The organism is Arthrobacter sp. B2I5 (genome assembly GCF_030816735.1).
Lineage (GTDB): Bacteria > Actinomycetota > Actinomycetes > Actinomycetales > Micrococcaceae > Arthrobacter.
In genome coordinates this window covers 3760791-4211213 of sequence record NZ_JAUSYF010000001.1, presented here as the reverse complement: position 1 = coordinate 4211213, position 450423 = coordinate 3760791, and the positions used below count along the sequence as shown (strand labels likewise).

Sequence of the window (450423 nt, the reverse complement as noted above, 5' to 3'; positions counted from 1 at the left end):
GGTGGCGTCCGGGGTGCTGTGGCAGGGCCGGTTTGCGCGCACCCAGGCCGTCGAAGGCGCCCTGGCCCAGTGTGCTGCCGTGGCCTCGGTCCTGGCTCCGCCGCACCGCCGGTTGGTGCGGCCACTCATCTGCATGTCCGCGCAGCCTGATCTTTTCGGAGTCACGGACTCTGATGTTGCCGTGGCGGGTTCGCAGCGGGTGGTGGGCGCCATCGAGTCGCTGCCGGCCGTGCTCGACCAGCAGACTGTCGTGGGCCTGTACGCGCATCTGGGCCAGCAGCTAACCCATGAGCAGGAGCCAGGCATCACGGCCCTGCGCAGCGTGCGGCCGGGAACCGTGGTGCGCCCCGCAGGAGCATTGCCGCCCGCTGGCCCTGCACAACGTCTGCGGGAGCATTCCGGATCCGGGGACGGGACGGGCCGGAGCCAAAGCGAGGCGCGGCACCCCGCGGGCCGCGCCCTTCCTCCCGGTGCAACGAAGTCAGGGCAGCCCACACGGCGGACGGCGGGAACGCGGACAGGGTCGTCGGCGGGATCAGCGCACCGCGGACGGAACGGTAAGGCCCAGCAGCATGGCGGTACCAGCGGAGGAAAGCTTGCCCTGCTGGCAGCCTTCGTCATTTTTGCCGTCTATATCCTGCCCTACTTGGGCCGTTAGCCTCCGCCGCATCTCCCGGCAGCAGCCGCCCTTTGGCTGCCGCACGGACTGCAGCGGTCATCCGGTTGAGCCGGTCTGAATCGAGGGTCCAAGCCTGCCAGTAGAGTGCCACATCCTGGTGTTCGGCGTCCTCGAGCCGGACCAGGGCGCCGGATTCCAGCTCATCCGTCAGCTGGAGTTCCGGAATCATTCCCCAGCCCAGGCCGGCTTTGACGGCCGCGAGGAATCCCTGGGACGACGGGACGGTGTGCGTGGGAGGGGACTGCCGCAGGGGCTTCCCAGTGAGCAGCTGCTGCTGCAGGTTGTCCTTGGTGTTGAATTTCAGGACGGGCATTGCTGCCCAGTCCACGCCCCCGGAGGCGGAGAACCGGCGGCGAAGCGCCGGAGTGGCCACCGGGATGTAGCGCATGGAGCCCAACAATTCGGCCTTGCACCCGCTGACCGGGATGGGATCCGACGTCACCGCGCCCATGACCTCGCCCTCGCGCAGCAGCTGGCTGCTGTAGCCCTGGTCCTCAACGCGGAGATCGAGGGCAGAGTCCTCCCATTCGGCGGCCTGGTGCAGGACAGGGACAAACCAGGTGGCCAACGAATCCGCGTTGACGGCCACCGGCAGGTGTGCCCGGGCGGCGCTGCCGGAGCCCAGCGCTGCTGACGTCTCCGCCTCCAGCACCTGCACCTGGCGGGCCATCCGCAGCAGCAGTGCGCCGGCGTCGGTGGCCGAGCAGGGCAACCTCCGGCGCACCAGCACCTGGCCTACCGAAGCTTCGAGGGCCTTGATCCGCTGGCTTACCGCGGAGGGCGTGATCCGGAGCAGGTCCGCGGCTGCCTCAAACGTTCCTTCATCAATAACAGCCACCAAGGCTTTCAGATGCTCCAGGTTCATGAAGCTATTCTAATGCGCGCCAAGAATCCTTCATTTGCCTACAGTGTGGCCGGAAACCTACCGTCATAGCTATGTGGACTGCAGGAATAACGGGAATGCTGACCGGGATGGCGCTGATCGTGGCGATCGGGGCCCAGAACGCCTTCGTGCTCCGCCAGGGCATCCGGCGGGAGCACGTCGGGGCGGTGGTGGCTGTCTGCATGGCCGGCGACGCCCTGTTGATCCTGGCCGGAACGGCGGGCATCGGGGCCCTGGTCACCCGGTTTCCCGAGGCGCTGGAAGTGCTGCGCTGGGCCGGAGCGGCCTACCTGCTGTCGTTCGCGGTACGGTCCTTCATGGCGGCCGCGAAACCCTCGGCCCTGGCGGAACAGGCTCCCAGGTCGAAGAATTCGGTGATTGCCACTACGGCGGCCCTGACCTTCCTGAACCCGCATGTCTACCTGGACACGGTGGTGCTGGTGGGCAGCCTTGCCAACCAGCAGGGCGCCGACCTGCGGTGGATCTTCGCCTCAGGCGCGGTCACAGGAAGCGTGGTGTGGTTCTCCGCCCTGGGGTACGGGGCAAGGGCGCTGGCGGGAGTGCTCAGCAGCACCCGCACCTGGCGCTGGATTGATGCGGCCATCGGCGTGCTGATGCTGATCCTGGCGGTCCGCCTGGTCCTGCACTGAAGTAGGCTGGAGCCAGATTCGCAGGGGAGAAACATGAGTAACCAGCCATCCCAGGGACCTGACTACCAGCGTGACGGTTCGCCGTGGCCCAGCTACCAGCCGCCACCCCAAAATGGGCAGGGCTACAGCCGTGGCCAAACCCAGTACGGCCAGGCACCGTACAACCAAGCCCAGTACAAGCAGCACCAGTACAACCAGCCGCAGTACTTTGGCCAGCCGTCCTACTACGGCCGGCCGGTGGAAGCGAAGACCTTGAGCATCGCGAGCATGGTCTGCGGCATTGCGTCGGTCCTCATGGGCTGGCTGTTGCTCCCGCAGTTTGCCGCCATCATCACCGGCCACCTGGCCCTCCGCCGCGAACCCTCCGGCAGGGGTATGTCCATCACCGGCCTGGTGCTGGGGTACCTGTGCCTGCTGGGTTACGGAGCCATCTGGCTCCTGCTCATCATCGGCCTGGCCGTCGCCGGCACTGTCGGTTCGAATACCGGCACTTTCTAGCCCCGCCCGCCCGGGAAAGCGAAGGCGACGGCAGCCCTGGCTGCTGCCGAGCCCAGCCACCCGGGCCCGCACCGCCGTCGTGCCTTATCCGTTCATTGCAACGGCCGGCGTCTGGGCCGGATTCTCCGGGTAGATCGTCTGCGCCGGCGCGCGGTTGGTGGCCCTGGCCCACGGGTAGTAGATGGCCAGGGTGACCACGATGCCCACGAGCCAGGAGATGTCCGCGCCGCCCAGCAGTTTGGTCACCGGCCCGGTGTACAGCGCCTGCGCCAGGAACGGGACCTGGATGACGACGCCGATTCCATAGGAAACCAGGGCGGCGACGTTCCAGCGGCCGTAACGGCCGTCCGGGTTGTAGAGGGCGGGGATGTCGAGGCGGTCCCGCGAGATCTTGTAGTAGTCCACCAGGTTGATGACCGACCACGGCGTAAACACCATGAGCAGCAGGAGGACGAAGTTCTTGAACAGGTTCAGGAAATCCTTGCTGGCAAAGAGTGCGATGAGCACGCTGGCCCCAATCACCGCAACGATGAAGGCAATCCGCACGGCCTTGGAGACGGTATCCCTTCGGTTGACGGCGGTGCTGATGGTCACGCCGCACATGAACGCGCCGTAGGCATTGAGGCAGTTCACCGTCAGCTTGCCCGTGACGATCATCAGGTAGATGAAGCCAGCGATCAGGCCGCCGCCGGCGAGGTCGCCCATGTAGCCCACCTGGTTCTTCAGGAAGTCCCCGCCCAGCTTTGCGGCGGAGAGGCCGCCGGCCAGGGCGCCCAAAGTCATGGCCCACTGCGCGCCGCCCACAGAGCCGGCGAACGTGTACCAGAAGGTCTTCCGTTCCGAGGTGTCCGCGGGCAGGTAACGGGAGTAGTCGGCAACATAGGGGCCGAAGGTAAGCTGCCAGCCGGCGCCCAGGGCAATGGCGGTGAGGAAGGTGGGCCACTCAAAGCCCTTGACCATCATTACCTGGGTGACGTCGAACTTGGTGGCAACGGCAACCGTCAGGTACAGGAAGCCCGTCAGCCCCAGCGCCGTGGCGATTCGGCCCAGTGCATGGATGTATTTATAGCCCAGGATGGCCAGAAGTGCTGTTGCGGCACCGAAGAGGAGAATTCCGACGGCGGGCGCGTCCACTCCCAGCATGAGGTTGATCGCCTGCCCCGACAGGACGGTGCCGGTGGAGGCGAATCCGACGTACATCAGGATGACCAGCACCAGCGGAATCACGGCCCCGTAGACGCCGAACTGGGCGCGGCTGGAGATCATCTGCGGCAAGCCCAGCTTGGGGCCCTGCGCTGAGTGGAGGGCCATGACGGCGCCGCCCAGCACGTTCCCCACCAGCAGGCCAACAATGGCCCAGAAGGCGTCGGCGCCGAACACCACGGCCAGGGCGCCATCCACAATGGCTGTGATCTGGGCGTTGGCACCGAACCACAGGGTGAACTGGCCGCGTGGGTGGCCGTGCCGCTCGCCGGGCGGAATCATATCGATCGATCGTGCCTCTACGGCGGTGCTGCCTCCGGCCATGGCCTAACTCCTCAGTGATGGAAAACGTAGTGTCCATCACACCGGGTTTGGTTCTCCGTCTACACCCGTTACCGCTCCCTGCTGTCCGGGAAACCAGACGTCCCCGCGTGTCGCGCATAAAAGTCCCCTCCGGATGGACTATTCCCCCGCGTATTACAGGGGGATCGGTCCATAAGGCGGGGAGTTGCCTCCCTGGAGAGCGGCTTGGCGGCGCCTAGCGGAGCAGTTCCACGTCCGAGACAAGCTCGATGTGCGCCAGCATGGCGTCTGCGGCCGCTTCCGGATCCTGGGCACGGACGGCATCGGCGATCTTCCGGTGCGACGCCAGGGACTGCTCCGGCCGGCCGGGCTGGCCCAGGGACTCCATCCGGGTTTCCAGGATCATTTCGGCAATGAAGGCCATTAACTGTGCCAGGACGGAGGAGTGCGCGGCCGCGGTGATGGCCTGGTGGAACAGTTCATCGCCGTGGGTGCCGCGGTCGCCGTCGTTGATTTCCTTGGCCATGACGTCCAGGGCGTTGTCGATGGCGGCCAGGTCCTGGTCGGTCCGGCGCTCCGCGGCGAGGGCGGCAAGCTTTACTTCCAGGGTGCTGCGCGCTTCCACGATCTCCGGCAGCCGGCTCTGATGCTCGCGCAGGCCCTTGATGACCGACGCCACGCTGGGCCGCCGGGCCAGGACCGCACCGGTTCCGTGCTGGACGTCGATGACGCCAAGCACCTCCAAGGCCACCAGGGCCTGTGCCAATGTTGCCCGGGAGACCCCCAGCCTTTCGGCAAGGTCGCGTTCCGCCGGCAGGAGATCCCCGGGGCGAAGCTGGGCCGACTCGATGTAGGCGAGGATCTGCTCCACCAGCTGCTCATACAGCCGTGGCCGCGTGACGCGTTCCAGGCCCAGCCGTGCTGTCTTCTCCACAAAGCCCTCCCTTGGGTCGTACGGAACAGAATACCTCCTCGTTCTATTGACAGATAGACTCACTGTCTAAGAGGCTAGTCCAGTGAGCCAGTAACTCACCTCACATTCTTCTTCCCCCAATGGAGGACCAACGATGTCCGCTCCTGTCCTATCGATCATCATCCTCGCGGCGATGTTCCTGCTCGCCACCGTCCTGCCCCTCAACATGGGCGCCCTCGCCTTCGTGGGCGCGTTCCTGCTCGGCGCCGTGGTGCTGGGCATGTCCACCAACGAGATCCTGGCCAACTTTCCCGGCGGCCTCTTCCTCACGATCGTCGGCGTCACCTACCTGTTCGCCATCGCGCAGAACAACGGCACCATCGATCTGCTGGTCCGCGGCGCCGTCCGCCTGGTGGGCAGCCGCGTGGCCCTCATCCCGTGGGTCATGTTCGCCATCACCGCCGTCATCACGGCCGTGGGCGCCCTGTCTCCCGCCGCCGTCGCCATCATTGCCCCCATCGCCCTGAGCTTCGCCGGCAAGTACAAGATCAGCCCGCTGCTGATGGGCATGATGGTGATCCACGGGGCGCAGGCGGGCGGCTTCTCGCCCATTGCCGTCTACGGCGTCACCGTCAACGGCATCCTGGCCAAGACCGACCTTGCCTTCAGCCCCACCGCGCTCTTCCTGTCGAGCTTCATTTTCAACCTGGTCATCGCCCTGGTGCTCTTCGTGGTCCTGGGCGGACGGAACCTCCTGTCCTCCAAGGTGGGCCACTTCGTGGAGCAGGCGGCTGAGGCCAGGATGGCCGTCAGCGTCGGCGCCAAGGCTGGCACGGACGTCCCCTTCAAGGGCTTCGGATCGGGCATGTACGGTCCCCGGGACCCCGCGGGCGACGGCGTCGCAGCCACCAGGGAACGCAAAGAGCGGATTCCCCAGCTGGTCACCATCGCCGGCTTGATTGCCCTGGCCGTCGTGGCACTTGGCTTCAAGATGGACGTCGGCTTCGTGTCCATCACCATCGCCATCGTGCTGGCCCTGGTGTCACCCGCAGCCCAGAAGGGCGCCATCAACAAGATCAGCTGGTCCACCGTGCTGCTGATCTGCGGCATGCTGACCTTCGTGGGCGTGCTGGAGGAAGCCGGCACCATCGAATTCGTCTCCAACGGCGTGGCCGGCATGGGCATGCCGCTGCTGGCAGCCCTCCTCATCTGCTTCATCGGCGCCGTAGTATCCGCTTTCGCCTCCTCCACCGCCATCCTGGCCGCCCTCATCCCGCTCGCCGTTCCGTTCCTCTCCACCGGCGAGATCGGTGCAGTCGGCGTCATCTGCGCCCTGGCGGTGTCCGCCACCATCGTGGACGTCTCACCGTTCTCCACCAACGGCGCCCTGGTCCTGGCCAACGCCCCGGAAGGCGTGGATAAGGACCAGTTCTACAAGCGGATCCTCGGTTACAGCGGCATCGTCATCGTGGCCGGCCCCGTCCTGGCGTGGCTGGCGCTGGTGGTGCCCGGCTGGCTCTAGCCGCAGCTGCACCCGCCGGCGTTCCGCCACCCGTTCCAGAAAGGAAACCCAGACCATGAGCACCGAAAACCGCCAAGGCCCGCTGGCCGGGCACACCGTCGTCGACCTCAGCCGCGCGCTGGCCGGACCCCACGCAGGCATGATGCTGGCGGACCTCGGGGCCCGTGTCATCAAAGTGGAAAACCCGGGAACCGGTGACGACACCCGCGGGTGGGGGCCGCCCTTCGTCGGCCCGGAAGACGGCCTCCAGTCCACCTACTTCATGTCCTGCAACCGCAACAAGGAATCCATCAGCCTGGACCTGAAGAGCGGCGACGGGCAGGCGGTGCTCCGCGGCCTGCTGGAGCGGGCGGACGTGGTGATCGAGAACTTCCGCCCCGGGGTCATGGACCGGCTGGGCTTCTCCACCGCGGCTATGCATGAGCTCAACCCGCGGCTGGTGATCCTCTCCATCACGGGCTTTGGCCACGACGGACCCGAGTCCCAGCGCAGCGGCTACGACCAGATCCTGCAGGGCGAGGCGGGGCTCATGTCCCTCACCGGGTCCGGCCCGGACGACCCCCAGCGCGTCGGTGTCCCGATCGCAGACCTGCTCTCCGGCATGAACGGGGCATTCGGCGTGCTGGCCGCGCTGGTGGAACGCGAGCGGACCGGCCACGGCAAGGTGGTGCGCACTTCGCTGCTGGCCTCGCTGATCGGCGTCCATGCCTTCCAGGGCACCAGGACCACGGTTGCCGGCGAAGTACCGCAGGCCCAGGGCAACCACCACCCTTCCATCGCACCCTACGGCCTGTTCAACTGCAAGGACGGGAGCGTGCAGATCAGCGTGGGCAGCGAGAAGCTGTGGCAGTCCTTTGCATCGGCCTTCGGCCTGGACCCCGCTGCGCCAGGCTTTGCCAGCAACGCCGAAAGGGTGCGGAACCGCGTAGGGGTGATTGCCGCCGTCGAACGTGCCTTCGCCGGCTATGGCGCGGTGGAGCTGCTGGAAAAACTGAACGACGCCGGGATCCCGGCAGGGAAGGTCCGCTCGCTTGACGAGGTGTACGCCTGGGAACAGGTGGCGTCCCAGGGGCTCGTGGTGGATGTGGATCACCCGCTGCTCGGAAAGGTGAGCCTGCCCGGCCCGCCGCTGCGGTTCTTCGCCCCCGGGGACGCAGCCGAAACCACCCTGACTGAGCACGATGCACCACCGCTGCTGGACGAGGACGGTCCGGCGATCCGCGAGTGGCTGGGCCTGGCATCTGCAACGGCCGGGGCGAAATAACATGCCGGTGAAGGAAAAGGTGCGGCACCTGAACGCAACCGAACTCCTGGACGCCGTGGTGGACGCGGGGTCGTTCGTCTCCTGGGACACAGAACCGGAACAGCTGGACGTGTCCGAGGAGTACGCCCAGGACCTGGCCAAGGCGCGCGAACGCAGTGGCGCCGATGAGTCGGTGATCACCGGGGCCGGCCTCATCCGCGGCCGCCGCGTGGCGCTGATCGTCAGCGAATTCTCCTTCCTGGCAGGTTCCATCGGCCACGCCGCGGCACAACGGATCGTTGCCGCCGTCGAACGTGCGACCGCCGAGGGGCTGCCCCTGCTGGCCGGGCCTGCATCCGGGGGAACCCGGATGCAGGAAGGGACGCTCGCGTTCCTGTCCATGGTGAAGATCACCGGCGCTGTCCGGGCGCACCGCCAGGCCGGCCTGCCGTACCTCGTCTACCTGCGGCACCCCACCACCGGCGGCGTCATGGCCTCCTGGGGTTCTTTGGGGCATGTCAACGTGGCCGAGCCGGGAGCACTGCTGGGATTCCTCGGTCCCCGGGTTTATGAGGCGCTGTACGGGGAGGCGTTCCCCGAAAATGTGCAGGTGGCGGAAAACCTCTTCAACAAGGGGCTCATCGACGGCGTGGTGGAACCGGGCCAGTTGGCCGACCTGGTGGGGCGGGCGCTGGACATCCTGACGCCTGCGGCAGCAGCTGCCGCCGGCTCTATCGCATCGGTGCCCGTGCCGGCCACGCTGTCGGTGCGGCCGGCCGACGTGGACGCCTGGGCGTCCATCGGGATCTCCCGCCGGCCGCGGCGGCCCGACCTGCGCCAGCTGCTGAAGTTCGGCGCCACGGATGCCCTTCCCCTGAACGGGACCGGGCAGGGGGAGAAGGACCCCGGGTTGCTGCTGGCGCTGGCGCGCTTTGGCACCCGGTCATGCATCGTGCTGGGCCACGCCCGCCCGCTGCGGAAGGACGCCGCGGGAATGGGGCCGGGTTCACTGCGTGAGGCGCGCCGCGGCATGAAGCTGGCGGAGGAACTGCGGCTGCCGCTGCTCACCGTTATTGACACCGCCGGGGCCGCGTTGTCGCAGGAGGCGGAGGAGGGCGGACTTGCCGGGGAAATTGCCCGCTCCCTGCATGAGCTGATCGGCCTGGAATCGCCGTCGGTTTCCGTGCTGCTTGGCCAGGGGGCCGGCGGAGGAGCGCTGGCGCTGCTGCCCGCGGACAGGACTATTGCTGCCCAGCACAGCTGGCTCTCGCCGCTGCCTCCCGAGGGTGCCAGTGCCATTGTGCACCGGACCACCGGGTTCGCCCCGGCCATGGCCCAGGCGCAGGGCGTGAACGTCGCCGCGCTGTATGGGCACGGCCTGGTGGACCACATCGTGGATGAGCGGGATGATGCTTCGCTGGAGCCACGCCAATTCTGCACCCGGATGGCCCGGGCCATCGAGTATGAACTCGGCGCGGTGGCCGGCATTCCGGTGCCGGAACTCGTGGTTGCCAGGGCCCGGAAGTTCGCAAGCCTCGGCGTCTGCTGACGGGCGGGCGCTTAATGGTGCCAAGCAAGGAGACGCCGGAGCTCTGGTCCCGGCGTCTCCTACGGCCGGTCCGGTATGTACACGGCCATGAGGACGCCAGTGGCAGTGGAGGTGGCTTCGAGGAGCCTCAGCGGTGTTTTGGTGCCGCCGGCGAAGAGTTGTTGTCCGCTGCCCAGTACCAGGGGGTGGATCATGAGCAGGTACTCGTCGATTTGATCGGCTGCCATGAGCGTGCGGATCAGCACTCCGCTGCCCATGATCACGAGGTTCGCCGGAGAGGTTTCCCGTAGTTCCTTCACCGCCGCGGGAACATCACCGTGAAGGAGGGTTGAATTCGGCCATTCAAGCTTCAGATCCGGGTCCCCGGAGGCGACGTATTTGGGCGTGCTGTTCAAGGCGTCCTTGAAGGGGCCTCCCTGGGCGTTCCAGGACTCCAGGAGCTGCATGTAGGTGCGCCGCCCGAAGAGGAAGGCATGGTCGGCACCCATCCGTTCGCCCATCTTCTGGACTGTTGCCTCGTCGGCATACGGAACCGCCCACCCGCCGTCGGTGAATCCACCCCGTGGATCTTCGTCAGGCCGGCCTGGTCCCTGCATGACGCCGTCGAGCGTCACGTGGTTCACCACGATGACCTTGCCCATTAGCGGTCAGCCTTTCCTAAGGGCCCCTGGCGCCAGCAGGCTAACCTACTTCCGCTGCCGGGTCCTTGCCCTGTGGGCGTTGGAACGGAGCTGCAGGATTCGCGCGCCGCCCGCTACGGCTACCAGCACGCCGCCCGTCACGGCTGCGATGAACAGTGCCATGCCCAACGGGACTGCGCCCTCGAAGCCCAGGAATTTCACCAAGGCCTGTTCCTGGTTCTGCAGGATGAAGACGATCAGCAGGATGAGCAGCACCAAGGCAGCAACCACCGCCGCCCAGATGACTCCGGCGCGGGTGACCTTGCGATCTGCGGTGCCGCCGGCAGCGGGCCCGGGGGCTGTTGCGGTGCCGGATGTTCCCGTTGTTCCGCCCGTTCCCGGTGCGTCCGGTGCGTAGGGCGGGACACCGCCATAGGCTGGTTCGCGGTCTTCTGAGGGCTGAGCTGCGCTCGACGGTGTGGTGTTGACGTCCGGTTCCGGCCGGCGGTCCGGTCCTGGCGTGTACTGTCCTGCGCTCATGCTCGTCCCCTTTCACAAATTGCTAAGCATGCTTATTGTGCAACCATAGCCGTCCGCGTTGCTGCGGCACAACGAACGGTCTCGTGGCCTGCCGTCAAAGGGCTGTTCCGGGTTGGATGGCGAGGGCCGCTTTCAGGACGAAGGGGCCCTCACGTGAGAACCCCTCCTTTGGCACCTGCCCGGGCCGGTTGCGCGGGTCAATTTTGCCCGCGTCATTCCTGCCCGTCAGACCCTCTCCCTGCTCCGTTCGCCGGAGGGAGTGCTGGGCGCAGATGTCCTGCGCCAGCTGGGGAAGGCCCAGAACGTAAATTCCTGTTCCTTGGCCGGCTTCTCTGGAGTTTCCGCAGGGGTTTCCGTTTCCGCTTCAGGCCGGCGCTGGGGTTCTTTCCTGGCGCCCCACCCGAAGTCCTTGCTCGATGCGTAGCACATCACAGACCTCCTTATGGTGACTGCCCTTTAATCGTCCTCCTGAATGGCGGGGGAGTCGATAATGCCAGCAAAGTTTAGAAGGGCGCCTTGAGCATGCAGAGAGGCCACGGCGGGCAGGGCACCGCTCCCAAGAACGGCAGCCGGTGATTCTTTCCTGTCTGTCAGCCGCCGTCCACCATGTCCTGGGCCTCCTGCGGGCGGTGGAACTCGCAAGGCCCCTGATGCCGCAGGGGGAGGAGGCAGGTCCGGCCCGTAGGCAGGTGGACCAGGGCACACCGGCCGGTCATCGCCAGGTCTTCCCTGACATTCGAGTTGCTCATGTCCGGACGTCCGTCGCCTGCCGTCATAGTGGTTTCGGTGCTCGGGGCAGGGTGTTCAACATTCATGGTGGGGCAACTCCTCATCGGGTGGAGGGCGAATGGAGGGTGCTGAAAAGTGCTTTTTCCAGTGTGGGCCGCCGGGGTTACCAGCTGATTAAGCGGGCGTTAGGAGCAGGTCAACAACGTCTGGGGACCAACAAGCGCGTGGCCCCTTAGCAGCCCAGTTGGTGCGCAACCTGCAGAAGGAGGGCTTCGGAACCCATGGGGCCCACCAGTTGGATTCCCATGGGAAGTCCGCTGCGGGGGGCGCCGCCGGTCCAGCGCACGGGAAGGGAGATGGCCGGCAGGCCGCACACATTCACCATTGAGGACCAGGGGGCAAATTCGCACTGTTTCCGGTAGTCGCCGTCGGCATCCCCGGGCCACTGGGCCGACGGCCAGCGCTCAGTGCCGTGCGCAGTGCCGGTAAACCACCCCACCGGCCGCGGCGTCTGCGCCAGCGCAGGCATCAGCATCAGGTCCCACTGTCCGTACTGCACCAGGGTGTCGTGCTGGAACTGCCGCAGGAATGCCAGAGCCTCGGCGAGTTTGGCGGGGCTGCGCTGCTGGGCCCGGCGCCTAAAGGTCCGGGTCAGGGGTGCCAGCAACGCTTCGCGCGATGGGGTGATCCGGGCCGCGCCGACGCCGGCGGTCCAGGCTGTGGTGAAGGCATCCGGGTAGCGGTTGTCGTAGCGGATGGCAGCGTCACTCAAGCTGTGGCCCGCATGTTCCAGGAGGGCTTCGCCGGCATGGAGGGCGTCCAGGGCGTCCCGTTCGGGCGTAAAGGGGAATGTGGCGGACCACGGGCTGTCCAGCGTGACGCCGATCCGAAGCCGTGGCGGCTTCCCTTCTTGCACTGCCCGGAGATACTGGTTTCCCGGTGCCAGGACGTCCATCATCAGTGCGGCGTCCTCGGCGTTGCGGGCGAGAGGGCCCGGCGCCACCAGCCGCGCAGGATCGCCGGCACTTTCCCCGGCTGCCACCAGTCCCCGGCCCGGTTTGAGTCCCACCAGGCCGCATGCAGCTGCGGGGATGCGGACTGAGCCGCCGCCGTCGGTCCCCGGGGCGAAAGGCAGCAGTGCCGCCGCCACGGCAGCGGCACTGCCGCCGGAGGAGCCTCCCGAGCTCCGGCTGGGTGCGTGCGGATTGCGCGACGGCGGCGCCACGCGGTTTTCGCTGTACGCCGTCAGCCCGAATTCAGGCACCTGGGTCTTGCCCAGCGAAACCACGCCGGCCTCCTTGAAGAGGGAGACCAGCGGAGCGTCCGTGGGGGCAGGTTTGTGGTCGAGGGCGGCGCTGCCGTGCGTGGTCACCACACCGGCAACATCGGTCAGGTCCTTGAAGGCAAGCGGCATGCCGTGCAGCGGCGGAAGATGGCCGCTGCCGGCGCGCGCATGCAGGGCATCGGCCGCCCGCGCCTGCTCCATGGCCTGTTCCGCAGTCACGGTGATGAAGGCGCCAAGAAGGGGATTCTGCCGATCGATCCGGGCCAGGAAATGGGCGGCGGCATCCGTGGCGGACACGGTTCCATTCCGTAGGAAGTCCCGCAGGGCCAGCGCGGAGAGCTCATGGAGTTCAGCCACGGAACCGGGATTCCGTGTGGGCTCCGGCGTACCGTTCCGTGTCCGGATCCGCAAGGACCGGGCATGCGGGGACGGCGGCGGGCTGCTGGGACATGGAAACCTCCTTGGGCTTCACCAGCCTAACCCGCTGCTTTCGATGCAGCTGTTCCTGGCGTAAGGAGGCGGAAGGGGGCGGAAGGGCTAGGCTTAAACCTGACTCTGATCCCGCCAAGACAGGACTCCGATGAGTGACTTCGATACCGTCCCCGTGCATGACATTCCCGCTGATGCGGTGATCCTGGACGTCCGTGAGGACTACGAGTGGGTTGCCGGACATGCTGACGGCGCACTCCACATCCCCATGGACCAGATCCCGGCCCGGCTGGACGAGCTCGACCCGGACGAGGACATCTACGTCATCTGCCGGACAGGCGGCCGGTCCTTCCGCGCCGCCCAGTGGCTCACCGGCCAGGGGTATACCGCCATCAACGTCTCCGGTGGGATGGATCAGTGGCTGGAATCCGGCAAGCCATTGGTTTCGGACAACGGACTCAAGCCGTTGGTGCTTTAGTGCCCGGTACTTCCCGCACCTACACCTTCCTGGGGCCGGAAGGTACCTTTACCGAGGCTGCCCTCCTGCAGGTGCCTGACGCCCTCCAGGCAGTCCGCATCCCGGCGTCCAGCGTCCCCGCCGCCCTTGGCAAAGTACGTGACGGGGAGGCCGACGCGGCCATGGTCCCCATCGAGAACTCGGTGGAGGGCGGGGTCTCTGCCACCCTGGACGCCATAGCCACCGGCCAGGAACTGCGGATCATCCGCGAGGTCCTGGTCCCCATCAGCTTTGTCCTGGTGGCCCGGCCTGGGGTGCGGGTGGAGGACATCCGGTATGTTTCCACCCACGGCCACGCCTGGGCGCAGTGCAGGTTGTGGATGGACCAGCACATGTCCCATGCGGAATACGTTCCGGGTTCGTCAACCGCTGCTGCGGCCCTGGGGCTGCTGGAAGAGGACTGCCACTACGACGCGGCCATCTGCGCGCCGCTGGTGGCCAGCACGCATGCGGGGCTGTCCGTGCTGGCGGAGAACATCGGTGACAACCCCGGCGCCGTGACCCGTTTCATCCTGGTCAGCCGGCCGGACGCCCTGCCGGTCCGCACCGGCGCGGACAAAACCACAGTGGTTGTCCCGCTGCCCGAGGACCGTCCCGGGGCGCTGATGGAGATCCTGGACCAGTTCGCCAGCCGCGGGGTGAACCTCAGCCGGATTGAGTCACGGCCCACCGGGCAGTACCTGGGCCACTACTTTTTCAGTATCGACGCCGAAGGCCACGCGGGCGAGGCGAGGGTGGCGGACGCGCTGGCAGGCCTGCACCGGATCAGCCCGGGAACCCGCTTCCTGGGCTCATATGCCAGGGCTGACAAGCAGGAGACACTGGTGCCCGCGCACATCTCGGACGCAGCATTCGCGGCCGCCCAGTCCTGGGTTGAATCCATCCTTGCGGTGGGATCCTTCGCAGGTGAAACCGGTTCCGGAGCTTCGCCCAGAGCGTAGGTAAATGCCTGTTGAAGTACTTCCGTGGGCTGTGGACAATGCGTATGCTTGCTTGATCCACATGGGGTATGGCCCCTGACGAAGGGAGAGGGTCATGACCAGCAGCAGTGACAACGACGGCCAGGGGATGATCGTCAACCCCAAGCCGACGGCCGACAACCAGGACTGGGACGGGGATGATGCGGACCGCGCGGACCGCCTGCGCTTCGAAGAGGAGCAGGCCATGATCCGGGAGCAGTCTGAAGCCCACGCTGCCGCCAAGGCCGCCGCGGACGCGAAGAAGCAAGCCAGCGCCTGACCCACGCGGCGCACCCGGCTTTTGTCACCTCACAGCCCTATCAGCGCGCTGCTTTGGCGCTGCTGCCGTGGACCTCTCGCCTGACCCGGACCACGAGTGACCGCGGCAAAACCTGGACGGTGAGCTGCGTGGCCTCGCCCGACGTGTCGCCGTCGAGCTGCGTGGGCATGGGTTCGGGGCACTTGATGACCACCCTGCCTGACCGGTAGACGGTCATGATGGGCAGCTTGCCGCTGTGCTTGAACATGATTTTCACGTACATCAGCAGCCAGCCCAGGGCGCTGCGGGGGCTCATCACCACCACATCGAGCATGCCGTCGTCGATCATGGCCTGCGGGATGAAGTCGATGCCGCCGGGAACCAGCCCGCAGTTGGCAAAAAGCACGCTGCGGATGTTCCTTATCTGCTCCGGGCTGCCGTCCAGCGCAATGGAAACCTTCTTGCGCCGGCCCGGAAGATGGCGCACGCCCGCCTCGGTGTAAGCAAGCCAGCCCACCGCCCTCTTCAGCCCGGCGTTGGTGTCGGCCAGGACCTCGGCATCCATGCCGATTCCGGCGATCACCAGGAAGACGTGCTCCGAATAGTGGCCTGTCCGGGAATTCTCGATGGCCATCCGTGCGGTGTCGATGTACCGCTGGCGTCCAAACAGGGCTGTCTGGACGTTGCCGTGAAGGTCGTTCACATCCAGGTCCACGTTCCGCGCGAGCAGGTTGCCGGTACCCAGTGGAATCAAACCCAGGGCAACGTCCGTATGCGCCAGGGCCTCCGCCACCACGCGCACCGTGCCGTCCCCACCGCCCACAAGGACGACGTCGGGCTTGCCGGCCAGGGCGGCCTGCATCTGGGAAAAGCCGGGATCATCTGCCGTCGTCTCGAAAAAGACCGGCTCCTCCCAACCGGCTGCCAGGCAGGCGCGCTGGATGATTGCCTTGGCTTCCCCGGCCCGGGCCTTGATCGGGTTGAGGACCACGGCCACCCGCTGTTGGGTCAGCCCCGTGTCGTAGGCTTCCCCTGCCATCGCACTGCGGACATGCAGGGCTTTGAGGCGGCGGACGCCCCACCAGCTGGAGGTGGCGAAGGCAAGCGCCACCGCAATCAGCAGGTAGAGAATCCAGTCGCTCATGGTGGTTCAACAGTAGCCCGGCGCACGGCGGGCGGGCGCACGAAGCCCGCCGCCCGCCGTCGTGCGCTGTATTGGATACCCTTGTCTGGTGATCGACGTAAAAGACCTCAGCGAAAACCCTGACAAGTACCGTGCCAGCCAGCGCGCCCGCGGCGCGGACGAATCAGTGGTGGACGCGATCATCTCCGCGGATTCCGCCCGCCGCGAGGCCCTGCTCCGCTTCGAAAACCTCCGCGCCGAGCAGAACGTGTTCGGCAAGAAGGTGGCGAAGGCCAAGGGCGAGGAGAAGCAGGCCCTGCTGGCGGAGGTCAAAGAGCTGGCCAACTCCGTCAAGGCCGCCTCCGCAGAGGCCGATGCCGCGCAGACCAAGCAGGAAGAGCTCCTGCGCACCATCCCCAACCTCATCGAGGACGGCGTTCCCGAGGGCGGCGAGGATGACTACGTGGTGGTCAAGACCGTCGGCACCCCGCGCGAATTCCCGGACTTCGAGCCCCGCGACCACCTGGAGATCGGCGAGCTGATCGGCGCGATCGACATGGAACGCGGCGCCAAGGTTTCCGGTGCCCGTTTCTACTTCCTCCGTGGCGTCGGCGCACGCCTGGAGATGGCCCTGCTGCAGATGGCCATGGACCAGGCCATCGAAGCAGGCTTCGTCCCGATGATCACCCCCACACTGGTGCGCCCGGAGACCATGCAGGGCACCGGCTTCGACGTAAAGCACGACGCCGAGATCTACCGTCTCGCCGAGGACGACCTTTACCTTGTGGGCACCTCCGAGGTGGCACTTGCCGGGTACCACGCCGACGAAATCCTCGACTTCTCCAACGGTCCGGTCCGCTACGCCGGGCAGAGCTCCTGCTACCGCCGCGAGGCCGGCTCGCACGGCAAGGACACCCGCGGCATCATCCGCGTCCACCAGTTCAACAAGGTGGAGATGTTCATCTACACCACCGTGGAAGAGGCTGCCGCCGAGCACCAGCGCCTGCTGGCCTGGGAAGAGGAGATGCTGGCCAAGTGCGAGCTGCCGTACCGGGTGATCGATACCGCTGCCGGTGACCTTGGCACGTCCGCGGCCCGCAAGTACGACTGCGAGGCGTGGGTTCCCACCCAGGGCGCGTACCGCGAGCTGACCTCCACCTCCAACTGCACCACGTTCCAGGCGCGCCGCCTGAACATCCGTGAGCGCGTGATCAACGCGGAGGGCGTGGCCAAGGGCACCAGGGCCGTTGCCACCTTGAACGGCACCCTGGCCACCACCCGCTGGATCGTGGCGCTGCTGGAGCACCACCAGAACCCGGACGGCTCCGTCAACGTGCCCAAGGCGCTGCAGAAGTACCTGGGCGGCCTCGAGGTCCTGCCGGTCCTCTAGGGTTCCACTTCTTGCCACAGCTCCCCGCCTTGTGGACTATTCCTCCCGTAATGCATGGGGGTCCGGTCCACGGGGCGGGGATTTCTGCGGCTGGATGCCTGCAGCAATGAGCCGTTGGCGCAAGACGTCAGGGGTGGACAAGGTCTTCCAGTCCCACCGGACCACGTTGTAGCCAAGAGCCCGCAGCCGGTCTTCGCGCTTCTTCTCGGCCAGGATCGCTTCCTGCGTGCTTCGTCCGGCGAGCAGGACGTCGTCGAGGTACTTCGCGTCGCCGTCGAACTCGCCAATCACCCGGGCATCAGGCCAGAAGAAGTCCGTGCGCGCGATGAAGCCTTCGTGGTCCTGGATCACGTACTGGAGGACAGGAGCGGGCAGCCCGAGCACGTGCATGAGCGCCCTGCTGCGGGATTCCCCGACGGACTCTGCGGCTACATCCGCCAGGGCCAGCACTTCCTGGATCCTGCGCCGCTTAGCGGCAGAGGCCAGGACGGTTGACGCCTCGGTCAGTTGCTGGCGCGTGAGCCTTCGCCGGGGCGCCTTCCCGGTCCAATTACTGCATCGGCCAGGGCCACTGCATCCGGAAGTTCGAGCCTGACCAGGCAGTTCATGACCGTCTGGGGCAAGGAAGTAACCCAGAAGCCTTGCAGTTGCACTGTCTCGGCCGGCCAGAAGTGGCGGGCCACACCGTAGCTGCGGAGGTGCTCAATGCCCGTTTTCCCCGTCTTCGTATCCGGCGCCGCGGTGGTGGTTGGCGGAAGTCGTCCCGCTTTGTGCGAAGAGTGCGTAATGACGTGGACGTGGGTTGGAACGCCTGGCCCAGGAAGATTCCAAATCCGTAGTGCGGTCAGGTAGCAGAACGTGGTGGACGCATCGACAGCGGCCACTGCAGCCATTGTGATCCGGTACCGCTCCCAGGGCTTGAGCGAAAGCCAGGCGGCTTTCCCGAAGTAGACACCGGCCCGGACCCTGACCAAGGTGCCGTTCTTGTAGCCCCGGCTTAGCGTGCGGCTGTCTCCGGTCATGGCCCGACGCCTGCTGGCCAGGACCAGGACTGCTTCATCCGATTTCATGACTCCATGCTGGGCCGATCGGGCGCATGCGGTGCCGATCAGCATGCCCTATGTGGAAAAGGGCGGCACTTCTCCCCGCGCCGCGGACAAGTCCCCGGATAACGCGGCGGGGACTTGTCTATTACTGGGGGACGACTGCTACAGGGGGACATCTGCGCGACGCAGGCACCCCCGGATGTGGGAACCCGCCGTTTTAACCAACAGTTCAATAAACCTGTGGCCCGCGTCCTAGCGCCTGTCAGTTACGTCTGGTTCACTATGTGGATGACAACGCTGACTGAAACCTCAGTCGCCGGCAACGATGACCGGCGAGACAACAACCAAGACAACAAGGCCAACACCTTCACCGGAGTGGACCGGAAGTTCATGGTCGCGCTGGACGTGGACGGCACCCTGGTGAACCACGACGGCCACATGTCCCCCGGTGTGCGGGAAGCGGCACAGGCCGTGGTGGCCGCCGGACACGAAGTGATGATCGCCACCGGCCGCTCCCTGAACGCCACGCTTCCCATCATCGAGAAGATCGGAATGGAGCGCGGGTACGCCGTCTGCTGCAACGGCGGCGTGACCCTCCGGCTGCACCCTGAACTGGAAAACGGTTACGAGGTGATCCACAAGGCCACCTTCGATCCCGCTCCCGCCCTGCGTGCGCTGCGCGAGCGGCTCCCTTCCGCCAAGTATGCCCTTGAGGACGCCGATGGCAACTTCCTCTCCACCGAGCGGTTCCAGGATGCCAGCTTCGGCGTCGAGGCAGTGGGTGTGGACTTCCACACCATGCTGGAAGCCACCGCCGTGCGCGTGGTGGTCTTCAGCACCGAAAACACACCGGAGGAGTTCACCGAGGCCATCAATCATGTGGGCTTGGCTGGAGTGACCTATTCCGTGGGCTGGACCGCGCCTGGCTGGATATTGCAGCCGCAGGAGTGACCAAGGCCAGCGCCCTGGAAAACCTCCGCGTCCGCCTTGGTTTTGAAGAGCACCTCACTGTAGCTGTCGGCGACGGCCGGAACGACATCGAGATGCTCACCTGGGCGGGCCGCGGGGTGGCCATGGGGCAGGCCCCGGCGGAGGTGGTCGCCGCGGCAGATGAGGTCACCCACTCAGTTCATGACGACGGCGCCGCCCACGTGCTGCGCAGCCTCCTCTAGACAACCTTGGGCGTTGCTCCATCAGATATGGCACCTAAACCCCGGGCGGATTCAAGTGGTGGTCGCAACACGTCCTATGCGGCTGATTCTTCCAGAATTTGCTGGAGGACTTGTGCGGGTGTCTTCCAGCCGAGGGTTTTGCGTAGGCGGCCGTTGAGTCCGGCGGCGGCGTAGTCGAGGTCTTCGGGCGTGACTTTGGTGAGGTCCATGCCTTTGGGGAAGTACTGGCGCAGGAGTCCGTTGGTGTTCTCATTCGTGCCGCGTTGCCAGGGTGAGTGGGGGTCGCAGAAGTAGACGTCCGCTCCGGTGGCGATCCTGACGCGTTCATGAATGCCGACCATCTCCGCGCCCTGGTCCCAGGTCAGGGACCGGCGCAGCTGAGCCGGCAGCGTAGGCAGGGTTTCCTCGATAGCGGCCAGTACCTGCTCGCCGGTGTGCCCGTTGGGCAGGTGCAGGAGCATCACGAAGCGGCTGCTGCGTTCCACGAGTGTTCCGATCGCCCCGGTGCCGGGGGTACCGATGATCAGATCGCCCTCCCAGTGTCCGGGAACAGCCCGGTCATCGGCCTCCGCGGGGCGTTCGCTGATCAGTAACTCTTTCGGGACCCGGGGCTTTCGGTTCCCGGCCCGCCGGTTCGGTTGGCGCACGGCCCGGCCCGTCCGCAGGGCAGCGGTGAGCTCGGCCTTCAGCCCGCCGCGGCCTTGGATATAGATGCACTGATAGATCGTCTCGGGGCTGATGCGCATGCTTTCATCATCGGGGAAATCGATCCGCAGCCGGGCGCTGATCTGTTCGGGGGATAACCGTTCCCGGGCCGTCAGCATCCCGGCAACGTAGAGTGCCAAGGCCTCGTTAACGGCCAGCTTCCGGGTCTTGGGCCTGCGTGCCAGCTTCTGCGCCCGATTCTGCGCCGAGGACGCCAGATAAGGGCGTTGGCCACCGTTGCGGATGTTGCGGCCCAGTTCCCTGCTGATCGACGAGGGGCTCCGGCCCAAACGCCGGCCGATCTCACGCACCCCACACCCGGCCGCCCGCCAGACCGCAATCAGCTCGCGTTCACGGAAGGACAAGTACCGCCGGCAGGCAGGCCTAATTGCAGGATTCACCCCACCATGCTGACGGACGATCACCCGGGCCGCTGACGGAGAAAGACCGGCAGCCTCCGCGGCCAACTCATCAGACGCTCCAGAAGACCTCGCCTCCCAGAAAACCCGAACCACCTCACGCAACACCTCAGGCCGACCAAAACACCCATGACAACACCCCAATCACTCAGGTGTTGCAACGACCCCTTGAACCAGCCCCGGTTTTGGTGACCATATCTGATGGAGCAAACGGGAATTCAAGGCTGCCGGTCAGCCAAGGCAGAATAGGGGCATGACCCTTACGACGTTCGCCCTCGTTCGCCATGGCCAGACCGACTGGAATGCCGAGCGCCGGCTGCAGGGGGCCACGGATATTCCCCTGAACGACGTCGGCCGCGGCCAGGCGAGGGACGCCGTCGCCGTCCTTGCCCCGTACGAATGGGACGCAATCGTCTCCTCGCCCCTGAGCCGTGCCGCGGAAACCGCGGACCTGATTGCCGCGGGGCTGGGACTGTCTGTGTCCCGGCGCGTCCCTGAGCTCACGGAGCGCAGCTTCGGGCCGGCTGAAGGAATGCAGGCCGGCCCGGAGCTGGACGCACTCCGTATTCCCGGTGGATTCAAAGGCGCGGAAAGCGAAGACGAAGCGGCGGACCGGGGCCTGGCCGCACTGGAGGCGCTGGCGGAGGAGTTCCGCGGCCAGCGGCTCCTGGTGGTTACCCACGGCACCCTGCTGCGCGTAAGCCTCAGCCGGGCCATCGGCCAGACCCTGGCCAGCGTGGACAACGCCGTGCTGAACCTGGCGCACCATCACGCCATCGACGGCTGGAAGCTGGAGTACTTCAACGGCGAACCCGTCATGGCGGCAACCGGCAGCTAGGGCGTATCAGCCCAGCAGGCCGTAAAAGACGGCAAAGGCCCGCAGGCTACTGGGCCGCGAGGATCAGCGCCAGCAGCCTGGCAGCTGCCGGCCGGGCGGCATGTTCCTCATTCCACTGCGCCCGTGCCACGGCCTTGCTGACGGCCTGCGTGGTGATGCCCAGTTCCTGTGCCACCGCTTTTTGCTGCCCCCGGACGCCGGGGGTCAGCAGGTCCAGCACCCGCCATTCCGCCTCTGACCGGTCCCGCACAATATGGCCGAGCAACCGGAGAATGGCCTCTGCGTCATGGGCAACATCCGCCAGCGGCCCTTCCACGGCAATCGGGACCCGCTCCTTGCTGCTGCGGAGCCGGTCCACCGCCCGGCGTGCATAGACCAAACCATGGCCGGACGCGTCCTTGATCTGGTTTGGCAGTGGCTCGTTCACTGGGCCCGCACCAATTCCCACGTACCAGTGCCCGCTGCGCAGCGCGATCAGGGCTGCATCCACGGCCTGGTGCGGGCACTCGACGATGCCCTGGACTTCGTCCTCCACCGACCTGTCAAAATCCAGGCGCGCAGGGATATGCCGCAATGCCTTGAGCAGTTGCGGGACCTGGTCGCCGTCGCGCCGGCTGTCCGTCTGGTTGATGGTCAATGTGAACATTCTGGGTCCACACTACCCGGAAGTAGGAATTGCGAAACGGCCGGTAATGCAGGGCCGCGCTGCCCCATTCCAGAAACGGGAGAGGGCCCGCGTCACGTGGACGCGGACCCTCAACCGTGATCCGGCAAATGGATAGGGACCGGGCGTCAGTTCTCCTGCCCAGCTGCCCCGGTTGCCGGGAAACGCTCCCAGGCGCGGTGGGCGGCGAGCAGTCCGGAGACGGCGGAGGCCACGGAAGCTGCGGAGTCTCCTGCAGCTATCCCAGCCGCGTCCTGCGGGATGCCTGCCGCGTCCAGGACAGCTGAACCCGAACCCCAGAAGCCAATGGCCTTTGCGTGGCGGTACGCCTCAGACAACATCAGGGCGACGCGCGGATCGGCCCCTTCATCCGGTTCCCCGGCTTTGGCGTCCCGCCCCGCAGTGGCATCGGGTTCGGGCTGCCGTCCGCCGGCGACGAGCAGCGCGTCGAACTCGGTGGACCGTGCCGTGAGGAACGTGCGCTGAACTGTGAGCGAGAGCCCGTCTGCGGAAAGCGTGCCGCCCGCCGGTGCGACGACCAACGGGACCATGCCCTCGTCGTCGAGCGCTTTGCGCGCGGCCGCCACCTGGGCCAGGTCGCTGGAAGAGTCGGCGATGATGCCCACCACGCGGCCAGCAACCGGCCAGGTCTGGCCGATCTGGGAGAGCGCCGGGCTGGGATCGTGATCCGCCACCTGCTCTGAGGCCTCCGGAGCAGGCATGCCCAGGCCGGCAGCGACGGCGGCGCAAAGCCGTGCGTCAATGTTGGCCAGGGCCTGGAGCTGGCGTTCCCGGACGGGCGTCTCGAAGCATTTGCCGAGCTCGAACGTGTACGCCTGGATCACGTGGTCCTGTTCCACCGCGCTAAGGCTCCGGAAGAACAACCGGGCCTGGCTGTAGTGGTCATCAAAGGAGGCCGGATTGCGCCGTTCCTTCACGCTTTCGGCGACTGCCTGGGGCACGTCCACAAAAGCCCCCCAGTCTTCTCCGGCCAGGAACGGGCACCCGCCGTCCAGGGAATTGGGCCGGTACGGGGCAACCCCTGCATGGACCGCCGTCTGATGCATGCCGTCGCGGAGCATGTCGTTGACCGGTGCCTGCGGCCGGTTGATGGGGATCTGGGCGAAGTTCGGCCCGCCCAGGCGGGAGATCTGCGTGTCCAGGTAGGAAAACAGGCGGACCTGCAGCAGCGGATCGTTGGTGACATCGATTCCCGGTACCAGGTGCCCCGGGTGGAAGGCCACCTGCTCGGTCTCGGCAAAGAAATTGGTTGGGTTGGCGTTGAGGGTCATGAGCCCGATCGGCTGCACCGGCGCCAGTTCCTCAGGGACGAACTTGGTGGGGTCCAGGAGGTCGATGCCTTCGAACATCTGGTCTTCTGTGTCCGGGAACGTCTGGATGCCCAGCTCCCATTCAGGGTAGGCGCCGGCCTCGATGGCGTCGGCAAGGTCGCGCCGGTGGAAGTCCGGGTCCATGCCGTTGATGATTTGGGCTTCTTCCCAGACCAGGGAGTGCACACCCTGTTTGGGCTTCCAGTGGAACTTCACCAGAGTGGTGTCGCCGGTGGCGTTGGTGAGCCGGAACGTGTGGACGCCGAAGCCTTCCATGGTCCGGTAGGACCGGGGGATGCCGCGGTCGGACATGTTCCACATGGTGTGGGCCTGCGCCTCGGTGTGCAGCGACACGAAGTCCCAGAAGGTGTCGTGGGCGCTTTGGGCTTGGGGAATTTCCCGGTCCGGATGGGGCTTGGCGGCGTGGACAATGTCCGGGAACTTGATTCCGTCCTGGATGAAGAACACGGGAATGTTGTTACCCACCAGGTCGTAGGTGCCCTCATCGGTGTAGAACTTGGTGGAGAACCCGCGGGTGTCCCTGACGGCGTCCGCGGATCCCCGGGAACCGAGCACGGTTGAGAACCGCACGAACACCGGAGTCTCAACGTCCGGGGCAAGGAAGCCGGCACGCGTGACCTTCGACGCGCTGCCGTAGGAACGGAAGACACCATGCGCTCCGGCGCCCCGGGCATGGACAACGCGCTCCGGGATCCGCTCGTGGTCAAAGTGGGTGATCTTTTCGCGCAGGTGGTGGTCCTGCAGCAGGATGGGGCCGCGCGCGCCCGCCTTCAGGGAATGGTCCGTGTCGTGCAGCCGAAGCCCCTGGGCCGTGGTCAGGTACTGGCCAGACTGGGCGCGTGCGCCGGCAGGCGCCCCGGTGGGGCTTCCCGTGGGGGATACCGCCTCAGGGCTGCGCTGGTCCGGCTTCGGGGGCAACGGCTCGCGCGGGGTGGTGGGCTCTTCACGTGCCGGAGGTTCACTGGACGGAACCCCGGGAATCACAACGTCGTCTTCGGCTGGCATATCTGGTCTCCCCGCAGTAGATTTTCCCAGCCCCGCCGAGCGGAAGCTAAGCTTGCTTACTACCCTACATGCCGCCCGGAGCGGTGCCGCAAGAGCGGGAGAGCCCGACGGCGGGGCTTGCCTGCCTGCCCCTCCATCTGTTGCGATGGGGGAACGGCCGCCTGCAGCGGCACACCCGACGTGAGGATGGTTATGCCCGGCAGCGCTGGACAGGATGAACGGCGGCAGGATGACACGCGGCAGGATGACATGCGGCAGGGCGGGCTGGGGCAGGACGAACTCAGCCTCGTCGACAAATGGTGGCGGGCCGCCAATTATCTTTCGGTAGGGCAGATCTACCTGCGGTCCAACCCGCTGCTGCGCGAACCGCTGCAGGCTGAGGACACCAAGTCCCGCCTGCTGGGCCACTGGGGCACCACCCCCGGACTCAACTTCGTCTACGCCCACCTGAACCGCGTGATCCGCCGCGACTCCCTGGAGATGCTCTTTGTTGCCGGTCCCGGCCATGGCGGTCCCGCCGTCGTCGCCAATGCCTGGCTGGAGGGAACGTACTCCGAAATCTACGGCCATGTGGGCAATGACGAGACCGGCCTGGCCGAACTGTTCCGGCAGTTCTCCTACCCGGGCGGGATCCCCAGCCATGCGGCCCCGGAAAGCCCCGGCTCCATCAGCGAAGGCGGCGAGCTGGGCTACTCCCTGGCCCACGCCTACGGCTCGGTGTTCGACAATCCGCAGCTGGTCACAGCGGTGGTGATCGGCGACGGTGAGGCCGAAACCGGGCCGCTGGCCGCCAGCTGGCACTCCCACAACTTCCTGGACCCCGCGGTGGACGGCGCCGTCCTGCCCATCCTGCACCTGAACGGCTACAAGATCGCCAACCCCACCGTCCTGGCCCGGATGCCGCAGGACCAGCTCGAGCAGCTGCTGCGCGGGTACGGCCACGAGCCATACTTCGTCACGGTGACGGACCCGGACAACACGGAGCAGGCGCACCGTGACTTCGCCGCGGTCCTGGACCAGTGCCTGGCGGACATCAGGGCCATCCAGGACGCCCACCGGCAGGATGCATCCGGTGGAGAGTCCGGCGAGGACGCCGCGCACCGCTGGCCCCTGATTGTCCTGCGCTCGCCCAAGGGCTGGACGGGGCCGCGCACCGTGGACGGTTTGCAGGTGGAAGGCACCTGGCGCGCCCACCAAGTGCCGTTGTCGGAGGTGCGCACCAACGGCGAGCACCTGAAGCAGCTGGAGGAGTGGCTGCAGTCCTACCGGCCGGAGGAGTTGTTCGACGGCGATGGCCGGCTCCGTCCCGATGTTGCGCAAGGAGCGCCCACCGGAGATTTCCGCATGAGCGCCACCCCGCATGCCAACGGGGGACTGCTGAGACGCGCGCTGAAACTGCCCGCCTACCAGGACCACGCCGTGGAGGTCCCCAACGCCGGCATCGACCGGGTCAGCCCCATGATCACGCTCGGCTCCTGGATGCGGGACGTGATCGCGCAGAACATGGAGAACTTCCGGCTGTTCGGGCCGGATGAGACGGCGTCCAACCGGCTGCAGAACGTCTACGAGGTCACCGACAAGGTGTGGCAGTACCGGATTGACGACGTCGATGAGCACCTGGCGCGCTCCGGCCGCGTCCTGGAGGTGCTCAGCGAGCACCTGTGCCAGGGCTGGCTCGAGGGGTACCTCCTCACCGGCCGGCACGGGGTCTTCAACTGTTATGAGGCCTTTGTCCACATTGTCGACTCCATGTTCAACCAGCACGCCAAATGGCTGAAGGTCTCCCGCAAACTGCACTGGCGCCAGCCGGTGCCCTCGCTGAACTACCTGCTGTCATCGCACGTGTGGCAGCAGGACCACAACGGGTTCTCGCACCAGGACCCCGGCTTCATCGACCATGCGGTGAACAAGAAGGCCGAAGTCATCAGGGTGTACCTGCCGCCGGACGCCAACACCCTGCTGTCCGTCATGGAACACTGCCTGGCCTCCACGGACTACGTGAACATCGTGGTCAGCGGCAAGCAGCCCTCGCCCACCTGGCTTGGCCCCGCCGACGCCGCCAACCACTGCCGCCGCGGCCTGGGGATCTGGACGTTCGCCGGCTCCGAGGTGCCCGGCGAGGAGCCCGACGTCGTGCTGGCCTGCGCCGGCGACGTGCCCACGGTGGAGACCGTGGCGGCCGCCGAACTGCTGCGCGAGGGCGCGCCCGGCCTCAAAGTCCGGGTGGTCAACGTGGTGGACCTGATGCGGCTGCAGGACGAAAGCGAGCACCCGCACGGCCTCCCTGCCCATGACTTTGACGGCATCTTCACCGCGGACAAGCCCGTTATCTTTGCGTACCACGGCTATCCGGCACTGATCCACCGGTTGGCGTACCGGCGCACCAACCAGCAGGGCCTGCACGTGCACGGATACAAGGAAGAGGGGACCACCACCACGCCGTTCGACATGGCCATGCTCAACGGTATTGACCGCTTCACCCTGGCAATCGACGCGATCGACCGTGTGCCCGGGCTTGCCGAAAAGCACTCGCTGCTGCGCCAGGAACTGCAGGACCGCCGCAACCGCGCCCGCGAGCACACGCGCACCCACGGCGAGGACCCGGAGGAGATCCGGAACTGGAAGCTGGGGAACCCTGCCGCTTAGCCCGGGAGCCCGTCCAGCGTGCAGGACGGGAGGTGGATCCAGCCTTCGCTGCGTGCCGCCTTGGCGTGGGACCCGTCCGGCCAAAGCGTACGACGGCGGGCGGCGGCCCGGGCGGTGAGGGAGGCTATGACGGCGTCGAACAGGTCGTCCGAACCGGCGAGGCTGTCCCGGTGTCCGGCCAGGTCCAGCCATGGCGCCTGCTCTTCGAGGGCTGCCAGCAGGAGGCCGAGGCGTTCGGCTTCGGGGACGCTCCTTCCCTTGTAGCCGCGTCCGTTGAGGCCCCAGATCTTCAGCGACGCGGCCGGGTACACCTCGGCCAGGCGCCCGGATCCATCCCGCGGCTGCGGACCATGCAGCGCTGCAATCTTTGCCTGGATCACCGCGCAGCGCATGGCCGGGTGTGCCAGCCGGTCCGCGGAGACGCTCAACGGGATCAGCCCTGTCTGGCGCGTGACGAACCGGTCGGTGTCGCGGTAGGCAAGGAGCCTGCGGCCGGCGATCCCGTCGTACTCCAGGACGGGTCCGGTGTCGAAGTCCAGGTGGCCGGTGAGGAAAGGGATCAGCGCGTCGGGCCAGCCCACAGGACAGTCCACGCCGGTCATGTCGCAGGCGCCGAAGAGCTCCACGATCTCCTGGTCAGTCACGTCGAGTGCCAGGTGGTCCAGCTGTGCGGAACCTTGGCCCCATTCGATGACGGCCACGGCAGTCTTCTTGGTGGCCGCCGCCAGGTCCACGCCAAGTGTTTTCACGGCGTGTCAGACCCGCCTGTAACGCAGTGCGCCGTCAACAGCTCCCGCTTCGCCGAGATCATCGCCGCGGGCGAAGCCGGCCCACAGGGCCCGCACTGACCGGCCCGTCATGTCCACGTCCTCCCAGCGGGCACCGTCGATCAGGCCCACGCCGTCCCAGGTCTTCCTGGTGCCGAGCAGCAGCGGCAGGTCGACGGTGTGCGCTGCGCCAAAGATGTTGCCGGGGGCGTGCCAAGTCAGGAGGTAGCGGTGGGCCTTTCCGCCCGCCTTGACGTGGCGCCGGGCGAACCGGCGGGTGGCCCGGCCGTAGACGGTTTCGGTGACTACCCAGTCGATGGCGCGCACGGCGTGCGGCCCCACCACAGGGACCCCCCCGCCAAGCGCATCAGGCGCGGACTGCGGGGGAGGAACAGCCGGGCCTCCTCCGAGGTGTGGCCGATCAGCACCTCGATGGCGGGAGCCGTCCGGTCCCACGCCGCTTCGATATCGGATTCCGCCGGAAGGGGGTGGTGCCCGTACTGGGTGCCAAAGGGCATGGCGGCCAGCATGCCGAACTTTTTGGCCACCTGGGTGACCTGCTCCTCGAGCGCCACCACATCCATGGCCGGTGTCTGTTCGGTGACGGATTCGGCCGCAATGCCCATGGCGTGGTTCATTTTGGCGCGCCCCCGGGTGATGCCGAGCGGTGCGCTCTGGATGATGGCACGCTGGAAAAGGGTGGGCGCCTCAGGAGTGGCCATCAGGTGGGCAATGGCATCTCCGCCGGCGGACTGGCCAAACGCGGTGACCCGGCCGGGGTCCCCGCCAAAGGCCGCGATGTTCCGCTGCACCCACCGGAACGCCTCAAGCTGGTCCAAAAGCCCCAGGTTGCCGGGGCGCCCGCCCGGTGTTGCCAGGAACCCGAACAGCCCCAGCCGGTAGGTCACGGAGACCACGATGACGCGGTTCTCGGCCACCAGCCGGACGGGGTCGAAGATGGCCAGGTCGCCGGATCCGGTGGTGTAGGAGCCGCCGTGGATCCAGACCATGACGGGCAGTTTTTCGTCCGGTGCCAGGTCGCCCGGCATGGTGATGGACAGGTTCTGGCAGTCCTCGCTGCCCGGAAGTTCCCCGTACCGGGTGCCCAGGACGTCGTCGAGGAAGGGGACAGGCGCCTGCGGGCAGGCAGGGGAGGGCAAGGTGGCGGACAGTTCGGAGGTCCAGTCCGGGGCCGGTGCGGGTGGCTGGAACCGTCCAGCAGTGGCATAGGGGATGCCGGTGGCGCGGATAACGTCGCCGTCCCGCCAGCCCGCGACGGGCCCGCAGGGAGGATTAAACGAAGGCTCGGAAGTCACAGGCCAACGATTCCACAGATTCACGGCGGCCGGACAACAGAAATCCCCGCCTCCCGGACCTTTCCCCGGCGAATAACGCGGGGTTTGGTCCAGCAGGCGGGGACTAGTGTCCGGTTAGGGGGACGGTGGGTGGGCCCACGCCGTCAGGGTTCCCTGACCGAGCGGAGCGAGGTTAGGGGGACGGTGGGGACTAGTGGCCGGTGGGCACGTAACGCTTGATGGAGGCTTCCAGTTCGGCCTCGGCGGCGGCGCGGTCGCCCCAGCCCTCAGCCTTGACCCACTTGCCCGGCTCCAGGTCCTTGTAGCGGGTGAAGAAGTGCTCGATTTCCTTGATCAGGAATTCGTTGACGTCGCTGACTTCCTGGATGTGGTCAAAGCGGGCATCCACCGGAACGCAGAGGATCTTGGCGTCTCCGCCGCCGTCGTCGGTCATGTTGAAGACGCCGATGGGGCGGGACTCCACGATGACGCCGGGGTGCAGGTCGAAGTCCTGCAGGAGCACCAGTGCGTCCAGCGGGTCGCCGTCCTCGCCGAGGGTGTGTTTCGAAGTACCCGTAGTGCGTGGGGTACTGCATGGAGGTGAAGAGGACGCGGTCCAGGCGGACGCGGCCGGTCTCGTGGTCAACTTCGTACTTGACGCGCGATCCCTTGGGGATCTCGATGGTCACGTCGTGCTTCATGGAATGCTCCTCGGCAATTGCAGGGGGTGCGCGGCACACTTGACGGGCCCACAAAAAAGAGTGGCGGTGCCGCCGACTACTATTGAGGATATAGCGAGAGGCCCTGGAATCAGGAACTTGTGGGGATATTTCAGGACTTGAGGACCAGCACCAGCATGACCAAAACAACCGGCCGGGAACCGTTGCGCGCGCATCGCTCGGGGCCCCGCGGCGGCCTCGGCCAGGTCGCGGGGGAAGGGCCGCGCAGGCCCTGGCCGCTGGTCCTGGCGGCATTGCTCCTGCTCGTCCTGGCCGTCCCGGGAGCCCTGCTGGTGGCCCCGGGCTTCATCGGCCCCGACGCCCCTCAACCTAAACCGGCGCCCCCTGCCTGGCAGCAGGCCCCCGCCACCCTCTCCGCCCCGCAGGTTCTTGCCCCGCTTCAGGCGTCCGCCCCGGTGCCGCTCCAGGCAGCAGTGACGGCCCAGGTGGAGCCTGCGTTAAAGGTCGACGGCGGCGGTACTTTCACCGGTACGGTGCAGGACGCGCTCACGGGCCAGGTCCTCTTCGACCGGGGCGGGGCAGAAAGCCGGGTGCCGGCGTCGAACCTTAAGCTGCTGACGGCGGTGGCCGCCCTGCGCACCCTGGGGCCGGACCATCGTTTCACCACCAAAGTTGTCCCCGGCACCGCCGCCGGGCAGGTGGTGCTGGTGGGCGGCGGCGACGTCCTCCTGGCGGCGGGGGAGTCGCAGCCGGAACAGGTTATGGGCCACGCCGGCCTGGCCACCCTGGCCGCCCTCACGGCGCAGGCCCTGCAGGCAGCGGGCATCACGGGAGATATCAAGGTCCTGGTGGATGACTCCCTCTTCACAGGGCCGGCGCTGAATCCCAACTGGCAGAGCGGCGACGTGGAAGCCGGTGAGATAGCCCCGCTGTACCCCCTGGCCCTCAACTCTGCCCGCCTTAATCCGGCCGTCACCACCGGTCCCCGGCCCCAGGATGCAGCCATGGCCGCCGCGGCGGAGTTCGAAGCCCGGCTCCGTGCGGCAGGTGCCGGGGCGGGGCTCACGGTGGCGGCCGGCGTCGAACGTTCACCAGGGGCTTCCCAACCCAACACCGCAGCCCTGGCGGCCGTTGAATCGGCCACCGTGGCAGAGCAGGTAAACCTGATGCTGCAGGTTTCGGACAACTACCTGGCCGAAACCATGGGGCGGATGGCCGCTGTGGCCACCGGCCGGCCAGGGAGCAATGAGGGTGCCACGGCTGTGGTCTCCGCCGAGCTTGCCGCCGCCGGCATACCCACCGACGCGCTGAAGCTGGCGGATGTGTGCGGGCTGGCCATGGGCAACCAGGTTTCGGCCCGCCAGTTCACGGAGGTGGTGCGCGCCATCGCCATCGGCGCCGATACCAGGCTTCGGGCCGCGCTGGACGGCTTTCCGGTGGGCGGACTCTCCGGAACCCTGGACGCCCGCTACGGGGATGCCGCCACCTCCGGTGGCGCCGGCCTGGTCCGCGCCAAGACCGGGACACTGAACACGGTGCTGGCACTGAGCGGGTACGTTGTGGACGCCGACGGACGGCTCCTGGTCTTCTCCTTCATCGGCAATGGCCTCACGCCCGGCGCTGCCGGCAACAAGGAAGCCCTGGACCGTGCCGCCACGGCGCTGGCAGGCTGCGGCTGCCGCTAGCCCTAATTCCTCCGGCGGCGGGTACTCCTGCTGTTGGTGCTACCGGGGCTGGACGCCCAGCAGCGCAGCCATGACGACGGCGGCAAGCACGGACGCCCAGCCCTTGCGCGGGCCTGCGGTCAGGGGAGGAATGGGACGGTAGGGGATCATGACGGCCTCCTTCTTGGGGGGGATTCTTCCTGTCCTTCGACAATGCCGCTCCGGACTGGGACGCTGCTTTCGCCCTCCTGTGCGGCGGCTGTGGAAGTTCGCCGGTCAGCGAACTTAAGGACGATCCCCAGCCTGCTGTGTTCTGATGGGAACCATGGAGTCCACTGCGCGCGAGTCCGCATCGACGTTGTCCCCAACAGCCCAGTCCCTGATCAACTGGGACCTTGCTGCTTCTGCCGCCGCGCGGCTGGCTCCCGCCGGGCCCGTGCTCGATGAAAAGGCCATTGGCGAGGCGGTGGACAGCCTTCGCCGTCTGGCGGATGCCTCTGTTCCGCACGTCCACGAGATCACCGGGCTGGAGGCGGCGCGGGATCTCCGCGATTCCTCGGTGCTGGTGGTGGACCGGGCGTCCTGGGCCAAAGCCAACACCCAGAGCTTCGCGGTGATGCTCAAGCCTGCCATGCAGAAGATGCTGGACAGCCGCCGCGGAACCCTCAGCCCCGCCGCCGCCCAGGTCAGCGGCGCCCTCACCGGCAGCCAGTTGGGTGCCGTGCTTGCCTTTCTGTCCAGCAAGGTCCTGGGCCAGTACGATCCCTTCGCGGCGCTGGCAGAAAACTCGTCGGCCCCCGCTGGCGGCAGGCTCCTGCTGGTGGCCCCCAATATCGTCTCGGTGGAGCGTGAACTCAACGTCACGCCGGAGGATTTCCGACTCTGGGTCTGCCTGCACGAGCAAACCCACCGGGTCCAGTTCGCGGCGGCACCCTGGCTGCGGCACCACATGCTGGAACAGATCGATGAACTCAGCGGCCACCTCCTGGGCAACGTCGATACCCTGATGGAGCGCGCCACCGCGGCTGCCCGCTCCTTAAAGGACCGCTCCGCCACCGGCAATACGCCCGGCCGCGGCGCCATCCTGGACCTGCTGCAGGACCCTGAGGAAAAGGCTGCCATCTCCCACCTCACCGCCGTGATGAGCCTCCTCGAAGGGCACGCAAACGTGGTGATGGACGCCGTGGACGCCAGCATTGTCCCCTCCGTGAAGACCATCCGGCAGCGGTTCAACGACCGCGGCAAGGACCGTGGGGTCATCGAGAAATTCATCCGCAGCCTCCTGGGACTCGACGCCAAGATGCGCCAGTACTCCGACGGCGCCCGCTTCGTCCGCGCCGTGGTGGAGGCGGCCGGGATGGAGGGCTTCAACAGGGTGTGGGAGTCGGTGGACCACCTGCCCACCGAGCCTGAGATCCACGACGCCAAGCTGTGGCTTGAGCGGATGGGGCTCTGATTGACGGACGCCCCCTTGTCCGGAACACCGTTGCCCGGGACACGCGTGCCCGGGACACCCGTGCCTGGCAGCCCGTCCGCCGGCGCCGTGGGGACACGCGGCGGACGACGCCGGCCCGGAAGGCTCGCGCCCGTCGTCGGGACCGCGCGCAAAATGCTGCAAAACGCGCTGGCTGACGCCGGATACCCCCGCCACGTCCTGGTGGCGTGCAGCGGGGGGCCTGACTCGCTCGCACTCGCCGCCGTCGCCGCGTACTTTGCCCGGCGCGGCCACGTGGACGGGCATCGGCTGACCGTGGGTGCCGTGGTGGTGGACCACCGGCTGCAGGAGGGGTCCGCGGACGTTGCCGCACGCACTGCCGGGACACTGGAGGAGTTGGGCCTGTCACCCGTGGAAATCCGCACGGTGACGGTGGCCGGTGCCGGCATGGGCCCCGAGGCCGCGGCACGCGAAGCCCGGCATGCGGCGCTCGAAGCGGCCGCTGAGGCCCAGGGCGCGGACGCCATCCTGCTGGGTCACACCCTCGACGACCAGGCGGAGCAGGTACTGCTGGGCCTTGCCCGGGGCTCCGGCTCCCGTTCCCTCGCCGGCATGCGGCCCGCCAGGGCCGGTGCCGGGAACAGCGTCCTCTTGCGCCCGTTCCTCGGCCTGCGGAGGGCGGACACCGAGGAGATCTGCGCGGTGGAGGAACTGGATCCCTGGCACGATCCCACCAACACCGATCCCGCGTTCGCACGCTCCCGGACCCGTGTCGAAGTCCTCCCGCACCTCGAGGAAAACCTCGGTCCCGGCGTCGCCGAGTCCCTCGCCCGGACCGCCGCCATCCTGCAGCTGGACGCCGACTACCTGGAGGCTGTGGCGGAAAGCACCTTCGCATCCCTCGTGGAGCGGGACGGCGGCACGCTGGCGCTGCCGGAGGAGGCGTTGCGTGCCCTGGCCCCGGCCATCAGGTTCCGGGTGATCGCCAAGGCAGCGGCCGACGTCGGCGGGCAGCAGCCCAGCTACCAGCGCCTTTTGGCGGCGGAAGCGCTGCTGCGGCGGCAGGGTTCGGCCGGTCCCGTGGAGCTTCCCGGCGGCGTCAGCGTGTACCGGCTGTCCCTGGCGCAGCTGGAGCGATCGAAGGCTGCGGGTGTGCCTGGGGCCAAGGGCGGCCCCGGTTCTGTTCCCCGCGAACCGGCACGCTGTGGGAAGCTAGTATTCCGGCCTCAAAAACCGCCCGCAAAATAGTCGCACCCCGCATCTAAACAGGAGCCATTGGTGGATTCAAACGACGTCCAGGCAGATCTCAAGCACGTTCTCTACACCAAGGAGCAGATCCAGCAGCGGATCAGCGAGCTCGCTGCGCAGATCGACAAGGACTACGAAGGGCGCGAGATCCTCCTTGTGGGCGTGCTGAAGGGCGCCGTGATGGTCATGGCCGACCTTGCCCGCGCACTCCACAGCCACATCTCCATGGACTGGATGGCCGTCTCCTCCTACGGTTCGGGAACCCAGTCCTCGGGTGTGGTGCGCATCCTGAAGGACCTGGACACCGACCTGATGGGCAAGGACGTCCTGATCGTCGAGGACATCATCGACTCCGGCCTTACCCTGTCCTGGCTCAAGACCAACCTGGAATCCCGCGGTACCGCCTCGGTGGAGATCTGCACAGCGTTCCGGAAGCCCACCGCCGCCAAGGTGGAAATCGACGTCAAGTACGTCGGCTACGACATCCCCAATGAATTCGTGGTGGGCTACGGCCTGGACTACGCCGAAAAGTACCGCAACCTTGATTTCGTGGGAACCCTGGCCCCGCACGTCTACGAGTAGGCCGCGCGGCAGGCTTCGCCGCCGCCGTGCCCCGGCAAAACCCCGCCACGCAGGCAGCTTCTGCACTGTCCCGGCGCAGCTACGCCCACAGGGAACTTTTGCTTTTCGCTATGCGTGATGTACTCCGGACGGTGTATAGCTAGAAGCTGACGCAGCACCATCACGCGCGCAGACTACTCGCCGTGAAGCACTACCGGAAGGGACGGGGCCAGCCCCCGAACAGATGAAAGCTAAGAACTTCTTCAAAGGCCCGGGCATCTGGATCGTCGTTGTGGTCGGTCTGCTCCTCGTGGCTTTTGCAACGCTCGCCCCCGGCGGTGCGGCCCGGATCGATACCGACAAGGGCCTGGAACTGCTCTCCGGCAACAAGGTGGAGCAGGCCAAGATCTTCGACGGCGAGAACCGCGTTGACCTCACGCTGAAGGACAACCTCCAGCTGGAGGGGCAGGACAAGGGCAAGAGCGTCCAGTTCTTCTTCGTGGATGCCCGCGCGCAGGACGTGGTGAAGGCTGTCACCGATGCCAAGCCGGCCCAGGGCTTCACTGACCAGCCGATTGAAAGCAACTGGTTCTCCGGCCTGCTCTCCCTCCTGATCCCGGTCATCTTGCTGGGCGCCCTCTTCTGGTTCCTGATGACCCGCATGCAGGGCGGCGGCTCCAAGATCATGCAGTTCGGCAAGTCCAAGGCCAAGATGGTCAGCAAGGACATGCCGCAGGTGACCTTCGCGGACGTGGCCGGCTCCGACGAGGCCGTGGAGGAACTGCAGGAGATCAAGGAATTCCTGCAGGAACCGGCCAAGTTCCAGGCTGTTGGCGCCAAGATCCCCAAGGGCGTGCTGCTCTACGGCCCTCCAGGTACCGGTAAAACCCTGCTGGCCCGCGCGGTGGCCGGTGAGGCAGGCGTCCCCTTCTTCTCCATCTCCGGCTCGGACTTCGTGGAAATGTTCGTCGGCGTCGGCGCTTCCCGCGTCCGCGACCTTTTCGAACAGGCGAAGGCCAACTCGCCCGCCATCATCTTCGTCGACGAGATCGACGCCGTCGGCCGCCACCGCGGTGCAGGCATCGGCGGCGGCAACGACGAACGCGAGCAGACCCTCAACCAGCTGCTGGTTGAAATGGACGGCTTCGACGTGAAAACCAACGTCATCCTCATCGCCGCCACCAACCGGCCCGACGTCCTGGACCCCGCACTGCTGCGTCCCGGCCGCTTCGACCGCCAGATCGGCGTGGATGCACCGGACCTCATCGGCCGCGACCAAATCCTGCAGGTGCACGCCAAGGGCAAGCCGATGGCGCCGGGTGTGGACCTGAAGGCCGTGGCCAAGAAGACCCCCGGCTACACGGGTGCCGATCTCGCCAACGTCCTCAACGAGGCTGCGCTGCTCACCGCCCGCTCCAACGCCAACCTGATCGACGACCGCGCCCTGGACGAAGCCATTGACCGCGTCATGGCCGGCCCGCAGAAGCGCAGCCGGGTCATGAAGGAACACGAGCGCAAGATCACCGCGTACCACGAAGGCGGCCACGCCCTGGTGGCGGCGGCCCTCCGCAACTCCGCTCCGGTCACCAAGATCACCATCCTCCCGCGCGGCCGGGCCCTGGGCTACACCATGGTGGTTCCGGAAAACGACAAGTACTCCGTAACCCGCAATGAGCTCCTGGACCAGATGGCCTATGCCATGGGCGGCCGCGTGGCCGAAGAGATCGTGTTCCACGATCCGTCCACCGGCGCCTCCAACGACATCGAGAAGGCAACCGGCACGGCCCGCAAGATGGTCACCGAATACGGCATGAGCGAACGCGTCGGCGCGGTCCGCCTGGGCCAGGGCGGCGGGGAACCCTTCCTGGGCCGCGACGCAGGCCACGAGCGCAACTACTCGGACCAGATCGCCTACGTCGTGGACGAGGAAGTGCGCCGCCTGATTGAGCAGGCCCACGATGAGGCCTACGAGATCCTCACCGAAAACCGGGACGTCCTGGACCTCCTGGCCTTGGAGTTGCTGGAGCGCGAAACGCTGAACCAGGCCGAGATCGCCGACATCTTCAGGGATGTCCGCAAGCGTGACTTCCGCGAGGTGTGGCTGTCCAAGGAGACCCGCCCGGTCCAGATGGCAGGCCCGGTGGAGAGCCGCCAGGAGCGCGCCGAGCGCGAGGCGCAGGAGGAAGCCAAGAAGGCCCGGATGGATGAGCCGCTGGACGCCCAGCCCCCTCATTCGCAGGGCGTTCCGGAAGACGCTCCGTTTCACGGCGGCACCCCCGACTCGGGGCCTGACACCCTTCGCGGCTAAGCTTTCCCTGTGACTTCTTTCGACGACGACGACGTTCCCGCCTACGCCGCACATCTGGCGGAGGACGGTTCCCACCATTCGAAACACGAAAAGGTGGACCGGCCGAGGATCGAGGCGGCCGTCCGTGAGATCCTCCTTGCCATCGGCGAGGACCCGGACCGCGGCGGCCTCCTCGACACCCCGAAAAGGGTGGCCAAGGCGTACGCCGAAATGTTCGCGGGACTGCACCGCGACCCCGCGGAGGTGCTGTCCACCACCTTTGACCTGGACCATGAAGAACTGGTCCTGGTCAAGGACATCCCGTTCTACTCCACGTGCGAGCACCACCTGGTGCCGTTCCACGGGGTGGCCCATGTTGGCTACATTCCCTCGCACGACGGCAAGGTCACCGGGCTGAGCAAGCTGGCCCGCCTGGTGGACATCTACGCGCGCCGCCCACAGGTGCAGGAGCGGCTCACCACTGAAATCGTCGAAGCGATGGTCCGCCACCTCAAACCCCGTGGCGCCATCGTGGTCGTTGAATGCGAACACATGTGCATGTCGATGCGCGGTATCCGCAAGCCCGGAGCGAAGACCGTCACCAGTGCGGTCCGCGGGCAGCTTCATGACCCGGCCACCCGTGCCGAAGCCATGAGCCTCATCCTCGGAAGGTAACAACAGACCATGGATTCACTCGCTGCAGCCCCTGGAACGGGGCCCGCAACCTCCCCGCTGCCCATCCTGCGCAAGCCGCGCCCGGCAGCGCGCTTCGCCGACCTGCCCACTGACCGCACCCTGGTCATGGGAATCCTGAACGTCACCCCGGACTCCTTCAGCGACGGCGGAAAGCACGCCACCGCGGACACTGCCATCGCTGCCGGCCTGCGGATGTTCTACGCGGGCGCCGACATCATCGACGTCGGGGGCGAATCCACCCGGCCGGGAGCTGAGGATGTCACGCCGGACGAGGAACAGCGCCGGGTCCTGCCTGTGATCGAGGCCCTGGTGAAGGCAGGCGCACTCGTCAGCATCGACACCACCCACGCCTCGACGGCTGCAGCCGCGGTGAAGGCCGGGGCAGCAATCATCAACGACATCTCCGGCCTGAGTATCGAGCCCGAAATGGCCGAGTTCGTGGCGGCCTCCAAAATGCCGTACGTGCTCACCCACCGCCGCGGGGACGCCCGAACCATGAACTCGCTCGCGGAATACGCGGACGTAGCCGGTGAAGTGGTGGCGGAGCTGGCAGGAGTGCGGGACAAACTGTACGCCGCCGGGGTCAGCCAGGAACAGATCATCATCGACCCGGGCCTGGGGTTCGCCAAGAACGACGCCCAGAACTGGGAGCTGCTGCAGAACCTGGACCAGCTGGACAGCCTGGGCCACAAGGTCCTGGTGGGCGCCTCCCGCAAACGTTTCCTCGGCACCCTGCTCACCGTTGCCGGCAAGGCCGCCGCCCCCGAGGAACGCGATGCTGCCACGGCGGCCATCACCGCCATCAGCGCCTACCGCGGGGCCTGGGCGGTCCGCGTGCACGAGGTCGGGTCCAGCCTTGACGCCGTCAAGGTGGCTGCGCGCATGGCCGCAGTGTCCACAGCACAAGCCGTACCGCAAAAACAATAGGGCCGGGGGACCCATGGACAGGATTACGCTGACCGGAGTGACGGCCGTGGGCCATCACGGCGTCTTCGATTTCGAACGCCGGGAGGGTCAGCCTTTCGTCGTGGATGCGGTGCTCCACCTGGACTTCACCGAGGCGGCGCAGTCCGACGACGTCCGGGACACCGCCCACTACGGTGAGGTGGCACAGCGTATTACCGAGTGGATTTCCGGCGAGCCCCTCAACCTCATTGAGGCACTCGCGGTGCGGATCGCCGACAGCCTCCTGTCCGAATTCAAGCTCCAGGCCGTGGACATCACCGTGCACAAACCACAGGCCCCCATCGAGGTCCCTTTCGGAGATGTGGCGGTCACTGTCCACAGGGAACAGGTCCCCGCAGGCTCCGTCATCTCCGGGGCACAGACGTGACCGGGACCTACACCAAGGCCGTGCTTGCCCTGGGCAGCAACCTCGGTGAACGGAACGAAACGCTGACGGAGGCCGTGGCCGACCTGGTGGATCCGCCGGAGGTCCGGCTCCTTGCCGTCTCGCCCATCGTCCAGACCAAAGCCGTGGGCGGACCGCCCGGCCAGCCGGACTTCCTGAACATGGTCATCACGGTGGAAACCAGCCTGACCCCGCAGGAACTGCTTGAACACTGCCAGGCCGTGGAAAACAAGCACCACCGCGTCCGCGAAGTCCACTGGGGGCCGCGGACGCTCGACGTCGACATCATCACCTACGGCGACGTCCGCAGCGACGATCCCACTCTGACTATTCCGCACCCGCGCGCCGCCTCGCGCGCTTTCGTTCTCTACCCCTGGTCGCTCATCGAACCCGCCGCCACGCTGGACGGCGAACGGATCAGCACCCTGGCAACTCGGGCTGCGGATTTCGGGGACCTTGCCCCGTTTGACGGGTTCGGCGACTTCGACGGCATGCCCACGGCGGGAGCGGTGGAGGAGCGATGAAGCCGATCAACCCGCTGCGCCTGCTGCTGATCTGTGTCATCCTTGCGGTGGCGGGGTGGGCGGCCACGGTTGTCACCAGCCGGTACAGCATGGCCACTCCGGTCCTGCCTGCTACGGCGCTTGCCACCATGGGCGTCATCGTCATCATCACGCTGATCCTGGGCATCCGGGTGCTGAGGTGGCGCAACAGCGTCAAACCCAACAGCACGGCCAGGAAAACCGTGCTGGACCCACTTCTGGCGGCGCGGACGCTGGTCCTGGCCCAGGCATGCGCCTACGCCGGAACGGTTCTGCTGGGCTGGCACGTGGGCATCTTCCTGGACCAGTTGCGGATCTGGAGCCTGCGCAGCGACCAGGGCATCACCTGGCTGGCCCTGGCCATGGCCGGCGGTGGCCTGGTGATGATCGTGGTGGGGCTGCTGGTGGAGCGGTTCTGCAAAATTCCCCCGGAGGACGGGGACACCACCAGTGCGGACGGGAAGAAGGGCCGCCCAGCCCGCGGGGAAGCCGCCGGGGAAGGCGAATATGCATACCGAGGCGATTGACCCGCCGGGTATCGCCTGGCAGCGGGTGTCGCCGAAATACATCACGGTCCGGCTGGTGGAATGGGCTGTGGCCAACCTTGTCACCGTATTGGTCCTGTCCGCTCCGCTCCTGCTTGTCCTCCTGGGCTGGTGGCGGTGGCCGCCGCTGTGGCTTGCCATCACCGTTCCAGCCGCCACGCTGCTGGCTGCCTTGTGGCGGCTGGTGCTTATCCCGCGGCAGGTCCGGGCCATCGGCTATGCCGAGCGCCACGACGACCTGCTGATCAGGGGCGGCATTTTCTTCCAGCGCACCATGGCCGTTCCCTACGGGCGGATGCAGTACGTGGACATTGCCGTTGGGCCCGTGGAACGCGCACTGGGTCTCTGCACCGTGAAGCTCCACACCGCGTCACCCGGCACGAACGCACGCATTCCCGGCCTGCCGGCGGCGGAAGGCGCGCGGCTCCGCGAACAGCTGGCCGCCCGCGGTGAAGCCAGGCTGGCAGGACTGTGACCACTGACGGCCAGCTGCCGGGTCCGCCCGGGGTGCCGCCTGAGCTTCCGCCTGCTCCTCCAGCTGCGCCTCCACCTGCCAAGGGCAGCCCGGAAACCAACAGAACGTCCGACGGCGAGTGGCTGCGGGTGCATCCTGCCTCACCTTTCGTCCGCGGCTGGGTTGCCCTGGCCGCCATCACCTTCTTCTTTGGCCGGGACCTCTTCGAGCGGACGCTGCAGGGCCAGCCCGTGTTCGAGGACGGGTTTGCCAGGCGCGCACCTTGGCTGCTTGGCGGCGGGGCGGTGGTGCTGGCCGTGGCGGTGCTGGGGTTCGTCCTCACCTGGTACTTCACCAAGTACCAGGTGTCCGGCGGCTATGTCAGGGTCAATAGCGGGCTCATCTTCCGCCAGCACCGGCAGGCGCGGCTGGACCGGGTGCAGGCCATTGACATCGTGCAGCCCCTGCTGGCCCGGATCTTCGGGCTGGCGGAACTCAAATTCGAGGTAGCCGACGCCGGGGAATCAGCGGTGCGCCTGGCCTACCTGAAGATCGAGGATGCCCGGCAGCTGCGTGCCACCATCCTGGCGCAGGCGTCCGGGGCATCCGCCGTTGTGGTTACGGGTGCCGGCGTTGATGCCGCAGCAGCCACCAGCTCCGGTGGCCCGGCAGGACCGGAGCGCCTTGCCCGGCCCGCACCGGAGGCGCCGGAGATCACTGTCCTGGCCGTGCCGCCGTCGCGCCTTCTCGGATCGCTGATCCTGAGCGAGCAAAGCGTCTTTATTGTGGTGGGCGGCATCGCCTCGGTGGTTTTGTCGACGCTGACGGACAACCGCGCCTTCTACTTCTACCTGGTGCCCGCGGCCCTGGGCCTGGCTGCCGGCTACTGGAACTTCTTCAATAAGGGGTTCAACTTCACAGCGGCGGTTTCGCCCGACGGCATCCGGCTGCGGTACGGGCTCCTGGATACCCAGGCGCAGACGCTTCCGCCCGGGCGGATCCAGGCGGTGAAGGTTGCCCAGCCTCCGCTGTGGCGGCCCTTCGGCTGGTACCGGATGCAGGTGAATGCGGCCGGCTACGGGGTTTCCGGCAACGCCGCCGAGGGCAACACCAGGACCACCCTCCTGCCGGTGGGAAAGCTGTCCGACGTCATGGCCATGCTTTCGCTGGTCCTGCCGGACCCGGGGACCAGCCAGCCCGAGCTGGTGTTTAGCGCCGGCCTTAACGGCAGGGATTCCGACGGCGGATTCGTCACCACGCCGCGACGGGCCCGCCTGCTGGCACCCCTCGCGTGGCGCCGCAACGGGTTCACCGCAACTGACACGGCCCTGCTGATCCGCTCCGGGCGCTGGTGGCGGGAACTGGTGCTGGTTCCCCACCAGCGGACCCAGTCACTGGCATTGCAGCAGGGACCCCTGGCGCGCAGGTTCCGTGTGGCGGACCTGGTCCTCCATACGACGGCAGGGCCGGTGGCCCCCCGGCTGGCCCAGGCCGGGCTGGACGAAGCCCGGCAGCTCTTCGACGACCAGTCGGCACGTGCCCGGCTGGCGCGGAAGCGGCAAACCACCGAACAATGGTTGCGGCAGGTTGTTCCGGCGGTTGCGTCTACGCCGATGGCTCCCCTGCAACTGCCCGGCGCCGCGGTAGCTGACGTACCGGTGCATGAGGCGCCGGCCCCTCGGGACGCACCCGGCGACACTCGAAACCATTATCAACAGGAAGGCCAGCAGCATGGCTAAGCCCGGACGCCTCGGCGTCGGAATCATCGGTGCCGGCAAGGTGGGAGCCGTGCTGGGCGCTGCTTTGCGCGCTGCCGAGCACGCCGTTGTCGGGGTGTCAGCCGTGTCCGACGCAAGCCGCGAACGGGCTGAAACGCTGCTGCCCGGCGTGCCCGTCCTGGAAGTGCAGGACATTGTCGAGCGGTCGGAACTGGTGTTGCTGGCCGTGCCGGATGACGCCCTGCCTGGCCTGGTGGACGGGCTGGCGAAGCTGGGGGCATGGCAGCCCGGCCAGCTCGTGGCGCACACCTCAGGGCGGTTCGGGGTGGGCGTGCTGCATCCCGTGCGCGCTGCCGGGGCCGTTCCCCTGGCGCTGCACCCGGCCATGACGTTCACCGGCATGAGCCTGGACCTCACCCGGCTGCTGGACTGCACCTTCGGTGTGACGGCGGATGCCGCCATGCTGCCCATCGCCCAGGCACTGGTGGTGGAGATGGGGGCGGAACCCGTTGCCATCGCCGAGGCCGACAGGACGCTTTACCACGCAGCCCTGGCACACGGCTCCAACCACCTGGTGACCCTGGTGGCGCAGGCGTCGCAGCTCCTGCGGGAGGTTGGGGTGGAGGCGCCCGAACGAATGCTTGGTCCGCTGCTGCGCGCCACCCTGGAAAACGCGCTGGCCTCGGGGGAATCGGCACTGACCGGCCCGGTGGCCCGCGGGGACGTGGGGACGGTCGGTGCCCATGCCGAGGCTTTGCGGGAGTTCGACGGCGGCAGGCATGGCGATGTGCTCGAGGCCTACCTTGCGATGGCCCGGGCCACTGCCGTGCGGGCAGAAGGGCGTGGACTGCTGAAACCTGACCAGCTGAAGGGGCTGCACGAGGCCCTCGATCCGAAGGAGGACTGAATGTCCATTCAACTCGTCAAAACCGTTCACGAACTGCACGCGGAAAGCGCCAGGCTCCTTGGCGCCAGGCGCGGTACGTCGCAGGGCCTGGTGCCCACCATGGGGGCACTCCACGAAGGCCATGCCGCACTGGCGCGCACCGCCGTCGAGCACAACGACGTTGTGGTGGCCAGCATCTTCGTCAACCCCCTGCAGTTCGGCGACGCCGTGGACCTGGACCGCTACCCCAGGACGCTGGACGCTGATCTTGCGCTGCTGGAGGAGCAGGGCGTCGACCTGGCATTCGCGCCGTCAGTGGAGGAGGTGTACCCCGGCGGGGAGCCCCTGGTGCGGGTTACGTCCGGCCGGCTCGGCGAAAAGTGGGAAGGTGCATCCCGGCCCGGACACTTCGACGGCGCCCTGACCGTTGTGGCAAAACTGCTCCATTACGGCATGCCGGCCGCAGGTCTGCCTGCCGGTTCCGCCGATGACGCTTTCCAGGCCGGCGGCCTGCCCGCGTACCGGGCCTACTTCGGGCAGAAGGACGCGCAGCAGTTGGCCCTGGTCCGGCGGATGGTTGGCGATCTGAACTTTCCGGTCGAGATCGTCGGCGTGCCCACGGTCAGGGCAGAGGACGGGCTGGCGTTGTCCAGCCGGAACCGCTTCCTGTCCGACGCCGAGCGGGACGCCGCGCTGGTCCTCTCCCGGGCGCTGCGGCTGCTGGAGGAGCGGGCGAATGCCCACGAGCCACTGGACCTGGATTCCGCGCTGGCGCTCGTGGAGTCCCAGCCCCTGGTTGAACTGGACTACTTCGAAGTGGTGGATCCCGAAACCCTCGAGCCGCTGGCTGAAAACTGCCGGGAAACTCCTTTCCGCGGCGAGGCCCTGGCGCTCATCGCCGCCAAGGTTGGCCCGGTGCGGCTGATCGACAACGTGCCGCTCAGTTCCTGACTTTCGCTACTCCCAGGTTTCCTGATTCTTCCCGGCTGCCCGGGGGAGGGTCTACGGATAAGGACGGAAGTTACAGGTCCAGCCCGTCCTCGCTGGCCATCAGCTGTTCCAGGAGTGCCTTTTCGGGGCGGCCGGGGTTGCGTGCCACGCATTGACGGAGCCGTGCCCTGGACAGTTCTTCGGCCGGGTCCGTGCTGGAAAGCTGTTCGTCGATAATCTCCTGGGCCTGCCACCGGAGCGATTCAATGGCGAACTGGCGGATCTCCTCAGGAGTGTCACTGGGAATCCACGGCTCGGGAACCGGGGGCACGCTTTGGACCAACCGCTCTACTGTCATAGTGGCCTCCTTGCATGAAGCCGCAGTGGCCGGGGAATCACTGCGCCGTTCAAATGCACTATTTCCGCCACCGAGGGAGACCTGCAGGCGGCGAAACGTGCCCGGCAGATGGCACGCTGGCTCATCGAGCACCACAGGGCGTAGCGCTCAGCCCAGGATCAAGCCTCGCGCCAGGTACTGCAAAGGTGCCGTGAGAGCCCGGCCCCGCGCCGCCGTCGTCCGTCTCTTCGCGGCGCATATGCCTTTTCGCGCCCCAAATACCCGGAGCGAAAAGGCATATGCGCAGCGCAGAAAAATATCCGCAGCCAAACCTGCCCAATGAAGTGCAAGCCCCGGAAATATAGTCAGCTTGCTTATTACTTTCAGCTTTCCTAGGCTGGAAAGCGTCAGGCAATCAACTCTCGAGGCGGGACCCCGCGCGCCAAAAACGCGCAACCGCAAGCATGAGGAGGAACAATGTCAGAGCACAGCATCGCAGGCAAGAAGGTGGCATTCCTGCTGACTGACGGAGTGGAGCAGGTGGAGCTCACCAGCCCCTGGCAGGCCGTGAAGGATGCCGGCGGCGAACCCACCCTCGTGGCGCCCAAGAGCGGCAAGCTGCAGGGTTACAACGGCACGGAGAAGGGCGACACCTTCGACGTCGACCTCACGGTGGCTGAAGCAAATGCCTCGGACTTTGACGCCCTGGTGCTCCCCGGCGGCGTCGTCAACGCGGACCACCTGCGCGTGGACAAGGATGCCCAGGGCTTCACGCGCAGCTTCTTTGAACAGCACAAGCCTGTGGCGTCGATCTGCCACGGACCCTGGCTGCTGATCGAGGCCGGAGTCATCAGGGGCCGCAATGTCACGTCCTACTTCACCCTGGAAACAGACCTGAAGAACGCCGGTGCCAACTGGACCGACCAGGAAGTGGTGGTGGACCAGGGCCTGGTGACCAGCCGCAACCCGGATGACCTCCCGGCCTTCAACGACAAGCTGGTGGAAGAGATCTCCGAAGGGGAGCACGCGGGCCAGACCGCCTGACCCCTAATGTTCCCTCAGGGTTGAAAAACCCGTATGGAGGAATTACTCCAGCGGGTAGAGTGTTTGCATCTGCAGCGGCGCCGGCCGTGCATCATTCACAAAAACCCTTGAGGGAACACCCATGTCTACCGAGACCTCGCCCAACTCCAGCGGTCAGTCCGTCCAAACGCCCGGACGGGAAGCCCAGACCGCCGCACCGGAGAAGATGTCCCGGGAGTCCGTGACCATCATCAGCACGTTGCTGGTGGCGACGTTCGTGGTGATCCTCAACGAGACCATCATGAACGTCGCCCTGCAGCGGCTCATGGTGGACCTTCGTGTGGACGCTCCCACGGTCCAGTGGCTGTCCACGGGGTTCATGCTCACCATGGCCGTCGTCATCCCCACCACGGGGTTCATCCTGCAGAGCCTGTCCACGCGCGCCGTCTTCATGCTTGCCATGGGCCTGTTCGCCGGCGGAACAGCGCTTGCCGCGGTGGCTCCAGGGTTCGAGGTCCTGCTGCTGGCGCGCATTGTCCAGGCGGGCGGCACCGCCATCATGCTGCCGCTGCTGATGACCACCATCCTCACCCTGGTCCCGCTGGCCAAGCGCGGCGCCGTCATGGGCAACGTCAGCATCGCCATTTCGGTGGCCCCGGCCATGGGTCCCACGGTCTCCGGCCTGATCCTGGAGCATTTCACTTGGCGCTTTATGTTCGTCTTCGTGCTGCCGGTGGCCCTCGCTGCGCTGGCCATTGGCGCGAAATACCTCACCAACGTGGGCGAGCCTGAAAAGGCACGGCTGGATGCATTGTCCGTCATCCTCACGGTCCCCGCATTTGGTGGCCTGGTCTACGGGCTGAGCCAGATCGGCGGCGGCCACGGCGGCCAGGCCGGTCCCAGTGCCGGGGCCGTTGCAGCCCTGGTTATCGGCGTCGCAGCCCTGACGGTTTTCGTCCTCCGCCAGGTCCGGCTCCAGAAGGCCGCCGCACCCTTGCTGGACCTGCGCGCCTTCAAGCTCCGGATGTTCACCGTCTCGGTCCTGCTGATGGTGGTGGCCATGATGGCCCTGTTCGGCGGCGTCATCCTGCTGCCGCTCTACCTCCAGGAAGTCCGGGGCCTGGGTTCGCTCGAGACCGGCCTTGCACTGCTTCCCGGCGGCCTTGCCATGGGCCTGCTGGGCCCGGTCATCGGCCGTGCCTTCGACAAGGTGGGTCCGCTGCCCCTCACCATCACCGGATCCATCCTGATGGTGGTGGCCCTCTGGCAGTTTTCAATGCTCGACGCCGGCACCCCGGTGTGGTGGATCGTCACCTTGCATGTGGGGCTGAGTTTCGGCCTGGCGCTGCTGTTCACGCCCGCCTTCACCACCGGCCTGAACCCGCTCCCGCCCCACCTCTACTCGCACGGGTCAGCGATCATGAGCACCACCCAGCAGGTGGCCGGCGCCGCGGGAACGGCGCTCCTGGTGTCCATCTTCGCTGTGGTGAGCGCCGCCTCGGGACTCGTCGCCGGGATGAGCGCTGCTTTCCTGACGGCTACCGTCATAGCCCTTGCCGCCGTCGTACTTTCCGCGATGATGCGCAAGACCGAAGGTGCGGGCGCGGGCCACGGCGCGCACTGACCCAACTGGGTAGCACTAAGTGTCGTTTTGAAGCATCAAAACGACACTTAGTGCTACTTACTTGGGGGGTCAGCCGGCGAAGAACTCGCTCAGTTCCTTGATCAGCCTGTCCGGGGCCTTGATGGCGCCGTCGTGGCCGAGGCCGGGCAGGATGGTGTAGCTGGAGCCGGAAAGCACGTCGTGGATCTGGCCGCAGGCGATGCCGAAGTAGGCGGGGCTCTTTTCGCCCACCACAATCAGCGTCTCCAGGGGAAGCGCCTGGAACGGCTCGGCCGGCATGTCGGCGGCAATGATGGCTTTGATTTCGCGGACGCCGGTGCGCATCAGCTCGCGCTGTTGCTTGCCTTCGGTGGTTCCGGCGGTCAGTTTGTTGGCGAGGGTCAGCATGGACAGCGGCATGCGCGATGAGAAGGAACCGCCGGCTTCAAGGCCGCGCTGGATCACGGCGAGGGCGCGGTCATGGTCTCCGGCGGCGATGGCGCGTTCATACTCCGCGATCCAGTCGGCCGTGACGCTGCCGTTCACGGAGACGGCGGGGTCGTAGACGGCGAGCCGTTCCACCGGCAGGGTCCGGGCGGCGTGCAGGGCAACGGCGCCGCCGAAGCTGTGCCCAAAGACGTCGGTGCTGGAGGTGTGCTTCATGACGGTGTCCAGGTCGCGGATGTCCACGTCCAGCGTGTAATCCTCGGGCTGCGGGGACGAGGATCCGCGCCCGCGTCGGTTGAAGGTGTGCACCGGGCGGCCCAGGGCGGCGCTCAATTTCTGGGCGAACTTGGTGTAATCCGCAGCCGTCACCATGGAAGGCGGCACAACCACCACGCCCGAGCCCGCAGAAGCAAGGTCAGCGCCGGTGGAGAAGAGCTCCACAGTGCCGCCGTCGGGGGTCCTGATGTTCTCTCGCGTCATGCTCCGAGCCTAGCCGAGCAAGCCGGGTGGGGCATCCCGGCGGCCGGCGGCACGCAGGGTCACGCCAGGCGGTTGATGAGGTCCCGGCTCGACGTGCGGATGGCCGGCAACAGGTCCCCGAGTCCGCAGAGGATCAGCCCGGCGTCCGCGGCCTGCATGGCGGAGTCGGTACCGGCGGCGCCGTCCGCGCGAAGGTAGATCAGGGATTCGACCAGCCGGAAGGTGAAGTCGCCGCCGTCCGGGCCGCCCGCGGAGGCTGACAGCCCTGCGCCCAGTTCCCCGTACAGCCGCCTGAGCTCCTGGCGGTGGCTGTGGAACCGGGCAAAGCGGTCGCTCCTGACCTCGGGAAGGTGGTACAGCACGCCAAGGTTCCACCGCGCGCTGCACAGCTGGGTGCCGTCGTAAAGCGCGACGGCGTGAAGGCGGCTCCCAGCCGGACTCTCGGTTTCCGGGGCATCGGCGGGCAGCGCGGCCACAGCACGTGCGAACGTCAGGCCGCCGGACACCGTCCCCTCGAGCAGGTCCTCGAGGATATCGTCCTTGGTCTTGAAGTGGTGGTACAGGGACGACTGCCGGATGCCCACCGCGTCCGCGATGGACCGCGTGGACGTGCTGGCGAAGCCCTGGGTGGTGAACAGCTCCGCCGCGGCGTCGAGGATTTCATCGCGGGCGGTGGCACCGGGCCGCGATGACTGCTGGTGGCGGGGGCGGCCCGGTCCGGCGGAAGTCACGGCCCCATTCTTGCACTGACGGGTGCGCCGGAAATCACCGCCGGGCATTGTGAGGGGACGGAAATCTGCCCGAAACAAGATGTCTATCCGCCTTTTACAGAGGTGAAACTGTTTGGGGACATCCCGCTGGAAAACTATCAAGTGACCGGTAATCAGCAGCCTTCGGCCGAGCGCTGCAATGCCGGGAGGCTTCGCCCCCAAGATCCCTTTCCAGTTCCGGAGATTCCAGATGACATCCACCGTTCTCCCCACCGTCCACCAGGATGATGCAGACCTGACGTCCCTTGGCTACCAGCCCACCCTCCACCGCAAGCTCGGCCGCTACGCTTCCTTTGCCGCGGGCTTCTCGTTCGTTTCCATCCTCACCACCATCTTCCAGCTCTTCGCGTTCGGCTACTCGTTCGCCGGGCCGGCGTTCTTCTGGACCTGGCCGGTGGTCCTGGTGGGCCAGCTGCTGGTGGCCCTGAACTTCGCCGAACTCGCCGCCCGCTACCCCCTCTCCGGTGCGGTGTACCAGTGGGCGCGGCGCGTCGGCGGGGAAGGCGTGGGCTGGTTCGCCGGCTGGTTCATGGCCATCGCCCAGGTGGTCACAGCGGCTGCGGCCGCCATCGCCCTGCAGGTGGTCCTGCCCCAGCTCTGGGACGGGTTCCAGGTGGTGGGCGGCGACCCCGCGCTCAACACGGTGACCGGTGCTTCCAACGCCGTGGTCCTGGGCGCCGTCCTCCTGGTGGCCACCACCATCATCAACTCCCTGGGCGTGAAACTGATGGCCCACGTCAACTCCGTCGGAGTCACCTGCGAGATCGTGGGCGTCGCGGCCGTCATCCTGGCCCTCATCAGTGCCGCCCAGCGCGGGCCGGAGGTGGTTGCGGACACCAGCGTGCTGCAGGGATCGGAACTGGGCGCCGTGGGAGCCTTCCTGGTCTCGGGGCTGATGGCCGCGTACGTCATGGTGGGCTTCAACTCCGCCGGCGAACTGTCCGAGGAAACCAAGGATCCGCGCCGCACCGCACCCCGGACCATCCTTTCCGCCCTGCTCATCTCCGGCGTCGGCGGCGCGCTGATGATCATCACCGCCCTGATGGCGGCACCGAGCCTCGACGACGGCCGCCTCGCGACCGAGGGCCTGCCGTACGTCCTCACCGCGGTCCTGGGCACCTTTTGGGGCAAGGTCCTGCTGGTGGATGTGGCCATTGCCATCTTCGTCTGCACCCTGGCGATCCAGACTGCCGGTTCCCGCCTGGTCTTCTCCATGGCCCGCGACGGCAAGCTCCCGGCGTCGGCCCTGCTCTCCTCCGTCCACCCCACCCGCGGCACGCCCATGTGGCCCTCCATCGTGATTGGCGCCCTTGCAGTTGCGGTGCTGGCCATCAACGTGGGCAACGCCGCCCTGTTCACCACCCTGTGCAGCGTCTGCATCGTGATGGTCTACCTCGCCTACCTCCTGGTCACCGTCCCGCAGCTGCTCAACCGCCTCCGCGGCGACTGGGACCGGGTGGGCCAAACCATGCCGGCAGGCCTCTTCTCCCTGGGCCGCTGGGGCCTTCCCGTCAACATCCTCGCCGTCCTCTACGGCGGCGTCATGGTGGTCAACCTGGCGTGGCCCCGGCCCGAGGTGTACGACCCCTCGGGAGAAAACAGCCTCCTGCTCTGGTCCGCGCCCCTGATGGTCACCGCCGTGCTGCTCCTGGGCCTCTGGGTCCGGAGCCGGAACCTGGCAGCCAAGGCCTGACACCCCTTTCCCTCATCTTTTCGACACAACCCAGGACTGACATGACACAGACCATCGAAACGCCAATCACAGGCACCGCCACCACGGCCGGCGCCCGGGCCCACGCCAGGGAACAGCACGGCAAAACCGCGGAGACCATGCGCCACGTGCCGGCAGCTTCCGCCCCGGCCCGCCTTCTGGCCGGAATGCCCGACGGCGCGTCCCCCACCTGGGCCGAATCCCTCGCCTTTGGCCGCTACACCACCATGTCCCTGGCCCGCGGCACCCGGATCCGGCTCACCGACACCGCCGGTGACGCCTGCGTGCACACCCTCCTGTACCGCGCCGGCGCCGGCCACGAACGCCTCAACGTGGCCGACACCGTCAAGGTCCCATGGCAGGCCTACCCCGCCACGGGCCACCCGCTGCTGTCCGACGCCGGGCGCCTGATGGCAACCATCGTCGCGGACACCTCCTCCCGGCACGACGCGCTGGCCGGCGCCACCACCCTCGCCGGCAACACCGCCAAGTACGGCGCCGGAACCGTCCACAGCGCATCTCCGGCCGCACGCGAACTGCTCACCCTGGGCGCCCTCAAGAACGGCCTGGGCACCCGGGACGTGGCACCGTCGCTCTCCTTCTTCAAGGGCATCACCGTGGACCCGGCCGGAAGCATCACCTTCACCGGCAGCGCCGGGCCGGGTGCCGCCGTCGAACTCCTGCTCCAGATGGGACGCGGTACTGGTCCTGGCGAACACCGCCCACCCGCTGGACCCGCGCGCTGACTTCACCGGGACGGCCGTCGACATCCTCGCCTGGCACGCGCCGCAGGACCTCGCCGCACTCGAAGCCGGCAGCCTGGCCGGACCATTGGCCCCGGAACACCTGCAGGCCCTCCGCAACACCGAACACGACCTCGCCGCAAGGAACGCCCGATGAACACTGCCATTGACACCAAACCCATCCCGGACGCCGCCGACACTGCCCTCGCTTCCGGCGCCGTGGTCCTTGACGAATTCGTTGAAGCCCGCGGCCCCTGGTCCGCAGTGGTGGCAGCCGGCGACGTGCTGACCATCGTGGACCTGGAAGGCAACCAGGCGGTGGACTGCCTGCTCTACGCCGCGGCCGACACCGCCGACCGCTACTCGGCGGCGGCCACCATCGCCGCACAGCAGTCAATCGTCCTCACCACCGGTTCGGTCCTCCGGGCAGACACCGGCGCGCCGCTGATGACCGTGGTGGCCGACGAGGTGGGCTTGCACGACACCATCGGCGGCGCCTGCTCCCAGGAATCCAACACCCTCCGCTACGGCCAGCACACCCGCGAACAGCACGCCTGCGTGGAGAACTTCCTGATCGAAGGCTCCCGCTGGGGCCTGGGCAAGCGGGACCTGGTGTCCAACATCAACTGGTTCATGAACGTCCCGGTGGACCCGGACGGCGCCCTGGGAATCGTTGACGGCCTATCCGCCCCCGGAAAGCGCGTGGCGCTGAAGGCGGAGGTGGACACGCTGGTGCTCGTCTCCAACTGCCCGCAGATCAACAACCCATGCAACGGCTTCAACCCCACCCCCGTCCGCATGATCGTCACCCGGCCGGAGGCTGCCAAGTGAACAGCAGGAACGTGAACACCTTCGACACCCTTCTGATCGCCAACCGCGGTGAGATCGCCTGCCGCATCATCGAATCCGCCCGCAAGCTGGGACTCCGGACCGTGGCCGTCTTCTCCGAGGCGGACCGCGGCGCCAAGCACGTCCGCCTCGCCGACGAAGCCGTGCTGCTGGGCCCGGCTCCCGCCAAGGAGTCCTACCTCCGGGTGGACGCGATCCTTGCCGCCGCCAAGGAAACCGGCGCCGGCGCCATCCACCCGGGCTACGGTTTCCTCTCCGAGGACGCCGCCTTCGCCGAGGCCGTGGAGGCAGCCGGACTGGTGTTCGTGGGGCCCACCGCCGAGCAGTTGCGCATCTTCGGCACCAAGCACACAGCGCGCGACGCCGCCCGCGCGGCCGGGGTGCCCATGATCGCCGGTTCCGGGCTGCTTGAGGACGTGGACGCCGCCGTCGCGGCCTCCGCCACGATCGGCTTCCCGCTGATGCTCAAGGCCACCGGCGGGGGCGGCGGAATCGGCATGACGGTGTGCCGTTCCGAGGCCGAACTCGTGGAAAGCTTCCCCCGCGTGGCCCGCCTGGCCGGCGCCAGCTTCGGCACAGCAGGGGTTTTCGCCGAGCGCTACGTGGAGAACGCCCGGCACGTCGAGGTACAAATCTTCGGCGACGGCGAAGGCCGGGTGGTCAGCCTGGGCGACCGGGACTGCTCCCTGCAGCGCCGCCACCAGAAAGTCCTCGAGGAAGCACCCGCCCCGGACCTGCCGGCAGAGCTGCGGGAGGAACTGCACCGCAGCTCGCGCGCCCTCTGCGCGTCCCTTAACTACCGCTCCGCCGGCACCGTGGAGTTCGTCTATGACTCCGCCCGCAAGGAGGCCTCCTTCCTGGAAGTCAACGCCCGGCTCCAGGTGGAGCATCCGGTCACCGAGGCCGTGACCGGCGTGGACCTGGTGGAATGGATGCTCCGCCTGGCCCAGGGCGGCAGCGAAGCCCGGGCAGTCCTGGCAGACGTTCCGGACGCATTGCCGGTGGCCGGGCACGCCGTGGAAGCCCGCGTCTACGCCGAAGACCCGGCCAGGGGTTTCCAGCCCAGCGCCGGCACCGTCACCAACGCGGAATTTCCCGCCACCAATGGTGTCCGGGTGGACGCCTGGGTGGAAACCGGCACCGAGGTGTCCACCAACTACGATCCGCTCCTGGGGAAGGTCATCACCTCCGGGGCGACCCGGGGCGAGGCCTTCGACCGGCTGGCCGCTGCCCTGCAAAACACCCGGATCGACGGGATCGAGACCAATTTGGGCATGCTTCGCGCCGTGAGCGGCATGGACGTGGTCCGCGCGGTCCAGCACTCCACCAGCACCCTGGACAACGTGGGGGACCCTGAGCCGCGCATCACGGTGGGCCGCCCCGGCCTGCAGACCAGTGTGCAGGACTGGCCGGGCCGCATCGGCCTCTGGCAGATCGGTGTCCCGCCGAGCGGCCCCATGGACGACCTCTCCTTCCGGCCTGGCAACACCGCCCTTGGCAACCCCGAAGGCGCGCCGGGGCTCGAGTTCACCATGACCGGACCCAGCCTGACTTTCACGCACGCCACCACGGTTTGCGTCACCGGCGCGAAAGTCACGGTGACAGTTGACGGAACAGAGGTGCCCGCCTGGACCCCAGTGACTGTCCCGGCAGGGGGAACGCTCGACGTGGGCACGGCCTCCGGCAAGGGCCTGCGCGGCTACATCCTGTTCCAGGGCGGCCTGGACATCCCCAAGTACCTGGGCAGCGCCTCCACCTTCACGCTTGGCCAATTCGGCGGCCACGCAGGACGGGTCCTCCGCGCGGGCGACGTGCTGCGCGCTGTGAAGCAGGCCCCAGGGCAGGAAGCGCGCACGGCAGCTGTCCCCCTCGACAGCCGTCCCGCCCTTACCTCCACCTGGGAACTGGCCGTCGCTGAAGGCCCGCACGGTGCCCCGGAGTTTTTCCAGCGTGAGGATATCGAGGAGCTGTACAGCTCGGAGTACGAGGTCCACTTCAACTCCGCCCGCACCGGCGTGCGCCTCATCGGCCCCAAACCGCGCTGGGCACGGACCGACGGCGGCGAAGCAGGCCTGCACCCCTCCAACATCCACGACACCGCCTACTCGGTGGGTGCCCTGGACTTCACCGGCGACACCCCCATCCTGCTCGGCCCGGACGGACCCAGCCTGGGCGGCTTCGTTTGCCCCGTCACCGTGGTGACGGCCGAGCGCTGGAAGCTCGGCCAGCTGCGCCCGGGGGACAAGGTCCGGTTCGTGCCCATCAAAGCCGGCCAGGCGCCGTCGGCCAAGGACCTTGGACCCGGCCGCCAGCTGGTGCTCCCGGGTGACGCTGATTGGTCGTCAAGCCCGTCCGTGGCAGCCACGGCGACCAGCCGCACGGCACGCGGCGATGGCGACGACGGCGTGCTGGGCCGGGTGCCGGAAGGTTCCGGCCGGCCCGCGGTCACCTACCGCCGCTCCGGCGACGACAACCTGCTGGTGGAATACGGCGAGATGGTGCTGGACCTGGGCCTGCGTGCCCGTGTCCACGCCCTGCACCAGCAGATCGAAGCGCTCCGGGTGCCCGGCGTCGTGGACCTGACTCCGGGCATCCGGTCGCTGCAGATCAAGGTGGACCCGCCCGTCCTGTCCACTACCCGTCTGCTGGACCTGGTCCAGGAAATCGAAGCCGCGTTGCCAGCGAGCTCCGAACTGGTGGTTCCCAGCCGCAGCGTCCGGCTGCCGCTGTCCTGGGATGATCCGGCCACCCGCGAGGCCATCGAGCGGTACATGGCCGGTGTCCGTGACGACGCCCCCTGGTGCCCCTGGAACATCGAGTTCATCCGCCGGATCAACGGCCTGGACTCGGTCAACGACGTCTTCGATACCGTCTTCAATGCGGAGTACCTGGTGCTGGGCCTGGGCGACGTGTACCTGGGCGCGCCGGTGGCCACCCCGCTGGACCCGCGGCACCGCCTGGTCACCACCAAGTACAACCCGGCCCGCACGTGGACGCCGGAGAACGCGGTGGGTATCGGCGGCGCGTACATGTGCATCTACGGCATGGAAGGCCCCGGTGGCTACCAGTTCGTTGGCCGCACCACCCAGGTGTGGTCGCGCTACGCCGATTCCGCCCCGTTCGAACCCGGGTCGCCGTGGCTGCTGCGCTTCTTCGACCGGATTTCCTGGTACCCGGTCAGTCCGGAAGAGCTCCTGGACCTGCGCGCCGACATGGCCGCCCGCCGTGGCCGCGGCGTCGAGATCGAGGAAGGCACCTTCTCGCTTGCCGAGCACGAAAAGTTCCTGGCCGAGAACAGCCGGTCCATCGAGGCGTTCCGGGAAAAGCAGGGAGCCGCCTTCGCCGTCGAGCGGCAGGCATGGGCCGACGCCGGCGAGTTCGACCGTGCGGAGGCGCTCGCCGCCGTCGTCACTCCCGTGATGGACGACGTGGAGGTCCCGGAAGACGGCTCGCTCGTTTCGGCGCCCTTCGCCGCGAGTGTTTGGAAGGTGGACGTGGCGGCCGGGGACCGGGTGGTGAAAGGCCAGCCGCTGGTATCGCTGGAGGCAATGAAGATGGAAACGGTCCTGGAGGCTCCGTGCGATGGCGTGGTGCTCCGCGTCCTGCCGGCGGCCGGGGGCCAGGTAGTGGCGGGCGAGGCAGTGGTGGTGCTTGGCGCAGCCGAACCTGCAGGGGTGGAAGAGCTGGAACTGGAAGAGGCAGCAGTATGAGCACGGCAATCGGCAGTGCCACCCGGCGTGCCAAAGCAGCACTGGCGGCGTTGGAAACAGTGGACCGGCCGGAAATCTGGATCACGCTCCGCAGCGGGGAGGACCTCCTGGCCGAGGCAGCTTCGATCGACGCCGCCGCTGCGGCCGGAACGGACCTTCCGCTGGCCGGGCTGCTGCTGGCCGTCAAGAACAACGTTGACGTGGCAGGCATCCCCACCACGGCCGCGTGCCCGGGCTTTGCCTACACACCGGACAAGGATGCCGAAGCGGTGGCCCGGCTCCGCGCCGCGGGCGCCCTGGTCCTGGGCGCCACCAACCTGGACCAGTTCGCCACCGGACTCGTGGGGACGCGCAGCCCCTACGGCGCCGTCCGCGACTCGCGCCGGCCCGAGTACATCTCCGGTGGATCCAGTTCCGGCTCCGCGGTGGCCGTGGCACTGGGACTGGTGGACATCGCGATCGGTACGGACACGGCAGGCTCCGGCCGCGTTCCGGCCGGGCTGCAGGGCATCGTGGGCATCAAGGCAACGCTGGACGTCGTCTCCACAGCAGCGGTGGTGCCGGCCTGCAGGTCCTGGGACGCCGTCACCATCTTTGCCCGGCACCTGTCCACCGCCGAGCTCGCCATGGGCGTCATGGCAGGCAACTCCCGGGAGTGGCCGGCAGACGTCCGTTTGGCTGCGCCGTCAAAGCCGCGCGTGGCCTATCCCGCAACCCTGCCGGCACTACCTGACGCCTGGGCAGCCGAATTCCACCGCAACGTGGACCGGCTTCAGTCCCTGGGTGTGGAGGTGGAAGCCATTGAATTCGATGCCTTCCTCGAAGCCGCCCGGCTGCTGTACGACGGCGGGCTGGTAGCCGAACGCCACGCCGCCGTGGGTGGTTTCCTGAAAACGTACGACGGCGGCGCGGACCGCCAGGCGGGCATCGACCCCACAGTGGAACGCATCATCCGCGCGGCGGGCACAGTGCCCGCGCACCGGTACGTCAACGACACCGCCAAGCTGGAAGCACTTAAGCAGAAGGCCATGGCACAGCTCGAAGGTTTCGACGCCCTGCTGATCCCCACCACGCCGTTCCACCCCACCCTTGCCGAGGTGGCTGCGGACCCGGTGGGGGTGAATTCGCTGATGGGCACCTACACCAACTTCTGCAACCTGTTCGATCTCTGCGCCGTGGCAGTGCCGGCCGGCGAAGTGGACGGCGCCCAGTTCGGGCTGACGGTGGTGGGCCGGACCTTCGATGATGCCGTGGCGGCGGATATCGCCCGCCGTCTGGAGGCAACCCCGGACGCTCCCGCCCTCTTCGCTCCCGGCGCGGCAGCCGAGGTTGACCTCGCCGGTGCCCAGCCGTCGTCGTCCGTGCCCTGGCCGCTGGCAGCCGGTGCAACGGCCGTGCCGCTGGTGGTGGTGGGTGCGCACCGAAAGGGCCAGCCGCTGGCGTCGCAGCTCGAGGTCCTCGGCGCCGCCTGGGTTGGCCCGGTCCGGACCGCGGCCCGCTACCGCATGGTGGCGCTGGACACCGTGCCGCCCAAGCCAGGCGTGTACCGGTCCGAGGACGGCGCGGAATTGGTGGGGGAGAAGTGGCTGCTGTCCCCGGCGGCCCTGGGGACGTTCCTGGCGTCCCTCCCCGAACCCATGCTGCTGGGATCCGTGCGGCTGGCGGACGGTTCCACCGCCGTCGGGTTCGCCTGTGATGCCGTTGCCGCCGCGGATGGTGAGGACATCACCGCCTGGGGTGACTGGCTGGCGGACCGGAGCGTGGAGCCGAAGCCCCGGACGGTGTGGCGGGACCTGGGGGAGGCTGCCCTCGCAGGGTTCAGCCGCGGGGAGCGCGGATAGCGTCAGCTGCGTCCGGGCGGGACTCCCCGTCCGGACGTTCTTCCGTGAAGTAGGCCGAGATGTCCGCCACCAGTTCCTTGACCGCTGCCGGGATGGAGCCGTGGAAGCACTTGGGGGAGAGCAGGTAGGTGCTGCCCGGAACTGCCTGGTGCAGCCGCTGGGCTGTTTCCTTGTAGTAAGCAGGACTCTTGCCGCCGGCCATGAAATGGGTGTTTGCAGGCAGCACGCTGAAGTCCCGGGCATGGTCCTTCTCGTCGTAGGCCGCGCGCAGTTCGCCCACCCCGCTGGGCATGACCTGGCGGAACATTTTGTTGATCCTGGTCCTGGACAACACGGCCATCAGGCCGGCCAGGACGGGTTCGGGGATCCTGGCCATGGTTGAGCCCGGGCTGGTGGCCTTCTTCATATGCGCCAGCGCGTGGCCCACCCTGCCCTGGTTCACGGCATCCTCGAACCCGTCCAGCCAGGCGGTGTCGATGCTGCCGTCGATGTTCACCGCCGCGTCATACACCGCCAGCTTGTCCGGGACAAAGGCGGTTCCGGTGAACTCCTGCACCGCATTCAGGGCCACCGCTCCGCCAAGGCTGTGGCCCAAAATGTTCCGGGCGCCGGTGGCTTTGAGAACAGTCCGGACATCCTCGATTTCGGTGGCCATGGAGTAGTCCGCCGGTTGTTCGGACGAGTTTCCCCGGCCCCGGCGGTCATAGACGTCCACCGCCCAGCCGTCCCCCAGGCCCTTCGCCAGGGCAATCGAGAACGGGCGGTAGATCAACGCCGTCAGGAACGCGCCGCCGATCAGCAGCACCCGCCGGTCGCCGGGCGCCTCTTCGGTGCCGTAACTGTACAAAGCCAGCCTGCCGCCGTCGTGCGTTGGAAGTACGCGTTCTTTCACCAGCCCATCGTAGGGTGCACACCTGCGCGGTGACTGGGAGCCCGGGTACCCAATGCCCGGTAAACTTGTGGATTGTGACTTCCCAAAACACCCCCTCGCCCAAGAACGCCCCTGAGCCCGTCGATGCCAGCGAGCAGATGCGGATCCGCATGGAAAAGCGCGCCAAACTCCTGGAGCGCGGCGCTGAGGCGTACCCGGTGGGTGTGGAGCGGACGCATTCCCTGGCCGAGATCCGGGAAAAGTACGCCCACCTCGAGGCGGACGACACCACCGGCGACACCGTGGGCGTCACCGGGCGCGTCGTCTTCGTCCGCAACACCGGCAAGCTCTGCTTCGCCACGCTGCAGGAAGGCGGCACCGACGGCAAGGCCACCCGCCTGCAGGCCATGCTGAGCCTGGCCAACGTGGGCGAGGAAGCGCTCGCCGACTGGAAGGCACTGGTCGACCTCGGTGACCACGTCTTCATCAAGGGCGAGGTCATCTCCTCCCGCCGAGGCGAGCTGTCCATCATGGCAGATTCCTGGTCCATGGCCTCCAAGGCCCTGCGCCCGCTGCCGGTCCTGCACGCCGACCTGAACGAGGAAACCCGCGTCCGCCAGCGCTACGTCGACCTGATGGTCCGTGACGAGGCCCGCGAAATGGTCTACACCCGCGCCGCCATCACCCGCTCCATCCGCGAAACGCTGTTCCGGCACCGCTACGTGGAAGTGGAAACCCCCATCCTGAACCTGGTCCACGGCGGTGCCCTTGCCCGCCCGTTCGAGACCCACATGAACGCCTTCGACCAGAAGATGACCCTGCGCATCGCCACCGAGCTGTACCTCAAGCGCGCCGTGGTGGGCGGGATCGACCGCGTATACGACATGGGGCGCGTGTTCCGCAACGAGGGCGTGGACTCCACCCACAGCCCCGAATTCACCACCCTTGAGTGCTACGAGGCCTGGGCGGACCAGTTCGTCATGGCCGAGCGGATCAAGGAAATCATCCTCGACGCCGCCGACGCCGTGGGTGCCGGCCGTGTCCTGCAGACCGAGGCCGGCGAGATCAACCTCGACGGCGAGTGGGCCTGGCTGGCCGTCTACCCCGGACTTTCCGACGCCGTTGGGCAGGAAATCACGCCGGACACGCCCGCTGAGGTGCTTCGCGGGATCGCGGAAAAGCACGACGTCAAGGTGGACCCCAAGTGGGACGCCGAAAAGCTGGCTGTTGAGCTGTTCGGCGAGATTGTCGAACCAACCCTGCTGAACCCCACCTTCGTCTACGACTACCCGCCGTCCGCCCAGCCGCTGGCCCGCCCGCACCGCGAGGACGGCCGGCTGATCGAGGCCTGGGACCTGATCATCGGCGGCATGGAGCGCGGCACTGCCTTCTCCGAACTGATCGACCCCGTCATCCAGCGCGAGCGGCTTACCGAGCAGTCCCTGCATGCGGCCGCCGGTGACGTGGAGGCAATGCAGCTCGACGAGGACTTCCTGCGCGCCTTGGAATACGGTGCCCCGCCCATGGGCGGCATCGGCCTGGGCATCGACCGGCTGGTCATGCTCTTCACAGGCGCCGGCATCCGCGAAACCATCCTGTTCCCCCTGCTGAAGCCCGAAGGGCACTGATCATGGAATACGTGGCAGTCATTCTTCCCTCCCTGGTGGTGGGCCTGCTGTTCTGGTTCGCCATGAAGGCAATCTTTAATGCGGACAAGGCCGAGCGGCAGGCGGAAGCCCGCGCGCAGGCCGAAGCCGATTCCCTCCCGGCGCAGCCCGCGGACCGTCCCGGCCCGGAATCCAAATAGATAAATCCCCCTTCTTTCCGGCTTTATCCCCAAGGAACCAATAGGCGCTTTGACGCGTTGCCAAGATAAGAGTCATAATTTTTTTGGGAAACATCCTGCTTTTCTGAAAACCCAAGAGGAAGACCTTTAATGGCACAGAAAGTAAACATCATCCTCGTTGATGATCTGGATGGGGGATCCGCAGACGAGAATGTTAAGTTCGGCCTCGATGGGGTCAACTACGAGATTGACCTGTCGGCAGGCAATGCCGCTGAACTTCGGTCTTCGCTGGAGAGGTTCATTAACGCTGCACGCAAGGCATCCGGCGGCCGCAGCACCCAGAGGGCCAAGGCTCCAACGGGAGGCCGCAGCCACGATTCGGCACAAATCCGGCAATGGGCCCGGGATAACGGCTACACCGTTAACAGCCGCGGCCGAATTCAGGCTGAAATCCAGGAGGCCTACCAAAAGGCAAATTCCTAGGACTGCCTTTAGCTTCACGGAAACCCCGCTTACCGCCGCCAGGCGGGGCGGGGTTTTTCAATTCCCGGCATAAGCCTGCTATGGGGCGGGTGCCCGGGCGGCCCAATTGGCCAAAATAAGCAGGTGCCCTAAGCGCCCGGCGGCCGTCGCTATTTCGCCGCTGTGGACTGCCGGGGTGCCGGCTCCAGCCGAAGACTGCTCCCATCCGGGCCCTGTCCACCGTGCCGCAGCCCGTCGCTGTGCTTATTCCCGCAAGGGCCCGGGTTTCCCCTGTGGCGAACACGCTCCACAACTCAGGAGCGGCCACGTAGCATCAAAGTACGTCGTAGCTAGGAGTGTGGCGAAATGTTTGAGCGATTTACGGACCGTGCCCGTCGCGTAGTTGTGCTTGCCCAAGAAGAGGCACGCATGCTGAACCACAATTACATCGGTACCGAACACATCCTCTTGGGTCTGATCCATGAGGGTGAGGGCGTTGCCGCCAAAGCTCTTGAGTCCTTGAGCATTTCGCTCGACGGCGTTCGCGAGCAGGTGCAGGAGATCATCGGTCAGGGCCAGCAGGCCCCCTCCGGCCACATCCCCTTCACCCCCCGCGCCAAGAAGGTGCTGGAGCTCTCGCTGCGCGAAGCCCTGCAGCTGGGCCACAACTACATCGGCACGGAGCACATCCTGCTCGGCCTCATCCGCGAGGGTGAGGGCGTCGCCGCCCAGGTTCTGGTCAAGCTTGGCGCCGACCTCAACCGGGTCCGCCAGCAGGTCATCCAGCTCCTCTCCGGCTACCAGGGCAAGGAAACCACCGGCGCAGGCGTCGGCGGCGGACAGCCCGAAGGCGCACCCGCCGGTTCCGTGGTCCTGGACCAGTTCGGCCGCAACCTGACCCAGGCTGCGCGCGAGAACAAGCTGGACCCGGTCATCGGACGCGAGCAGGAAATGGAACGCGTCATGCAGGTCCTTTCCCGCCGCACCAAGAACAACCCCGTCCTCATCGGTGAGCCCGGCGTCGGCAAGACTGCCGTCGTCGAGGGCCTGGCCCAGGCAATCGTGCGCGGCGACGTCCCGGAGACCATCCGCGACAAGCAGCTGTACACCCTTGACCTCGGTTCCCTGGTGGCAGGCTCCCGCTACCGCGGTGACTTCGAAGAGCGCCTTAAGAAGGTCCTCAAGGAGATCCGCACCCGTGGCGACATCATCCTGTTCATCGATGAGATCCACACGCTTGTAGGTGCCGGTGCCGCCGAAGGCGCCATCGACGCAGCCTCGATCCTGAAGCCCATGCTGGCCCGCGGCGAGCTGCAGACCATTGGTGCCACCACGCTGGACGAGTACCGCAAGCACATCGAGAAGGACGCCGCCCTGGAGCGCCGCTTCCAGCCGATCCAGGTCAAGGAACCCTCCGTGGCACACGCCATCGAGATCCTCAAGGGCCTGCGCGACCGGTACGAGGCACACCACCGCGTCACCATCACCGACGGCGCCCTGGCCTCCGCTGCAAGCCTGGCCGAGCGCTACATCTCGGACCGCTTCCTGCCGGACAAGGCGATCGACCTGATCGACGAAGCCGGTGCCCGGCTGCGCATCCGCCGCATGACCGCTCCGCCGGAGCTCAAGGCCATGGACGAGCGCATCGCCAAGCTGAAGATGGAGAAGGAATCCGCCATCGACGCGCAGGACTTCGAAGGCGCCGCTTCGCTCCGCGACAAGGAACAGAAGATGATTTCCGAGCGCGCGGAGAAGGAACGCCACTGGAAGTCCGGCGGCATGGACGACATCTCCGAGGTGGATGAGGATCTCATCGCCGAGGTGCTGGCCAACTCCACCGGCATCCCCGTCTTCAAGCTGACCGAGGAAGAATCCTCGCGGCTGCTCAAGATGGAAGACGAACTGCACAAGCGCGTGGTGGGCCAGGACGAGGCCATCAAGGCACTCTCGCAGGCCATCCGCCGCACCCGTGCAGGGCTCAAGGACCCCAAGCGCCCCGGCGGCTCCTTCATCTTCGCCGGCCCCACCGGCGTCGGCAAGACCGAGCTCGCAAAGGCACTCGCGGAGTTCCTGTTCGGTGAAGAGGACGCCCTCATCACGCTGGACATGTCCGAGTACTCCGAGAAGCACACCGTCTCGCGGCTCTTCGGTGCCCCTCCGGGCTACGTTGGCTACGAAGAGGGTGGCCAGCTGACCGAGAAGGTCCGCCGGCGTCCGTTCTCCGTGGTGCTGTTCGACGAAGTGGAAAAGGCCCACGCGGACCTCTTCAACTCACTGCTGCAGATCCTGGAAGACGGCCGCCTGACCGACTCCCAGGGCCGCGTGGTGGACTTCAAGAACACCGTGATCATCATGACCACCAACCTGGGTACCCGGGACATCTCCAAGAGCGTTGCCACCGGCTTCCAGTCCGGCACCGACACGCAGACCGGCTACAACCGCATGCGTGCCCGTGTGACCGAGGAGCTCAAGCAGCACTTCCGCCCCGAGTTCCTGAACCGTGTTGACGACGTCGTGGTGTTCCCGCAGCTGACGCAGGACGAGATCATCGAGATCGTGGACCTGTTCGTCACCCGCCTGGAGAAGCGCCTCAAGGACAAGGACATGGGCATCGAGCTCACCAAGGCCGCCAAGGTGCTCCTGGCAACCCGCGGCTACGATCCCGCCATGGGTGCCCGGCCGCTGCGCCGCACCATCCAGCGCGAGATCGAGGACCAGCTCTCCGAGAAGATCCTCTTCGGCGAGATCCACCCCGGCGACATCGTCGTAGTGGATGTCGAAGGCGAAGGCGACGACGCGAAGTTCACTTTCGCCGGCAACGCCAAGCCGCGCATCCCGGAAATCGCCCCGAGCGTCTAGTCTCCACAGCCAAAGCCCCGCCACTCCGCAAGGAGCGGCGGGGCTTTCTGCGTTCACCCCAACCTCCGTGTGGCTGGGTCCGGTGCTTTCATCCGTAGCTGGGTCCGGTGCCGGACATCAGAGATTTCCCGGCGCCTGCTCCTTCGTCGCTTTGACGGCGCCTACATAAATCCCTGATGCCCGGCACCTCGTGCCGGAGGCGGCCTAGGGGAAACTCGGCGCTGAACCCGTACGACCGGCCCTTCCCCGCATAACCGGTGCTGCCCGACACCGGTTATGCGGGGAAGGGTCGGTCCTGTCGTCGGCCCGCCATGGCACCCCTTTGTTCGTAGCCTCAAGCGAGGGTGCCGGGGTCATTTGTGTAGCTTGCGTCAAAGCGATGAAGGAGCAGCAAGCGGCAAATGGCGCCGGGGCCGGAGCGGACCCAGCCACGGAAACGCACCCAAGCCGAGGGACCGGAGCGGACCGAGCGACGGAAACGCACCCAAGCCCAGACGCCGGTGCCGGTGCGGGACTGAGCCTCGGAAGGACGCAGGGGAGCGTGGCGGCTGTGATGCCGGGCACAAACCGTGTTGAATCGGGGGCATGGCTAACTTGGAACCGGCGATCCCGGATGAGCAACCACAGACCCCTTTCCACGACCTCGACCACTACCTGTCCATCCCGCGGGTAAGCGGCCTGGCCCTGAGCCCTGACGGTTCCCGGCTGGTCACCACTGTCAGCACCCTGAACGGCAAGGGCACCGAGTTTGCCACTGCGCTGTGGGAGCTTGACCCTGCAGGGCAGAAGCACGCGCGGCGCATTACCCGCAGCGCCAAGGGCGAGGCCGGCGCAGCGTTCGCCGCCAACGGCGATGTCTACTTCACATCCGCGCGTCCGGACCCCGACAGCCCCGACGAAGAGCCGGTGAACGCACTGTGGCTGCTCCCGGCCGACGGCGGGGAAGCCCGCGTGGTCCTCAGCCGGCCCGGCGGCGTCAGCAAAGTGTTTACGGCCAGGGACGCCGATGCCGCGTTTGTGACGGCCGAGGTACTGGCAGGGTCAGCAGACGAGGAGGACGACGCCGAGCGGCGGCAAGGCGCGCAAGGACAGGAAGGTCTCGGCCATCCTGCACAGCGAATACCCGGTCCGCTACTGGGACGCGGACCTTGGTCCCGGCCAGCCGCGGATCTTTGCGGTGGAGGAGGGGGAGGACAACGGGCCGGACAAGCCGGGAACCGTTGATGCCACCGCTCCCTTGGTCCTGCGCAACCTGACACCTGATGCCGGGCCGCGGCTGCGGGAAGCGGAGGCAGTGGTCAGTCCTGACGGCAAGACGATCTACAGCAGCTACACCAAAGCATTGGCCAAAGCGGACAGCCGCTCCATCCTGGTGGCGGTGGATGTGGCATCCGGCGGCATGAAGGTGCTGCTGGACCAGGAGGGAATGAGTTACTTCCCGGGCCCCGTCAGTCCGGACGGCCGCAGCCTGGTGGTGGTCAGCGAAAGCGACTCCACCCCGCAGCAGGCCCCCGAGATCAAAATGCACCTGCTGGACGTCTCCGGCGCTGCTGCCGGCGAACCGGCGGGCCTGCAGCCACTGGCCCACGACTGGGACCGCTGGCCCAAGCCCGCAGGGTGGCTCCCGGACGGCTCCGCCATCCTCGTCACAGCGGACGACGACGGCGCGTCGCCGGTCTTCCGGGTCAGCGTTCCGTCCGCTGCCGCTGAGGTGGGCGTCACCCGGGTGACGCAGGACGCTGCGGCCTACTCCGACGTCGTCATTTCATCTGAGGGGCGGCACGCGTATGCCCTGCGCAGCTCCTATGAATTTCCTGCCGAAGCTGTACGGATCGACCTGTCCACGGGGGAAACCACGCGCCTGCCTGCTCCGGCTGAACGCCCGGACTGCCCGGGGCGCCTGGAGCGCATCGCCGCAACCGCGGCCGACGGGTCCCGGGTGCCCGCCTACCTGGCGCTGCCGGAGGGTGCCTCCGCGGATAATCCGGCCCCGCTGCTCCTGTGGATCCACGGCGGTCCGCTGGGATCCTGGAACGCCTGGACGTGGCGCTGGAACCCGTGGCTTCTGACGGCCAGGGGATACGCGGTGCTGCTGCCGGATCCTGCCTTGTCCACCGGCTACGGCCAGTCGTACATTCAGCGGGGCTGGGGCTCGTGGGGGAAAGCGCCGTTCACCGATTTGATGGCCGTAACTGATGCGGCGGTGGAGCGGGCGGACATCGACGAGTCCCGGACTGCGGCGATGGGCGGTTCCTTTGGCGGCTATATGGCCAACTGGGCGGCAGGCAACACGGAACGGTTCAGTGCGGTGGTCACCCATGCCAGCCTGTGGGCCCTTGACCAGTTCGGGCCCACCACGGACGCCTCCCAGTACTGGCTGAAGGAAATGACCGCGGAGATGGCGCTTGAGAACTCGCCACACCTTCATGCGGAGAACATCAGCACGCCCATGCTGGTAATCCACGGCGACAAGGACTACAGGGTGCCCATTGGCGAGGGCCTGCGGCTTTGGTACGAACTGCTGTCCAAGTCCCGGCTCGCGGCGGACCAGGACGGGCAGACACCCCACCGGTTCCTGTACTTCCCGGACGAAAACCACTGGGTCCTCCAACCGCAGCACGCCAAGGTCTGGTACCAGGTGGTGGAGTGGTTCCTGGCAAAGAATGTCCTGGGCAAGGACACTGAACTGCCCGCGGAACTCGGACTGTAGCTTCCGGGCCAACGGGCACCCGGCATCGCTCGAGGGGATGAATATGAGGCGAAGGGGCTGGGGCATTTACCGGCACCTCTAGCGAAGTGAGGGTGCCGGCGCCATTTGTGTAGCTTGCGTCAGAGCGACGAAGGAGCAGCAAGCGGCAAATGACGCCGGTACCGGAACGCCCCAACCCCGTCCGTAACCAGCAGCAGCCGTTGTGCCTCGTAGGATGGCTGTGTGACCGACTCCTTCCATATTCGCCCAGCACGCACCAGCGACGTCCCTGCCATCAAGAAGCTGGTGGCGCCCCTGGCAGAGGAGCGCATCCTGATGGCAAAGGAGACGGTGGCGTACTACGAAAGCCTGCAGGAGTTCCGTATTGCCGAGTCCAGCGACGGCGAGATGATCGGCTGCGGCGCCCTCCACGTGATGTGGGAGGACCTCGCGGAAATCCGCACCCTGGCATCTTCCGGGGAATGGCGCGGCAAGGGGGTGGGGCACGTCCTGGTGGAAAGCCTGCTGGAAGAGGCCCGTGCCCTTGGTGTTGCCCGGGTCTTCTGCCTCACGTTCGAGGTGGACTTCTTCAAGCGCCACGGCTTCGAGGTGATGGCGGACCAGTCGGCAGTGGACCCGGAAGTGTACTCGGAACTGCTGCGCTCCCATGACGAAGGCGTGGCCGAATTCCTGGACCTGGCACGCGTGAAGCCCAACACCCTGGGCAACACCCGGATGATCCGCAGCCTCTAAGTCCTGTCCAGCTGCTCTGCGCACCCCCATCTTGGCTTTACTCGATTTGATGGATAAACTGTTGGCGGCCGATATGTGGGGGGCCTCAGGAAAGGGACAGTCATTGGGGGCTGTCCCTTTGCTGCGTCCGGGGACGGCGGGCCAGGGGAGCGGCCGGCAAACCGGGGCGGAAGGAACCTACCGCCACCTGCGATGACGGTAGTAGGGTCGGAAAACACATCCTTCAGGAGCACAGCCAGGAGCAACGCCGTGAAGAAACTCATCAACGATCCAAAATCCGTTGTCCAGGAAGCTGTCCAGGGCTTTGGCCTGGCGCATGCCGGACTGGTTACGGTCAGCGAAGACCCCATCTACATCACACGCAAGGACGCGCCCGTGGCAGGCAAGGTGGGGCTGGTTTCCGGCGGCGGCAGCGGTCATGAGCCGCTGCACGCCGGCTACGTCGGGCAGGGAATGCTCGACGCCGCGGTGCCGGGGGCGGTGTTCACCTCACCGACGCCGGACCAGATCCTTCCCGCCACCCTGGCAGTCAACTCAGGTGCCGGCGTCGTCCATATCGTCAAGAACTACACCGGCGACGTCCTGAACTTCGAGACAGCCGCGGAACTGGCCGAGGCAGAGGGCGTGAGCGTCCGCACCGTGCTGGTCAATGACGACGTCGCAGTGGAGGACTCCCTCTACACCGCCGGCCGCCGCGGGGTGGGCGGCACCGTGCTGGTGGAGAAGATCGCGGGGGCCGCTGCGGAACGCGGTGACGACCTGGACTCGGTCGCTGCCATCGGCGAACGGGTCAACGCCAATGTCAGGACCATGGGCGTGGCCCTGTCCGCCTGCACCGTTCCACACGCGGGCACGCCGAGTTTCGACCTGGCCGAGGATGAAATCGAGATCGGCATCGGGATCCATGGCGAGCCGGGCAGGCACCGCATTCCGATGGAGAGCGCTGACGGCATCACCAACCGCCTGCTGGAACCGGTCCTGGCGGATTTGAAGATCAGCTCCGGGGACAAGGTGCTGCTGTTCGTCAACGGCATGGGCGGCACCCCGTTGAGCGAGCTGTACATCGTGTACCGGCGGGCCGTGCAGGTGCTCGCCGAGGCAGGTGCCACGGTGGAACGGTCGCTGGTGGGCAACTACATCACGGCGCTGGAGATGCAGGGCTGCTCCATTTCGGTCCTCCGGCTCGACGACGAGCTCACCCAACTCTGGGACGCACCAGTTCATACGGCCGCGCTGCGTTGGGGCGTGTGACCGTGGTCCTGGACGTCAACTGGGCCGTGAAATGGCTGACCCTTTGCGCGCAGGCCATGGCTGAACACCGTGTCGAACTGATCGAACTGGACCGCGCCATCGGGGACTCGGACCACGGCGAAAACATGGACCGCGGTTTCCAGGCCGTCCTGGCCAAGCTCGGTGAAGCCACGCCGGAGACTCCAGGCGCGGCCCTGAAGATGACCGCCATGACCCTGATGTCCAAAGTGGGCGGTGCCGCCGGACCCCTTTACGGCACGGCGTTTCTTCGCGCCGCCACTGCCCTGGGCGATGCCGCTGAAATCGACCCGGCTGCCTGGGCCGGGGCCCTGGCGGCGGCCAGGGACGGGATCGTGGCGCGCGGGAAGGCGGAGCCGGGCGACAAGACGATGGTGGATGCGTGGACGCCGGCGGTGGATGCTGCGCGAGCCGTAGCGGACGGCGACGGCACGGACGTTCTGAGCGTTCTGGTGGCTGCCGCGGAGGCCGCCGAAGCCGGGGCGGTTGCCACCGATCCGCTCATTGCCCGGAAAGGCCGGGCCAGCTATCTTGGCGAGCGAAGTGCGGGCCACCGGGACCCCGGAGCTGTCTCAAGCGCACTGATACTGCGCGCTGCCGTGGGGGCAGCTGCGTGACCGTAAGCATCGTGGTGGTCTCCCACAGCGACAAGATCGCCGACGGCGCCGTGGAGCTTGCCGCGCAGATGGCGCCCGACGTGATGATCCTGGCCGCCGGCGGCACCGACGACGGCAGGATCGGCACCAGCCTGGAGAAGGTCCTTGCCGCCCTTGAACGGGCCGGCGGACAGGCGGGCGGGGACCAGACCGGCACAGACCAGGCTGCCGCGAAGCCCGGCGGGAACGGCACCGTGGTCCTGACGGACCTCGGGTCGGCGGTGATGACGGCCGAATCGGCGCTGGAGTTCCTGGCGAATCCCGCCGGCGTACTCCTTGCCGATGCTCCGTTGGTGGAAGGCCTGGTGGCGGCTGCCGTGGCCGCGCAGGGCGGAGCTGAAGTGCAGGCGGTCCGGGAGGCGGCCGAGGCGGCGGCTGGCCCGCCCCGCCAGCCGGAACCCGGGCGCACGGAAGGAAGGGACGCGGGACCTGTCAGCAGTGCCTCACCTGATTGCACCGGCGACTTCGAGCTGGTCAACCAGGCCGGCATGCACGCCCGTCCTGCCGCGAAAGTGGCAGGAGGCCTGGCATCTCTTGACGCCGAGGTCACCATCAACGGGGTGGACGGCGCCTCCATGACGGGACTGATGACCCTCGGCGCGGGCAAGGGCACCGTGCTGCACGTGGAAGCCTGGGGCGCGGATGCGGAACGTGCAGTGGAATATGTCGGCGGGCTGGTGCAGGCGGGCTTCGGCGAGCCCTAAGCCTCGTGGCGCACTCCTGCGAATAAGCTCGATGCCATGGAACGGCCGCTTGCAGAGAACTCCCAGGAAATCGAAGTGCTGGACGGCCAAATCTCCGTAGAGGAACTGCTGGCCGAACTCGGCTTCAATTGGACTGCTGAACCCGTGAGCGGTGCGGAACCCCGGCCCACCGGGGGCGAAACCTTCACCCAGCCGGCGCTGTTCTAGCCCACTCCCAATGTCAAGGCCGGGCTTGTTGGTGCAGCCCCGCGTCGTCCAAAATCACCGACGCTGACAGGACCCTCCCGCACTGCTCGCCAAAGGGGTACGCCGCCTGCGGCCTGAATTCGAGCGTGCGCGCCGGCATCACGCTTCCCTCCGGGCCTGTACCGGACACGGTCACGGCCATGGGTGATTCGGTCAGGGCATCCAGCATCAGCACACCAAATTTGGTGCCGTCCGGTGAGGCAGTGGCCGAACAGGCGCCCTCCGGATTGCACCCCGAGTCCACCGAAGTACTGCCCAGGCGGAGCTCGACGTCGGCCTCCTTGCAGGTGCCGTCCTGGCAGGCCCGTACGTGCAGTGACCCCACCTTCGGCGCATAACCGGCGTTAACGGTCACGGAGACAGCGGTGGCCTGCGCGATAGCCGGGCAGGCGCTCCCGGGGGAATCGCAGGCGGAGACAAAGACTGACAGGAGCGCCGCCGTCGATAACACCAGGAGCCGCCCGGGCTTGTGCATGCCTTCAGGCTACGTCGGGTGGGCGCGCAGCGGGCCGGCGGGCGCCAATTGGAGGCAGCATTGTTATGCCCCTGCCCTAACCCATCGGAAAGATACCGATGAACCAGAACAGTGCCAGGGCAAACACGGCGAAAAACGCAATCAGGCAGCCGACGGCGGTGCGCGGCTCTGAGGAAACCTGGAGGGATTCGTTGGGGTTCTGCGGGTTGTATGCCACCTCGATCAGCGACCCCGGCACCGGCTGTTCCACTCCGGAGATCTCGGATTTCCCCATGAAAAGGGTGCCCTGCGGATCGGTGAACTGGTAAGTGGGGTAGTGGCGGAGGTTCCGGTTGGAGCCGCCCACGCCGCTGGTCCAGCCGGTGGTGCTGCCGGTAACGGTCGCCTGGACCTTAGGCCAGGCCGCCATCATCCGCTCCTGGCGCCTGGTCCTGCGGACTGCACGGACCAGCGAAAGAATCACGGCGGCAACGAACAAGGCCCACACGATGTACAAGATGATTTTCATGGCTTCCCCCGGTTCCGGTCACCAAGAAGTATGCCACTCCCGGCATGTGCCGTGCCCGTGCCAGAGGCGGGTCAGGCGGGGAGCCGGTAGCCGCCGTCGTGCATCTCCGCAAGGCCGTCCGCCAGCAGCCCCGCCAGTGCCCGCTCCAGTTGCTCCGGGGCGGTGTTGAGCCGGTGCAGCGCGGCAAGGGGCACGCCGATTCCTTCGGGCGCATAGCCAAGATCGGCGGGCTCGCGCTGGAACATGTCCGGCGGCACGGGGGTTCCGGCCAGCGCGCAGGACGGCCAGCACGGCGCCGCGGACCTGGCGGTCAGTGCCGTGCCACGCCTGGCCCTTGGGAACGTACGACGGCGGGGGCTCACCCGCAGCGAGCCAGGCGCAGGAGTCCTGCACCGGGCACGCAGCGCACTTGGGGGCCCGTGCCGTGCACACCAGCGCCCCCAGTTCCATGACCGCAGCATTCCAGCGCACGGAGGTTTCGTCGTCGTCCGGCAACAGGGCGGCGGCCAGCCGCATCTCCGCCGCGGTCAGCGCGGGGGCGGGAAGCGCGACGCCGGAGACCAGGCGGGCGTGCACCCGCCGGATGTTGGTGTCCACCACAGTTTCGCGCCGGCCGTACGCGAATGCGGCCACCGCCGCGGCCGTGTAGCTGCCCACCCCCGGCAAGGCCAGCAGCTCCGTGTAGGTATTTGGGACATGGCCGGCGTGATCCTGGACAATGGCGGTGGCTGAGGCATGCAGCCGGAGGGCGCGCCTGGGGTAGCCGAGCCGTCCCCACGAACGGACCGCTTCGCCTGCCGGTTCGCCCGCCAGGCCGGCCGGTGTGGGCCAGCGCTTGAGCCATTCGTGCCAGACGGGGAGCACCCGGACCACGGGGGTCTGCTGCAGCATGATCTCGCTGACCAGCACGCCCCAGGGGGAGCAGTGGGGGTCGCGCCAGGGCAGGTCGCGGGCGATGCCGGCGAACCAGTCATTGATCCGGTGATGGAGCATCTCAAGGTCTGCAGGGCCCGGGGAAGCGACCGCAGCGGCGGCGGTGGAGGTTTGAGTGTCGATGCCACATACCTTAGTTGATGGGCTTAGGCGGGCTGAAAACGGTGTGTGGCCAGCGCGGTGTGACCAGTGCGATCCGGCGGGCGGCGGCGTGGTGGCAGCGCAGAACCGGTGGCGTTCCCTAGCCTAGGAGGATGGGCAGGCAAGGCGATTCACCAGCACGCGGCACGGCATCCGGTTCCAGCAGCGTCCGGAAGCCGAGCGCCGCCGTGTACCGCCGCCGTCGCCTGGTTGTCGGCGCTGCGCTGCTGCTGGTGCTTGCGCTTGTGGTCAGCGGTTTCGCCCTTGCCGGTGCCTTCAAGGGCGGTTCGCAGCAGGCGTCCTCCACGCAGCCTTCTCCAGGCACGGCCGCCCCGTCCGCCTCCGCAACTTCGTCTGCTGCCGCCACCCCTTCCGCCTCGGCGTCGGCATCCGCGTCCGCTGCGCCGTCGCCCACTGCCTCTGCAACCCCTTCCTGCAACCAGAACCAGGTGACTGTTTCGGCGTCCACTGACAAGCCCGCTTACGGGCCGGGAGAAAACCCGATGCTGACACTGAAGGTGACCAATGGCGGCAGCGTCCCCTGTGAAGTCAACATCGGAACCTCGCAAATGGAATTCCTGGTGACCAGCGGCTCCGACCGGATCTTCTCTTCAAAGGACTGCCAGGCGTCCAGCGAGGACCTGGTGAAGGTGATTGCGCCCGGCGCCAGCGAAACCGCGAACTTCCCGTGGAACCGGAACCGCAGTGCCGAGGGGTGCAAGGCGGTGGCTGCAGCGCCTGGCGGCGGTGGCGCGTACTACATCTTCACCGCCAAGCTGGGTTCACGTGCCAGCCCCAAGGCCGTCTTCCAGCTGAACTGACCCCCAACCCCCATCCATTGCTGAGTAACTGCCGTTTTCGGGGCTGAAAACGGCAACTGCTCAGCAATCGATGAGGGGGAGGGGCGGGGTTTGCTTGGTATGGGGGAAGCCTGCGGGTACGCGGGGAGGGTTTGACTCCGGTTTAGAGGAAACGGTCCAGGAGGCTTGCCTCGGCCATCCGGCTAAGCCCCTCACGCACCGTCCGGGCGCGCTGGTCGCCGATGCCGTCAACGGTCATGAGGTCGTCGATGGTGGCGGCCATCAGGAACTGCAGGCCGCCGAAGTGATCCACCAAGCGGTCCGCCACGGCCTTGGGAACTGCCTTCAGGCCGGACAGCAGCCGGTAGCCACGGGGCTGCACCACGGCATCCAGGTTTACTTCGCCGCCCGCAAATCCCACGATTGACGAAATCTTGCCGAGGTCGATCAGTTCCGTTGGTCCCAGGCTGACGAGTTCATTGACGGCCCTTTCGATGTCCTCCGCGGACGCATCGGGGCTGGCGTAGTCGCGGATGATCACGTCGCTGCCCGGGCCGCGGCCCACGGTGAGCTCGTCCAGCTGGAGCGAGAGGAGCCGGCCGTCGTCCCCCAGTTCCAGGACGTACTGCGAGATTTCCTCCGAAATGCGGCGGACCATTTCCTGGCGCTGCAGGGTGACCGCCACGTCGCGCACGGTCACCATCGCCTCGATTTCCAGGGCCGAGAGCGAACTGGTGACCTGGTCCAGGCGGGCCACGTAGCGCTCCAGGGTGGCAAGGGCCTGGTTGGCGCGGGCCAGGACGTTCTCGGATCCCTCCAGGACATGCCGCAACCCGTTCACGTACAGGGCGATGATCTGCATGGACTGGCTTACGGAGATGACGGGGACCCCGGTCTGCTTGGCCACCCGCTCCGCCGTACGGTGGCGGGTGCCGGACTCCTGCGTTTCGATGCTTGAGTCCGGGACCAGCTGGACGGCGGCCCGCAGGATGTTGCCCGCGTCCTTGTCGCAGATGATGGCGCCGTCCATCTTGGCCAGTTCGCGCAGCCGGGTGGGGGAGAACTCGATGCCGATATCGAATCCGCCCGAGCAGATGGAATCGATGGTGCGGTCGGAACCCAGGACGATCAGAGCGCCGGTGCGTCCGCGGAGGATCCGTTCCAGGCCGTCGCGGAGGGGCGTTCCGGGTGCAACCCTGCCCAGCGTGGCCCTCAGCGATTCTTCGGGGCTCCGCGCCATAGGTGTTTCCCTTCAAAGGTGCGGACCGCCACCCGCAGGAATGCCGGCGTCCGCAGTTGGCCGGCAGGATCACAAAGTGCACTGATTCCCGCAAGCTCAATGATAGGGGCAAGAAACCCAACTTCCGCACGGTCAAGCCCCAAAGTGCCCCATTAGGGGGTGCCCGGAACGGCCGGAAAAATGGCAATTGAGCGGCTGGCCTGGCGGGTACTTTCGACCTGTTTGATGCCTGGCTCTGAGGTGTTGATCAGACGGACGGTCCCAGGGGCGTGACGGTTTTGGTGCTGCTGTCCCACAGGCGCGCTCCTGTGCAGCGGCCCCCGAGGCGCAGGTCCAGCAGATCCAGTGCAGTTCCGACTTGATGGGCGGGAATCCGCCGCGAGATGGTGACGTGCGGCGTCCAGGCCCCCGGACAGGTCTGCGGCAGCGCCCCTGACAAGCCCTGGTGCAGGAGGCGGTGCAGGTCCAGTAAGGGCGCGGTCAGCAGAACCGACCGGGCAAGGACATATTTTGCGGCACCGACGGGAAAAACAATCACCCCGGAGAAGGTGACATCCATGGGCAACGCTTCCCAGGGCCCTTCGTGCGTGGCAACCAGGTCCGCGCCGGCGGCAAGCGTGATGTGGGGGCTGTTGCTGGCGGAAGTATGGGCGGCCAGGCTGGGGAGGCCCGCTGCCGCGAGCCGCGCCCAGTCGGCCCTGACGACTGAATCCGTGGCGTCGTCAAAGACCACTTCGATGCTGCGCATGAACACATCATGCCGTTACCCGCTGCCCACACACGCCAACCAGTAGGCGCGGACCAGTCGCCGCCAATGGGCGCACCCCCGGCCGGGAGCCTCAGCGCTTCAGGTCCCGAAGCATCCGGTCCAGATCCCTGCTGACTTTCGAAAGCGATGCGGCACGAAGGGCCCTATGCTCAGCCGCTGTCTGCACCCCCCGCTTCCGGGCGGGTCCGGAAGGAAGGGCCGACGCCGGTGCCTGGGTTGGGGCGCCAAGGCCCGCCGGGGCGTTGGTGGGCACGTTTGTTGCCAGGTTGGTGGCCAGGGGATCGAAGAAGAGGTTGCCGGTGAAAGTGGCGCCATGCATCATGCGCCAAAGCTAACCGGCCCGCATTTCACTGCTTTGAACGCCCGGTTTCGCCCGCGTTAAGCCGGGCCGGTCCCGTTTGCAGCCCTGCGATAAACTTGTACTTTGGCCGTTTGCCAATCACATTCCCCGCCCTCGAGTCGCAGCGCAGTACCCGAAAGGCCCCTGGGCAGCCACAACCGCAGCGAAGGTAACACCGTGTCCCAAGATGTCCTGACCCCCGCCCGGATCTCCGGTATCCACAAAGAGGCCGGCCGCCGCAGGACCTTTGCTGTCATCTCGCACCCGGACGCAGGAAAGTCCACGCTCACCGAGGCCTTGGCCCTGCACGCAAAGGTCATCGGCACCGCCGGCGCTTCCAGCGGCAAGGCCAACCGCAAGGAAACGGTCTCCGACTGGATGCAGATGGAAAAGGACCGCGGCATCTCCATCAGCTCGGCCGCGCTTCAGTTCTCCTACCGCGACACCGTCATCAACCTCCTGGACACCCCCGGCCACGCCGACTTCTCCGAGGACACCTACCGGGTGCTGGCCGCCGTCGACTGCGCCGTGATGCTGGTGGATGCTGCCAAGGGCCTGGAAACCCAGACCATGAAGCTATTCGAGGTCTGCAAGCAGCGCAACCTGCCCATCATCACTGTGATCAACAAGTGGGACCGCCCCGGCCTGGATGCCCTGGCGCTGATGGACGAAATCACCGAGCGCACCGGCCTGCAGCCCATGCCGCTGACCTGGGCAGTGGGCATCTCCGGCGACTTCCGCGGCGTGTGGGACCTCCGCAACGACCGCTTCGCCAGGTTCCAGCGCAACAACGCAGGCGCCCAGATCGCCATCACGGAGTACTTCACCCCCGAGGAAGCCGCGGAAAGCCAGGGTAGCAACTGGACGGACGCCGTGGACGAGGCCGGACTGGTGATCGAATCGAACCTGGAGTTCGACGTCGACGCCTTCCACGCCGGCAAGGCCACCCCCATCCTGTTCAGCTCCGCCGCGCTGAACTTCGGCGTCAAGGAACTGCTGGACGCGCTGGTGGACTTCGCCCCGTCGGCCGCCCCCCGCCCCGACGTGGAGAGGCAACCCGCGTCCCGTCGAGTCGCCGTTCTCCGGGTTCGTCTTCAAGGTCCAGGCCGGCATGAACAAGGCCCACCGCGACCACGTGGCCTTCATCCGCGTCTGCTCCGGCGTATTCGAGCGCGGCATGGTGGTCACCCAGACCCGCACCGGCAAGTCCTTCGCCACCAAGTACGCCCAGCAGGTGTTCGGCCGCGAACGCGAGGTCATCGACGAGGCATACCCCGGTGACGTTGTGGGCCTGGTCAACGCTTCCTCGCTGCGCGTGGGGGACAGCCTGTTCCTCGAGGACCCGGTGGAATACCCGGCCATCCCGCTGTTCGCCCCCGAACACTTCCAGGTGGCCCGGTCCAAGGACCCCAGCAAGTTCAAGCAGTTCCGCCGCGGCATCGAACAGCTGGAACACGAGGGCGTCATCCAGGTGCTCCGCTCCGACGTCCGCGGTGACCAGGCGCCGGTTCTTGCCGCCGTCGGGCCCATGCAGTTCGAGGTGGTGGAGGACCGCATGGCGCACGACTTCAGCGCACCCATGCGGCTGGAACGCCTGCCCTACTCGCTGGCCCGGATCTCGACGGCGGACGCCATGCCTGCGCTGGCCAACGTCATCGGCGCGGAGGTGCTGTTGCGCTCCGACGGCGAATACCTCGCCCTGTTCAACGACGTTTGGGCGCTGCGGCGGATCGAGAAGAACCACCCGGACCTGACCCTCGTGCCCATCGGCACGCACAACCCCGCAAAGTAGGGCCTCATGGCTGAAATCCAACCCCGCGCACTGGTCACCGGTGTGGGCACCATCAACCCCCTGGGTTCCAACGCCAAGGAAACCTGGGAGGCCCTGCTTGACGGGCGGTCCGGGATTGCGGCGCTGGAGCAGGACTGGTCGGAACAGCTGCCCGTGAGGATCGCCGGGCAGGTCACGGCTGACCTCTCGGAGCACCTCAGCACCCGCGAGATGAAGCGGATGGACCGGTGCGGGCAGTTCGCGCTGATTGCGGCACGGGAGGCGTGGGCACAGGCCGGCGCCCCGGAGGTGGACCCGGAACGGTTCGCCGTGGTGATCGGCTCCGCGTATGGCGGCCTGGGTTCCACCCTTGAGCAGGACCGCGTGCTGGGACAGTCCGGCCCGCGCAAGGTCTCGCCGCATACCCTCACCCGGCTCATGGTCAACGGCCCGGCCGCGTGGGTGTCCATGGACCTGGGTGCCCGTGGCGGCGCCCGGACGCCTGTCAGCGCCTGCGCCTCCGGGGCTGAGGCGATTGTCCAGGCAGCCGAGATGATCCGTTCCGGTGCTGCCGACGTCGTGATTGCCGGCGGTGTGGACGCCTCCGTGAATGACCTGGTGATCAGCGGCTTTTCGCAGATCCGTGCCCTATCCACCCGCGCCGGCGACCCGCAGCTTGCCTCGCGGCCGTTCGACGGCGGCCGGGACGGCTTTGTGCTCGCGGAGGGCGCCGGGGTGGTGGTGCTGGAGAGCGAGGAGCACGCCCGTGCCCGGGGCGCCGCCGTGCTTGGGGCCGTTGCCGGGGGAGCCGTAACCTCCGACGCAAACGACATTGTGGCCGCGGATCCCGCCATGCAGCGGCGGGTCATGCAGAAGGCCCTGGATTCGGCGGGCATGCAGCCGGCCGACATCGGATTCGTCCACGCGCATGCCACCTCCACTCCCGTGGGGGACCGGCTGGAAGGGCAGTCCATCAACGCGGTGTTCGGCAGCGACGTACCGGTCACTTCCACCAAGGGGCATACCGGACACCTGCTGGGCGGCGCCGGCGCCCTGGCCGCCGTCGTGGTGGTTGAAGCCCTGCGGACCGGCATGGTGCCGGCGACGCTGAACGTGGAGGCGCTGGACCCGGAAGTAGACCTTAATGTCCTCACCGAAGGCGCCCACCAGCTTCCCGCGGGTTACGCCCCGGCCGGGCTGGTGAACGCCTTCGGTTTTGGTGGCCACAGCGTGGCTTTGGTGATCACGGGCGCCTGACTCCAGCCAGAACGCCGGAACGGTACCGGGACGCCGGAACGTTACAGCGTCCCGGCACCGTTCCGGCGACTCCGAGGCCGGGGGGCGTCAGGCGCGGCTGGGAACCGCAGCCTCCACGGCCTCGTCCGCTGCCTTCCCGGCCGGTTCTGCAGTGCGGCGCTCCCTGAGGAAGTAGACCAGGCCGGCCGCCACAGCCGAAGCAGCAGCCAGTGCGAAGAGGCCCGGGATGACGCTTCCGGTCTGCTCCTTGATGATGCCAAAGCCGAACGGTGCCACGAAACCGCCCAGGTTGCCCAGCGAGTTGATGATGGCGATGGCCGGCGCAAGGACCACCGGATGCAGGCCGGACTGCGGGATGGTCCAGAACAGCGGGGACGCGCTCTTGAACCCCATGGCTGCGATGGCCAGGAAGACCAGCGCCAGCACCGGCGAGGCCACGGCCGCAGCGTAGGTGCCGGCGGCGGCCACCAGGAGCGCGACCACCAGCAGCGGCTTCTTTGACCTCGCTTTGTCCTGCATCTTGGCCGCGAAATACATCGCGAATACTGCGCAGATCCAGGGGATGGAGGACAGGAAGCCTGCCGAGAGGTCGGTGGTGCCCGGGATCCGCTTGACGATGCCCGGCAGCCAGAAGGTGTTGGCGTAGATGGACAGCTGGATGGCGAAATAGATGCCGCACAGAAGCAGGATCTGCGGGTTCAGAAGCATCTTCCAGCGGTTGACCTTTCCGTTTTCCGACTTGGTGTGCTCTGCGTCCTCGGCATCGATGGCCCTGGACAGCGCATCCTTTTCCGCGGGGGAGAGCCACCTGGCATCCGCGATCTTCGCGTCGAGCAGGAAGAACACGGTGATGCCCACCAGGACGGAAAGGATGCCCTCGAAACCGAAGAGCCATTGCCAGCCGCGCAGGCCCAGGCTTCCGTTCAGGCTCAGCAGCAAGCCGGCGATGGGGCCGGAGATTGCCGCCGCCACCGAGGACCCTGCGATGAAGACCGCCGTCGCCTTCCCCCGCTGGCCGGCCGGCACCCAGCGGGCGAAGTAGAAGATGACCGCCGGGAAGAAGCCGGCCTCAGCAGCGCCCAGCAGGAACCGCAGGACGTAGAACATGGTTTCGTTCTGCACGAACGCCATGAGGAACGACACCATGCCCCAGCTGACCATGATCCTGGTCAGCCAGACCTTGGCACCGTACTTTTCCATCATCACGTTGCTGGGGAGCTCGAAAATGGCGTAGGCGATGAAGAACAGACCGGCGCCGAAACCGTAGGCGGCGGCGCCGATGCCCACGTCGGCCTGGAGGTGGTCCTGGGCATAGCCGATGTTGGACCGGTTGAGCTGGTTGCAGACCAGCATGACCAGCATGACCGGGAGCACGCGCTTGAAGAACTTCCTGGTGGCGGATGCCAGGTCCAGGACGGCTTTGTCCACAGACTTCATTGAATGTTTCCTTTGGGATGGGGACAGGCAAGGCGGGGGCCTTGCAGAAATTTACCGGACTGCCGTTACCTGACCATGCAGGGCCGCTTGGGGTCGAACGACCAGCCGTCGATGTAGTACTGCATGCCGATGCTGTCGTCGCGGGCGTCCAGGCCGTGCTCGAGGTACAGCTGGTGGGCTTTGTCCAGGGCGTCCCGGTCCAGTTCGATGCCCAGGCCGGGAGCGGCGGGGACCTCGATGGCGCCGTCCTTGATCTGCAGCGGTTCCTTGGTGAGGCCCTGGCCGTCCTGCCAGATCCAGTGCGTGTCCAGCGCCGTGATTTCGCCGGGTGCGGCTGCGCCGGTGTGGGTGAACATGGCAAGCGAGATGTCGAAGTGGTTGTTGGAGTGCGAGCCCCAGGTGAGGCCGAACTCGTTGCACAGCTGCGCCACCCGGACGGAGCCGTGCATGGTCCAGAAGTGGGGGTCGGCCAGCGGGATGTCCACGGCGTTGCTGCGGACGGCGTGGGACATCTCGCGCCAGTCAGTGGCGATCATGTTGGTGGCGGTCTTCAATCCTGTGGCCCGGCGGAACTCGGCCATCACCTCGCGGCCGGAGAACCGTCCTTCGGCGCCGCAGGGGTCCTCTGCATACGCAACCACGCCCTGCATCCGCTTGCCCAGCCGGATCGCTTCCTGCAGGAGCCAGCCGCCGTTGGGGTCGAGGGTGACCCGGGCCTCAGGGAAGCGCTTGGCGAGGGCGGTGACCACGTCCACTTCGTCGTCGCCGGACAGCACGCCGCCTTTGAGTTTGAAGTCGGAGAAACCATAGCGTTCCTGGGCGGCTTCGGCGAGGGCGACGACGGCTTCCGGAGTCATGGCCTCCTGGCGCCGGAGCTTCTCCCAGCGGTCCGACGGCGATTCCTCCACGAGGTACGGCAGGTCCGTTCGCGCGTGGTCGCCGATGAAGAACAGGTACCCGAGCATGGGTACCGAGGTGCGCTGCTGCCCGTCGCCGAGCAGTTCGGCCACGGGAACGCCGAGGAACTGCCCGTGCAGGTCCAGCAGGGCGGACTCGATGACGGTGACCGCGTGGACGGTGGTGCGCAGGTCAAACGTCTGCAGGCCGCGTCCGCCGGCGTCCCGGTCGGCAAACCCGGCGGCGATTTCCCGCAGCAGGGACCGGTACAGTGCCACGGGCCTGCCCTTGATCAGGGCCCCGGCTTCCTCGATGGTGGTGCGGATCTTCTCGCCGCCCGGAACTTCACCAAGCCCGGTGCGGCCCTCTGAATCGGTGATGATGGCAACGTTCCGGGTGAAGAACGGGCCGTGCGCGCCGCTGAGGTTCATCAGCATGCTGTCGTGGCCGGCCACCGGTACGACTTCGATGGCTGCAATGGTGGGCTGGTTGCTCATGCGTTGATCTCTGCTTTCTCGGCGGCGGAAACCACTTGGCCGTCAATCCGCCGGTTCAGGTGCCAGGGGTTGCTGTCCTGAAGGGCTGCCGGAAGCAGTTCCTGGGGAAGGTTCTGGTAGGCGACGGGCCGCAGGAAGCGGTTGATGGCGAGGGTTCCCACGGAGGTGGTGCGGGAGTCGGAGGTGGCGGGGAACGGGCCGCCGTGGACCATGGCGTGGCCAACTTCGACGCCGGTGGGCCAGCCGTTGACGATGATGCGGCCCACCTTCTGCTCGAGGGCCGGGACCAGGGGTGCCGCCGTCGGGTAGTCCTTTTCGGTCAGCTGGAGCGACGCGGTGAGCTGGCCTTCGAGCCGTGCAATTGCTTCGAGGAGGTCGCCTGTGCTGCCGTAGCGGACCACCAGGGACGCGGCGCCGAAGATTTCCTCGTGCAGGACGTGGTTGCTGGTGAATTCGGTGACCCCGGTGCCGAAGATGGTGGGCGCCGGTGCGTTTTCGGTGGGGCCGGGGGTGCCCTGGCCGATCAGTTCGACGCCGGCGGCGGAGCCGAGGTTGGCGGTTCCGGTGTTCCAGGAGTTGGCGATTCCTTCGGTGAGCATGGTCTGCCCGGGGCAGGCGGCGATGGCACGTCCGACGGCGGCCGCAAGTTTGTCTCCCAGTTCGCCTTCGGGGGCGAACAGCAGGCCAGGCGAGGTGCAGAGCTGGCCGGAGCTTCCGGTGACCGAGGTGACGTACTGCTGGGCGAGGGCGTCAATGTCGCCTTCAAGGGCGCCTTCGAACACGAAGACCGGGTTGAGGGAGGACATTTCGGCGTAGACCGGGATGGGTTCCGGACGGGCGGCTGCGGTCTTCATCAGCGCGATGCCGGCAGCCTGGGAGCCGGTGAAGCCAACGGCCTTGATGGCGGGGTCGGCCACGAGGGCCTGGCCGATGCTGGAACCCGGCCCGTAGATCAGGGAGAACACGCCGGGGTGGAGTCCGTGGTCCTTGACGGCTTTGGTGACCGCCTGCCCCACAAGCTCACTGGTGCCGGGGTGGGCGTTGTGGGCCTTGAAGACGACGGGGCAGCCGGCGGCGAGGGCCGACGCGGTGTCTCCGCCCGCCGTCGAAAAGGCCAGCGGGAAGTTGCTGGCGCCGAACACGGCGACGGGGCCGAGGGGGATCTGGCGCTGCCGGATGTCGGCGCGGGGCAGCGGGGTCCGGCTGGGGAGGGCGGGGTCAATGCGGACACCGCGGAAGTCGCCCTGGCGCACCACCTGGGCGAAGAGGCGCAGCTGGCCGGTGGTGCGGGCGCGTTCGCCTTGGAGCCGGGCGGCGGGGAGCCCGGTTTCCTGGCCGGCGCGGATGATGAGTTCGTCGCCGATGGCCTCGATGTTGTCCGCGATCGCTTCCAGGAAGGAGGCATGGGTGTCTGGATCGAGGGTGCTGAAGGACGGGAAGGCCTCAGCCGCCGCGGAGGTGGCCGCTTTCAGCTGTTCCTCAGTGATCAGGGAGTAGGCCGGCTCCAATGCCTGGTTGGTGGCCGGGTTGAAGCCGTTGGTGGTCTTGCCTTCGCCCGCGGTGGGCCGGCCGGCGATGAGGGAATGTCCGTTAAGGGTCATGGTTGGCTCCTGTGTCTGCAGTGACGGCTAGGAAATCGTGGCGATGAGGGCTTTGAGGTCTGCGAAGTCCTTCTCGTTGAGCTTCTGCAGCGGGGGGCGTACCGGGCCGGCCGGACGGCCGATGGCCTCAAGGCCGGCCTTGACGATGGAGACAGCGTAGCCTTTCACGCGGTCACGGATGTCAAGGTACGGGATGACGAAGTCATTGAGCTTCTTGTTGACGGCCACGCGGTCGTTGTTCCGCACATCCTGGTAGAAGTCCAGCGCGAACTGGGGGGCGAAGTTGTACATGGCGCTGGAGTAGGTGCTCATGCCCAGCTGCAGCAAGGGAAGAGCGAACGTTTCGGCGGTGGGGAGGCCGCCCAGGTAGAAGAGGCGGTCGCCGAGCTTGGCGTAGACGCGGGCATCGTGCTCCAGGTCGCCCACACCGTCCTTGAAACCGATGAGGTTTTGGTGCCGGTCCGCGAGGGTGGCCACCGTGGTGTCCTTGTAGATGGCATTGGCCCGGTTGTAGATGATGACGCCCAGGGAAGTGGCGCCGCAGACTGCGCTGACGTGCTCGGTCAGCCCGTCCTGGTCTGCCTCGGTGAGGTACGGGGGAAGGAGCAGGATACCTTCTGCTCCGGCGGCTTCGGCCGCCTTCGCGTTCTCGATGGCCTGGGCGGTGGAGCCGCCTGCCGAGGCGAGGACCGGGACGCGGCCTCCCACTTCGTCAACGGCGGTCCGCACCACCTGCTCCGACTCAGCGGGAGTGAGCGAGAACCCCTCGCCGGTGCCGCCGGCCGCGAACAGGCCTGCCACCGGGAAGCTCGCCTGCCACGCCAGGTGCTTGCGGTAGTTCTCTTCGTCGAACTGCAGGTTCGCGTCGAAAGAGGTCACCGGGAAGGACAGCAGGCCTTCCTTGAGTGTGTCCGCGAGTTCCTGGGGTGTGTACTTAGCCACGGTGTGGTCCTTCGGTGTGTGCGCCGCGGGCGGCAGGCTGATGATTCCTTCCCAGAGTAGGAGCGGGCCCGATGCCTGTCTAAGTGTATTTTTATATGTATTGATACCTTGTCTGCATCACTGATGGAGTCCGGGTTACTCCATCGCAAATTCCAGGTCCCGCAGGAGGCGCGAGAGCGCAGGGTTGGTGATCCGCCGGTTCCAGAGTGCATGCAGCTCCACCTGCTCGTGGCCCCCGTCCTCCAAGGGAAGGAACTCAACGCCGCGGATCCCCAGCAGTGTGGCGGAATGCGGCACGAATGCCAGCCCGCGGTTGGCGGCCACGAGCGACACCATCGTGAGGATCTGGCTGACCGTATGCACCACGTTGGTATGGCGGATGGGGAGCATGCGCACCACCAGGTCATAGAAGTAGCGCGCCTGGGTGGCCGAGTGCATGATCAGGGGCTCATCGCTGAAATCGTCCGCCGTGATGCTCCGCCCCAGCAGCGCAAGCCGGTGGCCCTCGGGTACGGCCAGCATCATGGACTCGCGGTAGAGCAGATGCGAGTCGAATGTCTCCCGGTCGAACGGCGGCCGCGCCAGGCCCAGGTCCAGTTCGCCGGTCAGCAACCCGGCCAGCTGGTCCCCGGTCACCAGTTCCTGCAGTTCGATGTCCACGTCCGGGATGATGCCCGAAAGCTCCTCCAGCAGCGGGCCCAGGATGCTGAAGCCACTGGCTGCGGTGAAGCCGATCCGCAGGACGCCGGATTTGCCGGAAGCGATCCGCCGTGCCGTGGCGGGCGCCCGCTCTGCGAGTGCCATGAGCCGGCGGGCTTCATCCAGGAACGTCCTCCCGGCGGACGTGAGCTCCACTTTCCTGTTGTCCCGCTCGAGGAGTTCTGCCCCCACGATCTTCTCCAGTTTCTGGATCTGGCGGCTCAGGGGCGGCTGCGTCATATTCAGGCGTTCGGCGGCCCTGCCGAAGTGGAGCTCCTCTGCAACAGCGATGAAGCCGGCCAGCTGGTCGAAAGTAAACATGATGCCTTCCAGGTATCAAATGATGCAGATAAGGGCTTAGACAGGCATCATAACCGCTCTCTACACTCGACAAAGCGAAGCGGGGGTGACCCCCTTCACAGATGTTCCGGGCCCCCGCCCGTCACTTGCGCTTGCACCTAGGAGTTCCAATGAAGCACTTCCCGACCCGCCGCGCCGTCCTTGGAACGGCGTCGGCCTTCACCCTGCTGGCACTGACGGCCTGCGGCGGCAACGTTGCCGGCGGAGCCGCGGCCGGCAACTCGGCGAAATATCCGGCAGGGCCCGTAACAATGACCGTAGGTCAGGCCGCCGGCGGCAGCACCGACCTGATCGCCCGGGCGCTGGCAGACGGAGCGGCCAAGACCCTCGGAGCCCCGATGCCCGTGGTGAACAAGCCGGGCGCCAACGGTGCCCTTGCCACTAAGGAAGTTTCCGGCAAGCCGGCCGACGGCCAGGAGCTGGTCCTCCTCACGGCCTCCCTGGTCACCATCACGCCGCTTGCTGTCAGCAAGGACGAAGCCGTGAACCTTGATGACCTGGATATCATCACTGGCCTTTCACAGGACGACTACGTGCTGGTGGCCAGCCAGGGCTCCGGGTTCAAGAGCTTCAAGGATGTTACTGCCGCCGGCCGGAACGTCACGTTCGGGACCACCGGTGTGGGCACGGGCAGCCAACTGGCCCAGACTGTCCTGTTCAAGCAGGCCAACGTGCAGGGCACCGATGTGCCGTTCGACAGTGGAAAGCCGGCGCTGACAGCCGTCCTGGGCAACCAGGTGGAACTTGCCACTGTCCAGCTGGGCGAGGCCATGGCGCAGATCCAGGCCGGAAAGGTCGCTCCGCTGCTGGTCTTTTCCGAAGGACGGAACAGCTTCCTGCCCGACGTTCCGTCCGCCAAGGAAGCGGGCTATGACGTGCCCGTGGCACAGTACCGGGCCGTCGCGGCTCCCAAGGGCACTCCCCAGGAGGTCAAGGACAAGCTCGCCGCAGCATTCAAGGACACCTTCAAGACTGACGCCTACCAGGAGTTCAACAAGAAGAACCTCCTGACGCCCAAGGAAATCTCCGGCGAGGAAGTGGCAACGCAGTGGAAGGACTACGCCGCGAAGTACAAGTCCCTGGTGGAGAAGTACGGCATCAGCCTCAGCGGGAACAAGTAAACGTCATGGGAACCACTCCATCAGTGACTGCCGGGCGGGGCGGCAGCTCCGCCCTTCCGCCCGGCGGTGATGGCCAGGAAGAGATTCCTGAGGCCCTGACCCCCGAAGAACTGGCCGCGCAGTGGGAGGAGGAAAAGCCTCCCGCTGCGGGTCCGCTCGCCAACGCTGCCTCTTCCCTGGTGGTGCTCGCCGTCGGACTGGTTGCCCTGGCACTGTCTGTGTCCATGGGCCTTGGCACTCCTGAGAAGCCCGAACCGGGGCTGTGGCCCTTCCTGACCAGCTGCGTGATGGTGGCACTGGCCATCTTCCAGCTGGTATGGGGCCGGCACAACCGGGACGCGGAGAAGTTCACCAGGATGTCCTTCGCACCGCTTACCGGGCTGGCCACGCTGGCCGCCATGGTGGCGCTGATGCCCGTGATCGGCTTCGAAATCCCCTCCCTCATCCTGTGCATCATCTGGATGAAGTTCCTGGGCAGCGAGACGTGGCGCTCCACGCTCCTCATCAGCACCATCGTCGTCGCCGCGTTCTACGGGATCTTCGTCCTGGCCCTCGGCACCTCCATTCCCCACCTCTTCTAGGAGACCACCGTGGATTTCTTCAATCCTGTGATCAACGGTTTTTCCGTCGTCCTGGAACCGATGAACCTTCTTTACTGCCTGATCGGCGTGGTGATCGGCATGCTGATCGGCGTGCTGCCCGGGCTGGGCCCGGCCGCCACCATCGCCATCCTGCTTCCGCTGACCTACAGCGTGGAGCCGGTCACCGCCATCATCATGCTCGCCGGGATCTTCTACGGCGCCCAGTACGGCGGCACCATCACCTCCGTCCTGCTCCGGCTCCCGGGTGAGGCGTCATCGGTGGTGACTGTTTTCGATGGCTACCAGATGGCCAGGCAGGGCAGGGCCGGGACCGCCCTTGGCCTGGCGGCCATCGGTTCCTTCATCGGCGGAACCGCCGCCATCATCGGCCTGACCTTCCTGGCCCCGGTGGTGGCCGGCTTCGCCCTGGACTTCGGGCCCGCCGAATACTCGGCCCTGGCGCTGCTGGGCATCCTGCTGGTGGCAACCATCAGCGGCGGCACCAAGGCCAAGGCCCTCATCGCGGCAGCCGTCGGGCTCCTGCTCGCCACCGTCGGGCGCGACGTGTTTACCGGCGAAAGCCGCTTCACCTTTGGCAGCCTGCAGCTTGCGGACGGGATCGACTTCGTGCCCATCGCCATGGGTCTGTTCGGCCTGGGCGAGATCCTCTACAACCTCGAGGAGCGGCACCGGGCCGCCAAGGCGCCGTCGAAGGTCTCCAATGTCTGGCCCTCCAGGTCTGACCTGAAGCAGGCGTCGGGCGCCATCACCAGGGGCTCGGTCCTGGGTTTCTTCCTGGGCATCCTGCCCGGCGGTGGCGCCACCATCGCTTCCATGGCCTCGTATGCCATGGAGAAGAAGCGGGCCAAGCAGCCGGAACGGTTCGGCAAAGGTGCGCCGGAAGGCGTGGCGGGCCCGGAAACAGCGAACAACGCGGCAGCAACGTCGTCGTTCATTCCGCTGCTGACCCTGGGCATCCCCGCCAACGCCACCATGGCACTGATGTTCGGCGCGCTGCTGATCCAGGGTGTGACGCCCGGTCCGCAGCTGGTGGAGCAGAACCCGGACCTCTTCTGGGGCGTGGTCAACTCCATGTACATCGGCAACATCCTGCTGCTGATCATGAGCCTGCCGCTGGTGGGCATCTTCGTCCGGATCCTCCGCGTCCGGGCAGCAATCCTGGCGCCGATCACCGCCCTGATCACCCTGCTGGGTGCCTACACCATCAACAACAGCATGTTCGACGTGACCCTGGTGGTGTTCTTCGGCGTGCTGGGCTACCTGATGAAGAAGTTCGGCTTCGAACCGGGGCCGCTGGTCCTGGCTTTCGTCCTGGGCGAGCTGCTGGAAAGCTCGCTGCGGCGTTCGCTGCTGGTTTTTGGCGGCGACCCCACCGGGTTCTTTACCCGCCCCATCTCGGCAACGCTGCTGGTGGTCTTCATCCTGGTGGCCGTGCTGCCGGGCATCCGCAGCATGCTGGCCAAGCGCAAAGGCACGACGGCGGCGGCCGCCCCCGCCGGGAACGGCACCAACCAGAACATCAAGGAGAAGGTATGAGCATCATCGTCGGGTTCGTTCCCACCCCGGCCGGCGAGGCAGCCCTCGCCGCGGGCATCGCCGAGGCACAGCTCCGGCAAAAGGACCTCTATATCGTGAACTCCGCCCGCCAGGGCGCACTGGTGGACAAGTCCGTGGCCCCGGAGGACGTGCTGGCCCAGGCCGCGAAAAAGGCGGCCGACGCCGGTGTCACAGCCACCGTCATCCAGCCGCCGTACGAGCACGACCTCGCGGATGAGTTCCTGGACGTGGCAAGGGAGGTGGATGCTTCGCTGATCGTGATCGGCCTCCGCCACCGAACCCAGGTGGGCAAGTTCATCCTGGGAAGCCACGCCCAGCAGATCCTCATGCAGGCTGACCGGCCGGTGCTGGCGGTTAAGGCCGGCGCTGCGCGTTCCTAAGGCGCAGCGGCCTTATGCCAGTTGCCCGTCCTTGACCAGCGCGTCAAGGATGGGCAGCTGGCCTTTCACGAGTTTGAGCCGCGCCTCCTGTTCGGGGAACCAGCGGGCGTCATCGATTTCGGGGTAGTGCTGGATCCTGCCGGACCCCTTGGGCCATTCCAGCGGAAAGGTGTTGCTGCTGATCACGGCGGGAGCGAAATCCACTTGCGCCGCGAAGACCGTGATGAGCTTTCCCGAGGGTTGCCGGAACTCGCCCAGCAGCCGGTATTCGGCCTCGGGGGCAGGAGTGCCCATCTCCTCGGCGAATTCGCGAAGTGCGGCAGTGCGTGGATCTTCGGCCTCGCTGTATTCGCCCTTTGGGATGGACCAGGCGTGCGCGTCCTTGCGGGCCCAGAACGGCCCGCCCATGTGCGCGATCCACACCTGAAGACCGTCCCCGGCACCGGCGGGGGCGGCCGGGTCCTGGCGGTACAGCAGGACGCCGGCGCTGCGAATGGGCATTGATCCTCCAAGAAGCCAGTTTGAGCAGGAAGCGAAGTTGCCGTCCGCCGTTAACGCGGAGTTCACGGTCCTGCTTTAGGTTATTCCTTCAGGCACTCTGCCAGGCATTCTGTCCGGCAGCCTGGTCGAAGGGACGGGACCATTCATGGCCAACATCGCCGAGGTTTTGGGACGGCTTACGCCGGAAGAAGTGGACGAGCTTCGCAGCATTGGTCCCCAGGGCCACCTGCCGCGGCATTTGGTGGACGCCCTGGACCGGGCGGCCGGGGGAGCAGGTTCGGGCCGCGGCTATTACGTGGTGAACGGCAACGTGAGCGCCACCGGCGGTCCCCTCCTGGTGCTGCGCAGCGACGTCTCCACCTGGCTGGCCGTCACAGCTTCCTGACCGCTCCGCCGGGGAAACGGGGCTTCACGTGCAGTCCGGAACCTCACGGATCCCGGTCAGGATTCCGGCAGGATGAAGGTGGCCGTGGTACCGCGGCCGGGCTCACTGTCCAGCCTGATTGTTCCCCCGTGGCCCTCAATGATGGTCTTGCTGACCGGCAGGCCCAGGCCGGCACCCGGAATGGCTGTTTCACGCGAGCGTGCCGAACGGAAGAACTTGGTGAAGGCCTGATCCTGTTCTTCCCTGGTCATCCCCATGCCGGTGTCGGTGATGGAGCAGACCACGCCCTCCCCGGTCCTGAAGGTCCTGACGGTGATCAGGCCGCTGTTGGGGGAGTATTTGATGGCGTTCGAAAGAAGGTTCCGGACCACCTGGGCAATCCGTTCCGGATCCATCATGGCCGGCAATGGCTCCTCCGCTTCAAGCACCAGTTGCAGTCCGTGGCCGGCAGTCCTGGGCATGACTGCGTCCACCTCCAGTGCCACCAATCGGGAAAGGTCAGCCTTCTCTAGGGCGAGGTCCACGCGTTCCGAGGCCACCGCAATGAGGTCATTGACGAGGCCCAACAGGTGTTCCGCATTCCGGCGCACCACCAGGAGCTCTTCGCGGATCTCCTCATGCCCTGGTTCGTCCAGGACCAGTTCCAGGTAGCCGAGGATGGACGTCAGCGGGGTCCGCAGCTCGTGCGAAACAGTGGCAACAAAGTCGTCCTTTGCCGCCATGGCCGCGATCAGGCTGGTGACGTCCACAAACGTGATGACGGAGCCCCCTTCCTGTCCGCCGGCAGGAGGGAAGCTGTGGGAGCTTACGGAATAGGCCCGCTGGCGCTCCGCCGGACCGGCCCAGTACAGCTCGTCGGTGAACGCTTCCCCCGCTGCGGCGCGGGCAGCGGGAAGCAGCTTTGCGGGCACGGGAGTGGAGCTGTCAGCCGACCTGAGGAGGGCCGTCCCGGCAGCGGGATCGACGATGCCTGCAAGGGACGGGTCCCCGTGCATGGCCCTGTTGGCCAGCACCGTGTTCCCTTTTGCATCCACCACCCAAACTCCCACTCCAACGGCCTTGAGCACAGCATCGAGCAGGGCCTGCCGCCGGATACTTTGACGGAGTGTGCGGGACAGGGCCTGCTCGTTTTCGATCAGCCGGGTTCGGTGGCGGCGGATGGTGGTGGCCACCACGTGGGCTGTCACCGCGATGATGGACAGGACCAGGGGCAGGATAAGGGTGCGGATCATCGATCCGCCGGCCGTTGACGAGCCCTGGAGAGCGGAGGGGACCACGGTGCTGAGGACTGCCCCCGCAATGGCCAGGACAGGCATGTACGGCCGGACGTAGGCGGAGAGCCAGATGACAGGGAACACCAGCATCATGCTGAGGACGTTGAAGGGTGGTCCTCCCGCCTCCCGGGTGAACCCGATGGCCAGGCAATCCAGAAGCGGGATGACGACGAAGGCCTGTGCAGGGAGCCGGCCCCATGGCACGGCCAAGGACGCTGCGGCGATTGCCAGGTGGAACAGCAGCGCCGCCAGGAACAGCCGGTTGGCAAACGTCTGCGGGCTGAAGACTGCCGTGGCCGCCACCACCAGTGCAATGGTCAACGTCACGGGCAGTTGGCTTGCGGCCACGCGCTTACGCGCGCTGAGGCTTCCGAACAGTCCGTCAAGACGGTCCGACACCACCGGCTCTGCCGGCGACCTGCGTTCGTGGCCCGCACCTTCGGCGGTGACCTGCTGTTCTTTGATTGCCAAGCTTCCCCCAGCGCAGAAACCAAGAGCCGCCGTTTGCAGGACAGCCCGCCACCAACAGTACCCGCCGGGAGTCCGCCGGCGGCAAGGGTCTTGCGGGCGCGTGCCAGGATAAACCTGTTCTGCTAGCCGATTAAGAGGCTGAGCGCTTCGGTCAGGTGCTCCACTTCCCGGACCGAAAACCCTGCCGGAACCGGGCCAGGCCCGGTGTGGCTGGCTGGAACCACGGCGTGGGTAAATCCCAGCCGGTGCGCCTCCTGGATGCGCTGGTTGATGCCCGGTACCGGCCGGACCTCCCCGGCGAGCCCCACCTCGCCAAAGGCAATCAGCCGGATGGGCAGGGGCTTGCGGGCTTTGGCCGAGGCCACGGCGAGGGCCACGGCGAGGTCCGTGGCGGGTTCGCTGAGTTTCACCCCGCCCACGGTGGCAACATACGAATCGTCCTTGTGCAGCAGGGTCCCCGCCCGTTGCTGCAGCACGGCCAAGAGCATGGACACGCGTGAGCTGTCCAGCCCGCTGGTGGCCCGCCGGGGCTGTGAATTGGGGCTTTCGGCAAGCAGTGACTGCACCTCCGCCAGCAGGGGGCGGCGGCCCTCCATGGTGACCGTGATGCAGGTTCCCGAAACCGGCTCCTTGGTGCGGCTGACAAACAGCCCGCTGGGATCGGCCAGGCCCTCAATGCCGTTCTCATTGAGGTCGAAGCAACCCACGTCATCGGTGGGGCCGTACCGGTTCTTGACGGCCCTGAGCAGCCGCAACCTGGAATGCCGCTCGCCCTCGAACTGGCACACCACGTCCACCAGGTGTTCCAGCAGCCGGGGCCCGGCGATGGAACCGTCCTTGGTAACGTGGCCCACCAGCAGGGTGGTCATGTTCCGCCGCTTGGCTGCGGCAATGATGGACGCCGCCACCTCGCGGACCTGGGACACGCCGCCGGCGCTGCCGTCAACGTCCGCGCTGCTGAGGGTCTGCACCGAGTCCACGATCAGCAGCCGGGGCTCGATCTTCTCCACCTGCCCCAGCGCCTGCCCAAGGTCCGTCTCCGCGGACAGGTACAGCGATTCCGCGACGGCGTCGATCCGCTCCGCGCGCAGCTTCACCTGGGCGGCCGACTCTTCGCCGGTGACGTAAAGGACGTCCTGGGCAGTCCGCGCGAACTTCGCTGCAACGTCCAGCAGCAGCGTGGACTTCCCCACTCCGGGCTCGCCTGCCAGCAGGATGACGGCGCCGGGAACCAGGCCGCCGCCCAGCACCCGGTCCAGCTCGTCCACTCCGGTTGGCAGGAATGCCGCTGTGGTGGCGTCCACGTCCGCGATCCGGCGGGCCGGCTCCACGACTGTGGTGGCCGCCGTGGTCCGCGCCACCGCGGTGCCCGTTTCCTCAACCGTGCCCCATGCCTGGCACTCGCCGCAGCGGCCCACCCACTTGACGGTGGTCCAGCCGCATTCGGCGCATTTGTACGCGGGCGCCTTGGATGCCCGGGAAGTCTTTGTTGCCATGCGTTCAACCCTAGTGGCGGCCACTGACAGCCACGGCCAACTACAGTGCGGGCAGCACGTCCCTGGCTTCGTCCGCGTCCATGCCCGTGGCTTCCAGCAGGTCCACCATCAGGGGCCGGAACAGCATCACCACGGTTTCACCCTCCAGCCGCTGCACCTCCAGCAGCTTGGGGTGCAGGCGCAGGGCGATCTCGCTCAGGTCGCGGCGGGCGGTGCGCAGGTGGGCGCGGCGGACGCCGTCGTGCGATTCCGCAAGGCCCAGCGAAAGCTCGTCAATCGCGGCAGCGGTCTCCTGCAGTACCTCCGCGATGCTGTCGGTCGCCTCGTCCGACAGGGCGGCGTGGTTGATGGCGCTGGTGAGCCGCCGCGCAAAAACGCGGCTGTTGCGCAGCGCAAGGTCGATGAAGTCCAGCGACTGCTTGAGCCTGTCCAGCTCATCCCGGTGCCGGCGGTAGGCCGGCGCCAGCGTGGCAACCTCCCCGGAGGCGCGCAGCGACTGCCGCATGGCATCCACCAGGGGCTGGCAGTTCCTGCCGCGGATCAGCGCATGCCAGGCCTGGGTTGAGTCGCTGTTGACCAGGGCCCCGGCGCACTCCCGCAGCACTTCCGCAAGTTCATGCAGCAGCTTCTGGACGTCGCGGCGCGGTTCCCGGCGCGGATCCTTGGGCACGAGGATGGTCACCAGCAGCGCGCAGAGGCCACCAACCACGGCGTCGATGCTGCGGGTGAACGGGCCGCCTGCGGGCGCCGGCAGCAGCACCACCAGCAGCGACTGCAGGCCCAGTTGGGTGGTGAAGATGGTGCCGCTGTCCAGGAAGCGGGCCAGCAGGATGGAGAAGAGAAGGACGACGGCGGCCTGCCAGATTCCGCTGCCCAGCCAGTGCAGGAGCAGGTCGCCCACCGCGATTCCGATGGTGCAGCCCAGGCCAACTTCCACCACCCGCCGCAGCCGCGGCTCACGCGAGAAACCAAGCGCGATGAGGGATGAAGTGGCGGCAAAGAGCGGCCCGCTGTGCCCCAGCACGTATTCGGCGAAGGCGTAGGCCGCCACTGCGCAGATGGTCATCTGGATGGCAGGAACAAGGGAGTTCCGGCTCCGGATCAGTCCCGTCCGGACGCGGCCGTGCAGGAACCGCCTGCCTGCTGAAAGTCCTGCTGCTGGAGCCATGCGGTTCAGTCTATTTGCTGCCGGTCCTTAAAATTTTCCTGCCGCGCACTACGGCCGGACCTGTGATCCGCGCAATGGCGACCCGGCATTTGTCAGCCAATATCCCGCCGTCGTTAATCCTCCGTTCACTTTGCACAGCCCATCCCGTTACCTGCGGCCCATACCTTTCTTGAAGGTACACAACGTACGCATCGCGCAGCAGGGTTCTGACGTCCCTGTCCCGCACCTGAATAACCCTGGAAGGGGTACATCTAGTGAAGGCACTTCGCTTCGGCCGCCACGCGGCTATCGCTGTCATCGCAGCCGGCGCACTCGCGCTCAGCGCCTGCGGTTCAGACAACGCCACGGGCACCGCGCCTGCCGGCAGCCAGTCCGCCGGCGGCACCAAGGTCACGGGTACCCTGACCGGCATCGGGTCCTCCGCGCAGGGCGCCGCCATGGACGCATGGAAGACCAACTTCGCTTCCGCCAACTCCGGCGCCACCGTGCAGTACTCCCCGGACGGCTCCGGCGCAGGCCGCAAGGCCATCCTGGACGGCTCGGCCCAGTTCGCGGGCTCGGACGCCTACCTGAAGGATGACGAATACGCCTCCTCCAAGTCCGTCTGCGGCCCCGACGGCGCCATCAACGTCCCGGTGTACATCTCCCCGATCGCCGTTGCCTTCAACGTCCCCGGCGTCACCGATCTGAAGCTTGACGCCACCACTGTGGCCAAGATCTTCCGCGGCCTGATCGCCAAGTGGAACGACCCCGCCATCGCAGCCCTGAACCCCGACGTCTCCCTGCCCGACCTCAAGGTCACGCCGGTGAACCGTTCCGACGACTCGGGAACCACCCAGAACTTCACCGACTACCTGGCCGCCGCGGCCTCCGAGGTCTGGACCGACAAGGCCGCCGGCGTCTGGCCCGCCGGCCTGCAGGGCGAAAACGCCAAGGGAACCTCCGGTGTGGTCAAGACCGTGACGGACACCCCCGGTGCCGTGACCTACGCCGACGACTCCGCCGTGAGCGGCAAGCTGGGCGTGGCCCAGATCAAGGTGGGGGATTCCTTCACCAAGATCTCCGCCGATGCTGCTGCCAAGGCAGTGGACGCCGCCAAGCCGGTTGAAGGCCGCGCCGCCAACGATCTGTCCATCAAGCTGGACCGCAAGACCACGATCGCCGGCGCCTACCCGATCGTGCTGGTGTCCTTCCACGTCCTGTGCAGCACGTACGAAAAGCAGGAGACCGTTGACCTGGTCAAGGCCTTCGAGCACTACGTAGTGTCCGGCGAAGGCCAGAAGGCCGCAGCAGACTCGGCCAAGTCCGCTCCGCTGTCCTCAGACCTCGCAGCCAAGGCTGCCAAGGCCATCGACTCGATCAAGGTCAAGTCCTAGCCAGTGCCGTAAAACCTGGTTCCCCGCCTGCCGGAAGGCAGTGCGGGGAACTTGGCTTTGCACCCCGCATCCCCAATCCAGCAACGAATCGAAGGGCCGTCGAATGACCGCCACCTCCCTGACCAGTACCCAGGGCGCCGGGCGCGCCGGGGACAAAGTCTTTTCCGGCGCCACGCTGGCAGCCGGGTGCCTGATCCTCGCCGTCCTCTTCGGCGTCGCACTTTTCCTGGTGGTCCAGGCAATTCCCGCGCTGACCGCGCCCGCCGACAAAATCCAGGGCGGACAGGGCTTCTTCGCCTACATCTGGCCCATCGTGATCGGCACGCTCATCGCCGCCGCCATCGCACTGGTGATTGCCACACCCATCGCCATCGGCGTGGCCCTGTTCATCTCCCACTTCGCACCCCGCGGCCTGGCCTCCGGACTCGGTTACGTCGTCGACCTCCTCGCCGCCATCCCGTCCGTGGTCTACGGCGCCTGGGGCGCCGCGTTCCTGGCCAAGGAGATCTCCCCGGCCTACGGCTGGCTGGCGGCCAACATGGGCTGGCTTCCCATCTTCCAGGGCCCGGCCTCCACCACCGGCAAGACCATCCTCACCGCAGGCATCGTCCTGGCGGTCATGGTCCTGCCCATCATCACCTCGCTGTCCCGCGAGATCTTCCTGCAGACCCCCAAGCTGCACGAAGAAGCCGCCCTGGCGCTGGGTGCCACCCGCTGGGAAATGATCAAGATGGCAGTGCTGCCCTTCGCCCGCCCGGGCATCATCAGCGCCGTCATGCTGGGCCTGGGCCGTGCGCTGGGCGAAACCATGGCCGTTGCCCTGGTGCTTTCCTCGGGCGCCCTGACCGCCAGCCTGATCCAGTCCGGCAACCAGACCATCGCTGCCGAAATTGCCCTGAACTTCCCCGAAGCCAGCGGAATCAAGGTCAGCACGCTGATCGCCGCCGGCCTGGTGCTGTTCATCATCACCCTGGCCGTGAACATGATTGCCCGCTGGGTCATCACCCGGCACAAAGAATTCTCGGGAGCCAACTAAATGACCTCCACCCTTACCCCCGTCCGCAGCAAGCGGTCGGCGCTCACCAAAGGCCAGCTGCCCAAGTACGCCCCTTATGCCGTGCTGGCCGCAGCCCTGATCGCCGGCGCCGCCATCCTTGCCCTGGTGGGTTTCAACCCGTTCGGCTGGGGCGTGGCATCCGCGATCCTGTTCACCGTGGGGCTGGTGTCCTGGAGCGCCGTGGTGGAAGGTTCCCGCAAGGCCAAGGACAAACTGGCAACCTGCCTGGTGGTGGGCTCATTCCTGGTCGCGCTGCTTCCGCTGGTTTCGGTGATCTGGACCGTGCTGGTCAACGGCATCCCCGGGCTCATGGACCCCGGCTTCCTCACCACCTCCATGAACGGCGTCACTGGCGCGTTCGACAACAAGGCCGTGGAAAGCGGCGGCCCGGTGGTGGGCGGCATCTACCACGCCCTCCTTGGCACCGTGCAGATCACGCTGCTGGCCACCGTGATCTCCGTTCCCGTGGGGCTGCTCACGGCCATCTACCTGGTGGAGTACGGCAACGACGGCCGCCTGGCCAAGGCCATCACCTTCTTCGTGGATGTCATGACCGGAATCCCCTCCATCGTGGCCGGCCTGTTCGCTGCGGCGTTCTTCTTTGCGGTGGTGGGCCCGGGCACCAAGACCGGTGCCGTGGCCGCCGTCGCGCTTTCTGTGTTGATGATCCCCGTGGTGGTCCGCTCCAGCGAGGAAATGCTCAAGATCGTCCCCAACGAACTCCGTGAGGCCGCCTACGCCCTGGGCGTGCGCAAGTGGCGGACCATCCTCAAGGTGGTTATTCCGACGGCGATTTCAGGCATTGCATCCGGCGTCACCCTGGCGATCGCCCGGGTCATCGGCGAGACGGCACCCATCCTGGTCACCGCCGGCTTTGCCACCAGCATCAACTCGAACGTGTTCGGCGGCTGGATGGCTTCGCTGCCCACGTTCATCTACACCCAGATCCTCAACCCCACCTCGCCCTCCAACCCGGACCCCTCCTCGCAGCGGGCCTGGGGCGCGGCGCTGGTGCTGATCATCCTGGTGATGGTCCTGAACCTGGCGGCCCGCCTGATCGCCAGGATCTTCGCCCCCAAAACCGGCCGCTGACCAGGGCGCCCTGTAGCCAGGCCGGCTCCGCCTTCCGCCTTCCGCCTTCCCGCGGCGGCTCCTAGACTTCAATCCATACCCAGCAAGTGAAGGAACACCATGTCTAAGCGCATCGACGTCAAGGACCTGAACGTGTACTACGGCGATTTCCTGGCCGTGGAGGACGTCAGCATCAACATCGAGGCCAAGTCCGTTACCGCGTTCATCGGCCCCTCCGGCTGCGGAAAATCCACGTTCCTCCGCACCTTGAACCGCATGCACGAGGTCATCCCCGGTGCCCGCGTTGAGGGTGAGGTCCTGCTGGACGGCGACAACCTCTACGGCCCCGGCGTGGACCCCGTGACCGTGCGCTCGCAGATCGGCATGGTCTTCCAGCGCCCCAACCCGTTCCCCACCATGTCCATCCGGGACAACGTGCTGGCCGGCGTCAAGCTGAACAACAAGAAGATCTCCAAGGGTGAGGCAGACGTCCTGGTGGAGCGCTCGCTCAAGGGCGCCAACCTGTGGAACGAAGTCAAGGACCGGCTGGAGAAGCCAGGATCCGGGCTTTCCGGCGGCCAGCAGCAGCGGCTCTGCATCGCCCGCGCCATCGCCGTGGAGCCCCAAGTGATCCTCATGGATGAGCCCTGCTCCGCCCTGGACCCCATCTCCACCCTGGCCATCGAGGACCTCATCAATGAGCTCAAGGACCAGTACACGGTGGTGATAGTGACCCACAACATGCAGCAGGCCGCCCGGGTCTCTGACAGGACCGCATTCTTCAACATCGCGGGAACCGGCAAACCGGGCAAGCTGATCGAATACGGGGATACCCACACCATCTTCAGCAACCCCGTCCAGAAGGCCACTGAGGATTACGTCTCCGGCCGTTTCGGGTAGGCGTCGCCCCGTTGGCGATCTCCCGGCCGGTTTAGTACGCTCAGCTAGATACTTTCGAAACTAGTAGTAGGCCAGCACAAGGAGTTTTGCCATGACGCAGACGGCCAGCAGCCTGGGTCCACAGCTTACGGTTTCCGTACCTGCGCAGGATGCACCCGCCCAGCGGGCGGCGGTGCACGATGCGCAGGCGCAGGGTTTTGCGGCTGCTGCAGGCCTGGCTGCTTCGCTTGCCGGCGAACCGTTGGCCGCCATCCCGCTCAGCGCCATCCCGCTTGCCGCCGTCCCGCTTGTCCAGGAGCTCGAACCCGGCCTTGGGCTGGCTGCAGCTGCCGCCGTTGAAGGAGAGGGCGATCTCCTGTCGGAGGTGTGGCGCACCAGTTCCCACCTTGAAAGCATGCAGTGGGAACTGGACAGTGCCCAGGAGTCCCTGCGCCACGCGGTCCGCAACGCCTCTGCCGCAGGAGTGGCGCGCGATGAGCTGTGCACTGCGGCGAACCTGACGGCCGACGAGCTCACAGCCGTCCTGATGCCCGCACCCGACGGCCCGGCGGCCCTCCAGCTCTAAGCGGGCTCCTGCCGAGCGCGGACAGGAGCCCGCGCTATTGGCCGGGCTCACCGCGCGGGGACTGCCCCTGCACACCGAGATGGCCCGTCGCTGCGCAGGGACGCGCAGACTGCCGCCTGGCTTGGCTACTCCGGGATTTCCAGCTGGAATCCGCAGTGGCAACGCAGGACCCGGGTGGGCAGCGACACCGCGTTGAGGCCACTGCCCGTGGTGCTGCTGCGGTAGCAGAGCCGCTCAACCTCGTGCTCCGCTTCCTCCATGGGGTAGCCGCAGTGGATGTACTCGTCCCCGAAGAGAATCACCTTGGCCATCCACCGCACCTGGTTCAGGGCGGCTGCTACGTCGGTGGCGAAGGCGCTGTGTTCCTGGAACAGGTTGCAGTCATTGCAGGTGTAGGAAACAGTGACGAGGTCCCCACCGGCGGCGCCGATCGCCGTGATGGCGTGAATGGTCAGCTGGTGCCCGGTTCCGCAGGCCTCGCACTGAAGTTGCCGTGGCTGTGGCAGGGGGCGCCGGGAATACGGGGAAGACATGACGCCTGCTCTTTTCCGCGTTGTGCATCCAAACCGCCGTGTGGCTGCAGCGGCGCTCATCCGCGGCCCTGCACGCGGCCCGGATGCCGGTCCCCGGCAGCGTTGTCCGGGGACGCTTTTTTCGAATCTACGTCACGTCCGTGCCCCTGTACAGGGGAGTTTCGCCCTCCCCGGAGGAGGCTCAACAGGGGGCTGGCCAAGGCGGCTGGAGCAACGCGATAGGTGTGAAGAAGCCGGGCTGAATGCGTCCCGGCTAGGCGGCGATGGGGGAGAGTGCCAGCGCAAGCACGAAGGCCAGGGCGCAGGTCGCCAAGGGAGTCAGGGCCCAGAGCCACAGGATCCGGATGACCAGTTTCCGGTTGGTCACCGAAAAGTGCTGGTTTTCCCCTGCGCCCAGGGCTCCGGCAGTGACGGTGTGGGTGGTGGAGAGTGGCCAGTGGAGCCCGATGGCGCCTACAAAGAGCATCAGTGCGCTGAAGGTCTGGGCCACGGAGCCGCGCAGGGGATCGATCCTGGTGATCTTGTAGCCGATGGTGTGGGAGATCCGCCATCCTCCGAAGAGTGTCCCGGCCGTCATCATCACTGCGGAGAGCCCTGCCACCCAAAGGGGGATCCCGCCGTCGGAATAGCCTGCAGCCAGGAGGGCCAGCAGCAGCACTGCGCTGACGCGCTGCCCGTCCTGCAGGCCGTGGCCGAAGGCAACGGCTCCGGCTGCCACGGCCTGGCCCCGGCGAAAGCGCTGGTTCACCACGTTGGGCTGCGTGTAGCGGGCCACCCATGTGGCCGGATAGACCAGCAGGAAGGAGCCGCTGTAGGCCACGAGCGGGGACAGTACCAGGGGCAGCACCACCTGGAACAGCAGCGACTGGTCCACCCCGGCTACCCCCGGCCCGCCAATCGCCAGGCTGGCAAGGCCGGCGCCGGCAAGACCGCCCACCAGGGCATGGGTGGAGGATGCGGGAATGCCCCGGCGCCACATCAACAGGCCCCAGGCGCAGGCGCTCGCCAGCCCGGCCACCAGGATGGCGAGACCAGCGGGGCCTGCCGGAAGGTGGATCCAGGTCTGGCTGGCGGCGACGGCGAGCAGGGCGCTCAGGAGGGCGCCAATGAAGTTGAAGAACGCGGCGAGGAGTACGCCCACGCTGGGAGTAAGGGCACGGTTCCGCACGGCCAGGGCAACGGAGTTGGACGCGTCGCGGAACCCGTTGAGGAAGGCAAACGCCGCCGCCAGCAGGACCACCGCTGCGAAGATGGCTGCCGCCACCTCAGGATTCCTTGACGATGATGCTGCCTACCTGGGTGGCCACCCGCCGCATGTCCTTGGTGACCTCCACCAGTTGGTTGGCGATGTCCCGGTTGCGGGAGTACTGCGCCCACTTCATGTCCGCGATCATGTCCGCCACCCACACCCGGTGGGTCCGCTCCGCACGCTGGGCCAGGCGCAGGATCTCGATCCAGTAGTCCTCAAGGTCGTCCAGGTTGTTCAGCCTGCGCATGGCGTCCACCGTCAGTTCGGCCTGCCGGCTGATGATCTCCAGCTGGTCCGCTGCGCGCTTGGGCAGGCGGTCCAGTTTGTACAGGGCCACGAGCTCCGCGGCGGCGTCCATCTTTTCCATGGCCTCGTTGAGGTAACGGGAGAGGGCGTACATGTCCTCGCGGGGGAGCGGGTTCACGAAACTGGTGCGCATGTGGGTCAGCAGCGCGAAGTGCAGTTCGGCTGACTTGGCCTCGAGGTTGTGCATGTCCTCCACGAGTTTGCCGTGCTCATCCGCAGGTACGCCGAGGATCTCGGCCAGGGTGGCGGTGGCCAGCACGATCTGTTGTGCCATCTGCGAGAGCAGGTTCAGCCCTGCGGGCTCCTGGGGAAAAAGGCGCAGCTTCACGTGTTTACCGGTCTCCGGGGACTTAACAAGGCGGGTTTGCTGCCGTGTGACTTGACCCCGGCGCGCAACTGTCGCCTACTCTACCGGCCCGTAACAGCAGGATCTGAATTGCCCACCTGGAAGAGGGCAGAAAAATGGTGCCGAACCGGATACGCCTCTCGGCGGTAGGCCGCTCTAGGCGGCTAATTGTTGAAGCCCGGGGGTTTCGCGGCTCGGCACCGGTTTCAGTCTTCTACTTCACCCGGCCCAAGTCAATCTTGACAGCGGGGCCTTATCCGTCCCGGAAAACGCGGTCCGGCATGGCCGCAGGCGCTACGGTAAGGAAGCCCAGCTCAGCAAGCAGGCCGGTCCGGCGAAGCAGGGCGGCAGGCCCGAGCAAGCAGCCTGGGCCAAGAAAAAATCAAGCAGGGAAGTTCAGTCCAGTTCGCCCAGGCGCCACGCGTTGGCGGCGTGCTCCAGGTCCTCGGCCGTCTTGACCAACTGATGGGAATTGCGGGTCAGCTTGCTGGCGTGGGCCTCGTTGGCGTGCTCTGCGCCGTCGGCAATCGTGGCTTGGCCGAGCGCCACCACCCGGCAGAAGGCGGCGGACCGTTCCAGCGCCACGTCGAAATCGCCGTCGAAAGCCCCGGAGAGGATGGCATCGGCCATAGTGCGCATTTCTTCTGCGCCCGGCGGTTCGGCAGCGCCGGCCACCACGTTGGAGACCTGCGCGGTGTCCTTGCCCGCACGGAAGTACACAGAGATGCGTTCCGGATCCTGGACCGTGGCAGCGCGCAGCGCGTAGAGCCGCCAGAGGGCGCCGGGAAGGGAACGGGCGGGACTTTCGGCCCACATCTCGGCGATGGCTTCCAGGCCCTGTTCGTCGGCGAGCTTCACCAGGCGTTGGGTGACGACGGGATCATCGCTGTCCCGGCCATGGCGGACCAGGGCCTGCGCGGCAAGGTGGGCGGCCTCCGAGACGCGGGCGGGATCTGCGCCTCCGGCGAAGGGCTCGAAATCCATCGGGGCGAAGGGCTTGGGCTTATGGTGCCGGTTGCTGCCGCCGTAGGGACTGGTTCCTGCTTGCTCGCTCATGCCCCCCACGCTACTCCTGTGCGGACGCGGAAATCGAGCATCTGCAGCGCCCGTTGCACGTGCGGGAAAGGGCGCTCAGCAGGGGTTGTAAGCGCACGACGGCGGCCCGTTGGCCTGGTGCGAAGACGCCGGAACCATGGGTTAGAGTATTAACGTCCAGAAATGGATTGGGCCGGACGGGCAGACACAGCGTGTTTGACTGGCCGGCAGGGGCCTTTAGCTCAGTTGGTAGAGCATCGGACTTTTAATCCGTGGGTCGTGGGTTCGAGCCCCACAGGGCCCACCCACAGGAACCGCAAGGGTCCGCCGCGATTGCCGGCGGGCCCCTTCCATTTAAGTCCCTGCTTCCGGGTTCAGGGATGCACAATACTTCCGTTGCGCGGCAGGCCGCCAGGGAAGGTGATGGGAACGGCGGAAGCCCGTGCCGGATCCGCCGAATCCATCGCCTGCACATGCAGATGCGGTTCCGTGGTGTTGCCGGAATTGCCGCACCGGCCCACCGGATCCCCACATTCAATTGACTGGCCCGGCCGCACGCACACGCTCCCGCGCTGCAAATGGCACAGGGCGATGAAGACACCACCGCTCTCGATGACCACGTGGTTGCCTGCAAGCCCCGGCCACCCCTCCCGGAGCCGTTTCGCCTGCGTCATTGCGTAACCGATTGACGGAAAGCCGCAGAAGGCGGCATGGTCCGGCTCCCCGTCATGGGCGGCCTGCACAACCCCGGAGACGGGAGCCGTCACGGCCCTGCCGAACCCCACAAACCGCTCCGGCGGCTGGGGCCGGAACAGCGCCGCAAAGGTGATCGGTGCAGACCGCCCGTTCCGGTCCACCGGGGTGAAATCGATGGCGTGGCCCGTGGCGAAGAGCTGTGTGCCGTGGCTGGGTACGCGGTTCGACGGCGAATTCTGCACCAGCCATGGGCCCACGAACGGGTATTCCAGGTTCACCGGCATCGCCGGGTTCATCGGGGCTTGCCCTGTTCAGCTGGCGGGATCACGTTGGGAGGCCCGCACTTCCACGATCGGGAATGTCCATGGCGCCGCTGGGAAACGAGATCAAATACTTGGTCATTCCGCCGGCTCCTTGTATGCAAGTGCGCTGGGCAAACGCGGGATCAGCTTCATCCTGCCCACCGGTCAGCTGCCGCGCAAGGATCACCGCGGCTGGCCCCACCGTCATGAGCCTGCAGGCAGGGGGCGCAGCAGGTGCAAACAGGCACAATAGGCACATGGCAAAAACCAGCAAGGGCCGGATGCCGCGCCTGGAAGACGTGGCCAAGGTGGCAGGTGTCTCCCACCAGACCGTCTCCCGCGTGGTGAACAACCACCCCAATGTCAGCAAGGTGACGCGGGAAAAGGTGGAGGCGGCCATTGCCGAGCTGGGATACCGGCGCAACACCGCCGCCCGGAGCCTGGTCACCCGGCGCTCGCAGACCATAGGCGTGCTGGCAAGCGAGCTTTCCCAGTACGGCCCGGCGAACACCCTGCTGGGGGTTGAACACGCAGCCCGCAACGCCGGCTACTTCGTCAGCATCGCGGCCCTTCGGGAAGTCAGCCGGGATGCCATCTCCAACGCGGTGGGCCACTTCATGGACCAGGCCGTGGACGGGATCGCCGTGCTGGTACCGCACTCGGACACCCTTGCCGTTCTGGAGCAGATGAATCTTCCCGTGCCCGTGGTGGCGGTGGGCTCGGCCGGCAGCGCTTCCGTCAGCGGCGCCATGGTGGACCAGCGTGCGGGCGCCAGGCTCGCCGTCGAACACCTCATCAAGGAGGGCCACCACCACATCGGGCATATCGCCGGCCCGCCTGACTGGACGGACGGCGCCGAGCGCGCAGCGGGGTGGCGTGCCGCCCTCCGCGAAGCCGGGCTGGACGATTCCCTGCTGGTGGAAGGGGACTGGAGCGCGGGCAGCGGTTACGCCATTGGCCGCAAGCTGGCGTCAGGACGCACGGCCACGGCCATCTTCGTTGGAAATGACCAGATGGCCCTGGGCCTGCTGCGCGCCTTCACCGAAGCGGGGGTCAGGGTGCCCGACGACGTCTCCGTGGTGGGCTTCGACGACCAGCCGGAGGCGGGGTACTTTACGCCTCCGCTGACCACCGTCCGCCAGGACTTCGAGGAACTGGGACGCCGCTGCATGGACATCATGCTGAAGGAGATCGAGTCCGGAGCCGCAGTGAGCTCAACCGTGGTTCCGCCTGAACTGATCCTCCGAGCCAGCACGGCCGCCCCCGCGCCCGCCTAACTGGGCAGCATGCGAGCCCAAAAAAATATCTCCATGATTCTGCATCCAAATCCGGGGTTGCGCCGGTAGTAGGAGTGTCAGCAAAAAACGCCCGGCAACCGGGCCGTTCAAGGAGATGGACATGCGCAACAAAATCTTCACCGCAGGTGCCGGTGCAGCAGCCATTGCAGCCGCAATCGCTCTGGCCGGTCCGGCCCACGCAGCAGACGGGGACGCCCAGCTGTCCGTGCTGCACGGTGTTCCCGGACTGACCGTGGACGTGTGGGTCAACGGTGACCGCACACTGGATGACTTCGCCCCCGGAGCCCTTGCCGGACCGTTGGCACTGCCGGCCGGCACCTACGAGATCGCCATTACGGCAGCCGATGCTGCCAACGCCTCCGCGCCCGCCATTGGCCCGGTCAGCGTCACCCTTGCCGCCAACGGAAACTACACGGCCGCAGCCCACCTGGGCGCTGACGGCAAGCCCACAGCCAGCCTGTTCACCAATGACGTGTCCCAGATCCCCGCCGGGAAGGGCAAGCTGACCGTCCGGCACGCGGCCGCAGCCCCCGCCGTCGATGTCCTGGCAGGCGGCACCGCCGTCATTACCAACCTTGCCAATCCCAACGAGAAGACCCTCACCCTCGATCCCGGCACTGTCCCTGCCGCTGTGGCTGCGGCAGGCACCACCACCCCGGTGATCGGACCGGCGGACGTGGCGGTGGCCGAAGGTACGCATACCATCGTCTACGCCTGGGGCAGCCTGGCCGACCAGAACCTGAAGCTCGCTGTCCAGACCATCGAGGGCCTCCACTCCGCACCGGCGTCGGTGCCCGGCGCCCTTGACGGCTCCCCGGCTGCCGGTGGGGCCGGCACTGCCGTTGCCACTGCCGGATTCGGCCTGGCCGCGCTGGCCCTCCTCGCCGGGGCCGTGGGCGTAGCCCGCGCAGTCAGCACCCGGCGGGCGCAGCTGTAACCGGGGCAGAAACCGGTTGAAGCACCGAACGCAGGGGCCCGGCCGGCATGGCCGGGCCCCTGCGGCGGACACATAAAGCAGCAACGGAAGGGAGGCGGCAGGCATGGATGCAGGCACGACGACGGCAGCGGAGTACCGCCGTCAGCGTTCGGCAGGCGGGGCGGCGGCACTGATGGTGGCTGTGGCGGTTATTCTGTCCAGCTGCGGCTCCACCAGCTCCGGCAGTTCCAGCAGCGCAAGCGGGGAGGCGGTCCCATCAATGGCCGCCAGCGGTCCGGCAGCCGCAACCGTCCCCACCGGACCGGCTGATTCCCCAGGCCCTGCTGTCCCTTCCACGAGCGCCATCCCGGTCCGGCCTGCCACTCTGCCGGCCGCCGCGGCGGTGCCGGCGCCAACGTCACTTGCCGTGGCGGGCACCGCCATCGACATGCCGGTGGTGGCCGGGGGAGTGTCCGCGGAGGGAGTGATGGAAATACCTGACGCCTTTGACCGGGCGGCCTGGTACAAATTCGGTCCGGCGCCGGGAGCGGCCGAAGGAACCGCTGTCATCGCCGGACACATCGACACGAAGTCCGAACGCGCACCGTTCTCGGCGCTGAAGTCGCTCGCGGCCGGAACCTTGATCCGGGTGGGACGGGATGGGGCCGCCCCCCTCACCTACCGGGTGGTAGGGGTGGAAATGATGGCAAAGGACAAGTTCGACGGCGGCGCGCTGTTCCGCCGGTCCGGTCCGCACGAACTCAAACTGGTTACCTGCGGCGGCAGATGGCTGGACGAGCGGATGGACTACAGCGACAATGTGATTGTCACCGCAGTTCCTGAATGAGCAGGTTCCTGTATGAGCCCGTTCCTGCCTGATCGGTGGCCAGCCACTAGCTCGTGCGCCGAAGCCGGGAAGGAGTTGCCTGTGACGCTTCCCGGGCACGCTTCCCGCGGGTGGGATGACGCTCTGACGGACTCCTTCCTGGCCGGGGATGAGCACGCGCTGGCAGCGGCCTACCGTGAGTTCGCGCCCCTGGTGCACACCCTGGCCCTGCGTTCCCTGCCGGACAGGGCGGCCGCGGACGACGTGACCCAGGAGGTCTTCATCCGGGCCTGGCGCTCGCGGAGCACATTCAACCCTCAGGTGGCCAGGCTGCCCGCGTGGATCGTGGGTATCACCCGGAACGCCATCACCGACGCCCATTCGGCGGCGGCCCGGGAAGCACGCAAGGCCTTCGCCGCGGCCGGAGCCGGCATGGGGGAAGACGCCGGCACAGGAACAGAGGCAGCGGAAATGCTGGCGGACCGGCTGCTCCTGGACGGCGAACTGGAGAGGCTGGGCGAGCCCCAGGGGTCCATCATGAAGCTCGCCTTCTACGAGGACCTGACGCACGAGCAGATTTCACGCAAGCTGGGCCTTCCCCTTGGTACGGTCAAGAGCCACATCCGCCGGAGCCTGTCGCATTTACGAAGCAGATTGGAGGTAGACCATGCCGCATCTTGATCCGGAACAGTTGAGCCTCCTTGCGCTCTATGACGGCTGGGAGGACCCCGCCGGCCGGGAGCACCTGGCGGGCTGCCCCGAGTGCGCCGCAGACTATGCCGCCCTGCGCCGCACCGTGGATGCCGTGAAGACAACCCCGGACACCAGCCGCTTGACCGTCCCGAGCCCGCAGGTATGGGCCGGAATCCACCGGGAACTGGGCCTGTCTGAGTCGGTGCGGGAGGACCCGCTGTCCCCGGACGCGGCCAAGGACGCAGCCAAGGAAAACCCCGCAGCCCCTGCCGCGGCGCCGGCACCTGCGCACAGGCCGCCGTCGAACGTTGTTCCCCTCCGCCGGCGGACCTGGTGGCAGCGCCCCGGTACCTGGGTGGCAGCTGCCGCGGCAGCCGTCCTGGTGGTTGTCGGCGCGGTGTTGACGGTGACCCGTCCGCCCCAGCCCCAGCAGTTGGCCGCTGCCCAGCTGACACCCCTGCCCCAGCACTCCGCCGCAGGATCGGCCAAGGTGGTGACGGCAGGTGACGGGTCCCGCAACCTGGAAATCAACCTGGACAAGGATGAGGCCAAGGGCTACCAGGAAGTGTGGCTGATCGCCCCGGACCTGTCCCGGCTGGTCAGCCTGGGCGTCATGAACTCCACGTCCGGAACGTTCCAGGTACCCGCGGACCTGGACCTCTCCCAGTACCCGGTGGTGGATGTGTCAGACGAGCCCATGGACGGCAACCCGGCACATTCCAGCGTGAGCATCGCCAGGGGAACGCTCACGTCCTGACACGTGCCTGCTTCCGGCGAAGTGCCCGGGTGAGCCTGTTCCACCGGGCAGCAGCGGCGGCGTTAAGCAGTGCCGCGCCGGCGTGCAGATACAGCATCAGGTGCAGCGAGTGGGTGGCCGGGGAAATGGGCGACGACGGCGCGTCCGGAGTGGGCGGCCCGCCATGGCCGTGGCCCGGCAACGGGACGGCACTGGCCGTGGCGAAGGCGGCGAAGGCCAGGTGCAGCAGTTGCTGTGCGGCAGCGGCCGCCACCAGGAACGCCCAGCCGGGAAGCTGCGCCGACGCCGGACGGTCCCGCCCCACGACAACCCGCTCCAGGACCACGGCCGCCAGGCTCAGCAGCGCCGCCAGTGCCGCAACAATGGCTATTGCGGGCGGCTGGCCCCCGCCCGCAACGTGGGCGGCCAGTCCCGGGAGTGTCGCCAGTGGTCCGGCGAGCCAGCTGGGGGCGCTGATGCGGGCACGCCGGCCGTCCGGCTGATTGCTTTCCATCGGTCCGCCCCCTCCCGCGCTGCCGGTCCTGGTTCTTCCCTACCCAACCGGGCCGGCATGAACCGTGAACCGCGTCAGCGGCCGAAGTGTGAGCGCGGTGCACCTTCCGGCAGCCGGTCCAGCAGCTCCTCTGCCACCTTGCGCACCTTGATGTTCCGGTGGCTCGACGCCTTGGCAAGGATGGAGAAGGCTTCCTCGTAGGAGCACCTGTTCTGCGCCATGATCACTCCGCAGGCAACGTTGATGGACGTGCGGCTGTCCAGGGCCGAGCGGAGGTCGGTGGCCAGCGAGCGGGCCGCGTGCAGGTTGATTGCCATTTGCAGGCTCTTGGTTGCCAGTGCCGCAAACGTGCGTGCCTCGGCAATGGCCTGCAGCGGGAAGGCTTTGGAGTCGTGGGCGAAGAAGGCAAGCGCGGCGGCGGTCTGGCCGGGCTCCTTGCTGCCGTTGCCCTGGTTATCGGCCGGGAGGTCAGTGTCCAGGCGGAGCCGCACGGCCAGGGCGCTGCCGAACCCGGACAGCTGCAGCTGCGCGGAGTAGTTCTGCCACCGGAAGTCCCCGTTCCGCTGGAGCACTGCAACAGGGTGCCCGCCGGACATCACGTCCGTGACCGGGCCCTCGGCCATGTCCCGCTCCCAGTCCAGCAGGCGCTCCACTTCAATGGTGGTACCCGTGATGGCGGGCGTCCGTTTGGGCTGGTGGAGCACCAGGCCGCAGCCGACGTCGATCCCGGCCGTGGCGGCCACATGACCGGCTGAAGCAGCCACCAGCAGGTCAAGGGATTCGGAGAGGGTCTGTGCACCGTTGACCAGGTCCAGCACGAGGGCCGGGTTCCGGGGCGCACCCCGTTCCTGGCCCGTGGGCTCCGGATGGGGCACGCGCAGCCTGCGGGCGCGTGCAGGGTGGGGAGGGCCGGCGACGGCTGGGGGAGAGCCCTTGGTCTCGAAGGACTCCTCGTCGCCGGCCCCGCTTGATACCCGTGTCCTATGGACCGGGAAGCCTGGGTTTACCTGTCGTGCATGCATTGCCAGTCTCACACCCCCTAGTGAGCCAAGTACCGCCGAAGCAGAACAGGTCTTGTCTCTGTGAAAAACCTAATTGCCGTCCAGCCTCCGGCGAATGCGTATCCAGTACCTGTTTTTTCGATTAGGTAGTACTTGGGCCGCCGCCTGTGCCGCCCTCGTGGATTGTTGCCGCAGGTGAGCGCTGCCTGGCATGTCAATTCGGGGTAGGGGCGGTGTTGTACCGCGGGGCATGAAAACACTTGACTCCCGCGGCCGGCGCCCCCAACAATGTTTTCTATAACGTTGTAAAAATCGAGCCGAGGATGTCTACGTGACCCAGCCAGAACCCGCCGCAGCAAAAATCACCCTTGACCCGTCGTTCACCGTGGGGCCGGTCCGGCGTCGTACTTTCGGTGCCTTTGTTGAGCATCTTGGCCGGTGCGTCTACACCGGCATCTTTGAACCGGACCACCCGGATGCCGACGGGGACGGCTTCCGCACGGATGTCCTCGAGCTCACCCGTGAACTGGGCGTATCCACCGTCCGGTACCCGGGCGGGAACTTCGTGTCCGGCTACCGCTGGGAAGACGGCGTAGGCCCCGTGGACCAGCGGCCCGCGCGCCTGGACCTCGCGTGGCATTCCACCGATCCCAACACGGTGGGCGTGGACGAGTTCGCCAAGTGGTCCGCCAAGGCCGGCGTGGAACCCATGATGGCGGTGAACCTGGGCACCCGCGGCGTCCAGGAGGCCCTGGACCTCCTCGAGTACTGCAACATCGACGGCGGCACCGCCCTGTCCGGGCAGCGCCGCGCAAACGGTGCAGCGGACGGCTACGGCATCAGGATGTGGTGCCTGGGCAACGAGATGGACGGCCCCTGGCAGATCGGGCACAAGAACGCCCTGGAATACGGCCGCCTGGCTGCCGACACCGCCCGTGCCATGCGCATGGTGGAACCGGACCTGGAGCTGGTGGCCTGCGGCAGCTCCGGGCCCACCATGCCCACGTTCGGTGAGTGGGAGCGCGTTGTACTGGCAGAAACCTACGAGCTGGTGGACCTGATCTCCGCCCACCAGTACTTCGAGGACTTCGGGGACCTGCAGGAACACCTCGCCGCCGGACACAAAATGGACGCTTTCATCCGGGACATCATCAGCCACATCGACCACGTGAAGTCGGTGAAGAAGTCCACCAAACAGGTGAACATCTCCTTCGACGAGTGGAACGTCTGGCACATGAGCCGCGACGAATCCAAGGTGCCTACGGGCAAGGACTGGCCGGTGGCCCCCGTCCTGCTGGAGGACACCTACACGGTGGCGGACGCCGTGGTGGTGGGAGACCTGCTGGTCACGCTGCTCCGGAACACCGACCGTGTCCACTCGGCAAGCCTGGCGCAGCTGGTGAACGTCATCGCCCCCATCATGACCGAGCCGGGTGGCCGGGCCTGGAAGCAGACCACCTTCCACCCGTTTGCCCTGACGTCGCGGCACGCTTCCGGCACCGTCCTGCAGCTCGCTGTCGAATCCCCGCTGGTCAGCGGCGGCAAGACAACAGATGTTGCCGCGCTGTCCGCCGTCGCCACGTACGACGCGGACAAGGGCGAGGCCGTGGTGTTCGCCGTCAACCGGTCCGCGGAGCAGGCGCTGACGCTGGATGCCGCGGTGGCGGGGCTGGGCGACGTCCGGCTGGTGGAGGCCGTGACCTATGCCAACAAGGACCCGTACTGGCAGGCCAGCGCCGATGATTCCACCTCGGTCCTGCCAACCGAAAACGGCTCCGTGAAGGTGGACGGCGGCCGGCTTACCGCCGAACTTCCCGCCGTTTCCTGGTCCATGATCCGGCTGGCCGTGAACAGCTGACGCACCGGGGCAGCAGGGCGGGGGCATCCTTATGACGACGGCGGCCCGCAGGTGGGAGGATGGACGGCATGGAACTGCACATCACGGGCGATCCCGCCGCGGACAAGTTGTTGAGTGAGGACGACTTCGCCCTGCTGACCGGCATGCTGCTGGACCAGCAGGTGACGATGGAATCAGCCTTCGCCGGTCCGGAGAAGATCCGCAGCCGGGTGGGGTCGCTGAAGCCGGAGGCCATTGCCGCCCAGGACCCCCAGGCGTTCGTGGAGATGTTCAAGGAACGGCCCGCCGTCCACCGTTTCCCGGGTTCCATGGCCGCCCGTGTCCAGGCGCTGGCCGAGGCCGTCCACAACGAGTGGGACGGCGACGCTGCCGCCATCTGGACCAAAGGTTCACCGGACGGCGCCGAGGTGCTGCGCCGGCTCAAGGCCCTGCCCGGATTCGGTGAGCAGAAGGCGAAGATCTTCCTGGCCCTCCTGGGCAAGCAGCGTGGCCTCCAGGCGCCCGGATGGCGTGAAGCCGCCGGCCACTACGGCGAGGACGGAAGCTATCTTTCGGTGGCAGACATCGTTGATCCGGAATCCCTGGCAAAGGTGCGTGCCAGCAAGCAGGCTGCCAAAGCGGCGGCGAAAGCAGGAAAAGAACGTTAATGGCAGTCACCATGAACGACGTCGCGCGGGCGGCGGGCGTTTCCCTCAAGACCGTTTCCAATGTCCTGAACGACTACGAATTCATCCGGCCGGCCACCAAGCAGCGTGTGCAGGACGCCATTGCGGAGCTGGGCTACGAGGCAAACCTCACTGCCCGCAGCCTCCGGTCCGGCAAGACCTCCATGCTGGGGCTGGTCCTGTCCGATCTCTCCGCCCCGTACTACGCTGAGCTCGCCTCCAAACTGATGAAGGCCGCCTCCCGCCACGGCTACCGCGTGCTGGTGGAGCAGTCCGATGCTGATGCCGCCGTTGAACTTGGCGCCCTGCAGGGGACGTTCCGGCAGCTCACAGACGGGCTGCTGTTCACGCCGCTGGTGGTGGACGCCGAGGCCATTGCCGCGCGGGCCGGCACCAAGCCGCTGGTGATGCTCGGCGAGCACATCATGGATCCCCGCTTTGACCTGGTGACCATGAAGAACGAGGAAGCCGCGGCTGCGCTCACGGCGCACCTGCTGGCCGCCGGCCGCCGTCGTATCGCCGTCATCGGAGCCAATGCCGGGGAATCCGCCGGCAGCGCTGGCCTGCGCCTGAACGGGTACCGGAAGGCGCTGGGGGAGGCGGGCATCCCGTTCGACCCTGCGCTCGTGGCGCCCGCCGAGTGGCGCCGCGACACCGGTGCCGCCGCGGTGGCCGGGCTCCTGGATTCAGGCGTGGATTTCGACGCCGTCTTTGGGCTCAATGACGTACTGGCCCTCGGCGCACTGCACGAACTCCTGATCCGCGGTGTCAAGGTGCCGCAGGATGTGGCCGTGGCCGGCTTCGACGACATCGACGAAGCGCGGTTCGCGTCCCCGTCCCTGACCACCGTCTCGCCGGGAATGAACGAGATCGCAGAACGCTCGATCCGCCTGCTGCTGGACCGGATCGCCGGCCGTGAAACATCCGGTTCGGGCGTGCACGTGGAGGCCGGATTCGAGCTGAAAATCCGGGAATCCGCCCCCTAGATTCTGCGTATGCAGTTTTGGCTGCGCCGCCTGCGGGTACAGAAATGGCACCGGTTCACAAGACGGAAAGGTGCCCCCATGATTGCCCTCCTGGTCATCGACATGCAGAACGCGTTCTTCGAAACCCCCGAGCTGGCAGCCCAGCAGGAGCGGGTGGTCAGTGAGTGCAACCGGCTGCTGGAAGCGTTCCAGGCAGCCGGGCACAAGGCGCTGCTGGTGGGCACCGAACACGAGCGGGACAAATCCACCTGGACCCTCAGCATGCTCGACGACGACCAGGGGTTCATCTTCCGCGGCAGCGAGCAGGCCCAGTCCGTGCCGGGGCTCATCACCGAGGACCTGCCCCAGCTGAACAAGACCAGGGACAGCGCCTTTGTAGGCACCAACCTGCTGGCCCGGCTGCGGAACTGGGGAGCCGACGAGGTGGTGCTCGCCGGCGTTTCCACCCACAACTGCATCGCCCAGACTGCCGCTGACGCCTTTGCACACAACATCCGCGTGACGTATGCCAAGGACGCCATGGCCTCCGAAGACGACCAGGACGCCGCCGACATGCTCCGCATCCTTTCCACCACCTACCGCCAGCCGGTCCAGTCCAGCGGGGAGATCCTGGGCCGGCTCAATCAGTAGGTCTGCTGGATAGGGCGGCCTGATGCTGCTGAAACCTGGTGGAAACGTGCCGGGTTTACGCTGGACCCCACGCCGTTGGCCGTCGAAGGGAAGTCCATGCATCTGATGCCGCGTGAGCAGGAGAAGCTCATGATCGTGGTGGCCGCAGACCTGGCCCGGCGCCGGCAGTCACGCGGCCTGAAACTCAATTACCCCGAGGCCGTAGCCATCATCAGCTACGAACTGATCGAGGGTGCCCGGGACGGCAGGACGGTGGCCGAGCTCATGAGCTACGGCACCACGCTCCTCAGCCGCGGGGACGTCATGGAGGGTGTGTCGGAGATGATCCACGACGTGCAGATCGAGGCCACCTTCCCCGACGGCACCAAGCTGGTCACCGTCCACAACCCCATCCGCTGAGGAGAACCGCAATGATTCCAGGCGAGTACGTTCTCCGGCCGGAACCCGTCACCGCGAACGTGGGCAGGGAGGCGATCGAGGTAGCTGTCACCAATACCGGCGACCGGCCGGTCCAGGTGGGTTCCCACTTCCACTTTGCCGAGGCCAACGCGGCCCTGTCCTTCGACCGGGACGCCGCGTACGGCCGGCGCCTGGACATTCCCGCGGGAACGGCTGCCCGTTTTGAGCCGGGGGACTCCCGGAGCGTGCGGCTGATCGAACTGGCCGGGCGCCGCGAGGTGTTCGGGCTCAGCAAGGCGGTCAATGGAAAGCTCGACGGCGGCGCCCGCCCCGGCAGGCCTGCTACGGAAGGGGGCACCCAGTGAGCTTCCGGATTCCACGCCGGCAATACGCAGACCTGTACGGGCCCACCGCCGGGGACAAAATCCGCCTGGCGGACACCGACCTGTTCCTGGAAATCGAAGAAGACCTCACCGTCTATGGCGAGGAAGTGGTGTTCGGCGGCGGCAAGGTGATCCGCGACGGCATGGGCCAGAACGGCCAGGCGGTCAGGGACGACGACGGCCAGGGCGGCACCATCCCGGACACCGTGATCACCAACGCGGTGATCCTGGACTACACCGGCATCTACAAAGCGGACGTCGCCCTGAGGGACGGCCACATCCTCAAAATCGGCAAGGCAGGCAACCCGCAGATCACCGACGGCGTGGACATCGTCATCGGGGCAGGCACCGAAATCATCGCCGGCGAGCGCAAAATCCTCACCGCCGGCGGCATCGACACCCACATCCACTTCATCTCCCCGGACCAGGTGCCCACCGCCCTGGCCGGCGGCATCACCACCATGATCGGCGGCGGCACGGGCCCAGCCGAAGGCACCAAGGCCACCACCGTCACTCCCGGAAAGTGGCACATACAGCGGATGCTGCAGGCGGCCGAGGGGCTGCCCATGAACATCGGCCTGTTCGGCAAGGGGCACGCCTCCGCCGTCGAACCTTTGGCCGAGCAGATCCGCGCCGGTGCCATCGGGCTCAAAGTGCACGAGGACTGGGGATCCACCACCTCCTCCATCGACACGTCCCTCACGGTGGCCGACGAGTACGACGTCCAGGTGGCCATCCACACCGACACCCTCAACGAGTGCGGATTCGTGGAGGACACCATCCGCGCCATCAACGGCCGGGTCATCCACACCTTCCACACAGAGGGCGCCGGCGGCGGGCATGCCCCGGACATCATCAGGATCGCCGGGATGCCCAATGTCCTGCCGGCCTCCACCAACCCCACGCTGCCGTACACGCGCAACACCATCGAAGAGCACCTGGACATGCTCATGGTCTGCCACCACCTCAACCCGGACATCCCCGAGGACGTGGCCTTCGCCGATTCCCGGATCCGCGCCGAGACCATCGCCGCCGAGGACGTCCTGCAGGACCTGGGGATCTTCTCCATCACCTCCTCCGACTCGCAGGCCATGGGCCGCGTGGGCGAGGTGATCATCCGCACCTGGCAGGTGGCGGACAAGATGAAGAAACAGCGCGGCGTGCTGGAAGATCACAACGGCGGCGCGCACGGCTCGACGTCGGGTCCGGGTACGGGCAGCGACAACTTCCGGCTCAAGCGCTACGTGGCCAAGTACACTATCAACCCGGCCATCGCGCAGGGCATCGCGGACTCCGTCGGCTCGGTGGAGGTTGGCAAGTTCGCCGACCTGGTCCTCTGGGATCCGGCGTTCTTCGGCGTCAAACCGGAGCTGGTGCTCAAAGGCGGGCAGATCGCCTACGCCCTGATGGGTGACGCGAACGCCTCCATCCCCACACCGCAGCCCCGCACCATGCGGCCCATGTTCGCCACGTTCGGCAAGGCCATGCAGCAGTCCTCCATCACCTTCCTGTCCCAGGCAGCGATCGACGGCGGCGTGCCCCAGGAGCTGGGGCTGGAGAAGGTCATCCGGCCTGTCTCCGGCATCCGGACCCTCACCAAGGCGGACCTCAAGTACAACGACGCCACACCCGACATCCAGGTGGACCCGGAAACCTACCAGGTGACTGTCGACGGCGAGGACATGACCTGCGAACCCGCCGACGTCCTGCCCATGGCACAGCGCTACTTCCTCTTCTAGACCTTCACTACCCAACTCGGGAGCCCCACGTGATCATCGATAAAGTCCTCGGCAACCTGCACGACCTGCCGGACCCTGAAACCTACGCCGGGCTCCACCGGGAAAAAGTGGCGCTCCCCAGCGCCTCCCTGGTCAAACGCATCCAGCGCGCCACCACGGACCACGGCAAGGAAATCGGCATCCGCCTCCCCGCCGGCTCCGGAGACCTCCGCGACGGCGACATCCTCCACGTGGCAGAGACCAACATGATCGTCGTCTCCGTCCTGCCCACCGATATCCTGGTCATCGCGCCCCGCACCATCCACGAAATGGGCGTCACCGCACACTCCCTCGGCAACCGGCACCTCCAGGCACAGTTCTTCGACTCCGCGTCAGAGTACGGGGCCGACGTCATGGTGTGCGCCTACGACCACACCGTCGAGGACTATCTCCGCCACAATGCCGTGCCCTACACCCGCCAGGAACGCGTCCTCCCTGTACCTTTCCGCCATGCTGAACACTCGCACTAGTAACACTGTCGCAGCGCTGCGCGCTCCATGGGAGGTGTCGCTTGGGTGCGCCGGCCCGGATTGGGAGCCGTGCCCGCTTCGCGGTGCCCGCCACGCCGCGGCCCCCAATCCGGGCCGTCGCGATGCTCCGTCCCGTTGGGCGGCAGTGCGGTGAGCAGTTACCAGCTTGCTCTTCAACAGCTCACTGACTCGGCGCTTCCTACCGGGGCCTTTGCTCACTCCCTTGGGTTTGAGACTTATGTCGAGGCCGGTGTTGTCGCTGATGAGGCTGGTTTTGGGGTTTGGTTGTCCGCGTTCATCTCGCAGTCGCTTACTTACTCGGATGGGTTGGCCATTCGGCTCTTCTATGAGGGTGTTGATCTTGGGGAGTTGGATGCTCTCTTCTCTGCTTCTCTTTTGTCGCGGCAGGTACGGGAGGCCAGCCTCAAGATGGGGTCCCGGCTGCTGGAAATCGGGGCGGAGGTGTTTCCCTCGCCGGAGCTGGAACTGTACCGGGACCTGGTGGCCACCGGCCGGGCCGCCGGGCACCAGCCGCTGGCGTTCGCCGTCGTCGCCCGCTCCCTGGGCGTGCCCCAACAGGAGGCGCTCGCCGCCTACCTTTTCGCCACCGTCACCACCCTGACGCAGAACGCCGTCCGCGCCATCCCCCTGGGCCAGAACGCCGGGCAGCGGGTGCTGCGGAAAGCGCACGACGACGTCGCTGCCGCCATCAACAGAATCGCCCGCCTCACGCCGGACGACTTTGGCGCCGTCAGCCCAGGACTGGAAATTTCGCAAATGCGGCACGAACGCCAGCGTGCCCGGATGTTCATGAGCTGACTGCTTTTTATCTCAAGGAGGACACATGTCTGAACCCATCAAGATCGGCATCGGCGGACCCGTCGGCGCCGGCAAAACCCAGCTGGTGGAACGGCTCACCCGGCACATGAGCGGCGACATCTCCATGGCCGCCATCACCAACGACATCTACACCATCGAGGACGCCAAAATTTTGGCCGCCAACGGCATCCTGCCCGTGGACCGGATCATAGGCGTCGAAACCGGCGGCTGCCCCCACACCGCCATCCGCGAAGACACCTCCATGAACACCGCCGCCATCGAGGAACTCAAAGCAAGGCACCCCGACCTGCAGGTCATCTTCGTCGAATCCGGCGGCGACAACCTCTCCGCCACCTTCAGCCCCGAACTCGTAGACTTCTCCATCTACATCATCGATGTGGCCCAAGGCGAGAAAATCCCCCGCAAAGCCGGCCAGGGCATGATCAAGTCCGACCTCTTCATCATCAACAAAACCGACCTCGCACCCCACGTCGGGGCAGACCTGGCCGTCATGGAACGGGACTCCCGCGAGTTCCGTGGCAACAAACCGTTTTGCTTCACTAACCTCAAAACGGACGAAGGGCTCGAGTCCGTCATCGAATGGATACGCCACGACGTCCTGATGCTTGATTTGGCCTCATGAGTACGACGGCGGGAGCGCCACCGGCGGCTTCACCGGATGTAAGGGGCCGTGCCCGCTGCGCGGTGCCCACCACGCCGCGGCCCCTTACATCCGGCTCCGCCGCCTCAGCGGGTACGTCACCTATGGGGCGGCTTGAGTTGGGCGTGAGCGTGAGGCATGGACGGTCGGTTGCCTTGCATCAGTTCCATGAGGGTGCCTTACGGGTGATGCGCCCGCACTACCTGGATGATTCCGGGCAGGTTTGCTACGTCGTCGTCAATCCTGGCGGGGCTTATCTGGGGGCTGATCTCTTCCTCGTTGATGTTGTTGTTGAGGATGGGGCAGACCTTCTCCTCACCACTCAGTCCGCTACCAAGGTTTATCGGACACCCGGGTCTTTTGCTGAGCAGCGGATGACTGTCCGTTTGGGGGAGGGGGCGCGGCTGGAACTCATGCCGGACCAGCTCATCGCCTACCGGGAGGCCAGCTACCGGCAACGGACCACCGTGACCCTCCGGCCGTCGTCGAGCCTCGTCATGGCCGAAGTGGTGACGCCCGGCTGGTCGCCCGACGGGGCCGCCTTCCGGTACGAGGAAGTCCGGCTGCGCAACGACATCCATGTTGAAACGGATCAGGACACCCAACTGCTGGCGCTCGACAACCTGCTGATCCGGCCGCCGCTCCACGACGTCACCGGGCTGGGCTTCATGGAGGGGTACAGCCACCTGGGCTCGCTGGTGGTGGTGGACGGGCGGGTGGATCAGGCGCTCGCCGACGAACTGCACGGGCTGACCGCCGGGCGCGAAGCACTGACCGGCATCTCCCTGACCCGCACCGTGTCCGGAACCACCGGGCTGGTGCTGCGGAGCTTTTCCAACAGCACGGATGAACTGAACCTGCTGCTTCGATCCTGTACGGATTACCTGCGCGAACGCTGGTACGGGCAGGGGCCGCTGGACCTGAGGAAGCACTGATGACGAACGTCGCCGCGCTCTACCGTGAGCGGGACGCCCTGCCGCTCCGGACCCGCCTGTTGTGGATGTTCGCTGCCGTGGCCGCACTCCATGCCGCCGCCGTCGTACTTGTTCTTTCCGGAACCGTCACCGCAGGGAACCGGCCGCTGACCTTGGGACTGGTCCTCACCGCCTACCTTGCAGGCGTGAAGCACAGCTACGACTGGGACCATCTGGCCGCGATCGACAACTCGACCCGCAAATTCGTGGCACAACGGCAGGAGCCGGTGAGCGTTGGATTCGCCTTCAGCCTGGGCCACAGCTCGGTGGTGACCCTGGCAGGCGTGCTGGTGGTTGCCGGTGCATCCATGGTGGGCGGGCTGATGCAGGAGGGTACCGCCGGAAATGTGGTCCTGGGCCTGGTCGGCAGTGGTGTGTCCGGGCTGTTCCTGCTGGCCATGGGCCTGTTCAACGGTTCTGCGTTCACGCGTTCGCTTTCTGCCTATCGGCGCTCCCGTCGCGGCGCCGCCGTCGATCCCGGGGACCTGGAGCCGCAGGGCCTGGTGGCGCGGCTCCTCGCCGGGCCATTGTCCGGGGTACGGCGGCCGCGGAATATCTTCGTAATTGGCTTCCTGTTCGGCCTGGGGTTCGATACCGCCACCACCATCGGGCTGCTGATGATGACGACGGCGGCATCGCTGGCCGGGGTGCCGCCCTTCGCCCTGCTTGCGCTGCCATTTGCCTTCGCTGCCGCCATGACATTGTGCGACTCGTTGAACGGGATGGCCATGATGCGGATGTACCGGTCAGCCCTGGACGACCCTCAGCGGAAGCTCGGCTTCAACGCGTTGGTCACGGGCACATCCGCACTCTCGGCGCTCTTCATCGCAGTGATTACTTTGGGCGGGTTCTTCCACGCCGCTTTTGCCCTCAACGACCCGCTCACTGCGTGGCTCGGATCCATCGACCTGGGTGACGCCGGCCTGCTGCTGGTCGCACTGCTGCTCGCGGTGTGGGCCGCGGCGGCCCTGAAGCACCGGAAGGCAGGTTGACCTAGGCCGCGATCCCGCCCTTGGTCTTCCGGTGCTGCCGGTGCCTTGCCGGTGCCAGGCGTGAGTGCGCACCGGCCAGGACCTCGCTGCCGTCCGGCACTGTGCTGTCGGTATCCAGATGGACGCCGTGCTCGATCAGGACACTGGAGCCGATCCTCGAGTGGCTGCCGATGTGCACCCGGTTCCCGATCACCGTTCCCCGGCCGATGCGCACGCCGTCCCCGATCACCGTCCGGTCACCGATGGTCGCGTCCCGGTCGATCCAGCTGCCGTGTCCAATCCGGCAGCCGGAACCCACCCTGGCGCCGTGTTCCACGTAGGTCAGGGCCCCGATCCTGGCGCTGTCCGCCACCGTGGCCCCGGGCGCAATGAGCCCGCCGCCGTTGTCGTGGCGGGCATACCGGGTGACCTTCCCGGCGTCGTCCTCGAATGACACAAACTTTGCGGTCATACCATCCCTCGTTAACGCCGCGGTTATTTACCGCGCAGTAAGTTAACGGGCGGGAACCCGTTGAGATTCCCGCACGGGCACGTGAAAGGGCGGAAGCTACGCCACCAGGTTGGCGGCGGCGGTGTCCATGTGTTCCAGGATGGTCTTGCGTGCCAGGGTGGCGTCTCCGGTGTCGATGGCAGCCACGATGTCCTTGTGCCGGTCCACGCTCATGTTGCTGACACCCTTTTCCAGGCCTGCGAACATGATGGACATCCGGATGGAGCCCTCCAGTGACTCCCAAGAGTGGAGCAGCGTCTCGTTTCCGGTGAGCCGGCAGAGGGTGCGGTGGAACTCGAGGTCTGATTCGATCCGTTCCTCAAGGGTGCCGCTGGCTGCGGCGTCCATGGCGTCAACGGCCTTGTGCAGGGATTCGGTGACCTGCTGCCGGTCCGGCAGTTCGCACAGGGTCCGGGCGGCGAGGGACTCCAGGGCGGCGCGGACGGCGTAGATGTCCCGGATTTCCTTCCCGTCCAGGTGCCGGACCGAGAGCCTGCCGCGGGGCCCGGCGGAGAGCAGGCCTTCCTGCTCCAGCTGGCGCAGGGCTTCGCGGAGGGTGCCGCGGCTGATCTGCAGCATTTCGGACAGCTCGGTCTCCACCAAGTGCCGGCCTGGCTCCAGTTCACCGCTGGTGATGGCGGTCCGCAGCGCGGAGAGTGCCTGCTCGCGCAGGCTCTTCCTTTCCAGTCCCAGCAGCGGGGCGGTCAATCCGGCCATGGCTTCTGTCCTCAATGTCATTAGTCGACTGTTTACAGTCGGTAGTGGTTCGATCTTACGGCAGATAGCACGGCACTGGCCGGGACCGGTGCCGTGCATTCCGCATTTCGGGTTCTCCCTAGCCGAGTTCGGCGAGGACCTTGGCCACGATCCGGTCCACGGCCAGGCCGTAGCGGTCGTGGAGGGTGGGCAGTGCGCCGGCGTCCAGGAACTGGTCCGGCAGAGCCACCGGCACCACGCGCTTGCCCACGCCCGCAGTCACGACGGCGGAGGCAACGGTTTCGAACAGCCCGCCCACTACGGAGTGGTTTTCCAGGGTGACGGCCAGGCGGTCCGTGTTGATCTCCGCGAGCACAGTCTGGGCGTCGAACGGCTTGATGGTGGGGGTGTGCACGACGGCGACGTCCACGTTGTGTGCCGCCAGCGCCTTGGCTGCCTGGAGGGCACGCATGGTCATCAGGCCGGAGGAGATGAACACAACGTCGTTGCCGCCGCGCAGGACCTTGGCCTTGCCCAGTTCAAACGTGTAGTCGTATTCATCCAGCACGGTGGGCACGTTGCCGCGCAGCAGGCGCAGGTAGGTGGGTCCTTCGGAGGCTGCGAGCTGCGGGACTGCCTGCTCGATGTCCACCGAGTCGCAGGGGTCCACGATAGTCAGGTTGGGCATGCCGCGGAAGATCGCCATGTCCTCCGTGGCCTGGTGGCTGGGGCCGTATCCGGTGGTCAGGCCCGGCAGGCCGCCCACGATGTTCACGTTCAGGTTCGGCTCGGCCGCGTCCAGGCACAGGAAGTCGTAGGCGCGGCGGGCTGCGAACACCGAGTAAGTGGATGCGAACGGCACCAGCCCGGTCTCGGCCAGGCCGGCAGCGGCGCCGAAGAGCAGCTGCTCGGCCATGCCCATCTGGAAGAACCGCTCCGGGAAGGCCTTGGCGAAGATGTGCATGTCCGTGTACTTGCCCAGGTCCGCGGTGAGGCCAACGATCCTGTCGTTCTCCTGCGCGGCCTTGACCAGGGCATGCCCGAACGGTGCGGAAGACGTCTTCTGCCCCGGGTCCGCGAACGACGCGATCATGGCCGACGTCTTCAGCTTCGGCTTGGCCGCTGTGGTGGTGTCCGGAGCCTCGGTGGTGGTGCTCATGCTGAAGCCTTTCCTTCATAACCGGCGGTGAGCTGCTCACGGCAGATCTGCCATTCGTGTTCTTCGATGCGCATGAAGTGCGCCTTTTCGCGGTCTTCCAGCAGCGGTACGCCGCGGCCCACCTTGGTGTCGCAGAGGATCACGGAGGGACGTCCGACGGCGGCGGCCTGGGCAGCTGCGTTGTCGAACGCTGCCAGCAGCGCGCCGACGTCGTTCCCGTCCACCCGCTGGGTGTACCAGCCGAACGATTCCCACTTTTCCGTGACCGGTTCGGTCCGGAGCACGGTGTCCGTCTTGCCGTCCGCCTGGAGGGCGTTGATGTCCACCATGGCCGTGAGGTTGCCCAGCTGGTGGTGGTGGGCGCCCATGGCTGCTTCCCACGTGGAGCCCTCGTCCAGCTCGCCATCGGAGAGGAAGTTGAACACCCGGGCACTTGAGCCCTGGTAGCGCAGGCCCAAGGCCATGCCGACGGCGATGGTCAGCCCGTGCCCCAGCGAACCGCCGGAGATTTCCATGCCGGGGGTGTAGGTGGACATGCCGGACATCGGCAGCCGGGAATCGTCCGATCCGTAGGTTTCCAGCTCCCCGACCGGGATGATGCCGGCCTCAGCCAGGGCCGCGTAGTGGCCGATGGCGTAGTGGCCGGTGGAGAGCAGGAACCGGTCGCGGCCCTCCCAGTGCGGGTCCTCGGCGTGGAAATTCAGCTGGTCCCCGTAGACGGTTGCGAGCATGTCCGCGGCGCCCAGGGCCTGGCCCACGTAGCCCTGGCCCTGGACCTCGCCCATGTTCAGGGCGTGGTGCCGGATCCGGTAGGCGGCGGCGCTGATCTTGTCCACGCGTTCGGGCGTCACTGCGGTCTGCAGTATTCCTCCCTGCGGGGCGGCGTCCTGGACGGTTTCTGTAGGCATTACTGGCTCCGTGATCGTTTGGTGCGTGACGTTATTCAGGCGTTGACGGTGTTGGGGGTGCTTTTGGTGGCTTCATCTGCCAGCTCGCGCTCTCGCTTGCCCCAGGTCTCCCGGGTGGCGACGGCGGCCCAGAGTCCGATCAGGGCGTAGGTGCCGAAGAGCAGCGCCGGGCCCATCCAGCCGAAGCTGACGAACAGGAGGGTGGTGATGAACGGGGTGAAACCGGACACCATGGCGGAAATCTGGTAGGCCAGGCTGGCGCCGGAGGCGCGGGTCTTTGCCTGGAAGAGCTCGGGGAACCAGGCGCCCTGGGCGCCGGCCAGGGAGTTCTGGCAGACCGCGTAGGAGATCACGATGGTGATGATGATGGCGATGAACAGGCCCGTGTTGACCAGCAGGAACATCGGGATCGCGAACAGGGCGGCAAAGGCTGTTGACCAGATGTACAGGGGGCGGCGGCCGATGCGGTCGGTCAAGGCAGCCCAGGCCTGGGTGGCGAAGATGCCGATGGCCGAGGCGATGCAGAGGGCGATCAGGGTCTGGCTCTTGTCCGCCAGGTGCTGACTGTTGATGTAGGAAATCATGTAGGTGATGGACACTGCATAGCCGGCAGTTTCGGCGATGCGCAGGCCGATGCCCTTGACGATGTTGCGCCAGTCCGTCTTGATGACCTCGACGATGGGGGCCTTCACGATGGCGCCGCTGTCCTTGACCTCATCAAAGACGGGGGACTCAGGGACCTTGGAGCGGATGATCAGGCCCACGATCACCAGCAGGATGCTGGCGAGGAACGGGATGCGCCAGGCAAGTTCGTTGCCGAGCTGGACGCTGAACAGGAAGGTCAGGTTGGCCAGCAGCAGGCCCACGGGGAAGCCGGCCTGGACAATGCCGGTGTACTTGCCCTTGGACTTCCAGGGCGCGTGCTCGTAGCTCATCAGGATGGCGCCGCCCCATTCCGCACCGAAGGCCAGGCCCTGGACGATGCGGACGAAGACGAGCAGTGCGGGGGCAAGCAGCCCGACCGCCGCGTAGGTGGGGAGCAGGCCGATGGCGAACGTTGCCAGGCCCATGAGGATCAGCGAGGCGACCAGGACGGGCTTGCGGCCCACCTTGTCACCGAGGTGGCCGCCGATGATGCCGCCCAGGGGACGGGCCGCGAAGCCGACGCCCAGGGTGGCGAAGGAGGCCAGGGTGCCGGTGACGGGATCGCTCCCGGGGAAGAATGCGGTGCCGAAGTACAGTGCGGCAGCGGTGCCAAAACCGATGAAGTCATACGTCTCGATGACGGCCCCCACGCCGGATCCGATGGCAACTCGCCTGGCGTCCTTGGTGCCGTGGACCGGACCGCGCATGGTCAGAGCATCTTTGCTCATGGTGGTTCCCTTTCGAAGAGCGGCTGGAGGAGTCCCGCCGCTGTCGACTGTTAACAAACTGATAGGAACCAGTGTGACCCAGATCATTTTCACTGTCAACAGTCGACTTTTGGAGTTGACTGTTGACAGTTAACGAGACTACTGTGGTCCCCATCACTACTGCTCGGCACGAACCAGAGGATCAATGATGTTCCATTCCAGACTTGGGTGCTCATCCATCAGCTTCCGGCACCAGGACCTGGGCGCCGCCCTGCGCACCATGAAGGGGCTGGGCTTCGAGGAGATCGACCTCGGTGCGCTGCCCGGAGTGTGCGACCACGTTCCGTATGAACTGACAGAAGCAGCCGTCAACGCTGTGTCCGCTGAGGTTGTGGCCTCCGGCCTGCAGGTCCGGTCCGTAAACGGCGACATCGGGGACCTGAACGCGGTGCTGGATGCCGAGGGCGAGGCCGCCAGGCAGCGCCATCTCGACGCCCTGCTCACCCTCACCGCCAATATCGGAGCCAAGGCCCTGGTGCTGCCCTGCGGTGCCCTGGACCACACCCCGGTACGCAGCGTCGAGGAAGACCTGGACCTCATTGCCGCGCAGCTGAAAGGTGCCGGCCGGCGCGCCGCCGAATTCGGCGTCGAACTTTGGACCGAATCCCTGCACTTCCTGCGGTTCTGCTGGGACCTGGAGCGCGCGGGGATGCTTGCCGACCGGCTGGCGGGGGCCGGCGTTGGAATCGTCATGGACTTCAGCCACATTGTGGCGTCCGGCGAGGACGTTGGGGCCTACCTGGACCGGCACCGCGGCCGCATCAGCCACGTCCACCTGCGCGACGCCGTACCGGGGAACATCAACCTCAGCATCGGCAACGGCGATGCCGACTTCGCCGGTGGCCTGAAGCGGCTTGTCGCCGACGGCTACACGGGCCACTTTTCCCTGGAACTGGAAACCCGGGACGTCACCAACGACGAACGCCCGGCCGCCGCCGCAAAGGCGGCGAGCTTCATCACCGACCTCATCTGAACAGACACAAACCACCATCGATTGCTCCGTATCTGCCGTTTTGAACGTCCAGAACGACAGATACGGAGCAATCGATCCACCCAAACAATCGATCCACGCGCACAATTCAAGGAGCACCATCATGACCACCATCCACCGCACCGCAGTCCTCACCGGAGCCACCTCGGAGCGCGGAATCGGCATCACCACCGCCCGCCGCTACGCCCGTGAAGGCTGGGGCATCGTCATCCTGGACCTCGACGGCGAGAAGTCAGCCAAGGTAGCGGCCGAAATCGGCAACGAGTTCAACGTCCCCGCCTTCGGCCACGAGATCGACGTCGCCAACGAAGCGTCCGTGATCGCCGCCCAGGCCGCCGTCGCCGCTGAGGTGGCAGCCGGCAACCTCCCGCCCGTCGGGGCCCTGGCCAACATCGCCGGCATCACCTCCCCGGTTCCGTTCCTGGAAACCACCCTTGAGCTGTGGCACAAGGTCATGGACGTCAACGCCACCGGCACCTACCTGGTGACCAAGGCCTTCCTGCCGGACATGATCGAAAACGGCTGGGGCCGCATTGTGAACATGTCCTCCGTGTCCGCACAGCGCGGCGGCGGCGTCTTCGGCAAGGTTCCCTACTCCGCCGCCAAGGCAGCCATCCTCGGCTTCACCAAGGCCCTGGCCCGCGAGCTCGGCACCACGGGTGTCACCGTCAACGCCATCACCCCCGGCGCCGTGGACACCAACATCCGCGTGGGCAGCACCGAGGAGCAGGAGGCCGCCATCAACGCCGGCATCCCGCTGGGCCGCAACGCCACCACGGAGGAAGTGGCCTCCGTAATCACCTTCCTGTCCTCCGAGGACTCCGCCTACCTCACCGGCACCACCATCGACATCAACGGCGGCAGCCACATCCACTAGCAGCCCCCGCCACAAATGATGGGGCTACTGCTCGTTGTCGCCTCGCCGCCCACGATTCCTTCTCCGCGGAGTGTCCGACCCTGTCCAATGACTGCCAGGTGCTCACCATGAAGCCGTACCCCTCCCGTGAATGGAGCCGCCTGATCGGGGTTCCCGTGGAGATCCGGAAAGACTTCCAGGTTGTCCGGACCGGCGTGGTGGACGACGCCATGCGGGATCCAGCGGTCCTGTGGCTCGCGGCGGACACCGAAGCCGGAAGGGCATTGTTTACCGCCGCAGAAGGCTACGAGGCATGGATCCGGCCGCAGGAGCTGGGCGGGAAACTGTGCTTCAAAATGGCTGCCGCCCAGCTGCAGGTCCCGCAGCCGGCCGCGAGGCCGCGCCACCGCCCTTGAATTGTTTCCGGGTTCAGCCTGCCAGCCGGGCCCGCAGGCCTCCTATGATGACGTCCAGCCCGAACTCGAAGGCATGGCTCCCGCGTTCCGTTGACGGGCCGGCATGGCTGACCGCGCGCTTCAGCGTGGGATAGCCTTCGGCCGGCGGATCCCAGACAACCTCAGGTGCAGCCAGGTCCAGTGCCGCGCCCAGCGCAAAGCTATCGATCGTGGAAATGGCCGACACCACATCCCTGCCCCGGAATCCGGCGGCCTCCAACGCAAGCGCCAGGTCCTCATACAGCCCAATGACCGCGGGGTCGGTGATGGACTGCAGCACCAGGAGTGGCGCCAGCCGCGGATGCCGCGCAAAGGCGTCCCGGTAGGCGCGGATAAGGACCCGTAGGGCAGCTTCCCAGTCCTGGTGGACCACGGGAGGGTACGGCTCCTCGGTGATGATCCGGTGCCTCAGCAGCTCCAGGATCTCGTCCCGCCCACTGACGTGGTTGTAGATCGAGGACTGGCTGACGCCGATCTTCCGGGCCAGCTTGGGGAAGCTGAAATCCCCGGTCTCATCGACCAGTTCCAGCGCGGCCATCGTCAGGGCCTCCACGGAAATCAACGGGAGGGGCGGGCGGCCCATCGGTTCTCCTGACTGCAGCGCTCGGACATCGGATCCAGCCTAGCGGCATGACATAAATTCCCCGTTTCCAAAAAACTGTTGTGCTCTGGACCACTTGGTTTCATACTAAACGAAAGCCTTTCGTTTAAGTGGGCTCCAGGAAAGGACCAAGCTGTGCCTGAGACCAAGACCAGACCAAAGACGCCGTCCGCAGACGGTGCGCTCAAACGCAACGCCCTCGGCACCGGAGGCATCGCCTTCCTGGTGATCTCGGCGGCCGCGCCCCTGACAGTGATGGCAGGCGTTGCCCCGGTGGCGATCGGAGTCGCGGGCATCGGCGCCCCGGCCGGCTACCTCCTGGCGGGCTTCGTGCTGACCCTCTTCGCCATCGGATTCATGGCCATGACACGCCACGTCAAAGCCTCCGGCGGCTTCTACACCTACATCTCCATTTCCCTGGGGAAAACCGTGGGGCTGGCGTCCGCCATCCTGGCGATCGTCTCCTACAACTGCCTCCAGATCGGCGTCTACGGACTTTTCGCGGTCCAGACATATGACATGCTGCGAGTCCTCTTTGGCCTGGACGCTCCCTGGCCCGCCATAGCCCTGGCCGCCGTCGTGGCCGTCTGGTTCCTTGGATACCGGGGGATCGACGTCGGCGCCAAAGTTCTCGGCGTGCTCCTGGTCGCGGAGACCGGCATCCTCGCCGTGATGGGGGTGGGCATCCTGGGCAGTGGAGGCGCGCACGGCATCAGCATGGAGTCCCTCAACCCCGGGCAGGCCTTGGGGCCCGGTGTCCTGGCGATCCTGGGCATCTGCTTCGCCGCCTTCATGGGCTTCGAATCCACGGTGCTTTACCGCTCCGAAGCCCGCAACCCGGACAAATCCGTCCCGCGGGCCATGTACATCGCGGTGGCGTTCATGTCGGTCTTCTATGCCTTCATTGTCTGGACCGTCATCCAGGCCTTCGGTGACGACCAGGTGGTTGAAGCCGCTGGCGAACTGTCCGGCGGAATGTTCTTCCAGACCATTGGCCAGTACGTGGGTCCCTGGGCCGAAACCGCCATGTATGTGCTGATCGTGACCAGCGTCTACGCGTCACAGCTGGCCTTCCACAACGCCATCAACCGGTACGTCTACATGCTCGCGAAGGACGGTGTGCTGCCGGCATTCCTTGGCCGTACGCACCACCGCTTCCGGTCCCCGCACCGTGCGGGCCAGCTGCAGACCCTGCTTGCCGCCGTGGTCATCACCATCTGCGCCATCGTCAACGCGGACCCCTACCAGCAGCTCCTGATCTGGGTTAACACTCCGGGTATCTTCGGAATCGTGGGTCTGCAGGGCCTGGTCTCCGTGGCCGCGTTCCTCTACCTCCGCCGCAACCCCGCTGCTGCCAACAAGCTGCTGGCACCACTCAGCCTTGTCTCGGCCATCCTGCTCTTCGGCGTGGTCCTGCTCATCGCGCTGAACATTGAACTCCTCACAGCCGCGGATCCCGTGACCAACACGGTCCTGATCCTGGTCACACCGGTGGTGTTCGCCGCGGGACTGCTGGCCGCCCGGTGGGTGCGCCGCCGTCGTCCTGCCACCTTCGCTCGAATTGGAAGCTTTGAAGAACATGAATCCTGACCTGATCATCCTCGCCGGCACGGTGCACACACTTGACGGGGAACCCGGCAGCCCTGCCCCAGAGGCTGTAGCCGTCCAAAATGGGCGGATCCAGGCAATCGGAACCCGTCAGGACGCCCAGTCCTGGGGTCCGGCCGAGGTCCTCGATTTCGGTGATGCGGTCCTCACCCCCGGCCTGGTGGACTGCCATGTCCATCCCGTCATGGGCCTGGACATGACACGCGGCTGCGACCTCTCGGGCATTACCGACCTCGCCGCCGTCCGGGCCCTCCTCCGGGCGGAAGCGGAATCAACCCCAGCCGGGGAATGGGTCCGGGGGTGGGGGCTGGATCCCAACGCTTTCGGCTCTGCGCCGGTGCACCGGGAGCTGATCGACGACGTCGTAACCGGCCGGCCGGCCCTGATCCGCCTGTTCGATGCCCATTCCGCCCTGGCCAGCACCGCCGCGCTCGGGGTCGCCGGAATCACCGGGCCGCAGCACTTCGACCAGGCTGCTGAGGTGGTGTGCGACGGAAACGGCAGGCCCACCGGCCTCCTGCTCGAGGCGGCAGCCCTGGACCTTGTCCTGAAGCACATGCCACAGGAAACCTTCCAGGAACGGAAACGGCGGCTGGGGGAGCTCTTTGAGTCGTACTCCCGGGCGGGACTGACGGGCATCCATGTCATGGACTGCGGGGAAGGAACCCTCGAGCTCCTCGCCGCCCTGGAACAGGACCTCGCCGGCGCCGGTCACGGGCTTCCACTGCGCGTGCGGGTTTCGCCCTGGTGCATGCCGGGCAGCGACGAGGCCGAGTGGCAACGGCTGGCCGCCCAGGTGGCGACGGCGCGGGGCGCCCGGTGGGAAGTGGCCGGGATCAAGCTGTTTGTTGACGGCACGGTGGACAACGGCACCGCATGGCTTTTCGAACCCGACAGCCATGGCCAGTCCATCGCCCCGTTCTGGCCCAGCCCGGAGGAGTACAACCGCGCCATCAGGTTCTTCGCCGGCCGGGGCATTCCCACGGCCACCCATGCCATCGGTGACGCGGGGGTAGCGGCCGTGCTGGCGGCTTTCGAGGACCTCCCGGCGGACCTGCCCCGGGCGCCGCACCGGATCGAGCACATCGAAACGGTTCCGGACGAACTGGTCGAGAGGTTCGCCAGGTCCGGCCTGATCGCCAGCATGCAGCCCAGCCACTGCACCCACTACTCCCGCGCGGACCAGACTGACAACTGGTCAACCCGGTTGGGGAAAGAACGGGCGGACCGCGGATGGCGGTCGGCCGACCTTCGGTCCGCAGGCGTAACGCTCGCGCTGGGCTCCGACTGGCCGGTGGCCCCGTTCGAACCCCTGCCAATCCTCGCGGACGCGCAGCTGCGACGGCGGTCCGGCCATCCGCAGGAACAGCCGATTGGCCCGTCCCAGGCACTCAGCGCCCGCCAGGCGCTGGAAGGCTATACCTCCCACGCCGCCAAAGCCGCAGGGGAGTGGGCGGCCGCGGGTTCGATATCTGTTGGCAAACGCGCTGATTTCACCGTTTTCGACGTCGACCCGCTGGCTGCGGCCCCGGATGACCTGGCGGCGGGGCACGTGCTGGCCACTGTGGTGGAGGGCCGGTTCCAGCATCTCGCCGTCGGAGTGGACGGGTAAGGCGGCACTGCAGTACGGCGCCCGCCCCCTGTTCCCAGGAGCTGGGTGGGAAACTGTGCTTCAAAATGGCTGCCGCCCAGCTGCAGGCTACTCCTAGACTGGGGTGATGATCACAGTCACCGGAAGTGTGGAAACCAACCTGTCCGCGGAGAAGGCCTTTGCCTTCATGAGTGAGTTCGAGAACACCAGCAAGTGGGACCCCAACACCCCCGTCATGGACAAGCTCACCCCGGGGCCGGTGGCCGTGGGGCACAAGTACCATGCCGAGTCCGAGTTCCGGGGAAAGCGCCAGACCCTGGTCTACGAGGTCATCGAGCTGACGGACAACCACATCAAGCTGCGCGGCGAGAACAAGACCGTGACGGCCTTCGATTCCATCGACGTGAGCCCTAACGGGACCGGCTCGGTGGTCAAGTACACGGCCGAGTTCAGCATCAACGGGCCGGCCAAGATCATCCAGCCGCTGCTGAAACCTGCCTTCATGTCGCTCCGGGATCCGGCACTGAACGGGATCCGCGACACGCTTAACTCGCTGGCAGCAGCCTGACGGCTTCGAAGAACTCCCGGACCTCCTGCCGGGGGTCGGCTTCCAGCCGGGACTCGCCGTCGAGCACCATGGTGGTGCGCTGGGGTCCGTACTCCGGCCACGCGAGGTGTTCCGTGCCAGGGGTTCCCGTGCCTGCGAACGCCGCCCACGCCCGGCTCATGGCATCGCTGAGCGGCTGGGGCGCCTTGCCCCGGGTCAGGAAGGCCGCTTCCGGTGTGTCCAGGTGCCGGAAGACGAAAGGGATGTCCAGCGCGTGGCAGGCCCCCAGCTTCCCGCCCATCGCCGGGCTGCGCCACGTGAACAGGTACGCGAAGTTCTTTCCGCCGGCAGCCTGCCGGCGGGCGGCCAGCAGTCGGTTGCTGGGCTGGCGGTAGAGGGAATCCGCAATGGCCGCTTCCAGCAGTTCCTTGCCTGCCGGTGCCGTGCCCAGCAGCCGGGTGAGTGCCTCCGTATAGCCCGGGGCGACTTCAGGCGGGACCCCTGCGCCGGACAGCACCGCGGCGGCGCGCGCAGGATAGTCCGGGTCAGCTGCGGAGGCCGGGCGCATTTTGACGGCGAATGAGCCCTCGTTCAGGTTGGTGCCGATCAGCAGGTCAACCCCGCTGTTGGTCCCGTTGCGAACGGCGTCCAGCGGTGGCACCGGCAGCGACGGCGTGCCCACCGTGGGCTGGAACGGCAGCGGAACCGCGAAGGATTCCGCCGCGGCACGCTGTTCCAGCGCGGCTTGGGCTTCCAGCAGCCGCTCCACCGGCAGGGTCAGCAGCTCCTTTGCTGAGGAGCTATCCAAGCCGCACAGTTCAAGGAATGCGGCCGTGATCCGCGCAGACTCCTCCGGCCGGCGGTAACGTTCGGCCGTCCCGCTTTGCATGATGGCCCGCCGGAAGAGCCCTTCCGACGACGGCATGCCCAGCAGGGTGCCGATGGCTGCGGCGCCGGCGGACTCACCGAAGAGGGTCACGTTGTGGGGGTCACCGCCGAAGGCGCCGATGTTGCGGCGGACCCAGCGCAGCGCCTCCAGCTGGTCCAGCAGGGCAAGGTTGGACGAGTCCCCGTAATCCGCCCCCAGCAGGTCCGCCAGGTGCAGGAAACCCAGCGCGCCCAGGCGGTAATTGACGGACACCAGCACCACGCCCGCCGCAGCGGCGAGCCGGGCGCCGTCGTACATGGCATCACTGTTGGCGCCCATAAGGTAGGCGCCGCCATGGATCCATACCATCACCGGCCTGGCCGGCCCCTCCGTCCCGGGCGTCCAGACGTTCAGGTTGAGGCAGCCCTCTTCGCTCCAGGAGCGCGGCATGGAACCGGGGGGTGCGTGGGATTCGGGGTTTTGGGGCACGGCCGGGCCGGGGACGGTGCAATTGAGCACGCCGGTCCAGGGCGGCACCGGCACCGGCGGTCGGAAGCGGTTGGCTCCCGACGGCGGTGCCGCGTAAGGGATGCCAAGGAACCGCTTGATGGTGGTCCCGGCAGTCTCGACGGAACTGCCGCGGACGGATCCGCCCGGGGTGGAGAGGCGCGTCATGGTTGACAGGTTACGACAGGGTCGCAGGTAGGCTGGCATCACCGTTCGGCAGTGGGCGGCCACAGTGGTGTGGCTTTTAACTAATGCCCGGGAGGTAAGACGCGTGCTCAACGCCGGCGTCCCTGAAAACGAGGACTTCGCAGACGTTGCCCTGCATATCCAGGAGTCATTCCTGCAGAACCCCGAGGTAGAGGCTTTCCTCCAGGACCTCGCGGCCTACGCGGCGGCCAGGATCGGCGGGCAGGGGCACATATGCTCGTGCGAGATCGTGGTGCTGCGGCCCAAGAAACCTGCGGCGAGCGCCGGCAGCAGCTGCAGTTCACCGCTCATGTCGCAGCTGGAGTTGAAGCACGGCGATGGTCCGGGCACCACGGCCATGCGGACGGCAAAGACAGTGCTGGTTCCGGACCTGCGGCGGGAAGAGCGTTGGCCGGAATACGTCCAGGCCGTCCAGCGGCAGGGTTTCCGCTCGGTGCTGAGCATCCCGGCGTCGCTGGAGGGGGATTCGCAGGGCGTCCTCACGTTCCACTGCTCGCAGCCCCTCACCTTTGGCAGCCAGGGTATCGGTGCCGCCGAAGCGTTCGTCCGGCAGGCTTCCAAGGGCCTGGGTCTTGCCCTGCGGATGCTGAAGCTGGAAGAGACCAGGGACGGCATGAGCGCCGCCATGCAGACACGCACGGTGATCGACCTGGCAACTGGTGCCATCATGGCGCAGAACCGCTGCAGCCAGGCAACGGCGTTCAAGTTGCTGCGGGATGCCTCAAGCACCAGGAACATGAAACTCCGGGACGTTGCGGCAGCCGTTGTGGCATCAGTAGCCGGAGCATCGGACACCTTCACTTACTTCGACGAGTAAGGATCTTTCCGCTCCGGGTCCTTTTGCTTCGGGTCATGCCGTTCCGGCTGCGGTGTGGAAAGTGCAGAAGTGCTGAGGGGAGCCCGCAGCCGCAGGCCGTCCGCCGTACAATGTTCATTGACAGCCAGCGACAGCGCGTCACGTTCCTTGGCTGAAAGGTGGGCCTGGCCCGCGCTGTACTCCCGGATGAGGTGTTCCGAGGCGTCCCCGCCCAGCCCAACGAACTCCAGCCACAGCTGTGCCAGGTCCAGCCGGCACTCCTTGATGACAGCACCGGTGAGGGCCTGCTGGTCCACGGCATCCATTGCCCGTCCTTGCCTTGCTTGCACTACTACGGTGGGGGTTCGGAACCTCCGGCACCGTGGATGGGCAGAGATTCGAAAAATTTCCGACGGGAATGGCGGATGCCGGCCGGGGACCTTCGCCCCTAGGCTTACACCTCCTGGAGGAGGTCCACTGAAGTGTTTGGAGCAGGCGGCTTGACGCAATAGGAAAAGGAATACCGTGGCCAGTAACGGAAGCTTCAGGATTGTGGTGGGCGTGGACGGTTCCGAACAGTCCCGGGCGGCCATGGACTGGGCGATCGAGGAGTCCAGGCTCCGCAAGGGCGCGGTCCAGGCGGTGACGGCCTGGAGCTTTCCCTACGTCAGTGATGCACAGGGCACCGCCTGGGACTACGAGATCTTCCAAAAGGACGCGCAGGCCATCCTTGAGGCGGAGCTGGAACGCGTCAAGGACCAGGGCGTTCCCATCACGGGAAAGATCGTGGAGGGCAACCCGGCGGCCGCACTCATTGACGCTTCCCGCGACGCGGACCTGGTGGCAGTCGGCTCGCGCGGCCATGGCGGATTCACCGGAATGCTCCTCGGTTCCGTCTCCCACCAGACCATCCACCACGCGCACTGCCCGGTGCTGGTGATCCGCGAACCTGCCGCCGACTAGGCCATCCGGCGGGTTCCGGGAACTCTGGGGACCCAACAACGGACCGTCCGCCGGTATTGCTGGAAGTCGTCGCCGAACCGCTCCGACAGGTCTGCTTCCTCGAGGGGCCGTACGGCGTAGTTCCATACCAGTGAGCCGAGGACCGCGTAGCCGACGACGAGCCACGACTGCAGGATCAGGCCCACGGCGGCTCCCTGGGTAATGCCCGCCACAGCCATGGGATTGCGGATCCAGCGGTAGGGCCCGGCGATGACCAGCCGGTTGGGCATCGCGGAGGGCAGCGGCGTCCCATCACCCAGCGTTGACATCACTGCCGCCGACCAGATCCCCAGCGCGCTGGCCAGGACAAGGATGGCGATACCCGCGGGTACCGCAACCGGGGGAAGCTCAAGGGCGAGGCCCCAACGCTGTTCGAGGAAGGCCAGGCAGGGCGGAACCAACCCCAGGAAGACGCCCCAAAAGACGATGAGCTGCCCGAACGTCGCGGCCATGTGGAATCCTGGGCTTCGGTGGCTGCGGGCCGGCCGGAAAGCGAAGGGACCCCGGATGATCCACTCTGTGGGTATGCGCCCCAGCAAGAGGACGCAGAGCGCGGCAACGGAACCCGCCGCCGCGGCTCCCATCGCCAGTACGCCCAGCCCCGCTTGGGTTGTGACGGTTGCGTAGGTTGCCAGCGCGACGGCAACGGCAACAGTCCAGCCGGCGCTAACGACGGCGGCAATGTTGCCGAAGGAGGTCCGGCCGAAGGCGGCTGCGGCGGCCGAGGCCATGACAAACAGGGGTATGTCGAAGGCGGCAACGAGGAGGGGGTCCAGATCCCCGAGCGTGGCCCGGCGTACCGGCGGCGAGAGGAAGACGGCGATCCACCAAAGGCAGCCGGTGACCGCCTGCACGGCAAAGTAGGCCATTCCCCACTGCACCAAGCTCCAAGTGAACAGGCGCGGCACAGATCCCCCCGAATCTTCTGGTGCCGCGAAAGGTTGCGGCGCGTCCCAGCCTAGCCAATGCGGTCCCGGTCCCCGTAAACCGTCAGTGGCCCGGACTCCGCAGGGAAGTCCGGGCCATTGACTGGTTCCTAGGCGGGCTGCGGCGCTTCCGCCAGACTCTGTTGCCGTGCCAGGCTGCCCAGCCAGCGTGCGCTCTCCTTCGGGGTCCGCTCATGGGTGGAGCGGTCGACGGCGATCAGGCCGAACCTGGGCCGGTAGCCGAAGATCCACTCGAAGTTGTCGAACGCCGTCCAGGCGATGTACCCCCGCACGTCGATGCCGTCGGCAAGGCAGGAGGCAACGCCGTCGACCGCTGCCTTCAGGTAGTCCACCCGCTGGGTGTCATCCTCGGTGGCAAGGCCGTTTTCGGTGACCATGACGGGGATGCCGGCGATCCGGTGCGCCTCGCGGATGGTCGCTTCCAGCGCCTGCGGGTAGATCTCCTCACCCATCTGGTTTAATGGGCACGCCCTCCGGTGCCGGCGCATGGCCGTCCGGGCCGTACACGGTGCGCCCGTAGGTCTGGATGCCCACGAAGTCGTCGCCGCGGGAAGCTTCCAGGAAGCGTTCGTTGACGTCGCGGCGCACGCGATCGGCAATTTCCTCACCGCCGGCGATGGCCTGGATGTCCGAATTTGCCAGCGTCCAGCCCACCTGGAGGTCGGGGCGGTGCGCCTTGATGGCTGCCGTGGCAGCCCGGTGTGCCGCAACCTTCACCTGGAACCCTGCCTCCGAGGAACAGAACTGGAAGGGGGCGACAGTGCTGGCGTCGACGCCAAGGCGTTCCGCGGCGGCAGCCCACATGGGCACCGAACCGCGGTTCCCGGGTGCTTCCGCGCCGATTCCGAAGGACTCCAGCAGCCAGGGAAGGTTGGGTTCGTTCAGGGTGCAGGCGACGCCGATCAGGTCACCCAGGTGCGCCATCACCCGGTCACAGTAGCGTGCGAAGAGGTCAGGGGTCTCCTGGCCTTCCCAGCCACCGGCCTGAAGCAGCCAGCGCGGTGAGGTGAAGTGGTGGAAGGTGACCACCGGGGTAAGGCCGTGTTCGTGGCATGCCTCCAGCACCCGCTTGTAGTGGTCCAGTTCCGCCACCGAGAAGTGGCCTTTCTCCGGCTCAATCCGGGCCCATTCAATGGAGAAGCGGTAGCTGGTGAAACCCAGGCCGGCGATCAGGGCGATGTCCTCCCGGTAGCGGTGGTAGTGGTCCACGGCATCGCCGGACGGCTCCGCGAAGATGGTTCCGGGCAGGTGCTCCAGGAACCAGGTATCGCTGTTGACGTTGTTGCCTTCCACCTGGTGGCCTGCGGTGGCCACGCCCCAAAGGAAGTCGCGGGGGAACGGGTTGGTCATGGGGTTCCTTTCGTGATGGACGCGTGAGGGCGTCCCAGGCTTCGCTGCCCTGCATCCATCCTGTCGGCCCGCGTGACCGCCGCCACAATACTTTTTCAATCAATGACATTGTCATGTTTGGTGCAGGTGGCCCCGGCCGATTCTGGAAGGGAGCCGGGCACTTCCGGCCCCCCTGTTTTTCTTTCCGTTGCAGTCATAGAAGAATGCGAAGGCGCACCACATGAAACTTCTGACCACCACCGCACGCGGCAGCGCTGCCGTCCTGACCGGTGCCCTGTTGGTGGGCTCCCTGGCCGCCTGCGGCGGCGGATCCAGCCAGGCAGCCGCCAAGGCCGACACCAGCAGCCTGACCCTGGCCATCGACAGCGACTCGGCCTCCTTCGGCTTCGACCCGCTGCGCGTCTCCGCAGCGCAGCGCCAGTTCTTCGAGGGCCTCTACGACAGCCTGATGACGCTGCAGCCGGATGGCTCCGCCGGCCCTGGCCTGGCCAAGGAGTTCACCTACAACGCTGACAACACCGTCCTGACGCTGACCCTGAAGGACGGCGTGACATTCACCGACGGCTCCAAGCTCGACGCCGACCTGGTCAAGGCCAACCTGGACCGCCGCTCCGATCCTGCCCTGAGCGCCTACTCGGCCGTGGCCAAGGGCGGTGCGCAGGAAATCACGTCAGTGGACGTTGTCAGCCCCACCCAGGTGGCACTGACCTTCGCCAAGCCGCAGCCCGGATTCGAGAAGAACCTGGCCTCCACCACAGGCATGATCGTGGGCAAGAACGGCGTCACCGACACTTCAACCCTGGCCGCCACCCCCGACGGATCCGGACCCTACACCCTTGATCCCTCCACCGTGAAGGGCAACAAATACGTCCTGGTCAAGAACGACAAGAGCCCGGACGCTGCCAAATACGCCTTCAAGAAGGTTGTGTTCAGCGTTGTCCTGGATCCCCAGGCCCGGGCCAACGCCCTGGTCTCCGGCCAGGCCGACGTTGCCATGCTGACTTCGAACACCGTTGACTTCGCCAAGTCCAAGGGCGTCGGTGTCACCCAGATCGGCGGAACCGTCAACACCATGATCTCCTTCGACAAGACCGGCAAGACCGCGCCGGCGTTCGGCCAGGAAAAGGTCCGTCAGGCCATCCAGTACGCCATCAACCGCCAGGCCCTGGTGGACGCCCTGCACAAGGGTGACATCCCCGCCTGGAACGCGCTGCCCAAGGATTCGGCGGGCTTCACCAAGGACCTGGAAACCAAGTTTGCCTACAGCCCGGAGAAGGCCAAGAGCCTGCTCGCGGAGGCAGGCTACCCGAACGGGTTTGAATTCACCATCATCGCCGGCGCCCAGACCCAAACGGACCTGCAGGCCGTCCAGAAGGACCTCGCCGCCGTCGGCATCACCATGAACGTCAAGATGGCCGCCTCCACCGACGAAGCGTTCGCCGCCGTCGCCACCACGCCGCTGGGTTACGCGCCGCTGAACTGGGACAACCCGGTTGGCGTGATGTACGGGGCCATCCTGAACGGCTTCACGAACGTCCAGAAGGCCACCGACGACCAGCTGAGCGCCGCCACCGGCGAGCTGGCCGCCGCGAAGGACGACGCCGCCGTCAAGGCAGCCGCCACCAAGCTGAACACCCGCCTGGTGGAGTCCGGCTGGATGATCCCGCTCTACGAGGCGCTGACCAACCAGGGCTACAACACCAAGAAGGTGGCCCAGGTGAAGTTCGCCGGCACCAACGCCTACCCGCTCCTGTCGTCCTACACGCCGGCCAGCTAACACCACGCACCGTCCCGGCGGGCCCTCCCCAAACAGGAGGGCCCGCCGGAAAGGTGCCTGACCGATGGAGGTCACCATGGCACTATTCATCACTAAGCGCCTGCTGATGGCGCTGGCCACCGTGCTGGTGGTTGCGGTGCTGGCATTCCTGCTGGTGCACGCAATGCCGGGCAGCCCGGGGGCCGTTTCCCTCGGCGCCGGCGCCTCCCAGGAAGCCATCGACGAGGTCAACCAGAGGCTGGGCTGGAACGATCCGCTGTTCACCCAGTTCTTCAGCTGGCTCGGTTCAGCGGTCCAGGGCGACCTGGGCATCTCGCTCATCGATGGCCGCTCCGTCAGCACCGACCTTGCCAGCCGCCTGCCGGTCACAGCCTCACTTGCCGCCGGAGCCACCGTCCTCAGCGCGGTCTTGGGCATCGCCCTGGGCGTCACCGCCGCCGTCCGCGGCGGCCTGCTGGACCAGGTGATCGGCGGCTTCGTGGGCCTCCTCGTTGCCCTGCCGGCGTTCTGGGTGGGCGTGATCTTCGTGTACCTGTTCGCCGTCCAGTCCTCCATCTTCCCGGCCACCGGCTACGTGCCGTTCGAGGTCTCACCGCAGGACTGGGCCCTGTCCCTGGCGCTGCCGGTGATCACCCTCGCCGTGGGCGGCGCGGCCTTCATCGCCCGCCAGACCAGGGCCTCCATGCTCGAGGCGCTGCAGCAGGAACACATCCGCACGCTGCGCGCCACGGCCACCCCCACCTGGAAAATCCTTTACGTCCACGCCCTGCGCTACGCCAGCCTGCCCATCGTGGCCGGCATCGCCCTGCAGTTCATCGGCCTGTTCGGCGGTTCAGTCATCGCTGAGCAGCTGTTCGCCATGCCCGGACTGGGCCAGGCCGTCCAGACCTCCGTCAGCACCCATGACGCCCCCGCCGTCCAGGGCGTGGTGGTGATCGCCACCGTGGTGGTGGTCGCCGTCAACCTGGTGCTGGAGCTGGCCACCAAGTTCCTCGACCCGAAGTTGCGTGCCTCATGATCCCAACAGTTGCCCCGGCCCCCGCGGACGCGGACCAGGCAGGAAGTACGACGCCGGCAGGAACGCCCGCGCGCAACGCCGGCAGGGCGGCGCTCACCAAATTTTCCCGGCACCGGCTGTTCACCTCACCGGGAGCCGTGGCCGGACTCGCGTGGCTTGCGGTGCTCGTCACCGCATCGCTGACCGCGCCGCTCTGGCTGCCGTTCAAGACCGAGGACCAGGATTTCACTGCAGTCCTCTCCGGCCCCACCGCCGCCCACTGGCTGGGCACCGACGAACTGGGACGCGACATCCTCAGCCGCATCTTCGCTGCCGCAGCCGGCACCCTGGGGACGTCGATGCTCACGGTGATTGTCGGCGTCGGACTCGGCACCATCCTGGCCATGCTTGCCGCCGGTGCCGGGGAACACGCGGAAGCCGTGATCAGCAGGCTCACCGAAATCATGATGTCCCTGCCGGGAACCGTGATCATCCTGGCGGTCATCGGCGCCGTGGGAACCAACATCCCGGTGGTCATGGCCATCCTGGGCATCCTGATGTCCGCCGGCATCTACCGGGTGATCCTGGGGCAGGCCAAGTCCCTGCAGTCCCAGCTCTATGTTGATGCAGCCAAGGTGGACGGCGTCGGCCCGCTGCAGATCAGCCTCCGCCACGTCCTGCCCGGGCTTGCCAACACCATCGTGGTCCAGGCAGCGCTGATCTTCGCGGTGGGCATGCTCATCCAGGCCGGCCTGGCATTCATCGGATTCGGCCCGCCCATCCCGCAGCCCAGCTGGGGCGGCATGATCCAGGGCGCCTCCCAGCACGTCTATGACGCCCCCTGGATGATGGTGCCCACCGGTGCCGTGCTGGCGCTGACCGTCCTGTCCGCCAACGCCATCGGCAACGCCCTGGGCAAGGCACCCAATGCCGCCGCCCCGCACCTGCCCTCCGCCGCCGCACGCCGGCAGCGCACTAAAGCCGTCGCCGCCATCGCCGCCGCAGCGCCCGCTGCTGCCTCCCAGGACCGTACGCCCAGCGACACCGCGGCAAAAGGGACGCTCAGCGTCCGGAACCTCTCGGTCGGCGTCGACAGTTCCGGGACTGGCACCGGCGTCCGCCTGGTCACCGACGTCTCCTTCGACGTCCAGCCCGGCACCGTCCTGGGCCTGGTGGGGGAGTCCGGCTGCGGCAAGACCATGACCGCCCTGTCCCTGTTGGGCCTGCTTCCCTCCGGCGTCAGCGTCACCGGCGGCCAGATCCTCTGGAACGGCAGGAACCTGGCCGCGGTGGCGGACAGGGACATGGAAGCCGTCCGCGGCCGCGAGATCGCCCTGATCAGCCAGGAACCCATGCGCGCCCTGGACCCGATGTTCACCGTGGGCTACCAACTCACCGCCACCATCCGCCGGCTCCGCGGCATGAACCGGGCCGAGGCGCGCAAGGAGGCGCAAAGCCTGCTGGAAAAGGTGGGCATCGTGGACGCCGCCCGGATCCTGAAGACCTACCCGCACCAGATCAGCGGCGGCATGGCCCAGCGCGTGGCCATTGCCCTGGCGCTCTCCGGGCAGCCCAGGCTGCTGGTGGCGGACGAACCCACCACCGCCCTGGACGTCACGGTCCAGGCTGAGATCCTGTCCCTGCTCCGGACCCTGGTGAAGGACACCGGCATGTCCGTGGTGATGGTTACCCACGACCTTGGAGTGGTGGCGGACATCTGCGACCAGGTGGCCGTGATGTACGCAGGCCAGGTGGTGGAGAACGGCAAGACCCAGGCCGTTCTGGACCACCCACGCCACCCCTACACCCTGGCCCTCCTGGCCGCCGACCCGCACGCCAACCATGCGGACGACATGCCCGAGCGGCTCGCCACCATCAGCGGGCAAGTGCCGCAGCCCAAGGACTGGCCCGCCGGCTGCCGTTTCGCCGCCCGGTGCCAGTTCGCCGGCTCCGCCTGCATGGAACCGGTCCCGCTGCTGCCCTCGGGCACCGGTGAAGGGCTGGTGCGGTGCGTCAAGGCGGACCAGCTGGCCGTCGAGGGAATGGACTGGCTGGCCACGGACGTGCCTGCCTCCCGCGCCCTGCAGGTCACTCCCAAGCAGAACCTGCGCACTCTGAACACCATCATTGAAAAGGACCGGGCATGAGCACCGCAGTCACCGAACACCGCGGTTCCACGCCGCCCTCCGCCGCCGCCCCCATCCTTGAGGTCACGGACCTGGTGGTCCGCTACGGCCGCGGCCGGACGGCAGCCGCCGCACCTGCCGCCGTCGACCGCGTCAGCTTCAGCATTTCCCCTGGTGAGACGGTGGGCCTGGTGGGGGAGTCCGGTTCCGGAAAGTCCACCATCGGCAAGGCCATCCTTGGCCTGCAGAAGGTCTCCGGCGGGTCCATCACCTACCAGGGCAAGGACATCACCTCAGCCGGCGCGGCCGAGCGGCGCGCCCTGGGCGGGGAACTGCGGGCCGTCTTCCAGGACCCCAATTCCTCCCTGAACCCGCGCAACACCATTGGCACGTCCCTGGCCGAGCCGCTGCGCCTCCGCGGGATGTCCGCGGCGGAGGCGCGCATTAAGGCAGAGGACATGCTGGAACGGGTTGGCCTGCCCCGCGAGGCCGTGGACCGGTACCCCAGCCAGTTCTCCGGCGGGCAGCGCCAGCGCATCTCCGTGGCCCGCGCCCTGATCTGCGACCCCCAGCTGGTGGTCTGCGACGAAGCCGTCAGCGCCCTGGACCTCTCCACCCAGGCGCAGGTGCTCAACCTCCTGGCCGACCTCCGCGACGAACGGGGCCTCAGTTACCTGTTCATTGCCCACGACATCGCCGTGGTCCAGTTCCTGGCCCAGCGCGTGGTGGTGCTCTACCGCGGGCAGGTCATGGAAAGCGGACCGGCCGCCGCGGTCACCGAAAACCCGAAGCACCCCTTCACGCAGGCCCTCGTGGCAGCATCCCCGGTGCCCCGCCCGGCGGAACAGGCGGAACGCCGCGAAGCCCGCGAATCGCTGGGCGTGCGCACCGGAGCGGCCGCGGTCCCCGGGCCCGGCGGCTGCCCCTTCCGGCTCCGCTGCCCCCTGGCCACAGACCTGTGCGCCACCGAGCGGCCCGCCCTCCGGCGGGTGGGCGCTGCCGACGTCGCCTGCCACTACGCCTGACAAGCGTCCACCAACTGCCTTACCAGCCTTCCTGCAGAACGGAACCCTCCTTCCATGACTTCCACTCCCTGGCTCGCCGCCATGATCACCCCCGGGCAGGACTTCGACGGCGCCCCTCTGCTCCGGAAGGAGTTCACGCTTGAGGAGGGGCACGGCGGCGTGGTGAAGGCGACGCTCCGTGCCACCGCCTTCGGCGTCTATGAGGCGGTCATCAACGGCACCCCGGTGGGTGACGACGTGCTGAGTCCTGGCTGGAGCTCCTACGAGTGGCGGCTCCGCCACCGCAGCTACGACGTCACCTCACTGGTGGGTCCCGCCACGGTGATCGGGGTGGAACTGGGCAACGGCTGGTACCGCGGACGGCTCGCCTGGCACGGCATGTCCAACCTGTACGGCAACGAGCTGGGCTTCTTCGGGCAGCTGGACATCGAGTTCGACGACGGGCACGTGCAGTCTGTCGCTTCCGACACCACCTGGCAGGCAGGTCCCTCCGCGACCACCTTCAACGACCTCTATGACGGCCAGACCATCGACGCCCGGCGCCGCCAGGAGGGCTGGGCGGAGCCCGGCTTCTCAATCGGCGCTGACTGGACGGGCGTCCGGGAGCTCGCGTTCGACGGCGGCCGGCTGGCAGAGCCTGTTGGCCCGCCCGTGGTGCGTGCCGGCGTCGTCAAACCCACGAACGTCTTCACCTCACCGACCGGCAAGACGCTGGTGGACTTCGGCCAGAACCTGGTGGGCTGGCTGCGGTTCACCGTGCGGGGCGAAGCCGGAAGCCGCATTACCGTGCGGCACGCCGAGGTCCTGGAAAACGGCGAGCTGGGCGCCCGGCCCCTGCGGTCGGCCAAGGCCACGGACACGTTCATCCTCTCCGGGGCGGAGGACTTCTTTGAGCCGACCAAGACGTTCCACGGCTTCCGCTATGCCGAAATCACCGGCTGGCCCGGGGAGTTCACGGAGGAGGACGTGGAGGCTGTGGTGGTCCACTCCGACCTGGAGCGCACCGGTACGTTCGAATGCTCCAATGACCTGGTGAACCAACTGCACCGCAACATTGTCTGGGGGCTGCGGGGCAACTTCCTGGACCTGCCCACGGACTGCCCGCAGCGCGATGAGCGGCTGGGCTGGACCGGCGACATTGCCGTGTTCGCCCCCACCGCCGCCTACCTGTACGACGTCAAGGACTTCCTGCAGGACTGGCTGCTGGACCTTGCCGCGGAACAGAAGGCGCAGGACGGCCTGGTGCCCATCACCGTTCCCGACGCCCTCAAGTACTGCCCGCAACCGGCCGAATTCCCGGCGCCGGAGTCCTCCGCGCTCTGGAGTGAGGCTTCCGTCTGGGTCCCGTGGGCGCTGTGGGAGGCCTATGGTGACCTCAGCGTGCTTGAGAACCAATATGAATCGATGGCCTCGCACACCCGCCGGGTGGAGGGCCTGCTGTCAGCCACCGGGCTGTGGGACTCCGGCTTCCAGTTCGGCGACTGGCTGGACCCGGATGCCGCGCCGGATCAGCCATGGGCGGCCAAGGCGGACACCGGCGTAGTGGCCACGGCCTGCATGTACCGGACGGTACGGATCACCGCACAGGCTGCAGCCCTGCTGGGGAAGTACGACGACGAGGCGTACTTCGAGGCGCTCGCCGCCCGGGTGCGCGCCTCCTTTGCCGAGCACTACGTGGCAGCCGACGGCACCATCCGCAGCGACTGCACCACCGTCTACGCCCTGGCCATCGCCTTCGATGTCCTGGCCACGCCGGAGCTGCGCGGGTTCGCCGGCAACCGCCTCGCGGAGCTGGTCCGGGACAACGGCTACCGGGTGTCCACCGGGTTTGCGGGCACACCTTTCATTACCCACGCCCTCACCGACACCGGGCACGTGGACGAGGCGTACCGGCTGCTGCTCGAGGAGGGCTGCCCGTCCTGGCTGTACCCAGTGACCATGGGTGCCACCACCGTCTGGGAACGCTGGGACTCGATGCTCCCGGACGGCACCATCAACCCCGGCGAGATGACCAGCTTCAATCACTACGCCCTGGGGGCCGTGGCCGACTGGATGCACAAGGCCATTGGTGGCATCCGGCCGCTGGCCCCGGGCTACGCCAAGGTGCTCATCGCCCCGCAGCCAGGCGCTGGCATCGACTGGGCCAGGACCTCCCTGAAAACCCCGCACGGTGAGGTCCGTGTGGAATGGAAGCACGACGGCGGCGAGTTCCGGCTCGAGGCGACGATACCTGACGGGGTGGCGGCCGACGTCGTCCTTCCGGACGGTGAGCGGCACTCAGTTGGGGGCGGCACGCACAGCTTCAGCGCTTCTGCCGCCGTGGCCATCCCTGCGGGGGCATAGGGGGTTTTACCTCTGGATCGCGCTGTTTGCCGCGTGGTACTTTGACCGTCTTACGCCTTGAACAGCCGCCATCCCAGGAGGAGTGCCAGCTCATGAGTGATACCAATTCCGCCGGAAACACGGACGTCGTGGACATCCTGACCAGCGACCACCAGGACATGATCGCGCTGATCGGACAGATCAAGGGCACCTCGGATGAGGCCCAGCGCAGGGACCTGGCGGACACCCTGATCGCGGAAGTCATGCGCCACGCCGTGGCCGAGGAAATGTACGTCTACCCGGCCATTGAAGACCATGTGCCGGACGGCCATGACGAAGTGGAACATGACAAGAAGGAGCACCAGGAGATCGTCGAGCTGATGAAGCGGCTGGAGAAGGCGGAACCCGCCGAGGCAGGCTTCTTGGACCTGGTCAATGAGCTTGAGGCACAGCTGAGCCACCATGCCAACGACGAGGAGACCGAACAGTTCCCGAAGCTCCGCCTTCACATCCCCCGTGAAAAACTCGTCGACATCGGGGAAAAGGTGGAAAGGGCCAAGAAGTTGGCACCCACCAGGCCGCACCCGAGCGCACCGCATTCAGAGCTGTTCCACAAGACCGTGGGACCAGGCGTCGGTATGGTGGACCGGATCCTGGACAAACTCACCGGCAGGCACACCGACTCGTAGCCGGAGGGAAATCTGCGGTTGGCGGCATGGGTCTGCGAGGATGGGCGAAAGACCCGTTCCCAGGAGGACTCATGCCGTACACCGTTGATTTCAAGAACGTGTCCACTGTTGGTCTGGAATCGTCACCGGTGGCGGATGCGTTGGCCGGGCTGCGGGCCAATGAGGCGCGGTATTACAAGAACAAGTACGACCACGACTTCACCGTCACTCCGGCCGCAGACGCTCCCGACGTTGTGGAATACGTAAACAACATCCTGTCCACGGAGCGCGACCTGGTGATTGCCTCCAAGCCGATTGAGGTCTCCGCCTTCGAAGTGGACGGGCTGCGGATGACCTACGTGTTCTACGAATCCGGGCTGTCCATCAACGTCATGTACGCTCTCGAGGACGGCGGCAAGCGGGCTGTCGGGTTCAAGCTCTCCGACGGAATGGACGTTCCGGAGGAGCTGGCATCCCGCTTCAAGTTCGCACGCCAGAAGTCCAAGCTCGCCGGCACCATCCGCGGTTCGTACTTTGTGATCAAGGGCGAGTACTGACCCGCAGGCGGTGGCTGTGCCCAGCGTCAGACGCTGGTGTAGCCTGCCCGGCCCACCCCGCGGCCTACCCCTGCGAGTGTGTCCGCGCGTCGGCACTGACAACAGCCTGGTGTCCCAGGTTCCTGGAGACGGCGCGGGCGGCTGCGCGGACGGCCGGGGCCAGCACGTTCGGGGGAGTGGACCCGTCCGGAACCACGATGGACAGCGACGCCACCACGGAGCCCTGGGCATCGAAAATCGGGGACGCCACAGAGACGGTCCGGGACGGGACGGTACGGCGGATCATGGCGATGCCGGTGCGACGCACATCCGAAAGTGTCCTGCGCAGCTGGCCTTCCGGCATCTCGGGCACGCCCGGCTCGTTTTCCGGCGGCCGCTTCAGGATGGTTTCCTGGAACTGCTGGTCCGCGCCGGCCAACAGAACCAGGCCGATGGCAGTGGACCGCAGCGGCGCCCGTCCACCCACCCGGTACGCCACCTCTGTGGCGTCCTTCCCGGACAGCCGTTCGATCAGCACCGCCTGCTCGTTGTCCCGCACCGCCAGCAGGACGTGGTGCCGGGTAACTTCGAACAGGTCCTCCAGGTAGGGAAGCGCGATTTCCCGCACCCCGTGTCCGCGCGGTGACAGCGACGCCACCTCCCACAGCCGGACCCCCACCACGTACCGGCCGTCATCGAGCCGTTCCAAGGCACCCCAGGCCACCAGTCGGGCGATCAGCCGCAACGCCGTGGGTGCGGGCATGTCCGCGTAGCGCGCCAGTTCGGACAGGGTCAGTGCACGGCGCCGGTCGGAGAAGACGGCGAGCAGGCTCAGGGCCCGATCGATCACCGGCTCGCCCTGTTTGGGCCGTTTTCCGCGGGCCGGCGCGGTGTCCGTTTCCGGAGTAACAGTCATGGCAGGAGTTCCTAGCGCCGTTGATAGCTGCAATGGCAGTGAGCTGAACCACAATACTATTCCAACCATTGAAAGAACCCTGTGGAGGGGAAGTGACGGCAAACGAAGCTGGAACTCCCAGCAACCGCCCTCCAGGAGTCCTGCCGCATGACCGCCCCCACCCGGCTTCGGGCCGAGCACCTGTCCGAGGCGATGGGACTGACCATCACCGTGCCGCGGCTCAGCTGGACGCCGCCCGCCGGAACCGCCGGCCAGACTGCCTACCGCATCACCGCGGACAACGGCTGGGACACGGGCAGGGTTGCGTCGTGCGCCTGCAGCGGCATCCCGTACAGCGGCCCGGCACTGCAGTCCAGGGACCGGGTCGAGTGGCGGGTCCGCACCTGGAACACCGACGAACACGGCACCGAAACCACCAGCGACTGGTCTGAACCAATGCCCGTGGAGCTGGGCCTGCTGTATGCAGCGGACTGGACGGCGCAGTGGATCGGGCCCGAGGAAGCTGAAGTGCCCTCCCCGGGGGAGCGGCCCGGCTGTGCCCTCACCAAGACCTTCACGCTCCCGGCCGCCCCGCACAAGGCCCGCGCCTACGTCACCGCCCACGGCATCTACGAGCTCTTCATCAACGGCCACCGCGTGGGCGACCAGCAGCTCACCCCCGGCTCCACCAGCTACAACACCACGCTCCAGGTCCAGGCCCACGACGTCACCACGCTGCTCCGCGAAGGCAGCAACATCATCCGCGCCGTCCTCACCGACGGCTGGTACCGCGGCACCTTCGGGTACACGCGCGACGCCGACATGTACGGAACGCACACAGCCCTCCTGGCGCAGCTCGAGATTGAGTCCGCGGCCGGCAGGCAGGTCATCGGCACCGACGGCTCGTGGCTGGTGTCCGCCACGGAGATCGTCAGTGCCGACCTCATGACCGGCCAGCGCGTCGATTTCAGGAAGGCCGACGGCGGGAGCCCGCCCCACGCGGGCACCGGCGGCACTGGTGCCCGCGCACCAAAGCCGCGTCACGCCGTCGTCCGTCCCAGCAGTTTCACCGCACTGGCTGGACCGCTCGCGCCGCCCACCCGGGTGACACAGGAGCTTGTGCCGGCGTCCATCACCCGGCTGCCCAACGGCAATCAGGTGGTGGATTTCGGCCAGAACATCCACGGCTGGGTCCGGCTCACCAGGCTCGGGCCGCCGGGCGAAACCGTCACCCTGGAATACGGTGAATCGCTCGGCGACGACGGCGACGTCACCCGGGACCACCTGCGCCCCCTCGACTTCCGCTTGCCGGGCGCTTTCCGCGACGCCGGACAGGTGGACACCGTCATCACCTCCGGGGCCGAGGGCGAAGTCTTCGAACCCCGGCACACCACCCATGGCTTCCAGTTCGTCTCCGTCCAGGGCCAGCGGGAGGACCTGCAGCCGGCGGACATCACCGGCTGCCTGGTCCGGACCGACCTGGAGCGCATCGGCGACTTCCACTGCAGTGATGGGCGGCTGAACAAGCTCCACGAGATTGTTGAATGGAGCTTCCTGGGCAACTCCTGCGAGGTTCCCACCGACTGCCCGCAGCGCGAAAAGGCCGGCTGGACCGGGGACTGGCAGCTGTTCGTCCCCACCGCCGCCTACCTGTACGACGTCGCGGGCTTCTCCCGGAAGTGGCTGCGCGATGTGCGGGCAGACCAGTGGGACAACGGGATCATCGCCAACATCTCGCCGTCCCCAGGACCTGCCATCACCTCGGCTGAGTTCATGGGCTTCACCAACGGCTCCGCCGGCTGGGGTGACGCGGTCGTGATGGTGCCGTGGGAGGTCTACCTCGCCTCCGGGGACCCCGGGATCCTCGCCGAGAACTGGGAGGCCATGCAGCGCTGGCTGGGCTTTGTCCGCACCACCACCCAAAACAAGCGCCACGCCGCCCGCGCTGCCGCAAGGCCCGCCCCTGCGCCGCACGAGCAGTACCTCTGGGACACCGGCTTCCACTTTGGCGAATGGATGGAACCGGACGGGCCGGAACCTGATCTTTTCGCCGCCCGCAGCGCCGATCACGGAATCGTGGCCACCGCCTACTACCGGCACACCACGGACCTGATGGGCCGAATCGCCAACATTCTGGGCCTGGCCGCGGAGGCCGCCGAGCTGGCAGAGCTTTCAGGCCGGATCCGGGACGCGTGGGAGAGGGAATACCTTGATGCCTCCGGCCGCGTCACCCATGCCACCCAGGCCAACTGCGTGCGTGCCCTGGCCTTCGACCTCGTCAGCCCCGGGCACCGCCCCGCAATCACCGCACAGCTGGTGGACCTGATCCGCGACGCCGGCACGCACCTCGGCACCGGGTTCCTGGCCACGCCATACCTGCTCCCGGCCCTGGCTGACAACGGAGAACCGGACCTCGCCTACGAACTCCTGATGCAGGACTCCGAACCGTCCTGGCTCACCATGGTGGACCGGGGCGCCACCACCGTGTGGGAGCTGTGGAACGGCATCGATGCCAACGGCACCGCGCACCAGTCGCTCAACCACTACAGCAAGGGCGCCGTGGTTTCCTTCCTGCACCGCTACACGGCGGGGCTGCGGCAGGCTCCCGGCAGCGCGGGCTGGGAGCGCATCATCATCGAGCCGCGCCCCGGCGCCGGCCTGACGTCCGCGTCCACAACGCACCACGGGCCGCGCGGCCTGCTCGGGGTGGAGTGGGGGAGGGACGACGGCGTGCTGACGCTCAGTGCCACGATCCCCTCCGGCACCACCGCGGAGGTAAGGCTGCCCGGCGAGCCGGCCGCCGTCGTCGGGCCCGGAAACCATACTTTCCTTGCCGCAACCGGCGGGGACACCGCACAACCTGAACTGATGAGGAGCACACTATGACAGTGGACAACGCTACCGACGTAACGGACCCGTCCCGTCCTGACATTTCCAGGCCCGGAGACAGGGAGGTTCCGCCGTTCCCCGTCTTCGATGCGCCGGGAACCCCTGAACATATCTCGGACGTCTCCTCGGTTTACCGTGAGGTCACCTACGCCAGGGCCATCGGGTTCCGGCCCCTGAAGATGGATATCTGGCTGCCCCGCAAGGCTGCCGGCCCTACCCCGCTGGTCCTCTGGGTGCACGGCGGCGCGTTCCAGCTGGGCGACCGCCGGGAACTGCCGCCCACCTTCGCGCCCGACTCCGTGTTCCGGCTGCTCAACCAGGCGGGCACTGCGTGCGCCACGGCGGACTACCGGCACTCCCTGGAAGCCCCGTTCCCGGCGCAGCTCCACGACCTCAAAGCCGCGGTCCGCTACCTCCGGCAATTCGCCGCTGGCCTCAACATCGACCCTGAGCGGTTCGGTGCCTGGGGTGAATCCGCCGGCGGCCACCTGGTGGCGCTCCTGGGCCTCACCGGCAACCGCGGCGACCTGGAAGGCGGACTCGGTGCGCAGGGGCACCCGAGCAGCGTCAGCGCCGTCGTCGACTTCTACGGCGTTTCCTCCCTCGTGGACATTCCCCCCATCAACACCCCTGGCGGGCTCTTTCCCCCGGCGCTGACGGCCGCTGTTCCGCCGGGGAGGTCACTGCAGCCGGAGAACATGCTGGTGGGCGGCTTGGATGATCGCGAACTGCTGGCCGCGGCCAGTCCCGTCAGCTATGTGACCGCTGACGCCGCACCGTTCCTCCTGGTCCACGGCGATTCGGATGGCCTGGTCCCGCACTCGCAGACCGACCTCCTGGCCGCCGCGCTCGCCGAGGCTGGTGTGGAACACCACGTGGTGACCATCAAGGGCGGGGACCACTGCTTCTTCGGCGCCGAGGACCAGCTGGACACCATCCTGGCCACCGCCGTCGACTACTTCTCACGGAAGCTGGGAACACCATGACATCCCGGACAGAATCAGCCGCGGGGTCCGCCGGGCTCTCCCGGAGCACCCAGGGGGAGACCGCCGCCGGTTTCGCCGAGTACCTGGCCAGCCCGGAAGGGCCGCAGTTCCTGAACCCTGACGCCGTGCGCTCGCCGGGCCCGGACGTCCCTATCCGCACCGTGACCGCCGACGGGCGCCACGGACCAGTGGGCATCCGGATCTACGGCGAACGGGCGGGCACGGACAGTCCTTCCCTGGTGTGGCTGCACGGCGGCGGATTCGTCAGCGGCAGCGTGGATATTCCGGAATCCGATTACCTGGCCCGGGTGCTCGCGCACCACGGCACGCCGGTGCTGTCCGTGGACTACCGGCTGGCCCGCGACGGCGTGTCCTTCCCCATCCCGCACGACGACGCGTTGGCGGGCTGGTTCTGGGCCCGGGAGAACGCCGAATCCCTGGGCCTGGATCCGGACCTGCTCTGCCTGGGCGGTGCCGGTGCCGGGGGCAACCTGGCCGTGGGCGCCGCGCTCTACCTGATAGACGCCGGGAAGCCGCTGCCCGCCAAGCTCCTGCTGGCCTACCCCTTCCTGCACGCGGAACTGCCGCCGCCCGCCGGGGGACTGGACCCTGAGGTCATGGCCGGGCTGCCCAGGCACCTGCGGTTCACGGTGGAGGACTGCATCCGGACGGCGGAGAACTATGTGGGCGGGCCTGTCAGCATGGCATCGTCCTACGCGATGCCCGGCTGCGCCGACCCTGCCGGGCTTCCGCCCACGGCTCTCCTTGCATGCGAGTACGACGACGCCCGCGGCTCCACCGAGCTTTTTGCCTCCGCTTTGGAGCGGGCCGGGGTTCCGGTGTCCTACTTCCTCGCGGAAGGCGGGGTGCACGGCCACCTCAACCACACGGCAGGCCTTCCTGAAGGCAGGCCCGCGCTGGATTTCCTGGCCGGGGAACTGGCGGCGGTACGGCCTGCATAGCTGCTGAGGGTTCTACGCCGTAACCCGGAAGGCCTGGATTTCCCCAGCAAGTTCAGGCGCAAGCCGTACGGCGGTCTCCTCCACGTATGCGGCGGCGGTGTCCGCCAGTGAGTTGTACAGGGTGACAAAAATCCGGCGCGCCTCGAACAGCGGAAATTCGCGGGGCAGGAGTTCCGGCGGCAGCCCGGGGTCCTCCCAGGGGAACGCCCGCCACGCATTGATAACCTCGGTCCGCAGCCTGAAGGCCTCCGCCCCGCTGAGCTGTTGTGGGTAGAGCATCCGGGCTTTCTGGCCGTAGGTGTCGATGAATGGTGCGTACTGCCGCCGGACATCCTCCAAGTCCCATGCCTCAATCAGCGGTCGGCCGCGCAGCTCCGCCTCGGGTGTGCGGAAAATGGCATAGTTTTCCACCCCCAGGTGCCGGCAGGAGTCTTCCAGTTCGTTCGCGGTGTTCCATGCCGAAACCCATACGGCTCCGTACAGGGGGGCGAAGCCCAGCCATTTGAGCCGGCTCCGCAGCAGTTCCCGCATTTCCCGTGAGCTTTCAGGCACGGTGAAGGCCACTACCGTCCACATCCCGTCCCACCGGCGCTCTTCGGAGCCGAAGCCGCCGATTTGGCCCACACCGATCTCCAGGCGGGCCTTCGCTTCCGGTGTGAACCGGTAACGGGACGTGCGCCCTGCATTCGACTGCTCCAGGACGTGCCGCCCGGCCAGGCGGCTCAATGCGGTTGAGGCCGCAGAGGAGCTGACGCCCAAGGACCCGGCCAGTGAAACAATCAGGCGGGACGGCAGCCAGGCGGTGGAGCCCCGCCAGTAGTCGGCAAGCATTGTCACCACCAGATGCTGGGACGCCGAACCCTTCAGCGGCCTCGGGAAATTGACCTGTTCGGCGGCAATCCGGGCGTTGGCGAGGTCACCGGGGGAGGTAGGGGGCTTTAAGGTCACGGTCCATCTTCTCAGGCCCGGCACGTGCGGTTGAAGATATTTTGCAGATTTATTGACGATCGTGAGTAGATACGCATAGCATCTAGGCAGTGATCCGGCCCACAACAGTGCACCGGGCGCGACAGTCCCCCAGCAGGCGCCTGCTAACCCCGTAAATTTCCAGGAGATCCGCAATGACCGCAGGTCCCACTCCGGTGACGCCGTTGTCCCCGGACGCATTATCAGTTCCCACATCAACCGAACAGGGCACGAAAAACGCCCGCCGGGCCGCCGTGGCCAGTTTCAACGGCAGCACCCTCGAGTACTACGACTTCTTCATCTACGGCTCAGCCTCGGCCTTGATCTTCAACAAGATCTTCTTCCCGGGCATCGACCCCGCCTTGGGCATGGTCCTTTCCATGGCCACCATTGGCATCGGCTATGTGGTGCGGCCCCTGGCTGCGGGGGTGATTGGCCACTTCGGTGACCGGATCGGCCGCCGGCAAATGCTGGTCCTGACGCTGGTCCTTATGGGGGTAGCCACGTTCCTGATCGGTTGCCTTCCGCCGGTATCCGCCATCGGTGCCGCTGCGCCCGTCCTTCTGGTCCTTCTGCGTGCTCTGCAGGGAGCCTCGGCAGCGGGTGAGTCCGTGGGCGCCGTTACCATGACCATGGAACACGCCCCCTCCCAGAAGCGGGCCTTCTATGCCAGCTGGGTCAATACAGGCGCGGTGGCCGGCATCATGCTGGCATCGCTGGCATTTCTCGCGGTGTCGCTCCTGCCCCAGGAGGATCTCCTCGGGTGGGGATGGCGCCTGCCGTTCCTTGCCAGCATCCTGGTTGTCGCAGTGGGCCTGTACATCCGGCTGCGCCTCCCAGAATCGGAGGTGTTCGAGGCCGCCAAGGACGAGGATCAGAAGCGCGAACTCCCCATCAAGGTGGTCCTGCGCGACCACTGGGTCACCATCCTCAAGGTGATCCTCTTCGGTCTCTGGAGCGTTGTTTCCTCGGTATTTGCCGCCTTCGGTCTGGCCTACGCCGGCAAGCTCGGGGTCCCGGCGGCCGTCATGCTCACCGTCACCATCGTCACCGCAGCCCTGGGCATCATCGTCCAGCCGTACGCCGGCATCCTGGCGGACCGGATCGGACGCAAGCCCGTGTTCATTACCGGCAACCTTGTTTGCGCGGCGGCAGTCTTTGCCTTCTTTTGGTCCATCAGCACCGGTTCCATCCCGCTGATCTTCGCCACGGCCATCCTCTTCATGACAGTGGGCTACGGCATGGTCAACCCGCTTGGCCCCTCCATGACTGCGGAAATGTTCGAAACCAGGATCCGCTACACGGGAGCAGCCACTGCCTCCCAACTGGGGCTTGTCGTCACCGGCTTCGCGCCCGCCATTGCCGCCGCCATCGTCCAGCCCGGCCCCGACGGCTGGTTGCCCGTTGCTGCCTTCACGGCCGCCTGCTGCCTCGTCTCCGCCGTCGTGACCGCCGTGTGGGTCAAGGAGACCTATCGGACCAGGACTGAAGACCTCGGCAAGCGGCCCGTCCGGGCCGCCTCAGCAAAAACCCAGCCCTAACCCAAACGAAAGGCACGCACGTGCGCTACCCGGTCGTCGTCGAAGGCGATGTTGAAGCAACCATGACCGACGGAACCATCCTGCGCTCCACCGTCTACCGGCCTGAAGCGCCGGGTGAAACCTTTCCGGTGCTGCTGACCCGCACACCATACGGACGGGATCTGGCGGTCAACTCGGCCTACTTCAATCCCGTAACGGTCGCGGCGGCCGGGTATGTGGTGGTGATGCAGGACTGCCGCGGGAGGTTCGGCTCCGACGGCAGGTTCGAGCCTTCGGTCAATGAAGCGTCCGACGGCGCTGCAACAGTGGAGTGGGCCGCCCGCCTTCCTTGGTCCAACGGCCTGGTGGGCATGTGGGGCCGGTCCTACTTCGCTGAAACCCAATGGCGCGCCGCACGGAACGCCCCGGCCGGGCTTAGGGCCCTGGCTCCGGGTGTCTCTGCGGGCGGCAACGCCAACAACGGCGCCCTGTACCGGGGCGGGGCCTACGAACTGGGAAGCCGCCTCGCCTGGGGTCATGCCTCCATTTCCCTCAATGAACTGATGCGTGAACATGGTGATGATCCCGAGCGGCGCGGGAAGGAATTCAAGGCGTGGCTGGATCTGGACGCCGGTTTCGCGGATGGTTCCTGCTATGACGTCCTGCCGCTGCGGGACCTTGAACGCCGCCTTGGCACCTTCGTTAGGGACCAGGTGATGCCATCCGCAGGCGAGGGTCCGGGCAGCGGCTTCTGCCGGCTGTGGGATGCCGCCTCCGCGGTTGCCTTGCCGCTGCCAACCCTGCACATCGGCGGCTGGTTCGATATCTTCGCCCCAAACACCCTGGACCAGTACCGCCGCCAGGCTGCCCTCAGCAAAACCCGCCCCGGCACTGCGCCCCGCCTCATCCTGGGCCCGTGGACGCACACCAATCTCTCAGGCGGGTATGCGGACATCCACTTTGGGGCGGCTGCTTCCTCCGGCATTGTCGATGGCCGTGGAGACCTTTCGTCCCTCCACGCCGCGTGGTTCGACGCGGTCCTTAAAGGTGACGAAGAGGCCATCGCCGCGGTCCCCAAGGTGCTGCTGTATTTCCTGGGCGAGAACCGCTGGCGTGGTTTTGATGAGCTGCCGGCCCCCTCACGGCACCGATCATGGTTCCTTTCCTCGGAGGGGGCGCTGCTTGACCATGCCGCGGAGGACGGCGCCGTCGACTATGTATACGATCCCCTGGATCCGGTACCCACCACGGGAGGAGCCACCATGCTGGCCGGGGCCTTCCCCGCCGGTCCCGCTCGCCAGGACGCCGTGGAGGCGCGGGCCGACGTCGCCGTCTTCACCACCGAGCCCTTTACAGAGGCCACCACCATTTTCGGGGCTGTCACCGCCACGCTGTTTGCCTCATCCAGCGCGGTGGATACCGACTGGGTGGTCCGGCTCTGCAAGGTTTCCGAGGACGAGGTTTCATTGGGAATCGCAGACGGGATTGTCCGGGCGTCCTGGCGGGAGGCCTATGCGGAGACCGGCCTGTTCAAAGAAGGGCATCCCCAGTCGCCTATCGAGCCTGGGAAAGTCTACGAGTACACCGTTAGCCTCTGGGAGACGGCACTGACCTTTGCGCCTGGGGAGCGCCTGCGCGTGCAGGTGACCTCCAGCTGTCACCCGCGCTGGGACCGGAACCTGAACACCGGCAAGCTGGCCTACGAGTCGGGAGTTGCCGTGAGCGCCAAACAGAGCATCCATGTGGGCGCCTCCTACCCCAGCCGCCTGACGGTGGGGATGTTGTGACAACGCCTGTTCCGCCGCGCCTGGAGTTCCTGATGGAGCTCAACGTGGCGGTGGAACCACCCACTGATGTTGGCCCCGCCCCCACCGGCCACCGGAGGATCGTCCCCATCACGGGTGGAACGATGGTTGGCCCCACATTAAGCGGCAAGGTGCTGCCTGGCGGCGCGGATTTCCAGGTCCTTCACAGCCCGGAACTGACCGAACTCGATGCCCGCTACATCGTCGAAACCGATGACGGGCCATTGATCCATGTGCACAACAGCGCGATCCGCCACGGCTCGGCAAGCGACCTTGCACGCTTGAACCGCGGCGAACGGGTGGATCCGGCCGCCATCTACTTCCGCTGCTCCCTGAGGTTCTCCACGGCCTCCGAAGAGTGGGCATGGCTGAACCACATCGTCGCCGTGGGCACCGGGGAACGGTTCCCCGATTTCGTGAGGATTGCAGTCTTCATCGTCCGCTAGCTGCGCCGGCACGGCAGGGACGAGCTGGCAGGTGCCCGGCGGGCGTAAAGCCACTGACGTCCGCGGCGCTGCCGGCACCCGGCTTAGCCGGGATTAGGGCTGCTCTCCGGCCACCGAAGCATGGCTGCTGGACCAGATGTCCCCCATCTCCTCGGTGGACTGTTCCACGATCCGGCTCATGGCGGCGTGCGCCGCCGCTGCCTGGCCGCGCTGGATGGCGCTGGCCACGTCCACGTGCAACTGCAGCGCCTCATGGTCCGGAAGGTGGGGCATCAGGCCGTGCTGGGTCCGGCCTGCCAGCACCTCGGCCACGAGTTTGTGAAGCTGCGAAAACATGAGGTTGCCGGAGGCGTTGAGGACCGCGGCATGGAACTCGATGTCCAGGCGCAGGAAGTCGTCCTGGTCCCCCCGCTGCCCGGCGGCCCAGAGCCGGGCGGCCATGGAAACCAGGTCGCTGGCCTGGTCCAGGGACGCGCGTTCGGCGGCAAGCCGGGCTGCCTGCGGTTCAATGGCGCCACGCAGTTCGTTTAGTGCCCGCAGCTGTTCCAGCCGCTTGGCCGATGCCAGCCGCCACCGGATCACCTGCGGGTCATAGAGGTTCCAGCTGGCCTCCGGCTGGACCACCGTGCCCAGGCGCCGGCGTGATTCGAGCATGCCCATGGAGGACAGGACGCGGGTGGCCTCCCGGATCACGGAGCGGGACACATTGTGGTGCGCCTCCAGCTCATCGAGTCGCAGGATTGAATTCGGTGCCAGGGTTCCCTCGGCGATGGCGAGCCCCAGGTTCTCGACCAGCGATGAATGCAGGTCAGGGGACAACGCCGCCTTTGGGATGGTCATGAATAAATCATATCGGGGGATAGCCAGGTCTTGTATATGTCTGCCTTATTTGTTTATGCTCGCTAAACACAACAGACGTAACGAGGCGTCTGTCACCCGCCCGCGAAGCTGCGGGCCCGAAAGGCAAAGGGAGTCGTAATGAAGCGGCGTTCAATTGTGAAGTACGCGGCAGTTGCCGCGGCAATGTCGCTGGGGCTGACCGCCTGCAGCGGCGGCGGAGGCGGCAGCGACCAGGCGAAGGAGTCCGGGACCGTCCGTGTCACCCTGGCAAACCACGTCTGGACCGAGGGCATCAAGGCCGCCATTCCGGAGTTCGAGAAGTCCAGCGGGCTCAAGGTAGAGCTGACCCAGCTCGGCGAGGACCAGCTCTCGGACCAGTACAACGTCAAGCTCAACGCAGGCAGCGACGAGATCGACGTCATGATGTACCGCCCGCTGCAGGAAGGCAAGGCGTTCGCCAAGAACGGCTACCTGGCGGACCTGACCAAGAACGTCTCGTCGGATTCGGGCTGGGACTGGAAGGACTACCAGGAGGGCCCGGTCAAGGCCACCACCGTTGAGGGCAAGGTGGTTGGTGTTCCGATCATCACCGAGCGCGAGGTCCTCTACTACCGCAAGGACCTGCTGCAGGCCGCAGGGCTCCAGGTTCCCAAGACCATGGAGGAACTGGAAGCGGCAGCCAAGGCCATCAAGGCTTCCTCCCCTGACACCGCCGGCTTCGTAGCCCGCACCGGCAAGTCCACCGCGGTAACCCAGTTCTCCAGCTTCCTGTACAGCTTCGGCGGCGACTTCATGGACTCCAGCGGCAAGGCTTCCGTCAACACCGATGCCGCCAAGAAGGCCTACGCCTACTACGGCGGCCTGATCCGCAACTACGGTCCCGCCAACGTCAGCACGGACATGAGCTGGCCGGAGGCAATGGCCATCTTCACCCAGGGCGGCGCCGCCTTCTACACTGAGGCCGATTCGCTCTACAAGAACGCCACCGACCCCGCCAAGTCCAAGGTTGCCGACAAAGTGGGATTCGCCCCGCTGCCCGCCGGTCCCGCCGGTTCCAAGCCGTACAACATCCCCTCCTGGGCCCTGGGCGTAAACCAGAACTCCAGCAACACGGACAACGCCTGGAAGTTCATCCAGTGGGCAACCAGCAAGGAACGCACCCTGGCGGCCCAGAAGGCCGGCGTCCCGGGTCCGCGCACGTCCGTCTGGTCCAACCCTGACGGCACCTCCACCTACCCGAAGGACCTCGCCGAGGCCATCTCCGCCAGCGCCAAGAACGGCGTGGGCCACGACCGGCCCGAGGTTGTCACCGTTGGCAAGGCACGCGAAATCGTGGGTGCCCCCATCGTGGCCTCCATTACCGGCGCGGACGCCGCTGCTGCGGCCAACGACGCCCAGACTGCTTTCCAGACCTTCCTGGACAGCGAAAAGAAGTAGGACGCCGGGCACCCACCGTGCCCGAACATCCGCGCCGGGACGGCCCGAAAGTCGTCCCGGCGCGGCCCACTTCACCGGCCCACTTCGCCGGTCCACTTCACCCCCAACTCCTTAGGTGAACCATGTCTGTCTTGAACCCTCCCCGCAGCGCCGGCACCCGCCGGCCCAGTGGGCCCGTCGGTGCCGGGGGCCACTTCTCCGCCTGGGCCAACCGGCACCGCAAATGGCTCTTCGCGGCACCGGCCATGATCTTCGTCGGCGTCCTGATCGTCTTTCCGCTGGCCTGGACCGTGTACCTCAGCCTCACCGACTCCCAGGGCTCCGTCCGGGCCGCCACGGATTTCATCGGGCTGCAGAACTACATCACGGTCCTCACCGACACCGAGCGTTTCTGGCCCGCCGTGGGCCGCACCCTGGCCTTCACGGGTGTGGCGCTGGCCTTCGAAGTGGTGCTGGGTATGTGCGTGGCCCTGCTTCTGTGGCGGCCCTTCCGCGGTGAAAAGTGGGTCCGCGTGGCCATCCTGCTCCCGCTGGTGGCCACCCCCGTGGCGGTCGGCATGATGTGGCGGCTGATCTTCGATCCCAACATCGGCTTCGCCAACCAGCTCCTGGGCATGCTGGGCATCCCGCCCCAGCCGTGGCTGTCCGGGCAGGACACGGCCCTGGGCACCACCATCTTCATGGACGTGTGGCAGTGGACCCCCATGGTGGTCCTGATCCTGCTGGCCGGACTGACCTCGCTCTCCGATGAACCGGATGAGGCCGCCCGCGTGGACGGCGCCAACGCCTTCCAGCGGTTCTTCTTCATCACCCTGCCGCTCATGATGCCCACCGTGATCGTGGCCATCCTGCTGCGCGGCATCGATGCCCTGAAGACCTTCGACATCCTCTACGCCACCAAGGGCAAGGGCGGCGGCTCGTTCCACGAAGTGGAGACGCTGAACGTCTACGCCTACGGATTGAGCTTCGACTACAACCAGTACGGGCTCTCCTCGGCGGTGCTGATCCTGTTCTTCATGATCATCATCGGCACCATGTGGCTGCTCACCATGCGCAAGAAAGCGGTAAGCAAATGACCGTCATGACGGATTCCGCCGCCACCGCGGCAAACAACCGGACCCGGCGCCGCCGCAAGCCCCTCGCCACCCGCGCCTACAAAGTCTTCCGGGTTGTCGCCCTCATCCTCGTGGTGCTGTTCCTGCTCGCGCCGCTGTTCTGGATGCTCCTGGCGTCGCTGAAGACCAACGTGGACATCTACGACACCGGCAAGGCCCTGCTGTTCTCGCCCACCTTCGAGAACTACGCCAACGTGCTGCAGCGCAACAACTACTTCGTGTTCATCTTCAACAGCTTCTGGGTGGCCTTCGTCTCCACCGCGCTGTCCATCGTCCTGGGGGTCCCGGCCGCCTACGCCATGAGCAGGTTCACTATGCACCGCTCGGCGCTGGTGGTCCTGATGGCCCGCGTCATTCCGGGCGTCTCACTCCTGGTGCCCTGGTACTACGTGTTCTCCAACCTCCGCATGGTGGGGAAGTTCGAGGTGCTGATCCTCAGCCACATGTTCGTGGCCCTCCCGCTGATCGTGTACATCATGATGAGCTACTTCGACTCGCTGCCTCTGGAGCTGGAGGAATCGGCGGAGGTGGACGGGCTCACGCCAATCGGTGCCTTCCGGCTGATCACGCTGCCGCTGGCGGTGTCCGGCATCGCGACCGCCGGCATCCTGTCCTTCATCTTCTCGTGGAACAACTTCATGTTCGCCCTGGTGCTCTCGGGTTCCAAGACCAAGACCCTGCCTGTGGCCATCTTCGACTTCGTCTCCTATGCCAGCATCGACTGGGGCGGGCTGATGGCCGCTGCGACCGTTGTCACCATCCCCATCATGATCATTGCGCTCTTCACGCAGAAGTACATCGTCTCCGGCCTCACCGCCGGCGCCACCAAGGGCTAGGGCTCGGACACATGACACTCATCAGCAGGATTGAGACCTTCCTCGTTGCCCCCCGTTGGCTCTTCGTCCGGATTGAAACCGAAAGCGGCATCGTGGGGTGGGGCGAGGCAACCTGCGAGGGCCGCAGCGAAACGGTGCGTACCGCCGTCGGGCAACTCTCGGAACTCCTCATCGGCCGCGACGCCCTCCGGATCGAAGACCACTGGCAGGTCATGACCAAGGGCTCCTTCTACCGGGGCGGACCCATCCTGGCCAGCGCCGTGTCCGGGCTGGACCAGGCCCTCTGGGACATCGCGGGCAAGCACTTCAACACCCCCGTGCACCAGTTGCTTGGCGGCCACGTGCGGGACCGGATCCGGATGTACGGCTGGGTGGGCGGCGACGAGCCGAACGAGGTGGCGGACCAGATTAGCGCCCAGCTCGAGGTGGGTCTCACCGCAGTTAAAATGAACGCCAGCGGACGGATGAGCCCGGTGGCTTCGGTGGCGGAGATCGACGGCGTCATCCGCCGTGTTGCCGCAGCGAGGCAGGTCCTGGGCGACCACCGGGACGTCGCCGTCGACTTCCACGGCCGCTTCAGCCTGGCCAATGCCAGGCGCGTGGCCCCGTTGCTGGAACCGTTCCGGCCCTTCTTCCTTGAGGAGCCAGTGGTTCCGGAGAACACCCATCTGCTCCGTGAATTTACCGCCTCCACCACCACCCCGGTGTCCACTGGGGAGCGGCTGTACAACCGGCAGGAGTTCCTGCCGGCACTGCAGGCAGGCATTGCGGTGGCGCAGCCGGACCTCTCCCATGCCGGCGGCATCACGGAGGTTCGGAAGATCGCCGCCCTGGCCGAAGTATATGAAGTCCAGCTGGCGCCACACTGCCCGCTGGGGCCCCTGGCGCTGGCCGCGTGCCTCCAGGTGGGTTTCGCGACGCCCAACTTCCTCATCCAGGAACAAAGCATCGGCATCCACTACAACCAGGGCGCCGAAGTCCTTGACTACGTGGTGGACAAGACCCCCTTTAAGTTCGTTGACGGCCACATCGAGCGGCTCACCGGCCCGGGGCTTGGTGTCGAAATCGACGAAGCCGTGGTCCGGGCCGCGGACAAGCGCGGCCATGCCTGGCGCGGCCCGGTATGGCGCCACCCCGACGGATCCTTCGCAGAATGGTGAACCCCATGACTTTCGAAAATTCAGCTGTTACCTCTGCCAGCCTGCTCGCCGGCATCCGTCAGGCGCGGCTTGTCGGGATCGTCCGCGGGAACGACGGCGGTGCTGCAGCCAAGGCAGCGCTGGCGGCCATGGAGGAAGGCTTCCGATACGTGGAGATCGCCCTCACCACGCCCAACGCGCTGGAGGCCATCCGCGAAGTCCGCGCGGCTGCCCCGGCCGGCTGCTTCGTTGGCGCCGGCACCGTGTTGAGCCAGGCCGACGTCGAACACGTCACCGCTGCCGGCGCCCAGTTCATCGTGACTCCTTCCCTGGCCCCCTCCATCAGTGAGGCTGCCGGGGCCGGCATCCCGGTCCTGGCCGGGGCGCTGACGCCCACCGAGGCGTACGAAGCGATGGAGCGCGGGGCCACCGCCATCAAACTTTTCCCGGCCTCGATCGGCGGGCCCGGCTACCTGAAAGCCGTCCGCGACCCGTTCCCGGACATCCCCTTCATCGCCGTGGGCGGTGTGGGCCTCAGCGAAGCCACCGGTTACTGGGAAGCCGGCGCCATCGCCGTTGGCCTGGGCGGTCCGTTGTTCGGCACGGCAGCCTCCGGCGGCGACCTCGCCGACATGCGCGACCGTGCCCGCAGTTTCCTCGGCCTCGCGGCCGAGTTCGCGGCCCGTGAGGGAAGCGGGACCCGGGCGTGACGGCTGGTGCCGCAACCGGCCCGGCCGGGCACACGCCGGACCCGCACCCGGTGGGCCTGCTGACCTTCGGTGAGGCCATGGTCTCGCTCCGGTCCGCCGGCCCGCTGGCGAACGGCGGCGTCCTGAACATGCAGGTGGCCGGGGCGGAATCGAACGTGGCCATCGGCGTCGCGCGCCTTGGCCACACGGCGGCCTGGGCCGGGGCGGTGGGTGCGGACCCGCACGGCGAGTTCATCGTGAAGCAACTGCGGGGCGAAGGCGTGCAGCTGCACCACCGCGTGCATCCGGACCGCAGCACAGGGGTCATGTTCCTGGAACAGCGCACCGCCGACCTCAGCAGGGCCTTCTACTACCGCGCCGGATCGGCGGGATCCACCATCTCGCGCAGCCAGGTTGCTTCCGCCCTGGATGGCGGTGCCCGGATCCTGCACCTGACGGGCATCACCCCGGCGCTCAGCGCCGAAGCGCGGGATGCCGTGGAGTACGCCGCGGAACGCGCTGCGGCTGAAGGAGTGCCGGTCTCACTGGATGTGAACTACCGCAGCAAGCTCTGGTCCCGGGACCAGGCAAGGGCAGTGCTTGGCCCGCTGGCCCGGCACGCCGCCATCGTCATTGCGTCCGACGACGAACTCGACCTGGTTGCCCCGCCCCGGGAGGGGAGCCGGCCGGCAGCGCCCGCGACAGCCGAGTCCCATGCGGCCGCGTGCCTGTTGGAGCTGGGGGTCCGGGAAGTGGTGGTGAAGCGCGGTGCGGCCGGCGCGGCCGTCCACACCGCTGAGGGTCATCTCGAAGCACCCGCCATCGCCGTGACCCCCGTGGACACCGTGGGGGCGGGGGACGCCTTCACCGCCGGCTACCTTTCGGCACTGCTCGACGGCGAGGACGTCCCCGCGCGCCTGCACCGCGGCATCCTGGCCGGCGCCTTCGCCGTCAGCACCCGCGGCGACTGGGAAGGCCTGCCCCGCCGCGAGGAACTTGCCCTGCTCGACGCAGCCCGGGGCAGCACCCAGCGCTGACCCTTGCACCACCCCACCGAAATTTCCCGTCTACCCGAAAGCTTGCCATGAAGATCGTTGCCGCCGATGTGTTTGTGACCAGTCCGTCCCGGAACTTCGTGACCCTCCGGATTACCACGGAGGATGGTGTGACCGGCATTGGCGATGCCACCTTGAACGGGCGTGAGCTCGCTGTTGCCGCGTATTTGAAGGAGCACGTGGCGCAGCTGCTGATTGGCAAGGATCCGCACCGGATTGAGGATACGTGGCAGTTCCTGTACCGGAGTGCGTATTGGCGGCGGGGTCCGGTGACGATGGCGGCGATCGCCGCGGTGGACATGGCGTTGTGGGATATCAAGGGCAAGCTGGCGGGGATGCCGGTGTACCAGCTGCTGGGTGGTGCGTCCCGGAACGGGTTGCGGGCGTACGGGCACGCGTCCGGCGCGGACATCCCGTCACTGTTCGATTCGGTCCGGGAGCACCTGGAGCTGGGGTACAAATCGATCCGGATCCAGACGGCGGTGCCGGGGATCAAGGCCGTGTACGGGGTGGCGGCGCAGGCCCAGGCGTCGGGGGAGCGGTATGACTACGAACCGGCCGGCCGGGGTGCGTTCCCGGTGGAGGAGGACTGGGACACCAGGGCGTATTTGCGGCATTTGCCGACGGTGTTTGAGGCGGTGCGGAATGAGTTTGGGCCGGAGATCCCGTTGCTGCATGACGGGCATCACCGGATGACGCCGATCCAGGCAGCGAAGCTGGGCAAGGCGTTGGAGCCGTATGACTTGTTCTGGTTGGAGGACTGCACGCCGGCGGAGAACCAGGAGGGGTTGCGGCTGGTGCGGCAGCACACCACCACGCCGCTGGCGATCGGGGAGATCTTCAATACCGTGTACGACTACCAGACCCTGATCAAGGAACAGCTGATCGACTACGTCCGGGCCGCGTCCACCCACTTCGGCGGGATCAGCCCGTTGAAGAAGGTGATGGATTTCGCCGCCCAGTACCAGATCAAGTCCGGCTTCCATGGGCCGACGGACATTTCCCCGGTGGGGTTCGCGGCGCAGCTGCATGTGGGGTTGGCGATCCATAACTACGGGATCCAGGAATACATGCAGCACTCGGACAAGACCAACGAGGTCTTCGAGCAGTCCATGACCTTCACCGACGGGTACCTGCACCCGGGCGACAAGCCGGGCATCGGCGTCGAATTCAACGAAGAAGCCGCCGCCGCCTATCCCTACCAGCAGGCCTACCTGCCCTACAACCGTCTGGTCGACGGCACCGTCCACGACTGGTAGTAAGCCGGAACGGCCTAATGCGTCTGTCGTCAAGGTGCAACTGCACCCGTTACCGCGGATAACTCAGCACTCGGTGACGTTTGGCAGTTGGTGCAGGCTTTTTGCGGCGCTATTTGTTACCTCGGCGGGGTTGGCGTTGCTCTTTGGATGGCACGATAGACCGTAGAGCGAGCGATGCCGAACTCAGCCAAGAAGCGGGAAGGACGACTGACGACGTTGCTCGACCTTGCCGGTAATTCAAACCCGATGCTTAGTGCCCTCGAAGTCACTCCAATGCAGGCCCTGTCTCCGTCAGATCGACGCGTTGCTCGGGCTGCGGAGTCGTGGCATGGGCCGAATCCGCGGGCGGAGCATCAGGGCGCTTCAGCCAAGCGATGGACTCCGCATCTCCGTGCGCGACAACCTCGACAGCCACAGAATCCCAGCGATAGACGATGGAACCGGCGGCGGGACGTTGCGATGTGATGTAGAAAGTCCAGGCCAAGCTAGGGCTCCGATGGGTGGCCCGTCCGGATCAGGATTCGCCAGGCTCACTTCGGCTTCCCATGCCACATCGCGGCCGACGTGGAATGGCAACCCGATAACATCAGGCACGGTCACCCGATCGGCGAACCTTTCTTTCATTCTCCAAATCTACTCCGAAGGTATCCGCTGCAGCGGCGTCCGGTGGGGGATCCTTCATCGCTCCCAGTACGACTCACGGATGAGTGCTGCGGCTTTAGTTGTGTTCAGGGTGCAGGGTTGCATCTGCATCGGTCTCAACCCATCGGGTGAAGGTGGTCGTGAGATCGGCCCGAGTGGGCGAGGCACAAAATGGGCCCGCCTCGGCACTTACTGTTTCATCCAAAGGAGCAACGCGGATGAGCCGGAAAGACTCATCCCCGGCGCGGGCCCTGATGGTGACGGCGTTACCGGCCCTGCTCAGCCGCACTGTGATTTCCCGATTGCTCCACTCAGGGACAGGTGCCACCGACCAGTCGGAGACCCCATGTGTTACGACGGCCCCAACCTGTGGGACTCCGTCGGACACCTCCACACCGGCCTTGATCCAGACGGAGTCCGAAACGTGCAGATAGACCCCCGCCTGGTCGAACTGCTCGGTGTAATCGAGAAGGAATGAAACCTCCACGGCCCCCTCAGCGGGCAGCGGTGCCAACAGGGCATGCGCACTGTCATGGACGAAGCCGTACGAGGTGTGCCTCCACGCGTCACTGTTCTCGGCTGCGGTTACCCGCACAGTCCGACCATCAGCGACGACACGCACGGGCGGGTTGCGCCACCTTCCCCGGTCCCAGGAATCGTGTGCTTCCTTTATCACTTGTGTCACGTCAGATCCCCTAAGTCGATCGTTCAGTCCGTAAGCCCTATTCAAGCAGTGGCACATCCAACACGACGGCGATTGCCCGTTGACCGATCCTTCATGGGTCGCTCGAACGCTGTAGGAGAGTGGGCCGTGTGCCCGCCGGATATCCTGCCGGCGGGCTGATCTGTCAGGCGCGTTCTACCGGGAGCCACAATTCGCAGCTCGCTGTGCTGAAGTCGGCGGCGCGATCCAGGACTGCCACAATCGAGGGACCCGGGCGCAGCCGCCACGGGTTGGACGGGAACCAATCGGTGGCAGTGGAGGCCCAGGTGGACTGCAGAACCGCCGGGTACGCCCCTTCGGCGTGGAACACCGCCCAAGTGCCTGCGGGGACCTCGATCGCGTCGAGCTCCTCGGGAACCGGTGTCGTTTCAGTGACGGCGACACCATGGAGGTAGGTCAGTTCGCTGCCCTCCGTGTAGTCCGGGTCGACGTCGGCGCTCACCTGGAGCAGGCCCGCGGGGTCCGTGTTGCTCAATTCCTTCAGCCGGGCGTGCTCTCCTGCTGGCAGTGAGGCGATGTGCGCCTGGATGTGCGGGTTTGGGCCGTGATGAATAAGCGGTACACGGGCCGAACGGCCGATGAGTCGGAATGCCGGCCGATCTGCGATGCGGGTGTCCATCGTGGTGTTCCCTTCTACGGTCAGGCGGAACCTGAGCTGTGGTTGCGTGCGAAGGGGTCCGCCGTCCCGGCGCACGTCGCCGGGACCGACGCCATGCACTGATCGGAATGCCCGGCTGAAAGCCTCGGTCGAGCCGTAGCCATACCGCACCGCGATTGCCAGCAGCTCGCCCGTTCCGAGGACGTCCGCTGCAGCCACCGTCATTCGGCGCCTGCGGACGTACTCGGAGAGCGGCATACCGGCCAGCGCCGAGAACATTCGGCGGAGGTGGTACTCCGTCATGCCGAGATTGACCGCCAAGTCATCAATGGTGATCTCCTCAGTGAGGTGACCATCGATGAAATCGACGAGTTGGTTTAGCGCTGCGATCACGGTTCCCCCCTTCGACTACAAGCCTGTCCGTGTTGTTCACCCCGCACCCTACTATTGCGGTCCGATTCGATCGCCGCTCACCTTGCAGAGCGCCCGTAAGCCGGTCCCCAGCCAGGTCTCTGCGACAGATGGATGATTTCCTTTGAGGAGTGCGGCATCCCGATCCTCGACAATTCCCGTAAGGCCCGCCCGCAAAGATGCCCGCTGCCGGGGTGCCCTAAACGCTACACATCAAACCGTCTGAAACCTTGGGTTCGCGGGCGGGGTTTCGAGACACCGAGCCGATGGAAAAGATGCGGTGCGTTCAAAAGGAAACCCCTATATGCTCCGATCAGCGTCCACTTGTGAGGCAGCGATGAAAAGCATCCGGTTATGGCGATTCCTGGTTCCATCCGTACTTCTCACCGTGCTGCTGACATCATGTGGTGGCGGCGAGGTGACGGGTGGACCCGGAACTGGGGAACGGACGGCCAATTCGGCGAGCCCAACTCCTGGATCTGCCAGCAGCCCCGTGACAGACGGCGGGCCCGTAGCATGCGTCGACTGGGTTTGGTTTAAGACTCCTCAGGACCAATACGACAACGCCCCTGTGGTCCTCATCGGAAAGCCTGAAGTCCAGGTCGGCGAGACCAAAATCTACGGCTCCAAAGCCACCACTCACCTTGTTGAAGTCGAGCGGGTTCTCAAGGGAGATCCCGGAGAGGGGAGCCTGCGCATCTCCTCCATGCCCCCGACCTGCACTGCAGGAGAGACCTACCCGGACGGCGATCCCCTCGATACCCCTGAAAGAGTCATCATTTTTGCCACCAAGCAGGGCGCCGAGTGGGTCACCATGACGCCGGCACAGGGAGTCCTGCCTTTCCCCCAAGGCTCCAACCTTCCCTTTCACTAGGACTCTCCGGTCCTAAGGGCTTGTCCCGGAAGCCGGCGCGAAGTTGCCCGCTACACGTCTGCCTACTCCGCGGCACCCCACAGCGCCTTGCGCAAAAGCCGCTTCAACTCCTGCGACTCGCCGTCGGAAAGTCCGGCCAGCTGCTCGAGTTCAGCAGCATCCAGGGCGGCCCGTGCCTTGGTGTGCATCTTCCGCCCCTCCGCGGTGGAGACGATGATCTTGGCCCGCCGGTCCTGCTTGCCCTGCGCCCGCTCCACCAGCCCGCGCCGTTCCAGGTCGTCCACCAGCGTCACCACCTGGCTGGGGTCCAGGCTGAGGAAATCGGCGAGTTCGCGCTGCGTCGGCTCCAGCCCGCTGCAAGCCAGCGTCAGTACGGAGAAGGAGCGTTCGCGCAGGCCAAAGTCCGCCAGTGCCTTGTTGTTCAGGACCGAACCTGCCGCATGTAGCTTGGCCAGCAGCAGGCCCACATCGCTGCCGATCCTGGCGGCCGCAAGGCGAGGGGTCTGAACGTCTGTGCCCAAGGTGGCCATCACAACTCCGGTACTGGTAAAAAACAATCGTTGACTTTTTCAATGATCCGTATTTTCATTGATTCCAACAAGGATCTCACACCGCAGTGGGACCACCCCAACGGCTTCGGCCGGCGCATGCGAAGGAGCAGGCCATGAGCTTGAACGGCAAGGTTGCAATCATCACCGGGAGCGGGCAGGGCCTCGGCCTCGCCTACGCGAGGGAACTGGCCCGCCAGGGCGCCGCCGTCGTCATCAATGATGTGAACGCTGAGACGGCCGCCCAGGCCGTGGCGCAGATCGAAAAGGACGGCGGCCGGGCCACCGCCGTGGTGGTTCCGGTGGGAACCACGGACGCCGCCAAGGCGCTGGTGGCCGGGGCGGTTGACGCTTTCGGCCGGCTGGACATCCTGGTCACCAACGCCGGGATCCTGCGGGACAAGAGCATCCTGAAGATGACGGACGAGGACTTCGACCTGGTGATCAACGTCCACCTCAAGGGCACCTTCACCTGCGTCCGTGAGGCCTACGCCTATTTCAAGGAACACAACATTCAGGGCCGCATCATCACCATCGGCTCGCCCACGGGCCAACGCGGCAACTTCGGCCAGACCAACTACGCGGCGGCGAAGGCAGGCATCGTGGGCATGGTCCGCACCTGGGCCCTGGAAATGAAGAAGGCCGGTGTCACGGTCAACAGCGTGATCCCCGTGGCAGCCACCGCCATGACTGAGACGGTGCCGTACTTCCAGAAGGCGGTTGAGGCGGACGAGCGCGGTGAGGCCATGCCGTCCTTCTTCCGCCACGACCTTGGCTTTGGAACGGCCGACGACGTCTCCGGGCTGGTTGCCTTCCTCGCCTCCGACGAGGCGGCCAACATCACCGGCCAGGCCATCGGTGCCGGCGGTGACCGCCTGCAGGTCTGGACCCACCCGGAAGCTGCCACCACCGAGTACCGCGAGGGCGGCTGGAGTTTTGAGGCGCTGCGGGACAAAGCCGGCCAGCTGTTCAACCAGGACACCCTGCAAAGCTACGGCGAACAATTCCTGCCCCTGCCGGAGGACCTCAAGCCCGCGCAGCCCGCCGAGGCCCGCTGACCATGGCTGACCGTTACGAGCTGGGCATCGACCCCGCGAAGCTCGACGCCATCGACATGCATGTCCACCTCGAGGTGGACAGCTGCGGCCACGGCTCGCTGCCGGAGGAGCTGACCGAGGCCTCGGCAAAGTACTTCAAGGCCGAGGACCGGACCCCATCCCTGGACCGCATCGCCGAGGTCTACCGCGAACTGAACATGGCCGCCGTCGTCTTCACCGTGGACGCCCGCACCCAGCTCAAGCACGAACCCAACAGCATCCCGGAACTGATCGCCGGCGCCGCCCGCAACAACGACGTGCTGATCCCGTTCGGCAGCGTGGACCCGCGCACCGGTGAGGACGCCATCGCCGGAGCCAAGCACCAGGCCATCGAGCTCGGCGCCCGCGGCTTCAAGTTCCACCCGTCCCTGCAGGGCTTCGACCCCTCCAACGAGAGCTTCTACCCGCTGTGGGAGACGCTCCAGGAACTGGGGCTTCCCGCCATCTTCCACACCGGACAGAACGGCATGGGCGCCGGCCTGCCCGGCGGGTACGGCATCAAGCTCGCCTACTCCAACCCGCTGCTGCTGGACGCCGTGGCCGCGGACTTCCCGGGCCTGCAGATCATCATGGCCCACCCCTCCGTGCCGTGGCAGGACGAGGCAAACTCCATCGCCACGCACAAGGCCAACGTCTTCATCGACCTCTCCGGCTGGTCGCCCAAGTACTTCCCGGAGTCCCTGGTGAAGGCCTCCAACTCTTATCTGCAGGACAAGGTGCTGTTCGGCACCGACTTCCCGCTGATCACCCCGCAAAAGTGGCTGGGCGCCTTCGCGGACCTCCCGCTGAAGGATGAGGTCCGGCCCAAGATCCTCAAGGACAACGCCGTGCGCCTCCTCGGGCTGGGTGGCTGAGATGAACAGCTTGACGACGACGACACCCGGCGTGGGTGCCCGCCTCTACTCCACAGCGGACTGGTACGACGCCGAGTCGCTGCTCACAGAGGACGAGCGCCCAGTTTTGGCCCGGCTCCGGGATTTCCTGGACCGCGAAGCGAAACCCCTTCTGGCCGGGTACTGGGAGCGGGGTGAGTTCCCGGAGCAGCTCGCCCGGCCGCTGATCGACCTGGACCTGATGGAACCGGCTGAACTCACCCAGGATGGGCCTGCCCGCGGCATCTACCAGGGCTTCCGGATCTTCGAACTCGCCCGCACGGACGCCTCGCTGGCCACCTGGTACACAGCGCAGGCCGGTCTGTTCCGCACCGCCATCCGCGTCGGCGCTTCCGAAGACCAGCAGGCCGAATGGATGCCAAAGGTCATCGATTTCTCGCTCAAAGGCGTCTTCTCCCTGACCGAACCGGAGTCGGGCTCGGACATCGCAGGAGGCCTGTCCACCACAGCCCGGCGGCAGGCCGACGGCAGCTGGATCCTGGACGGTGCCAAGCGCTGGATCGGCGGCGCCGCCACGGCAGACGTCCTGGCCGTGTTCGCCCGGGACATCGCCGACGGACAGGTCAAGGCCTTCCTCGTGGACCGCAAGGCAGCGGGCGTCAGCCTGGAAAAGATCTCCGGGAAGACGTCCCTGCGGATGATGCAGAACGCCCACATCACCCTGACAGGCGTCCGCGTGCCGGAGGCCCTGCGCCTGCACAACGTGAACTCCTTCAAGGACGTCGCGGCGATGCTGAGGGCGATGCGCTCGGACGTTGCCTGGATCGCCACCGGCATCGCCGCCGGCGCGTTCGAAGCGGCCCTGGCCTACGTCAATCAGCGTCAGCAGTTCGGCCGCAGCCTTGGTTCCTTCCAGCTGGTCCAGGAGAAACTGGCCCGCATGCTGGGAAACGTCACCGCTTCCCTCTCCCTGGTGGTCCGGCTCACCGAGCAGCAGGCCAAGGGCATCTACCGCGACCAGGACTCGGCCCTGGCCAAGATGCAGACGTCCCTGTTCATGCGCGACACCGTCGCCCTGGCCCGCGAAGTGGTGGGCGGCAACGGCATCACCCTGGCCACGGACGTGGCCCGGTTCCACGCCGATGCCGAAGCCGTCTACTCCTACGAAGGCACCCACGAAATCAACGCCCTCATCATTGGCCGCGCCCTCACCGGCGAAAGCGCCTTCACCCGCTGAACCATACCTTCCTCACCCAAAAAGCAACTGCCAGGAGGCAACGATGCCCAATCTCGTCGTCGATTTCGACACCCTGCTCACCATGTCCGGCAAGGACCTGGGCACTACCGACTACCGCCAAATCACCCAGGAACAAATCAACCTGTTCGCCGACGCCACCGACGACCAGCAGTGGATCCACACCGATCCCGAACGCGCCAAGGACGGCCCGTTCGGCGCCCCCATCGCCCACGGCTTCCTCACGCTCTCACTGATCATCCCGTTCTGGGGCGAGCTGTTCGACGTCGACGGCGTCACCACCAAGGTCAACTACGGCCTGGACAAAGTCCGCTTCACCTCACCGGTCACTGTTGGTTCCAAGGTCCGCATGCACGCCACCATTGCGGACGTCACCGAGGTCAAGGGCGGCGCCCAGATCAAGGTCAACGCCACCATCGAAATCGAAGGCCAGGAACGCCCCGCCGTCGTGGCCGAATTCCTGGCCCGGTTCTACAAGTAAGCCGCTTCGACAAGTAAGCCGCACCACGGGGAGTAGCTCTTCACAACGCCGGCGGCGCCTCTTCCGGCACCGCCTCCGCAGGCAACCCCAAAAACCCCTTCCCTCCGTACCCCATCCCTCCTTCCTTAGGAACAGCCATGTCCGGACACACCACGCTCGCACCTGCGGGCACGGCCGCCAAGCGCAAGGAAGCGCGCACGGTCATCCTGTCCAGCTATCTGGGCAGCACCATCGAGTTTTACGACTTCCTGCTGTACGCCACGGCCGCAGCAGTAGCCTTCCCCAAGGTCTTCTTCACCGGAACGGACGAATGGGTGGGCGTGGTGGCCGCCTACGCCACCTTCGCCGCCGGATACGTTGCCAGGCCGCTGGGCGGGGTGATCTTCGGCCACTTCGGTGACAAGGTGGGGCGCAAGGGGATGCTGATCATCTCCATGGCCATGATGGGCATCGCCTCCACCCTCATCGGCCTGATTCCCGGCGCCGGCGTGATCGGGCCGTGGGGCGCCGTCATCCTGGTGCTGCTGCGCGTCTGCCAGGGCATCGCCGTCGGCGGTGAATGGGGCGGCGCCGCACTCATGGCCCTGGAGCACGCGGATCCCAAACGCCGCGGCTTCGCAGCCTCCTTCGTCAACGCCGGCGCCCCCACCGGCGCCGTGCTGGGCACCGTGGTGATGGGCATCTTCTCGGCCCTGCCGCAGGACGCGTTCCTGGCCTGGGGCTGGCGGGTGCCGTTCCTGCTGTCCTTCGTGCTCCTGATCGTTGGCATGTTCGTCCGCCTCCGGGTCTCCGAAAGCCCCATCTTCGCCGAGGCCGTGGCCAAGGAAGACGCACAAGGCGCCAAGCGCAAGATCCCGCTGTTGGACGTGCTGCGCCGGCCCAAGGCACTGATCATGATCATGTTCGCCGGCGCCGCCGGATTCGGCCTCCAGGTGGTCCTGCCCACGTTCTCGGTGACGTACGCCGTCTCCAAGGGGGCGCCCCAGCAGGGCGTGCTCTACGCCTTCGCCGGCGCCTCGGCCATCTCCATCCTCTTCGTGCTTCTGGGCGGCCGCCTGTCGGACCGGCTGGGCCGCCGGCCCGTGATGATCGCCGGACTGGCCCTGTTCATCGCCTACCTGTTCCCCATGTTCGGCATGCTGGGATCCGGCAACGTCGGCCTTGTCTTCGTGGCCTTCACCGTGGCACTGATCCTGCACTCATGCCTGTACGGGCCGCTGGCAGCCTTCGTCTCCGAACAGTTCGGCACCACGTCCCGCTACACCGGTGCAGCCGTCGGCTACCAGCTGGCCACCCTCATCGGCGCGGGCTTCACCCCGGGCATCATCGCCGGACTCTACAAGGACTCGGGCCAGAGCATCTTCCCGGTGGTGGTGTTCCTGTCCGTCATGGCACTGGTCTCGATTGTCTTCATCGCCCTGACGCGGGAGTCTAAGAACAACGACCTCACCACGGTCCGTTAGGAGAACCATGGACAACAACGGAGTTGGATCCTGGCTGCAGCGCCGCCGCCGGAAGTCGGGCGCCAAGGCTGCCCTCCTGTCAGGTGCCGGCCCCCTGAGCTACGAAGAACTCGCCGACAGGGCAGACCGCCTGGCCAACGCACTCCGGGACAGGGGAGTGGCCAAGGGTGACCGGGTGGCCTACCTGGGCGAGAACCACCCTTCCTTCGTGGAAACGTTCTTTGCCTGCGGCCTTGTGGGCGCCATCTTCGTGCCGCTCAACACCCGGCTCGCGCCGCCTGAACTGCAGTTCCAGCTGCAGGATTCCGGAGCCCGGCTCCTGGTCAACGCCGGCGTCCTTGAGGCGTCCGCCACCGCCGCGCTGGAAGGGACCGGCGTCACTCACCGCCTGGTGGTAACGGCCGACGGCGGGACGGCGCCTTCCGCAGCCACGTCACCGGCCGCCGTCGGGCCCTCTTTAGTGGCTCCGTGCGAGGCAACGCCATATGAGGGTGCGCTGCAGGCAGCAGCGCCGGACGCCATCGACGTGGCGGTGGGGCACGATGACGGGGCGATGATCCTCTACACCTCGGGGACCACCGGCAAGCCCAAGGGTGCCCTGCTGACCCACGGGAACATCACGTGGAACTGCATCAACACCATCGTGGACATGGATCTGAACCGCAATGATGTGGCACTGATGATCTCACCGCTGTTCCATGTGGCGTCGCTGGACATGGGCCTGCTGCCGATGCTGCTCAAGGGCGCCACCGTGGTGCTCGAGGCAAAGTTCGATCCCGCCAGGGTCCTGGAGCTGATCCAGGAGCACAAGGTGACCACCCTCAACGGCGTACCCACCACGTTCCAGCTGCTCTGCGAGCACCCGGGGTGGGCGGCGGCGGACCTCAGCTCCCTGGACAAGCTGACCTGCGGGGGCTCCGCCATTCCCCGCCGCGTCCTGGACGCTTACGAGGACCGCGGGATCGGATTCACCAGCTGCTACGGCATGACCGAAACGGCTCCCGGGGTCACCATGCTTCCGGTTGACAGGTCCCGGGACAAAGCCGGCTCGGCAGGCCTGCCGCACTTCTTCACCGACGTCCGGATCGCCGATCCCATGGGCGGCGCAGTGGCTCCCGGCGAGGTGGGCGAGATCCAGATTTCCGGGCCCAATGTGATCAAGGAGTACTGGAACCGGCCGGAGGCCACGGCAGCCAGCTACGCGGACGGGCACTGGTTCCGTTCCGGGGACATGGGGTACCGGGACCAGGAAGGCTTCCTGTTCGTCTCGGACCGGCTCAAGGACATGATCATCTCCGGCGGGGAAAACATTTACCCGGCGGAGGTGGAAGCAGTCATCGCGGAGCATGCTTCCGTCAGCAACGTTGCGGTCATCGGTGTCAGCGATGACAAATGGGGCGAGGTTCCCCAGGCGATCGTGACCCTGCGCGAGGGCGAATCGCTGACGGAGGAGCAACTGCGGAGCTTCCTGGACGGCCGGCTGGCCCGCTACAAGATCCCCAAGTCCCTGGTGGTGGTGGCGGACATGCCCCGCACGGCCAGCGGCAAGATCCGGAAAATGGAGCTCCGCAAGCAGCTTCATTGATCAGCCCGGCATGCCCGTATGGTTCCGCCGTTGTTACCGTTCACGGTCATCAATTGGCGGAACCATGCCAGCCAGTGCCAGCATAGTTGGATGCTTGAGGCAACTAAACCCCAGAATTCCCCGGGTGGGACGCCCGCCAACCCCGCGCTGGAAGCGGAAAGCAGGATCGCCCGCATCGCCGTGACGGTGTTCCCCCTGCTGGTGGTGGCCGCTGGCATTATCGGCTTCCTGCTCCCCGGGGTCTTCAAGCCGATGGGGCCCAGCGTTCCCTACCTGCTGGGCATCATCATGTTCTGCATGGGCCTGACCCTGACCCCGCCGGACTTCGCTGCGGTGGCCAAGCGGCCCTGGGCGGTGGCACTGGGAATCGTTGCGCACTACATCATCATGCCCGGCGCGGGCTGGCTGATCGCGGGCGCCCTTAACCTCGAACCCGAGCTGGCCGTCGGCGTCATCCTGGTGGGCTGCGCGCCCTCCGGGACCGCCTCCAACGTGATGGCGTTCCTGGCCAAGGGCGATGTTGCCCTCTCGGTGGCAGTTGCCTCTGTTTCCACCCTGATCGCCCCGATTGTCACCCCGCTGCTGGTCCTGTTCCTGGCTGGTTCCTACCTCCAGATCGACGCCGCCGGCATGGTGCTGGACATCGTCAAGACAGTGCTGCTGCCGGTGGTGGCCGGGCTCCTGGCCCGGCTCTTCCTCAAGAAGCTCGTCGCCAAGGTGCTGCCGGCACTTCCGTGGGCATCCGCCGTCGTGATCTCCCTGATCGTGGCCATCGTGGTGGCCGCCAGCGCCGGCAAGATCATCGAAGCCGGCGCCATCGTGTTCCTCGCCGTGGTGCTGCACAACGGCTTCGGCCTGGGCCTGGGCTACCTCGCCGGGAAACTCGGCCGCCTGGACGACAAAGCGCGCCGCGCCCTCGCCTTCGAGGTGGGCATGCAGAACTCGGGCCTGGCCGCCACGCTGGCCACCGCCCACTTCAGCCCGCTGGCAGCGCTGCCGTCCGCCGTCTTTTCGCTGTGGCACAACATCTCCGGCGCCATCGTGGCTGCCTGGCTTGCCCGGCGTCCGCTGCAGGAACGTCCAATGCAGGAGAGCTCGGGAAAGCCGGCCCTAGGCGCCTGACCTGCACGGCCATTGCCGGGCGGCACCAAAAACACCTGTTACCAGCAGCGTCTCCTGGGTACAGGACCCGGTAGGGACAACGTCGTTTTCGATGTTGCCTGCCGGTTCCGGACAGGAGATGGACAGATGACTCGGATTGACCGAATAGCTGAACCATGGGGGACAAGGACACCGTACGGCAGCGGCGGTGAATGGCCGGTCAGGGTGGACAGCCACCTGGCCGAGGGCGTGACCCCGGAGGACGTGGACAGGTGGGTCCAGACGGCGTCGCTCCTCCATTCCAACGGTGACGCCATGGATATTGCCGTCAAGGACAACAGGATCGTCGGGGTGCGCGGACGCGCGTCCGACCGGGTCAACCATGGCCGGCTGGGACCGAAGGACCTGTACGGCTGGCAGGCGAACGCGTCACCTGACCGGCTCACCAAACCCCTGATCCGTGAGGGCGGGAAGCTGGTGGAAACCGACTGGGACACCGCCATGCAGCGCGTGGTGGACCGGTCAAAGGCCCTGCTGGCGGAACAGGGTCCCAGCGCCATCGGCTTCTACACCACCGGCCAGCTTTTCGCCGAGGAGTACTACACCCTGGGGACGGTGGCGCACGGCGGCATCGGCACCAACCACGTGGACGGCAACACACGGCTCTGCACAGCCACGGCGGCCGAGGCACTGAAGGAATCGTTCGGCTGCGACGGCCAGCCCGGTTCGTACACGGACGTGGACCACGCGGACGTGATCGCGCTTTACGGGCACAACGTGGCTGAAACCCAGACCGTGCTCTGGACCCGGATGCTGGACCGGCTGGCAGGGCCCAACCCGCCCAAGATCATCTGCGTGGACCCGCGCATGACCCCCGTGGCCAAGGCCGCCACCGTGCACCTGGCCCCGCGGCCCGGCACCAACGTGGCCCTGATGAACGCCATCCTGCACGAGATCATCGCCAACGGCTGGGTGGACCAGGAGTACATCCAGGCCCACACCGTGGGGTACGCGGAGCTTGAAAAAGAGGTCAAGAACTACCCGCCCGCCCTGGCCGCGGAGATCTGCGGTGTCCCGGCGGAGCAGATCTCCGAGGCCGCAAGCATCATCGGCCACGCCGAGCGGCTGCTCTCCACGGTTCTCCAGGGTTTCTACCAGTCCAACCAGGCCACCGCCGCCGCCGTGCAGGTCAACAACATCAACATCATCCGCGGCATGCTGGGCAGGCCCGGCTGCGGCATCCTGCAGATGAACGGCCAGCCCACCGCGGAGAACACCCGCGAATGCGGGGCCGACGGCGACCTTGCCGCCTTCCGGAACTGGTCCAACGACGCCCACATCCAGGACCTGGCCAGGGTCTGGAACATCGACCCCATGTCCATCCCGCACTACTCGCCGCCCACCCACGTCATGCAGATGATGCGGTACGCGGAGGACGGCTCCATCCGGATGCTCTGGGTCAGCGGCACCAACCCCGCCGTCTCCCTCCCCGAACTGGCGCGGGTCCGCGGCATCCTGGAGCAGGAACGGCTCTTCCTGGTGGTGCAGGACATCTTCCTGTCCGAGACGGCCCAGCTGGCCGACGTCGTGCTTCCCGCCGCCACCTGGGGCGAAAAGACGGGCACCTTCACCAATGTGGACCGCACCGTCCACCTGTCGGAGAAGGCAGTGGATCCGCCGGGCGAGGCCCGGCCGGACCTGGACATCTTCATCGACTACGCCCACCGGATGGGCCTGCAGGACAAGGACGGGCAGCCGCTGATCAAGTGGCACGACCCCGAGTCCGCCTTCGAAGCGTGGAAGGAATGCTCCCGCGGCCGCCCCTGCGACTACACCGGCATCACCTATGACAAGCTGCGCGGCGGCTCCGGCATCCAATGGCCGTGCAACGACGAGAAGCCGGACGGCACCGAACGCATCTACGCCGACGGCAAGTTCTGGGCACACCCGGAATACTGCGAGACCTACGGCCGGGACCTCATCACCGGCGCGCCCGTGGATCCGTCCGAATACAAGGCCCTCAACCCGGAGGGCAAGGCCATCATCAAGGCCGCCGAATACGTGCCGCCGCACGAGCTGCCCAGCCGGGACTTCCCGCTGCAGCTCATCACCGGCCGCACGCTCTACCAGTTCCACACCCGCACCAAGACGGGCCGGGCGCCTGAGCTGCAGGCAGCCGCACCGGACGTCTGGGTGGAGTTGTCAGCGGACGACGCCGGCGCGTACGGGATTGCCGAGGGCGACCTTGCAGAGGTGGAGACACCCCGCGGTTCAGTCCATGCCAAGGTGCGGATCAGTGGGATCCGGACCGGCGTCCTGTTCCTGCCATTCCATTACGGCTACTGGGACACCGACGGCGGCCACCAGCCGGATGGGGCAGGCCGGGCCGCGAACGAGCTGACCATCACCGACTGGGACGCCGCCTCCAAGCAGCCCATCTTCAAGACGGCGGCGGCACGCATTACCCGGGTTTCCGGCGGTGACGGGCCGTCCCCGGCGCCCACCACCACTGCGTCGGCCCCGGCCGGGGACTTCCCGGAAGAGGCCAGGACCAAAGGCATTGCCTCCGCCCTGGCGGACGAAGCCACGGACACGGCAGGAGGGGCACGATGAAGTTCGGGCTTGTACTTGAGGAAATGCACCGCTCCGAAAATGACCTGGCGCACCACCTGCTGACCATCTCGGAGCGGCACAAAGTGGACCACGAGATCTACCATCTGGCCCGGGACCTGGCGCGCTGGTCACAGCAGCACGTGCGGGACATCGCCGCGATCGCCGGGAACTACGGCCAGGACCTGGATCCGGAGCCGCGCGGCGAAGCAGGGCTCATGGAAACCCTCCGCGAAAAGGGCAGCGAGATGGTGGGCCGCCGCCCGGAAACCGGGATGCTGCTGCTGCGGGACCTCCGGGAGCTGTACCTGAAGGCCTGCGGCGTCTCCGCCGACTGGGAACTGCTGGCCCAGGCTGCCCAGGGAATGAAGGACAAAGACCTCCTGGCCCTGGCCGAAAAATGCCACCCCCAGACCATCCGGCAAATGAAGTGGGCCAACGGCAAACTGAAGGAATCCGCCACCCAGGTCCTGGTCAGCTGAAAGGCCCGGGACCAGGGGTTACCCGGCGCTGCGGGCTTCCTGCAGGTGCGCCACCAGGGCCTGCATCTGCTGGGCGGTCCATGGCAGGGCCTTGCTGAGTTCGGCGGTGTTTTCGTTCCACATGGCTCGGGCTGCCTCCTTGGTGCCCTCGCTGCTGTGGAAGCGGGAGCCCAGTTCGTCCCAGCGGCGCACCAGGTCCCTGCCCTCGGGGCTGTTGGCGGGGATGCCGGCGTCGACCTGGCGCAGGCCCTCCTCAACCAGGCCGGCCCACTCGGTCCGTGCCTCCTCCGTGGCCTGCCGGCCCAGTTGGGTGCGCCGCTGGGCGAGTTCCCGGCGCTGATCTTCGGTGAAGTAGTTCTCAAACATGCTCATGCTTTCCAGTACGGTTACGAAGTAGGCGGGGGCGGCGTCCCCGTCGTGGTTGATTCGGTCCAGCAGCTCCCTGATGGTCCGCTGGAGCTGCTCCAGTTGCCGGGCCTGCCCGCCCAGGGCGTCCAGCTGGCGCTGCAGCAGCTGACGCATGGACTCCGGACCCCCGCCGGACTGGTCCAGTACGGCGGCGATCCCGCCCAGCGGCACGCCGAGGCTGCGCAAGGTCCGGATGCTGTAGAGGCGCCGGAGGTCCTGCCCTGTGTAACGGCGGTGGCCTGCCGGGGTTCGGACGCTTGCCTGGAGCAGCCCGATGCTGTCGTAGTGGTGCAGTGCCCTGACGGTGACGCCGGTCGCTGCGGCCAGCTCGCCAATGCTCCAGCAGTGTTCGTCCGGATGATCCATATCCCCACCGTAGGACCTGACGCAGCGTCAGGTTCAAGTCCTCGCCTTTACCGTTTTCAACCCGATGTCGGATGCTTCCCAAACGGGTTTCATTCAGTGAAACCGGCCGCGCGTCAGGGCCTGTCCATGGCCCAGAGTTGAGTCCATGAAGGCGGACGCCGGTATTGGTCCGCTCCCAACAACACAGGACAGAAACGGCGCGGCACACATGGAGTCAACGATGACGGCACTGCGGATCCAGCGGGGGATCGAGTTCGCCCGGCCACAGAATGCCGGGCCGCTGCTGCTGGACCTCTACCTCCCCGGCTCCCCGGCTGAAGGGCAGGAGCAGGGCGGGCGGCCTGCCGTGATCCATTTCCATGGGGGCGGCTGGCGGATGGGGGAGCGGTCCTCGCTGGGGCCCGGCGTGGACGGCTTCGGCCTGGGCCCTATCGAACAGCTGGCGCACGCCGGGTTCGTGGTGGCCTCCGCCGACTACCGGCTGACGGACGTTGCCACTTTTCCCGCCCAGCTGCTGGACGCCAAGGCGGCGGTCCGCTGGCTCCGCACCCACGCCGCTGAGTACGGGGTGGATCCGCGCCGGATCTACGCCTGGGGCGATTCGGCAGGCGGCCACCTTGCCGCCCTCCTCGGCCTCACCGCCGGAGCCGCGGAATTCGCTGACCCGGAGGGCGCCCTGGAGGCTGACGGGGACGACTATGTTGCGGCGGTTGTGGCCTGGTACCCGCCGACGGACCTGGTACGGATGGGTGGGCAGGCCAGGCCGGACGCCATTGCCCGCGCCGATGACCCCGGCTCCCGTGAGGCGCTGCTGCTCGGCGCCCAGCCGGCCGCCGCCCCGGACAGGGCCAGGGCGGCCAGCCCCCTTACCTACGTGCATCCGGGCGCGCCGCCCTTCCTCCTCATCCACGGAACGGCGGACCGGTTCGTCCCCGTGGAGCAGTCCACCGGCCTGGCCGAGGCGCTGGAAGGTGCCGGTGCCGTCGTCGAACTTCTCCTGCTGGAGGACGCGGACCATATGTGGCAACTGCCGGACGGCAGCAGCGCCGCGGCGGGGCAGGCAGCCGCCGCCACCATCGATTTCCTTTGCCGGCAGGCAAAGCAGCACTGACCACCACTTCCTCCGGAGCATGCGCCCCGGAACTGACCGAAAGGCCCCTCCATGCAGTTCATTGGCATCACGCACAACGGCGAACCCTGGGCGGCAGCGCTCGCCGGCTCGCGCATCCTCCCGCTCGCTGCCGTCGCCGATTTCTGGGCGGACGCGGAGGGCTGGCAGGACAAGGCAGCAGCCCTGGTGGCCGGCACGGCACAGCATGACGCGTCCGACGACGGCGCCTGGCTGGAGCGGGGCAGCGTCACCGAAGTGCCGCTGGTCCCGGCCTCCGCGCGGGTCATCTGCGTGGGCCTGAACTACAAGGCGCACGTGGCGGAAGGCAGCTTCAAGGACCAGGAGCTGCCGCCCTACCCCACCCTTTTTGCGCGCTGGACGGCGTCCCTGTCCGTGGGCAACGTCCCGGTTCCCGTCCCCGCAGGCGAGGCGGGGCTGGACTGGGAGGGCGAGGTGGCCGCGTACATCGGCCGGCGCGTGGAGTCCGCGGACGAGGACACCGCTGCCGACGCCGTCTTTGGATACTCCACCTTCAACGACATCACCTCGCGCAAAGCCCAGAAACTTACGTCGCAGTGGACCCTGGGCAAGAACGGCGACTTCAGCGGCCCTCTGGGTCCACTGGTCAGCCGGGACGAGGTGGGCGACCTGCGGGACGGGCTGCAGGTCCGCACCCGCGTCAACGGCATCGAAGCCCAGAACGGCAACACCCGGGACATGATCTTTTCCGTCCCGGCCATCATCGCGCTCATCAGCCAAACCTTCACGCTGCACCCCGGCGACGTCATTGCCACCGGAACCCCGGAAGGCGTGGGGTATGCCCGCACCCCTCAGTGGCTGCTGCAGCCCGGCGATACCGTCGAGGTGGAGATCGAGAAGCTCGGCACCCTCACCACGCCGGTGGGCGATCTTTCCCTCCGGAGCCGTGCCTGATGAGCACGTTCCAGAACGCCAAGTCCGCGGAGATCCCTGCGGAGGTGCGGGTCCTGGTCTCCGGCGGCGGCCCCAGCGGGCTGTTCCTGGCCCTGGACCTCGCCTCCCGCGGTGTCCCCAGCACCGTCATCGACCCGCGGACCACCGTTGACCCCACCCGGCCCCGGGCCAAAACCACCAACGCCCGCACCATGACGCACCTGCGCCGGCTAGGCCTGGCGGACGCACTCCGGAAGGCTTCACCGCTGCCGGTGGACTATGCCCAGGACGTCATCTTCTGCACCGGGCTGACCGGCCCATCGGCCCATGAACTGCGCAGGTTCCGCAACGCCTTCCAGCTGGTTCCCGGCACCTACGGTCCACAACCGGAGTGCGGCCAGCAGGTTCCGCAGCCGGTCCTCGAGGAGGTGCTCCGCGCCGCCGTCGCGGACAACCCGCTCGTCACGTTCGTGACCGGATGGGCCGTCCAGCAGGTGCGGGGGCCGGGCATTGCAGGAGGCGACGCCGGCCTTCCGGGCGCTGGTCCCGGCACCGGCACTCACGGTGAGGCAGCCGCGGCGCCGTACGCCGTCGTGGTGGCTGATGCTTCCGGCGCCCGGCGCACCATTCGCGCCGACTACGTGATCGGGGCCGACGGTGGCTCCTCCGCGGTGCGCCGCAGCCTGGGCATCCGCCTGGAGGGCGGCTCCGCGGCCCTGTCCAACATCAGCATCCTGTTCCGCTCGCAGTCCCTGGCCTCCGCCGTTTCGCTGGATCCCGCCGTGCAGTACTGGGTGGTGGGGTCGGAGACCTCGGGGATGGTGGGGCCCATGGACCTTGCCGAGACCTGGTGGGCAATTGTCCAGGGCGTTGATCCTGCCGTCACCGTCACTGCCGGCGATGCTGCCGCGATGGTCCGGTCCCTCGTGGGTGTTGACGTGGACGTCGAGGTGATGGCCACCGATCCCTGGACGGCCCGTATGCTGCTGGCCCCGGAGTACAGCCGCGGGAACGTCTTCCTGGTGGGCGATGCAGCGCACCTCAACCCGCCCTGGGGCGGCCACGGCTTCAACACCTGCATCGGTGACGCCGCCAACCTGGCCTGGAAGCTCGCCGCGGTCATCAACGGCTGGGCGGGCCCCGACCTCCTGGCCAGTTACGGGGATGAACGCCGGCCGGTGGCGGCCCGCACTATCCGTGACGCCGCGGAGAACGGCAAGGCCCTGGCCTACCACTTTGCGGACCCGGACCTTGCGCTCGCCGGTCCTGCCGGTGATGCCGCGCGCCGCGTCGCCCACGACGCCCTTGCCGTCAAGCAGAGCGAGTTCGACTCACTGGGCCTGGTGCTTGGCTACGCCTACGCCGGCTCGCCCGTGGTGGTGCCGGACGGTTCCTCCCTCCCCGCGGAGGACCCCATCCACTACGTCCCGTCCGCGGTTCCGGGCGCCCTGCTGCCGCACGCCTGGCTGGCGGACGGCACGTCGCTGTACAGCGTCCTGGGGAGGGGTTTCACCCTGCTGGGCGACGCCGGCGCGCTGGGCGGTGTGCCGGCGGTGACGGTGTTCGAGCCGGTGCTGGCGGCCGCTGCCCGGCAGGGCATTTCGGTGACCGTTGCCGCCGTCGGACCCTCCGCCGAAGGAACTGTGCTGTCGGCACTCTGGGGCGCCGACGCCGTACTGGTCCGGCCGGACCAGCACGTGGCCTGGCGGGGCAACTCCGCCGCCGCCGCGGCTGATGCCCTTGCTGCGGCCGCCGGCTGGGCCAGGCATGCCCAGGAACCGCTTTCCCGAACCATCAGCTTCCCTTGAGAACACCAGGAGTCCCCGTGTCGACGCCGTCATTCCGTGATTACCTGTTTGCCCCGGACCACCCGCGCGTGGCGGACATCCGGGGCCTGAACGCCCGCGAGTACGCAGAAGCGGCCAAGAGCGACCCGTTCGCCGGGCCCATGATCGAAGGCTGGCAGAAGCTGTACCCGCAGCCCTTCACCGGCATCACCAGCGATGGCGTACTCCGCGAAGGCTTGTATCCGCTGGCGCCCGCGCGGCCCGGGGAGGAAGCGCCCACCGCGGGGATGGTGGCCGCGGCCCGCAAGCTGCTCGGTGCCGTCACTCCTGGCCAGGCAGAGAAGCTCAGCTACGCCGTGGATGCGCCGGAATGGCAAAGCTGGGCCAACCCCGAATTCATGCAGCACGACACCGGGCTGCGCCTGGACGAGCTGGAACCGCCCGTCCGGGACGCGGTCCTGGGGGTGGTGGAGGCGTCCCTGAGCCCGGCCGGTTTTGAGCTGGTGCGGAACCTGATGCGCATCAACGGATTCCTTGGCGACCTGGTGGAGCTGCCGCTGCTGATGAACGAATTCAGCTACAACTTCGCGCTGTACGGGGAACCGTCCGAGACCGAGCCTTGGGGGTGGCAGCTCTTTGGCCACCACGCGGCACTGAACTGCCTGGTGGTGGGGACGCAGCTGGTGATCTCACCCGTTTTCATGGGCGCGGAGCCGGACATGATCGACGCCGGACCGCACCGTGGCGTGAAGGTGTTCAAGGAGCGCATCGCGCTGGCCCGGCAGTTGATGGGTACGCTGCCTTCTGAGCTGCGCGCCGGGGCTGTTGTGTACGGGTCGATGGTGGACCCAGCCATGCCCGAGGGCCGCCTCCACCCGGGCGATGAGCGGCATCTTGGCGGCTGCTTCCAGGACAACCGGGTGATCCCGTACGAGGGGATCCGCGTGGCGGAGATGCCCGCGGAGGCCCGGGAGCTGCTGGACGCGGTGGTGGATGACTTCATCGCCTATTTGCCGGACGGGCCCCGCGCCGCCCGCCGTCGGGAAATCCGGGAGCACTACGGGGAATCGTTCTTCAGCTGGATCGGCGGCTGGGAAGGGGAGGAAGCCTTCTACTTCCGCCTGCAGAGCCCGGTGGTGGTGCTGGAACTGGACCATCACACCGGTGTGTTCCTCAGCAACGACCAGTCCGCCCCGTTCCACATGCACACCGTGGTCCGCACCCCCAACGGAAACGACTACGGCCGCGAACTGGTCAAGCAAGCCACCTCCTAACCCCCCCATCGATTGCTGAGTAACTGTCGTTTTCGGGTCCGATAACGGCAGCTACTCAGCAATGGATTGGGTATTAAGTCCGGCACTACTGTTTCCCGTATTTGCGGTGCACGGCCTGCTTGCTCACGCCCAGGCACAGGGCAATCGCTTCCCAGGACAGGCCGGCCTGCCGTGCGCGCCGAACCAGGGATGCCTCGGCCCGGCCCACCTCTTTTTGCAGTTCGGCCACCGCATACAGGGCCTCCGCGGGTCCTTTCCCGTCCATTGATCCCACCAGCGTCTTCATCCGCTCCACCTCCATGCCGTCAACATTAGTTGACAGAGAAATGGCCCGTCAATAGATGTTGACGGGCCATTTCCGTCCGGCGGTTTGGTCCCTGATTTCCTTTCGGAAGCCCGGGCCTTCGCGTTGAATGAAAATCTCATCGAGTGCTCCGTAACTGCCGTTATCAGCGCTCAAAAGGGCAGGTACGGAGCAATCGATGGGGTGTTTGGCCGGGCTACGGGATGTCGAGTGCAGCGCGGCGCTGCGGCGGCGGGCCCACCACCGTCAGGTCCATCTCGGCCTGGGCACGCCCGAAGCCTTCCATGTCCATGTAGGGCTCGCCGCCCTCGGTGTACATGTAGTCCTCAGTGGGCTGGTTGAAGTACTCGAAGAACCCGTTGAACACGGAGGGCGTCAGGAAGCCCACCATCTGGGTGTTATGGGCGTCGAACGCGAACGAGTGGATGGTCCCGGCGGGGGCGTGGACAAAGTCGCCCTTGGTCAGGAGCATCTCGCGGCCGTTGGCATACAGCCACATGCGGCCCTCCGTGCAGAGGAAGTTCTCCGTGTGCTCTGAATGGAAGTGCAGGGGAATGTAGGGGCTCTTGGCCCCCTTGGTGTGCACGGCGAAATAGTTCGAACCGGTGTTGGCCGGCCTGGACAGATAGGTGAACATCGTCTGGTAGCTGACCAGCCGCTCACCCTCCCCGGCACTCAGGAAGTAGGGGCTCTGGGCAGGCGGAAGGCCGGCGTCGTGCTTGAACGACGGCGCCACGCGCTCCACATCCGGGAACGTGATGCCGAACTCGGCGCCCACCTCGGCCTGCTCCTGAAGGCCGGCCTGGTGTCCGGGGCGCACCGGCGGTACGTGCGAACCGATGGGCGTCCCCACCCGCTCGTAGTACTTTTCCCCCCCGCCGGGCGTCATCCAGTTCAGGAAGCGGGTGTAGTGGCTGGCCATCCGGTAGGCGTGCGGGGTGTTCGGCGGGATGACCACCGAGTCGCCCGGGGTGAGGATCCTGCTCTCGCCGGGCAGCCAGACGTGCAGGATCCCGTCGAAGACGTAAAGGGTCTTGTGCTCGATGCTGTGGCTGACGAAGGGGGACTCGGCCCCCATGCCGCCGGAGATGTAGGCCGCGCTGAAGATGCCGCCCGTATCGGCGGTGCGGGCGATGACCGTCACCAGCTGGCCGTTGATTTCGTAGCGTGCGCCCTCGCCCGACGCCATGTAGTACGGGACCGCCTCTCCGGGCAGCGCGTTGGCCGCCGGGAGCTGCTTGTTCATTTCCTCAACGCTGAGGGACATGGTTTCCTTCTTTCCAGTCGGCCGGTCTTTGCCGGAGCGTGACCTACATCATGGCTGCCCAGCGCTCGGGCCACGAGTGGGGATTCCAATGGTTGAAACCCAAACGCGGCCGGCCGTCGTCCCCCTGCTAGCCCTCACATTCCTTGCAGTACTTCTTGCCATCCTTCTCCCGGGCCAACTGGCTGCGGTGGTGGACCAGGAAGCAGGACATGCAGGTGAATTCGTCTGCCTGCACCGGGACCACCTGGATGAGGAGTTCCTCGTTGGAGAGGTCCGCGCCGGGCAGCTCGAAGCTGTCCGCCAGGTCCGTTTCGTCCATGTCGGGAGCAGCCTCCCGGCGGGCGGACTTGTCGGACTTCAGCTCCTCCAGTGCCACGTTCGGCTCTTCCTCGGGCGTCACCCGCGGAGCGTCGTAGTCAACTGACATGTGGTGTGTTCTCCTGTCCAGCTGCTGTTGTCCAGATTGTTCCGGACAGATCGACAACGCCGGACGCGGGCAACAAATTCCCGCGCCGGGCTGGACGCCGGCGATAGGCTCCGGCAAGCGGTGCGGCGGTTGGTTCCGGACCGCTGGTGTTTATACGGAAGGATTGTCGCGCAGCGCCAGGGCGGCCTGGACCATTGCGGCGTGGGTGAGGCACTGCGGATAGTTGCCCAGGAAGGCGCCGGAGGCCGGGTCCACTTCTTCACTGAAGAGGCCCAGCGGGGACGCCAGGTTCAGCAGCGCGCCGAAGGTTTCCAGTGCCTCCTTTGTCCGGCCAGTCGTGGCCAGCGCTTGCACCAGCCAAAATGAACAGGGCTGGAAGGCGCCCTCGCCGCCCTCCAGCCCGTCCTGGCCGGGCGGGTACCGGTACAGCAGGGGCCCGCCGGCGCCCAGTTCCTTCCACACTGCGTCAATGGTTCGCCGGACCACCTCGGATGCGGGGTCCTCCAGCCCAATCAACGGAAGGACCAGCAGGGCGGCGTCGAGATCCTTGGATCCGTAGGTCCGCGTGTAGCAGTTACGGTCGGGGTCCACTCCTTTGCTCCGGATCTCAGTCCCCAGCTGGTTCAGGGCGGACTGCCAGCGCCGCCGCTGGCGGTTGCCCAGCCGGTGGGTGGCGCCAATCCGCAACGCCCGGTCCAGGGCGAGCCAAGCCATGAGTTTGGAGTGGACGTGGTGGGCTGCGTCGGCCCGGATCTCCCAGATCCCCGCATCCGGCGCGGACCAGGTATCCGCCACCATGTCCGCGAACCCGCGCATGGCCCGCCACGTCTCCGAATACAGCCGATGGCCGCCGTCAACGAGCACCCATGCGGCGTCCAGCACCCAACCGTACCCGTCGAGCTGGTGCTGCCCGGCCGCGCCATTGCCGGTGCGCACCGGCACGCTGCCTGCATATCCCTGCCACCCGCGTAGCACCCGCTCCCGGGGCACCCTGCCGCCGGACAGCGTGAGCAGCGCCGGGAGCCGGGGCCGCTGGAGCCGGCTGGCATGCAGCAGCCACCCCAGGAATCCCAGGGCTTCGTTCGTTTTCCCCGCGTGCAGGAATGCGGCCACGCCGATGCTGGCGTCCCGGGGCCACGCGAACCGGTAATCCCAGTTCCGGATGCCGCCAGGATTCTCGGGCAGCGATGTGGTGGGGGCCGCCACTGGTGCACCTGACGGCGAATAGGTCAGCAGCCGCAGGGTCAACAAGCTCCGCAGTACCTGTGGACGGAAGGGGATGCCGCCGTCCACCTCCCCGGCCCAGTCCTCCCACCGCCGCTCGTCACTGCACACCAGATTCCAGGCCGCTTCCGGATCCACGTGGATGAGCGGTTCCCCATAGGCGACGGCGAGGACAAGCGTCACCGGCCGCCCGGGGTGCACCACCACCACCGGCTGCTGGTCGCCGGCCGGCAGCGGGCATCCCTCGCTGAAGCCCAGCGACACCGCAAGCGGGCCCCATTCACACACCAGGTCCTGGCCACGCCTGCTGACGCGCGGCCGGCGGTGGTTCTCGCCGAGCCGTGGTGTGAAGCGGACGACGGCGGCGACCGGACCACCATGCGCGCTCAGCCGCCGGACGAAGAGCGTGGTGGGCAGGAGCGCGCCGGACACCTCCGCAACCATGGCCTCGGTCAACGTCAGCTGGCCACCACCGGAGGACCATGTTGTTTCGAGCGTGGCGGTGTTGCCGCGGTAGCGCCTGCTTACCAGGTGTGCGGCTCCGGCAGGCCCGGTCACGAACTGCCCGGCCTCCCGTCCGCCGAGCAGGGCACCGAAGATTGGCTCGCCGTCGAACGTGGGGGCGCACATCCAGTCCACTGACCCCGTGGAGGAGACCAAGGCTGCGGTCCGGGTATCACCGAGCAGGCCGTAGTCACCGATCGGCGGGGGCTGCCAGGAATCCGCAGGGAAGGGTGCGACGGCGGCGCGCGGCTCAGGAGCCGCGTGCAGCTCGGGTGTGGCCGGCTTTGGTCCGGGTGCGGTTTTCACAATGCTCGCAGCAGGAGGCCAAGCACGGTGCCGTACGCAACGTGCGCGAGGATCGCCACGGCCGGGGTTTGGATGCCGTAGTTCAGGCCCAGCAGGCCCGGCGGTTCCAGCACCGCTGTGCTGGAGGGGCCCGCCCGGGTGGAAGCCATCCTTGGATGAACGCCGGGCAGCAGCGGCAGGATGACCGTCAATGCCACCCCCACGTGGAGCAGTCCCAACAGTGCGCCGATCCACCAGGTGGCCCTGCCCAGGAGTGCGAAGGCCGCGGCATACCCCAGGGCAAAGACCTGGCCTACCGCGAGATGGATGAAGAAGCCGGCAACCCGGGCCCGGTCGGGATCAGGCGTCACCAGGGTGCCCAGCACCAGCGGCAGGTCCAGCCGGGTCAGGCCGGCCATCTGGGCCGCAATCATGATGAGCGTCAGGAGGGCGGTTGCCATGAGGCCGAAGAGCCCCCACCCTTGCCAGTCCATCTCATACCGCCCAACCGTGTAGCCGCTGGGCGGGGGAGCTGCTTCCGCCGGAGGGGAAGTGAGATTCTCTTTGATTGAGCATCGGTGCCTCGCTCTAAAAATAAGTATCTTGAATTTAGAACCGACCGGCCAAAGTGTCAAGTAGGTAGACTAGGCTACCTACCGATGCCGTAAGGAGCCCCAATGACCCTTTCAAGCCCTGCATCGCCGGGCCGCCGTCCTGCCCGCGAACTGCTGCTTGAGGCGGCCGCACGCCTTTTCTATGCGAATGGCGTGGCTGCCACAGGCATCGATGCGATCACCGCGGAAGCGGGAGTGGCCAAGAAAAGCCTTTACAACAATTTCAGGTCAAAGGCTGATTTGATGGCCGCATACCTCGAAGCCCGGCACGGGGAATGGCTGGGGCTTTACCGCAGCCGGCTGGAAGCGGCCGGCACTCCGCGGGAAGAGGTCCTCGCGGTCTTCGACGCCTACCTGGACCACGCCAACTTCGCCTACCAGAACGGTTTCAGGGGCTGCGGTCTGCTCAATGCCGCGGCGGAACTGCCGGCCGGGGATCCCGGCAGGGCTGCCGTGCGGCGCCACAAGGAACAGGTTCAGGAGCTCCTGTCGAAGCACGTGGCCGCGCTGTTGCCGGGCCGGGAAGAGCAGGCTCCGGGTCTTGCTGCACATCTGGCTTTCCTGCTTGAGGGAGCCATGGCCAGGGCGGGTCTCGAAGGAAACGATGCACCGCTGCGGGATGCCCGGTCCATCGCCACGCAACTCCTGGATGCCCTGTGAACAACACGCCTCACCACCAGCAGGCCCGGCGTTGGGGAGCGTTGTCCGTCGTGGCAGCATCGATCCTCTGGGGGACCACCGGAACGGCGGCCACCTTCGCGCCGGCAGTGAGCCCGCTGGCCATTGGCGCCGTGGCCATGGGGCTGGGCGGACTGCTGCAGGCGGTGTACGCCGCGCGCCATATCGCCGCCCAGTGGGGCAGGCTTCATACGCGGTGGCGCCTGGTGTTGCTCGGCGCGACGGCGGTGGCTGTCTACCCTCTGGCCTTCTACAGTTCCATGCACCTTTCCGGAGTGGCCGTGGGAACCGTGGTCTCCATCGGTTCGGCGCCGGTGGCCGCGGCCCTTATTGAACGTTTCGCCGATGGAAAGCGGCTAAGCAGGCAATGGATTTTGGGGGCGATGGTTGGAATCGGCGGAGCCGCCCTGCTGTCCCTTGCCGGACATTCGCCGGCGCCCAACGAGCCGGGCCCCGGACCGGATTCCTGGACCTCGACGGCGGGAATCCTCCTGGGCCTGCTGGCCGGAACCACGTATGCCCTGTATTCCTGGGCGGCCCATCGCCTGACCGGCCAAGGTGTCACCTCCCGGGCCGCCATGGGGGCCGTCTTCGGGCTCGGCGGCATCCTCCTGATGCCGGTGCTTGCCGCGACCGGCGGCCCGCTGCTGGAGTCCTGGCAGGCCGCCGGTGTGGGCGCTTATATGGCGGTGGTGCCGATGTTTGCCGGGTATCTGCTGTTCGGCTGGGGGCTGGCCCGGGTGGGGGCGAGCACGGCCACCGGCATCTCCCTGCTCGAAACCGTGGTGGCAGCCGTCCTGGCCCTACTCGTGGTGGGGGAACGGCTCCCGGCACTTGCCTGGCTTGGCGCCGCCGTCGTCCTGGCCAGCCTGTTCATCCTGACGCCGCGGCGGCAACCCGGGGCAGCAGAAGGGCGCCGCGCAGGCGCAACAGCTGCGCCAAGCGCACCACCACCAAGGTAATTAACCGGTGATTTGCCGGCCCCCGCTCCGGGCCAGCACCGTGGGACCGAGCAGCAGGCAGGCACCCAGCCCCAGCAACAGAACCCCCAGCACCACCGCGCCAGGAGCCGGCAGCCCGGCCCCTGCAATGATGAGCACCAGGCCGACCAGTGCCGCAGCACTCCCCGGGAACAGCCCGGCGGGGAAACGGCGCGCCGGATAGCCGGACAGCAGTTCCATGGCCAGATGGGGATCGTCCGCGATCAGCCCCAGTTCCAGCTCCTTGAGCAGGCGTCGCTCCTCATCGGACATTGGCATGGCGGGCCCCTGTTTCCTTGGGCAGCGGTATCGGTATCGACCGTAGGAGTCTTCTACCGGTTAGTCAATAGTCCCGGCGCAGGGCTGGAAGCGCCCTACCGCCGTCGCAATTCCGCGAACTCGATGGACGGGACAATGGCACCCGCGTCCCGCTCCACGAAGTTGGTTCCCGGCGGCACCAGCTCATCGATGGCGTCCAGTGCGGTCTCGCCCAGCTGGACGTCCGCCGCACGCAGGTACGCCTGAAGGTGCTCGCTGCTGCGCGGGCCGATGATCACGCTGCTGATGGCGGGATGGGTCAGGGCAAAGCCCACGGCCAGGTCCACCAGCGACAGCTCCAGCTTGTCCGCCAGCCGGGCGAGCGAGTCAGCGGCAAGCAGCTTCCGCTCACTCGAGGGCCCGGAGATGTCGTAGCGGCCGGGCAGTGTGTGCACCCGGGTGGGCGGCTTGCCTGATTCGAGGACAAAGCTGCCGGACAGCCAGCCGCCGGCCAGCGGACCGTAGGCAAGCACCCCCAGGCCGTACTGCTGGGCGATTGGCAGGACGTCGCGTTCATTGCCGCGGACCAGCATGGAGTACGGAACCTGATTGCCCAGCGGCGGGATCAGGTGGTTCGTGGTGGCCAGCCATTGTGCCTCCACAAGCTGCGCCGGCGTGAACACCGAGGTGCCGTAATACAGGATCTTGCCCTGGCGGATCAGGTCATTAAGGGTGGTGATGGTCTCCAGGACGTCGGTGTTGTAGTCCGGCCGGTGCGCCTGGTACAGGTCGATGCGGTCTGTCTGCAGCCGTCGGAGGCTGCCCTCGACGGCCTGCATGATCCAGCGCCGGGAGTTCCCGGAGTGCGCCGGATTGGGGCTCATCTGGCCGTGGAACTTGGTGGCCAGGAAGACGTCGTCCCGGCGGCCGCGCAGCGCCCTGCCCACCACCTGCTCGGACTCGCCCTGCGAGTAGACGTCGGCGGTGTCGATTGCCGTGATGCCAGCGTCCAGGGCCGCATGGATGATGCGAATGCTTTCATCCGCACCGGTGGGGGCGCCCTGGGAGCTTCCGTTCCCCTCGCCGAAATTCATGGTGCCAAGGGTGAGGGGACTGATGGGGGTCCCCGACCGTCCGAACACCCGCAGTTCGCTCAGGCTCATCTGCGGTTTCCTCCATTCAGTTGCCGTGCCTTGGATCGTCATGAGGCTACACAGCTGGGAGGGAGCGCCGCAGATTTCCGCCTTAGTCCTTCTCTTTTCGTCGCACAGGGTAACCGGGGCCAGCGGGGATGACGTTTTGTGGCGCGCAAACGGCCGGGCATCATGCCTATATTGGGGATGGGCACCATCAAGAGTGACGACCAGTTCGTCCAGCTGCACGACCTCATCATCGGCAGCAGCAACGTGGCTGACTTCCTGAGGGAGCTGTCCACTGTTGCGGCTTCCACACTCAGCGGCGATGCAGGTGCGCCCATCGAGTGCGGGGTGACCCTCCGACGCCGCAAACGCAATGTCACCATTGCCGGCAGCAGTGAACGCGCGGTGGTCCTGGACAAGCTGGAGCAGGCCCTGGGGGAGGGCCCGTGCCTCGCGGCGCTGGAGGTCATGAGGCCCATGGTCCTGTCCAACGTGGAGACTGATAACCGCTGGCCCAACTACCAGAAAGTCCTGGCCGAGAATGGCTGCGGCAGCGTCCTGGGCGTCCCCCTTGCCCTGGACGAGCACCAGTCCGCGGCGTTGAACTTCTTCGCCGCGGAGCCTGACGTCTTTGCTCCCGACACCGTCCACCGGGCTGAAGCGTTTGCCGATCTCGCATCCCGTGCACTGCGGCTGGCGCTGCGGATCGCCGACACCCAGAGCCTCGCGGATGACTTGAAGGCCGCCATGGCGAGCCGTACCACCATAGACCTTGCCTGCGGCGTGATCATGGCCCAGAACCGGTGCAGCCAGGACGAGGCCATGGCCCTGCTCACCAAGGCGTCCAGCCACCGGAACCAGAAGCTGCGGGACGTTGCCGCCGGAATCCTGGGCCGGGTCAGTGACGGGGCAGTGCGCACGCACTTTGATCCGTAGACCATGCCCTGGGCCCGTCAAGACCCGCCCGCGTGCAGTCCTGGTTTCGCCTCCGCGCCGCCCTGCAATAATCTGAACCAACGGTTGTGCACGGGGGTGTCGGCGCCCGGTACAACAGCAGCACTGTAAAGTTCCGGGACCATCACAGACGAGGCGGACGCCCATGACGGCTTCAGACCAACAGCATGCAGAACGGCCAACCACCACGGCAGGGCCTCCAGCCACTGCCCCTGGGCCGGTCGATCCGCACCTGCTGCAGCGGCTGGCGGACGCGCACGGCGTGGGCACGTCCTTCCAGGGCTGGGACGGGCTTCCGCACGCCGTTGCCCAGGAGACCCTGATCAAGGTGCTGGCCGCCCTCGGCGTTGAGGCACACACCAACGGGCACATCGAGGCTGCCCTGGCGGAAGCGGAACTGGCGCCGTGGCGGCGCATGCTGCCGCCCGCCGTCGTTATCAAACAGGGCGAGCCGGCCCAGGTGCCGGTCCACGTCCGTGACGGTGCCACTGCGCGCCTTGCCGTCAGCCTGGAAGGGGGAGCCGGGGAGCGGGCGGCGGTCCAGCAGGATCTCTGGGTCCAGCCCAAGGAGGTCGACGGCGTGTCCATGGGACGTGCCACATTCTCCCTTCCCGAGGACCTTCCTTTGGGCTGGCACACCCTGCATGCGGAGTCGGAAGGTTCCACCGCCACCGCCACCCTGGTAGTGACGCCGGCACGGCTGGCCACGGCAAAGCCGCTGGAGGAACGCCGCGGCTGGGGGCTGGCCACGCAACTGTATTCGGTCCGCTCAAAGCGGTCATGGGGCGTCGGCGACTTTGCGGACCTGGCCGACCTGGCCGCCATCAGCGGCGCGCGCGGTGCCGATTACGTGCTGGTGAACCCGCTGCACGCGGCTGAGCCCGTTCCGCCGGTCCAGCCTTCGCCCTATTCGCCGTCCACCCGCCGTTTCTTCAACCCGCTGTACATCCGCGTTGAGGCCATTCCTGAGCTCGCTTACCTGAAGCCGCGCAGGCGCGCCGCCGTGGAGAAGCTTCGCGACGAAGTGTCCGGCCTGAACAGGGAGGGCGCGCGCCTGGACCGCGACGCCGTTTATGCCGCGAAGCTGCAGGCACTGGAAATGCTCTACCACACGCGCCGTTCACCCGCCCGGCAGGCCGCCTTCGACGAGTTCTGCCGCGTTTCCGGCAGCGGCCTGGAGGACTTCGCGCTGTGGTCGGCCATCCGCGAGGACCTGGCGCCGGACGATCCGCTCTGGAAAGACCCCGCCTACGCCATCGGAACCCCGGAAGCGGAAGCCCTCCGCACCAAGCTGGCGGACCGGATCGGGTTCCACCGCTGGCTGCAGTGGATCTGCGACGAACAGCTGGAAAACGCCCAGAAGGCAGCGCTGCGGTCGGGCATGCGGCTGGGCGTGGTGCACGACCTCGCCGTGGGCGTGGACCACAGCAGCGCCGACGCCTGGACGCTGCGCGGCGTGCTGACCCCCAACACCAGCGTGGGGGCCCCGCCGGACATGTACAACCAGCAGGGCCAGGACTGGGGCCAGCCGCCGTGGCACCCCGCGCGGCTGGCCGAGGCGGGCTACGAACCGTTCCGCAACATGCTGGCCAACGTGCTCCGGCACGCCGGCGGCATCCGTGTGGACCACATCCTGGGCCTGTTCCGGCTGTGGTGGATTCCCATGGGGAATGCTCCGGGGGACGGCGCCTACGTCCGCTACGACCACGAGGCCCTGATCGGCATCCTCGCCCTTGAGGCGCACCGCGCCGGCGCCGTGGTGATCGGGGAGGACTTGGGTACCTTCGAGCCATGGGTGCGTGACTATCTTGCGGCCCGCGGGATCCTGGGCACGTCCATCCTTTGGTTTGAGTACGACGGCGATTCGCCCCTTGCGCCGGAAAAGTACCGGACGCAGGCGCTCGTCAGCGTCAACACCCACGACCTCCCGCCCACCGCCGGTTACCTTGCCGGGGACCACGTGGGGCTGCGGAGCCGGCTGGGCCTGCTGGAGCGGTCCGAGCAGGAGGAGCGTGCGGAGCACAACGCGTCCCTGGAGAAGATGTTCGCCCTGCTGCGCGAACGCGGTTACCTCTCCGAAGGCGCGGCCGGTGGTGCTCAGGGGCAGGCGTCCGAGCAGCACACCATCGAGGCGCTGCACCTCCTGCTGGCGCAGGCGCCGTCGGTACTGCTCGGCGTGGCCCTGGTGGATGCGGTGGGGGAGCGGCGGGTCCAGAACCAGCCCGGGACCACGGAGGCCCTCTACCCCAACTGGCAGGTGCCATTGGGCGGCCCTGACGGCAAGCCCGTCTACCTCGATGACCTTCCCGCGAACAAGCGGTTCAACTCGCTGCTTGCGGCGGTGGAGGGAGCCCTGCACGAAAAATAGGTTGGAGAATGCAATGAGCGAAGATCCCCGCCAACGCCCTGGCCTCGCAAGCTCAGCCGGGGAACCCGGCGGCCGTGGTCCCACACTGGTGGTTGGCGGCACCGGCATGCTGGGAAACCAGGTGGTCAGTGAACTGGTGTCCCGGGGAAAACACGTGCGGGCCCTGGTGCGGCCCGGCTCCGATGCCACAAGGCTGGAGGCGGCCGGCGTCGACATTGCACGGGGCGACATGATGCAACCCGAATCGCTCCGCCAAGCCATGGCGGGTGTCGATGCCGTCATCACCTCCGCGGCCGGCTACACGCGGCACCGCAAGGGCGACAGCCCGGAGATCGACACGCAGGGCAACTCCAACCTTGCCGAGGCGGCCGGCAGGGCAGGCGTGCGCCGCTTTGTGCTGACCAGCATCCTCACCTGCGACCAGACCCCGCAGGTACCCCACTTCTGGCACAAGAAGCTGATGGAGGACCGGCTCGAACAGCTCGGGGTGCCTTTTGTCGCGTTGCGGCCAGGCGCCTTCCTGGACCAAGTGGCCCGGTCAGGCGGCGATCCCGTGGCGAAGGGAAGGGTCATGTGGTTTGGTTCTCCGCGGGTCCCGCTGACGTTCGTGCTTACCGCTGACCTTGCCCGCTGCCTGGCCGATGCCGTCGATGCCCCCGGCGCGGAGGGCCAGCACATCGATATCGGCTGGGACCGGCCGATCAGCATGCAGGACTTTGCTGATATCGCGGGCAGCATGACCGGCACTCGGATCAAGGTCCGCTCCGTCCCCATGCCGGTCCTGAAGGCTGCCGCTGCCACGGTTGGCCGGGTTACCCCCATGGCCAAGGACATGGCGACCATGATGGCGTGGTTTCAAACGGGGCGCTACGTCGCAGATACAAGCCGCCAGCGGGAAGTCTTTGGCCCGCCGCCCACGGCCGAGGATGCGATTCGGCGGCTGATCGGCATCCTCGGCCACCAGGTCAGGGGTTAGGCGCCTGGCCTTGCGCTAATCACGTGGGTGAAGTGGTCGTAACGGAAGGTGACCGGGCCGCCGTCGTGCTCAAACACGATGTTGGCCCCCGGCGTTGCCCCGCCGGCCCCGTAACTGACGTCCCACGATTTATTGAGGGCCGCCTTGAACTCATAGCTTCCGGCCGGCAGGTCCGGAACGGAGAGCTTCCACACGAGGTCGGCCGGGTCCAGCACCAGCTGCGCCTGGCTGCAGGCCGGCTCCCAGTCCGAGGCGCAGCCCAGCTCGCTGTCCATGCTCCCGGCAGCGGCCACCGCGGCCGGCTGCTGTGAGGCATAGACGGCGCTCAGCAGGTGCGTGCTGTTGTCGTAGCGGAAGGTGACCCTGCCGCCGGGGTGGTCCAGCACGATGTTCTGCCCGTTCAGTTGACCGTCGGCGCCGTAGTTTTCGTCCCAGCCGCCGTTGAGTGCCGCCTTGTATTCGTACTTCCCGGCCGGCAGGTCCACGCTCAGCCGCCAGATGCGGTCAGCCGGATCCAGGGTCATCCGCGCCTGGCTGCAGCCAGGATCCCAGTCTGCGCTGCAGCCCATTGCCTGATTCAGGGACCCGGCCACCGTGACGGAGTCGGGCTGCGGGGCCTGCCCAACCGTGACGGTCCTGGTGTCGCTGGTGACGTTGAAACCAGGGCCGGCCATCGTTGCGCGGTACTGGACCTTGGTGCCATTGGCCAGGGCGGAGACGTCGTCGGTTGCCGAGTAGACGGGCGACGACGAGTCGGTGCCCACCGCGGTCCAGTCCCCGCCTCCAACACTGCGTTCGAAGGACATCACATGGCTAGCCTTTTCCGGATCAGCGGTGGCGCTCAGCTCCACCTTGCCTTCCACGCTGATGCCTTCGGCGGGCTTCTGCAGGGTGAGGACGGGCGCGGGAACGCTCGCTGAACGGCTTCGGCTGGTGGCGGAATGTCCGCCGTTGTCCAGGACGGTGGCGCGGTACTCCAGCGGCGTGCCGGCGTCCAGCGCCGCAACGTCGTGGAACACCTGGTACGGCGCGGTGTCGTCCGTGCCGATGGGCTGCCACTGGCCGCCGGCCGTCTTCGCCTCAAAGGTGACCTCGTAGAACGAAGCACCGTCGACGTCGGCCGTTACGTTGATGCGCCCGTTGTCAGCCGGCGCGGCGGCCGGCTGCTGGAGGGCGACGGCGGGAGCCTCCTTGGAGTGCGGGATCCGTCCCGAGGATTCATAGACGACGGCGGAGAGCGGCGGGACGGTCACGGTCAGTTTGGCGTCGTCCGAAGTTTTGGCTTCGTCGGCGCCCGCGCCGTAAATGCGCGTGTAGCTGCGCTTGGCGATGTAGGTGGGGACCTCAGCCGTCTGCGGCTGGGCGCTGTTGTTCAGGGCCACCACGTATTCGCGCTGGTCCTGCGCGTCGGTGCGGGAGAAGGCGTAGATGCCGGGCCCGTTGGAGGCGTAGCGGTGCTGGTGCGCCCCGTTCCGAAGTGCCGGGTGCTCCTTGGTAAGGGCGGCCAGTTCACCGATCTTGGCGTAGAGGGGGTGGCCCGGGTTGAAGTTGTCGGTGGCGTGGGTGGCGTCCGTGCCCAGCAGGTCGTCGTCCAGGTACTCCGGCACCTTGCTGGCGAAGAGCGTCTGGCGAGCGTCCTGGTCGCCGCCGGGGCCGGTAAAGCCCTGTTCGTCACCGTAGTAGACCACCGGGTTGCCGCGGGAGAAGTACATCAATTCGTGCGCCAGTCCATCGCGGGCCACCTTCTCGGCGTCGCTTGCGGCCGGGTTGTCCTGGGCGATGAAGCTGCCGATGCGGCCCATGTCGTGGTTGCCCAGGAAGGTGGGCAGCTCGTAGACGTTGGAGTCGGCGTCGGTGTACCAGTCGTCGCCGGCGAAGAAGGCCTGCAGCGCCTTGGCGTCCTGGCTCTTGGAAGCAAAGTTGCGGGCAGCATCCTGGAAGGGGAAATCCAGCACGGCCTGCATCTTATTGCGGGTGGTGAACTGCGACGTGAAGCTCTTGGTGGTGTCAAAGACTTCGCCGAACATGAAGAACTCGTCCTTGCCGTGTTCCTTGGCGTAATTGAGGACGTTGGGGCCGAACTCCTGCCAGAACTCGTTGTTCACGTGCTTCATGGTGTCGATCCGGAAACCGTCCACGCCAAAGTCGCCGATCCAGGACTTGTAGATGTCCTCCATGCCGTGCACCACCTTGGGGTTCTCGGTGAAGAGGTCATCAAGGCCGAAGAAGTCGCCGTACATGGAGTCTTCACCGGTGAAGGTGGTGTCGCCGCGGTTGTGGTAGAGCGTGGGGTCGTTCAGCCAGGCAGGGACCTTGAGGTTTTCTTCACCGGGGGCCAGGAGTGGCTTGTAAGGGGATGATGTGTTCGCGTCCAGCTTGGGGAAGGTTCCGGTGCCGGCGTAGTCGCGGTCATCGAATGCTTCGCCCGAGGCCGTCTTGTAGGGGACGGCGTCCTTGGAGGCGTAGCCTTTGCGGTCGCCCTCCTGGTAGCCGATAACGTCCGCCGTGTGGTTGGTGATGATGTCGAAGTACACCTTCATGCCGCGGGCGTGGGCCTCCTGGATCAGGGCTTTGAGCTCGTCGTTGGTGCCCAGGTGCGGATCGATCTGGGTAAAGTCGGTGACCCAGTAGCCGTGGTAGCCGGCTGACTTGTCCTCCGGCTGGACAGCCTTGTTCTTGAAGCTGGGGGTCAACCAGATGGACGTGGTGCCCAGGCCCTGGATGTAGTCGATCTTGGTGCGCAGCCCGGCCAGGTCCCCGCCGTTGTAGAAGCCCTTCTTTGCGGGGTCGAAGCCGGAGACCATCGGGTCAGGCCCCAGGCCGCCCTGGTCATTGGCGGTGCTGCCGTTGCTGAAGCGGTCTGCCATGACGAAGTAGAAGTTCTCGTCCGTGACGGGACCGCGGAGCGAATGGAGTGCGGAGGAGGAGCCCTGGCCTTGGCTGCCGGGATTCTTTGGATCCTTAAGGCCCACCCCGGCATGGGCCGGGAGGACTGCCGCCGAAACTGCCACGGCGGCTGCCAGGAGGCCGGCTGCGGACCGGGCCGCGACGGCGTGGCCAGAGGTTGATCGACGGGCTGTGGGGTGCTGTGTTCCTGCGGGCTTTGGCCGCAGTTGGGCGCGTGGGGGCGCGCCTGGAGGGGTGCGGAATAACAAGGGTGAGACCTTCCTGGGAAGCAGCGCTGCTGTACAGGCTTGCCGTTGACAAGGGATGCGGCAGGAGGGTTCGAAGGTCAGCATGCTGATCTGTGAACCAGGTCACCACTGTAAGCGCTTGCACTGAATTACTCCAGTGTTTGTGAGAGCGCCGTGTTGTGTCGGGGCTCCAGCCCTCGCAGGAAGTCCCGGCTGTGTTTACGGTCAGCCGGCGGACACCAGGGCAGTGGGGGATGGGGTGCCCAAATTATGAAGCCTCGGGCCGGGGAGCCCCGTGACGGGATCCAGCTCAAAAATGGCGATGTTGTCCGATTTCTCGTGGCCCACATGCAGCCAGCTTCCCCGGACCAGGTGGTGCCGCGGCCAGTCCCCACCGCTGTCGAAGTCCTTGACGGGGATCAGTTCGGTGCCGCCTGCTGCTACTTCCAGGACGCTGATGATGTTGGACCCGCGGACGCCGGCGTAGGCGAAGTTTCCCTGCGGGCCAAGGCAGATTTCGGCGGCGGAATCACCGTCCTGGCTCCCGCCGGCGGTGGCGGGTCCACGGAATACCAGCTCATAGGTGCCGGCTTCGGGCCGGACCACGAAGACCTCCACAGAGTACTCCGACACGATGAAGACGTTGCCCGTAGGGTGCTCCACCATATGCCGGGGACCGCTGCCGTAGGGAAGGATCACCTCGTGGTCGGCCACCAGCCCCCTGCCCGGCTCATAGTTCCAAATTCGAAGGGTGTCATGGCCCAGGTCCGTGGTCATGACCCGCCCGTCGCGCAGCATCAGGCTGGCATGGGCACGGCTTTGCCTGGGGCTGCCGGGAGAAAGGCTGGCGTGGGGGTCAACCGACGGTGCGGCGGGAAACCGCCCGGCCAGGCCGCCGTCGTCCTTCAGCTCGTAGAGCAGGACCTGCCCGTCGCCCCAGCACGCAGCGGTGGCAAACCGGCCGCGCGGGTCCACGGCCACGTGGCAGGTGGCCTCTCCGGCCGGTTCGGGTGCCCCAAACGGTTCCAGCGCAGAAACGCCCCGGCGGCGGTAGGCCTGGACCTTTTTGCGCTGCTCCGCTGCCGCATATACCAGCGGAAGCGTCGGGTGGACGGCCAGGAACGACGGCGACTGCGCCTCGGCTGCGGTGCCCAGCCATTCAAGGCTTCCGTCCTGGTGCTCCCGGACAGCGCCGATGCCCTTGGCGCGACCGCCGCCGTCGGGGGTGTAGGTGCCGATCCAAAGAATGTCGCTGGCTGTGCCCATGGTCATGATTCCATCCTGCCAAGAATTGCTGCTCATTCCCGTGCATAACGCCACCTATTAGCATGGGATTTCCAGCAACGAATGAAGGAGGCGGGCCCATGACCGCGGTAACAGCAGTGGGTGTCCCCGCCCGGTGCCGTCGCGAGAGCGTGGCCTAGCAAACATGGGGATGCCCACCGGCTCAACGGAGGGCGTTGCCGTGCCACGTCCTGAATCACGGGCTGTTCGCAGTCCCTCACCGTCTCCCGGTTCTTCCCAATCACGGGGCTTCGACGGCGTTGTCTCGGCCCTAAGGTCGGCGGGCTGCGTCTTCGCCGAGGAAGAGGCCCGCCTGCTGCTCGCCGAAGCCTCAACTCCCGCTGACCGTGACCGGAACGTCCAGCGCCGTGTGGCAGGCGTCCCCCTGGAACTCATCCTGGGCTGGGCGGAATTTGCCGGCCGCCGAATTCTGGTGGAGCCCGGTGTCTTCGTCCCCCGCCGCCGTACCGAGCTGCTGGTCAGTGAGGCCCTGGCGCTGCTGCCGGAGTGGCCCCGGCAGGCGCCCGCCGTTGTCGTTGACCTCTGTTGCGGGTCCGGAGCAGTGGGAGCGGCCGTCATTCATCAGGCACCGTGCGTGGAACTGCATGCCGCCGACGTTGAACCTGCGGCTGTTCGGTGTGCCCGTCGAAACGTTGCGCCAATGGGCGGTCAGGTGCATGAAGGGGACCTGTTCGATGCCCTGCCGCCGGAGCTGCGCGGCCGGGTCCGGGTGCTGGTGGTCAACGCTCCGTACGTGCCCACAGAAGCTATCCGCACCATGCCGCCCGAGGCGCGCCTTTACGAACCTGTTGCCTCCCTCGACGGCGGTGCTGATGGCCTGGACTTCCACCGCCGTGTTGCTGCCGGAAGCGCCGGATGGCTGGCCCCCGGTGGTCATCTGCTCATTGAAACCAGCAAGCGGCAGGCAGCCGGCACATCCGCGATCCTGGCCGCCGCCGGTTTCGACACACGGACGGTCCGTTCAGAGGAAGTGGACGGCACCGTTGTTGTTGGGAGCACGACGGCGGGGTCACCTCAGGGGTAGGTATCCCGCCCGGTTTTATCAGCCCCGGCTCCTTGAACCGGATAGTGATTCGGCGCCGACGACCTTCAAATGGCGGTCTATCGGAAAACGCGGTCCGGCAACTGTTCAGCACCGTTGCCTCAGCTTCCCTGGGGGTTTGCGGGTGGTGGGGGTGGTTTGAAGTAGTGGTTTTGTTGTGGTGTTTGGGTGGGGTCGATGTGGGGTGGGGGTATGAACGTGGGTGTGCCGTGGGTGGTGGTGATTTTCCATTGTTCTTTGTGGATGAGGTGGTGGTGGTGGCTGCAGAGCAGGACGCCGTTTCCGGTGGTGGTGGGTCCGCGGTGTGACCAGTAGGTGATGTGGTGGGCTTCGCACCAGGGTGCGGGGATGGTGCAGTTGGGGAAGGCGCAGCCTTGGTCGCGGGCGGTGAGGGCGGTTCGTTGGGCTGGGGTGAAGAGGCGGGTTTTGCGGCCCAGGTCGAGGATTTCGCCGCCGGTGCCCAGGAGTGCGGGGATGATGTCGGCGTCGCAGGCGATTTTGCGCAGGGTGGCCGCGGCGACGGGGCCGGTGAACATGAAAGTGCCTGCCCCTGTTCCCGGCCGGGTTTCTAGCTGTACCCCTGTTGTTGATTCTGTTCTTCCAGAGGTGCTGAGGGTTTCGGGGAAGAGGTCCTGGTAGTGGATGGTGGCGATGATTTGCGGGCGGTTGCCGCCGGTGGTGGGCAGGGTGTTGGTGGCGAGGGCGGTTTTGGCGGCGGTGATGATGCCGTCGAGTTGTTTTTGGGCGCGGGTGCGCCGGTCCAGGTCAATCGTGGCGCTGGGTTCGATTGCGTTGTTCGCCGTTGGGCTGTCCCCGGTGCCCGTGCCTGTGCCTGCGGTGCTGCCGGTGCCGTTTCCGGTGCTGGTGTCGGGGGTGGTGGTGCGGGGGTTGGTGGCGGTGTTCATGACGGTGAGGAGGTGTTCGTATTGGTCGGTGGTGGCGAAGATTTCGACGTGGTGCAGGCCGTGGCGGGGTTTGCGGATGAAGGCGCCTTGGGTGTGGCGGAGGGCTTCTTCGGTGGGTTCGGTGCCGTCGGCGTCGATGGTGTCGGTCCAGCGTTGGGCCAGGCGGGTGAGGAAGTCGGGGTCGGTGGTGGTGGCGGCGTGGGTGAGGTGGTGTTCGATCCGGTCCAGAGTTTCTTCGGTGGTGTGGTGCTGGAGCCGGTCCAGGGTGGCGGTGATGATGGTCGCGGCGTGCGAGGACACAGCCGGTGCCTGGGGGTTGGGGTCCGATCGCGGGCCCGGGGTGAGGGCGGCGGCGAGGTGTGGCCGGGCTGGCGGGAGTGGTTCGCCGGTGAGGGTGGTGCCGGGGAGGACCTGCCGGGCGAGGGTGAGGCGGCGGCGGGCTTCGCGGATGGGGATCCGCAGGCGGAGGCGGAGGAACTCTGCGGTGTTCCGGCAGCCGTCATCAGCGGGGGACGCCACCAGACGGCAATGTGCAGCGGCTGCCCCGGGCTGGGAGGGCAAACCGAGCCAGTTGGCGTCGGTCTCGACCATGGATCCAGGGCTGGTGTTCAGGGTTTCGATACCGTTGGCGTCCCATCCGGTGATCCAGCCCCGGGCCCGGCTGCCGCGGGTCCTGGCCGTGGCGGTGTCGCTGATGGCCTGGGCGCGGGTCCTGTCCACGGCGCCGGCCGAGAGAATCTGCAGGTACTCCGCGGTGCGGACCAGTTCCTCGACAGCGTCGGCGAAGTCTGCGGCCTCGACATAGGAGACGGCGGCCAGCACGTCGGGGGCGGCCAGGGCAGCGGCCGCAAGCCGCGCACCCAGTCCGTCCAACAAATTACGTGCAACAGGTGCCACGTCCCGCACAACAGGTGCCGCGGAACTCGGGAGACCATGGGATCGCCGTGACGGCTCCTCGCCGGTGGCTGCAACCTGCCGCGGGACTGCCTGAAGGTGGGCCGGGCGCGGCAGCCAACTGCCGGCGTCGTCCGCCTCCCCAAGATCTTCCCCAATGGCCTCCATACCCCAACTCTGCCAGCCACCACTGACAAAGAAGACCCCCCAAAACCCCTATGTGGAAAACCCGGTCTGCTGATGTTTCAAGCCCCGTTAAACGTTGCCGGCCGCCGCGTCCCCCAAGGATCGCGACGGCCGGCAAGGCGATTCAGTTGTAGCACAAAGCCTGCATCCCGCTGTGTCAAACGCAGCTCCCCGCGTAATGATCAGGGCGAAAGCAGTGATCAGGCCTTGGTGCCGGTCCCGTCGGAGGTGCCAAGGTTGGTGGTCTCCGGGTGGGTGCTGTGTGCAGGGATGTGATCTTCACCCGTGCTGTTGGCGTCGCCCGTCAATGGGGTACCCGTGGCAGGTGTGCCACTGGATGTTCCCGATGCCTGGCCTCCGCCGGAGCTGCCGTCCCGGTGCATCGCGGAGCCAATGACTGTGCCAGCCCGGCGTGCGGCTTCGGCCAACTGGTCCGCCACCTCGGGGGCCTTTTCCTTGATGGTCTCCGTAGCCACGGATACCTTGTCCTGGACAGGCTTGCTGTCCCAGATGCCGGCGGCGCGGGCCTTCAGCTTGTCATAGGCCGCACGGCCTGAACGCGAGCCGAGGACATAGCCGACGGCAACGCCGACACCCAAAAGAAGCTTGTTTTTCACGATGAACTCCTGCTCTGCGAGAAGGTTGTCAGTTCCGGCCGGCGTAACGGGCGCCCCTTGCCGGAGAAAATGAAAGCCGGCCTGGGGATGGTGTCCCCAGGCCGGCCTCCTGGCATGCCCGTACAGTTATCCGCGGGCGCTTCGCTTGGTGACCATGCCGTAGATGGCAAGGACAATCAGCGAGCCGACGATTGCCAGCAGCCACGTCTGGATCGAGAAGAACTCCTGCAGTCCACTGCCGAAGATCAACCCGCCCAGCCAGCCGCCGAGGAAAGCGCCAACGACGCCCAGGATCAGAGTGATGACCCAGCCGCCACCCTGCCTGCCCGGGAGGATCGCCTTAGCGATCGCACCAGCAATAAGTCCGAGAATCAGAAATGCAATAAATCCCATTTGTTGCTCTCTTCCTAAGTAAAGGAGGCCTCCAGGTTCCGGAGGCACTTCATCCTTCTGCCCCAATAGTAATCATGCTTACTATCTTTTTGCCAACCCCGTTTTGAGAAAAAAGTCCTGTTCAGGCAGGTTTCAGTGCCCTGTTTTGTCTGAATCGTTGCCCGCGTCGGGACCCTCGTCCAAGACGGATAATTCCGCTAGATCCTGCGGGTCCAGGGCGAAATCGAACACGTCCAGGTTCTCCACCATCCGCTCCGGTGAAGCCGTCTTGGGAATCGTTACCAATCCGTTTTGTATGTGCCACCGCAGGACCAGTTGGCCGGGGGTTTTCCCATGCTTTTCCGCCAATTGGGCAAGGAGGGGAGCACTTAATAAACCTGCACCGGATCCGCCAAGGGGACTGTAGGACTCTGTAACGATCCCGTGCCGTTCGTGGAATTCCCGCTCGGCGGACCGGGTAATTGCAGGACTGAGCTGGATTTGGTTAACCGCCGGCACCACGTCAGTCTCAGCCAACAGCCGTTCCAGGTGGGCCGGCTTGAAGTTGGATACCCCGATGGACCGTACTTTTCCCTCAGCCTGCAGCCGTTCAAACGTCCGCCAGGTGGAGATGTACTGGTCCCGTCCCGGGAGCGGCCAGTGGATCAGGAGCAGGTCCACATAATCGAGGCCCAGCCGCTTCAGTGAGCCCTCCAGGCCCGCCACTGCACGCTCGTCGCCCTGGAACTCACCGTCCAGCTTGGTGGTGATGAAGAGCTCGCTCCGGTCCACGCCGCTGGCGCGGATCCCGTTGCCCACCCCGCGTTCGTTGCCGTACTTCACGGCGGTATCGATGTGCCGGTACCCGGCTTCCACGGCTTGGACGACGGCGGCAGCCGCCTGTTCGTCGTCCAGCGGCCAGGTGCCAAGCCCCAGCTGGGGAATCCTGTTGCCGTCATTGAGTTCGATGAGCGGTGCAAGTGTCATGCCATCAGTCTCCCTTTTATCGGCCGTCCCTGCCCTCACTGGCCTGGATTCGAGAAAGCCTGGAGGATGTTGCCGGCGTTGTAGTCCAACGCCACCCGGGCCGTACTTGATACCGTATCCGGCCCCTTCTGCTGGGCAAGGAAGTCTGCGAACCTCCGCATGGCCTGGCCTGCCTTGGCCGGGTCGCCGTCCTGGACCGCCTTCGCTGCCTGCTGAATGCTGGCGTCGAGCTGGGCCCCCACGGGTCCCGCCACATCCCCGGAGTCCACCAGGTCCGAAAGGATGTCCTGCAATGCCTTGACGCTGCCCGGCAGCCACGCGGCCCGCAGGGGTACGTTGCCGAAGGTCATGTCGGAGGCAAGGTAGAAGTCGGTGTAGGCAGGCTGGTTGTAGGCCGTGTTCTGGCGGGCAACCTCGGCGCGGTACTGCGGATCGTGCATCAAGGTGTAGAGCTTGTGATTGGTGACCTCGGTGCTCAGGTAGATTCGGAGCGCTGAGCTGTCAACCGTCCGGACCACCATCTCCTCCCGCCAGTCACCCAGGATGTCCGCCACCAGGCTGGGAGTGCCCTTGCTGCTGTTGTTGGTGCGGGTGCCGTCCGCCGTGAGCAGGCGTCCGCGCTTCCAGTCATCGATGGTGGGGGTCTGGTCGCCGGAACCGTTGATGATCTGCGTGGTCATGTCCGCGGCCCACTTGATGCTCATGTTGGTTCCGGGGGCGCTGCTGGAAAGCTTGCGGCCGTCCGCGGACTGCATGCCGATGGCCCAGTTCTCGATGCCGGGAACGGACGGATCCACGTCGCCGATCATGCCTCGGCCGGTGTCCTTGCCCGAGTAGGCGCCGAACAATACCTCCCCGGTGGCGGCGTCCCGCATCGCGTAGCCGTACGGGGCATAGGCGGCCCCTTCATGCACGGTGAAGATCTCCTTGCCGGGGCGCGCCGGGTCGATGTCCGCCACATGCATGGCATCGCCATGTCCCAGCCGCGCCTCCTCGCCGGGAGCGGCGCTGCCGGTGGGCAGCGTGTCGAACGACGTGTACAGGACTGAGCCGTCGTCGTCCAGCGTTGCCGATCCGTAGACGATCTCCTGCTTTCCGTCACCGTCCACATCCGAGGCGCTCAGCGAATGGAAGCCCTGGGTGGTGAGCTTGCCGTAGGTGGGGTCCGTGCCGTCGCGGCCGTGTGGGGAGTCGTTGAACGGATTGGTCATGGGCGTCCAGCCCGAGTCCACGTTCCAGACCGGCGACAGGTTGGTCCCGTCCCAGGTGTAGGTGGCCAGGGTGGTGCGGGTGTAGTAGCCGCGGGCGAAAACGGCTGCGGGCTTTTTGCCGTCGAGGTAGGCGACGCCGGCCAGGAACCGGTCCACGCGGTTGCCCGGCTCGATCCGTGCCATGGCGTAATCGCCCCACATCAGGCCATCGTCCGTCCGGCCCGGCGTATAGGCCACCGTCTTCAGCTCCTTGCCCGTGCCGCCCTCGAACACCGTCAGGTACTCGGGCCCGGAAACTATGAAGCCTTCAAACGCGCGCAGGTTGTTGCGGGCGCTGCGCGACGGGGCGTAGACGTCCATGAAGTAGTCGGTGAGTGCTTCGGCGTCGGCCTGGGACAACGGGTACTTGTACTTGGGCGCGATGCCGAACGCTTCCTCAAGGGTGGCGGGCCAGTGGCCGGCCTTCACCTCGGGGTGCTCCGTCCAGCCTTGGAAGGTCTTCACCATGTGCCGGTAGTAGTCGGCGGCGCTCATGCGGTAGTCGTCGGCGTTGGAGTAGCCGGCGTCGAGGTCGGACTGGAGCAGCGAGATGAAGGAACTCGCCGCCACGCTGCCGTCGGCGTTGAAGCTGGTGCTCTTGGTCCCCGGCGCCGTTTTCATCATCATCTCTGCCCGGCCGTCGCCGTCGAAGTCGTTGACCAGCATTTGGGTGTAGTGGGCGCCGGAGCGGATGTTGACGCCCAAGTCGATCCGGCTGAGGAGGGTGCCGTCCGCCTTGTAGGTGTCCACGAAGGTGTTGCCCGTGTAGCCCACCTGTGAGACGTCCTTGGAGTTGTTGGGGTCCCACTTGACGATGAATTCGTATTGGCCATCGCCGTCAACGTCGCCCACGGAGGTGTCGTTGGCGGAGTAGGTGTAGGCCTGGCCCGCGGGGGTCACGCCGTCCGCCGGCTTCTTGAGCGGGATGTCCTTGAAGTTGCTGCCCCAGGGGGTGGCTGCTGCGCTGCGGTCCACTTCAACGCCCCCGACGACGGCGCGCACCTGGTAGGCCGAGGCGGCCGTTCCGGTACGGTCCAGGAAGTTGGTGCTGTCGGTGACAGTGGCCAGCTTTTGCCCGTCGCGGTACACAGTGAAGTCGGTGCCGGTGAGGCCGGTGGCGGAGGACCCGGTGGCTTCGTTGCCCAGCAGGCGCCAGCTGAGGAAGACCCCCTCCGAGGTTCCGGCGGCCACCAGTCCCCGGTCCAGGTGGTCCAACTGGATGCCGGGATTCCCGGGCTTGGGGGAGGGGCCGACGGCGGAAGCCGGGGTGGCGAGGCAGCCAACCGTCAGTGCCAGGCCGGCGGCGCCGACCGAAAGAAGGCGTATGGGGGTGAGGCGGGGATTCATCAGTGAATCCTTTCAATTTGAGACCGGAAAACGCTTCCCCAGCAATCTAGGCCTGGGGGAGGGGTGAAGGCAACCCTTGTATTCCTGACCCGGTCAGGGTATTTAGAACGTTGTAGAAGCGGCAAGCCGACGCCCGCCAAGCATGCTTGGCGGGCATCGATGCGGAGCCCTGCCGCGAGGCGCCGGCCTTGCCCTGACCCGCCCTGGCCTGACCTGACTGGCCTTGATATACCCGAATGCCCTAGGCGGGGTCGCCGGCCAGCTTCCGCTTCAGGATCTTTCCACTGGGTCCCAACGGGAGTTCGGAAAGGATCCTGACCACCCGCGGGTACTTGTAGGCCGCGAGCTGGTTGCTGGCGAAGTCCATCAACTCGGTTTCGCTGACGGTTGCGCCGGCGTCCAGCACGATCGCGGCTGCGATTTCCTGCCCATGGACCTCGTCGGGGATGCCGTAGACGGCGGCGCTCACCACTGCCGGGTGGGTCAGCAGGACTTCCTCCACTTCCCGGGGGTAGACGTTGTAGCCGTTGCGGATGATCATGTCCTTCTTGCGGTCCACGATGGTGAGGTAGCCGTCGTCGTCCTTTGTTCCCAGGTCTCCGGTGCGGAACCAGCCGTCCACCACGGCCTCCGCGGTGGCCTCGGGCCGGTTGAGGTAGCCCTTCATCAGCAGGTGCCCCCGGATGACGAGTTCACCGAGTTCGCCGTTTGGCAGCAGCTCGATGGCCTCCACCGTCTCCGGGCGGGCGATTTCGATGTCCACGCCCCAGATGGGGACCCCAATGGTGCCGGGCCGCGGTGCGGTGCCCACGTGGTTGAAGGAGGCCACCGGCGAGGTCTCGGTCAGGCCGTAGCCTTCGTGGATCTCCACGCCGAAAACGTCCCGGAACCTGTCCATGACGGCCAGCGGCAGGGATGCGCCGCCGGAGATGCCGTACCGGAGCGCGCCCGGACGGTCCGGTACCGTCTTCGCAGCTTCCAGGAGCGCCACATACATGGTGGGCACCCCCAGGAAGATGTTGACCTTGTGCCGCGCCAACAGCCTCAGCGCGTCCTCGCCGTTGAACCGCGGCATCAGGACGATGGTGGCTCCGGCACGCAGGCCCGTATTGAGGACCACCGTCTGGCCAAAGGTGTGGAAGAGCGGCAGCCCGCCGAACAGGACGTCGCCTGGCCGGAAGTCCATCACGCTGGTCAGCAGCACGCTGGTCTGTTCCACCAGTGAGAAGTGCGTGCCCAGCGCTCCCTTCGGTTTGCCGGTGGTGCCCGAGGTGTAGAGGATGGTGGCCGTATCCGAGGGGCGGCACGGTTCATACGTCCGGATGGGTTCGACGGCGGCTGCTTCCGCTTCCAGCCGGGGGAACCCGCCGTCGTCGGGAGCCATTACCGTCAGGACGTCGGTTCCGTTGGCCGCAGCGCCGGCAGCCCCCTCCGTGAGCAGGGGAGCGGCGCAGACCAGCAGCCTGGCGCCGCTGTCCTGCAGGACGTATTCGATTTCGCGGGCCTTCAGCAGGGCATGCACGGGGACCACGATGGCGCCGAGCGACAGGATGGCGTAATACACCCGGGCGAAGTCCGGGACATTGGGGATCAGGACAGCGACGGCGTCTCCCGGGCCAATGCCGCGGGCCCGCAGCGCCCCGGCATAAGCGCGGGTCTGGTCCCAGAGGTCGGCGTAGCTGACCTGGTCCTCACCCACCATGAGGGCGATGCTGTTTGGAGTCCTTTTGGCTGATTCGGCCAGGACGGCTGCGACGGAGATGGTGGCGAAGCCGTCGGCGGAGGGGTTGTTGGTCATGGCCTGCTTCTTCGTTGGGGTGGTCATGCTTTGAGGATGAGGGCGTCGCCCTGGCCGCCGCCGCCGCAGAGGGCCACGACGCCGGTGCCGCCGCCGCGGCGTTTCAGCGCAAGTGCCTGGTGCAGCACCAGGCGGGCACCCGAGGCGCCCACGGGGTGGCCCAGGGCAATGGCCCCGCCGTCGGCGTTCACGGCCTCTGTATCGATGCCCAGGTCGTTGGCGGACTGGATGAGGACCGAGGCGAACGCTTCGTTGATTTCCACCAGGTCCAGTTCCTGCACCGTGAGCCCCTGGTACTTCAGTGCGCGCTCGATGGCACGGGCCGGCTGGGAATGGAGGGATCCGTCCGGTCCCGCCGTCTGCCCGTGGGCGCCGATCTCGGCGATCCACTCCAGCCCTGCCGCTTCGGCCGCCGCCTTGCTGGCGATGACCAGCGCCGCGGCGCCGTCGGAGAGGGGCGACGCCGAGCCGGCGGTGATGGTGGCAGTCTCCTCCTTGGAGAATGCCGGCCGGAGCTGCGCCAGGGATTCGGCCGTGGTTTCCGAGCGGATGCCCTCGTCGTGCTCAATGGTCACGGCCGGGCCCTTGCGCTGCGGCACCTGGATCGGCGCGATCTCCTCCGACAGCACACCGGCAGCCCGGGCTGCCTCGGCGCGCTGGTGCGAGCGGGCCGCCACCGCGTCCTGCTCTTCACGCGCGATCCCGCGCTGGGCGTTCCCGGCGTCCGTGGCCTCGCCCATCAGCTTGCCGCTCACCGGGTCCTGGAGTCCGTCGTGGTTCAGGGAATCGAGCATGGGAGCATCGCCGATGACGACGCCGGCGCGAAGCCCGGGGACCAGGTGCGGTGCGTTGGTCATCGACTCCTGGCCTGCGGCGACAATGAAATCCGCTTCCCCGGTTCGGATCATCCGGGCGGCGTCGATCACGGCAGTCAGCCCGGACAGGCAGAGCTTGTTGATGGTGATGGTGGGGACATCCCAGCCGATGCCGGCGGCCAGGCTGGCCTGGCGTGCGGGACCTTGCCCGGCGCCGGCCTGGACGACCTGCCCCACGATGACGGCACCAATTTGTTCCGGCGCCACACCGGTCCGTTCCAGGGCAGCGCGGATGGCATGGGCGCCGAGCTGGCTGGACGAGAAGGGCGTGAGGCCGCCGCGGAACCGGCCGAACGGCGTGCGGGCGCCGCCCAGGATGACGGGGATGTTGGCGTTCTGGTTCAAGAACAGTCCTTTCAGGATGACGGGCGGCGGAAGCCAGACGGCAGGTTTCAGGCGAAGGCGGACATGCCGGTGATGCCCCGGCCGATGATCAGGGCCTGCATGGTCTCGGTGCCTTCATAGGTGTGGATGGCTTCGATGTCGGCGAGGTGCCGGGCCACGCGGTTTTCCAACAGGATGCCGTTGCCGCCCAGCAGGTCGCGCGCATTGGACGCAATGCCCCGGGCGGTCCGGGTGCAGGTGTACTTGGCCAACGACGCCTGCTCAGGAGCGAGCATTCCGGCTTCATCGAGCCGGGTCATCTGCACCACCATCAGTTGCATGGTGGCCAGTTCGCTGAGCATGCGGGCCAGCCGTTCCTGGACGATCTGGGAGGCGGCCAGGGGCCGGCCGAACTGCTTGCGCTGCTTGGCGTACTGGACGGCGGTTTCGTAGCAGGCGGTGGCATGGCCGACGGCGGACCAGGCCACCCCCAGCCGCGTCGCCAGCAGCACACGGGCAGTGTCCTTGAAGGTTCGGGCGCCCGGGAGGACGTTCGCTTCCGGGACAAAGACATCCTCCAGCCGGATGTGCGCCTGCCAGATGGCGCGCAGGGCCAGTTTGCCCTCGATCCTGGTGGCGGTGTAGCCGGGGGAGTCCTGCGGAACCAGGTAGCCGTGGACCTGGCCGTCGTCGCCCCGCGCCCACACAATGCTGACGCCGCCAACGGAGCCGTTGCCGATCCATTTCTTTTCGCCGTTCAGCAGGTAGCCGCCGTCAGTACGGGTTGCCCTGCTTTCCAGGGCCACCGAGTCTGAGCCGTGGGTGGGCTCTGTCAGGGCGAAGGCCGCGTATTCGGTGCCGCCGGCGATCGCGGGCAGCCAGCGCTCCCGCTGCTCAGCGGATCCGCATTCCGCCACGGAGCGCAGGGCCAGGCCGCCCTGGACCGCGATCATGGTTGCCACGGAGCCGTCGCCGCGGCTGATTTCCATGTTCACCAGCCCGGCGGCCATGCTGCTCATCGGAGCGTAACCGTCCACCGGGACGCCGTCGCGCAGCAGGTCCAGTTCGCCAAGGCGGCGGAGCAGATGCAGCGGGTACTCGCCGCGTTCCCAGTAACCGTCGATGACCGGGAGGACCTCCTCCTGGACGAAGCGGCGGGCCCGGTCCCAGTACGTGCGGTCCTCATCGCTGATGCCGGTCAGGACGGACGCGGGGTCGGTGCCGAGGGCCTCGGTCAGGAAATAGTCCGGCTCCACGGTGCCGGCAGGAAAGCCCGCAGGGCTTTCGGTGCGGGCGGGCACGTGGGTGGGCGACGTCGTCGTCATGTATCTGCATCCTCTAAATCAGCGGCGGTGGAACTGGTGTGGCTTGCGCCACACCGACTAAGGATGCATTGAAACGCAGTTCCACGTCAAGAAACTGAGTATCAAGGGAGTGGGCGGGTTAGGGGAGGGCGTCCAGGACTGCCTGGGCGATCGCTTCCCTGCCTGCCTGGCCCGGGAGGACGGTCACGACGACGGTCGGCGCAGGTTGGGCGGTGGCGGCGGCACCAAGGAGTGCGGGCCGGAACGTTTCCGCCAGGGCCCGGAGTTCGGCTGCGAGGGCGGCAGCCCTTTTCCGGTCCCCATCCCCGGTTTCGCCGGCACCGGGCGCCCGCAGCCACTGCCGCAGGAAGGCGTTATGCACCGCCACCACGGACGCGGCGAAGGCCACGGCCTTGTACCCGCTCCGCCCATCAGGGGGCAGCTTGTCATTGAGGTACTGCAGGAAGTCCCGCTCGTACCGGTGCGACGTGACCAGTTCCCGGTCCCGGAGGGCCGGCACGGCCTGCAGCAGTTCGTACCGGGCCAGGGACGTTTCGCGGTTCCGCAGGTGGTGGTCGAAGACCAGCAGTGCGGCATCCGCAACGGCCGCCAAGGGCTCCAGCCTCGATTCCGCGAGCCGGTCATTCACCTGGCGCAGGATCCGTTCATGGTCGGCGAAGACCACATCCTCCTTTGACCCGAACCGCCGGAAAAACGTGCTGCGGCTCATGCCCGAGGCTTCAGCCAGCTCCTCAACGGATGTTGCGTCGAAACCCTGCCTGGCCAGGAGCCCAATGGCGGCGGCCACAGGCTTATCGGCGGACTGTTCGGAAGGGGGCAACGTCATGCGCCGAAATTAGCACAGCCGGCAAGTAGCGCCGGCCCGCCGCTGGGTGCGGCAGGCCGGCGCCACCGGCTCAGGCTCCCTGGCGGGACCAGCTGGTGAGTTTGTCCGAGAGCTGCATGTAGGCCTCGTTCACCTGCTGCAGCTCCGGGTGGCTGTCATACCACTCGACGATTTCCCGGGCGCCGTCCGCGAACGGGATGGTGGCGGTGTAGTCCGGGACCAGGGACTTGATCTTGGTGTTGTCGAAAACCACCGAATGGGACCTGTCGCCCAGGAGGTTGGAGCCCAATTCCTGGTCGTGGGCGGCGATGGTTTCAGAGGCCACGTGCACCAGTTCCGGCTCTCGGACTCCGGCTGCTCGGGCGAAGAGCGCGTAGATCTGGTTCCAGGGCAGGTACTCGTCGGAGGTGATGGTGTAGCTCTCGCCCACCGCCTGCGGCCGTCCCAGTACGCCGACGAATGCCTTGGCGAAGTCCCTGCTGTGGGTCAGGGTCCACAGCGAGGTGCCGTCGCCATGGACCATGACCGGAAGGCCATTGCGCATCCGGTGGATGTCCGTCCAGCCGCCCACCATGGCAATCTTGGTGCGGTCGTAGGTGTGCGACGGGCGGATGACGGTCAGGGGGAAGTCCTGCTCCCGGTAGGCCCGGAACAGCAGTTCCTCGCATGCGATCTTGTCCCGGGAGTACTGCCAGAACGGATTCTTCAGCGGCGTCGACTCCCGGATGGGAAGCCTGGTGGGCGGCTTCTGGTAGGCGGAGGCGGAGCTGATGAAGACGAACTGGCCGGTCCGCTCCCGGAAGAGGTCCATGCTTGTTTGCGCCTGGTCCGGGGTGTAGGAGATGAAGTCCGCAACGGCGTCGAACTCCCTCCCGCCCAGAACTTCCCGGACCGAGGCCGCATCCCGGACATCCGCGTGCAGCACTTCCGTCCCGTCCGGGACCGGCCTGCTGGACTGGCCCCGGTTGAGGATGGTCAGCCGGTGGCCCAGTGCGACGGCGCGTTCGGCGGCTGCCGCGCTGATGACCCCGGTGCCGCCGATGAAGAGGATGCTCCGGGGTGCCACGGTATCGCCCGCGGGTAGGGTTACCACGCGTAGTCCTCCGGTGCCGTGCGGTGTCCCGGGAAGATGTCGTCCAGCCGCTTGAGGGCGTCGTCGTCGAGGGAGACGTCCAGAGCGCGGATGGCGGCGTCCAGCTGTTCCTGCGTGCGCGGGCCCACGATCGGTGCGGTTACGGCGGGCTGGTGCAAGAGCCAGGCAAGGGCAACGTCGCCGGGCTCGTGGCCCAGTTCGTCGGCGAAGTCCTCGTACTGGCGGATCTGGTCTTCGTGCTTCTTCAGCGTCTCCGCGGCGCGGCCCTCGGTGCGCCGCACGCCCTCGCGCTCCTTCTTCAGCACCCCGCCCAGCAGCCCGCCCTGCAGCGGCGACCAGGGGATCAGGCCAAGGCCGTACTGCTGTGCCGCCGGGATGACTTCCAGCTCCACCTGGCGCATGAACAGGTTGTAGATGGACTGCTCGCTGACCAGGCCGGTGTAGTTCCGCCGGCGGGCCGCTTCCTGCGCCTGGGCAATGTGCCAGCCGGCAAAGTTGCTGCTGCCCGAATACAGGATCTTGCCCTGCTGCACCGCAACCTCGATGGCCTGCCAGGTCTCGTCCCAGGGCGTATCCCTGTCGATGTGGTGGAACTGGTACACATCGATGTAGTCGGTCTGCAGCCGCTTGAGGCTGGCATCCAGTGCCCGGCGGATGTTCAGTGCCGAGAGCTTGGATTCGTTGGGCCGGTCCGTCATGGTGCCGTAGAGCTTGGTGGCCAGCACCGTGTGTTCCCGGCGCTCGCCGCCCTTGGCGAACCAGCGCCCGATGATTTCCTCGGTCCAGCCGCGGTGGTCCACGCCGCCGTAGACGTTGGCGGTGTCGAAGAAGTTGATGCCCGCTTCATGGGCTGAGTCCATAATGCTGTGGGCGTCCGCTTCCTCTGTCTGCGGTCCAAAGTTCATGGTGCCCAGGCAGAGCCGGGAGACTTTCAGGCCGGAGCGGCCCAGATGGGTGTACTGCATGGAAAATCCTTTCGGTCAGGGAGCCTTCCGGCGGCAGGGTTGCCGGAAGCTACATCTGGGTGAAGGCGGCGACGGCGGGATCGGAGCCGATGCGGGCGCCGGACTCCAGTGCGGTGATGGCGGCAAGTTCGTCCTGGGAAAGCTTCAGGGACGAGGCTGCGAAGTTTTCCCGGATCCTGTCCGGGTTGGCCGACTTGGGGATGACGATGTTTCCGGTGGCAAGGTGCCAGGCGAGCACCACCTGGGCGGTGGTGGCGTTGTGGGCGTTGGCGATTGAGGTGACGGCGTTTCCGTTCAGGTCCCCGCCCTGCCCCAGCGGGCTGTAGGCCTCAACTGCGATGCCCAGGTTCCGGCATTTCGCCGCGAGGTCCGCCTGCTGGTAGCTGGGGTGCAGCTCGATCTGGTTGACGGCCGGTACGGTTTCAGCCGATTCCAGCAGCGTGTCCAGGTGGTCGGAGAGGAAGTTGGAGACGCCAATGGCGCGGATTTCCTTGTTCTCGTACAGCCGCTCCATCTCCTTCCAGGCCTGGACGAAGAGCCCCTGCGAGGGGACGGGCCAGTGGATGAGGTAGAGGTCGATGAAGTCCAGGCCCAGGGCCTTGCGGCTGTTCTGGAATGCTTCCTGCGCGCGGCCCTGCTCGCCGTTCCGGAGCTTCGTGGTGATGAAGATTTCCTCGCGTGCTATTCCGGTGGCGGCCAGGGCTGCCCCCACGCCTGCCTCGTTGCGGTAGGCCGCGGCGGTGTCAATGTGGCGGTAGCCGGCCTCCAGGGCGTCCTCCACGGTCCGCTGGGTGTCTTCCGGCGGGACCTGGAAAACTCCGAAGCCAAGCTGCGGGATGGTGACGCCATTGTTCAGGGTCAGGTTCGGTGTCGGCTCTGACATGGTGTGCTCCTTCTTGGAGATGGTGCTGGAAGGTGTGGTGCTGGGTGTCGGGGCCGGCTGCCCTGCGGGCTGGGCCATTGGCCAGAAAACGGTTTCCACCGGCTCATTCCTGAGCCTATGCACTTTTCACCATCAAGTCAGCAGCCAAGGCTGTTCCTGCTTTTCCTAGGATTGCCAGTCCTACCTTCGTTGTAGAGCAGGACACCCATCGCAGGCAGAATGGTTTCCATGGGTCAAAGCGCAGAGTTCGGAAAATTCCTCAAGGCCATGCGGTCGCGCTTGAGCCCGGAGGTGGCCGGAACGGGTCCCAGCACGGGGGCCCGCAGGGTTCCGGGACTGCGCCGGGAGGAAGTGGCGCGGCTGGCAGGTGTCAGCACCGATTACTACGTCCGGCTTGAGCAGGGCCGGAACATCCACCCCTCACGCACCGTGCTGGATGCGGTGGCACGGGCCCTGCGGCTGGACAGCAGTGAACATGCGCACATGCTGGACCTCCTGGAGAACTGCGCCGGTGCTCCCCGCGAGCCGGGTGCCAGCACTGTGCAGGGTGTCCGCCCGGCACTGCGCCAGCTCCTTGACGCCGTGGGGGAGGTGCCCGCCATGGTGCTGGGCCGGCGCAGCGACGTCCTGGCAGGGAACCGGATGGCCTTCCTGCTGTTTACGGATTTCCCGGCGCTGCCGCCCGCGGAACGGAACCTCGCCCGCTGGACCATCCTGGATCCGGCGGCCCGGGAACTGTTCAGGGACTGGAAGACGGTGGCCGCGGAGGCTGCGGGATCCCTCCGGCTGGACGTGGGGCGGCACCCCAATGATCCACAGGCCAACCACCTGGTGGGCGAGCTCGCGGTCCACAGCGAGCATTTCCGCCAGTGGTGGGCAGGGCACCGGGTTGCCACCCGCTCGGCCGGCACGGTCCGGCTGCACCATCCCGCCGTGGGGGACCTGGAACTGAACTTTGAAAACCTCGTCCTGCCGGAGGACCCGGACCAGACGCTGAGGGTGTACTCCGCGCGGCCGGGATCGCCGTCGTCGGACGCCCTTGCCCTGCTGGGCAGCCTCGGGGCCGTGCCGGACGCCGGCCTGGGGCACGGAGACACCGTGGTGGCCGAAAGCGGTGACGCGGGCTGACACCCCCTGCTTCTGTACATTCGTCCAGCGACGGACGTTGATTCTGGCCAGCCGCCCATTGGCCTCTGACCAGGCGTTTCCTAGGGTGGGAGTACACGTAGTCCCTGCCCAGTCTTAATCACCAGGATGGTCTCAACGATGAAACGCATCGCCCTGCTGAAGGAGCGCCAGGCGTCAGCCGGCGCCGCCTCCACCGCCACCGGCTCGCACTGCCCGGCTTCCGGTCTCTGGAGCCCGGAACTCGATCCGCACACGGTCCTTTCCTTCTTCGAAGGGCATGTCTTCCCGGCGTTCGACGGCGTCCCCACAGTCTGGCGCCGCCGCAGCCCCGGCACCGCAAACTAGGACAACCAGCGCGCCAATAAAACAGGTCGTGAAGCCAAAAGCTTCACGACCTGTTTTGCTTGGCTGGATTAGCCCTGCTCCTCCAGGCGGAACCCGATCTTGATGGTGACCTGCCAGTCCGCAATCTTCCCGTCCTCCAGGTGGCCGCGGACCTCCTTGACCTCGAACCAGTCAAGGTTCCGCAGGGTCTGGGATGCTTTGGCAATGCCGTTGCGCACGGCGTCATCCACGCCCTGGGTGGAGGTGCCGACAATTTCAGAAATGCTGTACGTGTGGTTGGACAACTTCGCTCCTCGTGATCATCGTTGCTCCCGGTTGCGGGCCGTCCCTGAAGCCTAGTGGGACTGCACGAGCGTTGAACAGACCCAGTCCCCGCGCGTTACTTGGCTTCCAGCACCAGCTGCTTGAGGTCGTCGAGGGTTTGCTGCATGTGGGCGTCCATGGCCTGGCGCGCCCGGGCGGCGTCGCGGGACTCGAGCGCCTCGGCAATGTTTCGGTGATGGCCGATGGCGTGTTCCTGGATTGCCGGAACGGCAGAAGTCTCGGCCCTTCGCTTTTCCAGCACGCGGTGCAGGGGCTCGAACAGGACCGAAACGAAGACGTTCCCGGATGCATGCAGGATGACGTCATGGAAAGCCAGGTCCGCCTCCACGAAAGCTGCCACGTCGTTGATGCTGTGGGCGGCCTTCATCGCCGCGACGTGCTTGAAGAGGGCTTCGATGTCCTCCTCCGAGATCCGTCCGGCGGCAAGCTCGCAGGCCCCCGTTTCCAGCATCCGTCGCAGCTCGATGAGCTGGATGGAGGCGTCTGCGTCGTTCTTTCCCTCGGCTGCGGCCCGGAGCACCGCTTCCAGCGAAGCCCAGCTGCTCAGCGGGTTGACGAAGGTCCCCCGGCCGCGCTCCACGCTCAGGATGCGCTGGGCCTGCAGCGTCTTCATGGCTTCGCGGACCGTCATGCGGCTGACCTCGTGGCGGGCGCTCAGTTCATGCTCACCCGGAACGGTGGAGCCGGGCGGAAACTCGCCTTCGATGATGCGGTCCAGCAGCTCGTCGGCCACTACGCCTACCAGTGACTTCCTTGCCAATGTTGCCCCCGATCCCTGTTCCAGGCCGTCGCCTGGCGGATATGTCAGACAAGTCTACTTGCGCGTCCGTATGCTCTGTGCCACACTAACTTTCAAATGCAAGATGTCAGACATCTTACAGTTATCTACACATCAGGATCCGCACGCCCGGATCCATACACAACGGAGTGCACTGTGACGCTTGAAGCAGACGTTCTGGCCGCCTACCCGGCAGACATGGAGATCCCCGCGGGGCTGGTTGCCGGCGCGCTGGCCGCTTCCAACGCGGAGGTTCCCCGCGTCCTGGTAGTGCTCGACGACGACCCCACCGGCACGCAGTCAGTCGCCGACCTGCCCGTGCTCACCCGCTGGGACGTGGCGGACTTCACGTGGGCCTTTGGCCAGGGCAAGCCCGCCGTCTACGTCCTGACCAACACCCGCAGCCTGGACCCCGCAGAGGCCGCCGCCCGCAATGAGGAAGTGGTCCGGAATGCCCTGGCCGCCGCAGGATCACCCGAGAAGCTCCGCCTGGGCTTCGTCAGCCGCAGTGACTCCACGCTCCGCGGCCACTTCCCGCTGGAGCCGGATGTCATCGCAGCCACCGTTGCCGAGGTGAGCGGGGAAAAGACCGATGGCGTGGTCCTGGTTCCGGCCTTCCCCGACGCCGGCCGGCTCACCATTGGCGGCGTGCACTACATGCGCGGCACCGGCGATGCCCAGGGCAGCCTGGTTCCCGTCTCCGAGACTGAGTTCGCCAAGGACGCTTCCTTCGGTTTCAGCACCTCGGTCATGGCGGACTACGTGGCAGAAAAGTCGCAGGGCAGGTTCCCCGCCGACTCCGTGATCGTCCTGGACCTCAACATCATCCGGGCCGGCGCCTCCGCGCAGGATCCGGCCATTTCCGCCAAGGCCATTGCCGACGCCATCGAGCCGGCCACCGACTCCACGCCCATCGTGGCCGACATCGTCACCGAGAACGACTTCCGCGCCCTGGCCCTGGGCCTTGACGAAGCAGAACGCCGCGGCAAGAAACTCCTCTACCGGGTTGGCCCGCCGTTCGTCCGCGGCCGCATCGGCCAGGAAATCCGCACCGCCCTCACCGCCGAAGAAGCCTACGCGGGCAACACCCCGTCGGAGGCGGGCGGCCTGATCGTGGTGGGCTCGCACGTTGGCCTCACCACGCGGCAGCTCAACGTCCTCACGGCCGAGCACAGCTCCGCGCGCATCATCGAGATCGACGTCGAAAAGCTCCTCGGTGGCGAACAGGACGCCAAGTCGCACCTTGACCAGACGGTGGACGCCGTCGTCGACGCCCTCCGCGCCGGTGACGTCATCGTTCACACCAGCCGCCTGCTCATCAAGACGGATGACCCCGCCGAAAGCCTGCGGATCGCACGCACCGTGTCTGCCGCCGTCGTGGACGTGGTCAACCGGACCCTGAAGACCTTCCCGCCGCGCTTTGTCATCGCCAAGGGCGGCATCACCTCCTCGGACGTGGCAGCCCACGGGCTGGAAATCCGCCACGCCATTGTCCGCGGTCCCATGCTGCCCGGCATCGTCAGCCTCTGGGAGCCGGTGGACGGACCCGCCAAGGGCATCCCGTACATCGTGTTCGCCGGGAACGTTGGCGACGACGATTCCCTGGCGCAGGTCACCCGCAAACTCAGCAACACCTTCTGAGCCCACTGGCTCCCAACAAGCCCCGCAAAAATTCAACGGAGAACACCATGACCAGCAATTACACCGTCACCGTCCTGGGCCTTGGCGCCATGGGCCTGCCCATGGCCACCCGGCTGGCATCCCAGCTGACCGTCCACGGCTTTGACATTGCCGAGCCGCGCCTGGAACTCGCCAGGGAAGCCGGTATCGCCACCTTCACCACCGCACGTGAAGCTGCCAAGGGCGCCAACGCCGTCCTCCTGGCCGTCCGCAACGGCGAACAGCTCAATGACGTCCTCTTCGGCGAGAACGGCGTGGCCCCGGTTCTCGAGCCCGGCGCGGTTGTCATCCTGGGCAGCACCGTTGGCACGGACGCCATTCCCGCCACCGTGGCCAAGCTGGCCGAATACGGCGTGGACCTGGTGGACGCCCCGCTCTCCGGCGGCCCCAAGCGCGCCGGCGAAGGTGACCTGCTGATCGTCGTCGGCGCTTCCCCGGAAGCGCGCGAAAAGGCCGCCCCCGCACTGGAGCTCCTGGCTTCCACCCTGACCGTGGTGGGCGACAACCCCGGTGACGGCCAGGCCCTGAAGACCGTCAACCAGCTCCTGTGCGGCGTTCACATCGCCGCCGCGGCCGAGGCCCTGGCCCTGGCCGACGCGCTGGGACTGGACCAGGCCAAGACCCTTGCCGCCCTGGAAGCGGGTGCGGCAGGTTCCTTCATGCTCTCCAACCGCGGCCCCCGCATCCTGGAGGCCTATGACGAGGAAGGCGCCGAGGTGCTGTCCCGCCTGGACATCTTCGTCAAGGACATGGGCATCGTAGGCAAGGCCGCCCGAGCCGCCGGCCTGGCCGCCCCCGTTGCCGCCGCCGCCGAACAGCTCTACCTCCTGGGCCAGGCCCAGGGCCTCGCGGCCGCCGACGACTCCGCCGTCATCAAGGTGGTCGCGCCCACCAAGCGCACCAAGTAAGCCACCCCTCCTGCCCTTGCGGCACAAGACGTACGACGACGGCGGTCCCCCCTCCGCCGTCGTCGTACCTCCCAGCGTTGACGGCGCAGTCCCGCAACGTTTGTTCCACCCCTCACTATGCCCTGATGCCGTCCTGCCCCGGGACCGGCACGTCAAAGGAGACACCTCCCCGTGAACCACCTGATTAGTCCGCTGATACAGCGGGCGGCCGACGCCCCGGCCATCAAGCCAGCCGCTGAGCTGGGCACCCCGGTACTGCTCACCATCGCGGCGGTGGGCATTGCCATCCTGCTGGTGATGATCATCCGCTTCAAGATCCAGGCCTTCGTGGCGCTGCTCACCGTCAGCATCCTGGTGGCCGTGGCTGCCACCATTCCGCTGCAGGACATCTTCACCGTGGTGTCCGGCGGCGTGGGCAGCACTATGGGCAAGGTGGCCATCCTGATTGCGCTCGGCGCCGTGCTGGGCCGGATGATCGAGGTGTCCGGCGGCGTCCAGTCCCTCGCGGACCACTTCACCCGCAAGCTCGGCGCCCGCCGCGTGGCCGTAGCGCTCACCGCCGTCGGCTTCCTGGTGGCCATCCCCGTCTTCTTTGAGGTGGGCATCATCGTGCTGGTGCCCATCGTGTACGCCTTCGCCAAGATCGCCAAGGTCCACCCGATCAAGTTCGGCCTGCCCATGGCCGGCATCATGCTCGCCATCCACGTGGCCGTCCCGCCTCACCCGGGCATCGTTGCAGGCGCCGGCGTGCTTGGTGCCGACATTGGCCTCATCGCCCTGATGTCCCTGCTGATCTGCATCCCGCTGGGCTTCCTGTCCTACTGGGTCGCGTCGATCATGAACCGCAAGGAATATGAGCTGCTGCCCGCCGTAAAGACCCAAGTGGAGGAGTTCGGCTCCGACTCACTGGTCAAGGTAGGCCATGACGGACCCGGTGCCGCCGCCATCGCACCGCCGCGGCCGGGCCTGATCATCTTCCTGATCGCCGCACCGATCGTGCAGATCCTCCTGGGCACCGCCGGCACCCTCATCCTGCCCAAGTCCCACCCGCTGTACGGCCTTGCAGCCTTCGTCGGCAACCCCTTCCTGGCCCTGCTGGTGGCCGTGGCACTGTCCTTCTTCCTGCTGGCCGTCCGCCGCGGCTGGTCCTTCAGGGAAACCGGTGAAATCTTCGAAGGCTCGCTGCCTCCCATCGCCTCCATCCTGATGGTGGTGGCCGCCGGCGGCGTGTTCGGCAACGTCCTGCAGGTTTCCGGAATCGGTTCCGCGCTCTCCAAGACCCTGGACACGCTCGGCGTGCCCCTGCTGCTCCTTGGCTTCATCATCTCCCTGGCACTGCGCGCTGCCCAGGGTTCGGCCACCGTGGCCATCGTGACCACCACCGGCCTGCTCTCCGCAGCGGTCAGCGGCGGCGGCTACAGCCCCGCGCAGATTGCCGTGATCGTCATCGCCATCGGCTTCGGGGCCCTGGGCCTGTCCCACGTGACCGACGCCGGGTTCTGGGTTGTGGTCCGCTACTACGGACTCACGGTTTCCGACGGATTGAAGACCTGGACCGTCCTGACCACTGTCCTGGGCCTGGCCGGCTTCGTGCTGACCTTCGTTGCCTGGATCCTGGTGGGAGGCCTGGGCGCCTGATGCGTACCCGACTGGACCACCTGGTCACCTCCGCCCTGCAGCAGGGTTCCGCGGTGCCCGCCTTCACCTGCTACGACTTCACCACCGCGCTGGCCGTGGTGGGCGCCGCCGAGGAATCCGGCCGCGGGGTGATCCTGCTGGTGGCACCCAAGACCGCCGCCACCGCCAACGGCCTCCGGCTCATCGCGGCACTGCGCGGCCTGGCCGACGCTGCCACGGTGCCAGTGGCGGTGCAGCTCGACCACGCGTCCGACCTCAACGTCATGGCCGACGCCGTGGCGGCAGGCGCGGATTCCGTCCTGGCTGACGGTTCCTCGCTCCCGTACGAGGAGAACATCGAACTGGTCCAGGCGGCCCGCGCCCTGCTGGGCGCCGAGGTAGTGCTGGAAGCCGAACTGGGCGGCCTGGCAGGGGACGAGGACCGTGCCTTTTCCGCCGACCAGCCGGCCGGCCAGGCCGGCGTGGACGTGGCCGGCCTGACCGACTCGGCGCAGGTGGAGGACTTCGTGTCCCGCACCGGCGCGGAACTGCTGGCAGTGGCCGTGGGCAACGTCCACGGCAAGTACAAGGGCGAGCCGCGGCTGCGCTGGGACGTTCTGCAGGACATTGCGGCCCGGGTGCACATTCCCCTGGTCCTGCATGGTGCCTCCGGCATCCCCGCAACGGAACTCGTCAAGGCCGCGGCCATGAACGTTGGCAAGGTCAACTTCAATACAGAACTGCGGACCGGGGTGCTGGCCACCCTTCAGGACCAGCTTCCCGGCCACCGCGCGGACGGCGAGAACCTGCAGGGGCTGCTGGCCACCTGGAACCAGTCCGCCAAGGGCTTTGCCGCCACCACGCTGACCACGCTGGCACGGTAACGCCACGCGCAAACTCCAACAGCAGGGAGGCTAGGATCAAGCAATGACCCTGGCCTCCCTTCTTTTTGCCTTCCTTGCCGGCGCGCTGCACGTCTTCATCTTCACCATGGAGTCGCTCACCTGGACCCGGCCCGCCACGTGGAAGCGCTTCGGGGTTGCTTCCCAGTCCGATGCCGAGACCACACGGTCCCTGGCCTACAACCAGGGCTTCTACAACCTGTTCCTGGCCATCGGCGCTTTCATCGGCGCAGGGCTCGTGGCGTTGGGTGGCGATGGGTCCGCCCGGGCCGTGGCAGGCTGGACCCTCATCTTCAGCTGCTGCGGCTCCATGCTGCTGGCGGCCGCCGTCCTGGCCTTCACGGGACGAAAGTACCTCCGCGCTGCCATCACCCAGGGCACCACGCCCCTGATCGCCGTCGTGCTGGGATTGCTGGCAGTACTGCCGTAGGAAGATCCGCAACCGGCCAAAGTCCTTAATCCACACCGGCGCCTGGGGGCACAATGGTGCCATGGGCAGCGTCGAGCCTTTGTAGGGTCCCATGCGAAGCACCGGCACGCGGGGGACAGGAAGCGGGGCGGACACGGCAAGCCGTGATCCGGTGATCGATATTGTCCGGTTCATCTGCCTGGTCCTGGTGGTGGTGGGGCACTCCACGATGGTCAGCCCGGTCCTGCACCCCGACGGGACCGTGACAACCGAAAACACCTTGGCCGAACAGGACTGGTTCGAACCCGTCATCTGGATCTTCATGGTCATGCCCCTGTTCTTCGTCACCGGCGGCATGACCGGCCTCCAGTCCTGGCGCCGGCTCAAGGCAAGCGGCGGGACCGGGGCGCAGTTCATCCGCGCGCGCCTCCTGCGCCTGGTCCGCCCGGCCGCCGCCCTGCTGGCAACCATGGTGGCCGGCCTGTCCGTGGCCGCAGCGCTCGGCGTGGACCGGCAGGTGGTCCAACTTATTGCCACCGGGGCGGGCATGCCACTGTGGTTTCTTGCGGCCTACCTCGCAGCGCAGCTGAACATTCCGGTCCTGGCAGCGCTCCATGACCGCGCGCCCTGGCTGACCCTCGGCCTGCTGACCGGGCTGGTGATTGCCGTGGACTGTCTCCGTGGTACCGTGCCGGACCTGGCCAACGCCAACCTGGTCTTCGTGTGGTGCGCAGTCCAGCAACTGGGTTTCCTTGCCGCGGACGGGCAACTTTCCCGCCTCTCCCGCTCCGGGCTGCTGGGCATCGCGTTGGCGGCACACCTGCTGCTGGGACTCGTGACCGGACTCGGACTGTACCGCGGCAACATGCTGGTCAACCTCAACCCGCCCAACCTGTCCCTGGTGCTCCTGGGCGTTTCGCAGCTGGCGGCGATGGAACTTGCGCGGCCCGTCCTGGCGCCGCTGGCCGGCATCCGCTGGATCAGCCGGTTCCTGCAGGTAGCCGGCGCCCGGTCCCTGACGGTCTACCTGTGGCACCTGCCGCTGCTGGCAGCCATGTCCGGGTTGCTGCTCCTGGCGCCGATCCCCAAACCAGCATCGGGTACGCCCGAATGGTGGTGGTCACGTCCACTGGTGGTCCTCGCGCTGGTCTTCCTGCTCCTGCCGGTGGCCGCAGCCTTTGGCCGCCTGGAGGAACGGACGACGGCGCGCCAGGCCTTCCGCTGCAGGCCCGCCGTGGCGGGGACCGCCGTCGTAGTGGTCTTCATTCCCGTGGCGGACGCCGCGCTCAGCGGCCTGTCGTTGGGGCTGCTGGCAGCCGGCGCCCTGTGTTTTTCCGTGGCGATCCTTCTGCTGGGCGGACTGCCGCTGCCGCGGCGCGGTGCTGTCCGCAGGGGCCGGAGGCGGGGGCCGGGGAAGAGGGGCCCAAGGGGCATTGCCAGCGGCGTGAAGTAGTGCCAGTGTCGAACCATGACCGAGAACACCGCGTCCGCAGAGGACACCTTCACCGCCAATGTCTCGCTGCTGCGCAATGACGAACAGCAACGGTATGAGCTCCTGGTGGATGGCAGGTTGGCTGTCCAGGCCTTCTTCCGCGACCTTCCCGGGCACATTGATTTCACCCACACCGAGACCGGCGAGGACTTTGAAGGCCAGGGCCTGGGCAAGGTCCTGGCGCATTTTGCCCTGGATGATGTGGTGGCCACGGGAAAGCGGATCATCCCGCACTGCCCGTTCATTTCCAGCTACCTCCGCAAGCACGAAGGCTACGGCCAGTTCGTGGACTGGCCGGAGCGCTGACACCATCCTGGCATCGGCCCGCCGTTATTCCCCGGCCTGCACCGGGTACAGCCTGCATACGTGCGCGTGTAAAGGCATGTGCAGCCGGCCGGGAAGGGCAATGTGGCGGGAAACCAGGACAGCATTTTCGATGTGGCCATCATCGGCGGGGGACCGGCGGGTCTAACCGCCGGGACTGCGTTGGCCCGGGCGCTGCGGTCGGTGGTGGTGATCGACGCCGGCGAGCAGCGGAACCTGGGGGCGGAAAGTGTCCACGGCTTCCTGAGCCGGGAGGGGATGCATCCCCGGGACCTTCTGGCGGCAGGCAGGGAGGAACTGGCCAGGTACGGCGGGACGATGGCTTCCGGGTTTGTGAGGTCGGCCAGCCGGGACGGGGATCGGTTCGTCCTGGCTCTGGACGACGGCTCCACCCGGGTTGCCCGGCGCCTGCTGATCGCATCAGGAATCATGGATGAGCTTCCCGACCTGCCCGGCGTAGCCGACCGCTGGGGACGGGACGTGCTGTATTGCCCCTACTGCCACGGATGGGAAATCCGGAACCAAAGAATCGGAGTCCTGGCGGCCGATTCCCACTCCGTCATGCAGGCCCTGACGTTCCGGCAGTGGAGTCCGGACGTGACGCTCCTGCTCAACGACGCCCTGGAACTCACCCCGGGCCAGGAGGAACAACTCGCTGCGCGGTCCGTCCGCGTGGTGGAGGGAAAGGTCCGGGGGCTGGAGGTCCGCGATGATCGTCTTGCCGAGGCCGCACTGGAATCCGGCGGAAGGGTGCCCCTGGATGTCCTGGTGGTCAGTCCCGCCACCACGAGTAAAGCCAACATGCTTCAGCGGCTGGGACTGGAACCGGCCGCCCTTCAGGATGGTCCGGGGAGCCGCCTGGAGACCGACGAAAGCGGCCGGACGTCATGCCCGGGGGTATGGGCCGCGGGCAACGCCACCGATGTTTCCGCCCAGGTCATGACAGCCGCCGCAGCGGGGCTTCGGGCGGCGGAGGCCATCAACGCGGACCTGGTCCTGGCCGACACCCGGCACGCGGTTGAGGCCGCCCGCGTTCCAGCGGGGCATTAGCGGCTTCATCGAAAGTCCGGGGCCGGTCTCGCTGACCCGCCCCGGACGGTGCGTTTTTGCTGGCGCCGGGCCGGGCGGCGTCGAAAGCGCTGCCTAGCTGGCGAGGGCCTGGTCGCTGACCGGCATGGCGGCGCCGGGGTCATCAATGGTGAAGCCGCAGGCGCACCGGTAGGTGACCACGCTCTCCGGGACGGATCCCGGCCGCAGGGCAACCACTGAGTTCCCGTCAACGTAGACGGGCTCCCGGACCGGCATTTCCCCGTGGTCCACAAGCTGCATCGGCATGCGGCAGTGCATGCGTGAATTCAAGGTCATCAGCAGCCCTGCGTCCACGGGTATGGTGGCGGTCAGGAGCTGCTCGCCAGCTGCCCCGCTGCGTTCCCCAAACGCCGTCAGCTGGTTTTCCATTGCGGTGGTCATTATGTTCTTCCTTGGGCTTCTTTCACGGAGCCGCCGGCTTTGGCAGCCCCGCCGCGAACTGCTTGCGGAGGTTCATCTACGCCATAAGCAAAGCATGCTTACTAAATATTGCACAAGTCAGGATGGGCGTGAGTGCCTGCCGGAAGCGGCTTCGGGACCCGAAAACCAGGGCTAACCCCTGCGGCGCTGCCAGTGCCAGGCATGCCAGAAGAGCAGGAAAACCAGGGTGGCGAAACCCCCGAGAGCCAACTGCGGGGCGAACGTGAACAAAACGAAGTCGAATGAAAACCCGTTGCTTATCGGCCCTATTGCGACAGGCCCACGCAGCAGGGTCCCGACACCCCCGGCAATCAGCCCTGCTGCCAGCAGCCACAACACCATGATGAACGGATTCGGGGCGAACCGGTACCCGCCTACCCCTGTCGTCCCGGTATCGTCCGGTGCAGGCAGCACGGTGTTTCCGTCCCTGTCCACTTCGCGGAATCCGAGCGCTGCAGATTGTTGTTCCATGGTTCCCCCTTCATGGCAGCAGCCTGGACGGCCGCCGGAGCTACCAGCCTAGTGGCACAAGGTCGTGCGGCAACGGCAAATGAGGGTGCAGGCATCCTATGCACCGATGTCCGTCAACTGCGGTCAGTGCCTGCACTGCACGGCCGTCTCTCTGGCTAGGCTTGCAGCATGACGCCATCGAATTCCCGAACCACAGCACTTGTCACCGGGGCCAGCGCAGGGCTGGGCCATGAATTCGCAAAGCAGCTTGCGGCCCAGGGGCATGACCTTGTCCTGGTGGCGCGCAACGCGTCCCGGCTGGCGGAAACAGCGGAGGACCTCCGGCGCCGCTACGGCATCGTGGCTGAGGTGCTCCCCGCAGACCTGACGGACGACGACGTCGCCGCCGTCGTCGAACGCCTGGAAGACACCAGCCGGCCGGTGGGGATCCTGGTCAACAACGCAGGGATAGGGCTGCTGCACAACTTTGAGGACAACCACGCCCCAGAGGAGAAGAAGCACCTGAAGCTGCACGCGGAAACGTCCATGGTACTGACCCATGCGGCGCTGAAGGGCATGCTGGAACGCGGGGAGGGACGGATCATCAATGTGGCCAGTGTGGCCGCGTTCCTGCCCCGCGGCACCTATTCCGCGGCCAAGGCCTGGCTGGTCAGTTTCAGCCGGTGGGCGAACCTGGCCTACCGCACGCGGGGCATCAAGGTCACGGCCGTCTGCCCCGGCTTCACCCACACGGAGTTCCACGACCGGATGGGGATGGACAAGTCCGTGGCGCCGTCGTGGACATGGCTGCGCGCAGAGCGGGTGGTCAGTGAAGGCCTGGCGGACAACGAGCGCGGCAAGGCGTTGTCCATCCCGTCCAAGCGCTACAAGGTGCTGGCGGCGGTGGCCAAGGTGGCTCCGGCGCGGCTAATGGCGGGCCCGGCGCGGAAGCCGAAGTAGCCCCGGGAGCGGAGTCCGGGTGCGGGCTCCCGGCCGGCGGACAGCCACCACCACCAGGATCCCCAGCAGAGCACCCACCAGGGTTTCCACCGCGCGCTCCAGGATCAGGACCTGCGGTTCGGTGGGGGCGGCCAGCTGCGTCATCAGCAGGATGACCGGCGTAAACCAGACCATGGCCAGGCCATAGTGCCGGGTCATGAACAGCTCGGTGGCGAACTGGAAAAGGATGACCAGGAGGGCCAGCACCGTGGCCTGGTGCACCGGCTCCTGAAATGCCGGATAGAGGGCGGCCAGTGCCCAGGGCCCCGGCAGGATTACGACGGCGGTAACCACCAGGCCCAGGAGCGTCCCCACGATGCGGTGGATGCCCCGCCGGACGCTGCTGGGCAGGTCGGCACCGGCGAGCGGTACGGCGGCTGCCGCCATGGCCCAGTGCGGGTGGCCGCTGCCGCTCAGGACACCCACTGTTCCGGCAGCGCCCACGGCCAGTACGTACCGGGCGGCGTGGACGCTCAGTTCCCGCTGCCCTGCGGCCGAACGGGACGGCACGTTCCTGGTGGCCCCGGCTTCCCATGCCCTTTGCCGCACCCAGCCGCTGAAGCCGATGAGGATGGAGAATGCTGATGATGCCGCGGCGATAAGCAGCGCGGCATACCAGGGGACGGTGGTGGGAACGGAGGCACACGCACCAAGGGCCAGGATTCCGAAGAAGGGCCCGTTCGGTTTCAGCCGTACGCGGTCCGAGTACACGGAGCCCACTCCGGCCAGGATGGCCTCCACCGCCACCAGCCACCACGAGTGGATGTGGTTGATGGACAGCGTCACGCCCACAGCCACGCCACTGAGCAGCACCAGGGCACCCTGCCCCTGGTGGCGGAGCCGCAGCTGGTGCGGTTCCAGGCGGCCGTACATGCCGGTCAACGCGCCGAACACGGCGTAGATGATGAGGTCGGTCCGGCCGGCGGCCAGCAGGAGCAGCGAGGGGGCGGCGACGCTGAGGGCCACGCGCAGTGCGGCAAGGTGGTCGTTGGTGGCAGGTTCCAGCCGGTGGAGTGCGCGCACCTGTGCCACTACGCGCTTCATGTCCGGCGACACCTGTCCTGTCTTGTTGTCCTGCGGCGGCCCGAAGGCCTTTGGGAACGTATCACCGGCATGCGGCAGAGTCATACTGCCGGCAGTCACAATAGGAAATCCGCAGGCACGCAAAGGCCCGTCCCGGTGCTTCCCCCAAGGAAGCACCGGGACGGGCCTGTGAGCGTGGGCTACAAGAGTGCCCGGGTGGCCGGCTGGAGGTTAGGCTCCCGCCGGAACCCCGCGGTGTGCCTGGGTGTCCAGGGCATCCTGGGTTTCGAACGGCAGTTCGTCCAGGTTGATCAGCGGGTTTTCATCCTGGGTGGCCACCAGTTCCCTTGCCTCTGCCTGGGTGTCCACGCTGGGCATGGATCCCGGCAGGGGGCGGTTGGCGGATTCCTTCAGGAAGTAGATGGCGATGGCGCCCACCAGGGAGGTGGCCATGAGGTAGTAGGCGGGCATCATGTCGTTGCCTGTGGCGCTGATCAGGGCTGCCACGATGAACGGCGTGGTTCCGCCGAAGATGGCGACGGCAAAGTTGTAGGCGATGCCCATGGCTCCATAGCGGCTGGACGTGGGGAACTGGGCCGGCAGCGCCGAGGCCAGGTTGGCCACATAGAACGTCACGGGGAAGGCGATGAGGGCCAGCCCGGCGAGGGTGGACCAAATCTGTCCAATGCCGATCAGCATGAAGGCGGGCACGGCCAGCACGATGGTGCTCACGGCGCCGATCCAGAGCACCGGGCGGCGGCCGATCCGGTCCGAGAGCTTGCCGGTCAGCGGGATGCACAGGCTCATGACCACCAGTACCGGAATGGTGAGCAAGGTGCCGTGGACTTCGTCGTAGCCCTTGGACTCCGTGAGGTAGGTGGGCATGTAGGAGGTGAGGGCGTAACCGGCCGTGTTGGCGGCGGCAACCACCACCATGGCGACGATGATGGGGCGCCAGTAGGCCTTGACGATTCCCACCGGTCCCTTGGCCGCGGCAGTATCTCCGGCGGATGCGTTCTTGGCGTTCTCTTCCTGGGCATCAAGGGTTGCCTGGAATTGCGGCGATTCCTCGATCTTGCTCCGGAAGTAGACGGCGATCAGGCCCAGCGGGCCCGCCACCAGGAACGGGATGCGCCATCCCCAGTCCTCCATGGTGTCCTGGCCAAGGGTCAGCTGCAGGACGGAGACCAGGGCGGCGCCGATGGCAAAGCCAAGGTAGCTGCCCAGGTCCAGGAAGCTGGCAAAGAAGCCGCGGCGCTTGTCGGCCGCGTATTCGCTCACGAACGTGGTGGCACCGGCGTACTCACCACCGGTGGAAAAGCCCTGCACCACCTTGAGGAGCACCAGCAGGGCGGCAGCCCACAGTCCGATCTGCGCATACCCGGGCAGGAGTCCGACGGCGAAGGTGCTTGCCGCCATGATCATCAGCGTGGTGGCCAGGATCTTTTGGCGTCCCACCTTGTCGCCCAGCCATCCGAAGATCACGCCGCCCAGGGGGCGGGCGATGAAGGTGGCGGCAAAGGTTCCCAGCAGGAACAGCGTCTGGGTGGTGGGATCGGATTCCGGAAGGAACACCGGGCCCATGGTGGTGATGAGGTAGCCGAAGACGCCTACGTCGTACCATTCCATGGTGTTGCCCACGATGGTTCCACCCAGTGCCTTTTTGAGCATGGGCTGGTCCACCACGTTGACATCGGATTCCTTGAGCCGTCGGCGTGGCAGCAGCCTGGGCTTCTTGGCGGCCACGGGGGCTGCCGGGTCTGTTCCGCGGGCGTTCCTGGCGCCTGCTGGAGAGTCGGTCCTGCTTCGGTCTGTGGGCATTTGGGCAACTCCTATGGAGGTCATTTGCTTGCGACTTGTAGCTGCCCCGCTCTGGGCAGGCCTTCAATTTTACGGGATGCCTGTAGCGCGCCGACAGTTTGATGGCGTAGAGTGCGCCCTTTTGGGCCGCTTCAGGGGTGGTTTCCACAATTTTTTGTGCCGCCGTTTCCCGCGCCATTACTGGGAAGCACGCTGATTAACGGCGGCGTTACCAAAAATTTTCCGTCGGGAACTGTTTCAGGTCCCATTTTTTGGTGACCGCGGCCGTGAAAGTGACCCCGGCCACCGTCCCTGGAGGGGTTCACAGGGCCTCCCGGCATGCCTATGGTAGAGCGATGAACACACCTCTTTCCGGGCAGTAGTCCGCGCGCGCCCGGACGCTTTCGTTGGCGTTTCGATTCAAGGAAGAACGAAGGAAAGAAGGGAAGAACCACAATGCGTGAAGAGTCCAACCAGTTCCACATCAACCCTGAGGTGGCGGACCACATTGCGGCTGCAATGGATGCGCCCGTGGCGCCGGGCCCCGCGGCCATGGGCGCAGGGCCCGTGGGGCAGCAAAGCGGCTGGCCGGACGGCTCTGGAAAGCGGCGGCACCCCAAGGACCGGGCTGCCGGCCACGGCCGGATGGGACATGAAGCGGCCGTCACCGCCGTCCACCGCACCGGCCGGCCGCAGATGCCGCACTCGTCGTAGCCGGTACCGAAAACACGCAGCCGGCAGATAAAGCCGGCGTCCACACACAAATTACCTGGCGCCCCCGAAATGTGGCAGGTGCCAGGTAATTTGTGCGTTGTGGGGTTACCTGCGCGTAAGAACCGGGTCAGCCTTCCCGGACCACCTCGGACGGGTCCTTGTCCACCCGCCAGCCGCGCCACCGGGGATGCCGCAACCTCCCGGGCCCGGTCCATTCGCTGTAGGTCACCTCGCCGACAAGCTCGGGCGACACCCAGTGGGCGTCTGCAGCATCCGGGCGGGGGACTTCATGGAAAGGTGAGGTTTTCCGGCCAAGCCGCTCCACCGTTTGCCGCAGTTCCGTGAGTTCGCGCGTACTGAAGCCGCTGCCGACGCGGCCCACGTACTGCAGCTTGCCGCCGTCGGGAATGCCCACCAGCAGCGACCCCACCGTGTCCTGCCGCCCGCCCTTTCCCGGCCGCCAGCCGCCCACCACCACTTCCTGGGTCTGCTCCGTCTTGAGCTTGATCCACGTCCGGGTGCGCTGGCCGCTCACATAGCGGCTGTCCGTCCGCTTGGCCATGATCCCTTCCAAGCCAAGCTCCTGCGCGCTTTCCAGGAGAAGCTCCACGGGTTCGTCCAGAACAGTGGACAGGTCTACGGGGCAGGCAGACGGGCGGAAGAACTCCTCCAGTCGCCGCCGGCGGGTGCTGAGCGGCAGGCGCCGAAGATCTTCCCCATTGTCGAACAACAGGTCGAACAGCATCAGCTGGACCGGGATGGCGGTGCGTGCTTTGGCGACGTCGGCGGCCCGGGTCAGTTTCATCCGGCCCTGCAGCAGGCCAAAGTCCGGCTTCCCGCCGGGCCCGACGGCGATGATCTCGCCGTCCGCCACGAACGGATGCTCCGGCCAGCAGGCGCGGTCAGAGAACTCCGGGTAGGTTCGGGTGACGTCGTTGCCATTGCGGGAAAAGATCCGCACCTTCTCCCGGTCCGCCACCAGGATGGCCCGGACCCCGTCCCATTTGAGCTCGTACTGCCAGCTGCTGCCCTGCAGGTCGGCGGTGTCCCCGGACGTTGCCATCATCGGTTGATACTCCAGTGGCTCGGCAACGGTGGCGGCGGCGGACCCGGCCGGCTCCCTAAGGCTGGCTTCGGGTTCAGCCGCCCCACCGCCGTCGTCCTCTTCCCGCTCTTCCGCTGCCGGTGCCCGCGTCGCGGCGGGAGCTGCCTGCCGCCGTCGTCCGCCTTGATGCTCCTGGTCCATCAGGTGGATGAGCCACTGGCTCTCGGCGTCCTTGCCCTGTCCGCGCCCCGTGTGGATGAGCGCGATCTTCCTGCTGCCGCCCAGCCCGCCGCCGTCGGACCCGCTCAGGGTGACGATGACTTCCTTGCCGTTGATCCACTTGTGCAGCTCGTAGGTTCCGGTGTCCCAGATGGTCATGACACCCGCCCCGTACTGGCCCTTGGGAATGGTGCCGTGGAAGGTGAGGTAGTCCATGGGATGGTCCTCGGTCTGGACCGCCAGGTGGTTTTTGGCGCCGGACTCCGGAATGCCCTTGGGCAGCGCCCACGACACCAGGACGCCCTCGTGTTCCAGCCGGAGGTCGTAGTGCAGCCGGCTGGCGTGGTGCTCCTGGATCACAAAGTTGTTGCCGCCGGCCGGGACGCCTGCGAACGGCTCGGGCGTTGCCTTGGGATCGCGCATGGAGCGGTACTTGCCCAGGCGCGGATCGCCGTCGTGGGGTGCTTCCCCCTGGCCGTGGCGAGCGTCCTGACCACCCTCCTGAGCGCCCTCCCCGGCGCCGGCCGCAGCACCGGACGCAGCGTTGACGACGGCGGCGAAAAGGTCCTTGCCGTCCTGCACCCGCCGCAGGACCTCGTGGTAGTCCAGGTGCTTGAGCCGGGGAGATTCGATTTCCCGCCAGGTCCGGGGGGCCGCCACCAGGGGTGTGGGCCTGCCCCGCAGTGAATAGGGGACAATGGTGGTTTTCGCCGCGTTGTTCTGGCTCCAGTCCACCAGCACCTTGCCCTTGCGCAGCGACTTCTTCATGTCGCTGACGGCAAGGTCCGGGTGGTCGGCCTCCAGCGCCCTGGCCAGTTCCCGGGCGAATGCCGAGATCTGCTCCGACGTCTGCGTCCCGTCCAGCGCGGCATAAAGGTGGATGCCCTTGCTGCCGCTGGTCACGGGCACGGGGTCCAGGCCCACATCCTCCAGGATGGACCGCGCCAGGAGTGCCACTTCGCGGCATTCCGGCAGGCCTGCCCCCTCACCCGGGTCCAGGTCCAGCACCAGCCGGTCCGGATTCAGCTGGTTCCCGTGCGAATCCACCCGCCACTGCGGCACGTGGATTTCGAGCGAGTTGATCTGGCCGAACCAAGTCAGAGTGGCGGCGTCGTTGACCATGGGGTAGTGGATGGTGCGGTCCTTGTGCGTGATGGCCGCCCGCGGCAGCCAGCCCGGGGCTGAGTCCTCCAGGTCCTTCTGGAAGAACACTTCACCCGGCTTGTCCGCGGTGCCCACCCCGTTGACCCACCGCTTGCGGGTGGCCGGACGGTTGGCCGCCGCCGGGATCAGGACGTGGGCCACCGCAGCGTAGTAGGCCAGCACGTCCGCCTTGGTGGTGCCGGTCTCCGGATAGATGATTTTGTCCAGGTTGGTCAGGGTCAGTTCGCGTCCCGCAACCCGGACACGTTCCCTACTGGCGGCCATGGGGCTTCACCTCCGGCCCGCTCTGATGTTGACTGTATGAATGAGAGCCATCTGGAAAGGTGCCATCGCGTTCGGGCTGGTCAACGTGCCAGTGAAGGTCTACAGCGCCACTGAAGATCATGACATCAGTCTGCACCAGGTTCACAATGCCGACGGCGGCAGGATCCGTTACCAGCGCCGGTGCGAGGTGTGCGGCGAGGTGGTGGACTACTCGGACATCGAGAAGGCGTTCGAGGAGGACGGCCGCACAGTGGTCCTCTCCAAGGACGAGCTCAAGTCCATTCCCGCGGAGAACAGCCACGAAATCGAAGTGGTGCAGTTCGTCCCGTCGGAGCAGCTTGAACCCATGATGTTCGAGAAGAGCTACTACCTGGAACCGGACTCCAAGTCGCCCAAGGCCTACGTGCTGCTTAGGCGGGCGCTCGAGGACACGGACCGGGTGGCCATCGTCCAGTTCGCACTGCGGGAGAAGACCCGGCTGGGGGCGCTGCGGATCAAGGACGACGTGCTGGTGCTGCAGTCCCTCCTCTGGCCCGATGAAGTGCGGGAAGCGAACTTCCCGTCCCTGGATGCGTCCATCAAGATCTCTTCCCAGGAGCGGGACATGTCAGCGGCCCTGGTGGAATCCATGGCTGCCGACTTCGACCCCACCTCCTTCACTGACGAGTACCAGGTGCAGCTCCGCCAGCTCATCGACGCCAAGCTCGAACAGGGCGAATCGCTGGACACCGAGGAAACCTTCGGCGTCGAAGCCGGCGAGGGCGGGAAGGGCGAGGTCATCGACCTCATGGAGGCCCTCAAGCGGAGCCTGGACAGGAAGCGCGGCGGCGGGGAGGCCGCCTCCAGCGGGACTTCCGACGACGAAGCGGACACCGGGGACGAGGAGGCGGAGGCGGCCAAACCTGCGCGGAAGACTTCCGGTACCAAGGCCTCGGGCACCAAGACTGCCGCATCAAAATCGACGGCCTCCAAGACAACAACCTCCAAAACAACGGCGTCCAAGTCGGCCGCAGCCAAATCAACGGCCGCCAAATCAACTGCTTCCAAAGCGGCGGACACCAAGTCCGCTGGAACAAAGTCCACGGCAGCCAAGTCCACGGGTACCAAGACGGCAGAAAAGCCTGCTGTCAAGACCACCAGGGCCCGCAAGCCCGCCTGACCCTGGTGTTTCACGGCATCGGTGCCTTTACACCGGCCGGTATCGCGTCCACAATGAGTCGCATCGCAGCTCCGCTGTGCCAAACAGTGTGCTGCCGCTCATTTGAACGGACACGTAGAGGGGCACGGACATGGACAACCAGACCGACTTAGTGGACGCTGACCGGGAGCTCAAGAAGAAGCACCGGGCCATGTGGGCGTCAGGGGATTACCCGGCCCTCGCCGACGAGATGCTCCTGGAACTGGGCGCCGTCCTGGTCGAAGCCTGCGGAATCAGGTCCCGCCAGCGTGTACTGGACGTCGCGGCCGGAACCGGCAACGCCGCCATCCCGGCAGCAATGATGGGCGCCAAAGTGGTGGCCAGTGACCTAACCCCCGAGCTTTTCGAGGCAGGGCGCCGGGAGGCCGCAAACCGCGGCGTCAGCCTGGAGTGGCAGGAAGGGGACGCCGAGGCCCTGCCATTCGGCGATGCGGAGTTCGACGTCGTGATGTCCTGCATTGGTGTCATGTTCGCACCGCACCACCAGGCGGCCGCCGACGAACTGCTCCGGGTGTGCAAGCCGGGCGGTTCCGTCGGGCTGCTGTGCTGGACGCCGGAAGGATTCATCGGCCGGATGTTTGCAGTCCTGAAGCCGTTCGCTCCGCCGCCGCCGCCGGGCGCGCAGCCGGCGCCTCTGTGGGGGAGTGAGGAGCATATCCGCGAACTTTTGCGTGACAGGGTCACAGGGATCCATACCCGGAAGCAGAACCTGGCCGTCAGGAGCTTCCACCAGCCTGCGGACTTCGTCAGGTACTTCAAGTCCCACTACGGCCCCATCATCTCCGTCTACAAATCACTCGGCGAGGACCAGGACAAGGTCAAGGCACTGGACCAGGCCCTTACGGAACTGGCTGATTCGTTCGGCGACGCCCACGGCGATATCCCCTTCCAAATGGAATGGGAGTACCTGATTTTTACGGCCAAGAAGGCCTGAGCGATGGCGGAAGACCACGTGGCAACATCCGCCACCACCATCAACGCAGGTCCCGGACGCGTGTGGGAGGTGATCACGGACCCGGCCGCCGTGAAGGAGTTCATGTTCGGCGCCGCACTGGAGACGGACTGGAAGGTTGGAAGCCCCATTACCTGGCAGGGCGAGTGGGAGGGAAAGGCCTACCAGGACAAGGGCGAAATCCTGGCGGTGGAGCCGGGACGGAAACTGGTGCACACCCACTTCAGTCCGTTGTCGGGCCAGGAGGACGAACCCGGGAACTACCACACCCTCGAATGGACGCTCGAGGACCAGGGCGGCGCCACCCGCCTGACTTTGGCGCAGGACAACAACCCCAGCGAGGAAGCCGCCGCGCACTCGAAAGCCATGTGGGACAAGCTCCTGGCCGACGTCAAGGCACTCGCCGAGAGCGGTTGAACTCCGCCACCCTCCCCAACTAGGTAGCACTAAGTGTCGTTATGACCGTTCAAAGCGACACTTAGTGCTACTTAGTTGGGCCGCCCAACGCTTAAATGCCAAACGGCCGCCGTCGGGCTTCCTCCTAATGGGGAAAGCCCGACGGCGGCCGCCGGCGTTGTGCTGCCGTCAGGCAGCGTGGCTGCTACTCGGCGTCGTGGTCCGTTTCCAGGATCTGCACCAGGTGGTTGAGCGCGTCGTCTGCGCCGGCACCTTCGGCGCGGAGCACCACAACGTCACCGTGTGAAGCGCCCAGGCTCATGAGGGACAGGATGCTGGCGGCGTCCATGGCCTCGTCGGCCGGTTCGCCTTCACGGGCGATGGTGATGTCCAGGTCGTACTCGCCGGCTGCCTCCGCAAAGATGGCGGCGGGGCGGGCGTGCAGGCCCACGCGGCTGGCGACGGTTGCGGTGCGTTCTGGCATTGTTGCTCCTTTGTCTTTCGGCCCGCTGACGGTTCAGCGGCCGGTGAGGTGTATGGCTATGCCGGCTCAGACGGTTACGGGAACCGGTTCAACCGTATCAACCGACTTCTTGACTGCCCAGCGCTTCAGGGCCACCACGGCGAGCGCGCTGACCACGGTGCCGGCGATGATCGCGACCACGAACATCAACAGGTTGCCAATGGCGAAGAAGACGAAGATCCCGCCGTGCGGTGCCTGGGACGTCACATTGAACGCCATGGTGAGTGCGCCGGTGAGGGCGCCGCCCAGCATGCTGGCGGGGATGACGCGCAGGGGATCGGCCGCGGCGAACGGGATGGCCCCTTCGGAGATGAAGGACGCACCCAGCAGCCACGCAGCCTTGCCGTTCTCACGTTCCGCCAGGCTGAAGACCTTCTTGTTCAGGACGGTGGAAGCCAGCGCCATGGCCAGCGGCGGGACCATGCCCGCTGCCATCACGGTGGCCATGATCTGCCATGGTGCCTGGTTTGTGGCACTGCCGGCGCCGAGCCCGGCGACGGCAAAGGCGTAGGCCACCTTGTTGACGGGGCCGCCGAGGTCGAAGCACATCATCAGGCCAAGGATGATTCCCAGGACGACGGCGGAAGCACCGGTCATGCCGGACAGCCAGCCGTTGAGGGCGTTCGTGAGTCCGGCGATGGGGCCGCCGAGCACCAGGAACATCAAGCCGGAGGCAACGATCGAAGCGAGCAATGGAATGATCACCACGGGCATCAGGCCGCGGAGCCAGCGTGGTACGTGCCAGGTTCCGATCAGGTGCGCAACGTAGCCGGCGAGGAGGCCGCCCACGATGCCGCCGAGGAAGCCGGCACCCATGAATCCGGAGACTGCGCCGGCAACGAAGCCCGGTGCAATGCCGGGGCGGTCAGCGATCGCGTAGGCGATATAGCCGGCCAGCGCGGGGACCAGGAAGCCCATCGATAGGCTGCCTATCTTGTACAGGACAGTACCGATGTAGAGAGCCAGGTTGCCGTCGGGCAGGTTGAACAGTGTGTTGGCTGCCAGGATGTCATTGGCTTTGGTGCCCAGGGCGATGTCGAAGCCAGCGAGGAGGAAGCCCAGCGCAATCAGCAGGCCGCCACCCGCAACGAACGGGATCATGTAGCTGACACCGGTGAGCAGCGCCTTCTTGAGCTTCTGGCCGATGTGCTCGCCCTTTTCTTCTGCCTCGTGCTCGGCCTGCTCTTCGGCGCCGAAGTGAGCAACGCGGTGGGCGTTGGGGTTGTCAGCCGCGGCAAGTGCTTCCTGGACCATCTTTGCCGGCTCGTCGATGCCGCGCTTGACCGGAGCGTTGATGACGGGCTTGCCTGCGAAGCGTTCCTTGCCGCGCACGTCCACGTCCACAGCGAAGATCACTGCGTCCGCTGCTGCGATAACCGCCGGGTCCAGTGGTTTGGCACCGGAGGAGCCCTGGGTTTCCACCTGCAGGTCAACACCCATTTCCTTGGCCGCAGCCACCAGCGAATCGGCGGCCATGTAGGTGTGGGCAATGCCGGTGGGGCACGCAGTGACGGCTACCAGGCGCTTGGGCCCGCGGCCCGCGCTTGAACCGGTGGAGGCCTCCCCGGCGACAGGGGCAGCGGATGAACCCGCTGCGCCTGCCGCGCCAACGCTGGCGCCAACCGGGACTGCGTCAGCCGGAGCGGCTGCGGCATGCGCGGCTGGCTTGTCCGCCAGGGCGCCGTCGACGAGAGCCACAATTTCGGCCTCCGAGGAGGCGTTGCGGAGGGCTGCGGTGAAGTCCTTCTTGATGAGGGAGCGGGCCAGCTTGGAGAGCAGCTTCAGGTGCTCCTGGTCCGCCCCGTCCGGAGCGGCGATGAAGAACACCAGGTCGGCGGGACCGTCCTTGGCGCCGAAGTCCACCTTCGGGTTCAGCCGGGCCATGGCCAGGGTGGGTACGGTGACTGCTGCGGAGCGGCAGTGCGGGATGGCGATGCCGCCGGGAATCCCGGTGGCAGTCTTCTGCTCGCGGGCGAAGGCATCGGCGAAGAGGCCTTCAACTTCTGACGCGCGTCCGGTGGCAGCTACCTTGCTTGCCAGATGCCGGATCACCGCTTCGGGGGCATTGCCCAGGTTCTGGTCGAGCTCGACCAGTTCCGTGGTGATGAGCTGGGTCACTGTCAATCCTTTCGAAGGGCCGTGATGGATACGGCATCCGGGGTTGTTTGGTTTACTGCCGGAACCGTGGAACCCGGCAGGGAGGCAGCGGCGGCACCGTGGGCCACCGCCTGGCGAAGGCAGTCGGCCGGGGCGGCGCCCCGGCCGTGGGCAAGCAGGTAGCCGGCAAGTGCGGAGTCACCCGCGCCGACCGTGCTGACCGCGGCGACCGGCGGGTGCGTGGCCAGCCACGCGCCGTCGGCCGTTACAAGGACAGCTCCCTTGGAACCGAGAGTTGCCAGCACAGCACCCACACCGGAACGTACGACGGCTGCTGCGGCGGCTGCGGCAGCAGCCGGGTCCGCTTCCAGTTCGTCACCGGAGGCCGGGGTGAAACCGGCGGCTGCGGCCAGCTCCGCCAGTTCCTCGGCATTGGGCTTGAGCAGGTCCGGTTTCCCGGAACCTGTGGTTGTTCCGCCGCCGGCGCCTGTTCCGTCGTCGGGGGTTCCGGCGTCAGTCAGTGCGGCGGCGAGGGGCGCCCCGGAGGAGTCGACGGCGATCAGCGGCGCAGTGCCGTTGCCCGCCTCCCGGATCCGCCGGGCCACCGTGGCGTAGAAGTTGTCCGGGAATCCAGGCGGCAGGGAGCCGGCAAGGACCACCCAGCCGGCACCGCGTGAGCTTTCCAGCAGCAGCTTGATAAGCGCTTCCTGCTGGTCGGCGGCCAGGACGGGGCCGGGTTCGTTGATCTTGGTGGTGACGCCGCCGGGCTCGGTGAGTGCCACGTTGGTGCGCAGCGGCTCATCGATGGGAAGCGACACGAAGGGAACTGCGCTTTCACGCAGGCCGGCAAGGACGGGATCGCTGTCCGCCCCGGGAAGGACGGCGAGCGACTCCAGGCCGGACGCCACCAGGGCGCGGGAGACGTTGACGCCCTTGCCGCCGGATTCCTGGCGGACGGAGACGGCGCGCTGCACCTCACCGCGCTGCAGTGGGCCGGGGAGGGCAACGGTGCGGTCAAGGCTGGGGTTGGCCGTGAACGTGATGATCATGCGACCACCACGTCTACGCCGGCATCTTCCAGGGCGGCTGCGAGTTCAGGTCCGGGTTCACTGTCTGTGATCAAGGTGTCCAGATCTTTCAGGGAGGCGAACTGGACCAGGGTTTCCGTGTCCAGCTTGGAGGAGTCGGCCAGCACCACAATGCGGCGTGCCGACTGGACGAAGGCTGCCTTGACGGCGGCTTCTTCAGGATCGGGAGTGCTGACACCAAATGTGGCGTGGATGCCATTGGTGCCAATGAACGCTATGTCCGGGCGGATGCGGCCGGCGGCGCTCACGGTCGCCTGCCCCACTGCCACCTGGGTGATGCCGCGGACCCGGCCGCCCAGGATCTGCAGGGCAACGCCGGGAACATTCGAGAGCTTGCTGGCGATGGGTACCGCGTGGGTGATGACCACCAGTTCGTGGTGGGGCCCGTTCCCGTCGGAGGGTTCGACGGCGGTGCGCCGCGCCAGCATGTCAGCCAGCACTTCGGTGGTGGTGCCGCCGTCCATGAGGACACTGGCCGGGGAGTTCCGGGGGATCAGGGCAAGGGCGGCTTCAGCGATGCGGATCTTTTGGTCAGGCCGCTGGATGGCCCGTTCGGTGATGCTTTCCTCGGTGGTGCTGAAGCGGTCCGCCGCCACCGCGCCGCCGTGGACGCGGCGGACGGTGCCCGCGTTTTCCAGGGCGGCAAGGTCCCGGCGGACTGTTTCAGTGGTGATGCTGAAGCGCTCAGCAAGCAGCGTCACGCTGACCCTGCCACTGCCGGCTACAAGCTCGGCAATCTTGTGCTGGCGCTCTTCGGCGAACACGTACCCTCCGTTGCGTAGGTCCTGGCGTTTCGGGTGCCCGGTAGATTCCCCGGGCTTCGGCGTGACTGGCATCACATCGATGTTGAGTTACTTGACTTTATCTTTGCTTCTGTTGGTTTGTCAATGGAAACCAACATGAAACAAAATTCTGTTCCGCGTGGTCCTGTCCGGGGGAAAGCGAAAGCCGGGCCGGACAGGTTCTGTCCAGCCCGGCTTGCCGGGTGTTCATTGATGGTCCGCCGGGATCCCCGTCCCGTTTGTACCTTTGTCAGACGCCGCCGTCGCGACTTTCGTGGCGGGTAATGCGCTCGCCGGTATTGGGATCGACAACGGAGCGGGACTCACTCACGCGGCGGCTGCGCCCGGGGGAAGCGAGGATGAGCGAAGCGATCAGCCCAATCACGCCCACGGCCATGAGGATGTAGCCCACCAGCTGCTGGTCCACGAACGGGATCAACCCGGGAGCAACGGCCCAGGCAAGGATGGCGCCGAGGGCGATGAGGAAGATTGACGAGCCGATTCTCATGACTTGCTCCTTATGGCCGCGTTTGCGGCGCTTGTTGGGCGTTACGGGACCTGCGTACACTGCCAAAGCTAAGCCTGCTGTCTGTTAAGCGTCACGCTACCCCGCCGCGATACGGGATTCAATGACCCGGCCGGGGCGGCGCGCCCGGCGTTTAGGGTGGTCAAGTGGAAACAGTTGTATGGTCAAAGCCGGAAGGCCAACGCGCCGGCACACCCTTGCTGGTGATGATGCATGGGTACGGGACGGACGAGTCGCGGATGGTGCGCCTTTTCGAATACCTCCCGCAGGAGTTCACCTTCGCGGCCCTGCGCGCGCCCATGCCCATCGGCGACCACTGGGGGTGGTTCCTCCTGGACTACTTCCTGGCCAACGACTTCGCTGATGTCATCTCGGCCGCCAACGCCGTTCAGGCCTGGATCAACTCGGTCAAGGACCGGCACACCAGCGTCAGCCTGATGGGGTACTCCCAGGGCATGGCCATGGCCAGCACGCTGCTGAGGCTGCACCCTGACGACTACAAGGCCGTCGTGGGCCTGTCCGGCTTCGTGCTCAACAACGAGCTCCTCTCCGTGATGGATTCCTTCGAAGCCAAACCGCCGTTCTTCTGGGGCCGGGACAAGGCGGACCTGGTCATCAACGAGGACGCCGTTGCGTACACCGCTGAATGGCTCGAAAAGAATACGCAGCTGACGGCCCGGACGTACCCGGGGATGGGGCATGCCATGTCCAAGGCCGAAATGGTGGACGTCAGCGCCTTCCTGCGCCATTACGTGCCGGCCTGACCGCAGGCGGTTGTTAAGACAGCCAAAAAACATTTGCAAGTCAAATTTGCAAGCGCTTACACTCGTCTACGGCCATAGTCGGTCCTGCAGTGGGCGGACAGGAAGCGATGCTGTGCGCATGCCGCGCCAGCAGCACCTCCTGCAGGCCGCCCCGGCAGGACCGGCAGTCCGTAAACCGAGAGGACACCGCACTGCCGATGACATCACAAACTGCAGCTGATACCGCCGCCTGGACCGGCGCGGCAGCAATCCTGTTTGACCTTGACGGGGTGCTCACGCCGACGGCCACCGTGCATGAGCGTGCCTGGCAGGAACTGTTCGACGGGTACCTTGCCTCGCAGCCGGGCGTCGCCGGTTACAGCGAAAGTGACTACTTCGACCATATCGACGGCAAGCCCCGCTTCGATGGAGTACGCGACTTCCTGTCCTCCCGCGGGCTCACGCTCCCGGAGGGTCCGCTGGATGACGACCCCGCCCACGAGACCGTCCAGGGCCTTGGCAACCGGAAGAACGCGATCTTCAACGACATCGTGAGCACCGGCGTGGAACCGTTCGAAGGCTCAGTGCGCTTCCTCCAAGCCGCGTTGGAACGCGGACTCAAGGTCGCCGTCGTCTCCTCCTCCCGCAATGCCCCCGCCGTCCTGGCGGCCGCCGGACTCAGCCGCCACTTCGCCGTCGTGGTGGACGGGGTGGTGGCTGCGGAACAGGGCCTTCCCGGCAAGCCAAGCCCGGCCACCTACGAATACGCGGCCAAGCTGCTGGACCTGTCCAGTTCGGAGTGCGTGGTGGTGGAAGACGCCGTGTCAGGTGTGCAGGCCGGACACGCCGGATCTTTCCACTCGGTCATTGGCGTGGACCGGGGCGCCGGGCGGCAGACGCTGCTCGACGCCGGAGCCACCCTGGTGGTCAACGACCTTCAGGAACTCATCCCCTAAAAAGCCCCGGACCCCCGTTGCCTTCCCCGGGCAACCCTGCTGTTTCCCCTGCAGCACCAATCCCAGTACCACTCTTCCCCCGAATACACCGTGCCGCCCCGCCCGGCAGCACGGCAACGCCAAAAGGACCCCGACCATGGCACTCATCTCCGCGGACCGCGAACGGTTCCCCGACACCCCCTGGCAGCTCGTTGAAACGCGCTACGAAACCGACAACGCGGGAACACTTGAGACCCTGTTTGCGCTGGGAAACGGGCACCTTGGCATCCGGGGTGCCCATTGGGCCGCGGCCGACGCCGAACTGCCGGGCAGTTTCATCAACGGGCTGCACGAAATCTGGGACATCAAGCACGCGGAAAACGCGTTTGGGTTCGCCCGGACGGGCCAGCGCATCCTGTACATCCCGGATGCCAACAATTTCACCGTGGTAGTGGACGGCGAAAGCCTCAGCCTGGCCGAATCCGAGGTCCTGGACTACCGGCGCACCATCGACTTCTGCACTGGCATCTATGAATGCCGCGTCACCTGGCAATGCCGGTCCGGCGCCACGGTGACCACCACGGAACGGCGCGCGGTGGGCTTCGCCTCCCGCGGCAGCCTTGGCATTTCCCTGGAAGTTGCCACGGACCGCCAGGTCTCCCTGGACGTCATCTCCTCGGTCATCAACCGCCAGGACCAGCCGGTGGAAGACCACTCTGTGCATGACCCGCGCCGCGCCGGCCGCCACGCCGGGCGGGTGCTGCTGCCCCTGCGGCTTGACGGCGGCGACGGCTCCCTGCGCCTGTCATGGGAGGCATCAGAATCCAAGCAGCGCGTGGGGATTGCGGTTGACCACTGGACCTCCGCCGGGCACCAGCCGTTCGAGACCCTGGTGGACCAGGACGACAGCAGCGTCCGGTATGTCCTGGCCGTGGATGCCGGTGAACCGTTCCGGCTGGAAAAGAGCGTCAGCTACGCGGCCGGCCGCACGGTGCAGGAGCCGGACGTCGACGCAGCCGCGGTGGCGGAAGAGAAGCTGCGCCCGGTGAGCGAGATCTTTGCCGAGAGCGAGGCCCACTTCAGCAGCTACTGGGCGACGTCGGACATCCAGGTTGAGGGAGGCCGGCCGGGACTGCAGCAGGCCATCCGGTGGAACCTGTTCCAGCTGGCACAGGCAACGGCGCGCGCCGATGTTGCCGGCATTCCCGCCAAGGGCGTGACGGGCTCGGGCTACGAGGGGCACTACTTCTGGGACCAGGAAGTGTACCTGCTGCCGTACCTGACCTACACGAATCCCGACGGCGCCCGGCAGGTCCTGGAGTTCCGCCACGGCATGCTTCCCGAAGCCAAGATCCGGGCCAAGGAGCTGAGTGTTGACGGCGCCCTTTTCCCATGGCGGACCATCAACGGGCTCGAGGCCAGCGCCTACTACGCTGCCGGCACGGCCCAGTTCCACATCGCGGCCGCGATCGCCTTTGCCACCAACAGGTACCTCTGGGCCACCGGCGACTCCGCCTTCCGGGAGGGAATGGGCGCCGAGCTGCTGATCGAAACCGCCCGGATGTGGATCTCGCTGGGCTTCTTCGGCAAGGACGGGCTCTTCCACATCCACGGCGTCACAGGCCCGGATGAATACACCGCAGTGGTGAACGACAACCTGTACACGAACGTGATGGCCCGCTTCAACCTGCGCGCGGCCGCCGCGCTTGAGCACGCCGAAATCACACAGGAGGAACGACAGCTGTGGGAAGCAGCGGCCAGCCGGATGCAACTGCCGTACGACGAGCGGATGCAGGTGCACTCCCAGGACAATGACTTCATGACCCTGGAGGCCTGGGACTGGACCACGCCGCGGTCCAAATACCCCTTGCTCCTGCACTTCCACCCGCTGGTGATCTACCGCCACCAGGTCCTAAAACAGGCGGACACTGTCCTGGCCATGTTCCTGCAGTGGCAGGATTTCACGGCGGAGGAAAAGCAGCGCGCCTTCGACTTCTACGATCCCATCACCACCGGCGACTCCACCCTGTCCGCCTGCGTCCAGGGGATCATGGCGGCGGAGGTGGGCTATTCCAAGGAAGCCCTGGACCACTTCACCAACGCCGTCTTCATCGACCTGGACGACACCCACGGCAACACCATCGACGGCGTGCACATCGCCTCCACCGGGGGCGTATGGAGTTCGTTGGTCTGCGGCTTTGCGGGGCTGCGTGACCAGGGCCCGGTCCCATTCTTCGATCCCCGCCTCCCCGCGGAGTGGGACGCGCTGGCCTTCCACCTGAAGATCCGCGGCCGCCTGCTGCTGGTCCGGCTTTCGGCCGACGCCATCACGCTCGCCGTCCAGGAGGGCGGGCCGCTGGAGCTCGACGTCCGCGGCCAGCGGGTTACCGTGACGGGCCAGCCCGTGCAGGTCCACCTGGAGCGCGTCCCGGAGCCGGAGCCTACGGTCTTCCCCAGCGGCCTGCCCACGGCGAGCATTCCCGTGGTGCGCGGCAACAGCTGAGCGGTTTGCCAGGCTGGGAGGACGCGTTCGACGGCGGACCGGCAGGAACTTCCGCCGGCCCACCTTAGCCTCCTGCCGCCGTCGTGCATTCCTCCGCTCTCAGCCGGCCAGGAGGGTGGCGGCTTCCTGGCGGGTGGTGCCGGAGTCCTGGATGCCGTCGGCGATGTGGGCGAGTTCGGCGGGGATGTCGCGGCCTTTTTTGCGCATGGCGGTGGCCCAGAGCCGGCCGGCGCGGTAGGAGGAGCGGACCAGTGGCCCGGACATGACGCCGAGGAACCCGATTTCCTGGGCTTCGTGCTGGAGATCCACGAATTCCTGGGGTTTGACCCACCGGTCCACGGGCAGGTGCCGTTCGGAGGGGCGGAGGTATTGGGTGATGGTGATCAGGTCGCAACCGGCGGCGTGGAGGTCGCGGAGGGCCTCGGAAATTTCTTCGCGGGTTTCGCCCATGCCCAGGATGAGGTTGGACTTGGTGACCATGCCCAGGTTCCGGCCCTGGGTGATGACGTCCAGGGACCGTTCGTACCGGAACGCGGGGCGGATCCGCTTGAAGATCCGGGGTACGGTTTCGACGTTGTGCGCGAAGACCTCGGGGGCGGAGTCGCAGATCGCCTTGATGTGCTCGGGGTTGCCGGAGAAGTCCGGGATGAGCAGTTCCACGCCGGTGCCGGGGTTCAGTTCGTGGATTTTGCGCACGGTTTCGGCGTAGAGCCAGACGCCTTCGTCTTCCAGGTCATCGCGGGCCACGCCGGTGACGGTGGCGTAGCGCAGCTGCATTGACTGGACAGAGCGGGCCACCTTGGTGGGTTCGAACCTGTCCACGGGCGAGGGCTTGCCGGTATCGATCTGGCAGAAGTCGCAGCGGCGGGTGCATTCGGAACCGCCGATCAGGAAGGTGGCTTCCTTGTCTTCCCAGCATTCGAAGATGTTGGGGCAGCCGGCCTCTTCGCAGACGGTGTGCAGGCCTTCCTTTTTCACCAGGTTCTTCAGCCCGACGAACTCCGGGCCCATCTGGACCTTGGCCTTGATCCATTCCGGTTTGCGTTCCACCGGGACCGCAGCGTTGCGCTGCTCAATCCGCAGCATCTTCCGGCCTTCAGGCGCCAATGTCATGGTTGCTTCCTTTGTTTGCTTTGGGGTCTTGTGCCGGGCTGGGTTGTTGGTGGTCAGCATTCGACGACGTTGACGGCGAGGCCGCCCATGGCGGTTTCCTTGTATTTGGAGGACATGTCCTTGCCGGTTTCGCGCATGGTGATGATGACTTCGTCGAGGGAGACGCGGTGGGTGCCGTCGCCCCAGAGCGCCATTTTCGCGGCGTTGATCGCTTTCGCGGCGGCGATCGCGTTCCGTTCGATGCAGGGGACCTGGACCAGCCCGCCGATCGGGTCGCAGGTCAGGCCCAGGTTGTGTTCCATCGCGATCTCGGCGGCGTTCTCCACCTGTGCCGGGGTCCCGCCCATCACCTCGGCCAGGCCGGCGGCGGCCATCGAGGACGCGGAGCCGACCTCGCCCTGGCAGCCCACCTCGGCCCCGGAAATGGAGGCCTGTTCCTTGTAGAGCACCCCGACCGCGCCGGCAGCGAGCAGGAACCGCACCACCACATCGTCGCGGTCGGCCTGGCTGGCCTGGTCCATGCCCGGGGCGAAGTGCAGCGCGTAGAACAGCACCGCGGGAATGATCCCGGCCGCGCCGTTGGTCGGGGCGGTGACCACCCGGCCGCCGGAGGCGTTCTCCTCGTTCACCGCCAGCGCCACCAAGTTAACCCACTCCTGCCAATACCGGGGGTCGAAGCGGACCGCGTCCCAGGCCGCGTCCTGGCCGCTGTCCTCGTCCTGGTCTTGGGTGTGCGCGGATTCCTTCTTGAGCCGGTCGTACCAGTCCGGGGCGCGGCGGCGGACCTTCAACCCGCCCGGCAGCACCCCTTCACGCTTCAGCGACGTGGCTACACAGTTCTCCATTACCGACCAGATCTGCAGCAGACCCGCCCGGATCTGCTCCTCCGTACGGGAGGCTTTTTCATTCACGAGCATCACATCGGAGATGCCCAGCCCGGTCACCGCGCAGTGCTCCAGCAGTTCCGCGGCGGTCCGGAACGGCAGCGGCAGTTCCTGTTTGGACGCGTCCAGTTCCTGCTGCGCCGCGTCCTCCTCACCCTCCCGGACGATGAACCCGCCGCCCACCGAGAAAAACGTCGCCGTATGCAGCACATTGCCGCCGGCATCGGACACGGTGAACGTCATCCCGTTCGTGTGCCGCGGCAACACCGTCAACGGCCGCAACACCATGTCGCCCACCCCGTACGGCAACGGCACCCGCACCGGCCAGGTTCAACGTCCCGGTCTCCGCGATCGAGGCCAGCCGCTCCTCCACCTCATCGGGCAGGATCAACTCCGGATGAAACCCCTCCAACCCCAACAGGACCGCGGTCATCGTCCCGTGCCCGTGGCCCGTCGCGGCCAACGACCCATACAAATCCACCCGCAACGACCCCACCCCAGCCAGCACCCCCGAGGCCTTGAGTTCCTCAGCGAACACCGCAGCAGCCCGCATCGGCCCCACAGTATGCGAACTAGAGGGCCCAATACCGATCGAAAAGAGATCAAAAACGCCAACAGCCATAACGGGTCTTCCTAACTAAAACTCTGGTTCGGTCGATGGTGGCCGGGTTTGGGTGCGCCTGGCCGAATTCCTCCGCGTGCTCGGTCGCGAAGACGCCCGCTGAGCGGACGTGACGCCGTGGCAGGGTTGGGTGCGCCTGGCCGAATTCCTCCGCGTGCTCGGTCGCGAAGACGCCCGCTGAGCGGACGTGACGCTCCCTTAGACGCACGTCTCCGGAATCCGCCCAGTCGCCAACGCCCGTCACCAGAGCAACAGCACAAGCAGGCAACGAACCGCAAGGCATGCTGGGCGGAACCGGAAACCACGTAGTCCGCCACACGCTGCCTGTACATCCTGTCCTCCACGCGTTTTCTGTAGGTCCTGCCGCCTTCACGCCCGGCAACCTCCGCACGAGGGGCCGGCGGAGCCGGACTTTTCGAAAGCGTGCGTCAAAGCGACGAAGGAGCAGCACGCGTGAAAATGTCCGGTCCGCCGGTCCCGTACCCGACACGGCCCCGACGCGCAAACCTGACCACGGCGGAAAATCTCAGGACAGGGGTGCGACGCCGAGGTAGAGGGGGTGGGCCTTCGCTAACTCCTCGACGCGGTGACGGAGCCTGGAAAGGTCGGCGTCGGCGTCGGCAATTAATGCTTCGGCGATGATGTCCGCAACTTCGCGGAAGGCGTCCTCGCCGAAGCCGCGGGTGGCCAGGGCTGGGGTGCCGATACGGAGGCCGGAGGTGACCATAGGCGGGCGGGGGTCGAAGGGGACGGCGTTGCGGTTGACGGTGATGTCGATGGCGGCGAGCCGGTCTTCGGCCTGCTGCCCGTCGAGGTCGCAGTTCCGCAGGTCGACGAGGACCAGGTGCACATCCGTACCGCCGGAGACAACGCTGATGCCTTTGGCCGTGAGGTCGGGCCTGACCAGCCGTTCTGCCAGGATGCGTGCACCGGAGAGGACGCGTTCCTGCCGTTCGCGGAACTCTTCGGACGCGGCGATCTTGAACGCCACGGCCTTGCCCGCGATCACGTGTTCCAGGGGGCCGCCCTGCTGGCCGGGGAACACAGCCGAGTTGATCTTCTTGGCGATGTCGGCGTCGTTGGTCAGGATGATGCCGCCGCGCGAACCGGCGAGGGTCTTGTGCGTGGTGGAGGTGGTGACGTGCGCGTGCGGGACAGGGGACGGGTGCAGGCCCGCGGCTACCAGGCCGGCGAAGTGCGCCATGTCCACCATGAGGTAGGCGCCCACGGAATCAGCGATGCGGCGGAACTCGGCAAAGTCGAGCTGCCGGGCGTAGGCGGACCAGCCGGCAACGATCAGCTGCGGCTTGGTTTCCAGCGCCAGCCGCTCCACTTCGGCCATGTCCACGGTGTGGGTGTCCTCGCGGACGCCGTAGGGCACCACGTTGTAGAGCTTGCCGGAGAAGTTGATCCGCATGCCGTGCGTGAGGTGGCCGCCGTGGGCCAGGTTGAGGCCCATGATGGTGTCGCCGGGCTTGATCAGCGCGTGCATCACTGAGGCGTTGGCCTGCGCGCCGGAGTGCGGCTGGACATTCGCGAACCCGGCCCCGAACAGGGCCTTCAGCCGGTCAATGGCAAGTTGCTCGATCACGTCGACGTGCTCACAGCCGCCGTAGTAGCGCTTGCCCGGATAGCCTTCGGCGTACTTGTTGGTCAGCACCGAGCCCTGCGCCTGCATTACTGCTGCGGCAGTGTGGTTCTCGGAAGCGATCATCTCCAGGCCGTCGCGCTGCCGGCCCAGTTCGTCGTCGATCTTTGCCGCAATCTCGGGATCCAGGACGGCGAGATCGGCGTTCAGGCTGGGGGAGACCACCTGTTCAAAGGTGACGGTCCCCGCCGATGCAGCCCCGCTCACAGCTCGCCGCCGTTCGCTGCTGCGTACTCCTCGGCCGACATCAGCGGGCCTTCCTCGGTAACGGCCACCTTGAAGAGCCAGCCGGCGCCGTAGGGGTCGCTGTTGATCAGGGCGGGGTCCGAGACCACGCCGTCATTGATCTCGATGACCTCACCGGTCACCGGAGCGTAGAGGTCGGAGACGGACTTGGTGGATTCCACTTCGCCGCAGGTTTCGCCGGCCGTCACGGTGGAGCCGACCTCGGGAAGGTCAACGTACACGATGTCACCCAGGGCGTCGGCAGCCACGGCGGAAATCCCGATCCCTGCGGGGCCGGATCCGTCAACGGCAACCCACTCGTGCTCGGCGGAGTACTTCAGTTCAGAAACAACTTTGCTCATGATTTTTCCTTACGTTTGAAAACTGCGGTGGCTTACTTTTGGCGCTTGTAGAACGGGAGGCTGACCACTTCGAAGCGCTCGGGCTTGCCGCGGAGGTCGATGTCCAGGACGGTGCCGGCTTCAGCGAATTCGACGTCGACGTAGGCCATGGCGACCGGGTACCCGAGGGTGGGGGAGGGCTGGCCGGAGGTCACTTCACCCACCAGGCTGCCGTCCTTGAGGACGGGGTAGTGGGCGCGGGCGGCACGGCGGCCGGTGCCCTTGAGGCCCACCAGCTTCTGCCCGATGGTTGAACCGACTCCGGCGGCCTTGATGGCGGCCAGTGCTTCCTTGCCCACGAAGTCGCTCTCCTTTGCCAGCGACACCACGGGACCAAGGCCGGCCGCGTAGGCGTTGACGTGGCGGGAGAGTTCGTTGCCGTAGAGCGGCATGCCTGCTTCGAGGCGGAGGGAGTCACGGGCGGCGAGGCCGGCGGGGATGAGCCCGTGGCCGGCGCCGGCTTCCAGCAGCGCTTCCCACAGGCCGGCGGCATCCTCGTTGGGAACGTAGATTTCGAAGCCGTCCTCGCCGGTGTAGCCGGTGCGGGCCACGAGGAGGTCCTGGCCGTTTATTTCCACCTCGACGGCGGCGTAATACTTCAACTCCCGGACCAGTGCGTGCTGTTCGGCCGGGACCAGCTTCAGGAGGATTGCCTCGGAATTCGGTCCCTGCACGGCAATCAGCGAGGTCTCAGCGGAGGCGTCGGTCACCGTGACATCAAAGTTGGCGGAGCGCTCCAGGAGTTCCTTGGCTACAACCGCGGCGTTGCCCGCGTTGGGCACCACCAGGTACTTGTCCACGCCTTCTTCGGGGGACGGGCGGCGGTAGGTGATGAGGTCGTCGATGATGCCGCCGTCCTCGTTGCAGATTAGCGAGTACTTCGCCTTTCCGACGACGACCGCGGACAGTTTGCCCGCGAGGGCGTAGTCCAGGAACGCTGCAGCGTCCGGGCCCGTGACCCAGACTTCGCCCATGTGGGAGAGGTCGAACAGGCCGGCGGCGTTGCGGACGGCGTGGTGCTCGGCGAGCTCGGACTCGTACTTGAGCGGCATCTGCCAGCCGCCGAAGTCCGTGAAGGAGGCCCCGGCTTTCTTGTGCTGATCATAGAGCGCGGTGTAGTTCTCATTCATTGGAAAATCCTTAGTTCTCAAATTCGGAAAGCGGAGGGCAGGAGCACACCAGGTTGCGGTCCCCTGCTGCGCCGTCGATCCTGCCCACGGGCGGGAAGTACTTGTCCTGCCGCAGTGCGCTCACGGGGAAGGCGGCCTGCTCGCGCGGGTATGTCCGGTCCCAGTCCGAGGCGACGACGGCGGCAGCCGTGTGGGGTGCGTTGCGCAGCGGGGACTTCTCCACGGGGAAGTCGCCGGCGGCCACCTGGTCGATTTCCTTGCGGATGGTGATCATGGCTTCAATGAAGCGGTCGATCTCCGCGAGGTCCTCGGACTCGGTGGGCTCTACCATCAGGGTGCCTGCCACCGGGAACGAAAGGGTGGGGGCGTGGAAGCCGAAGTCGATGAGGCGCTTGGCAACATCTTCCGCCGTGACACCGGTCTTGGCGGTCAGCTCGCGCAGGTCCAGGATGCATTCGTGGGCCACCAGGCCGCCTTCGCCCGTGTACAGAACGGGGTAGAACTCGTTCAGGCGGGAGGCGACGTAGTTCGCTGCCAGCAGCGCTGACTTGGTGGCCTCGGTCAGGCCCTCGCCGCCCATCAGCTTCACGTAGGCCCAGGAAATGGGCAGCACGCCTGCGGAGCCGAACCGGGACGCGGAAATGGCAACCCCATGCCCGTCCTCGTGCGCAGTCTTGTTCGCATCGCCGGGCATGAACGGCGCGAGGTGGGCCTTGGCGGCAACCGGGCCGACGCCGGGGCCGCCGCCGCCGTGCGGGATGCAGAAGGTCTTGTGCAGGTTCAGGTGGGACACGTCGCCGCCGAACTTGCCGGGCTGCGCAAGCCCCACGAGGGCGTTCAGGTTGGCGCCGTCAACGTATACCTGGCCGCCGGCAGCGTGAACGGCGTCGCAGACCTCACGGACGTTGGCGTCGTACACCCCATGGGTGGACGGGTAGGTGATCATGATGCAGGACAGGACGTCCTTGTGGGCCTCGATCTTGGCCGTGAGGTCATCGTGGTCGATTGTCCCGTCCGCGGCGGTGGCGACGACGACGACCTTCATCCCGGCGAGCACGGCGGAGGCGGCGTTGGTGCCGTGCGCCGATGCGGGAATCAGGCAGACGTTGCGCTGCTGGTCGCCGCGGGAGTGGTGGTAGCCGCGGATCGCCAGCAGGCCCGCGAGCTCGCCCTGGGAGCCGGCGTTGGGCTGGATGGACACCTGGTCGTAGCCGGTGATCGTGGTCAGGTCCGCCTCAAGGTCGGCAATGAGTTCACGCCAGCCTTCGGTCTGGGAGTCCGGGGCGAACGGGTGGATGGAGGCGAACTCGGGCCAGGAGATGGCCTCCATTTCTGCGGTGGCGTTCAGCTTCATGGTGCAGGAGCCCAGCGGGATCATGGTGCGGTCCAGCGCCAGGTCCCGATCGGACAGGCGGCGGATGTAGCGCAGGAGCTGGGTTTCGGACCGGTGGGTGTTGAACACCGGGTGCTGCAGGTAGTCGGAGGTGCGCAGCACTGACTCCGGCAGCTCGAACCCCTGGGCGTCACTCACGGGACCGGCGCCAAAGGCGACGGCAACGGCCGACAGTGTTGCCGCCGTCGTCGTCTCATCAACGGAGACGCCCACGGTGTCCGCGTCGATGAAGCGCAGGTTGATCCCGCGGGCTTCCGCTGCGGTGATCACCTTGGCGGCCTTGCCGGGAACGCGGACTGTGAGGGTGTCGAAGAAGGAGTCGGTGACCAGTTCGCGGCCCATGGAAGCCAGCGCGGTGGCCAGGACCCGGGCCTTGTGATGGGCGGTTTCGGCAATTGCCTTCAGTCCGTCCGGGCCGTGGTAGACCGCGTAGAAGGAGGACACGATGGCCAGCAGGGCCTGGGCGGTGCAGATGTTGGAGGTGGCCTTCTCGCGGCGGATGTGCTGCTCGCGGGTCTGCAGGGCCAGGCGGTAGGCGGGCGCCCCGGCGTTGTCCTTGGACACGCCCACGATCCTGCCGGGCAGGGTCCGTTCCATGCCCTTTTGTACGGCCATGTAGGCGGCGTGCGGGCCGCCGAAGAACAGCGGCACGCCAAAGCGCTGGGTGGAGCCGACGGCGACGTCCGCTCCCTGTTCGCCCGGCGGGGTGATGAGGGTGAGGGCCAGCAGGTCCGCGGCCACGGTGACCAGCGCACCGCGGTCCTTGGCCTCGGCGATGACGGCGGACTGGTCCCAGACCCGGCCGGAGACGCCGGGCTGCTGCAGGACGACGCCGTTGATGGCACCGTCGGGCAGGCCCTGGGAGAGGTCGGCCACCTCCACCTCGAAGCCGAGCGCCTCCGCACGGCCCAGCACGATGGCGATTGTTTGGGGGAGGCAGTCGGCGTCGAGCACCGTCTTTCCGTCCTTGGCATCCTTGTTCTTGTTGGCGCGGCGCATCAGCAGCACGGCCTCAGCCACCGCCGTGGCCTCGTCGAGGAGGGAGGCGTTGGCCACGGGAAGGGCCGTCAGGTCCTGGACCATGGTCTGGAAGTTCAGCAGGGCCTCGAGCCGGCCCTGGGAAATCTCCGGCTGGTACGGGGTGTAGGCGGTGTACCAGGCCGGGGATTCCAGGATGTTGCGGCGGATCACCGGCGGAGTGACGGTGTCGTAGTAGCCCTGGCCGATCATCTGGACCGCGGTCTTGTTCCTGCCGGCGATCCGGCGGAGCTCGGCCAGGACCTCCACCTCGCTGAGGGCGTCGGTCAGCCTGAGCGCAGTTTCCTGACGGATGGACGCGGGGACGGCCACGTCAACGAGGCCATCCACGCTGTCGTAGCCCACGGCCTTGAGCATGGTGTCGACGTCGGCCTGGCGGCGCGCGCCGATATGGCGGTCAACAAACGATGTTGGATGCGATTGAATCGTCATGAGGAACTCCAGTTCTGGCCGGCCAAAAGGTGGCGCGGCGTGGGATGGGTTCCTCCCCGCTCTGTATTGGACCTGAGAGATTCCGCGTTGCCTGCTCTTGGCAGGGGGCCGCTTGCACCGTCGGTGAACCAGGCAAAAGCCCGGTTGCTTTCCAGAGTCGCCTCGCCGTGACGGTACGTGGGCCTGAGAGATTCCTGGGGAGGATTTGCTCCTACGGCGCCTGCCCGGTGTTTGGCCGGGAGGACTCTCCCGTCACAGCTCGAAAGGCTTATTCAAATATGGGTGATTCGGCTCACAAGGTATCGGGATTAACTGCCGGTGGCAAATCGGGCGGCCGCCGCAGCGGCTGAATTCGGCCCGCGAGACCCCTTCTGTCGCGCTTGTGTCAGAGCAGGTTTGACTTTCGATCGTGACGGACACCACACTGAACCCCGGGATTGGCGCCGCCGGTGGCCGGCTCAACATATCCGGAGCGGCCCACCAGCCGGCGCCCGTCCCAATGCATGACCCGCCGCGGCCCCCAGGGCTGCGGTACCAACTGAACATGCCTTCGACCTGCGGCGGGAGAGCCCTGCCGGTACATTCAGCAGGCGCCGTAGGAGCAAATCCTCCCCAGGAAACTCTCAGGCCCACGTACCGCCGCGGACAGGCAACTCTGGAAAGCAGCCAGGCAAGTTCCTGGCTCACCGACGGTGCAAGCGGCTTGGCTGCGGAAACTCTCAGGTTCACTACAGAGCGGGGAGGAACCAAATCTTTTGCGGTACCCAAGTGCCGCTTTATCGATGGAGTTCCTCATGGCGATTCATCCCCCCACGTCCAACGGCGAACCTGCGCGCAACGAAGCCGCAAACACGGCCGTCCGCAGCGAGCCACCCCACCTTGAACGGCAGCTCACCAACCGCCACATCCAGCTGATCGCCATTGGCGGAGCGATCGGCACGGGCCTTTTCATGGGCTCCGGCAAGACCATCTCCGCGGCCGGCCCATCCGTGATCTTCGTGTACATGATCATCGGTTTCATGCTCTTCTTCGTCATGCGGGCCATGGGCGAACTGCTGTTGAGCAACCTGAGCTACAAGTCCTTCAGTGACTTCGCTGCTGATCTCCTGGGGCCCTGGGCAGGCTTCTTCACCGGCTGGACCTACTGGTTCTGCTGGGTGATCACCGGAATCGCGGACGTGATCGCCATCGCCGGCTACTCCAAGGAACTCTGGCCGGGGCTTCCGCTGTGGATCCCGGGCCTGGCCACGGTGGGCATCCTGCTCCTGCTGAACCTCGCCACCGTCAAGGCTTTCGGCGAGACCGAGTTCTGGTTCGCCCTTATCAAAATCATCGCCATCGCTGCCCTCATCATCGTGGGCCTCTTCATGATTTTCACCCGCTTCCAGAGCGACGCGGGCACGGCAAGCTTCACCAACCTGTGGAGCCACGGCGGGTTCTTCCCCAACGAGTTCATGGGCTTCGTGGCCGGATTCCAGATCGCCGTGTTCGCCTTCGTGGGCATCGAACTGGTGGGCACCACCGCCGCCGAGGCCAAGAACCCAGAGCGCACGCTGCCCAAGGCCATCAACGCCATCCCTGTCCGCGTGCTGCTGTTCTACGTCGGCGCGCTGGTCATCCTGATGGCGGTCACCCCGTGGACCCAGTTCGCCGCGGGCCACAGCCCCTTCATCGGCATGTTCTCCCTGGCCGGCCTCGGCGCCGCGGCCACAGTGGTCAACCTGGTGGTCCTCACCTCGGCCATGTCCTCCGCGAACTCCGGAATCTACTCCACCTCCCGCATGGTCTTCGGCCTGGCCCAGGAAGGTGACGCCCCCGGCATGTTCGGCCGCCTGTCCACGAGGAAGGTGCCCAGCAACGCGCTGTTCCTGTCCTGCGTCCTGCTGTTGTCCGGCGTCGTACTCATGTATGCCGGCCAGGACGTTGGCAAGGCCTTCGAAATGGTGACCACCGTGTCCGCCGTCTGCTTCGTCTTCGTCTGGTCGATCATCCTGGCCAGCTACATCTCCTTCCGGCGCCGCCGGCCGCACCTGCATGAGGCGTCAAAGTTCAAGATGCCCGGTGGCATCCCGGCCGTGTGGGTGGTTTACGCGTTCTTCGCCTTCGTCCTGTGGGCCCTGACCACCCAGCCCGACACCCTCGTTGCACTGCTGGTAACCCCCATCTGGTTCGTCGTCCTTGGCGTGGCGTGGGCCATCCTGCGGCGCCGTCCCGCCCACCTGGCCCGCTTCGAGGTCTTCCAGGCTGAACTTCGGGCCGACCAGGCTGCCGCCGGGCGCCCCGCAGGCCAGGACTCCGGCGCGGCAGGGCATGATGTCCAGGAGGCCAGGAAGTAACGGCCGACGGCGGGTTGCGGCGCAGGCGCTTGGCTTCAGTTGCCGAGTCCTGCCGCCGCAGGCCGCCAGTCGTGAGCTGCAGACCGAAAAGTTCAGCATGCTTAGTGTTTGTCCACATAGGATGGAATGAGCACGGCAGCTTACCCGCTGCAGGTCGATTTGAATGAAGGTGACCATGGCCCGGCGCAGCAACCCCGCAGTACGCATCGCACAGGAAACCGCCCACAACGCAATGTTCGATTCCGAGGGCAAGCCAAAGCCCGGAGTCCACAACATGCTCATGAAGGCAGTACAGATCCAACGGCCCCTGGTGGTCGGCTACATCCGCCGGCTCCAGAAGAAACATCCCCGCGCCACCGCTGCGCAGCTGGCGGACATCGCCGAGCGCGACTACCTGCGTGCAGTCGCCGGCGGGGGTGCCCTGGTGGGGGCCACCGCCGTCGTCCCCGGGGTTGGAACCGTGGCGTCGCTGGGACTTTCCGCCGCCGCCACCGTTGGTTTCCTGGAAGCAACAGCCCTCTATGCCACCTCGTTGGCTGAACTCCACGGCATTCGCCTCACCAATCCGGAGAAGGCCGGCACCATGGTCATGGCCATCATGCTTGGCGAGGAGGGCACCGCCCTGCTGGGCACGCTCAGCGGCCAGGCATCCGGCGGCCCCAACAACACGTGGGGCAATGCACTCTCGAAGTCCATGGTGGTGCCCGGGTTCGGCAGCGTCCGGAAGCGGATCCAGCATGCCTTCCTCAAAAACCTGCTTAAGCGCCAGGGAACTGCGCTGTTCGGCAGGGCCCTCCCGTTCGGAATAGGTGCCGTGGTGGGTGGAGCCGGTAACCTCGTGATGGGCCGTGCGGTGGCCAGGAACGCCCGGGAGGCGTTCGGGCCAATGCCGGACACCATTCCCGGGGAGCTGACTGCCGCCGCCGGGCCGGACAACCTGACGCTGGAAGGCAACACATTTGGATCTCAACGCTGACGTAGGCCAATCATTCGGCTCCTGGACCACCGGCGGTGATCCGGCGATGTTCCAGCTGGCCACCAGCGTCAACGTAGCCTGTGGCCTCCACGCGGGCGACCCCGTCACCATGCTCGACAGCTGCAGGGCGGCATACGAACTCGATGTCACCGTCGGTGCGCACCTGGGCTACCGGGACCTGGCCGGCTATGGGCAGCGCTCGCTGGGGATGAGCTTCGATGAGCTTTTCGGCGACGTCCTGTACCAGCTGGGGGCGCTCGACGGCGTCGCGCACGCCGTGGGTGCCTCCGTGGACTACGTGAAGCTGCACGGAGCGCTGTACGACACCACAATTCATGACGCCGAGCAGGCCTCCGCCGTAGTCGCGGCAGTAAACGCTTACGATCCAGGCCTCCCGTTCCTGGGCCTCCCGGGCTCGGAGCTCCTGAAGCAGGCCAAGGAAGCAGGGCACCCGGTATTCGTCGAGGCCTTCGCGGACCGCGCCTACCTCGCCGATGGCACCCTGGTGCCGCTCTCCGAGGAAAATGCAGTCCTTCACGACGTCGATGCAGTGGTTGAGCGGGCTATCCGCCTGGCCACGCAAGGCGAAGTGGTGGCTGCGGACGGCACGGTGGTAGCGCTCCGGCCGGACTCACTGCGTCTTCAGGGCGGGAGCCCCGCGGCGGTAGAGACGGCGGCCAGGATCAGGGCAGGACTCGAAGCTGCAGGCGTAGGACTGGAGTCTTTCGCATAGAGGCCTGGACTCCTTCGCGTAAGGGCTAGCGCACGAGCACAGGCCAGCCTCAGCCGGACAGTACGAACGGTTTGGTGAAGAACTCCGCCCAAACCGGATCCTCTGGTGACAAGTCGTTGAGGTCGATGAGTGTGGGGTCGTCGGGTTCCCACGGCGGGAGGTCTTCGAGGCAGGCATTTACGCAGTGGGTCGCGGCGGGCATCGGGAAGAGTCCCGGCGGCCACAGGGTCGGGTTGGGGTCGGGGTGTTCGGGGTTGTAGTGCCGGCCGGTTGGTGAGGTCCAGCCGGGTGGCTCACGACTGGTCCCCGCATCCGGTTTCCACTGGCTGTTGTGCTTGAGCCGGTGATGTTTGGGGCAGAGTTGTGCCAGGTTGCTGGTGCCGGTGGTGCCGCCGTGTTTCCAGGCGGTGAGGTGGTCGGTGTCGTTGTCAGGGGTGCGGTTGCTGCAGCCGGGGAAGGTGCATTTTCCGTCGCGCATCCGGATCCACTGTTTGATGGTTTCCGGGAGCCGGTAGCGGGTGCGGCCGATCTCCAAGGGTGCCCCGTCGCGGGGGTCGACCAGGACGCGGTAGAACGAGTCCGCCCCGTCCGTGACGAGTTTGCGTGCCATGGATGCTGGGATGGGGCCCAGGCCGTCCAGCACCGCCGGTTCGTCGGTGACACTGAGCAGGGAGAACACTGGCACCATGACCAGCACGTCGGCCCGCGGGGTAGGGACCTTCCCGATCTCACCGGTGCTTCCGTCCGCCTCACCCGCTGCAGCCTCACGCGCAGGCGTTCCGGTGCCGAGGAGCAGGGATGCTGCGATGTCGGGGCGGAGCTGGGTGAGGGTGCGGGGTTCGTTGGGGCCTTGGAGGCCGCGGGCGGTGGCGGTGGTGCGGTTCCAGATGGCACAGGCTGTGTCGCCGGGGAGGCGGAGGGAGATCCAGGCCATGCCGTCCCGGTCCGGGGTGTATTCCATCCGCCGGTCCGCAACACCCTTCGCGTGGCGCTTCTGCAGGCTTTCGGGGTGGTGGCGTTCCCGCCAGCCGCGGACCCTCACCCGGAGCCGGGACGGCACCAGTTGGCCGGGCGCCGCGCCGCGGGCCGGGTTCGGCGCATCCGGATCGAAGAAGTGCGCCACCAGGGCGGCGGCACCGTCCGGGGTGAGCCCCTCGGTCTCGTCGGCAACAATTCTCGCGTGCTGCCAGGACAGGTCCCCGGCGGCCAAAGCCTCAAGGACCTGCGGGAGGGAACACACCCGCCGGGACTGTTCCACGAAGGCCCCGGCGGCGCCGGAGCTGATGGTCAGGACTCCTGCGATTTCCTCGACCGCTGACATTTCCGCATAGGTGCGTTCGTGCACCGGCGCGTCCGGAGCAAGCATCGCGTGCTGGATCTCAACGGCCTCGGCAACATCACCGGCTTTCACCGCGGAGAGCTGCGCCTCCAGCCGCTTCACCACCTCCAGCCGTTCCAGCCGGAGCTCATACCGCCGCTGCAACACATCCACACCTGCACCAACACCAACCCCGGCAGCCAGGAAAGAGTCCTCACAGTCCAGCGCATCGAGGGCAGCAACGGAGGCATGAACACCCTCCAAAGTCACCCCGCCACCGCTGCTGATTTCCATACGAACATCATCCATCGAGGCACTGACATTCGAAGCGGCGGGCTAACGTTCCTGAGTCTCACCGCTGGACCGAGACCGCTCATCCCACAAGGGAGCTACCCAAAGAGCAGGTGCGCCACCGTGAAGATCGCGAGGCCGGCCAGCGACCCCACCACGGTGCCGTTGATGCGGATGAACTGCAGGTCCTTGCCCACCTGGAGCTCGATTTTCTGGGACGTTTCTTCGGCATCCCAGCGTGCCACCGTGTCCGTGATGACCCCGGCGATGTCCGAACGGTAGGTCCGGACCAGGTACCCCGCAGCGTCGCCGATCCAGGCGTTGACCTTCCCGGCCAGTTCCGGGTCCTCAACCAGCCGCGACCCGAAATCGCGCACCGCTGCCTTGAATTTGATGGTGAGTTCGCTGTCCGGATCGTCCACGGCGCCCAGCAGCGCGTTCTTGACCGTGCCCCACGTGCGGGAGGCGAGTTCACGGACCTCCGGGTCACCCAGGACCTGTGCCTTGATGTCTTCGGCGCGCGCAATCATCGCGGGATCATGCTGGAGGTCCTGGGCCAGGTCGTTGAGGTACTTGTCGATCGACTGCCGCACCTGGTGCCGGGGGTCAGCCTGGACGGCCCGCACAAACTTCAGGATCTCGATATAGACCTTGTCGCCCACCAGCCCGTCCACGAACTGCGGAACCCAGGTGGGGGAGCGGTCAGACACCAGGTGGGTGACCGTGTCGTGGTTGTCGTCCACCCAGTCCGCTGCCCGGTCCACCAGCAGGTCCACCAGCGTGTGGTGGTGCCCGTCATGGAAGATGCGCTCCGCAAGCCTTCCCACCGGAGGTCCCCACGGCGGTGTGAGCAGGTGCTTGCGCACCATGCCCTCGATAACGGCCTGGACGTCGTCGTCATTCAACACCTTGAAAGCACCGCGGATGACGGCAGCGCCCTCCTTGGCCACCCGGTCCGCACCGCCGGGGGCGGCCAGCCATTCACCTGCCCGGCGTGCAATGTTGACGCTCGCCAGCTTGTCCTGGACTACCTGCTCAGAGAGGAAATTGGTCTCCACGAACTCGCCCAGGGAGGCGCCGATCTGGTCTTTCCGCCGGGGGATGATGGCGGTGTGGGGGATCTTGATGCCCATTGGGTATTTGAACAGGGCCGTGACGGCGAACCAGTCGGCCAGTGCACCCACCATGCCGCCCTCGGCCGCCGCACGCACGTACTGCAGCCACGGATATTCCTTCTGCAGCGCGAACGCAAAGACAAAGACCACGGCCATGGCAATCAGCAGGCTCAGCGCCAGCAGCTTCATCTTCCGCAGCGCTGCCGCCTTTTCCGCGTCGCCGGCACCGGGTTGGCGGCGTACGACGGCGCCTGCCGCCTGGGTGCCCGGCCGCACCTGCTGCGGGGCTTCGGTGGGGGATTCCTGCGTGGTTGGCCCAGTAGTTGCCTCAGAGTTCACCTGCATGTGCCAAGCCTAGCCCTGAAGGCGGGGGCCGGTCGGCTACCGTGTGTCCATGACAACTGACGAGTCAGTGCCGCAGCGGCCGCTGGTCTTTGCCCATCGCGGTTCGAGCGGCGCCTACGCCGAACACACCCGAGCCGCCTACTTGCAGGCATTGGCCGACGGGGCCGACGGGGTTGAATGCGATGTGCACCTCACCCGGGACCAGCACGTGGTCCTGCTCCACGACGCCAACCTGGACCGGACCTCGGACGGGACCGGGCCGGTGGCTGAACGGACCCTGCGCGAACTGCACCAGCTGGATTTTTCCTCCTGGAAGGGCGTCCGCATTCCCGAAGCGTACGGGGCACGATCGGAGCAGCTCCTCACCCTCCCGGAACTGCTGGACATCCTCCGGGGTGCGGGCCGTCCGGTACAACTCGCCATCGAGCTCAAGCATCCCAGCGCCTACCAGCTCAAACTTGAGGACCGGGTGCTGGAGGTGCTCCGCAGCGAGGGCTGGGACCCGCAAAGCTCCACCGTGGACAACGTGGCCGTCACCTTCATGAGTTTCAGCCCGGACTCGGTCCGCCACCTGCTCCGTTCCGTTCCGCCGCAGTACATCTGCCAGCTGGTGGACGACCTCACCATTCATGAGATCCGGGGGGGACTGGGCTTGGGTCCCATTACGGGCAGCGCCGTGGCCAACCTGATGAAAGCCACGCAGCTGGAGGGCGAGCGGATCCTGGATGACCGGGAGGTGGGCATGGCCGGCCCCGGGATCGAGTACGTCAGGGAGCGGCCCGCCACCGTGCGCCGCTGGCTGGACTCCGGCCGGCGTTTCCGGGTGTGGACCGTGGACAGCCCGGAGGACGTGGCGCTCTGCCAGGAACTGGGCATCCACGAGATCACCACCAACGTACCGGGCCGTGTCCTGGACCAGCTCCACGCGGCCTCGACCCAGGGAAAGTAGCGCGGAGATGGTGGCCGCCGGCCGGGACTGGCCAGGGCCGTATTCGTCCGGCCCGCATTTACCGGGCGGATATTCCCCGCGCCGCTGGTGGGCCGGGCCGCTCGACGTCGAGGGCCTTGCCCTGCGCTCCGTGGCAGCCGCGGCGGAGGCGCTGAATCAGTACGCGCGCACCCCTGGCCGTTTCAGCACCACATCCGGGCTGGCCGCCGCTGCCTTTGATTCCTTCGGCCACTTGCGGATTGCCGGGCGGAAACCGCAGGGCTTCGCGCCCCTGTCGGGCTTCCGGGAGACCAGCGATGGCTGGATCAGGCTCCACGCGAACTACCCGCACCACGAGCAGCGGCTGCTGCAGGCGCTGGACACCAGTTCTGCGGAAGGAGCTGGACACGCCCTTCGTTCCATGACGGCGCTGGAGGCCGAGACCGCCATCCAGGGCGAGGGCGGGATCGCTGCGGCCGTCAGGACGCGCGGGGACTGGCTGGGCTCGGAGATGGGCCAGGCGGCGGGCGGGGGGCCGTGGGTTGCGGTGGAACTGTCCGACGGCACCACAGCCGGTTGGGGGCTGCAGGAGTTCGCAGCGGCCACCGGCGGGACAGTCGACGGCAAGGACAGAGGCAACGGCGAAGAACGCAAGGGTGACGACGGCGGCAACAGCCTGCCGCTCGAGGGGCTGCGGGTCCTGGACCTGACCCGGGTGATCGCAGGGCCGGTGGCCACCCGCCTGCTGGCAGCACTCGGAGCCGACGTCCTGCGGATCGATCCGCCGGCCTTCCCTGAAATCGAAGACCAGTTCGTGGACACGGCCTTTGGCAAGCGCAGCGCGGAGGCCGATCTGGGGCTCCCGAAGAACCAGCGCAACCTCCAGCAGCTCCTGGCCGGCGCCGACGTCGTCATCACGGGCTACAGGCACGGCGCCCTGGACCGTTTCGGCCTCAACCCGCGCCACCTGCTGGCATCGCATCCCGGGCTGGTGGTGGTCACCCTGGACAGCTGGGGGAGCGCGGGCCCATGGAGCGGCCTGCGGGGTTTTGACAGCATCGTCCAGGCAGCCTGCGGGATCGCACACCTTTATGGGAAGGACAATGACGACGGCGGGTGGCGCCCGGGTGCCCTGCCTGTCCAGGCGCTGGACCACGCCACAGGGTACGGGGTGGCTGCCGCTGCCGTCCGGCTTCTGGACGGACGCCGGGAGACGGGGGTGGGTGGCTCCGCGCGCCTGTCGCTGGCCCGTACCGCCGAGGAACTGTTTGCCCTGCCTGCCAACACGGAAAGCCGAGGGGAAGTGCCCGCGCCCCACTACATGTCCATGGACAGCACGTATGGGGAGCTCCGTTATGTAGGTCCGCCGTTGCTGGCAGGGGGCCAGCCGGTGGACTACCTGTCCCCGCCGCCCCCGTACGGAAGTTCAACGCCCACTTGGGTGTGAGGGCTGCAAAGCCGCCTCCCGCCGTCGCCCGTTTTGCCTCAAACGGCGGTTTCCAGCCACCGCTGTGGCTGTGATTGAGTGGTTCCATGTCTTTTCCCTGGTCCGGCCTTGCTGGAAACGGCCTGTCCGCGCCGAACTTGTCCCTGCACGGCCCAGCCATCCAGGGCCTGTCCGTAGCCGCCATGGGAGCCCTGCTGCTGGCCAGTGCCGGCAAGCATTTCAGGGACCCCGGCTTTTACCGCGACGTGGTTCCGCAATACCTCTGCCGCCGGGATCCGGAACCCGGCGGGGATCAAAGCGCCGGGGCCAATCATCCACTGGCCATCCTGTCCCGGGACGAATGGATCGCCGTGAGCGGCCTGCTGGAGCTGGCGGCCGCCGTCGGCATCCTCCTCCCACCCACCCGGAAACTGACCGCCACCGCCCTCACCGCGATGTTCACGGCATTCCTGGCCGGGCACATCGATGCCCTGAGGAAGGCCTACGGCCCGCAGGGGACACCCCTCCGGCGGAAGATCCACAGTGCCAGGCTGCCCCTCCAGGCGCCGTTGATCCTCTGGGCTTGGAGCCTGCGGAAGCCTGTACAGCCCGCACCCCAACTGGGAGGCAGGGTGTGAAACTGCTGGCCTCGCCCGCGGTCAGGGTGGGCATCTCCATCAGCATCGCCACCGGCCTTTACGGGGTGTCCTTCGGGGCGCTCGCAGTGACTTCAGGGCTCGACATCTGGCAGACCATGGCTCTGAGCCTGCTCCTCTTCAGCGGGGGTTCGCAGTTCGCGTTCATTGGTGTGGTGGCAGGCGGAGGTTCCGGCATCGCCGCCATGAGCGCCGCAACCCTCCTGGGCATGCGCAACGGCATCTATGGCATGCAGCTGAACGCCCTGCTGCGCCCCACCGGATGGCGCAAGTACGTCGGCGCGCAGCTCACCATCGACGAATCCACGGCCACCAGCACGGGCCAGACTGACCCGGCCGAGCAGCGGCGCGGATTCTGGACCGCAGGAGTTGGCGTTTACGTGCTGTGGAACCTCTTCACGGCCGTGGGTGCGCTCGCCGGGAGCGGATTGGGCGATCCCAAGCAGTGGGGGCTCGACGGTGCCGCCGTTGCCGCTTTCCTGGCGTTGCTTTGGCCGCGCCTCAAGGGCCGGGAGCCCATCGCCATCGCGGTGGTGTGTGCCCTGGCCACCGTTGTGGCCGTTCCCTTCGTGCCTGCTGGAGTGCCTATCCTGGTGGCCGCCCTGGTGGCAGCGGTGGTTGGCTGGTTCAGTCACGGGCGCCGCGATGAAGGCCTTGAGCCGGATATCGAGCCGTACGGCGGGCATCACTCCGGCGGTCCTTCGGGCCATCAACAGGACGAAGCCGGCGCGCGTCCCGGTGCGGAGCGGACAAAGGGCAAGGATCCGGGGGCGGACGCATGAGCCTGTGGTTCTGGCTGCTTCTTGCGTGCGCGCTTGCCTATGCCTGGAAAATCGTGGGGTACTTCGTGCCCGCCAGGTTCCTTGAGGACCCACGCACATCCCGGATCGCGGGGACCATGACCATCGGCCTGCTTGCCTCCCTGACCGTGGTGAACGCTGTGGTGTCGGGCCAGGGGCTCGCCGCAGACGCCAGGCTCGGCGCGCTTGCCGCGGCCGGAATCGCACTGATATTCCGTGCGCCCTTCCTGGTGGTGGTCATCGCCGGCGCCGGCGCCGCGGCGCTGCTGAGGGCCCTCGGCTGGAACTGATACAGCCTGCAACTGCAGGTATTGGTGACGTGGATCACGTGCCGGTCCGCATGGCGGTTGTAGTATGAAAATGGCTTATGCAATTGGCCATGGCATTCCTATGAACGGCGACCATGGAAAATCAGCTGCATCCTGCAGGAGGCTTGGCGGGCAGGCCCCGCCACAAGGACGCCCGACGACGGGCAGGCCTCCCAGCCAAACGCTTCTTCAAACGCTTTTCCGGGCTTTCGGACGTACCGGAAGAGGACCTGGAAATTCTCTGCCGAAGGCTCCGGGAGGCATTCGACCTGGACCCGTCGTCGTCCGTTCCAGCCTTGCAGGCCTTGGTGCGCCAGGAAATCCGCAAGCGGGCCGACGCAGGCAACGCCTAGCGGCCCAGCATTCCGGGCCATGTGTGGTGGACTGGAGGAGATGCAGCCCACACCAGGCGCCCCCCAAAGGAGGAATCGAGATGGACGAACAGTCGCGGCCTGTCGAGCCGCAGGACGGCCAAGGCACCGAGGAGACCGGAGAGCGCGCTGCCGAAGCGCACGGCACTGGAGTACCTGGCGCAGAGCAGACCGGGAAGCATCGGGTCGCCTACCTGGACCCCCGGGGCTCCGAATCAACGCGTGAACTGCGGGACACCGCACGTCGGCGCCGGGATGCCGAGGAGAAACTCCAGCAGCACTTGATGGAGGCCAAGCACCACGTCCCCAACGAGTTCCATGAGCACCACGGCCACGAAGAGCATGGCCACGAACATGAGGGGCACGGGCAACAGGCGACTGAACAGGCCGAGCCTGACACTCAGGATGGTACCCGGGGCGGAGAGACCGGGGAAAACTCCTGACAGCCGGGCAGCGCCGGCCGGCTGTCAGGGGGTCATAAAGCGTTAGCTAAGCTACACCGTGGGCGGCGCTGCCGGGCGCGACGGTCCTGCGGCAGCTTTCTTCCACGCCCATCTCGTACCACACCTGCGCGCCGAACTCAGGCTCAGGGGTATCAAGGTTCTGGTACAGGGCGTCAAGCAATTGGACGAGTTCCCCGGTTGTCAGCGTAGGCAGGACTTCTTCAGGCCCCCGGGGATCATTGAGGTACTGGAGGAGTTTTGAGCTGTTCATCGCAGCGTGGCCGTTGCGGGGCGGATACGCACGAAATTATGCATGGTTCGGCTCCATCTCGGAATATTCGAGGCTGGCTGCCTAACCCCGCTCTGAGTTTATTGCACCTGCTGTGTGCCGACAATGGGGCCGGCCGGAGTACCGGCTGCTGCAGCCGGGACGGGCACCAGTACGGGAAGCGGGCGTAAAGGACGGACCGTGCGGATGGCGTCCTCGACCAGCGCCAGCGGGCGGCGCCACGCGTCAGAGCCCGGTTCCATCGTGTCCACTACGCCAATGAGCATGGCGAGCAGCCGGAACATGTCCGTCATGGAGATGTCCGGGCGCAGGCTTCCCTGGCCTTGCCCGCGGACCAAAAGGACACTGATTGAATCCATCAGGGATCCGGTGATTCCCGTGAGGAGTTCGCGGCGGCCGGCCACCGCGCAGAGCAGGTTGGCGTCGTCGCTTGCGGCAGCCATCAGGGCCTCGAGAACGCGCAGCAGGCCGGCAGCGGCATCGATGTCGGCCAGGGCGCCGTCCATGACGGGGTCCACAGTTAGCCGGAGCTGCCGGTTCAGTGCTGCCAGGACCAGTTCTTCCTTGTCTGCAAAGTTGCGGAACAGCGTTGCCGGGCCCACGCCCGCCGTGGTGGCAATGGTCTGGAGCGGTACTTCCGGACCGAATTCACGGAAACACTGGCGCGCCGCCGTGATGATCTTGTCCACGTTCCGCGCTGCGTCTGCGCGGAGGGGCTTTCGGGCGACTGCGAGGCTCATGCCCAAAAGGGTAGCAACGGAGCCCCGGGCCAACACCGTTACTGCGGGGTAGGCGCTTATGTGACGGCGGGCAGCCGGACCGGCCCCTGCGCACCTCCCAAGCCGCATGCGAAACTGGGAGGCATGTTGCTTGCATTTTCTGTTGCCCCCTCAGGGGCTCCCAGCGAAGGTTCCCGACCCAACGATGCGTCCGTCCACGACGCCGTTGCAGCCGCCGTGAAGATCGTCCGGGAGTCGGGGCTGCCCAACCAGACGGACTCCATGTTCACCACCATTGAAGGTGAATGGGATGAAGTGTTCGACGTCGTAAAGCGCGCCACCGAGGCAGTGGGCCGCTACGGCAGTCGTGTCTCACTGGTGATCAAGGCCGACATCAGGCCGGGATACAGCGGTGAGCTGACGGCAAAAGTGGACCGCCTCGAAAACGCGTTGGTACAGGAGTCCTGAGTCTGCGTGCGGGGTTGAAGCGGACCGGCTGAAGTGTCTGGACCGCCGGAACGCCGCGTGCCAAACTGTGCCCATGTTCGAGCACAAACCCCGGTCGGAGTGGATTGCCACTGAGGAGTTCTTGTCCCGCACGGTGGTGCACCCGGATGATGCCGTCCAGCAGGCCATCCACACTGCGGCTGACGCCGGGATGCCCGCTATCGAGGTGGCGCCGAACGCCGGCAAGCTCCTGAAGCTGCTGGTCCAGCTGTCCGGCGCCCGCCGCATCCTGGAGATCGGGACCCTGGCAGGCTACAGCACCATCTGGATGGGCCGCGGGCTTCCGCACAACGGCAAGCTTGTCACGTGCGAATACCTTCCCCAGCACGCAGAGGTGGCGTGGGCCAACATCGACGCTGCCGGCTTGTGGTGAAAGGGTGGAGATCCGCCTGGGCCCTGCGCTGGAAACCCTGGCTGCCCTCGAGGAGGAGGACAGGGAACCGTTCGACTTCATCTTCATCGACGCCGACAAGCAAAACAACAGCCGCTACCTTGACTGGGCAGTCAGGCTGGGCAGGCCGGGTGCCGTGGTGGTCCTGGACAACACCATCTGGGAAGGGGCCGTCCTGGACCCGGAAATGGACCCGGTCAACGCGCCGGGCATTATCGACGCCCTCAAGCTGCTCGGCGACCACCCGCGGCTGGATGCCACCGTTATCCAGACCGTTGGCTCCAAGGGCTGGGACGGGTTCGCCCTGGCGCGCATCACGTGAGGCGCCAGGAACTTTATACAAGAAAGGTGGAGCTGTTGCCTTTCGGCAACAGCTCCACCTTTCTTGTATAAAGTTCAGGCTAAAGTGTTCTGCACTCCGGCCAGCCGGCTTGGCCGGTCCTGGCCTCGGATGCAGGCGGTTAGACCAAGTCCGGAGCGCTGGCCACGATGTAGTCCGCCGCAGCAGGTCCGGTCATGGAAAGGTTATTGCTGTCCGGGTTGATTCCGGCGTCCTGCATGGCCTCCCAAAGGGCGGCCGGTTGCTGGAGTTCTGCCTTATGCAGAAGGCACCAGCTGGTGTAGAGGCCGTATAGCTCGTCGCGTCCGAGGCCCAGTCCGGGCTCCCTGTCCGGGACAACTGCTTCGGCAAGAAACTGTTCAAAATGGTTAGCAGGCATGTCCGCTCATAAGGGTCGACCGTAATGCCGCCGTCTGCTTCAGCGGACCTGCCGGTCTCCAAAGGATTCCGGCGAGGTATTCAAGAAAGTATTGCAGTTCTCCGTATTTTGTCCAGTTACGGGCGGAAACGGGGGAGATTGAGGGGGGCCGACGGCGACTGGGGGGACTGGCCTCGGTCTCAGAAGAGGCCATCTCACCGCCGACCCCGCATTGCCCCGGGAGATATAAAACCCGGGAAACCTCAACAGGACCTTCAAGATGAATTTTCCTCCATCCTGAAGGTCCTGCCTAGTCCCACTTACGGCAAAGCCTGCACCCGCCGGCTAAGCCCTCCCACTTGGCCGGCCGCCGTCGTCGGTTTCTCCGTTGCCCGCACGGTGCTGGACCTTCTCGCGGACACGGTCGCGGTGGGGCTCACGTTGACCGCCGCCGTTCTGCCCGTCGCCGTTCTGCCCTTGGCCGGCAAACTGCCCGTCCTGGCTTTCGCCGTCGCCCTGGCCGTTCTCCGAGGCGTACTTCTCCCGGAGTTCACGGCCGTGCTTGATGTCTTCCTCTTCCTGCTTCTGCAGCTTTTCGCTCTTCTTGGTGTCCCGGGGCGGCAACTGGATGGTCTCCTCGGCCTTGATACCGGCCTGGAGCTGACGCCCCCGTTCCATTTCGGCGTCGAACTCGGCACCGAAGAGCAGCGACATGTTCAGGATCCACAGCCACAGCAGCATGACGATGACCCCACCCAGGGTGCCGTACGTCTTGTTGTAGTTTCCGAAGTTGCCCACATAGAACCCGAAACCCAGTGAGGCCAGCAGGAAGACGAACAGTGCGATGCCCGACCCCATGCTCATCCACTTGAATTTGGGCTGCTTGACGTTGGGGGTTGCGTAATAGAGGACCGCGATAATCGCGATGATGAGCACGATCATGACCGGCCACTTGGCAATGTTCCAGATGGTGAGGAAGACGCCACTAAGCCCGATCAGGCCCCCAACCGCCTCAGCAACGGGGCCGCTGAGCACCAGCATGCCGGCAAGGAGGGCAACAATAACGACGGCCAGGAGCGTGACCGCCAGCATGGTCCCGCGGAGCTTGACGAACGCACGGCCTTCATCCACCTCGTAGACCCGGTTCATGGCCCGCCCAAAAGCGCCCACGTACCCGGAGGCGGACCACAGTGCGGTGGCGAGGCCGATTACCAGGGTGAATCCTGCCGCCGGGGCGTTTGCCAGGTCCTGCACCACTCCGCCTACCGTGTCAACAGTCTCGGCCGGGACAAAACCGCTGACGATTTTCAGGAGCGCGTCGGTGGTCTTCTGCGGGTCACCAAAGAGCCCTATCAGGGACACGAGTGCCAGGATGGCCGGGAACAGCGACAGGACCGCGTAATACGTCAGTGCCGCCGCGAGGTCCGGGCACTGGTCCTTACTGAACTCCCGCAGGGTCCTCTTGAGGATGTATTTCCAGTTTGGCTTGTCCACTTCCTTGGGACTGCCCGGCTTCCTGGAGTCATTTGGATCCGGCGCCTGCCCTGCCTTGGCAGTGCTGGTCTCGGAGTTGTCGTGAGTGGCCATGGGGCGTCCTCTCAATAAAGGTGCGAAGCGAACAGGCCGGCCCGCGGGTGGCGGTGCCGGCCTGTCGAACAGAACTGTTGCCCTGCGGAGCCGCGATGGGCAGGTTAGGTGTTTTGGACGTTGTCTTTGGCGTCGGTGGCGCGGTCCTTGACGTCGGCGGCGGCCGTTTGGCCTTCGGCTTTGACGTTTTGGGGCGGCGTCGGTGGCGGTTGCCTTGACGTTTTCCATGGCTTCCTGGGCTGGTTCCTTCAGGTCCTGGGCCATGTTCTTGGCGGCGTCGGTGACCTGGGTGGCCAGGGGCTGGGCTGCGGTTTTGAGTTGGTCCGCGGCTTCGCGTTCCTTCTGGCTTGCCGGGATCAGCGAGGAGACCAGCATGCCGGCGCCGAACGCGATCAGTCCGGCGGCCAGGGGGTTGCCGGCGGTTTTGGCTTTGACCTGGTCCGGGGCTGCGGAGACGGCCTGGCCGGCGTCGCTGAGTTTGGCCGAGACGGTGTCCTGTGCCTGGTGCAGGCTGTCGCCGGCGGAGTGCATGGCGTTGGTGGTGTGCCCGGCGCCGGTGGAGGTGGTGTCGTGGACCTTGGTGGTGGCGGTGTCTGCTGCTCCCATGATTTTCTCCTTCACCCCGGTCACGGCGTCCTTTACTTTGTCGGTTTGGCGGTGGACGATGTTGGACGGGGTGACTTTGTCCGCTACTGCGTCCACGTTGGTGCCCAGCCGTGCCCGGGTGGCTTCTATGTCTGCGCGGATGACGTCAGGGTTTTCGCTCATCGGTTTACCTCACCTGGTTTTAGGGTTGGGGGAATTTCTGAGAGGGTTTCCCCGGTTTGGGGCATGCCCTTGATCTGCTTGAGTTCCTTGCGGCCGATGGAGGCCAGGACCGCGGCGATGATGGCCCAGAGGACGGCGACGATCAGCGCGGACCAGCCCAGGGGCATGATGGCCCCGAGGGCCCACATCAGGGCCAGGGAGAGGAAGAGCAGGACGAAGTGGCCGCCCACGCCGGCGCCGGCGAGCATGCCGGCGCCTTTCCCCGCCCGGGAGGCTGACTGCTTCGCTTCGGCCTTGGCCAGTTCCACTTCCTGACGCATCAGGGTGGACAGGTCCCGGGTCACATCCCCCAGCAACTCACCCAGGGACGCGTTGTCCGCTTTCATATGCGCCTCACTCGGCGGCATCTCCGGAATCTGGCTACTCATCACAGACCACCCGTCTGGCCACCCCGGGTGCGGTCCTGGGTGAGGGGGTCGTTGGCCATGGGATCGTCGGCGAGTGCGCGGTCACGCAGCGGGTCGTCGGACAGCTGGTTCCCGGACCAGGGCTCCTCCACCAGCTGCGGGCTGTCGAGGCCGCTGGCCGGACCCGCTGCTTCGGGATAGCTGCTGCCCGGCGCACCGCCGTCGTACCCTGCGGTCGTGGTGGCCGGGCCGGGGAGCTGGACCGGCGGCGGGGGCACAGTTCCACCGGCAACGGGGGTTGTCTGGCTGTACTGGTCACCGTAAGGGGTTCCGGAGTACTGGCCGGAGAGACCCGCCCTGGAGCCGGTAGAGGTACTGGAGGATGAGTCGGGGGCGCCTGCGGTGAGGCCGCGGGTGAGGCGTCCGGCCAGGACGCCGGCGCCGGCGGCGAGGAGCAGGAACGTTCCGGGCCGGTTGCGGGCGAACCGCTGGACCTCGTTCAGGAGGTCACCCGGCTCCCGGTTCTCCAGCCAGGAAGCCATGGAGGACGTGCGCTCGGCCGCCTGCCGGACGAGGTCGCTGGCCATCCCCTGCTGGTCCGGTGCGCTGGCCATGCTGTGCAGCTGGCTGGAAATGTTCCGGATGCCCTCGGCGGCCTTCTGCTGCTGCGTGCCGGCCTGGCTGGTCAGGCCAGACTTCGCCTGGTGGAGCAGGTCCTGGGCATTGGCCTTGGCCTCGTGTGCCACGTTCGCGGCCTCGCCCTTGGCCGTCTGGGCCACATTCTGCGCGGACCCGGCGGCAGTGCGGGCAACGTCGGCTGCTTCTTCCTTGGCAGCCTCTTTGCGCGAGGATCCAGAGGTTTCGTCGGTCGTGGCGTAGCCGGTTCCGGCCTCGCCCGTGTAGGGGCCGGCGGTTGACGGGAAGGTAGTGGCCTCCCGCTCACCCGGGATTCCTGTACTGCCCGGAGGAGTCGTGTAAGCGGGGTCCTCGGGCCATTGGTTCTCTGTCATCTTCGCTCTCTCTTTCCAAGAAGGCCGGTTGTTGATCAAGAACCAGCAATACTGGCCGTAAAATGATAAGCATGGTTACTAATAAAAAGTAAGTACCCTTGCTAAGCGAGTTATAACCGTTCCAAAAATGTCAGCCGGAATGGCGAGGGCCTGCCCGGTCACAATGAAGTGGAAAGTGGTGGGAAACATGGATACAGCTCCATGGGTATGGGTGATAGTTGCCATTGTTGTGGTGGCGCTGATTGTGGTGCTTCTTCTGGCCGGCGGAAAGCGCCGCAAGGCCATGCAGCAGAAACGCGACCAGGAACACCGGGAAAAGGCCGCCGAGATCCGGCGTGAAGCCGAGAACATGGAAATCGATGCCCGCGAGCGCGAGGCCAAGGCCATCCGTGCGCGTGCTGATGCGGAGCAGGCGCAGGTTGACGCTGCCCGCCTTCGGCAGGAGGCCGAGCAGCGAGCCAATGAGGCCCAGTCCCTGCGGGGTGATGTTGCCAGCCGCGCCCGGAAAGCGGATGAACTGGATCCTGACGTAGGAAGGGATGGCAGCCGGCGGGACCGCGTTGAGGGCAATGATGGACGGCCGGTGCAGCATCGTGACGCCGGCCATGACGGCCGTGGACCTGCCGACGCGGGACAGGGTAACCTTGGAAGCCATGACACTGTTGCCGGCGGCACCAGGACGGATATGCCTGCTGAGATGACGGAAGCCGAATCCGGGCGGCGGCGCAACCGCGACGCGAAAGACACCGCGACGGGAAATACAGGCACCTCCGCGGAGCATGATGTCCGCGGGGAGGAAAATCCGCGCATCTGAGGCCGGTGCGAAGACGGCCCACATGCCGGCACTTCCAGGGCGATACGGCGGCCGGGTTTGTGCCGGCTGCCGTAGCTGCGGGAGTTAGGGCCGCCGGGGTTTCAGGACGGGGGATGGCTTTATGCCTTCCCCCGTTCCCATGCCCGCGAGGAGTTCCTTGACCGCGTCCACCGATGACACCCGTGGTTCCCATCCGAGGATCCGTTGTGCGCGGCTGGTATCCATGATGGGCGCGCCTGCCGCCATCTCCACCCATCCGGAGTCCGTGGGCTGGATGCGTGCACGCCAGGTGAGGTCCACCACGGCGTGAAGCAGCCGCATGGGAATGGGGAGGATTCTCTTGGCGCCCAGGATGCGGGCCAGTTCCTGGGGGTTCAATACCGGCTCGGCGGCGATATTGAAGGCGCCGCTGGCCCGCTGGTCCACCACCCGCCAGTAGGCCTCTGCCACGTCGTCCGCGTGGACCGCCTGGAAGATCAGGTTATCCGGAGCCGGCAACAGTGGAACCCACGGTTTCCGCGGTACCAGCCGCGGAAATATGTTTCCCAGGAAGTACCTTCCGACTTCACTTCCCGCCTTGCCCTGGAAAATGAGCGCCGGCCGGAGCCTGGCAACGGAAATTTCCGGTTCCGCGGCCGCGAACTGGTCAAGGAGCTTTTCCTGCTCGGCCTTGTGGCGGCTGTAGTGCGAGCCGGCCATTCCTGTTGCCGGCCAGGACTCATCCCTGCGCTGGTCCTTGTCCGCCTTGCTGTAGGCGCCAACGGAAGACGCACACACCACCTGCTTCACGCCGGTTTTTGCTGCAGCCTCCAGGACATTTTTCGTGCCGGTGACATTGGTCCGGTGCAGGAGCGGGAGGTTGTGGTTCGGTTGGATTTGCCACGCCAGGTGGACCACCGAGTCAACCCCTTCAAGTGCGTTCTCCAGCAGCGGTCTGTCCTGGTCCAGGCCCACGTCCAGGGTGTGCCATTCCACGCCGCCGTAGGGCTCCCGGGACGTGTCGGGCGGCCTGCGGCTGATCCCCACCAGCTGCAGGCTGCCTGGCTTATGGGCGAGTTGGCGCTGCAGGTTGCGCAGCAGTGCTGTTCCCGCATTTCCGCTGGCCCCGGTGATGGCAATGCGCATGGCAACGACTCCTTGGCAGGTTTGGACTGGTTGCGGCCCTACATGACGAGCCTATAGCGGAGAAGCATTGTTTTATAAGCAACCTTATGATTTCCTACTTCTAAGTCTTGCCGCAGGCTTTCGGAACCAGACCGAGGGAAACCAACACTCATGCCCGAATCCTTTGCCGCATTTGCCGTGGACGCTCCACCCGTCCACGGCCAACAGTCCCAGCCGGCACAACAACCAACTCCTCCCGCCACCTCAGGAAGGCTGCGGGAAACGTTCGAAAACGACCTGGTCCTACGGTACCTGGACCTCGCCGAAGCCCTCGCTGCCCGCTTTGAGGCCCGCGGCCGGGAGCGGGCGGACCTGAACCAGGTGGCCTATCTGGGCCTGGTGAAGGCCGCGCGCGGCTTCGACCAAGCCAAGGGCGAGAGCTTCCCCGCCTACGCCGCGCCCACCATCACCGGCGAACTCAAGAGGTACCTGCGCGACCGGACCTGGGTTGTACGCCCGCCGCGCCATATCCAGGACTTGAGGACCCGGCTTTTCCGGGCAGAGCCGGAGTTGACCCAGGCGCTGGGACGGAACCCGAGTGTTGCCGAACTGGCCGGGGAGCTGGGAACTGATCCGGGGGAGGTGCAGGAGGCCATCTCGGCATCCAGCAGCATGCACCCGGATTCCCTTGACGCAGTGAACCCCAATTCCGATGCTCCGTCCATCGGGGAGATCCTTGCCTGCCCTGACACACCCCTGGAACGGCTCGAGGAACTGGCTTGCCTGCGTGACGCCATGCAGGACCTGGACGATTCGGACAGGGAGCTTTTGTACCGGCGCTATTTCTGTGAGGAGACGCAGGTGCAGCTGGGCAAGCGGCTGGGAATGTCCCAGATGCAGGTGTCCCGCCGCCTGGCCAAGGTGCTGGTGGAGCTTCAGCGGCGCCTTGAGGCCAGCGCCCAGTTCGGTGCGCGGGAAGACACCGCGGGCGGTGGGGTGCCATCCCGGGTTGTGCACGCAGAACGGTCAGCCAACCAGGTTGCGTCCTTCCGCGAGGCCAGGAACGGGCACGCCGGTGTGGGTGCCGGCCGCCGCCTGGGCGGTACCAGGACCAGGTAAGGCCAGCCCCGCCCGGGCAATGGACGACGGCGGGCGGCGGCTTCCGGAGGCACGTGATCGCCGGGAGCGCAGAGGGGCTGCTGAGGGCCCCGGGAGGAGTATCTGCACCAACCGAATTCCTATCTTGCCTGTTCAACCGCCCAAAAGAACCCCGTCCTGCTGCTGAAAAAGCCTGCGGCCCTGTTTAGGAGCAGCAGCAGGAGGGAACGGTTCGTTTATGGGAAGCTCTGAAACCTCCAAGCTCCGGGCTGTCCTGTTCGACCGGGACGGGACCCTGGTGGTCGATGTGCCCTACAACGGGGACCCCGGCAAAGTGCGGCCGATGGCCGGCGCCAAGGCAGTACTGGACGACCTGCGGGCGGCGGGCATCGCCACCGGCGTGGTCAGTAACCAGTCGGGCATTGCGCGCGGGCTGATCACGGCAGCGGACGTGGCAAAAGTCAACGCCCGGGTGGAAGAACTGCTCGGTCCTTTCGACGTGTGGGAAGTGTGCCCGCATGCCGAGCAGGACGGCTGTGCCTGCCGCAAACCCGCCCCGGGAATGGTCCACAGCGCCTGCCGCAAACTTGGCATCCATGCGTCCGAAGCCGCCCTGATCGGGGACATCGGCGCCGACGTGGGTGCTGCCGAGGCGGCCGGTGCCACCGGCGTCCTGGTTCCCACACCCGTGACCCGTGCCGAGGAAGTGGCCGCGGCGCGGCTGGTGGCCCCGGACCTGGCGTCCGCCGTCGGCCTGCTGCAGGGGACGCCCTGATGGGGCGCGTCCTTGTGGCCCGGCTGGACAGCATGGGCGACGTCCTGCTGTCAGGCCCTGCCGTGCGGGCGGTAGCCAACGGCCGGGCCCAGTATGGCGGCAGCACCAACCATGTGGTGATGCTGTGCGGCCGCCAGGGTGAAGCGGCCGCGGCGCTGCTCCCGGGCGTGGCCGAGGTTTACAGCTGGGACAGTCCCTGGATCATGAACCCGGCGCCCAAAATGACCGGGCCGCACGCCGACCGGCTGATCGAATACGTCCGTAATTCCCGGATCACCGAAGCTGTCATCCTCACGTCCTTCCACCAGTCGCCGCTGCCGCTGGCCCTGCTGCTGCGGCTGGCGGGCGTGGAGCGCATCACCGGCGCCTCCACCGACTACGCCGGCTCCCTGCTGGATGTGCGCCTCAAACCGGGTGAGGACTTCCCTGAGGACCAGCCTGAGGCGGAGCGGGCACTGGGCATTGCCGGGGCTGCGGGCTTCCGGCTCCCCGCCGGCGACGACGGGAAGCTGCACGTGAAGTCCGTTCCGGACGTGACAGGCCTGGTAGGTGAGGAACCCTATGTTGTGGTCCACCCCGGAGCCGCCGTCCCCGCCAGGGCCTGGCCCCCGCTGCACCATGCAGCCGCCGTCGAACTCCTCCAGGGCGCGGGCTACCGGGTGGTGGTGACCGGCGGCCCCGGTGAAAAGTCGCTGACCGCCACGGTGGCCGGCCCCTCGGCCCTGGACCTCGGCGGCCGTACCGACCTCCCCACCATGGCCGGCGTCATGGCCGGCGCCGATGCCGTGGTCAGCGGCAACACCGGCCCGGCCCATTTGGCTGCCGCGGTGGGCACGCCGGTGGCGTGCCTGTTTTCGCCCGTGGTCCCGGCCATCCGCTGGGCCCCCTATGGCGTGCCCCTGGAACTCCTCGGGGACCAGAACGCGCCCTGCCGCATGTCCCGCGCCCGGGTTTGCCCCGTGCCGGGCCACCCCTGCCTCGACTCGGTATCGCCGGAGGAAGTGGTGGCAGCGGTGGAACGCCTGATCAGCGGAGTGAGCTCCTTCAGCACCCACGTCAGCACCCGTAGAAAGGCCCGCAACAGATGAGAATCCTGCTCTGGCATGTCCACGGTTCCTGGACGGACGCCTTTGTCCGCGGCCGTCATGAGTACCTGCTTCCCGTCCTGCCGGGAGGTGGAGCGTGGGGGCTGGGCCGCGCCGGCAGGGACTGGCCGGAATCGGTGCGGGAGGTGGACCTGGCGACGCTCGACCCCGACGCGGTGGACGCCGTGGTCCTCCAGCGCCCGGAAGAGATCGACGAAGTGGCCCGCACCCTGGGCCGGATGCCGGGCGTCGACCTTCCGGCCGTGTTCGTGGAGCACAACACGCCCAAAGGCAATTTCCCCAACACCAGCCACCCGCTCGCGGACCAAAACAGTATCCCCGTGGTCCACGTAACCCACTTCAACAGGCTGGCTTGGGACAACGGCTCCGCTCCCACCACCGTGATCGAACACGGAATCCCGGACCCCGGACAGCTCTACACCGGTGAGCTGCCGGAACTGGGGGTAGTGGTCAACGAGCCGGTCCGCCGCGGCCGCGTCACTGGAACGGACCTGCTGCCCGGCTTCGCCTCCGTGGCGCCGCTGCAGGTGTTCGGCATGAAGACGGACGGCCTCGGGGCAGCCACCGGAATCGAAGCTTCACGGCTGACGGCCCGGGGCGACCTGAAAACCCGGGAACTGCACCGGGAACTTGCGCGCTGCCGGGTCTACGTCCACCCCATGCGCTGGACCTCGCTGGGACTGTCCCTGCTCGAAGCCATGCACCTGGGCATGCCGGTGGTGGTGCTTGCCACCACTGAGGCCCCACGGGCGGTGCCGCAGGAAGCGGGCGCTGTCTCCGCCGACGTCGACGAACTGCTCCGCTGCGCCGCGCGGCTGGTGGCCGATCCGGAGGAAGCACGACGGCGGGGAGTTGCCGCCCGCGAGGCGGCGCTGGAGCGATACGGCCTGGGCAAGTTCCAGGACCGGTGGGACGGGCTGCTGGCGGACCTGCGGATCCGGCCGCGGCACCCCGTCAACGAGCGGCCGGACGAGCGGATCCTCGTTCCGGCGCGGGAGAGGAAGACACCATGAAGATCGCCATGATTTCCGAACACGCCAGTCCGCTGGCGGCCTTGGGCGGGGTGGATGCCGGCGGGCAGAACGTTCACGTTGCCGCGCTGTCCGAGGCCCTTGCCAAGCGCGGCCACCATGTCACCGTCTATACCCGCAGGGACGCAACGGAGCTCCCCGCACGGGTCCGGGTGGGGAGACGCCTCGAAGTGGTCCATGTGAACGCCGGGCCCGCCCGGCACGTGCCCAAGGACGAGCTGCTGCCCTATATGGGCGAACTCGCCGACGGCGTGGCCAGGGACTGGGGGCACCGGCCGCCGGACGTGGTGCATGGCCACTTCTGGATGTCCGGCCTCGCTGCCCTGGACGCGGCCAGGCGCCCCGACACGGGGTACCGCGTGCCCATGCTGCAGACGTTCCACGCGCTGGGCACCGTCAAGCGGCGGCACCAGGGCGCCGAGGACACCAGCCCCGAGGCGCGCCGCTGGCTGGAACCCGGAGTGGGCCGCTCTGCCGACCGGATCATCGCCACCTGCTCGGACGAGGTCTTCGAGCTGAAAGCGATGGGCATCGCCACCGGCAAGATCTCCATCGCGCCCTGCGGCGTGGACCTGGGATTCTTCTCGGCGGACGGCCCGGTGGCACCGAGGAAGCGCCGCTACCGCATCCTGTCAGTGGGGCGGCTGGTGCCACGCAAAGGCGTGGACCTGGTGATCCGCGCGCTCCCGTACCTCAAGGCGGCAGGATTCGACGACGTCGAACTCCTGATCGTGGGCGGCGGCGGAGACACCAACGTGATGCACGCGGACCCCGAAATCCGCCGGCTGCTGGACCTCGCCGCCCAGCTTGGCGTGTCTGAACAGGTGACCCTGCAGGGGCAGGTATCCCGGGCGGAGATGCCGGGCATCTTCCGCAGTGCCGATGCGGTGGTGTGCGCACCCTGGTATGAGCCGTTCGGCATCGTTCCGCTGGAGGCCATGGCATGCGGCATCCCCGTGGTGGCAGCAGCGGTTGGCGGGCTCCGGGACACGGTGGTGGACCACACCACGGGCCTGCACGTCCCGCCGCGGGACCCGGAGGCCATCGCATCGGCCCTGTCACTGCTGCTGGAAAACCCTGCCCTTCGAACAAAACTCGGCCAGGCCGGAGAGCGCCGCGCCCGCACCCGGTACTCCTGGGACCGGGTGGCAGCGGAAACCGAAAAGGCATACCAGCTGGCCATTGCCGGCGCCCCGGCCGGCGCTTCGGCCGGCACTGTACCTATGGAAGGAGCCGCACTGTGACTGCCGAATCATCCTTGCGTGAATCGTCCGTGCGCGAAGCGTCCCTGCGACAGGCAGACCTCCGCACCCTGACTGCAGCCCCGTCGCTGCCTGCAGAGCTCCCCGGCGCCACGTTCGTGGATGCGGCGAGCGCCGACGCCGTGCGCACCCACCTGGACAACGTGGTTCCCGCCTTGGATTCGCTCCGCAGCCAGTCCGGCCGGCTCGCCGCCTGGGGCGTGGAGCTGGCGGCGCGCCTGCTGCGGGGGCAGCGGTTGCTGGCCGCCGGCAACGGCGGCTCAGCCGCGGAGGCGCAACACCTCACCGCCGAACTGGTGGGCCGGTTCGACAGCGAGCGCGGGTTCCGTTCTCCGCCATCTCCCTGCATGCCGAGTCGTCGGCGGTCACCGCGATCGCCAACGACTACGGCTATGACGAGGTCTTCGCCCGGCAGGTCCGGGCCCATGCCCGTTCCGGCGACGTGCTGATGCTGCTGTCCACCAGCGGCAAGAGCCCAAACCTGCTGCGCGCCGCGGAAACGGCGTCCCGGCTCAACGTGACCACCTGGGCGCTCACCGGTTGCGGACCGAACCCGCTGGCGGAGGCCTGCGATGAGGCCGTCATGATTGACGCCCTCAACGCCAACGCCCAGGAAGGGCACCTGATCGCCCTGCATGCCATCTGCCGGGCCTTCGACCTTGAAGTTGCGCGCCACACGCCGGCCGTTGTCCCCGGGTTCCCGAGAGGGGGCCGGCCATGAGGATCGTAGTTGTGGGCGACGTGATGCTCGACGTCGACCTTTCCGGTGAGGCCACCCGGCTGAGCCCGGACGCCCCCGTACCCGTGGTGGACGTTTCCGGCGTCCGCCGCCGTGCCGGCGGCGCAGGCCTGGTGGCACGCATGCTGGCGCAGGACGGCTGGCCCGTCACGCTGGTGACAGTCCTGGGCAATGACGACGCCGGCAGCCAGTTGCGTGCGCACCTCGCCGGGGTGCGGCTGGTCGCAGGGACCAGCGGCTATCCCTCGCCGGTCAAGACCAGGGTCCGGGCGGGTTCGCATCCGGTGGTCCGCTTTGACCAGGGCTGTGAAAAGACGCCGGTTCCGGATGTCAGCCCCGCCATGCTCCGCGCCGTGGAACATGCCGGTGTGGTCATCGTTGCGGACTACGGCAGGGGACTGGCTGCCAACCCGCAACTGCGGGACGTGCTGGCCCGGCTCGCCGGTGAGGTGCCGATTATCTGGGACCCGCACCCCTCGGGGCCGGAGCCCGTGCCCGGTGTGGCCGTGGTGACTCCGAACATTTCCGAAGCCACCAAGGCCGCCATCCAGGCCGGTCCCGGAAGCGCGGCTGGCTCGGCGGACGCCGTGGCGGAAATCCTGCTCAAGCGGTGGCGCAGCCAGGCTGTGCTGGTGACCAAGGGCGAGGAAGGGGCGGTCCTGTTGCGGCAGGGGGATACCGCTGCCCGTGCCGTTCCTGCGCCCCGCGTGGAGGCGGGTGATCCGTGCGGGGCAGGCGACCGCCTGGCAGCCAGCCTGGCCGTGCACCTTCTCGCCGGCCGGGACCTGCCCGACGCGGCGGCCTTGGCAGTGCATGACGCCGCGGATTTCCTGGCAGCCGGCGGAGTCTCGGCCCTGCCGGACACTGCAGATGCTGCCGCCGGGCATTCGGCGCCGGCCGCGGGCAGGCGGACCACCGAACCGCTGCTGCTGGCCCGCTCGGTGCGCGAAAGCGGCGGAAAAGTTGTTGCCACCGGCGGCTGCTTCGACCTGATCCATGCCGGCCACATCCGGTCCCTCACGGCAGCCCGCGAGCTGGGGGACTGCCTGATCGTGTGCCTCAACTCCGACGACTCGGTGCGGCGGCTCAAGGGGCCGGAGCGTCCCATCATCGGCCAGCACGACCGGGCGGAACTGCTCCTGGCGATGGAATGCGTGGACGCGGTGATGGTCTTTGACGAGGACACCCCCGAGGCCGCGCTGGACCGGCTTCGTCCCGACATCTGGGTCAAGGGCGGCGACTACAAGGGATCCCGGCTGCCGGAAGCGGACCTGGTGGAAAGCTGGGGCGGCCGTTGCCTCACCGTCCCCTTCCACCCCGCCCGCTCCACCACGGGCCTGGCGGACGCCCTCGCCAAGGTCAGCTGAACCGCCCCCGCCCGTTGATTTGTTTGCTCCATTTGACTTGTTTTCCCTCTTGAAAGGAACACCATGACTGCAGAAGCAACTGCAACCGCAACCACCACCCCCGGCCGCGTCCTGGTTACCGGAGGTGCCTCCGGACTCGGAGCCGCCGTCGTCGACGCCGTCCTCCGCTCAGGCGGCACCCCGGTGGTCCTGGACCGCGACATCAGGAGCGTCTCCGGCGTGAAGGCGTTCGAGGTGGACGTAGCGGACCGCGCGGCCGTGGAGAAGGCAGTCCGTGAAGCCGCGGAGACCCTGGGCGGCCTGGACGCGGTGGTTACGGCCGCGGGGATCGACCGCTGCGGCAAGCTCGCCGACGTAGAGGCAACCGAGTGGGAAAAGGTCATCGGGGTGAACCTGATGGGCACCGTTTCCGTGGTGCGCGCCGCCCTGCCCTACCTCAAGGAAACCCACGGCCGCGTGGTGACGGTGGCGTCCACCCTGGGCAAGCGCGCCGTGGCTGATGCCACGGCCTACTGCGCCTCCAAATTCGGTGTGGTGGGGTTCAGCCACGCACTGGCCGCGGAAACCGGCGGCGAAATCGGCGTCACCACCATGATCCCCGGCGGCATGAAGACCAGGTTCTTCGACGACCGCACCGAACAGTACAAGCCGCAGGACGATTCCCGGCTCAACGACCCCGCCAACACTGCGCAGGCCATCCTGTTCGCCCTTAACCAGCCCACCGGCTGCGAGGTCCGCGAAATGCTGATCTGCCACGAGGAAGAGGGCTCCTGGCCCTAAGCCGTCACCGGCCACAACACCCTTGACGGCTGTAGCCGAACCAGCGACATTACGACATATCCAGCACTTGAAAGGCGGGAGGAACACCATGCCCACCACAGCCACTGAAACAACCGCAGGCAACCAGACAGCCGAGGGCTCCGGCATCACCATCCAGGATCCGCGCACCGGTGAAGTGCTTTGGACGGTGCCCGAAGCGGGGCCGGAGGCAGTCAGCCATGCCGTCAGCGTGGCGCGCGGTGAGGCAGCGGGCTGGGCGGCAACTGCACCTGCCGAGCGGGGCGCAGCCCTCAAGGCGGCCGCCAAAGCCCTGGCGGCAGCGGCCCAGGAGCTCGCGGGGCTGAACGCCAGCGAAACCGGCCGCCCGGAGGACGAAGCCCTGGCAGGTATTGCCGCCGGTGTTTCCACCCTGGAGCAGTATGCGGAACTGGGTCCGGTCCACCGTGGCCACAGCCTCCGCGGCAACCGGCTGGCCTCGGACTACACCCGGGCCGAACCCCGGGGCGTGGCCGTCCTGCTGACGCCGTGGAACGATCCGGTGGCTGTGGCCTGCGGGCTGATCGGCGCCGCACTGGTCACGGGCAACACCGTCATCCACAAGCCCAGCGAGCGCTGCCCCCGGCTGGGGGAGGCGCTGGGCGAGGTCCTGGCACCGGCGTTTCCAGCCGGCGTGTTCCAGACCATCTCCGGCGGCGCCGATGTGGGTGCGTCGCTGTCGCAGGCTGAGGTGGACGTGATCGCGCACGTGGGGTCAAGCGCGTCCGGTGCACGGATCGCGCGGGCCGCTGCGCTCACCGGCGCGCATGTGCTCAGGGAAAACGGCGGCAACGATCCCCTGCTGGTGGACCGCGACGTGGACCCCGGGTGGGCCGCGCAGCAGGCTGCCATTGGGGCTTTCAGCAACAGCGGCCAGATTTGCACGTCCGTGGAACGGATCTACGTGCACAAGGACATCGCCGCCGAGTTCTGCAAAGCCCTGGAGGCGGAGGCCGCACTCCGGAACAACAGCGGCAGCGTGGCGCCGCTGGTTGACCTGCGGATGCGCGACGCCGTCCATGCCCACGTCACCGACGCCCTGGCCCAGGGGGCGCGGACGCTTGAGGGCGGTGCGCTTCCGGACGGACCGGGCTCGTTCTACCCGGCCACCGTCCTGCTGGACTGCACCGAAACCATGCAGGTCATGACCGAGGAAACGTTCGGGCCCGTGGCTCCGGTGCAGGTGGTGGACACGTTCGACGACGGCCTGCGCCTGGCGTGCAGCGGCAGGTACGGACTGGCTGCGACCGTCCTGAGCAGCAACATCGCGCACATCCAGCAGGCAGTGGCCGCACTCCCGGTGGGGACCGTAAAGGTGAACGCGGTGTTCGGCGGTGCCCCCGGCGGCGCAGCCCAGCCCCGCGGCGAGAGCGGCGCCGGGTTCGGCTACGGGCCCGAACTCCTGGACGAGTTCAGCCAGGTCAAGGTGGTGCACATTGCGGCGCCGCCCGCGGCCGGCTCCGGGGATGGCGCGGATTCCATCAGCAGTGAAGGACAGGACCTGCCATGAGTGAGTCCCCCGAATCAATCGACCTGTCCACCCAGCGGGCACTGTCCGACTGGCTCCCCGGCCGGCTCGCCGCGGAACAGCCCTCCATCCTGGTCATCGGCGACGTGATGCTCGATGGCTGGTGGAGCGGCAGCATCGAGCGGCTCTGCCGGGAAGCTCCCGCCCCCGTAGTTGACATCCAGTCCCGCGAATCGGTTCCCGGCGGCGCAGCAAACACCGCCATGAACCTCGCCGCCCTGGGAGCGAAGGTGTCCGTGGCAGGCATCATCGGCTCCGACGACGCCGGTGAGGACCTCCGCGGACAGCTTGCCGCCGCAGGCATCGATGTCCAATACCTGCTCACCCACCCGGACATGGTGACCACCACCAAGATCCGGATCAGCAGCGGCGGACAGGTGATGCTGCGCCTCGATGACGCGGCCCGGACTGTCCCGGCCGACGCGCTGGCCGCGCTCGCCGCCTCGGTGCGTGCCGCCGTCGAACGCCAGGACGCCGTGCTGGTGTGCGACTACGGAACCGGCGTGGTGGCGGACCCTGTCCGCACGGCACTTGCCCGCGTCCTCGGACCTGACGCCGCCGGCGGGAACCGTCCGCTGGTGGTGGTTGACGCCCACGATCCGCGGCCCTGGGCCACAGTGCGGCCCGACCTGGTGACCCCGAATGCACAGGAAACCGCCCGGCTCCTGGACCGGAAACTGCCGGAAGGGCAGGAACGGGTGGAGGCCGTGGCCGCGGAGTCTGCGGCACTGTTGCAGGAAACCGGTGCGCAGGCCGTTGTGGTCACCCTTGACCGGGACGGAACCGTGCTGTTGATGCCCGACGGCGTGCGGCACCGGACGTGGGCGCGGCCGGCCGCTGAGAAGCAGGCTTCCGGGGCAGGGGACACCTTCGTGGCTGCCCTCACCCTGGCCCGTGCGGCCGGGCTGCCGCTGACCGCCAGCCTCGACCTGGCCCAGTCGGCCGCTGACGTGGTGGTCCACCAGCCAGGCACCTCCGTGTGCAGCACCGCCCAGCTCAGCCGGTACCTGGAGGCCTTCGCCGATACCGCGTTGACCGGGGACGAGCTGGAGCGGCAGATCGAGGTGCACCGCGCGCAGGGGCAGCGGATCGTGCTGACCAACGGCTGCTTCGACGTGCTGCACAGCGGCCACACCAGGTACCTTAACCAGGCCAAGCAGCTGGGCGACATCCTGGTGGTGGCACTGAACAGCGATGATTCGGTGCGCAGGCTCAAGGGCCCGGGCAGGCCCATCAACAATATGGCGGACCGGGCCGCGGTGGTGGCCGCGCTCAGTTGCGTGGACTACGTGACGGTGTTCGACACCCCCACGGCCACCCCGCTCATCAGGCGGCTCCGGCCCGAGGTCTACGCCAAGGGCGGGGACTACACGCCCGAGATGCTGGCGGAGACCCCGGCGGTGGAGGAGTACGGCGGCCGGGTAGCCATCCTCGACTACGTCGCTGAACGGTCCACCACCGCCGTGGTGAAACGGATCCGCGACGGCGAAGGGGCAGTGCCCACGAACTAAAGGCCCGGTGCCCACCAACTAAGGTTGAAGCATGACAGAAGCGCGGCACGGGTAATGGCAAAACGCGGAAAGTCAGGCGGCCGGAACAGCATCCGTGCAGTGGCTGGTGTGGTGGACGTGCCCGCGGGCTCCCGCCAAAGCGGCCCCGTGGAGGGCGTCTACTACATCGACACCGGTGACTGCGAGCTGGTGGCGGACCAGGACAACTCCACCGGCTGGCTCCTGAAGATCAACGGGGTCATGAGCTCGCACATCGACCTCGCCGATCCGTTGTTCCTGGACTTCGAGTACATGCGGTGGATGGCGGCGCTCATCGAGTCCCGCTGGCCGCCGTCGGACGCGTCGTCGGCAAGGCTGCGCGGGCTGCACCTGGGCGGCGGCGCCTGCTCCATGGCACGCTACTTCGCCGCAGCCTACCCGGACGCGCGCCAGGTGGTGGTGGAACTGGACGGGAAGCTCGCCGAGTACGTCCGCAACTGGTTCGACCTTCCCAAGGCGCCCCTGCTCCGGATCCGGGTCGGCGAGGCCCGCGCGGTGACGGAGACCCTGACGGCCCACACCCGGGATTTCATCACGCGCGACGTCTTTGCCGGCGCCCACACCCCGCGCCCGCTGACAACCATGGAATTCAACCGGCACGTCAAACGGGTCCTGGCCCCGGGCGGCCTGTACGTGGCCAATTCCGGTGACGCCCCCGACCTCCGGAACGCCCGGGAGGACGCTGCCACCATCGCGGCCGCCTTCAGGCACACGGTGATCATCGCCGATCCCGCCATGCTGAAGGGCCGGCGGTACGGGAACATGGTGATGGCGGGCAGCGACGAGCCGATCGGTGACGACCCCCAGCTCCGCCGCCGGCTGCTGGGCGGTGCGGTGCCGGCGCACCTCTGGGACGATGCCCAGGTCCGGGCCTTCGCCGCCGGGGCGCCGGTCCGCCACGACCCGCCGTCACCCCCATCGATTGCTGAGTAGCTGCCGTTTTGGGCGCTGAAAACGGCAGTTACTCAGCAATCGATGAAGCTTTGCCTTTTCCCAGGAGCGCTTCGCGGTGCTCCGCCATGCGTTCCCGGAGGGCCTGCACGACGGCGGCCACGGCAGGGCGGCGCAGCGAATCCGGGCGCAGGACCAGCCAGTAGGGGAGGAGCTCGCCGATCTTGTCGGGCAGCAGCCGGACCAGGTCATCGTGCAGGTCGGCCATGAAGCACGGCAGGAACCCGACGCCCGCCCCGGCCCTGGTGGCCTCCACGTGGACGAACACGTTGGTGGAGGTGAGGCCGTCCCGCATGGCCGGAACCAGCCGCCGCGGCGCGTCGAGGTCGTCCACCTGCAGCATTGAGTCCACGAAGTAGACCAGCGGGTGCGTATTGAGTTCGGTCACGGTGGCCGGGGTTCCGTGCTCGGCAAGGTAGGCCCGGGAGGCGTACATGCCCAAGCGGTATTCGCCCAGCCGGATGGCTTCCGCGCGATGCACCTGCGGCTCGCCCACCACCACCTCGATGTCCAGCCCGGACCGCTGCTGCAGGGCGCGGCGGGTCATGGTCACTACCTCCACGCTCAGGCCCGGATGGTCCCGGCGCAGGCGCGCCACGGCCGGGGCGGCAATATAGGCGCTGAAGCCGTCCGTCGCCGTCATTCGCACGACGCCGGTAATCGGGTCGGGTGCCTGGCCCGCCGGTCCCAGCGTGCCCAGCACCTCCTCCACCTGTTCCGCCGCCCGCACGGCCCGTTCGCCAAGCTCCGTCAGTTCCCAGCCGCCCGCGGCCCGGGACAGCACCCGGCCGCCGAGCGCTTTCTCAAGGGCGGCGATCCTGCGGGAAACCGTGGTGTGGTTCAAGCCCAGCGCCTGCGCCGCCGTCGTGAACTTTGCGGAGCGTGACACCGCGAGCAGGACCAGGAGGTCATCAGGGTTGGCATTCATATCTGCAATTGTGCACAGGTTTGGTGCCGCTTTGGGCATTGAAGTGCCTAGATTGTGCAGCAATACTCATCTGAGTCACTTGTGCTGGAGATCACAGCACGTGTCAATGTGGACACTAGGAGAAACCATGAGCGTAGAGCAGCGCCGGGCCAACGAGGCCGGGCATGCACCCAAAGGATCAGGACTGAAGAAAATCGTTGCCGCCTCCATGGTGGGGACGGTGGTGGAGTGGTACGAGTTCTTCCTTTACGCCACCGCCGCCACCCTGGTCTTCGGCAAGTACTTCTTCCCCGCCACCGGCAATGAGCTGGACGGGATCATCCAGGCCTTCCTCACCTACGCCGTGGGCTTCATCGCCCGGCCGCTCGGTGGCATTGTCTTTGGGCAGATCGGCGACAAGCTGGGCCGCAAGCCCACCCTGCAGCTCACCATCGTGATCATCGGCGTGTCCACGTTCCTGATGGGCTGCCTCCCCGGCTTCGCGGACATCGGCTACCTGGCTCCCGCCCTGCTGGTGTTCCTGCGGTTCATCCAGGGCTTCGCGCTGGGCGGCGAATGGGGCGGGGCAGTCCTGCTCGTGGCCGAACACAGCCCGAACAAGACCCGGGCCTTCTGGTCCAGCTGGCCGCAGGCCGCCGTCCCGGTGGGCAACCTGCTGGCCACCCTGGTGCTGTACATCATGTCCACCACCCTCAGCAGCGAAGCGTTCCTGGGCTGGGGCTGGCGCGTGGCCTTCTGGCTCTCGGCCGTGATCGTCTTCGTGGGTTATTACATCCGCACGCACGTCAGTGAAGCGCCCATCTTCCTCGAAGCCAAGGAACTGGTGGAAAAGGAACAGGCCGTCAGCTACGGCGTGTTCGAGGTGGTCCGCAAGTACCCCAAGGGCATCTTCCAGGCCATGGGGCTGCGGTTCGCGGAAAACATCATGTACTACCTGGTGGTCAGCTTCGCGATTGTCTACCTCAAGAGCGTGCACAAATACGACACGTCATCGCTGCTGCTGGCACTGCTGATCGCCCACGTCATCCACTTCGCCGTCATCCCCCAGTACGGCCGCCTGGCGGACCGGATCGGCCGAAAGCCCGTCTACCTGGCCGGCGCCATCCTGGGGGCCACCTGGCCGTTCTTCGCCTTCCCCATGTTCGACACCCGGAACGCAGTGGTCATCGTCCTTGCCGTCACCATCGGCCTGTGCCTGCACGGCCTGATGTACGCAGGGCAGCCGGCCATCATGGCCGAGATGTTCCCCACCCGCATGCGGTACTCCGGCGCCTCCCTCGGTTCCCAGGTCACCTCCATCTTCGCCGGCTCGCTGGCGCCGCTGCTGGCCACCCAGTGGCTCAAGGACACCGGCTCCTGGGTGCCAACCGCCATCTACCTGGTGGTGGCCTGCGGCATCACCTGCGTGGCCGTCCTGAGCCTGAAGGAAACCAAGGGCATCGCCCTGGAGGACGTGGACAAGGAAGACGCCGCCCGCGAGGGACTGCTCAGCGCCACGCACCGCTGAGCCGCTGCTGGACTGGCACGGCCGGGCATGGCCATGCCGCCTCCTGAATTATTGCTGATGGACCGTTCGGGCGCACAAAGGAGAACTGCCATGGACAACACGTTGAATGGACGCAAGGCGCTGGTCACCGGCGGTGCCAGCGGAATCGGCGCTGCGTGCGTGCGCGCGCTTGCCGCACGGGGAGCGAAAGTGGTGGTGGCCGACGTCGACTCCGCCGCTGCGGCGGCGCTCGCCGATGAGGTGGGCGGCACCGCGTGGAGCGTGGACCTGCTGGACGTTGACGCCCTGTCCACCCTCAGCCTGGACTGCGACATCCTGGTGAACAATGCCGGGATCCAGCGCATCAGCCCCATTGAGGAGTTCGATCCCGCGGAGTTCCGCAGGATCATCACCCTGATGCTGGAGGCCCCGTTCCTGTTGATCCGGGCGGCGCTGCCGCACATGTACGCCAACAGGTTCGGCCGCATCATCAATATCTCCTCGGTGCACGGTATCCGTGCCTCCCCGTTCAAGAGCGCGTATGTCTCCGCCAAGCATGGCCTGGAAGGGCTGAGCAAGGTGACGGCGCTGGAGGGCGGGGAGCACGGTGTCACCTCGAACTGCGTGAACCCCGGCTACGTGCGCACGCCGCTGGTGGAAAAGCAGCTCGCGGACCAGGCCCAGGTGCACGGCATTCCCGAGTCCGAGGTCCTTGCCAAGGTGATGCTCACCGAGTCCGCCATCAAGCGCCTGGTGGAGCCTGAAGAGGTGGCCTCCCTGGTGTCCTGGCTCGCTTCCCCGGATGCGGGCATGGTCACCGGCGCCAGCTACACCATGGATGGAGGCTGGTCCGCGCGCTAGGCCCGGCTGGGCCGGCCCCGCGCCAACCTCAATCCAGGGGTTTGACCAGCCGGTGGTCGAAGAAGAAGACGCCGTAGGTGGTCTTCACCCCCACCGAACGCCGGTCCCGCCATACGACGACCCCTTCGCGCCTGCCGCTGAAGGGGTCGTCGCCGATGACAGTGTCACCCACGCGGTAAGGGCACCGCGGGCTGAAGGTGTCCAGCGTCCGGCGCATGGCCCGGGCCAGGGCATCGCCGACGCTGAGCGGCTGGCCCAAATGCGAAAGATCCGGTGCGTAGTCGTCCCTGGCCATGTGACCAACTCCTCCAGGCGGCAGCCTGCCGCCCGCTAACGGTGGTGGTTGGCCGGAACGCTCCCAGCGGAGGATGGTCCTCCCATTCCGGCCGCCACCGTACGCCCACGCTAGGCGCTAATCACACCAGCAACATCAGTAACAGGTACTCGAGTTCCGGGAAGGGCATTACTTGCTCTCTGGAACTCCGTTGATGATCTCCTCGGCGTTGTCGAATGCCCATGCCACGAGCGGCACCAGGAGGGCACTCAATTCGTAGCCCCGCTCCGTGAGGCTGTAATCCACCCGGGGCGGGATGACCGGCTGGGCCTTCCTGCTGACCAGGCCGTCACGCTCCAGTGTCTTAAGCGTCTGGGCCAGCATTTTTTCGCTGATGCCCTCGGCCCGCCGCCGTAGGTCGCTCCACCGCTGGTCGCCCTCGGACAGCGCAATCAGGATCAGGACGCCCCATTTGCTGGTGATGTGGTCCAGCAGGGTCCGGCTGGGGCACCCGGCAGGGAAGACGCCGTCGGCAAAAGCTTGGGGGAGGGGAGCCGCATGCGGCGCTGTTTCCATGTGCACAAGCTTACCGGAAGTACTGTTACTTACTCCTAGGTCAGTACCTTACCTCAAAGTGCGTACTCTCCATCGGGAAGTTCTGCCGCCGCGCCATGGTTGTGCCCTTCGACAGAGTAAAACCCCCGAAAGGAACCATCGTGAGCATTGTCGTGACAGGCGCCACCGGACAGCTGGGCCGCCACGTTCTTGAAGCCCTCCTCGAGCAGGGTGTACCGGCGGGGGATATCGTGGCTGCCGGCCGGTCAGTGGAAAAGCTGGCGGGCTTCGCTGCACGCGGGGTACGCGTGGAGCAGATGGACTACGCCGATGCCGCTTCCGTGGCCGCCGCCCTCAAGGGCGCCAAGCGGGTGCTGCTGATCTCCGGCAGCGAAGTGGGACAGCGGGTGGAACAGCACCGCACCGTGATTGATGCCGCCAAGGCCGAAGGCGTGGAGCTGCTGGCCTACACCAGCATCGCCAATGCGGACACCACGTCCATGAAGCTGGCCGGCGAACACAAGGCCACCGAGGCGCTGCTGCGCGAATCCGGTGTCCCCTTCGTCCTGCTGCGCAACGGCTGGTACCTGGAAAACTACACGGAGCAGCTGCCGGGGACGCTCGCGCAGGGCGCGCTCGCGGGCAGTGCCGGGGAGGGCAAGGTCAGCGGCGCCGCACGGGCCGACTACGCCCATGCCGCCGCCGCGGTCCTCGTGGCCGATGACCAGGCGGGCAGGGTCTACGAGCTCGGCGGCGATGAGGCGTTCAGCATGGCGGACCTCGCCTCCGAGATCAGCGCAGCCACCGGAAAGACCATCAGCTACAACGACCTGCCCGCGGACGACTACGTTGGCCTGCTCACCGGCGTTGGCGTGCCGGAGGCGTTCGCAAAGATCCTTGCTGATTCCGATCTCGGCATTGCGCGCGGTGACCTCCTGGTCAGCAGCGGCGATCTCCGGAAGCTCATTGGGCGTCCGACGACGTCCCTCAGCCAGGCGGTCCGGTCTGCCGCCGCTTCGGCATAAGGCCGGAAGACAAAGGTGCCCGGCCCCTTGCGGGGCCGGGCACCTTTTGCGTCACGGGGCGTGCCTACCCGCCGTCGCGGGCAGTCCTGACCACCGGCAGCGGCGACGTCTGGTCCTCAAGGTGGGCCCGTCGTCGGCCGTCACCTTTGATCCACAGGCGGTAGGCCACCACCAGCAGTCCCAGCCAGGCGGCACCCACGTACAGGGCAATCCGGGTGTCCTCGAAGGCACCCAGGACGGCGATCACCAGCACCATGAACGCGATGGTGAGGACCGACGCGGCAGGCCACCACGGGGACGGGAATTCCGACGCCGGCAGGCCGCCGCGGGCGATTTCCCGCTTCATGGCGACATGGGACGCGAGGATCATCACCCACACCCACACCGTGGCGAAGGTGGCAATCGAGGCAATCACCAGGAAGACATCCTCCGGAATGACGGCGTTGAGGACCACGCCCACCAGGAGGATCCCCGCCATCATGACCACGGTCATCCAGGGGACGCCGTGCCGGGAGACCTTGCCGAAGGCGGCCGGCGCGTGGCCCTGGTTGGAGAGTCCGAAGAGGATCCGGCCGGCGCCGAAGATGTCGCTGTTGATGGCGGAGAGCGCGGCGGTAATCACCACGGCGTTCAGGATGTGCGGGGCCGCGGGAATGCCCAGCCCGCTGAAAATCTGGACGAAGGGACTGCCGTTGCTGCCGATCTGGTCCCACGGGAAGAGGCTCATCAGGACTCCCAGGGTGAGGACGTAGAACAGCAGGACGCGAACGGGGACGGTGTTGACTGCCTTGGGGATGACCTTCTTGGGGTCGGCGGCCTCGCCGGCGGTGATGCCGAGGGTCTCGATCCCGCCGAAGGCGAACATGACCACGGCGAAGGAAGCGAGCAGCCCTTCAAAGCCGAACGGGAGGAAGCCGCCATGCTCCACGAGGTTGCCCAGGCCGGGGGTGACGGTTGAACCGGCGGCCTGGAAGCCGAAGACGATGATGGCAGCGCCGCCGGCGATCATGGCGATGATGGCCGCGACCTTGATGAGCGAGAACCAGAACTCGAGTTCGCCGAAGACCTTGACGCTCAGCAGGTTAAGCCCGGCCAGGAAGAAGATGATCGCCAGGATCCAGATCCACCGGTCCACCTGCGGGAACCAGAAGCCCATGTAGATGCTGAAGGCGGTGACATCCGCGATGGCTACGATGGCCATTTCGAACACGTAGGTCCAGCCGGTGATGAAGCCTGCCAGCGGGCCGAGGTAGCGGCTGGCGTATTGGCCGAAGGAGCCGGAGACCGGGTGCCGGACGGCCATTTCGCCCAAGGCCCGCATCACCATGAAGACCGCGGCGCCACCGATGATGTAGGCCAGCAGGACGGCCGGGCCGGCTTTCTGGATGGCGGAGGCGGAGCCATAGAACAGGCCGGTGCCGATGGCCGATCCCAGGGCCATGAAGCGGATGTGCCGCACGTTCAGGCCCCTGTTGAGGACGTGTCCGACGACGGCCGTTGGGTTGTGCTTTTCCGCCGCGGTTTCGTTCCGGGTTGGGGTTGGAGCTGGTTGCATGCAAATACCTTCTCGTCATTGGGAGGGGAGCCGCTAACCAGCAGACCATTTTCGGGTGCACCGTGATGAGGCTCACGGCGGGTTGGTGTCTTTCATTCCAGACGAACAGTTTCTTTCCCGACCGCCCCGCACACCCCTTGACCCGACTCCGGCTATTCCATACCGTGAGGGGCCGCCGGTAACCGGGCGGATGCGCTGCTTCACGCTGTGCCCCCGTACCAGCAGCCCGAAGGAGACCGATGATGAAAGCAATCGTGCAGGACGCCTATGGATCGGCAGACGTGCTGGAGCTGCGGGACGTCGCCCGGCCAGAGCCCGGCGACGGTGAGGTGCTGATCCGGGTGCGGGCAGCGGGCGTGGACCAGGGCGTGTGGCACTTAATGACCGGGCTGCCGTACCTGGTCCGGCTTTTCGGCTACGGCCTGAAGAAGCCGAAAGTTCCCATCCGCGGCCGGGAAGTGGCCGGCGTGGTGGAAGCGGTGGGGCCTGGGATGACCCGTTTTTCTCCTGGGGACGATGTGTTCGGGACCTGTGAGGGATCTTTTGCCGAGTACGTCTGCGCCAAGGAGGACAAGGTGGCCCGCAAGCCGGCCCGCCTCTCCTTCGAGGAAGCGGCGGCTTCGCCGATTTCCGGCGTCACCGCCCTGCAGGCTGTCCGCGACGCCGGCCAGGTCACGGTCGGCCAGAAGGTGCTGATCCTTGGCGCGGGCGGGGGAGTAGGCTCCTTTGCAGTCCAGCTGGCCAAGGCGTTTGGAGCAGAGGTGACTGGTGTGTGCAGCACCGGCAAGGTGGAGCTGGTGCGTTCCCTCGGGGCGGATGCCGTCATCGACTACACCAAGACGTATATCGCGGACGCCGGAAAGGTATACGACCTTATCCTGGACGCGGCCGGCAACCGGCCGCTGTCTTTCCTGCGCCGCCTGCTCGCACCCAGGGGCACCCTGGTGATCATTGGCGGCGAAGGCGGCGGCAAGCTGACCGGCGGATTTGAACGGTCCCTTGTTGCCCCACTGGTCTCCCTGTTTTCCGGCCGGAGGTACAAGGGGCTTGTGGCAAAGGAAACGCACCTGGATCTGGAGGCTCTTGCATCGCTGATGGAAGCCGGCAGCGTCCAGCCCGCGGTGGATAAGGTCGTTCCCCTTGCCGAAGCGCCGGCGGCCGTTCAGTACCTCCATGAGGGGCGGGCGCGCGGCAAAGTTGTGCTCAGCGTCTGAGCGGGGCCAAGTGAACCACATGGTCCCGAAGGCAGGGTGATGAAGCGTCTGGTATTTCAGACAGCCGGAGCCTTTGGGTGAACTTTGAAAGCCGGGGGAGGGCGCAAGCTTAAGTACGGGATACCGGACATTGCTACCCAGAAAGAATCTTCCAGGCCATGAGCACTGTACTAAGCGCGGACAGCCAGGCGCCCCGCGCCGCGGTCAAGGCGTCGTCTAAAGTTCCTGCCGCCGAGAACACGCTGCGCATCCTCAAACTGCTGGCTTCGCGGCGTGGCCCCATGGCGGCATCCCAGATCGCGTCCAGCCTCGACCTGCCAAGGTCCAGTGTCTACCACCTGCTGGGGGTGATGGAGGCCAATGGCTTCGTCCTCCATCTCCATGAGGAGCAGCGGTACGGGCTCGGCATCAGTGCGTTCGAACTCAGTTCGGCGTACTCCCGGCAGGAGCCGCTGTCCCGGCTGGGACGCCCCCTGCTGGCCGGTTTGGTGGACACTATCGGCGAGAGTGCACACCTTGCCGTCCTGCATGGCCGCGACGTCCTGTACATCGTGGAGGAGCGGGCCAAGAACCGTCCTTCCCTGGTGACGGACGTCGGCGTCAGGCTTCCCAGCCACCTCACTGCCAGCGGTCGCGCCATCCTGGCAGCGTTGCCCAAATCGCAGGTGCGCGCCCTGTACCCGAACGCGGCCGCCTTCACCGCCCGGCACGAGGTGGAGGGCGCCATCATGAAGTATTCCGCGCTGTCCTCCCACCTCGACCAGGTGAGGCAGCGCGGATATGCCACCGAACACGGCGAGGTGACCCCCGGCTTCGGCTCCATTGCCGCCGCCGTCACCGACCATCTGGGCTGGCCCACCGCCGCCGTCGCAGTCACCTTCCTGGAGGACAAACTGCCCCAGGACCAGTGGCCGGTGCTGGCCGCCCGCGTGCAGAAAGTGGCCGACGAACTCTCCCTCCGCATCCACGGACGCCCGGTCAAATAGGGCTGGTCAAAAGGAAGGCCGGGGCTTGTCTGGTACTCCGGACAGCACCCCCTTGAAAGCCCTGTGAAGCCACTTCTCCAGGCGCTTTAGTTGTTACAGAACTTCTTCGAAACCTCAGACACCACGAAAAGGAGCCCCTCATGGCACCCGCCGATTTCACCACCGGTGCCCGCCCGGTCAAAGCAGCCCGCGGCACCGAGCTCACCGCTAAGTCCTGGCAGACCGAAGCGCCGCTGCGCATGCTGATGAACAACCTGGACCCGGAGGTGGCAGAACGCCCCGATGACCTGGTGGTCTACGGCGGCACCGGCCGCGCCGTCCGCTCCTGGGCAGCATTCGACGCCATCACCCGCACCCTGGAAACCATGGAAAAGGACGAAACGCTCCTGGTCCAGTCCGGCAAGCCTGTGGGCGTCTTCCGCACCAACGAATGGGCGCCCCGGGTGCTGCTGGCCAACTCCAACCTCGTCGGCGACTGGGCCACCTGGCCCGAGTTCCGCCGCCTGGAGGCCGAGGGCCTGATGATGTACGGCCAGATGACGGCCGGTTCCTGGATCTACATCGGCACCCAGGGCATCCTGCAGGGCACCTTCGAAACGTTCGCCGCGATCGCGCGCAAGCTGACCGGAGACGAGAACGGCACGCTCGCCGGGACGTTGACCCTCACCGGTGGCTGCGGCGGCATGGGGGGCGCGCAGCCGCTCGCCGTCACCCTGAACGAAGGCGCCTGCCTGATTGTCGACGTCGACGAAACCCGGCTGCGCCGCCGTGCCGGCAAACGCTACCTGGATGAGGTGGAAACGGACCTCGACACCGCCATCGCCAAGGTGCTCAAGGCCAAGGAGGAGCGCCGCGGCTGGTCCGTGGGCTACGTGGGCAACGCCGCCGAAGTCTTCCCCGAGATCCTGCGCCGCCACAAGGCCGGCGAACTGACCGTGGACATCGTCACGGACCAGACCTCCGCCCACGACCCCCTGTCCTACCTTCCCGAGGGCATCTCCGTGGAGGAGTGGCACAGGGAGGCAGAGGCCGATCCTGAAGGCTTCACCAAGAAGGCCCAGGCATCGATGGCCCGCCACGTCCAGGCCATGGTGGAATTCCAGGACGCCGGCGCCGAGGTGTTCGACTACGGCAACTCCATCCGTGATGAGGCCCGCAAGGGTGGCTACACCCGGGCCTTCGAATTCCCCGGCTTCGTTCCGGCCTACATCCGGCCCCTGTTCTGCGAAGGGCTTGGCCCGTTCCGCTGGGTTGCCCTGTCCGGCGACCCGGAGGACATCCGCGTCACGGACGAGGCCATCAAGGAGCTCTTCCCGGAGAACAAGCACCTGCACCGCTGGATCGATGCCGCCCAGGAACGCGTCGAGTTCGAAGGCCTGCCGGCACGCATCTGCTGGCTCGGCTACGGTGAGCGCGCCAAGGCCGGCCTGCTGTTCAACCAGCTCGTGAAGGACGGCAAGCTCAAGGCCCCCATCGTCATCGGCCGCGACCACCTGGACTCGGGCTCGGTCGCCTCGCCGTACCGCGAAACCGAAGCCATGCAGGACGGTTCGGACGCCATCGCCGACTGGCCCATGCTCAACGCCCTGCTGAACACGGCCTCCGGTGCAACCTGGGTGTCCCTGCACCACGGCGGCGGCGTGGGCATCGGCCGGTCCATCCACGCCGGGCAGGTCTCCGTCGCCGACGGCACCGACCTCGCCGCGCAGAAACTCGAGCGCCTCCTCACCAACGACCCCGGCATGGGCGTCATCCGCCACGCCGACGCCGGCTACGAGCGCGCCCTCGACGTCGCCAAAGAGCGCGGCGTCCGCATCCCCATGCAAGAGGACCCCACCGAAACCCGCTAACCCCGGCCCACCCCCTCATCGATTGCTCCGTACTTGTCGTTTAGAGCCTCCAAAACGACAAGTACGGAGCAGTCGATGGGAATACCACAAGGAACTTTCAATGACCGCCATTACCCACGAACCGCTGACCGTCACCCTTGGATCCGTCGGCGTCACGCCTGAGGATGTGCTCGCCGTCGCGCGCCACAACGCCAAGGTGGGCATCTCCCGGGACGCCCTGGACACCGTCGCCAGGGTCCGCGCCCACATCGATGGCCTCGCTTCCAGCGACGTCCCTGCCTACGGCATCTCCACCGGCTTCGGCGCCCTGGCCAACCGCCACATTCCTAACGAACTGCGCACGCAGCTGCAGAAGTCCCTGATCCGCAGCCACGCCGCGGGCATGGGACCGGCGGTTGAACGTGAAGTGGTCCGCTGCATCATGTTCCTGCGCGCCAAGACCCTGGCCTCCGGCCGCACCGGTGTCCGCCCCGTGGTCCTGCAGACCATGGTGGACGTCCTCAACGCCGGCATCACCCCGGTGGTCCGCGAGTTCGGCTCGCTGGGCTGCTCAGGCGACCTGGCGCCGCTGTCCCACTGCGCCCTGGTCCTGATGGGCGAAGGGGAGGCGGAGGGGCCCGACGGCGTGACATACGGCGGGCGGGGAGAGCGGACTGTCGCTGAGCTGCTGGCAGAACACGGGATCGAGCCGGTCACCCTGGCCGAAAAGGAAGGCCTGGCCCTGGTCAACGGCACCGAGGGCATGCTGGGCATGCTCCTGATGGCCATCGCGGACCTTCGCCAACTGCTGACGACGGCGGACATCACCGCCGCGCTCAGCGTCGAGGCGCTGCTGGGCACCGACCAGGTGTTCCTGCCCGAGCTGCACGCCGCGCTTCGGCCGCACCCCGGCCAGGCCGCCAGCGCGGACAACATGCTGCGGGTGCTGTCCGATTCGCCCATCGTCGCTTCCCACCGGGTGGGGGATTCCCGGGTTCAGGATGCATACTCACTGCGCTGCGCCCCGCAGGTCGCCGGCGCCGTCCGCGACACTGTTGACCACGCCGAACTGGTGGCCACGCGGGAACTGGCTGCAGCGATCGACAACCCCGTGGTCCTTCCCGACGGCCGCGTCAGCTCCAACGGCAACTTCCACGGCGCGCCCGTGGCTTACGTGCTGGACTACCTGGCCATCGCGGTGGCGGACCTCAGCTCCATCGCCGAACGCCGGACCGACCGCATGCTGGATCCTGCCCGTTCGCATGGCCTGCCGGCTTTCCTCGCCGCTGACCCCGGCGTGGATTCCGGGCTGATGATCGCCCAGTACACGCAGGCCGGCCTGGTCTCGGACAACAAGCGGCTTGCCGTTCCGGCGTCCGTGGACTCGATCCCGAGTTCGGCCATGCAGGAGGACCACGTATCCATGGGCTGGCACGCGGCACGGAAGCTCCGCAAGGCTGTGGAGAACCTCCGCCGGGTCCTGGCCATCGAACTGGTCACCTCGGCCCGCGCGCTGGACATCCGGACGCAGCTCTCCGGTGGGGTCCTGACGCCCGGGCCTGCGGGTGCCGCTGTGGTGGCCGCGCTCCGCGCGCTGGTGGAGGGACCGGGGACGGACCGGTTCCTGTCGCCGGAACTGGAAGCGGCGGACCGCCTGGTGGCCTCAGGTAACGTGCTTCGGGCGGCTGAATCCGCCGTCGGGCCGCTCGCCTGACAGCGAACAATCTTCAGCGCTTTTGGACTGTTCGTCCAAAAGGTGGAATTTCCGGCGCCACGGCACACCGTGGCGCCGGGAGTGTAGTAGAACTGAAGATGTAGTGAAAGTCACATCAAAGAGGCTGTGGCAGCAGAACGATACAAAGGGGTAGAAGTTCAAATGAAAGCACGTGGGGCAGTCCTGTCGAAGCGAAATGCCCATTCCACCGTGGTTTCGGACTGGAGGTCCCTCCAGCCCGGCGATCACGTCGAGATCATCAAGCAGGCACATGTTGTAGCCGCCGGGGAGGTGGAGGAAGTGTCCCAGAGCGGCAACGTTCTGTGGCTTGTGCCGGCCGGTCCCACCGAAAAGCAGCTCTTTTTGAAGTCTGACGGGGTGCAGGTCCGCCGCGGCTAGCGGTCCCGCCAGCAGCAAAAAATCCCCGCTCTGCCGTACGGCAGAGCGGGGATTTTTCGTTGCCGGACACCCTGACGGCTGCAGCCGTGGGTGAGGCCGTGGCGGGCGGGTCAGGCGGCGAAGGATTCGTACGTTTCGCCGAAAGGCACTGATGCATCCAGGGCTACCGTGTAGCGTCCCGGGTGCAGCCGGGTGACGCGGATGCCGCACTCGGCATCCTTTGCCGCCACCTCAATCATTTCGGCCACCGCTTCTTCCAGTCCTGCATGGACCTCGCTGGCGCTGGAGAACTCCAGGCTGATGGACCGGACGGCAGGTCCTTCGGTGGGCTCGGCAGCGGCGGGGATCCGCTCCAAAGTGGCTGTAGTCATTACTGAACTTTCTGTGTTTCGTGCCGGGGTGGCTCCACCATTCTACCGACTGCTCCTGCTAGATGTCAGATGACTGTCGTTTTGGAGGCGGAGGGGCGCAGTCATAAAGCGTCTGTTAGCGGCGCCTGCCGACTATCAACGACCATGGAAAAGCGGGCCCGCAAGGCCCCGCAAGCACCCCGACCGATACAGCTGGAGGAGAATTCGGTATGAAGATCATGCGCCTTGGCGAAAGCGGCAGAGAACAGCCTGCCGTGCTGGTGTCTTCAGCGGACGGAACCACCCGGTACTTCAGCCTGCTGCCCCTGACCGCGGATGTGGATGGAGCGTTCCTTGGCGCGGGCGGACTGGGCAGGGTGCGCAAAGCACTGGAGGCCGGGGAACTGCCGGTCCTGGAAGGTGCGGCTGCGCTCCGGGTTGGTTCCCCCGTAGCCCGGCCCGGCTCGGTGGTGGGCATCGGGATGAACTATGCCGCCCATGCCGCGGAGTCAGGGGCCGAGCCGCCCGCCATTCCCGTCGTCTTCCTCAAGCCCAGCAATACCGTCACGGGCCCCTATGATCCCGCCCCGTTGCCGCCCCGCTCCACACACTACGACTGGGAAGTCGAATTGGGCATCGTGGTCGGCAGGGAAGCCAGCTACCTCGGCTCGGTGGAAGAAGCCGCGGGGTGCATTGCCGGGTACGTCACGGCCAACGACTTGTCTGAGCGGGAATACCAGTTGCCCGGAGCGGCGGGGCAATGGACCAAGGGCAAGTCCCTTCCCGGGTCAACGCCCCTGGGGCCCTGGCTGGTTCCGGCTGACGGGATCGACGGCGGCAACCTGCGGCTGCGCAGCTGGGTGAATGGTGAGCCCCGTCAGGATTCCTCGTCCTCGGAGCTCATCTTTGATGCGCCCACGCTGGTCCACCACTGCAGCCAGTACATGCGGCTGGAACCGGGCGACGTGATCCTCACCGGAACGCCCCAGGGGGTGGCCCTCAGCGGCCGCTTCCCCTACCTCCAGCCGGGCGACGTGGTGGAGGTGGAGGTGGAGGGCCTGGGCCGCCAGCGCCAGGAGTTGTTCCGGGCACCGGCGGCCGTTTCGGCCTAACCCGCTTTGACGGCCAGGACCGGGCAGTCCGCCTCCAGCAGGATGCGCTGGGACGTGCTGCCCATGATCAGCTTGCCCACGGGCGTGCGGCGGCGCAGGCCGATCACGATCAGGTCGGCGTTGTGTTCCTCGGCGGCGTCCAGCACCTCAGCCGCGGCATCGTGGCCGCGGACCGGCCGCTTGATCACGTACTCGATGCCCTGGCCGGCCAGCCGCTGCTCGATGTCCTGGATCTCGCCGTCCGGGGCAAAGCGGTTGTCCACCGTGGACTCGCCCTTGGAGGAGTTGATCAGCACCAGTGTGGTGTTGCTCTTCCGGGCTTCGGTGATGGCCTGGGTCAGGGCAGCTTCGCCCTCGGGGGTCGGGACGTATCCCACAACGACGGTCATGGTGTCTCCTTAGTTTCTGCTCGATGTGGGTAGGTTGGCTTGCCGGGAGCCTCGCCTGCTTAGTCGCTGTAGTCCGCCGCGCCCGAATTGGCGGGAACCAGCGGCTTGCGCTCCGGACGGCTGCGCCGGAACAGCTTGTAGGCGAAGGGCCAAAGCAGGATGAGGCCAATGATGACATAGATGCCGACGGCGATCGGCTCGCTGAAGAGCCCTGCCGGGTCACCCGCGCTCAGCTGCAGCGTCTTGCGGAGCTGGCCCTCGATCCGCGGGCCCAGGATGACGCCGAGGATCAGCGGCAGGACGGGAAGCCCGAAGCGCCGCATCATGAACCCGAGTGCGCCCAGGACCAGCAGGATCACCAGGTCGAACGCCTGCAGGTTCACCGAGTAGGCGCCCAGCGTGGCGAAGAACAGGATGCCCGCGTACAGGTACGGCCGGGGCAGCTGCAGGAGTTTCGCCCACATCGGTGCCAGCGGCAGGTTGATCAGGAGCAGCAGCAGGTTGCCGATGAAGAGGCTGGCGATCAGCGCCCACACCAGGGGGCCCTGGCTTTCGAAGAGCTGCGGACCCGGCTGGATTCCGTACGAGGTGAAGGCAGCCAGCATGACGGCGGCGGTGGCATTGGTGGGCAGGCCCAGGGCCAGCATGGGGGTCAGGGTGCCGGCGGCCGCAGCGTTGTTGGCTGCTTCCGGGCCGGCTACACCTTCGATGGCACCCTTGCCGAACTCTTCCGGGTGCTTGCTCAGCCGCTTTTCGGTGACGTAGGAGAGGAAGGTGGGGATCTCGGCGCCGCCTGCCGGCAGTGCGCCGAACGGGAAGCCGAAGGCGGTACCGCGCAGCCACGGCTTCCAGGAGCGCTTCCAGTCGGATTTGCCCATCCAGGGCTGGCCCACGGGAATGGCATGCAGGGGGGTGCGGCGCAGGTGGGCGGCGACCCAGAGGGCCTCGCCCACGGCGAAGATGGCCACAGCCACCACAACAATGTCCAGGCCGTCCGCGAGGAGCGGCTGGCCGAAGGTCAGGCGGCGCTGGCCGGTCACGGAGTCCATGCCCACCAGGCCGATGGCCAGGCCGAGGCCCAGGGAGGCGAAGCCGCGCAGCCGCGACGAGCCGAGTACGGCCGTTACGGCCAGGAGGGCCAAAACCATGATGGCGAAGTAGCTGGGCGCGCCGAGGCTCACGGCGAACTTCACCACGATCGGTGCGCAGACGGCCAGCAGCGCCGTGCCGATGGTGCCGGCGACGAACGAGCCGATTGCCGCCGTGGCAAGCGCCTGCGCGGCCCGGCCCGCCTTGGCCATCTTGTTGCCCTCGATGGCGGTGACCACGGAGGACGATTCGCCGGGGGTGTTGAGGAGGATCGAGGTGGTGGAACCGCCGTACATGCCGCCGTAGTAGATGCCGGCGAACATGATGAAGGCGCTGGTGGGTTCCAGGGCGTAGGTAACGGGAAGCAGCAGGGCGACGGTCATTGCCGGGCCCAGGCCGGGGAGGACGCCGACGGCGGTGCCCAGGATGACGCCGATGACGGCGTACAGGAAATTCATGGGGGTCAGGGCGGTGGCGAAGCCGTCCATCAGGGAGGACCAGACGTCCATTTAGAGGATTCCTTCCAGGAGGCCGGCCGGCAGCGCGATGCCCAGGCCGAGGTAGAAGCCGTAGAAGGTCAGCAGGGACAGGGCCACGGAGATCAGCCCGTCCCGGACGTAGCGGCGGCTGCCGAGGGCCAGGACGCTGCCCCAGAACAGGATGGTTCCGGAGATCACCCAGCCGGCCCAGTCGATCAGCAGGATATTCAGGATGAAGGCGCCGGCCAGCGGCAGGATGGTCTTCCAGTCGGCGGGGTGCGTGAGGTCGACGTCTTCGCCGCCCTCAGCCTCGCCCTGGCCGCCGCGGAGGACGTTGACGGCCAGCAGCACGGCGCAAACCACCAGCAGCCCGGCCACGATGAACGGCACGGTCTTGGGGCCGACCGGATCGGACTTCGAATACGGGGTTACCAGGCCGTTGGCGTCCAGGAAGACCAGGACGCCGGCCGCCCCGAGCAGGAGTGCAACTCCCAGCTCGGAGCGGCCTTTGAGGCCTGTGGTCAGGGAGGTCACGCCAACCCAAGCTTGGTGAGGACGTCCGCCACCCGCTTGTCCTGCTCGGTGAGGAAGGTCTTGAACTGGTCACCGGTGATGAAGGCATCGGTCCAGCCGTGGGTCTTCAGCGCTTCCTTCCAGCCGGCCGTGCCGTGCATCTTTTCCAAGGCCGCGATCAGGGAAGCCTTGTCCTTGTCGCTGATTCCGGGAGGGGCCACGACGCCGCGCCAGTTGGTGAACACCAGGTCGATGTTGGATTCCTTCAGCGTGGGTGCGTCCACGCCTTCCAGGCGCTTCTCGCCGGAGGTGGCCAGGACGCGGACCTCACCGGATTCGATCTGCTTCAGGTACTCGCCGGCGCCGGACGCGGCGAAGCCCAGCTTGTTGCCCAGGATGGCGGGCAGGAGGTCGCCGCCGCCGTCGTAGGAGACAAAGTTGACCTTGGTGGCGTCGATGCCCACGGCACCGGCCAGCTGCATCGGCAGCAGGTGGTCGGGGCCGCCGGGGGAGGAGCCGCCGCCGACGGCGATGGAACCCGGATCGGCCTTCCAGGCCTTCACCAGGTCATCGATGGTCTTGTACGGGGAGTCCTTGCCCACCATGATGGCGCCGGGCTCTTCGATAAGCCGGGCAAGGGGAGTGGTGTCGGTCAGCTTGGACTCGGACTTGTTGGTGTAGCTGGCGCCCACCACGCCCAAGCCCATGAGCATGGCCAGGTCGCCGTTGCCCTTTTCGTTGACGACGCGGGCCAGGCCAACGGTGCCGCCGGCGCCTGCGAGGTTGAAGACCTCCGTGTTGGTGGAGATCTTCTCGTCGTCGAGGACCTTTGCGGCGGCACGGGCGGTGGTGTCATAACCGCCACCGGGGGTATTGGGGACCATGATCTGCAGGCCGGTGATGGGCCCGGCGGCGGCGCCGGAGCTTTCGGCACCGGTGGAGCTCTTGCTGGTGGCACCGCAACCGGTGGCCATCAGGGCGATGCCGGCGGCAACGGCGGCAATTCGCAATGCGCGGATCTGGCGCATGGGTTCCTCTTCTCTCAAAACAAATCTGATCAGCAGCGGCTGACTTGTGGTTTCGATGCTAGGGGCGTCCGTGACCGGGATCACTCTTGTGTACGCAGAGAAAGTTGTGTTCATTGCGTTCACGTTTCCAAAACCCCACAACGGCCCTGCCCCGGGCTTTGGGATATAGTTCCCGGTACCACCCCCGGCCCCGCGCCGCGTACTTTCGCGCGCCTGAGGGGCCAGCCACACCGCCGGAACAAACCCGGCCCGCCAGCAAACACCAGGAAGCCCATTGTGACTCGACGACGAGGAATGTCCCTCGCGGGGCAGTACCTTCTGCTGCAGTTGCTCATTGTCCTGGCCGTCCTGGTGGGCGTCGTGGCCATTTCCCTGGCCCAGTCCGCTGCGGCCTTTGAACGGATCGAAGGCAGGCGTGCCCTGTCCGCCGCGGAGGCGCTGGGCGGCAATCCGATCGTCCGCGAGCTCCTGCCGAACACGGAACCCCGGGGCGGGGCGGTGCTCCCGGCAGTGGCGGAATCGGTGCGGATCGTGTCCGGCTCATCCCGGGTGGCCCTGGCAAAACTGGACCGGACCGTGGTGGCGTCCTCCGACCCCAGCCTGCTGGGCGAGCCGCTGGAACTCGGCGCCAGCAGGGTGATGGAAGGCAGGGCCTGGACCGGAGTGGTGGGCGGGACGCCCGCCCCGCTGCTGTCCGCCCATGTTCCGGTCCTGGATGACACCGGCCGGATGATCGGCATCGCCTCCATCAGCCGCAACTATCCCACCGTGCTCGAGCGGCTGGGCGATGCCGTCCCCAATCTCCTCACCTACCTCGGCGTTGCGAGCGTCCTGGGCATCGCCGGGTCCCTGCTGCTGTCACGGAGGGTCAAGCGGCAGACGCTGGGGATGGAACCGAGCGAGATCACCAGCCTGGTGGAAAACCGTGAAGCCATGCTGCACGGGCTCAAGGAGGGCGTGGTGGCGCTGGACCTGCACGAGCGGATCACCGTGGCCAACCACAGTGCGCGCGCCCTGCTGGGCCTCCCGCCTGACTGTGTTGGCAAGCGGGTGGTGGGCCTCGCCGTCGAACCCGCCCTCAAGGAAGTCCTCACCCGTGACCAGCCCGGGCCGGACCAGCTGGTGCTCGTGGGGGACCGGCTGGTGGTGATGAACCGGGTGCCCATCCAGTCCAGGGGCAAGGTGATTGGCTCGGTGACAACGCTTCGCGACCGCACGGAGCTCTCCGAACTGGAGCAGGAACTGGGCACCACCCGCACCGCCACGGACACCCTGCGGGCCCAGGCACATGAGTTCGCCAACCAGTTGCACGTCATTTCCGGCCTGATCCAGATCGGCGAGTACGATTCCGTGGTCCAGTTCGTCAACGGTGCCACCGTGGACCGGACCCGGCTCAACGATGAAGTGACCGGCCGGATCAAGGATCCCGCGCTCGCTGCCCTGCTGATTGCCAAGTCGAGCCTCGCCACCGAGCACGGCGTTGCCCTGCAGCTGGACCCCGACTCAGTGCTGGACAAAGTGGACGACGAGCTGTCCCGGGACCTCACCACGGTGGTGGGGAACCTGGTGGACAACGCGTTCGACGCCGTCACCGGGCTTCCGCAGGCAGCGGTCAGGGTGCTGGTGGAGGGCAAGGCCGGAAAAGACGTTGTGGTGACCGTGCGGGACAACGGTCCCGGCGTTCCCGGCGGCTCCACGGACCACATCTTCCGCCAGGGCTTCACCACCAAGGAACCCGGACCGGCCGGCAGCCGCGGCTTTGGGCTGGCGCTGTCCCGGGTGGTGTGCCGCCGCAGTGGCGGGAACCTGACGGTGGCCAACGATAATGGGGCTGTCTTTACCGCCGTGCTGAAACAAGGGAGTACCCAGCCATGATCAAGGTCCTGATCGTCGATGACGATTTCATGGTGGCCAAGGTGCACGCCGGCTTTATCCAGCGCACGCCCGGATTCACGGTGGTGGGTGCCGCGCACACCGGGGCCCAGGCCGTTGCGGAGACCGAACGGCTCCAGCCGGACCTGGTGCTGCTGGACATCCATCTGCCGGACATCAATGGCCTGGACCTGATGGGGCGCCTGCGCAGCGTGGCCCCGGAGCTGGACGTGCTGGTAATAAGTGCCGCACGGGAGGTGGAAACCGTGCGGAAGGCGCTGCGGGGCGGCATTGTCCACTACCTGATCAAGCCTTTTTCGCAGACGGACCTGCAGGAACGGCTGGAGCACTACCGCAGCGCCTACCAAAGCCTGGATGCCTCAAAGGACGTGGCAGAGCAGTCGGACGTCAACCGCGTGTTTGGCCTTGACCGCAGCGAACGTCCACTTCCCAAGGGCTGCAGCATTGAGACGCTGCGGCTGGTGGAGGCGGCGGTCAACGCTGCCGCCGGTGACGTCTCAGCCGCCGAAGTAGCCCAAGAGCTGGGCACGTCCCGTGTCAGCGCCCGCCGCTACCTGGAGTACCTGCACGACGAGGGCACGCTGGACGTGCGGCTCAAGTACGGCGTGGGACGGCCCGAACGGCGGTACGTCCTGAAGGGGGCCTGAGAGCCGGCAGCGGCATTTTTCAACGCAGCAGGGTGTTGATTAGCCGCGCAGCGGTTTTGGCGGTCCGGCCATCAATGTCAAAGGCAGGGTTCAGTTCCGCCACGTCCAGGTGCAGGAGCTTCCCGCTCAGCGCCACCTGCCGGCAGGCCGCCGAGATGACGGGCAGCGGCACGCCGTAGGCTGCGGGCGCGCTCACCCCTGGCGCCACGGCGGCGGGCAGCACGTCCAGGTCGATGGTCAGGTACAGCACGTCGATGTCCGCCAGGAACGCGGCCACGAAGTCCCGGACCCGGTCCGCGCCGCAGTCCTCGTCCAGCAGGTACCGGACCCCCAGCTTGTCCGCGGTGTCGAACAGGACCCGGGTGTTGTTCGGCTCCGAGATTCCGACGACGGCGTACCGGAATTCGCGCCCGGCGTCCGCTTCAGCGCGGGCCATCTGCAGGAACGGGGTCCCCGAACTCGGCACGGGCTCGTCGCGGAGATCGAAGTGGGCGTCCAGGTTCAGGACGCCAAGGCGCTGCCCGTCCCGGATGGCCGCTGATCCGCTGACGCCAAGGTAACTCGCGTAGGCGGTTTCATGGCCGCCGCCCAGGACAACGGTCTGGTGGCCGGCATCGAGCAGGCCTGCCACCGCCCGGCCAAGCCGTTCCTGCCCGGCTTCCAGGTCCTCCCCGGCTACCGCGACATCGCCGATGTCAGTTACCGGACGGTCCAGGTGGAAAGCCAGCGGGCCCAGCGCCTTCCGCAGGGCCGCCGGGGCGGCCGACGCGCCGGTACGGCCCTTGTTCCGGCGTACCCCCTCGTCGCTGGCGAAGCCCAGCAGGGCCACGGGCCTGCCGGCCGCCGCCGCCTCAACGTCAGCGCCCGCGGTTCCCGGCGTGGTGTTGCCCGGCTGGTTCACGACCTGCCACCATCGGCGGTGGCCGGGGCCGTCGCCGTCGAACCTCCCTGTCCAGGGCTGGGGCGGGACATCGACGGCGGGGAGCTGGAGGGACATGCCTCAAGCTCACCGCATGCGGGGCACGAAAACCAGCAACGCCGCCGTCGTCCTGTCCGGTATCCAAGAACCCGTGTGCCGGTGAGATGCCTGTTTCAGGGGTTATGGTGAGAGCAGTCCGCCCATCGAAGCGTGGCGTGTCCGCTTCCGGATCCGCGCAACCATTCCAGGCTGGAGAGCCTTTCCCCATGTTTGAAGCCCCAGACATCCTTTTTGCCGCAGCCGGCCTGGCCGTCTTCATCGCCGCGGTCCTGCCCAAGCTGCTGCGCGATATGCCCTTGTCCATGCCGATGGTCTTCCTGGGCGCCGGCATGGGAGCGTTCGCGCTGATTCCCTCGCTGCCGGACCCTGACCCGGTGGAACACGGCGACTTTGTCATGCACCTCGCGGAAATCTGCGTGATCATCTCGCTGATGGGAGCAGGGTTGGCCCTCGACCGCCCGGTGGGACGCAAGCGGTGGTCCACCACATGGCGGCTCCTGGGGATCGCCATGCCGCTGTGCATCCTGGCCCTGACCCTGCTGGGCATGTGGTTCCTGGGCCTGGGCCTCGGCGCGGCGCTGCTGGTAGGCGCCAGTCTTGCCCCCACGGACCCCGTCCTGGCGTCCGAAGTCCAGGTGGGAGAACCCGCGGACCAGGACGAGCACACTGACAAGGAAGATGAAGTCCGGTTCGGCCTCACCTCCGAGGCCGGGCTCAATGACGGCCTGGCATTCCCGTTCGTATACCTCGCCATTGCCATCAGCATCGCCGGCGCAAACCCGGCTGAGTGGTTCGGCGAATGGTTCGGGATGGATGTGCTGTGGCGGCTGGCCGTCGGGCTGCTGGCGGGCTTCCTCACCGGCAAGCTGCTCGCCAGGGTGTTCTTCTCCGCGCGGGCGGAAAGCCTGAGGTTGTCCAACCATTCGGAAGGTTTCGTGGCCCTGGCGGCGACGTTCTTGGCCTACGGCCTGACGGAGATGGTGGAGGGCTACGGGTTCATTGCGGTGTTCGTCTGTGCCGTGACCATCCGGACCGCTGAACGAACCCACGGCTACCACCGGGTGCTGCACTCCTACGTGGGGCAGCTGGAGCGGCTCCTGACCGTGGTGATCCTGGTCCTGCTCGGCGGCGCCATCGCCCGTGGGCTGCTCGCCGGGATCGGGCTGGTGGAGGTGCTGGTGGCGCTGGCGTTCCTGCTGCTGGTCAGACCGTTGGCCGGGTGGCTGGGCCTGCTGGGCGGCAAGACCGGTCCGCGGGAACGCGTGGCACTCTCATTTTTCGGCATCCGCGGAATCGGGTCGTTGTACTACCTGGCCTACGCGTTGGGGGAAGGCCGTTTCGCGGACCAGGCACACTGGCTCTGGTCCTTCATTGGGCTGGTGGTGGCCCTGTCCATCGTGATCCATGGCGCCACCACCTCGCCGCTCATGAACCGGCTGGACCGGCTGCGCCAACGGAAGGCCCTGGCGGTGTCCGGCGACGAGGGTCTCGCACCGAACACCCCGGTATAAACAACAGGGCCGGCGCGGCATCTGCCGCACCAGCCCTGTGTCCATACCGGGGGAGTTACATGCCCAGTGCGGCCTCGATGGGGCCGATGGCGAAGAACAACGCGAACGCCGCTGCCACGGCCCACATCAGCGGGTGGATGTCCTTGACCCTGCCCTGGACAGTGCGGATCAGTACGTAGGCGATGAACCCTGCGCCCAGGCCGTTGGCGATGGAGTAGGTGAACGGCATCAGGGTGAACGTCAGGAACGCCGGGATGGCGATGCCCCAGTCCTGCCAGTCGATCTTGCCCACCTGGGACACCATCATGAAGCCCACCACCACCAGGGCCGGGGCCACGGCCTCGAAGGGCACCAGGTTAATCAGCGGGGTGAAGAACATGGCCACCAGGAACAGCAGGCCGGTAACGATCGAGGCGACGCCGGTGCGGGCGCCTTCGCCAATGCCGGCGCCGGCTTCCACGTAGATCTGGTTGGAGGAAACGGAAGCGCCGCCGCCGATGATGGCGCCCAGCGCGTCCACCTGGAGCACGCGGTCGACGTCGGGAATGTTGCCGTGCTCGTCCACCGTGCCGGCTTCGTTGGCCAAGCCCACCATGGTGCCCATGGCGTCGAAGAAGATGCTGAGCAGGATGACGAAGGCCAGCAGCGTCGCGGCCACGAAGCCGAGGTGCTCGAAGGCGCCGAACGGGTTGGCCTTGCCGATCAGCGAGAGGTCAGGAGCGGCCCAGCCGGAGAATGCAGGCGCCACCAGGGACCAGCCCTGGGGGTTGAAGTTCTTGCCGTCGAAGCTGGGCCCGATGTGCAGGGTCATCTCAAGGATCACGGACAGCACGGTGGCGGTGATGATGCCGATCAGGATGGCGCCCTTGACCTTGCGCACCACCAGGGCGATGGTCAGGATCAGGCCGAAAACGAAAACGGCCGTCGGCCAGCCCAGCAGCTTGCCTTCAAAGCCCAGTCCAACGGGCACCGTGGTGCCTGCGACGTCAGGGATGCGCCGCACGAATCCGGCGTTGACCAGCCCGATCAGGGCGATGAACAGGCCGATGCCCACCACGATTGCGGTCTTGAGGCCGTCCGGCACGGCCTTGAAGACGGCGGTGCGGAAACCGGTGAGGACCAGGATCAGCATGGTGAGGCCGGAGAGGACCACCAGGCCCATCATGTCCGGCCACGTAAGTCCCGGATTCGTGGCCACGGTGACGGCCACGAAGGCATTCACGCCCAGGCCGGTGGCCAGGGCGAACGGGTGCCGGCCCCAGGCGCCCATGAGGATGGTCAGGATGCCCGCTACGAAAGCGGTGACGGCGGCCACCGCGGTGAAGCCCAGCGTGGTGCCGTTCGAGTCCGGACCGGACAGGATCAGTGGGTTCAGCACCACGATGTAGCTCATGGCGAAGAACGTGGCGAACCCGCCCCGGATCTCGCGGGAAAGGTTGGAACCGCGCTCGGTAACCCTGAAATACCGGTCCAGGGCAGAGCCTTGCTTAAGCATTAGTCCTCCGGGGAAGTGTGTGGGAATACCTGCATCCTAAGGGTGCGGCAGGGAGTGGGCCTGCAAATGCGCCTAGTCTGTAAGGAAGCCAACACCAGGAGCCCCACCATGCGCCACGTCCGCCGCCGGTTGCCGGGCCTCGTGCCCGGTTTCCTTGTCCTCGCCCTTGTCCTCGCCGCCGCACTGTTGGGTTTGGCTGGGCCGGCCTCGGCCCATGATGCAGCCGAGTCCACCAATCCCGCCCAGGGCGCCGCGCTGGCGGCCCCGCCCGCCGAAGTCTCCGTGACCTTCAGCAGCAAGCCGCTGGGCATCGGATCGTCCTTCTCGGTCAAGGATGCCGGCGGCAGCGAATGGGCGGACGGGGCGGCGCGCATTGTGGACAACGTGGCCACGCAGAAGCTGCGGCCGGGCGGCCCCGCAGGGAAGTACACCGTGGCATGGCGCGTGGTCGGCTCGGACTCACACCCCATCGAGGGCACGTTCACCTTCACTGCGGCGTCAGGCGCCGCCGCGCCGGCAACGTCCGGAACGTCCCCGGCGGGAAGCCCGACGGCGGCGGGTGCGGTTCCAGGAATGGGGACGGCACAGCCCGGGGTAACGGAGGAACCATCCGGGCCCGCCAATGCGGGCGAGCCCTTCCAATGGAGCATTGTGCTTTTTGCAGTCGTCGCCGTGGGGCTGTTGGTGGCCCTGGGTATCCTGGCCCGGCGCCGGCTCGGCGTTGACGAGGACGCGGGGGATGACGGGGATACCGCTGAGGACGGGCGGGGGTAGCCCCGGCCGGCCGGTCCGGACGGGGCCGGCCGGGCGGGCACCGGGAAGGCGGTCAGCAGGTCAGCACCGCAAAGCTTCCCGTTGCCGGGAAGCCGCCGCCGGATGAATGGCCGCTGTCCGGATTGACCTTGGCGGAGATGGCCTGGCCCACCGTCTTGGCCTGGCGCAGGACCTCTTTGGGTGACGGCGTGATCAGCTCGCCCACACCCACCAGGTAGATGCCGATGGCGCGCATGGCCGCTGCCACGTTGCGGCCAACGGCAATCCCGAAGTCACTGAGCATGCGCCGCAGCTGGCTGTGCGCGCACCTGGTCAGGACAATGTGGTCGGCCACCAGGATGCCCGTGGGAGTGTGCACCTGCCACTGCGGAGCGGCGCCGTGCGCGGGGTCTTCCAGCATGGTCAGCTGGACCGCCCGGGTTGTGTTCCGGACGTCCACGCTGTGGCTTGCCGCGTAATTGCGGAGGTGGCGCAGGATCTCGTTGCGCTCCCGGAGGGTGTCGCTGTCCGCCGCATCGCAGCGCTGCAGTGATGAGGTGTTTGCGGGTTGGCCGGCGCCCAGGATGTCCAGTCCGTCCACCACGATGGAGTCCACGCCGTGGCGGCGCAGTTCTGCGGCCACGGCCAGTCCGGACAGGCCGGTGCCAATGATCACAGTGGTGGTCTGTTCGGTCCCGGCATCCGCGGGCATGCTTGACACCACAGTTTCCCTCCTTCGAAGCTTTCGGCAGGTGCCGGCATCCTCGCCGGCCCGCGTCCCGTTACCCCCAAGTACGGCCGCAGCGCATGGCCGGGACAGTTTGCACAGAAAGTTGCAGTTGGCGTCCCGGACCAACAATGTCCTGAAGACTACAGAACAAATGCGGCCGTGGATAGCCCACTGAAGAAAACATTCCCAATGGCGTGAAGGCGCTTTCCGAGCCGGGCGGGAGGGCCTGTGGATAACCCTGCCTTACCGCTCCTGAACAGGCTTGCTAAGCCTTGGGGGACGGAGAATAGTTGGAAGCGGGAACGGCCCTTTTCCTGCCCATGCCGTGGGGAAGCGGGGTGCGCGGGGAGCGGTCCGTTTTCTGGCAGAATAGCCGCAACATCAGGCGTATCGCGAGGAGGCGGCCCCCATGGGCTCACGAGAGTTGCACCCGGACCCGGCCCGGGACGGTGGTGGTGCTTCCGCCGCTCCGCACGGCATCGTGGTGGGCGTCGACGGTTCGGACCATGGCCAGTGCGCCTTGGTGTGGGCCGCACGGGAAGCCCAGCGCCGCCGTCGTCCGCTCCATATCGTTACGGCCTATTCCGTGCCGATCTTCGCCGCCTCCGGACTGGACGGCGGCTATGCCACGGTGGACGACTCCGTCATCCGTGAGGGTGCCGAAGCCATCGCCAAGCAGGCCGTGGAGAAGGTCTCCGCCTACGACATCGACGTCAGTTCCGCTGTGGAGAACGGCGACGCCGCAGGAGTGCTGCTCGAAATCTCCGAAACCGCCGAACTCCTGGTGGTGGGCACCCGCGGCCGCGGCGGCTTCGTGGGCCGCCTGCTGGGATCAGTCAGCAGCGCCCTGCCTGCCCATGCAAAATGCCCCACGGTAACCGTGCCGCTGTTTTGTTCGGACCGGCTCGGCGAAAGCACGGAGGACCGCCGCGTCAAGGCAGAGCAGGCCAAGGCCGGGCACAGGCCGGTGGAAAACGTGGTGGTGGTGGGTGTCGATGGCTCCGAGCAGGCACGCGTTGCGGTCCTCGAGGCAGCCGACCAGGCCGAACGGCTCGGTGCCTCGCTCCGCGTGATCTGCGCCGTCCCCCAGTACAGCGGCTCCCTGGCATGGGTTCCCGCACCCATGGACCGGAAAGCGTTGTTTGACGACATCCGGGTCACCCTGGAAGCGGGCATGGCGTGGCTCCGCAGCCACTACCCCCACCTCCAGGCCGGCTACGAACTCAAGGACGGTTCGCCGGTGGACGTGCTCGTGGAGGAGAGCCGGCACGTGGAGCTGGTGGTGGTGGGTACCCGCGGCCGTGGCGGCTTCACCGGAATGCTCCTGGGCTCAACATCCGACGGCGTGCTTCACCACGCCAAGGGTCCGGTCATGGTGGTCCCGGACCGTGAGGACCCCCGCCTGGCGGACCGTGCGCGGTTCGGTCCCATCCTGGGCGACGCCGCCTAGCCGGCACCGGCCAGGCAGCAAGGCATCACCGGGATACCGGCCCCTCGGATAAGGCATCTGGGACATGGAGCAGCCAGGGTTGCGGACAGCCGCCACCGGCACGGATGCCGGGCTGGTCCTGGACCTGCGCCGGCTCAATGCCGGAATGCTGGCTCTCGCGGGCGGCAAGGCGGCCAACCTCGGAGAGCTGTTGTCCGCCGGATTGCCGGTCCCGGAGGGTTTCTGTCTCACCACTGACGCATACCGGCAGGCAGTCGGGGTCGCCGGTTCCCTGCCACCCGCGCTGGCCGCGGTTTACGCGGCCTTGTCGGACCCGGCGCCGGCCGCTCGACGGGACGCAGCGCAGACGGGCGCAGCCGAACCGCCCGACATAGCCGGGCTGGCTGGAGCGGCACGTGCCGCGATCCGGGCAATTCCTCTTCCACCGGCAGTTTCGCGGGCAGTGGAAGGGGCCTACGCAGCCCTCGGCCCGGATGTACCGGTGGCGGTCAGGTCATCGGCCACGGCAGAAGACCTGCCATTCGCCAGCTTCGCCGGGCAGCAGGACACCTACCTCAACGTCATCGGAGTGCCCGCCCTGCTTGAAGCCGTCCGTGCTTGCTGGGCGTCGCTGTGGACGGACCGGGCAACCGCCTACCGGGCAAGCCTTGGCATCGAGCCGGCAAGCGTGGCGCTCGCGGTGGTGGTCCAGCGGATGGTGGACGCCGACGCCGCCGGCGTCATGTTCACGGCGAACCCCCTGACCGGCCGCAGGCGGCAGGTCGTCATCGACGCCAGTCCCGGGCTGGGTGAGGCCGTTGTCTCAGGTGCCGTCAATCCGGACCACTTCGTGGTGGACGCGCTGAGCGGCAAGGTCCTGGAGCGGAAGCTGGGCGATAAGGACGTGGAGGTGCGGCCCCTGCCCGGTGGTGGGACGCAGACCCGGAATGTTTCCGCGGCCGGCAGCACTGCCTGCCTGACGGACCGGCAAATCGCAGGGCTGGCACGCCTCGGCCTGCAGGCCGAGGAACATTTCGGGGCCCCGCAGGACACAGAGTGGGCCATCGACCATTCCGGGGGCCTGTGGCTCACGCAGTCCAGGCCGATCACCACGTTGTACCCGGTCCCCAAGAGCAACGGCGCCGCCGGCACGATTCCTGAGGGCCGGTCCGCCACCCGGGGGACCAGGGCCTATCTCTGCTTCAGCCTGGCCCAGGGGCTTACCCGGCCGCTTACCCCCATGGGCCTTGCGGCGGTGCGCCTCATCGCCTCCTCCATAGCAACAGCTGCCGGCTTCCCTGTTCCTGATCCCCGGGGCGGGCCATCCCCCTACGCCGAAGCCGGGCAGCGGATCTACATCGACTTCACCACTCCCATCCGCAGCACCGTCGGCCGCCGCCTCGTTCCCCGGGTTTTCGACATCATGGAGGCCCGGACCGCAACGGTCATGCGGCAACTGTTCGAGGACCCCGCCTTTTCGGTGACCAGGAAGACGCCCTTCGGGCTGCTGCGGCACGTTGCCCCGGCAGCCGCCCGCGCCAAGGTTCCCGCCGCCTTCCTTCGGGCGCTCTTCCGGCCAGCGGCAGCCCTCCGGCGGCTGGACCGCTTCACGCAGGACTTCGAGGCCTCGCTGCGTTCCGGCGACGTTCAGGGAGCGGTGGCACGCCTTGACCACGCCGAGTTCCTCCTGGGGCGGCGCCTGTTTCCGATTGTTCCGGCCATTCTTCCCCTCCCTGCCGTGGGTTTTGCGATGCTGGGCATTGCGGGAAAGCTCCTGGGCGGAAATGCCTGGGAACAACTGCAGCCCGTGATCCGTGGCCTGCCCAACAACGTCACCACTGAAATGGACCTGGAACTGTGGCATCTTGCCAGGGAAATCCGGGAAGACCGTGAATCATGCACCGCGCTGATGACGGGTGACCCCAGTGTCCTGGCCGCCGCGTTCCAGGGCGGGCAGCTGCCGGCACGCCTCGAAACAGGCCTGGCCCGGTTCCTGGACAGGTACGGCCACCGGGCAGTGGGCGAAATAGACGTCGGACTGCCGCGGTGGTCGGAGGAACCGGCACACATCCTGGGAATCCTTGCCAACTACCTTCGACTGGAGGACCCTGCCCTGGCGCCCGATGCCCAGTTCAGCAGGGCCATCGAAGATGCGGAAGCGCAGGTGGACAGGCTCGTTGCCCGCGCCGCCGCCCGTGGCTGGATCAGGGGAAGGCTGGTGCGTGCCGCACTGCAACGGGCACGGCTGTTCGCCGGCCTGCGCGAGCTGCCAAAATACCAGCTGGTTGCGGGCCTTGCGGAAGTCCGCCGGCAGCTGCTGGTGGTGGGCAGTGAGCTGGCGCAGGCGGGCGCCATCGAACGGCAGGACGACGTGTTCTTCCTGGACTTCATTGAAGCCAGGCAGGCATTATCCGGGACCGCAATGTCCGGGCCCTCCATGGCCAGCGGAGCGCCCACCCGGGACCTCCGGGCGCTCGTGGCCGGCCGCCGCCAGGATTATGCCCAGGAGCTCAGGCGCCGGCACATTCCCCGGGTGCTGCTCTCGGACGGGACCGAACCCGAAGCGGTGCGGACCGGCGTCGGGATGTCAGCTGAAGGCACGCTCACCGGCAGCCCTGCCTCGGCGGGAACCGTGACTGCTGCGGCACGCGTCATCCTGGATCCCGTCGGAGCCCGCCTTGAGCCGGGCGAAATCCTGGTTGCCCCGTCAACAGACCCCGGCTGGACTCCGCTGTTCCTGACAGCGGGAGGCCTGGTGATGGAGATGGGCGGAGCCAATTCACACGGTGCCGTGGTTGCCAGGGAATACGGCATCCCTGCGGTAGTCGGGGTTGCAGACGCCACCGGCCTGATAAGCACCGGCCAAAAAATAACGGTCGACGGCGGTGCGGGCACCGTGGTGCCGGAGCAACCAGGGCCCGCGGTGCAGGACGGGGGCACTGCGGGTGGCCCCTATCCACCTGCACCGGCGTAGTCTTTACCTATGGGCTCCAACACGCTGGATTCCAGCGGACGACTGCAGGAAAAACGGTCATGGCGGAACGGCACGGACGGCCGCCGGGTGTGGCTGCGGTGGCTGCCCGCCGTCGCGGCCCCGCTGGTGATCGCTGCCGGCGCCCTGGCCGGCTCCCTTCCGGCCGGTGCCAACAACCCCCTCCCGGCCAAGACGCCCGCGCAGGTCCTGCAACTGGCGGCAAGCCACCAGGTGCACTCGTTCTCCGGGACAGTGGAACAGTCCGCTGAGCTGGGACTTCCAGAGCTGCCGGCAACCGGCAAGCCATCCGCTCCTGCCGCTGCCGGGAGCGCCGCCTCCGTCATTGAGCTGCTGTCAGGCAAGCACACTGCGCGCGTCTACCTGGACGGCAAGGACAATGCCCGCGTGCAGGTAATGGACCAATTGGCAGAACGGGACGTAGTCCGCCACGGCAGCGACGTCTGGTTGTATTCGTCCAAAGACAACACGGCCGCCCATTTGACCCTGCCGGAGCATGCCAAGGACCGGTCGCGTTCCGACGCGCACCAGATGGCGGGCGGAATGCCCACGCCGGCAGAACTGGCGCAAAAATTCCTTGCCAAGGTTGACCCCACCACGGCCGTTTCGGTGGGACCGGACGTTTCCGTTGCCGGACGCGCCGCCTACAACCTGCTGATTGAACCGCGTACTGACGCCACCCTGGTAGGCAAGGTGGCCATCGCCGTCGACGGTCAAAACGGGATGCCGCTGTCCGTCCAGGTGACCGCACGCGGGGCGGACACCCCCGCGTTCCGCTCCGGTTTCACCAGCCTCTCGCTGGACGCCCCGGATCAGTCCGTGTTCAACTTTGCCCCGCCCCCGGGCAGCACGGTCAAGGAACTTCCCGTTCCGGACAAGTCCCGTGACGCCCCGGATATGCACAGCCCGGGCGGCATGCATCCAGACGCCAGGAAGGACGTTTCCGTGACCGGTACCGGCTGGGAGACCGTGCTGGGCACAGCCCGTGGGTCCGCTGCGGCAGCGGAATCGTTGCTGCAGGACCCGCTGCTGTCCCAGGCCGCCGTCGCCGTCCCCGGCGGCCGGCTGCTCTCCACCGCCCTGCTCAACGTCCTGGTCACGGACGACGGACGGATCTTCGCCGGAATGGTGCCGCCGGAGAGGCTGCAGGCCGCAGCAGCAGCGGCCCAATAAGTGTTGGACGGACGGGGGAGCGTTGCCGGGACGGGGGCCGGCCCGGTGAACGCCGGCCTGGCGATCGAGACCCGCGGGCTCAGCAAGCACTTTGGCCGGCAGGCCGCCGTCGACCGTGTGGACCTTGCCGTCCCGCACGGAACTGTCTTCGGCTTCCTGGGGCCCAACGGCTCAGGCAAGACCACCACCATCCGCATGCTGCTCGGCCTGGCTGCCGCATCCGAGGGAACGGTGAACCTGCTCGGACAGGAGATGCCCGGCAAGCTCCATGACGTGCTGCCGCGCGTGGGCGCGCTGGTGGAAGGCCCCGCGTTCTACCCCTTTCTGTCCGGCGCCAGCAACCTGCACCGGCTCGACGCCGCAAGCCCGCACACCATCCCCGGCACCCGCAGGAGGCGGGTGCAGCAGGCGCTGGAGCGGGTGGGCCTGGAGCACGCGGCCGGGAAGCGGGTGCACGCATACTCCCTTGGAATGAAGCAGCGGCTGGGCATTGCCAATGCGTTGCTCTCGCCACGGGACCTGCTGGTCCTGGATGAGCCCACCAACGGGCTGGACCCGCAAGGCACCCGGGAAGTCCGCAACCTGGTGCGATCGCTGGCGCATGAGGGCACCACTGTCTTTGTGTCCAGCCACCTGCTGGCCGAAGTGGACCAGATGTGCACCCACGCTGCCGTCATGAGCGCCGGAAAGCTCGTGGCGCAGGGGCCCCTTGCCGAGCTGCGGCAGGCCGGGAGCACCCGGCTCCGGCTGGTGACGCCAGACGCCGGCGCAGCCCGCCAGGTTCTGGCGCGGCTGGGGATCGTACCGGAACCTGCCCAGGCTGAACCGGGGCAGGGTGAACCGGCGCAGCCGGAGGGCGGGACAATCCTCGCTGCGCTGCCAATTGGCGCGCAGTCCCCGGCGGTGCTTCCCGAGGACGTCGTGGCGCACCTGGTCCAGGCCGGCGTCCGCGTCCGGGGCTTCGCCGTCGAGCGTGAAAGCCTTGAGGACCGCTTTGTTGCCCTGACGGGGGAAGGATTCGACGTTGCCCAGTAGTGTGCCCGCGGATATTCCGAAGGCTGCCGGAACTGCCCTCCCGGCCGCGACGCCACGCAGCTCGGGATTGTCCCTCCTGGCGTCCGAACTCAAGGTCCTGTTCGGCCGGCGGCGGACGTGGGCGCTGCTCCTGGCGCTCGCCGCCATCCCGGTCCTGATTGCCGTTGCAGTGAAGGTCTCGTCCGCGGTCCCGCCCGGAAGGGGCCCAGCCTTCCTTGACCGGATCACCCAGAACGGACTGTTCGTGGCCTTTACCGCCATGCTGGTCTCCGTGCCGCTGTTCATGCCGCTGACCATAGGTGTGGTCGCGGGCGACACTATCGCCGGGGAGGCAAGCCTGGGAACCCTGCGGTACCTGCTGGTGGCGCCGGCCGGACGGGTCCGGCTCCTCCTGGTCAAGTACGCCGGCGCGCTGGCCTTCTGCATCGCCGCTCCGTTGACCGTTGGCCTCGCGGGTGCTGCGATCGGCGCGGCACTCTTCCCGGTGGGTCCCGTGACGCTGCTCTCCGGCGGGGTGGTCCAGCCGTCCGAAGCCGCCCTGCGCATAGTGCTGATCGCTGCCTACCTGGCGGTGTCACTCGCCGGGCTTTCGGCCATCGGGCTGTTCCTGTCCACCCTCACGGTGGTGCCAGTGGGAGCGATGGCCGCTACGGTGGTGGTTTCGGTGGTGTCCCAGGTTGCGGACCAGCTGCCGCAGCTGGAGTGGCTGCATCCGTGGCTCTTCAGCCACTACTGGCTTGGTTTCGGCGACATGCTGCGCCAGCCCCTGGTGTGGGATTCCTTCGCCAGCAACGCCCTCCTGCAGGCCAGCTATGTGGCGGTGTTCGGGGCGCTCGCCTACGGCCGGTTCGTCACCAAGGACATCTTGAGCTGACGACGGCGGCGGGAACCGTTACGCCCTTCAGGCAGGACCTGCAATGGGTAAGGTCAGCCGGGCCGTTCAGTAGCGGGCCGCATAGGGGTAGAGGTCCATTCCCACCATGGAGCTGATGGTGGAAACGGTGATGCCCTCCTGCGGGTTGAGTGCCTGCACCACCTGGCCGTTCCCCAGGTAGATGGCCACGTGGTAGAAATTCGGCGCCGAACCCCACACAAGCAGGTCGCCGCGGCGCGCCTGCGAAAGGGGGACGTGGACCGGGGCGGCGGCGTATTGCTGTGAAGCCGTGCGGGGGAGGTACTTGCCGGCTGCCGCGAACGCGTTCTGCACCAGCCCGGAGCAGTCAAAGCCGTAAGGGCCGGTACCGCCCCACTGGTAGAAGTACGGGGCCCCCACCTTTCCCAACGCGACGGAGATGGCTGCCTCGTAGGTGCCTGATCCGGTGGATGGCGCGGGTGCGGGTACGGGTGCCGGGGCCGGCGCGGGTGCAGGCGCGGGGGCAGGTGCAACCCGCGCTGGAGGAGCCGGTGCTGCGGGTGCAGGAGCAACGGGCGCCGGAGCAGCCGGTGCGGGTGCAGGGGCAGCTGGTGCCGGCGCGGGGGCAACGGGCGCGGGAACAACGGGTGCAGGAGCGGCCGGTGCCGTGTCCTGTCCACGGCTGTTCTGGCCCGCTGCCTGGTTCTGCACGGTCTGGTTCTGTGCAGACTGGTTCCGGCTTGCCTGGTCCTGCGCCGCCTTGTCCTGTGCGGCCTTGTCGGCGGCGGCGGACAGGGCGGCGAGGCGTGCCTCCTCGCGTTGCCTCTCCAGTGCATCAACGCGCGCCGATTCGAGCGCAACGGTGGTGTTGCGGAGCTGTGCCAGTTGGTCCACCAGGGTGGTCCGCTGCGCTTTCGCGTCTGCCACGGCCTTGGCCTGCGCGGCGTTGGCCTGTTCCGCCTGGGACTTGCGTTGTTCGGCGGTCTTCGCGGCGTCGTCGGCCGCTTTGGTGGCGTCTTCGGCAGCTGCGGTCAGGGAACGGTAAGCGGTGGCCGCGGCGTCCGCGGCTTCAAACGCCCGGCTGCGGCTGGCTGAAAGGGCCTCGAGCGTTGCTGCCTGCTGGAGGCTTTCCCCACCGCTGGCAAAGGTCCCGAGAGTCGGGTTCAGGCCGCCGTTGCGGTACAGGTCCCCCGCGAGCTGCCCCACCTGCTTCCGCGCCTTGTCCTGCTGCTCACGGGCGGACGAGGCCCTGGCAGAGGCAACGGATGCCGCCTCTGTCCTTTGCTGCAGCTCAACCAGTGCCTCGCTGTAGGCGTTGTTGGCCTGCATGGCAACGGCGAACGCTGCCTGCTGGGCGGTGGACGCGTCGGCAAGGATGCGCTCAATCGCACTGACCTGGTCCGCCGTCGCGGCCTCGCTGGCCTTTGCTGCAGCGATGTCCTCCGGCGAAGGCATGTCAGGTGCGGCCGGAACGGCCAGCGGGGCAGATGGCGCCGGTACAGCGGCTGCCGGCGTTGCCACGGATGCAAAAAGGACGACGGCGGCGCACAGCACGGCCGTCCTGCGGCCGGATCCGGATAATGCCATCTGCAGAGACCTCGCAACGGTAAGGCCGGGAGTGAGGTTCTGGATGCGGCATGACGATGCCCCTCAGCTGCTCCCCAGCAGTCCGAGGTTACGTGACCATCTGCACATTAGCAACAGCAGTCACATCAATAACATAAACCACAAGAGTGTCATTAGGAGGAGGCCCGGGGGTGTGTCGTGGTCAGGCGTGCTGGTGTGCCTCGTGCTCAGAGTGGCTGGCCGGTTCAAGCTGGAAGGTGCAGTGGTCGGTATCGAAATGGGAGCCCAGGCAGGTGATGAGCTTGTCCAGCAGCTGGTCGGCGCCCCGCGCGTTGAGCACTCCGTCCTCCACCACAACGTGGGCTGAGAACACGGGGACGCCGGAGGTGATGGTCCAGATATGGATGTCATGCACGTCCGTGACGCCGGCAACTGACAGGATGTGCTCGCGGATCATCTGCACCTCCACGCCTTTGGGGCTGGCTTCCAGCAGCACATCGACCACATCGCGCAGCAGGCTCCAGGCCCGCGGCAGGATCATCAGGGCGATCAGGACGGAGGCAATGGTGTCCGCTGCCTGGAAACCGGTCAGCATGATCACTGCCGCCGCGATGATGACGGCCACTGAACCAAGGAGGTCGCCCAGCACTTCCAGGTAGGCGCCGCGGACGTTCAGGCTTTCGTCCTGTGCTGTGCGCAGGATCACGAGCGACACCAGGTTGGCCACGGCGCCCAGGATGGCGGCAAAAAGCATGATGTCCGTCTGCACTTCCGGCGGTGCACCGAACCGGCGGACCGCTTCGGTGAAGATGACTACGGAGATCACGATCAGGATCAGTGCATTGGCCAGGGCCGCGAGGACTTCCGCGCGCTGATAGCCGTATGTCCGCTGGGCGCTTGCCGGGCGGCCCGCAATCCAGGAGGCGAGGAGGGCGATGGTGACACCTGCCGCGTCCGACAGCATATGTCCTGCGTCTGCGAGCAGCGAGAGTGATCCGGATAGTACAGCCCCGATGATCTGGATGACCACCACGCCAAGCGTGATCCCCAGGACGGCCACGAGGCGTTTCCGGTGCCGCCCGGTGGCGGTGATTCCGTGGCTGTGGCTGTGGTCATGTTCCATGCCTACAAGGCTAGCCCCAGCCCAGCTCGTGCAGCCGGTCATCCGAGATGCCGAAGTGGTGCGCGATCTCGTGCACCACGGTGACGGCCACCTCGTGGATCACGTCGTCCCTGGACCCGCAGATCTCAAGGATCGGTTCGCGGAAGATTGTTATCCGGTCCGGCAGGGAACCGGCCTCCCACCAGGAATCACGCTCGGTCAGCGGGACCCCTTCGTACAGTCCCAGCAGCACTGTGTCCGGATCTTCGCCCGGTCCCGGCACGTAGTCGTCGTCGATGAACACGGCCACATTGTCCATGGCCCGTGCCAGTCGGTCCGGAATGCTGTTGAGGGCATCCTGGACGGCGGCCTCGAACTCGTCAGGCGACATGGTGAACCCGGATGGCTCACCCGGGCCGGAGGGCACAATCGGAAGCCCCGGCGGAAGGCTGGCTGGCATACACCCGACTCTAGCGCCGAAGCGGCCCTTGCCGTCCGCGGACCCGGGTCCGTCGCCGGGTGAGCCCCACTCCCGCCAGGCACACCAGGCCGCCCACCAGTCCCCAGGCGGTGGGGATCTCGCCAAGCAGGAGCCATGAGATGAAAACCGTGGTGCCGGGGACCAGGTACGTGGTGGCGGCCAGCTTCCCTGCGTCCACCAGTGACAACGCATATGCCCAGGTGGTGAAGGCGATGGCGGTGGGGAAAACACCCAGGTACACCAGCCCCAGCGTGGCCTGTGCGGGGGCTGCCTGCACTTCGGACGCCAGTTGGCCGGCGAAGGGCAGGCAGCACAAGGCTCCCACCACGATGCCAAACCAGGTTGCCTGCGCGGCCGGGAATTTCCTGACCACAGGCTTCTGGATGATGACGCTGACTGCGGCGAGCACCGCGGCAAGGAGGCAAAGCGCCACGCCGGCCAGGTCCGCCGTCGAACTTTCCCCGGAACGTGGCTGCCCGGATCCGAGGGCGATCAGCGCGACGCCCGCGAATGCCACGGTGCTGCCGATGAGCAGCCAGCGCGGGAAGCCTTCCTTGAGGAAGATGCCGGCCATGATTGCCACCAGGATGGGGTTGACATTGATCAGCAGGGCACTGGTACCGGCGTCGAGGATGTGCTCGGCGGCGTTCAGGGCCACGTTGTAGCCTCCGAACCACATCACGCCATACGCGAGGATGGGCAGCCATTCCCGTCCCCGCGGCAATACCCGGCTCTTGAGCAGTTGCGGCACCACCAGGAAGGCCAGCACGACGGCGGCAATCGCCAGCCTGCCCAGTGTCAGGGAGCCGGGGGAGAAGTGGGGGCCAATGGCCCGGATTCCAACGAACGCCGACGCCCACAGAACCACCGTGACCACCATGGCGGCCACGCCAAGGGCCGTCACGGGCTTCAGCGGTGCAGGGGCGGTGGTCAGCGGTTCATGGGGGCTGGTCGGCGGCATGAGACAAATGTACGGCGGCAATGGGTCGCGGGCTGGCGGAAATCGGCCACGCCGTTGTCCTCGGCTAGGATGCCGACTATGTCCTCCCCCCAGGCTCCTGCCCGTAATACCCCGCGCCTTGTCAGGAAAATCATCTGGATCCTGCTGGCCGTCATCGTGGTGTGTGGCGTCGCCTGGTACGCACTCTTCACCGCCACCAAACCCCGGCAGGCCGCAGCCCCGGCCGCCGGGATGGAACAGTTGGTCCGGGCGGACAGCCACAGGCTCACCACGCCACGTGAGGAAAAGGCGCAGTTGGTGGAGTTCCTGGATTTTGAGTGCCCGTCCTGCGGCGCCATCCATCCTTTCGTGGAGGAGCTCAAAGCCGAGTTCGGTGACAGGATCACTTTCGTCAACAGGTATTTTCCGTTGTCTGCCCACCCCAATTCCGGCCAGGCGGCGCTCGCAGCGGAAGCTGCCGCGCAACAGGGCCAGTACCAGCAGATGGCAGGGAAACTGTTCGACAACCAGGCCCAGTGGGCCGGAAACCAGCAATCCCAGGCGCCCCTGTTCCGGACCTACGCCGGGCAACTGGGCCTCAACCTCGAAAAGTTCGATGCCGCCGTCGCCGACCCGAAAACCGAGGAACGCATCCTGGCCGATATCGCCGATGGCAATGCCCTGGGCGTCAGCGGCACGCCCACCTTCTTCCTCAACGGCGAGAAACTGGCACTGAGCACCAAGGCGGACTTCCGGCAGAAGCTGGCCGACGCCGTCAAGTAGCTGCAGTCCCCGGAGGATCCCGGGGACTGCCCACGCCGCCGGCCCTAGCCCTTGCCCGCCCAGGCAAGCAGTTCTTCCACCGGCCAGGTGGTGATGATCCGTTCAGCCGGCACGCCGTTGCGGGCCGCCCGTTCGGCGCCGTACTGCAGGAAATCCAGCTGCCCGGGTGCGTGGGCGTCGCTGTCGATCGAGAACAGGCAGCCGGCCTCCAGTGCCAGCTGGATCAGGGCATCGGGTGGGTCCTGGCGTTCGGGCCGCGAGTTGATTTCCACCGCCACGTGATGCTCGGCGCAGGCTGCGAACACCTCCTTCGCGTCAAACTCCGACGGCGGCCGGGTTCCGCGTGAGCCCTCCACCAGCCGGCCGGTGCAGTGGCCCAGGACGTTGGTGTGCGGATCCTGGATGCCGCCGAGCATCCGGGCGGTCATGGTCTTCCTGTCGGCGCGCAGCTTTGAATGGACGCTGGCCACCACGATGTCCAGGCGGTCCAGCAGCTCCGGTTCCTGGTCCAGCCGGCCGGACTCCAGGATGTCCACTTCGATCCCTGTCAGGAGCCGGGTGCCCCCGCCGTTGCCGTTGACCGCTGCCACAACGTCCAGCTGGTCCAGCAGGCGCTCTGCCGACAGTCCGTTGGCGATGGTGAGGTTGGGGGAGTGGTCCGTCAGGGCCAGGTACTCCCGGCCCAGCACCTCCGCTGCAGCCACCATCAGCTCAATGGGGGAGCCGCCGTCGGACCATTCGCTGTGGCTGTGAAGGTCCCCTCTCAGTGCCTCACGGATTTCCGTGCCCCCGGAGGCCAGCGGCGTGGCACCTTTCTCCCGGAGGTCCGCCAGGTAATCGGGGACCTGGCCGTCCACCGCCTGCCTGATCACCGCGTAGGTGCGGTCGCCGATGCCCTTCATGGACTTCAGCCGTCCGGTCCGGGCCCGGTTGGCCACTTCGTCAGGGCCAAGGGGGCCGATGGCGGCCGCCGCTTTGCGAAAGGCCTGGACCTTGAAGGTGGCGGCGCGTCCGCGCTCCAGCCAGAAAGCAATCTCATTGAGCGCTGCGACGGCATCCATCCGTCCATCTTGGCCCGTCCGGCGGCCAAACGGCGCGGTTTTTCGCCGATTTTGGATAATTCCTGATGAGGCCCTATAGTTTTAGAGTCCAGTTCGGAGAAACGCAAAGGACAAAGACGGAAAGCCTCGCTTGACGCCTTTTATTTTGTTCCGAACGGGTTCTGGCCCCCATCGTCTAGCGGCCTAGGACACCGCCCTTTCACGGCGGCGGCACGGGTTCGAATCCCGTTGGGGGTACGCAAGGAACTGGTCAAGCAGGCTGAAAAAGTCTGGTAGGCTGGAAGCCTTGAAAAAAGCGGTAGAGATACTGCAAAAGCAAGAAACGCAAGGCCCTGTAGCGCAGTTGGTTAGCGCGCCGCCCTGTCACGGCGGAGGTCGCGGGTTCAAGTCCCGTCAGGGTCGCTCTGATTGTTGGAAGAAATTCCGGCTGTCATGGTGACTAGTCACCTAGGCTCTGTAGCTCAGTTGGTAGAGCGTTCGACTGAAAATCGAAAGGTCACCGGATCGACGCCGGTCGGAGCCACCACTGGGAAGCATCAGTTCTTCGGAACTGGTGCTTTTCTTCATTTAACCCCTCTTCATCGATTGCTCCATAAGTGTCGTTTTCGGGGTCCTAAACGACACCTACGGAGCAATCGATGGGCGGTCGACCGGGTTAGCCGCCGTTCGCCGGCAGCGAGGTCCACGACGGCACCTGCCTACGAATGAGGACCTGAAGCGCGAGGGCCCACAACCGGCCCCGTTCGTGTTGCGCGGCGCGGTAGCTGTGACCGCGGCGACAACGGCGCTCCCACTCAAGAATTCTCTGGGGTGCCGATTGAAACATTTGATATTTGCCAAACCGATGTGGCACGCGCGCGCATTGGCTTGCGTAAGCGCTTGCACCCTACTCGGCAGTAGCTGGATTTGGCTGGTGAAACAGGGTTTGAACTGCCTGCGGCACCCCGTCTAGCGTGGAGCGCGGCCAAGGGGAAGCATGCTTTCCATCGGCCACCAGGGCCGCACCCAGGCCCTGATACCCCAACACAACGGCGTCCCTGATGACGCCTGCGGTGTTGCCGGGTCCGCGGTTGTTTCGGGGCATGGGCATACGCCCGTCTTCCACGAACAGTTACAACTCCGCGAGAAGAGCAAGATATGCACAAGCACCCCCAACACCGGCTGCTGCGGTGGCGCCCCGCCGCCGCGGCACTGGCGGCAGCCGTTGCGGCCTCGGCCTTCCTGGCCGTCCCCTCGGCCCAGGCCAACGAGCCCTCCGACCCGCCCGCCGTCCAGCAGATGCCGGCCCCCACCCAAGGCTTCCCCCTGCCGACGCAACACACCCAGCAGGCCCTCGATCCGGCGTCGAACTTCACCTCCAAGTGGACCCGCGCGGACGCCAAGCAGATCATGGCGCAGAGCGACGAGTCGGTCTCCCCGGGCACAAACTCCATGAGCCCGGACGTCACCATGCCGGAAATCCCGGAGGATTTCCCCACCATGAATGACGACGTCTGGGTCTGGGACACCTGGTCCCTGACGGACGAGAACGCCAACCAGATCAGCTACAAGGGCTGGGACGTCATCTTCTCCCTGGTGGCTGACCGCCATGCCGGCTACGGCTTCGACCAGCGCCACTGGAACGCCAGGATCGGCTACTTCTTCCGGAAGACCAATGCGGACCCGGCCAAGGACAAGTGGAACTACGGCGGCCATCTGTTCCTGGACAACACCTCGATCGGCAACACCGAGTGGTCCGGGTCGACCCGCCTCATGCAGGGCAACCACGTAAACGTCTTCTACACGGCCACCACCTTCTACGACGTGGCTGAGCGGAACGCGGGCGGCGGCGGGATTGCTCCCGACGCAGCCATCGCCAAGGCCCTGGGCAACATCCACGCGGACCAGAACGGCGTCACGTTCGACGGCTTCCAGCACACCAAGCTGCTGGAGCCGGACGGAAAGATGTACCAGACCAAGGCACAGAACCCCGGCTTCGCTTTCCGCGACCCCTACACCTTCGCCGACCCGGCCCACCCTGGAAAGACCTTCATGGTGTTCGAAGGCAACACCGGCGGCAACCGCGGCGACTACCAGTGCAAGGGCGAGGACCTCGGCTACCAGCCGGGCGACCCCCACGCCGAAAACGTCAACGATGTCCAGAACAGCGGCGCGTACTACCAGACCGCAAACGTGGGACTGGCCGTGGCGGACAACAAGGACCTCACCAAGTGGTCCTTCCTGCCGCCCATCCTCTCCGCCAACTGCGTGAACGACCAGACGGAGCGTCCGCAGATCTTCATCCAGAATGAGGGCGGCAAGAACAAGTACTACCTGTTCACCATCAGCCACCAGTTCACCTACGCAGCCGGCATGCGCGGTCCCGACGGCGTCTACGGCTTCGTGGGCGATGGTGTCCGCTCCGACTACCAGCCCATGAACAACAGCGGCCTGGCGCTGGGGTCCCCGACGGACCTCAACCTTCCCGCCAATGCCCCGGAGAGCCCGTCCGCCAAGCAGAACGGCCGGCAGTTCCAGGCATATTCGCACTACGTCCAGCCCGGCGGCCTGGTGCAGTCCTTCATCGACAACGTCAACGGCGTCCGCGGCGGTTCCCTGTCACCGACGGTGAAGATCAACTTCCGTGACGGCGTATCCCAGGTGGACAGGAGCTTTGGCCGCAATGGCCTCGGCCCGTTCGGCTACCTGCCCACCAACGTCAGGGTTGGCGGTGAGGGCCTCTACAAGTAGGCCCGCACCGCACCCGCCGCTCCACGCGGCACTGATCCAGGCGGGGAGTCCTTCAGGGCTCCCCGCCTGTTCCTTTTAACCGGGTTGTTCCCCGCCGGGACGTCCCAATTCCCTGGCGGCGGGCCGCGGACTTTCCAGCGCATCTGCCGCGGGCTGGGGATAGGGTGGAAACAACAGAAGGGGGAGTGCCTGATGGAATACCAGAACCCACAACCCGTGGTGCCAAACCGTCCCGCCGCAAGCCCGGCGCCGGGTCCGGGCCGGACGGTAATTTCAGAGACTGCCGTGGCAAAGGTGGCGGGAATCGCCGCGCGTTCGGTTCCCGGCGTCTACTCCCTGGGTTCGGGCCCGTCCCGTGCCCTGGGCGCCATCCGCGACGCCGTGGGAAGTTCCGATCACGCTGCCGGTGTCCACGCGGAAGTGGGCGAAACGCAGGTAGCTGTTGATATCACCCTGGTGGCAAGTTATGGCACACCGCTTCATGCACTTGCCAATGATGTCCGGGCCGCTGTTTACCGCGCCGTCGAGGAACTGGTGGGGCTGCAGGTCATCGAAGTGAATGTCGAGATCACGGACGTCTACGTGCCGCCGCCGGTCAAGACCACGGCGCCCGCTGCACCCGAACGGGAGGCGCTGCTGTGAACCTCACCGTTGCGGGCACCGCCATGGGCGCCTTCGTGGCCTTCATGTCCCTGCAGTTCGGCCTGTGGGGCTTCCTTGTCTCCCTGCTGTTCATGGCCATCGGAGCGCTCCTGGGCCGTGCCGCCGAAGGGAAGCTTGACCTGCGCGGGGTGTTCGATGCCGTCACCGGCCGGCGCTCGTCCTCATGAGCTCGCCCGCGCCCGTTGTGCGTGGGCAGGCGCTCAGCGGCCATAACCGGATCAGCACCCAGGCCCTGACAAGCCTTGCCAGAGCTGCCGCGGCCCAGGCCCTCGGCGTGGACGCCGAGGACGTGCGGGCGGACTGGACGGACGACGACGGCCTGCTGGCTTTGTCCCTCGTCAGCCCCATCAGCGTCCCGCCTTTGCAGTCCGTGGTACTGGATCCGGCAAGGGTGGAGGCGTTGGGCGGGTCCATCTGGGACCGCACTGTCAGTGCTAAGGCAAGCATCCTGGCCACCGTCTCGGAGTTGAGTGGTTCCCGGCTGAGCCGGGTGGACATCCGCATCAGCGGGGCAAGGATCAGCACAGGAGGACGGGTGCGGTGAGCAGCACAGTGGAAGACCGCCGGGCGGACAGCTCACCGGGCAGAAGCAACGGGCCGGACATGCGCAGGATCGTGTACCGCGAGACCCATTCCGCGCGGGCCGCGGTGTCCGTTGTTGCCGCTGTCCTTGTCCTGGTGCTGGCCGCCTACGGTGTCCTCGAATCGGGAGTCCACGCCGTGGGTCAGCCGGCGTGGCTGATTGAGCCACAGGTGGCGGCCCAGCGCATCGTGGATCTTCCTGCCGGAACCTCACCGCTGTTGCTTGCCGCGCTCGGTGCCGTGCTGGCGATGGTGGGCCTGATCTTCCTTCTTAACGGCATCCTCCCGGGAAAGCGGGCCCGCCATCTCCTCGCCGGTGCACGCGGGGAGAGGCTCCCGGCCGTGGTGGTGGACGACGAGGTAATCGCATCCTCCCTCGCCCGCCGCGCCAGGCTCGCCGCCAACGTCACTCCCGAACAGGTCATGGTGGTTGTTTCCCAGCGGCAGGTGCTGGTCAACGTCCGGCCCACCTCCGGTGTTCCCGTGGACCAGGACAGGGTGCTTGAAGCCGTCCGTGACGAACTGGACCAGATGCTGCTGGAACCTGCACCGGTTCCCCGCGTCAATGTCACTGCTTCCGGGGTGATCGGAGCATGAACAGCACGCCCGCGCTGCTCAACCGCATCCTGCTCACCGTGCTGGGCCTGATCCTGCTGGGGGTGGGCGTCCTGCTGGTGCTGCTGGCCACCCTTCCTCCGGTGGCTTCCTGGTGGCACTCCTGGTCCGCCGGGGCGTGGAACGGCATTAACCGGCTCTTCGACTCCACCCGTTTCCCTGGCCGCCCGGAAAGCTGGTTGTGGATTGTGGCGGCACTGGCGCTCCTGGCACTGATGGGGCTGATGGTTGCCTGGATTGCCCAGCAAGGAAAAGGGCGGTCAAACCTGCTGGCCGCCGAATACGATCCCGGCGACACCCCGGGCGACGTCCGGATTGGCGGCGGGGTAGCGGAGCAGGCATTGAGGCAGGCCCTCGAGGGACGGCCGGACCTTGCCGGTGCAACCGTGACCACCTACGACGTGAAAGGTTCGCCGGCGTTGAAGGTACGCCTGCTGCCGCGCCAGGGGGTGGCCCCGCACCTGCTCGCAGCCGAGGTCGCCGGGCTGCTGGCCGCCCTGGAAACTGTCGTGGGCAAGGAGACCCCCGTCCTCATCCACATCGGGGCAGGCGCGCGGACCCGCTTCGGCCGCGCCGAGCGGGTCCGCTGAAGCCTTTTTGCCGCTACACCCTCTGCAGGTACACGGTGCAGTCCACGGGAACCTCCCGCATTCCGGCCCAGTCTTCGGCCGGTTCAGGACCGCTGGACAGCACAACGGCGTAACCTTCGGGCACGGGGGCTGAGGCGAAGCCCATGTTGGACAGCACCACCACCTGGCCGTTCCGGAAGGCCAGCAGCCCGCTGTCCGGCGCGTGCCCGTCAGTCCACTGCACGCTGCCGCGGCCCAGCTGCCGGGCTGACCTGAAGGCCAGGGCGGCCCGGTATAGCTCCAGCGTTGAGCCCTCCTCGCCGTCCTGCTGGTCGGCGGCCAGGGGACCGAAGCTTTCCGGCTGCGGGAGCCACGGTGCGGGAACGTCCCCGGACAGATCTCCAGAGAAACCGAAACCGGGTTGGTCCGCTGCCCACGGCAGCGGGACGCGGCAGCCGTCCCGGCCGATCTCGGCACCCTGGGTGCGGAAGAAGGTTGGGTCCTGCCGGGCGGAGTCGGGAAGGGTGGTGTGCTCCGGAAGGCCCAGCTCCTCGCCCTGGTAAAGGTAGGCCGACCCCGGAAGAGCCAGCGCAACCAGCGTGGCCGCCCGTGCCCGGGCAAGGCCCAGGGCCGGATCGGGTTGTTCGTCTCCAGCGCCGATGCCCTTGGGGAACGTGGTGGGATCCTTGAGCCCAAAGCGCGTGCTGTGCCGCACGGTGTCGTGGTTGCTGAGGACCCAGGTGCATGGCGCCCCCACGGATGCTGCCGCTGCCAAGGATGCCTCGATGGCCTCAGCCATGCGTTCGGCGTCCCAGCCGGCCAGCAGGAAATCGAAGTTGAAGGCCTGCTGCATCTCATCGGGCCTGACATACCTGGCCAGCCGCTCGGCCGGTTCCACCCAGGCCTCGGCCACCATCATCCGGTCCCCGCTGTATTCTGCCAGGACCCGGTTCCAGTCGCGGTAGATGGCATGGACGCCGTCCTGGTCGAAGAACGGTGACGGCGGATACATCGGGGAGACAGCCCGGTGCGGTTCCTCGGCGTCGGTGTGGGCGTGTGGAGCATCGCCGGGCAAGTGGCTCTCCCGGCGCGGAGCGGAAGTTCCTTCCACCATCGCAGCTGCTCCCTCCCAATCCGGAAGTCCTGCCTCCTTGACCAGGCCGTGGGCAACGTCCACACGGAAGCCGTCCGCGCCGCGGTCCAGCCAGAAGCGCAGTACCGAACGCATCTCCTCGTGTACTTCCGGGTTCTCCCAGTTCAGGTCCGGCTGCTTGGTGTCGAAGAGGTGAAGGTACCACTGGCCGGGAGATCCGTCCGACCCGGTCACGCGGCTCCAGGCGGGCCCGCCAAAAATGGATTTCCAGTTGTTGGGTGCCCGCCTTCCGTCACCGGATCCCGGCACCTCATCCTTGCCGTCCCGGAAGATGTAACGGTCACGTTCAGGACTTCCCGGCGCTGCCGCCAGCGCTTCCCGGAACCAGGCATGCTCGTCCGAAGTGTGGTTGGGCACCAGGTCAACGATGACCTTCAGTCCGCGGCGGTGAGCTTCCTGCAACATGGCGTCGAAGTCCGCCAGCGAACCGAACAGCGGGTCCACCTGCCTGTAGTCCGCAACGTCGTAGCCGCCGTCGGCCTGCGGCGACTTGTAGAACGGCGACAGCCAGATGGCGTCCACGCCCAGCCCTTCGAGATAAGGTAACCGGTTCCGGACGCCGCGCAGGTCACCCATTCCATCACCGTTGCCGTCGGCAAAGGAGCGGGGGTAGATCTGGTAGACAACGGCGTCGGCCCACCAGGGTGATGGTGTTGGGCGGGGCGCCGGAACGGATGTATCGGGCATTTGGTTCCCCTCTGGTAACTTTTTGATGTAAACGCTTGCATTCCCGGCAGCAACCTTACTAGTGTGATGGTCACCACATCAACCTCACCTAGCAAGCGCACTGTCGACTTACTTGTCACTCAGCGAGGAGCTTCAAGCTAATGAAAACCCCGAGATTCCTGCTTCCGGCTGCCACTGCCGGCATTCTGGCCCTTACGTTGTCCGCCTGCGGCGGTGGAGGTGGAGGTGGCACCACGGGCGGTGGTGGCAGCGATGCTGACGCCAACCTCGACGGCCGCGGCCCCATCACCTACGTCCAGGGCAAGGACAACAACAATGTTGTACGCCCCTTCATTGAGAAGTGGAACGCGGCGCACCCCGATGAAAAGGTCACGTTCAAAGAGCAGACCGACCAGGCCGACCAGCAGCACGACGACCTCGTCCAGCACTTCCAGGCCAAGCAGTCCGACTATGACGTGGTCAGCGTGGACGTCATTTGGACCGCGGAATTTGCCGCGAAGGGCTGGCTGCAGCCGCTGAAGGACAAGATGGCGATCGACACTTCCAAGATGCTCAAGGCACCGGTGGAAGCCGCAACATATAAGGGCACGCTTTACGCTGGACCCAAGGATTCTGACGGCGGCATTCTCTTCTACCGCAAGGACCTGGTCCCCACCCCGCCCAAGACCTGGGACGAGATGATGGGCATGTGCCCCATCGCCAAGCAGAACAACATTGAGTGCTATTCCGGCCAGTTCGCCAAGTACGAAGGCCTCACGGTCAATACCGCGGAGGCCATCAACTCTGCCGGCGGCTCGGTCCTGAACAAGGACGGAAAGCCAAACCTGAACACTCCAGAGGCGAAGGCCGGCCTGGAGAACCTGGCCAAGGCGTACGCGGACGGCAACATCCCCAAGGAGGCCATCACCTACAAGGAAGAGGACAGTCGGCAGGCCTTCCAGGGCGGCAAGCTCCTGTTCCTGCGTAACTGGCCTTACGTCTACAGCCTGATGAGCACGGAAGGCTCTTCTGCCGTCAAGGACAAGTTCGGCATGGCGCCACTCCCGGGCAAGGACGGCCCCGGCGCTTCCGCCCTTGGCGGGCATAACGCCGCCATCAACGTGTATTCCAAGAACAAGGCCACGGCACTGGACTTCATCAAGTTCATCGAGACCGAGGAAAACCAGAAGTTCTTTGCGAACCAGGCCTCGCTCGCTCCCATCCTGACGTCAGTGTACGAAGACCAGGCACTCGTGGCCAAGCTGCCCTATCTGTCTGTTCTCCAGACCTCGATTAAGAACGCGGTGCCGCGTCCCGTGACGCCGTTCTACCCGGCGGTCACTAAGGCAATCCAAGACAACGCATACCCCGCAATCAAGGGAGAAAAGTCAGTGGAAAGCGCACTCTCTGACATGCAGAAGTCCATCGAATCCGCCGGTGCGGGACAGTAGTTCTGCCATGGCAACCGAACTAGGCCCGACGCCGGTTAAGAAACCGGCGTCGGGCGGTACCCCCGTCCATCACGCGCCCAAGGGCGTAGGGGAGGACAACAGGATTGCAACCCAGGGGCGCTGGGCATCCTGGCTGCTCGCCCCCACTATCGTCGCCCTCGGCATAGTGATCGTTTACCCCATCATCAGTGCCATGGTCATGTCCTTCCAGAAGGACGCCGGCCTTGACCCCGCCACCGGCCTCTTCACCGCCGGCGGCTCCGCGGGCATCCAGAACTACGTGAACTGGCTGGCGCAGCAGTGCTCGGCGCCGGGCGGCGGAACCGTAGCCTGCCCGCCGGGCACACTGGGCGGCCAGTTCTGGTCCGCCACCGCCACCACGTTCTTCTTCACGATCGTGACGGTGACCCTGGAGACCGTCCTGGGCTTCTGGATGGCCATGATCATGGCCCGCACGTTCCGCGGACGCAGCGTGGTCCGTGCTGCCGTACTGGTGCCCTGGGCCATCCCGACGGCCGTGACGGCCAAGCTGTGGTTCTTTATCTTCGCCTTCGAAGGCATTGCCAACAAGCTGTTTAACACCACCATCCTGTGGACGGGCAGTGAGTGGCCTGCCAAATGGGCTGTCATCATCGCGGACGTCTGGAAGACCACGCCGTTCATGGCACTGCTGATCCTGGCCGGCCTGCAGATGATCCCGGCCGAAGTCTATGAAGCAGCGAAAGTGGACGGCACCACGGCCTGGCAGCGGTTCCGCCTGATCACCCTGCCGCTGGTCAAGCCGGCGCTGATGGTGGCCATCCTGTTCCGCACCCTGGATGCACTGCGCATGTTCGACCTGCCCTACATCCTGACCGGCGGTGCGAACAACACCACCACCTTGTCCATCCTGGTGATTAACCAGATCAGGCAAGGGTTCAATTCGGCCGCCGCGCTGTCCACCATCACCTTCATCATCATCTTCCTCGTCGCCTTCATCTTCGTCCGCTTCCTTGGAGCCAACGTGGTTGAGCAGAGCGGCGCCACCGGAAAGGGGAAGAAATGACCACGGCAACAGCAGACGCCGCTGCCCTGCGGGCACGGCAGGACAAGGGCCGCAAAACTGCGCAGAACCGCGAGAAGTGGGCGCAGGGGCGTACCTACATCAGCGCCGCCGTCATCCTGATTTGGTGCCTGGCGCCGGCGTACTGGATGGTAGTCACGGCTTTCCGTGAGGTGGGCTTCACCTACGACACGTCGATCCTGCCCACCCACGTAACCCTGGACAACTTCAATACAGCCTTTGATACGTCCTTCGGCAACAGGTTCGGCCAGGCACTGCTGAACAGTGTTTTCATCGGCGGGGTGGTTACCGCCATCTCGCTGCTGATCGGTGTATTTGCGGCCTACGCCCTGGCCCGGCTGAACTTCCGGGGCAAGTTCCTGGTGCTTGGCTTCATCCTGGGAGCCTCCATGTTCCCCGGCGTAGCCCTGATCACCCCGCTGTTCCAGCTGTTCACCAACATCGGCTGGATGGGCAGCTACCAGGCTCTGATCATCCCCAACATCTCCTTCGTCCTCCCGCTGACGGTCTACACCATGACCTCGTTCTTCCGGGAAATGCCGTGGGAGCTGGAGGAATCGGCGCGCGTTGACGGCTGCACCCAGGGCCAGGCCTTCCGCAAGGTCATCATGCCCCTGGCAGCACCGGCGATCTTCACCACGGCCATCCTGGCCTTCATTTCCTCGTGGAATGAGTTCCTGATCGCCAGCCAGCTGTCCAGCGACGCAACCCAGCCGGTGACGGTGGCCATCGCCAACTTCGCCGGTGCCCAGCCCAACCAGATCCCGTACACGGCCATCATGGCCGCGGGCACCATCGTCACCATCCCGCTGGTGATCCTGGTGCTGGTATTCCAGCGCAAGATTGTCGCCGGCCTGACGGCTGGTGCAGTCAAGTGACACACAACGGTTCCCGCCCCCGCACAACGGGGGCGGGAAACCGCAGCAAGCTGGTCCGCTCGGGCGAGGACTTCGACATCATCATCGGCTTCCTTGCGTTCTGGGCACTGGTCCTCCTGGTGGTCACCGTGTGGATGGAAGTCACGGCCCAACCCGCCCTCGGCTGGGCCCTGGGCCTTTTGGCAACACTGCTGGCGCTGTACGGAATGATTCGGCTGCGCCGAAAGCTTCCCGCCCGCAGATAGGGCGGACGGCGGCGGCTCCACGCTGCTGTCATCTTTGCCCGGGTTATCACCGCCTGGCCGCAGAGTGGGAAGATTCATGGCCGGGGGTAAACGCAGGGCTATTCGGCCCTACGCCGAAAAGGAGTTAAAGAGGGGGATACGGTGGCACGGACAACGGAAAGGTCCCAGCGGGGCGGCCATAACGGCGTCAGCATCGAGGACGTGGCGGCAGCCGCCGGAGTCTCAACAGCCACTGTCTCCCGTGCCGTCCGCGGACTGCCACGGGTCTCGCCGGCCACCCGGGAAAAGATTCTGGAGGTGGCCGGGAACCTGGGCTACGTCGCCTCCTCCTCCGCCTCCGGCCTGGCCACGGGCCGGACCAAGACCATCGGCGTCCTGGCTCCGTTCGTCAGCCGCTGGTTCTTCTCCAAAGCCATCGAGGGCGCTGACCGGGAGCTGCACGCCCGGCACTACAACCTCTCCCTCTTCAACCTCGGCGGCCACGGCAGCAACCGTGAACGGCTCTTCAGCAAGACCATGGTCTACAAGCAAATCGATGCCCTGCTGGTGTTGTGTATGGCGCTTAGCCACGAAGAGATCGAGCACCTGCAGAAGATTGACATCCCGCTGGTTGTTGTTGGCGGCCATGTTGAGGAATGCCCCTACATCGGGATCGACGATTACGCCGCCGCCTCCACTGCCGTCCGGCACCTGATCGACCTGGGCCACCGGGACATTGCCCTGCTGCATGGCGACGACGAGACCGACCTGAACTTCGACGTCCCCCGGGTGCGCATCCTGGCGTTCCAGGACGTAATGGCCGCAGCCGGGCTGCCCACCCGGCCGGAATGGGACGAATGGGGGGACTTCACCGTGCGCAGCGGCCAGGAGGCCTTCCGCCGCCTGTGGTCCCGTCCCGGCCAAAAGCCCACGGCAATCTTCTGCGCCTCGGACGAGATGGCCATGGGCGTCATCTTCGAGGCCAACCGCGTCGGCGTCAACGTGCCCGGCGAACTGTCAGTGGTGGGCATCGACAACCACGACTTCGCCGACGCCATGGGGCTGACCACTGTTGGGCAACGCCCCGACGAGCAGGCCGAGCTGGCCACCAAGATGCTGCTTGACGAACTGGACGGTGAGACCGGAGCTGTCCATTCCACCGTCGCGCCCCATGAGCTGATCATCCGGCGCACCACCGCACCCCCAAAGAACTGAAGGATGAGGACCTGACGAGTCAGGACGCGCGGGCCAGCTGCCGGATGGGGATCCAGCGGGAGGCGAGCCGGCGGTAGGCCGCTGCGGCTCCGGTCATGTCACCCTCCGCGAGGCACTCGATGCCCAGCCGGATATCCATGGGCGATTCGTCAGGGTAGACCTTGTCCGCCACGGCCCCGTAGTCCAGTTCCACCATGGAGTTCACGTGGAACTGCTCAAGCCATTCCGTCAGCTGCGCCAGGTCATCAAGCATGTCCAGGTCCGGGGCGGCGAGTGCCAGGTTGGCCACCGCGTAGCGGGCCCGCTCCAGGGCATCGGTGATGGGTGCCCAGACCCGCACGGTGAGGATGCGTCCCGCGGCTTCAACCACATCCTTGCGGTCCGATTCCATGAACAGTGAGAACCAGCTGAATGGGATTCCCCAGGTGGATGCCCTGGTGTGCACCCGGATTGATCCGTCCCGGGCCTTCACTTGGTCAATCCGCTCCTGGTGCCGGTCACGCTGCTCCTCGGGGATCAGCAGCTCGGCCAGCGGGCCGTGGATTCCCTCCATCAGGGCGTTGGCCGCCAGCCCTGCGCGGAGGACCAGCTGGCTGGGGCAGTACAGGAGGACGGGCTCGGTGTCCGCGGCAGCACCGTCGTCGGACGTTCCGTCGTCCGGGGCCGGCGCGGTGGTGACGCGCACCAGGTCCGTACGCCCTGTGGGGAAGGGGTCGCCACCGGAGCGGGTGATGCGCCCCAGCGAGGCCAGCAGTTCAGCGTTTTCGACGGCGGCACGCGACATGGCCTGAGCCCCGGCTGCCTGGATGGCCGGGCGTTGTTCCTCCGGGAAGGCTTCCAGGGGTTCGTAGACGCGCAGGGTTGAGGAAAAAGGCAGGCCGGCCTGGCCCCGGTAGAGGTTTCCCGTCATTACGGTCTCCTTGAATGGGTCCAGGTTGCAGTCATCAGTCCGCCAGTTCCACCAGTACGGGAGCGTGGTCGGAGGCGCCCTTGCCCTTGCGTTCCTCGCGGTCGATCGAGGCGCCGGTGACGCGTGCGGCCAGGGCGGGGGAGGCCAGGATGAAGTCGATCCGCATGCCTTCCTTCTTGGGGAACCGCAGCTGTGTGTAGTCCCAGTAGGTGTAGACGCCGGGGCCCGGAGTGTAGGGGCGCACCACATCGGTGTACCCGGCTGCTTCGAAGGCGTGGAACGCTTCGCGCTCGGGCGGGCTGACGTGCGTGGCCCGGTTCCTGATGAACAGGTCGATGTCCCAGACGTCATCGTCGAAGGGGGCGATGTTCCAGTCGCCCATCAACGCCACCTGCGCCTGGGGGTTGTCCGTGACCAGCGACTGGGCGTGCGTCTTGAGGCTTTCCAGCCACTTGAGCTTGTACGGCATGTGCTCGTCGTCCAGTGATCGGCCGTTGGGCACGTAAAGGCTCCAGATGCGGATGCCGCCGCAGGTGGCAGCCATGGCCCGGGCTTCCTGCACGGGATCCTTGCCCGCCTTGCCGAAGGAAGGCTGGTCCAGGAATGTCCGCTCCACGTCCTCAAGCCCCACGCGGGAGGCGATGGCGACGCCGTTCCACTGGTTCACCCCGAAGTGGGCCACCTCGTAGCCCATCCGCTCGAAGAGCTCCCATGGAAAGTTGTCGTCCTTGCACTTGGTCTCCTGGATGGCCAGGACGTCGCAGTCGCTGCGCTGGAGCCAGGCTTCAACGCGGTCGGCGCGGGCACGGAGCGAATTCACATTCCAGGTAGCTATCTTCACGGTTCCTAACTTACCTTGGCGGCCGCACGCCGGGTAAAGCCTGGACGCGCCGGCGCCCACGATCCGCCGCGGTTGGTTCCCGGCACGAAGGGGCGGGTATATTCGCAACAGAATGACCTGGATCACGCATCCGGCCACCATGCGAAGGAGCACTCAGCCGATGACCGAAGCCAAGGACAGCACAACGGACAGCGCGGCAGGGAACGGCGCCGCGGACGTACTTTTTGAACGCCGCGGCCGGCTGGGCGTGATCACCCTCAACCGGCCACGCGCCGTCAACGCACTCACCGCCGGCATGGTGGACCTGCTCCTGCGGCAGCTCACCGCATGGGCAGGGGACGACGACGCGGCTGCGGTCCTGGTGCAGGGCGCCGGGGAGCGGGGCCTGTGCGCGGGCGGAGACATCGTGGCCATCTACCAGGACATGCTGCACGGCGGAAACGCGACGGCCGATTTCTGGCAGACCGAATACCGCGTGAACTCGTTGATTGCCCGGTACCCCAAGCCCTACGTGGCCCTCATGGACGGGCTGGTCCTGGGCGGCGGGGTGGGGATTTCGGCGCACGGGAACGTCCGAGTGGTTACCGAGCGGACCAGGATGGGGATGCCGGAAACCACCATTGGCTTTGCGCCCGACGTCGGCGGGACCTTCCTGCTTGCACGTGCACCAGGCGAATCCGGAACCCATGCCGCCCTGACGGGAGCACACCTGGGAGCAGGAGATGCCTTGTTCCTGGGCCTTGCGGACCATTACGTTCCGTCGGACGCGCTGCCCCGCCTCATGGCTGCGCTGGAGCATGAAAGCCCGGACGCCGCCGTCGGCCGCTTTGCCGAACAGCCCCCCGCCTCGGTACTGGCCGGGCAGCGGGACTGGATCGATGCCTGCTACGCCTCGGACGACGCAGGGGACATCGTCGCCCGGCTCCGGTCCTGGACCGGGCCGGGACAGCAGGAAGCCCTTGAAGCCGCTGCCACGATCGAAGCCAAGTCGCCCACCTCGGTCAAGGTCACCCTGGCGTCCCTGCGCCGCGCCGCGGCCCTGACCCTGGATGAAACCCTGGCCCAGGAGTACCGGGCGGGCATCCGCTTCCTTGCCGGCCCTGATTTCCGTGAAGGAATCCGCGCCCAGGTGGTGGACAAGGACAGGAACCCGCAATGGAAACCCGGCACGCTGGCAGAGGTGCTTCCCCGCCACGTGGACAGGTTCTTTGAGCCCCTGGACGGCGGGGAACTGGATCTGCACCCACAGACTGGACCGCACTCACTGACTGGGCTGGACTCCCGGCGTGACGTGCAGGTAAAGGAGGCCGGCCATGCCTGAAAAGAGCAGTGTGGCCTTCCTGGGCCTTGGACACATGGGCGGTCCCATGGCCCTGAACCTGGTCCGCGCCGGTTACCGGGTGGCTGGTTTTGATGTGGTGCCCGAAGCCCTCCAAGCGGCCCGCGCCCAGGGTATTCCGGTGGCAGGGAGCGCCCTGGATGCGGTGGACGGTGCCGACGTGGTCCTCACCATGTTTCCCAGCGGCCGCCACGTCCTGGATGCCTACCTGGGCGGCCCCGACGGACCCGGGCTGCTGGCCGCGGCGCCCGCTGGAACGATGTTCCTTGACTGCTCCACCATCAATGTGGACGAGGCCCGGGAGGCCGCCCGGCTGGCCATTGAGGCCGGCCACCGTTCGGTTGATGCCCCCGTTTCCGGCGGCGTGGTGGGGGCCGAAGCGGGCACGCTGACGTTCATGGCCGGCGGCGACGCAGCTGATTTTGAGGCTGTGTTGCCGCTCCTGGAGGTCATGGGCAAGCGGGTGGTGCATTGCGGCGGACATGGAGCCGGCCAGGCTGCCAAGATCTGCAACAACCTCATCCTGGGCGCCTCCATGATCGCGGTCAGCGAGGCTTTCGTGCTCGGCGAAGAGCTGGGCCTGACCCACCAGGCCCTGTTCGACGTCGCATCCGCCGCCTCCGGCCAGTGCTGGGCGCTGACCACCAACTGCCCGGTCCCCGGACCAGTTCCCACCAGCCCTGCCAACAGGGACTACCAGCCGGGCTTCGCCGCAGCACTCATGGCCAAGGACCTTAATCTCGCCGTCAACGCCCTGGACAGCACGGGGGTGGCGGGAGAGATGGGAGCGCTGGCCGCCCGGATCTACGGTAGGTTTGCCGCGGAAGGCGGCGCAGGCCGCGACTTCTCGGCCATCATCACGGACATCCGCGATTCATCCAGCCGGCATGCCCAGGGACAGCATGGCCCTGGGCAGCACGACGGCGGGGACCCGGCGGGGGAGCGCGCCGGCACCCAGTTGCCGGACCGGCGCACTACAACAGCACACGACGACGGGAGCCCCGAATGACGGAGTACGCCAACATCCTGGTGGAGCAGCAGGGCAGGGTGGGGCTGGTGACCCTCAACAGGCCCTCTGCGCTGAACGCGCTGAACAAGGCCACCATGGAGGAGTTTGTAGCGGCCGTTACCGCCATGGATTCCGATCGCGGAATCGGGGCCGTGGTGATCACCGGCTCGGGCAAGGCCTTCGCAGCGGGGGCCGACATCAAGGAGATGGCTGACCAGGGCTACATGGACATGTACACGGCGGACTGGTTCCGGGGCTGGGAGGACTTCACGCGGCTGCGCATTCCCACCATCGCGGCGGTGTCCGGGTTTGCCCTGGGCGGCGGTTGCGAGCTGGCCATGATGTGTGACCTCATTATCGCCGGGGACAACGCCAAGTTCGGCCAGCCTGAGATTAACCTTGGCGTGCTTCCCGGCATGGGCGGCTCGCAGCGGCTCACCCGTGCAATAGGCAAGGCAAAGGCGATGGATCTGATCCTGACTGGCAGGTTCATCGGTGCGGAGGAAGCGGACCGGTGCGGCCTGGTGTCCCGGGTTGTGCCGGCCGAGGACGTGGTGAGTGAGGCCATCAAGGCCGCAGAAGTGATCGCGTCCAAGTCCAAACCGGTCACCATGGCGGCGAAAGAGGCGGTCAACGCCGCCTTCGAAACCGGGCTGGCCCAGGGGGTGGTGTTCGAACGGCGGCTGTTCCACTCCCTGTTCGCCACCGAGGACCAGAAGGAAGGCATGGCGGCGTTCACGGGAAAGCGCCAACCGGAATTCAAGCACCGGTAACCCGGGTGCCGTCGCCGGTGCGCTGTCCGGCCGGCTGCCCGGTGGGCCGAATGCACCAGCACGGCACGCCGCCGACGGCCCGTAAGGTAGAGAAGACGGGCCGCCGCGCGGCCAAGGCATGCAGGCGGATGGGATGGGCGTATGTGGACAATCATGACCGGTGCAGCCAGCCCCACTGAGGGACTCACTGGAATCGTCGGCTTCGCGGCGAGGGCCATCGACACCCTCGGCGAGTGGGGCGTTGGCGGCTTCACGCTTGCCGAAACAGTGGTACCTCCCATCCCCAGCGAGGTGATCCTCCCCTTGGCCGGATACCTCGCCAAACAGGGCTCCCTGAACCTCCTCCTCGTCTTCGCCACCAGCACCCTTGGCGCATACCTGGGTGCGCTGATGCTTTATTGGCTCGGCGCCAAACTGGGGCTCGAACGGTCCATCCGGTGGTTGTCCAAACTGCCCTTGGTTGACCGCGAAGACTTCGAGCATGCGGCAGGCTGGTTCCGCCGCCACGGCAGGTCATCCATCTTCTTTGGCCGCCTGTTGCCGGGCGTCCGCAGCCTCATTTCGCTGCCCGCCGGGGCGGCGGCCATGCCGCTGGCCACATTCAGCCTCTTCACGCTGGCCGGGAGCGGGCTGTGGAATGGCGCTCTTATCGGCCTCGGCTACCTCCTGGGCACCCAGTACCGGCTCATCGAGGAGTACTCCCGGTTCCTGAACTATGCCGTCTACGCCGCACTGGCCGTTGCCGTGGTGTTGCTCGTCATCCGCCGGACCAAGCGGGCCAAGCAGGCCAAGGCTGATCGGGCCGGCGCCAGCCGCTGACTACCAGCCACCCAGTCCCTGCCACAGCACGCTTTCCGAGCTGGAAACCGGCACGCTCCGGAACCTTGTCCCGGAGCGTGCCTCCCGATACCATCACATTGGTAAGCATACTTAGTGTTTTTGTTGGCGCCCCCAAGGAGCGCAGGACGGAGGCGGCATGCGGGTCAAGAAAGCAGTCGTGGTCATCACCGGAGCGTCAAGCGGCATCGGCCGTGCCGTGGCGCTCGAATTCGCGGACAAGGGTGCCCGCCTGGTCCTTGCCGCCCGCAGCGCCGGTGCGCTGGAAAGCCTGGTGCACGAGGTGCGGAAGCGGGGAGGAAAGGCCGTCGCGGTCCCCACGGATGTGACGGACGCCGAAAACATGGACGCCCTGGCGGCCCGTGCAGTGGAGGAGTTCGGGCACGTCGACGTATGGGTGAACAACGCCGCCATCGGCCTCTTCGGCCGGATTACTGACGTTCCCCTGGCGGACCTCCGGCGCGTCCTGGACGTGAACATCGGTGGATACGTCAATGGAGCACGGGCCGCCCTGCCGCGGTTCCGGGCCCAGGGTTCCGGAGTCCTGATCAACGTCGGATCCATTGTGGGTGAGGTCTCCCAGCCCTACACCGCGGCCTACTCCATGTCCAAGGCTGCGGTCCGTGCCCTCAGCGTGAGCATCCGTTCCGAGCTGCAGCTGGACGGCATCCGGAAGGTGAAGGTCTGCACCGTTTTGCCGGCGGCCATTGACACTCCCTTCTTTCAGCACGCCGCCAATTACACGGGACGAAAAGTGGTGGCCATGCCGCCGGTCTACACCCCGGAACGGGTGGCCCGAACCATCGTCAGCCTTGCAGCCAAACCTCGCCGCGAAGCCGTGGTGGGTCCTGCCGGCCGGCTGCTGGTCCTCCAGCACAAGGTCACGCCGGCAAAAGTGGAAGCGGCCATGGCGATGCAGGTGGAGAAGACCCACTTGTCGCGGAAGAAGCCTGCCGCGGCCTCGACGGGAACCCTCTATGAGCCATCGGGCCATACGCGCAAAGCCGCGGTCAGCGGTGGCTGGCACGGCGGACGGCGGACGGGGCGGCGCAGGATGGTTGCTGCCACGGCGGCGGCCGGGGCTGCCGCCGTGCTGTGGAAGCGCAGCCGCTGACACTGACGCCGCCGCAGCCTCCGCCCTAGAGGGACTTCTCCACGAAACTGCGAAGCGCAGCCCGGACGAAGCCGGCCCCTTCCGCTCCGCCATAATTGGCCGCGAAGCGGGGGTCGTCCACGTACATGTCGGCCAGCCCCAGCACATATGCCTTGGTGCTGCCGGAGTGGTCGGCTGCGGGAGTACCGGGAATGGACTTCAGCCACTCGACGTGCCGGGCTGCCAGCTCGCGGGCTTCCGGACCGTCCGCAGCAACTCCGGAGCGGGCTGCAGCCTGCCAGTCCCGGCCAAGAGCCTCCACCCTGGACTTCCATTCCCGCTTTTCGTCCGCCGGCATGCCGCGCCACCACGCGTCGGATGTTGCGTAGGCGTCCTTGCCCCACCGTTGCTCCACCTCCTCCTTATACTGGGTGTGGTCGAAGCCCTCGAACATGTCCTCTGCCATCAGTTGGCCTCCTGCCCTTACTGTTTCGATTGTTTGCCGCACCGACCGGATTTGCCGTGCCAGCCGCTGCTGCTCCTGGCCAAGCCACTCGAGATGGCGGGTGAGCGCGGTGACCGGATCGGCCTGGCGGTGGAAGACGTCCGCGATGGCCGGCAGGCCCAGCCCCAGCTCCCGCAGCAAGAGAATGCGCTGGAGCTGAAGGAGGGCGGCGCCGTCGTAATAGCGGTAACCGTTGCTGCCCACCCGGCTGGGCTTCAGCAACCCGATGTCGTCATAGTGGCGCAGGGTGCGGCTGGTGGTGCCGGCAATCCTGGCGACGTCCTGGATGGACCAGTCCCTTCCGCCCGTTGCGGGGATTTCTTCCATGCTCCGAGCCTAGGGTTTGACGTTGCGTCAAGGTCAAGGCCAAAGTCGTGGTCAAGGGAGCCGGGCTGTCAGCGGGCCTGAGGCCTGCGCGGAGAGCGCCGCCGTGCCTGGGCCACCAGCCGCGTGAAAGCGAAGACGAAGACAGCCTCGAACACCAGCATGAGCCCGGTCAGCAGCCATTGCTGCCGGCTGATGAAGACGATGCATCCGGTCAGGGCCAATATGGTTCCCAGCGCCAGCGCGTAAACGGCAAAACCGACGGCCACCTTGGCGCTGCGTACGCCCGTGCGGAAGCCAAAACCGTGCGGCTCCCCGCCGGGTTGGCCCGGCACGCGGTCCGGCGCCGCGGGTCCCAGGGAGTCAAACTCGTCCCAAGGATCCCTGTCCTGGTCCTGTCCGGTCATGGATCAATTATCCCAAAGAGAAAACCGGGGTGCGCTGACCCACAAAAACAGCGGCACCCAAATCAGCACCCAAAATCAGCGGCCAACAAAACAGCGGCCCCTCCACCTGGGTGGAGGGGCCGCTGGATGGGGTCCCGGCAGGTGCCGGAGGCCGCCGAAGACTTAGAGCGGGCGGATGTTCTCTGCCTGCGGACCCTTGGGGCCCTGGGTCACATCGAATTCGACCTTCTGGTTCTCGTCCAGGGAGCGGTATCCGCTGGAGGCGATTGCCGAGTAGTGGGCGAAAACGTCAGCGGACCCGTCATCGGGGGCAATGAAGCCAAAACCCTTTTCGGCGTTGAACCATTTAACTGTGCCTGTTGCCATGGCTGCATTCCTTCATGTGACTCTGATTCTCTCCCCGGGTTATCCGCCCAGAGTGTGCGGAGAACGTCCCCCGCAGTCCCCAACGTACGGGTCCCGGCGCCGTGGTGCAAGGGTAATGGCCATAAAGCGCCGTTACCGCATCCCCTCGCGCCGGATTGCAGTGGCAATCGCGGCCGCCCGGGTGTCCACTCCAAGCTTGGCGTAGATGTGGGCCAGGTGGGTTTTGACGGTGGCCTCGGAGATGAAGAGCCGCCGCCCGAGTTCGCGGTTACTCAGGCCCTCGGTGAGCAGGCTGAGCAGTTCGGCCTCCCGGGGTGTGAGGACCTCGTCCGGGTTGCGCAGCTGCTGGAACAGCCGCGAGGCCACCGGCGGGCTCATGACACTCCTGCCCTGTACGGCGCCCCGGATGGCGGCAAAAATCTCTTCCGGGGCGGCATCCTTCAAGAGGTAACCCATGGCACCGGAGTCCACTGCCCGGACAATATCGGCATCCGAGTCGTAGGTGGTGAAAACCAGGATCGCCTGCCGGCTGTTGAGGTCCCGGATCCGCCTGATGGCTTCGATTCCATCCATGCCCGGGCCCATGGCAAGGTCCATCACCACCACCGCCGGGGAGTGCGCGCGCACCAGCTCCAACGCCTCACCGCCCGATGCTGCCTCGGCTACGACCTCCATGTCAGGCTGCGTTCCCAACAACGCACGCAGGCCGCTCCGAACCACCAGGTGGTCGTCCACCAGCAGGACTGTAATGCCGCTCATTTACCGCCCTCCAATGGCAGTTGCGCCGCCACGATGGTCCCCTCACCGGGAGCGCTTTGCACCGAGAAAACGCCACCCAGCTGCTCCACCCGCTGCCGCATGGCCCGCAGGCCGTACCCTCCGGCGGCCGACGGCGGAGCTGCCGCCGCAGGGTCAAAGCCGGTACCGTCGTCGTAAATGTCCAAGGTGACGGCGTCCGGCAGGAAGCCCACCGTCACGGCAGCGACCGAAGCTGAAGCATGCTGCGCGATGTTGGAGGCCGCGCTTTGCACCACCCGCAGCAGGGCGTGCCGGACCTCCGGCGGGACCGGCCCCGGCCGGCCCGTCACCGTGAGGGTGGCTGCCGGCACGTACTGCCGGGCGGCAAGCAGCAGCGCCTCCGGCAACGGCGTCGATTCCAGCCCGGGGGAGGCAAGCTCGTGGACCAGGCTCCGGGTTTCCGCCAGGTTGAGGCGGAGCAGGTTGGCGGCCTGGTGAAGATCCTCCTGCGCTGCCGCACCCGGCCACGCGCGGCCCGCGGCTTCGAGCAGGAGCAGGCTGCTGGCGAGTCCCTGGGTGACGGTGTCGTGGATTTCACGGGACACCCGCTCCCGTTCGGCGATGGTGCCCGCACGGCGTTCACTGGCCGCCAGCTGGCCCTGGGCAAGCGAAACCTCCGCGTGCAGGCGGCGCTGCTCCTCGGCGTCGTGCTGTATCCGGTCGTAGATAAGCGTCAGCATCACGCCTACTGCCACAGGTCCCAGCAGCATGGCCACGTCTGTGCCGTTGCCCAGGCGAAACAGTCCGGCCGCGGTTGCCAGGGTGATGGCACCCGCCAGGACGTAGGATGCGGCACCGCGCAGCGCACTCCTGCACAGGAAGAAGAGGGCGAAGGAACACCACGCGAAGCTCGGTGCTGCCACCACCAGGACCGCCCAGACCGCCACCAGCGCAACCATCCAGGGGGCAGGTTGCCGGTCGCGCAGCGGGAGCAGGGCCACGACGGCGTACAGCAGGCAGGCGGCGGCGGCGAGTCCCAGGACCATGAGGTTATCCGCCGGCGAGTGCCTCATGACGTACCGCACCACCGATGCCACCAGGAGTACTGCGAAGCCGAGATGGACTGCGGCCTCGATGCTGCCCAGGCGTTCCTTGGGGGTGGGCGCCGCCGGACGGGACCCTGTGGTGTCGCCTTCAGCAGCAACGGCGGCCGCGGGGCCGGTGGGTCGGGTGGTATCTCTGCCAGGCATGCGGGGTCCGGATCTCATGGTGGAATTCACTGCCTTCCATGCTAGGGCTCCGGGGCCGTCCGGTCCCTCAGCCTTTTGGCTGATACGGCTGGCCTTTCGGGCCAGCCGGGGACAGACGAACGCCCGATGCCGCGCCAAGCGTGGCCCGGAAGGATGGAAACCGGCAACGAAGACCACCCAACCCAAGGAATGCATCATGAAGAAGTCCCACAAAGTACTCGCCGCGGCAGCAGCCGGAGCACTCCTGGTGACGGCGGGAGCCACCGCAGCCGCCAACGCCGGTACTGGCCGTGTCAGCGGCCCTGAAGCACCCGCCGTCGTACCAGCCGTAGATGTCCAGCCGGCGCCGGAGACGGTGGTGCAGCAGAACCGCATCTCTGCCACAGCTTCCGCCCAGGCTGTCTCAGCGGCGCTCGCCAAGTGCCAGTCGGACAAACTGCCGTTCGTCACCGTTGCACTCGTTGACCGCTTTGGCACCGTCCAGGCACTGCTGCGGGGAGACAACGCTGCCGCCCACACCATCGAGGCCGCCAAGCAAAAGGCCTACACCGCCGCAGCTTTCGGCACCCCCACAAGCGAGCTGGCCAAGCGCGTCAACGGCAACGGCCCCTCGATCGCGGACCTGCCGGGCACCCTGTTCCTGGCGGGCGGTGTCCCGCTGAAGGTCAACGGCGTTTCCGTGGCCGGCATCGGTGTGGGCGGCGCGCCCGACGGTGCCCTGGACGAAGCCTGCGCCACCGCCGGCGCCGAGGCCATCGCCGCTGCCGGAACTGCAAAGTAGGCTGCGCTTATGGGGCGGAACCGCACTGGGGCATTCATCATGACCGGCATGGGCATGGCCATGTTCCTGGCGGGGTGCCAGGCCAGTCCCGGTGAACCTCAACAAGTGGACACTCCGCCGCCCGTCGTCTCTGTCAGTCCCGGCGGCCCGGACACCGCCGCGCCATCAGGTGGCCGCGCTTCCCCGACGGCCGCTCCCGCCACCTCCCCTGCTGCCCTTTCAGCCGCTGAACAGGCGCAGCTCGACCAGGACTTGATCAAGGCAGCGAAGGCCAACAACGCACCCTTGGTGGCCCAACTCATCAGCCGCGGAGGGAACGTCAACGCCAAGGACTCCATCCAGGATTCGGCGTTCCTGTACGCCGGTGCCGAAGGCTTCAATGAGGTGCTGCAGCTGACGCTGGCCGCCGGGGCGGACGTGGCCGCCACCAACCGCTACGGCGGCACCGCCCTGATCCCCGCCAGCGAGCACGGGCACGTGGAGACGGTCAGGATGCTCATTGCCGCCGGCGTCCCCGTCAACCACGTGAACAACCTGGGCTGGACGGCCATGCAGGAGGCCGTGCTGCTCAACAACGGCGGCCCCCGCCAGCAGGAGGTGGTGCGGCTCCTCCTGGAAGCCGGGGCGGACCCGGCCATCCGCGATCCGGAAGGGCGGACGGCCCTGCAGAACGCGGAGCGGCTCGGTTTCAAGGAGCTCGCGGCGGTGATCGGGGGCGCTGCTTAACCTGTCCGGACCCCATCGGCCGTCGTGGGGCACTTTGGCACGGACTCGCCGTCGTAATTGCCCAGAACGGCCGCCGGCGGCGTCAAAGTGCCCCACGACGGCGGCTCCCACCGCAGAATGCTAGACGGCTTCGAGGATGCTCACGTAGTTGGCGATGCCCACGCCGCCCATGTTCTGTACGGCTGCCCGGCGCGGGGCGGCCAGCTGCATGTCCCCGGCCGTCCCGGTCAGCTGCATGGCTGCCAGGACGTGCTGGGAAACACCGGTGGCGCCTACCGGGTGGCCCTTGGACTTGAGTCCGCCGGAGACGTTGACCGGCAGCTTTCCGTCTTTGTGGACCCAGCCCTCGCTGAGGGCGCGGGAGCCCTGGCCGGGTTCGGTCAGGCCCATGGCCTCGTACATGAGCAGCTCGGCGATGGTGAAGCAGTCATGGACTTCGGCCAGGTCCAGGTCCTCGATCCCGACGCCGGCCATGGCCAGGGCGCGCTGCCACGAGACCCGGGTTGCCTCGAAGGCGGTAGGGTCGCGGCGTGCGGCGGGGAAGAAGTCGTTGGCCTGGCCGAAGCCGGCGAGCCGGACCGGATCCGTGGCGCCACCGGTTGGTGAAACTGACAGCACGACGGCGGCCGCTCCGTCGGAGACAGGGGAACAGTCGGTGCGGCGCAGGGGATCAGCCACCATCGGGTTCTTGTCCGAGACAGTTTGGCAGAACTCCTCGCCGAGGTCCTTGCGGAGCTGGGCGTACGGGTTGGCCACGCCGTTGCGGTGGTTCTTCGCCGCGATGGTGCCCAGGACGTCGCCCAGCTTCCCGCCGGCGTCGTAGCGTTTGGCGTAGTGCTTCGCCACCTCGGCGAAGAGCCCGGTGAAGCCGGTGGTGGAAGGCTTGCCGGCCATGTCATAGTCCGCGCCCAGCAGTCCGGCGCCCACCACATCCGCTCCGGCATGGGTCATCTTCTCGGCACCGATCACCAGGACAGTCCTGGCGGTGCCGGCCAGCAATGACTTGGTGCCCTGCTGGAAGGCCGCGGAACCGGAGGCACAGGCGTTCTCAACGCGGGTGGATGGCACATTGGCCAGGTCGGGGGAGACCTGCAGTGCCAGGGACGAGGGAAACGCCAGCGGCATCATGCCGGAGTTGAACTGGCCCACGTAGATTTCGTCGACCTGGCCGGGCTCGATGCCGGCGGTGGTGATTGCGTCCGTGGCCACCTGGACGATGAGGGATTCCAGGGTATCGTCGCTGAGTTTCCCGAATTTGCTGTGCCCCCAGCCGGTGATCAGGACATCCTTGCCGAACTGTTCCTTCAGGCTCATGCCGCCACTTCTCCATTCTCGAGCCGGACCTGGAAGTCGGCTTCGGTTTTCTCCCGGATCTCCTCCACGGCGACCCCCGGTGCCAGCCGGGTCAGCGTGAGCTGCCGCCCGCCGTCGTCCGTCCTTTCAAGGTCAAAGACCGCAAGGTCGCTGATGATCCGGTCCACGCAGCTGAGCCCGGTCAGCGGGAGGGTGCATTCGCGGACGATCTTGGCGGTGCCGTCCTTGGCGTTGTGTTCGGTGAGGACCACCACCCGCGGGGTCCCGGCCACGAGGTCCATGGCGCCGCCCATGCCCTTGACCATTTTTCCGGGGATGGTCCAGTTGGCCAGGTCCCCGTTGCCGGACACCTGCATGGCGCCCAGGATGGCCACCTTGACGTGGCCGCCGCGGATCATCCCAAAGGAGGTGGCGGAGTCGAAGATGCTGCCGCCGGGCAGTACCGTGACGGTCTGCTTGCCGGCATTGATGAGGTCAGCGTCCTCTTCGCCCTCATACGGGAAAGGGCCCATGCCCAGCAGCCCGTTCTCGCTCTGCAGGACCACCCGCACGCCGTCGGGCAGGTTGTTGGCCACGAGTGTGGGGATGCCGATTCCCAGGTTCACGTAGTCGCCGTCGTTCAGCTCTTCGGCCGCGATCGCAGCCATTTCATCCCTGGTCCATCCCATGGGGTTCTCCTTCAGTGGTCTTGGCTGTACTTAGTTGGGTGGACGGCGTCCGGTTGCGGTCAGGCGGAGACCAGGCCGGCGCGCTGCCGGACGGTCCGCTGCTCGATGTCCTTGACCCGGTCCGTGCCCTGCACCAGCCGCTGGACAAAGACGCCGGGGGTCACAATGTGGTTCGGGTCCAGGTGGCCGGGCTGCACGATCACTTCCGCCTCGGCGATGGTCAGCTTCCCGGCGGTGGCCACCACAGGGTTAAAGTTCCGGGCGGTGTAGCGGTAAATGAGGTTGCCGTCCGTGTCCGCGGTGTGCGCGTGGACCAGTGCGACGTCGGCCCGGATGGCGCGCTCCTGGACGTAGGTTTCGCCGTCGAACACCTCATGCGGCTTGCCATCGGCAACCAGGGTGCCCACGCCGGTCTTCGTGTAGAAAGCCGGAATGCCGGCGCCGCCGGCGCGAAGCCGCTCAGCCAGCGTGCCCTGTGGGGTGAATTCCACCTCAAGCCTGCCGGCAAGGTACTGCTCGGCGAACAGCTTGTTCTCACCGACGTAGGATGCGATCACTTTGCGCACCTGGCCGGCCTCGATCAGGATGCCCAGCCCTTTGCCGTCCACCCCCATGTTGTTGGACACCACGGTGAGGTCCCGGACGCCGGAACCACGAACGGCTTCAATCAGGTCGGCCGGAATGCCGCTCAGGCCAAACCCTCCTACGGCAAGGGTGATGCCGTCCTGCAGGGCCCCTTCCAGGGCGGCGGCGGCAGAAGCCTGGAGTTTCTTCATGTCGTCTCCTCGTTGAGCGCGGCGGTGTCCACTAAGTGGATACCGGGGATCTGAATTTGGAGACTACGGGCGCTTGCTTTCGTCTGTCAAGGATCGGCAATGGCCGATTTACAGTGTGGACAGTACGATTGCAGGTATCCATATTGTGGACAATAGGAGGCGTTATGGCGGCCATGCCGGTGCAGGGCGCGCAGGTGGTGACGCGGATCGCCGGGCTGATGAGGCTGGTGGGCCGGAGCGCGGAGGGGATGCCACTGGTGGACCTCGTGCGGGAGTCGGGCCTTACCCGTCCCACGGTCCACCGGCTCCTGACATCCCTTGCCGCGGAAGGCCTGCTGGACCATGATCCTGTCACGGGCAACTGGGTGCTGGGCCCGGAAATCCTGCTCATGGGCTCGGTCGCTTCGGCGCGGTTCCCCATGGAGGACATCGCCCGGCCCAGCCTCCGGCGGCTGGCCCAGGCCACCGGCGAGAGCGCCTTCTTCTCCATCCGCCGCGGCGCCGGGACGGTCTGCCTGCTGCGTGAAGAGGGAAGCTTTCCTGTCCGCTCCTTCGTCCTGCACGAGGGTGTCCGGTTCCCGCTGGGGGTCGCATCGGCCGGGACGGCCATCATGGCCTTCCTTCCGGAAAGCGAGCAGGAGGAGTTGCTGGGCCGCTGGAGCGAACACGCAGGTGAGTTTGCCGGGAACCACACGCCCGGACTGGTGCGGGAGAACCTGGCACGAACCCGGCTGGCCGGCTATTCGGTGAACCCCGGGCTGGTCCTGGAGGGAAGCTGGGGGATGGGTGCCGCGGTGTTCGACCGCTCCGGGAAACCTGCCTGGGCGCTGTCGCTGACGGGCATTGAGCCGCGCTTCAAGCCGGAACGGCAGGAGGAACTGGGCGGCCTCCTCATGGCGGAGGCGCACCGGATCACGCAGCAGCTTGGCGGCGGTCGGCGGGCCCGCTGAGTCTCCACGGCAACGGCGGGGAACGACGACGGCGGGCGGCGCCTTTTCGGTGCCGCCCGCCGTCGTGCTTCCCACAGGTGGGGAAAGTCAGCGAGGCTGCCTAGAGTCCGGCGCGGGGCTCCTCCGGGCCCTCGTGCTTCCACCAGGTGTCAAAGATGGTCACCGGCACGGTGCGCTTATGGCGGGTCCGGAGGTATTTCTGCTCGATCGATTCGGCAACCGCCTCCGGAACCTCCCGGCCTTCGAGGTAGTCGTCGATCTGGTCGTAGCTGAGGCCCAGCTCGTCCTCGTCCGTGCGGCCGGGCCGGTCATCGAGCAGGTCCGCGGTGGGCACTTTTTCCCAGACGCGGGCGGGTGCTCCCAGTTCAGCCAGCAAGGCCCGGTTCTGCCGCTTGTTCAGGCCGAACAGGGGCAGGATGTCCGCGCCGCCGTCGCCATACTTGGTGAAGAAGCCGGTGACGGACTCGGCGCCATGGTCCGTGCCGAGCACCAGGTAGTTGAATTCGCCGGCCAATGCATACTGGGCGATCATGCGGGTGCGTGCCTTGGTGTTGCCTTTGTGGAAGTCGGAGATCTCCGAGCCCACGGTCTTTTCGAACTCATCTTCAAAGCCGTCAACCGCAGCGGAAATGTTGAACGTCCATTCCGTCTTGGCCTTGATGAAGTCCAGCGCTGCCTGGGCGTCTTCCTCGTCATGCTGCACGCCGTACGGCAGGCGGACGGCCACGAAATTGGCCTCCACGCCCTCGGCCTCAAGCTCATCCACCGCCAGCTGTGCCAGCTTTCCGGCCAGGGAGGAATCCAGGCCGCCGGAGATGCCCAGGACAAAGCCCTTGGTGTGGGTTGCCTTCAGGTATTCCTTGAGGAACGTGACGCGTTTGCGCACCTCCCCTGCGGGATCGATCCGGGGCTGAACGCCCATTTCTTCAATGATCTTGGCCTGGAGTTCGCGCATGTGGTCCAGCCTAGCCAGCGCAGTCAACAACCCTCAACTGTTCCGGGCGGCCCGTCCGGGGCGTAGCGTGAACGCATGGAGCGGACAGGTTGTGCCGTGGTGGGCGGGGGCCCGGCGGGAATGATGCTGGGGCTTTTGCTGGCGCGGGCCGGGGTGCACGTGACGGTCCTGGAGAAGCACCGCGACTTCCTGCGCGATTTCCGCGGCGACACGGTACATGCCTCCACCATCCGCCTGATCGACGAACTTGGCCTGGGCGCCGGGTTCCGCAGCCTGCCGCAGAGCCGGCTGACCAACGTGGCGGTCCCGGTCCCGGGAGCCGGGCTGGTCACACTGGCGGCCTTCGACTCTTTGAAACCCCCATACAACTACGTGGCCATGATGCCCCAATGGGACTTCCTGGATTTCCTCGCGTCCGCTGCCGCTGCGGAACCGACGTTTACGCTCCTCATGGAGAGCGGGGCCACCGGCCTGGAGTTCGACGGCGGCCGGGTCACCGGCGTGCGCTACCGGGCCGCCGGCGGAGCCGAACGCGTCCTCCATGCAGACATCGTGGTGGCCGCGGATGGCCGGCATTCAGTGCTGCGCCAGGCGGCGGGAATGCGTCCCAGGGAGTTCCCGGTGCCGTTCGACACCTGGTGGTTCAGGCTCCCGCGCCGCGGTTCAGAGCAGGGCGAAGTGGCGGGTGTGGTTCCCTCACTGGGCGACCGGGATGCCATGATTGCCCTCAACCGCACTGACTACTACCAGCTGGGGTACCTCGCTCCCAAGGGCTCGGATGCCACGATCAGGGCCGGCGGCGTGGAACGGTTCCGGCAGCGCGTGGCGGCACTTCGTCCGGACCTCGCCGACCGCGTTGACTCGATCCGCAGCCTGGATGACCTGCATTGGCTGGACGTCAAACTGAACCGCCTGCGGCGCTGGTATATCGACGGTTTCCTGTGCATCGGGGACGCCGCCCATGCGATGTCACCGGCCGGGGGAGTGGGCATCAACCTGGCCATCCAGGACGCAGTGGCCGCCGCGGAACGGCTTGCACCGGACCTGCGCCGGGGCCGGGTGCGGACGCGGACCCTTGCCGCGATCCAGCGCCGCCGCAGCATGCCCACGGTTATGGTCCAGACCGTGCAGCGGATCATGCACAGGGTGGTGTTCGTTCCGCTCTTCGCGGGGAGGTTGTCCGGTGGGGTCCTGGCCCGTGATCGTGCCCGCACCGGGCTCTCGTTCCAGCGGCTGGCCTTCTTCGTCCTGCGCCACAACCCGGTGGTTAAGCGGGTCCTGCCGCGCGTCATCGCGTTCGGGCCGCGCCCCGAACACGCGCCCGGCTTTGCCCGCCCGCTCACGGTCAGCCCACCCACTAAACTTGAGCCCATGACTTCGCCCACTGACACTGCGGTCGACACCGCAGCTGCCCGCGCCCGCCTGCTCGAACTCATCAAGGAACTCGCCGTGGTCCGCGGCAAGGTGATCCTCTCGAGCGGAGCCGAGGCTGACTACTACATCGACCTCCGCCGCATCACCCTGCACCATGAGGCGTCCAAGCTGGTGGGCCAGGTAATGCTCGCACTGGCGGACGACGCCGGGATCGACTTTGAGTGCGCGGGCGGACTGACCATGGGCGCCGACCCCGTTGGCACCGCCGTGATGCATGCTGCCGCTGATGCCGGCCGGGCCGTTGACGCGTTCGTGGTCCGCAAGGCCCAGAAGTCGTACGGCATGGGCCGGCAGGTGGAGGGCCCTTCGGTCGAGGGGCGCAAGGTCCTGGTCCTGGAGGACACTTCCACGACCGGTGGTTCTGCGCTGACCGCAGTGGAAGGCGTCCGGAAAGCCGGCGGCAACGTGGTGGCGGTGGCCGTCATCGTGGACCGCGATACCGGTGCCAAGGAAAAAATCGAAGCCGAAACAGGCGTTCCGTACCTGTTCGCGTTCGGCAAGGACGAGCTGGGACTGGCTTAGTCCTGCAGGGCACCCGGGCAGGAGTCCGGGGGCGGCAAGCGGATGGCAGTTGGCTGGGCTGTTGGCGCTGTTTTACGATATGCGGTAACACTTTTTAGTTGCTTGGAGACCCCGCACCTTGCTCCCCCCACAACAGCCTTTGAGCGCAACCGACCAGGTCCAGAACCTGATCCTGGAAAGCGCCGACTTCGAGGACTTCCTCAACGAACTGGCCCGTTTCTCCGCCCACCAGATGGCCGGCGACGGCGACGACGCCCTGTGCGGCATCACCCTGCTGCGGGACCGCAAGGCGGCCACCATCGGCTGGAGCAGCGACTCCGCCCGGGAAGTGGACGAAATCCAGTATTCGCTGTCCCAGGGCCCCTGCCTTACGGCCGCTGAGGAGGAACGTGAAGTCCACGTTCCCGACCTCCTGGAGGAGAACCGGTGGGGGCCCGATTACGCCACAGCCGTCGCGTCCCACGGGCTGCGCTCGGTGCTCTCCCTCCCGTTCACCCTGCAGGGCGAGGCCAAGGCGGCCCTGAACCTCTATTCCGATGTTCCCCGTAAATTCGAGGGGAATGCCGCGGCCAGGGCACGGGACTTCACCCGCGAGATTTCACAGGCCCTGCGCCTTGCCGTCCGGTTCTCACTGCATGCGGACAGCGCGTCAAACCTCCGGGCCACCCTGGAGTCCCGCACCATCATTGACATCGCCGTTGGCATTGTCATGGCACAAAACCGCTGCAGCCAGCAGGCTGCCGTCCAGATCCTCACCGAGGCGTCCAGCAACAGCAACACCAAGCTGCGGGACATCGCCAAAACCCTGGTGGATTCGGTGGGCGGTACCGGTGCCCGGACGCACTACGAGGAACCGGGCAAGGTAAGGCAGGGCACACGCTCCTAAGGGACGGGTTGTGCGGGAGCTCCCGTGAAGGTTACGCTTGCGGAGGTTGAGCCGTCGGCCATAGACCTCTTTTGGAGTACCTATGGACCGAGCATTAGAAGCAGTTGTTAACTTTGATGTCCCCGCAGACGTCGTCCGGATTGAAGTCCGGGGCAGCCTGACGTGCGGTTCCCGCCCCCACCTGATCCACATCATCCGCCGTGTCCGGCGAATGGGCATCCGCTGCCACATTTCCGTCGACCTGTCGCAGGCCGAACTTGTGGAGTCCTCCGCCCTGGCCGGACTGCGCAGTGACCTGAACGTTCTGGACGCCAACACCCTGGCCGGTGGCGGCGCCGGGGTTTCCCTCCAGCTGACACCCCTTGCCCGCAGCGCTTCCCTGGGTGGTTCCTCCAGTGACCAGCCGCTGCCCATGGACGATGACATCCGGGAACTGTTCCCTGGCGGCCGCTTCGCCGGTGAGTATCCGCACCTGCCCGTCATGTGGATCGAGGAGCTGTACGGCCGGCCCCTCACGGAATATTCGAATGACGAGCTCCTTGCGGCCAGTGACGCGCTCTTCGCGCTGCTCGACAGCCCGCAGACCCAGGACAGCGCGGACCTGCTGGGCCGCTATAACGACATCGGACTCGAAATCCACCGCCGCCAGCAGGAACCGTCAGCCCCCCTCCCCGCCACGGAAGGCCAGGCGGCCAGCTGACCCCTGCGTCACCAAAGGGTTGAACCCGCCCGTTGCGGAGGCACGTTTGGGTGGGCTTACGGTAGGAGTGTGCCGTATGAGGGGGAGGTCAGTCCGCAGAGCCGGCGTGGGGTATCCGGTGCCCGGCTGCTGTCGGAGGCGGCTGCCCTAAAACGCTTTTCGCGCCGCACGTTCCTGGCTGGCGCGGGGGCATCGGGGCTGCTCGCTGCCGACATGCTGGTGACCCGCGAGGTCCAGTCCCAGCGCCGCAGCACCAGGATCCTCAGCATTGCCGACGACTTTGCCGACGCCTACTACCCGGATGCCAGCTGGTTCCTGTTCCCGGGATACAAGACAAGCTGGGAAGAGGCCCAATGGATCCTCAACACCATGCGCGGGGCGCTGAACAAGCGCGCCCGGCTCGCCGCCGTCGGGTATTCCAACCTGGGGCTGAACATCACCGAGGTGGTCAACGCGATCACCGACTACATCGCCGCGGAGAAAATCACCAAGCTGTTCTTCTACGGCCACAGCTTCGGCGGAATGCTGGCCACACAGGTCGCCGCCCGGCTCCTTGCCCTGCACGAAGTCCAAGTACAGTTCATCCTCCTGGATTCCAGTCCCTACAGCGCCCACGACGTCCTGGACCAGAGCTGGTTCGACGGCGTGGTGTTTCTTTACGAACGCGGCGTCAGGTTCCCGTCCACGCTGCGCGGCGGGTACGAGCTGGGGGAGCGCATCATCCACAAGGACGAACGGAGCTGGCGCCAGATCCTGGACCAGACGCTGGAGCAGCTGTCCCCGATCGCCCCTTCAAATGTGCTGGTCCAGACGGAGTCCGCGTACATCTACCACTTCGAGGGACGCCAGTTTGCCGGGAAGCTGGGGACGGCAAAGATGGCCTACATCGGCAACCCCAAGGACAAAACCGTCGATTACGAAACCGCGGCGGAAACCTGGGCGGTGGTGTTCAAGGACAACATGGTCTCCAGCAACCTGCAGACAACCGGTGCGGCGCCTGCCCACGCCAGCCCCGGCTGGAATCCGCAGATCTACCGGCCCCTGGTGGCGGAACTGCTGGACGGTTTCTTCCCGCTGCCCCGGGGCGGTTCCCGGGTGAGCATCTTCTAGATCTGGTTTTTCAGGTCCGCCACGGAGTTCAGCACCTGGTTGGGCCGGAACGGATACGCGGCAATGTCGTCCTTGTGCGTGATGCCGCTGAGGACCAGGACGGTGTGCAGTCCCGCTTCCATGCCGGCGATGATGTCCGTGTCCATGCGGTCGCCGATCATGGCGGTGGTCTCGGAATGCGCATCGATCTGGTTCATGGCGGAACGGAACATCATGGGATTTGGCTTGCCCACGATGTACGGCTCGCGTCCGGTGGCCTTGGTGATCAGCGCCGCGATGGCTCCGGTGGCCGGCATGGGGCCATCCTTCGAGGGGCCGGTGGCATCCGGGTTGGTGGCGATGAACCGGGCACCGGCAAGGATCAGGCGGATGGCCGTGGTGATGGCCTCAAAGGAGTACGTACGCGTCTCGCCAAGCACCACGAAGTCCGGGTTCTGGTCGGTGAGGATGAAGCCGGCCTCGTGCAGCGCCGTCGTCAGCCCTGCCTCACCGATGGTGTAGGCGCGGTTGCCGGACTCCGAGCGCACCTGGTCCTTGAGGAACTGGGCCGTGGCCAGCGCGGAGGTCCAGATGTTTTCTTCAGGAATCTCCAGGCCGGAGGACCGCAGCCGGGCGGCAAGGTCGCGGGGGGTGAAGATGGAGTTGTTGGTCAGTACCAGGAAGCGCTTGGACGTATCCACCCACCGCTGTATCAGCTCTGCGGCGCCGGGGATCGGCTGGTTCTCGTGGACCAGAACGCCGTCCATGTCCGTCAGCCAGCACTCAATCTCCTGGCCGCTGCGGTAAACCGCAGGGTTTCCTGCTACCTGGTCTTCTTCTGCCACGACTACCTCCACCGGTGATGAATGCTCCAGTGGTCCAGTCTAGTGTTGAGGGGTGAACCAGACGCCCGGCCTGCCAGACGAACCCCGCCACGAGCCCGGGGAGGCCGAACCCGCAAAGGCGGAGGTCGGCGTCGGGCCCTGGGAAGGGGAACTGCCCCAAGGCGACCACTGGGACCCCGACCTGCTTGCGGACGGTGACCGCCGCAACGTCCTGGACAAATACCGCTACTGGAAGCACGAGGCGATCGTGGCGGAACTGGACTCCCGGCGCCATAACTTCCACGTCGCCATTGAGAACTGGCAGCACGACCTGAACATCGGCACGGTGGTGCGCACCGCCAACGCCTTCCTTGCCAAAGAGGTGCACATTATCGGCCGACGGCGGTGGAACCGGCGCGGCGCCATGGTCACCGACCGCTACCAGCACGTCCGCCACCACCCCACCGTCGAGGACTTCGTCCAGTGGGCGCAGGGCGAAGGGCTTGCGATCATCGGCATCGACATCTTCCCGGATTCGGTCCCGCTGGAGACGTACGAGCTGCCGCGCGACTGTGTGCTGGTGTTCGGGCAGGAAGGCCCGGGCCTGACCCCGGAGGTCCATAAGGCCGCCGTCGCCACCCTGTCCATCGAGCAGTTCGGCTCCACCCGCTCCATCAACGCGGCCTCCGCGGCCGCCATTGCCATGCACGCCTGGATCCGCCGGCACGTGTTCAACCAGCCCCCGCGAGATGGCATTTGACGGCAGTCCCGGCCCCGCATATTGCGGTTAAGTGCCATTTCGCGCTCCGGATGGCAGCCAAGCCTGTGGATAACGTCATCCTGCTGTTGCCGGCGGGCCAGAATGAGGGATGCGCAGGGCCATCCTCCCCGACCATTTGACCAACGGTTCCTTCTCACTCCGCGCCTCAGATAAGGCAGGAATCTCCCGGACGCGTACCGCCGCTAAGGACCTGGTGACTGTATCCCGCGGAATTCGGGTGCCGGTCCAGTCAGGCGCGGTCGGCGCAGCAGCCTTACGTGCCTACACGGACCTGGATGACACCTCCATCCTGGCCTCCCTGTCCGCCGCCCGGGTGTGGGAGGCGCCGTTGCCGGGCGGGCCAGGCAGTGACTGGCGGATCCACCTAGCGCGTCGGCGGGGTTTCAGCTTCCCGCGGCGGGCCAACGTCGTCGTAGGACATCTGCTGACCTTCCTGCCCAACGAAGTGGTGGAGTACGACGGCGTCCGCCTCACCTCGCCTGCGCGAACCTGGCTGGATCTTGCGTCCGTGCTGGCTTTGGAGGAGCTGGTTGCAGTGGGCGACCATCTGGTTTGCACCCATGGGCCAGGGTTTCCCTATCCCAGGGAGGCATTGTGCAGCAGAGAGGACCTCGCCCGTATGGTTGCGCGCCATCCGGGGATGCGTGGTGTCAAAGTTGCCCGGGCAGCACTCGAACTCATCCGGGTGGGCGCCGATTCGGCGCCGGAAACGCGAATGCGCCTGGCTCTGGTCACCGCGGGACTGCCGGAGCCGGTTCTCAACTACATCGTCCGGGATTTCCGCGGTGTTCCCGTTTTGTGGCCCGATGCCGCCTACCCGCAGTGGCGGATCTCGCTGCAGTACGACGGCCAACACCACGCAGATCCCGATCAGCATTTGCACGACATCGAGCGGCAGGACCGGACCCTGGCGCTGGGCTGGCTTGAGATACGGGTTGGAAGGCGACACCTCGAAGGTGACCGGCCCGCCGTCGTCCAAAGGGTGCGCCAGGTGCTTCAGGACTGTGGCTGGACGCGAGATGGCAGTTGAGGGCAATCCCGAGATGCGGCATTGCCGTCAAATGACATCTCGCGAGGGCCGCCGACGCAGAGGGTTCTCTCGCCGGTGGTTGGGGCAGGACGCGGTGGGGCGTAACCCAGAGCACTCCCGCCCCGGGAATGGCTAGGATGGTGCCTAGCCGTAAGCGGTCTACTTGAGGGTCTTCCACCCACAGACGAAACTCAGCAGAGGAGCCAGCATGCCCATTGCAACCCCAGAGATCTACTCCGAAATGATCGACCGCGCGAAGGCGGGCGGCTTCGCATACCCGGCCGTGAACGTCACGTCCTCGCAGACGCTGAACGCAGCGCTCCGCGGGTTCGCCGAGGCGGAGTCCGACGGCATCGTCCAGGTTTCCACCGGCGGCGCCGCCTACTGGTCCGGCGCATCCACCAAGGACATGGTTGCCGGTTCCCTCGGCTTCGCAGCCTTCGCCCGGGAAGTCGCCAAGAACTACGGCGTCAACGTCGCCCTGCACACGGACCACTGCCCCAAGGACAAGCTGGACGGTTTCGTCCTGCCCCTGCTCGAGGCTTCCGAGGCTGAGGTCAAGGCCGGCCGCAACCCGCTGTTCAACTCCCACATGTGGGACGGCTCCGCAGAAACCCTGCAGGAAAACCTGCGCATCGCCCGCGACCTGCTGGCCCGCACTGCTGCCGCCAAGATGATCCTCGAAGTGGAGATCGGCACCGTCGGCGGCGAGGAAGACGGCGTCGAAAACGCCATCAACGACAAGCTGTACACCACGGTGGAAGACGCCCTGGCCACCATCGACGCCCTCGGCTCCGGCGAGAACGGCCGCTACATCACGGCCCTGACCTTCGGCAACGTCCACGGCGTCTACAAGCCCGGCGGCGTCAAGCTCCGCCCGGAGATCCTCAAGGACATCCAGGCGCAGGTGGGCTCGAAGATCGGCAAGGACAACCCGTTCGACCTGGTCTTCCACGGCGGCTCCGGCTCCTCCGACCAGGAAATCGCCGACGCCGTCTCCTTCGGCGTGATCAAGATGAACATCGACACGGACACCCAGTACGCCTACACGCGTCCCGTGGCCGACCACATGTTCAAGAACTACGACGGCGTCCTGAAGGTGGACGGCGAAGTAGGCAACAAGAAGACCTACGACCCCCGCGTCTGGGGCGCCTCCGCCGAAGCCGGCCTGGCAGCCCGCGTGGTGGAAGCCACCAAGCAGCTCGGTTCGGCCGGAAAGACCTTCTAAATGTCGGACGAGTTCCGCCGGAACCTGATGGGTCCGGAGCCCACGCTCCTGCCCGCCGAAACAGAGGTGTACGGGCAGCTTGAGGCCGGCCACGAGGCCCTGGACCTGGTGGCGAAACACCCCACGTCCTCGCTTTTGTGGGCCGTCCTGGCCGAGGAGGCATGGACAGAGGGCCGCACCATCGATTCCTACGCCTACGCCCGGGTGGGTTACCACCGTGGACTGGACGCGCTGCGCCGCAACGGCTGGCGGGGTGTGGGCCCCATCCCCTGGGAGCATGAGCCGAACCGCGGTTTCCTGCGGGCCCTCTACTCCCTGGGCAGGGCCTCGGCGGCCATCGGCGAGGCTGACGAGCCGGAGCGGATCGAGAAGTTCCTGAACGACTCCGATCCGACGGCGAAGGCTGCCATCGAGGGCAAATCCTAAAGGTTCCCAGGCTTAAACGGCCGACGGCGGGTGGCCACCTTTCCTGAAAAGGTGGCCACCCGCCGTCGGGCGTTAAAGTCCTTGGCTTAGGCTTTGGCGATGCCCGTGCGGGCCATGGCGTCTGCGTAGGCGGCGCGCATGTCCTCCAGGTATTCCTCCTGGCGTGCCGGGGAACCGGCGAAGGCGCGGCCGCTCAGGGAGCGGACCTTGTAGGTCTTCAGGCCGCGGCGCCAGAGCAGGGGCACTTCGGTCTTCAGCAGGAGGTTGGCCAGGCGGTTGGCCTCGGTGCCGTGCGCCACGATCACCGAGGCGCGGGGGACCAGGGCCAGGAACTTCAGCAGGGGCTTCAGGCCTGCCTGGATCTGGTCCGGAGTGAACTTTCCGTTGGCTTCGCCCGGAAGGTGCCAAGGGTGGACGTTCCACGGCATCACGAACTCGGGGCGCAGGCCCAGCTTCCACTGGATCCCCAGCATCCGGGTAGCGGCATCCTGGTCTCCGGCCGTGATGAATCCTGACGGATCCACCTCACCGATGTTGGAGAACAGGCTGATGATGCGGGTTTCCTCCACATCGTGCATGGGGTCCACATAGGGCACCACAGTTCCGGGCTTGGCCTCCTGCAGGGAATCGCACAGCTCGTTGACGGCGGCAACGCTGGGTTCGTAGCGGCGGCTCATGAGCTGTTCGTGGAATGTTTCGGGTGCCAGGGCTGTCATGAAGTGCTGGTTCTCCTGCGGGGATTGATATTGCTTCCACCGGCGAAAATGGGCGCACGGCGGCGCGGATCATCAACGGTGGTTAGTTGGGGTGGGCCGATTCCTGGTCGGCCTTTGCCAGTTTACCAAGCCCGGGGAAACGAAACGCCGGGCGCCTTCTACCAATGGAAGGCACTGCCCGGTATTTTCGCTGCTCACCGATGTGCTTTCAGGTTTTGTCCAGCGTATTGACAGTTTTCGTTAGGCTTGCTTGGCTGGGTGTCACATGCCGCCGCCGCGATGAAGCGGCTGGGCGGTACCCGAAGCACTTGAAAGAGGTAACGCACTGTGACGAAATCCTTCAGGATCCTTGCCGTAACCGGAGCCTTGGCGCTCGCCGTCGTGGCAGGCCCGGCGCCGCTGGCCAATGCCGTGGGCGAAGGGCCCACCTACGACGGCAATGGCCAGATCACCACGTCGAAGCTGGCCACCTATGACCAGCTGGTCTCGTTCCTGAAGGACCAGGACGCACGCCAGCCGGCCATGGAGCTGGAGGTCATCGGCCAGACCGTCAAGGGCCGCGACATCCACCTGGTGAAGTACATCTCGGATCCGGCCAAGCCCACCATCCTGTACCTCACCCAGCAGCACGGCAATGAACAGCTCACCACCGAAGGTGCCATGGAGTTCATCAAGCACCTGGGGACGGGAAAGTCTGCAGGCATCCTGGACGGCGTGAACATCCTGATCGTGCCCATGCTCAATGCGGACGGCGCCATGGGGGACGTCAACTTCTCCCTGGAGGACTATCTGGCCAAGGGGGACCGCCACCTCACCCGCTACAACGCAGAGGGTGTGGACCTGAACCGGGACCACGTGGCCAAGATCCAGCCGGAAACCCAGGCGCTGCACAACAACGTGATGCGCAAGTACCGCATCGACTACATGATCGACCTGCACCACCAGGGCACCCGGGCCGAGCGCGACGGAAAGCTGGTCTCCGGCTCCATCCTGTATCCCACCACCCCGAACGCCGACCCCGCCGTCGTGGAGAAATCCAAGCAGCTCGGCGCCGTGGTCTTCAACAACGTCGACTCCACCGGCTGGGGCCACCTGGGCAAGTACCAGGGCGGCAGCGCCGAGACCATCAGCCGCAACGGCCTTTCGGCGGAATACGGCATCGCCACCCTGCTCTTCGAGATGCGCGGCATGTCCGACCACTACCTGGACGGCTATGCGCTGGGGCAGCGGAGCAACGGCTACCTGATCCAGCAGACGGTCACCACGCTGACCTCCACTGCCGCGGCCATCGCGGATGGATCAATTGCCGACGCCGACACCTCCTTCTGGGACACGCTCGCCGAGCAGACGTCCCGGCCTGCAGGGGAAGCGGAAGACGAGTAACGGCCCGGTGCCGCCGCGGTCCTTCTTGTCGGAGGGCCGCGGCGGGCCCAAGCCGTGGACAAACTGCCCCATCGGCTAAACTTGGGTGGTAAGAGCCCCGGAACTCTTGCTTCGCCGTGCCGCCCCGCGGACCAGCGAAGACCGGTATGTTCGGGGCATTCTCATGAACGGCGCAGCGCGGGCCCCGCCACCAGATGGCAGGACCCGGGCAGCCCGAACGAATGGGGGAGGATCCCATGCCAGCAATTGTGATCGTAGGAGCCCAGTGGGGCGACGAAGGAAAAGGCAAGGCCACCGATCTTCTGGGCGGCCGCGTTGACTACGTCGTCAAGCCCAACGGCGGCAACAACGCCGGGCACACCGTCGTCGTAGGCGGTGAAAAGTACGAACTCAAACTGCTGCCGGCCGGCATCCTCAGCCCCAATGCTGTTCCCATCATCGGCAACGGCTGCGTGGTGAACCTCGAGGCCCTCTTCCAGGAAATCGACGGGCTCCAGGCGCGCGGCGCCGACACCTCAAAGCTCCGCGTTTCCGCCAACGCCCACCTGGTGGCCCCGTACCACCAGGTCCTCGACAAAGTGACGGAGCGCTTCCTGGGCAGCCGGGCAATCGGAACCACCGGCCGCGGCATCGGGCCCGCCTACATGGACAAGGTGGCCCGCCTGGGCATCCGCGTCCAGGATGTCTTCGACGAGTCCATCCTCCGCCAGAAGGTGGAAGGCTCCCTGCGCCAGAAGAACGAACTGCTGGTCAAGGTCTACAACCGCCGCGGCGTGGTGGTGGACGAGATCGTGGAGTACTTCCTGTCCTTCGCGGACCGGCTCCGCCCGCTGGTCATCGACAGCACCCTGGTCCTGAACACGGCGCTGGACGAGGGCAAGGTAGTGCTCATGGAAGGAGGCCAGGCGACATTCCTGGACGTGGACCACGGCACCTACCCGTTCGTGACCTCCTCCAACCCCACCGCCGGCGGCGCGTCGGTGGGCTCCGGCATCGGTCCCACCCGCATTTCCCGCTCGATCGGCATCATCAAGGCCTACACCACCCGCGTTGGTGCCGGGCCGTTCCCCACCGAACTCTTCGACGAGATGGGCGTTTACCTGCAGAAGACCGGCGGCGAATTCGGCGTCAACACCGGCCGGCCGCGCCGCTGCGGCTGGTACGACGCCGTCCTGGCCCGCCATGCTTCACGCGTTAACGGTTTCACGGACTACTTCGTCACCAAGCTGGACGTGCTCACCGGCATCGAGCAGATCCCCGTCTGCGTGGCCTACGACGTGGACGGTGTCCGGCACGACGAAATGCCCATGACGCAGACCGAGTTCCACCACGCCAAGCCCATCTTCGAGTACTTCGATGGCTGGACCGAGGACATCACGGGTGCCCGCACCCTGGCTGACCTGCCGGAGAATGCGCGCAACTACGTCCTGGCGCTGGAGAAGCTGTCCGGGACCCGCTTCTCCGCTATCGGCGTGGGCCCGGACCGGGACCAGACCATTGTGGTGAACGACCTCATCAACGACTGACACGCGCAGCCAGGGCAGAATGGCGACGACGGCAGGCCACCTTTGCAGGTGGCCTGCCGTTTGCGCATCGTGGGCTGTCCCTACAGGGTGGAAAGCAATTTACACAGGCTTAACGCGCACGGCCTTGTGAGGCTGCAGGTGCATTGGCGAGACTCATTAGTACCCCCTGGTGCCCAAGGAAGGACCGTCATGGCCGGAAAATTTGAAGCATTCATCGACGCTGATTCGTTCTTCCGGTTCCGGCTCCTGGCCCCGGATGGCGCAGTGGTCGCGGTGTCCGGGCCGTACCGGGACAAGCAGGCCCTCGCGGCCGGCATCGCTGCGGTCCGCGAATGTGCCGGCACTGGTTTGGTCACGGACCTTTGTCCGGCCGGGACGGCGGCGCGTCCCGTGACGGCGCCCGTTGCGGCTGCTTCCGTGGTTTCCGCGGAACCGCCCGCCGGCGTCGTACCCGTATGCAGCGAGGAGCGCATGCCCGCGGGATTGAATCCGTTCCCGCTGGCAAAGGCACCGCGCCGGCAGGCCACACTGCCCCGGTGGACCAGGGCTGCTGCCCGATGAGTGCGGCGGAACAGGCCACAAAAAAGTTTTTTTGATATCGCGTAACCCTTTCGGGGTGCGCAGCGATTACCCCTATGAAGTGCCGGTCTGGAACCTGTCCCCCATCACGTTCCAGACCGGCTCTTTTGTCTTTCCGCTCAACCGGCAGCAGAGGCCGGACCCGGTAATGGCCCGTTTACCCGGCGTCGTGGCGGTTCCGGCAGCGGTAGTTACTGAAGGGTAAAGTAGGGGCAGCGTTCCGGATGTACTGAACGACTGCCTTGCCAACCCCTCCTTGACGGAAAGCACCACGTCAGTGACTGATGCAGAGACAGATGAGGCTCCGGACCACCCAACCCCCGCGACCCCTGCCTTCAGCCTCGTCTACAAGACATACGCGTCGCAGGTACTGGGCTATCTCACCGCCCGGGGAGTAGAGGATCCGGAGGCCGCCATGCAGGAAGTGTTTCTTTCAGTCCTGCCCCGGCTCGACACTGTGCACGGTGGAGATGCCGGGCTCCGCACCTTCATCTTTTCGGTTGCCCACGCACGGATGGTGGACGATCACCGCCGCCAAAGCCGAAGCCCGCTCAAGCTGCCGTTCGAGCCCGAGCTTGACCAGCGCCAGGACAGCTCAGCGGAAAAACAAGCACTGCAACGAATCTCACCCGGGGAAATCCTCGGGCTGCTGGACGGCCTGCCCCAGGACCAGCGCGAAGTTCTGTCGCTGCGGCTGGTGGGCGGCCTGACGGTGGAACAGACAGCGGAGACCATCAACAAGAGCGCCGGCGCCGTGAAGCAGCTCCAGCGGCGCGCACTGCTGAAACTTCGGGAACTTGCGGCAGTGAGGGAGTATTTCACGCCATGACATCCGCTTCGGACAAGCTCGTCACGTTCGTTGACGATATGCTCCAGGACGCCGGCCTGGGCCAGGACACGGAACTGCGGGACTCCCTGGTGACGCTGGGTGCCCTGGGTTCGCTGCCCGCTCCGGCGCCCACCGGGGAGCTCGCAGCGCTGCTCGCCGCCGCGGACCATGGCGATTCGTCCGGTGACCAGCTGAATGGTGACCGGCCGGACGACGAACTTGGGCGTCGCCGTCGCCGCTTGAACCGTCCCACCGCACTGGGACTGGCCCTGGTGGCCGGGATGGGGCTGGGCGTTGGGGGAGTGGCCGCCAGCTCAACCGCTCCCGGCAACAGCGCGATGGAGCAGTTGATGGAGGACTGGGCGCCGTGGGGCAATCCCGCCGCTGGCGCGCCAGCCACCGCCGCCGGCAACCCCGCGGAAGAGGCGGACGCGGATACAGACCTTACCGCCACCGCCTTGCCTTCGGCGCCCGGTGGGGCCACCCATCCGGGAAGAGCCGTGTTCCGCTTCCTGCCGGGTCCTGCCGGCCTGGCCGGTTACACGGGCCCGCCGGCGTGCCTTGGCCCGGTTATGCATAGCGCCGGCGCAGGCTCCGGGAAGTGCGCCGCCGGGGCCGCCCTAACTGCTGAGCCAAGCGGCCCCGGCGGCAAGGATGGCAGTGGAGCGGCCGCGGCCGCAGGAACACCGGCGGGCCAGGCTGCGGCCGCCTCCGGCAAGGACGGGGTCCCGGCACCGGATGCTGCGGCCGGCGGCGTGGCCCCAGGCGGCGTGGACCCGGCGGGGGCGGCCCGGAAAGCCGCAGGCTCCGCGGGGGCTGGAGACGGCGTGTCCGGCAAAGGCCAGGGCGGAAGCCAGGGAAACAACCAGAAGCCGGCGTCCCCGGCAAAATAGCTGATATGCACCAAGAGCGGGCCCGTCCAACGGGCCCGCTCCACTGCTAGGTGGCGGAAACGGTCAGGACAGGACCTGCCGCTTCGAGGAAATGACGCCTGTATCGAACCCGGCAAGGTGGAGGCCGCCGTGGAAACGGGCGTGCTCGATCTTTACGCAGCGGTCCATCACCACATCGAGCCCGGCGGCTTCCGCGTCCGCGGCCACCCCTTCGTGCCAGGACCCCAGCTGCAACCAGAGCGTCCTGGCTCCCGCGGCCACTGCCTCGTCCAGGACACCGGGCAGGTCGTCGTGCTTGCGGAACACGTCAACGATGTCCGGGCTCTCCGGCAGGTCCGCCAGCGAGGCGTAGGTGGGCCGGCCCAGGATTTCCTTGACCACCGGGTTGACGAAGTACACCTTGTAGCGGGTGGAGGACAGCAGGTAGGTGGCCACGAAGTAGCTGGCCCGCGACGGTTTGTCCGAAGCGCCAACAATCGCAATCGACTTCGCCTGCCGGAGCAGGGCCAACCGCTCCGGTGCTGACGGGCCGGACCACGTACGTTCAGCGGTGCTCATGCGTTTGCTCCGATCGTGCAGGCGTCTGCAGGTTCTTCACTGACAGGTTCGGGCGCGGCCGCCAGGGCTGATGCCTCGGTAAGCGCCTGGTCCAGGTCCCACAGGATGTCCTCGATGTCCTCCAGGCCCACCGAAATGCGGACCAGGTCCTCCGGCACGCCCGCCGATTCGAGCTGGGCGGGGCTCAACTGCTGGTGCGTGGTGGAACCCGGGTGGATCACCAGGGTCCGCGAGTCACCCACGTTGGCCAGGTGCGAGGCCAGCTGCAGCGACTCAATGAACTTCCGGCCCGCGGCCCGTCCGCCCTTCACCCCGAAGGAGAAGACCGATCCCGGGCCCAGCGGCAGGTACTTCCGTGCCCGCTCAAAGTGCGGGTGGGAGGGCAGGCCGGAGTAGTTCACGTACGCCACCCGGTCGTCATTCTCGAGCCATTCGGCCACGGCCTGCGCGTTCTTCAGGTGCTCGTCAAGCCGCTGGGGCAAGGTTTCGACGCCTTGGAGGAGCTGGAACGCCGACTGCGGTGACAGGGCCGGTCCAATGTCGCGCAGCTGTTCGGAGCGGAGCTTGGTGAGGAAGCCGTATTCGCCGAAGTTGCCCCACCAGGAGACGTTGCCGTAGGAAGCCACCGGCTCGGTCATGGTTGGGAACTTGCCGTTGCCCCAGTTGAACCGGCCGCTTTCCACCACCACGCCACCCAGGGTGGTGCCGTGCCCACCCAGGAATTTCGTGGCCGAGTGGATCACGATGTCGGCGCCGTGCTCGATGGGGCGCACGAGGTACGGCGTGCTCAAGGTGGCGTCCACCACCAGGGGGATCCCGGCGTCGTGCGCCACCTTCGCCAGCCCCGCCAGGTCCTGGACCTCCGACGACGGGTTGGCCACCACCTCCACGAAGATCGCCTTGGTGTTCTCCCGGACCGCCGCAGCATAGTCAGCGGGGTCGGTGCCGGGCACAAACGTGGTGTCCACGCCAAAGCGGCGCAGGGTCACGTCCAGCTGGGTCACCGTGCCGCCGTACAGCTGGGAGGCTGCCACGATGTGGTCGCCGGCCTGCGTCAATGCGGCGAAGGTGATGAACTCCGCAGCCATGCCAGACGAGGTTGCCACGGCGCCGATGCCGCCTTCGAGGGATGCGATGCGCTCCTCGAAGGCTGCCACCGTGGGGTTGCCGATGCGGGAGTAGATGTTGCCGTACTTCTGCAGGGCGAACAGGTTGGCGGCGTCATCAGTGTCCTTGAAGACAAAGGACGTGGTTTGGTAGATGGGGACGGCGCGGGCGCCGTGCTCGGCGTCGGGAATGCCGCCGGCATGCAGGGCGCGGGTGCGGAAACCGAAAGTACGGTCAGCCATCAGACAGCCACCGCCTCAGCGGCCACCGGCGTGCCGGACAGGTTGAGTTCCGTGCCGTTCTTCCGGGCCAGGTCAGCCTCCAACTCGCGGACGATCGGCAGGATGTCCCGGCCGAATGCGGCCACCTCCTCCTGGAAGTGCAGGTAGCAGGTGAGGAACAGGTTCACGCCGATCTTCTTGTACTCCACGATGCGCTCGGCGATCTGCTCCGGGGTGCCGATCAGCTGGGTCTTGAAGCCGTCGTTGTATTGGATCAGGTCCTCGAATGTGGAGTCGGCCCACATGCCCTTGCCGTCCTTGGTGGATGCTCCGGCTTCCTGCACGGCGTCGCGGAAACCCTGGACCGCCGGCTTGTGTGCCTTCTCGACGATCTCGCGCAGGGTGTCCCGCGCTTCCTTCTCAGAGTCGCGGGCGATGACGAATCCGTTCAGGCCAAACTTCGGCGCTGCCAGCCGGCCCTCGGCGCCGCGGCGGGCCTCGCCGGCGGAAGCGACCACGCCGGCGATGTTCTCCTTGAAGCCCTCCAGGTCCTTGCCGTTTGAGAAGTACCAGTCGGCCACGCGGCCGGCCGTGGCCTGGGCCGCCGTCGAGTTTCCGCCGAAGAAGATTTCCGGGTGGGCGCGGCCGGGGACATCAACCGGCGCGGGGTTCAGCGTGAAGTCGGTGATGTTGTAGTACTTGCCGGACTGGCTGTACTCCTTTTCGGTCCACAGACCGCGCAGGACGTTGATGAACTCCTCGGTGCGGACATAGCGCTCATCGTGTTCCAGCCATTCCAGGCCGAAGTTGGTGAACTCGCTCTTCAGCCAGCCGGAGACGATGTTCACGGCGGCGCGGCCGTTGGAGATGTGGTCCGCGGTGATGATGTACTTGGCCAGCACGCCGGGGTGCCACATGCCCGGGTGGACGGCAGCGATCACCTTCAACCGTTCGGTGGCGGCCAGCAGGGCCAGGCTGAACGACGTGGCCTCATGCTGCTTGTCCGCCCCGTAGGACGCGGCGTAGCGGGTCTGGGTCAGGGCGTACTCGAAGCCTGAGTCCTCGGCGATCCGGGCGAGCTTCCTGTTGTAGTCGAAGTCCCAGCCGGTGCGCTGTTCGATGGTGGACACCACCAGGCCGCCGGAGACGTTCGGAACCCAGTACGCGAACTTGAGGGGTTCGGAGAGTCGGGCGACGTTGCTGATCTCGGTCATGAATTTTCCTTTGCTAGGGTCCGCTGGTGCAGGACGTGCTGGATGCCGGCGATCGCCGGTTCGTTCTGGAGTGAGGTGGTATCGCCCAGCGCGGTACCTTCGAACAGTTGGGTGAGCAGCCGGCGCATGATCTTGCCGCTGCGCGTCTTGGGGACATCGGGGACCACGACGACGTCGCGCGGCTTGGCGATGGGCCCGATCTCCCTGGCCACGTGGTTCCGGAGCTCGTGGGCCACATCGCTGGTCAGCCGGGCTTCAGCGCCTGCCTTCAGGACAACGAAGGAGACCACCGCATGGCCGGTTTTCGGGTCCGAGACCGGGCAGACCCCGGCTTCCACCACCTCCGGGTGGGACACCAGGGCGGATTCGATCTCGATGGTGGAGAGCAGGTGGCCGGAGACGTTGAGGGTGTCATCCACCCGGCCCAGGATCCAGATGTCGCCGTCGGCGTCGTACTTGGCGCCGTCACCGGCCAGGAACCAGCCGCGGTCCGCGTACTTGCTCCAGTAGGAATCGAAGTAGCGGCGCGGGTTGCCCCAGACGGTGCGCGCGATAGCGGGCCCGGGGGAGTCAACCACGATGTTTCCCTGGACGCCGGGCGCAACTTTATTGCCGGCGTCGTCCACGATCCTGGTGCTGACCCCTGGCAGCGGACGCGCGGCACAGCCGGGCTTGAAGCTGGCGTCCGTGGGGGAGGGGGAGAGGATGGTGGCGCCGGTCTCGGACTGCCACCAGGTGTCTACCACGGGGGCGGTTCCGGCGCCCACGTTCTCCCGCAGCCAGCGCCAGGCTTCAGGGTTGACGGCCTCGCCCACCGTGCCCAGCAGGCGGATGGAGGAGAGGTTGTAGCTGTCCGGGACGCCGTCCGGGAACCAGCCCATGAGGGAACGGACCAGCGTAGGGGCGGTGTAGTACTGCGTCACGCCGTAGCGTTCGATGATTTCGAAGTGCCGCCCGGGGTGCGGGGTGTTGGGGGTGCCTTCGAAGATCACCTGGGTCACGCCGTTGGAGAGCGGACCGTAGATTTCGTAGGTGTGCGCCGTAACCCAGGCGAGGTCCGCAGTGCACCAGTGCACGTCCTGGTCGCGCAGCGCCGGATCCGGGTTGCTGAACAGGTGCTCGAAGCTCCAGGACGCCTGCGTCAGGTAGCCGCCAGAGGTGTGCACCAGCCCTTTGGGCTTGCCGGTGGTGCCGGAGGTGTACATGATGAACAGCGGCGTTTCGGCGTCGAAGACCTCGGGCTGGTGGACGTCCGGGGCGTTGTCGACGACGTCGTGCCACCACACATCGCGGCCTTCAGCCATGTGGACGGCCGCCAATTCATCAGCGGGCGTGGTGCGGTTGACCACCAGGACGTGCTCGATGGCGTTGTCACCGGCCACTGCCGCGTCCGCGTTGTCCTTCACGGGCACGGCCACGCCGCGGCGGAACTGGCCGTCCGTGGTGACCAGGAGCTTGGCCCCGGTGTCCTCCACCCGGAACTTCAAGGCCTCTGCGGAGAAGCCGCCGAACACCAGTGAATGGATGGCGCCGATGCGGGCCACTGCGAGGGTGATGATGACCGTTTCGGGGATGACCGGGAGGTAGATGACCACGCGGTCGCCCTTGCTGATGCCCAGGGCCAGGAGGGCGTTGGCTGCCTTGGACACTTCGCGCTGGAGTTCGGCGTAGGTAATGGATTTCCGGTCGCCCGGCTCGCCCTCGAAGTGGAGGGCCACCTTCTGTCCGCGGCCGGCGGCGACATGGCGGTCAACGCAGTTGGCGGCCACGTTGAGTTTCCCGCCCTCAAACCAGGTGATCTCCGGGCCGCGGCCGGCCTCCGGGTCCGCGGGAACCCAGCCGTGCGCGGTGTGCCAGGGCGTGTCCCAGTCCAGGCGCAGCGCCTGCTGCTCCCAAAAGGCGACGTTGTCCGGGCGCACGCCCGCGTTCAGGTCAAAGGTTTCGGTGGTGCTCAGGCCCATCGTTTCACCGCCCATTTTTCGGCCAGCCCCAGCAGCGCGTCGGTAATTTTTCCAATGACGGCCAGCATCACGATGGCCAGGAGCAGCCGGTCCGTGCGGCCGTTGTTCTGCGAGTCGATCAGCAGGAAGCCCAGCCCCATGGAGGAAGCGATCAGTTCCGCCGCCACCAGGAACAGCCAGGCTTGGGCAAGCGCCAGGCGCAGCCCTGAGAACACTGCGGGGACGACGGCGGGCAGCTGCACGGTGGTCAGGAGGCGGACGCCTTTCAACCCGAAGGCGCGTGCGGCTTCCACCAGGTTCCGGTCCACATGGCGCAGGGCCAGGGAAACCGTTGTGAACACCGGAAAGAACGCGCCGATGATGATGAGCGTGACCTTGGAGTCCTCGCCGATCTTCATCCACAGGATCAGCAGCGGCACCCAGGCCAGGGACGGCACGGCGCGCAGCGCACCGATGGTGGGCGCCAGCAGTGCGTCGGCGAGTTTGGACAGTCCCACGCCGGCACCCAGGACCAGGCCCAGGGCGGCGCCCACCAGGAATCCAATGAGGACCCGCTGGGTGGAGATGGCGATGTGGATTCCCAGTTCGCCGCGTTCCACGAGTTCGCCGGCAGCGGCCAGCACCATGGCGGGCGGGGGCAGCTGGACTACGGTGAACAGGCCGCTGGCGGAGGCTGCCTGCCAGGCGACCAGGAGGGCAGCGGGGATGATCAGGCCAAGGGGCAGACGCGCCCAGTTCCTGGTGCGGACTCCGGCGGGAGACCATCCCGTTGCCGGAGCGGGTGCCGGCACGGCACCCGCCTGGGCTGCGTCTGCCGTTGTTGCGGGGGCGGCTGCAGCACGCCCGTCCGCAACACTGCTGCCGGTGATCTTTGGCTCTCCTGGGTGGGTCATCAGGAGGCCTTAATGGCTGACGGATCAGCCTTCTTCACCAGCGAGTCGTCGAGAAGGGAGGCCACGGCGTCGTCAATCTGCTTCTGCGTCTTCACGTCACCGGTTTCCACGAAGGTGGGCCCGATCTTCTCCAGTACTTTGCGCTGCGCGTCCCCCGGTGCCGGATCGACGTCCAGGTTGCTGCGCTCCAGCACCACGGTCTTGGCGACGGCGGGGTCCAGGCCGGCGGCGTCGGCCAGGATCTGCGCGGTCTGGTCCGGGTTCTGCGCTGCCCAGGCGCGGGCCTTTTCATAGGCGTTCACCACTGCCTGGGCCAGTTCAGGCTTGTTCTTCAGGAACGGTTCCGTGGCGTTGAGGAAGCCGTAGGTGTTGAAGTCCAGGTTGCGGTAAAAGAGTTTGGCGCCCTTCTGCTCAGCCCCGGCCATGATCGGATCCAGCCCGGACCAGGCCTGGACCGAGCCGTTTTCCAGGGCGGTGCGGCCGTCCGCGTGCTGCAGGTTCTGGACCGTCACGTCACCGGGCTTCAGCCCCGCCTGCTCCAGTGCCTGCAGCAGGAAGAAATAGGGGTCGGTGCCCTTGGTGGCGGCTACGGACTTGCCCTTGAGGTCGGCCACGGAGGTGATGTCCGAGCCGGCGGGCGCCACCAGGGCCGCCCACTCGGGCTGGGAGTAGATGTCGATGGTCTTGATTTCCGAGCCGTTGGCGCGGGCCAACAGGGCTGCGGACCCGGCGGTGGAGCCCACGTCGATGGCGCCGGAGCGCAGGGCCTCATTGGCTTTGTTGGACCCGGCGGACTGCACCCAGTTCACCGTCACGCCCTGGTCTTTGAGGCTGGCCTCCAGCCACCCCTGCTTCTTGATCACCAGGCTCAGCGGGTTGTAGGTGGCGAAGTCGATGTTGAGCGTGCCGCCCTTGCTGCTGCCGGCCGCGGCTGCGCTGCCGGAGGAACCTTCCCCTGCAACGCAGCCCGTGAGTGCCAGCACCGCGGAAGCGGCAAGGGCTGCTGCGCCAAGGACGGAACGGCGGGTGATGGGCAATGCGTGCGGCATGGGTTTCCTTTGAAAGCGGGGATGGAACGGTATGAAACAGGGGGAGGCTCGGGTGGTGCCGCCGGTCAGGAACGGCGTCCGACGGCGGCCCGGGCCAACAGGGCGGGTTACGGCAATGGGAGGGGAGCCAGCGGCGTGCCTGTCAGTGGCTTGGCCGTCAGCGGGATCAGTGCCCGTCCACGCCGAGCGTTTCCAACAGGGAGGCCCGCATGAGGGCGAGTTCGGCTGAGGCGCGCCCGCGGGGACGGCTGCCGGGTACCTCAACAGTCCTGGCGATCGATGCGCCCTCTCCGGCAGCATCGGGGCCAAGCACGATGATGCGGTCTGCGAGCTGGAGGGCTTCATCCACGTCGTGGGTGACCAGCAGGACGGTGGTGGGCTCTGCCCGGTGGATCTCCAGGAGCAGGTCCTGCATCTTGATCCGGGTCAGGGCGTCGAGGGCGCCGAAGGGCTCATCGAGCAGCAGGACGCCCGGGTTCCGGGCCAGCGCGCGCGCCAGTGACGCACGCTGCGCCATCCCGCCCGACACCTCGCGCGGGCGGTGCTTGGCGAAGTTTTCCAGCCCCACGAGTTCCAGCAGCCGGGCCACCTTGGCCTTGCCCTCCTTTGCACTGCATCCGGCCGGCAGCCCGATGGCCACGTTGGCCTGCAGCGTGTGCCAGGGCAGGAGCCGGGGTTCCTGGAATGCGAAGGCGCAGCGCGGGTCGATGCCGTGCACGGGGGTGTCCTCGATGATGACGGAGCCGGCGCTGGGGTGGTCCAGGCCGGCCGTGGCGCGCAGGAGCGTGGATTTTCCGCAACCGGAGGGCCCCAGGATGGCGAGTACTTCGCCGGCTGCAACATCAAAGGTCACGTCCCGCAGGACGGTCCGGGCTGCGGAGCCGGCGCCGAACGTGCGGCGCAGGCCCCGGAAGGACACCGGAAGGGCAGGGGCATGGGCGGAGGTGGCGGCGCCGGCCCCGGCAGGCAGGGGCGACAAAACTGCAGTCATAGGATCACTCCATCGGTCCTGGCAGTAGCACCCTACGGAGGCAGCCTTCGCCGGAGTGGTCAGTTCCGGACGCCCGTGGCTGGAATCCTTGCTATCACCGGGGCTGTTGGGGAGCGTCCGGCGACCAGGGTTGCTGCGGCGTCATCGATCCAGGTCTCTCGGCCGCTCGGGATGGTCAAAGACCACTACACAGCAATGAATCTGCGAGAGCAAACTCTCGCTGCAGCTGCGTAATATTCCTTCACACCTCCTTCGGCCTCTAGTCATCGTTCTTTTATTCGATGAATGCCTGCTGCTTGGGCGGAAGCGTAGTCTGTTGCCATGGGCCACACGAACGATCCTGCAGTCATCGAACGCCTTCTGCGAACCAAGGGCCGCTGGGCTATCGTCGGACTCACCACCAATGAGTGGCGCTCCGCCTATGATGTGTCGCTGATGATCCGCGACCGGCTCGGCATGGAAATCATCCCCGTCAACCTGCCCGGCGACCCCGTCCACGGCGAAACCGGCTACCGCACCCTCGGCGACATCCCGCCGGAAAAGCAGCCCCTCGACGTCGTGGATTGCTTTGTGAACTCGCAGAAGGTGGGCAGCGTGGTGGACCAGGCCATAGCCGTGGGGGCGAAAGCTGTGTGGCTGCAGTTGGGGGTCCTCGACGAGGCGGCGGCGGAACGCGCCAAGGCTGCCGGTTTGGATGTGGTGATGAACGCCTGCCCCGCGCAGCTCGCCTGGAAATACAACCTTTAACGCTTCATCAGGTCCGGATAGTGCCGTTCGGTCACGTCCGGGTGGGCCCGCATCCGGCCCTTGAGCATGTTGAGGCCGAAGGATGCCAGGAGCGGGTTATCCGGATCGTCCGTGATGCCCCGGGCTGCCGCCTTCAGTTCCGGAGCCAGCGGGACGGGTTCGATGACCGCGTCAAGCCGGGGCGACCAGAAGAACGGCACTGAGTAACGGTCGACGCCGGGCGGCGGCGCCTGGACGCGGTGGATGGTTGCTGCAAGGTAACCCTCCGTGGCAACTTCAAGCATCTCGCCAAGGTTCACCACCAGCGCTCCCGGAAGGGGCTCCACAGGCAGCCACTCGCTGGTGCCGGGCGGCAGCACTTCCAGGCCGCCCACGTCGTCCTGCAGCAGGAGGGTCACGAAGCCGTAGTCCGCGTGCGAACCCACACCCTGGTCCCCGGCCGCCTCCACCACGCCGCCCACGTAGTGCACCAGCTTGCCCATCCAGGCCGGTGAATCCCGGAAGGGTTCGTCGAAGTAGTCTTCGGGCAGCTGCAGCGAAACGGCGATGGCCCTCAACAGTTCCATGCCCACCCCGGACATCAGCTCCGCCCATTCCATGGCAGCAGGCCTCAGTTCGGGGAAGGCTTCATCAGGCCAAAGGTTGGGGCCCTGCAGGAGCCAGTAGGGCTGATCGTCCGGATAGTCCTTCACCGGCTGGCGCTCCGGTGAATAGTCGATCTGCTCACGGGCGTCCGCACGGCCCTGGGTGACCTCCGTGCCCATGCGTGTGTACCCACGGAAGTGGGGTGACAGGCGGTTGTCCAGCTTCATCCGCTCCTCAAGCGGAAGGTCAAAGAAGCGGCGGACGATGTCCAGGAGCTCTTCGGCCTGGCCCGGCCTGCCACCGTAGCCTGTCACCTGGAAGAACCCCACGTCGTGGGTGGCGTGCCGCAGCTGTTCGATGAATTCCGGGCTGAAGGTGCCGTATGGCTGCCGTGCGGAACCTAGATCCAGAACAGGTATGGCTCCCTGGTCGCGTGACATCCTCGCAGACTAGCACCGCGCAGGTCCGCTTTATAGGCTTCCCTTATGGACCCAAGTGCGCTGCGGGAGATCTGCCTTTCGTTTCCGGGAGCTTATGAGGATTTTCCGTTCGGGCCGGAGACCTCGGTGTTCAAGGTACGGGCCCACGTTGCCGGCGGAGCCCGCCACGAGGCCAAGTTGTTTGCCTTGTCCTCCATGGACGAACGCGACTTTTACGTGAACCTGAAGTGCGAACCGGCCCTGGCCGTGCAACTGCGCGCGGTGCACCCTGCGATCACCGGAGCATGGCACATGAACAAGACCCACTGGAATGGCGTGCGCCTCGACGGCTCGCTGCCGGACGGGATGGTCCGTGACATGGTGGAGGACTCGTACGATCTTGTGGTCTCAGGCTTGAGCCGGAAGCAGCAGGAGCAACTGGGGTGGGCACGCCTCGAAAGGGCAGGCGGCAATGACTGACGCGGGAAAGCTCAGCTATCCGGGAATCGGCGGCACGGAACACGGCAGCGTCCCGCAGGGGTATGGCCGCGTCCTGGAGGAAGCGCGCCTTGGCACCGGACTGGACGTCTACCGGCGGGTGGCGGACGGCATCCTCGGCTGGGAACTGCAGCGGCGGGCAGGGCTGCGTGTCCGCGCCGATTCGCCAAGGGCTGTGCCGGGGGCGCACGTGGTGAGCGGATTCGGCGTCGGCCCCTTCCGCCTGCCCGCGCCCTGCCAAGTGGTGTGGGCGCGGGAGCCTGCGCCGGAGGGTGTTCCCCAGTCCGCGGGTTTTGGTTACGGAACCCTGCCGGGGCATCCTGCCCTGGGGGAGGAATCCTTCGAGGTGGAGATCAACAACCACGGGGAGGTGTGGCTGAGGATCCGCGCCTTCAGCAAGCCTGCCAACTGGTTCTATGCCGCCGGCGGCATAGTCACCCGTGCGGCGCAGCGCTACGTTACTTCCCGGTACATTGAAGGGGCACGCAGTCTCGCCGCGGAAGGAACGTCCCAGTGATCTTTATCGTCGTCAAGTTCAAGGTCAAGCCTGAATGGTCGGAGCGCTGGCTCGATCTGGTGGGCGACTTCACCCGGGCCACCCGGGAGGAGCCGGGCAACCTGTGGTTCGACTGGTCGCGCAGCGTGGATGATCCCAACGAGTTCGTCCTGGTGGAGGCGTTCAAGGACGACGCCGCAGGGGACCACGTCAACAGTGACCACTTCAAGAAGGCCATGGCGGACATGCCGCAGGTGCTCGCCGAAACGCCCCGGATTATCAGCCGCCAGCTCGACGGCGAAGGCTGGGACCTGATGGGCGAGCTCAGCATCTAACCCCCATCGATTGCTCCGTACCTGTCGTTCTGACCGTCCTAAACGGCAGGTACGGAGCACTCGATAGCATGAAGCATGTGGATTGGGTGGAGTGAGTTCGACATCCTCCTGGGCGACGTGCACAGCCTGAAGGAGAAACGCTCTGTGGTGCGGCCCCTCCTGGCTGAGCTCAAACGCCGCTTTGAGATCTCCGTGGCCGAGGTGGGGACCACAGTCAGTACCGGCGCACCCAGCTCGGTGTTGGCCTGGTGGCAGCCGACCGTGGGCACCTCGTGGAGGTGCTGGCCGCCGTCGAACGCTTCGTGGCGGACAGGCCGGAGATCGAACTGCTCAGCGTCCGCCAGCGCGAGCTTCACAGCGAGGACTAACCCTTATCGATTGCTGAGCAGGTGTCGTTTTCATGCCCCAAAAAGACATCTACTCAGCAATCGATGAGGGGTGTGGATAACTTCTGCGGTCTTTGCCCGATTTTGGTCTTATGGACCGATGAAGACCCCACGCCCATTACCGGAGGAACTCCGCGGCCGTCCCTTCACCCTCGTTGACGCCTCGCTCGCCGGAATATCGCCGCGCCGCTGGCGGCACGGTTCCTTGGAGCGCTTCGGACGAGGCATCAGGATGGAAGGCGCGACGGCGGCACTTCCCTTAAGCGTGCGGGTCCGGCCTTTTATCGAAGTCAACGAGCGATGCGCCGCATCGCATTTAACCGCCGCGGAGCTCATTGGCTTGCCGCAGCGCCGGCAGACCGAAAGCCTCGAGGTCTACCACCTCATCCGGCCCGAAGGCGCAGCGCATCTTGCGCGCCCGTACGTCATCGTCCACCGGATGAAGCTCTTCGAGGACGAGGTGATGCTGGTGGACGGACTTCCCGTCACCACCCCTGAGCGCACCTGGCTCGACATGGCGGAAATACTGTCCGTGGATGAAATCGTGGCCATGGGTGACAGCTGTGTCCGCGTGCCCCGGCCGGAGCTCGAGGGCCGGGACATGCCGCTCTGCTCCATCGCTGACCTTCAGCGCATGATCGACCGGCATAAAGGCAAGCGGGGACTCCGAAAGGCCAAAGAGGCCATAGAGCTGATCCGCGTGGGCTCGGACTCACCCCAGGAAACCCTGCTTCGACTGGCATTGGTTCGGGCAGGCATGCCTGAACCCGAGCTGAACGTGCCCATCATTTCGGGGGATGGATCTCGGCAGCCTGAGCCGGACCTGAGTTACCGGAAGTACCGGATCGGCATCGAATACGAGGGCGAACACCACGGCGAAGAGGGGCAGATCGTCCGGGACATCGACCGGTCGGAACGCTATGCCGCGCTGGGCTGGACCGAAGTCCGGATCTCGAAGCGCCACATGCTCAACGACGCCAAGCCCGCCGTCGTCAAAATCCGGACGGCTTTGATTCAGGCGGGGTGGCGGCGGGGTGATTAAAAATCGGTTGCTCCGCACTTGTCGTTCTGAGAGGTCAAAACGACAGGTACGGAGCAACCGATGGGTGGGCCCACGCCGCCAGGGTTCCCTGGCCGAGCTTGCGAGGCGAGGGTGGTGGTGGGGATCAGCCGAAGTACTTCGGCAGCGTCCCTTCGTGGGCCTCGCGGAGGGCGTCCAGGGACAGGCCCTCCACGCCGTTGATCTCCAACTTGCCGCTTGCTGCATCCACCACACCAATGCGGGTGTGGGCGAAGCCGCGGGCGGTGCACATGTCGGTGAAGCGGACTTCCTCGGAGCGCGGGACGCCCACAACGGCGCGGCCCTGCGACTCGGAGAAGAGCGCCGTGAACAGGTCCACGCCGTCCCGGTCCATGACGTCCTGCAGTGCGATCCGGGCACCCACGCCGTAGCGCAGTGAGGACTCCACCAGGGCAGCCGCGAGGCCGCCTTCGGAGAGGTCGTGCGCGGAGTCGATCATGCCGTCGCGGGAGGCGTTGATCAGGATCTCACCCAGCGCGCGTTCGGCTTCGAGGTCCACCTTGGGCGGCTGGCCGCCCAGGTGTCCGCGCATGTTGGCCCATTCGGAACCGTCCAGCTCGGCGCCCGTGGTGCCCAGCAGGTAGATGGCCTGGCCGTCCTCACGCCAGCCCGACGGCGTGCGGCGCGCGACGTCGTCGAGCTTGCCCAGGACCGCCACCACGGGGGAGGGGTGGATGGGCGTGGTGCCCGTCTGGTTGTAGAGCGAGACGTTGCCGCCGGTGACCGGGATGCCCAGCACCATGCAGGCGTCGGACAGGCCGCGGATGGCTTCGGCGAGCTGCCACATAACGTCCGGGTCCTCTGGGGAGCCGAAGTTCAGGCAGTCGCTGACGGCCATGGGGATGGCGCCCGCGGTGGCTACGTTGCGGTAGGCCTCGGCCAGCGCCAGCTGGGCGCCGTGGTACGGGTCCAGGTAGGTGTAGCGGCCGTTGGCGTCGGTGGCGAGGGCAACGCCCAGGCCGGATTCCTCGTCCACGCGGACCACGCCGGCGTCGTCGGGGAACGCCATGGAGGTGTTGCCGCCCACGTACCGGTCGTACTGGTTGGTGATCCAGGACTTGGAGCACATGTTCGGCGATGCCACGAGTTCGGTTACTGCGGCAGCGAGCTCAGCCGGAGCGGCCGGGCGGCCGGCGTCCTGCACGGAACCGGTGAAGGTGTCAGCCTGGACGGCGTCCTGCCACTCGGGGCGTGCGAACGGGCGGTCGTAGACGGGGCCGTCGTGTGCCACGGTGCGGGGATCGACGTCGACAATCACCTCGCCTTCCCAGGTGATGATCAGGCGGCCCGTGTCGGTCACCTCGCCCAGCCAGGAGTACTCCACGGCCCACTTGTCCATCACGGCCTCGAACGCTTCCACGTTTTCCGGCGTGACGACGGCCATCATGCGTTCCTGCGACTCGGACATCAGGATCTCGCCCGGCGTCAGCGTGGGGTCACGCAGCAGCACGGAGGTCAGCTCAACCTGCATGCCGCCGTCGCCGTTGGAGGCCAGTTCAGAGGTGGCGCAGGAGATGCCTGCCGCGCCGAGGTCCTGGATGCCTTCCACCAGGGAGCCCTTGAACAGCTCCAGGCAGCACTCGATGAGCACCTTCTCGGCGAACGGGTCGCCCACCTGCACCGCGGGGCGCTTCGAGGGCTTGGTGTCGTCGAAGGACTCGGAGGCCAGCACCGAGGCGCCGCCGATGCCGTCGCCGCCGGTGCGCGCACCGAACAGGACCACCTTGTTGCCCTTGCCGGAGGCGTTGGCCAGGCGGATGTCCTCGTGGCGCATTACGCCCACGGCGAGGGCGTTGACCAGCGGGTTTCCCTGGTAGACGGAGTCGAACACCATTTCGCCGCCGATGTTCGGCAGGCCCAGGGAGTTGCCGTAGCCGCCGATGCCGGCCACTGCACCGTGCATGACCCGCGCGGTGTCGGGGTGGTCGATGGCGCCGAAGCGCAGCGGGTCCATCACGGCAACGGGACGGGCGCCCATGGAGATGATGTCGCGGACGATGCCGCCGATGCCGGTCGCAGCGCCCTGGTAGGGCTCAACGAACGACGGCGAGTTGTGCGATTCGATCTTGAAGGTTACGGCCCAGCCGTCCCCGAGGTTGGTCACGCCGGCGTTTTCACCGATGCCCACCAGCATGTCCTTCTTCATTTCCTCGGTGACCTTCTGGCCGAACTGGCGCAGGTGGTTCTTTGAGGACTTGTAGGAGCAGTGCTCGCTCCACATGACGGAGTACATGGCAAGTTCCGCGCCGGTGGGGCGGCGGCCCAGGACCTTGACGATCTCGTCGAACTCGTTCTGCTTCAGGCCGAGTTCGGCCCAGGGCAGCTCCGTGTCCGGCGTCTTGGCAGCGTTCTCGACGGTGTCGATATTGAACTTCTTGGTGGTGTCCGTGGTCACTTGTCGCCTCCCACAATCTTGTTCAGTACGGAGGTGAAGAAACCCAGTCCGTCGGTGTCGGACCCGCCGATGCCGTCCAGCGATTCAGGACCGAAGCCCGGCTCCACTGCATGCTCGGGGTGCGGCATGAGGCCCACCACGTTGCCGGCGGCGTTGGAGATACCGGCGATGTCCCGGCGGGAGCCGTTCGGGTTGAACCCCACGTAGCGGAACACCACGCGGCCCTCGGCCTCAAGGGCGTCCAGGGTCTTCTCGTCCGCGATGTACTGGCCGTCCTGATTCTTCAGCGGGATGGTGATCTCCTGGCTCGCCTCATAATCCAGCGTCCATGCGGTGTTGCTGTTCTCCACACGCAGCACCTGGTCCGTGCAGAGGAACTTCAGGTGGTCGTTCTTGATCATCGAACCGGGCAGCAGGTGCGACTCGGTGAGGATCTGGAAGCCGTTGCAGATGCCGAGGACAGGCAGCTTGGCGTCGCTGTTGGCGGCGTCGATGATCTTGGACATCAGCGGGGCAAAGCGTGCAATGGCACCGGCACGCAGGTAGTCACCGTAGGAGAAGCCACCGGGGATGACGACGGCGTCCACGTCACCAAGTTCGCTGTCACCATGCCAGAGCTCGACGGCGGTGCCGCCGGCGAGGCGGACGGCGCGGGCAGCGTCGCGGTCGTCAAGAGTGCCGGGGAAGGTGACGACGCCGATCCGGGCGCCGGCGAGGCGCGGCTCCGCGGCGACGGCGACGGCTTCGCCGATCAGGGGAAGTTCAGTCATCTCAGGCCTCGACGACCTCGACGTTGACGACGTCCTCGATCACCGGGTTGGACAGGAGGGTCGCTGCGGCATCACGGGCCTGGGCCAGGATGTCTTCGGTCACCTCGCCGTCGACCGTCAGTTCGAAACGCTTGCCCTGGCGGACAGAGCTGAAGCTGGTGAAGCCCAGCCGGGGGAGCGCGCCGACGATCGCCTTCCCCTGCGGGTCCAGAATCTCGGGCTTGGGCATGACGTCAACAACGATCCGGGGCATCCGGCAACTCCTGTGCGTGAGCTTGGGTAAGGGCGCAGCGGAGTGGTGCCGTCTCACGGCGTACCGGGGTGTTGGGGACAGTTGGTCACCTGCATTGGTTCACCATGAGGTCGGGCGCTCCGCGAGCTTGCCCTATCATTCTACCGGGCCGGGCGCACCCCTTTGCATTCGGCGGTTTTGGGCAGCGGGGAGGCCGGTAAGGACCGGGACCCGGGGACGCTGTTGGCGGGGTTCTGGAGTTGCCGGAGGGCCTTCACTAGGATTGCTGGATGGCTGAGAATTCGAAGTCCGTGCTGTTGCCCGTGGTTGCTGCGGCGGTGTTCGCCGGCCTGGGCAGAATGGTGTTTCAGAAAATAAAGGCGGACCGCATGGCCCGCGAGACACGGGTGACCGGCCCCGTGGATGAAAAGACCAGGCAGTGGATCAGCGACGTGGTGCGAACTCCCCGCCAGTAACAGCTCCCGCCATCCTGACTCCTTGCCAGGGCGTCCTTCAGGGCGCCCTTTTCCGTGCCCGTTTCGATGCCTTGCGTGCCCGCAGCCCACCGGTTTGACAAGCGAAAATTTCCCGGATGTGCCCTATGTCATATCGCGCTCTCAGTCTGTACTCTGTGAACAGTCTGGTCTCAGCAAATTACAAAACCTGTAATTCCCTCTGCAGTTCCAGTCGTCAGGGCTGCCCACCAAGGCTGGGCGGTACATCGTGAAAGGGTTGCACGTGAAATCAACTGGAAAGAGCCCCTCGCGGGCTGGGGGACTCCGGAAGGCGGCCGCGCTGGCTGTCGGGTTGCCCCTTCTCCTTAGCTCCCTGGCAGTGGGTCCCGCGTCCGCGGCACCCGGCGGCCAGGGTGCGGAGAACGCCTCCTCCACCGCAAAGGACACTCAATTCAAGGACGGCCGGTACATCGTGGTACTCGCTGGTCCCGCTGCTGCCGCGTACGAAGGGGGAGTTGCCGGACTGGGAGCCACAAAGCCACAGCAGGGCAGGAAGCTCGACGCCGGCAGTCCCAACTACCAGGCCTACGATGCCCACCTGCGCAAGCAGCAGCGTGACGTCGCAGCGGCCCAGGGCATCAGCCCCGCCAAGCAGTACACCGCGGCCCTGAACGGATTCACCGCCCAGCTGACCGCGACGCAGGCGGCAGCCCTGTCCAAGGACAGCCGCGTCCTGGTGGTGGCGCCCGACGTCGAAAACAAGCCTGACTACACCACCACGGACTTCCTCAAACTCACCGGCCCGGACGGCGCGTGGGCCAAGCAGTTCGGCGGGCAGGCCAATGCCGGCAAGGGCGTTGTTGTAGGCGTCATCGACTCCGGTTACGCCCCGGACAACCCATTCCTGCAGGGCGAACCGGTGAAGCCGCTGAAGGGTGACCCCCAGGTGGGCGTTCCCTACCGCACCGGCGACGGCAGGATTGCCATGCTCAAGGCGGACGGCAGCACCTTCGAAGGCGAATGCCAAAAAGGCCAAGGCACCGGAGCCTCATTTGACGGCTCGCTCTGCAATTCGAAGGTCATCGGTGCCCGCTACTTCGCCGATTCCTTCCTGCAGTACGTCGCACCCGGCAACCGGGCACCGCAAGAGCAGATTTCCCCGGTGGATGTTGGCAGCCACGGCACCCACACCGCCACCACGGCAGCCGGCAACGCCAACGTCGAGCAGGTGATCGACGGAGCCAGCTTCGGAAAGAGCTCCGGCGTTGCCCCTGCCGCCAAAGTCTCCGTGTACAAAATCTGCTGGGAGGACACCAACCCGGACACCGGCGGCTGCTACTCCTCAGCCTCAGTTGAAGCCGTGGACGCAGCCATCAAGGACGGCGTCGATGTCCTGAACTACTCCATCTCCGGCAACAACAACAGCACCACCGATCCCGTGGCGCTGGCATTCCTCAACGCTGCCGCCGCCGGTGTGTTCGTTTCGGCCTCGGCCGGCAACTCCGGTCCTGCAGCCTCCACCGTGAACCATGCCTCACCCTGGCTGACCACGGTGGCTGCTTCCACCTTCCCCAGCGACCTGCTGGGAACCGTCAAGGTCTCCGACGGATCGCTGTACCGGGGTGCTTCCATCATGAAGTCGGAAGTGGCGGACAAGCCCGCCGTCCTCGCTGCGGCCGCCGCAGCCCCGGGCGCCGCCAACCCCAACCTTTGCGGCCCGGGTACCCTCGATGCCGCGAAGGTGGCCGGCAAGGTTGTGGTCTGCGACCGCGGCGTTATCGACCGGACCGCCAAGAGCCAGGAAGTCCTGGACAAGGGCGGCGTGGGCATGATCCTGGTGAACCTCACCAGCAGCTCAGAGGACGCCGACAACCACGTTGTCGCCACCGTCCACGTCAACGCCCCCAAGAGCCTGGAACTGAAATCCAAGCTGGAAGCCAACCCGGCGCTCACTGTCAGCCTGGTCAAGGGCGACCTGACCGGCCTGCCTCCGGCCGCGGCACCGCAGATCGCAGGGTTCTCTTCCCGCGGCCCCACCCTGGCATCCGGCGGTGACCTGCTCAAGCCTGATATTTCTGCTCCGGGCGTCAATGTCCTGGCGGGTGTCTCCACGATCGGCAACGACGGTGACCAGTTCGGATTCATGTCCGGCACCTCCATGGCCGCACCGCACATCGCCGGTTTCGGTGCCCTGGTCCTCAGCAAGCAGCCCAAGTGGACCCCTGCGATGGTGAAGTCCGCCATGATGACCACCGCCTACCCGCTGGTCAATGCCGATGGTTCGCCCAACGCCGACCCGTTCCAAGGCGGCGCCGGCCACATTGATTCCACCCGCGTCCTTGATCCCGGACTGGTTTACGACTCGGGAATCCAGGATTGGCTGGGCTTCCTGAACGGCCAGGGTGTTGAAACTGGTGCCCCGCAGGCGGGCAGCATTGCCGCCCGCGACCTCAACCTGCCTTCCATCGCGCTGGGAAGCCTGGTGGGAGAAGTGCAGGTGAAGCGCAAGGTCACCGCACTGGTGCCGGGGATGTACCACCCCGAGGTGAACATGCCGGGCTTCAACGTCAACGTCGAACCCAAGGCGCTGAATTTCGCCAAGGCCGGCCAGACGCGTGAAGTGACCGTCACCATCCGGAACGCCAGCGCACCGGTGGGCAAGTTCAGCACGGGAAGCCTCACTTGGAAGGGGCCCCGGACGGTGACGTCACCCATCGCCGTCCGGCCGGTTGATGCCCAGATTGCCCCGTCGTTCTCCTTCAGCTCGGCCACAGGCACCGGCAGCGGCTCCATGGAGCTCGTTTCGGGCTCCGACAGCCCTATCGCTGTCGGCGTGGAGGGCCTGGCGCCGCTGAGCCAGACCGCCATTACCAAGACCCCGGGCGAGTACGCTCCGACGAACGACGCGCACAACGCCGTGCTCCAGGTCAAGGTGCCGGCCGGTGCCTCGTTTGCGCGGCTGGGCATCCAGGCGCAGTCGAACGACGTCGACTGGGACATGGTGGTTTACGCACCGAACGCGTCGGGCGGGCTGACCCCCACCCAGGTGGCGACGGCATCGGCCAGTGAATTCCTGGACCTGGAATCTCCGCGGGCCGGCACCTACTATGTGGTGGCCAACCTGTACGCCACGCCGGACAATGGCCCGGCCACCGCTTCGGTCCAGGCTGTGACCTTCGCCGGCGACGCGGGCAACCTTACCGTGGATCCCAACCCCATCGTGGCGCCGAACGGAACCGCCACCTCGGCGACGCTGAGCTGGGCGGGACTCCAGGAGGGGGCCTATCTCTCCCGGTTGAGCCTTGGCAGCAACGGCATCAAAACCTGGGTAAACGTTCAGGTGGGACAGGGCCCGGCCCCCGCTCCGGCCGGCGCTCCGCAGCTTGACCTGGCCCAGGCGGTACCCGGAACCTGACCGGGAAAGCATGGGGGGAGGTCCCGGGCGGTCATCAGGCCGCCCGGGACCTTTTCCCTTCCTGCCCCGGAAGGCCAGGCAATGTAAAAGCTAGGCGGCTGTCCCGCCCAGCAGGGGACCCATGGCCTTCCACTGCGCAATCTCGCATCCATCGGTGCGGGTGAAGGTCGAGTTGACGGGGCGGCCATGGAAGGTGCCGGTAACCACCGCAACCTGCGGGCCGCCGTACTGCTGGGTGCACAGTTTGGGCGGGCCCGGTTTCGGGAAAAAGATGTCCTCACCGAACCGCTCCACGGCGGCCAGGGCGGCCCCGGGCCCGGGAAGGGTGGTTCCGGCGGCGGGAGTGCCGTCCGCGGCCACAAGCCGGAACACATGCTCAGGCCCGTCGGGGTCCTCCCGGATGGTGATGGTCAGGTCGATCACTGTGGCACCCGGTCTGCCAGGGCCCCGAGTTCCGCGGCAAGGCGCTCCCGGAGGATCCCCGCTTCCGAGGCGAATGCCCGCTGGTGCTCGACATAAGCAGCCTTGCCCTGGGGCGTCTCGATGGGGATGGCGGGGTAGCCCCAATCGGCGAGGTCGTAAGGGGAGGCCTGCATATCCATGGCCCTGATCCGCCAGGAGAGTTCAAAGCAGTCCATGACCACTTCGCTGGACAGCGCCGGCAGCAGCTTGTACGCCCACTTGTAAAGATCCATGTTGGCGTGCAGGCAGCCCGGCTGTTCCAGGTGGCGCTGCGTATCCCGGCTGGGGGAGTGCTCGTTCAGTGGGATGGCATCGGGGGTGTAGAAGCGGAACGCGTCGAAATGGGTACAGCGGATCCTGTTGTCCTCCACCACCCGGTCCGTGCCGGCCGCTCCCAGGCGCAGCTGCAGGTACTCGTGGCGGAGGTCGAACTTGTCCTGGCGGTACACCATGGCCCACTCGTGCAGGCCGAAGCAGCCGAACTGCGCCGGCCTTGCCGCCGTCCCGCGGAGGATGATTCCGGCGAAGTCCACGGCCTCCTTGCGGTCGGCCAGGAAGGCGTGCCGGTCGAAGGTGGCGGCGGTGCTTCCCGCAGCCAGCCCCAGGGAGGCAAGTTCGCCGTCGTCGAGCATCCGGTAGTGCTTCCACCCCAGCCGCGCGGCTGCCTGTCCGCCGGTGAGGACCGCTCCGGCACCTGGGTGCCAGCGCTTCAGCTGGCCTGGCTTCTGGGTGTAATAGGTGAAGAGGAAGTCCTCCACCGGGTGTTTCTGCCCCGCCGAGCGCCGGGCCAGGTAGGGGTCGGCGTAGCGGCTGACGCGCCGGATGTGGGCTTCTTCCCGCGCCAACGCGTCCTCCGCCGCCAGGGGCTTAAGAGGCTCCACCGGCAGCACCCAGCACATCCTTGGCAGCATCCCAGGCGCTGATTTCGCATCCGTTGCTCCGCGCAAAGGAGGATTCCACCGCTACACCGTCCACCATGCCCGTGACCGTGGCTTTTTGTGGGCCGCCGTACTGCTGGGTGCACGGCCGGGACGTTCCGGGCTCCGTGGGTGACAGGATGCCCGGGTTGGCCTTCAGGGCTGCGCAGGCCGCGGCCGCGTTGGGGTGGCTGCTTTCCGCGGCCGGTGTGCCGGAGGCGCAGACCAGCGTGTAATCGAGTTCGGCCGCGCCCTGGGACGGCACCACCGTGATGGCGAGTTCCGCGTTTCCCTGCCCGGGGCCGGCACTTGGCTGCGACGTGGCGGGAGCGGGTGCCGGTACCGAGGTTTCGGTGTCGGGGGAGGGAGTGGCAGAGGCGGCAGGTGAACTTCCTGTTGAGGAGGAAGGAGGCGCAGTTGAGACCGATGCGCCATTGTCAGGAGTGCCGCTGCAACCGGAAATCAGCCCTGCGCCAACCGCCAGGACCGCTGCGAGCATGCGGAAATTACGCATCAGGCTTCCTCTCCTTGGTCCAGTTATTCTAGTCGCTTGAGCCGCTGGCGACAGGCCGGGGCTGGTACTGGTCCTGTCCGCCGCTCACTGGGACGTGGCGGCGATCAGGCCCATCATGGTTGCGTGCAGCTCCGTGACCTGGTCCCGGGTCAGCCCCAGCCGATCCATCATGGTCCCTGGCACCTGCAGGGCCTGCTGCCGTAATGCCGCACCTTTGGGCGTCAGTTCGACGGCGAGTGCACGCTCGTTTCCGTCCGCGCGGCGCCGCGTGATCAACTCCGCTGCCTCCAGTCTGCGGAGCAGCGGGGATATGGTGGCCGGTTCCTGGGCGAGGGCCTCGCTGATGTTCCGCACCGTCCGCGGGCTGTCTTCCCACAGGCAGAGCATCACCAGGTACTGCGGATGGGTGAGGTTGAGTTTCTCAAGCACCGGCTTATAGGCCCCCACCACGCTTCGGGCAGCGACTGTAAGGGCAAAGCACAGCTGGTGTTCCAGCAGCAGGTCTTCGTCCTGGACTTCACCCGGCTCTGCTGCGGCAGGCCCCGCCTTGTCCGTTTCTGCTGTCGTGGTGCGCATGCGTCCTCCCATTGTTAGTGCACTAATTATTAGTGTACATTTGTTGCAGGTTAACGGTGAGTGGAAGGAACTTCTTCATGGGCAGGGACAAGTCCGCGGACAAGGGAAACGCCTCCCAGCGCTTCATGCGTGCCACAGGAAAGCTGCGCGCTGTTTTCGGCCCCGCAAGCCGCACCGCCCTGGGGCATGATATGACCGAAGAGAACCGCAGGCTGCTGGCACAGCGCCAGGCGGAAACCCAGCAGTGGGAAACCATCACCAGGCCGGACGGCAGCACCTATGTGGTGCCACGAAACCCCGAAGACCGCTCGCTGCGCTAGGAGTTTCCTTCCGCCGCACACCGGCGCCTTTTTCCGTCTGCGGGCTTAAGATAAGGGCACTGGCTCCTGCCGGAGCCACGTGCGCTTTCGCCCGAGCAATCGGGAAGGGGGTGGAAAACAGTGGCACATGTGATTGATAGTTTCATGGGCCTGACTGAGAGGCTCCGCTTCTTCTTCGGTCCTGCCACCCGATTGGACGCTGATACGCCCGTAGTGCACAAACACGATGAATTCGAACAGGCCTCCGAAGAGGACCTCTCGCATTTCGTGGTCGAGACCGACTCAACCGGCCATCACTACGCGGTGCGCCGCGAAGACCTGGAACGTGAAGGCTGATCCTTTCCAGGCGCACCCTAAAACCAGGAAAGCCGGGCTGCCCTTCCCCGGAGGGAAAGGCAGCCCGGCTTTTTGATGCGCCTAGCGGCCGGTGCCGCCGTAGACGGTCGCTTCGCTTTCGGTGTCCAGCCCGAACGCCTTGTGGATCACGCGCACGGCCTCATCCAGCAGGTCGGCATGCGTCACCACGGAGATGCGGATCTCGGAGGTGGAGATCATGTTGATGTTGATGCCGGCGTCGGACAGCGCCTTGAAGAAGGTGGCGGAGACTCCCGGGTGGGAACGCATTCCGGCGCCGATCAGGGAGAGCTTGCCGATTTGCTCGTTGTATTCGATGGTCTCGAAGCCAATCTGGTCCTGGGCTGCATGAAGGGCGGCCAGGGCGTCTGCGCCTTCGACGATGGGCAGGGTGAAGGAGATGTCGGTCTTGCCCGTGCCGTGGGTGGACACGTTCTGGACGATCATGTCGATGTTGGAGTGTGCGTCGGCGATGACCTGGAAGATCGCGGCGGCCTTGCCGGGGATGTCCGGGACGCCGACCACGGTGACCTTCGCTTCGGAACGGTCATGCGCAACGCCGGAGATGATTGGCTGCTCCAAGGCAACTCCCTCTTGAGTGGTGATCTTGTCGTCGGCGCTGGGGATGACCCAGGTGCCTTCATGCTGGCTGAATGAGGAACGGACGTGCAGGGGGACGCCGAACCGGCGGGCGTATTCCACGCAGCGCAGGTGGAGGATCTTGGCCCCTGATGCGGCGAGTTCCAGCATCTCTTCGCTGGAGATGGTGTCGATCTTCTGGGCTGACGGCACCACGCGCGGATCGGCGGTGAAGATGCCGTCCACGTCGGTGTAGATCTCGCAGACGTCGGCCTCGAGGGCTGCCGCCAGCGCCACTGCCGTGGTGTCAGAGCCGCCGCGGCCCAACGTGGTGATTTCGTTGGTGGTCCGGCTCATGCCTTGGAAGCCCGCCACGATAGCGATGTTGCCCTTGTCCAGGGCGGTGCGGATGCGGTGCGGGTCGACGTCGATAATCCGGGCCTTGCCGTGGATACCGTCGGTGATCATGCCTGCCTGCGATCCGGTAAAGGACTGGGCGGAGGCGCCGAGCTTGTTGATGGCCATGGCCAGCAGAGCCATGGAAATACGCTCACCGGCCGAAAGGAGCATGTCCATTTCGCGGGCGGGGGCGGAGTCGGTCACCTGCGCAGCAAGGTCCAGGAGCTCATCGGTGGTGTCGCCCATGGCCGAGACCACCACTACAACCTCGTTGCCGGCTTCCTGGGCATCAACCACCCGCTTTGCCACGCGCTTAATCCCGTCAGCGTCTGCCACCGAGGAGCCCCCGAATTTCTGCACGATGAGCTGTTTGGTCACCGCGCCGGCGGCGGGGGCGGCCTGCGACTGCGTTGCGTTGTGCACTTCGGTAGTGGGCGTACTCATGCGCGTACCTTCATTGGATCAATTGGAGTTCTGGAGGCCAGGCAGCCTGACGCCGGAACGGCGCGACTTTCCTCCGACAGTTTATCGCCGTGCCCGGAGCGGCGTTGAATTGTGACCACATACCGGCCATGGACCTATGGACAGACCGGCCGGGGCGGACCACGATTGGACCAGTTGCCCGGCCCCCGGCAGCGGTCTTGGGTACCTGGGCTGCTACCGGCGCGGTTGTCCTGCTGGCGCCCTCGGGTGGCGAGGGAAGTCCACTGGTCCAACCCCTGCTGGTCTACTCCCTTGCCTCAGCCCTGATACCGGCCACCGCCGCATTCCTGGCTGTTACCTGGGGCGTGCATGCGGAGGGCCGATTCCGGGCCAGGCCAGGGCGTCCAGGAGGTTCTCTCCTTAATCCGGTGCTGGCCACCGCCTTGAGGGGGATGGCCTTGGGAGCTCTTGTCTTGGGTGTACTGCTGGTGCAGGCCTGGATTGCGGGGGCCCCAGGCACCGTGGCGGCTGTGTCGGCCGGCGTCGTCCTGGTGGAGTGTGTGGTGTTTGGCGCCATTGGGGCGGGGCTTTCGGCGTGGGCTGGACGACGGCGGCTGGCGCCTGCCGCCGGATGGATGCTGTGCATTGCCTTTGTGGCGGGAGCCCCCGCTGCCGCCATCGCATTGCTGCCCCTGGTCCGGGCGGAGGAACCGGTCACGGTGGCGCTGAATGTCGAATGGGCGCCCGACGGAACCCGCGTGGCGTTTCGATGCTCCGAAATCGACGGCGGGATCAGTGAGATATACCACACCGAGCGTCTGATGTGGCTCCCGGCGCTGAGCCCGCCCGTACTGTTCCTGATGCTGGGCGCGGAGGTAGACAAGGCCGGCCACGTCCTGGGGTGGGTGCCTGCAGCACTTCAGGAAGCCGCGGACGCCAGGCAGGTGCCGTGCGTGCAGGGGCAGCCGCGCAGCCGGGACGAGCCCCGCATGCCCATGGCCTTGGTAGGGTTCCTTGGCCAGGCCGCGGTAGCCGGCGCCATCGTGGCAGGGGGATACCGCAGAAAACGAAACCTTGACATGGCGCGGGACGATCCGGCCGGAATAAGCCCGAGAGCTTAGGTCCGGGACGCGTCAGCCCAGGGCGTTGCGCCGGCCCTCGAAGGCACGGCCCAGGGTGACTTCGTCCGCGTACTCCAAATCACCGCCCACGGGGAGGCCGGAGGCGAGGCGGGTCACGGCGATGCCGATCGTCTTGAGCATGCGGGCCAGGTAGGTGGCCGTTGCCTCACCCTCCAGGTTGGGGTCGGTGGCGATGATCACTTCCTGGATTTCGCCGTCGTTCAACCGCGTGAGCAGCTCACGGATCCGCAGCTGTTCCGGTCCCACACCGGCAATGGGATTGATGGCGCCGCCCAGCACGTGGTACCGGCCGCGGAAGGAACGCGTGCGTTCCACCGCCAGGACATCCTTGGATTCCTCCACTACGCAGATGACCGCAGGGTCGCGGCGCGGGTCACGGCAGATGTTGCACAGCTCCTGCTCGGTGACGTTGCCGCAGACTGTGCAGAACTTCACCCGTTCCTTGACCGTAGTGATGGCTTCCACCAGCCGTTTCATGTCCTGGGGGTCGGCCTCAAGGATGTGGAACGCCAGCCGCTGCGCGGACTTGGGACCCACCCCCGGAAGGCGTCCGAGCTCATCGATCAGCTCCTGGACAGCACCTTCGTACACGTTTCCCTCTTTAGCTTGGTGTGGATGGCGGATGGAACAAAAAGTTGGTCATGCTGCCGGTGCTGCTTGCGGCGATCAATAGCGTGGCGTGACCGGGCTACCGTCCAGGGACCGCTCCTCGATCAATTTTCCGCCCAGAATGCGTTCCACGGCGGCCCGGCCGAAGACGCCCGATTCTTCGATGGTCTCATCGTCAGCGCTTGGCACGTCCTGGACGAAGGCGCCCGGCGCGGCGGCGGCCCTGGCCGGTGCCTTGGCCCGTCCGGCCTCAGCTTCGGGACTGTTGGAGAGCCGCTGGTAAAGGCTTTGCCGCGATTCCGTTCGTCCGGCCACCGGTGCAGGTGCCGATGCCTGTGACGGCATCGCGGGCCGTGAAGGCGCAACGGTGGACTGGGCCACGGTGGACTGGGCCACCGGGGTGGGTGCAACCTGGGCCGACGCCGCCATCGAGTTTGCAGCCGTGGCGGGTGCTGCGGAGGCCATGGCGAACTCTGGCACGGGCGCGCGGTCAAGGGACGGCACCTGGTACGTTCCAGCCGGTGCTCCGTGATCCGCGCCCGAAGCCGCGATGGACGCCGCGGCCGGCCCCCAACCCGACACTGCTGCCGCAGCAGCCGTTGCTGCCGGTGCAACGGGAATGGACGGTGGCACCTGGGCTGTCGCCGGGGGGTAATGCGGGACATCGGCCTGCGTCCCAATGTGGTCAGGCACGGACCCGGGGACGGGCCTGGCGCCGACGTTGCTCTTCTCTCCAACCACCCACACGCCGGGGGCCTGTTCCACAGCCCGCGTCCAGGGATCGTGGGCGACCGCATTCTGGCTCACCGGCTGGGGCGCGCTGCCCGTGCCGGAACCGCCGGTTGGTGTCTCCTGGGGGTGCGCGGCTGCCTCACTGCCGGAGCCGGAGACTTCCGTGGGGTTGCCCATCACCGGGGAAGATGGCGCTGTCCTGTTGCCTGGACGCGTGGCGGGCTCCCAGTCCATGGGAGGCTCCTCCTCCAGCGGGGGAGCGTCCTCGTCCCGCGGGGGACCCCAGTCGTCATCGGAGTACGAGTAGTCGCCGCCGGCTGACGGGTACCGGGACAGGCTGGCGTTGGCACCGGAGCCCGGGGTTTCCGTGCCTTGGGCTCCGGGCTGAACAGAATTTGTGTCCCCGCGGACGTGCGGGTTAGTGGCAGGCTCAGGACGTAAGGCTGGAGAGGCGGCTGCCGAGCGGGTTCCCTCCGGTGCAGCTGCCGGGCTGGCAGCAACAGCAGTGCTGCCGGAACTTCCGCCAGCAGTTGAGCCTTGGACCGAGGTGTTGCTCCGGGCAGCAGCGGCCCGCTCAGGGTTTCCATCCGCGGGCGCCGCGGAGCCAACACCGGCCGCGGGAGCCGGTGCCGGCGGGGCTGGTTGAGCGGGGGCAGGAGCAAGCCCCCAGGCAACGTCAGCTGACGTGGCCTGAACCACCGGGCTGGCGGGCACTTTTGGGTTTGGCTCAGAGCTCGCTTGGGTGGCGCCGCCGGCAACCGCGTTTATCTGGCAGTCGATGCCAACGGTCTTGTGGATGGCCTGGCGCAGGTTGTCCGAGTGGTCCGCCCTGCCGAAGGCTCCGGCCAGTCCCTGGGTAGTGAAGGACAAAGTCACAACGCTGCCATCGAAGGCGCTGACCTGCGCATTGGGTTCAACGAGTGCCCAGGTACTGCGCTTGATTTTGGACAGTGCCTGCAGGACGTCTGGCCAAGCCCTGCGGAGCACCTCCACGTCGCCCATGGCCGGGGGAGCGGCAGGGGCGGACGTGGCGGGCGCTTCCTGCTGTGCCGACGGCGCCCCTGCCTGAGCAACTGCCTGCGTGCCGGGGAACGGGCGGCTGGCCTGGTCTTGGCTGGCTGCCTGGTTGCCGGGTACCTGGTGGCCAGGGGCCTGCTCGCCGGGCATCTGCCGGGTTGGTACGCGGGGGCCGGGCGCCTGGCGTGTTTCCTGTGCCGGCGGCATGGCTGCCTGGCCGGAAGCTCGCCGGTCTTCCTGGAACTGGGGTGCTGCGCCGGCTTGCTGTGCCCCATTGCCTTGCGGCGCTGCCTGGCCGGGGCCCGCGACGGCGGGGCCCTCTGATGCCCGGGCGCGCGCGGCGTCCTCCACAGGCCAGTCGTTGGTGCTTACCCGGGGTGGTGTCAGCGGGCTTCGAGGAGCATCGGCGGGAGGCTGGGAGGGCGCGGCTTCTGCCGGCGCGGACCCTGCAGCGGCAGGCCGGGCGGATGCGGGCTGGGACGGCTGCTCCGGCGCCGCCTGCGCGGAAGGGCCGGCCGCCGCAGTCACACGCGACACGGGCGAGGAGGGTTCGCTTGATGTGGCTTCGGGGACGTCGGCACGCGCGGCTGCCGGCGCTGCCTGGGCAACTGGAGCGGTGACGTCATTCCCTGTGTAGTTGAGGCGCCGCTCCACACGGTCGATCCGGGCGGCGATGCCGCGCTCGTTCTGTTCCGAGCTGGGCAGCAGGATCCGCGCGCACAGCAGCTCCAGGTGCAGCCGGGGGGACGTGGCTCCGGTCATTTCGGTCAGGGCCGTATTGGTGACATCCGCGGCGCGTGAAAGTTCCGCGGCGCCAAGGTTGTGGGCCTGGTTCTGCAGGCGGGCGATCTGGTCCGCTGGCATTCCGCGCAGGATGGCGTGCGCGCTTTCGGGCATGGCCTGGACGATGATCAGGTCCCGGAAGCGCTCCAGCAGGTCTTCCACGAACCGGCGGGGATCGTGGCCGGTCTGGATGACACGGTCCACGGCACGGAAGACCGTGGCGGCGTCGGAGGCGGCTACGGCCTCCACGACGTCGTCCAGCAGTGAGGCGTGGGTGTAGCCCAGCAGGGCGACGGCGAGCTCATAGTCCAGTCCGTTGGGACCGGCGCCGGCCATGAGCTGATCCAGGACGGAAAGCGAATCACGGACGGAACCGCCGCCGGCCCTGATGACCAGCGACAGCACGCCAGGGGCCACAGGGACGTTTTCCTGGCGGCACAGGAGCTCGAGGTAAGCCATCAGCGGCTCCGGCGGCACCAGCCGGAACGGGTAGTGGTGGGTCCGGGAACGGATGGTTCCAATGACCTTGTCCGGCTCCGTGGTGGCGAAGATGAACTTGATGTGCTCCGGCGGTTCCTCCACGATCTTCAGCAGGGCGTTGAACCCGGCGGAGGTCACCATGTGGGCTTCGTCGATGATGAAGATTTTGTAGCGGTCCCGCACCGGGGCGTAGGTGGCGCGCTCGCGGAGGTCGCGTGCGTCATCAACACCGCCGTGGCTTGCGGCGTCAATCTCGATGACGTCAAGGGAACCCGAACCGCCACGTGCCAGCTCGACACAGCTTGGGCAGGTACCACAAGGGGTGTCCGTGGGGCCCTGGGCGCAGTTCAGGCAGCGGGCAAGGATGCGCGCGGACGTGGTCTTGCCGCAGCCCCTGGGGCCGGAAAAAAGGTAGGCGTGGTTGACGCGGTTCTTCCGCAAAGCCGTCATCAGCGGCTCGGTGACATGCTCCTGGCCAATAACGTCAGCGAACGAGTCGGGACGGTATCTGCGGTACAGGGCGGTAGTAACTGTCACAGAGAAAACCCTACCAATCCGGGCTGACATCACGCCGCCCTGTGGGGGAATAGTAAAGACCCCCCATGCACCCGCCAGAGCCCGTCTACCCTTGCTACCTTCCGGTCCTGGGGGAGTTCAACAGGATGACGCCACATGAGGGGCCGTCAGATACTTTACCCGAACATTGGGCTCGACTCGAATCAGCCCCCGTTCCCTTCCCGGGCCCCCGGTCCAGGGGTGCCGCAGTGCCGAAAGGACATTCAGATCGCGAATTTCATTGCTTATCCCGGCGCCAGCCGCGATCATGGATATGTACACCGATTGGGGCAATCTCAAGGTTGTGAGCTGCGTGGCCTGGTGGACGGGACGGACCCGGCAGCTCAACGGTGCAACAGGGAATGGGCGCATTGGGGGCGTCCATTTTCAGGTTAAAGCGCATGTGGGCGCCGCCGAACGGCCTGCATGGAGCGCGGAAGTCCTGTCCCTGAACAGCCCAATTGGGCGATGGGGAAAAGTTCAGGTAATCTAATACCTGCTTTTGATTCAGAAGCAGTTGGAGAATTCGCCTAGCGGCCTATGGCGCACGCCTGGAACGCGTGTTGGGTTAACGCCCTCGGGGGTTCAAATCCCCCATTCTCCGCCGGTTAAGAACCCGGCCCCGGTACTCCGGGGCCGGGTTCTTGCGTTTTCGCCATGACGGGCCGCGGCCCAGGGGACTGTTAGGCCATATCTGCCACAGGTTCTCCAAGCCGCCTCAGGCGCTCCCTCGCTGCCAGTTCGCTGGGCCCCATCCGACGGCGGGGTCCGCCCAGGGCGAGATGGACGACGCCGAGCACCACCTTTGTGGCCAGTTTCACGGGCAGGGGAAAGGGGCCCAGCCGTGGAACGGAAAGCCCGAGCATCCGGCGGTACCGGGGTTCCAGGCTGTACACGGCAGCTGCAAACAGGATCCGGTAACCGGGCTTCAGCAGGGGATGCAGCGGAGCGTTGCGGATGAACTGAACGGTTTCCTTCACCCTGGCGTCCGACCGCAGCCCGCCCTGTGTGTACCACTGGTCCAGCTGGCTGCGCATCTCCGCTTCGGACAGGGGCGCGTTGTCCACTCCCATCAGCCGCCCGGCCTGCGCCCACTCCCTGACGTAGGCATCCGGGCCGCCGGGAATGGGTCTGCCCCAAATCTTGTGGGCCGCGAGGAAGCCGTCCGTAAAGGCGATGTGAATCCAGCCGGCCAGCGCGGGATCGTTGGCACTGTAGGTGCGGATGCCGCCGTCGTTGTCCTGGTAATTGCCCTGGACAGGCTCGTGCAGGCGCCGGACCCGGCGTGTTGCCTCCTCCGCGGCTGCCGTTGACCCGTATGTCACCGTGAAGATCCACCGGATGGTGTTGGCCAGCCGCCGCAGGGGATCCTCCCGGAAGTTGGAGTGCTCGTGCACTCCCGCCAAGGCGCCCGGATGGAGCGACTGCATGAGGAGCGTGCGGATTCCGCCAACGATCGGCGTCATGGAGCCGTGCACTGCCCACACGGCGGAACCGGGCAGGTGGTAGCCGGCGTCCTCACCGTCCGCCAGCCGCAGCGACCATTCGGGTGGGGCATCAGCCTTCCCGGAGAAGGTCTTTTTGACTTCGTCCTGCCAGATACGAAGGACATTGCGCATGAGACATTGTTGCCCATTTCAGCGAAGGTGCCCGTATCCACCGTCTTAACAGCGGAAACTCCCACCCCCTAACGCCCGCAAAAAACCCGCAAACTGCCCCTATGGGGTTTCCACCCCTGCGGCCCTGTGGTCCCATGGGACATACCGTCGAGACAACGTGCGGCAGGCCACGTCGTGGAGTCATTCAATTGGGCAAGAATTCAGTGCCCGGCTACAGGAAGCCGGACCAGCGCAGCTTTCCCCCGGTTGCCCGCGCCGTGGCCGCTGCAGGGGTGCTGGCGGCCTCCGTTTGTGCCGTAAACCTTTCTGCCGGCTCCGCTGAGCGGGTGCAGTTGGCGGGAGCAGTTGCCGGAACCGGCGCCCAGGGTGCAGCTGTTCCCGGTGGAACCTCCGCGGGGGACGCCCTCCGGGAAGCGCGCAGGGAAGCTGCCCAGCCGGCGTCGGACCAGGTGGGCGCAGGTGCCGTTCCGCCGGCCATCCTGTCCAATCCGTTGGTGACCCTTGCCTTCCCGCACACGTCAATGGGGGGTGCCGTCCAGGGTGCTGACGGGGCGCTGACTGTAGGCCCCGCAGGCATGGGCAGGCCCGGAGCCGGTTTTCTCATGGCCCCGCTTCAGCTTCTCAATCCGAGTTCGCCGTTTGGTTTCCGGGTCAGTCCCATCAGCGGGACCGCCGGTGATTTCCACCTGGGCCAGGATTATGCAGCGGCCTGCGGCACCCCCGTCCACGCAGCTGATGCCGGTGTTGTGCGCGCTGCCGGGTGGCATCCCTGGGGTGGCGGCAACCGCGTGGAAGTCGATCACGGCGATGGACTCATCACCACCTACAACCACCTTGAGTCCATCGGCGTCAGTTTGGGCGACACCGTCCAGACGGGCCAGGTCATCGCGCGTGTTGGTACCACCGGCTGGTCCACGGGCTGCCACCTGCATTTCGAGGCCATCCTGGACGGGCGCTATATCAACCCGCTCAGATGGAGCTTCCTCCAGCTCCGCGACGTGAACTGGGCACTTCCTGCCGGCATGGTTTCCTACGCACCCGGCCAGACGCCGGCCGGCGGCAGGATCACCTGGACCATCCCCCTCAAAGTGGACACAGGCGATGGGTTCCCTGCAGCCGGGCTGCTGGCCCCGCCCTTCCCGCCACGCCTGCCGCTTGCTCCGGCACCTGCCCCGTCGGAGGCAACGGGTGTGGTGCTTCCGCCCCCTGATGTGCAATTGACGACGACGGCCCCGCCATCCGCTGAGTCTTCGGGAAGTGCCGCGTCGCCGCCGCCCACAGACCCTGCGCAGAGCCCGACCCCCAGCGACCCGACGCCGACACCCACTGATACGGCGACTCCGGCTCCGTCTGGTTCTGGTACTGCGACACCGTCGCCGACTGACGCGGATACCGTGACTCCGTCGCCGTCTGGTTCTGGAACTGCTGCGCCGTCACCAACTGATTCTGGTACTGCGACACCGACGCCCACGGACCCTAGTCCGACCCCGACACCGTCGCCGACTGATTCTGGAACTGCAACGCCATCGCCCAATGACCCGGATAGCGGGACGCCACCGCCCACTGGTCCGGCGCCGACTCAGACTGAACCTGAACCTGCTCCGGCGTCGAGCGAACCGTTGTCCCCGCCGACTGAACCACTGCCGAGCGCCCCGGTGGCCACAACGCCGGCCCCGCCACCTGCGACCGTAGAGCCTGCACCCGTGCCAACCGTGGTTGAGCCTGCGCCTGCGCCCGCCCCGACGACTCCGGCTCCGCCTCCGGTGGTTGAGCCTGCACCCACTCCCACGCTGCCGCCCGCGGAACCCGAGCCCACGGCAACCGCGACGCCAACCGCAGCGGCATCGACGCCGCCGGCCTAGGAAATCTCCACCCGGGACCCGTCCACCGGGCATTGGCGACGAACAGTCCACATGAACAACCTTCCTCAGACCCGGAGGCCGGGGCCGCTGTACCCAATCCCCCTGGTCCTTAACGACGGCGCCAGGACAGATTTCGGCCGGTTCAGGGGAAAGGCAGTATTGGTGGTCAACGTTGCCTCCAACTGCGGCTTCACTCCCCAGTACGCCGGGCTGGAAGCCCTCTACGGTAAATTCCAGGACCGCGGATTCGAGGTCCTGGGCGTTCCCTGCAACCAATTCGCTGGGCAGGAGCCGGGCAGTGACAGCGACATCGTGGAGTTCTGCGAGCGGAACTTCGGCGTGACCTTTCCGCTCACCGTCAAGTCCGACGTCCGAGGCAGGAACCAGCATCCGCTGTACACAGAGCTCACCAAGTTCAAAACCGGGCTGCCGCCCGGGCTGGTGAAGTGGAATTTCGAGAAGTTCCTGGTCAACCGTGACGGCGAGGTGGTGGCCCGGTTCGCCCCCACGGTTGAACCGGATTCCGCCGAGGTCATCGACGCGGTGGAGCGGGCGCTCGGCTAAACGGGGCTTTGGCCGAATTGGACCTGCAAAAGCGCAGTTCTTCCAACTTTTTCCACATCAGCTACGGCGATTTACCCCAAGTTTGCCAAATGTCTGATTGGATAAATATTACTGAAGGGTACAAGGGAAGAACGGCTTCCCACCGACCATAGAGGTAGCAATGGAGCACATCGAGGCCGAGCATCCCCGGCCACGCCACTTCCTACTCCACCTGAGCGATCCCCACCTGTTGGGAGGTCCGGACCCCCTCTACGGAACCGTTGACAGCGAAGCCAGGCTTATTCAGCTCTTCGACGAAGTCAAGGCGTCCGGGGCCCGGCCGGAGGCAGTCATCTTCACCGGCGACCTCGCCGACAAAGGCGATCCCCGGGCCTACGTGAAACTGCGGGCCATCGTGGAGCCTGCCTGCAGGGACCTCGGAGCCCAGGTTATTTGGGCCATGGGCAACCACGACAACCGGGCCAACTTCCGGAAGGGCCTGTTGGACCAGCCCGGCAGCGACGAGCCGGTGGACCACAGCTACTTCATCAACGGGCTGCGCGTGATCACCCTGGACACCACCGTTCCTGGTTTCCACCACGGCGAACTGAGTGCCGCCCAGCTGGACTGGCTTGCCCGGCAGCTGGAAACCCCTGCGCCGGACGGCACCATCCTGGCCCTCCACCATCCTCCGGTCCCGTCCGTGCTGGACCTTTCGGTGCTGGTGGAACTGCGCGACCAGGCGTCGTTGGCGGCAGTGGTCCGCAACTCGGACGTCCGCACCATCCTGGCCGGCCACCTCCACTACTCCACCACGGCCAGCTTCGCCGGCGTTCCCGTCTCGGTCGCTTCCGCCACGTGCTACACCCAGGACCTGAACGTCCCTGCGGGAGGAACCCGCGGACAGGACGCCGGCCAATCCTTCAACCTGGTGCACGTCTACGAGCACACGATCGTGCACTCCGTGGTCCCGCTGGGCAGTTCACCAACAGTGGGCGAGTACGTGTCACCCGAGGAGACTGCCCGGCGCCTGGAGGCTGCGGGAGTCCGGATCCCGGAGACCACCAAGCAGCGCGCCAACGCCAAATTCGGAGTGTCCCCCGGGCGGTGAACACGGGCAGTCCGTGAACACGGGCAGTCGGTGAACACCGGCAGGCGGTGGAGACAGCCGGCCGGTGAGTACAGGCTGCCGGTGGCAGCCTGTACTGGGGCTACTTCTCCCAGGGCGCCTTGATGGGGAAATACCTTTCCAGGAAGTCCGTCACTACTTCGGCCCGCTCGTCGGCACTGACCTCCGGAAAACTGCCGTCGTTGAGGCAGAAGAAGTCCATGTTCCGCTTGGCGAGCAGCTTGGGCAGGTACTTCAGCCCTGACCGCATGGTGGTGTCCACGTAGCGCACCTTGGCAGCCGTCTGCGTGACGGCCCGGCCCATGAGCAGTGCGTAATAGTGGTAGAACGAATTGGTCACGGAGATGTTGTCCGCCGCACGGAACCGGCTGGCCGCCGTCTTGCGGAACTCCGCCGGGAACTCCTCCTCCATCTGGGCCACTACGCTGCGCCGCAGAGGTGCCGCGGTGTGCTCCAGGTGGCGCGTCGTGATCCGGCCGAATCGGTTCCACAGGAGCTTCCGGTTCACGCGGGCGGCGTTTTCGAACCCGCTGCGCTCCGCGGCGTTCTCGCCCAGGCCGATCCTGGTTTCCGCCTCGATGAACTTGGTGATGCCGCCGGGGGTGAAGAACATGTCGGGTCCCACGGCGCGGCCAAAGAACATGTCGTCATTGGAGTAGAGGAAGTGTTCGGACAGCCCTTCAATGTGGTGGAGCTGGCATTCCACGGCCTGTGAATTGTGGGTGGGCAGCACGGAGGGGTCGGCGAAGAACTCCTCGCTGCGCACGATCGTGACCGCCGGGTGTTCTGCCAGCCAGGCAGGGGCGGGGGAGTCCGTGGCAATGAAGATGCGGCGGATCCAGGGCGCAAACATGTACACGGACCGCAGCGCGTACTTCAGTTCGTTGATCTGCCGGAAGCGGGCTTCGTGGTCGTCGCCTTCGCCCAGGACAACACCCTGCTGCTGGGCACGGCGGGCCGCGATGTATTCCGGGGAGCTCCCATCGACCCAGGAGAAGACGATGTCGATGTCGAAGCTGATGTCGCTTGCATGGTCGGCAAACATGTTCTCGATGGTGGGCCACGTGTGGCCGTAGCGTTCCACGGTGCCGCGGACCGCGTCCTGGCGGAGCAGGGTCCTGCGGGTCAGGGAGTTTTCGATGGGAAGCGTGAGTTCCTCGCCCTCGAAGGACCACAGTTCGATCTGCACGCCGGCAGAGGCGCCGAATTCGAAGCCGCCCACCGGCTCCACCCGGGGCCGGTACAGGCGGAAGATGCGGCCCTGCCGGTTGGGTGAGAGCTCACCGTCGGCCACCAGGACGGACGTCTTCTTCTTGGCGTCCACGGTCATGGAATAGAAGGGTTCGTCGCGGCACGCCTCCACCAGGGCGGCACGGAGCTTTTTCCGGTCCTGCCAGTCGAGGGCCAGGACGGGCCGGTCATTGTTGCCGCGGACCAGGAGGTACGCAAGGCCGGCGTTGGCCAGGACATTGCGCAGGAACAGCAGGTCCTCCACCATGGCCTGGTATGGGGTCCTGGTGTCATTGATCAGGGCATAGCGGCCCTTGTGCCGGATGACGTCAGGCCGGTGCCTGAGCCGCTGCTCCGCCGCCGCCGAGGTGATCTCGGCGTGAAATTGTTCCTCCACGGACGCCTGGCCGCCGTAGTAGACCTCGTCCTGGACCGGTGCTTCTGTAATGGTTGTCTCCGAGCTGGTGGAAGTGGGCATTCTTACCTGCATGATAGTCCTGCCGGAGTAACGGAAGGTTTCGGGGCGCTGTTGGGCGCCATGGTGAACGCCCGACGGCGGCCCGGCAGGGGCTCAGGCGTCCAGCCCCTCACGCCAGCTGCGCAGGAAGGCGCCGCCGGCGTCGTCGTGGATTACTGTCGCCTCCAGCCCCAGGTCCGCCGCGGTCAGCACCGGATACGGCTTGGCCGGCACGCCGTCCGCCGGCCGGACGTCCACATGCTTCACCTGGTGGTCGTTGTGGTGCAGCCAGTCCGCCATGGCGTAATCGGTGCGGGAGTCGCCCACCGTCCGCCAGGCCTGCGGCGTGATCCCCTGGGCTGCCAGCAGCTCCACCGCCCGGCTGGCGCCAAGGTCCTTCCCCAGCCGCACCGATTCGATGTCAGTGGAGATAATGGTGGGGTCCACGCGGTAGTCCACCTCGTCGTCGGAATTCGGTGCGTGGTGGTCCAGCCGGACCACGCCCAGCCCGTGGCGGCCCATGAGCTCCATGGCCTCGGCGTCGAACAGCTTCTGCTCTGCCAGGTAGTCGGCACTGGGCACATCGATGTGCTGCTCCACGGAGACCATGGCCCGCTTGGTTTCATCGAAGAACATGTGGGCCGCGTAGTCCTCTGCCACCAGCCGGCGGACGTCGTCGCCGTAGGCCGCCGGAACGGCAAGCTCCCGGTCCACGTGGATGGGGCCCGGGCCGGCAGAGGTGTAGCTGAACCAGACCGCGCCCTTTTCGCAGACGGCGTGGATGACGGTTCCCGCCGGAATGCCGGCCGCGATCATTGGTTCCATGACCTGCTCGCGGATGAAGGCGTCGGAGCGGCCGGTGTTGAAGATGACGGGGATCCCCGCGGCTGCCAGGGCCACCAGGTCAAGGATGATGTCCGGCTTAACGTCCCGCGTCACGGGGCTGGCCACAGGTCCGTCCACGTCAAGCAGGAGCGCCAGCGGCGGTGCGGACGGCAGGCGGATTCCGGGCACGGGCACGGCAGGGGACTCGGATGCTGTCATGGCTCCATTCTGTCAGCAGGAGCGGCCCGGCCCGGCCTGCGCACCCGGCGCATGACGTATGGTCACTGTTTGGCTACAACCTGGCGCCGGTCCGCCCTGCCACTTTCGCTGGGGCAGCGCGGTGCCTACTGTGGCATGGTGATATTCAAAGCTGTGGGCGAGGGCCGCCCTTACCCCGACCATGGTTACAGCACCCCCAAACAGTGGGCGTCGCTGCCGCCGCGACCGGTCCGGCTGGACGAACTGGTAACCACCAAGCGCACCCTTGACCTGGAAGCGCTGCTGGCGGAGGATTCCACATTTTTCGGTGACCTGTTCCCGCACGTGGTGCAGTACCAGGGGACCCTTTACCTGGAGGACGGCCTGCACCGCGCGGTCCGGACCGCCCTGCACCAGCGCACTGCGATCCACGCCCGGGTCCTGGTGCTCGATGGCTAGGAAGCGGCCGAAGGACCCCGGTGTCCTGCACGGCCACCATGTAGTTTCCGGCCCCGAGCTGCGCGCCGCCATGGAAGCGGCTGCCGATGCCGATGAAACAGCCCGGGTCCGCCGCCGCGTGCTGCACGGGGTGGTGCTGGTCCTCCTGACGGGACTGATCGCCGCAGGCATCATCGTTGCGCTGGCCATCATCAACGGCCGGCTGCGGATTCCCGCCGCCGAGCCGGCCCCGACACCGGTGTCATCCTGCCCGGCTTCGATGTTCGACTACACGCCCAGCGAGAAGATCAACCTCAACGTCTACAACTCCACCAGCAGGCCGGGCCTGGCCCGCACCGTTGCGGACGAGCTCCTGGCACGGAAGTTCGTGGTGGGGAACGTCTCGAACATCAACGCGGGGTACCGCGGGGTGGCGGCCGTGGTGTCAGGGCCAGCCGGACAAGCCGCGGCATTCACCGTGCAGCGCAATGTGCAGGGGTCTGACTACTTCCAGGACGGCAGGACCGATGCCAGCGTGGACCTGATCCTGGCACAGGACTACAAGGTTCTCGTCCCGCCGGACCTGGTGGACCAGACGCCCGGAAAGCTCAGCTGCCCGCGGGAAAGCCGGCGCACAGCGGACACCGAGAAACTGCCCGTGACCCCTGCGGCTGCCTCCGCGTCCTGACGCTTTCTCAGCCGGCCACCGCGGGAAGCTGTGCCACACGGATGGGCCGCCCGTCGTCGTCGAACCGTGCACCCGCGCCCAACTGGATGAAGCGCACCGTCCTGGCGACGCGCGCCTCCAGCTCGGCAGGCTCATCGCTGCCCCGCGCCGCGCTGGAGGAGAGCGTGCCCAGGATCAACTGGGACTGCTGGCCCACGTCCGCCACGGGCAGGTAGCCCTGCTCCATGCCGTCACGCAGGATGCCCTGCAGCAGGACGCTGAGCTCACCGACGTGGTCGGAGAGCTTGGCAAAGGACGACGGCGACAGCACCGCCCCCATGGCAGGTCCGGGCGGGAGGTGGCGGCGGCTGAGGTCAACCACCTGGGCGCGGACGTACAGGGCCAGCCGCTCCACCGGGTTCTCCAGGCGGGCCAGCGACTCGCGCAGATCGGAAAGGAACTTTTCGGTCTCATCCAGGGCATAGGAGATGAGGAGTTCCTCGATGTCCGCGTAGTAGTTGTAGACCGCGGTGCGGCCAATTCCGGCGTGGCGGGCCACGTCGGTCATGGTCAGCCCTGGAAGGCCATGGGTGAAGAGAAGTTCGCCGAAGGCGGTGAGGATGCGGCGCTGGGTATCCGCTCGTTGTTCCGCGTTGCTGGCCGCTGAAATCCTGGGCATACAGACACTTTACCGCGATGTGTCAGTAAAAGATGCTACAGCGCACAGCCGTCGGGGCCGCACGCCTCCCCGTCGGCGGAATTGACCAGGACCAGCGGGTTGGCGTCCTGCCAGGCCTGGTTCAAGGCGGCCGTGAACGTCCCGGTGGGCTGGGCGCCGGAGAGTCCGAACTTGCGGTCGATCACGAAGAACGGGACGCCGCTGATGCCCAGTCCCCGGGCCTCCTGGATGTCGAACCGGACCTGGTCCGTGTACTTGTCGGTAGTGAAGAGTTCATCCACCTCGTTGGCAGGCAGCCCAAGTTCCCCGCCAAGGGATGACAGGTAGTCCCGGCTGCCGATGTCCTTGCCGTGCTCGAAGTGGTCGCTGAGCAGGCGCTCCTTGGCTGCATCCTGCCTGCCGTGCGCTGCGGCAAGGTGGATCAGGCGGTGGGCGGTGAAACTGTTGGCCACCACTACTTTGTCGAAGTGGTAGTCCAGGCCCTCGTCCTTTGCCTGCTGCGCCACGTGCTCGAACATCTGTGAGACCTGCCCGGCCGGCATGCCCTTGCGGCTGCTCAGGTACTCCAGTTCGGTCCCGTCGTAGTGTTCCGGAAGCGTGGGGTCCAGCTGGTAGCTCCGCCACACCACCTCAACGGCATCACGGTGCGGGAATGCTGCGAGGGCCGCCTCGAACCGGCGCTTGCCAATGAAACACCACGGGCAGGCGACGTCTGACCAGATCTCAATCTTCATGCCTTGCACAACCTGCGTGGCCGGGTCCGGATTCCTTTGGTGCGCCATGACATCCATCACATCCGGGTCTTGTCGCGGGGGCCCATCGCGGGTAATAGTCGGATCAGAGGTCAAACAGTAGGCCCTTCGAATCGAACTGCGCTGCCGCGGGACACGAGCCCGGGTGGTGTGTTCCTGCCCGGCCAGCTGGGGAGCCCGGCCTGTAAAACCTGGGAGGCCAGGAATGCGGATTGGACTTGTTACGGGACCGTGGATTCCGGTCCCACCGGCAACATACGGGGGAACCGAAAGAGTAGTGGACACCCTGGCCAGGGGCTTTGCCGCCGCCGGCCACGAGGTGCTGCTGGCGGCGCCGGCAGACAGCACCTGCCCGGTACAGCTCGTTCCCGGTATGAGGCCCACCGACTACGGGGGACTGGGAACCACGCTCGCGGAACTCAGCCATGTGGCCAGGGCCTATGACGGGCTCCAGGACGTGGACATCATCCACGATCACACGTTGGCGGGCCCCCTCTACCTGCACCGGCCGGCCGGCGTGCCCCTGGCCACCACCATCCATGGCCCTATCCACGCCGAGGCCGCGGACATCTACCGGGCCGTGGCACGGAAGGGCGCTGTCATCGCCATCTCAAGGGACCAGGCGTCGCACGCTCCCGATGTTCCCGTCACACGGGTAATCCACCACGGCATGGACCTCTCGAAGGTTCCGGTGGGAACAGGGAAGGGCGGCTACCTGTGCTTCGTCGGCCGGTCGTGCCCCGACAAGGGACTGCTTGAAGCCATTACCATCGCCCGGCAGGCCGGGATGCACCTGAAAATCGCTGTCAAAATGCGGGAGCCGGACGAGGTCCGCTACTTCCGGGAAGTCATTGAACCCATGCTGGGCCCCAACGAGGACTTCGTGGGGGAGGTGGACGACGCCAGGAAATACCGGCTGATGGGGGAAGCACTGGCCTTCCTGAATCCCATCCAGTGGTCCGAACCGTTCGGACTGGTGATGATTGAAGCCCTGGCTACAGGGACACCGGTGGTGGGGACATCCATTGGTTCCGCCCCGGAAATCGTTGACCATGGGCGCACCGGATTCCTGGGAGGCACCGCTGAACTGGCGGGCCTGGTTCCGGCAGCAGCCGCGCTGGACAGGGCCGTTTGCCGCAAGGACGTGGAGGAGAGGTTCAGCGCGGAACGGATGGTTGCCGAGCATCTTGAACTTTATGCCGACCTTATCGAGGGCAGGATTCGTCCAGGGGTTCCGCAGGATTCCCGGGTGTACCAGAATCGATAGGGACCATGCTGCTTCTCCCGATCCCCCGGGGGCAGCCCCTCAGGAGGGAGCCCTTCCATGACCGCCTGGAATGAAGACAACGAAGCCTCCGGTTCCGACGTGGGCGCCGTTACCGTCCTGGAGGGGTCTTCGTTTTGTATTTCCGCCGGAACCGGTGACATCAGTCCGGACGCCGGGACGAACGGGGTGTTCTTCCAGGACACCCGGATCATCTCCCGCTGGGTGCTGCGCATCAATGGGTCGCTGCGGGAGCCGCTGTCAGCCCAGCGGCCCCAACCGTTTGAGGCAACCTTCGTTGGCCGTGCCACCTGGCCGGGCGGCCGGTTCGACAGCCCCCTGGTGGTCCGTCAGGTCCGCCACATTGGACCGGGCCTGCAGGACGACATCACGCTGCAGAATTACGCGGCTGAGGACGTCGAGTGCGACATTGAACTCCTGGTCGATGCGGACCAGGCTGACCTGTTCGAGGTGAAGGGCGGGCGCACTACGGGCCCGGACGACACCACCCGCACCGTGGTGGATGGAAAGCTCATTATTGAAGCTTCCCGGCATGGCCAGCAGCGGGGTTCCGCCATCGGTGCACGGGGTGCGGAAGTGGGCACGGATGGCCTGCGTTTTCGAATCACCGTTCCGGCCAGGGGCAAATGGGCCACCAGCGTGATCGTGGTGCCGCTGGTGAACGGGGAAGCCCCGGAGAAGCCCTTCAAGGAAGGCCAGCTGCCGCACCACCGTGAGGGCGTGCGGCGGCACCTGGCCTGGGAGGAGAACCTTCCGCGGATCAGCATCGAGGACACCAGCTTCCAGAACGTGCTCAACCGGAGCCAGAGTGATCTTGGTGCCCTGCGGATCTTCGATGCGCATCATCCCGATCGCGCCGCGGTTGCCGCCGGTGCCCCCTGGTTCATGGCGTTGTTCGGGCGGGATTCGCTGCTGACGTCCTATATGAGCCTGATGGTCAACCCCAACCTGGCGCTGGGCACGCTGCAGACCCTGGCCGGAATCCAGGGAAAGAAAGTGGACCCCGATTCCGAGGAGGAACCCGGCCGCATTCCGCACGAGGTCAGGCTTGGTGTCACCGCCGGGCTGTCGCTGGGCGGCACGGCGTATTACGGGACAGCTGACGCCACGCCACTTTTCGTGTCAACCTTGGGTGAGTTGAGCCGGTGGGGGTTGTCCCGGGACGCGATCCAGCCGCTGCTGGTGCACGCTGACCGGGCGCTGGAATGGATCGAAAAGTACGGCGACCGCGACGGCGACGGCTTTGTGGAATACCAGCGGCCCAACGACCACGGCCTGGTGAACCAGGGCTGGAAGGACTCCTGGGACGGGATCAATTTCGCTGACGGGACCATTGCGGAAGCACCGATCGCCCTTTGCGAAGTCCAGGCATATGTCTACTCCGCCTATCTGGGCAGGTCACTGCTGGCCCACTGGAACGGGGATTCAGGCCTGGAACAGCATTGGGCCGGGAAGGCGGCAGCCTTCAAGGAGGAGTTCAACAAGAGGTTCTGGCTGCCGGACAAGGGCTATTTCGCGGTGGCGCTGGACAAGGACAAGCGCCACGTTGATGCGCTGACTTCCAACATTGGCCACTGCCTGTGGACTGGAATCGTGGACGAGGACAAAGCGGAATCCGTCATGGAGAACCTGATGTCGCCGCAGATGTTCACGGGCTGGGGCATCCGGACCCTGGCATCCGACATGGGCGCCTACAACCCGGTCAGCTACCACAACGGCTCGGTGTGGCCGCACGATACAGCGCTCGTGGCCACGGGGCTCATGCGGTACGGGTTCGTGGACGAGGCCAAGCGGGTGGCCCTGGGCATCCTTGATGCCGCCGAGCACTTTGAAGGGCGGTTGCCGGAGCTGTTCTGCGGGTTTGACCGCGGCGAGTTCCCCGGCCCTGTTCCCTATCCCACCGCGTGCTCGCCGCAGGCCTGGGCTGCGGCCGCCCCTGTGCAGCTCGCGCGGATCCTCCTGCGATTCGATCCCGTCTTTACCCGCGGCGTGGTGCACCTGGCACCGATCCTGCCGGAGACCGTGGGCAGCTTCCGGGCGGAAAACGTCCTGCTGGACGCCAGCCGCGTGACCATTAATGCCGCTGGATCCACCGGCACCATCGACGGCCTCCCGCCGGGGCTGAAGCTCCTGGCCGAACCGCGGCCGCCGCTGGCCTACCCGGTGGAAGGAGTGGCGGCCGGCATGGACGTCCGCAGGCTGCACTGACGGCGGGCCGCTGGTGGGTGCGGCCGGAAAGCAGCGGACCGCCTACGGCAGGGGGCGTTCCAGCACGTAGTCGTGCTCCACCGTGCTGCCCAGCCGGAAGGACTTGGTGCCCACCTTACGGAAGCCCGACTTTTCGTAAAAGCGGATGGCGCGGGCATTCTGGCTGTTGACCCCCAGCCACGCCCCGGCGCCGCCGGAGGCTGCAGCCGCTGCCAGGCTGGCGTGCATGAGTTCGGCTGCGGCGCCCAGTCCGTGGTAGTCGGGATGGACATAGCATTTGCTGATCTCCACGGACGGCAGCAGGGTCAGGACGGAGGTTACGTCCGGATCCGCCGCGGGCCGGTCCACCAGCAGGCTGTAGCCGTTAAGCTGCCCGTCCGCGTCGATGACCAGGATGGTGGTGTCCGGGTCTGCGAGGTACTCCTCAAAGTGGTCCTCGCTGAGGGTGTTGGCCAGGTGGGCGGCAATGTCGGCAGGTGACGACGACGGCGGGCAGGCCAGCGGAAAGGTGACGGCCGCCAGCGCGGCGAGCGCGCCGGCGTCGTCCGGTGTTGCTGTACGGATGGTGTGGGTCATGCGTGCTTCCAGGTCAGGCGCTGATGGTTCGGATGGGGGAGCCGGCCAGCCAGGCGGTGATGTCTTCAAGGGCGCCGCCGTAGAACTGCCGGTAGCTTTCCTGGGTGACGTAGCCCAGGTGGGGCGAAAGGACGGTGTTCGGTGCGGCCAGCAGCGGATGCCCTGCCTGCAGGGGCTCCTGGTCGAAGACGTCCAGGGCGGCTCCGCGGATCCATCCCTGGTTGAGCGCCTTGACCAGGGCCTCCTGGTCAACCAGCGGCCCGCGGGCGGTGTTCACCAGGATGCCTTCCGGGCCCAGCAGCCGCAGCTCGGCCTCGCCCACGGTGTTCTCCGACCGCGGGGAGAGCCGCAGGTGCAGGGTGGCGACGTCCGCCACCGTGAACAGCTCCTCCTTGGACACCAGCCGGGCACCGGCTTCCGCGGCAGCGCCGGCGGTAAGGTTTTGGCTCCACGCCACGACGTCCATGCCGAACGCCTGCCCGTACGCGGCCACCCGCCGGCCGATCTTGCCAAGCCCCACGATGCCCAGGGTCTTCCCGGCCAGCTCCACGCCAACCGTTGACTGCCACGTACCGGCCCGGAGCGAGTTTTCCTCCGCCGGCAGGTGCCGGGCAATGGCCAGCAGCAGGGCCCAGGTGAGCTCCGGCGCTGCCGTAGGTGAGCCCGGGGTGCCGCACACCGTCACCCCGTGCTCGGTTGCGGCGGCCACGTCGATCGAGGCGTTGGCCATTCCGGTAGTGACCAGCAGCTCAAGCGCCGGCAGCTTCTCGAAGACCTCCCGCGGGAACGCCGTCCGCTCGCGCATGGCGATGACCATGGTGGTGTCCGCCAGCGCCGCCACCAGCGCGTCGGGGGAAGCAAAGGGCTCCCGGTAGGACGTCACCGTGACGCCTTCCGCCTCCAGGGCCGCGAAATCGGCGAAGCCATGGGACACGTCCTGGTAGTCGTCGAGGATGGCAAGGCGGTGCGTCATGGCTGTCCTTCGCGGTGTCCTGAGTCCTTGGTCACGTTCATCGTATGGCAGGGGCGGCGGGCAGGGCGCGTGAAACTCCTGTGACGCCGGGCATGATAGCAATGGGAGTGATGAACTCACCTCTCTTTCCCGGCCGGTCTTCGTGAGCGGCCGTCAACTGGCCCGCCTTCCCAGCAGTTGGATCCTGCTCGCCTGCATAGGACTGTTGGCACTGAACTTGCGGGGGCCGTTCGTGGCCGTGGCCCCCGTGGTTGGCCCGATGCAGGCGGACCTGGGGTTTTCGCCCGTGGTCCTGGGGCTGCTTACCAGTATTCCCGTGCTCTGCTTCTCGCTCGCGGCTCCGCTGGCGTCCCTGGCAGCCAGGAAGTTCGGGGCAGAGTTCGCGGTGACCCTGACCATCCTGGGCGTGCTGGCCGGGGTGCTGGTCCGGTCCGCGGGCGGTCCCGGGCTGGTGGTGATTGGCACGGTGGTGATCGGGCTGGCCATCACCGTGGGCAACATCGCCGTTCCCCTCATCATCCGGCGCGACTTCTCACCCCGGCGGCAGGGGGCGGCCATGGGGATCTACACGGCCGCCCTGAACATCGGCTCGTTCGTGACCTCCGTGGTCACCGCACCGCTGGCCGAAGCCGTTGGCTGGCGGACCGCCCTGGCGTCGGTGGGAGTGCTCGCGGGGGCTGCGATCGTGTTCTGGATCCTGGCGGTGGGGCCACGGACCGCCTTCCTGCCGGAACCCGACGGAGACGGAGATGAAATCCGGCAGGCCCCGGTCAACGGTTCGGCGGGGATCACTGCCGGGCTTACCGCCGGATTCGCCGGACAGGCATTTTCCTACTACGCGGTGACGGCCTGGCTGCCGAGCTACCTCAACGACGAGCTGGGCATGTCAGCCTCCGCGGCCGGCGCCGGTTCCTCGCTCTTCCAGATCCTCGCCATCGTGGGCGGACTGGGCGTGCCGCTGGTTGCCCGCTCCATGAGTACGACGGCGGTGGCGGTCACCTTGGGCGTACTGTGGACAACTGTTCCGGCAGGCCTTCTCCTGGCACCCGAACTTTGGTGGCTGTGGTCAGGCTTTGGTGGCGTTGCCCAAGGTGGCGGGATCACCCTGATCTTCATCGCCATCATCAAGCTTGCCCGCGACCAGGCGTCGGCAGGGCGCATGTCCGCCACGGTCCAAGGAGTGGGATACTGCTTCGCCGCCGTGGCCCCTCCGCTGGTGGGCTTCGTCCATGACGCTTCGGGGTCCTGGACCGCGCCCCTGCTGGTGGTCCTGGTGTCGGTGCTCACCTTCTTCGCCGCCACCACCCTGTCCGTGCGGAAGGTGCCCAAAGGTCGCTGAGGCGGCCTCCCGCCGTCGAGCTTTAACCCCTTAAACCCCAGCGCGAGATGGCATTTGAGGGCAATTGTCCTGTGGAACATTGCCCTCAAATGCCATCTCGCGTGGATATCCAGGTGCTCCGTCGCCGGGCCGGCGCCCCGGATTTCGGGGGGCCTGTTGCGGAGGGCGTGCCGGCCCGGCGGACGGAAGTTGTTGCGGGTCAGGCTGCAGCCAGTTCCTCCACGGTGGCCTTCTCGCGGGCCTCGGTGAGGTAGCGGGCGTAGGCGGGGAGGGTGAGGAAGGACGGGAACTCGCGGCTGAGCGTGACCTCCTCGAAGATGTCCCGGGCGTCCTCGAACCGGTCTCCGTCGAAGCGCTCCAGCCGGGCGAATTCCTCGTCCAGGAGTTCCTCGACCCACTCGTGGCTGATGATTTCACCGTGGTCCGTGATGGCCCGGGCGTAGATCCACTGCCACAGCTGCGACCGGGAGATCTCGGCGGTGGCGGCGTCCTCCATCAGGTTGTGGATGGCCACCGCGCCGTTGCCGCGCAGCCAGGACTCGATGTAGCGGATGCCCACTTCGATGTTGTTCCGGATGCCTTGTTCGGTGATGGTGCCGGTGGTGGCGGCAACGTCGATCAGGGCGCGGTCATCGGGAGTGACGTCCTCGCGGAGCCGGTCCAGCTGGTTGGGCTTGCTGCCCAGGGCGCCGTCGAACACTTCGCGGCAGACGGGCACCAGGTCGGGGTGGGCAACCCAGGAGCCGTCGAAGCCGTCGTTGGCCTCGCGGGTCTTGTCCGCGCGGACCTTCTCGAGGGCGTTGGCGTTGGCCTCGGGGTCCTTGCGGTTGGGAACTGCTGCGGCCATGCCGCCGATGGCCATGGCACCGCGCTTGTGGCAGGCCCTGACCAGCTGTTCGGTGTAGGCGCGCATGAAGGGCTGGGTCATGGTCACCTGGCCGCGGTCCGGCAGGACGAAGCGGGGCCCGCGGGTGCGGAAGTTCTTGATCAGGGAGAAGATGTAGTCCCAGCGACCGGCGTTCAGGCCTGAGGCGTGGTCGCGCAGTTCGTAGAGGATCTCCTCCATTTCGAAGGCTGCGGTGATGGTTTCGATGAGCACCGTGGCGCGGATGGTGCCCTGGGGGATGCCGAGCAGGTCCTGGGCGAGGATGAAGATGTCGTTCCAAAGCCGGGCTTCGAGGTGGTTCTCGATCTTGGGCAGGTAGAAGTACGGGCCCTTGCCCTGTGCCAGAAGGCGGCGGGCGTTGTGGAAGAAGAACAGGCCGAAGTCCACAATCCCGCCGGCGATGGGGGTGCCGTCGATGAGCATGTGCTTCTCCGGCAGGTGCCAGCCGCGGGAGCGCACCACGATGGTGGGCAGTTCCCCGGCGGGGCGGAGCTTGTATTCCTTGCCCTCTTCGCTGGTGAAGTCGATCCGGCGCTCCAGGGCGTCGGTGAGGTTCAGCTGGCCCTTGATGACGTTTCGCCACGTGGGGGTGGAGGAATCCTCCATGTCCGCCAGCCACACCTTGGCGCCCGAGTTCAGCGCGTTGATGGTCATCTTCTTATCCACCGGACCGGTGATCTCAACGCGGCGGTCCTCCAGGCCGGGGGCCGGGGGAGCCACCCGCCAGGACGGGTCCTTCCGGATCTCCTCGGTTTCCCGCAGGAAACGGGGGTCCGCACCGGCGGCAATGTCAGCCCGCCTGGTCCGCCGTGCCTGCAGCAGTTCCTGCCGACGCTCAGCGGTAGCCCGGTGCAGCTTTGCAATGAAGGCCAGCGCATCCGGCGTCAGCACCTCGTCCTGCCGGCAAATCGGCTGTGCGGTCAGGGTTATGCCATTGATCGTGAAGCTGTCAGTAAAGCTGTTCATCTGAAGTCTCCTTAAAGACAAAAGGGAAGTTCGACGGCGGGTAGCGGCAGAGTGGCGACTGAGGCACGAGGCCGAGGAGCCGGTGTCGCGGCAGCCTGCGTAAAAGGGGCCCTGTGCCCGCCCCCGACCGAGTTCTACGAGGTCATGGGGCGGGCATGGGGAATAGCAGGCAGAGCGACGCCGGTCCGAAGGCCGGAGGCGACACCCGCCGTCGTAAGTTGCTAGTGGAACTGGCCCTCTTCGGTCGATCCGACCAGTGCGAGGGTGGAGGCGTTGGGGTTGAGCGCCGTGGAGATGGTGTCGAAGTAGCCGGTGCCGACTTCGCGCTGGTGCTTGGTGGCGGTGTAGCCGCGGGATTCGGAGGCGAATTCCTTTTCCTGAAGCTCGACGTAGGCGCTCATGCCTTCACGGGCGTAGCCGTGGGCGAGGTCGAACATCGAGTAGTTCAGAGCGTGGAAGCCGGCCAGGGTGATGAACTGGAAGGTGAAGCCCATGGCGCCGAGTTCGCGCTGGAACTTGGCGATGGTGGCGTCGTCCAGGTGCTTGCGCCAGTTGAACGACGGCGAGCAGTTGTAGGAGAGCATCTGGTCCGGGAACTCGGCCTTGACTGATTCGGCGAACTTGCGGGCCAGTTCCAGGTCCGGGGTGCCGGTCTCCATCCAGATGAGGTCCGAGTACGGGGCGTAGGCCTTGGCGCGGGCGATGCAGGGTTCGATGCCGTTGCGGACCTTGTAGAAGCCTTCGGCGGTGCGCTCGCCGGTGATGAATTCCTGGTCGCGTTCGTCGACGTCAGAGGTGATCAGGGTGGCCGCCTCGGCGTCGGTGCGGGCAATGACGACGGTGGGGGTACCGGCGACGTCGGCTGCCAGGCGGGCGGCGTTCAGGGTGCGGACGTGCTGCTGGGTGGGGATGAGGACCTTGCCGCCGAGGTGGCCGCACTTCTTTTCCGAGGCGAGCTGGTCTTCCCAGTGAACGCCGGAGGCGCCCGCCTGGATCATGGATTTCATGAGTTCGTAGGCGTTCAGCGGGCCGCCGAAGCCGGCCTCTGCGTCGGCAACGATCGGGACCAGCCAGTCTTCGACCGTCTGGATGCCCTCGGAGAATTCAATCTGGTCTGCACGCAGCAGCGCGTTGTTGATGCGGCGGACAACGGTGGGAACCGAGTTGGCCGGGTAGAGCGACTGGTCCGGGTAGGTGTGGCCGGAGTTGTTGGCGTCCGCGGCTACCTGCCAGCCGGAGAGGTAGATGGCGCGCAGCCCGGCTTTGACCTGCTGCACGGCCTGGTTGCCGGTCAGGGCGCCGAGGGCGTTGGTGTACTTGCCTTCCTTGTGCTCTTCGGTGAGCTGCTTCCACAGCTTCTCCGAGCCGCGGCGGGCCAGCGTGTGTTCTTCGGAGACGCGGCCGCGGAGGCGGACGACGTCGGAAGCTGAGTAGTCCCGGGTCACACCTTCCCAGCGGGGGTTGGCGGCCCACTCGAGCTCCAGGGCGGCGGCCTGCTGTTCGGGCGTCTGCTGGGTGGGCTCAAATGCTGCAGTCATCGTTGATCTCCTTGATTGAGCTCCGGAGGGAGTAGGTGGGAACCGCATCGTTGAGGTTCCCACCGGCTTTTCCGGTGCGGTGTTTCTTTCCGTAGCCACTACTTTTCAGCACTTTCAACCCCCTTTCTAGATAAAAACACTGGAAAGAAATGCACTTCTTCACGTATTCTTCAGAAATGTCACCTTCAAGCTGGAACAGGGACGTTTCCCAGCCGCCGTCCACCGCCCCGGCTGAACTGGACGTCATCGCCCTGGGCCGCCGCGTCCGCCATCTGCGCAAACAAGCCGGGCTGACGCTCGATGACCTTAGCGCCGCCGTCGGGACCGCTCCAAGCCAGCTCAGCCTGATCGAAAACGGCAAACGTGAGCCCAAGCTGACCCTGCTCCAGCACCTCGCGGGGGCGCTCAACGTCAGCATTGACCAGTTGCTGGGGGCCGAGCCGCCGAGCCGGCGCGCGGCCCTGGAAATCGAGCTGGAGCGTTACCAGCGCGGCCCGCTCTACGAATCCCTGGACCTGCCCAAAATCCGCATCAGTTCACGGCTTCCGCTGGATGTGCTGGAGGCCCAGGTGGGGCTGCTGCATGAGCTCGAACGGAAGATGAACGAGCAGGTGGCAACCCCCGAGGAAGCCCGCCGCGCCAATGGTGAACTGCGGGCCATGATGCGGGAACGGGGGAACTACTTTCCGGAGTACGAGGCCGAGGCCCAGAAGGTCCTCAAGGAGGTGGGATACACCACGGGTCCACTCAGTCAGCATGTCATCGCGGACATCGCTGCGCACCTTGGGTTCACCCTCCACCACGTGGGTGATTTGCCGCATTCCACCCGTTCCGTGACGGATTTGAAGAACCGCAAAATTTACCTCACCCAGAGCCAGCGGCAGGACCACGACCCCCGCTCGGTGCTGCTGCAGGCCCTGGGCCACTACGTCCTGGGCCACGAGACGCCCAAGAACTACGGCGACTTCCTGGCCCAGCGGGTGGCCACCAACTATTTCGCCGCCGCACTGCTTCTTCCGGAGCAGGCCACCGTGGAATTTCTGCAAAAAGCCAAAGCTGCCAAGGAAATCGCGGTGGAGGACATCCGGGACGCCTTCGCCGTTTCCTACGAGACCGCCGCGCACCGCTTCACGAATCTGGCCACCAAACACCTGGGGATCACCACGCATTTCCAGAAGACACACCAGAGCGGCATCATCTACAAGGCCTATGAGAACGACGGCGTGAACTTTCCGCAGGATCACACCGGTGCCATTGAAGGGCAGCCGTCCTGCAAGGCATGGACTTCGCGGGCCGTGTTCGATGTTCCGGACAAGTTCAGCGCCTACAGCCAGTACACGGATACGCCGTCGGGCACCTACTGGTGCACCGCCCGCACCGAACGGTCTGCCAGCGGCGAGTTCTCCCTGAGTATCGGGGTGCCGTACCAGCATGTGAAGTGGTTCCGCGGGCGGGAGACCACCGCCCGGGCCACGTCCAACTGCCCGGATCCCACCTGCTGCAAGCGGCCGCCTGCCACCCTCGCCAGCGAGTGGGCCGGCAACGCCTGGCCCTCCGCCCGGGCGCATTCGCATCTGCTGGCCGCCATGCCTCCGGGAGCCTTCCCCGGCGTGGACGAAACCGAGGTGTACAGCTTCCTGCAGGCCCACTCGGGGAACTGAGCTGTCAGCGGAAGCAGCGTCGTCTACACCTGCGGGGTGCGCAGTCTGGCGCTCATGTCCAGGCAGATGATGTCCGTCAGGATGCCGTTCACTGCCCGGTACGATTCCGGGCTGCCGGACCACCGGCCGGAATCATGCAGGAAGTTTAGGAATTGCATCAGGGAATAGGCGGCCGCGAGGCCTTCGTACACGGCATTGATTATGAGTGACGCGAGCTTTGCCGCAAACTCATACGGATCGAGAGCGGTGATAGCACGCTCCTCGTCAAACTCCGGATAGTAGCGAAAGAAGCTCCTCAGGTTCTCCAACACGACTCCCACGTCGGCGATGAAGGGGTGTTCGGCATACCAGCCAATAAATGCTGGGGCCAGGGCCTCCAACTCGCGGACGTTGCCCGATGGAGGGACTGCCACTCTAGGGGCGGCGGCTTTGAACGGGTCTCCTGGTTGGTTCCGCACATGATTCGTTCTTGCCGCCCGTCGGCGCTGATTCCTGCCCACAGTGCTCCTCGCTTCCTTCCTGCTCTCCTGGTCGTCCAAACAGTAGGGAGGAAACTCTCAGCCTTGCGACAGCCGGAAGAGCGTATGTGGATAAGAAACCGAAACCTGACCAAACGCCCGCTCACTTTCCTGAAGAAAGTGAGCGGGCGCTTGGGTTGGAGCCGCCAGAGGTGAGCGGGCGTTTGGGAATTTGATGCCAAAGGTGAGCGGGCGTGGGGTCAGCCGTGCAGCGCCCGGTACGCGTCCGCAGCGGCGGGGTGCAGGGGGACGCCGGCGGTATTGATGAGGCTTTCCGCGCTGAGGAACTGCACACCCAGACTGGACTGCGGGATCAGCTCGGCGGCGGAGTGCACCAGCAGCTGCACCGTCCGCTCCACCGTGGCGTTGTCCAGGTCCCTGCGGCACAGGAGCAGGTTGGGAGCACCCACCGTCCACACCGCCGGCACGCCGGGGTAGCTTCCCTCCGGAATGAGCACGCGGTCGTAGATGCCGCCGTACCGCCGGCGCAGTTCCGGCAGCAGGCCAGACAGGTCCAGGAGGGCCAGTGCCACGTCCTGTTGGGCAGCGGCGATGGCCGCGGTGGGAACTCCGCCTGACCAGAACAGGGCGTCCACCGTCTCCGCTTTGAGCGCGGCGATGCCATCATTCAGGCCAAGGTTTTCGACGGCGGCGGTTCCGGCCGGAGGCGCAGCGGCACCTTCGGAGGTGGCCAGTCCCGCCGCCTCGAACAGCCGTGGCGTGGTCAGCGACGTGCCGGATCCGGGCTGGCCCACGGCGACCCGGCGTCCGGCCAGCCCGGAGATGTCCCGGATGCCACTGTCCTTCCGGACCACGCAGTGGACGTAGTTTTCGTAGACCTTGCCGACCGCGGCGATCTCCGCTGCGTCCCCGCCCGGCTGGTCGGTGGCGGCATCCGCCAGTGCCACGGCAAAGGCAGCCCGCCCGGCCCGCAGTTCCGCGATGTTGTCCAGGCTTCCTCCCGTGGCCACGGCCCTGGCATGGTTCGCCAGTCCGTGGCGTTCCAGCGCTGCGGCCAGGAGAGTTGAGAACTCGAGGTAGAAGCCGCCCGGTTCGCCGCCGGCAACGATCAGGGTCTCCGGCCGGGCTCCGCCGGTACAGGCAGCGAGGGCAGACGGCAGGCATGCGGAGAGCCCGACGGCGAGGGCTGACTTGAGCACGGACCGTCGCGGCGGGAGGGCGGCTGGACCGCCCGGGGCACCTGAACCCGTTGGGGCGCCGGGTTCACGCACGGGCACCATCCCTGCCGGACTCGGCTGCCAGTTCGGCGGCCGGGGGCACCGGAAACTCGATCCGGGCCGCCAGTCCGTGCGGGGCCGCTTCGGCCAGCACCAGGTGGCCCCCGTTCGCGGCGGCAAGCTCACCCACGATGGTCATGCCCAGTCCTGTCCCCGGAACAGTGGAATGCTGAGGGGACCGCCAAAACCGGGTGGCAGCCAAGGCGCGCTCGGAATCGGAAAGCCCCGGACCGTCGTCGGAAATTTCCACCACCACCTTGTCCCGTTCCGTCCGCACCGCAGCGGCAACGGTGGCACCCTGGGCGTATTTGATGGCGTTGTTGAGGAGTTCACCTGCCATCTGGGCCAGCTCTGCAGGGTGGCAGGCAACCAGCGCCGGCGGCTGAGGCGGCGGAGCAAGGACCAGCCGGCATCCGGACTGTTCCGCCAGCGGCGCTGCCCGCTCCAGCTCACCCTGGAGGATGGGGAACGGGTCCACCGGTGGGGCAGGCGCACGGCCTGCGGGACTGCCGGACGCCCGCAGGTAACCTTCGGACGCCCGGTGTTCCGCGGCCGCGAGCTTCAGTACCCCATCCAGGATCTCCTCCACCCGCTCGAGCTCTGCCAGGGCCTTCTCGGCGGCGTCGTGTTCACGGGCGGTCTTCAGCTCAAGCTGGAGCAGGTCCAGCCGCAGCCGGAGCGCGGCCACCGGGTTCCGCAGCTGGTGGGACGCATCAGCGATCAGCTGCCGCTGCGCCGCCATGCTGGCGCTGACGGTCCGTGCCATGGCCGTGAAGGACCGGCTCAGTTCCCGCAGCTCCGGCGGGCCATCCTCCGGGAGGCGTCCCGCCTGCCCGGTCCGCTCCAGCTGGTGCACGGCCGAATCAAGCCGCAGGACCGGGCGCAGAACCCATCCGGTGACCCGGGCGGCCCCCACCAAAAGGACGGCGGCCAGTGCAAGGGCAGCGATAGCCACTGCAAGCCACCGCTCCCGGAGTTTCTGCTGCGCCGTTGCGGCGTCGACGTCAAGGACCACGGCGCCCAGGACCTGGCTGGCGCTGCCAAAGGGCCGGAAGATGACCCGGGAACTGGAGCCAAAAGGCTCCAATGGTTCCAAGGCTGTGTTGCTTACGTTCAGCCGGGCAAGGGACAGGGCATCCTGCACCCCTGGCTGCCCTGCATCAAGGCCGCCGGACGCGAGGATCTGCTGCTGCACCCGCACCACGATTCCCTCGCCGTAGAGCCCCGAGTAGGTGTCCATCTCCCGTTGCAGCCGCACCGTGTCGCCGTCGCCCGCGGCGTCGAAGGCCACCTGTGCCAGCCGGTTGAGGGACGCTGCCCGGTTGATCTGCAGTTCCTGGGTCAGCTCGCGGGAGGCCGAACCCAGGATGGTGCCCGAAATGAGGAAGACCACCGCCAGGCAGAGCACGCTGAGGATGCCCAGGACCCTCAGCCTCATGGGGAAGCCGCCTCCACCCGGTAACCCACGCCGCGCACATTGATGATGAAACCGGGCTTCTGCAGTTTTGCCCGCAACCCGGTGAGGTGCACGTCCAGGGACCGGGAGGAGGCCAGGAACGCGTCACCCCACAGGGCGTCCAGGATCTGCTCGCGCGTCACCACGGAGCCCGCATGCCGTGCCAGCAGGGCCAGGAGTTCAAACTCCGTGGCGGTCAGGGGGAGGGGAGTGCCTGCCCTGGAAGCGCTGCGCCGGTTGAGGTCGATCGCCAGGTCATCCAGGACAATAACGTCATCCTGCGGCGCCCCGCGGCCCCGTCCCGCCCTCCGCGTCACCGCTTCAATCCGGGCCAGCAGTTCCACCAGCTTTACGGGTTTGACCAGGTAGTCGTCGGCGCCGGAGCGGAGCCCGAGCACCACGCTGCGTTCGTCGTCGCGGGCGGTCAGGATCAGGATGGGGACATCGGTGACCTGCCGCAGCTTGCGCAGCACCTCCAGCCCATCCATGTCCGGCAGCCCAAGGTCCAGGAGGATCACCTGGAAGTTCCGGTGCGAGAGCAGGGCGTCCGCGCCCCGGGACAGCCGTTGCGGGTGGTGCCCGGCGCTTTCGACGGCGGCGGCCAGGGCGCCGGCCATGGCGTCGTCGTCTTCGACGATCAGCACGTCCATGGCCATCTTCCTTGCTGTTGTGCGGTGTCCGGTTCACCCCCGCTTGGTGAGATTACCCCGTGGCGGCCCAATTTGCCCGGCCGCAGCCGGCAGAACCAGCGGGGCGCGGCGCTGAATCCTAAGGAAGTGTTAGGAAATGCCCCGCCGCGTTGGTTGTGCGGTGGATCACCCATACCTTGGATAAGGCCCTCCGCTGCCGGAGGCCGCCGTCACTACAAGGAGGAACTCACCGATGAGCACCCAACAAGCCGCGCCCCCATCGGAGGCAGCCCAGACCCGACGGGCCGTGGGCAATATCCTGAAGGGCTCCGCCGGCAACCTTGTGGAATGGTACGACCTCTACGTCTACACCGTTTTCGCCGCCTACTTCCAGGCCCACTTCTTCAACTCCAAGGACGAGCTGCAGGCCGGCCTGGAAGCGATGGCTGTCTTCTCGACGTCGTTCCTGATGCGCCCCATCGGAGCCTGGTTCTTCGGCCGGTACGCCGACCGCAAGGGCCGCAAGGCCGCGTTGACGCTCAGCGTCACCCTGATGTCTGCCGGGTCTTTCGCCATCGCGGTGCTGCCCACGCAGGATGTGATCGGGCTGTGGGCCATGATCCTGCTGGTGCTGGTCCGCGTGATCCAGGGCTTCTCGGTTGGCGGCGAGTACGGCACCAGCGCCACGTACATGTCCGAGGCCGCCACCTCCAGGCGCCGCGGTTTCTTCTCGAGCTTCCAGTACGTCACCCTGATCGGCGGCCAGATGATGGCCCTGCTGGTCCTGGTGATCCTGCAGAACGCCATGCCAAAGGCTGACCTGGGCGAGTGGGGCTGGCGGATCCCGTTCGCCATCGGCGGCGTGGCTGCCCTGGTGGTGCTGTGGCTGCGCCGCTCCATGGAGGAGACTGTCTCGGCCGAACAGATCGAGGCGGCCAAGACCCCCGCAGTGGCCGGCCAGGCCCAGCCCGGCACCATGAAGCTGCTGTTCACCAGCTACTGGAAGCCGCTGCTGGTCTGCATCGGCATTACGCTGGGCGGCACCGTGGCCTTCTACACCTACACCAACTTCATCCTGAAGTTCATGAACGATACCTCCGGCATCGCCAAGACCGACACCTCCGTGATCAACTTCTGGGCCCTGTTCATCTTCATGCTGCTGCAGCCCGTGTACGGCATCATCTCGGACAAGGTGGGCCGCAAGCCCCTGCTGCTCTGGTTCGGGATCACCGGCGTGCTGTTCACCTGGCCGCTGCTGTCCACGCTGGCCGGCACCAAGGATCCGTTCACCGCGTTCCTCCTCATGATGGGCGGCCTGCTGATCGTGGGCGGCTACACCTCCATCAACGCCCTGGTGAAGGCCGAGCTCTTCCCGGCCTCCATCCGTGCACTGGGCGTGGGCCTGGGCTACGCGATCGCCAACTCGCTCTTCGGCGGCACCGTGCCGCTGATCGGCGCCGCTTTCCAGAAGGCGGAACGCGAGGACCTGTTCTTCACCTATGTCACCGTGGCCATCGCCATCTCGCTGCTGGTCTACATCTTTGCCCTGAAGAACAAGAAGGCCACGCACCTGGACAGTGAACAGGGCCACGCCTGGGACCAGGCACCTGCTGCAGGCGGCAAAGACAAGGATGCCCTCGGCGTGTAGCGCCCGGCAGGAACCAAGGCGCTTGTTACCAAAGGAGGCGTACGACGGCGGCTGCCCGGCCGCCGTCGTACGCCTCCTTTTGTGCCCGGTCCACATGGCCGCCTCTGCCGGGCGGACTATATTGGCCCTGTCAGAACACCACAACAATCGCGGGAGTCTGCACCTATGGCCAAGGAACTTGCCACCCAGCTCATCGAACAACTCCAGGCTGCCGGGGTGCAGCGGATCTACGGGATTGTCGGTGACAGCCTCAACCCGATCGTGGACGCGGTCCGCCAGACGGGAGGCTCCGCGAAGGGCGGCATTGACTGGATCCACGTCCGCCATGAGGAAGCCGCCGCCTTTGCCGCGGCCGCCGAAGCCCAGCTCACCGGCAAGCTCGCGGTCTGTGCCGGATCCTGCGGCCCCGGCAACCTGCACCTGATCAACGGCCTGTACGACGCCAACCGCAGCGGCGCTCCGGTGCTGGCCATCGCCTCGCACATCCCCAGCAAGCAGATCGGCAGCACTTTCTTCCAGGAGACCCACCCGGACCGGCTGTTTAATGAGTGCTCGGTCTATTCGGAGCTGGTCAGCACGGCCGAGCAGGCGCCGCGCGTGATGCACAGCGCCATCCAGCACGCGCTGGGACTCGGGGGAGTCGCCGTCGTGACCCTTCCCGGTGACATCGCCGGGCTGGAGGCGACGGCACCCACGCCGCTTCCGGCCACGTTCCGCACGGCCGCCCTGGTCCCGGACCCGGCCAGCGTGCAGGCCCTCGCGGACGCCATCAACGACGCAGGGAAGGTGGCCATCTTTGCCGGCGCCGGCGTCGAAGGCGCGCATGCGGAACTGATGGCGCTCGCCGAGCTGGCCAAGGCACCCGTGGGGCACTCGCTGCGGGGCAAAGACTTTGTCCAGTACAACAACCCGTTCGATATCGGCATGACCGGCCTGCTGGGCTACGGGGCCGCGGCGGAGGGGATCGAGGACGCGGACCTGCTGATCCTGCTGGGCACGGACTTCCCGTACGACCAGTTCCTGCCGGACACCAGGACCGCCCAGGTGGACCGGGCGGCGCAGCGGCTGGGCCGCCGGACCGATGTCGACGTCGCTGTCCACGGCGACGTGCTCCCCACCCTGCGCGCGCTGCTGCCGCTGGTGAAGGCCAAGAAGAGCCGCCGCTTCCTGGACCAGATGCTGAAGAAGCACGACCGGCTGATGAACAAGGCCGTGGGCGCCTACACCCGCAAAGTGGAGAAGAAGCAACCCATCCACCCGGAGTATGCGGCCTCGCTGCTGGACCAGGTGGCCGCTGAAGATGCCATCTTCACAGCGGACACCGGCATGTGCAATGTCTGGACGGCGCGCTACATCAACCCGCTGGGCACCCGGCGGCTGATCGGGTCCTTCCTGCACGGCTCCATGGCGAATGCCCTGCCGCACGCCATCGGCGCGCAACTGGCGTTCCCGGGGCGCCAGGTCATCTCGGTGTCCGGGGACGGCGGGCTGTCCATGCTGCTGGGCGAGCTCATCACAGCGGCAGCCTACAAGCTGCCGGTCAACGTGGTGGTCTTCAACAACTCCACCCTGGGCATGGTCAAACTCGAGATGCTGGTGGACGGGCTGCCCGACTTCGGCGTGGACGTGCCGGACGCCAATTACGCTGCCGTGGCGCAGGCCCTGGGCTTCCACGCGGTCCGGGTCACCGATCCCACACAGATCGAGGCCGCCTACCGGGAAGCCTTCGCGCACCCGGGTCCGTCGCTGGTGGAACTCATCACCGATCCCAAGGCGCTGTCCATCCCGCCAAAGATCTCCGGCTCCCAGGTGATCGGGTTCGCCACCGCCATGTCCAAGGTGGTGCTCAACCGTGGAGCGGGCGAGGCCGTGAGCATGGCCCGCAGCAACCTGCGCAACATCCCCCGGCGGTAGGCGCCTCCGCCGGGCGGTTCCTGCTTAGCGGGCGCCGCGCCCTGCCAGAGGGCGTCGAAGGGGGCGCCGGAGGCAACGCGGTTGCGGATGCCGGCGGTGACGAATTCCTTGGCGGTCCGTGCCGCCTCCAACGGGCTGGCGCCCTTGGCCAGTTCGGCGGTGACGGCGGCGGCGAGGGAGCAGCCGGCGCCGGAGACGGCCACCTCGCCCACCTTCGGGGCGCTCAGGACTTCCAGGGTCTCACCGTCGTAGAAGACGTCGACGGCGTCCGGGCCTTCCAGCCGCACTCCGCCCTTGGCCAGCACCGCAGCACCGCTGAGCTCATGGATGCGGACGGCAGCGGCTTTGAGGGACTCAACGTCGGTGATCTCCAGGCCGGACAGGGATTCCGCCTCGAAGTGGTTGGGCGTAACGAACGTGGCCAGCGGCAGGATCTGCGCCTTCAGCGCCTGGTCGGTGTCCAGCGCGTGGCCCGGCTCCTGGCCCTTGCAGATCAGCACCGGATCCAGGACCACGTTGGCGAAACTGTTCTCCTGCAGCGCCCCGGCCACTGTGCTGATCGTCGCCGGGCTGCCCAGCATGCCGATCTTCACCGTGTCCAAAGCGGACGGCGCGCCCGATCCCGGACCGTACGCCGCCGTCGTGGCCTCCAGCTGGTCCGCGATCACCTGCTGGTCCACCGGCACGAAGCGGTGGTTCCAGCTGTCCTTCGGGTCGAAGGAGACGATGCAGGTGAGGTTGGCGATGCCGAAGACACCCAGTTCCTGGAAGGTCTTCAGGTCCGCCTGGGCGCCGGCCCCACCGGTGGCTTCGGAGCCTGCGATGGTGAGGACGACGGCGGGACCGGTGGCGGACAGCGTTGCGTCAGGAGAAACGGAAGTCATGCACCCATCCTGCCATCCGGCGTCGAACGGTTTCCATGTGGTGAAGTACAGCGGCAGGCGCGGGGAAGTGTTCACCGCCACAAGGCCGGGCCGTGCCTGCGGTGACAAACGCCGCGTAGCTGCCACCCGGCGTCGCACGTTCTGGCTGCTGATCGCTTGGCTGCCTTGCTTCCGCACGCCGAAATGGTGCCGGATCGCCGGAAAGAACCGGCGGCCTGGCCGCGTTCCGGCGGTTTCGCGGTCCGACAGCATGGCTACTGCCGGAGCGCGGCAAGGATACGGGCTTTGAACTCATGTTCGCGGAACAGGTCGGCCCATGACACACGCACGAAGGTCCAGCCAAATTCGGTGAGGGCCTTCTCGCGCTGCCGCTCCTGAAACAGCACCTCGGCCGTTGGCTTGTAGTCGAAGTACTTCGCTTTCCCGTCGAATTCCAGCGCCACCTTGTCCTCCTTCCAGGCGAAATCCAGCCGGTACCGGCCGGCACGTGTAGCCACCTCAACCTGGGGCTCCGGCAGGGGAAGCTTCAGCCGCGTCAGGAGTTCGCGGGTGAGCGTCTCACCGGGTGACTCCGACCGTGGATCTGCGTGGGCGAGCGCCAGCCGGAGCGTCCGGACGCCGCGGCGCCCCGGCAGGCCCTCAGTCAAGTGTTCCAAGAGGGCTTTGTCAGCACCGAGCCGGAGGGCGTGGTCCGTCAGGACCAGTGCCTGCCGGTAACCGAGCATCATGGCGCAATCCACTACCGTCCGCTCCAGCGAGGTCACCCGGAGGCCGCCAAGGGTCACCACCTCAGCCTCCGTCCAGGGCCGGGTATGGCCGCGGACATCCTTGCCGAGCCGCTCGGTGGAAGGGCTCCCCGGCAGCAGAAGGTGGACCAGGTCATCAACATCCCACAGATACAGACCGTGCAGCCGGGCCGCCGAGGTGTGGCTGTACACATAGCCGCCCGTTGAAGTGGTCAGCGTCCCGTGGGCATGGGCACGAATCAGCTGCCTGCTGCGGACGGTACCCGACTGCTTCCCCCACAGCTCAGCGCGGATGTAGCAGCCGTGGCGAAGGCGGACCAGCCTCCCGTGGAGGACCAAGGCCTTGATGGCCCGGGAATTGAGTCCCCTCTCGTGCAGTTGCCCCGTCCGCCACAGGTTGCCGGTGCTCGGAAGGGAGGGGAGACGGACTGGCTGCTGTGGTGTCATCCCGACAGGATCCTGCCGCTGCGGCAGCTGCGAAAGGCGCCGCCGTCGTCATGTGGAAAACACACCGAGGCCGGCCTGCCTCCCGGGATCGCCGGAAACCGTCCGGATCGCCGGAACGTTCCGGCGAGCCGGGCGCTTTCCGGCGGGTTCGACGGCGGGCCGCCGGCTCAGGCCTTCAGGGCCCCGTCCAGCAAGGCCCGCAGTTCCTTGAAGTGCCGCTCTGTGGCATCGGGGTGGAAGGCTGAGGTGTCCGCCATGGTGTATCCATGCGGCGCGCCTTCGTAGATGACGTTGGAGGCTTCAAGCCCGGCAGCCTGGAGGGCTTCACCCAGCCGGGCGACGGCGTCGGGGGCCATGCTCCGGTCATGGTCCGCGTGGCCAAAGACGAACCGGGCCCGCGCATTCGCGAGTCCCAGGTGCGGGCTGTCCGGCTCGTCAGTGGCCAGGCCCCCACCGTGGAAGCCGCCGCAGGCTGCCACCACGCCGGGGTGGGACGTGGCGGTGCGGACGGCGAGCCGGGCACCCATGCAGTAGCCCACGGTGCCGATAGGGCCGGGGGCCACGCCGTCGAGGCCCGCCAGCGCCGAAACCCAGGCATCGATGTCCGGCAGCGCCTTGTCTGAGGTCAGGCGGCCAACACGCGGGAAGGCGGCCTTACCCGCGGCTTCGCGGCCCTCCTGGCTGGACATGTCCCCGGTGGGAGCGAGTTCCGCGGCCGTTCCTTCACGGTAGAAGACGTTGGGTGCCAGCACCACGTAGCCCCAGTCGGCGATGCGCTGGGCCATCTCCTGGATGCGGGGGCGCAGGCCGAAGGCATCCATGTAGAGGATGACGCCGGGAAACGGGCCGGTTCCGGTGGAGGGGCGGGCCACCAGGGCCTCTGCGGTGCCTTCTGCGGCAGGGATTTCGATGGGCATCCGCCCACCCTACCGGAGCTTCCAGGTGCAGAGCCTAGGAGTAGTACCGGCCCAGGGTTTCTGCCTTGAAATCGAAGAAGGTGCCGGACTCGATGGCCAGCCGGGCGTCGTCCACCATCTTCACTACGAACCGCTCATTGTGGATGGAGATCAGGGTGGCGGACAGCATCTCCTTGGCCTTGAACAGGTGGTGGATGTAGGCACGCGAGTAGTTGGCGCAGGCGTAGCAGTCGCAGCCGTCCTGCAGCGGCCCGAAGTCGCGTTTGTACTTGGCACCGGAGAGGTTGAACCGGCCGTAGGGGGTGTAGAACGCGGAGTTCCGGGCCACCCGGGTGGGGGAGACGCAGTCAAAGGTGTCGGCGCCGTTTTCGATGGCCGTGAAGATATCGTCCGGCTCCGAAATGCCCAGCAGGTGGCGCGGCTTGTCCTCCGGCAGCTCCTCGTTGCACCACCTGACGATGGTGCCCAGGTTCTCCTTCTCCAGTGCCCCGCCGATGCCGAACCCGTCGAACGGCATGGCGCCCAGGTCCCGGCAGGCCTTCCGGCGCAGGTCCTCGTACTGGGCGCCCTGGATCACGCCGAACAATGCCTGGTACGGCTTCCCCGCCCGTTCCTCCGTGAGGCGGAAGTGCTCAGCGATGCACCGCTCCGCCCACAGCCGCGTGCGCTCCAGCGATTCCTCCTGGTACCCCCGGGAGTTCTGCAGCGTGGTGAGCTCGTCGAACGCGAACATGATGTCGGCGCCGATCCGGTGCTGGACCTGCATGGAGATCTCGGGGGAGAACCGGTGGCGGTCCCCGTTGAGGTGGCTCTTGAACCACACGCCGTCGTCGTCGATGTGCGCCAGGCGTTCCTTGCCCGGCGCCACGGCGTCGTCGGGCCCGGGCGCGCCGGCGGCGGCAACAGTCTTCATGTCGATGACCTTCTTGAACCCCGAGCCCAGGCTCATCACCTGGAAACCGCCGGAGTCCGTGAAGGTGGGCCCGGACCAGTTCATGAAGGCCCCCAGGCCGCCGGCTTCATCCAGGATGTCCGCGCCGGGCTGGAGGTACAGGTGGTAGGCGTTGGCCAGCAGCGCCTGGGCGCCCAGGTCCGCCATGGATTCCGGCAGGACCGCCTTCACCGTGGCCTTGGTTCCGACGGCGATGAACGCCGGGGTCTGGATCTCACCATGCGGCGTGGAGATGGTGCCTGTACGCCCCAGGAATTCCCCGCCGTTTTCGGCCACCTGCGCCCCGGTGGGCGGGCAGGTTTCCGCCAGCCGCGTGCCTACCGTGTAGGAAAACTGTGACCGGGTATCAGGCAGGGCGAAGGCGGGGTTGGCTGGCACCGTACCAGTGTGCCAGCAATTGGCGCCGCCTCAATAAACCAGCGCCGGCAATGCACCTGCCGCAAAAATCAGCAGACGCCCTCAGCTGACCGGATCCGAGTCCCGGTAGTTCCGGGAACGCCAGGAGTCCCAAGCGGACCGGATGGCCTCGAGCTTGCCGGCGCCCAGGTCGTAGGTGGAGGCAATGACCAGCGAGCCTTCACCCTCCGCCCGGATGTCCTTGATGGCGGGGTGGTCGGCCACCACCAGCAGTCCCTCGCCGTGCTCTGCATAGCTGTGCACGGTGAGGCCCACCTGGTGGCTGGTCCGGTACCAGACCTTGCCGCTGATCTCCTCGCCGGTGTCCAGTGTCACCTGGTACGGTTCGCCCGGGGCAGGGAGATCGGCCAGCCCGAGCTTTTCGATCGCGGAGCCCTCTCCCTCCGTCAGGTGCAGGAACAGGGTGTGCCGCTTGCCGTGCGGGTGGCGTTCCAGGGCAAAGCGGAGCTGCTGCAGGAAAGTCAGCCAGCCCTGTGTGATGTCCTCGTCCCAGGCAGCCCACTCGGAGTCGTGGTCCATGGCCCCGCGCGTCACGCTGACCCGGGTTCCGCCGGCCTCCGGGTGAAGCTCAAAGGTGTCCCCGCCGTGGACGGTGAGGCGGGCATGGTCCGCGGATTCCTCCACGTCGCCGGAGAAGTAGATCTCCTTGATCTCGGACTCCAGGTCCTCGGCCTGCCAGCCGTGCCACTGGGCCACCTTGGAGGGTTCACGCAGCATGGTCCAGACCTGCGGCGCGTCGGCGTTGATTACTACGCTGAGATTGTTGGTCATAGCCCCGAATGTACAACTCCGGCTACGCCCCGGGTAGGGGCAATTTCCCCCGCCCGGACGCCGCTCCAGCGACTAGGAGCGCACGGCCTCCAGCTCGTTGCTGATCCGTCGTTCCAGCTCGGACATTCCGATGGTTTCCGAACCGCCGTGCGCCCGCAGGAACAACAGGGATTCGAGCCGCAGCAGCCGCCATTCGCGCTCGGCGTCGTGGTTGGAGTTGTCGATGGAGCGGAAGATTTCCTTGTCGTACAGGTTGGGCTCGTTAAGTGAGCGCTGGCGCACCTTGGCCGCCATGCGCGCCTTGAACGGGTCCGTTTCCTGGTTCTCAGGGGTGCGGATCAGCTTTTCGTAGACCTCGGCGCGGGCGTTCTGGCCATCCTGCCGGCAGATGTAGCTGGCCAGGGCAAGGGAGGCCTCCACCGAGGTCCACCGGCCGGGGTTCCCGTCGTACGGCAGCACGGTGAGCAGGTCGGCCACGGACAGTGCCCCGTCGGCGTCCTTGAGCGTGATGAACAGTTCGTGGGCCAGGTCGCTGAGGTCCTTCAGGCAGCTTCCGGACTTGAAATTGACGCCCTTGGACAGCCGGTCCGCCAGGAGCAGGACGCCCTCCGCATCCGGATGCGCCTCGGCAGCGGCTTCCACCACGGATTCGGGCGTGCCGGCCGGCGCCGGGATGAGTGCCAGTTCCTCCTCGCCGGGCCCGGTCACCGCAGGCGGTACAGGCGGCAAGGGAGGCACGACGACGGCGGGCGCCACATTAATGGGTCCGGTCCCGGCGCCGGGCTGCTCCTGCCGGCCATCGTTGGGTGCGGCAGCCTCCAGCGGCGTGGCCTCCGGAAGGTTGGCCGGCAGCGGAAGCTGGGTGACGTCGTCGGGCGTTCCGTCCACCACGGTGACCGTGGTGCCGATGGCCACCCGCAGCGTCCCGCCGCCGGAGAGGCTCGCCAGCACCAGCGCCGGGGAGCCGAAATCGTCCCGCTCAAGCTCCACCTGATCGATTTCGGCGGTGCGGTGCCCGTCCGGAAGGAGGATGTGGGTGCCGGTGGTCAGAGATCCAGCCTGCTGTTCACGGTGGTGCCTGGCGGCTGGTGATTCGGTCATGGGAGTCCTTAAGTTCTCTTGCGGTCCGCCCTACAGTCTACAAAGGCGGGCGCCTAAAACCGGGGACCCCCACGTCCCGGCGGGGTTGTCAGAAGCCCACACCTGCGAACGCCAGGGCCTGGCGGATCAGGCCGCCGCGGCCGCCCACGAACTCCATCTGGACGCCCGGGCTGAGGACTTCCTCCGGGGTCATCCACGTCAGTTCCAGGGCGTCCTGGCGGGGCTCGCATTCGCCCGTAACCGGGATGACGTAGGCCAGGGACACGGCGTGTTGCCGCTCGTCGGTGAATCCGGTCTGGGACGGCGCGGGGAAGTATTCGGCCACCGTGAACGGCACAGGACTGAGCGGCAGCTGCGGAAAAGCCAGGGGGCCCAGGTCCTTCTCCATGTGACGCAGCAGCGCGGCCCGGATGGTTTCGCGGTAGATGACCCGGCCGGAGACCAGCGAGCGCACCATGGTCCCGTCGGCGTCGGCCTGCAGCAGTGTGCCCACCTCGTTGACGTACCCCAGCGGATCCAGCCGCACCGGCACTGCCTCCACGTACACCATGGGCAGCCGCCCCCGCGCCTCAAAGAGGTCTTCTTCGGAGAGCCAGCCGGGATTCGGGTCAGGTGTGCGCACGTTCATGCTTAAGTTCTACCCCATGGGGCGCCGCTGGGAGATCCAAAGCGTGGCGGGCGCGTTGGGGCTGCCCGCGTCCGGATTGGCCACGTGGAGGGTGCTGCCAAAGGCCTCGTCGGTCAGGCTGGCGGCGAAACCGGCGCCGGTGAGCCGCTCCTGCAGCGGTTCCAGGCCGCCGTCGTACTCGAAGCCCAGGCCTGCGCGCGGGGCCCCCGACGCCGGCCGCACCAGGAGGACGCCGCCGTTCTTGGCCGTGAAGTCGGCGGTTTCGTCGTTGTCCGGCACCGGGCGCGGGCGCGCGCCGACGTGCAGCAGGGTGCGGATGGCAGCCTCGGGTTCGGCGGTGTACCAGACGGCGGCGACCGCCAGCGCGGGATCGGCATCGGCGCACTGGGCGCCGTGGAGGGCTTTGTCCGCCAGGAAGCTGAACCCGTCCGGCGCGCTGATCCGGCAGGCCTGGCCGTGGTCCGCCGTGACAAGTTCCGCCAGCGCGGTTGCCCGCGTCCCGTCTTCCTGCGCGCTGTCCTCCTCCGCCGACAGGTTGGTGCGGCGGGCGAACTCCGCCACGTCCCCCACTTCCACGGCAAACACGGTGCGGCCGTCCTGGCCGGACCCGGCGTCAGCGCCGTGCAAAGCCAGGCGGCCGGACGCGGAGTCGAAGACCTGCCACCCGCCGTCGTCCTCTGTTTGGACCATTCCCAATGCGGTGAGGAACTGCTTCCAGGACTCTGTGCGGGAGGTGAAGTGGACGGGACGGACTCGGAGCATGGCATTGTCCTTGGTCAGAAATGGTGTGTGCTGCTGTATGGCCATGATGCCACCGGACGCGCCGGCGCACACGGGGCTTGTGGCAGGGGATTGCACGGGCAGAATTGGGCCATGGCCGATGACCTTGAGGAACTGCTGGTACCTGACGCTGCTGCCTGGCGCGCCTGGCTGGAGGAAAACCACAAAACCAGCCCGGGCGTGTGGCTGGTCCTGCACAAGAAGGGCGGCACCGTCACCGCCCTCGACTACCCGGCCGCGCTGGACGAGGCCCTCTGCTTTGGCTGGATTGACGGGCAGCTGCGGCGCCGGGACGCGGAAAGCTCCTTCCAGCGGATGACGCCGCGGCGTCCACGCAGCGTCTGGTCCGCCCGGAACGTGGGGCACATCGCCCGCCTGGAAGAGGCGGGAAAGATGACCGACGCCGGCAGGGCGGCCGTCGAGGCGGCCAAGGCTGACGGCCGCTGGGATGCGGCCTACGGCGGGCAGGCAGACCTGGAAGTGCCGGCGGACCTTGCCGCCGCCATCGCCGCGAACCCCGCGGCCCAGGCGATGTTCGACGTCCTGACCAAAACCAACCTGTTCGCCCTGGTCTACCGGACCAACTCCGCCAAGCAGGCAGCCACCCGGGAGCGCCGGATCGCCGGGTTCGTAGACATGCTGGCCCGGGGCGAAACCCCGTTTCGGCAGAAGAAGCGTCCCGCCGGCCAGGACTAACAGCGGCTGCATGACGCCGCGGGATTCGGTTCCCGGCGGCCGGGCCGGTAGGATTGACGGCTTACTTGCGTTGGTGCCGTTCCACGAATCCGGGGGACGGCACTTGTGCGTTCAGCGACGGATCGACACAACCATGCCTCCCACTTTTTTCCGAACCGTTCCAGCCGCCCTTCGGCGCCGGGGCCTCCTCTGGGTCGCGGCAGCCGTGGCCGTGCTGGTGGTGGCCGGTGCGCTGGTGCTGGCAGGAAATGACCGGCGTGGCGACGGCCGGCCGGGAGCCGGAGAATCAACGGCCGCGCCCACGGAGGCTGCCCCGGCTGACGGCCCCGGCTACCGCCCTGCCTACCACCTCACCCCGGACCGGCGCTGGATGAACGACCCCCAGCGGCCCTTCCTGCTGGACGGCGTCTGGCATTACTACTACCTCTACAACGCCGACTACCCGGAGGGGAATGGGACCGAATGGTTCCACGCCACCAGCACGGACCTGGTGCACTGGAAGAACGAGGGCGTGGCCATCCAGAAGTTCCGCAACGGCCTGGGTGACATCGAGACCGGCTCCGCGGTGGTGGACACGGAGGGAACGGCCGGCTTTGGCAAGGGGGCGGTGGTCGCGGTCCTCACCCAGCAGCGTGACGGCGTCCAGCGCCAGTCCCTGTTCTACTCCACCGACAAGGGCTACAGCTTCCAGGCCTATGGGCAGAACCCGGTGATGGAGAATCCCGGCGCCGAACATTGGCGGGATCCGCGCATCATCCTGGACGACGCCACCAACCAGTGGCTGATGCTGCTTGCCGAGGGGTCCAAGATTGGCTTCTACACGTCAAAGGACCTTAAGCAGTGGACGTACGTGTCGGGTTTCCAGCAGGACGGGCTGGGCATCCTGGAGTGCCCGGACTTCTTTCAGATGGACGTCGACGGCGATCCGGCCAAGCGCACCTGGGTGCTGGCGGCCAGTGCCAACGGCTCGGCGGAGGGCCGCACCACCGGGCTGGTCTACTGGACCGGCAGGTTTGACGGCAAGGCCTTCACGGCGGATGGGGGCCATCAGTGGCTCGACGGCGGCCCGGACTTCTACGCGGCCGTCACCTGGGATGATCCACGGCTTGGCGACGGCCAGCGGAAGGCCTCCCGGCACGCCATCGGCTGGATGAACAACTGGGCCTACGCGCGGCAGCTTCCCACAGAGGGCTGGTTCGGTGCCGCCTCGCTGGTGCGCGACATCCGGCTGGTATCCGACGGCGGCCGCCCGGCTTTGGCATCATCGCCCACCACCGGGCTCCAGTCGCTGGAGGGGGAACCGACGCGGGTGCCGGCCGGCAGCCTCAGGGATGGGCAACCGCTGCAGGTGCCGGACAGCGGCGCGTTCAAGGTGGACGTCGAGCTGGAAAAACCCGGGAACGGCACCGGCGAAGCCCGGCTGCTGCTGCAAAGCGGCGGGACCACCTACGCCACCATCGGTTACGACTTCCGGGACGGCCGGGCGTTTGTGGCCCGCGACGGCGACGCGGTGGCAGGCGGCCAGCGCAAGGCTGGAGGTCCGGAAGGGGCCGGCGAGTACCGCAAGGCGCGTTCCGTCGAGGCCCGGGCCGCCGGAGACACCGTGCGCCTCACGGCCTACGTGGACCGCTCCTCCGTCGAGGTCTTCGTGGACGGGCAGACCCTGACGGCCCTGGTGTTCCCGCCGGCGGGCCAGCGGGAGGTCCGGCTGGCGGCCGACGGCCCGGTCTCGCTCAGGACCGGCACCGTCACCCCGCTGGCCGGCATCCGCTAGGTTCCGGCCGGGGCGCTGCGGGCGGAAAGTGACGCGGTGACGGCCGCGGCAGCCTCCAGCGTCATCCACGCCTGCAGCTGCGTGGAAAGTTCGACGACGGCTCCCGGCGGGTACGTGGCAGCGGCAGGTTGGGCGGCGTGCAGCGAGAAGACGCTCCTGCTCTCCAGCCTTGACCGGCCTTCTTTCGGTGCCACGGGGCGCCGGCCGGACCAGAACGCCTCCGCGGTGTCCGTCACCAGCCGGGCAGCCGTGGCCCGGGTTGCCTCCGGCAGCCGGGTGTCGGCTGCCGCGAGTGCCAGGTAGCGGCAGAGGATCCCGGTGAAGAGGCCGCCGTCGCCCGTTCCTTCGCAGCGAAGAACGGTACTGCCTGGAGCCGTGAGCTTCAGGCCCACCGCGTCCACCAGCACCGCAGCCCGGGCGAGGTTTGCGTCCCCGCCCAGTTCCAGGAGGGCGCCCAGCACCGGGCCCTGGTTGTAGGTGTACACCGACCGTTCCAGCACCACCTCGCCGGCGGGGTTCAGGCGGGCGCCGTCCAGGTACAGGCCCTGGTCCTGGTCGAAGAGGGTGGCGTCCAGCCAGTCCAGCAGCGCCTGTGCCTTGCCGTGCTGGCCGGTACGGGCATAGAACAGCGCCACGGGGGCCGTGGCCGGGGTGTTCTTGAAGTCCCGCTTCTTGCTCCAGAACGCACCTCCGCCCAGGTCATCGGTGCATGCGGCATCGAACTGCAGCGCCAGCGACGCGCGGACGGTGGCGTTGCGGCGGCGGCCGGGGCGCCGCGTCTCCTCAGCCAGCCTGTCCAGCCGCAGCGTTGCCAGCGCCAGCCATGCCATGTCGTCGTAGTAATTGTTGACGAAGGTCAGGGCGTTGCGGAGCCGGATTCCGGTGACCAGCCGTGAGGCCAGGCGCCCGGCGCTGGGCCGGTCCGGGCCGTTGAACCGGGTTGCGGGGGTGGCTCCGCCGCCCAGCTCCCGCCGGCCGGTGTCCACCAGGCAGTCCACATAATGGGCCTGCCACCAGTAGTGCCAGGGGAGGACCAGCGCTGCGGCAGGCCGGACCCGCCGGAGCGCCGCGAACAACCATCCCCGCCGTCCGCCTGGTTCCTGGCTCAGCCCCGCGCCGGGCTGATCCTGCCCCGCCGGGTGCCTGCCCTGCCACAGCACGGCGCCCAGGTGGGTTCCGGGCAGGAACAGCAGTTTCCGGCCGAACAGTGCGGTGACCGACTGGGCCGCGTGGTCCGCCCTGTCCTGCCAGGCAGTCAAGGAGTTGCTGGAAGTCATGCCGTCCACCCTAACCGTGACACCGCGGCCCGGGTGCAGCCTGAAGTCCGCCAAGAGTGCGGCAGCGCCTAATTTCAGTTAACATGCATTAACTGTTGCTCGAGGCCGCGCCGCGGCTCGGGGACACGCATCAAGGAGGATGTATGGACGTCAAAGGCAGTGTCGCACTGGTGACAGGCGGCGCCTCCGGGCTGGGGGCGGCAACAGCACAGAGGTTGTTCGACGACGGGGCTTCCGTAGTGCTCGTTGACCTCCCTTCCTCCAGCGGACAGGCAGCGGCGGACGAACTCAACGGGCGCGCCCAGGCCGGCCAGGCCGCCGCCTTTGCCCCCGCCGACGTGACCAGCGAGGCTGACGTGCGGGCCGCTGTCGGGACCGCTGCAGGGATGGGGCCGCTCCGGATCGTGGTGAACTGCGCCGGGATTGCCACCCCGGGCAAGGTGCTGGGACGCGACGGCGTGCTGCCCCTGGAAGCATTCAGCCGCGTCATACAGGTGAACCTGATCGGCACCTTCAACATCCTGCGGCTGGCCGCCGAAGCGATGGTGGCCACCGAGCCGGCGGTCACTGACCTGGGCGGCCCGGAGCGCGGCGTCATCATCAACACCGCCTCCGTTGCCGCCTTTGACGGGCAGATCGGCCAGCCCGCGTACTCCGCTTCCAAGGGGGCTGTGGCGGCCATGACGCTGCCCATCGCCCGGGAGCTGGCACGCTCGCTGGTCCGCGTGGTCACCATTGCGCCGGGAATCTTCGAGACGCCCATGATGGCCGGCCTGCCCCGGGAGGCGCAGGAGTCGCTGGGTGCCCAGGTTCCGCACCCGTCCCGCCTGGGCAAGCCGGCCGAGTACGCCAACCTGGTGGCGCACATCGTGGACAACGCCATGCTGAACGGCGAAACCATCCGCCTTGACGGCGCCATCCGGATGGGGCCGAAATGAGCGGCCCTGACGTGTCGCAGCTGCCGCAGGCCGACTTCTTCGCCGTCGAGTCACTCCTGGGCCAGGCCGAGCGGAACAAGCTGGCCGAACTGCGGGACTTCCTGGCAGCCGAGGTGGCACCGCACGCCGCCGACTGGTGGAACAAGGCGGAGTTTCCCGCCCACATCCTGCCCAAGCTGGCCGCGCTGGAACTGAGCACGCCCGCCCACCGCGGCTACAGCCACCTGTTTGCAGGGCTGGTCATCGCGGAAATAACCCGCGTGGACACCTCCCTCGCCACGTTCTTCCTGGTCCACCACGATCTCTTCGTCGAGTCCCTGCATACCTTCGGCAGCGAGGACCAGAAGCAGCGGCTGCTGGCCGACGCCTCGGAGCTGCGCACCACGGGTGCCTTCGCCCTCACCGAACCCCTGCATGGCTCGGACGTGGCGGGCGGAATGGAGACGCGGGCCCGGCGGATCTCCTCCAGCACCGGGGAAGCGGACGACGACGGCGACACCTGGGTGCTCAACGGCGCCAAACGGTGGATCGGCAACGGGACGTTCTGCGACTACATGCTGGTGTGGGCCCGGGACGAGGCGGACGGTGCCGTGCGGGGCTTCATCGTGGATGCCACCCTGCCGGGGGTCAGCCGGAGCAGGATCGAGAACAAGATCGCCCTGCGCACGGTCCAGAACGCGGACATCGTGTTCCAGGACGTCCAGGTAGCGGAGGCGGACCGTTTCAGCGGGATCAGCAGCTTCGAGGACACCAAGGAACTGCTGCGCAGCTCCCGGATCATGGTGGCCTGGCAGACGGTGGGCCAGCAGTTGGCGGCGTTCGATGTCGCCAGGCAGTACGCCGTGGAACGCGAGCAGTTCGGCCGGCCGCTGGCACATTTCCAGCTGATCCAGCAGCAGCTGGTGACCATGCTGGGCAACGCCGTGGCCAGCATGGCCATGATGGCCGGAATCGCCAGGCTTCAGGCCCAAGGCGCCGCCGATATGGCGCAGGTGGCCCTGGCCAAGTCCTACCTCAGTGCACGGATGCGTGAGACGGTGGCGCTGGGCCGGTCCATCCTGGGCGGAAACGGCATCGTTACCGATTACCGGATGGCCAAGATCTTCGCCGATGCCGAAGCCATTTACACCTACGAGGGATCGTTCGAGGTGAACACCCTGATCGTGGGCCGCGCCATTACCGGTATCTCAGCCATCTCCTAAGCGGGGTACGGCTGCTTCTCGCCCGCCTCCACGCGGATGTCCAGGCTGTTGTTCCGCACCGGCATGGGGCAGGTGCCGTAGGGGGTGAAGGCGCTGGGGTAGTTGATGGCCCGGTTGAAGTCCAGCACCACGGAGCCGTCCGGGCGGGGCCTGGGGAGCGAGAGCTTCCGCCAGTCGTCGCTGGTGTCGCCGTTGGTCTCGTCATGGAACGTGACGGTCAGGGCGCCGAGTTTCTCTGCCTCCGCCTGGAGCCGGAATTCATGGGGGCTGCCGGGGAGGCGGAACACCACCTCGCCCACGCTGCGGTGCACGCCGTCCACCAGCGGATTCGCGGTGCCGATCGGTACGTCCACCGGTGCGGGGTAGGGCTCAAACCGGCCCGTCACCTCCCAGTCGGGGTTGTAGGGATAGGTGGGGACGCCGTCGAAGTCCGTGAAAACCGGCGACGACGAGTCCCGGGTGCGGATGGCGTACCGTCCGCCGCGCATGGCCAGTTCCACCACCACCCGGTCCCCGCCGGGCCCGCCGAACTGCACCCACATCAGCGACTCCTCGTCCGCCAGGACCGCGGAAATGGTGCCGTCCACCTTTTCGCCGGTCTCCACCAGCGTGAGCCCGTCCGATGCCGCGGCGGTGAGGAACGCCGTCGTTCCCGCGCCGTCCGTGGACCACAGGCCCGGGGCCAGGTCGACGGCGGCGGGGGAGTCTTCGAGCCACTGGAAGGAGGTGAGGGTGAGCCAGCCGTGCGGCGTCGCAAGGGCTTTGTCGCGGTTGGTGCGGAAGCGCTGCCAGCGTTCCATCCTGGCGGTTGACGTGGCGGCGGCTGGGGTGGTGGCCATGGTTCCTTCCGGTTGCATCTGCCCCCGCTACAACCCCCGCCGCATGCTGCTTGTTCCCGCCGGCTGGGAGAGTAGCGTTTTGCCATGAAGATCGCAGTTCTTGGCACAGGCACGGTAGGGCGGGCGCTGGCGGCAGCGTTCAACAGACTGGGGCATGAGGTTGTCCTCGGTACGCGCGACCCCGCGGAAACCGCCGCCCGCACCACCCCGGATGCCATGGGCGGGCCGCCCTTCAATGAGTGGCTGGCAGGGCACGACGGGATCAGGCTGGCAACGTTTGCAGAAGCGGCAGGCGACGGCGAAGTGGTGGTCAACGCAACGAACGGGGCGGCGTCCCTGGCGGCACTGGCTGCGGCCGGCGAGGCGCGGCTGGCGGGAAAGATCCTGATGGATGTGTCAAACCCGCTGGACTTTTCGCAGGGGAGGCCGCCGGTGCTGAATCCGGTCAACACGGAAAGCCTCGCCGAGCGCATCCAGCGCGCGTTTCCCGAAGCCCGGGTGGTGAAGACGCTCAACACCATGAACGCCGGGCTGATGGTGGAACCCCGCAGGCTCGCCGACGGAGAGCACTCCGTGTTTGTCTCCGGGGACGACGCCGGGGCCAAGAAAGTGGTCACCGGACTGCTGGCGGAACTGGGCCACCGGGACGTCATCGACCTCGGCGACATCACCTCCGCCCGCGGCGCCGAGATGGTGCTGCCGCTCTGGTTGCGGCTCTTTGGCGCGCTGGGAACCCCGGACTTCAACTTCAAAGTGGTCCGCCGGGGTTGAATGGGTGAGTGGACATCCTTGCAGGAGTAAACCGGGAATGGCTGGCGGCCCTGACCTGGCTGGCGGCGCTGCTCGCCGGCGCGGGGGTGCTGCTCTGGCGCCGCCGGCGTGCGGACCTCGCCGCGCTCACCGCCGTCGCCGTCTTCTTGGCAGCAAACGTGGGCGCCGGCATCTATGTCCTGAACCACCTGGCGGACGGGCGCTGGGGCGGTGACGCGCAGGCTAGGCTCGTCCCGCCGTCGCTGTCCGGAACCCCGGTGGTGGGCCAGTTTCTGGCGCCGCTCGACGGTGCCATGGCAGGCATGGCGGGCGGGGTCAACGACTTCATCGACTTCCGCGCCGCGCTGCCTGTGGCGCTGGACTTCTTCGCAGCCGCCGGCTGGGCCCTGGCCGTTTCGGTGCCGGTGGCGCTGGCAGCCGCCGCCGTCCAGGCTGGAAGGGCCCGCCGTCGGAACGCTGAGATGGCTGCCTGGCGCACTGAGGTGGCGCAACTCCGTGCCGAGCTTGACGCAGTGAAACGCCACGTGGGGTACCGCGACATCTTTTGAGACGGATTCCACTGCTGCGCCGCGCCGGGGGTAGCATCTTTAGCTAGTAACGTGGCTCACAGTATCCAGCGCAGTGTACGAGCCAAGTCCAAAACCCTCGAAAGATTGCTTCAATGGCACACACTGCAACAGCGCCCGAAACAGATCTCGCCTCCGAACTGCGCGCGGACGTCCGGCGCGTTTCCACCCTGCTGGGGGAATCGCTGGTCCGCCAGCACGGACCCGAACTCCTGGACCTCGTGGAGCAGGTCCGGCTCCTGACCAAGGAATCCAAGGAAGCGGCCCGCGGCGGTGCGCATGCCACCGGTCCATGGAGCGCGCACGACGTCGTTGCCCAGGTCCGTGAACTCCTGGGCTCCCTGCCCATCGAGCAGGCAACGGACCTGGTGCGCGCCTTCGCGTTCTACTTCCACCTGGCCAACGCCGCCGAGCAGGTCCACCGCGTCCGCGGCCTGCGGACCCGCGCAGAAAAGGACGGCTGGCTGGCCAAAACCGTGGCGGACATCGCCGCCCAGGCCGGACCCGAAGTCCTGCAGGAAGTGGTCAACGGGCTGGACGTGCGCCCCATTTTCACGGCACACCCCACCGAAGCATCCCGCCGCTCCGTCCTGGACAAGATCCGCAAGCTCTCCGACGTCCTGTCCCAGCCCACCGCCGAAGGGTCAACCGCCCGGCGCCGGCAGGACCGGCAGCTGGCCGAGATCATCGACCAGATGTGGCAGACCGACGAACTGCGCCAGGTCCGGCCCACGCCGGTCGATGAAGCCAGGAACGCCATCTACTACCTGGGCGGCATCCTCACCGACGCGATGCCGGAAATGCTCTCCGAGCTCTCCGAACTCCTGGGTGAGCACGGCGTCACCCTGGCCTCCAAGGACGCCCCCATCCGGTTCGGCTCCTGGATCGGCGGTGACCGCGACGGCAACCCGAACGTCACCGCCGCCGTGACCCGGGAGATCCTGCAGATCCAGAACCAGAGCGCCATCCGTATCAGCATCGGCATGATCGATGAACTGATCTCCATCCTGTCCAACTCCACAGCGCTGGCAGGCGCGGATGAGGCATTGCTCAAGTCCATCGATGAGGACCTGAAGAAGCTGCCCGGCCTGGACAAGCGGGTCCTGGAACTGAACGCCCAGGAGCCGTACCGGCTGAAGCTCACCTGCATCAAGGCCAAGCTCATCAACACCGGCAAGCGCGTGGCCGCGAACTCCAACCACGAGCACGGCCGGGACTACAGCGGCACCGATGAACTCATGGCGGACCTGCAGCTGCTGGAACTGTCGCTCCGCAACCACTCCGCAGCCCTGGCCGCGGACGGCGCCCTGGCCCGCGTCCGCCGCGCCATCGCCTCCTTCGGCCTGCACCTGGCCACCCTGGACATCCGCGAACACGCGGACCACCACCATGACGCCGTGGGGCAGCTGATGGACCGGATCGGCGGCCCCGGGCTGCGCTACGCCGAGCTGAGCCGTAAGGAGCGCTTCGAGGTGCTGGGCTCCGAACTGGCCTCCCGCCGCCCGCTGTCCGGCCACCCGATCAAGCTCGACGGCGCCGCCGACGGAACCTACGATGTTTTCCGCGAAATCCGGCGGGCCCTGCGCATGTACGGCCCGGACGTCATCGAGACCTACATCATCTCCATGACCCGCGGCGCCGACGACGTCCTGGCCGCCGCCGTCCTGGCCCGTGAAGCCGGCCTGGTGAACCTCTTCGGTGACAAGCCTTACGCCAAGCTCGGCTTCGCGCCGCTGCTGGAGACGGTGGAGGAGCTGCGGGCCTCGGCCGAGATCGTCGACCAGCTGCTGTCCGACCCCTCCTACCGTGAACTGGTGCGGCTGCGCGGCGACATCCAGGAAGTGATGCTGGGCTACTCGGACTCCAACAAGGAATCCGGCGTGATGACCAGCCAGTGGGAGATCCACAAGACCCAGCGCAAGCTGCGTGATGTGGCGGCGAAGCACGGGGTGCGCGTCCGCCTGTTCCACGGCCGCGGCGGATCCGTTGGCCGTGGCGGCGGGCCCACCTACGATGCCATCCTGGCCCAGCCCAACGGCGTCCTGGAAGGCGAAATCAAGTTCACGGAGCAGGGCGAAGTCATCTCGGACAAGTACTCCCTGCCGGAGCTTGCCCGCGAAAACCTGGAGCTTTCGCTGGCCGCAGTGCTGCAGGGGTCCGCCCTGCACCGCGATCCGCGGACCTCCGAGGACCAGCGGGAACGGTACGGGCACGTCATGGAGGCCATCTCGGACGCCGCCTTCGACTGCTACCGCAAGCTGATCGACCACCCGGACCTGCCCGCCTACTTCATGGCCTCCACCCCGGTGGAGCAGCTGGGCTCCCTCAACATCGGCTCCCGTCCGTCCAAGCGCCCGGACTCCGGCGCCGGGCTGGGCGGCCTGCGCGCCATCCCGTGGGTTTTCGGCTGGACCCAGTCGCGGCAGATCGTGCCCGGGTGGTTTGGTGTGGGCTCCGGGCTCAAAGCCGCCCGTGAGGCCGGACATTCCGCCCAGCTGGTGGAGATGATGGACCACTGGCACTTCTTCCGCTCGGTGCTGTCCAACGTGGAGATGACGCTCGCCAAGACGGACATGGACATCGCCGGCTACTACGTGGCCACCCTGGTCCCGGAGGAGCTGCACCACCTGTTCCGGGCCATCCGGGAAGAGTATGAGCTCACCGTGGCCGAGGTCCGGAAGCTGACCGGCGAGAACCTGCTCCTGGACGCACAGCCCACGCTGAAGCGCTCCCTGGAAATCCGCGACCAGTATCTGGATCCCATCAGCTACCTCCAGGTGGAACTCCTGCGCCGCATCCGCACCGAGTCCGAAATCAGTGGAGCAGAAATCGACGAGCGCCTCCAGCGGGCCATGCTGATCACCGTTAACGGCGTGGCCGCCGGCCTCCGCAACACCGGATAGACGCCCCATAGTTGCTCCATCACTTATGGTCCCTAACCTGCTGGAATAGGAACCATAAGTGATGGAGCATCCGGCGGTTTGGATAGGGTTGGAGGCATGCCTTCCTTCCAGACCCGCCTCAAAATCACCGGGCTGCGGCCGGGCAATCCGCCCGAGTCCGTGATGGACGCGGCCGTCGAGGCGCTGGGCACCCGCCACCACGTGGAGGCACACCAGCTCCAGATCGCCGGCGGCGTCCCGCAGCTGAACCTGCGCTTCCTCGTCGAAGCCAGCGAGTACAGCGGCGAGAACCGCCAGGCGGTGGAGTCGGCAGCCATGATGCGCGACGCCGTCGAACGCGTTGCGCTGACAGGCTCGCTCAGCGTGCTGCGGCGCAGCCGCGGCAAGTGGCTGCCCGTCTAGCCTTCGCCGGGGAGGGAATCGGGTTCATCCACCACCGGTGACCGGTTGCCGCGCCGCCGGGTGACGATGATGCCCACGACGGCGCCGATCACCAGGCCCACGGCCACACCGATCAGCGAACTCGCCCAGAACGGCAGCTTGGTGGCCGAACCCGTGAAGTAGCCCAACCCCACCAGCCAGC

Annotated in this window: 416 protein-coding genes, 5 tRNA genes, 1 other RNA gene, 13 pseudogenes and 2 riboswitches (2 of these 437 running past the window's edge); of the genes and pseudogenes, 252 read left to right on the top strand and 183 right to left on the bottom strand. The window is 66.7% G+C overall.

Annotated elements, in window-relative coordinates; genetic code table 11:
• Window positions 1-658, top strand: partial view of a nuclease-related domain-containing protein gene (locus tag QFZ60_RS19550; RefSeq protein WP_307092631.1) — the 3' portion only. It extends 287 nt beyond the left edge of the window; 658 of the gene's 945 nt are visible here — the last part of the coding sequence; its start codon lies beyond the left edge, outside the window; its stop codon occupies window positions 656-658.
• On the opposite strand, the gene QFZ60_RS19545 is transcribed toward QFZ60_RS19550, so the two are convergent.
• On the bottom strand, window positions 618-1544 hold the full coding sequence (locus QFZ60_RS19545; protein ID WP_307092630.1) for a LysR family transcriptional regulator ArgP: 927 nt from the start codon (window positions 1542-1544) through the stop codon (window positions 618-620). The two genes, QFZ60_RS19550 and QFZ60_RS19545, sit on opposite strands and share 41 nt — an antisense overlap.
• A 95-nt stretch (window positions 1545-1639) precedes the next feature.
• Between QFZ60_RS19545 and QFZ60_RS19540 the strand changes: the two genes are divergently transcribed.
• Both QFZ60_RS19540 and QFZ60_RS19535 read left to right on the top strand, forming a co-directional pair.
• Window positions 1640-2212 carry a LysE/ArgO family amino acid transporter gene (locus tag QFZ60_RS19540; RefSeq protein ID WP_307092629.1) on the top strand — a complete coding sequence of 191 codons (573 nt, stop codon included), beginning with the start codon at window positions 1640-1642 and terminating at the stop codon, window positions 2210-2212.
• Between the two features lie 33 nt (window positions 2213-2245).
• Window positions 2246-2710 carry a DUF4190 domain-containing protein gene (locus QFZ60_RS19535; protein ID WP_307092627.1) on the top strand — a complete coding sequence of 155 codons (465 nt, stop codon included), beginning with the start codon at window positions 2246-2248 and terminating at the stop codon, window positions 2708-2710.
• An 84-nt stretch (window positions 2711-2794) separates the two neighbouring features.
• On the opposite strand, the gene QFZ60_RS19530 is transcribed toward QFZ60_RS19535, so the two are convergent.
• Complete coding sequence (locus tag QFZ60_RS19530; RefSeq protein ID WP_307092626.1) at window positions 2795-4237, bottom strand: cytosine permease; 1443 nt, start codon at window positions 4235-4237, stop codon at window positions 2795-2797.
• 214 nt (window positions 4238-4451) lie between these two features.
• On the bottom strand, window positions 4452-5150 hold the full coding sequence (locus tag QFZ60_RS19525) for a FadR/GntR family transcriptional regulator (protein ID WP_307092625.1): 699 nt from the start codon (window positions 5148-5150) through the stop codon (window positions 4452-4454).
• Window positions 5151-5283: 133 nt separating this feature from the next.
• On the opposite strand from QFZ60_RS19525, the gene QFZ60_RS19520 reads away from it, so the two are divergent.
• The 3 genes from QFZ60_RS19520 to QFZ60_RS19510 are packed head-to-tail and all read left to right on the top strand — an operon-like array spanning window position 5284 to window position 9443.
• Window positions 5284-6651 carry an SLC13 family permease gene (locus QFZ60_RS19520; protein WP_307092623.1) on the top strand — a complete coding sequence of 456 codons (1368 nt, stop codon included), beginning with the start codon at window positions 5284-5286 and terminating at the stop codon, window positions 6649-6651.
• 55 nt (window positions 6652-6706) lie between these two features.
• Entirely contained in the window at window positions 6707-7915 is a 1209-nt protein-coding gene (locus QFZ60_RS19515; RefSeq protein WP_307092622.1) for a CaiB/BaiF CoA-transferase family protein, read from the top strand.
• A gap of 1 nt (window position 7916) precedes the next feature.
• On the top strand, window positions 7917-9443 hold the full coding sequence (locus QFZ60_RS19510) for a carboxyl transferase domain-containing protein (RefSeq protein WP_307092621.1): 1527 nt from the start codon (window positions 7917-7919) through the stop codon (window positions 9441-9443).
• Between the two features lie 59 nt (window positions 9444-9502).
• Here the strand turns inward: QFZ60_RS19510 and QFZ60_RS19505 are convergent, their stop codons facing one another.
• The 4 genes from QFZ60_RS19505 to QFZ60_RS19490 form a co-directional block, all read right to left on the bottom strand.
• On the bottom strand, window positions 9503-10084 hold the full coding sequence (locus tag QFZ60_RS19505; RefSeq protein WP_307092620.1) for a dihydrofolate reductase family protein: 582 nt from the start codon (window positions 10082-10084) through the stop codon (window positions 9503-9505).
• 45 nt (window positions 10085-10129) lie between these two features.
• Window positions 10130-10603 carry a lipopolysaccharide assembly LapA domain-containing protein gene (locus QFZ60_RS19500; protein ID WP_307092619.1) on the bottom strand — a complete coding sequence of 158 codons (474 nt, stop codon included), beginning with the start codon at window positions 10601-10603 and terminating at the stop codon, window positions 10130-10132.
• 590 nt (window positions 10604-11193) lie between these two features.
• On the bottom strand, window positions 11194-11418 hold the full coding sequence (locus QFZ60_RS19495; RefSeq protein WP_307092617.1) for a hypothetical protein: 225 nt from the start codon (window positions 11416-11418) through the stop codon (window positions 11194-11196).
• Window positions 11419-11564: 146 nt separating this feature from the next.
• A complete protein-coding gene (locus QFZ60_RS19490; RefSeq protein WP_307092615.1) occupies window positions 11565-12974 on the bottom strand; it encodes an amidase in 1410 nt (469 codons plus the stop codon).
• Between the two features lie 223 nt (window positions 12975-13197).
• On the opposite strand from QFZ60_RS19490, the gene QFZ60_RS19485 reads away from it, so the two are divergent.
• The 3 genes from QFZ60_RS19485 to QFZ60_RS19475 all read left to right on the top strand — a co-directional run bounded on the left by QFZ60_RS19485 (window position 13198) and on the right by QFZ60_RS19475 (window position 14802).
• Window positions 13198-13524 carry a rhodanese-like domain-containing protein gene (locus QFZ60_RS19485; RefSeq protein WP_307092614.1) on the top strand — a complete coding sequence of 109 codons (327 nt, stop codon included), beginning with the start codon at window positions 13198-13200 and terminating at the stop codon, window positions 13522-13524.
• The gene (gene pheA, locus QFZ60_RS19480; RefSeq protein WP_307092613.1) at window positions 13524-14504 is read left to right on the top strand and encodes a prephenate dehydratase; all 981 of its coding nucleotides are present in this window, start codon (window positions 13524-13526) and stop codon (window positions 14502-14504) included. Before QFZ60_RS19485 ends, pheA begins: the two co-directional genes overlap by 1 nt.
• A 94-nt stretch (window positions 14505-14598) precedes the next feature.
• Complete coding sequence (locus QFZ60_RS19475; protein WP_307092612.1) at window positions 14599-14802, top strand: hypothetical protein; 204 nt, start codon at window positions 14599-14601, stop codon at window positions 14800-14802.
• Window positions 14803-14842: 40 nt separating this feature from the next.
• On the opposite strand, the gene QFZ60_RS19470 is transcribed toward QFZ60_RS19475, so the two are convergent.
• Window positions 14843-15925, bottom strand: a complete 1083-nt coding sequence (locus tag QFZ60_RS19470) for a diacylglycerol kinase family protein (protein WP_307092611.1) — start codon at window positions 15923-15925, stop codon at window positions 14843-14845.
• A gap of 88 nt (window positions 15926-16013) precedes the next feature.
• Here QFZ60_RS19470 and serS point away from each other — a divergent pair, with 88 nt between their 5' ends.
• Complete coding sequence (gene serS, locus QFZ60_RS19465; protein WP_307092608.1) at window positions 16014-17294, top strand: serine--tRNA ligase; 1281 nt, start codon at window positions 16014-16016, stop codon at window positions 17292-17294.
• A 36-nt stretch (window positions 17295-17330) separates the two neighbouring features.
• Here the strand turns inward: serS and QFZ60_RS19460 are convergent, their stop codons facing one another.
• Complete coding sequence (locus QFZ60_RS19460) at window positions 17331-17744, bottom strand: hypothetical protein (protein ID WP_307092606.1); 414 nt, start codon at window positions 17742-17744, stop codon at window positions 17331-17333.
• A 53-nt stretch (window positions 17745-17797) separates the two neighbouring features.
• Entirely contained in the window at window positions 17798-18364 is a 567-nt protein-coding gene (locus QFZ60_RS19455) for a hypothetical protein (RefSeq protein ID WP_307092605.1), read from the bottom strand.
• 264 nt (window positions 18365-18628) lie between these two features.
• Between QFZ60_RS19455 and QFZ60_RS19450 the strand changes: the two are divergent.
• A pseudogene (locus tag QFZ60_RS19450) lies at window positions 18629-19512 on the top strand (HAD family hydrolase).
• Between the two features lie 74 nt (window positions 19513-19586).
• Here the strand turns inward: QFZ60_RS19450 and QFZ60_RS19445 are convergent.
• A complete protein-coding gene (locus QFZ60_RS19445) occupies window positions 19587-20780 on the bottom strand; it encodes an IS30 family transposase (RefSeq protein ID WP_307092603.1) in 1194 nt (397 codons plus the stop codon).
• A 109-nt stretch (window positions 20781-20889) separates the two neighbouring features.
• Between QFZ60_RS19445 and QFZ60_RS19440 the strand changes: the two genes are divergently transcribed.
• Entirely contained in the window at window positions 20890-21474 is a 585-nt protein-coding gene (locus QFZ60_RS19440) for a histidine phosphatase family protein (protein WP_307092601.1), read from the top strand.
• A 46-nt stretch (window positions 21475-21520) separates the two neighbouring features.
• Here the strand turns inward: QFZ60_RS19440 and QFZ60_RS19435 are convergent, their stop codons facing one another.
• On the bottom strand, window positions 21521-22120 hold the full coding sequence (locus QFZ60_RS19435; protein ID WP_307092599.1) for a hypothetical protein: 600 nt from the start codon (window positions 22118-22120) through the stop codon (window positions 21521-21523).
• Window positions 22121-22266: 146 nt separating this feature from the next.
• On the bottom strand, window positions 22267-24495 hold the full coding sequence (locus QFZ60_RS19430) for a catalase (protein ID WP_307092597.1): 2229 nt from the start codon (window positions 24493-24495) through the stop codon (window positions 22267-22269).
• Between the two features lie 192 nt (window positions 24496-24687).
• Between QFZ60_RS19430 and QFZ60_RS19425 the strand changes: the two genes are divergently transcribed.
• A complete protein-coding gene (locus QFZ60_RS19425; RefSeq protein ID WP_373427699.1) occupies window positions 24688-27141 on the top strand; it encodes a phosphoketolase in 2454 nt (817 codons plus the stop codon).
• Here the strand turns inward: QFZ60_RS19425 and QFZ60_RS19420 are convergent.
• The 3 genes and pseudogenes from QFZ60_RS19420 to QFZ60_RS19410 all read right to left on the bottom strand — a co-directional run bounded on the left by QFZ60_RS19420 (window position 27138) and on the right by QFZ60_RS19410 (window position 29904).
• On the bottom strand, window positions 27138-27890 hold the full coding sequence (locus tag QFZ60_RS19420; protein ID WP_307092595.1) for a DUF429 domain-containing protein: 753 nt from the start codon (window positions 27888-27890) through the stop codon (window positions 27138-27140). The genes QFZ60_RS19425 and QFZ60_RS19420 overlap by 4 nt on opposite strands.
• A 6-nt stretch (window positions 27891-27896) precedes the next feature.
• Window positions 27897-29224, bottom strand: a pseudogene (locus tag QFZ60_RS19415) (carboxylesterase family protein).
• Between the two features lie 190 nt (window positions 29225-29414).
• A pseudogene (locus QFZ60_RS19410) lies at window positions 29415-29904 on the bottom strand (inorganic diphosphatase).
• A gap of 155 nt (window positions 29905-30059) precedes the next feature.
• Between QFZ60_RS19410 and dacB the strand changes: the two are divergent.
• From dacB to QFZ60_RS19340, 14 genes are all read left to right on the top strand, one after another.
• Complete coding sequence (dacB, locus tag QFZ60_RS19405) at window positions 30060-31568, top strand: D-alanyl-D-alanine carboxypeptidase/D-alanyl-D-alanine-endopeptidase (protein WP_307092594.1); 1509 nt, start codon at window positions 30060-30062, stop codon at window positions 31566-31568.
• A gap of 304 nt (window positions 31569-31872) precedes the next feature.
• Entirely contained in the window at window positions 31873-33003 is a 1131-nt protein-coding gene (locus tag QFZ60_RS19400) for a zinc-dependent metalloprotease (RefSeq protein WP_307092592.1), read from the top strand.
• A gap of 153 nt (window positions 33004-33156) precedes the next feature.
• Complete coding sequence (tilS, locus tag QFZ60_RS19395) at window positions 33157-34230, top strand: tRNA lysidine(34) synthetase TilS (protein WP_307093396.1); 1074 nt, start codon at window positions 33157-33159, stop codon at window positions 34228-34230.
• A gap of 30 nt (window positions 34231-34260) precedes the next feature.
• Window positions 34261-34812: a hypoxanthine phosphoribosyltransferase gene (hpt, locus tag QFZ60_RS19390; RefSeq protein WP_056330651.1), complete on the top strand. Its 552-nt coding sequence runs from the start codon at window positions 34261-34263 to the stop codon at window positions 34810-34812.
• 223 nt (window positions 34813-35035) lie between these two features.
• The gene (gene ftsH / locus QFZ60_RS19385) at window positions 35036-37099 is read left to right on the top strand and encodes an ATP-dependent zinc metalloprotease FtsH (RefSeq protein WP_056330654.1); all 2064 of its coding nucleotides are present in this window, start codon (window positions 35036-35038) and stop codon (window positions 37097-37099) included.
• A gap of 9 nt (window positions 37100-37108) precedes the next feature.
• Entirely contained in the window at window positions 37109-37753 is a 645-nt protein-coding gene (gene folE / locus QFZ60_RS19380; protein ID WP_307092589.1) for a GTP cyclohydrolase I FolE, read from the top strand.
• Window positions 37754-37762: 9 nt separating this feature from the next.
• On the top strand, window positions 37763-38701 hold the full coding sequence (gene folP / locus QFZ60_RS19375; protein ID WP_307092588.1) for a dihydropteroate synthase: 939 nt from the start codon (window positions 37763-37765) through the stop codon (window positions 38699-38701).
• Window positions 38702-38714: 13 nt separating this feature from the next.
• Window positions 38715-39107 carry a dihydroneopterin aldolase gene (gene folB, locus QFZ60_RS19370; protein ID WP_307092586.1) on the top strand — a complete coding sequence of 131 codons (393 nt, stop codon included), beginning with the start codon at window positions 38715-38717 and terminating at the stop codon, window positions 39105-39107.
• Window positions 39104-39649, top strand: a complete 546-nt coding sequence (gene folK, locus QFZ60_RS19365; RefSeq protein WP_142119091.1) for a 2-amino-4-hydroxy-6-hydroxymethyldihydropteridine diphosphokinase — start codon at window positions 39104-39106, stop codon at window positions 39647-39649. The genes folB and folK overlap by 4 nt, the downstream gene beginning before the upstream one ends.
• Complete coding sequence (locus tag QFZ60_RS19360; RefSeq protein WP_307092585.1) at window positions 39646-40194, top strand: DUF3180 domain-containing protein; 549 nt, start codon at window positions 39646-39648, stop codon at window positions 40192-40194. The genes folK and QFZ60_RS19360 overlap by 4 nt, the downstream gene beginning before the upstream one ends.
• A complete protein-coding gene (locus QFZ60_RS19355) occupies window positions 40175-40687 on the top strand; it encodes a PH domain-containing protein (RefSeq protein WP_142119095.1) in 513 nt (170 codons plus the stop codon). Before QFZ60_RS19360 ends, QFZ60_RS19355 begins: the two co-directional genes overlap by 20 nt.
• A complete protein-coding gene (locus QFZ60_RS19350; RefSeq protein WP_373427698.1) occupies window positions 40684-42405 on the top strand; it encodes a PH domain-containing protein in 1722 nt (573 codons plus the stop codon). The genes QFZ60_RS19355 and QFZ60_RS19350 overlap by 4 nt, the downstream gene beginning before the upstream one ends.
• Window positions 42398-43291 carry a Rossmann-like and DUF2520 domain-containing protein gene (locus QFZ60_RS19345; RefSeq protein WP_307092583.1) on the top strand — a complete coding sequence of 298 codons (894 nt, stop codon included), beginning with the start codon at window positions 42398-42400 and terminating at the stop codon, window positions 43289-43291. Before QFZ60_RS19350 ends, QFZ60_RS19345 begins: the two co-directional genes overlap by 8 nt.
• Complete coding sequence (locus tag QFZ60_RS19340; protein ID WP_307092582.1) at window positions 43292-44221, top strand: pantoate--beta-alanine ligase; 930 nt, start codon at window positions 43292-43294, stop codon at window positions 44219-44221. It begins immediately after the preceding gene.
• Window positions 44222-44291: 70 nt separating this feature from the next.
• Here the strand turns inward: QFZ60_RS19340 and QFZ60_RS19335 are convergent, their stop codons facing one another.
• Entirely contained in the window at window positions 44292-44558 is a 267-nt protein-coding gene (locus tag QFZ60_RS19335; protein WP_307092581.1) for a hypothetical protein, read from the bottom strand.
• 456 nt (window positions 44559-45014) lie between these two features.
• Here QFZ60_RS19335 and QFZ60_RS19325 point away from each other — a divergent pair, with 456 nt between their 5' ends.
• Both QFZ60_RS19325 and QFZ60_RS19320 read left to right on the top strand, forming a co-directional pair.
• Entirely contained in the window at window positions 45015-45581 is a 567-nt protein-coding gene (locus tag QFZ60_RS19325) for a type 1 glutamine amidotransferase domain-containing protein (RefSeq protein ID WP_307092580.1), read from the top strand.
• 121 nt (window positions 45582-45702) lie between these two features.
• Window positions 45703-47184 carry a DHA2 family efflux MFS transporter permease subunit gene (locus QFZ60_RS19320; protein ID WP_307092579.1) on the top strand — a complete coding sequence of 494 codons (1482 nt, stop codon included), beginning with the start codon at window positions 45703-45705 and terminating at the stop codon, window positions 47182-47184.
• A 69-nt stretch (window positions 47185-47253) separates the two neighbouring features.
• On the opposite strand, the gene QFZ60_RS19315 is transcribed toward QFZ60_RS19320, so the two are convergent.
• Entirely contained in the window at window positions 47254-48090 is an 837-nt protein-coding gene (locus tag QFZ60_RS19315; RefSeq protein ID WP_307092578.1) for an alpha/beta fold hydrolase, read from the bottom strand.
• Window positions 48091-48149: 59 nt separating this feature from the next.
• Complete coding sequence (locus QFZ60_RS19310; RefSeq protein WP_307092577.1) at window positions 48150-48821, bottom strand: TetR/AcrR family transcriptional regulator; 672 nt, start codon at window positions 48819-48821, stop codon at window positions 48150-48152.
• Between the two features lie 229 nt (window positions 48822-49050).
• On the opposite strand from QFZ60_RS19310, the gene QFZ60_RS19305 reads away from it, so the two are divergent.
• The 5 genes from QFZ60_RS19305 to atzF all read left to right on the top strand — a co-directional run bounded on the left by QFZ60_RS19305 (window position 49051) and on the right by atzF (window position 57714).
• Entirely contained in the window at window positions 49051-50553 is a 1503-nt protein-coding gene (locus tag QFZ60_RS19305) for an amino acid permease (RefSeq protein ID WP_307092576.1), read from the top strand.
• 41 nt (window positions 50554-50594) lie between these two features.
• Window positions 50595-51317 (top strand): urea amidolyase associated protein UAAP1, encoded by a 723-nt coding sequence (locus tag QFZ60_RS19300; RefSeq protein WP_307092575.1) that lies wholly within the window; start codon window positions 50595-50597, stop codon window positions 51315-51317.
• Between the two features lie 150 nt (window positions 51318-51467).
• Window positions 51468-52145, top strand: coding sequence for an urea amidolyase associated protein UAAP2 (locus QFZ60_RS19295; RefSeq protein WP_307092573.1), 678 nt, complete (start codon window positions 51468-51470; stop codon window positions 52143-52145).
• Window positions 52146-52156: 11 nt separating this feature from the next.
• On the top strand, window positions 52157-55873 hold the full coding sequence (gene uca / locus QFZ60_RS19290) for an urea carboxylase (protein ID WP_307093393.1): 3717 nt from the start codon (window positions 52157-52159) through the stop codon (window positions 55871-55873).
• A complete protein-coding gene (gene atzF, locus QFZ60_RS19285) occupies window positions 55870-57714 on the top strand; it encodes an allophanate hydrolase (RefSeq protein ID WP_307092571.1) in 1845 nt (614 codons plus the stop codon). The genes uca and atzF overlap by 4 nt, the downstream gene beginning before the upstream one ends.
• On the opposite strand, the gene QFZ60_RS19280 is transcribed toward atzF, so the two are convergent.
• Complete coding sequence (locus tag QFZ60_RS19280) at window positions 57692-58606, bottom strand: alpha/beta fold hydrolase (RefSeq protein WP_307092570.1); 915 nt, start codon at window positions 58604-58606, stop codon at window positions 57692-57694. The two genes, atzF and QFZ60_RS19280, sit on opposite strands and share 23 nt — an antisense overlap.
• 74 nt (window positions 58607-58680) lie before the next feature.
• Between QFZ60_RS19280 and lysS the strand changes: the two genes are divergently transcribed.
• From lysS to QFZ60_RS19230, 10 genes and pseudogenes are all read left to right on the top strand, one after another.
• Window positions 58681-60213 carry a lysine--tRNA ligase gene (gene lysS, locus QFZ60_RS19275; RefSeq protein WP_307092567.1) on the top strand — a complete coding sequence of 511 codons (1533 nt, stop codon included), beginning with the start codon at window positions 58681-58683 and terminating at the stop codon, window positions 60211-60213.
• Between the two features lie 2 nt (window positions 60214-60215).
• Window positions 60216-60392 carry a hypothetical protein gene (locus QFZ60_RS19270; protein ID WP_307092566.1) on the top strand — a complete coding sequence of 59 codons (177 nt, stop codon included), beginning with the start codon at window positions 60216-60218 and terminating at the stop codon, window positions 60390-60392.
• Between the two features lie 129 nt (window positions 60393-60521).
• Complete coding sequence (locus tag QFZ60_RS19265; protein ID WP_056337539.1) at window positions 60522-60854, top strand: Lsr2 family protein; 333 nt, start codon at window positions 60522-60524, stop codon at window positions 60852-60854.
• 345 nt (window positions 60855-61199) lie between these two features.
• A complete protein-coding gene (locus QFZ60_RS19260; RefSeq protein ID WP_026266017.1) occupies window positions 61200-63692 on the top strand; it encodes an ATP-dependent Clp protease ATP-binding subunit in 2493 nt (830 codons plus the stop codon).
• Window positions 63693-64277: 585 nt separating this feature from the next.
• Window positions 64278-66402: pseudogene (locus QFZ60_RS19255) on the top strand (alpha/beta fold hydrolase).
• A 222-nt stretch (window positions 66403-66624) separates the two neighbouring features.
• Window positions 66625-67134, top strand: a complete 510-nt coding sequence (locus QFZ60_RS19250; protein WP_307092565.1) for an amino-acid N-acetyltransferase — start codon at window positions 66625-66627, stop codon at window positions 67132-67134.
• A 249-nt stretch (window positions 67135-67383) separates the two neighbouring features.
• The gene (dhaK, locus tag QFZ60_RS19245) at window positions 67384-68385 is read left to right on the top strand and encodes a dihydroxyacetone kinase subunit DhaK (protein ID WP_307092564.1); all 1002 of its coding nucleotides are present in this window, start codon (window positions 67384-67386) and stop codon (window positions 68383-68385) included.
• Between the two features lie 2 nt (window positions 68386-68387).
• Window positions 68388-69020: a dihydroxyacetone kinase subunit DhaL gene (gene dhaL, locus QFZ60_RS19240; protein WP_307093391.1), complete on the top strand. Its 633-nt coding sequence runs from the start codon at window positions 68388-68390 to the stop codon at window positions 69018-69020.
• A complete protein-coding gene (gene dhaM / locus QFZ60_RS19235) occupies window positions 69017-69763 on the top strand; it encodes a dihydroxyacetone kinase phosphoryl donor subunit DhaM (RefSeq protein WP_307092561.1) in 747 nt (248 codons plus the stop codon). Before dhaL ends, dhaM begins: the two co-directional genes overlap by 4 nt.
• A 36-nt stretch (window positions 69764-69799) precedes the next feature.
• Complete coding sequence (locus tag QFZ60_RS19230) at window positions 69800-69970, top strand: hypothetical protein (protein ID WP_307092560.1); 171 nt, start codon at window positions 69800-69802, stop codon at window positions 69968-69970.
• 13 nt (window positions 69971-69983) lie between these two features.
• Here the strand turns inward: QFZ60_RS19230 and QFZ60_RS19225 are convergent, their stop codons facing one another.
• From QFZ60_RS19225 to QFZ60_RS19215, 3 genes and pseudogenes are all read right to left on the bottom strand, one after another.
• Entirely contained in the window at window positions 69984-70484 is a 501-nt protein-coding gene (locus QFZ60_RS19225; protein WP_307092559.1) for a hypothetical protein, read from the bottom strand.
• A gap of 76 nt (window positions 70485-70560) precedes the next feature.
• Complete coding sequence (locus tag QFZ60_RS19220; protein WP_307092558.1) at window positions 70561-70992, bottom strand: DUF3592 domain-containing protein; 432 nt, start codon at window positions 70990-70992, stop codon at window positions 70561-70563.
• A 71-nt stretch (window positions 70993-71063) separates the two neighbouring features.
• Window positions 71064-71985 (bottom strand): annotated as a pseudogene (locus tag QFZ60_RS19215) (A/G-specific adenine glycosylase).
• A 194-nt stretch (window positions 71986-72179) separates the two neighbouring features.
• Between QFZ60_RS19215 and QFZ60_RS19210 the strand changes: the two are divergent.
• Window positions 72180-72887: a hypothetical protein gene (locus tag QFZ60_RS19210; protein WP_307092556.1), complete on the top strand. Its 708-nt coding sequence runs from the start codon at window positions 72180-72182 to the stop codon at window positions 72885-72887.
• 142 nt (window positions 72888-73029) lie between these two features.
• Here QFZ60_RS19210 and disA read toward each other — a convergent pair whose 3' ends face one another.
• The 3 genes from disA to QFZ60_RS19195 all read right to left on the bottom strand — a co-directional run bounded on the left by disA (window position 73030) and on the right by QFZ60_RS19195 (window position 75197).
• Window positions 73030-74106, bottom strand: a complete 1077-nt coding sequence (disA, locus tag QFZ60_RS19205; protein ID WP_307092555.1) for a DNA integrity scanning diadenylate cyclase DisA — start codon at window positions 74104-74106, stop codon at window positions 73030-73032.
• Between the two features lie 247 nt (window positions 74107-74353).
• Complete coding sequence (locus tag QFZ60_RS19200) at window positions 74354-74854, bottom strand: 2'-5' RNA ligase family protein (protein WP_307092554.1); 501 nt, start codon at window positions 74852-74854, stop codon at window positions 74354-74356.
• Between the two features lie 91 nt (window positions 74855-74945).
• The gene (locus QFZ60_RS19195) at window positions 74946-75197 is read right to left on the bottom strand and encodes a hypothetical protein (protein ID WP_307092553.1); all 252 of its coding nucleotides are present in this window, start codon (window positions 75195-75197) and stop codon (window positions 74946-74948) included.
• Between the two features lie 195 nt (window positions 75198-75392).
• On the opposite strand from QFZ60_RS19195, the pseudogene QFZ60_RS19190 reads away from it, so the two are divergent.
• Together QFZ60_RS19190 and QFZ60_RS19185 are read left to right on the top strand one after the other, a co-directional pair.
• Window positions 75393-77007 (top strand): annotated as a pseudogene (locus tag QFZ60_RS19190) (peptide chain release factor 3).
• A gap of 6 nt (window positions 77008-77013) precedes the next feature.
• Window positions 77014-78243 (top strand): beta-ketoacyl synthase, encoded by a 1230-nt coding sequence (locus QFZ60_RS19185; protein WP_307092552.1) that lies wholly within the window; start codon window positions 77014-77016, stop codon window positions 78241-78243.
• 87 nt (window positions 78244-78330) lie between these two features.
• Here QFZ60_RS19185 and QFZ60_RS19180 read toward each other — a convergent pair whose 3' ends face one another.
• The 5 genes from QFZ60_RS19180 to QFZ60_RS19160 all read right to left on the bottom strand — a co-directional run bounded on the left by QFZ60_RS19180 (window position 78331) and on the right by QFZ60_RS19160 (window position 84637).
• A complete protein-coding gene (locus QFZ60_RS19180) occupies window positions 78331-79680 on the bottom strand; it encodes an MFS transporter (RefSeq protein ID WP_307092551.1) in 1350 nt (449 codons plus the stop codon).
• 65 nt (window positions 79681-79745) lie between these two features.
• Entirely contained in the window at window positions 79746-81074 is a 1329-nt protein-coding gene (locus QFZ60_RS19175) for an enolase C-terminal domain-like protein (protein WP_307092550.1), read from the bottom strand.
• Window positions 81071-82675: an aldehyde dehydrogenase (NADP(+)) gene (locus QFZ60_RS19170; protein ID WP_307092549.1), complete on the bottom strand. Its 1605-nt coding sequence runs from the start codon at window positions 82673-82675 to the stop codon at window positions 81071-81073. The genes QFZ60_RS19175 and QFZ60_RS19170 overlap by 4 nt, the downstream gene beginning before the upstream one ends.
• 27 nt (window positions 82676-82702) lie before the next feature.
• Window positions 82703-83617 (bottom strand): 5-dehydro-4-deoxyglucarate dehydratase, encoded by a 915-nt coding sequence (gene kdgD / locus QFZ60_RS19165; RefSeq protein WP_307092548.1) that lies wholly within the window; start codon window positions 83615-83617, stop codon window positions 82703-82705.
• 135 nt (window positions 83618-83752) lie between these two features.
• Window positions 83753-84637 (bottom strand): LysR family transcriptional regulator, encoded by an 885-nt coding sequence (locus tag QFZ60_RS19160; protein WP_307092547.1) that lies wholly within the window; start codon window positions 84635-84637, stop codon window positions 83753-83755.
• 149 nt (window positions 84638-84786) lie between these two features.
• Between QFZ60_RS19160 and QFZ60_RS19155 the strand changes: the two genes are divergently transcribed.
• Genes QFZ60_RS19155 through QFZ60_RS19140 form a run of 4 tightly spaced genes read left to right on the top strand, consistent with a single transcriptional unit; the run spans window position 84787 to window position 88336 of the window.
• Window positions 84787-85797, top strand: coding sequence for a tripartite tricarboxylate transporter substrate binding protein (locus QFZ60_RS19155; protein WP_307092545.1), 1011 nt, complete (start codon window positions 84787-84789; stop codon window positions 85795-85797).
• Between the two features lie 5 nt (window positions 85798-85802).
• Window positions 85803-86378 carry a tripartite tricarboxylate transporter TctB family protein gene (locus QFZ60_RS19150; protein WP_307092544.1) on the top strand — a complete coding sequence of 192 codons (576 nt, stop codon included), beginning with the start codon at window positions 85803-85805 and terminating at the stop codon, window positions 86376-86378.
• Window positions 86379-86387: 9 nt separating this feature from the next.
• Complete coding sequence (locus QFZ60_RS19145; RefSeq protein WP_307092543.1) at window positions 86388-87935, top strand: tripartite tricarboxylate transporter permease; 1548 nt, start codon at window positions 86388-86390, stop codon at window positions 87933-87935.
• Entirely contained in the window at window positions 87932-88336 is a 405-nt protein-coding gene (locus tag QFZ60_RS19140) for a universal stress protein (protein ID WP_056337611.1), read from the top strand. The genes QFZ60_RS19145 and QFZ60_RS19140 overlap by 4 nt, the downstream gene beginning before the upstream one ends.
• A 12-nt stretch (window positions 88337-88348) precedes the next feature.
• On the opposite strand, the gene QFZ60_RS19135 is transcribed toward QFZ60_RS19140, so the two are convergent.
• The gene (locus QFZ60_RS19135) at window positions 88349-88837 is read right to left on the bottom strand and encodes an NUDIX domain-containing protein (RefSeq protein ID WP_307092542.1); all 489 of its coding nucleotides are present in this window, start codon (window positions 88835-88837) and stop codon (window positions 88349-88351) included.
• 145 nt (window positions 88838-88982) lie between these two features.
• Between QFZ60_RS19135 and QFZ60_RS19130 the strand changes: the two genes are divergently transcribed.
• The gene (locus QFZ60_RS19130; RefSeq protein WP_307092541.1) at window positions 88983-89222 is read left to right on the top strand and encodes a hypothetical protein; all 240 of its coding nucleotides are present in this window, start codon (window positions 88983-88985) and stop codon (window positions 89220-89222) included.
• Window positions 89223-89278: 56 nt separating this feature from the next.
• On the opposite strand, the gene QFZ60_RS19125 is transcribed toward QFZ60_RS19130, so the two are convergent.
• The 3 genes from QFZ60_RS19125 to QFZ60_RS19115 form a co-directional block, all read right to left on the bottom strand.
• Window positions 89279-90967 (bottom strand): cell wall metabolism sensor histidine kinase WalK, encoded by a 1689-nt coding sequence (locus QFZ60_RS19125; RefSeq protein WP_307092540.1) that lies wholly within the window; start codon window positions 90965-90967, stop codon window positions 89279-89281.
• A 122-nt stretch (window positions 90968-91089) separates the two neighbouring features.
• Complete coding sequence (gene radA, locus QFZ60_RS19120) at window positions 91090-92463, bottom strand: DNA repair protein RadA (RefSeq protein WP_188572709.1); 1374 nt, start codon at window positions 92461-92463, stop codon at window positions 91090-91092.
• 40 nt (window positions 92464-92503) lie between these two features.
• Entirely contained in the window at window positions 92504-93631 is a 1128-nt protein-coding gene (locus QFZ60_RS19115; RefSeq protein WP_307092538.1) for an aromatic acid exporter family protein, read from the bottom strand.
• A 254-nt stretch (window positions 93632-93885) separates the two neighbouring features.
• Here QFZ60_RS19115 and pstS point away from each other — a divergent pair, with 254 nt between their 5' ends.
• From pstS to QFZ60_RS19090, 5 genes are all read left to right on the top strand, one after another.
• A complete protein-coding gene (gene pstS / locus QFZ60_RS19110; RefSeq protein WP_307092537.1) occupies window positions 93886-95007 on the top strand; it encodes a phosphate ABC transporter substrate-binding protein PstS in 1122 nt (373 codons plus the stop codon).
• 103 nt (window positions 95008-95110) lie between these two features.
• Window positions 95111-96043, top strand: a complete 933-nt coding sequence (gene pstC, locus QFZ60_RS19105; RefSeq protein ID WP_286401020.1) for a phosphate ABC transporter permease subunit PstC — start codon at window positions 95111-95113, stop codon at window positions 96041-96043.
• Entirely contained in the window at window positions 96044-97156 is a 1113-nt protein-coding gene (gene pstA, locus QFZ60_RS19100; RefSeq protein WP_307092536.1) for a phosphate ABC transporter permease PstA, read from the top strand.
• Window positions 97157-97255: 99 nt separating this feature from the next.
• Window positions 97256-98035, top strand: a complete 780-nt coding sequence (gene pstB, locus QFZ60_RS19095; RefSeq protein WP_018770927.1) for a phosphate ABC transporter ATP-binding protein PstB — start codon at window positions 97256-97258, stop codon at window positions 98033-98035.
• A gap of 91 nt (window positions 98036-98126) precedes the next feature.
• Window positions 98127-98600: a hypothetical protein gene (locus tag QFZ60_RS19090; protein WP_307092534.1), complete on the top strand. Its 474-nt coding sequence runs from the start codon at window positions 98127-98129 to the stop codon at window positions 98598-98600.
• A gap of 125 nt (window positions 98601-98725) precedes the next feature.
• Here QFZ60_RS19090 and QFZ60_RS19085 read toward each other — a convergent pair whose 3' ends face one another.
• The 4 genes from QFZ60_RS19085 to QFZ60_RS19070 form a co-directional block, all read right to left on the bottom strand.
• Window positions 98726-99133, bottom strand: coding sequence for a hypothetical protein (locus QFZ60_RS19085; RefSeq protein WP_307092532.1), 408 nt, complete (start codon window positions 99131-99133; stop codon window positions 98726-98728).
• A 253-nt stretch (window positions 99134-99386) separates the two neighbouring features.
• Entirely contained in the window at window positions 99387-100397 is a 1011-nt protein-coding gene (locus tag QFZ60_RS19080; protein ID WP_307092531.1) for an inorganic phosphate transporter, read from the bottom strand.
• A gap of 1 nt (window position 100398) precedes the next feature.
• The gene (locus QFZ60_RS19075; RefSeq protein ID WP_142029806.1) at window positions 100399-101016 is read right to left on the bottom strand and encodes a DUF47 domain-containing protein; all 618 of its coding nucleotides are present in this window, start codon (window positions 101014-101016) and stop codon (window positions 100399-100401) included.
• 414 nt (window positions 101017-101430) lie between these two features.
• A complete protein-coding gene (locus tag QFZ60_RS19070) occupies window positions 101431-102090 on the bottom strand; it encodes a hypothetical protein (protein WP_142119189.1) in 660 nt (219 codons plus the stop codon).
• Window positions 102091-102300: 210 nt separating this feature from the next.
• On the opposite strand from QFZ60_RS19070, the gene QFZ60_RS19065 reads away from it, so the two are divergent.
• Window positions 102301-102373: transfer RNA gene (locus QFZ60_RS19065), tRNA-Lys, on the top strand.
• Window positions 102374-102443: 70 nt separating this feature from the next.
• Here the strand turns inward: QFZ60_RS19065 and QFZ60_RS19060 are convergent.
• Window positions 102444-103061 carry a M23 family metallopeptidase gene (locus tag QFZ60_RS19060; RefSeq protein ID WP_307092530.1) on the bottom strand — a complete coding sequence of 206 codons (618 nt, stop codon included), beginning with the start codon at window positions 103059-103061 and terminating at the stop codon, window positions 102444-102446.
• Window positions 103062-103324: 263 nt separating this feature from the next.
• Here QFZ60_RS19060 and QFZ60_RS19055 point away from each other — a divergent pair, with 263 nt between their 5' ends.
• From QFZ60_RS19055 to QFZ60_RS19035, 5 genes are all read left to right on the top strand, one after another.
• Window positions 103325-104344 carry a LacI family DNA-binding transcriptional regulator gene (locus QFZ60_RS19055; RefSeq protein WP_142119193.1) on the top strand — a complete coding sequence of 340 codons (1020 nt, stop codon included), beginning with the start codon at window positions 103325-103327 and terminating at the stop codon, window positions 104342-104344.
• Window positions 104345-104465: 121 nt separating this feature from the next.
• Window positions 104466-105302, top strand: a complete 837-nt coding sequence (locus QFZ60_RS19050; protein ID WP_307092527.1) for a DUF4397 domain-containing protein — start codon at window positions 104466-104468, stop codon at window positions 105300-105302.
• 103 nt (window positions 105303-105405) lie between these two features.
• Window positions 105406-106128 (top strand): class F sortase, encoded by a 723-nt coding sequence (locus QFZ60_RS19045; RefSeq protein ID WP_307092526.1) that lies wholly within the window; start codon window positions 105406-105408, stop codon window positions 106126-106128.
• Between the two features lie 81 nt (window positions 106129-106209).
• The gene (locus QFZ60_RS19040) at window positions 106210-106788 is read left to right on the top strand and encodes an RNA polymerase sigma factor (protein WP_142029811.1); all 579 of its coding nucleotides are present in this window, start codon (window positions 106210-106212) and stop codon (window positions 106786-106788) included.
• Entirely contained in the window at window positions 106775-107557 is a 783-nt protein-coding gene (locus tag QFZ60_RS19035; RefSeq protein ID WP_307092524.1) for an anti-sigma factor, read from the top strand. Before QFZ60_RS19040 ends, QFZ60_RS19035 begins: the two co-directional genes overlap by 14 nt.
• On the opposite strand, the gene QFZ60_RS19030 is transcribed toward QFZ60_RS19035, so the two are convergent.
• Window positions 107547-108050 carry a hypothetical protein gene (locus QFZ60_RS19030; RefSeq protein WP_307092522.1) on the bottom strand — a complete coding sequence of 168 codons (504 nt, stop codon included), beginning with the start codon at window positions 108048-108050 and terminating at the stop codon, window positions 107547-107549. The genes QFZ60_RS19035 and QFZ60_RS19030 overlap by 11 nt on opposite strands.
• 74 nt (window positions 108051-108124) lie before the next feature.
• Entirely contained in the window at window positions 108125-108925 is an 801-nt protein-coding gene (locus tag QFZ60_RS19025; protein ID WP_307092520.1) for an ANTAR domain-containing protein, read from the bottom strand.
• Window positions 108926-109382: 457 nt separating this feature from the next.
• Between QFZ60_RS19025 and QFZ60_RS19020 the strand changes: the two genes are divergently transcribed.
• The 12 genes from QFZ60_RS19020 to QFZ60_RS18965 all read left to right on the top strand — a co-directional run bounded on the left by QFZ60_RS19020 (window position 109383) and on the right by QFZ60_RS18965 (window position 119666).
• On the top strand, window positions 109383-110909 hold the full coding sequence (locus tag QFZ60_RS19020) for an alpha-N-arabinofuranosidase (protein WP_307092518.1): 1527 nt from the start codon (window positions 109383-109385) through the stop codon (window positions 110907-110909).
• 59 nt (window positions 110910-110968) lie between these two features.
• The gene (locus QFZ60_RS19015) at window positions 110969-111556 is read left to right on the top strand and encodes an HhH-GPD-type base excision DNA repair protein (RefSeq protein WP_307092516.1); all 588 of its coding nucleotides are present in this window, start codon (window positions 110969-110971) and stop codon (window positions 111554-111556) included.
• Complete coding sequence (locus QFZ60_RS19010) at window positions 111556-112560, top strand: LacI family DNA-binding transcriptional regulator (RefSeq protein ID WP_307092513.1); 1005 nt, start codon at window positions 111556-111558, stop codon at window positions 112558-112560. The genes QFZ60_RS19015 and QFZ60_RS19010 overlap by 1 nt, the downstream gene beginning before the upstream one ends.
• 78 nt (window positions 112561-112638) lie before the next feature.
• Complete coding sequence (locus QFZ60_RS19005) at window positions 112639-113190, top strand: cysteine hydrolase family protein (protein ID WP_307092512.1); 552 nt, start codon at window positions 112639-112641, stop codon at window positions 113188-113190.
• A 96-nt stretch (window positions 113191-113286) separates the two neighbouring features.
• Entirely contained in the window at window positions 113287-113589 is a 303-nt protein-coding gene (locus tag QFZ60_RS19000) for an urease subunit gamma (protein ID WP_307092511.1), read from the top strand.
• An 11-nt stretch (window positions 113590-113600) separates the two neighbouring features.
• The gene (locus QFZ60_RS18995) at window positions 113601-113954 is read left to right on the top strand and encodes an urease subunit beta (RefSeq protein ID WP_307092509.1); all 354 of its coding nucleotides are present in this window, start codon (window positions 113601-113603) and stop codon (window positions 113952-113954) included.
• Window positions 113951-115711 (top strand): urease subunit alpha, encoded by a 1761-nt coding sequence (ureC, locus tag QFZ60_RS18990; RefSeq protein WP_307092507.1) that lies wholly within the window; start codon window positions 113951-113953, stop codon window positions 115709-115711. Before QFZ60_RS18995 ends, ureC begins: the two co-directional genes overlap by 4 nt.
• A gap of 29 nt (window positions 115712-115740) precedes the next feature.
• Window positions 115741-116220: an urease accessory protein UreE gene (gene ureE, locus QFZ60_RS18985; protein WP_307092505.1), complete on the top strand. Its 480-nt coding sequence runs from the start codon at window positions 115741-115743 to the stop codon at window positions 116218-116220.
• A gap of 150 nt (window positions 116221-116370) precedes the next feature.
• Window positions 116371-117039 carry an urease accessory protein UreF gene (locus tag QFZ60_RS18980; protein WP_307092503.1) on the top strand — a complete coding sequence of 223 codons (669 nt, stop codon included), beginning with the start codon at window positions 116371-116373 and terminating at the stop codon, window positions 117037-117039.
• 25 nt (window positions 117040-117064) lie between these two features.
• A complete protein-coding gene (ureG, locus tag QFZ60_RS18975) occupies window positions 117065-117682 on the top strand; it encodes an urease accessory protein UreG (protein ID WP_307092502.1) in 618 nt (205 codons plus the stop codon).
• Between the two features lie 122 nt (window positions 117683-117804).
• Complete coding sequence (locus tag QFZ60_RS18970; protein WP_307092500.1) at window positions 117805-118635, top strand: urease accessory protein UreD; 831 nt, start codon at window positions 117805-117807, stop codon at window positions 118633-118635.
• Window positions 118635-119666, top strand: coding sequence for a HoxN/HupN/NixA family nickel/cobalt transporter (locus QFZ60_RS18965; RefSeq protein ID WP_307092499.1), 1032 nt, complete (start codon window positions 118635-118637; stop codon window positions 119664-119666). Before QFZ60_RS18970 ends, QFZ60_RS18965 begins: the two co-directional genes overlap by 1 nt.
• Window position 119667: 1 nt before the next feature.
• Here the strand turns inward: QFZ60_RS18965 and QFZ60_RS18960 are convergent, their stop codons facing one another.
• From QFZ60_RS18960 to QFZ60_RS18940, 5 genes are all read right to left on the bottom strand, one after another.
• Window positions 119668-120117, bottom strand: coding sequence for a DapH/DapD/GlmU-related protein (locus QFZ60_RS18960; protein ID WP_307092498.1), 450 nt, complete (start codon window positions 120115-120117; stop codon window positions 119668-119670).
• Between the two features lie 96 nt (window positions 120118-120213).
• Window positions 120214-120873, bottom strand: coding sequence for a GntR family transcriptional regulator (locus QFZ60_RS18955; RefSeq protein WP_307093388.1), 660 nt, complete (start codon window positions 120871-120873; stop codon window positions 120214-120216).
• Between the two features lie 118 nt (window positions 120874-120991).
• Window positions 120992-122011 (bottom strand): transketolase family protein, encoded by a 1020-nt coding sequence (locus QFZ60_RS18950; RefSeq protein ID WP_307092497.1) that lies wholly within the window; start codon window positions 122009-122011, stop codon window positions 120992-120994.
• Complete coding sequence (locus tag QFZ60_RS18945; protein ID WP_307092496.1) at window positions 122008-122919, bottom strand: transketolase; 912 nt, start codon at window positions 122917-122919, stop codon at window positions 122008-122010. Before QFZ60_RS18945 ends, QFZ60_RS18950 begins: the two co-directional genes overlap by 4 nt.
• Window positions 122920-122954: 35 nt before the next feature.
• Window positions 122955-124292: an MFS transporter gene (locus QFZ60_RS18940; protein ID WP_307092494.1), complete on the bottom strand. Its 1338-nt coding sequence runs from the start codon at window positions 124290-124292 to the stop codon at window positions 122955-122957.
• A gap of 187 nt (window positions 124293-124479) precedes the next feature.
• Here QFZ60_RS18940 and QFZ60_RS18935 point away from each other — a divergent pair, with 187 nt between their 5' ends.
• From QFZ60_RS18935 to QFZ60_RS18925, 3 genes are all read left to right on the top strand, one after another.
• Window positions 124480-125304: a sugar phosphate isomerase/epimerase gene (locus QFZ60_RS18935; protein ID WP_307093386.1), complete on the top strand. Its 825-nt coding sequence runs from the start codon at window positions 124480-124482 to the stop codon at window positions 125302-125304.
• 121 nt (window positions 125305-125425) lie between these two features.
• Window positions 125426-126199 carry an SDR family NAD(P)-dependent oxidoreductase gene (locus QFZ60_RS18930; protein ID WP_307092493.1) on the top strand — a complete coding sequence of 258 codons (774 nt, stop codon included), beginning with the start codon at window positions 125426-125428 and terminating at the stop codon, window positions 126197-126199.
• A 107-nt stretch (window positions 126200-126306) separates the two neighbouring features.
• The gene (locus tag QFZ60_RS18925; RefSeq protein ID WP_307092491.1) at window positions 126307-126594 is read left to right on the top strand and encodes a hypothetical protein; all 288 of its coding nucleotides are present in this window, start codon (window positions 126307-126309) and stop codon (window positions 126592-126594) included.
• 13 nt (window positions 126595-126607) lie between these two features.
• On the opposite strand, the gene QFZ60_RS18920 is transcribed toward QFZ60_RS18925, so the two are convergent.
• Window positions 126608-127216: a TetR/AcrR family transcriptional regulator gene (locus QFZ60_RS18920; RefSeq protein ID WP_307092489.1), complete on the bottom strand. Its 609-nt coding sequence runs from the start codon at window positions 127214-127216 to the stop codon at window positions 126608-126610.
• A gap of 153 nt (window positions 127217-127369) precedes the next feature.
• Here QFZ60_RS18920 and QFZ60_RS18915 point away from each other — a divergent pair, with 153 nt between their 5' ends.
• The 3 genes from QFZ60_RS18915 to QFZ60_RS18905 all read left to right on the top strand — a co-directional run bounded on the left by QFZ60_RS18915 (window position 127370) and on the right by QFZ60_RS18905 (window position 131001).
• Window positions 127370-128824: an APC family permease gene (locus QFZ60_RS18915; protein WP_307092487.1), complete on the top strand. Its 1455-nt coding sequence runs from the start codon at window positions 127370-127372 to the stop codon at window positions 128822-128824.
• Window positions 128814-130454: an amidohydrolase gene (locus QFZ60_RS18910; protein WP_307092486.1), complete on the top strand. Its 1641-nt coding sequence runs from the start codon at window positions 128814-128816 to the stop codon at window positions 130452-130454. Before QFZ60_RS18915 ends, QFZ60_RS18910 begins: the two co-directional genes overlap by 11 nt.
• A 106-nt stretch (window positions 130455-130560) precedes the next feature.
• Window positions 130561-131001, top strand: a complete 441-nt coding sequence (locus QFZ60_RS18905; protein ID WP_056337739.1) for an SRPBCC family protein — start codon at window positions 130561-130563, stop codon at window positions 130999-131001.
• Here the strand turns inward: QFZ60_RS18905 and QFZ60_RS18900 are convergent.
• A complete protein-coding gene (locus tag QFZ60_RS18900) occupies window positions 130979-132523 on the bottom strand; it encodes a carboxylesterase/lipase family protein (RefSeq protein WP_307092485.1) in 1545 nt (514 codons plus the stop codon). The two genes, QFZ60_RS18905 and QFZ60_RS18900, sit on opposite strands and share 23 nt — an antisense overlap.
• Window positions 132524-132626: 103 nt before the next feature.
• Between QFZ60_RS18900 and QFZ60_RS18895 the strand changes: the two genes are divergently transcribed.
• Window positions 132627-133379 (top strand): GAF and ANTAR domain-containing protein, encoded by a 753-nt coding sequence (locus QFZ60_RS18895; RefSeq protein ID WP_307092483.1) that lies wholly within the window; start codon window positions 132627-132629, stop codon window positions 133377-133379.
• Here the strand turns inward: QFZ60_RS18895 and QFZ60_RS18890 are convergent.
• Window positions 133364-133684, bottom strand: a complete 321-nt coding sequence (locus QFZ60_RS18890; RefSeq protein WP_307092481.1) for a hypothetical protein — start codon at window positions 133682-133684, stop codon at window positions 133364-133366. The genes QFZ60_RS18895 and QFZ60_RS18890 overlap by 16 nt on opposite strands.
• A 199-nt stretch (window positions 133685-133883) precedes the next feature.
• Here QFZ60_RS18890 and QFZ60_RS18885 point away from each other — a divergent pair, with 199 nt between their 5' ends.
• The gene (locus QFZ60_RS18885) at window positions 133884-134321 is read left to right on the top strand and encodes a universal stress protein (protein ID WP_307092479.1); all 438 of its coding nucleotides are present in this window, start codon (window positions 133884-133886) and stop codon (window positions 134319-134321) included.
• Here QFZ60_RS18885 and QFZ60_RS18880 read toward each other — a convergent pair.
• The 3 genes from QFZ60_RS18880 to QFZ60_RS18870 form a co-directional block, all read right to left on the bottom strand.
• Window positions 134318-135229 carry an isoprenylcysteine carboxylmethyltransferase family protein gene (locus QFZ60_RS18880; protein ID WP_307093385.1) on the bottom strand — a complete coding sequence of 304 codons (912 nt, stop codon included), beginning with the start codon at window positions 135227-135229 and terminating at the stop codon, window positions 134318-134320. The two genes, QFZ60_RS18885 and QFZ60_RS18880, sit on opposite strands and share 4 nt — an antisense overlap.
• A 167-nt stretch (window positions 135230-135396) precedes the next feature.
• Window positions 135397-135759: a family 1 glycosylhydrolase gene (locus tag QFZ60_RS18875; protein WP_307092478.1), complete on the bottom strand. Its 363-nt coding sequence runs from the start codon at window positions 135757-135759 to the stop codon at window positions 135397-135399.
• Window positions 135752-136657: a family 1 glycosylhydrolase gene (locus tag QFZ60_RS18870; protein WP_307092476.1), complete on the bottom strand. Its 906-nt coding sequence runs from the start codon at window positions 136655-136657 to the stop codon at window positions 135752-135754. The genes QFZ60_RS18875 and QFZ60_RS18870 overlap by 8 nt, the downstream gene beginning before the upstream one ends.
• Window positions 136658-136877: 220 nt before the next feature.
• On the opposite strand from QFZ60_RS18870, the gene QFZ60_RS18865 reads away from it, so the two are divergent.
• From QFZ60_RS18865 to QFZ60_RS18835, 7 genes are all read left to right on the top strand, one after another.
• The gene (locus tag QFZ60_RS18865; protein WP_307092475.1) at window positions 136878-138434 is read left to right on the top strand and encodes an ABC transporter substrate-binding protein; all 1557 of its coding nucleotides are present in this window, start codon (window positions 136878-136880) and stop codon (window positions 138432-138434) included.
• A gap of 64 nt (window positions 138435-138498) precedes the next feature.
• Window positions 138499-139452, top strand: a complete 954-nt coding sequence (locus QFZ60_RS18860; RefSeq protein WP_307092473.1) for an ABC transporter permease — start codon at window positions 138499-138501, stop codon at window positions 139450-139452.
• Entirely contained in the window at window positions 139449-141578 is a 2130-nt protein-coding gene (locus tag QFZ60_RS18855) for a dipeptide/oligopeptide/nickel ABC transporter permease/ATP-binding protein (protein ID WP_307092471.1), read from the top strand. The genes QFZ60_RS18860 and QFZ60_RS18855 overlap by 4 nt, the downstream gene beginning before the upstream one ends.
• On the top strand, window positions 141575-142582 hold the full coding sequence (locus QFZ60_RS18850) for an ABC transporter ATP-binding protein (protein ID WP_307092470.1): 1008 nt from the start codon (window positions 141575-141577) through the stop codon (window positions 142580-142582). The genes QFZ60_RS18855 and QFZ60_RS18850 overlap by 4 nt, the downstream gene beginning before the upstream one ends.
• Window positions 142583-142636: 54 nt before the next feature.
• A complete protein-coding gene (locus QFZ60_RS18845) occupies window positions 142637-144925 on the top strand; it encodes a family 78 glycoside hydrolase catalytic domain (protein WP_307092469.1) in 2289 nt (762 codons plus the stop codon).
• Window positions 144926-145017: 92 nt separating this feature from the next.
• A complete protein-coding gene (locus QFZ60_RS18840) occupies window positions 145018-145593 on the top strand; it encodes a hemerythrin domain-containing protein (protein ID WP_307092467.1) in 576 nt (191 codons plus the stop codon).
• Window positions 145594-145664: 71 nt separating this feature from the next.
• A complete protein-coding gene (locus tag QFZ60_RS18835) occupies window positions 145665-146129 on the top strand; it encodes a phage tail protein (protein WP_307092466.1) in 465 nt (154 codons plus the stop codon).
• A 64-nt stretch (window positions 146130-146193) separates the two neighbouring features.
• Here QFZ60_RS18835 and QFZ60_RS18830 read toward each other — a convergent pair whose 3' ends face one another.
• Entirely contained in the window at window positions 146194-147024 is an 831-nt protein-coding gene (locus tag QFZ60_RS18830) for an IclR family transcriptional regulator (RefSeq protein ID WP_307092465.1), read from the bottom strand.
• Window positions 147025-147171: 147 nt separating this feature from the next.
• Between QFZ60_RS18830 and QFZ60_RS18825 the strand changes: the two genes are divergently transcribed.
• Genes QFZ60_RS18825 through QFZ60_RS18815 form a run of 3 tightly spaced genes read left to right on the top strand, consistent with a single transcriptional unit; the run spans window position 147172 to window position 151840 of the window.
• Complete coding sequence (locus QFZ60_RS18825; RefSeq protein ID WP_307092463.1) at window positions 147172-149889, top strand: alpha-L-rhamnosidase; 2718 nt, start codon at window positions 147172-147174, stop codon at window positions 149887-149889.
• On the top strand, window positions 149886-150878 hold the full coding sequence (locus QFZ60_RS18820; RefSeq protein WP_307092462.1) for an alpha/beta hydrolase: 993 nt from the start codon (window positions 149886-149888) through the stop codon (window positions 150876-150878). The genes QFZ60_RS18825 and QFZ60_RS18820 overlap by 4 nt, the downstream gene beginning before the upstream one ends.
• On the top strand, window positions 150875-151840 hold the full coding sequence (locus QFZ60_RS18815) for an alpha/beta hydrolase (protein WP_307092460.1): 966 nt from the start codon (window positions 150875-150877) through the stop codon (window positions 151838-151840). The genes QFZ60_RS18820 and QFZ60_RS18815 overlap by 4 nt, the downstream gene beginning before the upstream one ends.
• 12 nt (window positions 151841-151852) lie before the next feature.
• Here QFZ60_RS18815 and QFZ60_RS18810 read toward each other — a convergent pair whose 3' ends face one another.
• The gene (locus QFZ60_RS18810; protein ID WP_307092459.1) at window positions 151853-152788 is read right to left on the bottom strand and encodes a PaaX family transcriptional regulator C-terminal domain-containing protein; all 936 of its coding nucleotides are present in this window, start codon (window positions 152786-152788) and stop codon (window positions 151853-151855) included.
• Window positions 152789-152961: 173 nt separating this feature from the next.
• Here QFZ60_RS18810 and QFZ60_RS18805 point away from each other — a divergent pair, with 173 nt between their 5' ends.
• The 3 genes from QFZ60_RS18805 to QFZ60_RS18795 are packed head-to-tail and all read left to right on the top strand — an operon-like array spanning window position 152962 to window position 156577.
• Window positions 152962-154347, top strand: a complete 1386-nt coding sequence (locus QFZ60_RS18805; RefSeq protein ID WP_307092457.1) for an MFS transporter — start codon at window positions 152962-152964, stop codon at window positions 154345-154347.
• 20 nt (window positions 154348-154367) lie between these two features.
• Entirely contained in the window at window positions 154368-156113 is a 1746-nt protein-coding gene (locus QFZ60_RS18800) for a CocE/NonD family hydrolase (protein ID WP_307092453.1), read from the top strand.
• Window positions 156110-156577, top strand: a complete 468-nt coding sequence (locus QFZ60_RS18795; protein ID WP_307092452.1) for a DUF3237 domain-containing protein — start codon at window positions 156110-156112, stop codon at window positions 156575-156577. Before QFZ60_RS18800 ends, QFZ60_RS18795 begins: the two co-directional genes overlap by 4 nt.
• 93 nt (window positions 156578-156670) lie before the next feature.
• Here the strand turns inward: QFZ60_RS18795 and QFZ60_RS18790 are convergent, their stop codons facing one another.
• Entirely contained in the window at window positions 156671-157417 is a 747-nt protein-coding gene (locus QFZ60_RS18790) for a FadR/GntR family transcriptional regulator (RefSeq protein ID WP_307092451.1), read from the bottom strand.
• A gap of 138 nt (window positions 157418-157555) precedes the next feature.
• Here QFZ60_RS18790 and QFZ60_RS18785 point away from each other — a divergent pair, with 138 nt between their 5' ends.
• From QFZ60_RS18785 to manD, 7 genes are all read left to right on the top strand, one after another.
• Window positions 157556-158854, top strand: a complete 1299-nt coding sequence (locus tag QFZ60_RS18785; protein WP_307092450.1) for an ABC transporter substrate-binding protein — start codon at window positions 157556-157558, stop codon at window positions 158852-158854.
• Window positions 158855-158976: 122 nt separating this feature from the next.
• Window positions 158977-159930 (top strand): carbohydrate ABC transporter permease, encoded by a 954-nt coding sequence (locus tag QFZ60_RS18780; protein WP_307092448.1) that lies wholly within the window; start codon window positions 158977-158979, stop codon window positions 159928-159930.
• Window positions 159927-160805, top strand: coding sequence for a carbohydrate ABC transporter permease (locus tag QFZ60_RS18775; protein WP_307092447.1), 879 nt, complete (start codon window positions 159927-159929; stop codon window positions 160803-160805). The genes QFZ60_RS18780 and QFZ60_RS18775 overlap by 4 nt, the downstream gene beginning before the upstream one ends.
• Window positions 160806-160816: 11 nt before the next feature.
• Entirely contained in the window at window positions 160817-161965 is a 1149-nt protein-coding gene (gene dgoD, locus QFZ60_RS18770) for a galactonate dehydratase (RefSeq protein WP_307092445.1), read from the top strand.
• Between the two features lie 5 nt (window positions 161966-161970).
• On the top strand, window positions 161971-162654 hold the full coding sequence (locus QFZ60_RS18765) for a bifunctional 4-hydroxy-2-oxoglutarate aldolase/2-dehydro-3-deoxy-phosphogluconate aldolase (RefSeq protein WP_307092443.1): 684 nt from the start codon (window positions 161971-161973) through the stop codon (window positions 162652-162654).
• The gene (locus QFZ60_RS18760) at window positions 162651-163670 is read left to right on the top strand and encodes a sugar kinase (RefSeq protein WP_307092442.1); all 1020 of its coding nucleotides are present in this window, start codon (window positions 162651-162653) and stop codon (window positions 163668-163670) included. The genes QFZ60_RS18765 and QFZ60_RS18760 overlap by 4 nt, the downstream gene beginning before the upstream one ends.
• A gap of 47 nt (window positions 163671-163717) precedes the next feature.
• Window positions 163718-164947, top strand: a complete 1230-nt coding sequence (gene manD / locus QFZ60_RS18755) for a D-mannonate dehydratase ManD (RefSeq protein ID WP_307092440.1) — start codon at window positions 163718-163720, stop codon at window positions 164945-164947.
• A 718-nt stretch (window positions 164948-165665) separates the two neighbouring features.
• On the opposite strand, the gene QFZ60_RS18750 is transcribed toward manD, so the two are convergent.
• Window positions 165666-166262, bottom strand: coding sequence for a DUF1349 domain-containing protein (locus QFZ60_RS18750; RefSeq protein ID WP_373427727.1), 597 nt, complete (start codon window positions 166260-166262; stop codon window positions 165666-165668).
• A 175-nt stretch (window positions 166263-166437) separates the two neighbouring features.
• Window positions 166438-167304, bottom strand: coding sequence for an AraC family transcriptional regulator (locus QFZ60_RS18745; protein WP_307092438.1), 867 nt, complete (start codon window positions 167302-167304; stop codon window positions 166438-166440).
• A gap of 589 nt (window positions 167305-167893) precedes the next feature.
• Between QFZ60_RS18745 and QFZ60_RS18740 the strand changes: the two genes are divergently transcribed.
• The gene (locus tag QFZ60_RS18740; protein ID WP_307092437.1) at window positions 167894-168196 is read left to right on the top strand and encodes a hypothetical protein; all 303 of its coding nucleotides are present in this window, start codon (window positions 167894-167896) and stop codon (window positions 168194-168196) included.
• Between the two features lie 62 nt (window positions 168197-168258).
• Here QFZ60_RS18740 and QFZ60_RS18735 read toward each other — a convergent pair whose 3' ends face one another.
• Window positions 168259-168726 (bottom strand): MarR family winged helix-turn-helix transcriptional regulator, encoded by a 468-nt coding sequence (locus tag QFZ60_RS18735; RefSeq protein WP_307092435.1) that lies wholly within the window; start codon window positions 168724-168726, stop codon window positions 168259-168261.
• A 134-nt stretch (window positions 168727-168860) separates the two neighbouring features.
• Between QFZ60_RS18735 and QFZ60_RS18730 the strand changes: the two genes are divergently transcribed.
• The 9 genes from QFZ60_RS18730 to QFZ60_RS18690 all read left to right on the top strand — a co-directional run bounded on the left by QFZ60_RS18730 (window position 168861) and on the right by QFZ60_RS18690 (window position 179651).
• The gene (locus QFZ60_RS18730) at window positions 168861-169802 is read left to right on the top strand and encodes an SDR family NAD(P)-dependent oxidoreductase (RefSeq protein WP_307092433.1); all 942 of its coding nucleotides are present in this window, start codon (window positions 168861-168863) and stop codon (window positions 169800-169802) included.
• A gap of 2 nt (window positions 169803-169804) precedes the next feature.
• Window positions 169805-170695 carry an amidohydrolase family protein gene (locus tag QFZ60_RS18725; protein ID WP_307092431.1) on the top strand — a complete coding sequence of 297 codons (891 nt, stop codon included), beginning with the start codon at window positions 169805-169807 and terminating at the stop codon, window positions 170693-170695.
• Between the two features lies 1 nt (window position 170696).
• A complete protein-coding gene (locus QFZ60_RS18720) occupies window positions 170697-171911 on the top strand; it encodes an acyl-CoA dehydrogenase family protein (RefSeq protein ID WP_307092430.1) in 1215 nt (404 codons plus the stop codon).
• Window positions 171912-171954: 43 nt separating this feature from the next.
• Window positions 171955-172410: a MaoC family dehydratase gene (locus QFZ60_RS18715; protein WP_307092428.1), complete on the top strand. Its 456-nt coding sequence runs from the start codon at window positions 171955-171957 to the stop codon at window positions 172408-172410.
• A 137-nt stretch (window positions 172411-172547) separates the two neighbouring features.
• Window positions 172548-173873 carry an MFS transporter gene (locus QFZ60_RS18710; protein WP_307092427.1) on the top strand — a complete coding sequence of 442 codons (1326 nt, stop codon included), beginning with the start codon at window positions 172548-172550 and terminating at the stop codon, window positions 173871-173873.
• A 7-nt stretch (window positions 173874-173880) separates the two neighbouring features.
• Window positions 173881-175458 carry an o-succinylbenzoate--CoA ligase gene (menE, locus tag QFZ60_RS18705; RefSeq protein WP_307092426.1) on the top strand — a complete coding sequence of 526 codons (1578 nt, stop codon included), beginning with the start codon at window positions 173881-173883 and terminating at the stop codon, window positions 175456-175458.
• A gap of 90 nt (window positions 175459-175548) precedes the next feature.
• Window positions 175549-176580, top strand: coding sequence for a bile acid:sodium symporter family protein (locus tag QFZ60_RS18700; protein ID WP_307092425.1), 1032 nt, complete (start codon window positions 175549-175551; stop codon window positions 176578-176580).
• Window positions 176581-176706: 126 nt separating this feature from the next.
• The gene (locus QFZ60_RS18695) at window positions 176707-179172 is read left to right on the top strand and encodes a molybdopterin oxidoreductase family protein (RefSeq protein WP_307092424.1); all 2466 of its coding nucleotides are present in this window, start codon (window positions 176707-176709) and stop codon (window positions 179170-179172) included.
• The gene (locus tag QFZ60_RS18690) at window positions 179169-179651 is read left to right on the top strand and encodes a hypothetical protein (protein WP_056337926.1); all 483 of its coding nucleotides are present in this window, start codon (window positions 179169-179171) and stop codon (window positions 179649-179651) included. Before QFZ60_RS18695 ends, QFZ60_RS18690 begins: the two co-directional genes overlap by 4 nt.
• Before the next feature lie 18 nt (window positions 179652-179669).
• Here QFZ60_RS18690 and QFZ60_RS18685 read toward each other — a convergent pair whose 3' ends face one another.
• The gene (locus QFZ60_RS18685; protein ID WP_307092423.1) at window positions 179670-180425 is read right to left on the bottom strand and encodes a MerR family transcriptional regulator; all 756 of its coding nucleotides are present in this window, start codon (window positions 180423-180425) and stop codon (window positions 179670-179672) included.
• 220 nt (window positions 180426-180645) lie between these two features.
• Between QFZ60_RS18685 and QFZ60_RS18680 the strand changes: the two genes are divergently transcribed.
• From QFZ60_RS18680 to QFZ60_RS18665, 4 genes are read left to right on the top strand one after another with little or no spacing between them, the layout of a single operon-like run.
• Window positions 180646-181536 carry an alpha/beta hydrolase gene (locus tag QFZ60_RS18680; RefSeq protein ID WP_307092421.1) on the top strand — a complete coding sequence of 297 codons (891 nt, stop codon included), beginning with the start codon at window positions 180646-180648 and terminating at the stop codon, window positions 181534-181536.
• A gap of 51 nt (window positions 181537-181587) precedes the next feature.
• Entirely contained in the window at window positions 181588-182469 is an 882-nt protein-coding gene (locus tag QFZ60_RS18675; RefSeq protein WP_307092420.1) for a fumarylacetoacetate hydrolase family protein, read from the top strand.
• Window positions 182469-184256, top strand: coding sequence for an FAD-dependent monooxygenase (locus tag QFZ60_RS18670; protein WP_307092419.1), 1788 nt, complete (start codon window positions 182469-182471; stop codon window positions 184254-184256). The genes QFZ60_RS18675 and QFZ60_RS18670 overlap by 1 nt, the downstream gene beginning before the upstream one ends.
• Window positions 184257-184273: 17 nt before the next feature.
• Window positions 184274-185509 (top strand): DUF3500 domain-containing protein, encoded by a 1236-nt coding sequence (locus tag QFZ60_RS18665; RefSeq protein ID WP_307092418.1) that lies wholly within the window; start codon window positions 184274-184276, stop codon window positions 185507-185509.
• Between the two features lie 85 nt (window positions 185510-185594).
• On the opposite strand, the gene QFZ60_RS18660 is transcribed toward QFZ60_RS18665, so the two are convergent.
• The 5 genes from QFZ60_RS18660 to QFZ60_RS18640 all read right to left on the bottom strand — a co-directional run bounded on the left by QFZ60_RS18660 (window position 185595) and on the right by QFZ60_RS18640 (window position 190014).
• Window positions 185595-185810 (bottom strand): AsnC family protein, encoded by a 216-nt coding sequence (locus tag QFZ60_RS18660; protein WP_142119318.1) that lies wholly within the window; start codon window positions 185808-185810, stop codon window positions 185595-185597.
• A 199-nt stretch (window positions 185811-186009) separates the two neighbouring features.
• The gene (locus QFZ60_RS18655; RefSeq protein ID WP_307092416.1) at window positions 186010-187080 is read right to left on the bottom strand and encodes a quercetin 2,3-dioxygenase; all 1071 of its coding nucleotides are present in this window, start codon (window positions 187078-187080) and stop codon (window positions 186010-186012) included.
• A 127-nt stretch (window positions 187081-187207) separates the two neighbouring features.
• On the bottom strand, window positions 187208-187507 hold the full coding sequence (locus QFZ60_RS18650; RefSeq protein ID WP_056337946.1) for a DUF4193 domain-containing protein: 300 nt from the start codon (window positions 187505-187507) through the stop codon (window positions 187208-187210).
• Between the two features lie 150 nt (window positions 187508-187657).
• Window positions 187658-189541, bottom strand: a complete 1884-nt coding sequence (locus QFZ60_RS18645; RefSeq protein ID WP_307092414.1) for a glycoside hydrolase family 15 protein — start codon at window positions 189539-189541, stop codon at window positions 187658-187660.
• Entirely contained in the window at window positions 189538-190014 is a 477-nt protein-coding gene (locus tag QFZ60_RS18640) for a hypothetical protein (RefSeq protein ID WP_307092413.1), read from the bottom strand. The genes QFZ60_RS18645 and QFZ60_RS18640 overlap by 4 nt, the downstream gene beginning before the upstream one ends.
• A 183-nt stretch (window positions 190015-190197) precedes the next feature.
• Between QFZ60_RS18640 and QFZ60_RS18635 the strand changes: the two genes are divergently transcribed.
• Together QFZ60_RS18635 and QFZ60_RS18630 are read left to right on the top strand one after the other, a co-directional pair.
• A complete protein-coding gene (locus QFZ60_RS18635) occupies window positions 190198-190794 on the top strand; it encodes a TetR/AcrR family transcriptional regulator (protein WP_307092411.1) in 597 nt (198 codons plus the stop codon).
• Window positions 190791-191774 (top strand): DMT family transporter, encoded by a 984-nt coding sequence (locus QFZ60_RS18630; RefSeq protein ID WP_307092410.1) that lies wholly within the window; start codon window positions 190791-190793, stop codon window positions 191772-191774. The genes QFZ60_RS18635 and QFZ60_RS18630 overlap by 4 nt, the downstream gene beginning before the upstream one ends.
• On the opposite strand, the gene QFZ60_RS18625 is transcribed toward QFZ60_RS18630, so the two are convergent.
• Both QFZ60_RS18625 and QFZ60_RS18620 read right to left on the bottom strand, forming a co-directional pair.
• Window positions 191775-192071, bottom strand: a complete 297-nt coding sequence (locus QFZ60_RS18625) for a DUF3040 domain-containing protein (RefSeq protein ID WP_307092408.1) — start codon at window positions 192069-192071, stop codon at window positions 191775-191777.
• A 95-nt stretch (window positions 192072-192166) separates the two neighbouring features.
• Window positions 192167-193213: an aldo/keto reductase gene (locus QFZ60_RS18620; RefSeq protein ID WP_307092407.1), complete on the bottom strand. Its 1047-nt coding sequence runs from the start codon at window positions 193211-193213 to the stop codon at window positions 192167-192169.
• A gap of 177 nt (window positions 193214-193390) precedes the next feature.
• On the opposite strand from QFZ60_RS18620, the gene QFZ60_RS18615 reads away from it, so the two are divergent.
• The 3 genes from QFZ60_RS18615 to QFZ60_RS18605 all read left to right on the top strand — a co-directional run bounded on the left by QFZ60_RS18615 (window position 193391) and on the right by QFZ60_RS18605 (window position 197487).
• Window positions 193391-194125 carry a GAF and ANTAR domain-containing protein gene (locus tag QFZ60_RS18615; RefSeq protein WP_307092405.1) on the top strand — a complete coding sequence of 245 codons (735 nt, stop codon included), beginning with the start codon at window positions 193391-193393 and terminating at the stop codon, window positions 194123-194125.
• Between the two features lie 163 nt (window positions 194126-194288).
• Complete coding sequence (gene malQ, locus QFZ60_RS18610) at window positions 194289-196511, top strand: 4-alpha-glucanotransferase (RefSeq protein WP_307092404.1); 2223 nt, start codon at window positions 194289-194291, stop codon at window positions 196509-196511.
• Window positions 196512-196524: 13 nt separating this feature from the next.
• Entirely contained in the window at window positions 196525-197487 is a 963-nt protein-coding gene (locus QFZ60_RS18605; protein WP_307092403.1) for an SDR family oxidoreductase, read from the top strand.
• On the opposite strand, the gene QFZ60_RS18600 is transcribed toward QFZ60_RS18605, so the two are convergent.
• Together QFZ60_RS18600 and QFZ60_RS18595 are read right to left on the bottom strand one after the other, a co-directional pair.
• Complete coding sequence (locus QFZ60_RS18600; protein ID WP_373427697.1) at window positions 197484-200498, bottom strand: alpha-amylase family glycosyl hydrolase; 3015 nt, start codon at window positions 200496-200498, stop codon at window positions 197484-197486. The two genes, QFZ60_RS18605 and QFZ60_RS18600, sit on opposite strands and share 4 nt — an antisense overlap.
• A 348-nt stretch (window positions 200499-200846) precedes the next feature.
• Window positions 200847-201893: a beta-propeller fold lactonase family protein gene (locus QFZ60_RS18595; RefSeq protein WP_307092400.1), complete on the bottom strand. Its 1047-nt coding sequence runs from the start codon at window positions 201891-201893 to the stop codon at window positions 200847-200849.
• Window positions 201894-202050: 157 nt separating this feature from the next.
• On the opposite strand from QFZ60_RS18595, the gene QFZ60_RS18590 reads away from it, so the two are divergent.
• Window positions 202051-202950: a putative protein N(5)-glutamine methyltransferase gene (locus QFZ60_RS18590; RefSeq protein WP_307092399.1), complete on the top strand. Its 900-nt coding sequence runs from the start codon at window positions 202051-202053 to the stop codon at window positions 202948-202950.
• 119 nt (window positions 202951-203069) lie between these two features.
• On the opposite strand, the gene QFZ60_RS18585 is transcribed toward QFZ60_RS18590, so the two are convergent.
• The 12 genes from QFZ60_RS18585 to QFZ60_RS18530 all read right to left on the bottom strand — a co-directional run bounded on the left by QFZ60_RS18585 (window position 203070) and on the right by QFZ60_RS18530 (window position 217615).
• Entirely contained in the window at window positions 203070-204935 is a 1866-nt protein-coding gene (locus QFZ60_RS18585) for an HNH endonuclease signature motif containing protein (RefSeq protein ID WP_307092397.1), read from the bottom strand.
• 218 nt (window positions 204936-205153) lie between these two features.
• Window positions 205154-205570, bottom strand: a complete 417-nt coding sequence (locus QFZ60_RS18580) for a YtxH domain-containing protein (protein WP_307092396.1) — start codon at window positions 205568-205570, stop codon at window positions 205154-205156.
• Window positions 205571-205696: 126 nt separating this feature from the next.
• Entirely contained in the window at window positions 205697-205963 is a 267-nt protein-coding gene (locus QFZ60_RS18575; protein ID WP_056331329.1) for a GlsB/YeaQ/YmgE family stress response membrane protein, read from the bottom strand.
• Between the two features lie 132 nt (window positions 205964-206095).
• Window positions 206096-206929 carry an aldo/keto reductase gene (locus tag QFZ60_RS18570; RefSeq protein WP_307092394.1) on the bottom strand — a complete coding sequence of 278 codons (834 nt, stop codon included), beginning with the start codon at window positions 206927-206929 and terminating at the stop codon, window positions 206096-206098.
• Between the two features lie 35 nt (window positions 206930-206964).
• Window positions 206965-209526 carry a rhamnogalacturonan lyase gene (locus tag QFZ60_RS18565; protein WP_307092391.1) on the bottom strand — a complete coding sequence of 854 codons (2562 nt, stop codon included), beginning with the start codon at window positions 209524-209526 and terminating at the stop codon, window positions 206965-206967.
• A 241-nt stretch (window positions 209527-209767) separates the two neighbouring features.
• On the bottom strand, window positions 209768-211351 hold the full coding sequence (locus tag QFZ60_RS18560; RefSeq protein ID WP_373427696.1) for a long-chain fatty acid--CoA ligase: 1584 nt from the start codon (window positions 211349-211351) through the stop codon (window positions 209768-209770).
• A complete protein-coding gene (locus tag QFZ60_RS18555; RefSeq protein WP_307092390.1) occupies window positions 211348-212544 on the bottom strand; it encodes an acetyl-CoA C-acetyltransferase in 1197 nt (398 codons plus the stop codon). Before QFZ60_RS18555 ends, QFZ60_RS18560 begins: the two co-directional genes overlap by 4 nt.
• A gap of 47 nt (window positions 212545-212591) precedes the next feature.
• Window positions 212592-213848, bottom strand: coding sequence for an acyl-CoA dehydrogenase family protein (locus tag QFZ60_RS18550; protein ID WP_307092388.1), 1257 nt, complete (start codon window positions 213846-213848; stop codon window positions 212592-212594).
• Window positions 213849-213966: 118 nt separating this feature from the next.
• Window positions 213967-214674: a TetR/AcrR family transcriptional regulator gene (locus QFZ60_RS18545; protein ID WP_307092386.1), complete on the bottom strand. Its 708-nt coding sequence runs from the start codon at window positions 214672-214674 to the stop codon at window positions 213967-213969.
• 70 nt (window positions 214675-214744) lie between these two features.
• Window positions 214745-215767, bottom strand: a complete 1023-nt coding sequence (locus tag QFZ60_RS18540; protein ID WP_307092384.1) for an NAD-dependent epimerase/dehydratase family protein — start codon at window positions 215765-215767, stop codon at window positions 214745-214747.
• The gene (locus QFZ60_RS18535) at window positions 215761-216732 is read right to left on the bottom strand and encodes an aldo/keto reductase (RefSeq protein WP_307092383.1); all 972 of its coding nucleotides are present in this window, start codon (window positions 216730-216732) and stop codon (window positions 215761-215763) included. Before QFZ60_RS18535 ends, QFZ60_RS18540 begins: the two co-directional genes overlap by 7 nt.
• A 49-nt stretch (window positions 216733-216781) precedes the next feature.
• Window positions 216782-217615, bottom strand: coding sequence for an aldo/keto reductase (locus QFZ60_RS18530; protein WP_307092382.1), 834 nt, complete (start codon window positions 217613-217615; stop codon window positions 216782-216784).
• 228 nt (window positions 217616-217843) lie between these two features.
• On the opposite strand from QFZ60_RS18530, the gene QFZ60_RS18525 reads away from it, so the two are divergent.
• Both QFZ60_RS18525 and QFZ60_RS18520 read left to right on the top strand, forming a co-directional pair.
• Window positions 217844-218743, top strand: a complete 900-nt coding sequence (locus QFZ60_RS18525; RefSeq protein ID WP_307092381.1) for a helix-turn-helix domain-containing protein — start codon at window positions 217844-217846, stop codon at window positions 218741-218743.
• Between the two features lie 138 nt (window positions 218744-218881).
• The gene (locus QFZ60_RS18520; protein WP_221385288.1) at window positions 218882-219088 is read left to right on the top strand and encodes a hypothetical protein; all 207 of its coding nucleotides are present in this window, start codon (window positions 218882-218884) and stop codon (window positions 219086-219088) included.
• A 68-nt stretch (window positions 219089-219156) separates the two neighbouring features.
• Here QFZ60_RS18520 and QFZ60_RS18515 read toward each other — a convergent pair whose 3' ends face one another.
• Both QFZ60_RS18515 and QFZ60_RS18510 read right to left on the bottom strand, forming a co-directional pair.
• Window positions 219157-219372: a dodecin gene (locus tag QFZ60_RS18515; protein ID WP_056331348.1), complete on the bottom strand. Its 216-nt coding sequence runs from the start codon at window positions 219370-219372 to the stop codon at window positions 219157-219159.
• Window positions 219373-219467: 95 nt separating this feature from the next.
• The gene (locus tag QFZ60_RS18510; protein ID WP_307092380.1) at window positions 219468-220172 is read right to left on the bottom strand and encodes a FadR/GntR family transcriptional regulator; all 705 of its coding nucleotides are present in this window, start codon (window positions 220170-220172) and stop codon (window positions 219468-219470) included.
• 174 nt (window positions 220173-220346) lie between these two features.
• Between QFZ60_RS18510 and QFZ60_RS18505 the strand changes: the two genes are divergently transcribed.
• From QFZ60_RS18505 to QFZ60_RS18470, 8 genes are all read left to right on the top strand, one after another.
• Window positions 220347-221831 carry a four-carbon acid sugar kinase family protein gene (locus QFZ60_RS18505; RefSeq protein ID WP_307092379.1) on the top strand — a complete coding sequence of 495 codons (1485 nt, stop codon included), beginning with the start codon at window positions 220347-220349 and terminating at the stop codon, window positions 221829-221831.
• 47 nt (window positions 221832-221878) lie between these two features.
• On the top strand, window positions 221879-222778 hold the full coding sequence (locus tag QFZ60_RS18500; protein WP_056331352.1) for an NAD(P)-dependent oxidoreductase: 900 nt from the start codon (window positions 221879-221881) through the stop codon (window positions 222776-222778).
• A gap of 171 nt (window positions 222779-222949) precedes the next feature.
• On the top strand, window positions 222950-224416 hold the full coding sequence (locus QFZ60_RS18495; RefSeq protein ID WP_307092376.1) for a GntP family transporter: 1467 nt from the start codon (window positions 222950-222952) through the stop codon (window positions 224414-224416).
• Entirely contained in the window at window positions 224416-225279 is an 864-nt protein-coding gene (locus QFZ60_RS18490; RefSeq protein WP_307092375.1) for a class II fructose-bisphosphate aldolase, read from the top strand. The genes QFZ60_RS18495 and QFZ60_RS18490 overlap by 1 nt, the downstream gene beginning before the upstream one ends.
• Before the next feature lie 43 nt (window positions 225280-225322).
• On the top strand, window positions 225323-225727 hold the full coding sequence (locus tag QFZ60_RS18485; protein WP_307092373.1) for a DUF1304 domain-containing protein: 405 nt from the start codon (window positions 225323-225325) through the stop codon (window positions 225725-225727).
• A 91-nt stretch (window positions 225728-225818) separates the two neighbouring features.
• Window positions 225819-227159, top strand: coding sequence for an acyltransferase (locus QFZ60_RS18480; RefSeq protein WP_307092371.1), 1341 nt, complete (start codon window positions 225819-225821; stop codon window positions 227157-227159).
• A gap of 15 nt (window positions 227160-227174) precedes the next feature.
• Window positions 227175-227504 carry a GNAT family N-acetyltransferase gene (locus QFZ60_RS18475; protein ID WP_142119374.1) on the top strand — a complete coding sequence of 110 codons (330 nt, stop codon included), beginning with the start codon at window positions 227175-227177 and terminating at the stop codon, window positions 227502-227504.
• A 102-nt stretch (window positions 227505-227606) separates the two neighbouring features.
• Window positions 227607-228572 (top strand): NAD(P)/FAD-dependent oxidoreductase, encoded by a 966-nt coding sequence (locus QFZ60_RS18470; protein WP_307092369.1) that lies wholly within the window; start codon window positions 227607-227609, stop codon window positions 228570-228572.
• Between the two features lie 93 nt (window positions 228573-228665).
• On the opposite strand, the gene QFZ60_RS18465 is transcribed toward QFZ60_RS18470, so the two are convergent.
• Together QFZ60_RS18465 and QFZ60_RS18460 are read right to left on the bottom strand one after the other, a co-directional pair.
• Window positions 228666-228992, bottom strand: coding sequence for a hypothetical protein (locus QFZ60_RS18465; protein ID WP_307092367.1), 327 nt, complete (start codon window positions 228990-228992; stop codon window positions 228666-228668).
• A 171-nt stretch (window positions 228993-229163) separates the two neighbouring features.
• Window positions 229164-229502: a hypothetical protein gene (locus QFZ60_RS18460; RefSeq protein ID WP_307092366.1), complete on the bottom strand. Its 339-nt coding sequence runs from the start codon at window positions 229500-229502 to the stop codon at window positions 229164-229166.
• A 168-nt stretch (window positions 229503-229670) separates the two neighbouring features.
• Between QFZ60_RS18460 and QFZ60_RS18455 the strand changes: the two genes are divergently transcribed.
• The gene (locus QFZ60_RS18455; RefSeq protein WP_307092365.1) at window positions 229671-230441 is read left to right on the top strand and encodes an SDR family oxidoreductase; all 771 of its coding nucleotides are present in this window, start codon (window positions 229671-229673) and stop codon (window positions 230439-230441) included.
• Here QFZ60_RS18455 and QFZ60_RS18450 read toward each other — a convergent pair.
• Together QFZ60_RS18450 and QFZ60_RS18445 are read right to left on the bottom strand one after the other, a co-directional pair.
• The gene (locus QFZ60_RS18450; protein WP_307093381.1) at window positions 230409-231524 is read right to left on the bottom strand and encodes an FUSC family protein; all 1116 of its coding nucleotides are present in this window, start codon (window positions 231522-231524) and stop codon (window positions 230409-230411) included. The genes QFZ60_RS18455 and QFZ60_RS18450 overlap by 33 nt on opposite strands.
• Window positions 231525-231734: 210 nt before the next feature.
• Complete coding sequence (locus QFZ60_RS18445; RefSeq protein ID WP_307092363.1) at window positions 231735-233324, bottom strand: MFS transporter; 1590 nt, start codon at window positions 233322-233324, stop codon at window positions 231735-231737.
• Between the two features lie 435 nt (window positions 233325-233759).
• On the opposite strand from QFZ60_RS18445, the gene QFZ60_RS18440 reads away from it, so the two are divergent.
• Window positions 233760-234017 carry a hypothetical protein gene (locus tag QFZ60_RS18440; protein WP_307092361.1) on the top strand — a complete coding sequence of 86 codons (258 nt, stop codon included), beginning with the start codon at window positions 233760-233762 and terminating at the stop codon, window positions 234015-234017.
• 127 nt (window positions 234018-234144) lie between these two features.
• Here QFZ60_RS18440 and QFZ60_RS18435 read toward each other — a convergent pair whose 3' ends face one another.
• Entirely contained in the window at window positions 234145-236709 is a 2565-nt protein-coding gene (locus QFZ60_RS18435; RefSeq protein ID WP_307092359.1) for an ATP-dependent DNA ligase, read from the bottom strand.
• A gap of 40 nt (window positions 236710-236749) precedes the next feature.
• Between QFZ60_RS18435 and QFZ60_RS18430 the strand changes: the two genes are divergently transcribed.
• The 3 genes from QFZ60_RS18430 to QFZ60_RS18420 all read left to right on the top strand — a co-directional run bounded on the left by QFZ60_RS18430 (window position 236750) and on the right by QFZ60_RS18420 (window position 239276).
• Complete coding sequence (locus QFZ60_RS18430; RefSeq protein ID WP_307092357.1) at window positions 236750-237868, top strand: Ku protein; 1119 nt, start codon at window positions 236750-236752, stop codon at window positions 237866-237868.
• Window positions 237869-237998: 130 nt separating this feature from the next.
• The gene (locus QFZ60_RS18425; protein ID WP_307092355.1) at window positions 237999-238841 is read left to right on the top strand and encodes a class I SAM-dependent methyltransferase; all 843 of its coding nucleotides are present in this window, start codon (window positions 237999-238001) and stop codon (window positions 238839-238841) included.
• Between the two features lie 3 nt (window positions 238842-238844).
• The gene (locus tag QFZ60_RS18420; RefSeq protein ID WP_307092353.1) at window positions 238845-239276 is read left to right on the top strand and encodes an SRPBCC domain-containing protein; all 432 of its coding nucleotides are present in this window, start codon (window positions 238845-238847) and stop codon (window positions 239274-239276) included.
• Window positions 239277-239460: 184 nt separating this feature from the next.
• On the opposite strand, the gene QFZ60_RS18415 is transcribed toward QFZ60_RS18420, so the two are convergent.
• The 5 genes from QFZ60_RS18415 to QFZ60_RS18395 form a co-directional block, all read right to left on the bottom strand.
• A complete protein-coding gene (locus QFZ60_RS18415; RefSeq protein WP_056333115.1) occupies window positions 239461-239739 on the bottom strand; it encodes an HPr family phosphocarrier protein in 279 nt (92 codons plus the stop codon).
• Between the two features lie 66 nt (window positions 239740-239805).
• Window positions 239806-241896 carry a fructose-specific PTS transporter subunit EIIC gene (locus QFZ60_RS18410; protein ID WP_307092351.1) on the bottom strand — a complete coding sequence of 697 codons (2091 nt, stop codon included), beginning with the start codon at window positions 241894-241896 and terminating at the stop codon, window positions 239806-239808.
• Window positions 241897-241898: 2 nt separating this feature from the next.
• The gene (locus QFZ60_RS18405; RefSeq protein ID WP_307092349.1) at window positions 241899-242924 is read right to left on the bottom strand and encodes a 1-phosphofructokinase family hexose kinase; all 1026 of its coding nucleotides are present in this window, start codon (window positions 242922-242924) and stop codon (window positions 241899-241901) included.
• Entirely contained in the window at window positions 242921-243727 is an 807-nt protein-coding gene (locus QFZ60_RS18400; protein ID WP_142122598.1) for a DeoR/GlpR family DNA-binding transcription regulator, read from the bottom strand. Before QFZ60_RS18400 ends, QFZ60_RS18405 begins: the two co-directional genes overlap by 4 nt.
• 268 nt (window positions 243728-243995) lie before the next feature.
• A complete protein-coding gene (locus tag QFZ60_RS18395) occupies window positions 243996-244253 on the bottom strand; it encodes a DUF6458 family protein (RefSeq protein ID WP_056333125.1) in 258 nt (85 codons plus the stop codon).
• Between the two features lie 164 nt (window positions 244254-244417).
• Between QFZ60_RS18395 and QFZ60_RS18390 the strand changes: the two genes are divergently transcribed.
• The 3 genes from QFZ60_RS18390 to QFZ60_RS18380 all read left to right on the top strand — a co-directional run bounded on the left by QFZ60_RS18390 (window position 244418) and on the right by QFZ60_RS18380 (window position 248452).
• Window positions 244418-245035: an alpha/beta hydrolase gene (locus tag QFZ60_RS18390; RefSeq protein WP_307092348.1), complete on the top strand. Its 618-nt coding sequence runs from the start codon at window positions 244418-244420 to the stop codon at window positions 245033-245035.
• A 197-nt stretch (window positions 245036-245232) separates the two neighbouring features.
• Window positions 245233-245970, top strand: coding sequence for an HAD family phosphatase (locus tag QFZ60_RS18385; protein WP_307092347.1), 738 nt, complete (start codon window positions 245233-245235; stop codon window positions 245968-245970).
• A 136-nt stretch (window positions 245971-246106) separates the two neighbouring features.
• Complete coding sequence (locus QFZ60_RS18380) at window positions 246107-248452, top strand: glycoside hydrolase family 65 protein (RefSeq protein ID WP_307092345.1); 2346 nt, start codon at window positions 246107-246109, stop codon at window positions 248450-248452.
• Between the two features lie 99 nt (window positions 248453-248551).
• Here the strand turns inward: QFZ60_RS18380 and lipA are convergent, their stop codons facing one another.
• The 6 genes and pseudogenes from lipA to gcvP all read right to left on the bottom strand — a co-directional run bounded on the left by lipA (window position 248552) and on the right by gcvP (window position 257338).
• Window positions 248552-249565: a lipoyl synthase gene (lipA, locus tag QFZ60_RS18375; RefSeq protein ID WP_307092344.1), complete on the bottom strand. Its 1014-nt coding sequence runs from the start codon at window positions 249563-249565 to the stop codon at window positions 248552-248554.
• 53 nt (window positions 249566-249618) lie between these two features.
• A pseudogene (locus tag QFZ60_RS18370) lies at window positions 249619-251071 on the bottom strand (L-serine ammonia-lyase).
• Between the two features lie 526 nt (window positions 251072-251597).
• Window positions 251598-252926 carry a serine hydroxymethyltransferase gene (gene glyA, locus QFZ60_RS18365; RefSeq protein ID WP_307092342.1) on the bottom strand — a complete coding sequence of 443 codons (1329 nt, stop codon included), beginning with the start codon at window positions 252924-252926 and terminating at the stop codon, window positions 251598-251600.
• On the bottom strand, window positions 252923-253306 hold the full coding sequence (gene gcvH, locus QFZ60_RS18360) for a glycine cleavage system protein GcvH (protein WP_043451773.1): 384 nt from the start codon (window positions 253304-253306) through the stop codon (window positions 252923-252925). The genes glyA and gcvH overlap by 4 nt, the downstream gene beginning before the upstream one ends.
• 32 nt (window positions 253307-253338) lie before the next feature.
• On the bottom strand, window positions 253339-254475 hold the full coding sequence (gene gcvT / locus QFZ60_RS18355; protein WP_307092339.1) for a glycine cleavage system aminomethyltransferase GcvT: 1137 nt from the start codon (window positions 254473-254475) through the stop codon (window positions 253339-253341).
• Window positions 254476-254485: 10 nt separating this feature from the next.
• Window positions 254486-257338 carry an aminomethyl-transferring glycine dehydrogenase gene (gene gcvP / locus QFZ60_RS18350; protein WP_307092337.1) on the bottom strand — a complete coding sequence of 951 codons (2853 nt, stop codon included), beginning with the start codon at window positions 257336-257338 and terminating at the stop codon, window positions 254486-254488.
• A gap of 161 nt (window positions 257339-257499) precedes the next feature.
• Window positions 257500-257600, bottom strand: a riboswitch (glycine riboswitch).
• Window positions 257601-257889: 289 nt separating this feature from the next.
• Window positions 257890-257987: riboswitch (glycine riboswitch) on the top strand.
• Between the two features lie 145 nt (window positions 257988-258132).
• Here gcvP and cycA point away from each other — a divergent pair.
• The 3 genes from cycA (at window position 258133) to QFZ60_RS18335 (ending at window position 261383) form a co-directional block, all read left to right on the top strand.
• Entirely contained in the window at window positions 258133-259674 is a 1542-nt protein-coding gene (cycA, locus tag QFZ60_RS18345) for a D-serine/D-alanine/glycine transporter (RefSeq protein WP_307092334.1), read from the top strand.
• 175 nt (window positions 259675-259849) lie between these two features.
• A complete protein-coding gene (locus QFZ60_RS18340) occupies window positions 259850-260650 on the top strand; it encodes a hypothetical protein (protein ID WP_307093380.1) in 801 nt (266 codons plus the stop codon).
• Window positions 260634-261383 (top strand): LamB/YcsF family protein, encoded by a 750-nt coding sequence (locus tag QFZ60_RS18335; protein ID WP_307092333.1) that lies wholly within the window; start codon window positions 260634-260636, stop codon window positions 261381-261383. Before QFZ60_RS18340 ends, QFZ60_RS18335 begins: the two co-directional genes overlap by 17 nt.
• Window positions 261384-261432: 49 nt before the next feature.
• Here QFZ60_RS18335 and QFZ60_RS18330 read toward each other — a convergent pair whose 3' ends face one another.
• Window positions 261433-262995 carry an HNH endonuclease signature motif containing protein gene (locus QFZ60_RS18330; protein ID WP_307092332.1) on the bottom strand — a complete coding sequence of 521 codons (1563 nt, stop codon included), beginning with the start codon at window positions 262993-262995 and terminating at the stop codon, window positions 261433-261435.
• Window positions 262996-263090: 95 nt separating this feature from the next.
• Window positions 263091-264452 carry a DUF445 domain-containing protein gene (locus QFZ60_RS18325; protein WP_307092331.1) on the bottom strand — a complete coding sequence of 454 codons (1362 nt, stop codon included), beginning with the start codon at window positions 264450-264452 and terminating at the stop codon, window positions 263091-263093.
• Between the two features lie 49 nt (window positions 264453-264501).
• Between QFZ60_RS18325 and QFZ60_RS18320 the strand changes: the two genes are divergently transcribed.
• The 7 genes from QFZ60_RS18320 (at window position 264502) to QFZ60_RS18290 (ending at window position 269384) form a co-directional block, all read left to right on the top strand.
• Window positions 264502-265401 carry a glycerophosphodiester phosphodiesterase family protein gene (locus QFZ60_RS18320; RefSeq protein WP_307092330.1) on the top strand — a complete coding sequence of 300 codons (900 nt, stop codon included), beginning with the start codon at window positions 264502-264504 and terminating at the stop codon, window positions 265399-265401.
• A gap of 7 nt (window positions 265402-265408) precedes the next feature.
• Complete coding sequence (locus QFZ60_RS18315) at window positions 265409-266827, top strand: CoA transferase (protein WP_307092329.1); 1419 nt, start codon at window positions 265409-265411, stop codon at window positions 266825-266827.
• Window positions 266828-266913: 86 nt separating this feature from the next.
• Window positions 266914-267444: a hypothetical protein gene (locus QFZ60_RS18310; RefSeq protein ID WP_373427695.1), complete on the top strand. Its 531-nt coding sequence runs from the start codon at window positions 266914-266916 to the stop codon at window positions 267442-267444.
• Window positions 267441-268244, top strand: a complete 804-nt coding sequence (locus QFZ60_RS18305; protein ID WP_307092328.1) for an AzlC family ABC transporter permease — start codon at window positions 267441-267443, stop codon at window positions 268242-268244. Before QFZ60_RS18310 ends, QFZ60_RS18305 begins: the two co-directional genes overlap by 4 nt.
• On the top strand, window positions 268241-268552 hold the full coding sequence (locus QFZ60_RS18300) for an AzlD domain-containing protein (RefSeq protein WP_307092327.1): 312 nt from the start codon (window positions 268241-268243) through the stop codon (window positions 268550-268552). The genes QFZ60_RS18305 and QFZ60_RS18300 overlap by 4 nt, the downstream gene beginning before the upstream one ends.
• A gap of 113 nt (window positions 268553-268665) precedes the next feature.
• Complete coding sequence (locus tag QFZ60_RS18295) at window positions 268666-268923, top strand: hypothetical protein (protein ID WP_307092326.1); 258 nt, start codon at window positions 268666-268668, stop codon at window positions 268921-268923.
• Between the two features lie 80 nt (window positions 268924-269003).
• The gene (locus tag QFZ60_RS18290) at window positions 269004-269384 is read left to right on the top strand and encodes a hypothetical protein (protein WP_307092325.1); all 381 of its coding nucleotides are present in this window, start codon (window positions 269004-269006) and stop codon (window positions 269382-269384) included.
• Between the two features lie 46 nt (window positions 269385-269430).
• Here QFZ60_RS18290 and QFZ60_RS18285 read toward each other — a convergent pair whose 3' ends face one another.
• Window positions 269431-269655, bottom strand: a complete 225-nt coding sequence (locus QFZ60_RS18285; protein ID WP_056333154.1) for a hypothetical protein — start codon at window positions 269653-269655, stop codon at window positions 269431-269433.
• A 98-nt stretch (window positions 269656-269753) separates the two neighbouring features.
• Entirely contained in the window at window positions 269754-270413 is a 660-nt protein-coding gene (locus QFZ60_RS18280) for a TetR/AcrR family transcriptional regulator (RefSeq protein ID WP_307092324.1), read from the bottom strand.
• Between the two features lie 123 nt (window positions 270414-270536).
• Between QFZ60_RS18280 and QFZ60_RS18275 the strand changes: the two genes are divergently transcribed.
• Window positions 270537-270860 carry a thiamine-binding protein gene (locus QFZ60_RS18275; protein WP_307092323.1) on the top strand — a complete coding sequence of 108 codons (324 nt, stop codon included), beginning with the start codon at window positions 270537-270539 and terminating at the stop codon, window positions 270858-270860.
• A 73-nt stretch (window positions 270861-270933) separates the two neighbouring features.
• A pseudogene (locus QFZ60_RS18270) lies at window positions 270934-271612 on the top strand (O-methyltransferase).
• Between the two features lie 139 nt (window positions 271613-271751).
• Here the strand turns inward: QFZ60_RS18270 and QFZ60_RS18265 are convergent.
• The 5 genes and pseudogenes from QFZ60_RS18265 to QFZ60_RS18245 form a co-directional block, all read right to left on the bottom strand.
• The gene (locus tag QFZ60_RS18265; RefSeq protein WP_307092320.1) at window positions 271752-272009 is read right to left on the bottom strand and encodes a hypothetical protein; all 258 of its coding nucleotides are present in this window, start codon (window positions 272007-272009) and stop codon (window positions 271752-271754) included.
• 324 nt (window positions 272010-272333) lie between these two features.
• On the bottom strand, window positions 272334-273575 hold the full coding sequence (locus QFZ60_RS18260) for a YihY/virulence factor BrkB family protein (protein WP_307092318.1): 1242 nt from the start codon (window positions 273573-273575) through the stop codon (window positions 272334-272336).
• 104 nt (window positions 273576-273679) lie between these two features.
• Window positions 273680-274343, bottom strand: a pseudogene (locus QFZ60_RS18255) (DUF3618 domain-containing protein).
• Window positions 274340-274771, bottom strand: coding sequence for a phage holin family protein (locus tag QFZ60_RS18250; protein ID WP_307092317.1), 432 nt, complete (start codon window positions 274769-274771; stop codon window positions 274340-274342). The pseudogene QFZ60_RS18255 and the gene QFZ60_RS18250 overlap by 4 nt, the downstream one beginning before the upstream one ends.
• Window positions 274771-275760 (bottom strand): hypothetical protein, encoded by a 990-nt coding sequence (locus QFZ60_RS18245; protein ID WP_307092316.1) that lies wholly within the window; start codon window positions 275758-275760, stop codon window positions 274771-274773. Before QFZ60_RS18245 ends, QFZ60_RS18250 begins: the two co-directional genes overlap by 1 nt.
• 187 nt (window positions 275761-275947) lie before the next feature.
• On the opposite strand from QFZ60_RS18245, the gene QFZ60_RS18240 reads away from it, so the two are divergent.
• A complete protein-coding gene (locus tag QFZ60_RS18240; RefSeq protein ID WP_307092315.1) occupies window positions 275948-276574 on the top strand; it encodes a hypothetical protein in 627 nt (208 codons plus the stop codon).
• Window positions 276575-276658: 84 nt separating this feature from the next.
• Here QFZ60_RS18240 and QFZ60_RS18235 read toward each other — a convergent pair whose 3' ends face one another.
• Window positions 276659-277699, bottom strand: coding sequence for an NAD-dependent epimerase/dehydratase family protein (locus tag QFZ60_RS18235; protein ID WP_307092313.1), 1041 nt, complete (start codon window positions 277697-277699; stop codon window positions 276659-276661).
• 150 nt (window positions 277700-277849) lie between these two features.
• Here QFZ60_RS18235 and QFZ60_RS18230 point away from each other — a divergent pair, with 150 nt between their 5' ends.
• The 11 genes and pseudogenes from QFZ60_RS18230 to QFZ60_RS18180 all read left to right on the top strand — a co-directional run bounded on the left by QFZ60_RS18230 (window position 277850) and on the right by QFZ60_RS18180 (window position 289883).
• The gene (locus QFZ60_RS18230) at window positions 277850-278797 is read left to right on the top strand and encodes a sigma-70 family RNA polymerase sigma factor (protein WP_307092312.1); all 948 of its coding nucleotides are present in this window, start codon (window positions 277850-277852) and stop codon (window positions 278795-278797) included.
• A 217-nt stretch (window positions 278798-279014) separates the two neighbouring features.
• Entirely contained in the window at window positions 279015-279551 is a 537-nt protein-coding gene (locus tag QFZ60_RS18225; protein ID WP_142119454.1) for an HAD-IIIA family hydrolase, read from the top strand.
• The gene (locus QFZ60_RS18220; RefSeq protein ID WP_307092311.1) at window positions 279551-280639 is read left to right on the top strand and encodes a glycosyltransferase family 9 protein; all 1089 of its coding nucleotides are present in this window, start codon (window positions 279551-279553) and stop codon (window positions 280637-280639) included. The genes QFZ60_RS18225 and QFZ60_RS18220 overlap by 1 nt, the downstream gene beginning before the upstream one ends.
• Window positions 280636-281670: a glycosyltransferase gene (locus QFZ60_RS18215; RefSeq protein ID WP_307092310.1), complete on the top strand. Its 1035-nt coding sequence runs from the start codon at window positions 280636-280638 to the stop codon at window positions 281668-281670. Before QFZ60_RS18220 ends, QFZ60_RS18215 begins: the two co-directional genes overlap by 4 nt.
• Window positions 281667-282932: a glycosyltransferase gene (locus tag QFZ60_RS18210; protein ID WP_307092308.1), complete on the top strand. Its 1266-nt coding sequence runs from the start codon at window positions 281667-281669 to the stop codon at window positions 282930-282932. The genes QFZ60_RS18215 and QFZ60_RS18210 overlap by 4 nt, the downstream gene beginning before the upstream one ends.
• Window positions 282933-283018: 86 nt before the next feature.
• Window positions 283019-283671, top strand: a pseudogene (locus QFZ60_RS18205) (SIS domain-containing protein).
• Window positions 283668-285056 (top strand): PfkB family carbohydrate kinase, encoded by a 1389-nt coding sequence (locus QFZ60_RS18200; protein WP_307092307.1) that lies wholly within the window; start codon window positions 283668-283670, stop codon window positions 285054-285056. The pseudogene QFZ60_RS18205 and the gene QFZ60_RS18200 overlap by 4 nt, the downstream one beginning before the upstream one ends.
• 63 nt (window positions 285057-285119) lie before the next feature.
• Entirely contained in the window at window positions 285120-285836 is a 717-nt protein-coding gene (locus QFZ60_RS18195; protein ID WP_307092305.1) for an SDR family oxidoreductase, read from the top strand.
• Between the two features lie 88 nt (window positions 285837-285924).
• Window positions 285925-287382 (top strand): aldehyde dehydrogenase, encoded by a 1458-nt coding sequence (locus QFZ60_RS18190; RefSeq protein WP_307092303.1) that lies wholly within the window; start codon window positions 285925-285927, stop codon window positions 287380-287382.
• Window positions 287379-288911 (top strand): D-glycero-beta-D-manno-heptose 1-phosphate adenylyltransferase, encoded by a 1533-nt coding sequence (gene rfaE2 / locus QFZ60_RS18185; RefSeq protein ID WP_307092302.1) that lies wholly within the window; start codon window positions 287379-287381, stop codon window positions 288909-288911. The genes QFZ60_RS18190 and rfaE2 overlap by 4 nt, the downstream gene beginning before the upstream one ends.
• Window positions 288912-288965: 54 nt before the next feature.
• A complete protein-coding gene (locus tag QFZ60_RS18180; protein WP_307092299.1) occupies window positions 288966-289883 on the top strand; it encodes a spermidine synthase in 918 nt (305 codons plus the stop codon).
• A gap of 28 nt (window positions 289884-289911) precedes the next feature.
• Here the strand turns inward: QFZ60_RS18180 and QFZ60_RS18175 are convergent, their stop codons facing one another.
• Window positions 289912-290829 carry a LysR family transcriptional regulator gene (locus QFZ60_RS18175; RefSeq protein ID WP_307092298.1) on the bottom strand — a complete coding sequence of 306 codons (918 nt, stop codon included), beginning with the start codon at window positions 290827-290829 and terminating at the stop codon, window positions 289912-289914.
• 127 nt (window positions 290830-290956) lie between these two features.
• Between QFZ60_RS18175 and QFZ60_RS18170 the strand changes: the two genes are divergently transcribed.
• Window positions 290957-292336, top strand: a complete 1380-nt coding sequence (locus QFZ60_RS18170; RefSeq protein WP_307092297.1) for an MFS transporter — start codon at window positions 290957-290959, stop codon at window positions 292334-292336.
• 90 nt (window positions 292337-292426) lie between these two features.
• Window positions 292427-293176, top strand: coding sequence for a 3-hydroxybutyrate dehydrogenase (locus tag QFZ60_RS18165; RefSeq protein ID WP_307092296.1), 750 nt, complete (start codon window positions 292427-292429; stop codon window positions 293174-293176).
• Window positions 293177-293204: 28 nt separating this feature from the next.
• Here the strand turns inward: QFZ60_RS18165 and QFZ60_RS18160 are convergent, their stop codons facing one another.
• Both QFZ60_RS18160 and QFZ60_RS18155 read right to left on the bottom strand, forming a co-directional pair.
• A complete protein-coding gene (locus tag QFZ60_RS18160) occupies window positions 293205-293471 on the bottom strand; it encodes a hypothetical protein (RefSeq protein ID WP_307092294.1) in 267 nt (88 codons plus the stop codon).
• Between the two features lie 168 nt (window positions 293472-293639).
• Window positions 293640-294026 carry a helix-turn-helix domain-containing protein gene (locus QFZ60_RS18155; protein ID WP_307092293.1) on the bottom strand — a complete coding sequence of 129 codons (387 nt, stop codon included), beginning with the start codon at window positions 294024-294026 and terminating at the stop codon, window positions 293640-293642.
• 140 nt (window positions 294027-294166) lie between these two features.
• Here QFZ60_RS18155 and QFZ60_RS18150 point away from each other — a divergent pair, with 140 nt between their 5' ends.
• Window positions 294167-295030: an SDR family oxidoreductase gene (locus QFZ60_RS18150; protein WP_307092291.1), complete on the top strand. Its 864-nt coding sequence runs from the start codon at window positions 294167-294169 to the stop codon at window positions 295028-295030.
• Window positions 295031-295094: 64 nt separating this feature from the next.
• Here QFZ60_RS18150 and QFZ60_RS18145 read toward each other — a convergent pair whose 3' ends face one another.
• On the bottom strand, window positions 295095-296585 hold the full coding sequence (locus tag QFZ60_RS18145; RefSeq protein WP_307092290.1) for an amino acid permease: 1491 nt from the start codon (window positions 296583-296585) through the stop codon (window positions 295095-295097).
• Between the two features lie 239 nt (window positions 296586-296824).
• On the opposite strand from QFZ60_RS18145, the gene QFZ60_RS18140 reads away from it, so the two are divergent.
• From QFZ60_RS18140 to QFZ60_RS18120, 5 genes are all read left to right on the top strand, one after another.
• A complete protein-coding gene (locus QFZ60_RS18140) occupies window positions 296825-297799 on the top strand; it encodes an NAD(P)-dependent alcohol dehydrogenase (protein WP_307092289.1) in 975 nt (324 codons plus the stop codon).
• Between the two features lie 158 nt (window positions 297800-297957).
• Complete coding sequence (locus QFZ60_RS18135; RefSeq protein ID WP_307092287.1) at window positions 297958-298785, top strand: IclR family transcriptional regulator; 828 nt, start codon at window positions 297958-297960, stop codon at window positions 298783-298785.
• A 140-nt stretch (window positions 298786-298925) separates the two neighbouring features.
• Window positions 298926-300635, top strand: a complete 1710-nt coding sequence (gene hutU, locus QFZ60_RS18130; RefSeq protein WP_307092286.1) for a urocanate hydratase — start codon at window positions 298926-298928, stop codon at window positions 300633-300635.
• Between the two features lie 100 nt (window positions 300636-300735).
• Window positions 300736-302328: a histidine ammonia-lyase gene (hutH, locus tag QFZ60_RS18125; RefSeq protein ID WP_307092284.1), complete on the top strand. Its 1593-nt coding sequence runs from the start codon at window positions 300736-300738 to the stop codon at window positions 302326-302328.
• A gap of 162 nt (window positions 302329-302490) precedes the next feature.
• Complete coding sequence (locus QFZ60_RS18120; protein ID WP_307092283.1) at window positions 302491-302727, top strand: hypothetical protein; 237 nt, start codon at window positions 302491-302493, stop codon at window positions 302725-302727.
• A gap of 110 nt (window positions 302728-302837) precedes the next feature.
• Here the strand turns inward: QFZ60_RS18120 and QFZ60_RS18115 are convergent, their stop codons facing one another.
• On the bottom strand, window positions 302838-303098 hold the full coding sequence (locus tag QFZ60_RS18115; protein ID WP_142119496.1) for a hypothetical protein: 261 nt from the start codon (window positions 303096-303098) through the stop codon (window positions 302838-302840).
• Window positions 303099-303307: 209 nt separating this feature from the next.
• Between QFZ60_RS18115 and QFZ60_RS18110 the strand changes: the two genes are divergently transcribed.
• Window positions 303308-304189, top strand: a complete 882-nt coding sequence (locus tag QFZ60_RS18110) for a fumarylacetoacetate hydrolase family protein (protein WP_307092282.1) — start codon at window positions 303308-303310, stop codon at window positions 304187-304189.
• Here QFZ60_RS18110 and QFZ60_RS18105 read toward each other — a convergent pair.
• Genes QFZ60_RS18105 through QFZ60_RS18090 form a run of 4 tightly spaced genes read right to left on the bottom strand, consistent with a single transcriptional unit; the run spans window position 304186 to window position 307687 of the window.
• Window positions 304186-304578 (bottom strand): universal stress protein, encoded by a 393-nt coding sequence (locus tag QFZ60_RS18105; protein WP_307092280.1) that lies wholly within the window; start codon window positions 304576-304578, stop codon window positions 304186-304188. The two genes, QFZ60_RS18110 and QFZ60_RS18105, sit on opposite strands and share 4 nt — an antisense overlap.
• Before the next feature lie 59 nt (window positions 304579-304637).
• A complete protein-coding gene (locus tag QFZ60_RS18100) occupies window positions 304638-306176 on the bottom strand; it encodes a tripartite tricarboxylate transporter permease (RefSeq protein WP_307092279.1) in 1539 nt (512 codons plus the stop codon).
• Window positions 306177-306680, bottom strand: coding sequence for a tripartite tricarboxylate transporter TctB family protein (locus QFZ60_RS18095; protein WP_142119504.1), 504 nt, complete (start codon window positions 306678-306680; stop codon window positions 306177-306179).
• Complete coding sequence (locus QFZ60_RS18090) at window positions 306677-307687, bottom strand: tripartite tricarboxylate transporter substrate binding protein (RefSeq protein WP_142119506.1); 1011 nt, start codon at window positions 307685-307687, stop codon at window positions 306677-306679. Before QFZ60_RS18090 ends, QFZ60_RS18095 begins: the two co-directional genes overlap by 4 nt.
• A 294-nt stretch (window positions 307688-307981) precedes the next feature.
• Between QFZ60_RS18090 and QFZ60_RS18085 the strand changes: the two genes are divergently transcribed.
• Window positions 307982-309562, top strand: a complete 1581-nt coding sequence (locus QFZ60_RS18085; protein ID WP_307093377.1) for a sensor histidine kinase — start codon at window positions 307982-307984, stop codon at window positions 309560-309562.
• The gene (locus QFZ60_RS18080) at window positions 309559-310227 is read left to right on the top strand and encodes a response regulator (protein ID WP_307092276.1); all 669 of its coding nucleotides are present in this window, start codon (window positions 309559-309561) and stop codon (window positions 310225-310227) included. Before QFZ60_RS18085 ends, QFZ60_RS18080 begins: the two co-directional genes overlap by 4 nt.
• A 19-nt stretch (window positions 310228-310246) precedes the next feature.
• Here the strand turns inward: QFZ60_RS18080 and hutG are convergent, their stop codons facing one another.
• The gene (gene hutG / locus QFZ60_RS18075) at window positions 310247-311224 is read right to left on the bottom strand and encodes a formimidoylglutamase (RefSeq protein ID WP_307092274.1); all 978 of its coding nucleotides are present in this window, start codon (window positions 311222-311224) and stop codon (window positions 310247-310249) included.
• A 188-nt stretch (window positions 311225-311412) separates the two neighbouring features.
• Here hutG and QFZ60_RS18070 point away from each other — a divergent pair, with 188 nt between their 5' ends.
• On the top strand, window positions 311413-312717 hold the full coding sequence (locus QFZ60_RS18070; RefSeq protein ID WP_307092272.1) for a sodium:proton antiporter: 1305 nt from the start codon (window positions 311413-311415) through the stop codon (window positions 312715-312717).
• 55 nt (window positions 312718-312772) lie between these two features.
• On the opposite strand, the gene QFZ60_RS18065 is transcribed toward QFZ60_RS18070, so the two are convergent.
• Window positions 312773-314212 carry an NCS2 family permease gene (locus tag QFZ60_RS18065; protein ID WP_307092271.1) on the bottom strand — a complete coding sequence of 480 codons (1440 nt, stop codon included), beginning with the start codon at window positions 314210-314212 and terminating at the stop codon, window positions 312773-312775.
• Between the two features lie 108 nt (window positions 314213-314320).
• Between QFZ60_RS18065 and QFZ60_RS18060 the strand changes: the two genes are divergently transcribed.
• Window positions 314321-314986: a copper resistance CopC family protein gene (locus tag QFZ60_RS18060; RefSeq protein WP_307093376.1), complete on the top strand. Its 666-nt coding sequence runs from the start codon at window positions 314321-314323 to the stop codon at window positions 314984-314986.
• Window positions 314987-315038: 52 nt separating this feature from the next.
• On the opposite strand, the gene QFZ60_RS18055 is transcribed toward QFZ60_RS18060, so the two are convergent.
• A complete protein-coding gene (locus QFZ60_RS18055; RefSeq protein ID WP_307093374.1) occupies window positions 315039-315677 on the bottom strand; it encodes an NAD(P)-binding protein in 639 nt (212 codons plus the stop codon).
• A 427-nt stretch (window positions 315678-316104) separates the two neighbouring features.
• Between QFZ60_RS18055 and QFZ60_RS18050 the strand changes: the two genes are divergently transcribed.
• From QFZ60_RS18050 to QFZ60_RS18030, 5 genes are all read left to right on the top strand, one after another.
• Window positions 316105-317145, top strand: coding sequence for a universal stress protein (locus QFZ60_RS18050; RefSeq protein WP_307092270.1), 1041 nt, complete (start codon window positions 316105-316107; stop codon window positions 317143-317145).
• 64 nt (window positions 317146-317209) lie between these two features.
• On the top strand, window positions 317210-320098 hold the full coding sequence (locus tag QFZ60_RS18045) for a PEP/pyruvate-binding domain-containing protein (protein ID WP_307092269.1): 2889 nt from the start codon (window positions 317210-317212) through the stop codon (window positions 320096-320098).
• 9 nt (window positions 320099-320107) lie between these two features.
• The gene (locus QFZ60_RS18040) at window positions 320108-321289 is read left to right on the top strand and encodes a hypothetical protein (protein ID WP_307092266.1); all 1182 of its coding nucleotides are present in this window, start codon (window positions 320108-320110) and stop codon (window positions 321287-321289) included.
• The gene (locus tag QFZ60_RS18035; RefSeq protein ID WP_373427694.1) at window positions 321290-322324 is read left to right on the top strand and encodes an ABC transporter ATP-binding protein; all 1035 of its coding nucleotides are present in this window, start codon (window positions 321290-321292) and stop codon (window positions 322322-322324) included. It abuts the gene before it with no gap.
• The gene (locus tag QFZ60_RS18030) at window positions 322314-323198 is read left to right on the top strand and encodes an ABC transporter permease (protein ID WP_307092265.1); all 885 of its coding nucleotides are present in this window, start codon (window positions 322314-322316) and stop codon (window positions 323196-323198) included. Before QFZ60_RS18035 ends, QFZ60_RS18030 begins: the two co-directional genes overlap by 11 nt.
• A gap of 66 nt (window positions 323199-323264) precedes the next feature.
• On the opposite strand, the gene QFZ60_RS18025 is transcribed toward QFZ60_RS18030, so the two are convergent.
• The 4 genes from QFZ60_RS18025 to QFZ60_RS18010 form a co-directional block, all read right to left on the bottom strand.
• A complete protein-coding gene (locus QFZ60_RS18025) occupies window positions 323265-324764 on the bottom strand; it encodes a C40 family peptidase (RefSeq protein ID WP_307092263.1) in 1500 nt (499 codons plus the stop codon).
• 181 nt (window positions 324765-324945) lie between these two features.
• Window positions 324946-325866, bottom strand: coding sequence for a cation diffusion facilitator family transporter (locus tag QFZ60_RS18020; protein ID WP_307092261.1), 921 nt, complete (start codon window positions 325864-325866; stop codon window positions 324946-324948).
• 10 nt (window positions 325867-325876) lie between these two features.
• Complete coding sequence (locus QFZ60_RS18015) at window positions 325877-326305, bottom strand: metallopeptidase family protein (protein ID WP_307092260.1); 429 nt, start codon at window positions 326303-326305, stop codon at window positions 325877-325879.
• Window positions 326306-326315: 10 nt separating this feature from the next.
• The gene (locus QFZ60_RS18010; RefSeq protein ID WP_307092259.1) at window positions 326316-327287 is read right to left on the bottom strand and encodes a DMT family transporter; all 972 of its coding nucleotides are present in this window, start codon (window positions 327285-327287) and stop codon (window positions 326316-326318) included.
• Between the two features lie 78 nt (window positions 327288-327365).
• Between QFZ60_RS18010 and QFZ60_RS18005 the strand changes: the two genes are divergently transcribed.
• The gene (locus QFZ60_RS18005) at window positions 327366-328049 is read left to right on the top strand and encodes a thioredoxin domain-containing protein (protein ID WP_307092257.1); all 684 of its coding nucleotides are present in this window, start codon (window positions 327366-327368) and stop codon (window positions 328047-328049) included.
• A gap of 44 nt (window positions 328050-328093) precedes the next feature.
• On the opposite strand, the gene QFZ60_RS18000 is transcribed toward QFZ60_RS18005, so the two are convergent.
• Window positions 328094-329110, bottom strand: coding sequence for a PHP domain-containing protein (locus QFZ60_RS18000; RefSeq protein ID WP_307092255.1), 1017 nt, complete (start codon window positions 329108-329110; stop codon window positions 328094-328096).
• Between the two features lie 164 nt (window positions 329111-329274).
• Here QFZ60_RS18000 and QFZ60_RS17995 point away from each other — a divergent pair.
• The 9 genes from QFZ60_RS17995 to QFZ60_RS17955 all read left to right on the top strand — a co-directional run bounded on the left by QFZ60_RS17995 (window position 329275) and on the right by QFZ60_RS17955 (window position 334290).
• Window positions 329275-329347: transfer RNA gene (locus QFZ60_RS17995), tRNA-Glu, on the top strand.
• 91 nt (window positions 329348-329438) lie between these two features.
• Window positions 329439-329512, top strand: a tRNA-Asp gene (locus QFZ60_RS17990).
• Window positions 329513-329560: 48 nt separating this feature from the next.
• Window positions 329561-329636: transfer RNA gene (locus QFZ60_RS17985), tRNA-Phe, on the top strand.
• Window positions 329637-330247: 611 nt separating this feature from the next.
• Window positions 330248-331840 (top strand): glycoside hydrolase family 68 protein, encoded by a 1593-nt coding sequence (locus QFZ60_RS17980; protein ID WP_307092253.1) that lies wholly within the window; start codon window positions 330248-330250, stop codon window positions 331838-331840.
• A 192-nt stretch (window positions 331841-332032) separates the two neighbouring features.
• Window positions 332033-332482 (top strand): Asp23/Gls24 family envelope stress response protein, encoded by a 450-nt coding sequence (locus QFZ60_RS17975; protein WP_307092251.1) that lies wholly within the window; start codon window positions 332033-332035, stop codon window positions 332480-332482.
• Window positions 332479-332670, top strand: a complete 192-nt coding sequence (locus QFZ60_RS17970) for a hypothetical protein (RefSeq protein ID WP_142119536.1) — start codon at window positions 332479-332481, stop codon at window positions 332668-332670. Before QFZ60_RS17975 ends, QFZ60_RS17970 begins: the two co-directional genes overlap by 4 nt.
• Window positions 332667-333047 (top strand): hypothetical protein, encoded by a 381-nt coding sequence (locus QFZ60_RS17965; protein WP_307092249.1) that lies wholly within the window; start codon window positions 332667-332669, stop codon window positions 333045-333047. Before QFZ60_RS17970 ends, QFZ60_RS17965 begins: the two co-directional genes overlap by 4 nt.
• On the top strand, window positions 333044-333682 hold the full coding sequence (locus QFZ60_RS17960) for a hypothetical protein (protein WP_307092247.1): 639 nt from the start codon (window positions 333044-333046) through the stop codon (window positions 333680-333682). Before QFZ60_RS17965 ends, QFZ60_RS17960 begins: the two co-directional genes overlap by 4 nt.
• On the top strand, window positions 333679-334290 hold the full coding sequence (locus QFZ60_RS17955; RefSeq protein WP_307092246.1) for a hypothetical protein: 612 nt from the start codon (window positions 333679-333681) through the stop codon (window positions 334288-334290). The genes QFZ60_RS17960 and QFZ60_RS17955 overlap by 4 nt, the downstream gene beginning before the upstream one ends.
• 13 nt (window positions 334291-334303) lie before the next feature.
• Here the strand turns inward: QFZ60_RS17955 and QFZ60_RS17950 are convergent, their stop codons facing one another.
• On the bottom strand, window positions 334304-336109 hold the full coding sequence (locus QFZ60_RS17950) for a glycoside hydrolase family 13 protein (protein ID WP_307092244.1): 1806 nt from the start codon (window positions 336107-336109) through the stop codon (window positions 334304-334306).
• A 140-nt stretch (window positions 336110-336249) separates the two neighbouring features.
• Here QFZ60_RS17950 and QFZ60_RS17945 point away from each other — a divergent pair, with 140 nt between their 5' ends.
• The 5 genes from QFZ60_RS17945 (at window position 336250) to QFZ60_RS17925 (ending at window position 340919) form a co-directional block, all read left to right on the top strand.
• Window positions 336250-337539 carry an ABC transporter substrate-binding protein gene (locus QFZ60_RS17945; RefSeq protein WP_307092242.1) on the top strand — a complete coding sequence of 430 codons (1290 nt, stop codon included), beginning with the start codon at window positions 336250-336252 and terminating at the stop codon, window positions 337537-337539.
• A 7-nt stretch (window positions 337540-337546) separates the two neighbouring features.
• Window positions 337547-338584, top strand: a complete 1038-nt coding sequence (locus tag QFZ60_RS17940; RefSeq protein ID WP_307092240.1) for a carbohydrate ABC transporter permease — start codon at window positions 337547-337549, stop codon at window positions 338582-338584.
• The gene (locus QFZ60_RS17935; protein WP_307092239.1) at window positions 338581-339480 is read left to right on the top strand and encodes a carbohydrate ABC transporter permease; all 900 of its coding nucleotides are present in this window, start codon (window positions 338581-338583) and stop codon (window positions 339478-339480) included. The genes QFZ60_RS17940 and QFZ60_RS17935 overlap by 4 nt, the downstream gene beginning before the upstream one ends.
• Entirely contained in the window at window positions 339477-339725 is a 249-nt protein-coding gene (locus QFZ60_RS17930; RefSeq protein WP_142030056.1) for a hypothetical protein, read from the top strand. Before QFZ60_RS17935 ends, QFZ60_RS17930 begins: the two co-directional genes overlap by 4 nt.
• 141 nt (window positions 339726-339866) lie before the next feature.
• Window positions 339867-340919, top strand: coding sequence for a LacI family DNA-binding transcriptional regulator (locus QFZ60_RS17925; protein ID WP_142119554.1), 1053 nt, complete (start codon window positions 339867-339869; stop codon window positions 340917-340919).
• Between the two features lie 19 nt (window positions 340920-340938).
• On the opposite strand, the gene QFZ60_RS17920 is transcribed toward QFZ60_RS17925, so the two are convergent.
• Together QFZ60_RS17920 and QFZ60_RS17915 are read right to left on the bottom strand one after the other, a co-directional pair.
• On the bottom strand, window positions 340939-341829 hold the full coding sequence (locus QFZ60_RS17920) for a hypothetical protein (RefSeq protein ID WP_307092234.1): 891 nt from the start codon (window positions 341827-341829) through the stop codon (window positions 340939-340941).
• A gap of 34 nt (window positions 341830-341863) precedes the next feature.
• The gene (locus QFZ60_RS17915; protein WP_307092232.1) at window positions 341864-342670 is read right to left on the bottom strand and encodes an exodeoxyribonuclease III; all 807 of its coding nucleotides are present in this window, start codon (window positions 342668-342670) and stop codon (window positions 341864-341866) included.
• 160 nt (window positions 342671-342830) lie between these two features.
• On the opposite strand from QFZ60_RS17915, the gene QFZ60_RS17910 reads away from it, so the two are divergent.
• The 5 genes from QFZ60_RS17910 (at window position 342831) to QFZ60_RS17890 (ending at window position 347742) form a co-directional block, all read left to right on the top strand.
• A complete protein-coding gene (locus QFZ60_RS17910; RefSeq protein WP_307092231.1) occupies window positions 342831-343991 on the top strand; it encodes an enoyl-CoA hydratase/isomerase family protein in 1161 nt (386 codons plus the stop codon).
• The gene (gene mmsB, locus QFZ60_RS17905; protein ID WP_307092230.1) at window positions 343984-345018 is read left to right on the top strand and encodes a 3-hydroxyisobutyrate dehydrogenase; all 1035 of its coding nucleotides are present in this window, start codon (window positions 343984-343986) and stop codon (window positions 345016-345018) included. Before QFZ60_RS17910 ends, mmsB begins: the two co-directional genes overlap by 8 nt.
• Window positions 345015-345791: an enoyl-CoA hydratase gene (locus QFZ60_RS17900; protein WP_307092228.1), complete on the top strand. Its 777-nt coding sequence runs from the start codon at window positions 345015-345017 to the stop codon at window positions 345789-345791. The genes mmsB and QFZ60_RS17900 overlap by 4 nt, the downstream gene beginning before the upstream one ends.
• Window positions 345792-345932: 141 nt before the next feature.
• The gene (locus QFZ60_RS17895; protein ID WP_307092226.1) at window positions 345933-346610 is read left to right on the top strand and encodes a DedA family protein; all 678 of its coding nucleotides are present in this window, start codon (window positions 345933-345935) and stop codon (window positions 346608-346610) included.
• A 157-nt stretch (window positions 346611-346767) separates the two neighbouring features.
• A complete protein-coding gene (locus tag QFZ60_RS17890; protein WP_307092225.1) occupies window positions 346768-347742 on the top strand; it encodes an SDR family oxidoreductase in 975 nt (324 codons plus the stop codon).
• A gap of 25 nt (window positions 347743-347767) precedes the next feature.
• Here QFZ60_RS17890 and QFZ60_RS17885 read toward each other — a convergent pair whose 3' ends face one another.
• The 5 genes from QFZ60_RS17885 to QFZ60_RS17865 form a co-directional block, all read right to left on the bottom strand.
• Entirely contained in the window at window positions 347768-348553 is a 786-nt protein-coding gene (locus tag QFZ60_RS17885) for a MerR family transcriptional regulator (RefSeq protein WP_307092224.1), read from the bottom strand.
• A gap of 68 nt (window positions 348554-348621) precedes the next feature.
• Window positions 348622-348957: a hypothetical protein gene (locus QFZ60_RS17880; protein WP_307092222.1), complete on the bottom strand. Its 336-nt coding sequence runs from the start codon at window positions 348955-348957 to the stop codon at window positions 348622-348624.
• A gap of 162 nt (window positions 348958-349119) precedes the next feature.
• Window positions 349120-349323, bottom strand: a complete 204-nt coding sequence (locus QFZ60_RS17875; RefSeq protein ID WP_013599688.1) for a cold-shock protein — start codon at window positions 349321-349323, stop codon at window positions 349120-349122.
• Between the two features lie 132 nt (window positions 349324-349455).
• Entirely contained in the window at window positions 349456-350082 is a 627-nt protein-coding gene (locus QFZ60_RS17870; RefSeq protein WP_142119574.1) for a response regulator transcription factor, read from the bottom strand.
• The gene (locus QFZ60_RS17865; RefSeq protein ID WP_307092220.1) at window positions 350079-351311 is read right to left on the bottom strand and encodes a sensor histidine kinase; all 1233 of its coding nucleotides are present in this window, start codon (window positions 351309-351311) and stop codon (window positions 350079-350081) included. The genes QFZ60_RS17870 and QFZ60_RS17865 overlap by 4 nt, the downstream gene beginning before the upstream one ends.
• A 196-nt stretch (window positions 351312-351507) precedes the next feature.
• On the opposite strand from QFZ60_RS17865, the gene QFZ60_RS17860 reads away from it, so the two are divergent.
• Window positions 351508-352092 carry a heme-binding protein gene (locus QFZ60_RS17860; RefSeq protein ID WP_307092218.1) on the top strand — a complete coding sequence of 195 codons (585 nt, stop codon included), beginning with the start codon at window positions 351508-351510 and terminating at the stop codon, window positions 352090-352092.
• 9 nt (window positions 352093-352101) lie between these two features.
• On the top strand, window positions 352102-352818 hold the full coding sequence (locus QFZ60_RS17855; protein WP_307092217.1) for an ankyrin repeat domain-containing protein: 717 nt from the start codon (window positions 352102-352104) through the stop codon (window positions 352816-352818).
• Window positions 352819-352938: 120 nt separating this feature from the next.
• Here QFZ60_RS17855 and QFZ60_RS17850 read toward each other — a convergent pair whose 3' ends face one another.
• Genes QFZ60_RS17850 through QFZ60_RS17840 form a run of 3 tightly spaced genes read right to left on the bottom strand, consistent with a single transcriptional unit; the run spans window position 352939 to window position 355576 of the window.
• Window positions 352939-354132: an acetyl-CoA acetyltransferase gene (locus QFZ60_RS17850; protein ID WP_307092216.1), complete on the bottom strand. Its 1194-nt coding sequence runs from the start codon at window positions 354130-354132 to the stop codon at window positions 352939-352941.
• On the bottom strand, window positions 354129-354800 hold the full coding sequence (locus QFZ60_RS17845; protein ID WP_307092214.1) for a CoA transferase subunit B: 672 nt from the start codon (window positions 354798-354800) through the stop codon (window positions 354129-354131). Before QFZ60_RS17845 ends, QFZ60_RS17850 begins: the two co-directional genes overlap by 4 nt.
• A gap of 59 nt (window positions 354801-354859) precedes the next feature.
• Complete coding sequence (locus tag QFZ60_RS17840; protein ID WP_307092212.1) at window positions 354860-355576, bottom strand: CoA transferase subunit A; 717 nt, start codon at window positions 355574-355576, stop codon at window positions 354860-354862.
• Between the two features lie 164 nt (window positions 355577-355740).
• Between QFZ60_RS17840 and QFZ60_RS17835 the strand changes: the two genes are divergently transcribed.
• Entirely contained in the window at window positions 355741-356526 is a 786-nt protein-coding gene (locus tag QFZ60_RS17835) for an IclR family transcriptional regulator (RefSeq protein ID WP_307092211.1), read from the top strand.
• A gap of 100 nt (window positions 356527-356626) precedes the next feature.
• On the opposite strand, the gene nadE is transcribed toward QFZ60_RS17835, so the two are convergent.
• Complete coding sequence (gene nadE, locus QFZ60_RS17830; RefSeq protein ID WP_307092208.1) at window positions 356627-357481, bottom strand: ammonia-dependent NAD(+) synthetase; 855 nt, start codon at window positions 357479-357481, stop codon at window positions 356627-356629.
• Window positions 357482-357556: 75 nt separating this feature from the next.
• Between nadE and QFZ60_RS17825 the strand changes: the two are divergent.
• The 5 genes and pseudogenes from QFZ60_RS17825 to QFZ60_RS17805 all read left to right on the top strand — a co-directional run.
• Window positions 357557-358804 (top strand): annotated as a pseudogene (locus QFZ60_RS17825) (FAD-dependent oxidoreductase); the annotation flags it as partial.
• A 48-nt stretch (window positions 358805-358852) separates the two neighbouring features.
• The gene (gene pyrE / locus QFZ60_RS17820) at window positions 358853-359437 is read left to right on the top strand and encodes an orotate phosphoribosyltransferase (RefSeq protein ID WP_200830576.1); all 585 of its coding nucleotides are present in this window, start codon (window positions 358853-358855) and stop codon (window positions 359435-359437) included.
• Window positions 359438-359576: 139 nt separating this feature from the next.
• Window positions 359577-360323, top strand: coding sequence for a GAF and ANTAR domain-containing protein (locus QFZ60_RS17815; RefSeq protein WP_307092207.1), 747 nt, complete (start codon window positions 359577-359579; stop codon window positions 360321-360323).
• 82 nt (window positions 360324-360405) lie between these two features.
• Window positions 360406-361023, top strand: a complete 618-nt coding sequence (locus tag QFZ60_RS17810) for a hypothetical protein (protein WP_307092206.1) — start codon at window positions 360406-360408, stop codon at window positions 361021-361023.
• Between the two features lie 69 nt (window positions 361024-361092).
• The gene (locus QFZ60_RS17805) at window positions 361093-362133 is read left to right on the top strand and encodes an alpha/beta hydrolase (RefSeq protein ID WP_307092205.1); all 1041 of its coding nucleotides are present in this window, start codon (window positions 361093-361095) and stop codon (window positions 362131-362133) included.
• Here QFZ60_RS17805 and QFZ60_RS17800 read toward each other — a convergent pair.
• Window positions 362130-362969, bottom strand: coding sequence for an HAD-IIA family hydrolase (locus QFZ60_RS17800; protein ID WP_056337160.1), 840 nt, complete (start codon window positions 362967-362969; stop codon window positions 362130-362132). The two genes, QFZ60_RS17805 and QFZ60_RS17800, sit on opposite strands and share 4 nt — an antisense overlap.
• A gap of 40 nt (window positions 362970-363009) precedes the next feature.
• Here QFZ60_RS17800 and QFZ60_RS17795 point away from each other — a divergent pair, with 40 nt between their 5' ends.
• The 4 genes from QFZ60_RS17795 to QFZ60_RS17780 all read left to right on the top strand — a co-directional run bounded on the left by QFZ60_RS17795 (window position 363010) and on the right by QFZ60_RS17780 (window position 366401).
• Window positions 363010-363696 carry a TrmH family RNA methyltransferase gene (locus QFZ60_RS17795; protein WP_307092203.1) on the top strand — a complete coding sequence of 229 codons (687 nt, stop codon included), beginning with the start codon at window positions 363010-363012 and terminating at the stop codon, window positions 363694-363696.
• 109 nt (window positions 363697-363805) lie between these two features.
• Window positions 363806-364747: an endonuclease domain-containing protein gene (locus QFZ60_RS17790; protein ID WP_307092201.1), complete on the top strand. Its 942-nt coding sequence runs from the start codon at window positions 363806-363808 to the stop codon at window positions 364745-364747.
• A gap of 208 nt (window positions 364748-364955) precedes the next feature.
• Window positions 364956-365975 (top strand): class II fructose-bisphosphate aldolase, encoded by a 1020-nt coding sequence (gene fbaA, locus QFZ60_RS17785; protein ID WP_307092200.1) that lies wholly within the window; start codon window positions 364956-364958, stop codon window positions 365973-365975.
• Window positions 365976-366401 (top strand): DUF3151 domain-containing protein, encoded by a 426-nt coding sequence (locus QFZ60_RS17780; RefSeq protein ID WP_056337171.1) that lies wholly within the window; start codon window positions 365976-365978, stop codon window positions 366399-366401.
• 86 nt (window positions 366402-366487) lie between these two features.
• Here QFZ60_RS17780 and QFZ60_RS17775 read toward each other — a convergent pair whose 3' ends face one another.
• Window positions 366488-367117, bottom strand: coding sequence for a uracil-DNA glycosylase (locus tag QFZ60_RS17775; protein WP_307092198.1), 630 nt, complete (start codon window positions 367115-367117; stop codon window positions 366488-366490).
• 327 nt (window positions 367118-367444) lie between these two features.
• Between QFZ60_RS17775 and QFZ60_RS17770 the strand changes: the two genes are divergently transcribed.
• From QFZ60_RS17770 to QFZ60_RS17745, 6 genes are all read left to right on the top strand, one after another.
• On the top strand, window positions 367445-368500 hold the full coding sequence (locus QFZ60_RS17770; protein ID WP_307092197.1) for a M14 family zinc carboxypeptidase: 1056 nt from the start codon (window positions 367445-367447) through the stop codon (window positions 368498-368500).
• 236 nt (window positions 368501-368736) lie between these two features.
• Window positions 368737-370026, top strand: coding sequence for an adenylosuccinate synthase (locus tag QFZ60_RS17765; RefSeq protein WP_056337478.1), 1290 nt, complete (start codon window positions 368737-368739; stop codon window positions 370024-370026).
• A gap of 189 nt (window positions 370027-370215) precedes the next feature.
• Window positions 370216-370587, top strand: coding sequence for a DUF1508 domain-containing protein (locus QFZ60_RS17760; protein WP_307092196.1), 372 nt, complete (start codon window positions 370216-370218; stop codon window positions 370585-370587).
• Between the two features lie 55 nt (window positions 370588-370642).
• A complete protein-coding gene (locus tag QFZ60_RS17755; protein ID WP_307092194.1) occupies window positions 370643-370810 on the top strand; it encodes a hypothetical protein in 168 nt (55 codons plus the stop codon).
• A 72-nt stretch (window positions 370811-370882) separates the two neighbouring features.
• On the top strand, window positions 370883-371434 hold the full coding sequence (locus tag QFZ60_RS17750; RefSeq protein WP_307092193.1) for an RNA polymerase sigma factor: 552 nt from the start codon (window positions 370883-370885) through the stop codon (window positions 371432-371434).
• Entirely contained in the window at window positions 371431-372327 is an 897-nt protein-coding gene (locus tag QFZ60_RS17745; RefSeq protein ID WP_307092192.1) for a hypothetical protein, read from the top strand. The genes QFZ60_RS17750 and QFZ60_RS17745 overlap by 4 nt, the downstream gene beginning before the upstream one ends.
• A 63-nt stretch (window positions 372328-372390) precedes the next feature.
• On the opposite strand, the gene QFZ60_RS17740 is transcribed toward QFZ60_RS17745, so the two are convergent.
• The 7 genes from QFZ60_RS17740 to QFZ60_RS17710 all read right to left on the bottom strand — a co-directional run bounded on the left by QFZ60_RS17740 (window position 372391) and on the right by QFZ60_RS17710 (window position 380321).
• Window positions 372391-372885, bottom strand: a complete 495-nt coding sequence (locus QFZ60_RS17740; RefSeq protein WP_307092190.1) for a CoA-binding protein — start codon at window positions 372883-372885, stop codon at window positions 372391-372393.
• Complete coding sequence (locus QFZ60_RS17735; protein ID WP_307092189.1) at window positions 372882-374234, bottom strand: O-acetylhomoserine aminocarboxypropyltransferase/cysteine synthase family protein; 1353 nt, start codon at window positions 374232-374234, stop codon at window positions 372882-372884. Before QFZ60_RS17735 ends, QFZ60_RS17740 begins: the two co-directional genes overlap by 4 nt.
• Complete coding sequence (sfnG, locus tag QFZ60_RS17730; protein ID WP_307092188.1) at window positions 374234-375427, bottom strand: dimethylsulfone monooxygenase SfnG; 1194 nt, start codon at window positions 375425-375427, stop codon at window positions 374234-374236. The genes QFZ60_RS17735 and sfnG overlap by 1 nt, the downstream gene beginning before the upstream one ends.
• Complete coding sequence (gene acs, locus QFZ60_RS17725; RefSeq protein ID WP_307093369.1) at window positions 375424-377388, bottom strand: acetate--CoA ligase; 1965 nt, start codon at window positions 377386-377388, stop codon at window positions 375424-375426. Before acs ends, sfnG begins: the two co-directional genes overlap by 4 nt.
• Window positions 377379-378281: an ABC transporter permease gene (locus tag QFZ60_RS17720; RefSeq protein WP_307092186.1), complete on the bottom strand. Its 903-nt coding sequence runs from the start codon at window positions 378279-378281 to the stop codon at window positions 377379-377381. The genes acs and QFZ60_RS17720 overlap by 10 nt, the downstream gene beginning before the upstream one ends.
• Window positions 378281-379330 (bottom strand): aliphatic sulfonate ABC transporter substrate-binding protein, encoded by a 1050-nt coding sequence (locus QFZ60_RS17715; protein ID WP_307092185.1) that lies wholly within the window; start codon window positions 379328-379330, stop codon window positions 378281-378283. Before QFZ60_RS17715 ends, QFZ60_RS17720 begins: the two co-directional genes overlap by 1 nt.
• 166 nt (window positions 379331-379496) lie before the next feature.
• Window positions 379497-380321 (bottom strand): ABC transporter ATP-binding protein, encoded by an 825-nt coding sequence (locus QFZ60_RS17710; RefSeq protein WP_307092184.1) that lies wholly within the window; start codon window positions 380319-380321, stop codon window positions 379497-379499.
• Window positions 380322-380642: 321 nt separating this feature from the next.
• On the opposite strand from QFZ60_RS17710, the gene QFZ60_RS17705 reads away from it, so the two are divergent.
• A complete protein-coding gene (locus QFZ60_RS17705; protein WP_307092183.1) occupies window positions 380643-381068 on the top strand; it encodes a CoA-binding protein in 426 nt (141 codons plus the stop codon).
• Here the strand turns inward: QFZ60_RS17705 and QFZ60_RS17700 are convergent.
• A complete protein-coding gene (locus tag QFZ60_RS17700; RefSeq protein WP_307092182.1) occupies window positions 381065-382093 on the bottom strand; it encodes an isopenicillin N synthase family oxygenase in 1029 nt (342 codons plus the stop codon). The two genes, QFZ60_RS17705 and QFZ60_RS17700, sit on opposite strands and share 4 nt — an antisense overlap.
• 45 nt (window positions 382094-382138) lie before the next feature.
• On the opposite strand from QFZ60_RS17700, the gene QFZ60_RS17695 reads away from it, so the two are divergent.
• The 5 genes and pseudogenes from QFZ60_RS17695 (at window position 382139) to QFZ60_RS17675 (ending at window position 384829) form a co-directional block, all read left to right on the top strand.
• Complete coding sequence (locus tag QFZ60_RS17695; RefSeq protein ID WP_142119635.1) at window positions 382139-382552, top strand: MmcQ/YjbR family DNA-binding protein; 414 nt, start codon at window positions 382139-382141, stop codon at window positions 382550-382552.
• Window positions 382545-383087 (top strand): DUF1990 family protein, encoded by a 543-nt coding sequence (locus QFZ60_RS17690; protein WP_307092180.1) that lies wholly within the window; start codon window positions 382545-382547, stop codon window positions 383085-383087. The genes QFZ60_RS17695 and QFZ60_RS17690 overlap by 8 nt, the downstream gene beginning before the upstream one ends.
• Window positions 383084-383401, top strand: a complete 318-nt coding sequence (locus QFZ60_RS17685; protein WP_307092179.1) for a putative quinol monooxygenase — start codon at window positions 383084-383086, stop codon at window positions 383399-383401. Before QFZ60_RS17690 ends, QFZ60_RS17685 begins: the two co-directional genes overlap by 4 nt.
• A 75-nt stretch (window positions 383402-383476) precedes the next feature.
• Window positions 383477-383769: pseudogene (locus QFZ60_RS17680) on the top strand (DUF503 domain-containing protein).
• Between the two features lie 118 nt (window positions 383770-383887).
• Complete coding sequence (locus QFZ60_RS17675) at window positions 383888-384829, top strand: hypothetical protein (RefSeq protein WP_307092177.1); 942 nt, start codon at window positions 383888-383890, stop codon at window positions 384827-384829.
• Window positions 384830-384953: 124 nt separating this feature from the next.
• Here QFZ60_RS17675 and purL read toward each other — a convergent pair whose 3' ends face one another.
• From purL to purS, 3 genes are read right to left on the bottom strand one after another with little or no spacing between them, the layout of a single operon-like run.
• The gene (gene purL, locus QFZ60_RS17670; protein WP_307092176.1) at window positions 384954-387263 is read right to left on the bottom strand and encodes a phosphoribosylformylglycinamidine synthase subunit PurL; all 2310 of its coding nucleotides are present in this window, start codon (window positions 387261-387263) and stop codon (window positions 384954-384956) included.
• A complete protein-coding gene (gene purQ, locus QFZ60_RS17665; protein ID WP_307092174.1) occupies window positions 387260-388033 on the bottom strand; it encodes a phosphoribosylformylglycinamidine synthase subunit PurQ in 774 nt (257 codons plus the stop codon). The genes purL and purQ overlap by 4 nt, the downstream gene beginning before the upstream one ends.
• Before the next feature lies 1 nt (window position 388034).
• On the bottom strand, window positions 388035-388286 hold the full coding sequence (gene purS / locus QFZ60_RS17660) for a phosphoribosylformylglycinamidine synthase subunit PurS (protein WP_050056479.1): 252 nt from the start codon (window positions 388284-388286) through the stop codon (window positions 388035-388037).
• Between the two features lie 269 nt (window positions 388287-388555).
• Between purS and QFZ60_RS17655 the strand changes: the two genes are divergently transcribed.
• Together QFZ60_RS17655 and QFZ60_RS17650 are read left to right on the top strand one after the other, a co-directional pair.
• Window positions 388556-388741, top strand: a complete 186-nt coding sequence (locus tag QFZ60_RS17655) for a hypothetical protein (RefSeq protein ID WP_142119656.1) — start codon at window positions 388556-388558, stop codon at window positions 388739-388741.
• 262 nt (window positions 388742-389003) lie between these two features.
• Entirely contained in the window at window positions 389004-392135 is a 3132-nt protein-coding gene (locus tag QFZ60_RS17650; protein WP_307092171.1) for a S8 family serine peptidase, read from the top strand.
• A gap of 90 nt (window positions 392136-392225) precedes the next feature.
• On the opposite strand, the gene QFZ60_RS17645 is transcribed toward QFZ60_RS17650, so the two are convergent.
• The 4 genes from QFZ60_RS17645 to QFZ60_RS17630 form a co-directional block, all read right to left on the bottom strand.
• The gene (locus QFZ60_RS17645; protein WP_307092168.1) at window positions 392226-392558 is read right to left on the bottom strand and encodes a serine protease inhibitor; all 333 of its coding nucleotides are present in this window, start codon (window positions 392556-392558) and stop codon (window positions 392226-392228) included.
• Window positions 392555-393496, bottom strand: coding sequence for a 3-methyladenine DNA glycosylase (locus QFZ60_RS17640; RefSeq protein WP_307092166.1), 942 nt, complete (start codon window positions 393494-393496; stop codon window positions 392555-392557). Before QFZ60_RS17640 ends, QFZ60_RS17645 begins: the two co-directional genes overlap by 4 nt.
• Window positions 393465-394028: an SSI family serine proteinase inhibitor gene (locus tag QFZ60_RS17635; protein WP_307092164.1), complete on the bottom strand. Its 564-nt coding sequence runs from the start codon at window positions 394026-394028 to the stop codon at window positions 393465-393467. The genes QFZ60_RS17640 and QFZ60_RS17635 overlap by 32 nt, the downstream gene beginning before the upstream one ends.
• An 84-nt stretch (window positions 394029-394112) precedes the next feature.
• The gene (locus QFZ60_RS17630; RefSeq protein WP_307092163.1) at window positions 394113-394604 is read right to left on the bottom strand and encodes a MarR family winged helix-turn-helix transcriptional regulator; all 492 of its coding nucleotides are present in this window, start codon (window positions 394602-394604) and stop codon (window positions 394113-394115) included.
• Window positions 394605-394681: 77 nt separating this feature from the next.
• Here QFZ60_RS17630 and QFZ60_RS17625 point away from each other — a divergent pair, with 77 nt between their 5' ends.
• Both QFZ60_RS17625 and QFZ60_RS17620 read left to right on the top strand, forming a co-directional pair.
• Window positions 394682-394924, top strand: coding sequence for a hypothetical protein (locus tag QFZ60_RS17625; protein WP_142119663.1), 243 nt, complete (start codon window positions 394682-394684; stop codon window positions 394922-394924).
• Window positions 394925-395044: 120 nt separating this feature from the next.
• Window positions 395045-395260: a hypothetical protein gene (locus tag QFZ60_RS17620; RefSeq protein WP_142119665.1), complete on the top strand. Its 216-nt coding sequence runs from the start codon at window positions 395045-395047 to the stop codon at window positions 395258-395260.
• A gap of 81 nt (window positions 395261-395341) precedes the next feature.
• On the opposite strand, the gene QFZ60_RS17615 is transcribed toward QFZ60_RS17620, so the two are convergent.
• Window positions 395342-396700, bottom strand: coding sequence for an aspartate kinase (locus tag QFZ60_RS17615; RefSeq protein WP_307092161.1), 1359 nt, complete (start codon window positions 396698-396700; stop codon window positions 395342-395344).
• 128 nt (window positions 396701-396828) lie between these two features.
• Here QFZ60_RS17615 and QFZ60_RS17610 point away from each other — a divergent pair, with 128 nt between their 5' ends.
• The gene (locus QFZ60_RS17610) at window positions 396829-397800 is read left to right on the top strand and encodes a hypothetical protein (protein WP_307092160.1); all 972 of its coding nucleotides are present in this window, start codon (window positions 396829-396831) and stop codon (window positions 397798-397800) included.
• 12 nt (window positions 397801-397812) lie between these two features.
• On the opposite strand, the gene recR is transcribed toward QFZ60_RS17610, so the two are convergent.
• The 3 genes from recR to ffs all read right to left on the bottom strand — a co-directional run bounded on the left by recR (window position 397813) and on the right by ffs (window position 402127).
• The gene (gene recR / locus QFZ60_RS17605; protein ID WP_141158226.1) at window positions 397813-398412 is read right to left on the bottom strand and encodes a recombination mediator RecR; all 600 of its coding nucleotides are present in this window, start codon (window positions 398410-398412) and stop codon (window positions 397813-397815) included.
• Between the two features lie 75 nt (window positions 398413-398487).
• The gene (locus QFZ60_RS17600) at window positions 398488-402009 is read right to left on the bottom strand and encodes a DNA polymerase III subunit gamma and tau (protein ID WP_373427693.1); all 3522 of its coding nucleotides are present in this window, start codon (window positions 402007-402009) and stop codon (window positions 398488-398490) included.
• 21 nt (window positions 402010-402030) lie between these two features.
• Window positions 402031-402127, bottom strand: an RNA gene (gene ffs / locus QFZ60_RS17595) — signal recognition particle sRNA small type.
• A gap of 389 nt (window positions 402128-402516) precedes the next feature.
• On the opposite strand from ffs, the gene QFZ60_RS17590 reads away from it, so the two are divergent.
• Window positions 402517-402601 (top strand) — tRNA-Ser (locus QFZ60_RS17590).
• A gap of 79 nt (window positions 402602-402680) precedes the next feature.
• Here QFZ60_RS17590 and QFZ60_RS17585 read toward each other — a convergent pair.
• Window positions 402681-403616: an oxygenase MpaB family protein gene (locus QFZ60_RS17585; protein ID WP_307092156.1), complete on the bottom strand. Its 936-nt coding sequence runs from the start codon at window positions 403614-403616 to the stop codon at window positions 402681-402683.
• 101 nt (window positions 403617-403717) lie between these two features.
• On the opposite strand from QFZ60_RS17585, the gene QFZ60_RS17580 reads away from it, so the two are divergent.
• The 3 genes from QFZ60_RS17580 (at window position 403718) to QFZ60_RS17570 (ending at window position 407132) form a co-directional block, all read left to right on the top strand.
• Entirely contained in the window at window positions 403718-405478 is a 1761-nt protein-coding gene (locus QFZ60_RS17580; protein WP_307092155.1) for a peptidoglycan DD-metalloendopeptidase family protein, read from the top strand.
• A 51-nt stretch (window positions 405479-405529) separates the two neighbouring features.
• Window positions 405530-406042, top strand: coding sequence for a glutathione peroxidase (locus tag QFZ60_RS17575; protein ID WP_307092153.1), 513 nt, complete (start codon window positions 405530-405532; stop codon window positions 406040-406042).
• A 160-nt stretch (window positions 406043-406202) separates the two neighbouring features.
• Window positions 406203-407132, top strand: coding sequence for a phosphodiesterase (locus QFZ60_RS17570; RefSeq protein WP_307092152.1), 930 nt, complete (start codon window positions 406203-406205; stop codon window positions 407130-407132).
• A gap of 100 nt (window positions 407133-407232) precedes the next feature.
• Here the strand turns inward: QFZ60_RS17570 and QFZ60_RS17565 are convergent, their stop codons facing one another.
• Together QFZ60_RS17565 and QFZ60_RS17560 are read right to left on the bottom strand one after the other, a co-directional pair.
• Window positions 407233-408870, bottom strand: a complete 1638-nt coding sequence (locus QFZ60_RS17565) for a stealth family protein (RefSeq protein ID WP_307092151.1) — start codon at window positions 408868-408870, stop codon at window positions 407233-407235.
• An 81-nt stretch (window positions 408871-408951) separates the two neighbouring features.
• Window positions 408952-409881, bottom strand: coding sequence for a hypothetical protein (locus tag QFZ60_RS17560; RefSeq protein WP_307092150.1), 930 nt, complete (start codon window positions 409879-409881; stop codon window positions 408952-408954).
• Window positions 409882-410019: 138 nt separating this feature from the next.
• Here QFZ60_RS17560 and QFZ60_RS17555 point away from each other — a divergent pair, with 138 nt between their 5' ends.
• Together QFZ60_RS17555 and QFZ60_RS17550 are read left to right on the top strand one after the other, a co-directional pair.
• Window positions 410020-410319, top strand: coding sequence for a type II toxin-antitoxin system VapB family antitoxin (locus QFZ60_RS17555; protein ID WP_026264985.1), 300 nt, complete (start codon window positions 410020-410022; stop codon window positions 410317-410319).
• Window positions 410312-410986, top strand: coding sequence for a LytR C-terminal domain-containing protein (locus tag QFZ60_RS17550; protein ID WP_307092149.1), 675 nt, complete (start codon window positions 410312-410314; stop codon window positions 410984-410986). Before QFZ60_RS17555 ends, QFZ60_RS17550 begins: the two co-directional genes overlap by 8 nt.
• A 7-nt stretch (window positions 410987-410993) precedes the next feature.
• Here the strand turns inward: QFZ60_RS17550 and QFZ60_RS17545 are convergent, their stop codons facing one another.
• Both QFZ60_RS17545 and QFZ60_RS17540 read right to left on the bottom strand, forming a co-directional pair.
• Window positions 410994-411644: a TetR/AcrR family transcriptional regulator gene (locus QFZ60_RS17545; protein WP_307092147.1), complete on the bottom strand. Its 651-nt coding sequence runs from the start codon at window positions 411642-411644 to the stop codon at window positions 410994-410996.
• 35 nt (window positions 411645-411679) lie between these two features.
• A complete protein-coding gene (locus tag QFZ60_RS17540; RefSeq protein WP_142119684.1) occupies window positions 411680-412378 on the bottom strand; it encodes a DsbA family oxidoreductase in 699 nt (232 codons plus the stop codon).
• Between the two features lie 223 nt (window positions 412379-412601).
• Here QFZ60_RS17540 and QFZ60_RS17535 point away from each other — a divergent pair, with 223 nt between their 5' ends.
• Both QFZ60_RS17535 and QFZ60_RS17530 read left to right on the top strand, forming a co-directional pair.
• Window positions 412602-413663 (top strand): glycosyltransferase family 4 protein, encoded by a 1062-nt coding sequence (locus QFZ60_RS17535; RefSeq protein WP_307092145.1) that lies wholly within the window; start codon window positions 412602-412604, stop codon window positions 413661-413663.
• A 57-nt stretch (window positions 413664-413720) separates the two neighbouring features.
• On the top strand, window positions 413721-415889 hold the full coding sequence (locus QFZ60_RS17530; protein WP_307092144.1) for a glycogen debranching N-terminal domain-containing protein: 2169 nt from the start codon (window positions 413721-413723) through the stop codon (window positions 415887-415889).
• 42 nt (window positions 415890-415931) lie between these two features.
• On the opposite strand, the gene QFZ60_RS17525 is transcribed toward QFZ60_RS17530, so the two are convergent.
• Together QFZ60_RS17525 and QFZ60_RS17520 are read right to left on the bottom strand one after the other, a co-directional pair.
• Complete coding sequence (locus QFZ60_RS17525; RefSeq protein WP_307092142.1) at window positions 415932-416465, bottom strand: GNAT family N-acetyltransferase; 534 nt, start codon at window positions 416463-416465, stop codon at window positions 415932-415934.
• 13 nt (window positions 416466-416478) lie between these two features.
• Complete coding sequence (locus QFZ60_RS17520; RefSeq protein WP_307092140.1) at window positions 416479-417438, bottom strand: D-2-hydroxyacid dehydrogenase family protein; 960 nt, start codon at window positions 417436-417438, stop codon at window positions 416479-416481.
• A gap of 142 nt (window positions 417439-417580) precedes the next feature.
• On the opposite strand from QFZ60_RS17520, the gene QFZ60_RS17515 reads away from it, so the two are divergent.
• The gene (locus QFZ60_RS17515) at window positions 417581-418777 is read left to right on the top strand and encodes a CynX/NimT family MFS transporter (protein WP_307092139.1); all 1197 of its coding nucleotides are present in this window, start codon (window positions 417581-417583) and stop codon (window positions 418775-418777) included.
• A 199-nt stretch (window positions 418778-418976) separates the two neighbouring features.
• Here the strand turns inward: QFZ60_RS17515 and aceB are convergent, their stop codons facing one another.
• Both aceB and aceA read right to left on the bottom strand, forming a co-directional pair.
• Entirely contained in the window at window positions 418977-420629 is a 1653-nt protein-coding gene (gene aceB / locus QFZ60_RS17510) for a malate synthase A (protein ID WP_307092136.1), read from the bottom strand.
• A 221-nt stretch (window positions 420630-420850) separates the two neighbouring features.
• Window positions 420851-422167 (bottom strand): isocitrate lyase, encoded by a 1317-nt coding sequence (aceA, locus tag QFZ60_RS17505; RefSeq protein ID WP_307092135.1) that lies wholly within the window; start codon window positions 422165-422167, stop codon window positions 420851-420853.
• Window positions 422168-422316: 149 nt separating this feature from the next.
• On the opposite strand from aceA, the gene QFZ60_RS17500 reads away from it, so the two are divergent.
• On the top strand, window positions 422317-423828 hold the full coding sequence (locus tag QFZ60_RS17500; RefSeq protein ID WP_307092133.1) for a helix-turn-helix transcriptional regulator: 1512 nt from the start codon (window positions 422317-422319) through the stop codon (window positions 423826-423828).
• A gap of 23 nt (window positions 423829-423851) precedes the next feature.
• Here the strand turns inward: QFZ60_RS17500 and QFZ60_RS17495 are convergent, their stop codons facing one another.
• The 4 genes from QFZ60_RS17495 to QFZ60_RS17480 all read right to left on the bottom strand — a co-directional run bounded on the left by QFZ60_RS17495 (window position 423852) and on the right by QFZ60_RS17480 (window position 427690).
• On the bottom strand, window positions 423852-424208 hold the full coding sequence (locus tag QFZ60_RS17495) for a hypothetical protein (RefSeq protein WP_307092131.1): 357 nt from the start codon (window positions 424206-424208) through the stop codon (window positions 423852-423854).
• A gap of 338 nt (window positions 424209-424546) precedes the next feature.
• Window positions 424547-425587, bottom strand: a complete 1041-nt coding sequence (locus QFZ60_RS17490; RefSeq protein WP_307092129.1) for a TAXI family TRAP transporter solute-binding subunit — start codon at window positions 425585-425587, stop codon at window positions 424547-424549.
• The gene (locus tag QFZ60_RS17485) at window positions 425571-427022 is read right to left on the bottom strand and encodes a HAMP domain-containing sensor histidine kinase (protein ID WP_307092128.1); all 1452 of its coding nucleotides are present in this window, start codon (window positions 427020-427022) and stop codon (window positions 425571-425573) included. Before QFZ60_RS17485 ends, QFZ60_RS17490 begins: the two co-directional genes overlap by 17 nt.
• A complete protein-coding gene (locus tag QFZ60_RS17480; protein ID WP_307092126.1) occupies window positions 427019-427690 on the bottom strand; it encodes a response regulator transcription factor in 672 nt (223 codons plus the stop codon). The genes QFZ60_RS17485 and QFZ60_RS17480 overlap by 4 nt, the downstream gene beginning before the upstream one ends.
• A gap of 232 nt (window positions 427691-427922) precedes the next feature.
• Here QFZ60_RS17480 and QFZ60_RS17475 point away from each other — a divergent pair, with 232 nt between their 5' ends.
• On the top strand, window positions 427923-429317 hold the full coding sequence (locus QFZ60_RS17475; RefSeq protein ID WP_307092125.1) for an MFS transporter: 1395 nt from the start codon (window positions 427923-427925) through the stop codon (window positions 429315-429317).
• Window positions 429318-429482: 165 nt separating this feature from the next.
• Window positions 429483-431231 carry a pyruvate dehydrogenase gene (locus QFZ60_RS17470; protein WP_307092124.1) on the top strand — a complete coding sequence of 583 codons (1749 nt, stop codon included), beginning with the start codon at window positions 429483-429485 and terminating at the stop codon, window positions 431229-431231.
• A 32-nt stretch (window positions 431232-431263) separates the two neighbouring features.
• Here the strand turns inward: QFZ60_RS17470 and QFZ60_RS17465 are convergent.
• From QFZ60_RS17465 to QFZ60_RS17430, 8 genes and pseudogenes are all read right to left on the bottom strand, one after another.
• A pseudogene (locus QFZ60_RS17465) lies at window positions 431264-432115 on the bottom strand (hydroxymethylpyrimidine/phosphomethylpyrimidine kinase); the annotation flags it as partial.
• Between the two features lie 254 nt (window positions 432116-432369).
• Window positions 432370-433308, bottom strand: coding sequence for a type IV toxin-antitoxin system AbiEi family antitoxin domain-containing protein (locus QFZ60_RS17460; protein WP_307092123.1), 939 nt, complete (start codon window positions 433306-433308; stop codon window positions 432370-432372).
• A 167-nt stretch (window positions 433309-433475) separates the two neighbouring features.
• Window positions 433476-434225: a dienelactone hydrolase family protein gene (locus tag QFZ60_RS17455; protein ID WP_307092121.1), complete on the bottom strand. Its 750-nt coding sequence runs from the start codon at window positions 434223-434225 to the stop codon at window positions 433476-433478.
• Between the two features lie 34 nt (window positions 434226-434259).
• Window positions 434260-435555 (bottom strand): tRNA guanosine(34) transglycosylase Tgt, encoded by a 1296-nt coding sequence (gene tgt, locus QFZ60_RS17450; RefSeq protein ID WP_307092119.1) that lies wholly within the window; start codon window positions 435553-435555, stop codon window positions 434260-434262.
• 81 nt (window positions 435556-435636) lie between these two features.
• Window positions 435637-436365, bottom strand: coding sequence for an SRPBCC domain-containing protein (locus tag QFZ60_RS17445; protein ID WP_307092117.1), 729 nt, complete (start codon window positions 436363-436365; stop codon window positions 435637-435639).
• Between the two features lie 72 nt (window positions 436366-436437).
• A complete protein-coding gene (locus tag QFZ60_RS17440) occupies window positions 436438-437466 on the bottom strand; it encodes a DUF6707 family protein (RefSeq protein ID WP_307092115.1) in 1029 nt (342 codons plus the stop codon).
• Window positions 437467-437554: 88 nt separating this feature from the next.
• Entirely contained in the window at window positions 437555-438094 is a 540-nt protein-coding gene (locus tag QFZ60_RS17435; RefSeq protein ID WP_056337381.1) for an NUDIX hydrolase family protein, read from the bottom strand.
• Between the two features lie 9 nt (window positions 438095-438103).
• Entirely contained in the window at window positions 438104-438856 is a 753-nt protein-coding gene (locus tag QFZ60_RS17430) for a VOC family protein (protein ID WP_307092113.1), read from the bottom strand.
• 111 nt (window positions 438857-438967) lie between these two features.
• On the opposite strand from QFZ60_RS17430, the gene QFZ60_RS17425 reads away from it, so the two are divergent.
• Together QFZ60_RS17425 and QFZ60_RS17420 are read left to right on the top strand one after the other, a co-directional pair.
• Window positions 438968-439570, top strand: a complete 603-nt coding sequence (locus QFZ60_RS17425) for a YdeI family protein (RefSeq protein WP_307092112.1) — start codon at window positions 438968-438970, stop codon at window positions 439568-439570.
• A gap of 133 nt (window positions 439571-439703) precedes the next feature.
• Window positions 439704-441344, top strand: a complete 1641-nt coding sequence (locus tag QFZ60_RS17420) for a glycoside hydrolase family 32 protein (RefSeq protein ID WP_307092110.1) — start codon at window positions 439704-439706, stop codon at window positions 441342-441344.
• On the opposite strand, the gene QFZ60_RS17415 is transcribed toward QFZ60_RS17420, so the two are convergent.
• Window positions 441341-442621, bottom strand: a complete 1281-nt coding sequence (locus tag QFZ60_RS17415) for a glycoside hydrolase family 76 protein (protein ID WP_307092108.1) — start codon at window positions 442619-442621, stop codon at window positions 441341-441343. The genes QFZ60_RS17420 and QFZ60_RS17415 overlap by 4 nt on opposite strands.
• Window positions 442622-442764: 143 nt before the next feature.
• On the opposite strand from QFZ60_RS17415, the gene QFZ60_RS17410 reads away from it, so the two are divergent.
• Together QFZ60_RS17410 and QFZ60_RS17405 are read left to right on the top strand one after the other, a co-directional pair.
• The gene (locus tag QFZ60_RS17410) at window positions 442765-443559 is read left to right on the top strand and encodes an SDR family NAD(P)-dependent oxidoreductase (RefSeq protein ID WP_307092106.1); all 795 of its coding nucleotides are present in this window, start codon (window positions 442765-442767) and stop codon (window positions 443557-443559) included.
• Entirely contained in the window at window positions 443556-444761 is a 1206-nt protein-coding gene (locus tag QFZ60_RS17405) for an acyl-CoA dehydrogenase family protein (RefSeq protein ID WP_307092103.1), read from the top strand. Before QFZ60_RS17410 ends, QFZ60_RS17405 begins: the two co-directional genes overlap by 4 nt.
• On the opposite strand, the gene QFZ60_RS17400 is transcribed toward QFZ60_RS17405, so the two are convergent.
• Window positions 444758-445600, bottom strand: coding sequence for a DUF1684 domain-containing protein (locus QFZ60_RS17400; RefSeq protein ID WP_307092101.1), 843 nt, complete (start codon window positions 445598-445600; stop codon window positions 444758-444760). The two genes, QFZ60_RS17405 and QFZ60_RS17400, sit on opposite strands and share 4 nt — an antisense overlap.
• An 84-nt stretch (window positions 445601-445684) precedes the next feature.
• Here QFZ60_RS17400 and QFZ60_RS17395 point away from each other — a divergent pair, with 84 nt between their 5' ends.
• The 4 genes from QFZ60_RS17395 to QFZ60_RS17380 all read left to right on the top strand — a co-directional run bounded on the left by QFZ60_RS17395 (window position 445685) and on the right by QFZ60_RS17380 (window position 450242).
• Entirely contained in the window at window positions 445685-446371 is a 687-nt protein-coding gene (locus QFZ60_RS17395; RefSeq protein ID WP_307092100.1) for an NADPH-dependent F420 reductase, read from the top strand.
• An 8-nt stretch (window positions 446372-446379) separates the two neighbouring features.
• Window positions 446380-446919: a hypothetical protein gene (locus QFZ60_RS17390; RefSeq protein ID WP_307092098.1), complete on the top strand. Its 540-nt coding sequence runs from the start codon at window positions 446380-446382 to the stop codon at window positions 446917-446919.
• A 113-nt stretch (window positions 446920-447032) separates the two neighbouring features.
• Complete coding sequence (gene ppc, locus QFZ60_RS17385) at window positions 447033-449840, top strand: phosphoenolpyruvate carboxylase (RefSeq protein ID WP_307092097.1); 2808 nt, start codon at window positions 447033-447035, stop codon at window positions 449838-449840.
• A 96-nt stretch (window positions 449841-449936) separates the two neighbouring features.
• Window positions 449937-450242, top strand: a complete 306-nt coding sequence (locus QFZ60_RS17380; protein WP_141158180.1) for a hypothetical protein — start codon at window positions 449937-449939, stop codon at window positions 450240-450242.
• On the opposite strand, the gene QFZ60_RS17375 is transcribed toward QFZ60_RS17380, so the two are convergent.
• On the bottom strand, window positions 450239-450423 hold the end of the coding sequence (locus tag QFZ60_RS17375) for a DedA family protein (RefSeq protein WP_307092094.1). 445 nt of this gene lie beyond the right edge of the window; the window shows 185 of its 630 coding nt (coding positions 446-630); its start codon lies off the right edge, out of view; the stop codon is at window positions 450239-450241. The two genes, QFZ60_RS17380 and QFZ60_RS17375, sit on opposite strands and share 4 nt — an antisense overlap.

Bases quoted from the DNA above. Each gene is read 5' to 3' on its own strand.
- QFZ60_RS19545 (WP_307092630.1), bottom strand. From the start codon at position 1,544: ATGAACCTGGAGCATCTGAAAGCCTTGGTGGCTGTTATTGATGAAGGA.
- QFZ60_RS19540 (WP_307092629.1), top strand. From the start codon at position 1,640: ATGCTGACCGGGATGGCGCTGATCGTGGCGATCGGGGCCCAGAACGCC.
- QFZ60_RS19535 (WP_307092627.1), top strand. From the start codon at position 2,246: ATGAGTAACCAGCCATCCCAGGGACCTGACTACCAGCGTGACGGTTCG.
- QFZ60_RS19530 (WP_307092626.1), bottom strand. From the start codon at position 4,237: ATGGCCGGAGGCAGCACCGCCGTAGAGGCACGATCGATCGATATGATT.
- QFZ60_RS19520 (WP_307092623.1), top strand. From the start codon at position 5,284: ATGTCCGCTCCTGTCCTATCGATCATCATCCTCGCGGCGATGTTCCTG.
- QFZ60_RS19515 (WP_307092622.1), top strand. From the start codon at position 6,707: ATGAGCACCGAAAACCGCCAAGGCCCGCTGGCCGGGCACACCGTCGTC.
- QFZ60_RS19510 (WP_307092621.1), top strand. From the start codon at position 7,917: ATGCCGGTGAAGGAAAAGGTGCGGCACCTGAACGCAACCGAACTCCTG.
- QFZ60_RS19505 (WP_307092620.1), bottom strand. From the start codon at position 10,084: ATGGGCAAGGTCATCGTGGTGAACCACGTGACGCTCGACGGCGTCATG.
- QFZ60_RS19500 (WP_307092619.1), bottom strand. From the start codon at position 10,603: ATGAGCGCAGGACAGTACACGCCAGGACCGGACCGCCGGCCGGAACCG.
- QFZ60_RS19495 (WP_307092617.1), bottom strand. From the start codon at position 11,418: ATGAATGTTGAACACCCTGCCCCGAGCACCGAAACCACTATGACGGCA.
- QFZ60_RS19485 (WP_307092614.1), top strand. From the start codon at position 13,198: ATGAGTGACTTCGATACCGTCCCCGTGCATGACATTCCCGCTGATGCG.
- QFZ60_RS19475 (WP_307092612.1), top strand. From the start codon at position 14,599: ATGACCAGCAGCAGTGACAACGACGGCCAGGGGATGATCGTCAACCCC.
- QFZ60_RS19470 (WP_307092611.1), bottom strand. From the start codon at position 15,925: ATGAGCGACTGGATTCTCTACCTGCTGATTGCGGTGGCGCTTGCCTTC.
- QFZ60_RS19455 (WP_307092605.1), bottom strand. From the start codon at position 18,364: ATGAAATCGGATGAAGCAGTCCTGGTCCTGGCCAGCAGGCGTCGGGCC.
- QFZ60_RS19440 (WP_307092601.1), top strand. From the start codon at position 20,890: ATGACCCTTACGACGTTCGCCCTCGTTCGCCATGGCCAGACCGACTGG.
- QFZ60_RS19435 (WP_307092599.1), bottom strand. From the start codon at position 22,120: ATGTTCACATTGACCATCAACCAGACGGACAGCCGGCGCGACGGCGAC.
- QFZ60_RS19430 (WP_307092597.1), bottom strand. From the start codon at position 24,495: ATGCCAGCCGAAGACGACGTTGTGATTCCCGGGGTTCCGTCCAGTGAA.
- QFZ60_RS19425 (WP_373427699.1), top strand. From the start codon at position 24,688: ATGCCCGGCAGCGCTGGACAGGATGAACGGCGGCAGGATGACACGCGG.
- dacB (WP_307092594.1), top strand. From the start codon at position 30,060: ATGACCAAAACAACCGGCCGGGAACCGTTGCGCGCGCATCGCTCGGGG.
- QFZ60_RS19400 (WP_307092592.1), top strand. From the start codon at position 31,873: ATGGAGTCCACTGCGCGCGAGTCCGCATCGACGTTGTCCCCAACAGCC.
- tilS (WP_307093396.1), top strand. From the start codon at position 33,157: ATGCTGCAAAACGCGCTGGCTGACGCCGGATACCCCCGCCACGTCCTG.
- ftsH (WP_056330654.1), top strand. From the start codon at position 35,036: ATGAAAGCTAAGAACTTCTTCAAAGGCCCGGGCATCTGGATCGTCGTT.
- folP (WP_307092588.1), top strand. From the start codon at position 37,763: ATGGATTCACTCGCTGCAGCCCCTGGAACGGGGCCCGCAACCTCCCCG.
- folB (WP_307092586.1), top strand. From the start codon at position 38,715: ATGGACAGGATTACGCTGACCGGAGTGACGGCCGTGGGCCATCACGGC.
- QFZ60_RS19360 (WP_307092585.1), top strand. From the start codon at position 39,646: ATGAAGCCGATCAACCCGCTGCGCCTGCTGCTGATCTGTGTCATCCTT.
- QFZ60_RS19355 (WP_142119095.1), top strand. From the start codon at position 40,175: ATGCATACCGAGGCGATTGACCCGCCGGGTATCGCCTGGCAGCGGGTG.
- QFZ60_RS19345 (WP_307092583.1), top strand. From the start codon at position 42,398: ATGGCTAAGCCCGGACGCCTCGGCGTCGGAATCATCGGTGCCGGCAAG.
- QFZ60_RS19340 (WP_307092582.1), top strand. From the start codon at position 43,292: ATGTCCATTCAACTCGTCAAAACCGTTCACGAACTGCACGCGGAAAGC.
- QFZ60_RS19335 (WP_307092581.1), bottom strand. From the start codon at position 44,558: ATGACAGTAGAGCGGTTGGTCCAAAGCGTGCCCCCGGTTCCCGAGCCG.
- QFZ60_RS19325 (WP_307092580.1), top strand. From the start codon at position 45,015: ATGTCAGAGCACAGCATCGCAGGCAAGAAGGTGGCATTCCTGCTGACT.
- QFZ60_RS19320 (WP_307092579.1), top strand. From the start codon at position 45,703: ATGTCTACCGAGACCTCGCCCAACTCCAGCGGTCAGTCCGTCCAAACG.
- QFZ60_RS19315 (WP_307092578.1), bottom strand. From the start codon at position 48,090: ATGACGCGAGAGAACATCAGGACCCCCGACGGCGGCACTGTGGAGCTC.
- QFZ60_RS19305 (WP_307092576.1), top strand. From the start codon at position 49,051: ATGACATCCACCGTTCTCCCCACCGTCCACCAGGATGATGCAGACCTG.
- QFZ60_RS19300 (WP_307092575.1), top strand. From the start codon at position 50,595: ATGACACAGACCATCGAAACGCCAATCACAGGCACCGCCACCACGGCC.
- QFZ60_RS19295 (WP_307092573.1), top strand. From the start codon at position 51,468: ATGAACACTGCCATTGACACCAAACCCATCCCGGACGCCGCCGACACT.
- atzF (WP_307092571.1), top strand. From the start codon at position 55,870: ATGAGCACGGCAATCGGCAGTGCCACCCGGCGTGCCAAAGCAGCACTG.
- QFZ60_RS19270 (WP_307092566.1), top strand. From the start codon at position 60,216: ATGGAATACGTGGCAGTCATTCTTCCCTCCCTGGTGGTGGGCCTGCTG.
- QFZ60_RS19265 (WP_056337539.1), top strand. From the start codon at position 60,522: ATGGCACAGAAAGTAAACATCATCCTCGTTGATGATCTGGATGGGGGA.
- QFZ60_RS19260 (WP_026266017.1), top strand. From the start codon at position 61,200: ATGTTTGAGCGATTTACGGACCGTGCCCGTCGCGTAGTTGTGCTTGCC.
- QFZ60_RS19230 (WP_307092560.1), top strand. From the start codon at position 69,800: ATGGAACGGCCGCTTGCAGAGAACTCCCAGGAAATCGAAGTGCTGGAC.
- QFZ60_RS19225 (WP_307092559.1), bottom strand. From the start codon at position 70,484: ATGCACAAGCCCGGGCGGCTCCTGGTGTTATCGACGGCGGCGCTCCTG.
- QFZ60_RS19220 (WP_307092558.1), bottom strand. From the start codon at position 70,992: ATGAAAATCATCTTGTACATCGTGTGGGCCTTGTTCGTTGCCGCCGTG.
- QFZ60_RS19210 (WP_307092556.1), top strand. From the start codon at position 72,180: ATGGGCAGGCAAGGCGATTCACCAGCACGCGGCACGGCATCCGGTTCC.
- disA (WP_307092555.1), bottom strand. From the start codon at position 74,106: ATGGCGCGGAGCCCCGAAGAATCGCTGAGGGCCACGCTGGGCAGGGTT.
- QFZ60_RS19200 (WP_307092554.1), bottom strand. From the start codon at position 74,854: ATGCGCAGCATCGAAGTGGTCTTTGACGACGCCACGGATTCAGTCGTC.
- QFZ60_RS19195 (WP_307092553.1), bottom strand. From the start codon at position 75,197: ATGATGCATGGCGCCACTTTCACCGGCAACCTCTTCTTCGATCCCCTG.
- QFZ60_RS19185 (WP_307092552.1), top strand. From the start codon at position 77,014: ATGGCTGAAATCCAACCCCGCGCACTGGTCACCGGTGTGGGCACCATC.
- QFZ60_RS19180 (WP_307092551.1), bottom strand. From the start codon at position 79,680: ATGAAGTCTGTGGACAAAGCCGTCCTGGACCTGGCATCCGCCACCAGG.
- QFZ60_RS19175 (WP_307092550.1), bottom strand. From the start codon at position 81,074: ATGAGCAACCAGCCCACCATTGCAGCCATCGAAGTCGTACCGGTGGCC.
- QFZ60_RS19170 (WP_307092549.1), bottom strand. From the start codon at position 82,675: ATGACCCTTAACGGACATTCCCTCATCGCCGGCCGGCCCACCGCGGGC.
- QFZ60_RS19160 (WP_307092547.1), bottom strand. From the start codon at position 84,637: ATGTTTACTTTCGACCAGCTGGCCGGCTTCATCGCTGTTGCAGAGGAG.
- QFZ60_RS19155 (WP_307092545.1), top strand. From the start codon at position 84,787: ATGAAGCACTTCCCGACCCGCCGCGCCGTCCTTGGAACGGCGTCGGCC.
- QFZ60_RS19150 (WP_307092544.1), top strand. From the start codon at position 85,803: ATGGGAACCACTCCATCAGTGACTGCCGGGCGGGGCGGCAGCTCCGCC.
- QFZ60_RS19140 (WP_056337611.1), top strand. From the start codon at position 87,932: ATGAGCATCATCGTCGGGTTCGTTCCCACCCCGGCCGGCGAGGCAGCC.
- QFZ60_RS19135 (WP_307092542.1), bottom strand. From the start codon at position 88,837: ATGCCCATTCGCAGCGCCGGCGTCCTGCTGTACCGCCAGGACCCGGCC.
- QFZ60_RS19130 (WP_307092541.1), top strand. From the start codon at position 88,983: ATGGCCAACATCGCCGAGGTTTTGGGACGGCTTACGCCGGAAGAAGTG.
- radA (WP_188572709.1), bottom strand. From the start codon at position 92,463: ATGGCAACAAAGACTTCCCGGGCATCCAAGGCGCCCGCGTACAAATGC.
- QFZ60_RS19115 (WP_307092538.1), bottom strand. From the start codon at position 93,631: ATGGCTCCAGCAGCAGGACTTTCAGCAGGCAGGCGGTTCCTGCACGGC.
- pstC (WP_286401020.1), top strand. From the start codon at position 95,111: ATGACCGCCACCTCCCTGACCAGTACCCAGGGCGCCGGGCGCGCCGGG.
- pstA (WP_307092536.1), top strand. From the start codon at position 96,044: ATGACCTCCACCCTTACCCCCGTCCGCAGCAAGCGGTCGGCGCTCACC.
- pstB (WP_018770927.1), top strand. From the start codon at position 97,256: ATGTCTAAGCGCATCGACGTCAAGGACCTGAACGTGTACTACGGCGAT.
- QFZ60_RS19090 (WP_307092534.1), top strand. From the start codon at position 98,127: ATGACGCAGACGGCCAGCAGCCTGGGTCCACAGCTTACGGTTTCCGTA.
- QFZ60_RS19085 (WP_307092532.1), bottom strand. From the start codon at position 99,133: ATGTCTTCCCCGTATTCCCGGCGCCCCCTGCCACAGCCACGGCAACTT.
- QFZ60_RS19070 (WP_142119189.1), bottom strand. From the start codon at position 102,090: ATGAGCGAGCAAGCAGGAACCAGTCCCTACGGCGGCAGCAACCGGCAC.
- QFZ60_RS19060 (WP_307092530.1), bottom strand. From the start codon at position 103,061: ATGAACCCGGCGATGCCGGTGAACCTGGAATACCCGTTCGTGGGCCCA.
- QFZ60_RS19055 (WP_142119193.1), top strand. From the start codon at position 103,325: ATGGCAAAAACCAGCAAGGGCCGGATGCCGCGCCTGGAAGACGTGGCC.
- QFZ60_RS19050 (WP_307092527.1), top strand. From the start codon at position 104,466: ATGCGCAACAAAATCTTCACCGCAGGTGCCGGTGCAGCAGCCATTGCA.
- QFZ60_RS19045 (WP_307092526.1), top strand. From the start codon at position 105,406: ATGGATGCAGGCACGACGACGGCAGCGGAGTACCGCCGTCAGCGTTCG.
- QFZ60_RS19035 (WP_307092524.1), top strand. From the start codon at position 106,775: ATGCCGCATCTTGATCCGGAACAGTTGAGCCTCCTTGCGCTCTATGAC.
- QFZ60_RS19030 (WP_307092522.1), bottom strand. From the start codon at position 108,050: ATGGAAAGCAATCAGCCGGACGGCCGGCGTGCCCGCATCAGCGCCCCC.
- QFZ60_RS19015 (WP_307092516.1), top strand. From the start codon at position 110,969: ATGGACGGCATGGAACTGCACATCACGGGCGATCCCGCCGCGGACAAG.
- QFZ60_RS19010 (WP_307092513.1), top strand. From the start codon at position 111,556: ATGGCAGTCACCATGAACGACGTCGCGCGGGCGGCGGGCGTTTCCCTC.
- QFZ60_RS19005 (WP_307092512.1), top strand. From the start codon at position 112,639: ATGATTGCCCTCCTGGTCATCGACATGCAGAACGCGTTCTTCGAAACC.
- QFZ60_RS19000 (WP_307092511.1), top strand. From the start codon at position 113,287: ATGCATCTGATGCCGCGTGAGCAGGAGAAGCTCATGATCGTGGTGGCC.
- QFZ60_RS18995 (WP_307092509.1), top strand. From the start codon at position 113,601: ATGATTCCAGGCGAGTACGTTCTCCGGCCGGAACCCGTCACCGCGAAC.
- ureG (WP_307092502.1), top strand. From the start codon at position 117,065: ATGTCTGAACCCATCAAGATCGGCATCGGCGGACCCGTCGGCGCCGGC.
- QFZ60_RS18970 (WP_307092500.1), top strand. From the start codon at position 117,805: ATGGGGCGGCTTGAGTTGGGCGTGAGCGTGAGGCATGGACGGTCGGTT.
- QFZ60_RS18965 (WP_307092499.1), top strand. From the start codon at position 118,635: ATGACGAACGTCGCCGCGCTCTACCGTGAGCGGGACGCCCTGCCGCTC.
- QFZ60_RS18960 (WP_307092498.1), bottom strand. From the start codon at position 120,117: ATGACCGCAAAGTTTGTGTCATTCGAGGACGACGCCGGGAAGGTCACC.
- QFZ60_RS18955 (WP_307093388.1), bottom strand. From the start codon at position 120,873: ATGGCCGGATTGACCGCCCCGCTGCTGGGACTGGAAAGGAAGAGCCTG.
- QFZ60_RS18950 (WP_307092497.1), bottom strand. From the start codon at position 122,011: ATGAGCACCACCACCGAGGCTCCGGACACCACCACAGCGGCCAAGCCG.
- QFZ60_RS18945 (WP_307092496.1), bottom strand. From the start codon at position 122,919: ATGCCTACAGAAACCGTCCAGGACGCCGCCCCGCAGGGAGGAATACTG.
- QFZ60_RS18940 (WP_307092494.1), bottom strand. From the start codon at position 124,292: ATGAGCAAAGATGCTCTGACCATGCGCGGTCCGGTCCACGGCACCAAG.
- QFZ60_RS18935 (WP_307093386.1), top strand. From the start codon at position 124,480: ATGTTCCATTCCAGACTTGGGTGCTCATCCATCAGCTTCCGGCACCAG.
- QFZ60_RS18930 (WP_307092493.1), top strand. From the start codon at position 125,426: ATGACCACCATCCACCGCACCGCAGTCCTCACCGGAGCCACCTCGGAG.
- QFZ60_RS18925 (WP_307092491.1), top strand. From the start codon at position 126,307: ATGAAGCCGTACCCCTCCCGTGAATGGAGCCGCCTGATCGGGGTTCCC.
- QFZ60_RS18920 (WP_307092489.1), bottom strand. From the start codon at position 127,216: ATGGGCCGCCCGCCCCTCCCGTTGATTTCCGTGGAGGCCCTGACGATG.
- QFZ60_RS18910 (WP_307092486.1), top strand. From the start codon at position 128,814: ATGAATCCTGACCTGATCATCCTCGCCGGCACGGTGCACACACTTGAC.
- QFZ60_RS18905 (WP_056337739.1), top strand. From the start codon at position 130,561: ATGATCACAGTCACCGGAAGTGTGGAAACCAACCTGTCCGCGGAGAAG.
- QFZ60_RS18900 (WP_307092485.1), bottom strand. From the start codon at position 132,523: ATGACGCGCCTCTCCACCCCGGGCGGATCCGTCCGCGGCAGTTCCGTC.
- QFZ60_RS18890 (WP_307092481.1), bottom strand. From the start codon at position 133,684: ATGGATGCCGTGGACCAGCAGGCCCTCACCGGTGCTGTCATCAAGGAG.
- QFZ60_RS18880 (WP_307093385.1), bottom strand. From the start codon at position 135,229: ATGGCCTACTTTGCCGTGCAGGCGGTCACCGGCTGCCTTTGGTGGATC.
- QFZ60_RS18875 (WP_307092478.1), bottom strand. From the start codon at position 135,759: ATGGGTGAGGAGATCTACCCGCAGGCGCTGGAAGCGACCATCCGCGAG.
- QFZ60_RS18870 (WP_307092476.1), bottom strand. From the start codon at position 136,657: ATGACCAACCCGTTCCCCCGCGACTTCCTTTGGGGCGTGGCCACCGCA.
- QFZ60_RS18865 (WP_307092475.1), top strand. From the start codon at position 136,878: ATGAAACTTCTGACCACCACCGCACGCGGCAGCGCTGCCGTCCTGACC.
- QFZ60_RS18860 (WP_307092473.1), top strand. From the start codon at position 138,499: ATGGAGGTCACCATGGCACTATTCATCACTAAGCGCCTGCTGATGGCG.
- QFZ60_RS18855 (WP_307092471.1), top strand. From the start codon at position 139,449: ATGATCCCAACAGTTGCCCCGGCCCCCGCGGACGCGGACCAGGCAGGA.
- QFZ60_RS18850 (WP_307092470.1), top strand. From the start codon at position 141,575: ATGAGCACCGCAGTCACCGAACACCGCGGTTCCACGCCGCCCTCCGCC.
- QFZ60_RS18845 (WP_307092469.1), top strand. From the start codon at position 142,637: ATGACTTCCACTCCCTGGCTCGCCGCCATGATCACCCCCGGGCAGGAC.
- QFZ60_RS18840 (WP_307092467.1), top strand. From the start codon at position 145,018: ATGAGTGATACCAATTCCGCCGGAAACACGGACGTCGTGGACATCCTG.
- QFZ60_RS18835 (WP_307092466.1), top strand. From the start codon at position 145,665: ATGCCGTACACCGTTGATTTCAAGAACGTGTCCACTGTTGGTCTGGAA.
- QFZ60_RS18830 (WP_307092465.1), bottom strand. From the start codon at position 147,024: ATGACTGTTACTCCGGAAACGGACACCGCGCCGGCCCGCGGAAAACGG.
- QFZ60_RS18825 (WP_307092463.1), top strand. From the start codon at position 147,172: ATGACCGCCCCCACCCGGCTTCGGGCCGAGCACCTGTCCGAGGCGATG.
- QFZ60_RS18820 (WP_307092462.1), top strand. From the start codon at position 149,886: ATGACAGTGGACAACGCTACCGACGTAACGGACCCGTCCCGTCCTGAC.
- QFZ60_RS18815 (WP_307092460.1), top strand. From the start codon at position 150,875: ATGACATCCCGGACAGAATCAGCCGCGGGGTCCGCCGGGCTCTCCCGG.
- QFZ60_RS18805 (WP_307092457.1), top strand. From the start codon at position 152,962: ATGACCGCAGGTCCCACTCCGGTGACGCCGTTGTCCCCGGACGCATTA.
- QFZ60_RS18790 (WP_307092451.1), bottom strand. From the start codon at position 157,417: ATGACCATCCCAAAGGCGGCGTTGTCCCCTGACCTGCATTCATCGCTG.
- QFZ60_RS18785 (WP_307092450.1), top strand. From the start codon at position 157,556: ATGAAGCGGCGTTCAATTGTGAAGTACGCGGCAGTTGCCGCGGCAATG.
- QFZ60_RS18780 (WP_307092448.1), top strand. From the start codon at position 158,977: ATGTCTGTCTTGAACCCTCCCCGCAGCGCCGGCACCCGCCGGCCCAGT.
- QFZ60_RS18775 (WP_307092447.1), top strand. From the start codon at position 159,927: ATGACCGTCATGACGGATTCCGCCGCCACCGCGGCAAACAACCGGACC.
- dgoD (WP_307092445.1), top strand. From the start codon at position 160,817: ATGACACTCATCAGCAGGATTGAGACCTTCCTCGTTGCCCCCCGTTGG.
- QFZ60_RS18765 (WP_307092443.1), top strand. From the start codon at position 161,971: ATGACTTTCGAAAATTCAGCTGTTACCTCTGCCAGCCTGCTCGCCGGC.
- manD (WP_307092440.1), top strand. From the start codon at position 163,718: ATGAAGATCGTTGCCGCCGATGTGTTTGTGACCAGTCCGTCCCGGAAC.
- QFZ60_RS18735 (WP_307092435.1), bottom strand. From the start codon at position 168,726: ATGGCCACCTTGGGCACAGACGTTCAGACCCCTCGCCTTGCGGCCGCC.
- QFZ60_RS18730 (WP_307092433.1), top strand. From the start codon at position 168,861: ATGAGCTTGAACGGCAAGGTTGCAATCATCACCGGGAGCGGGCAGGGC.
- QFZ60_RS18725 (WP_307092431.1), top strand. From the start codon at position 169,805: ATGGCTGACCGTTACGAGCTGGGCATCGACCCCGCGAAGCTCGACGCC.
- QFZ60_RS18720 (WP_307092430.1), top strand. From the start codon at position 170,697: ATGAACAGCTTGACGACGACGACACCCGGCGTGGGTGCCCGCCTCTAC.
- QFZ60_RS18715 (WP_307092428.1), top strand. From the start codon at position 171,955: ATGCCCAATCTCGTCGTCGATTTCGACACCCTGCTCACCATGTCCGGC.
- QFZ60_RS18710 (WP_307092427.1), top strand. From the start codon at position 172,548: ATGTCCGGACACACCACGCTCGCACCTGCGGGCACGGCCGCCAAGCGC.
- menE (WP_307092426.1), top strand. From the start codon at position 173,881: ATGGACAACAACGGAGTTGGATCCTGGCTGCAGCGCCGCCGCCGGAAG.
- QFZ60_RS18700 (WP_307092425.1), top strand. From the start codon at position 175,549: ATGCTTGAGGCAACTAAACCCCAGAATTCCCCGGGTGGGACGCCCGCC.
- QFZ60_RS18695 (WP_307092424.1), top strand. From the start codon at position 176,707: ATGACTCGGATTGACCGAATAGCTGAACCATGGGGGACAAGGACACCG.
- QFZ60_RS18690 (WP_056337926.1), top strand. From the start codon at position 179,169: ATGAAGTTCGGGCTTGTACTTGAGGAAATGCACCGCTCCGAAAATGAC.
- QFZ60_RS18685 (WP_307092423.1), bottom strand. From the start codon at position 180,425: ATGGATCATCCGGACGAACACTGCTGGAGCATTGGCGAGCTGGCCGCA.
- QFZ60_RS18680 (WP_307092421.1), top strand. From the start codon at position 180,646: ATGACGGCACTGCGGATCCAGCGGGGGATCGAGTTCGCCCGGCCACAG.
- QFZ60_RS18675 (WP_307092420.1), top strand. From the start codon at position 181,588: ATGCAGTTCATTGGCATCACGCACAACGGCGAACCCTGGGCGGCAGCG.
- QFZ60_RS18670 (WP_307092419.1), top strand. From the start codon at position 182,469: ATGAGCACGTTCCAGAACGCCAAGTCCGCGGAGATCCCTGCGGAGGTG.
- QFZ60_RS18660 (WP_142119318.1), bottom strand. From the start codon at position 185,810: ATGGAGGTGGAGCGGATGAAGACGCTGGTGGGATCAATGGACGGGAAA.
- QFZ60_RS18655 (WP_307092416.1), bottom strand. From the start codon at position 187,080: ATGTCCCTCAGCGTTGAGGAAATGAACAAGCAGCTCCCGGCGGCCAAC.
- QFZ60_RS18650 (WP_056337946.1), bottom strand. From the start codon at position 187,507: ATGTCAGTTGACTACGACGCTCCGCGGGTGACGCCCGAGGAAGAGCCG.
- QFZ60_RS18640 (WP_307092413.1), bottom strand. From the start codon at position 190,014: ATGGACTGGCAAGGGTGGGGGCTCTTCGGCCTCATGGCAACCGCCCTC.
- QFZ60_RS18635 (WP_307092411.1), top strand. From the start codon at position 190,198: ATGACCCTTTCAAGCCCTGCATCGCCGGGCCGCCGTCCTGCCCGCGAA.
- QFZ60_RS18625 (WP_307092408.1), bottom strand. From the start codon at position 192,071: ATGCCAATGTCCGATGAGGAGCGACGCCTGCTCAAGGAGCTGGAACTG.
- QFZ60_RS18620 (WP_307092407.1), bottom strand. From the start codon at position 193,213: ATGAGCCTGAGCGAACTGCGGGTGTTCGGACGGTCGGGGACCCCCATC.
- QFZ60_RS18615 (WP_307092405.1), top strand. From the start codon at position 193,391: ATGGGCACCATCAAGAGTGACGACCAGTTCGTCCAGCTGCACGACCTC.
- malQ (WP_307092404.1), top strand. From the start codon at position 194,289: ATGACGGCTTCAGACCAACAGCATGCAGAACGGCCAACCACCACGGCA.
- QFZ60_RS18605 (WP_307092403.1), top strand. From the start codon at position 196,525: ATGAGCGAAGATCCCCGCCAACGCCCTGGCCTCGCAAGCTCAGCCGGG.
- QFZ60_RS18595 (WP_307092400.1), bottom strand. From the start codon at position 201,893: ATGACCATGGGCACAGCCAGCGACATTCTTTGGATCGGCACCTACACC.
- QFZ60_RS18590 (WP_307092399.1), top strand. From the start codon at position 202,051: ATGGGGATGCCCACCGGCTCAACGGAGGGCGTTGCCGTGCCACGTCCT.
- QFZ60_RS18585 (WP_307092397.1), bottom strand. From the start codon at position 204,935: ATGGAGGCCATTGGGGAAGATCTTGGGGAGGCGGACGACGCCGGCAGT.
- QFZ60_RS18575 (WP_056331329.1), bottom strand. From the start codon at position 205,963: ATGGGATTTATTGCATTTCTGATTCTCGGACTTATTGCTGGTGCGATC.
- QFZ60_RS18570 (WP_307092394.1), bottom strand. From the start codon at position 206,929: ATGACACTTGCACCGCTCATCGAACTCAATGACGGCAACAGGATTCCC.
- QFZ60_RS18565 (WP_307092391.1), bottom strand. From the start codon at position 209,526: ATGAATCCCCGCCTCACCCCCATACGCCTTCTTTCGGTCGGCGCCGCC.
- QFZ60_RS18560 (WP_373427696.1), bottom strand. From the start codon at position 211,351: ATGACCACCCCAACGAAGAAGCAGGCCATGACCAACAACCCCTCCGCC.
- QFZ60_RS18550 (WP_307092388.1), bottom strand. From the start codon at position 213,848: ATGACGACGACGTCGCCCACCCACGTGCCCGCCCGCACCGAAAGCCCT.
- QFZ60_RS18545 (WP_307092386.1), bottom strand. From the start codon at position 214,674: ATGACGTTGCCCCCTTCCGAACAGTCCGCCGATAAGCCTGTGGCCGCC.
- QFZ60_RS18535 (WP_307092383.1), bottom strand. From the start codon at position 216,732: ATGCAGTACACCCATCTGGGCCGCTCCGGCCTGAAAGTCTCCCGGCTC.
- QFZ60_RS18530 (WP_307092382.1), bottom strand. From the start codon at position 217,615: ATGTCAGAGCCGACACCGAACCTGACCCTGAACAATGGCGTCACCATC.
- QFZ60_RS18525 (WP_307092381.1), top strand. From the start codon at position 217,844: ATGGGTCAAAGCGCAGAGTTCGGAAAATTCCTCAAGGCCATGCGGTCG.
- QFZ60_RS18520 (WP_221385288.1), top strand. From the start codon at position 218,882: ATGAAACGCATCGCCCTGCTGAAGGAGCGCCAGGCGTCAGCCGGCGCC.
- QFZ60_RS18500 (WP_056331352.1), top strand. From the start codon at position 221,879: ATGACCAGCAATTACACCGTCACCGTCCTGGGCCTTGGCGCCATGGGC.
- QFZ60_RS18490 (WP_307092375.1), top strand. From the start codon at position 224,416: ATGCGTACCCGACTGGACCACCTGGTCACCTCCGCCCTGCAGCAGGGT.
- QFZ60_RS18485 (WP_307092373.1), top strand. From the start codon at position 225,323: ATGACCCTGGCCTCCCTTCTTTTTGCCTTCCTTGCCGGCGCGCTGCAC.
- QFZ60_RS18480 (WP_307092371.1), top strand. From the start codon at position 225,819: ATGCGAAGCACCGGCACGCGGGGGACAGGAAGCGGGGCGGACACGGCA.
- QFZ60_RS18475 (WP_142119374.1), top strand. From the start codon at position 227,175: ATGACCGAGAACACCGCGTCCGCAGAGGACACCTTCACCGCCAATGTC.
- QFZ60_RS18465 (WP_307092367.1), bottom strand. From the start codon at position 228,992: ATGACCACCGCAATGGAAAACCAGCTGACGGCGTTTGGGGAACGCAGC.
- QFZ60_RS18460 (WP_307092366.1), bottom strand. From the start codon at position 229,502: ATGGAACAACAATCTGCAGCGCTCGGATTCCGCGAAGTGGACAGGGAC.
- QFZ60_RS18455 (WP_307092365.1), top strand. From the start codon at position 229,671: ATGACGCCATCGAATTCCCGAACCACAGCACTTGTCACCGGGGCCAGC.
- QFZ60_RS18450 (WP_307093381.1), bottom strand. From the start codon at position 231,524: ATGAAGCGCGTAGTGGCACAGGTGCGCGCACTCCACCGGCTGGAACCT.
- QFZ60_RS18445 (WP_307092363.1), bottom strand. From the start codon at position 233,324: ATGCCCACAGACCGAAGCAGGACCGACTCTCCAGCAGGCGCCAGGAAC.
- QFZ60_RS18440 (WP_307092361.1), top strand. From the start codon at position 233,760: ATGCGTGAAGAGTCCAACCAGTTCCACATCAACCCTGAGGTGGCGGAC.
- QFZ60_RS18435 (WP_307092359.1), bottom strand. From the start codon at position 236,709: ATGGCCGCCAGTAGGGAACGTGTCCGGGTTGCGGGACGCGAACTGACC.
- QFZ60_RS18430 (WP_307092357.1), top strand. From the start codon at position 236,750: ATGAGAGCCATCTGGAAAGGTGCCATCGCGTTCGGGCTGGTCAACGTG.
- QFZ60_RS18425 (WP_307092355.1), top strand. From the start codon at position 237,999: ATGGACAACCAGACCGACTTAGTGGACGCTGACCGGGAGCTCAAGAAG.
- QFZ60_RS18420 (WP_307092353.1), top strand. From the start codon at position 238,845: ATGGCGGAAGACCACGTGGCAACATCCGCCACCACCATCAACGCAGGT.
- QFZ60_RS18415 (WP_056333115.1), bottom strand. From the start codon at position 239,739: ATGCCAGAACGCACCGCAACCGTCGCCAGCCGCGTGGGCCTGCACGCC.
- QFZ60_RS18405 (WP_307092349.1), bottom strand. From the start codon at position 242,924: ATGATCATCACGTTCACGGCCAACCCCAGCCTTGACCGCACCGTTGCC.
- QFZ60_RS18395 (WP_056333125.1), bottom strand. From the start codon at position 244,253: ATGAGAATCGGCTCGTCAATCTTCCTCATCGCCCTCGGCGCCATCCTT.
- QFZ60_RS18385 (WP_307092347.1), top strand. From the start codon at position 245,233: ATGACATCACAAACTGCAGCTGATACCGCCGCCTGGACCGGCGCGGCA.
- QFZ60_RS18380 (WP_307092345.1), top strand. From the start codon at position 246,107: ATGGCACTCATCTCCGCGGACCGCGAACGGTTCCCCGACACCCCCTGG.
- lipA (WP_307092344.1), bottom strand. From the start codon at position 249,565: ATGACATTGGCGCCTGAAGGCCGGAAGATGCTGCGGATTGAGCAGCGC.
- gcvH (WP_043451773.1), bottom strand. From the start codon at position 253,306: ATGAGCAAAGTTGTTTCTGAACTGAAGTACTCCGCCGAGCACGAGTGG.
- gcvT (WP_307092339.1), bottom strand. From the start codon at position 254,475: ATGAATGAGAACTACACCGCGCTCTATGATCAGCACAAGAAAGCCGGG.
- gcvP (WP_307092337.1), bottom strand. From the start codon at position 257,338: ATGACGATTCAATCGCATCCAACATCGTTTGTTGACCGCCATATCGGC.
- cycA (WP_307092334.1), top strand. From the start codon at position 258,133: ATGGCGATTCATCCCCCCACGTCCAACGGCGAACCTGCGCGCAACGAA.
- QFZ60_RS18340 (WP_307093380.1), top strand. From the start codon at position 259,850: ATGGCCCGGCGCAGCAACCCCGCAGTACGCATCGCACAGGAAACCGCC.
- QFZ60_RS18330 (WP_307092332.1), bottom strand. From the start codon at position 262,995: ATGGAAATCAGCAGCGGTGGCGGGGTGACTTTGGAGGGTGTTCATGCC.
- QFZ60_RS18325 (WP_307092331.1), bottom strand. From the start codon at position 264,452: ATGCAGGTGAACTCTGAGGCAACTACTGGGCCAACCACGCAGGAATCC.
- QFZ60_RS18320 (WP_307092330.1), top strand. From the start codon at position 264,502: ATGACAACTGACGAGTCAGTGCCGCAGCGGCCGCTGGTCTTTGCCCAT.
- QFZ60_RS18315 (WP_307092329.1), top strand. From the start codon at position 265,409: ATGGTGGCCGCCGGCCGGGACTGGCCAGGGCCGTATTCGTCCGGCCCG.
- QFZ60_RS18310 (WP_373427695.1), top strand. From the start codon at position 266,914: ATGTCTTTTCCCTGGTCCGGCCTTGCTGGAAACGGCCTGTCCGCGCCG.
- QFZ60_RS18300 (WP_307092327.1), top strand. From the start codon at position 268,241: ATGAGCCTGTGGTTCTGGCTGCTTCTTGCGTGCGCGCTTGCCTATGCC.
- QFZ60_RS18295 (WP_307092326.1), top strand. From the start codon at position 268,666: ATGGAAAATCAGCTGCATCCTGCAGGAGGCTTGGCGGGCAGGCCCCGC.
- QFZ60_RS18290 (WP_307092325.1), top strand. From the start codon at position 269,004: ATGGACGAACAGTCGCGGCCTGTCGAGCCGCAGGACGGCCAAGGCACC.
- QFZ60_RS18285 (WP_056333154.1), bottom strand. From the start codon at position 269,655: ATGAACAGCTCAAAACTCCTCCAGTACCTCAATGATCCCCGGGGGCCT.
- QFZ60_RS18280 (WP_307092324.1), bottom strand. From the start codon at position 270,413: ATGAGCCTCGCAGTCGCCCGAAAGCCCCTCCGCGCAGACGCAGCGCGG.
- QFZ60_RS18275 (WP_307092323.1), top strand. From the start codon at position 270,537: ATGTTGCTTGCATTTTCTGTTGCCCCCTCAGGGGCTCCCAGCGAAGGT.
- QFZ60_RS18265 (WP_307092320.1), bottom strand. From the start codon at position 272,009: ATGCCTGCTAACCATTTTGAACAGTTTCTTGCCGAAGCAGTTGTCCCG.
- QFZ60_RS18260 (WP_307092318.1), bottom strand. From the start codon at position 273,575: ATGGCCACTCACGACAACTCCGAGACCAGCACTGCCAAGGCAGGGCAG.
- QFZ60_RS18250 (WP_307092317.1), bottom strand. From the start codon at position 274,771: ATGAGTAGCCAGATTCCGGAGATGCCGCCGAGTGAGGCGCATATGAAA.
- QFZ60_RS18245 (WP_307092316.1), bottom strand. From the start codon at position 275,760: ATGACAGAGAACCAATGGCCCGAGGACCCCGCTTACACGACTCCTCCG.
- QFZ60_RS18240 (WP_307092315.1), top strand. From the start codon at position 275,948: ATGGATACAGCTCCATGGGTATGGGTGATAGTTGCCATTGTTGTGGTG.
- QFZ60_RS18235 (WP_307092313.1), bottom strand. From the start codon at position 277,699: ATGCGCATTGCCATCACCGGGGCCAGCGGAAATGCGGGAACAGCACTG.
- QFZ60_RS18230 (WP_307092312.1), top strand. From the start codon at position 277,850: ATGCCCGAATCCTTTGCCGCATTTGCCGTGGACGCTCCACCCGTCCAC.
- QFZ60_RS18225 (WP_142119454.1), top strand. From the start codon at position 279,015: ATGGGAAGCTCTGAAACCTCCAAGCTCCGGGCTGTCCTGTTCGACCGG.
- QFZ60_RS18220 (WP_307092311.1), top strand. From the start codon at position 279,551: ATGGGGCGCGTCCTTGTGGCCCGGCTGGACAGCATGGGCGACGTCCTG.
- QFZ60_RS18215 (WP_307092310.1), top strand. From the start codon at position 280,636: ATGAGAATCCTGCTCTGGCATGTCCACGGTTCCTGGACGGACGCCTTT.
- QFZ60_RS18210 (WP_307092308.1), top strand. From the start codon at position 281,667: ATGAAGATCGCCATGATTTCCGAACACGCCAGTCCGCTGGCGGCCTTG.
- QFZ60_RS18200 (WP_307092307.1), top strand. From the start codon at position 283,668: ATGAGGATCGTAGTTGTGGGCGACGTGATGCTCGACGTCGACCTTTCC.
- QFZ60_RS18195 (WP_307092305.1), top strand. From the start codon at position 285,120: ATGACTGCAGAAGCAACTGCAACCGCAACCACCACCCCCGGCCGCGTC.
- QFZ60_RS18190 (WP_307092303.1), top strand. From the start codon at position 285,925: ATGCCCACCACAGCCACTGAAACAACCGCAGGCAACCAGACAGCCGAG.
- rfaE2 (WP_307092302.1), top strand. From the start codon at position 287,379: ATGAGTGAGTCCCCCGAATCAATCGACCTGTCCACCCAGCGGGCACTG.
- QFZ60_RS18180 (WP_307092299.1), top strand. From the start codon at position 288,966: ATGGCAAAACGCGGAAAGTCAGGCGGCCGGAACAGCATCCGTGCAGTG.
- QFZ60_RS18175 (WP_307092298.1), bottom strand. From the start codon at position 290,829: ATGAATGCCAACCCTGATGACCTCCTGGTCCTGCTCGCGGTGTCACGC.
- QFZ60_RS18170 (WP_307092297.1), top strand. From the start codon at position 290,957: ATGAGCGTAGAGCAGCGCCGGGCCAACGAGGCCGGGCATGCACCCAAA.
- QFZ60_RS18165 (WP_307092296.1), top strand. From the start codon at position 292,427: ATGGACAACACGTTGAATGGACGCAAGGCGCTGGTCACCGGCGGTGCC.
- QFZ60_RS18160 (WP_307092294.1), bottom strand. From the start codon at position 293,471: ATGGCCAGGGACGACTACGCACCGGATCTTTCGCATTTGGGCCAGCCG.
- QFZ60_RS18155 (WP_307092293.1), bottom strand. From the start codon at position 294,026: ATGGAAACAGCGCCGCATGCGGCTCCCCTCCCCCAAGCTTTTGCCGAC.
- QFZ60_RS18145 (WP_307092290.1), bottom strand. From the start codon at position 296,585: ATGCAACCAGCTCCAACCCCAACCCGGAACGAAACCGCGGCGGAAAAG.
- QFZ60_RS18140 (WP_307092289.1), top strand. From the start codon at position 296,825: ATGATGAAAGCAATCGTGCAGGACGCCTATGGATCGGCAGACGTGCTG.
- QFZ60_RS18135 (WP_307092287.1), top strand. From the start codon at position 297,958: ATGAGCACTGTACTAAGCGCGGACAGCCAGGCGCCCCGCGCCGCGGTC.
- hutU (WP_307092286.1), top strand. From the start codon at position 298,926: ATGGCACCCGCCGATTTCACCACCGGTGCCCGCCCGGTCAAAGCAGCC.
- hutH (WP_307092284.1), top strand. From the start codon at position 300,736: ATGACCGCCATTACCCACGAACCGCTGACCGTCACCCTTGGATCCGTC.
- QFZ60_RS18120 (WP_307092283.1), top strand. From the start codon at position 302,491: ATGAAAGCACGTGGGGCAGTCCTGTCGAAGCGAAATGCCCATTCCACC.
- QFZ60_RS18115 (WP_142119496.1), bottom strand. From the start codon at position 303,098: ATGACTACAGCCACTTTGGAGCGGATCCCCGCCGCTGCCGAGCCCACC.
- QFZ60_RS18110 (WP_307092282.1), top strand. From the start codon at position 303,308: ATGAAGATCATGCGCCTTGGCGAAAGCGGCAGAGAACAGCCTGCCGTG.
- QFZ60_RS18105 (WP_307092280.1), bottom strand. From the start codon at position 304,578: ATGACCGTCGTTGTGGGATACGTCCCGACCCCCGAGGGCGAAGCTGCC.
- QFZ60_RS18100 (WP_307092279.1), bottom strand. From the start codon at position 306,176: ATGGACGTCTGGTCCTCCCTGATGGACGGCTTCGCCACCGCCCTGACC.
- QFZ60_RS18090 (WP_142119506.1), bottom strand. From the start codon at position 307,687: ATGCGCCAGATCCGCGCATTGCGAATTGCCGCCGTTGCCGCCGGCATC.
- QFZ60_RS18085 (WP_307093377.1), top strand. From the start codon at position 307,982: ATGTCCCTCGCGGGGCAGTACCTTCTGCTGCAGTTGCTCATTGTCCTG.
- QFZ60_RS18080 (WP_307092276.1), top strand. From the start codon at position 309,559: ATGATCAAGGTCCTGATCGTCGATGACGATTTCATGGTGGCCAAGGTG.
- hutG (WP_307092274.1), bottom strand. From the start codon at position 311,224: ATGTCCCTCCAGCTCCCCGCCGTCGATGTCCCGCCCCAGCCCTGGACA.
- QFZ60_RS18070 (WP_307092272.1), top strand. From the start codon at position 311,413: ATGTTTGAAGCCCCAGACATCCTTTTTGCCGCAGCCGGCCTGGCCGTC.
- QFZ60_RS18065 (WP_307092271.1), bottom strand. From the start codon at position 314,212: ATGCTTAAGCAAGGCTCTGCCCTGGACCGGTATTTCAGGGTTACCGAG.
- QFZ60_RS18060 (WP_307093376.1), top strand. From the start codon at position 314,321: ATGCGCCACGTCCGCCGCCGGTTGCCGGGCCTCGTGCCCGGTTTCCTT.
- QFZ60_RS18055 (WP_307093374.1), bottom strand. From the start codon at position 315,677: ATGCCCGCGGATGCCGGGACCGAACAGACCACCACTGTGATCATTGGC.
- QFZ60_RS18050 (WP_307092270.1), top strand. From the start codon at position 316,105: ATGGGCTCACGAGAGTTGCACCCGGACCCGGCCCGGGACGGTGGTGGT.
- QFZ60_RS18045 (WP_307092269.1), top strand. From the start codon at position 317,210: ATGGAGCAGCCAGGGTTGCGGACAGCCGCCACCGGCACGGATGCCGGG.
- QFZ60_RS18040 (WP_307092266.1), top strand. From the start codon at position 320,108: ATGGGCTCCAACACGCTGGATTCCAGCGGACGACTGCAGGAAAAACGG.
- QFZ60_RS18025 (WP_307092263.1), bottom strand. From the start codon at position 324,764: ATGGCATTATCCGGATCCGGCCGCAGGACGGCCGTGCTGTGCGCCGCC.
- QFZ60_RS18020 (WP_307092261.1), bottom strand. From the start codon at position 325,866: ATGGAACATGACCACAGCCACAGCCACGGAATCACCGCCACCGGGCGG.
- QFZ60_RS18015 (WP_307092260.1), bottom strand. From the start codon at position 326,305: ATGCCAGCCAGCCTTCCGCCGGGGCTTCCGATTGTGCCCTCCGGCCCG.
- QFZ60_RS18010 (WP_307092259.1), bottom strand. From the start codon at position 327,287: ATGCCGCCGACCAGCCCCCATGAACCGCTGACCACCGCCCCTGCACCG.
- QFZ60_RS18005 (WP_307092257.1), top strand. From the start codon at position 327,366: ATGTCCTCCCCCCAGGCTCCTGCCCGTAATACCCCGCGCCTTGTCAGG.
- QFZ60_RS18000 (WP_307092255.1), bottom strand. From the start codon at position 329,110: ATGGATGCCGTCGCAGCGCTCAATGAGATTGCTTTCTGGCTGGAGCGC.
- QFZ60_RS17980 (WP_307092253.1), top strand. From the start codon at position 330,248: ATGCACAAGCACCCCCAACACCGGCTGCTGCGGTGGCGCCCCGCCGCC.
- QFZ60_RS17975 (WP_307092251.1), top strand. From the start codon at position 332,033: ATGGAATACCAGAACCCACAACCCGTGGTGCCAAACCGTCCCGCCGCA.
- QFZ60_RS17965 (WP_307092249.1), top strand. From the start codon at position 332,667: ATGAGCTCGCCCGCGCCCGTTGTGCGTGGGCAGGCGCTCAGCGGCCAT.
- QFZ60_RS17955 (WP_307092246.1), top strand. From the start codon at position 333,679: ATGAACAGCACGCCCGCGCTGCTCAACCGCATCCTGCTCACCGTGCTG.
- QFZ60_RS17950 (WP_307092244.1), bottom strand. From the start codon at position 336,109: ATGCCCGATACATCCGTTCCGGCGCCCCGCCCAACACCATCACCCTGG.
- QFZ60_RS17945 (WP_307092242.1), top strand. From the start codon at position 336,250: ATGAAAACCCCGAGATTCCTGCTTCCGGCTGCCACTGCCGGCATTCTG.
- QFZ60_RS17940 (WP_307092240.1), top strand. From the start codon at position 337,547: ATGGCAACCGAACTAGGCCCGACGCCGGTTAAGAAACCGGCGTCGGGC.
- QFZ60_RS17935 (WP_307092239.1), top strand. From the start codon at position 338,581: ATGACCACGGCAACAGCAGACGCCGCTGCCCTGCGGGCACGGCAGGAC.
- QFZ60_RS17920 (WP_307092234.1), bottom strand. From the start codon at position 341,829: ATGACGGGAAACCTCTACCGGGGCCAGGCCGGCCTGCCTTTTTCCTCA.
- QFZ60_RS17910 (WP_307092231.1), top strand. From the start codon at position 342,831: ATGACCGAAGCCAAGGACAGCACAACGGACAGCGCGGCAGGGAACGGC.
- mmsB (WP_307092230.1), top strand. From the start codon at position 343,984: ATGCCTGAAAAGAGCAGTGTGGCCTTCCTGGGCCTTGGACACATGGGC.
- QFZ60_RS17900 (WP_307092228.1), top strand. From the start codon at position 345,015: ATGACGGAGTACGCCAACATCCTGGTGGAGCAGCAGGGCAGGGTGGGG.
- QFZ60_RS17895 (WP_307092226.1), top strand. From the start codon at position 345,933: ATGTGGACAATCATGACCGGTGCAGCCAGCCCCACTGAGGGACTCACT.
- QFZ60_RS17890 (WP_307092225.1), top strand. From the start codon at position 346,768: ATGCGGGTCAAGAAAGCAGTCGTGGTCATCACCGGAGCGTCAAGCGGC.
- QFZ60_RS17885 (WP_307092224.1), bottom strand. From the start codon at position 348,553: ATGGAAGAAATCCCCGCAACGGGCGGAAGGGACTGGTCCATCCAGGAC.
- QFZ60_RS17880 (WP_307092222.1), bottom strand. From the start codon at position 348,957: ATGACCGGACAGGACCAGGACAGGGATCCTTGGGACGAGTTTGACTCC.
- QFZ60_RS17875 (WP_013599688.1), bottom strand. From the start codon at position 349,323: ATGGCAACAGGCACAGTTAAATGGTTCAACGCCGAAAAGGGTTTTGGC.
- QFZ60_RS17870 (WP_142119574.1), bottom strand. From the start codon at position 350,082: ATGAGCGGCATTACAGTCCTGCTGGTGGACGACCACCTGGTGGTTCGG.
- QFZ60_RS17865 (WP_307092220.1), bottom strand. From the start codon at position 351,311: ATGCCTGGCAGAGATACCACCCGACCCACCGGCCCCGCGGCCGCCGTT.
- QFZ60_RS17860 (WP_307092218.1), top strand. From the start codon at position 351,508: ATGAAGAAGTCCCACAAAGTACTCGCCGCGGCAGCAGCCGGAGCACTC.
- QFZ60_RS17855 (WP_307092217.1), top strand. From the start codon at position 352,102: ATGGGGCGGAACCGCACTGGGGCATTCATCATGACCGGCATGGGCATG.
- QFZ60_RS17850 (WP_307092216.1), bottom strand. From the start codon at position 354,132: ATGAGCCTGAAGGAACAGTTCGGCAAGGATGTCCTGATCACCGGCTGG.
- QFZ60_RS17845 (WP_307092214.1), bottom strand. From the start codon at position 354,800: ATGGGATGGACCAGGGATGAAATGGCTGCGATCGCGGCCGAAGAGCTG.
- QFZ60_RS17840 (WP_307092212.1), bottom strand. From the start codon at position 355,576: ATGAAGAAACTCCAGGCTTCTGCCGCCGCCGCCCTGGAAGGGGCCCTG.
- QFZ60_RS17835 (WP_307092211.1), top strand. From the start codon at position 355,741: ATGGCGGCCATGCCGGTGCAGGGCGCGCAGGTGGTGACGCGGATCGCC.
- nadE (WP_307092208.1), bottom strand. From the start codon at position 357,481: ATGCGCGAACTCCAGGCCAAGATCATTGAAGAAATGGGCGTTCAGCCC.
- pyrE (WP_200830576.1), top strand. From the start codon at position 358,853: ATGACTTCGCCCACTGACACTGCGGTCGACACCGCAGCTGCCCGCGCC.
- QFZ60_RS17810 (WP_307092206.1), top strand. From the start codon at position 360,406: ATGGACCGAGCATTAGAAGCAGTTGTTAACTTTGATGTCCCCGCAGAC.
- QFZ60_RS17790 (WP_307092201.1), top strand. From the start codon at position 363,806: ATGCGCAGGGCCATCCTCCCCGACCATTTGACCAACGGTTCCTTCTCA.
- fbaA (WP_307092200.1), top strand. From the start codon at position 364,956: ATGCCCATTGCAACCCCAGAGATCTACTCCGAAATGATCGACCGCGCG.
- QFZ60_RS17780 (WP_056337171.1), top strand. From the start codon at position 365,976: ATGTCGGACGAGTTCCGCCGGAACCTGATGGGTCCGGAGCCCACGCTC.
- QFZ60_RS17775 (WP_307092198.1), bottom strand. From the start codon at position 367,117: ATGACAGCCCTGGCACCCGAAACATTCCACGAACAGCTCATGAGCCGC.
- QFZ60_RS17765 (WP_056337478.1), top strand. From the start codon at position 368,737: ATGCCAGCAATTGTGATCGTAGGAGCCCAGTGGGGCGACGAAGGAAAA.
- QFZ60_RS17760 (WP_307092196.1), top strand. From the start codon at position 370,216: ATGGCCGGAAAATTTGAAGCATTCATCGACGCTGATTCGTTCTTCCGG.
- QFZ60_RS17745 (WP_307092192.1), top strand. From the start codon at position 371,431: ATGACATCCGCTTCGGACAAGCTCGTCACGTTCGTTGACGATATGCTC.
- QFZ60_RS17740 (WP_307092190.1), bottom strand. From the start codon at position 372,885: ATGAGCACCGCTGAACGTACGTGGTCCGGCCCGTCAGCACCGGAGCGG.
- QFZ60_RS17735 (WP_307092189.1), bottom strand. From the start codon at position 374,234: ATGGCTGACCGTACTTTCGGTTTCCGCACCCGCGCCCTGCATGCCGGC.
- sfnG (WP_307092188.1), bottom strand. From the start codon at position 375,427: ATGACCGAGATCAGCAACGTCGCCCGACTCTCCGAACCCCTCAAGTTC.
- acs (WP_307093369.1), bottom strand. From the start codon at position 377,388: ATGGGCCTGAGCACCACCGAAACCTTTGACCTGAACGCGGGCGTGCGC.
- QFZ60_RS17720 (WP_307092186.1), bottom strand. From the start codon at position 378,281: ATGACCCACCCAGGAGAGCCAAAGATCACCGGCAGCAGTGTTGCGGAC.
- QFZ60_RS17715 (WP_307092185.1), bottom strand. From the start codon at position 379,330: ATGCCGCACGCATTGCCCATCACCCGCCGTTCCGTCCTTGGCGCAGCA.
- QFZ60_RS17710 (WP_307092184.1), bottom strand. From the start codon at position 380,321: ATGACTGCAGTTTTGTCGCCCCTGCCTGCCGGGGCCGGCGCCGCCACC.
- QFZ60_RS17705 (WP_307092183.1), top strand. From the start codon at position 380,643: ATGGGCCACACGAACGATCCTGCAGTCATCGAACGCCTTCTGCGAACC.
- QFZ60_RS17700 (WP_307092182.1), bottom strand. From the start codon at position 382,093: ATGTCACGCGACCAGGGAGCCATACCTGTTCTGGATCTAGGTTCCGCA.
- QFZ60_RS17695 (WP_142119635.1), top strand. From the start codon at position 382,139: ATGGACCCAAGTGCGCTGCGGGAGATCTGCCTTTCGTTTCCGGGAGCT.
- QFZ60_RS17690 (WP_307092180.1), top strand. From the start codon at position 382,545: ATGACTGACGCGGGAAAGCTCAGCTATCCGGGAATCGGCGGCACGGAA.
- QFZ60_RS17675 (WP_307092177.1), top strand. From the start codon at position 383,888: ATGAAGACCCCACGCCCATTACCGGAGGAACTCCGCGGCCGTCCCTTC.
- purQ (WP_307092174.1), bottom strand. From the start codon at position 388,033: ATGACTGAACTTCCCCTGATCGGCGAAGCCGTCGCCGTCGCCGCGGAG.
- purS (WP_050056479.1), bottom strand. From the start codon at position 388,286: ATGCCCCGGATCGTTGTTGACGTCATGCCCAAGCCCGAGATTCTGGAC.
- QFZ60_RS17655 (WP_142119656.1), top strand. From the start codon at position 388,556: ATGGCTGAGAATTCGAAGTCCGTGCTGTTGCCCGTGGTTGCTGCGGCG.
- QFZ60_RS17640 (WP_307092166.1), bottom strand. From the start codon at position 393,496: ATGTGCTGGGTGCTGCCGGTGGAGCCTCTTAAGCCCCTGGCGGCGGAG.
- QFZ60_RS17635 (WP_307092164.1), bottom strand. From the start codon at position 394,028: ATGCGTAATTTCCGCATGCTCGCAGCGGTCCTGGCGGTTGGCGCAGGG.
- QFZ60_RS17630 (WP_307092163.1), bottom strand. From the start codon at position 394,604: ATGCGCACCACGACAGCAGAAACGGACAAGGCGGGGCCTGCCGCAGCA.
- QFZ60_RS17625 (WP_142119663.1), top strand. From the start codon at position 394,682: ATGGGCAGGGACAAGTCCGCGGACAAGGGAAACGCCTCCCAGCGCTTC.
- QFZ60_RS17615 (WP_307092161.1), bottom strand. From the start codon at position 396,700: ATGAGTACGCCCACTACCGAAGTGCACAACGCAACGCAGTCGCAGGCC.
- QFZ60_RS17610 (WP_307092160.1), top strand. From the start codon at position 396,829: ATGGACCTATGGACAGACCGGCCGGGGCGGACCACGATTGGACCAGTT.
- QFZ60_RS17600 (WP_373427693.1), bottom strand. From the start codon at position 402,009: ATGTCAGCCCGGATTGGTAGGGTTTTCTCTGTGACAGTTACTACCGCC.
- QFZ60_RS17585 (WP_307092156.1), bottom strand. From the start codon at position 403,616: ATGCGCAATGTCCTTCGTATCTGGCAGGACGAAGTCAAAAAGACCTTC.
- QFZ60_RS17580 (WP_307092155.1), top strand. From the start codon at position 403,718: ATGGGGTTTCCACCCCTGCGGCCCTGTGGTCCCATGGGACATACCGTC.
- QFZ60_RS17575 (WP_307092153.1), top strand. From the start codon at position 405,530: ATGAACAACCTTCCTCAGACCCGGAGGCCGGGGCCGCTGTACCCAATC.
- QFZ60_RS17570 (WP_307092152.1), top strand. From the start codon at position 406,203: ATGGAGCACATCGAGGCCGAGCATCCCCGGCCACGCCACTTCCTACTC.
- QFZ60_RS17565 (WP_307092151.1), bottom strand. From the start codon at position 408,870: ATGCAGGTAAGAATGCCCACTTCCACCAGCTCGGAGACAACCATTACA.
- QFZ60_RS17560 (WP_307092150.1), bottom strand. From the start codon at position 409,881: ATGACAGCATCCGAGTCCCCTGCCGTGCCCGTGCCCGGAATCCGCCTG.
- QFZ60_RS17550 (WP_307092149.1), top strand. From the start codon at position 410,312: ATGGCTAGGAAGCGGCCGAAGGACCCCGGTGTCCTGCACGGCCACCAT.
- QFZ60_RS17545 (WP_307092147.1), bottom strand. From the start codon at position 411,644: ATGCCCAGGATTTCAGCGGCCAGCAACGCGGAACAACGAGCGGATACC.
- QFZ60_RS17540 (WP_142119684.1), bottom strand. From the start codon at position 412,378: ATGAAGATTGAGATCTGGTCAGACGTCGCCTGCCCGTGGTGTTTCATT.
- QFZ60_RS17535 (WP_307092145.1), top strand. From the start codon at position 412,602: ATGCGGATTGGACTTGTTACGGGACCGTGGATTCCGGTCCCACCGGCA.
- QFZ60_RS17530 (WP_307092144.1), top strand. From the start codon at position 413,721: ATGACCGCCTGGAATGAAGACAACGAAGCCTCCGGTTCCGACGTGGGC.
- QFZ60_RS17525 (WP_307092142.1), bottom strand. From the start codon at position 416,465: ATGACCCACACCATCCGTACAGCAACACCGGACGACGCCGGCGCGCTC.
- QFZ60_RS17520 (WP_307092140.1), bottom strand. From the start codon at position 417,438: ATGACGCACCGCCTTGCCATCCTCGACGACTACCAGGACGTGTCCCAT.
- aceB (WP_307092136.1), bottom strand. From the start codon at position 420,629: ATGAACAGCTTTACTGACAGCTTCACGATCAATGGCATAACCCTGACC.
- aceA (WP_307092135.1), bottom strand. From the start codon at position 422,167: ATGACTGCAGCATTTGAGCCCACCCAGCAGACGCCCGAACAGCAGGCC.
- QFZ60_RS17500 (WP_307092133.1), top strand. From the start codon at position 422,317: ATGCACTTCTTCACGTATTCTTCAGAAATGTCACCTTCAAGCTGGAAC.
- QFZ60_RS17490 (WP_307092129.1), bottom strand. From the start codon at position 425,587: ATGGTGCCCGTGCGTGAACCCGGCGCCCCAACGGGTTCAGGTGCCCCG.
- QFZ60_RS17485 (WP_307092128.1), bottom strand. From the start codon at position 427,022: ATGAGGCTGAGGGTCCTGGGCATCCTCAGCGTGCTCTGCCTGGCGGTG.
- QFZ60_RS17480 (WP_307092126.1), bottom strand. From the start codon at position 427,690: ATGGACGTGCTGATCGTCGAAGACGACGACGCCATGGCCGGCGCCCTG.
- QFZ60_RS17475 (WP_307092125.1), top strand. From the start codon at position 427,923: ATGAGCACCCAACAAGCCGCGCCCCCATCGGAGGCAGCCCAGACCCGA.
- QFZ60_RS17470 (WP_307092124.1), top strand. From the start codon at position 429,483: ATGGCCAAGGAACTTGCCACCCAGCTCATCGAACAACTCCAGGCTGCC.
- QFZ60_RS17460 (WP_307092123.1), bottom strand. From the start codon at position 433,308: ATGACACCACAGCAGCCAGTCCGTCTCCCCTCCCTTCCGAGCACCGGC.
- QFZ60_RS17455 (WP_307092121.1), bottom strand. From the start codon at position 434,225: ATGCCCATCGAAATCCCTGCCGCAGAAGGCACCGCAGAGGCCCTGGTG.
- QFZ60_RS17445 (WP_307092117.1), bottom strand. From the start codon at position 436,365: ATGACCAACAATCTCAGCGTAGTAATCAACGCCGACGCGCCGCAGGTC.
- QFZ60_RS17440 (WP_307092115.1), bottom strand. From the start codon at position 437,466: ATGACCGAATCACCAGCCGCCAGGCACCACCGTGAACAGCAGGCTGGA.
- QFZ60_RS17435 (WP_056337381.1), bottom strand. From the start codon at position 438,094: ATGAACGTGCGCACACCTGACCCGAATCCCGGCTGGCTCTCCGAAGAA.
- QFZ60_RS17430 (WP_307092113.1), bottom strand. From the start codon at position 438,856: ATGCTCCGAGTCCGTCCCGTCCACTTCACCTCCCGCACAGAGTCCTGG.
- QFZ60_RS17425 (WP_307092112.1), top strand. From the start codon at position 438,968: ATGGCCGATGACCTTGAGGAACTGCTGGTACCTGACGCTGCTGCCTGG.
- QFZ60_RS17420 (WP_307092110.1), top strand. From the start codon at position 439,704: ATGCCTCCCACTTTTTTCCGAACCGTTCCAGCCGCCCTTCGGCGCCGG.
- QFZ60_RS17415 (WP_307092108.1), bottom strand. From the start codon at position 442,621: ATGACTTCCAGCAACTCCTTGACTGCCTGGCAGGACAGGGCGGACCAC.
- QFZ60_RS17410 (WP_307092106.1), top strand. From the start codon at position 442,765: ATGGACGTCAAAGGCAGTGTCGCACTGGTGACAGGCGGCGCCTCCGGG.
- QFZ60_RS17405 (WP_307092103.1), top strand. From the start codon at position 443,556: ATGAGCGGCCCTGACGTGTCGCAGCTGCCGCAGGCCGACTTCTTCGCC.
- QFZ60_RS17400 (WP_307092101.1), bottom strand. From the start codon at position 445,600: ATGGCCACCACCCCAGCCGCCGCCACGTCAACCGCCAGGATGGAACGC.
- QFZ60_RS17395 (WP_307092100.1), top strand. From the start codon at position 445,685: ATGAAGATCGCAGTTCTTGGCACAGGCACGGTAGGGCGGGCGCTGGCG.
- ppc (WP_307092097.1), top strand. From the start codon at position 447,033: ATGGCACACACTGCAACAGCGCCCGAAACAGATCTCGCCTCCGAACTG.
- QFZ60_RS17380 (WP_141158180.1), top strand. From the start codon at position 449,937: ATGCCTTCCTTCCAGACCCGCCTCAAAATCACCGGGCTGCGGCCGGGC.